We start from the raw sequence: 461,373 nt of genomic DNA, 5'->3' as shown, positions 1-461,373 counted from the left end.
GAGGTGAAATAGATGAGCCAAAAGTTTAACGTTGCGGTATTTGGTGCGACAGGTGCTGTCGGAGAAACCATGGTAGAGGTGCTGCAAGAGAGAGAGTTTCCGGTCGGAGAACTGTATCTGCTTGCCAGTGAACGCAGCGAGGGGAAAACCTACCGGTTCAACGGAAAAACGGTTCGCGTACAAAATGTGGAAGATTTCGACTGGTCGCAGGTGCACATTGCTCTGTTCTCAGCCGGTGGTGAGCTATCCGAAAAGTGGGCTCCGATCGCGGCAGATGAAGGTGTGGTGGTGATAGATAACTCTTCTCAGTTCCGCTACGAATATGATGTGCCGCTGGTGGTTCCGGAAGTAAACCCGGAAGCTATCGCGGAATTCCGCAACCGCAACATCATTGCAAACCCGAACTGTTCAACCATCCAGATGCTGGTGGCACTCAAACCAATTCATGATGCAGTGGGCATTGACCGCATTAATGTGTCAACGTATCAGTCTGTTGCGGGTGCTGGTAAGAAAGGCATTGATGAGTTAGCGGGACAGACAGCGAAACTGTTGAATGGTATGCCAGCAGAACCGGAAGCCTTTAGCCAGCAGATTGCATTTAACTGTATTCCTCAAATCGATACCTTTATGGATAACGGTTATACCAAAGAAGAGATGAAGATGGTTTGGGAAACCCAAAAAATCTTCAATGATGCTTCTATAGCGGTGAATCCGACCTGTGTGCGGGTGCCGGTATTTTATGGTCATGCGGAGTCCGTACACCTGGAAACGCGTGCTCCGATTGATGCAGAGCAGGTAACACAGTTACTGGAGCAGACAGACGGCATTGAAGTTTTCCATGGGGAAGATTTTCCAACACAGGTACGTGATGCTGGTGGAAAAGACCATGTGATGGTAGGTCGGATCCGCAATGATATCAGCCACCATAGCGGAATTGACCTTTGGGTGGTCGCGGATAATGTGCGTAAAGGTGCTGCCACGAATGCCGTTCAAATCGCGGAAGTACTCATCCGGGATTATTTCTAACTCACTCAATAAGGCCCCTTTTATGGGGCTTTATTGTTCTAAAAATTAAATAATGTAGATACAGATGCAGTTTTTTTATTTGCATCCTATAGTTTTCTTATAGTTATCCGATATATTTAGCAGATCTAAAGTTTTTATCAGACAGCAAAAGCCGGGCCTTATATGCATCAGTTCCTAAAGCGTTTACTCACGCCTTTAGCCTTATTCCTCGCAACACAGACTCCGACGGTGGGAGCCGAAGCCATTCGGGTAGTCGGTCCTGACGGGCAGATTCAGTCAGCACCTCAGTATTCTCAATCAATAGTCCGGGATTCACAATCTCAGGCGGCAGATACATATGGGCCGACCAGGCAGGATGAAACATTATGGTCTATCGCGACCCGATTACGGCCAAATAATCAGTTTAGCGTTCAGCAGACTCTGCTGGCCATTTACCGGCTGAATCCTCAGGCATTTGAGAATCAGAATATCCATGAGCTGATACCGGGTAGTGAACTACGAGTTCCATCACAGTTTCAGGTACAGGCGGAAAGTACCGAAGAGGCTATCCGAATCCTTAACGAACATCAGGCACGATTAAATAGTCAGCCTCCCCGGGCACCAGAACCTGCGGCAGAGCGAGCACCTCAGCCAGCATTATCTCCTGAGTCTGCAGAACCAACGCCAGCAAAGAATGACGTCGTGGTTGCAACACCGGTACAGAAGCTGCCTGATTTTGAGGAAAAAGAGGTTGCAGAAAGAGCCAAACCAGCACCGGCTGTGTCTGCTATGGAAAATCAGCTGACAAATTCTCAGAACGAGCTGCTGGCTCTGGAAGAAAAAAATCATCAATTGCGTCTGATGCTTTCGGAGGTGCGGGGTGAGGTAGAAAACCTCAAAGGTGAGCTCGGTGATGAAAGCCGTATACGCTCTGAAGTAGAGAAAATGCTTGAACAAGAGCGCCAGAGAACCGCCGAACAGCAGGCCATGCAGCCAACGATGTTAGAGACGTTGCTGGATAATACTTGGGCTTTGGTACTTCTGGCGTTAATTCCGGGTCTTCTTTTGGTGATGATTATCATCCTCCTGCTTACCCGTAAAACCGCTCCGGCGGAACAGTCAGCTATCCAGCCGCAGGAAGAACAGAATGTTGCTTCTCTGATGGATGAAGATGTACCGGATATTAACCTGGATGACGATCTGGATAACGACGTTTTACTGGGTGATGATCTTTTGGACGCTGATGAAGATCTTGACGTTGAAGAAAACTTTGGTTTTGACGGAAAAGATGAGACGTCAGCAGAAAACGATATTTTTGCCAATCTTTCTGAGTCAGACTTTAACCTGGATGATGGGGATGAAGACGATCCGTTTGCAAGTATTGATGACAATGGTGATCTTGATACAGAACTGGATCTTGATACCAGTGCCTCCGGTGTGAGCGTCGATAGTAGTGAGCAAGCCCTGAGTCTTGAAGAAATGGAGCGTGCTCTTGATGAAGAAGCTCCTGTTAATGTTGATGATGAGTTGAAAGACTTCGATCTTTCGGAGGACAGTGCAGAAGTATCAGATGATGAGCTGGATGAACTGCTGGCGGTAGATGAACCTCATGAGGCTTTGGATGCGAATGAGCTTGATCAGTCGATGCTGGATGAGCTGTTTAGCCAGGTTGATTCACAGGCTGACGATGGAAAAGCCGAGCCTGTATCTGATATGGATTTTGATGCTTTGCTTTCAGATGAGGATGAGCAAGACACTGCTTTCGATCTCCAGGAGCCGCAGGATGAACAGGCGTCACCCGATGATATTCTGAACAATATCGATGATATTGATGCACTTCTGAATGAAACTCAGCAGGAAGCCTCTCTTTCGAATGACGTTTTAGAAGAGGATGACTTTAAGCTTGAAGAAGAGAGCTCTGACTTATTGGATGATTTCTTAGAGGAGTCCCCGGAAGAGGATGACTTTAAGGTAGAAGAAGACAGCACAGACTTACTGGATGACTTCTTGGAGGAATCTACAGAAGAGGATGACTTTAAAGTAGAAGAAGACAGTACAGACTTACTGGATGACTTCTTAGAGGAGTCCACAGAAGAGGATGACTTTAAAGTAGAAGAAGACAGTACAGACTTACTGGATGACTTCTTAGAGGAATCTACAGAAGAGGATGACTTTAAAGTAGAAGAAGACAGTACAGACTTACTGGATGACTTCTTAGAGGAGTCCACAGAAGACGATGACTTTAAGGTAGAAGAAGACAGTACAGACTTACTGGATGACTTCTTAGAGGAGTCCACAGAAGACGATGACTTTAAAGTAGAAGAAGACAGCTCGGACTTACTGGATGACTTCTTAGAGGAGTTCGAGGAAGAGGATGACTTTAAGGTAGAGGAAGACAGTACGGATTTACTGGATGATTTCTTGGAGGAGTTCACAGAAGACGATGACTTTAAGGTAGAAGAAGAGAGCTCGGACTTACTGGATGATTTCTTAGAGGAGTCGGCGGAAGAAGACGACCTTAAGTTAGAAGAAGGCAGTACAGATTTACTGGATGATTTCTTGGAGGAGTCGGCGGAAGAAGACGACCTTAAGGTAGAGGAAGACAGCTCAGACTTACTGGATGATTTCTTAGAGGAGTCGGCGGAAGATGATACAAAGGCAGAGTCAGGTAAAGCTCAGGGTGAGGTACCTCATGAAGGACAAGGTGAGCAACTGATCAATTTTGATGAGTTGACCTCAGATTCCGGCTCAAAAAATGAAGAGCTGCTACCGGATGACGATGCCCTTACGAATCAGGATACCGGAACGGAAAAATTACTGGACCAGTTATTTGAAGAATCAGCTTCGGAGCTGAGTTCTGACGCTGAGGCAGAAGAATCTTTATTTGCAAAAGATTTTATGGAGAGTCTGGAGGACGATTCAGGCAGCGGTGAACCAGATGATCTGGATGAAATTGACAGCTTTATGTCTGAGTTTGATGAATATGATCCTCAACCTAAACCTCAACAGGAACCGGATACTGAGTCTCCTTATGTGCAGCCTGAGAGCCATATACCCGACGACCAAGAGAAAACTGGCGCAGTTCCTAACGAGTTTGGTATACCGCAGGATGAAGACTGGGTATTTGACGATGCACCAGCAGAAGAAGAGCATCCAGAAATCACACTGGACGACTTTGATGATCTGGATTTTCCTGAATATGGTGAGGAGGAAGCCCTTAAGGATGCGCTAAAAGAAGAAACTCAGACAGATGCACCTGAAATTCAACCCGAACAGGAATTGGTTGATATCAGCGATGATGAGTTGGGCGAATATGATGAAACGGCAGCTCTGAAAGATTTACTGGAAGAAGAACCAGACGAAGGCATACTCGCTGCAGAGCCAGAGCCAGAGCCAGAGCCAGAGCCAGAGCCAGAGCCAGAGCCAGAGCCAGAGCCAGAGCCAGAGCCAGAGCCAGAGCCAGAGCCAGAGCCAGAGCCAGAGGACGACCATCCAAAAAAGTTTGAAGATCTGAATGACTCAGCCTCAATGGCTGAGCTGCTTAGCGAGGGCGATGATCAGCAACCACTGCCGTTTGATGACGTTAACTTAAGTGAAGACAGTATCCATAGCGCAGGAATGGATATTGATGCCATGTTGGCAGAAAGTGAAGACTGGAACGGCTTCACTCTGTCACCAGAGCAGCAGGCCGATATCTCGAGTGATATCCCCGAAGATCAGCTGGACATCTGGAATACAGAGGCTGAGCATCCGCAAGTCTCAGAAGAAGACTGGGGACAGCAACCTGACAGCCATGAGTTGTCTGACGAAACAAGTCAGTTTATGAGTGTTGAAGAGCTGATGGCTCAGGTTGATTCGGAGGAAGCTGTCGATCCGGATGAGGAAGAGTTGGACTTGGACGTTGGCCTGAATGAGTTCCCGGATGTCATTGGTAGTGTTGACCAGTTTGATGTTGATTCTGATTCAGAAGCTGCGGGGAAACTGGATATGGCAAAAATCTACATTGAGATGAATGATAAAGAAGGGGCCATTAAGTTACTGGAAGAGGCGATCGTCTATGGTGAAGATGGTATTCGTCAGGAAGCGAAGGCACTGATTGATAAACTAAATAATCAGTAATGGTTGACGAATCCGTCATCATATACGGATGAATAGTAATACTTGACCCGTTTATCAGGCCCCGGCAGTCACGCCGGGGTTTGTTTTAGAAAGCCGGTTAGGTATATACTCGTGCCCGTTTTTCAGATTAAGTGGTAAATTAGCATGCGTGTTGCATTAGGTGTCGAATATAACGGAACGCATTATTCCGGTTGGCAGAGACAAAAACATGCCAATAGTGTTCAGCAGGAGCTGGAAAAAGCGCTTTCTGTTGTTGCTAATGGTCCGGTTGAAGTGCAGTGTGCGGGACGGACCGATGCCGGGGTTCACGGTACGGGGCAAGTCGTTCATTTTGAGACCAGTGCCAGCCGAAAAATGGTCGCGTGGACTATGGGCGTAAATGCTAATCTTCCTAAAGATATTGCGGTTCGCTGGGCTAAAGAGGTTCCGGAGGCGTTTCACGCTCGTTTTAGTGCAACAGCACGTCGCTATCGCTATATTATATTTAACCATGCCTACCGGCCGGGAATTTTGTCTTCCGGGGTCAGTCATTATCATAATGAGTTGGATGCCGACAGAATGCATCAGGCTGGCCAATATTTGTTAGGAGAAAATGATTTTACCTCTTTCCGGGCGGTTCACTGTCAGTCACGCAGTCCATGGCGGAATATTATGCACTTGAATGTGACCCGCCACGGTCATTATGTTGTGATTGATATCAAGGCGAATGCCTTTGTGCATCATATGGTGCGCAATATTGCCGGCAGTCTTATAGCCGTAGGAAAAGGTGATCAGGAACCGGAGTGGATCCAGTGGCTACTGGGGGCAAAAGACCGGAAGCTGGCCGGAGCAACGGCAAAAGCAGAAGGACTGTACCTGGTTGATGTGGACTATCCTGACGAATTTGGCTTGCCGGTTGTTCCTTTGGGACCATTGTTTTTACCGGACGAATTGAGCTAAATATCGAAAATAACGGAACTATCGGTGTTAACTGGTATCCAAAATTGATAGTTTATTGGGTTATTAAACGGTATTACGGATAGGTACAACCAGTTTTTGATCCACAGAAAGCGCAATCTGTGATTTAATCCGTCCGCATTTTATTGAATTTTATATCTTTCGCCATGTGGCGGGAGAACATCAGAGAAAAAGGTCTTCCATGAGTTGGCTTGAGAAAATTTTAAACAAAAGCAGCATCGTTACTTCTCGTAAAGCATCAATCCCTGAAGGGGTATGGACGAAGTGCACATCTTGTGAACAGGTACTGTATCACGCAGAACTGGAACGTAATCTGGAGGTTTGTCCGAAATGTAACCATCACATGCGGATGAAGGCTCGTCGTCGTCTGGAAACATTCCTTGATGAAAATAACCGGGTAGAGCTGGCTAATGAGCTTGAGCCGCAGGATAAACTGAAATTTAAGGACTCCAAGCGTTATAAAGATCGTTTGTCCGCTGCTCAGAAGAACAGTGGTGAGAAAGATGCTCTTATCGTGATGAAAGGTGAACTATTAGGTATGCCTTTAGTCGCGTGTGCTTTTGAATTCTCCTTTATGGGGGGGTCAATGGGTTCTGTGGTTGGTGCCCGTTTTGTACGCGCTGTTGAAGCGGCGATGGAAAACAACTGCGGCCTAGTCTGTTTTTCAGCCAGTGGTGGTGCCCGTATGCAGGAGGCATTAATGTCTCTGATGCAGATGGCCAAAACCAGTGCGGCTCTTGAGCGCCTGTCAGAGAAAGGCCTGCCATTTATTTCTGTCATGACTGATCCGACAATGGGTGGTGTTTCTGCGAGTCTGGCTATGCTGGGTGATATCAATATCGGTGAACCGAATGCCCTGATCGGGTTTGCTGGTCGCCGTGTTATTGAGCAGACTGTACGCGAAGATCTTCCGGAAGGCTTCCAGCGCAGTGAGTTCCTGCTGGAGCACGGTGCGATTGATATGATCGTTGATCGTCGCGAGATGCGTCAGCGCGTTGGCAGCCTGGTTGCTAAACTGACGCACTACACCTCTCCTTTGGTGGTCTCTGTTGACGATGCACCAGAGGAAGTGAAAGAGATTGGGTATAAAGTACCTGTCGCGAAAGATCAGGAAAAAGAGTAAAGTACTCATTAGCAAATCATACTTTAGTAGAGTTCAATGAGTCAGCAAACTATCCCTCAAGCCACATCTTCTCTAGCGATGTGGCTTGATTATTTAGAAAATATTCATACCAGTGCTATTGATTTAGGACTGGAAAGAGTTCAGCAGGTCGCTGAGCAAGCCCATCTTCTTCATCCACAGGCCAAAGTGATCACAGTGGCCGGAACCAATGGCAAAGGATCAACCTGTGCTCTCCTGGAATCCATATTGCTGGATGCGGGATATTCAGTCGGTGTGTATAGTTCTCCTCACCTGATTCGCTATAACGAGCGTGTGCGCATCAATGGTCATCCTCTGCCGGACAGTAAACACACCGAGGCTTTTGCCTATATTGAAGAGCACAGAGCAGACACCAGTCTGAGTTTTTTTGAATTCGGTACACTTGCGGCACTGCGCCTGTTTGAAACTGAGCAAGTCGATGTGATTCTGCTTGAGGTCGGTCTTGGTGGTCGTCTGGATGCGACCAATATTCTGGAGCATGATGTGGCTGTAGTGACCAGTATTGCCAAAGATCATGTGGACTGGTTAGGTGACGATATTAACGTCATCGCTCAGGAGAAAGCCGGTATTTTCCGTGCCGGTAAGCCTGCAATATGCGGGCAGCCGGATGCGCCTTACACCATCGCCGCGTATGCTGATGAAATTGGTGCTAACCTGTATCAGGTAGACTATCAATTTCAGTATGAGCAGGTCGGCGATATCTGGAACTGGAAAAGTGGTCCGTTTGACCTGAGCGACCTTCCTGTCCCTTCTTTGCCTCTGCCTAATGCAGCAACGGCATTGATGGCCTTGGGCGTGTCAGGGCTGGACATCAGTGATGTTAATATCGTGAATGGGCTTAAGAATGCTAAGCTGGCCGGACGGATGCAGAAAGTATCCCATTCGCCTTGTGTGATTCTGGATGTGGCTCATAATCCTCATTCGGCCGCTTATCTGGCGAAGCGAATTCAGCAATGTTATCCGGATAGAAAGATTCATTGTGTTCTGGGCATGTTGGAAGATAAAGATATTCCGGGGACAATAAAAGAATTGTCGAATGTCGTTTCCTGCTGGTATCCGTGTTCCCTTTCCGGTCCCAGAGCGGCAAGTGCTGAATTGCTTTCCGAAGCATTACCCGCTGGTAACAAGCTGAAAACCTTTTCAACACCTACCCACGGTTTTAAATATGCGTTAACAAAAGTGGCGAAAGACGATGTCATCATTGTAGCCGGATCATTTGTTACCGTTTCAGATGTTCTGGTTTATTTACAGTTACAAAGGAGTTCTAGTTCTGGTGGCAAGTAAGTTTCAGAGCCGGCTGGTGGGAACCATTATTCTGGCTGCGGCAGGGGTCATCGTTTTGCCCGATATTCTCGATGGTGAAAAGAAGCACTATAAAGAAGAGTTTGCGGCCATACCGATTAAACCTGCGTTGAAAACAGACATGGAAACTTTCGAGGTGCTTGAACCGGTGGAAGTGCAAACCGCACTTCCTGAGAGCCCGGTAGCCGTCACAGAGCCGGAAGCTTCCGAACCGACTCGTGATACTGTTAACGTGAGTGTTCAGCCTGTGGCGGAAAAAAATCAGTATCAGGACAGTGCCTGGATCATTCAGCTCATGGCTCTGAAAAACGCAGAGAACGCAAAAACGCTGGTTGGCGATCTGCAAAAGAGGGGTTACCAGGCTCATAGAAAAAAAGAGGGGGAATTTACCCGTGTGATTGTCGGCCCGGATACTTCCAAGGAAAAGCTTGAAAAACAAATAAAAGAACTAAAGGAAATCACTGGCTCTCAGGGTCAACTGATGAAATTTAGACCGCTTAACCCATAAGAAAACGTTTGCGTCGCGATTTTTTCTGTTAAAATGCGCGCAACTTAAGATGTACAGAATATGATTTGGATTGATTATGTCATTTTAGGGGTAATAGGCCTGTCGGCTTTGATCAGCATTACTCGGGGCTTTGTAAAAGAAGCATTATCTCTGGTGATTTGGTTTGGGGCATTTTTTATCTCCAGCCAGTACTACAAGAAATTGGCAGTATATTTTACCAATATCGACGACGAGTTATTCCGTAATGCGGCGGCGATAGGTGCACTTTTTGTTACGACACTGATAGTTGGTGCTATCGTCAACTATGTTGTTGCTCAACTGGTGCAGAAAACAGGATTATCGGGAACAGACAGGGTACTGGGGGCCGTATTTGGCGCGCTGCGCGGTGTACTGATTGTTTCTGCTGTGCTGTTTTTCATGGATGCGTTTACCGCATTCCCAAACTCTGACTGGTGGGCACAGTCGCGTCTGATACCTGAATTTAGTCGTATCATCGCGCCGTTTTTTGAACACCTTCAAGAGACATCAAGTTTTCTAGCTGGCACTGTGTAGTGCCAGTTTTTGTAAATCGAGGATTAGGACATGTGTGGTATTGTTGGAATCGTGGGTAAGACGATGGTGAACCAGTCAATTTATGATGCGTTGACGGTTTTGCAGCATCGTGGCCAGGATGCCGCGGGTATTGTTACCATAGAAAGCAATCGTTTTCGTCTGCGTAAGGCGAATGGTTTGGTTAAAGATGTTTTTGAAGCAAAACACATGCAACGCTTACAGGGTAATGTAGGTATTGGGCATGTTCGTTATCCAACTGCAGGTAGTTCAAGTGCCTCTGAAGCGCAGCCTTTCTATGTAAACTCTCCGTTTGGTATTACTCTGGCGCATAACGGTAACCTGACCAATGCTCACGAAGTCAGAGAGAAACTATTTGAAAAAGATCGTCGTCATATCAACACGACATCGGATTCTGAAGTGCTGCTGAATGTTCTTGCGCATGAAATTGATACGGTAAAAGGCAATGTTACGGCTGAAGATGTATTCAGAGCGGTAGCGAATGTTCACCGTACTATTCGTGGAGCCTATGCTGTAGCTGCGATGATCATCGGCCATGGTATGATCGCTTTCCGTGACCCGCATGGTATTCGTCCTTTGTGCCTGGGTAAACGTGAGACTGAACAGGGAACAGAATACATGGTTGCTTCAGAATCTGTTGCACTGGACGCCATCGGTTTTGATTTTATGCGTGACGTTGCGCCCGGTGAGGCCGTATACGCGACCTTTGACGGTGAACTACACACACTCCAGTGTGCTGATAATCCAGCCAGTAACCCTTGTATTTTTGAATACGTTTACTTTGCTCGTCCAGACTCGTTTATCGATAAGATTTCTGTTTACAGCGCTCGCGTTGAAATGGGTAAAAAGCTGGGTGAAAAAATCCTGAGCGATTGGTCGGATCTCAATATTGATGTGGTGATCCCAATTCCTGAAACGTCTTGTGATATCGCACTGGAAATTGCACAGAAAATTAACCTGCCATATCGTCAGGGTTTTGTGAAAAACCGCTATGTAGGCCGTACCTTTATTATGCCTGGTCAGCAGATGCGCAGAAAATCGGTACGTCGTAAGCTGAATGCGATCCGTTCTGAATTTAAAGATAAAAACGTACTCCTGGTTGATGATTCCATTGTACGCGGTACTACATCAGAGCAGATTATTGAGATGGCGCGTGAAGCTGGCGCGAAGAATGTGTATATGGTGTCGGCCGCTCCGGAGATTCGTTTCCCTAACGTATACGGCATTGATATGCCAAGTGCAAATGAGCTTATTGCCCATGGCCGTGATTCGGATGAAATCGCGAAAATGATTGGTGCTGATGCCTTGATTTATCAGTCTCTGGAAGATTTGGTAGCCGCAGTAGGCTTGGGTAACCAGTCTATCACTCAGTTTGAAACCTCTGTGTTTAACGGCGAGTATGTGACCGGTGATATTGATCAGAGCTATCTGGATTTTCTTGAGTCACTAAGAAGCGATGATGCCAAGCTGCAGAAAGATATCCAGCAGGATCTGGCCAACCTGGAGTTGTATAACGAAGGGGCGTAATTCCGCTACTCACCTGAAACACTAAAAAACACCGGCAATTGTCCGGTGTTTTTTTATATCGTTAGTTAGCATATTACGTTATGTATTTAAACGCGTTTTTTCCCTTTTTAAGGATACGTACCATTTGGTGACTTTATTTTAAGTACTTGGTCGATAAAAAATTAAAATACCATTTTAATATATTAATTCCTTTCTATCATACAGATGCAACAAGACGCACTGTAAGTATTGACTATTTACTCATTTAGAAAGGACAAGACGTGAAAAGATTCAAATATTCGATCTTAGCTGTATCACTCGCCGCTGTGACCGGCTGTACCAGCACAATGCAGATATCTGCCCCCTCTGCTGTATCTTCAGGCCAGGCTGTAAAGCAGGCTACAAAGGCTGACTTTGAAACTCTTAAAGCACGTGTGGTTCCTGACTTTGTTGCCAGTTCAAAAGCTCAGGCAAAGAAAAAGAATATGACACTGAAAGTATTGGCAGCAGATTACCTAAAAACACTTTCTCCGGAAGGTGCCTGGCCAGATATCAACTACCAGCAGGTTGAAAAGCCAGGCTGGTCACCGAGAGGACACCTGGACCGTTTGGTTATTCTGGCTGCCGCGTACAATGAGTCTCCAGATGTGGCATTGGGAAATGCGATAAGCAACGCTCTAATCTACTGGCTGGATGCTGATCCGCAAAGCTGGAACTGGTGGTGGCATGATATCGGCATTCCAAAACGGATTGGCTACAGTGCGGTGATGGCGAAAGAAGCTCTGAATGAAGAGCTACTTAAGAAAGTAGCCGATTATCTACCGAGTATCCCTAACTACTCGCCGACTAACCCAAACAGCCCGATTCCAAAAGCGGCCAACCGGACTGATATCGCACTGGCAGTGCTAAATCGTGGGTTACTGACAGACGACAGTGATATGGTAGGTAAAGCGATTGCAGATATTGAGGCAACGGTTGGCGTAAGCACCGGGGCGGGTATTCAGCATGACTACTCTTTCCATCAGCATGGGCCACAGCTCTACACGTCCGGTTACGGTCCCGTGTGGTTCAGTGCAGCAGCGAAATGGGCAGATTTGGTGAATGATTTGCCGTGGGCCTTTGCACCGGAAAAAATGGATATTCTGGTTTCCTACCTCCTTGACGGTCAGCGCTGGTCTAAACGCCATGGCCAGTGGGACTACAACACCATGAGCCGCGGGATTAGCCGAACCAAGCGGACTGAGTATATGCCTCAATCCTCCGGGGATATGCCTGAACACACACCGATGGATATTGTTGCCGGTTGGATGCCTGAACGTGCTGACGATGCTCAGGCATTTAAAGCTCACGAGTTTGGTGATGCAGGAGCAGGGCTTAACGGCTTCAAGCATTTCTGGCGCAGTGATTATTCCGTTAAATCTTCTGACGGGCATATGTTTAGCATCGGCATGAACTCTCAGCGGGTTGAGCCGGCAGAAGCGGGTAACGGAGAAAACCTGAAAGGCTTCTGGCTGGGCTTTGGCAGCACATTCCTGATGCAGCGCGGTAATGAGTATTACAACATCTTCCCGGTATGGAACTGGGCTCTGGTTCCCGGGGTTACTGCTCCTGAGTACGTCGGTAAAGGCGCTGACTGGGGACGTATCATGCAGCCGGACGTATCATTTGTCGGTGGTGTTAGCAATGAACGATATGGTGTGTCGATGATGGATTTGGATATCGCCATCAACCACGCGGAGGGTGCGCATTCAACGAAGCCTGGATTCTACCAGTGTGGTGAAGGGAAAGGACACACAGAGGCGAAGAAAGCCTGGTTCAGCTTCGCGGATGAAGTGGTTGCTCTTGGTACGGGCATTAAGTCAACCAATTGCGAATCAGTGAATACTTCACTAAACCAGACACGACTCAATGGTGAGGTAACCGTAGACGGCTCCGTTGCTGCGATGGGAAGTCGTGATCTGACAGACGCAAAATGGGTACACCATGATGGTGTCGGTTATGTGTTCCCTCAGAGCTGGAAAGGTACGTTGTCTAACCAGACCCAGACCGGCACATGGAAAGCGCTCCGCAAAAGCAGCAGTGACGAGTTAGTCAGCCAGAACGTATTTACTCTGTCTATGACACATGGCGTGAATCCTGACAATGCGACTTATCAGTATGTCATTGCTCCGGGAAAAACCGCAGATCAGGTCGACAGTTACAGTAAAGACTTACCGGTGAAAGTACTGAAGAACACGCCTGAGGTTCAGGCCGTACATCATAAAGGGCTGAATGTGACAGGTATTGTTTTCTATCAGGCGGGTAGCGTGAAGCTGAACAGTGATCTAACGGTCACCGTTGACAAGCCAAGCGTTATATTGCTGGACGACAGTGTCAGTCAGCCAACCATCAGCGTATCGACTCCTGGGGTTGAGTTTGCTGATGTGACACTGGGCTTACAGTCTGTATCACACGGTAACCTTACGCACAGTATTCTGACTCCAGGGGGAGAAGCTGATCTGGGCAGAAGTGTTACCTTTGACTGGGATAAAGGCCCGGATAACCGTGAGTGGGAAGCAGCATTAAAAGCTCAGCAACAAGCCCAACTGCAGGCAGCGCAGCAGCCTGAGCTGACACTACTGGCGGTGGCTGATACTGAGCTACAGGGGGGGCAGTATGCAGACAGAAACTTCGATATCGTATCACGCTGGGATCTGTGGGCTGGCCAGATTACGGATGGCGATGCAGCGGAAGCGGGAGTGACTAAGGAAGTCAAATCCGTGATTAAGTTCGACCTTACCCAACTGAGCAGTGCCGGGGCTGAGAAGGCCGTGCTGAAACTGCATGTCCGTAATATTGGCGGGCAGTCGCCACAGACAGTGCAGGTTGCTGCATTGGCCGATAGTCACTGGAGTGAAGCAGGTGTCACCTGGAATAATCTTCCGGCTGTTAAATCGGAAAGTATCCCTTGGACGGTTTCTTCTGAGCAGAAAAAACAGTGGGTTGAACTGGATGTTACTAAGCTGGTGAATGAGGCTCAATCCTCTGGCGCTATTAGTTTGCTACTAAGTAACAAAGGTTCTGGTTTTGTCGCTTTTGGCTCTGATGAGACCGATCAAATCCCTGAACTGGTCGTTAAACGTGCCCTTTAACCGTTGATTCAGGGGAAACGTAACACAGTAAGTTTGAACGGCGGCGGATAGGCCGCCGTTTTTAATCAGGGAATAGTCTAGGCGGGAATATTCTCTTCCCCGACATCATGATAGTGAGTGACGAAGTCTATCAGCAGACGTACTTTTTCTGGCTGGTGATCTTTGTGGTTATAGAGCATATAAATATCCCTGGGGTTGGAACTCCAGTCACTAAGCACCCGCACCAGTTCTCCTCTCTCAAAATATCCCTGCAGCATAATATCCGGCATCAGAGTGATGCCCAGCCCCGCAGCACATGCGCGGCGGACGACATTCAGTTCGTTGGCTTCAAACCTGCCTTTATCGGTATTCACCACAACATCGCCTTTGGAGTTGTTAAGTTGCCATTTGAGTAATGGATGACCTTTTAGTAGATGGTGATGAAGCAGATCGTCTGCATGTTTAAGAGGTTGGGGGTTATCCGCCAGATAAGAAGGGCTGGCAACAAGTATATCTTTGACTTCATTTACCTTTCTGGCGATTAGGCTAGAGTCTCGCTGTGGACCCGCTTTAAAAATAATATCCCACTCAGTCGGATCACACTGATTACTTATCGTCAGTTCAATCCTGATATTCGGGTATTTCGCCATAAACTCGTTGAGCATAGGCAGGATAAGCCGCTTGGTCAGGTTTGAGGGGGCGGAAATCTTCAGTTTACCCGCCGCACCCCGGCAGTCGTCTCCAATTTCTTCTGCTGCTGAAGTGAGCTTTTTAAGCATCGGAGAGCAGGCGGTATAAAAACGTTCTCCAGCTTCCGTCAGCGAAAGTTTGCGTGCGTGGCGGTTGAGCAGGCGGAGATCTAAAGAATCTTCAAGGGCCTGAATTCGCCGGGTGATAGTCGCGACAGGAATTAATGTTTTTCTTGAAGTTGCGGTATAGCTCCCATTTTCAACAACAAGTCGAAAAAGGTTTAAGTCATCTAGTTTCATCGGGTTAGCCACGGCAGATCTTCCACGTTCAAATTCGTTCCTTTGATTTTGCAAACTTAATTTGCTTCTCGTCAAGAGAATGTTGTGTTTGTTTGCCGCTATCCTTTTGCTTTGTGTGTATTTTGTATACAAAGTTGCGATAAATGATAAGCAATACTGTTATCAACTAAGCAAGATCAATGCTAATTAGCAACAGGTTGTGCTTACAATCGTGTATGCAACGCCATATGTTGTACAAATGATGATTGCCGACTACTTTTTATTAGAGGTCTGGATAAAAATAAATATCGTCCGGTTGGTTGATGAGCGAGGGCTGTATGGTTGATAGTTTTGTTGACACTGCACTTTATGCGGACGGGAGGGGCAGAGAAGGGCAGGTGATTATGCTGGTTGATGATGATCCAGTTTTTCGTCGGTTTATCTCTGTATTGTTGGAAAAAGAAGGCTATCGGGTCATTCAGGCTGAGCATGGGCTGGAAGGCTTACAAAAGCTCCGGCACGAGGTTCCGGATCTGATACTGTGTGACTTGTCGATGCCAATCCTGAATGGTATCGAATTTGCCGAGGAAGTATGCTGGGAATACCCATCCATTCCTATGATCGTCGTCTCTGCAACAGAAGATATGTCGGATGTTGCGAGAGCATTGCGCTTCGGTATTAAGGACTTTTTGACGAAACCTATTACGGTTCCTACTCACCTAACTTCCGCCATCAGTAATATTCTGAGTGATGAGCAAAAACATCAGGAGCCCAGCCGTGACTTCGCCAGTCAGTGGCTGCGCGTAGGAGAACGGGGAGATATTCCTGAAGATGAGGAGTTGCACTGGCACCTGAACTTTCTTGAGCATAATATCGGAGCCGCGAGAGATCTGTTATTAGCTCTTCTTCCGGACAGAGATACAAAGCAAGGGGAATGGCAATGCAGCTACAATCTTCTTCAGGCTTCTGATGCAATGCCTCTGGTCTTTGATTATGCCTGGTTGATGGATGGTCAGTTTGCGTTCTATATCGTGGATTCAGAATCCACAGAAGAGAACTGTGTTGCGACATCTCTTCTGGTCCGGGCTGTATTTAATGATGCGTTACGCCATTCTGATATTCCGCTAAACAATCTGGAGGCGTTTACGGATATCGTTGAAAAAGGCATACAGTGTCTGGAGTGCTCAAAACCAACCAAAGCGCTGTTTGGTATCGCCGATATGACCGATGGTACGGTGTCAATATTGTCGGGCGGGATCGAAGGGATCTGGACCTATCATGACACTTATGGTCAGTACCGGCATCATATCGCTTCAGAGTGCATGTTAGGGGGTGGTTGCTCCAAACAGTCAGGTGTTAGCCGGTTGCCTATCGGCAGAGGAGGTAAATTAACGCTGTCGAATATCGGCGTCAGTCATTTTAGTCTGGAAATGTCGCCTAAGTCGTCATATTAGCATTTAAACCGCCACTTAAACGTTTGCGCCGGATTCGCTGGTTGCTCCAGATTAAGAAAATCTCTAATATTGTTGGGTAATGTGCCCGCTCTTCGGAGCGGGCGTTTGTTTTTTCGCCTTTTGCTGTCTTCGTTCACGAATAAGCAAATGTGATAAATTGGTCGCTTGCTTTGCTGAGATAATTATAACGAGATCGAGGCAAGCCTATAACGCAGATAGATAGTTTATGACTACTGATACAATTTCATTAATAAAATCAAGTATTAAATCCATTCAGGACTACCCTAAACCAGGTATTTTATTCCGTGATGTCACCAGCCTGATGGAGAATGCGGATGCTTATAAAGCAACCATTGGTTTATTGCTGAACCAATATAAAAACCACGGGTTTACCAAAGTCGTCGGAACAGAAGCCCGGGGTTTTCTGTTTGGAGCTCCGCTGGCCCTGGAGCTGGGCGTAGGGTTTGTGCCGGTACGTAAACCGGGTAAGCTGCCGAGAGAAACCGTTGCGGAAACTTATGAGCTTGAATACGGTATGGATACTCTGGAAATTCATACGGATGCGATTGAAAAAGGCGACAAAGTTCTGATGGTTGATGACTTGCTTGCGACAGGCGGAACCATTGAAGCGACCACAAAACTGATCCGTCAGTTAGGTGGTGAAGTGGAACACGCGGCTTTTGTGATAAACTTGCCGGACATTGGTGGTGATGAACGCCTGAAAGGGTTGGGTCTGAACGTATACAGCATTTGTGAGTTCGACGGCCACTAAGCCAGAATAGTTGGAAGTATTAAATGAGTTATTTAGCATTAGCACGAAAATGGCGTCCGGTTCAGTTTAATCAGGTTGTGGGTCAGGCCCATGTGCTCACCGCACTGGAAAATGCATTAAAGCAGAACAAGCTGCATCACGCTTATCTGTTTAGTGGTACACGAGGTGTCGGTAAAACCAGTATTGGTCGCTTATTTGCTAAAGGACTCAACTGCGAAACGGGTATCACGGCTACGCCTTGTGGTCAGTGTGAAACCTGTCGGGAAATTGATGAAGGCCGTTTCGTTGACCTCCTTGAAATCGATGCAGCTTCCCGAACGAAGGTCGAAGATATCCGTGAACTGCTTGACAATGTGCAGTATAAGCCAGCACGGGGCCGGTTTAAGGTGTACCTTATCGATGAGGTACACATGCTCTCCCGCCACAGCTTTAACGCACTTCTGAAAACTCTGGAAGAGCCACCTGAGCATGTAAAGTTCCTGCTGGCGACAACTGATCCACAGAAGCTACCGGTAACGATTCTTTCCCGTTGTCTGCAGTTTCATCTAAAGCCTATCAGTGTGGATGCTATTCACGAACAGCTTGATTTTATCCTTAAGCAGGAGTCTGTAACGTCAGAATCCCGGGCGTTAGGCATGATTGCTCATGCGGCAGATGGCAGTATGCGGGATGCTCTGAGTCTGACGGATCAGGCCATTGCTTTAAGCAATGGCGCAATCGATACCGCGACGGTTACCACCATGCTGGGAACTCTGGATGCTGATCAGGCGATTCACTTGCTGGAAGCCATTAGCAGTAAGCAAACAGAAACGGCGATGGCAGCCATTCAGCATCTGGCACAAAATGGTGTGGAATGGGATGGTCTTTTGCAGGAACTGGCAAGTCAGCTTCACAGAATAGCGATGTATCAGGCATTGCCGGCCACACTCGACAAAGATAAGCCGGATGCGGAAAAAATAGAGCTGCTCAGCCAGTCTCTTACGCCTCAGGATGTACAGCTATTTTATCAAATCGCTCTGAAAGGGCGTCAGGACCTGCCTCTGGCTCCAACCGAGCGAATGGGACTGGAAATGGTCGTCCTGAGGATGATCGCCTTCAGGCCGCAGTCAGCCGTGTCTGCAAACGCGATAGTCTTACCAACAAAACAGCAGGCGGTGGTACCTGAGCCACCACATCGTCATCAAAACACGGCGTCATCATTGCAGCAACCTATTTCGCAGCGGACAGAGTCTTCGCAGCCAGCACCGGCTCAACCAATGCCTCAATCTGAACTGGTTGTTGCAGGGCGTAGTGGCGAAGAAACAAATCAGCCGGTTAATCTCAAATCTCCGGTCATAGAACCAGAAAGAAATGAGCCTGAGCAGCAGCCAGATTCCGTTTCACCACCGCATGAGGAAAAAAGCGTTTCGATGACGGGCTTACGTCATCAGTTGCGTTCTCGGCGTAACACCTCACAGCAATCTGCGGATAATCACGGAAAAAAGTCTGAAGCGGCGTCACCGGGACCATCTTCTGTGCTGGAGCGCGTTGCTCAGCATGGCCGGTATGGTGATCGGCCGCAGACAAATACAGTGAGTACCGCTGGCAGTAATACGGTCGCAGGCTCAGTAGAACCGCAGAATATACAGCCGGCAGAGCCTATGCCGGAGGACAGCGAGCCATATCAATGGCAGCCGTCGTCAACTCCCGTTGAAGAGCCTGTCCAGGCGGAGGTAAAACCTTCCGATCTGAAAAAGGCACTGGAGCATACTAAAACACCGGAGATGAATCAGAAACTGGTGGAAGAGTCGATTGCTCAGGATGAATGGTCTGCTTTGATTCAACGGCTGAATATCCCTAAGCTGGTGGAACAGCTGGCACTGAACTCTGCTTATCAGAAAAATGGCTCAGCGATCGCTCTGGAATTAAGGCCGAGCCATGCGCATCTGAATAAAGACAGGTCTCTGGAGGAGTTAAGGCTGGCGCTCTGTCATGTACTGGAAGAAGAGTGCTCACTGACCATTCATATTGGTGAGTCCGGACAGACACCTCTGGAGCTCAGAGAACATCTGTATCAGGGAAAACTGGCCAGCGCTTTTGTCAGTCTGGAGCAGGATCCTAATGTACAGTTTATTCAGAAAAGATTCGCAGCAGAACTGGACCGAGATAGTGTAAGACCAATATGAACAACCTAGTTAAATTTTAAATCCGGGGTTGAAAAATTGCTTTTCAGCCCAATAATCAAGTGAAACACATACAGACCAGAGAGATATAAGATGTTTGGTGGTAAAGGCGGTATGGGCAACCTGATGAAACAAGCCCAGCAGATGCAAGATCGTATGCAAAAACTTCAGGAAGAAATTGCAAATATGGAAGTGACTGGTGAATCTGGAGCAGGTTTGGTTAAAATAACCATCACCGGTAGCCACAGCGTACGTCGTGTTGAAATTGACGAGAGCCTGATGGAAGACGACAAAGAAATGCTGGAAGATCTAATCGCTGCTGCGTTTAATGATGCCGCTCGTCGTGTTGAAGAGACTCAAAAAGAAAAAATGGCTTCAGTGACTGGCGGTATGCAGCTACCACCAGGCATGAAAATGCCATTCTAATCGGTAACGGTATCTAAACTATGCGTACCAGCCATATGCTGGAGCAATTGATGGAGGCCTTACGTTGTCTGCCGGGAGTCGGTCCCAAGTCAGCCCAGCGTATGGCCTTTCATTTGTTACAGCGGGACAGAAAAGGCGGTTTACAGTTAGCGGATGCGCTAACTAAAGCAATGACAGAAATTGGTCACTGCTCAGAGTGCCGAACATTTACCGAAGAAGAAACCTGTAATATCTGTTTGAACCCCAAACGACAGGAAAATGGCTTGTTGTGTGTGGTCGAAAGCCCGGCGGACATCGCCGCAGTAGAAGCAACAGGGCAGTATTCCGGCCGTTATTTTGTGCTTATGGGGCATTTGTCCCCGTTGGATGGCATCGGCCCCAGTGATATTGGCTTAGATACTCTGGATTATCGGCTTGGAAGAGGGGATATCAAAGAAGTTATTCTGGCAACCAACCCGACGGTGGAAGGTGAAGCAACCGCTCATTATATTGCAGAGTTGTGTAACGCCCACAATGTGAGTGCCAGCCGTATCGCACACGGTGTTCCTGTTGGCGGAGAGCTGGAGCTGGTAGACGGCACTACACTTTCCCATTCACTGTTGGGAAGGCAGAAGCTGTCTTAATCTGTACAATGAAAACTGAATATCGTCATTCCTGCGAAGGCAGGAATCTTATGAACGAGTTGATAATGGTTTAGTAGATCCCTGCCTTCGCAGGGATGACGGTCTGGATTGATAGAGCAGATTATAGAAAGAAACCAGAAACTAGACCGCTACGCTGATAAAAACTATAAAACCAGACAATGTTTTCTGTAATCTGTACCCTCAAAGCGCTCTGTATTCTGTTCTAGTCTCTAGTCCTAGCCCTTATGTCAGCAACTCCAGTTCGGTGATCACCGCCATCGCTTCAGGATTACTCTTCCCGCACACATCCGGATCCGGCTTAAAGTCGTGGCACACCTTGGGCCTTTCCGGCTTGCCGAAAAGTTTGCACAGATTATTCTCATCGAGCTGGATACAGCGTACTCCCGCTGGCTTGCCGTTCTCCATCCCCGGAATCGGAGAAGAAATGCTTGGTGCGATACAACAGGCTCCGCAGCCTAATCTGCAATCCATATAACCCTCTGGTGACTACGCTAAATGAAGAGGTGGGATAATATAGAAGGCTGTACAGGAAGTAAACTGGATCGGCACAGCATTCTGCTTGCACTTTACTGTTCATAGGGGTATAAATCACATCCTCTTGGTAGCAGTAAGAAGTAGAGCAGGCAATGACAGTAGCATTTTGGCAGACAAAGACACTGGAAGAGATGACAGAGCAAGAGTGGGAATCTCTGTGTGACGGCTGCGGGAAGTGCTGCCTGCATAAGCTGATGGATGAAGACACCGATGAGGTGTACTACACCAATGTTGCCTGTAGCTGGCTGAACAGTAAAACCTGTGGCTGTAAAGATTATCCGAACCGCTTTAATTCTGGCGAAGAGTGCCTGAAATTAAACAAAGCAAATATCCACGAGTTCAACTGGTTACCTGAAACCTGCGCCTATCGTCTGCTTGCAGAAGGCAAGCCGTTGCCAGAATGGCATCCGTTGATTACAGGTTCAAAGTCGGCTATGCACGCAGCGGGTGAAAGTATCAGAAATAAGGTGGTTTATGAGGTTGAAGTGGTGAACTGGGAAGACCATGTGCTGAACCACCCTCACCGATAACGACGTGGCGATACATAAAAAATGACTTTGCCTGCACAAGCTAATTCTTCGCTACGAGGGCAAAGTCGTTTTTTGATTGTATTGCTTGCTTAAATAACCGCTAACAGCAAGGCCCCGGCTGTAAGAGCACCCGAAACGTATTGACCTGCAGAATAAGAGCTGTCTTCGGTTTCTTCAATCTTATCCGGGCTGCTCATACCCAAAGCCCCATGGGTAAAGGACTCAACTTTATCGCCAAAGTCTTTGTCTTTAGCCACTTCTTTGCTTTCTTTATCAATTTCTGAAAGTGCAGTAAGCAACGCCTTACCTTCTGCTGAAAGCGTTACTTTATTTTGCTCAACTTTCAGAGCCTTGTCTGCATCTTTTGCCTCAGCTGCCACTGGCTGAGGCGTTGACGGAGCCATTTTAGCCTGTGCAGCATAAGCCTGCGTTGCGTTATTCATTCCTACTGGCGTCATATTGTGCCTCAATAATTTCTGCCTAGTATCCAGTTTATCGGCGATGTTGATAAAAACTTGAACAACATTTGCCGCTTTCTATTACCAAATAACCTACACTCTGTTCTTCCGGTAGATGCCGGGTAAAGCAGAGTTAAGCGGTGGCATGCTGTATCCGCCAAACGCTTCTGAGTGAATAATAAGCAAAATGCAGACCAGTTTTCTATTTGCCGCTTTAGTCCTTTCGGTATACCCGGATCTGAAAGTCAGCTTCACACTGGAAGTTTGAATCGGCCAGCAGAGACTGTTTCAGTTTTTCAGTTGCCTTCCAGGCAAAAGGGGTCATCTGCAACAGGTCAACGGTGTTCTGACCGGCGGTGGTCATTTTATAGTGCAGCTTTTCCTGATGACAGAGTGTAAAGCCGTCGATGTTTTCCGGTGTTTCGTCATGAAGCCTGACGTCGGTATAGATTTTTTCCCTAAGCTGATACAGATGTCTGGCGGCAGGGGTGACAGTGATAACAAGGCCACTTTCTGTTGTGCATCGGCTCAGCTCTTCTGCTTTACATGGCGCGTAAATACGTAAGACGGCATCAAGGCTGTGATCGGCAAATGGCAGACGGTGGCTGGAAGCAACAGAAAAGTGACAGGCAGGGTAGCGTTTGGCGGCGTAGCGTATTGCGACCTTGGAGATATCCAGCCCATATACAGTAGCATCAGGAGTGCTTTTGGTAAGGCTGCGCTGAACCTGACTGGTGTAGTAGCCTTCACCGCAACCGATATCCAACAGGCGATTTTGAGTCTTGCTGAGGAACTGCTGGCAAATTTCTGCCACTTTGGTTGCCAGAGGGGCATAGTGTCCTGACTCAAGAAAACGCCGGCGTGCCTGCATCATTTCTTTATTATCACCGGGATTTTTTGACCGTTTTTGATTAGCGGGCATGAGGTTAACATAACCTTCTTTCGCTAGATCAAACTGGTGCTTGTTTTCACACTGATACCGGCTTTCTTTCAGAAGAAGGGCCTGGTGGCAAAGGGGACATTGGTAGGACATTATTGCTCTCAGGGTAATAATTTTGGAAAACTATAAGTGAAATAACGATAAGAGTAATAAGAGTACAGAGCGGCCTCAGTTTTTTTACATGCTACAAAGGGTGAATTCTGCCACCTTTGTCTTCTTAAAGCGAAGCGCTCTGTATTCTAGTTTCTAGTTTCTAGTTTCTAGTTTCTAGTTTCTAGTTTCTAGTCTCTCGTTTAACTGGTGTCACTTTACGGCAATTTCAGTGACAAGTTGGTGACTGTCACCCGGCTGCAGTGCCTTGCCTTCTTCAAGGCTGTCAGCATTCCAGGTTGATTCTACGCATAGCATAGTCTCGTAGCCGTTGTCGGCCATATCACCCATCGCTTTGGCTCCGGCTTCCCACGGGTTCCAGATAACAGCGCTGTTGTGGCCGTTGTTAGTTACCGTGATTGTACGGCTGTATTTAGGGTCTGAAACTTCGATAACGGCTTCTGGTTGGGTATAAACCCGGTCAACTGTATCGGTCAGCTGTAGTTCTGAACCACCTTGTGTTACCTGGCCATCCTGAAGTTTATCTACAAACTCGCCACCCATTCCGGTTGTGACTGATTCACGGACATCCGCGATATTCAGGTAAGTATGTAGCGCACCTGAGAATTTCCATTCTTTATCATCGGTGTTAGTGACATCTAAAGTGACTTTGAGTTTCTCTGATACTTCAACGTACAGGCGAGCCTCAAATGCATTTGGCCAGATAGCCAGTGACTCTTCGTTTTCTTCCAGGCCAAGGCAAACAATAACACCGTCCTCTGTTTCGCGGTGTTCAACGATGTACCACTGACTGGTACGGGCAAAGCCGTGAGATGGTGAAGCAATGGTGCCAAACCATGGCCAACAGACGGGGATACCGCCACGGAACGCTTTTGCAGTATTGAATTCAGCTTTTTCACTCAGCCAGATGACATCTTCCTGACCGGCAGGTTTAAACCACAGAACATGGCCACCGTGAAGAGAGATACCGGCTTCTGCTTTATCGTGAATGACGCGAACGATCTGGATGCCTTCTTTTTCAATGACGGTAACGTTGTCAGATAATACGGCAATCGCGGGGAGTTTTCTTAGTTCCATAGGTAAGTGATCCTTGGCGTTAGTTAATGGATTAATTTTTTTCTTAGTATAACTTTTTCCTAAGTATAAAAGACAAAAGGCGACCAATGGCCGCCTTTTTCATCTTTCTTCAAAGAAAGTCTTTAGCTAATGCTTACTTAGAGATGTGAGCGATTAGGTCAAGAACTTTGTTTGAGTAACCGATTTCGTTGTCGTACCAAGATACAACTTTAACGAATTTGTCAGTCAGAGCGATACCAGCAGCTGCATCGAATACAGAAGTGCAAGTTTCACCGATGAAGTCTTGAGATACTACTGCGTCTTCTGTGTAGCCCAGAACGCCAGCCATGTCACCTTCAGAAGCAGCTTTCATAGCTGCACAGATAGCTTCGTAAGAAGCAGCTGTTTTCAGGTTAACAGTCAGGTCAACTACAGAAACGTTAGCAGTTGGTACACGGAAAGCCATACCAGTCAGAAGACCTTTTACTTCAGGAAGTACAACGCCTACAGCTTTAGCAGCACCAGTTGAAGATGGGATGATGTTCTGAGAAGCACCACGACCACCGCGCCAGTCTTTAGCTGAAGGACCGTCAACAGTTTTCTGAGTAGCAGTAGTTGCGTGAACAGTAGTCATAAGACCAGACTCGATACCGAAGTTGTCGTTAAGAACTTTAGCGATAGGAGCCAGGCAGTTAGTAGTACAAGAAGCGTTAGAAACGATGTCTTGACCAGCGTAAGTGTCGAAGTTTACGCCGTTAACGAACATTGGAGTTGCGTCTTTAGAAGGACCAGTCAGAACAACTTTCTTAGCACCAGCAGTGATGTGCTGACGTGCAGTTTCGTCTGTTAGGAAGATACCAGTTGCTTCAGCTACAACGTCAACGCCGATTTCGTCCCACTTAAGGTCCGCTGGGTTACGCTCTGCAGTTACACGTACAGTGTTACCGTTAACGATTAGGTTACCGTCTTTTACTTCAACAGTACCGTTGAAACGACCGTGAGTTGAGTCATACTTCAGCATGTATGCCATGTAATCTACGTCGATCAGGTCGTTGATACCTACTACTTGGATATCTTCACGCTCTACTGATGCACGAAATACGAAACGACCGATACGGCCAAAACCGTTAATACCTACTTTGATAGTCATTATAGTTGCTCCACAACTTAATATCTGATGAAAGAAAAACTGGTAGTAAAATTACAGATCCCAGTAAAAGTCTGCAACAGATAATCGGACTTAACTTGTTTAAAGTCAAAAAAAACTACGTCATTTTTTTAACATTTCAAAGCGAGTGATTAAATTTTGCGCTTTATTTACTTTGGACTGCTCGTTACTAGCCAACTTGGGTCTTTTTTATCCCACAAAAGACCGTTAGGATTGAAAGTATGTGCTACAACCTCAGCAAGATGCAAGCTTTTAAGTAGTGTATGTAGCATGATTATTAAATAAAGAAGACTATAACAATAAGGATACTTATGAGTGAGAGAGAACAAAAGCAGCCGGGAAAGGTAAAAAAAACCAATGAAGAGTGGCATAAGCTTCTGACCGATAACGAATATTATATTTGTCGTGAGGGCGGAACTGAGTTGCCGTTTTCCGGAACCCTGCTACATAACCGTGAGACAGGTGAATATGTATGTACCTGCTGTCAGGCACCGCTGTTCCGTTCAGAGCAAAAATTTGACTCTGGCTGCGGCTGGCCAAGCTTCGATGCACCCATTAATGACTCGGCTATACGGTACTTAGAAGATAACAGTCACGGCATGAAGCGGATTGAAATTCGCTGTGCCAGGTGTGACAGCCATCTGGGACATGTTTTTCCTGATGGGCCGCCGACGACGGGAGAGCGCTATTGCGTAAACTCGGTCTCATTGGTATTTCATCCTGCTGAGGATGAATAGAGAAGAAAAAAGCGGCATAAAAACCGCTTTTTTGTTGTGGAATTACAGTTTTGTTATTTAGTGTCAGAATGTGTCCCGCACTTACTGAGCTTATTTATAATCAGGCAGCAGGCTATTCTGGTAGTGCCCGTCTTCAATGGCATCGGTAATTCGGGAGGCAATCGCCTGCATTTTCTGTGTCTCTTCGTCGCTGAAAGGGTACAGTACCGCCAGATTTCGTTCGGAAGTGATTGCTGCCAGCTCCAGCTCTTTGGCCACTAACACCCAGATATACGCGTGTTTGTTGTTTCCCAAGGCCTGATTAACACTAGCGAGTGATTCAATGACAGAGGTATTCAACTGGCCTTTTTTAGTCAGGACAAGGGCATTCTCCAGCAGTCTCAGCGTTTTCTCTTTGTCCATTGCTGTATAGTATGTGGCAAGAGCATACTGAAGTTCTGCCGTTTGCAATTTACCGCTACCCTCCAGATTCAAAAACTGGATCTTGGCGCGTTTGTCTCCCTGAGTCCACATAAAATAGAGTGCTTCAGGCCTATCTGACTGACCTATCTCATTCAGTAATTTCTCCTGCTCGTCATAACTATGCATCAGAGCATTAAAGCGGTTCTGTTTCTTATTTCCGGGTTTGGTGGGTTCTATCTGAGCTGCGAGTTCCAGACATTTTTGGTACTCATCAACGAAATGAAACTCAGTGATTTTATTGTCGATAGACGGATTCTTCAGCGTCTCATTTCGATGCCAGATCAGATCCGTTCTTGGAATCCGGCACTGTCCGTCATTCATATTGAGCTTTTCACATCTAAGCTGAGGTGTTTCTGCACACAATTTTTTGGTATTAACCCGACCCTCAAAACAACCGGTAATAAGGGTCAGAGAAATACCGACTACAGAAAAAGCTTTCAAATTGATCATCGTGTCCTGCTCAAATTTTTTTAGCTAGCTCAAAAGTTATAAAGGTTAGCAACCTGATTTAGTCAGTATATATGGCGACCGGAGTTTGCGGAAAAGTAATTCTTAGAGGCTCATCTCATCTCTCAGGACTTGTTGCATCTTTGTTTTTATTTCTTCATAACTCAGGTTCTGGCTCAGAAGAAAGTGCAATTTCGCCAGAGCGGCCTCTGGTGTCATGTCAAACCCGCTAATCACGCCCGCATCAGCCAGTGCACAGCCTGTCGCGTAACCCCCCATATTAACTTTGCCTGCCAGACATTGGGTAAGGTTCACCACAATGACCCCTCGTTCAGAGGCTTCTTTAAGGTGGGCCAGAAGCTCGGGGTTCTGCGGAGCATTGCCAACACCGAATGTCAGCAGGATCATGGCATTCACGGGTTGTCTCAGTGTATTGCGGATAACTTCATGAGAGATCCCCGGATACATAGTGATTACGCCGATAGGCTGGGGGATAATATTATGTACTTTGAATTTCCCTTCGGGAAGCTTACCCACGACAACATTACTGCTTATCTGGATATTAATGCCAGCCTCCAGCAAAGGGGGGAGGTTTGGTGATGTAAAGGCATTAAAACCGTCTGCATGTGACTTTGTACTCCGGTTGCCGCGCATTAACTGGTTATTAAAAAACAAAGTCACTTCATTGATAGGGTAGTTTGCCGCGATGTGCAGCGAGTTCAGCAGGTTGGCTTGCCCGTCAGAGCGCAGCTCCGCGAGTGGAATTTGCGATCCGGTAACGATAACGGGTTTACCCAGGTTTTCCAGCATAAAAGAGAGTGCGGAGGCGGTGTATGCCATTGTGTCGGTACCATGCAGAATAACAAAACCGTCATAGTTGTCGTAGTTTGCCTTAATATCATCAGCAATTTGTTGCCAGTCAGCCGGAGACATATCAGATGAGTCAATCAGAGGCTCATACTCATGGATCGTGTAAGTGGGCATTTCCGGGCGATGGAATTCAGGCATACCGGCCAGTTGTTTTTCCATAAATCCGGCAACAGGAACATAGCCGTTGTCTGACTTTTGCATTCCGATTGTGCCGCCTGTGTATGCGATGTAGATATGTTTTCTTGGCATGGTCTTAGATTTATCCGGTTATAACGATGTGTTTGCTACGCTGGTTTTCAATAATTCACGACTTTAGTCTTCAATCAATAGTGACTTTATCGGGTCACGCTGATTATACGAGCTTATAAAAAATAAAACAGGCGGATGTGCGCCTGTTTTATTCTGTGCTTTCGGTCTTAGCCGGAATTTAATTCACATCGCAGGTCAGACAGAGGGCATACATACCTTTAGGGTCATTGAAATCAGCCATAAGATCGGCCCCTTGTTTCAGTTGCTGACTGACAGGGTGCAATGATTCCGGCAGCAGAGCCTGGAGATCAAAACCAAGAGAGGCCTTCAGGTGATCAGCTAACTCCAGCATAAGCTGCTCAGAGGCCGAGAGTGGTTCTTCAACCCATTGTACGTTGTATGTCTCAAGGTTTGCCAGTTTTGCTGCCTGGGTAATCGCATCATCAAAATCCCCCATTTGATCAACCAGTCCCAGCCGCATTGCGTCATAACCCGTCCAGACCCGCCCCTGAGCAATTTTATCGACGGCTTCAGGGGACATTTTACGCCCCTGGCTGACCAGATTAATAAAGCGGTTGTAGCCATGCTCAATATTAAGCTGAATCGCCTGTCCGGCTTTGTCGGTTATTCCTCTTGTCAGCCCCAGTCCGGCAAACGGTGTTGTCCCGATACCGTCACTGTGAATACCCAGATTTTCGAGCCCTTTTTCAACCGTAGTAATAACACCGAATATACCAATGGACCCGGTCAGGGTTGTGGGCTGGGCGATGATCGTGTCTGCGCCTGCCGAGATCCAGTATCCTCCTGATGCGGTCAGGCTTGACATCGAGACAACAACGGGCTTGCCGCTGGCCTTCAGAGCGGTAATTTCATTGCGGATAACTTCTGAGGCGAAAGAGCTGCCCCCCGGTGTGTCTAATCTGAGCACGACTGCTTTTACGTGATCATCATTTTTCGCTTGCCGTAATAAATTTGCCAGAGTATCACCACCAATGGTGCCCCGCGGCTGTTCACCATCACGGATGGTACCGCTGGCGACAATCACAGCAATATCGTTACTACTGGTATGAATTTTGGGTTTAATCGTTGGCAGATAGTCGTAATAACTGATGGTTCGGTAACTGTCTCTTCCTTCGGAACCGAAGGCTTCAGCCATTGCGGAACGGAATTCCTGCCGTGTTACAAGCTCATCAACGAGTCCCTGTTGTTTGACTAATGCAGACATATTGCCATCAACACTTTTCAGCTGACGGATAAATGTATCCATGGACGGTGTGATAGTGGCTGGGGAAATATTACGGTTTTTGGCAACATCATCGACATAGGCTCCCCATAACTGTGTTAACCAGGCGGAAGCGGATTCTTTTGCTGCTGCAGACATACCGTTGCGGATAAACGGTTCGATAGCCGATTTATAGGTACCTACCCGGAACACGTGCGTGGTGACATCCAGTTTTTTCAGCAGGTTTTTATAGTACAGAGTGTAAGCTCCGTATCCTTGTAACATAACACCACCATCCGGAGCCATGTAGATCTTATCAGCGTAGCTGGCCAGATAATATTGGCTCTGGGTGTAATAACCGCCTATGGCATAAACGGGCTTGCCGGAGGCTTTAAACTCATTGATGGCTTTCGCTATGTAACGTAACTTGGTCAGGCTGGTTTCAGGAAGGCCCTGCAGGTTAAGAATCAGGCCAGAGACTTTGTCATCACTTTGGGCATACCGAAGGCTGTCGACGATATCAAAAAGTACATTTTCCTTAGGAAGATCCTGATCAAATACCGAGCCGGTTAACGATTCTACCGGATCAATATAGCTTCTTTGCTCAACAATAGGGCCTGATAAGTTCAACATCAACGCTGAAGCTTTTGTGATGCGTGGTTGAGGTGCTTCTGTCTGGGTATAACCAAAGTAAATAAGAGCGATGATCAGTATAAAGAACAGGTTGATAACGGCGAGACGAAGGAAATTGATCGTTTTCCATATCCCTTTGAAAATAAAGCCTATAAAGCGAAATATTTTTTTCATGTTTTCCTCTTACTGGATGCCTTTTCAGAGAAGGCCGGCACCAAGATAACGTTACGGATATCCTACGTGATTATGACCATTAAAAACAATTAAGATTCCTTTAGAACCCCCATTTGCTGTATAAATATCCAGTTTTTCTTGATTTCAGAATTCGGGTCTCGAATAATAGGACGTTTTATTATCTGAGCAGAGAATGACATGTCGCGACTCTTCATTGCTGAAAAACCTAGCCTTGGCCGGGCGATAGCCGATGCGCTACCCGGCCCGAAAAAACGTGATCAGGGCTTTATCCGTTGTGGCAGTGGTGATGTAGTGACCTGGTGTATCGGCCACCTATTGGAGCAGGTAGAGCCGGATGCCTACGATGAAAAATACAAAAAATGGAATATGGCAGATCTGCCGATTGTTCCTGAACAATGGCAGTTAAAACCTCGTAGAAGTGCGGGTAAACAGCTGACGGTTATCCGAAAACTACTCAGACAGGCCGATCAGATTATTCATGCTGGTGACCCGGATCGGGAGGGACAACTGCTTGTCGATGAAGTGATTGACCATCTTAAAGTCAGTCAGGCAAAGAAAGCGACGACCCAGCGGCTATTGATCAGCGACTTAAACCTGCCGGCCGTGAAAAGAGCGCTTAAGCAGATGCGGCATAATCGCGAGTTCATCCCGCTTTCTGTTTCCGCACTGGCCCGCTCCCGAGCCGATTGGTTGTACGGGATGAATATGTCCAGAGCCTACACCTTACTGGGACAGAAAGCCGGATATGGTGGTGTGTTGTCAGTCGGCAGAGTGCAGACACCGGTTCTGGGGCTGGTGGTTCGTCGTGATGAAGAGATAGAACACTTTTTGCCTAAAGACTATTTCACTTTGCACGCGCTGATCCCTTATCAGGCCGATGGTAAGGGGTTCGATATCCGGGCCAAATGGAAGCCGAGCGAAGCTTGCCGCCCCTGGCAGGACGAAGAGGGGAGGGTTTTAAACCGCAAACTGGTTGAAAATGTGGCCGGAAGAATTGCCGGACAGGATGCGTTAGTGACTGAGTCCGAGCAAAAACGGACGAAACAGGCTCCACCACTGCCTTATTCATTATCTGCCCTGCAGATAGACGCGGCAAAGCGCTATGGCATGAGTGCGCAGGAAGTGCTAACCATCTGTCAGATGCTGTATGAAAAGCATAAACTGATAACTTATCCCCGTTCGGATTGCCGGTATCTGCCCGAAGAACATTATGTGCAAGCCGCTTCTGTTCTTATGGCTATTCGTGGTAACGACAAAACGTTAGAAGCGGCTGCCACAGGTGCGAACTTATCACTAAAATCCAAAGCCTGGAATGATAAAAAAGTCGATGCCCACCACGCCATTATCCCTACTCCCAAACAGATGCCTTTAACGGCGTTATCCGGCGGTGAGCTGAAAATTTATCAGCAGATAGCCAGGCAGTACCTGATGCAGTTTTATCCATCGGCTGTCTATGCTGAGGCTAAGCTGGTGTTTGATATCGCCGGTGGCTGTTTTGTTGCCAAAGGGCGTCAACTGGTCGATAAGGGCTGGAAGTGCCTGTTGGGGAAAGTGAATGATGAGGATGATAGTGTTGATACTGTGCCGCCATTGGAAAAAGGTGTCGTATTAACCTGCCGGGAAGGTGAGATCAAAGACCGAAAAACGGAGCCACCCCGGCACTTTACTGAAGCGACATTACTCCAGGCAATGACAGGAATAGCCCGGTTTGTGGAAGACCGGGGGCTGAAAAAAATACTCAGAGAGACCGATGGGTTAGGAACGGAGGCTACCCGGGCCGGCATTCTGGATACCTTGTTTAAACGGCAGTTGTTACAGAGGCAGGGGAAAAGCATTTTAAGCTCAGAAGCGGGCAGGGCGTTGATCCATGCATTGCCCGCTGAGTCGACCTACCCGGACATGACGGCTCATTGGGAGCATCAGTTACAGGATATCGCGGAAAAAAATCAGGCTTATCATCCGTTCATGGACGCGCTGGAGCAGAAAATAAGCGGAATTATTGATGTGATTCGTAAAGAGCCCGTTCCAGACTCCCTGAGAAAACTCCCGAAAGGAGAAAAGCCTGCTGCAAAAGGGAAAAGCAAACGACGCCGGTATATCAAAAAGAGGTAGTCCATCAGGTAGAAAACACGCCCTATCTCCAAAGCATATTTTCATATAAAAAGTGAATTTATTGCTATTCTTATTGAGAGATCTCATTTTGCATACTTCACTAATGCACGAGCAGAGATATACTTGAATTTAACTAAAAAATAGCATTTTATTAAATATAATAGAATGCTAATAAAGGCGGTTTGAGGGGATGGGTGATGGAATTGTTTGCTGACCATCGGGAACAAAAACATGATGCACCTTTAGGTAGTGAAGAAGACCAGCTACAGCCATGGAAGGTATTACTGGTGGACGATGATGAGCAGATGCACCAGGTTACCAGGCTGGCGTTAAGCGGTTTTACCTTTCAGGAGCGTGGATTGAGCCTGATTTCCGCTTATTCAGGTGCTATGGCACGAGAAGTACTGAATAAACACGACGATATCGCCGTGGCGCTGGTTGATGTGGTGATGGAAACAGAGCACGCCGGGCTGGATTTGGTTCGCTATATTCGTTCAGAATGCCATAATCGCATGATTCGGCTGGTACTTCGTACCGGGCAGGCAGGTCAGGCTCCGGAAGATGTGGTGATCAAAGAGTATGAAATCGATGATTACAAGGAAAAAACCGAACTAACCACACAAAAACTGAGAACGTTGCTTTATTCCATGCTTAGGGCTTACCGTGATTTATGCCTGATTGAAGAACAGAAAGAAGGGTTGAGCAAAGTCATTAAGGCGTCTGCTAATGTACAGAATACCACCACTCTCAAAAATTACGCAGCCACTGTTCTCAGCCAGCTTACCTCTTTGCTGAAGCTGAGAGCGTCCGCTTTCTATTGCATTGTTCAGCCAGACCCTACCGGAGAAGAGTCGCGGGCACTGACTTTAGCGGCCACAGGGGAATATATTGATTTTTACCCTACCTGCTCATTTGAATTATTACCAGAAATCGTCGCCCAACGTTGTGTCGAGGCTTTGAACTCACGTGAGACGAAAAGTTATCCGGATGCTTATGTTTTTTATATGTGTGATGAGCATGCGGTCAGCAGCATTCTTTATATCAATCTTGATCATGAGCTTGGTGAACTGGATAAGCAGCTGCTTGAAATCTACATGCAAAATATCGGGCTGACTTTCGAGAATATCAATTTGTTGGTCGATTTGACGGACACGTCGAAAGAACTGGTGTATAACCTGGCCAATGCGGTGGAAGCCCGCAGCAGAGAGACTGGGGCTCATGTCCAGCGGGTGTCGCTTGTCAGTGAGAAACTGGCAGAGCTTTACGGTTTGTCTGAAAAAGAGGTCAATTTGATCAAGCACGCGTCTCCCCTGCATGATGTCGGTAAGGTTGCGGTATCGGATATGGTTCTGCACAAGCCGGGTAAACTGGATGCGGATGAATGGGAAGAAATGAAGCGCCATGTTGAGTATGGCGTGGATATTCTGAGTCGCTCGAAAAGAAGGCTGATTACTGTCGCAAAAGAAATTGCTGCTACGCACCATGAAAAGTGGAATGGGACTGGCTATCCGAAAGGGCTGAAAGGGGAAGAAATACCTATTGTCGGACGTATAACCGCATTAGCTGATGTATTTGATGCGCTTGGTTCCAAACGTTGCTATAAAGATGCTTGGGGAACTGATGAGATTAAGCTGGAAATTGTGGCTCAGAAAGGGTTGCACTTTGAGCCCAGGCTGGTGGATCTGATGGTCAGTCACTGGGAGGACTTTTTGCTGATAAGAGAACTTCATCCCGATTGAGGACCACTGTGTTTTTCTCTAAATAATTATGTATACCATCAGGCCTGTTTATACGGGTCTGATGGCTTTCTGTCGCCTAGACTGGTTGCTGTTGAGATCCGTCTGATGTGTCATCGGTTTCCGAAACCGTCATCGGCAGCTCTTTTGGTATCGTAAAGGTAAACCGAACACCACTTCCTGGTTCAGAGTTAAAGTGAAGTGTACCTTTCAGTTTTTGATGCACAAGGTTAAATACTAGGTTCAGTCCAAGCCCAGAGCCCCCTTTGCCTCTTTTGCTGGTAAAGAACGGTTCGAATATTTTCTGGTGCAGGGATGATTCAACGCCTGAACCATTATCTGTATATTCAAAGACAATATTATCACCATCTTCTTTAAACAGAATTTCGATGGCAGGTTCGGGCTGATCAGCAAACGCATGGTTTACACTGTTGAGGATTAAATTCGAGATGACCTGAGTCAGGACTCCCGGCAGACTATTCATCACTAATGTCCTGTCACCGTAGATTTTTGGTTCAACAGGCACTTTTCGGGTTTCCGGATGAACGCTGGCAATAAGCGCTTGTATAACCTGGTAGATAGTAAATTCGCTTCTGCTTTCTGATACCTGATCTACTGCTGTCTGCTTAAAGTCCCTTATCAGTTTAGCCGCGCGGTTGAGGTTGCCTTCCAGCATCGTGGTACTGTCGTTCATTCTCTGCATCAGCTCTGAGAATTGAGTACTGGTTAAGGTTTGTTGTTCAAATGCACTATTGAGCTCATTTTTTATATCATTGATTACAGAGGTTGCCGTAACCGAGATTCCAAGCGGGGTATTGACCTCATGAGCGACACCGGCAACCAAGCCTCCCAGAGCCGCCAGTTTTTCCGATTCAATAAGTTGAGCCTGAGTGTCTTTTAGCTCATCCATGCTGGCTTTCAGATCTTTCGTTCGTTCAGCAACTTTACGCTCCAGGCTGTTATTAAGGTTTTCAAGGTCGATTAATGCCTGCTTCAATACGGTGATATCAATGGCTGTTCCCCGATAACCAAGGAAATGTCCTTTTTCATAATTGGCAATGGCCTGGAAAAGGAGGTAGCGGGTATCACCGTTAATGGTTAACTGCTCCTGGCAGAAATTAAAGCTTTTCTGGTATTTCAGTTTTTCCAGAAGCTTGTCGGCCTGCCTGAAAGTCGGTATTTCTGCAAACTTTGGACGGTTGAGTGTATTGACGCCAATGCCACTCTGCATTTCAACGGAGGCATACACCAGAACACCTTCATTATCGACTTCCCAAAGCCAGTCTGATGAGACGTTGGCGAAGTCGGTGAATCTGGCTTGCTCGTAGCGAATGTTCTGATAGAGCGTCGTTAAGCGAGAAGTGATACGGTTTGTTTCATCAGCCAGCCAGACCAGCTCATCCTCTTTTGCCATAATATAAGGGTGGTAAGGCAAGGCCAGAGGTTCACTCGGGTGGCGAGGGTTGTATTTTCTTAAGTATTGAGCAACCCCAAACAGTCGTTTGTTTATATTGCGGTGTACGACAAGGAGAATCAGGTAGCAAACAATGGCAGTTTTGATGCCGTTGATAATTAAAGTGGTCAGAAACTGATTAATAAGATAGTTATAGATTTCCTGAGCATCCGATTCGACATACAAGGTGCCGAGAAACTCTGGATCCGTACCTTCTATCGAGTAGTAGTAAATAGGGTACTCATGCGATATAACATGGTTGTCCAGCTTTTTCCCTGAAGCAAATTTTTCATGCAGGGTACTAATTTCCAGATAATTTACTCTCGGCAGGTTGATCAGGCCATCGAGCCTTTGTTGAAGCATGGCAAGGTCAAAATTCCATAGGGAAGATGCCAGCAGCGGCATATGGATAGTTTCTATTTCAGAATGACGCTTTTCAACCGCGTTGTACTCTCTGTTATAGTCCCAGGACAGCTGAAGAAAAGTTGCAGTTAATGTAACCACACTACTTACTAGCACCATAATAATGATGATTCGTCTGCCTATGCGACTATATAAGGGGCTGATATCACTGTCTTCGAATCGTTTGTTTCTGCTCATTCTAATCCTGATTTGGTCGTACTAAAGTTTAGTATAGCTCTATTACCCAGCCTAAGGCACTGAATTGGTACGATACTGTAAGTCTAATGAAAAATAGGTATTCCGGTAAAAAAATTTCTGAAAATGGTATCTGCGTTGACATTCATTCCTTTGGCACATTGTTAATAAATACAATGATGTATATAGTAGAAATTAGCGTATGGCGTTCCTTTTGGTGGTTGTTTCGAGAAGGTTTATGAATCCTGTTTCTTATCGTGGGCGTAAGCTCAGGCCCTATCTACCCCAGCTATTTAAGCATACAGGCACACAGCTTATCCTGGCTTGCCTCCTCATAGTTGGATTGACTTTTCTTATCTGTATTCCTTTTGCCAGTCAGCATGCTCAGACACACACTCTGCTGGCATTAACGACAATCGAAAAGTATTTTGACCAGATCAAAGAAGACTCAGATTACCTCCTTGCAAGTGAGTACCAGCACACCGATTGTGAGAGGTTACTGGTCCCGTTGCGGAAAGGGGTGTTTCAGTCGGACAGGGTTAAGGAAATTGGCGTTTTTGATCGTGATGGCAGGATTTTCTGCACCAGCAATACCGGGAAAACGTCTTTTTACCTTTATCAGACAATGTTGGACAGAATTAACCGCAGCCCTTTTCAACAAACGTTGTCATATACAAAGACTAGGCTGTCGAAAGAGCAAAGCATTGTGTTGATGTATAAAAATAATCAAGAAGAGAATGGCCTCAGTATTCTTGTTCCCCCCCGGTATGTCATCTCTCTTGTGGATGATTTATTTATAAACAGTCACCTGAATTATACCGTGAGAGTGATCACGCGGAGCCTGACAAGCATCGAGTTAGATAAGCAAGATCGGCTGTCTGTCAGCCATTCCAGAAAGTACCCCCTTGAAGTTGAAGTGTATAAGCAGAAGTCTTACTTATTCTATTATTTTCTCTCTAAAAGCTGGATAGCGGTCATGGTCGCTGCGCTGGTCAATGTTTTTCTCGTGCTACAAAAAAATAAAAAGCTTTCCAGCCATGCTTTACCTATGTCTCTTGAAGGGGCCCTTCAGTGCAAGCATCTTGAACTGTATTACCAGCCTATCGTTGAGCACAGAGAAGGGCGGATTGTCGGATGCGAAGCTCTGCTGCGCTGGAATGACCCGATACAGGGAATGATTTCTCCGGGTATTTTTATCCCGCTGGCAGAGAAGGTGGGGCTGATAGAAGAGGTTACCCATTATGTGATTGATCAGGCATGCATCTTTTTGGATGAGCATGTTGAGTTGTTTCAAGATAAATACATCAGTGTCAATATCAGCCGGTCAGTGATTCTCAAAGCATCTTTTATTGACAAGGTGGTAGCGGCGTTCCGGAGCCGACCTGATCTGGCAAATAGAATTGTCTTTGAAATAACAGAAGATAATGATTTTACTGAAAAAGAACTTATTCTCCTGAGGGAGAAAGTTATGATAATGACCAAGCTTGGTCTCCGTTTCGCTGTTGATGATTTTGGTACCGGCTATTCCGGGCTGCACTTTATTCGTCAGTGCGATTTTGACTTCCTTAAAATAGACAAAGTTTTTGTGAAAAACTTATACCAAGAATCCAACCTGGTTCCGGTACTCAAGTCGATGTATAGGCTGGCCGAAGATCTGAATATTAATGTTATCGTTGAAGGGGTTGAAGAAACCGAGCAACTGAACATACTGGATTCACTGGGCTTTATCTATATCCAGGGTTTTTATTTTTCTAAACCTCTTCCTGCGGAGGACTTTCTGATACGACTAAAAGCTGGCGGTCGGGATATAAACCGGAAAGAATTAAGCTCCCCTAAAGAGGTAGGGTCAAACTTGTTAATATAAGGTATGATTTGGGAGGATAACCACAATTTATAAGGGGAGTTTATATGAGTCGTTCCGTTCATGGTCATAAGGTGATGGATCTGCTGTCAGAGTCCGATAAGGTGTTTAACAAAGTAGAGTTCCTGAAAGAAATGGCTATTACTTTTGGGGAAGATGCGGCATTTCATACATGTTCTGAGAAAGAACTGTCTGCTGAAGGGCTGATCGATTTATTGCTCAATAAAGGTAAGTTTATTGAATCAGAAAATGGTTTAACCATGGCCGCCAACAGCCGTTGTGACCATTAATTAACATTACAGTGAAGTCAGCGGGCAGGAGACCATTCCTGAAGCGCGACTTCATTTTCCCAGATTATCGGGTCACACCCGTCCTCAGGTATCACTATGCTGTCTGCGAGACGCTGCGGAATGTCAGCTCTTTTTTCGACGACCGTATGGTAACCGTCGCGCATATGCTCACTATTAAAGACAAGGTTCTTTAATTCCGCTAAATCATCATCATTGAATCCAGAGTCATAAAAGCACTTTAGAGCAAGTTGTTCGTCTCTCCATAAGGTGATTTGTCTTGATGTTCCCGTTTGACCAGCGTCGGTGCCCATCCGTTCCATTATTTTAGCTACCTGAATGAACGCTGCTCGTGACTTAGGTGAATATGGAAATTTATAAGCAATATAGAGTTCAAGATCATCACGAAACCAGTTGCCATTGTGATCATCAACGGTTGGCTTCAACGGCATGGCCTGAATAAACGGAGGTAGCGCTGCTCGTTCTTTTTCTGAGAGAACGGGAACTTCTACATTCACCCCTCCCTCCTGAGCGGAATCTTTGCCACTTTCCTGAGGCTGATTGTCTGTAGTCGCAGACTCAGTGGACGAAGGCGGGGTTTCGATAATATTACTATTCTCGGTATCTACACCAAGTACGGCGATCAGTATCGCAATGACAAGCGCCATCCCAAAGATTAAAAATTTAAAGAATTTCAAAAGCAGTTCCCTCGGGCCTGAAAAAGCCGGTACAGAAAGGTAAAAATCATACTATCTTACTTAGAAGTGTATACATATATGGTTATCGATGAGAGAGCATGATCAATAAATTTGACGAATGATCATAGAAGGCGTGTTTTCAGACAGGAAATGAGAACTAGCCTTACCGGTATAACAGGTAAGGCTATTTCAGATTAACTAATAAAAGGGACGTTATTGGTCACGCGCTGGACGCGCTGCCACTGAAACCGTTCAGCAAACAGAGCAATCAACTGAAACACACTTGCAAGCAGGGATAGTGCAGCTATCAGATAAGTGATATTCGCAACCAGCAGATAGCCGTGGTTAAAGTTAAATAGTAAAGCCGCGTTAACCAACAGCATGATTAACATAACCAATTTACAATAAAAGTTGTCGCTCAGGCTCCAGTTCTTGCTTACCGCAAGGGCGAACCAGCCGATAACTATTCCGCTGGCGGCACCGGCTAAAATGTCTGTTGGCCAGTGGACGCCTACAGCAATCCTTGAAAGACAAACCAGCGCCGCAACACCAAGTAACCATTTGTGCCATTTTTCTGCCAGGGCAGAGCACCAGAGGACAGCGGCCGCTACCGCAGTTGCGCTGTGACCTGATGGAAAAGAGTGCTGTTTATTTGCTTCACCAATCAGGTGAAAATCTTCAGGGTTTAATACACCCGGCGGCCGGGGAAAGTCAAACAACCCTTTCAGGCCCTGAATGGTTATCAGAGCGATAACGGTCAAAAACAGTCCCTGCAGCAGTAACTTGTGATGACGGCGAAACACAAAAGGGAAAACGGCAAATATAATTGCACCATCACCCAATATAGTCAGAAAGCTCCATAACGTATCAGGTAACTTGGAAAATAGTCCATTTAACGTTAGAAATAGCCAGTGATCCAGTTTAAATAAAGCAATCATTCCTGCTGTTTGAAGCAGAAACCATACTTTTTTCTTGTCAAATTCTTGGGCGTGCAAGGTCAGTTTTCCTCTGATACAGGTTGAATTTCTATTAATGATACATTTCCGCGCTGATAGATCACTTTATAATCTGCAAAATTATGTAAACGGCTGGTGCGCGTAAAGATCCAGTCATTAGCTTCCGGGATTTTGCTTGGGGTAGGTTTGCCCAGATAGACGGAAAACGACGGCATATTAACGCCAATCATACTCACATCTTTATTGGCTTTTTTAGCGATTAAGGCGGCTTCTTTTACCGGTGCTTGTTGGGCATCTGCGATAATAGGCACTACCACATATAAGACTAAGAAAGCGGAGCTAAGCCCGAGAACAAAAATTCTGAGCGTTAACGCCAGGCGATCGCGAAAATACCATAGAGCCCCCACAACTGGGAACACCGCCAGTACCGACAGGTAATAGGCCCAGTTAAAGTGCTGGCTGAGCAAAGCAAAAACAAACTCATTATCACTGCCTGGCTTGACGGTTGAGAACGCCAGAGCCATTGGCAGGATCAATAAGATAACTGCAAAAATAACCACAGGGATCAGCAGGGTACGGTGTTGTTTGCTGTCCTCCAGGTTTTGTCCCATTAAAAACCAAAGAGGTGGAATACCGTACATCAGATAGTGCGGAAGCTGAGTCTGAGAGAAGGAAAAAATAACAAACACAATGATGAACCAGATGTACATAAACTGGTTTACCGGCTTTTGCCAGTGGATATTTATCTTAAATAAACTACGAAGTAATACACCGCTGAAAGGCAGGCATATAAACAACAGAACCGGCAGGTAGAAAAACGGGCTGCCACCATGGCTTTCCATGGTATTGCTGAAGCGGCCCAGATTATGATCAAGAATGAAGGATTGCAGGAAATCCCAGCCCTGAGTGATGGTAATAGCGATATACCATGGCAAGGCGATAGCAATAAAGACTCCCCAGCCCGGAAAGAAAAATATGGCTTTTTTCCATTTATCAAATTGTTTGCTTTTGATGCAAAACAGCGTCAGCAGAAGAAACGGAATGGCAACCGCAACAGGCCCTTTGGTTAAAAAACCCAACCCCATCCATAAATAAGTCAGATAAGATCTTTTTTTCGATGGGGAGTCAAGGTAACGCCAGATTGATAAACAAGTTAAAGTGATGAACAGGTTTAGCAGAGCATCCGCTGTAGCGGCTCTGCCGATCACCATAGAAAACAGGGAAAAAGCACCGATCAGTGCAATGGTCTTACTGTTGGTACAGATATAGTCTTTGGCAAATTTGTATATCGCGACAATCCAGATACTGGCTGCCATTGCTGACGGGAAGCGTAACCCCCATTCATTTAAACCAAACAGTTTAATACTGATGAGCTGGCACCAATAGATAAATATGGGCTTATCCCCTCTGAGGTTACCATTCAGATAAGGTGTCACCCAGTCGCCCCTGAGTTGCATATCCATCGTAGCAGATGAAAACGCACCTTCATCCAGATCAAACAGCGGAAAATGGTCGAGCCCGAGAAAAAAGGTAATAAATACCGTGAAAACCAATAGAAAGTAGGGATAAAGCTTATGCGAATTGTCGTGCACGGTTGAATTCCTCTGTACTCGTTCACCAGGCAGAAACAGAACGTAACATAATAAAACACAAACTCACCATTATAAAATATTTAATACACTAAATTAATGAGAATTGTTTACTATGCGAGCGGAAGAATCTTAGATAAGCCGTATTGTTAAGTTTTATAGGGTAAAAGAGGCCCTGTAGAAGAATACGGTTCATTGAGTCAGGCATGGATACCTGACTCAATGATGAGCACTGTTTAGCGATGAGCATTTTTTTGTTCCATCATCAGGTTCAACTGATCAACCATATTCTTACTGGCTTCTTCAGAGGCCGAAACGTAACTGATGAGTTCATTGAGTATTGAGTCGTGGCTAATCCAATCTTCTTTTGATAACTGAATGGCTTTATAAATATTCGAGTGCACGTCGTGATGATAACTATCCAGTCTCTGAAAAGAGGGGACATGGCCAAACGCTTGCTGGCCTTCTCCATTGCAGTACCACTGACCTAGGCGGCAGTGGGTATGATCGCCACAGGCTACTTGTGCCGCTTCCCCCTCACCGTTGTGATCCAGTGCAATATAGGCATTCTGCATGTAGATGATATGATCCAATTTGAGTAAAGCAGAGAAAGAGCGGTCTTTTGCCTGATTCATGAGCTCAATCGTCTGTTGTGAGGCGGTAGCCACGCTATCAAAGTTTTCATGGAAAAGGTTCATTTCCTGACTGATGCGATTGGTTTCCTTGCTGACGGTCAGAGTTTGCGACACCATCTCACTGATATGGCTACATAGGTTCGTCACTATTTCATCAATTTCAGATGTTGACGTACGGGTGCGATCGGCCAGACTCCGCACTTCGTCGGCTACGACGGCAAAACCGCGGCCGACATCCCCGGCCCGGGCGGCTTCTATGGCTGCATTTAATGCCAGTAAATTGGTCTGCTCTGCGATATCGGTGATTAACTTGATGGTATCGCCGATTTTGACACTTTCCTCTTCCAGCTGTGTGGCAACGGATTCCATTTTTTCCATCCGCTGATTGGCATCAGATAATGCGGTACTGAGTTCGGCCACATTTTCCCTGCTTTCCAGTGCACCATCACGGGTCTGGCTGGCAATATTCAGAACATTGTCCATATTGGTCGACAGTGTGCTTAACTCCTGTTCATTCTTGCTCAGATTACCCATCAGGTTAGATGTATTCAGGTGATGTAATTCACTAAGCAGCCGGTTTTGACGAGCAAACTTATCGGCATCTTCCATGGCATCAAAAGCATGGTTTACGCGAGTCATCATTTTACCGAACTCCCCAGGCATGCCCCCTACCAGAACTTTACGGTGAAACTGACGTTGGCTGGCCCGTTCGAAGCTGTTTCCCAGCTCTTTAAAGTTGCTTTCGACAATATCAAGGAAATCGTTGAGGGCCCATGCCACATACCCTATCTCTCCCAGCCCCTTGGTATTGGTGATGCGGATATGGGTATTGCCTTTACAGGCCGCTTCAAGTGTATCGCGAATCGTGTCCAGTGCTGCGAGGGGGCGTTTGTAATCAAGGTAGGCATAAGCCGCGAAGCAAATCGCCAGAATTGGACTGATAATATTAAGTATGCCAACACCTTCTGTGATTACCGAATGGAGGGCAATGACCAGAGTGAGCGTGACGAAGACGATACAGGTAATCAGAAACTTCTGTCTCAGAAACGGAATATTTTTACTTATCTGATTGGTTTTTTGCATACCTGAACACCTCACTTAAGCATATTAGACAGATATAAATTTAGAACAAACTCCTCATAGCCCATGTGGTGCCGGGACTGGATTTGTGAGGTCAGCCATTCCCACGATGATTTAGGGGCCTGATTTTCTGGCAGAGAGCGTTCAAGTTGTAGCATCTGCTGATAATGTTGCGTTATCTGCTCCACTGCCGCTTTAGGAGCCTGGCGACGGACGGAGTAGAATCCAATGACTTTGTCGTCAACGTAATCGGGGGTGATATTAGCGAATACCCAGTAGTAGTGACCGTCTGCCGTAATGTTTTTTACAAAGCCAAAAAACTCCTGTTTTAATTTAAGGCTTTTCCACATAGCGTAGTAAACGCCACGGGGCATGTCCGGGTGACGAATGATATTGTGTGGCTGACCCAGTAATTGCTTTTCGGAAAAATTGCAGATCCGCATAAAGGTACGGTTTGCATAGGTAATATGACCTTTTAGATCCGTTTTACTGACGATCAGTTCATCTGAGGAGAAAGTTTGCTCTATCGGAGATGAAGCAACTTGAATCATATTTATGCCCTTGTACAAAAACATCAAACAGAATTAAAGGATAGCAGTGGATTCTGTTTCTGGCTGCGCAGGAGTGGACCGTGGCATGGAAATGTGATTCGTTTAATATTTAGGGCAGGTTTACCAAGGCCTTTCTGCCAGGGTAACGGATATAGAAAGCCCGCTGTTTGTCTGGCGGGCTGGTGGAAGAGACAGAGTGGTCGGGCTTACAAACCCGTTGATTAAGAGACGCTGTCGATTAGCGTTGTAAGATATGCTTTACCTTCTGGCCAGTTTCCGAGTCCGGAGTTGGCGTTAATGTGTCCGACCGGACCGATATTATATATGGTGGCCTGCAATGCCTCAGCCTGCTTAGCGGCATGCTCCGCGGAGCCGTAGGGATCATTGTCGCTGGTAATCACGATAGCGGGGCAGCAGGCCTGTTTTGTTTTCAGGTTACTGAAATTATGCGCTTGAGGCGGAAACACCGGGCTGAACACATCGGGGAAAGCCACTAACAAGGCCGCGGCTACTTTGCGGTGTTCGCAGCGTCGTAACCATTCAGTAAACAGAAGACAGCCCATGCTATGTGCGATCACAGTGACGGGGCCGTCAATATTATCTAAGGCTGCTTCCAGATCAGCCAGCCACTCTTCCATGACAGGGTTATCCCAGTCGGTATGCTCAACCCAGCTTGCATTGTCTGATTCTAAGAACCATTCGCGTTGCCAGTGTCCGGCTCCCGAGTTTCCTATTCCGGCTAAAAAAAGTAGGCGCATACTCTCTCCTCTGAGTTGCTTTTTGTAATTCTTCTAATGAGCTGAAGAGTTTTTTCTGAGCGCTTCCCGATAGAAATCAGTAAGCCTCAGTTTGGATCCATCCGCGTCTATCATAAAGTCATTATGCTTACTTTCAACAGAAATTATAGCTTACCGAGTGAAATGGATAAGATATTAAGACCGCACTTCGCAAGGGCGGAAAAGTACAGGTAAGAGAATTCGATGCTGTTTTGTGATTTTAGAGGATACATCGTCTCACCTCTCTGTCACGAGTCGGTGATTTGCAATGCCTGTAAAAACGAAAAAAGCCCTTGAAAAATCAAGGGCTTATGTTTGGCGGAGAGATAGGGATTTGAACCCTAGATACGCTATTAACGTATGCCGGTTTTCAAGACCGGTGCTTTCAACCACTCAGCCATCTCTCCGTAATTGGTGCAGATAATATAGGGGTATTATTTTGTTGTAAAGCCCTAAATTAACCGTTTGATGAATAAATGCGCACTTAAGGGGTGAAAACACATTTATTCTGAATAATGGTCGGTCTGACTGGATTCGAACCAGCGACCACTGCTCCCCCAGAGCAGTGCGCTACCAAACTGCGCTACAGACCGTAAGTGCTTCTATTATAACCTAATGTTCTCGATTATAGAAACGTTTAAGTTCGGCAAGACCCTGCAATAATACCGATAATTTAGGGCTTGCGTATTTTTTGCGCTGATAGTTGGTGTCGTACTCTTTATAGTTACCAAACTTATCCACGACAGTGGTGCTTTCATCCGTTATCAGTGCCATTTCCCGGGCATCGCCTGCAAGGATCCACGGCCTTTCAGATAGCTCAAACAGATTGATACCGCTACTGAATTCATTCGGCGGATTAGAAACACCCAGCAAATCTTGTAACAGGGTCACCGACATATCGAAGTGGCTTGATTTTATGACGTACTCTTTCGGTTCTTTATCCGGCCAGTGCATAACAAAAGGCACCTGGAGTTGATAGCGGCTGTAATTGGTATTAGAGCCCCAGCGCCCGTTATTCGAGTCATTAAACTCAGTACCATGGTTGGATGTGATAATCACAATCGTATTGTCCATGATGTCCTGATTGTTTAATGTATCGAGTATCTGGCTCACTTTTTTATCAACAGACTGAGCAGCCTCTGAGTATGCAGATTTAAGTTGTTCATCGGCAGGTTCAGCCGTGTTGCTGCTATAGTCGTCAAAGTGGTTCATGGTTGTTAGTTCAATAAAACTAAACCATGGAGAGCCAGGTTTAGCTTCTATCCAGGTTGACCAATCTTCGATTGCTTTAGCATCACTGGCATTATGCGTGTCTTGCTGCGTGACCTCTGGTGAGCTGAAAATAGTCTCGTAGTATAGGTCATCACTAAAATTATTGCCGCTGAACAAGCCAAAATGGTACCCCTTGTCTTCCAGCTCTGTCAGCAGGAGCGGGGATGTTCCCTGTGATTTAATGCTGTCGGCATAGCTGTTAGGGATACCGTAAAACAGGCCAAATACACCGTAGTTATCGTTACTGGCACTGTAGTGGTTGATGTAATTCTGGTTGCGGCTGGCAAACTGGCGGGTTGCCGGCATGGTGTTGCTGGTCAGTGCATCGGCTCTCAGGTTATCAACCAGAACAACCAGTACATTGTATTTTTTACCACGGCTGCTGAACGTAAGTGGTTCAATTGGGTAGTTTACCAGATCAACGGTATTCTCTTTGATTTGTCTGCGCTTTAAGTACTCTTCCCTGTCAAGCAGGCCGTGCTTTTCCATAAAGGTTTTTGCTGTCATGGGGTATGACAACGGAAAATTAGACTTCTGACTGGTAACCGGCTGGTAAAAATAGGCATCAGCCCATATGTATATCAGGTGGCTGCTGATAAAGCATAGAAAAAACACGGCAGCGATAGGGCGGCCGATATGTTTATGGGAGAGTCGCCTTTGTTTCCGCCAGATCCATTCCGCTAAGGCTAGCTGAAGCATAAATATGATCGGCAGAACGATAAATAACTGCTGTAAATCAGTTGCGATTTCACTTTGCTCCCTATTCAGCAAAAGCTCCCAGGTAACCGGGTTCAAGTGCTGATATACCTGAGGGTAAGTCTGGGTATCTAACAACAGAGCGGTAAGGCCGACAGTGGCAAAGCATATCGCAACTATTCTGAATAGCTGCTTGAAGGGGAGAACAAATGTCAGCGGAAATAATACCAGTATATACAGGGCAAATACGAGGAACCCAAAATGACCAGCCCAGGACAGAATCAGATAGGTTTGCCCGAGCAGAGTTTCGGGCCATGGAGACTCTGAAATGTATTTGGTGCTGATCAGCATTGCTGCAATAATGTTGAAGAAGGCAAACCAATGCCCCCAACCAACTAAACGCGAAACGCGCTCACGATATGAATTTCCGCTGCTTACCATTTATATTCTATCTTGGCTGACTAGTGAGTCTTACTGTCTTCAATAGAAGACAATAGTGCATGAGCAAACTTTTCTGCGATTCCTTTACGCTGAGATGCTGGTACATTTCCATTGATGATATTTGTTGCAATGTTGCCTGCAATCATAAGTGAAAGCTCGGCATTCGCGTTGTTCTTATCTAGCACGGCAGTAATTTCTGCAAGGATAAGCTCTATCTGTTCGTTGCTGTATTTTGATGTAACTGGCATAAAGACTCTAATAATGATAGTGAAAGCGGCTTATGATAACCTACAATCTTTCATAACTGAAACCTGAACAAGAATTTATTCGCTATGGGTCTTACTCTTTCCAACGTCATTTTACATCAATTGACGAAAAACGATCAGGATGAGCTAACGGTAAATTACCGTTCAGCAGCACTTCCACACAATATCTCCACTGAAAATCTCGTTGCTGAGCTGCACCGTGTATTCAATGCTAAAGCTGGCAAGGGATTTGGTTCTTTTCAGTCTGACAGTGATTTTAAGAACTGGTTGCAAGATCTTCGCCGGGGAGAACAAAATTTTTATGATTTCTCACAAAACTGTGCTGAAAGGCTAAAAACTGAACTGGCTAAATACCCTTTTGCCGATGACGGGACATTAGTGTTGGCTGAATATCAGTCTCTGGCTACGGATTATTTGTTTATTGCTTTATTGCCTTCAAACGAGAGTCTGAAAGTAACCGAGGGTCTGGATATCAGTGCAACAGATTATCTGGATATCAGTAAAATGGATATCGCCGCCCGAATCGATCTTTCCGTCTATGGGAGTGAGCCGGAGTCAAATCGCTATCTGGCTTACATTAAGGGCCGGGTCGGACGGAAAGTGGCGGACTTTTTTATTGATTTTCTTCAGGCTGAAGTCGGTATGGATACTAAGCAGCAAAACTTAGTGCTGGTCCAGGCGGTGGAAGATTTTTGTTCGGATTCGAAACTGGATAAAGAAGAGACGAATCAGTATCGTAAACAGGTATTTGACTATTGTAATGAGCAGCTAAAGTCGAATGATGAAGTAGAAGTCAGTGAGCTGTCTGCCGAATTACCGTCAAGCGAAGATGGATCCAGTTTTTTGGATTATACCAAAGAGCGTGGTTACGAGCTGGAAGAAAGTTTTCCCGCAGACAGGACGACAGTCAGAAAGCTGGCTAAATATGTCGGTGCCGGTGGTGGCCTGAGCATTAATTTTGACAGTATGTTGTTAGGGGAAAGGGTGTTTTATGACCCGGAAACGGATACCTTAACCATTAAGGGGACGCCCCCGAACCTTAGAGATCAGTTAACTCGTCAGAATTCCTGATAGATAAAGATAGGAAAACAGACAGTTAATCAGTTTTTTAGGTAATATCCCAAAAAAATACTTGTTTTTCGATGGATAAATCATTCAAGATGAGCAGGTTTAATTCTAATTTTCACACGGAGTGTATCAAATGATGAGAGTCGGTTTAGTTGGTTGGCGAGGTATGGTTGGTTCTGTACTTATGCAACGTATGGTGGAAGAAAAAGATTTCGATCATATCGAGCCTGTTTTTTACAGTACATCTCAGGTTGGCATTCCTGCTCCTAACCTTGGTAAAGATGCTGGCCTTCTTCAAGACGCATTTGACATTGAAAGCCTGAAGCAGCTTGACGCTATTATTACTTGTCAGGGCGGCGGTTATACAGAAAAAGTATACCCTGCACTGCGTCAGGCCGGCTGGAAAGGTTACTGGATAGACGCAGCTTCAACGCTACGTATGAAAGATGACGCGATCATTACTCTGGATCCCGTCAACCTGGCACAAATTCAGGAAGGTATCCATTCCGGTACCAAAACGTTTGTTGGCGGTAACTGCACAGTCAGCCTTATGCTGATGGGCTTAGGTGGCCTTTATGAGAAAGGCCTGATTGAGTGGATGAGTGCGATGACTTATCAGGCCGCTTCAGGTGCTGGTGCGAAGAATATGCGTGAGCTTATTTCTCAAATGGGCGTTATCAACGATTCGGTAAGCTCAGAACTGGCTGATCCGTCCAGCTCTATTCTGGATATTGACCGTAAGGTGGCAGAGACTATCCGTTCTTCAGCGTTCCCGACAGATCAGTTTGGCGCACCTCTGGCTGGCTCTCTGATCCCATGGATCGATGTGAAGCGCGATAATGGCCAGAGTAAAGAAGAGTGGAAAGCGATCGCTGAAACCAACAAGATTCTGGGTCTGCAAGATAACCCGATTGCTATCGATGGTACTTGTGTCCGTATCGGTGCGATGCGTTGTCACTCTCAGGCATTGACTATTAAGCTGAAACAGAATGTACCGATGGACGAGATCGAAGATATCATCGCGTCCCATAACGACTGGGTAAAAGTTATCCCTAATGAGCGTGATATCACGGCTCAGGAACTTAGCCCGGCGAAAGTGACGGGTACGCTTTCTGTTCCGGTTGGTCGTCTGCGTAAACTGGCCATGGGCGACGACTTCCTGAATGCGTTTACCGTGGGTGACCAGCTTCTTTGGGGGGCAGCGGAGCCTCTGCGCCGTACCCTGAGAATCCTTCTCAACGAGAAGTAAACGGCTTCACCCCATACGATTGATGTTATTCCCGCTATTCAGGCGGGAATAACATATCAGTAAGAATTTAGTCTCATTTCTCTTCTGGCTCGCCTAGCCCTGTCTAAGTTTTATCCGCTAATACTTTTACCTTTCCGTACTTATCCCTTTCTATAAAAAGTTTTTAACAAAACAGTGTTATAAGAGTTGTCAGTATGCCGATGTTAGCTATACTACTCTACGAAGTAAGTGGCACGGAAAAGAAGTGTTTCATCGTTGCATTTATGTAAGTTGTGTAATTTTATTACGTAATTCGTTGTTGGCTTACTTGGGGAGAATTGGGGTAGATTCTTTTTTGAGCGAACAGCTCTGCATTTATTTCCCGGTTCAAAATAATGTGTTAGATTAACCCCATTGAAGGGAAGGAGATAGCTATAGCAGGCTGCTGCTATAGGTGGCAAAAGAAAGTTCTAGCAGATTAATTTTTCATAACTGATCTGAGTCAATTCTTTCTTAAGCCTGAAATACTATACTCCCGCCTGAAAGCTTTTTACTAAGAATGTAGCGTTTTTTCAGATTACTTTGATAGACGATGTTATGTATCGGATATGCTGAAGAATATGAATGAATTGTAAGTCATATGTAACCATTCAATCGTGGTGCTGGCTTAGCAGATTTACTAAAGAGTTTTATATTTTTATTTTTTATATTTATGGAGATTCATTATGCCTGTAACAAATTTGGCTGAACTTGATGCTCTGGTTGCTCGCGTTAAAGCGGCACAAGCAGAATTCTCTACTTTCTCTCAAGAGCAAGTAGACAAGATTTTCCGCGCAGCATCTCTGGCAGCTAACCAAGCTCGTATTCCTCTGGCGCAACAAGCGGTAGCAGAATCTGGTATGGGTATTGTTGAAGACAAAGTAATCAAAAACCACTTCGCATCTGAGTACATCTACAACAAGTACAAAGATGAGCAAACTTGTGGCATCCTTGAAGAGAACGACAGCCTTGGCACAATGACCATCGCTGAACCAGTAGGTATCATCTGTGGTATCGTTCCAACAACTAACCCAACATCAACTGCGATCTTCAAATCTCTTATCTCTCTGAAGACTCGTAACGGTATCATCTTCTCGCCACACCCACGTGCGAAAAACTCAACTAACGATGCAGCTAAGCTGGTTCTTGACGCAGCAATCGAAGCTGGCGCACCAAAAGACATCATCGGTTGGATCGATCAACCATCTGTTGAACTGTCTAACGCTCTGATGAAGCACGACGATATCGCGCTTATCCTTGCAACTGGTGGTCCGGGCATGGTTAAAGCGGCTTACTCTTCTGGTAAGCCAGCAATCGGTGTAGGTGCAGGTAACGTTCCTGTTGTTATCGACGAAACTGCAGACGTTAAGCGTGCTGTTGCTTCTGTTCTTATGTCTAAGACTTTCGATAACGGTGTAGTATGTGCTTCTGAGCAGGCTGTTATCGTACATGACGCTGTTTATGATGAAGTTAAAGAGCGTTTTGCTTCTCACAAAGGTTATGTACTGAACAAAGCTGAAGCAGACAAAGTACGTAAAACTATCTTTAAAGACGGTGCTCTGAACGCAGGTATCGTTGGTCAGCCAGCAACTAAGATTGCTGAAATGGCCGGTGTTAAAGTGCCAGCTGATACTAAGATCCTTGTTGGTGAAGGTACTCAAGTTAAGCACGAAGACGAATTCGCTCACGAAAAACTGTCTCCAGTTCTAGGTATGTTCCGTGCTTCTTCTTTCGAAGACGCTGTGAAACAAGCGGTAGACATGGTTGAAATCGGTGGTATCGGTCACACATCTGGTCTTTACACTGACCAAGACGTAAACGCAGACCGTATCAAGTACTTCGGTGACAAACTGAAGACTGCACGTATCCTTGTAAACATCCCGACTACTCACGGTGGTATCGGTGACCTTTACAACTTTAACGTTGCACCTTCTCTGACTCTTGGTTGTGGTTCTTGGGGTGGTAACTCTATCTCTGAGAACGTAGGTCCTAAGCACCTAATCAACAAGAAAACTGTTGCTAAGCGAGCTGAAAACATGTTGTGGCATAAACTACCTAAATCTATCTACTTCCGTCGTGGTAGCCTTCCAATCGCTCTTGGCGATCTAGAAGGTAAAAAACGCGCATTCCTTGTAACTGACCGTTTCCTATTCAACAACGGTTACGCTGACGAAATCGTTAGCCTGCTGAAAGCACAAGGCATGGAAGTTCAAACTTTCTTCGACGTAGAAGCGGATCCAACTCTGTCTGTTGTTGAGAAAGGCGCTGAAATGATGCGTAGCTACCAGCCTGACGTAATTCTGGCTCTTGGTGGTGGTTCACCAATGGATGCTGCGAAAATCATGTGGGTAATGTACGAGCACCCAGAAACTGCGTTCGAAGAACTGGCAATGCGCTTTATGGATATCCGTAAGCGTATCTACAAGTTCCCTAAAATGGGTCAAAAAGCTGAACTGGTATGTATCACTACTACTTCTGGTACAGGTTCTGAAGTTACGCCATTTGCGGTTGTTACAGACGACAAAACTGGTGCTAAGTACCCACTGGCTGACTACGAGCTGACTCCTAACATGGCTATCATCGATGCTAACCTTGTTATGAACATGCCTAAGTCTCTGACTGCATTCGGTGGTTACGATGCGGTAACTCACGCACTGGAAGCTTACGTTTCTGTTCTTGCGAACGAATACTCTGACGGTCAGGCTCTTCAAGCTCTTAAACTGCTTAAAGAATACCTGCCATCAAGCTACGCGAATGGCGCTAACGACCCAATCGCTCGTGAAAAAGTACACAACGCAGCAACTATCGCTGGTGTAGCATTTGCGAACGCATTCTTGGGTGTGTGTCACTCAATGGCTCACAAAATCGGTAACGCATTCCACCTGCCACACGGCCTGGCTAACGCACTGCTTATCTCTAACACTGTTCGTTACAATGCAAACGACAACCCAAGCAAGCAAACTGCATTCTCTCAATACGACCGCCCACAAGCTCGTCGTCGTTATGCAGAAGTTGCTGACCACCTGGGTCTGTCTCAAGCTGGCGACCGTACTGCTCAGAAGATCGAACGTCTTCTAGGCTGGTTGGACGAACTGAAAGACAACCTGGATATTCCTAAGTCAATCAAAGAAGCTGGCGTAGCTGAAGCTGATTTTGTTGCTAAAGTTGACGAAATTTCAGTAGACGCGTTCGATGACCAATGTACTGGTGCGAACCCACGTTACCCACTGATCTCTGAGCTGAAAGAAGTTCTTCTGGCTTCTTACCACGGTAAAGCGTACGTTGAAGGTGAAACTTTCGAAGGTACTACTGTGATTAAGAAAAAAGCTGACCAGAAACCAGCTGAGAAAAAGTAAGACGTAACTGACGAGATAATCGCTAGCTATCGTTCTTATTGAGAACATTAAAGCCCACCAGAAATGGTGGGCTTTTTCGTTCTTCCGGCAGGATGATTGTCTATATTTCTGCAGCCATTACCCTGCCACTGAAGTATTCATTGGAGACGATGTATTCCGTGCTTCTGATCAATTCGTCTTGTATTTCAGCCCAGTGACAGTGCTCTCTGGCGTCCGCAGAATAGGCGAGGGCAGGAACCACCCCGCCAACTCGGATATTGAATGGCGTTAGTTCTCTCGCCCAGCTCATGGTTAACCCGGAGAGGATGGACGAAGCATGTTCGAAGCCATTAAAATCATTAACATCGACTTGTGATAACAAATTCACTATCACGCCATTTTTGGCATGGATACGCATTCTTTCTGCGCTGGCCTGGCCGAAACTGAAAAGTGAAGAGGTCAGGAGTGACAGGGCATTTGAAAAGTCTTCAGCAGTCGTATCACTGGTAAGAGAAGGAAAAGGCTGACTGGGCCAATAATTAATCAGCACATCAACACTACGGCTGAAAGTTTCCTCAATATAATCAAGTAAGCTCTGGATATTACCGGTCGTATAGCTTTCCATTTCATAGGCGAATACGGAATCAGATACTGTATTGCAGCTTAGTCTCGTCTTTTCCAGTGTCTGAATATCGGTATCGGTCAGTACGACCTTGGCACCCAGTGATGCAAAATGGTACGCAAGCGTGCGCCCTAGAAGAGAACCGGCTGAGGTGATAAGAATGACAGAGTTCTGTATATCCATATTTGGCGACTCCGGTTAAGTTTACTTGTTGTTGGTATCTGAGAAATATAGTGGTAAATAAAATGTTATATAGTTGTGAAGGTGCTTGAAGAATGGTAAATGACAGCCCAGAAGTTGTATGATTTTTGCGTTACTTCACGTTTGGTAGGGGGAGTGCATCTCAGAAACAACACAAAAATGAGAGTTCATAATTGCTTATATTGTGAAAACAGACAGGAATCAGGCGTAAGCCTGCATTTGACTGGCTCTGTGTGCCACGATGAGTTGGTTATATAAATCATTGTCTGGCATAAGAGCAGGCGTGCTTTTTGTCATTGCTCGTTGTTCGTGAAGGGATAAGTTACGGTATACGTCCTCGGCCAGATCGTGTGTTTTTTCCGGAAGGTAAGCTAAAGCATCCGGACAAAGTCCTGCCTGCAACTGAACGCCGGCCATTCCGTCTTTATGAAAATGTTCAGCTATGGATGCTGATCGGTTATAGGAATCGTGATTGGAGCGGAGTTCACGGGCCGCGGGAACCGAAAATTGTCTGCGCAGGGCGGCTTCAGAGCTATCTGGTTCCTGGATGGTTGTGACTGGAGTGGTATCCCGAACGTCCTGAGAGAGCATCGCCAGAAGAAGGGCAAAATCAGAGCGGTGCCCTGTTTCAACGGCACGATTGATGTTATTGCCAAACTGCAGCTCATTAATCGCCTGCACCGGTCTGGCGGCATCAGACTCTGGTACTGCTACTGTCAGATTAACATCTTGAAACAACATAAAAGCTCCTGAGTGAACGAATACCCAAGTACCATAATGCACTTGGGTATATACCTTTATCGTCCGACTCTTTGGAAACTTTAATGGAAATTCAGATGAATAGAGTTAATTTCTGGCAGGAGAAAACTGACCAAGTATAAACAGAGCAGCAGCACAAATGACAACCGACGGACCCGCTGGCGTGTCATATTGCCACGACAGGCTAATGCCTGCTAATACAGAAACCATACCCAGTCCGGAGGCGATGAAGACCATTTGCTCTGGGGTCGATGCAAATTTTCTTGCTGTAGCCGCCGGGATAATCAGTAACGATGTAATAATAAGTGCGCCGACAAATTTCATTCCCACAGCAATAACGACGCCCACGAGAAGCATAAGGATCAGTCGTATTAACTGAACATTGATTCCTTCAACTGCGGCGAGTTCTTCACTGGCGGTAGTGGCCAGAAGCGGTTGCCAGAATAGTTTAAGGATGACGGTGATAACGAGGACACCTCCATAGATAAACCATAGGTCTTCATGGGTGACGGAGAGCAGATCCCCGAACAGATAACTCATCAGATCGATTCTGACATTATCCAGAAAGCTGACGGCAACCAGGCCGAGCGATAATGCGCTATGTGCCAGAATTCCCAGCAGAGTATCGGTACCGACAACCTGTTGTTTTTGCAAAGCAACCAGAATGACGGCTATGGATATAGTACACAGGACCAGTGCCAGATATAGGTTAATATCCAGCAAAAAACCAAGAGCCAGACCCAGCAAAGAGGCATGGGCCAGAGTATCACCGAAGTATGCCATTCGACGCCAGACGACAAAGGAGCCCAGAGGCCCTGCGATCATAGCGATACCTAGTCCGGCCAGAATAGATGGAAGCAGAAACTCAATCATGATGACAGTGTCCGTGTTTTTGGTTTTCGCAGGTTTCGGCTTCCCCCTCGACAGGGTTGCCGGCAAGATCGTGGTGACCGTGGTGGTGGTGTCGGTAGAAAGCCAGAGACTCTCCCTTATGCTCACCAAACAGAGCAATATATGAAGGATGTTTAGTAATTGCTTCAGGCGCACCAGAACAGCAGACATGGTGATGGATACAAATAACCTGGTCCGTTTTTGCCATGACAAGATGGAGATCATGGGAAACCATCAGAATGGCGCATCCAAAACGTTTTCGAATGGATTCGATCAGGTTGTAGAGATCTATCTGTCCCTGAACATCGACTCCCTGTGCCGGTTCATCCAGAACCAGAAGATCGGGTCTCTGTAACAGAGCTCTGGCCAACAATACTCGTTGGTTTTCTCCCCCCGATAGCTTATGCATATTGCTCTTAAGCAGATATTCCGCCCCGACCAGACGAAGAGAGTCGACTCTTTCCTGATGACTGAATTTTCCTGCAAGCTGCAAAAAACGTTCTACATTTAAAGGAAAAGTCTCGTTAAGATGAAGCTTCTGTGGGACATAACCGATGCGTAAGCGTTTTTGTTTTTCTATCTGGCCGGTGTATTTTGTCTGAAGGCCAAGCAATACCTTGATCAAAGTGGATTTTCCGGCACCATTGGGGCCAATGAGTGTGGTGATCTGACCTTTTTCCAGTTCCAGACAGATTGAGTCCAGAATTAGCCTGCCGGAAAATTCAACACGGATATCGGTCATTTTAACGAGAGGTTGCATTAATAAATCTCATTTGCAAAAACTGTTTTGTTATAATATAACATTCGGGACAACCTGATACTACTATTAACCTTCGATTATTAATAATAAAGGAATCATCCATGTTACGTTACTTGTCTGCTTTACTGTTGACATGCGTAGTGGCTTTACCGGCACAAGCGACGAAAATTGTGGTCAGTATAAAGCCATTACAGCTGATTACTTATGATATCGCCTATGGTGTTAGCGAGCCTGAACTGCTTATCAGTGCCAATGCCTCACCTCATACCTATGCTCTGAAACCTTCTGACATCAAGAAGATTGCAGCAGCAGACTTGTTGGTCTGGTTTGGTCCTGATCTTGAGTCTTTCCTGACTAACGCAGTGAAGAAAAGTTCCAACGCCCTGGAATTGAGCGCATCAGAAACACTGTTGCTCAGAGCATTTGAAGAACAAGAATCTCACGAAGAACATGGGCATGAATCTCATGGTCATGAAGGTCATAACCATGGTATGTATGACCCGCATATTTGGCTAGGCCCGGAACAGGCCAGACAAGTAGCGCAAATTATCGCAGAAAGGCTGTCAGAAGTCGATCCGGAAAATGCTGCCATTTATGCGGAAAACTATCAGAATTTTTCGTTGAACCTGGAAAAAACAGTGAATGAAATCCGCGAGCAGTTGGCTCCGGTTAAAGGGGATGGTTACTATGTTTTTCATGACGCTTATGGTTATTTTGAGCAGTATTTCGGGTTGAACAACCTCGGACACTTTACCGTGAGTCCAGATCGTAAACCCGGAGCTAAAACGCTGATACATATCCGCTCTGAACTGAAAAAAGGAAAGGCGAAGTGCGTGTTTGCTGAGCCTCAGTTTGAGCCGGCTGTCATTCAGACCGTTATACGTGGTAGTGATGTTAACTCCGGAACACTGGATCCGTTGGCCACCGACATTGTTACTAAGCAGGGAAGTTACTTTACATTTCTGCATTCTCTTGCGGATGAATACACTCGCTGTCTGAGCGCAAAATAACCAGGAATCAAAAAAAGTTTATGAGCAAGGAGGGCTTAACTGTGAGGTGGGCCCTTCCGATTTATGTAAAATGTATCTATTCCTTTCTATCGGCTGTTTATTCCTCTTTGCATGGTATAATTTCCAGAATTATTTTATTGCCCGGTAGACTCTTACTTAAACAATGTGGTGCCTATTTCGTTATTTGTGGTTTTTTCTGCTTCTATTCGCTGCCGGTCATGTTTCCGCTCATCACGATGACCTCTATTCTGTGTACCACCCGCTACCATTTCAGGAGCAGGGGTTATTCTTTACGGCCAAAAACATGTTCCCGGGAGCTGCAGGCGGATTGTGGCTCCATGATATTTATGGAAACATCCGTTTTTTTGACGGCCAGCACGTGTTGCCAAGGGTTGGTTCTGCAATAGATAAACCCGTGGGGGAGGTCGTCTTTCTGGATCAGGCATTTTGGTATGTAGAAGAAAACCGGCTCTACAAAAGTTACCCTGCCGGTCATTCTGAATTCATCACTACCCTGGGCGTTGGTACTGAGATCACCAGGATGGGGTGTTCAGACCGTAAAATATGGGCAACAGATAACAAAAACTTTTATGTGTATGACCCTGATACCGGGGAGGTAAAAAAATATTCATTACACAGCCTTCAGTCCCGGTTTGACGGAGTATTGGAGATAACCTCGGCTATTTTTATAAAAAAGCGTTGGGTACTGGGCACGATAGCCGAGGTATTTATCACCCACAATAATCAGCTTAGTCATGCCAAGTTGTCCGGAAAAAAATATGTCGAGACACTTTATTACTCGGAGAGCAGAGAGGAACTGCTGGTGGGGGGCCGCAATGGAGCGGTTCTGATTGACATCAATAAGCCGGAAAAGGTCAAAGTCCATATCGGTCACTCTCTGGTTCGTTCGATTATTGAATCAGAAGACGGGTACTGGGTCGGGACAGAGCATGGGCTGTACGTCTATCAGTTCTCCAATAAGGCGGTTCGGGAAATTGGTACGAATCATCAGGATGACTATGCGTTATCGAACGGCTTTATTTATTCGCTGGTGAATGATCAGGATGGTGGGATCTGGATAGCTACCGGTCAGGAAATCCGCTATTACTCATTATCGAGTGAGCTGTTTACACGTATCCGCCTGGATGGTTTGTCGGACTATATGGACATTGGCTCAATCAATCAGATCATTACTGATGATAACGGCGAATACTGGATTGCGACAGATAAAGGGCTGTATTCATATGATTCAATAAGAGATGAAAAACCGATCAAGAGAGTGTATCAGCCTGTCTATGGGATAGCCTTGTATAAAGGGACTCTCTGGTTAGCGATGGGGAAAGGGATCGCAACTTATCATAAAGAGAGTTACCTGTTTCACTGGCAGAAACACCCGGAAGCACTGACTTCTCGGGGCATACGCCATATTACCGTCGATAGCAGTGGCGGCGTATGGTTCGACTCGGAACAAGGGCTCATACGATATGACATCAGTAATTCTTCTGCAGACAATCTGACTCATAACTGGCAGGTTAATCATACAAAGGGAGTGGTTATCCACCTTTATGCCGACAGTCAAAACCGGGTGTATATCGGAACCGATCATGGTACCTACCTTTATGCTGATAATCATATTCAGTACCTGAAAACATCTGAGGTGCTAGGGAATCAGCTAGACATGGTGGAAACCGAACATTCTGATTTGTGGTCGGTGTACTCTTATGGTCTGTATCGTTCCCAGAATTCGCCTGTGGATTTAGAACCTGTGGTACTCAATGAGCCTAATGTACGGGTGTTGTGTGCAGTAAGCACACCTAAAGGCGTGTGGGCGGCTTCTTCGAAAGGATTGACGCTCTACCGGCATGATGGTGTGTTAGCGAAACATTTTAGTGCACCATTCGGGTTGATTAATAATGAATTTCTTCCCGACAGCTGTTCCTATAATCCACAAAATGATGAGTTAATATTCGGCAGTCGTTTTGGATTGGTCTTAGCCAACCAGAGCGCACTGATAGCAACTGAGCTTCCGGAAAATAAAGTACTGACCAGTCAGGTGCTGGTGAATAATCAGCCGCATAAGATAGGCTTTGACACTGAAAAGGTTCAGACTTTTTCGCACGGAAATTCACTGACCTTTGTTTTTGGTGTTCTGCCTGACTTTGATCAGAACTCTCTGGAATATAAGCTGGCAGGCAGCAATGAAACTGACTGGATTGTGCTTCAGGGGAAAGAGCTTACTTTTAGCTCCTTGCTTCCCGGTACATATAAGTTATATGTTCGTACGGATGCACAGGCGGCTCTGGGTCAGCAGGGAAGTCTGCTACGCTTTAAAATACAGCCCCCCTGGTATTTATCTTCGTGGGCGCTTTCGTTTTTCAGTATTCTCATCATTACGAAGGTAATTTTACTGATGCATTGGCGGTCAGAAAGGATGCTTCGTCTTAATCGTTATCTGCAAAAACTCGTCAGAATAAAAACGTGTCAGCTTGAAAATCAGAGCCAGGCGCTGATGGTGGCCAATCACCGGCTAAAACAGGAACTGAAAGAGCAGTCAGAAAATGGGAGTGTTGATAGTCCGAAACCGGCCATAACGTGTTGTTGCCAAAATATGGTGTCAGAAAGCCGGTCTGAAAAATCGGTTACCATATCTCCCTGGCTGGAAAAAGTGCATAGCCTTATTAATCAGGAATACAGGAACCCGGACTTTGGTACATCGTTGGCGGCTAAGCGGCTTTATGTATCAGAACGCAGCCTGCAGCGTAAATTTAAATCTCTGACCGGAATGACCTTTACGGAACAGTTGTATAAGATCCGGCTGGAAAAAGCGTGCGAGCGTCTACTATCCGGCGACAAAATATCGGATGCTGCGTTTGATACCGGGTTTAATGATGCTTCCTATTTTAGTCAGCGTTTTAAAAATTACTATGGAATATCGCCTTCCACTTTTATAGAGAGTCACTCCGAACAGCCTTAGTCATATCACTCGGGCTTTCCTTTCTTTTCAGCATTTCCGCCTGAAAAATCTGCTTCCATTCCTGTTCATATGCTGGTACAAATGCGTGTGGTGCGTAAAAATAATCGTACACAACAAAAAATAAAAAATTTCAAACACAATATTGCAACAGACATATTTATAACAAAGGAGTCACAATGAAGGCGAGCAGGATGATTGCAACCGCAGCCCTGACCGGTGCGGCATTACTAGCCTCAACAGGCGTTATTGCAAAAACAGTCAGAGTGGCGGTGTCACAGATCGTAGAACACCCGGCGCTGGATGCGACCCGTCAGGGTCTGTTAGACGGCCTGGAAGCGAAAGGCTATGAAGAAGGTAAAAACCTGGAGTTTGAATACCGTACCGCTCAGGGGAATCCGGCGATTGGCGTGCAGATAGCCCGTCAGTTTGTGGGTGAACGTCCGGACGTACTGGTCGGAATTGCAACCCCGACAGCTCAGGCTCTGGTTGCTGCGACAAAAGACATTCCTATTGTCTTTACCGCGATTACTGATCCGGTTGGTGCAAAACTGGTTTCAAATATGGAAAAACCCGGAGGTAACGTCACTGGTTTGTCAGACCTTTCTCCTGTAGCACAACATGTTGATTTGATTAAAGAGCTAATGCCGAAGGTGAAAACCATTGGTGTGGTATACAACCCGGGTGAAGCGAACTCTGTAAGTTTGATGAAGTTGCTGAAAGAGAGCGCAGAAGAAAAAGGGGTTGAGATCGTTGAAGCAACAGCCCTGAAAAGTGCTGATGTTCAGACAGCAACTCAGGTTATTGCTGATAAGTCCGATATTATTTATGCAATGATTGACAACACAGTAGCCAGCGCTATTGAAGGCATGGTGGTGTCTGCTAACCAGGCTCATACCCCAGTGTTTGCAGCTACAACATCTTATATTGATGCCGGTGCCATTGCTGCTCTTGGCTTTGATTATTATCAGATCGGCGTGCAGACGGCAGATTATGTTGCCGATGTCCTGGCTGGTAAAAAACCGGGCGACATCCCTGTTCGCGTTGCCAAAGGTTCTGATATTGTCATTAATAAAACCGCAGCAGATAAGCTGGGTGTGACCATTCCACAATCAGTGATGGATCGCGCAACCAGCGTAAAATAACGAAATGAGCCCGGTCAGCGGAGGCCGACCGGGCTAAATTAACCGGATAAACTATCTTTTTTCTGCTTATTACGCAGAAGTGTGTCATGGATGTACTAGTAGAATAGTTAACTGGTTAGTGAATGCAGAGAGAGGAGTTTTTATGTCTGCTTTTGCTTTTTTCGGGGCTTTGGAAATTGGTCTGATATACGGACTGGTAGCACTCGGTGTCTACCTGACTTTCAGGGTTCTGGATTTTCCAGATCTGACTGTAGATGGCAGTTTCCCAATGGGGGCCGCTGTTGCAGCCACCGCAATTGTTGCTGGTGTTGACCCTTGGGTGGCGACCATTCTGGCTATTATTGCGAGTGCCGCTATAGGTTGGGTGACAGCATTTCTTACCGTTAGATGTGGCATTTTGAATCTGTTGGCCTCAATTTTAACGATGATCGCTGCCTTTTCTATTAATATTCGCATAATGGGTCGTCCAAATATGGCGCTGCTTGGGCAGGATACTATCCTGACGCCTTTTGAAGCCATGGGGAACTCTATGTATATCAGGCCGCTGGTGGTTGGTGTTCTTGTGCTGCTGTCCGGCTGGTTTGTTGTTCGTCTGCTCAATAGTGACTTTGGACTTGGTCTGCGAGCGACTGGGGTCAATGCACGTATGGTGAAAGCCCAAGGCGCAAGCACCGCTTTCTATACTTATTTCTGTCTGGCATTGTCAAATGGATTCGTCGGTTTCGCCGGTGCATTGTTTGCACAGACAAACAGCTTCGCGGACGTGACTTCCGGGGTTGGTACCATTGTTGTTGGTCTGGCGGCCGTTATTCTCGGTCAGACACTGATTCCGGGCCGTAAAATTTGGACAGCGATTGTAGCTGTTATTCTGGGGTCAGTATTGTATCGACTGGCCGTCGCTTTTGCTCTGAGCTCCGGTATGTTTGGCCTGCAAGCTTCCGACCTGAACCTGGTTACAGCTGTTCTGGTTGCTGTTGCGCTAATTGCTCCAAAGTTAAAAGGAAACATTAACGCAAAAAAGGGCGGTAAGCCCGCCAAGAATCAAGTGGTATCTAAAAAGGGCAAAACCGGGGAGATGGCATGATACATTTAGAAGATATTCAGGTGACTTTTAATCCGGGCACTATCCTGGAAAACCGAGCGTTAAGACATGTCTCTCTGACCGTCCCAGAGCACGAATTTCTTACGGTTATCGGCTCAAACGGAGCTGGTAAATCCACGTTGCTGGGTGCGGTGACGGGTGAAACACCTATGGTTGGCGGACAGGTTATCATTGATGATATTAATGTTACCCGCAAAAGTGTAGATCAGCGAGCCAGCCAATGTGCCCGTGTTTTTCAGGACCCGCTGGCCGGAACCTGTGGCGACCTGACGATTGAAGAGAATATGGCACTGGCTTATATGCGTGGCAAACGTCGCGGCTGGCATTTGTCTCTATCATCCAAGCGGAGAAAGCTGTTTCAGGAACGAATTAGTATTCTGGGTTTAGGTCTGGAAGACCGGCTGGGAGACAATATCGGTTTGCTTTCTGGTGGCCAGCGTCAGGCGGTTAGCCTAGTCATGGCGACGCTATCAGACAGTAAACTATTACTTCTGGATGAGCATACTGCTGCACTTGACCCTAGAATGGCGGCGTTCATCATTGATCTGACGAAAAAAATCGTCAAAGAGTTTAACCTGACGGTGATGATGGTGACTCACTCAATGAAAGATGCACTGGCTTGTGGAGACCGGACCGTGATGCTCCATCAGGGAGAAATCGTACTGGATGTCTCCGGTGAACAGAGAGCAAACATGAAAGTACCGGATCTGCTGGAAATGTTTACTAAAGTCCGGGGTGAAGAACTGGCTGATGACAGCTTGCTGCTAAACTAACCGCTCACTACGCCCTTAGGCTCATACTACTTAATGTGATCCCCCTCTGATTCAGAGGGGGATTTTTTTATGTTTGCCTTATTTTATAGTGAAGGGCACGGTTAAGAGGTCAGGAAAAACCCAAAAGGACAAACACTTATGAAAGAAAATGGAAAGGTAATGCCACACGAGCAGATGCTGACATTATTCCCCTTCGTATCACACAGCCAGACGCGGGACGGTTTAGTTGTTGAAGGACAGGAGTTAGTACTCACGCTGAAAACAGAATCTGTTCACTTTGATAAGGTGTTAGTCCGCCACGAGCCGGATAATGAGGAATCACTGATTTCGATGATTCCGGCCGGTAAGGAAGGACGTCTTAAGCGATGGACAGCCAGGATCCCGGTGAATGATGATCAGCCCGTGACTCATTATGTGTTCAAGCTGGTAACTGGTCAGATACAATGGTGGCTGGATGCCCGAGGTGTTCAGCAGTACATGCCGGGCAGAGAGTTTCATTTTAAACACAATGCAGAACATCAGCCGCCGGAATGGGTTTCTGAGCAGGTGTTTTACCAGATATTCCCAGAACGTTTTTGTAACGGTAATCCGGAAATCAGCGTCAGGACTGGTGAGTATAAGCTCTCCGCAGGCCGCAGAGAGACGGTGGCTAAACAGTGGGGAGAAGAGGTCGGTGGCTATCCCGGCACTGGTTCGACAGAATTTTTTGGTGGTGACCTGGCGGGAATAAGCAACCAGTTAGATTACCTTCAGGATCTGGGGATAACGTCTCTGTATCTGAACCCGATATTTCGCTCACCAAGTAATCATAAGTATGATACGGCGGATTATTTCACTGTTGATCCTCATTTTGGAACGAATGAAGAATTTGCTGAGCTAAGTGCGAACATCCATAGCCGGAATATGAAGATTGTTCTCGATGCGGTGGTAAACCATACTTCTACGCAACACCAATGGTTTGATATTGCTGATACCAGCGGGAAAGGTGCCTACCATCACCCCGATTCGGCATATCGCGACTATTACTTCTTTAATGGTGATAAGGATTATATCGGCTGGAAAGGCGTGTCCAGTCTTCCTGTGCTTAACTTCAGAAATGAGCAGGTCCGGGATCACATTTACCGTGGAGAGAACTCGGTTTTAAGGTACTGGCTGAAAGAACCATACTGTATCGATGGCTGGCGGTTTGATGTTATCCACATGCTTGGGGATGGAAAAGGTGCCAGAAATAACGCCGATTATGTCAGGGCATTTCGTCAGGCGGTTAAGGACGAGAGTGCGCAGGCGTATGTACTCGGAGAGCACTTTTCGGAAGCTTCCCAGTGGCTGCAGGGTGAACAGGAAGACGGTGCGATGAATTATTATGGCTTTGCTCATCCGGCCCGAGCTCTGTTTGCCGGGATAGATATTTCTCATGATCCTATTACGCTCTCCGTTCCTGAGTTTACCCGATGGCTGCTGGAAGCCCGGGCAAAAGTGCCGTGGCAAAATCAGCTGGCTCAGCTTAATCAATTGGATAGCCATGATACCCATCGCTTTTTAACCCTGGTCGGCAGTGACCGTGCGCGCATGGAAATGGCGTCAGTGTTACTGTTTGCCTATGTGGGTACCCCCTGCCTTTACTATGGCACGGAAGTCGGCATGGAAGGGGGACAGGATCCGGATAACCGTCGTTGCTTCCCTTGGGATACCGTTTCTTCTTCCGGCTGGTTGCCATTCTATAAGCAGTTGATTTCGATCCGGAAACAGCATCCCGAGCTGCAAAAAGGTGGTTTCGAGCTACTTAATTGCAGTGAAGATACGCTGGTATTTGGGCGTAAGCTCGGTAGCGGTATTTCGCTGATGGCGATGAGCTTTTCCGACCAGGATGTTGCGGTGCCCGTGTGGAAATTAGGAATAGAAGCTGGTCGAGTCACGTCTCAACTGACAGAACAGGGCAGTATAGCGTTTGAGAACGGATACCTTAATCTGGCTCTGGCTGCAAACCGTGCCGATATACTGGCACTGAATAATACCGGAGAGTAAGAGCTGTGCTGACCGCCAATCAGGCTGGCTGAGTCAGCAAATCCGCACGATAGCGCTTTAGGTGATCCACGATAGGGGCGGCCTGCTGGTAGGTGCGGATATCCCGGAACAGAGATTCTGCTTCAGTGTATTCATGCCGCAGGTAGGCCAGCCATTGCTTGATTCTGTTTGGAAAGTACTTTCCTTTATCGCCTTTAATCTCACTTTGTGAATACTGCACCAGCAGGTGGCTTACCTCATGCCATGACATGATGGCGTGGTTGTATTTCACCACATTACCCAGGTTAGGGATATTAAATGCTCCGCGACAAACCATCACTGAATCAATACCTGTCGTTTTAATACAGTTTTGTCCATCCTGATAGTTCCATATCTCACCGTTGGCGATCAGGGGAACAGAGATTTTGTCCTTAAGGCGGCGGATATAATCCCACTTTATTTCGCTGGCCTTGTACCCGCCAGTTTTGGTCCGGGCATGAACGGTTAGTTCTGACGCGCCGGCTTGCTCCACGGCATCCGCTATCTCAAAGCAGTCGTCCGGGTCTTCCCATCCAAGCCGGATCTTTGCACTTACCGGAATCTCTTCTGGGACAGCGTCACGACAAGCTTTTACTATGTTATATATTTGCTGCGGATCCTGTAAAAGAAATGCACCACCACGGCTTTTATTGACCATTTTGGCCGGACAGCCAAAGTTGAGGTCAATACCTTTTGCACCAAGCTCGGCGACACGAAAGGCATTGGCTGCCATTGCATCCGGTTTGCTGCCTAACAACTGGATATAAACCGGCGTACCTGACCGGGTTTGTGACCCATGCGCCAGTTCGGGACAAATACGGGTAAACACATGATCTGGCAGTAGTCTGTCGCTGACCCGGACAAATTCGGTCACACACAGATCATAGGCGTTCACCTCCGTCAGCATTTCACGCATCAGGTGATCAAGCACACCTTCCATAGGACCCAGAACCACTCGCATCGACACAACAACCTTGATAATTCAATTTTCAGGAGGCGGAATTGTAGGAGGATAGAAGGAAAAAGTCACGAGCTTCTCTTCTTCAGTTCGTACCGCTATAATTTCGTCTCTTTGATTTCAGACAGGCTTATACATGAAACTGATAGCATTACCGGAAGAGTGGCAGGGTGAAACCACGTATTTTATTGAAGGAGCGGTTCTGGCTGCCAATATGGCGGTGAAACCACTGGAACCAGAATCATGGTGTCAGTCCCTTGGTTTGTCGGAAAAGCCTGTTTATGCCTCCTTGGTCGAGCATATTCATCATCAACATAATCTACTGAGCCGTAATGAGTATACGCTGAATACCGTCAGTGGTGACGAACTGGCCGATTTGGCAGAAGGCTTTATGACTGTCTGGCCTCAGGTTGAAGAGCAGTGGCAGGATGTGAATGTCTCTGATGGCACGGTACGTATGCTGCAAGCTTTGTTAACAACCCTGATGCTCTTAGTTGACGAGGCGCTGACACGCCAGCAGATGATAGATGCGGGAATTGATACACCGCCTACGGCAGATGAGATGCGCCCGCAACTGGATATGATGGTGAATGAAGTCGCTCAGGCTGCAGACGAAGCCATGTTGGGAATGAAAGCTCAGACGGTTAACCCGTATAAAGGCGTAGGGCGTAATGATCCTTGTCCATGCCTGAGTGGTAAGAAGTTCAAACAGTGTTGTGGTAAATAGGCACTTTTTCCTCCCCGAGGAGGGGAGGAAAAGACAGAAATCAGCGGTTCTGGCTTTTGGCCGGAACAAATTGGGAAATGACCACAAGACCCCATACGATCAGGTATGCGGCAAAGATATACACCAGCCATTGAGGCATGGAGATATCAAATAGCGACCAGACAACCTCACTGCAATCTCCCGGTGCCGAGAAAATATTCGGTAACCATTGATTCAGTGGTAACCACTCAGGGAAATAAAGTGGTTCACAGATGGCAAAGAGTGAAGTCTGATAATGGACATGCTCCATTGCCAGTGTCATACCCTTATACGCCATCGCACCCCATCCAAGCAGTCCAGCCCAGCGGAAAATGATATTGTGAGGAGCGATGAGGCCGACTAATGCTGATACAAACAACAGCATCATAGATATACGCTCGTAGATACACATGGTGCATGGGTCTAGCTTCATAATGTGCTGAAAAGAAATGGAGCAAAGAATGAAAAAGAGCGTGAATCCGGAAAGTAATGCCCAGGAAAGACGCGAAACCGAAAATGTTTTAAGAAACGAAAAAAACGTCACAGCTGTATCCTGTTAGAAAGACTGGCCAGGGCTCTTGGCCAGAAAGTAAAAAAAGCCCTGATTACTCAGAGCTTTTTATCTTGAATGAGTTCCATTCCAGACGCAATATTTTTATCAATGCCCTGAACTGGCAACATGGCTTGTGGCCTCTGTTGCGCTATGGTGATCGAGCAGACCGATCTCGTACAGCGATGCCGTCATTGGTTCCAGCAGGAAAGTAATACAGAACAAACCTACAACGGCCAGGACAATGGTATATGGTAGAGCCATCACCACCATGCGCCCATATGAAAGACGGATAAGCGGTGCCAGTGCGGACGTCAGCAGGAACAGGAATGCAGCTTGTCCGTTCGGTGTAGCAACCGACGGCAGGTTGGTACCGGTGTTAATTGCCACCGCCAGCATATCGAATTGATCCCGGCTAATAACGCCGTTCATTAGTGCCATTTTGACTTCGTTTATATAGACCGTACCGACAAAAACGTTGTCTGATACCATAGAAAGCAGGCCGTTAGCGATATAGAACATACTCAGCTGTTTGTCGCCTTCCATATGCAGTACCCAGTCAATAATCGGACCAAAGAGGTGTTGATCAACAATGACGGCTACGATAGAGAAAAAGACGGCAAGCAGTGCGGTGAAGGGCAGGGCCTCTTCAAAAGCCTTACCTACCGAGTGTTCTTCAATAACACCGGTAAAGGAGGTCGCCAGAACAATCACGGAGAGTCCGATAAGGCCAACAGCCGCCAAATGGAACGCCAGACCAAAGATAAGCCAGACAGCGATAGCACCCTGTACCCAGAGTTTGGCGACATCCAGATTTGTGCGCTTGGTTTTTTGTTCTTTCTCATAGTCCAGCAATATATTGCGAACATGTTCCGGAAGCGCAGATCCATAGCCAAATACCTTAAATTTTTCGACCAGAACACAGGTTACAATGCCGAAAATGAATACAGGCAACGTTACCGGAAGCATACGGATAATGAATTCGCCAAATAGCCAGCCAGCCTGATCGGCAATAATCAGGTTCTGAGGTTCACCCACCATAGTCGTTACACCGCCAAGTGCTGTCCCCACACCAGCGTGCATAAGCAGTGAACGCAGGAACGCGCGGTAATCATCCAGATCTTGCCGGGTCAGTTCAGAGAGGTGCTCATCGGTCGTATGGTCATGAGAAGGGTTATTTCCTTTGCCTGATACTACCCTGTGGTAGATAGCATAGAAACCAACAGCCACACTGATGATAACGGCGATAACGGTTAATGCATCCAAGAAAGCAGAAAGGAAGGCAGCGGTTATACAGAATGCCACTGAAAGTATTACTTTAGAGCGGACACCCAGCAGAATTTTAGTAAAGATAAACAGCAGAAGCTGCTTCATAAAGTAAATACCCGCCACCATAAAGACCAGTAGCAGAATCACTTCCAGGTTAGCTTCCAGCTCGTGCATGACTTGTTCGGGACTTGTCATTCCTATAGCGATAGCTTCAATAGCCAGTAAGCCGCCGGGCTGTAGAGGATAACATTTCAGAGCCATGGCCAGGGTAAAGATAAACTCCGCGACCAGTACCCAGCCAGCCGTGAAAGGATCAACGGCGAAAATAAATGGATTGATAATGAGAAAGGCGATAATCGCTAATTTATACCAGTCTGGCGCTTTACCAAGAAAATTCTTAATAAATGCATTCCCGAGAGTAATCGGCATGTTGTGGTACCCTTATCTGTTTAGTGATTCAAAAATAGACATTGTTTCATACTGACTCCTAACCCCGGCACTCGCTTACTGACTAATTAAGCCAGTGAACTACACCTTAACTCAAAGAGAAAGCTTTGGGTGGTTAGACAATTGTAAATGATTGCATTTTAGTCAGTCCTTTCCGCTGGGCAGTTCAAGCATTCCTAATGCGGAAAAAGTTTTTATGATTTAAACCATAAAAAATATATTATTATTATGAAGTTACAACAAATAGCTCTTTAAGATAGCTATCTTAGCATGAAAGCCAGCGAGTTATTATGATTTTCTGGCTGCGTTAATGAAATATACTTTTTTGTTAATAAAATAAAGAGGTAAGATTTTTTCAGGGTTTAAAATAATCGGCAGATTTGATCTTAGTCAATCTTCTCTATGATCTCCGATTGAGAGGTATTGTTAATTAAAAATAAGCTTTTGCCGGAATGAGTGTAAAAGATATGCCCGTCATGAGGTTTTCGATAGTTATAACTAGTGGTATGATGAGTCGTTTCTATCTTTAAGAAAATCGGATATTGAACCTTATGGTCATTAAGGCAAAAAGCCCAGCGGGTTTCGCTGAAAAATATATTATCGAAAGTATTTGGAATGGTCGGTTTCCACCAGGCTCCATTTTACCCGCAGAGCGAGAGCTATCAGAATTGATCGGTGTGACGAGAACGACGCTGAGAGAGGTTCTTCAGCGTCTGGCCCGCGACGGGTGGCTGACAATTCAGCATGGCAAGCCCACGAAAGTAAACCAGTTTATGGAAACGTCCGGTTTGCATATTCTGGATACGTTAATGACTCTTGATGAAGAAAATGCGACCAGTATCGTAGAAGATTTGTTGGCGGCGCGTACTAATATCAGTCCAATTTTCATGCGTTACGCTTTCAAAACGAACAAAGAAGCGTCTGAACGAACATTACAGACCGTGATTGAATCTTGTGAAAGTTTGCTAGAGGCTGAAAGCTGGGAAACATTTATTCAATCGACTCCTTATGCCGAGAAAATCCAGCAGTGCGTTAAAGATGAAGGTGAAAAGGATAAAGTTAAAAGAGAAACGAACTTAATCGCAAAAACGTTTAATTTTTATGACTTTATGTTGTTCCAGCGTTTGGCCTTTCATTCGGGGAATCAAGTATACGGACTTATCTTTAATGGGGTAAGAAAGCTGTATGACCGGATTGGCAGTTATTATTTTTCTAACGATGAAGCGCGTAATCTGGCTCTGGACTTTTATCGTAATCTGCTGACACTGTGTCAGAATGGTCAGCGCGACCAGCTTATTCCTCTGGTTCGAAGCTATGGTATGGAAAGTGCTCAGATCTGGAATCAGATGAAAGAAACGCTCCCTAGTAACTTTACGGAAGATGATCACTAGGCCGCGTTGACGCTTCATATGTCATTCTGTTGAGAACGAAAAAACCAGAGACGTGATACGGTCTCTGGTTTTTTTATGAGAGAAGGCTTAAGCAGGCTATGTTATATGGAGTGCGGTCAACTTCCTATGTATGCTTTTTTATGTGCTGTCAGCCTGCTTTTTCCTTTTTTTTCTCTCCTGACCACGTTCCTTTCATACCGGAATAGCCAACTTTGGTAGTGGAACATAGACGTTTTCAGCAACGTCAGCGAGGATATAATCGTAGATATTAAATATCATCAAAGAGATATCAGACGATAACTGATATAAGGACTCGCTGGACAGTTGAGCGTCTTCTGTGTCTGTAATGGCTTCAAGCCTTGTACATAACACTTGAAAATTGGGCGATGACATAACCACCGGATTGATCATTCCAAGTTTTTTAAGTCTGCGGTGCAGCGTTTCACTGAGATATTTTATGCGGGTATTACCATGCTCGCTCCCCAGATCCTGAATCGTAACTCTGAACTGAGTCAAAGAATCAAGGCTGTCAATCACCTGATGCCAGTTATGATGGTATTCGTTACTTAACTCCTGCTTCTGGGCCTCCAGTACCCAGGTGATCATGATTTCATCAATTAACAGTAAGCAATGACGGATGACTCTGCCATGGTTTATCTGGTTCTGGCTTATGCTGATGCTGTACCAGCTATCAGTGAGCTTTTTCAGTTTGGTTTGCAGTATCCGGTAAATCGGCTTATCTGTCAGGCCAACTTCACTCAGCAATTGCTGCATCGTGTCATCAAGCAGTTGCGAGATGGCGTCGATATCACTATTGTGCTGTCCTTTTGCTAAGGCATCGTGGGTTGCTGCCCGGTGCTGGCGGCACAAATGCACGATCTGGCGCAGGTACGTAACCGTTGTATGTTTGCTATGATTACTGTTCTCTCTGATTTGTGAGTAATAATAGAAAGTCGCAAGGATCACAGCAGATAATATAAAAGAGATGACAACAAACATGACTGGCTCCTTGTATTGCATGTTGTCTTCTATATAAGCACTTTTAATGCCATAAAATTACATGATATAAATCAACAGGTTAAAAACATAGGTGTGTGTGTGGATATGAAATATGGTGCGAGGGTGCACTATTTTGGGGAAAAAAGGCCAGTGGATGGTACCACTGGCCTGAGACATAAGTTGATGTAAAGTCTGATAGATTTACATTACCCGCATGCCAGGTTGTGCGCCTTCATGGGGTTCCAGAATCCATAGATCTTTACCGCCAGGGCCGGCAGCAAGCACCATGCCTTCTGACATACCAAACTTCATCTTACGAGGCTTCAGGTTTGCTACCATCACAGTGTATTTGCCAACCAGATCTTCTGGATTGTACGCTGACTTAATACCTGCAAATACCTGACGAGTCTCTCCGCCGATATCCAACTGAAGTTTCAGCAGCTTATTCGCTTTAGGGACTGACTCACAGGACTCGATTTTAGCGATACGCAGATCAACTTTGGCAAAATCGTCAAACTCGATTTCATCTGCGATAGGCTCTTTGTCCAGCTCTGTCTCTTTCGCTTTCTCTGCGTTTTCTTTTGCAGCCTGCTCAGCAGCAGCGTCTTCTTTAGATGCCTCTACCATTGCTTCTACTTTCTTCGCATCAATGCGGTTGAACAGAGCCTTGAACTTCGTGATTTCGTGAGCAGTTAGTGGTGCGTTGATACAATCCCAGGTCAGTTCTTCATTCAGAAATGCTTCTGTACGACCAGCCAGTGCCGGCATTACCGGTTTCAGGTAAGCCATCAGTACGCGGAACAAGTTCAGACCAACAGAACAGATATCTTGCAGTTCTTGCTCTTTACCTTCTTCTTTAGCGATAACCCATGGTGCTTTTTCATCCACATATTGGTTCGCTTTATCCGCCAGCGCAGTGATTTCACGGATAGCGCGACCAAATTCTCGCGCTTCGTAAAGTTCACCGATTTTTTTCGCCGCCGCAACGAACTCAGCATACAGCTCTGGTTCTGCAAAGCTGTCAGACAGTTTCCCGTCAAAGCGTTTACTGATAAATCCGGCATTACGAGAGGCAAGGTTAACGATTTTATTGACCACGTCAGAGTTTACACGTTGAGTAAAGTCTTCCAGGTTCAGGTCAAGATCGTCGATGCGGCTGTTCAGTTTGGCTGCGTAGTAGTAGCGCAGACATTCTGGGTCAAGGTGATCCAGGTAGGTACTCGCTTTAATGAATGTGCCTTTCGATTTTGACATCTTCGCACCATTCACCGTTACGTAACCGTGTACAAATACATTATTTGGTTTGCGGAACCCTGAGCCATCCAGCATTGCCGGCCAGAACAGGCTATGGAAGTAAACGATGTCTTTGCCGATGAAATGATAAAGTTCAGCTGTGCTGTCTTTGGCCCAATATTCGTCGAAGTCTAAATCATCACGTTTACTACACAGGTTTTTGAATGAGCCCATGTACCCGATAGGTGCATCCAGCCATACGTAGAAGAATTTGCCGGTTTCACCCGGGATCTCAAAACCGAAGTAAGGCGCATCGCGGGAGATGTCCCACTGCTGCAGGCCAGACTCAAACCATTCCTGCATTTTGTTGGCAGTTTCAGTTTGCAGAGAACCAGAACGAGTCCATTCTTTCAGCATGCTCTCAAACTGAGGCAGGTCAAAGAAGAAGTGTTCAGAGTCTTTCATTACCGGAGTCGCGCCGGATACAGCTGATTTCGGATCGATTAGGTCTGTCGGACTGTAAGTTTCGCCACAACTGTCACAGTTATCACCATACTGATCCTGAGACTTACACTTCGGACAGGTCCCTTTTACAAAACGGTCCGGGAGGAACATTTCTTTTTCAGGGTCAAACAGCTGAGAAATCGTACGGCTGGAAATGAATCCGCTTTCTTTTAAGCGTGTATAAATCAGAGAAGCCAGCTCGCGGTTTTCTTCGCTGTGAGTGCTGTGATAGTTGTCAAAGCTGATATCAAAGCCTGAGAAATCCTTCTGGTGCTCTTCACTGACGGCAGCGATCATCTCTTCTGGTGACATTCCCATCTGTTGTGCTTTCAGCATGATTGGTGTGCCGTGAGCATCGTCTGCACAGATGAAGTTTACGGTATTGCCACGCAGGCGTTGATAACGGACCCATATATCTGCCTGAATATGTTCAAGCATATGACCCAGATGGATCGAACCGTTAGCATACGGAAGGGCGCAAGTTACCAGCAGTTTCCTTGAAGGAAGGTTTCTTGGATCGTTTGCCATACTTTATTTTCGCTTTTGATAAGAACTAATAAAAACAAGGTTGCAATAGTACCTTAACTACTCTTTTACTCCAAGAATCCTATCTGGTTTCATCATTTTTTTTAGGGTTTAGCTGATGAAAGATGAGTGATAGCATGAAACTATTCATTTTTTGATAACAATAGTAGGGATGTTGGTATGACTGTGTTTGAAACCCATGAGTCGGTCTGTCAGTGGTTGAATCAATTTCACCACCCTCTGCTGGTGGAAGACTGGGCTTATACTCAGGGTATAGCTAAGCTGCTGAAAAACGGGTCAGTCAGAGTTGAACTTCCATTTACTTCGGCCTCGCTGGACAATGCTTTGCGCGCCTGGATTGAGAAGCAGGATATTGACCATTCACTGGTGCATATCACCACCAATGTGCGGGCTATGGAAACGGAAGTCTCTTCTGAATTGGTACAGGTAAAAAATGTGATTGCGGTTACCTCTGGTAAAGGGGGCGTTGGCAAGTCTACCACAGCCGTCAACCTGGCATTGGCATTACAGGCTCAGGGGGCACGCGTTGGTTTATTAGATGCTGATATCTATGGCCCGTCGGTGCCGACAATGCTGAGTACTGAAGATGAATCACCGGATGTCAAAGACGGTAAATATATGGTACCGGTTGAGATGTATGGTATCCATACCAACTCTATCGGGTATCTTGTCGATAAATCAGAAGCAGCTATCTGGCGTGGGCCAATGGCGTCAAAAGCTCTGGGGCAGCTACTGAATGAAACTGCCTGGCCTGAGCTGGATTATCTGGTCATTGATATGCCACCGGGTACCGGGGATGTCCAACTGACTCTCTCTCAGCAGATCCCTGTAACCGGTGCTCTTATTGTCACGACGCCACAAGATCTGGCTCTGGCGGATGTGCGCAAAGGTATGGCGATGTTTAACAAAGTGAATGTACCGGTTCTCGGCATCGTTGAGAATATGAGCTATCACATCTGTAGTCACTGTGGAGAGAAAGAGCATATCTTCGGTGTGAATGGTGCCGAAAAAATGGCGAAAGAATTTGGTACCTCTTTACTGGCTCAGTTACCTCTGCATATCAGCATGCGTGAAGATATTGACGCAGGGAAGCCAACCGTTGCCGCGAGACCTGATAGTGAATATACCGGCTTGTATCTTGATTTGGCCGAACGTATTACCAGTAAAATGTACTGGTCGGGGAAAGTCAAACCAGAAACCATTCCTCTTACTTCTCTGTAAACAGACAACCTCACCTGTGTTCGCACAATAAAAGGGCATGGTAAAACTGGCAACCGTGCCCTGATCCCCTTATAATCTGGCGGTTTATTTTACTACTAGCAAGTGCACTAATCATATGTCTGAAAACACCAAATGCGTCATTGTAGGGATTGCTGGCGCTTCTGCTTCAGGAAAGAGCTTAATTGCAAATACAATTTATAACGAATTGAGAGAAAAAGTAGGGGACCATCAGATAGGAGTAATTACAGAAGATTCCTATTACAAGGACCAGAGCCACCTGAATATGGATGAGCGAGTAAAAACGAACTATGACCATCCGAATGCACTTGATCATGACCTGTTATGCCAGCATCTTGAGCAACTGAGCAGAGGAAATACCGTAGAAGTTCCGGAGTACAGCTATGTTGAGCATACCCGTATTGATAACACCAGTACAATGACAGCCAAAAAAGTCATTATTCTGGAAGGTATTTTGCTGTTAACGGATCCTCGTCTGCGAGAGCTGATGCACGCCACGATTTTTATGGATACCCCTTTAGACATCTGTTTATTGCGCCGGGTAAAACGGGACGTGGAAGAACGAGGACGTACGCTTGATTCTGTGTTGAAACAATATCAGAAAACGGTTCGTCCAATGTTTTTACAATTTATTGAACCATCGAAACAATACGCTGATATTATTGTTCCACGTGGTGGTAAAAACCGGATTGCTATTGATGTACTTAAGGCTCATATAGCAAAGCTACTAAGATCTTAACTTTTTACAATTCAGATATAAGAGAGAAACACTGTGAGATTGTGTGATAAGGATATAAAAATAGCGCTGGCAGAAGAGCGCATTTCTATTTCTCCGCAACCGGAAGAGTCAGCAATAAGTGGTTTGACGGTTGATGTTCGTTTGGGGGATAGATTCCGGGTATTTAATGATCATAGTGCCCCTTATATCGATCTGTCCGGCCCGAAAACCGAAGTATCAGCCCAGCTGGAAAAGGTGATGAGTGACGAGATTCTTGTAAAAGATGATGAGGCGTTCTTCCTTCACCCGGGGCAACTGGCTCTGGCGGTTACGCATGAATCCGTTACTCTACCCGCGGATATCGTTGGCTGGCTGGACGGTCGCTCATCTTTGGCTCGTCTGGGACTGATGGTTCACGTTACCGCACACCGGATTGATCCAGGATGGTCTGGAAAAATCGTTCTGGAGTTCTACAATTCAGGAAGACTGCCATTAGCACTTAAACCGATGATGCCGATCGGAGCACTTAGCTTTGAAGTATTATCGGGTGAAGCTGAAAAGCCATATAACAAACGTGACAATGCCAAGTACAAAAATCAACAAGGTGCAGTAGCAAGTCGGATTAACGAAGATTAAAACCTGACTGTCACAGAAACTTATTTTAAAAGATGGCCAGGATATGCCATCTTTTTCTTTTTGTATTGTAGGGAATAGACAGATGAAAAAAGTGTTTCTCATTCTCGGGGCTATGCTCCTGACCGTAGTAGTGGCTGTTTCTGCAGTGCTTCTTATGGTGGATCCTAATCAGTTTAAACCGGTTATTGTGCAGCAGACGAAGCAGCAAGCGGGTCTGGATTTGATCATTGAAGGCGATTTGAGCTGGAGTATTTATCCGTCAATAGGCCTCTCACTAGGGAAGACAGAACTTAGGAATCCGGAAGGTTTTAGTAACGAAAATCTGCTAAAAATAGACAGTATTAACGTTGATATTTCCCTGCTACCAATGCTCAGCAAGGAGCTGGTTATTGGTGATGTGTCGATGGATGGGGCTGAAATTTATCTGGAGACATTAAAAAATGGTCAGACTAATCTGGATTTCCTGACTAAGCAGGAAGCACAAACAGACACCACTCAACCGAAGGTGTCCGAGGTACCATCGGCTGGAGAAGAGCCTGAAGGTGTGGCAGAAGAAACCGAACAGTCGCGTGCATGGGGGGGTCGCCTGGCAGGTATCTCTATTACTCAGGCCCGCCTGGAGATCAATAACCAGCAAACGGGCGAGCACACCAAGCTTTATGATGTCGGGCTTTCGGTATCCGAGTTTGAAGCGAATAAATGGACCGCGATTACCTTTTCCGCAAAAGGAAGCAGTAATCAGCAGATGTTTTCGGCCAGCGGACAAGCTCAGTTAAAATTAAGTCAGGGGCTGAGTGATTATGCATTAAAAGATATTCAGCTGGAGGCGGCATTTAATGATCCGACAACGGACATTGCTTCAGCTAAAGTCAGCCTGGATACTTTCGAATTTGATAAGAAGAACCGGATGGACTTCTCGGTTGAGGGCACGGCAGCAGATACTGATATTGACCTGAACGGCAGCAGTAACCTTACGATAGATAAAGCGATAAGCCACGTGGTTATGGACGAGCTGACACTGGGCTCTGCATTTTCAGGTGCGGCATTGCCCCGTTCACCTCTTCAGGTTGATATGAATGCTTCACTTTCATTTGATATAAATAAGCAACAACTCGAACTCGCACTGGAGAAGCTTGCCCTCGACGATATTACACTGGATGGACAATCCGAAGTGACGCTGGGCGCAGTTCCTAAAGTTCGTTTCTCACTGCACAGTCCCGATGTGGATATGGATAAATTCCTCGGGCTGAATGATGTAAAAGCAGGGAGCGAGGGGCAGGCGGATTCTGTGTCCGGTGAGAATGCCGCGGGGGCTGAGCAGACACAAACAGAGCCGGATCTGTCAGTACTGAAAACGCTGGATATTAAGGGTGATATCCGTATCGACAAATTAAAAGCCAGCAATGCCCGTATGCAGAACGTTAACCTGATAGTCAGCGTCAATCGTGGCGTCGTGGAGCTCTCTTCTTTTGAATCCGAGCTATACGATGGCAGTATCCGGGCGACGGCTCATCTGGATGCGCGCAAAACACCGGCAACGTACCGCATTAATAAACAGATAAAAGGTATTAAAGTACTGCCTTTGCTGAAGGATGTTGCCGGTAGTGACGTACTTGAAGGGACGGGTAATATTGATGTTGATGTCCGCGGACATGGCTTAACCCCATCGGGGATCCAGAAAAATCTGACCGGAACGGTTGATATCAATTTTGCTGATGGTGCGGTGAATGGTATCAATGTTGCGCAGCTTATCCGCTCAAATTATGCGAAGCTTAAAGGGCAGTCGGTGGCTGAGACTAATGAACCACAGAAGACCGACTTTACGGCTCTGACATCAACCATCAACCTCAAAAACGGGGTTGCTGAAACGTCGAATTTACATATGCAGTCTCCCTTACTTCGTATTCAGGGAGAAGGGGAAGCAAACTATATTAAGCAGACAATAGATTTTCTGATAAACACGTCTCTGGTCGGAACGCTGGAAGGACAAGGCGGCAAGGATATCAATGAGCTTAATAATGTTACTATTCCACTGCGAATCCGAGGTGGCTGGTCTTCACCTAAGTTTAGTATTGAACTGGCAGAGATTCTGAAACAGAAAGAAGCACAGCGCCTGAAAGAAAAGGCGAAGGAAGAAGCTGAGCGGGGCCTGAAAAACTTATTGGGTGATAAAGCCGGAGATGATGAAACTAAGGCTCTGACAGATAAGCTGTTTAATAAATTGTTTAACTAAAATAACCGACCGGAGCAGAGTAAACCTGCTCCGGTTATGCCATATGGCTGCCATCGCTTAGTAAGCTACTATCGCTTAGTAATCCACTCCCTTCCGGGCTTTAACACCAGCTTCAAATGCATGTTTGACATTGCGTACTTCAGAAACCGTATCCGCTAACTCTGTCAGAGAGCGGTGGGCTGCGCGGCCGGTTATAATCACTGACTGCATCTGTGGCCGGTTCTGAAGGGCTTCCAGCACCTCATCCAGCTCGATATAGCCGTAGGTAATCATATAAGTCATTTCATCCAGCAAGATAACATCAATGGATGGATCCTGAAGCATGCGTTTACATTCTGTCCATACCTTTTGTGCTGCCAGAGTGTCCGAGGCTTTGTCCTGTGTTTCCCAGGTGAAGCCTGTTGCCATTACGTGAAACTCAACACCAAGTTTTTCGAGCAGGTTTTTTTCTCCGTTATCCCAGGTTCCCTTAATAAACTGGGCTACAGCACATTTTTGACCATGTCCGGTTGCCCGGGCAATGGTACCAAAGCCAGAAGTCGATTTGCCTTTGCCATTTCCTGTGATGACAATAAATATACCTTTCTCATCCTGAGCCGCTTCTATACGGGCATCGACAGCCTCCTTCAGTTTTTTCTGACGTGCTTTATGCTTGTTCTCTTTATCGTTTTGCGTTGGCATACTTTCTCCCGTTGTTATATTGTTTTCGCTAGATCTGTTAAAAATTTGGTCTAAAACTATACTTAAAGTAGTGAAGACTAACAAATTTATCCGTTTCCTCCGGGAAAGCCTATTAGCATTGATGTGGTAGGTTAGCCAAATGAAAAGTAAAGAAAAACCTCGTATCTTGATTGTTTGTATGGGTAATATCTGTCGGTCGCCTACGGGTGAAGCTGTGCTCAGAGCCACGGCTGAGCGGATGGATATTGAGATTGAAGTTGATTCAGCCGGTACCATCGGCTATCACGCAGGTGATATGCCTGACTACCGGGCAAGAACTGTAGGGGAAAAACGAGGCTACTCCTTTGAGGGAATACGTGCCCGTCAGATAAGAGAGGAGGACTTCCGATATTTTGATCATATCCTGGTGGCAGACAGAGATAACCTGACAGAGTTACTGGCGATTTGTCCGGTAGAATTCACCCATAAATTATCACTGTTCCTGAGCCATTCTCAAATGGCATTCGATGAAATACCGGACCCTTACTATGGCGGTGACCGTGGCTTCGAGTTTGTGCTTGATCTGATTGAAGAGGGGTGCGAAGGGATCCTGAAGAAACTGGAAGATCAAAAGGACTAGGGCCATTAAAAAACGCTGCTTTCTCGAGGAAAGCAGCGTTTTTATTTCTGGAGAATTTATCTGTTAACCCAGCACATCGGTCGCAACTTTATAACTTGGGTCGTCTCTTACATCAATTTCAATAAGGCTGCCCGCTTTTTGCAGCAGCGCCCGGCAGTCAGGGCTGAGGTGACGAAGGTGCAGTTTTTTACCCAGAGCAGAGTACCGTTCAGCGACCGTTTCAATCGCTTCTATCGCTGAATGATCGGCTACGCGTGATGCTGCAAAATCCACGATCACTTCATCGGGATCTTCGTAAGCATTAAACAGTTCCAGGAAGTTTGCTGCTGACCCAAAGAACACGGGGCCATTGATACGGTATTCCTTGGAGCCATCTTCATGGGTAAAGCTGGTGGCATAAATATGCTTAGCATGTTGCCACGCAAACATCAGTGCTGAAGTAATGACACCAACAGCAACGGCAATAGCAAGATCTGTCAGTACGGTGACGACAGTAACCAGTACAATGACAAAGAAATCTTGTTTAGGTACCCGGCGAGCTAATTTGAACGTTGCCCACTCAAAAGTACCAATAACCACCATAAACATTACACCGACCAAAGCCGCCAGAGGAATCATTTCTATCAGAGAGGATGCAAACAGGATAAAGAAAAGCAGAGCCGTTGCAGCAACAATACCGGAAAGACGGCCGCGGCCACCAGAGTTCACGTTAATCATAGACTGGCCGATCATCGCACAACCACCCATTGCACCAAATACAGAACAGGTTAGGTTTGCCAGGCCCTGGCCGATACATTCGCGGTTACTTTTACCGCGAGTATTGGTCATTTCATCCAGAACGGTTAATGTCAGAAGTGATTCAATCAGGCCGATCGCAGCCAGAATGATCGCATATGGGACGATAATCGTCAGGGTTTCCAGACTAAATGGCACAGAAGGGAAGGCAAACGATGGTAACGTACCAGCGAGCGTCGCTGTGTCATCTCCGGACATGGTACGCAGGAAGTCAACAACTGTGCGGGTTTCCAGTCCCAATAGCTGAACGACAAGAGTAATGAACACGATAGCGGCAAGTGATGAAGGAATAGCCGTAGTGAATTTAGGTAAAAAATGAATAATCAACATGGTCACCAAAACCAACCCCAGCATTAAGGCCATTTGGTCAGTCGGTAACCAGCCTAGTACTCCGTTCAGATCCGGTGCTTTAAACTGACCAAGCTGAGCGAGGAAGATCACGATAGCCAGTCCATTAACAAAGCCAATCATAACCGGATGCGGAACCATGCGGATAAATTTACCTAACTTGCATAGACCGGCAGTTACCTGCAAAAGGCCGGCAAGCATAATGGTTGCAAACAGGTACTGCACCCCATGAGCGGCAACTAGTGTAACCATGACCACCGCCATGGCACCTGTCGCTCCTGAGATCATTCCCGGGCGACCACCAAAAATGGAAGTGATCAGGCCTACGATGAATGCAGCATAAAGGCCAACCATAGGGTCAACCCCGGCAACAAACGCAAAGGCTACGGCTTCCGGAACCAGGGCAAGGGCAACGGTCAGCCCTGACAGAACATCGTTCTTTACTGAATGTTGAGAAAATTTTGGAAATTCAAACATTTTGACTCTTTTCGCTTCACTCTGACAAAGCAGAGAATTTGGACGGATACTCATCAATCTTATTGTCCATAAAGCAAAAAATGTAGAATAAACAGCCAGCCGCTTTACAGAGCAAGTGTGATCGAACGCACTATTAGCTGGCGAATGCTACAGAAATGTGTGATTAAGTTCAAGGTCAAAAGGGTGACAAATCATTTACTCAGCCACTACTGACTGAGGATTACGGGATAGGAAGAAGAAGGGTGAGGTATGACGGTCACTTCCCAGTGATAGACATCTCTAATGGTTTGTTCTGTCAATACTTCCCAAGGTGTGCCGTCTGTGACAAGCTGACCGTGATTCATGACCAGAATTCGGTCTGCATATTGAGCTGCCAGATTGAGATCATGGATCACAGCAATAACGGAAGCGCCTTGGCGAGCCAACGATTTTGCCAGTTTTAATGTATTGTGCTGATGCGAAAGATCCAGGGCTGAAGTGGGTTCATCCAGCAGTAAGATCTTATCCTTTCCACTTTGTTCCAACTGAGTTAACACCCGGGCCAGATGAACACGCTGTTTTTCGCCCCCGGACAGGCTGGGATAAAGACGGTCGGCCAGATGCAGAATATCGGTCTGCTGCATGGTTCTTATCGCAATATCCTGAATCATTGGCTGGCTGGCTTTCAGGGGAAGAGCGCCAAGCTCAACGACTTCTCTTGCAGTAAAGTTGAACGTCAGGGAGCTGGACTGGGGCAGAACACCTAAATGCCTGGCGAGGACGGTCTTATTCCATTGAGATGCGTCTTTGCCAAAGTAGCTAATGTTTCCATTCGCTGGCCATTCCTGAGTCACTGCCTTAAGGAAGCTGCTTTTTCCCGCACCGTTAGGCCCCAGCAGAATCGTTAACTCACCTTTTCTGAAGCTAATACTGACGTCATGAAGAATGGGATGAGTACCCATAGTTACATTGATGTTGCTGGCTCTGATACTGACGGTATTCATTTACATTCTTCCTTTCTGCTGAATCAGAAGCCAGATAAAAAAAGGTGCGCCAAGCAAAGCCGTAACAATACCTACCGGCATATCTAACGGGGCAACCAGAACTCTTGCAAGAATATCCGCAATAAGGAGAATCAGAGCACCCAGAAGTACCGAAAGTGGTAGTAAGGTCCGGTGGTTAGGGCCAGTCAGCATTCGACCGAGATGAGGCACAACAAGACCAATAAAGCCAATGATTCCTGCCAATGATACGGTAATACCGACTCCGGCTGCCACTAACAAAATCAGGCGTCTTTTCAATGGCTGGAGTTGTATTCCCATGTGGCGGGCTTCTGGCTCTCCAAGTAACAGGGCATTCAGTTTATCGGCGTCCCGGTAAAATACTATATACAGAGTAATCAGAGCGAGAAAGGCTAAGGTGATGCCCGACCAATTGGCACCCGTTAGAGAACCTAACGTCCAGAGGGAGAGATCTCTCAGTGCCTGATCGTCGGCATAGTAGTTCATCAGCCCTAACCCGGCTCCCGACAGGGCGCTGATAGCCACACCAGCCAGCAGCATGGTGGTCACAGACGTTTCTGTTTTACCGGTTGCTATCTGATACACCAGTATGGTTGAAAGGGCTCCACCTAAGAATGAAAAGACCGGTACGGTACCAAGCAGTAGCAGAGTAGGGTGCTGAGCCAGTATATGGCCAAAGACGACAATGGATATTGCTGCACCTAAAGCCGATCCTGCGGATACGCCTATTGTTCCCGGTTCAGCCAGAGGGTTGCGGAACAACCCCTGCATGACGGCTCCGCACAAAGCAAGTATTCCACCAACGGCAATGGCCAGTAGGGATCTTGGTAAGCGTACCTGCTGAATAATAAGTACAACATGCGAAGGAAGACTATTCTGTTGAAATATCCAGTCCGGAATAATCGCTAAGAAGCTATCAGCCAAGGAAATATCCATAGGCCCTACAGTGACAGACAGCAGTATCGTCAGATACAGCACAATTAGTGTCGCTGGAATAATAAACCGAATAGGCAGTCGTTCGTGCGTTTTGATACTCATTATATTGATATTGTGTTGGATAGAGCCAGTTTGGGGTATCCAGTGAATGTAGCATTAAGTGGGTGAAAAATACTATAGCTGGGTTTGGTATTGCTTTCAGTAAGAGAAAAAACAAAAGGGCTGCGAATGGGCAGCCCTTTTCCTGTTTTAGGTGATCCGTTAACTATTAAAAGCCTTCCGGTTTCGTCATCCCGGCAGAAGCCTGGCTGGTAGCAGACAGGCTGCCTGCGCCTTTAGGCTGATAACGTTCCTCACGGAACGAAGCTGCCTTCACCTCTATCTCTTTGATTTCCTCTGAGCCAGGAGCACTGGTCATTGGAGAGGTCGCACATCCTTTGTAAGCTGTTTTGGCTACAGCAGGAGCTGGCTTTTGTGTCTCAGAAGGTTTCTGTTGCTCATCAGACGATAGTACCTCTACTGGCTCTACAACTTGAGCAGCCGGTGCCTGAGCTTCAGTTTCGGCTTTAGCTGGAGCAGTCGCGGCTTTTTCAACTGGAGCTTCTGGTGTAGTCACTGCAGTTTCAATAACCGGAGCTTCAACTGGTGCCGCGATTTCAGGTTTTGCCTGAGTCACATTGGCAGTATCGGCGATCGGTGCGGTCTGGATAATAATTTTACCCATTGCCATTTCCGGACAAGCAAATCCACCCATGATAGTAACCGCAGTTACATCCGTTTCTTTGCCTTTATTCTGCTTGCGTCTAGGCTTCGGCAGATCGTATTTCGGCCATACTTTACCCATTGCCATTTCCGGTGATGCAACCGCACCACTACGTAAGCGATATGGGTTAGGGCGGCGATCACGACCGCGACGACGACGCTGACCATTAGCTCGCAGGTGGCGAGGAGTGCGGCGGTTTCGGCGCTGCTTATTCTCGTCCTTCGCTTCTGGCTGCTGTTTGGTTTTCACCTCTTCAGTACTTGCTGCCTGATTCAGGTTGTTTTCTGCTTCAGCTTGCTGGGCTTTTTCCTGATCTTTAACGCGAACCTGTTTTTGCAGTTGGCGACGTTGGCGGCGTTCTTTAACCTGAACCGTTTTCTCTTCAGTCTTAGCGCCTTTAGATGGCTTTTTATCCTGAGCATCTTCTGCAAGCTGTTTGCCTTGCTCTGCTACCTTAGACTGTGCTTTCTTCGGTTTTTTATCCTGCTTAGGTTTGCGATTTTGATCCTGGCGGGATTTTTTGCCTTTCTCGTCACCAGACGCTTGTTCGTCCTGAGCGTCACGGTTAACGTTACGCTTCCGCTTGTTCTGATCACGCTTAGTATTACGGCGTCGGTTATCATCACGATTGCGGCGATTGCGATTGTTACTGCGTTTATCGCTTTCGGTCGGGTCTTCCTTCTTCTCTTCCACCGGCTCTGCTGGTTTTGTTTCTTCGGCAGAGAACAGGCTGGCGAGTGCTTTCAGAATACGCGATACAATACCCGGTTTTTCTTCTTTCGTTTCTGCAACCTGAGCTGCCGGTTGTTCCTGTTTTACAGGAGCTGGGGTCGGTGCCGGAGCTGATGTCGGAGCAGCAAAACCTTTCAGTGCCGGCTCTTCGATTCTTCTTGGTTTAGCCTCTGTTTCAGCAGATTCTTTCGCTTCCGCTTCTTTCATTGCCTCCAGTTTTTTCGGCACCAGGTAAGACAGAAGATCCTGCTCTTCACCGTCACGGATACGGATAACCTCAAAATGTGGTGTTTCCATATCAGAATTAGGCACGATAGTGATCTTCACATCCTGAGACTTCTCAATATGGTTTACTGAGCGGCGTTTTTCATTCAGAAGATAAGAAGCAATAGGGACTGGCACGACAGCCATCACCTGAGAGGTGTTGTCTTTCAGGGCTTCTTCTTCGATAAGACGCAGAACGGACAGAGCCAGAGATTCGTTATCACGAACCACACCGGTACCAGAACAGCGAGGACAGATATGGTGGCTGGCTTCTGCCAGTGACGGGCTCAGACGCTGACGGGACATTTCCAGCAGACCAAAACGGGAAATACGGCCGATTTGCACGCGTGCACGGTCCATACGTACCGCCTCACGCAGCCGGTTTTCAACTTCTCTTTGGTGACGAACCGGCGTCATATCAATAAAGTCGATAACCACCAGACCACCGAGATCTCGCAGACGCAATTGACGAGCAATTTCATCGGCTGCTTCCAGGTTGGTATTCAGAGCGGTTTCTTCGATATCGCCGCCTTTTGTTGCGCGAGAGGAGTTGATATCGATTGAAGTCAGAGCTTCCGTCGGGTCGATAACGATAGAACCACCAGATGGAAGACGAACTTCGCGCTGGAAGGCGGATTCAATCTGGCTTTCAATCTGGTAGTGGCTAAACAGCGGCACTTCACCATCGTATTTCTTCACTCGATGGATAAAGTCCGGACGAACCAGCTGTATATGCTGTTTGGCACGTTCAAAGATGGTATTGCTGTCAATCAGGATTTCACCGATGTCACGGCGTAAGTAGTCGCGAATTGCCCGAACAATAACATTACTTTCCTGGTGAATAAGGAAAGGCGCAGGGTTTGCTCCGGCAGCTTCCTTAATCGCGTTCCAGTGGTTAAGCAGTACATTCAGGTCCCATTCAAGCTCTTCTGAACTTTTACCAACACCTGCAGTACGGACGATAAGCCCCATTCCCTGCGGAAGTTCTAGCGTGCTAAGAGCCGCTTTTAACTGAGTACGCTCATCACCTTCGATACGACGGGAAATACCACCGGCTCTTGGGTTGTTAGGCATCAGAACAAGGTAGCTACCAGCAAGGGAGATAAAGGTAGTAAGGGCTGCACCTTTGCTGCCACGTTCTTCCTTTTCTACCTGGACGATAACTTCCTGACCTTCTTCCAGCACTTCTTTAATACTTGGGCGACCTTGGTAGGTATAGCCTTCAGGGAAATAATCTCGTGCAACTTCTTTTAGAGGAAGGAAACCATGTCTTTCTGCACCATAATCAACAAATGCTGCTTCCAGGCTAGGTTCAATACGGGTGATACGGCCTTTATAAATATTGGCCTTCTTTGATTCATGACCAGGGCTTTCGATATCAAGATCGAAAAGCTTCTGGCCGTCAACCAAAGCAACACGCAACTCTTCTTTCTGAGTTGCGTTAATTAACATTCTTTTCATTTAGAAATTCTCGTTTATATATTTCTTTATATTTTCATCTTGGCTTATCGCTTAGCGTCGCTGTCAATGGTGTCAGATCCCATGGTTTGTTAAGGTGCAACCTCTCGGCTGGAAGGGATGCTCGGGGGACACTTCAGTCATCAGGCACAATGAACAACTGTGCCTGATCCACATTCCGGTGGTTATAACTCAACATTGATATGCGATGAGTAGCACGATAAGGAATACTTCATCCGATAATGTCTTACGCCCATTGCTGCATTACGATCTAAAGTGCTCTACTCAATATCTATATTTGTTCAATATTGCTTAATTGCTTCTGGATAGCCGGAACAAAGAGTAAAATCTAACCAAACTATCCTTTACAGCTGTGAACTATAGCAGTGCAGAGAAAACACGGCAATCTGCTTTGTTATAAACAGGTAAAAAATTAATTTTTCCAGAAAAAAGAATAAAAATAACTGATTGAATATCAGTTATTTTTATTCTTTTGATGTAATTTTGTCCAATTTGAGTCCCAATCTTTATTCACAGCTTACTCTGCTTAGATTAATTTTAACCAAAGAGAGCGTTTCTGTAGCAGAAAATTTTGTGATTCTAATCCCGAACCAATGGTAGAATAGCAATATGAATGAGATTAGAACCCAAGTCCAGTTTGTGGACATCGATGCCGATATGGCAGGACAGCGCATTGATAACTTCCTGCGTAATCAGTTAAAAAATATACCTAAGAGTATGGTTTACCGGATTATCCGTAAAGGAGAAGTCAGGGTTAACAAAAAGCGCATTAAGGCTGAATATAAGTTACAGGCCGGCGATTTGGTGCGTATTCCACCGGTCACGGTTGAAGTAAAAGCAGAGCCAGATGTGCCGAGCACTAAGCTAAATAAAGTGGCTGAGCTTGAAAGCTGTATTATCTATGAAGATGAGCATATCCTCATTTTGAATAAACCATCGGGTACTGCGGTGCATGGAGGCAGTGGCCTGAAGTTTGGGGCGATTGAAGCATTGAGAGCGCTCAGACCCCAGGCCCGGTTTCTGGAACTGGTACACCGGATTGACCGGGATACGTCAGGGATTCTTCTGGTTGCTAAAAAACGTTCGGCACTGCGTCATCTGCAGGCTCAGTTTCGTAACAAAACGGTGGAGAAGTATTACTTTGCCCTAGTGATGGGGGTGTGGAAAAATAGCTGCCGTAAGGTAACGGCACCTCTTCTGAAAAATGAAGTCAACAGTATCGTACGGGTAAATCCAAACGGTAAGCCTTCAGATACCCGCTTTAAGGTATTAGAGAAGTTTGATAATGCGACGTTGATACAAGCCAGCCCGGTGACCGGTCGTACACACCAAATTCGCGTGCATGTCCAGTATACGGGTCATCCTATTGCATGGGATGACCGTTATGGGGATCGTCGCTTTGACGCTTACACCGGAAAGTTGGGGCTGGACAGGTTATTTTTGCACGCGGCGTATATAAAGTTTGTACACCCGGCAACAGAGAAGTTAATGGAAATCTCTGCGCCGATGGAAGCGAAGCTGGAAAGGGTGCTTGAAAAGTTACGAAAAGGTTAGAGTACCGTAATCCCTTGCTTTTCCAGCATGTCTATCAGAGTAATTAATGGCAGCCCGATCAAAGCGTTCGGGTCTTTGCCTTCCAGCCGTTCAAACAGGGCGATTCCCAGACCTTCACTTTTAAAGCCGCCGGCGCAGTCCAGCGGCTGCTCTTTTTCTACGTAATTTGCGATCTGCTGTTTGGTTAAGTGGCGGAAGTGAACAACGAACGTATCTAATTCAGTATCGGTTATCCCGGTACGAGTGTTATGCAGGGCGACGCCAGTATAAAAGGTGATACTTTTCCCGCTGGCCATGAGTAGTTGTTCGATGGCTTTTTCTTTTGTATGGGGTTTCCCCATGATTTGCCCGTCAATGACACATACCTGATCAGAGCCGATAATGATTCGGTTCTCATCAGAACATGGGCAACTTTCTGCTTTACTCTGAGAGAGCCTCAAGACGAGCTCCTGGGGCTTTTCATTTTGCAGAGGTGTTTCATCACAATCGGGCTTGGCGACATCAAATGGTAACCCAAGTTTGGATAGAATAGACCGGCGGTAGTGCGAAGTTGACGCAAGAATAATTTTCAAATCAGTCATAGGGAAAGGTTCAGTGATAGAGAATAGTGACCATGATAAATGAACGAATAAAAATGCGTAACTTTTTTACCTTTTCCTTTGACTATCTGCGATTAGAAAGCTAATATTCGCGCCCTATGCAAAAGGTTAAAATTCCGCGCTCGGTTGATCCGGCAAAAGCGGCTCAAAAACGACTGGATTATGCTGGAATTATTCAGGCCAGTCTGCTTAAGCGCTTAGCCCAATCAGTCGCAGGCGTAAAACGCGATGCAGAAGTCACATTGTCCTTCGGGATGGATGAACAGCGATTAGTCGTTATCTCTGGTAAAGCTAACGTCGAAGTCGATTTAGAGTGTCAGCGTTGTAATGAGGTTTTCGCACATACGTGTGAAGTCCAATTTACTTATACTCCTTACTACAGTGAGAAAAGTGAAGAGGATGCACCGGAAGAGTACGATTTGGTAGATCTGAACGAGTACGGTGAAGTCGACCTTATACAGCTAGTTGAAGACGAGTTCATTCTGAATTTGCCGCAGGTGGCAATGCATGACGAAGCAGATTGTAGCGTTGATTCAAGTAACTTGGTTTTTGGTGAACTTCCTGAAGAAGTAGTGGAAGAGAAACCAAATCCCTTTGATGTTTTAAAAAACTTGAAGCGTTAATGTTTTAAGTTAAGACATAGGAGTAGGGTCCATGGCCGTACAAAAAAACCGTAAGACACGTTCTAAGCGTGGCATGCGTCGCTCTCACGATGCACTGACTACAGCTTCACTATCTGTAGACGCAACTTCTGGTGAAACTCACCTGCGTCACAATGTGACTGCTGACGGTTACTACCGTGGCAAAAAGGTTATCAATAAGTAAGGTTGACCTTTGCAAAGTATTACCGTTGCACTTGATGCAATGGGCGGGGACTTTGGTCCACGCGTTACAGTGCCTGCCGTTGTGCAGGCACTGTCGCTTTTCCCAGAGCTAAAAGTGATTCTTACAGGTGATCGAAATCAGATCACACCTCTACTATCTCAGCTTGGCTATAAGCCAAACGATCGTTTGTTGGTGAAACACAGCGAACGTGTTATTTCTAATACCGAAAAACCCTCTTTTGCGTTACGTAACAGCGAAGGCAGTTCTATGCGTATGGCCATTGATCTGGTTGCGGATAAAACTGCGGATGCTTGTGTCAGTGGTGGTAATACCGGTGCTTTGATGGCACTTTCCCGTTTTAGACTAAAATTGTTGCCTGGTATAGAAAGACCAGCGCTGGTTTCAGCATTGCCGACCGCGATGAATAATAAAACCTGGTTGCTGGATTTAGGCGCAAATGTTTCCTGTGATGCTGATACACTGTTTCAGTTTGCTGTTATGGGGAGTGCTCTGGCTGAACAACACTTAGGCCGCTCCGCAAAGGTAGGCATTCTTAATATCGGGGAAGAAGAAATAAAGGGTAATGATCTGGTTAAGCGTTGCGCGGAAATGCTTAGTCAGACTGAAAAGGTTAATTATATTGGCTATATTGAGGGCGATCAGCTTCTTGATGATGTGGCCGATGTGGTAGTCTGTGATGGATTCGTTGGCAATGTTTGCCTGAAAACCTGTGAAGGCGTTGCTCATCTTTTTATAACCAGAATCAGGTCTCACATGACATCGTCTGGTATAAGAGGTTGGATCGCAAGAAAATTGTTTTCAGAGCTGTTTAACGAGTTAAAATCACTGAACCCCGACCAGTATAATGGCGCAAGTTTGCTAGGATTGCGCGGCATTGTAATAAAAAGTCATGGAAGCGCTGATGTACCAGCTATTATCAATGCCATTGGTGAGGCGGTACACGAGGTCAAACGACAAGTCCCCAGCCGTATTAGCGACCGTTTGGAAGCAGTTTTACTCGAGAGGCATTATTAGTCTTCATGTATAGCAGAATTTTAGGTACAGGCAGTTATCTGCCGGAGCAGGTGCGTACAAACGCAGACCTGGAAAAAATGGTCGATACAAGTGACGAGTGGATTACCGTTCGTACAGGTATTAAAGAACGCCGAATCGCAGCAGAGAATGAAACCATAGCGGATATGGGCCATATCGCTGCAGAAAGAGCCATCGAAATGGCCGGTGTAAATAAAGAAGACATCGAACTGATCATCGTAGCAACCACGAGCAGTGAAAACTCATTTCCGTCTTCAGCCTGCCAGGTGCAACATAAGCTGGGCATTAAAGGCTGTGGCGCATTTGATATGGCCGCGGCCTGTACTGGGTTTGTTTATGCCCTTTCTGTTGCGGATCAGTATATTAAATCTGGTATGTATAAGCATATACTGGTGATTGGTGCTGACGCATTGTCAAAGGCGTGTGACCCTACCGATCGTTCTACCATTATCCTGTTTGGTGATGGTGCTGGTGCCGTTGTTCTGGGTGCCAGTGAAGAGCCGGGTATTCTTTCTACTCATATTTATGCCGATGGTAAGTTTGGTGACTTACTGAGTCTCGCTACTCCTGAGCGTGGCGGTGACGTCAACAAGTGGATGTACATGGCCGGCAATGAGGTATTTAAAGTCGCAGTGACTCAACTGGCTAAGCTGGTAAAAGATACCCTGGCGCTGAATGATATGGATCGCAGTGAGCTGGACTGGCTGGTTCCTCACCAGGCTAACATGCGTATCATCACCGCGACAGCGAAAAAGCTGGCATTGCCGATGGATAGGGTCGTCGTTACGCTGGACAGACATGGTAATACGTCTGCAGCAACAGTACCTACCGCTCTTGATGAAGCGGTACGCGATGGTCGAATCAAGCGCGGTCAGACAATGCTGCTGGAAGCCTTTGGTGGCGGGTTCACCTGGGGCTCCGCTCTGGTTAAATTCTAACTTTAAAGCAGGCCATCGCCTGCTTTTCAATTTATTTATTGCTTAAAGGAAACGAATAATGAGCAAGTTTGCTATCGTATTTCCGGGTCAGGGCTCTCAGGCAGTAGGCATGCTGGCTGAACTTGGCGAACAGTTTGATGTTGTAAAAAATACGTTTGCAGAGGCGTCAGAAGCTCTGGGCTATGATCTGTGGGCATTAATTCAAAATGGTCCTGCGGAAGATCTGAACCAGACATTCCGTACTCAGCCAGCTCTTTTGGCCGCATCTGTTGCTATCTGGCGAGTATGGCAGGAACAAGGTCTGGAGCAGCCGACTGTTCTTGCCGGACACAGTCTTGGTGAATATTCTGCACTGGTTTGCGCGGGTGTTATCGACTTTAAACAAGCGATTAAGCTGGTTGAACTGCGTGGTCACCTGATGCAAGAGGCTGTACCAGCAGGCGTTGGTGCAATGTACGCAATCATTGGTCTTGACGATGATGTGATTGCAAAAGCGTGTGAAGAAGCGGCTCAGGGTGAAGTGGTATCTCCTGTTAACTTTAACTCTCCGGGTCAGGTTGTTATCGCAGGTAATAAGGCTGCGGTAGAACGCGCAGGCGCTTTGTGTAAAGAAGCCGGTGCAAAACGTGCGCTTCCTCTTCCTGTATCGGTACCTTCTCACTGTGCTCTTATGAAGCCTGCGGCGGACAAACTGGCTGAGGCTCTGAAAGAGATTGAATTCAACACACCTGCTGTCCCTGTTATTAACAATGTGGATGTAAGTGCAGAAGTTGAGCCTGAAAAAATCAAAGATGCTCTGGTTCGTCAACTATACAGCCCGGTTCGCTGGACTGGTGGCGTACAGAAGATGAGCGACGAGGGCGTTGAAAAGCTATTTGAATTAGGTCCGGGTAAAGTACTTACCGGCCTGACTAAGCGCATTGTAAAAAATCTTAGCGCGGCCGCTGTGAACGATGTGGCTTCCCTTGAAGCAGCTAAGTAACGTTTTTGCTGATAAGTATAAAGAGAGAATGAAAATGAACCTAGAAGGCAAAATTGCTCTGGTAACCGGTGCAAGCCGTGGTATCGGACGAGCGATTGCAGAGCTGTTGGTTGAGCGTGGTGCAACAGTTATCGGTACAGCAACCAGCGAAAATGGTGCTGCAGCTATCAGCGAATACCTTGGTGAAAACGGTAAAGGTATGGCGCTAAATGTGACCCAGCCTGAATCTATTGAAACTGTTATAAAAAGTATCAATGATGAATTTGGCGGTTTGGACATCTTGGTTAATAATGCAGGCATCACTCGCGATAACCTATTGATGCGTATGAAAGATGATGAGTGGACTGATATCATTGATACTAACCTTAGCTCAATCTTCCGTCTTTCAAAGGCTGTACTTCGCGGTATGATGAAAAAACGCAATGGCCGAATCATTAATGTGGGTTCAGTCGTTGGTACTATGGGTAATGCGGGTCAGACCAACTATGCGGCAGCAAAAGCGGGTGTGATCGGTTTTACTAAGTCTATGGCTCGTGAAGTCGCTTCACGAGGTGTGACGGTGAACACAGTTGCACCAGGTTTTATTGAAACCGACATGACAAAAGCACTGAATGATGAGCAACGAGCTGCTACACTTGCTCAAGTGCCTGCTGGTCGTTTAGGGGATCCTCGTGAAATTGCTTCAGCTGTGGCATTTTTAGCTTCTCCGGAAGCTGCTTATATCACTGGTGAAACACTTCATGTGAATGGTGGCATGTATATGATTTAAGGATTGTACAAAATTTGTGCATGATTTAAGTCAAAAATGTGTGTAATTTCGGTTAAATTCGCAAAAATTGTGGTTTGACCAGCAAGGTCAGTCTTGCAACTTTCAAAAGTTTGAATAAACTACGGAAAACATCGCATAAAGCGAAGTCTGTAAAGGAAAAGAAAAAATGAGCAACATCGAAGAACGCGTAAAGAAGATCATTGTTGAACAGCTGGGTGTAGACGAAGCAGAAGTTAAAAACGAAGCTTCTTTTGTTGATGACCTAGGTGCAGATTCTCTAGATACTGTTGAGCTAGTAATGGCTCTAGAGGAAGAATTCGACACTGAAATCCCAGATGAAGAAGCTGAGAAAATCACTACTGTTCAAGCTGCTATCGACTACGTGAACAGCGCTCAGTAATAGTTCTCTTCCAGGCGGTCACCTCTGACCGCCTGAGTTTTATCTAAGTTCATTTATCCTCACATAAAATTTCAATCCCGGAGAATAATATCGTGTCCAAGCGCCGCGTAGTTGTTACTGGTATGGGTATGTTGTCACCTGTAGGCAACACAGTTGAATCGTCCTGGAAAGCTCTGCTGGAAGGAAAAAGTGGTATCGTTAATATCGAACACTTTGATACAACCAATTTCTCAACCCGTTTTGCAGGTCTGGTAAAAGACTTTAACTGCGAAGATTACATGTCTAAGAAAGATGCCCGTAAAATGGATCTGTTTATCCAGTACGGCATCGCAGCTGGTGTTCAGGCTATTGATGACTCAGGCCTGGAGATTACGGATGAAAACTGTCACCGTATCGGTGCTGCCATCGGTTCTGGTATCGGTGGTCTGGGTCTTATTGAAGCTGGACATACAGCACTGACAGAAAAAGGCCCGCGTAAAATCAGCCCGTTTTTTGTTCCGTCCACAATCGTAAACATGATTGCCGGTCAGCTTTCAATCATGAAAAAGCTTCGTGGTCCAAATATCGCAATCTCGACTGCGTGTACAACAGGCCTTCACAACATTGGCCATGCGGCTCGTATGATTGCTTATGGTGATGCTGACGCGATGATAGCCGGTGGGGCAGAGAAAGCGTCTACTCCTCTTGGCATGGGCGGCTTTGGTGCAGCAAAAGCACTTTCGACCCGCAATGATGAACCACAGAAAGCGTCTCGTCCCTGGGACAAAGACCGTGACGGGTTCGTTCTTGGCGATGGTGCTGGTGTGATGGTACTTGAAGAGTACGAACACGCTAAAGCACGTGGTGCGAAGATTTACTGTGAGCTGGTTGGCTTTGGTATGAGTGGTGACGCTTACCATATGACATCTCCAAGTTCAGACGGTTCTGGTGGTGCGCTGGCAATGGAAGCGGCGATGCGTGATGCCGGTATTACTGGTGACCAGATTGGCTATATTAACGCACACGGTACCTCGACACCAGCTGGTGACGTAGCAGAGCTTAAGGGCGTTAAGCGTGCTCTGGGTGAAGAAGCCGCGAAGAAAGTACTGGTGTCGTCTACGAAATCAATGACTGGCCACCTGTTGGGTGCCGCGGGTTCTGCCGAAGCTATTATTACAGCCATGACGCTGGTCGATCAGATTGTTCCGCCGACAATTAACCTGGATAACCCGGACGAAGGTTGTCAGGATATCGATCTGGTGCCTCATACAGCACGTAAAGTTGATATTGAGTATGCTCTGTGTAACTCGTTTGGCTTTGGTGGTACTAACGGATCATTAATCTTCAAAAAGATTTAATTGTAATTGATCTGTTTAAAAACGGCTTAATGTCTTAGCATTAAGCCGTTTTTTGTTTTCAAGGAAAGGGCTCTTATGTTTTGGATAAACGGAAAGCCGGCTGACAGTGTCGCGCTGGCTGATCGCTCATTTCAGTATGGAGATGGCTGTTTCACCACGATGCTTACCATTAACGGCCGGATCCAGAACTGGTCACTGCATATCGAGAGGATGCAGGCATGCCTTGATTTGCTGGATATCAGAACGCCGGACTGGAATGAGGTGGAGCACTGGCTGCAGCACGCAGCATTGCCTGATAACCACGCCGGCCTGAAACTCCATATCAGCCGTGGTGAAGGTGGCAGGGGCTATAGCCCCGTTGGGGCGGAATCGCCAACGGTCACTATTAGTCAATTTTCGTTTCCTTCGCACTATTACCAATGGCGCAAAGATGGTATTGAACTTGGTATATGCCAGCATAAAATGGGGTTGAACCCGTTACTCGCCGGTCATAAACATAATAACCGTCTTGAACAGGTGCTGCTTCGGTCTGAAGTGGACCAGATGGGGGTTCAGGATGGCATTGTCTGCGATATTCAGGGACATGTTGTCGAAACGACGATGGCAAACCTGTTTTGGGTGAAAGGTAAGACGTTGTACACTCCGGGTATGGACATGTGCGGCGTTGCCGGAGTGGTGAGACGAACTGTTATTCAGGATGCCCCATCCATGGGACTGAAAGTCTTGATTGGAGAGTTTGAACTCGACCATTTAGACAATGCTGATGAGGTGTTTATTACTAATTCTGTCCTTGGTGTTGCCCCGGTTATCAGTATTGGTTCGAAACGGTATACCATTGGCCCGGTTACCAGAAAAATTCAGGAGAATCAGAGTTCGTGATTAAGAAGCTGTTACTTTTTATTTTATTGTTTGCCGTCATCCTTACCGGAGGAGCAGTTTACGCGTGGAAGCAGATGCAAGCGTATATTAATCAGCCCCTGCAAATGCCTGAGCCACAAATTATCACGATTAAGAGCGGTACGAGTTTTTCTGGCGTATTGGCGCTATTTTCTGAGAAAGGCTGGGCTGAGGCGTCGGATTACTCTTCTCTGGTCAGACGGCTTCATCCTGAATTGACAAAAATTAAAGCCGGGTCATTTCAGATCATCCCTGATATGAGTCTGGCGGACGCCTTGGCGTTTCTTACGCAGGGTAAGGAATATCAGTTTTCGATAACATTTATCGAAGGAAGCCGTTTCAGCGAATGGCGTGACGTATTGGCGCATGCTGAGATGCTTAAACATACTACTCAGGAATTATCCGAAACGCAGATAGCGGAAAAACTGGGTATCGAGAAAGATAAGCTGGAAGGGCTGTTTCTGGCGGAAACCTATCACTATACCGCCGGAATGTCGGACCTTGAGATTTTGAAGCGTGCACACCGGAATCTGAACTCGATTTTGAATGAACACTGGGAATCCCGGCAGGACAATTTGCCTCTTAAAGACCGCTATGATGCCTTGATTCTTGCGTCGATTATTGAAAAAGAGACCGCCGTTGATTCTGAGCGAAAAACCATTTCATCTGTGTTTGTTAACCGTCTTAACCGGAACATGCGACTGCAGACCGACCCTACCGTTATTTATGGTATGGGGGATAAGTATGATGGCAATATCCGTAAAAAGGATCTCCAGACAAGGACACCATACAACACCTATATGATAAACGGGCTTCCGCCGACGCCGATAGCCATGGCAGGTAAAGCCTCCATTCTTGCGGCATTAAATCCGGAACAGACACGCTACCTTTATTTTGTTGCCAGCGGAAAGGGTGGGCATGTCTTTACCCGTAGTTTGACTGAACATAACAGGGCGGTGCGCGCCTACCTGAGAGAATTGAGAAAGAGCAAGTAATAGTATATGACCAACGCTAAGTTTATTGTTATAGAGGGCCTGGAAGGCGCAGGAAAGAGCACGGCAATGAATGCTGTTCTCGATGCACTTGCTGAACATGGGATCAGCGATGTTGTGAGAACCCGGGAACCGGGAGGAACGGTTCTGGCAGAAAAAATGCGCGCCTTAGTGAAAGAAGAACACGAAGGTGAAGAGCTGCAAGATACCACGGAGCTATTGCTTATGTATGCCGCTCGTGTGCAGTTAGTCGAAAACATCATTAAGCCCGCTTTAGCTGAGGGGCACTGGGTTCTGGGTGACCGGCATGATATGTCTTCCCAGGCGTACCAGGGAGGAGGCCGGCAGATTGATAAAGAAACCATGGCAAGCCTTAGAAATATTACACTGGGTCAATTTAAGCCTGATCTGACTTTATATCTGGATATTGATCCTAAGCTGGGGCTGGAAAGAGCCCGGGGAAGAGGGGAGCTGGACCGAATCGAAAAAATGGATATCAGCTTCTTTGAAAGAACAAGAGCCCGTTATCTTGAGCTTGCGGCGGCCGATGAATCTGTATTGGTTGTGGATGCGAGTCAAAGTATCGACGCCGTAGCGAACAGTATTCGGGAGCTATTGTCCAACTGGTTTAGCAGGCAGATTCAATAATGCAGATGATCTACCCATGGTTGCAGCCATTATGGCTGAAATGGCAGGATTTATCGGAAAATGACCGGGTTCCGGGGGCGATGCTATGTTGTGCTTCGCAAGGGATGGGCGTTAACCAACTGGTTGAGCGTTTTTCCAGCACGCTGGTGTGTACACATTCTGATGCCGAACCCTGTGGTTTTTGTCACTCTTGTTCTCTGGTGGCATCAGGCAACCATCCCGATATTCACTGGATCAAACCAGAAAAAGAGGGTAAGGCCATTACGGTGGAGCAAATTCGTGCCTGTAACCGTAAGGCGGTTGAATCCTCTCAACTTGGTGGTAAGCGCATTATTATCATTACACCAGCAGAAGCAATGAATGAATCTGCATCGAATGCGTTGCTTAAAACGTTAGAGACACCAGGCAGGGATTGCATTTTTATTCTGCTTACCCATAAAAAAAGTCGCCTGCTGCCAACGATAGTTAGCCGCTGTCAGTGCTGGCATCTGGCTGAGCCGGACGCCGATGTCACCTATCAATGGTTAAAGGGACAGACCGAACAGCCTGTAGACTATTGCGGTATACACCTGTCTAAAGGTGTTCCACTGAAAGCATTGGCCTTTTTTTCCGGCGGCGCAAACCAGCGTTTTAATGATATTCAGCAAGAACTGATGGATCAGTTACAGGCGAGTGTTCCTGATTTTTCCGTTTGCTGGAAATTGATCAGTGAAGACACTTTACTGAGTCTGGACTGGCTTGCTACTTTACTGGCGGATGTGCAAAAGGTGCATTTTGGTCTGAAAGAGAAAGGACGATGTGAAAGAAGTGATGATATGGCTGAGCTGATTTCATACGATATTGCCTACCACCATACGAATAATTTAAATCAGATACATGATCAGTTAGTCAACTATCCGGGGTTAAATGCCGAGCTTTTAGTGACTAACTGGCTGTCAGAGTTACATGAGGAAATATGTTTGTAGATTCACACTGTCACCTGGATAAACTGGATTATGAAGACCTGCACGAAGGTATTGAAGATGTCGTTCGTAAGGCAGAACAGGCCAAAGTGACGGAAATGTTGTCTGTTGGTGTCACTCTGGATGCTTTTCCCAGAATGATGGATATGATTGAAAAATACGACACCATTTATGCGTCATGCGGAGTGCATCCGTTAGATGTCGAAAGCCCTTTTTCTTTGGATACGCTGACAGAGTTTGCTCATCATCCGAAGGTAGTCGCTATCGGGGAAACTGGTTTGGACTATCACTATCAGCCGGAAACCGCTGATCTGCAGAAAATACGCTTCGAGCAGCAGGTAGAGTTGGCTGTTGAAGTGAATAAGCCGTTGATTATCCACACACGAAATGCCCGTGAAGATACCTTATCTATTTTAAGAAATGGTCATGCGGAAAAGTGTGGCGGGGTGATCCACTGTTTTACTGAGGATCTCGACTTTGCCCGGAGTGCGATGGAGCTGGGGTTTTATATCTCTATTTCCGGTATCGTGACATTCAGACAGGCAACGGAACTGAAAGACGTAGTTAAGCAATTGCCTCTGGACCGGCTGCTCATCGAAACGGATTCCCCTTACCTTGCTCCGGTGCCTCATCGTGGAAAAGAGAACCAACCTGCCTATGTCGTTGAAGTCGCAAGCTATATTGCTCATTTGAAAGACATTTCCCTGACGGAAGTAGCTAACGCCACGACCCAAAACTTCAGAGACCTTTTCCTTAGCTCTGTACGCTGATCTCAAGAGCCACTCCTACGTAAAACATTACTATCTGAGTCCATACTGTAAGGTTCAGGTAGTAATTTTCATACCTGAAATTCACTAGTCTCCGGTTTTAACGGAAGTGAATTAGGTTGATTGGAGGTTTTGTCTGTTTTTACGAGATTATTGCCTTTCTTATTACAATAAGTGACAGGCATCACACCTGATCGGCCACTATTTTCCTAGTTTATTAATTGGTTACATTCTCTATTGGGAGCTAACACTAATAATTTCAGGGGGACGCTGTTAGAGCCCACAACTAATCACCTAATAATTAGGAGCATAACTATGTCTAGTAATTTGTTTGCTAACCTGCAACAGGTCGGTAAAGCATTGATGCTACCGGTATCGGTACTGCCGGTTGCTGGTATTCTGCTTGGGGTGGGTGCCGCTAACTTCAGTTGGCTGCCGGATGTTGTCTCTAATATCATGGCTCAGGCCGGTGGTTCGGTATTCGGGCAGATGGCACTTTTGTTCGCGGTTGGTGTGGCACTTGGTTTTACCCATAATGATGGTGTGGCCGCTCTGGCTGCAATCGTGGGTTATGGAATTATGGTAGGAACCTTAGGCGTAATGGCCGATGTAATGGGTGTTGAGCATATTGAAACTGGGGTTCTTGGAGGAATCTTATCCGGGGGTATAGCAGCTTGGGCATTTAACAGGTTTTATCGTATCGAACTTCCCGATTATCTTGGATTTTTCGCCGGTAAACGGTTTGTTCCAATTGTGACTGGTTTTGCAGCCATTATTCTTGCCCTGATTCTGTCTGTTGTCTGGCCTCCTATCGGCGCTGGTATCGGTGCTTTCTCTCATTGGGCGGCAGAGCAAAACCCAACAGTGGCATTTGGTATCTATGGCATTGTTGAACGTTCACTTATCCCATTTGGTCTTCACCACATCTGGAATGTACCATTCTTCTTTGAAGCAGGTACATGTACCAATGCGGCAGGTGAAATTCGTCATGGTATTCTGACTTGTTATCTTGAAGCCAGTGACGCTTCACGTACAGCAGCGAATGGATACTTCGGTCAATTGGCTGGTGCTTATATGTTTAAAATGTATGGTTTGCCAGCAGCTGCGATTGCGATTGCTCACTCAGCAAAACCAGAAAATCGCACTAAAATCATGGGTATCATGGTGTCTGCGGCATTGACCTCATTCCTGACAGGTATCACTGAGCCAATCGAGTTCTCCTTCCTGTTTGTGGCTCCGGTTCTTTACGGTATTCACGCTTTGCTTGCGGGAGCGGCATTTGTTCTGACTAACAGTTTGGGTATGGTTCATGGTACGTCCTTCTCCCACGGCCTGATTGACTTTATTGTCTTATCTGGACATTCTCAGAAAATGTTCATGTTTGTGGCCTGTGGTTTGGTCTATGCGGCTATTTACTATGTAATTTTCCGAACAGTAATCAAAGCACTGGATCTGAAAACGCCAGGCCGTGAAGAAGATACGGCAGACGAACTGGCTATGGAATCTGGTTCAGAAGTCGCTTCTCACCTAGTGGCTGCGTTTGGAGGTAAAGAAAATATTACTAACCTGGATGCTTGTATTACCCGCCTGCGTGTTTCTGTTGCTGATACAGACCTTGTTGATCAGGACAAACTGAAAAAACTGGGTGCGGCTGGCGTTGTCGTGGTCGCTGGTGGTGTACAGGCTATTTTCGGTACTAAGTCAGAAAATCTGAAGACAGATATGGATGAGTGGATCCGTCACCACTGATAGATTCAACCATATTACAATTAAGGTAATTTGTTCTTAATAGTGAAGGTCTGGCCATAAGCCAGACCTTTTTTCACTACTACAAAATATTTACTCAGTCACATTCTTTACGGCTGTCTATGCACCGTTGGAGGTAAAGGGCTCATTTCATCTGTTTATCTGTTGAAGCTTGTTATTACTGGCTTATTTTTATAGCACTCCGGATTATGGAGGTTTGATGATTTTATTGATGGGAGAGAGCAAAAATGGAAATGGGTAAATTGGGCTTAGTCACTTTGTTTGCTGGTTTATTAGCTGGCTGTGCTGGCGGAGCACAGGAAGGAGTGTCATTAACGGCTACGGGGTTTCTTGGGGCATGTGACAACCCGACGGTAGCCGAGGGTGCACCTTATGAGGATATTATTTATGTTGTTGGTGACTTCACTGATTCGAAATGGAAGCATAAACCTCACCGGGCGTTCAGTTATAAAGGGGATAATACCTATCAGGCTGTAATCGATGAAAAAGTTGGAATTAAAAAATTACAGTTTGCGGCTGAGGGGTGGTCACCTCAATTTACCGCTGTTGGACAAAGCCTGGATGTTGGCGTTGAAGGTAAGTTGAAGTTTGGTGGTTTTGCAAAAGATACTAAAGTCAGCATTCCTCAGGATGGTAAATATGTCTGGAACATCTCTTTTGATGATCAGGGCAATCCAGATATGGCAATGATTTCTCTTTGTAAATAGTATTATTAGTGGAAATTCACTGTGTGAAAAAGTAAGAAAGCCAGCAAAAGCTGGCTTTCATGATTATATAGATAGCAACGTAAATTATTTATTCATTGCTTTTCTAATGCAGATGGCTGCGCCGCCCCAGGTTACGCTAAGGCCAAATACCATCATAATGATTGCACCAGTAGTCATTGTTTATGCCTCCGCTTTCTGTGGTTCGCTTTTGATGTTGATAATAATACCGACGACAGCCAGCAGAGCAATTAATCCCCAACCCAGCGTCATCAGTTCAAATTTGGCATAGCCACCATAACCGTCACTAACAAGGTCAATGAAGTTAGTAGATACAATAATTGCCAGCATGATTGGTGTGATAAAGCGTAGACACAGTTCAAACCAACCTGTGATAGTAAAATCTGAGTACTTGTTTACGTACGCACGGATGTCTGCCAGTTTCACCAGCCATGCCATCAGAACAATCTCAATCAGACAGCTTGTCAGGATACCCACGTTATTCACAAAGTGGTCGACAAGGTCTAGCAGCAGAAGACCACCGTCAGTGGCAAATGCCATTGAAATAATAAAGCCAATACCACACACCAGAGATGCCGCTTTTTTACGTGTCCAGTTCATCTTATCGATCACGGCAGAAACAACCGCTTCAATGATAGAAATCTGCGAACTCAGACCCGCGACAACCAGAGCCAGGAAGAATAGTGGGCCAAGGATGTAAGGTGCAGGTAGCAGGTTAATCGCTGCTGGCAGAGTAACAAACGCAAGGCCAACACCGGCACTCACAACATCGGTCAGAGGCTTGCCTTGCTCTTGTGCCATATAGCCAAGCACAGAGAAAATCATAATACCAGCGATAATAGAGAAACCACAGTTAAGCAACACTGTCATAAAGGCATTGTTGTTAATGTCTGATTTTTCTGGCAGATAACTTGAGTAAGCCAGCATGATGGCGAAACCGATACTCAGAGTAAAGAAAATCTGACCATAAGCGGCAGCCCATACTTTCATATCCATGATTTTGCTGAAATCAGGCTGGAATAGGTAGTTTACTCCGTCCAGAGCCCCCGGAAGGAAGATCATACGGGCGATCAGGCCAACAACCATGATAAACAGGACAGGCATCATAATTTTTGCAGCACGTTCGATACCAGCTTTTACGCCACCCGCGATTGCGGCATAGGTAATCGCCCAGGCAAGAACCATAGCACCTGCAATTTTCCACTGCATACCGCCAAGGTTAGTTGGTGAGTTATCACCAAGACCAAGATATTCACCGAAGAAGTAGGCATTGGTGTCGGTACCCCAGCTTTGGTCGAATGACATACCAAAGTAGGATATTGCCCAGCCGATAACCGCAACGTAATAAACGGCGATAGTCGCAGCAATACCAATCTGAAACCAGCCGAGCCACTCAAATTTGGCATTAATTTTCCCAAGAGTGATCGGGGCCGAACCACGGTTTTTTTGACCCATGCTAAACTCAAGGATCATAAATGGAATACCAGCGGTAATCATGGCAAAAAGGTAAGGAATCAAAAATGCGCCGCCGCCGTTTTCATATGCCATATATGGGAAACGCCAGATGTTCCCAAGGCCGACTGCTGATCCCACAGCCGCAAGAATAAATCCTGCGCGGGATCCCCATTGTTCACGCTTCATATGTTCTCCTTATGTAACTAATGTCTGAGTTATGAAGCTATTATCTTTATCAATATCAGTCTAACGTTGATGCTTTTGGGGGAAATTTTACTGAATGGTTATTTATCAGATTCTTTTCCCGGCATCTTTATATATTTAATTTATTATTCTGAAAGATAAGATAATACTCAGAGTATTGTTCTGCACTGTGCGATGTGTGTCTGCGAAAACTGATATATTCAGCTACGCGTTAGCGAGGAGACTACCGAGTATTGGGGGGGAGATCAATACAAAACAGCACAAGAAATGAGCTATAATTGTAGTGTTATTTATTATTAAAGCAACCGATCTCAGCATCAGTATCTTTAATAGTTTTTATATATCAGCATTAGATTCTATATTAGTACTATTTTATGGTGTTTTTGTCCTATATAAAAATAATAATTTGTCAGGCAAAAATGTTTTTCATGTGGCTATTTTTGGCATAAGAAGCTGATAGACTGTTAATGAGATGTAAGTGCTTTTTTCCGTTCTCAGGTATCATTACAGTGGGCAGGTATATTAAGTCTATAGGTGATGTGAATAGACTTGCATTTTGGAGGAAACGATGAAAACTGATCTGAAATATACATTTAGCATTGTAGTGTCTGCATTCGCGGTCATACTCGTATGCAGCTTTATTGTTATTGCTAATTAATACCTTTAGAGAATAGGTTTGGGAATTATGTCCAATACGGGCGTAATAAGCGGTACCCATTCTGTTATTAAACATTCCAGATATGCTCGGTACCTCGAACAAAAAACGGCTCTGGTTGCTCAGGGGGGCGGCCAGCGGGGGATTTTTACGGCTGGTGTTCTGGATGCCTTTCTACTTTCTGACTTTGATCCTTTTGATTCATTTTATGGTACTTCAGCGGGTGCTCTTAATCTGAGCCCTTATCTGTGTCAGCAGCCGGGCCTTGCGAAAGCGTTTATTATGGACCTGACCACAACTCCTGAGTTTTTTCATCTGTTCAGTTATATACGAAGAAAGCAGCAAATGAACCTGGACTGGGCCCTGGAGCAGATAAAGCATTATCCTTATAAACTTGACCTGGATATGGGGAAACGCACATTAAAACGCCGGGAGGCGTATGCGGCGGTTACCAATACTGCCACTTTGCGTGACGAATATCTGCCTATTATTCATCATCAGTGGTTTGATATTCTGCGGGCAACCTGTGCGATTCCGGGCCTCTATTATCATCCGGTAAAAATAGGCGATACTGAGTATGTAGATGGAGGTGTTTCCGCAGCGATTCCTGTACAGGAAGCCTGGCGGCAAGGTGCACGAAATCTTGTCGTGATAATGACCGAGATCCCGGGCAGGAAAGAAAATAAAGTGGCAGAGGTGTTGTCTGAGGTTGTCACCCAGACGGACTCAGATTGGTTTAAGAGACCGATTAGCGCCATTCAGCATCACTGGGAACAGACTGTTGAAAGTTGGAAAGTGGATTGGAATCACTTTAGAGAAGGGCAGGTGGGGAGTATTCACACCGGAAAGAGCCCTCAGAGTAATGATGATACTAAGAAACGTTTGAATACGATTAACGGTGGGCGCTGGTTGTTTGGTGCTGGTGATGTGTATCGCCTTAGCCATCTTCTTGGAAATGAATTCGATTCCGGATTAGCGGACTTGTTAATGATGCATTATCAGACGTATTCATTAACAGAAAGGTTTATGGCTCACCCGCCTGAAGACAGCTTTATTGTGACTATTTGTCCTTCACAACCCCTAAGATCCAGTTCTCTGATGAGTAAAAAAGAGGATCTTCAGTTTGACTATGAGTTGGGTTTGGAAGCAGGATACCATTATATAAGGGAGTATATGCATATTTACTCTCAATATTTTGCCGCGTCTGAAAGGTAATATGGGGATATTTCTCGTCGAGAAATAACTGATGCATCACAAAGTTCTCTCGCAATAAATAGATAATTTCAGAATAAATTCGCGGCAATTTGCCTTTATGCGTGACCATGGTCACGGCAAACTGTCAAATCGCTTCACAATTAGTTCGCAAAGTAAAAAAATTGGGTGACGATTTTGTTTAGGGGGTAAAAGATGTACATGGCTCAACCAGGCCATATTGACCATATCAAACAGGTCAATGCTGGTCGCGTGTATAAATTGATTGATCAGTTCGGGCCGATATCGCGCATTGATCTGTCAAAATTGAGTGAGCTTGCCCCTGCGAGTATTACCAAAATTACCCGGGAGCTGATAGAAGCTCACCTTGTCCATGAGACGGTTGTGCAAGAAGCAACTAGTCGGGGGCGCCCGGCAGTCGGCCTGCAAACAAACAATGAAGGCTGGCAATTTCTGTCAATGCGCCTTGGGCGTGGTTATCTGACGATCGCGCTGCATGAACTCGGCGGCGAGGTCCTTGTTGATACCAAGATCGATATTCACGAAATTGAGCAGGATGATTTGCTGGCAAGGTTGCTCCATGAGATAGATGAATTCTTCCGGACTTATTCCGATCAACTGGATCGTGTCACCAGTATTTCGATAACCGTGCCTGGTTTAGTCAGTTCGGAGCAAGGTGTGGTATTACAGATGCCGCACTACAATGTGAAAAACCTACCGCTTGGCCCAGAAATTTATAAAGCGACAGGGCTTCCTGTCTTTCTTGCCAATGATACCCGGGCGTGGGCGTTAGCTGAACGGCTGTTCGGTAACTCTCAGCAGAATGATAATTCGGTTCTGATTTCGATTCACCATGGGGTTGGTGCAGGGATTATACTGGACGGGCGGGTATTGCAGGGAAGGCACGGGAACATCGGTGAGTTAGGACATATACAAATCGATCCTGATGGTAAACAGTGTCAGTGTGGTAATCGTGGCTGTCTGGAAACGGTCGCCAGTTCGCAAGCGATCCGGGAAGAGGTGTCACGGCGCATCGAATCAGGAGAGATAACGTCTATAGCGGCTGATAAGGTTACGATTGAAAATATCTGTGCTGCGGCCGCTCAGGGGGACGCTCTGGCCGTCGATGTGATAGAAAAATTGGGACATTATCTTGGCTCAGCCATCGCGATTGTGGTGAATCTGTTTAATCCGGAAAAGGTATTAATCGGTGGGGTTATTAACCAGGCTAAAGCCATTCTCTACCCTGCGATTAAAGCCAGTATCGAGCAGCAGAGTCTGCAAATTTATTACCAGAACCTTGAGATTGTCGAAAGCCGTTTTTATAAACAGGCGACAATGCCGGGCGCGGCTTTGATTAAGCAGGCGTTATACGATGGTGAATTGCTGATGAAAGTCATCGAGGGATAATATCGGCTAGTTATGTCATTATTTTGATAGATAAAGATAAACTACCCCTAGTGAGCTCTGAATCGATAAGTTAGACTAGTCAGGAATTATATTTGTAGCGTTGCGAGAAGCCGTATGTCTGGAGTATTAAGTACCGTTGATCAAAGAACCAACCTTGTGGGTGAGAACAGGCTGGAATTGCTGTTATTCAAAATGAATAGCAGACAACTCTTTGCAATCAATGTCTTTAAGGTTAAGGAAGTCATCAAGGTTCCGCCACTGACTAAAATGCCGGGCTCGCATTATACAGTCTGTGGTGTCGCATCGCTTAGAGGTGAGTCGGTTCCGGTTATTGATTTGAGGGCCGCTATAGGCTTTCCTCCTGCCAGAGAAGAGGCCGAACAGAACCTGATTGTGACGGAATATAACCGTACCGTGCAGGGGTTTCTTGTTGGTCAGGTAATGAATATTGTTAATACGGCCTGGACAGAGATCATGCCGCCACCGCAAACGGCCGGGCGGAGTAATTATCTGACGGCGATTACTCACTATGAGGATGAAGGCCAGAAGAAGATTGTCGAAATTATCGACGTCGAGAAAGTGCTTGCAGAAATCGTCGATTATGACACCAGTATTTCTGAAGGAGTGCTTGAAGAGGATATTGTTAATGAATTCGCCGGCCGCAATGTACTTGTTGTTGATGATTCTTCAACGGCACGTTCTCAGATAAGAGAGACTCTTGAGCAACTGGGTATCAATATTATTGAATGCAGGGATGGCCTTCAGGCATTGAATTTGCTGAAAAAGTGGTGTGATGAAGGCAAAGATATAGCTAACGAGTTGTTAATGCTGGTGACTGATGCGGAGATGCCTGAGATGGATGGGTATCGTCTGACGCATGAAATACGTAACGATCCCCGTATGGACACACTGTTTGTTATATTAAACACGTCTTTAAGCGGCAGTTTTAACGAAGCTATGGTCAAAAAAGTGGGATGTGACCGCTTTATCTCCAAGTTCCAGCCTGATTTATTAGTCGGCGTGGCTCAGGAGCGACTGAAAGAAGTGCTGAATCGATCTTAGGCCGCCGTCATTACCTAGTGAAAATCCCGGGATTTTGCCTGCAATCCGGACAGGGCACCGCTCAGATCAGTCAGTTTACCGGCAATGACGTGAGTGACTTGTCCGTCATGTTCCAGAGTCCCTTTCACTTCTAAAATCCGGGCATTGAGATAGGCTTGTTTCTGTGCCTGAGCGGTACCACTCCACACGACGACACTGATATTGCCGGTATCGTCCTCCAGAGTAAAGAAGGTGACGCCCGATGCTGTCATGGGAGATTGCCTGCCAGTAACAACGCCAGAGACCGTTACCAGAGACTTATCCGGTTTGCTGAGCAGATCTTTTTGTCGGGTAAACGGTTTTAGCATACCGGCTTCATCCAGAAGAGTAATAGGGTGTTTGTGCAGTGACAGGCCGGTAGCCGCATAATCTTCGATAACGCTTTCTGCTTCACTTATTTGGTAGTGGAATGATCCCTGCTCATTATGTTCAGATGCATGTTTAAATAAAGGCAGCTCATCCAGAGAATCCATTAGGTTCCAGCGTGCAGCATAGCGGTCACCGGATAACACATTCAGGGCTCCGGCTGAAGCCAGGGCTTGTAAATCCGGCTGGCGTAAACCCAGTCGCTTTAATTCTGTCGTGTGGGAAAATCCCTGTTCTGGCCGCTGCTGCTCTATTTTGTGAACAGCTTTAGCGGACAGCCCTTTAATGAGTCTGAGTCCAAGGCGTATGGCCATTTGTTCGTTATTCCGGACAAGCTGATGATCATTGATGGAGTGATTTATACAGGCCGGTAACACCGTGATATGGTGTTTTCTGGCATCCTGTACTAACTGAGACGGGCTGTAGAATCCCATAGGCTGACTGTTCAGCAAGGCGACGTAAAAAGCATGCGGATAATGGTATTTCAGCCAGGCAGAACAATAGGCCAGTACGGCAAAAGAAGCCGAATGACTTTCCGGGAAGCCATACTCACCAAAGCCGCATATCTGCGCAAAGAGCCGTTCAGCAAATTCCTGTGTGTACCCGCGCTCCAGCATGCCGTTGACGAGCCTGGGTTTGAATTTATCTACATTACCATTTTTCTTCCACGCAGCCATTGCTCTGCGTAACTGATCGGCTTCGCCACCGGAAAAACCGGCTGCGACCATGGCCAACTTAATCACTTGCTCCTGAAATATAGGTACGCCCCGGGTTCGGGAAAGGATTTCGCGGACGGCTTCTGACGGATAGGTTTCCTTCTCCAGACCTTGTCTGCGTTTCAGGAAGGGGTGAACCATATCACCCTGGATAGGCCCGGGACGGACAATCGCAATTTGGATGACCAGATCGTAATAGGTCTCCGGCCGGAGCCGGGGCAACATACTCATCTGTGCCCGGGATTCTATCTGAAATACACCGATAGTATCGGCATGCTGAATCATGTTGTAAACATGCCGATCATCCTGCATGCGAGTGATATCTGCAATGGTCAGTTTTTGCTGGTGGTGTTGTTCTATCAGGCTGAAACACTTCCGGATAGCACTGAGCATACCTAATGCCAGCACGTCCACTTTAAGCAGCCCGAGACTTTCCAAATCGTCTTTGTCCCATTGGATGACGGTACGCTCCGGCATAGTGGCATTTTCCACCGGAACCAGTTCATGCAGCGGACCAGAGGAAATGACAAACCCACCCACATGCTGAGAAAGGTGACGGGGAAAGCGCTGAATTTCTTCGACCAGTTGGATAAAGTGCTGACTTTTTTTCGATTCAGGATCTAATCCGAGCTGGCCCAGTTGTGTCTGCCAGCCCTGATGACGGTCATACCGGCTGATGTTTTTGATGAAAAATTCCAACTGTGTTTCTTCCAGGCCCAGAGCCTTTCCTACATCCCGTACTGCACTTTTAAACCGGTAACAGATCACGGTGGCAGCCAGAGCGGCACGATTACGCCCATATTTACGGTAGATGTACTGGATGATTTCTTCGCGTCGTTCATGCTCAAAATCAACGTCAATATCAGGTGGTTCTTTTCTCTCTTTGCTGATGAAGCGTTCAAACAGGACGGAAATCTGTCTGGGATCGACAGAGGTGATTTTCAGGCAATAACAGACCACCGAATTTGCTGCTGAGCCACGCCCCTGATACAGAATGCCCTGTTGCTCTGCAAACATGACCAGATCGTGGATAGTCAGAAAAAAATACGGAAAATTCATGGACTCAATCAGGTCCAGTTCTTTATTAATTGTTTTTTCAATATCGGCAGGTACCCCTTCAGGGAAGCGTTGCTGTTTACCCTGATTGACCAGCTTCCGTAAGTACCCCATGGGGGTATTGTCTGGGGGAACCAGTTCGGACGGGTATTCATACTGAAGTTCATCCATGCTGAATGTGCACCTCCCGGCAATCTGAACACTTTCTGCCAGCCATTCGGCCTTAAATATCTTTGCCAGTTTATCTGTCGGCCGGAGGCTACGCTCTGCATTACTGAGTAACCGGCTTTTCGTTTTGTCTATTGTGGTGTGGTGGCGGATAGCGGTTAACGTATGCTGAAGGGGAAGCCGGGAATCGTGGTGCATCAGTACCCCGCCACAGGCGGTAATCGGTATCTGTAAACGGTGTGATAACTGTTCACAATGGCTCAGGTACTCTTTGTCATTGTCCCGAAGATGGCGCTGAATACCGATCCACAGCCGGTGTTTATGGTGCTTAAGCAGCCAGTCTCCCCAGAATGCATCGGTCGGTTTATGTGCCGGCAGCCAGATAACCAGACATGACTGCAGTGACATCAGATCCCACTCGGACAGGTTATAGCTGCCTTTTTCCGCCCGTCGTCGGGCGTTGGTAATGATGCGGCAAAGTTCCGCATAGGCTTTCCGGTCCGGGCTGAGCAGAACAATCTGGCATTCGGAGTTTAGCCGGAACAGGCTGCCCACTATCAGCTTTACCTTCAGGTTATGTTCACGTATCACCGTATGCGCCCGAACGACACCGGCAACAGAACACTCGTCAGTAATGGCGAGTGCGGAGTAGCGCAGGAAACTGGCCTGAGTCACCAGCTCTTCCGGGTGGGAGGCACCAGTCAGAAATGAAAAGTTACTCTGGCAAAAGAGTTCGGCGTAGTTAACTGAACAGGCCATGGATAAACCATTTTTGGTTGTGATCCCTGAAGACCCATAGCCAGCGCCCGGTCCGGGTTCTGCCGACATAATAATCGCGTATCACTTCCTCGTTATCCCACCAGCCGGAGACCAGCCGTTCCGGACCCCTGAGGATGGTTATGCTCTGTTTGAGGCGTTCAGGCTCTGGAAGCAGCAGACTGGGTCTGAGCGGTCGTGAATGTTGAATGGTTTTATTGCATCCACCGCTTAACGGCGGACAAAGCTGACTGGTTTTCTCCGGCCGTGGATCGTCGGTCAGCATTATGCTGCTAACGGCCTCTTTTCCCAGTTTCGCCTGCAGTAATGACACGAGTTCTGGCGGCGATAAGCTGCGGGTTTCACCATCAAAGACATCACTGGTATCCGCCTGACGCGGACCGGTCTGGCTGGCGGTGAGGGTGATTGCAATCAGAGGAGCCTGCAGTGTTACGGACTCTAGTGTGAGCTTGCTGAGCTGAAGCCACTTATCAGCGCGATACTCTCCTCTGGCTGAGGTTAATGTTATCTGCTGGGGTTCAACGGATCTCTGATGTAAGGTCAGTATCAGTTCATAGACCACTTTGTCCCGGGCGTAGAAAAAAGGTTCCAACTGAAGTAATAGTTTATAGAGCGGTTTTTCCAACCGTTGCAGAGTATCCATTTCAAATAGCAGCTCCAGAAAGCGGGTAAACTGTTCTGGAGGAGAATAAAATTCGACCGGCTGTCTGAACCGACCGGTGAGTTGCCCGGTATAGTTGACCAGATCGATATCAAACCGTCGTGCAATCTCATGGGTATTTAGCGCCAGCAGGCCCTCAAGGTGTCGTATCCCTATTCGGTGCAGTTTCTCCATGGTATCAGGGGCGATGTCGGTGGCAGTAATAGGATACTGAAGCAGTTGACTCTGAATTTCCTGCTCATCAATACAGAGCTGATCACTGGCATTACGGGCCATCAGCCGGGCCGCTTGTGGGGTATAAGCGGTGGCAAAATGATAACGAACCTCCAATCGGTCAAGCTGATCCTTTATCCGGTCCCAATAGGTGGGAAGATTATGGTACAGAGCCAACATACCGGTCACTTTAAGCAGCAGTCCTGAGGGAGGAAACAGAGCGATATCAGAAGTGATCATATAGAGAAACTGTGCAATCTCGTGCAGCTTTTCGGTCTCTTTGTCCGGGTGATAAGCGTGAACCTGCAGTTGTGCACACAGAGAGGCTGCACTGCCCAGACCGGTCCCCGGACACACACCTTTCTGAATCGCGCTCTGGCTGGCCTGAATAACGCTTCCGTGATCAACAATGCAGGCCGGGTGTTCAGTGTCAGAACAGAGCGAGTCCAGTTGGAGGTGGGGAAAATGCAGATACAGCCAGAGTGTCATGCTTCTCTCCTGCGGCTGCTCTGCACCGGTGGCCGGTGGTTGTGACAGGGAGATGGTATGGTCAGGCCGGGCCATTGCCGGCTCATATCTAGCATCAGTTCACTTTGAATCCATCCGCCTTTGCGTTTAGCAATTGAGATATGTAATCCCTGTTTTTCCGGGGTAAACGTCAAAGTGAGAGAAACGGGCAGCGTCAGCGAATGGGTTTTCCGGGTATGAAAGTAAAAATGCAGCGCATTTCCGGCCTCACTGGCGACCTGGAGTCTTTTTGCCTGATGGATTTCCAGTGTTGGAGACCAGAGCAGAACGCTACTGCAGCAGCCACTTTTCAGGCACTGTTCGGCAGCCCATAGGGCCTGGGTTTCTTTTCGGGGACGCATAAAAAGAACATTATCTAGATCCAGTCCGTGTGCCTGCAGGTAGTCACTGTTCAGATAACCCGGAGGGTTGATAAAAGCGGTCAGGCGTTTGTGTCCTGCTTTGTGCAGGCAAGGGGTCAGCAGGCGCAATTCACCAATGGCTGTCGGAGTACATATCTCTGTGACGCCTCTTGCCGGAAACCCGCCACCCAGCTGTTTGTCCAGTTCAGGATACCCGGAGGAAATGGTACTGGCACTACTTTGCTGTTGAGAGCCAGGCCAGAGCAGGTGTTGCTGCTGAAGTAATTCAATAACATTGGACATAAAAATATACCGCACAAATAACCTGTATATTTGTACAGTATATTTAATTTCAGGAAAGGTGCAATTATTTTGGTTGGGCGTCGATGCACTGCCCGTTTACGTCCTCACTTTCTTCAGACATCAGATAAAGATATAACGGCATGATATCCAGGGGCGTTTTTATTGTATTTGGATCTTCTTCTGGTTTGGCTTTTGCCCGCATATTGGTTCGGGTTGCGCCCGGGTTAATGGCATTAACGCGAATTCGGGTTTCTTTCAGCTCATCGGCCAGAACCTGCATCATACCCTCGGTCGCAAATTTAGAGATAGCATATCCTCCCCATAAAGCCCGGCCAATATGACCGACAGTAGATGAGGTAAATATAATTCTGCCGTTATTTGACGTGTGCAGCAGAGGCAGAAGGGACTGGGTCAACATCAGCTGAGCTTTGACATTAACCTGAATGAGCTCATCAAAGACGTTTTCTGCTATCTCTTCGAACGGAACAATGCCACCTAACTGGCCAGCACTGTGTAGCAGGCCGTCCAGTCCGTTGTATTCCTCTTCTATTTTCCGGGTAACGTTATGGTAGTCGCGACGGGTAGCTTCCAGCATATCCAGTGTGCATAGCATCGGCTTCGGATAACCATTTTTCTCTATTATTTCAGCGACCTGCTCCAGCTTTGATTTTGTCCGACTGAGGAGGACCAGTTTCGCACCGTATTCAGCAAATGTAATGGCTGCCTGTTTACCGATACCATCACCGGCTCCGGTAACCAGAATAACTTTATCTTTCAGCGCTTGTTCCGGAACAAAATAAAGTGGGTTTTGTTGTTTTTGTTGTTGATTCTGCGTCATTGGCTTATTCCTGATGATTTTGTTGTGTTGCCAGGGGGTGTGCATAATAGGGGGCTCGACGTAGCCTGACGGATTATGTTTCATTGTAATTACAATGCGAAGCATAACGCTTCTGTTGCCCGGTATTCAAACGGCAATGCCTTTTTGGTGAAAAAAGACAAAAAAACCAAAGAAATTACCGATAAGAAGCCGAAATCTAAAGGAAATATAATGACAGGATGATTTTCATGACAGGATAGTTACAATAGGGGCCAGTTATCAACATGTCCTGATAATCTCAGCTGAGGATAAAGTATTGGAATTTATATATGAGTATGGCTTATTTCTGGCCAAAATCGCGACCTTTGTCGTTGCAGTTATTGCTGTTTTAATTGTGGTGAAATCAGCTGGTGGCAAGCATGGCAGTGCTAAAGGTGAGCTGGAAATTACCAATCTGACAGAAAGGCATAAAGGTAATGTGGAACTGATGGAGCATCATCTGCATGATCAAACGTACTTAAAGGCGCGTGATAAGGCTGAGAAAAAAGCAGAGAAAGAAAAATCCAAAGCCCGTGAAAAAACGGTGAAGAAGGCGGTTAAAGAAGGGGCCCTGGAAGAAAGTCGTGAGCCACATCTGTTTGTGCTGGATTTTAACGGCAGCATTGACGCAAAAGAAGTGATGTCCTTACGTGAAGAAGTGACGGCCATCCTGGCAGTTGCGAAAGAAGGCGATGAAGTATTGTTACGTCTTGAGTCGGGAGGTGGCATGGTGCATGGCTATGGTCTGGCCGCGTCTCAGCTGGATCGTATTAAAAATGCCGGTATTCCTCTGACGATTTCGGTTGATAAAGTTGCAGCCAGTGGCGGCTATATGATGGCGTGTATCGCGGATAAACTGGTTTCAGCACCGTTTGCGATTGTCGGTTCGATCGGTGTAATAGCCCAGTTGCCGAACTTTAATAAGCTGCTTAAAAGGCATGACATTGAGTTTGAACAGCTGACCGCAGGTGAATATAAACGGACTCTGACCATGTTCGGAGAGAATACGGAAAAAGCCCGCGATAAATTTAAGCAGGAGCTGGAAGAAACTCATGTACTGTTTAAAGACTTTATTCGTGAGCATCGTCCGGCGCTGGAGTTGGAAAAAGTGGCCACCGGAGAGCATTGGTTTGGCACTCAGGCTCTGGATCTTGGATTGGTGGATGAAATCAAAACCTCTGACGATATTGTGGTCGAGGCATGTAAAGATAGAGCTGTCCTTTCTATCCGTTATGTTCAGAAGAAAAAACTGGCTGATCGCATTTCAGGTGTGGCGGGTGATGCTGCAGATAACGTTCTGATGAAATGGATATCAAGAGGCCAAAGACCGATTGTTTAACGTCTTATTTCCCCCTATAATATGCCGCCGACAAAAGCAGGCTGTATTTATCCTGCCGTAAACGAGAATTTGGAGTAATCGATGTCCTCTCAAACACCGGTGATCACCGTTGATGGCCCTAGTGGTGCAGGTAAAGGCACACTGTGTATGTTACTGGCAGAGAAGCTGGGTTTTCATTTACTTGACTCTGGCGCTATTTATCGGGTGCTCGCACTTGCTGCGATTCATCATGGCGTCGATACTGAATCAGAGGATGCGCTGGTGCCGCTGGCCACCCATCTGGATGTGCAATTTATTGCCGAAGGCGATCTGGTAAAGGTCATTCTGGAAGGTGAAGATGTTTCCGGAGAACTGCGTAAAGAAGAAACCGGGAACGCCGCCTCAAAAGTAGCGGCATTGCCAAGAGTGCGTGAAGCATTACTACGTCGTCAGCGAGCTTTCAGTGCAGAGCCTGGGCTGGTGGCTGACGGGCGCGACATGGGAACAGTAGTTTTTCCTGAAGCGCAGGCAAAAATATTCCTGGATGCAACGGCTGAAGAAAGAGCAAATAGACGCCTTAAGCAGTTGCAAGATAAGGGGTTAGATGTTAGATTTGACCACCTTTTAAGCGAGATCCAAGAACGAGACGACAGAGACCGCAACCGTGCTGTTGCTCCTTTACGTCCGGCGGATGATGCTTTAGTTCTTGATTCTACGTCATTTTCTATTGACGAAGTGTTGAATCAGGCACTGGAATATATTGAATCTAAATTGTCTCTGTAAGAGGCAATAGGAGGTCGGTCCCATGGATGATGACTGGCTATTTTATCAACCCCACGAGGTAGGATGCCCGTGGAAGTTTAATTATTGAAGATTAAATTAATGACTGAATCTTTTGCTCAACTCTTTGAAGAGTCTCTAAACGAACTAGAATTCCGCCAAGGTACTATTGTTAAAGGTACTGTTGTAGCTATCGAGAACGGTTTCGTTCTTGTTGACGCTGGCCTTAAGTCTGAGTCTGCTATCCCGGCAGAACAATTCAAGAACGCTGCTGGCGAACTTGAAGTTGAAGTAGGTACAGAAGTTGACGTAGCTCTTGACGCGGTTGAAGATGGTTTCGGTGAAACTCAACTTTCTCGTGAGAAAGCTAAGCGTCACGAAGCGTGGATCGTACTAGAGAAAGCATACGAAGAAGCTGAAACTGTTGTTGGTATCATCAACGGTAAAGTGAAGGGCGGTTTCACTGTTGAACTAAACGGTATCCGTGCATTCCTTCCTGGTTCTCTGGTTGACGTACGTCCAATCCGTGACACTGCTCACCTAGAAAACAAAGAGCTAGAGTTCAAAGTAATCAAGCTTGACCAGAAGCGTAACAACGTAGTTGTTTCTCGTCGTGCAGTTATCGAATCTGAAAACAGCGTTGAGCGTGAAGAGCTTCTTGAAACTCTACAAGAAGGCAGCGAAGTTAAAGGTATCGTTAAGAACCTTACTGACTACGGTGCATTCGTTGACCTTGGCGGCGTAGACGGCCTGCTGCACATCACTGATATGGCTTGGAAGCGTGTTAAGCACCCATCTGAGATCGTAAACGTAGGTGATGAAATCCTGGTTAAAGTTCTTAAGTTCGATCGTGAGCGTACTCGTGTATCACTAGGTCTTAAGCAACTTGGCGAAGATCCATGGGTAGCTATCGCTCAGCGTTACCCAGAAGGTCACAAGCTGACTGGTCGTGTAACTAACCTGACTGATTACGGCTGCTTCGTTGAAATCGAAGAAGGCGTTGAAGGTCTGGTACACGTTTCAGAAATGGACTGGACTAACAAGAACATCCACCCATCTAAAGTGGTTAACGTTGGCGACGAAGCTGAAGTTATGGTTCTTGAAATCGACGAAGAACGTCGTCGTATTTCTCTGGGTCTGAAGCAGTGTAAAGCTAACCCATGGCAGTCATTCGCTGAAGCTCAGGCTAAAGGCGATAAAGTAACTGGTAAGATCAAGTCTATCACTGACTTCGGTATCTTTATCGGTCTTGAAGGCGGCATCGATGGTCTTGTTCACCTGTCTGACATCTCTTGGAACGTTCCAGGTGAAGAAGCTGTACGTGAATACAAGAAAGGCGACGAAATCTCAGCTGTTGTTCTTGCAGTAGATGCAGATCGTGAGCGTATTTCTCTTGGCGTTAAGCAAATGGAAAACGACCCGTTCAATGCATTCATCGCTGACAACAAGAAAGGTACTCTTGTAAACGGTACTGTAACTGCAGTAGACGCGAAAGGTGCTACAATTGAGATTGCTGAAGGTGTTGAAGGCTACATCCGTGCATCTGAAGTATCACGTGACCGTATCGAAGACGCATCTCTTATCCTGAACGCTGGCGACAGTGTTGAAGCGAAATTTACTGGTGTTGACCGTAAGAACCGCGTAATCAACCTGTCTATCAAAGCGAAAGACGAAGCTGAAGAGCAAGAAGCAATGGCTTCACTGAACAAGCAAGATGAAGGCGCGTTCGGTAATGCTATGGCTGACGCATTCAAAGCTGCTAAAGGTGAGTAATTGCGCTAAAGGCGAGTAATTGCTGGAAAAATTGTAAAAAGGAGCCGCATGGCTCCTTTTTTTTTGCTATGCTCACCTTGATAAGAACAAATAACGAGGGAAACTATGACTAAGTCTGAATTGATTGAAAGACTCTGTGCTGAACAAACACACCTTTCTGCAAAAGAAATTGAAGATGCAGTCAAGGATATCTTAGAACATATGGCATCAACACTTGAAGATGGTGACCGCATCGAGATTCGTGGCTTTGGTAGTTTCTCATTGCATTACCGTGAGCCGAGAGTTGGACGTAATCCAAAAACGGGTGATAAAGTGGAATTAGAAGGTAAATACGTTCCCCACTTTAAGCCTGGTAAGGAACTACGTGAAAGAGTGGATATTTACAGCTAATCTGCCAATATTCTGCTGATAGTTTATCTGTCAGGTTGATTGTTCAAATCGACAGGGTTTTAGCACAAAAAAGCGGCACCTATCGTGGTGCCGCTTTTTTATGAGCGGAATCTGTGCATTGAGCATGGTGTGTCGCTTTAAATTACTGCATAATCTCTGGATGCTGAAAGATAACATGCCCCAGCCATTCGATTATTTAGGAGCGTAGTCTGTGAAAATTATAAAAACAGTTCTTATTATTGCACTATTTCTAGTTGCATTGGCACTTGGAGCCCAGAACCAAGAAGTGGTTGCTTTTAACTACTTAATCGCCAAAGGTGAATTTCATTTATCTACATTACTGGGTGTTGTGTTTGTATCCGGATTTATTCTTGCCTGGCTGATTTTCGGTAGTATGCACCTGAAATCAAAACTGGTTATCCGCCGATTAAATAAAGATCTGAACAAATTCAAAAAGCAGAGCGGGGAAACCTTGCCGGCTGAAAAAGCGTAAGGAAGAGGACGTATAGCAGGTCTTTAGATGCTCGAATTACTCTTTCTGCTGCTCCCTGTCGCTGCAGCCTATGGCTGGTATATGGGTAACCGTAGCGCCCGGGAAGATAAGCAGGAACAGTCTCACCAGATTTCACGTCAATACGTAACCGGCCTGAACCTGTTACTGTCTGAACAGTCGGATAAAGCAGTTGACCTCTTTATTGAGCTGCTGCAGGTTGACGATGAAACCATAGATACTCACCTTGCTCTGGGTAACCTTTTTCGTTCCCGGGGGGAGGTTGATCGCGCCATTCGTATTCACCAGAACCTGATTTCCCGATCAGGGCTGACGGTGGATCAAAAAAATATCGCACTACAACAACTGGCTAAAGATTATATGGTCTCCGGATTTCTTGATCGCGCTGAGAAAATTTTTGAACAGCTGGTCGATGAGCCCGAGCATCAGGAGGCCGCTTTAGTACAGTTGGTTTCCATTTATCAACAGACAAAAGAATGGAATAAAGCCATCGAGTATGCTTCTGTTCTGGCCAGAAAAGGCCGCAAGAAGATGCGGGCCAATATCAGCCATTTTTTATGTGAGCTGGCGTTGCAGGAGGCCGGTGAGGGTAATACATCTAAAGCTATTTCTTACCTGAAACGGGCGTTGAATGAAGATCCTAAGTGTGTTCGTGCCAGCCTCGCTCTGGGGAGAATTTATCTTGAAGGTGAAGATTACCAAAGCACAATAAAATACATGGAAATGGTGCTGGAGCAGGATATCGACTTTATCAGTGAAGCTCTGCCGGATTTAGCCGACTGTTACTATCATTTAGGGCAGGAAGAGCGGCTACTGGAATTTCTCCGTGCCTGTATTGATAAGAATACCGGTGCTTCAGCAGAGTTAATGCTGACCCAGTTGGTCGCCAAACATGATGGTATCGCAGCCGCACAGACTTTACTGACCCGACAGTTGCTTAAGAATCCAACCATGAAAGGCTTTTACCGCCTCATGGATTACCATGTCGCGGAAGCGGAAGAAGGACGGGCAAAAGAAAGCCTGAATACGTTAAGAGCCATGGTGGGAGAGCAACTTAAAGTGAAGCCGCATTACCGGTGTCGGAATTGTGGTTTTTCTACGCATTCCCTCTACTGGCACTGTCCGTCCTGTAAAGGGTGGGGAACCATTAAGCCTATTCGTGGACTGGATGGGGAATAACGGCAGCCACACCCGGTTTGAGGCAATTTTTTACATCAATCGTTGTATACAAATATAGTTAGGAGACAAAATGATCGACCAGAAAGTGATCGTAGCATTAGATTATGATAAGCAGCAGGATGCTCTGGCCTTTGTCGATAAGATCGATCCCGCTTCCTGTCGCCTGAAAGTGGGCAAGGAGATGTTTACACTGTTTGGTCCGGATTTTGTCCGTGAACTGCATAAACGAGGCTTTTCTGTTTTTCTTGACCTGAAATTTCATGATATCCCGAACACCTGTTCTAAAGCCGTACGTGCGGCGGCAGAGCTGGGCGTCTGGATGGTGAATGTACACGCCAGTGGTGGTGAGAGAATGATGACGGCATCACGCGAAATACTGGAGCCTTATGGCAGTGATCGTCCGTTGCTGATTGGCGTCACGGTTCTGACCAGTATGGAGCAGTCTGACCTGGCCGGAATCGGCCTGGATTTGCCGCCTCAGGAGCAGGTTATGCGTCTGGCACATCTGACAAAAAACAGTGGCCTTGATGGTGTGGTGTGTTCGGCTCAGGAAGCTTCTATGCTGAAATCTGAGCTTGGTCAGGCGTTTAAGCTGGTCACTCCGGGGATTCGTCCGGCAGGAAGCGCTGTAGGCGATCAAAAACGTATTATGACGCCAGCAGAGGCCATTTCAGCAGGGTCTGATTATCTGGTTATCGGCCGTCCGATTACTCAGGCTGACAATCCATCTGCGGTTCTGGAGCAGATTAACCGTTCTCTCTGACAGAAAATAGCGCATTGATAACCCAAGGGGAGCGATCATTCACTATGACGCTCCCCTTGTTGCATTTATTATGATACGTCTTGAGTATTTGACATGATTTTCACATTTATTCATAAAACAGTGGATAAAGTTCACGTACCGCAAATTATGAACATATACTATAAGTTAATAGGATCAATACGTCCAAGGGTGCTCCCTAGTATAGATTGATAAAAAAGATGGTTTGATTCAGTTGGTAAGCAGGTTTTTGATGTGGGAGGCGAGTGTGGCAGCTCGGCGGCTTTATTTTTTTTCTGTAATCATGGCTGCGCTATTGGTTACTGTCATGATGTTTTTATTCTTTCAGGGGAACCATTTACTGGAAGAAAGAAGACCGGTACTTGAAGCTATCGGAAAAGTGAAGCTCTATACAACATCTGCTCACTTAAGCTTTGAAGAAATTTCTGGCGGTGACAAATCGGAGTCAATTGACGGTGTCTGGAGTAACCTTACTCTGGCAGACTGGTATTGTCTGGCGCTCCTCTATGGCGGTAAGAATGAGGCAGGGGACTTTTTACCTGTACAGGATGAGAGTGCAAGAGCCAACATCCGGGAAATACGTGAATTATTACAAACGTTTAAGAGTGAAACGACGGTGCGTTATAACAATCTCCGCCGTACCAGACCCGGCTCCAAAGCTGATAATGAGTCAGATAAAACCTTCCGCCAACTGATTCTGCTGGCAAATGAAGTCGAAACTCTAGAGAGAAACCGTTTTAATGCCGGAACAGTCAGGTATCGCTATACCTGGATATTCCTGATGAGCTTTAGCACATTTATGGCCTTATGTGCCAGCTACTTTCTCTACCGGAAAGAAAAAGATAAAACCCGTTTGGTCACTTCCCTCAACCTTGCGAAATATTCGATTGAAGAAAAAAATAAGGAGCTGAAAAAGCGGGCTCATTATGACGCGTTAACCGGGTTGCCAAACCGAGTCTTATTTGTTGACCGCCTTGAGCAGGTCATTCTTCATGCCATGAGGTCAGATCTTTCTGCTGCGGTACTTTTTATTGATCTGGACCGCTTTAAATCGATCAATGACAGCTATGGTCATCATAAAGGTGATTTGCTGCTACAAACCGTGGCGAACCGAATTTGTCAGTGCATTCGGGAATCAGATACGGCTGCCAGAATCAGTGGTGATGAGTTTATGGTGGTGCTGAGTAATCTGTCGAGTGTCACCCAGGCGATGAAAGCGGCAAATAAAGTAGCGAAAGAGTTAATTGAATCTTTGGCTGAATCCTATCAGCTAGGCGAGGTAACCGCTGATATTTCTGCCAGTATCGGTGTTGCGTTGTATCCGAATGACAGCACGAACTGTGATGAACTTATCCGCTATGCTGACAGTGCCATGTACTATGCAAAGACCTTGGGTAAAAATAACTTCCAGTTCTATTCCAGAGAGCTTCACCAGCAGTCTATGAAACAGATGGAAATAGAGAGAGACCTGAAAGATGCCGTCAGATATGATCAGTTTGAGCTTCATTTTCAGCCAATATGGAATCTTGATAACCACAAAATTAAAGGTGTTGAGGTACTAACCCGTTGGGCTCATCCCAGTTATGGCTTGATTTATCCCGATGAGTTCATTCCCATTGCGGAGAACTGCGGATTGATACAGCGCCTGGATGCGATGGTGACCAGAAAAGCACTGAAACAACTGAAGGAGTGGCAGGAAAAAGGGCTGAGTGTCGGGACGATTGGCATTAACATCTCGTCAGCCTGCTTTCGTCGTTGTAACTTTTTTACTGACATCAGGAAAGTGATCGTTCAGTCCGACGTTGATCCTTTATTAATTGAGTTAGAGCTGAAAGAATCGCTATTGGTGGAGCATGATAACTTTGCACATCAGCTATTTGCTGACTTGAAAGGGCTTGGGGTACGTATTGCGCTGGATGGCTTTGGTACGGGCTACTCTTCCATGTCATACCTGAAAGATTTCCGTTTTGATACTCTGAAAATTGATCATCATTTTATTGCTGACTATACCAGGAACGAAGCATCGGCAATTGTATTAAAAAATATACTGACGCTAGGACAAGAGCTTGGGCTTGATGTTGTTGCAGAGGGAATAGAAACCGAAACACAAGTGAATAACCTTAAGGCAATGGGCTGCCACACCGGACAAGGCTATCTGTTAAGCCGCCCTCTCGATAAGGATGCTTTAGAGCAACTTCTCAACCATAAAACGGGGAATGTGGTGACTTTTGATCGAGCGTAAATACTGCTGATTAATAGGCTCCCCTGCAGGCGCAGGGGATATGATACTCTTAATCCGGCAGGCAAATTTGCTTGCGAATGATTGCCTTTAGTGTTTTTACAGTTAGCCAGACAAGTAATACAGATACCAGAGTCAGCAGAACGAATTTCAGTGAATAGAAGAATGTGCCTGAAATTAGCCCGTCCATCTTAGCTGTTGCAATAGTAAGAGCCGCAACCGGGAATGAATAAGCCCATGAAGAGATAAAAAACGGTACCCTCATAAAGCGGATGATGTTGGAGAAAAGAAGGATGCCTAAAAATAGTCCAATGTAGTACAGCACCCGGGCAAAGACATCAATGCCCCCAATTAGGTTGGTATAAGAGACAAACCCCACCGAAGGCGGTGCCAGAAGTATAAACAACATTGGTGTTAATCGTGCTGGTAACGGCTCATGAAAGAATAAGCGGTACATTACAATCGTCAGCAGTATTACCCAGAAAACAATACCAATACTGAAAAAGAACCAACTGACTTCTGTATAGCCAAGATGGGAGCCGGTAATTGGTACAATGATATTACCTACCACTGGAATAAACCAACTAGGATTAGCGTGGGCAAGCGTGTAGTGAGTGTGATGTATCCAGCTGCTCATTACATAAATAGTGAGTGCCAGCTGGATGGTTGAGCCAACCATCCACAGTCCCTGAGAAATAACCGTAAAATGCTCCCAGACAATCGATAACAACAACAGACTGATAGAAAAGGCAGGAAAAAAGTTAAGTCGGATTGGATGGCGAGCTTCTCCCAGAACCTCCTGTGGGTGTTTTATTGTTTTAGCGATATAGAAAAGAGTAACAATACACATAGCCACAGAGGAAAGAGTGCCCAGATAAAGATGTCCATCCGGCAGTATGCCTTGTCCTGCGGCTTTCCAGGCCAGAGTCAGCCCACTTAACCCCATTACCGTAGCGAAAAAAGAAATAGGGAAGTGAACCAGTCTAGGTTCAACTTCCACTTGAGTATTCAGATGAGAGTTGTCATTCATCAAACTATGGATCCTTAGTGTTAATATTAGTTTTTACTTATATTAAACGTTATAACATATCAATGCAATGAGTCTGACATACCTTATATCCAAAAGGTATATTGTATTTAATCCGGTAGGGCTAACCGAATATTGCCTATAACTATATGTAAATTTCCGGAGGTATAAAGGACAAATGGAGTGTCTGTGAGGCGACAGTTGACCCCTGCCTGTTCCAATTCCGCCATAGAGATGGATATCTCTCCCCATGTGTTTGGAGTTATATTTTGAAGTTGCTTAGTAATATTGATGGCGGCAGCCGTTTCAGGCGATGAGTTTTGGGCGACATAGTCAATACCTGCACTTAGTGTTACCGGGCTGTCTGGCACTTGTATGATTTTAACCGCAAAGCTAAGGATGCCATCATTATCTAAATACAGACTGAGGTCGTCGGCCTCTTCATCGCTAGTGTGCAGATACAAAGCAGTGTTCGCTTCCTGAAACTCAACCTCTACCGCGTCCTGCTGAAGTTGGTAATTATACGGAGTTGTTTTAAACCAATCAGTTTGTATCGGGTTATTACGTGAAACATCAAAGTATTCATGGGTGGTCAGGTGGCAAGCAGAGAGCTGATAATCTCCAATTGTCGCACGAACACCATATAGTTCAATGATGCTGTTTCCAGCTTCATCTGACGCGTCATCACTCGGAAGGTTATTCAGATCTTGTGATGAGGTGAGCGAGTGATAACTCAGACCATAGCCGTAAGGGAACAGTGGTGCATGCTCGCCGTCAGGAGATTGCTCAGATTCCGGAAGTTGATAACCCGGTATATGGGGCGGGATCCGGTTAACCGCGACAGATCGTTTTTTGTTAGGCCAGCTAAATGAAAGCTTGCCTCTGAAATCATAGCGTGGCTGTGCATTTTCATCACCGATAATGACATCGGTGATCCCTTGGCCTTCTGTTCCAGGAAGAAAGGCTGCAACAAAAGCATCGGAACGGGAAATCTCGTCATTCAGGTACAATGGACGACCGGAGAAAAATATGGCCACGACTTTTATCCCTTTCGCCTGTAATTGGGCTATTTTACCGGCGTCTTTGCGATAACTACGTTTGAGAGAAGAGAACTCCAGAGTTTGCCATGTCTTGATATCTCCCATCATTTCTGAATAAGGGGCCTCTCCGAAAGCAACGATAGCGACATCAACGACATCTTTTACCACGTCTAAGTCAGACGTCAGATCCGGATCAAATAAAAGGTTTTGTGTGCCCAATTCTTTGCCTAAGGCATCTTTTAGAGTGCATGAGCCTGGAAAGTCCTCCCAGGTATTTTCATCCCCTTGCCAGGTGAGATTCCAGCCACCACATTGTTTTTGAATGTTATCTGCCGCACTGCCAGTGAGTAACAGTTTTGTGGTATTCGCTAAAGGTAGAATATTGTGGTTATTTTTTAGCAGAACCAGCGATTTCCTGACCGCTTCCCGTGCAACTTCCCGGTGCTTGTCTGCTCCGACGAGAGCATTGTTGCCTCCTAGGATCCGTTTTGAAGGACAAGGCTTACTCCACAGTCCGGCCCGCATCTTGACTCTTAAGATCCGGGTAACGGCATCGTCAATGCGCGCCATAGGTATCTGACCACTTTCGATATCTTTTATGGTCTGTCTATAGACCTCTATCCAGTGTTCCCGTACCGGTACCATTAACACATCATTTCCGGCATTTATTGCGTAGGTCGCATTCCCGTCGCTACACTTACTCACTTCAGAATGTCCGTGCCAGTCCGTCACGACGATACCATCAAAGCCCATCGTCTGTTTCAGTACATCGGTAATCAGATAGCGGCTACCATGAATTTTACCGTTATAGGTTGTTTGTCCTTCTGGCATATAATCGGGGTGATGATCGTAATTGGCTGGATCCGCCCAACTGTTGAAGGACGACATCACCACCTGGGCACCGGCATTCAGCCCGCTGAAGTACCCCATGGCGTGAATGTTTCTTAATAAATCCTCACTGTATTGGTTGGTTCCTCGATCGACACCATCGTCAGTACCCCCGTCGCCAACCCAGTGTTTTACGTTAGAAATCACTTTTTGATCCGACCTCAGTGTCTGACTATTACCCTGAAGGCCTCTAACCATAGCGGCAGCATACTGATAAGTAATTTCCGGGTCTTCAGAATAGCCTTCGTACGTGCGTCCCCAGCGTAGGTTTCTTGGTGCAGCAACCGTTGGGGCGAAGGTCCAGTCAAGACCTGTGGCGCAGACCTCCCGGGCGGTGACTTCGCCAATTCGATAAATCAGCTCAGGGTCTCTGGCCGCGCCGAGACCAATGTTATGCGGGAAAATGGTTGCTCCAAACACGTTGTTATGTCCGTGAACGGCATCGGTTGCCCAGATAAACGGAATCCGGAATGGCCGGTTCTCAAAAGCTTCTTCGGTTGCATACCAGAATTCATCGGCTTTTTGGGCCCACTCTTGCGCACTGGCGTGTTTGTTTTCGTTTGGCCAGGTCCCCCCGCCATTCAAAATGGATCCTAGCCTGTACTGCTTAACTTCCTCCGGCGTCACATCACGCAGATTAGGTTGGATCATCTGTCCCACTTTCTCTTTGGTTGTCATCAGAGCAACAATCCGGGCGACTTTTTTTTCTATGGCAGGATCGGCAGGAATTGCTGAATGAATCTTTGGCCACTCGGAAAAGTAGGGCGTGCTGTGGTCGTTTGTCATAGTGTCCCTCTGAAGAATCTGTTGATGTTTTATTCTCAGGTGGCTTCAAGACGCAGCTCTGGATTTAGCTTCTTGAGGCTACAAGAGGATATCTGATTACAGAGTATAGAGACTTATTGACAGCCAGAAGACAGAAGCATATGAATAATTTGAATATTGTCTTATTCCTTTTTCCTCTATCACCGCTTTTTTTATGTGTTTTTAAGGTAAGAACGCCTGTGTAACAGCCGCGTAACGCCATTAAGGTGCCGGTTACAATTTGATACGGAGATGGCTCTCAGATTAACAATTCTTAATCTGTTCACCAGTTGATATAAAGCTTCTCCAACGTAAGCTTAGCAGCTCATATTAATATCAATACGGGAGACGTGGATGACAACGGGTCACTCTCAAAAAATAGCGAGTATGGAGTTAGGGCGTATTATTTCTATGTTCGTTATTATCCTCTTACACAACCAGGTGCTGACTCAGGCACCGATCATTGATGGTACGCCATGGCTAGGATATATCATCAATCAAATGACAAGGTTTGCCGTACCTTTCTTCTTTATTTTGTCAGGTTATCTGATTCAGCCCAAGCTGGCGGCTGATCCACTCAAGACCCTGAAAAATTACAGCTTGCCATTACTGAAACTATGGATTGTCTGGAGCCTTATCAGCTTACTTATGCCGTTTAACTGGGAAGTATTGATGACGCAAGGTTATATGGCAGAACGTTCGGGCTACTGGGGCTGGTTGTGGCAAAACCCGGTTAACAGCTTTATGGAGGGAGGGTTGGTTCACCTTTGGTTCTTGCCCGGACTGATCTGTGCTGTGGCGATCATTGCTCTGTTTGTCAGGTTCAATCTTACAGTGTGGTTACCTGTGGTGGCTCTGTCTCTGTATATTTATGGGCTGATGGGAGGAAGTTATGGGACGCTTACAGAGGTATGGACACCTTTCTTTACCCGTAATGGTCCGTTTTTCAGCACGCTCATGGTGTGGCTCGGGTTTGAGTTACGTCGCAAAGAGATATGTTTTTCTTTCGGCACCGCTGTTGGGGTTGCGTTACTTGGTGTGCTGCTACATTTCGCTGAAGCTACCTGGTTATTTGGTCATGATGTCGTATTTAACATTCATGACTTCCTTGCGGGTACCACACTGTGGGGGGTAGGCGTGTTCATGATGCTGCTGCAAAAGCCTCATTGGGGTGATCATCCGGTTATATATAAGCTGGGAGCGATGATTCTTGGGATTTATGTCGCGCATCTGCCGGTTGCTATTGTTTTCCACAATCTGGCCGGAATGTTTGGCCTGGAAACCTATGTCAGAGATATTTTCCTGGTTGCAGGCACCATTATCGGTACGCTGGTGTTTATGTCGGGGGTAGCGGCGACGCCTTTGAGAAAAGTCCTGCTGCGTTAATATTGTTTATTTTTTATATATCCGACAAGGGTGTATGAGAAATGCCAACAGAAGACATCAGTTAAGTCCGTTGTTTTTATGTGGTTTTTGCAAAACTATGACACCGGCCGCAAAAATATGTTCTATGTTGCGGCCGTCAATCATAATAAGCAAGGATAACTACATGAAAAAATTACTATTAGCATCAGTGTTGGCAGGGTGTGTATCCGTATCGGTACAGGCATCTGACTGGGGTTATGGTGAGCACCACGGTCCGGATTCGTGGGGAGAGGTATCGGTAATATGTGCACAAGGTAAAAACCAAAGTCCGATTGATGTCACCAATGCTGTTAAGGCAAATCTGGAGGCGCTATCTGTTTCTTATAACGGTGACGTGGTTGCTTTGACGAATAACGGGCATAGCCTGCAAGCTAATGTAACCGGAAAAAATGAGCTGACTATTGATGGTGTTGTATTTGAGCTGAAGCAGTTCCACTTTCACACACCGTCTGAAAACCTGATTCAGGGTAAACAGTACCCATTGGAAGCACACTTTGTTCATGCAGATAAACAAGGCAACCTCGCGGTTGTTTCTGTTATGTATGAAATGAAAGAGGAAAACAAAGAACTTGCACAGCTAAGCTCAGTGTTGCCAGAAGAAGGTGATACAGAACAGTTGGCTAAGTCTTTCCCGGTTGCTGATATGCTGCCATCAACAGGCAGTTACTACCGTTTCAATGGCTCTCTGACGACTCCACCGTGCACTGAGGGGGTTCGCTGGTTTGTTCTGGAAGAGACTCAATCCCTGTCTTCTGCACAAGAACAAAAACTAAATAAAGTGATGGGTAACAACAACCGTCCTGTGCAAGCCCTGAATGCTCGTAAGGTTATAGTTAACAAGTAAGATATGTACTAAAAAGGACTGCATTTGCAGTCCTTATTGCTTCTCTATTTTTGAATATTTTCTATTTCTTTTCGGAAGTGGCTTCTTTGTGATAGTCCTTCCAGAACTGGTTTCGGCAGCGTTTTAGCTGTGCTTTTCTGGTTCGTTTAATCATAATTGATATCTCTTTTCTGTAGGCTTGTTTAATACAGCCAAAGTTATTATCTCATCACGTTATGGGTTTCATCCTATCAACAGCCTTTCATTTGTAAAGTGCTTAGGGTCACAAATTAACCTAAATTTCATATTCGAACTCATAATGAGCAAGCTTTATGCTTTCTATGAGTCTGGTTGAATACATTCAACAATCAGTAAAAATGTGACCTGCTTCGGTGATTGAATACCATGTTGAATACAGAGAAGTGAATCCCTGTACTAAGCTTTAGCTGAATGGCCAATAACGTTAACGGAGATGACCAATGATAGAGCACCACAGCCTGGATCATGACTTTCCTGAGTTAGCGGAAACAGTTCGTCAGTGCATGGGCAGCGATGATGAATTCCGCAACAAAAATGATGAATATAACCAGATAGACAGGGAGCTGTACAATTTAGAACGAAATGGCGTGCCTACTTCTGATGACGAGTTTATGTCGCTTAAAGCAAAAAGAGCCGAAATGAAAGACTGGCTGTATCAGAGGTTAGTTCAGTTCAGAAGCAAATAGCATCTCATTTACCAGACTATGTCTGGTCATAATGGAAAAGAATCCTGTTCGTTCAAATAGGATTCTTTTTTTTCGGTGAGTTATGAACGATCAACGCTCGGATAAAATCGTAATTTTTATTTAGTAAAAGCCAATTTTTGAGCAACACTGTAAGTATAGATGTCGCAGTAGACTAAGGATACATATATGGAACCAATCAAAGTAAGAGATTATATGGCACGCCAGCCTATTACCTTCACACCTGATATGTCTTTAACTGCTGCACTTGATAAGGTTATCAAGTCAGAAAATCTTGGCGGACCTGTTGTTGACGCTGCAGGCAATGTCGTTGGTTATGTGTCTGAGCAAGACTTACTGGAAAAACTGATTAAAGTCAGTTACTACTGTCAGGATACTCATATTGTAAATGACTGTATGCATAAAGAAGTGCTGTCCGTATCACCGGATTTGGGGATCATTGAGCTGGCAGAGATGATGAAAGTCGGCAAGCCGAAAGTTTACCCGGTTATTGAGAATGGAAAGCTGCTTGGCATTATCACGAGACGCGACGTGTTAAGGGCCATTTCAAAGAATCTCGATGCTTGCTTCAAGCACCCGGTATAGTTTTTACTCATCTTGGGTCAGGTTTACGTTGTGATAGAAAGGTGCTTCGGTATCAGACACCTTTCTATTTTTCTAAGTTGCATATGAAGAAGAAGGTTTCTACAAGAATAATCAATAGCTTGCTTCATGTATGAAGTGATAAGGCTCATAGAAAAACTTATTTCTATACAAGAGATGAACGAAATTTGATCTGAGACCAAAAAAAGATTAACGAAATAGCAACATAATGTTTTTATGCGAAGCGGTAGAAAACCGACTTTTATTTTAAAACTATTACGTGGAAGCTTAGAATCATTATGCGTCAGTACCTTAAGTACCTAATTCCGTTAGTGATCCCTTGTCTGATACTCGTTCTCCCTCTCTCGGCATTTCCGTTTGAAGGTATAACTATTATCCAGCAGCGACTGATTGCTGTTTTTTTATTAGCTGCGCTCTGCTGGGTATTCGAACCAATCCCCATTTATGCTACTTCTGTGGTTATTATTGTGCTGGAATTGTTGTTGCTCTCCAATAAAAGCCTGATCTTTTTCCGACTGTCCGAAGGGCAATCGCATTTCGGCACCTTACTTAAATATAATGAAATAATGGCTACGTTTGCCAGCCCGATAATTATGCTGTTTCTCGGGGGGTTCTTTTTGGCTATGGCCGCGACGAAATATCGGCTTGATGTCAATTTAGCCAGAGTGTTACTGAAGCCTTTCGGGAGTAACCCTAAGTTTGTCATGCTCGGGTTGATGCTGATAACCGGTGTTTTTTCTATGTTTATGTCTAACACGGCGACTACGGCAATGATGCTTTCCATCCTTACCCCGGTACTTGCCCTGTTTGGTCCCAAAGATCCGGGGCGGGTTGGGTTTGCTCTCTGTATTCCTGTTGCAGCCAATATCGGTGGAATTGGGACGCCAATTGGTACACCGCCTAACGCAATAGCGCTGAAATACCTGGTTGGCGACTTCCATATTACTTTTGGTGAGTGGATGGGATTTGGCGTCCCCTTCGTCGTGATTATGATGGCGTTAGCCTGGTTTCTGATTAACTACCTCTACAAAGCCGATCAGCAGAGGATGGAACTGAATATCAAAGGAAAATTCCTTAAAACACCAAAAGCGATCACGGTATACATTACTTTCGGGTTGACGATAGCACTGTGGCTGATGGGTTCAATTCATGGAATGAATTCTTATACGGTTGCTATGATTCCGGTGGCGATTTTTTCTTTGACCGGGATTATTAATAAAGAAGATCTGAAGAAGATATCCTGGGACGTGCTTTGGCTGGTTTCTGGTGGTATTGCACTGGGACTCGCGCTGGACAAAACCGGATTGGCAAAACTGGTTGTGCATAGTATTCCATTTGATGCTTATTCACCGTATGTGGTGTTGTTTGGTGCTGCGTTTTTGTGTCTTATGATGGCTAACTTTATGTCTCATACCGCAACGGCTAACCTGTTGATGCCGATAATGGCAGCGCTTGGGGCTTCCATGACCTCTCTGGCTCCGCTTGGTGGCGAAATGACGTTGATTCTGGTCGTCACCTTCGCAGCGTCTCTGGGTATGTCTTTACCGATCAGTACGCCACCTAATGCACTGGCGCATGCAACCGGAAATGTTCAGAGTAGCCAGATGGCAAAAGTTGGCGTTGTGCTGGGTGTTGTCGGGGTATTGGGCAGCTTTGTTCTCGTGTGGATGCTAAACCTGGTTGGTTTTATTGGATAGCCCATGACACAGCAAGATCTCGAACGCCTGAAAGCACATTACTTTGATTGCCCGGAAAGAAAAGTATGGATTGCGGCGAATAAGGTGTTGTTAGAGCAACATGAGACCAATCGAAGACTCTACTATGTTCGCTCAGGGAAGCTTGATGGTTATGTGCGTGATGAGCAGGAAGAGCTGGTTATCCGGGTATTTACCGCTGAAGCGGGTGCGTTCATAGGTGTATACAGTTTTTTTTCGGGAACTCAGAAAGCATCGTCAACGGTTATAGCCCGGGAGAACTCAGAACTGGCATGGGTGGATCTGGATACGAAACCGGCTGAACCGGACGTTTATGGCCCATTACTGACTCAGTTCACCCCTGTGATCGTCAATGAGCTGTATCAACGGCAGATGAGTACCATGCATGAGGCTATAGCCAAAGAACGAGCTCTGCAGAAACTGTATACAGCAGAGCAGATGACAACGTTAGGGCAGTTGGCTGCAGGGATTGCTCACGAACTGAATAATGCGGTCGGAGTGCTGAACAGTAAAACTGAGCGTATGCAAGTAGTGATTGAGGATTTGTTAGATACGGTACACCCTGATGCCCGGATGTTTTTTCAGCAAGGGTTACGGCAAGGCCAGGCTTTGAGCTCTGCAGAAGTTCGTAACCGAGCAAGAAAGCTGGAAAGTCAGCTGGAACTTTCCAAAGAGGCTGCGCGTGCTCTGGCCCGGGCAGTGCCTAAAGGGGATATTCCTGAACCCTGGATGAAACAAGCAGAAAATGCGGTAAAGTTTTGGGAAATTGGTCGCGATCTTCGTGATATTCACCTGGCCGCGAGACACTCTGTCGGTATCGTAAAATCCGTGAAACAGTTGGGTCGCACTGATCCGGAGACAAAGGAATTGTTGGATATTAATGAGAGTATTCATAAAGCCATTTCTTTACTGCAAAGTGATCTGCGCAGGGTTTCGGTTCACCTCAGTCCGGCCACGCTTCCTAAGTTCCGAGGGTCATCCACAGAGCTCGTTCAGATTTGGGCAAATATCATAAAGAATGCCTGTGATGCGATGGCTGATGGCCCTGAACCTGAGATCGAAATCACGACCCGCCATACAAACAAACGTATTTTGGTCACCATCGCCAATAACGGGCCAGAGATAGATGAAATGACAAGAAGGCGAATGTTTCAGCCCGATTTTACGACAAAGAAAGGTGGTCTTTCTTTTGGATTAGGATTAGGGCTGTCTATCGTGAAACGAATTATCAGTGGTTATGCAGGTAGCATTGCAGTTAAGAGCAGTGCAGAGAAGACGATTTTTAGGATTAAACTGCCAATTGAGGATTAATATGGAAAAATTAAATCTGATCTGTGTGGATGATCAACGTGAGGTGCTGAGTGCGGTATTACAGGATCTGGAATCATTAGGTAATTGGCTTAATATTGAGGACTGTGAATCGGCTGATGAAGCTCTGGAGTTGATGGACGAGCTTGATGCCGAAGGCGAGTATATTGCGGTCGTAGTATCCGACCATGTTATGCCTGGTAAAACCGGAGTGGAATTATTATCGGAGATTTCCGGAGATGCGCGCTTTAGTAATACAAAAAAAATACTATTGACCGGGCAAGCGACACATAGGGATACGATTGCTGCAATAAACCAGGCACGTATAGAAAGCTATTTTGAAAAGCCATGGAATGCAGAAGAGCTTCGAAACCGGGTGCTAACTCTGGTGACAGAATACATTTTTGATTGTGGGCTGGATCATTCAGAGATACAGAGCCTGCTTGATCAAAGTGTGGTACTTAAACGCCTACACCCGTAATTGTATTTACGTTAAAAATATGAACAACTTCTGTTTGATCGCGTGGATTACAATAGGTGTATTCAGGCCGATAGCACGCCTTGATGAAAGGCCCTGACGTTCAGGAAGAGGTATCAGGGCTTGTATGTATTAATGCCTTGTCTGGCAAAAATTATCGGTGTTGAGACGACAATAGCTTGTGTGCTGCGTCGACGACTACTTTGATTGATCGGGCTTCTGTTTCTTTCAGGGTGGCGTGGTCCGGGATTTCTTTCTGTGTACGGTTGATAATGACACCGGCAACACAACCGGCTTTCAGTCCTGAGCTGGCACACATGGTTAACAGTGTGGCGGATTCCATTTCAAAGTTTAGAACGCCCATTTCCTGCCACTCTTTCATTGAGCCTTTAAAACGGCTAACAACCCGACCAGAGAAAGTGTCATAACGTTCCTGACCCGGATAAAAAGTATCGCTGGAAGCGGTTATTCCCATGTGAACGTCTGCACCAGACTCTTCAACAGCCTCTTTCATTGCGGTCGCAACATCAAAATCTGCAACAGCAGGAAATTCCATTGGAGCGAAGTGTAAGCTTGCGCCATCAAGACGAACAGAGCCAGTCGTTACTATCATATCGCCGACATGGACATTTGGCTGGATGGCTCCGGTGGTTCCGACTCGCAGGAAGGTGCGAACGCCCAACTGGGCAAGTTCTTCAACCGCTATTGATGTTGAAGGGCCTCCAATTCCTGTTGAGCATACAACAACCGGGTAGCTATCCAGTTCAGCAAGATAGATGGTGTATTCTCGGTGACTGGCGAGAAACTTAGGGTTATCCATCTCTTCTGCTATTTTTTGCACTCTTGCCGGATCTCCGGGAATAATCGCAAGGGTTGCGCCATTAAGTTCTTCTTCGGTAATACCAAGGTGAAAAACGGCCTGAGACATAGTTAGCTCCTGTTTGGAATAGTGCAATACAAGAGCTAACTCTAGCTTAGATTTGGGGGTGTTGGTGTGATTGTTGTCACTGTCTACGTTGTAATAATAGAGTTAATTGCATGAATATGTGATTAATATCTCACTTTAAAGGTCTTCATGTCCACCCGCTTCAGTAAACCAAGTCGTCAGATGGGCTTTCAGATCTTTAAGTTCATCAGGGCCAATAAGTGCCAGTCCCAGATCTTCGGCCCGGGTGATATCGTTATGACGAAGGGGACGGAAGCTGACCAGCATAGCACGAGCCTGAATACCACCTAACAGATCTCGCAGGGATTCAAGTTTATACAGTGTGTCGTCACCATCGTCCCGCATGCCTTTGGTTTTACACTCGATAATATGGAGTTTGTTGTTGACCACTGTCGCAACATCCAGCTCATTACGCACTTCACGTTCGCCGAGTTGACGATAAACCTGCACATTCAGAGAACGGTCCTGAATTGTTGGAAGCTGACTCTGGATTTGTTTGACAGTGCTGTGGACCAGAGTTTCCAACCATTCGCCATTGGAGAAACGCCGGGTATCTTCACTTGAAAAAGTAAGGGTGCCGTTTTCATAACGTGCTAATCCGGCTTCGACCAGATCGGAAAGCAGGATATTCAGCTCGCGATAGCCCTGCTGTTTTTCTGTCAGCTCGACGTCCAGCTTTTGTTCTTTTCGGCAAGTGGTTGCCAGATAATTGAGCGTTGCCAGTCCCGGACCTAATTCGAGTGCGTTACCCGCCCATTTCTGGCCGATGTCATATAATTTTTGGTTCAGTTGGTCCGGAATGATCTGTTCATTAAATTCAGCCCTGGCACCAAAAATAGTCAGATAATCAGAAATGGTAATTTCATCATCGACCTGAATATCAGGCAGTTCTTCCGGATATAACCAGCATATTTTGTCACTATTTGGCTCGACAACGAAAATTTCCCAGCGGTTTTTGCGGAACATTTCGTAAACCGTCAGCAGTCGGTGACGGACACCACAACTGGCATTGAGTTTAATGGATTTACCACAGGCCATGAGTTTTTGTTCGAGAACCTGAATCGATTGTTTGATCAGTGATGTATCGATAGTTTCAGGGATTTTGTAAAACTCGGTTGTGATCTGATGTTGATTTAATACTGACTCAAGCCTCTGGTACATGGCCTTTTGGGTGCAATCACCGATAAAAACAATGTGCTTGCAGAGTGCCCGTTTGTCCAGGAGAGGAGTCACCAGCCGGATTGGATCTTGATCTATGATGCCTACATGAATGGCCATACATATCCTCATTATTATTGGGAATAATATTATGGCGGGCAAAAGAATTGGGAGAAGAAAAGCCAACCATAATTTTTATATGGTACTAACCATATAAAAATCAAGGGTGAATTGTCTATAACTCACCCTTAAATGGCTAAAAAGATTTACAGAATCTTTAAAGTGTAAATTTGTGTACAAGACCTGATTGTTTTTGGGCTAGCTCTGTCAGGTTTTCGCTGACGGATGTTATTTGAGCCATTGCCTGGTGGCCATCATCGGCGATAGTACTAATGTTTTCAAGGCTGCGGGCAATCTCAGACGTAGTACTATTTTGTTCGGCAGCCGCTTCAGAAATATGTGTGCTCATCTCACTGATTTCGATAATAAGAGCCTGAATTTCCTCCATTGAACTGTTGGCTTTTGATGCCTGTGTAACAGATAGCTCCATATCTTCCATGCAGCTCTCAATAATATGTCCGGCAGACTCAGAGCTGGACTGGAGGTTGCTGATCATATTATCTATTTCAGTCGTTGACTCGGTTGTACGTTGTGCGAGAACCCGAACTTCGTCAGCCACAACGGCGAATCCACGTCCTTGCTCTCCGGCCCGGGCGGCCTCGATTGCCGCATTAAGCGCCAGCAGGTTGGTTTGTTCGGCGATATTCTGGATAACATCCAGAATCGATCCGATTTTGCTGCTCATGTTTCTAAGCTCGGCAACCGCATCAACGGATTGCGTTAGTCTTTGTTCAAGCTGCTGGACGGTTGTGATGTTGGCACTCATAACATTGCGGCCAGACTCGGAAGCATCACTCACCTGGTAGACTTTATCCAGTGAATTTTGAGCACTTTGAGCGACTTCTCTGACAGAATGCTCCATCTCCGTCATTGCTGTCGCAACACTGGCTGTCTGTTCTCTCTGAAGCGTCAGCTTTTCCTGCGCATTCTGTGAGGTTTGCTGGTTACTGAATGCCGCCTGAGTCAGGTTGTCTGAAGCGGCATTAATTTGAAGAAGAATATCTCGCAGGTTATTCGCAAGAGAGTTGATATGTTGACTGACCCGGCCAAATTCATTGTCATGACGAACATCAATACGGGCGGTCATGTCTCCTTGTGCCAGTGCTTCAAGCACCTTAAGAATTCGGGTCAGAGGGGTGCGGACACTATGAGCAATATGGTAACCAATACCGATGGCGATGAGTATAACCACAGAACCGATGATGAGAGCTTTTTGCAGAGCTGCTTTGTTGATGGTATCGGATTCGGCCAGCGAACTATCCAGTTGCTTTGTTGCGACCGCAGTAAACCTATCCAGTATCAACATTGCCTCGTCGATATCCTGAGTCAGGTTGGAAATATTGTTGTATAAACGTTCACGGGCAGTCAAATAGGAATAGTGCAGATCTAAAACCCCCCCTTTTTTGCCCATATCCTGAGTAAACTGAGTCACAGACTCATCGAAGAGTTGTTTTAGAGATGGTATCTGAGCCGTCAGGCCATTGTAGGCATTATTCAGGTGGACGATCGCTTTTTTGTTTTGCTGAATGGCTTTGCTAATGGCGCTGGTATCCTGGCTGGCAAGCGCATCTGACGTGTTTACTTCAGCCTGTTTCAACTTAATAAAGTAATTTTTGGCAATCATCATGACGGCGAGGCTGTTCTGATCGTCAACGTACGATTTCATTTCGACTCTGAGTTTTTGGCTGAGAGTATGAAACCGGCGAGTTGCCTGATTCAGCTCTGTTTCAGCGGTAAACATGTGCTGGTAATTATCCATCGCTTCTTTGGCTTCAGAAAAATACCGATGTTCAATGGTTATTAATGTCTCTGTTTCCTGTTTCAGTTCCGGAAATAGTTTACTGGCAGATTCCAGTTGTTTGAGGGCCTGTTCAAAGCGTTCTTGATTGGCAGAGAACTCGTTACGAGTTTGATCCATTTTTTCCTTATTCTGGGTTGTCAGGAAATCTTTAAACGCTTTATCTGAGGAAAGCAGTTCGACGCTGGTTTGGTTGGAAATTGTAAGAAGGGGTATTGCCGTTGTGGTTACAGAACCAAATTTATCATTGATGTCATTCATATTTCCCAACATAGTGATAATAGTCATCACTAAGGTAAAAATAATCAGAGCAAAACCGGCATACATCCGTCTTATGACTGAGCCTTTCATCACATTCTCTCCCAAAAAATTAAAAAGACAAACTGTCTCAAAAGTGGTACAAAATAACGGTTAATGCTAAGGATTAATGGATGCACATACCTTGATTGATTACTCAAAATAAACTTATGTGAGACACTTCCTGCTTAAATTTGGAGTCAGCAGGCATTTTGATTGAGCTTTATTAAGGCATTACACATACTGAAACAAAACAAAATAGCGGAGTCATAAATGGCGGAAGAAACCATATTCAGTAAAATCATTCGTAAAGAGATTCCGGCAGATATCGTGTATCAGGATGACCTGGTTACCGCATTCAGAGATATCAGCCCGAGAGCACCAAGCCATGTTCTTATTATCCCCAACAAGTTCATCCCTACACTGAATGATATTGAGGAAGAAGACGAGCTAATGATGGGGCGCATGTTTACCGTGGCTAAAAAGCTGGCCAAAGACGAGGGGATTGATGAAGGCGGCTATCGTCTGATCATGAACTGTAATGCTCATGGCGGTCAGGAAGTATACCATATCCACATGCATCTGCTGGGTGGTCGTCCGCTTGGTCCTCTTTTGATTGATCAGTAAGGCCTGTTACTGAGCCTTAGTTGATATTCGTTAATAAAAGGGGAGGATGAACGCCTCCCTTTCTGTTCCCTGTTACCCCAATCAGTTTTGTATTCCTGATGGAGGCATCTGGTGAATCCAGTACTTAAAAAGACTCTTTTTTTATCAGTAATCAGTTTGATTACGTCATGCTCCTCTTTAACCGCAGGTAATTTATTCAGTCATTATTCGCTACAAAATCAGGTACTGTATCAGTCAGTAAAAGCGGGTCATTATCAGCAGGCGATAGAGAACCTTCCGAACTCTGTCGGTGGCGATATTCTGGACAACATGGAGAAGGGGCGGGTAGCCTTTCTGGATCAGCAATATCCCGAAAGTAAACAATACCTAGAGGAAAGTGAACGGGCCGTTCAAAAGCAACAGGATCAGGCGTTGATTTCTTTGAGTGAGTCAGCAACAGACATCGGCTCGCTCGCCGTTAATGATAATCTGACCGCTTATTCGCCGGGTGACTATGAGCTGGGCTTTTTGCACCTCTACCTTGGTTTGAATTATCTGCAGGAAAATTCGCTGGAAGGGGCATTGGTCGAAGTCAGAAAAGCCAACCTTGTTCAGGAACAGGCCAGAAAAAGCAGGGAAAAAACGCTGAAGCAGGCAGAGGCTGCGCTCAGGAAACAGGGCGTCAGTTCGAATCTTGGGGCCGTCTTATCCCATTATCCCGATGCGGGCCAGTCGCTGCAGGCAGTACAGAACGGTTATCTGCTGTACCTGTCTGCTCTGCTCTATGAAGCGGCCGATGAGTTAAACAACGCTTATGTCGATTACCGTCGTGCCCTGGCAGTGGCCCCAGACAATAAGCAGGTGATACAGGGGACTTTCCGGGTCGCAGAAAAACTGAGTATGTCTGAGGATTTGAAACAGCTGCGCAAGACGTATGGGAACAATCCAGCCAGTAGCCGGGGTCATGGGCAAATTATCGTCATTGAGGAGCAGGGTATTGTTGGTGCCAGGCACGGATGGACACTGTCACTACCTTTTTATTCCTATCAGGGAACAGCGGTACATTCGCTGGCTTTACCTTATTATCCGCCAGGAAATGAAGAACATTTTCCGGTCATCCGGTTAAATGACAAGACTCTGACCAAATCTATCCTTACGGATGTCAATCTTATGGCGAGGCAGGATCTGACAGAACGTATTCCTGCGATGGTAAGCAGACTGGTACTTCGGGTGATTGCAAAAGAGCAGTTGAGGAGAAGTGCCACTAATGGAGATGATGCCGGAAACCTGTTGTTTAATGTCTGGAATATAATAACAGAACAGCCGGATACCCGAAGCTGGCAGACATTACCATCTAAGGTATACAGTTATAGTAGTGATGTGGCTCCGGGAGAATATAAGCTTGATTTCGAACGTTCTCAAGATGGCGAGGAGGGCTACACTATAAAGGTCAAATCCGGAGAAACCGTGTTAGTCTGGCTTTCCCGGCAGGGAGAGAACGGTACGGTTTGGCATAAACCGTTGGGAGGTTTGTAAATGAATAGGTGTTTGAAAGCGTGTCTGGGACTATGTGTGTCCTTTGTTGTGGTACTGTCCGGGTGTGCGGATATTACTTCTGGTATGAGGGTGGATGGTAAGACGCAGAAGGCCGTATTTACTGATCAGGTCTTAGGAAACCGTCTGGTGGTGGATAATATCAGTACGGTTGAATTTGAGGGTAAAACCCGGGGTGTGGTATCACTAAGTAGTCAGTACGGTGGCGACCAGCATGTACAGTATCGGTTTTACTGGTATGACGATGCCGGGCTGGAAGTGAATTCTAAACAAGCAGCATGGAAAAAAGTGATTGTCCACGGCTTTGAAACTATTTCCGTTTCTGAGGTGTCAATCAATCCAGATGGTAAACAATTTCGTGTTCAGATCCGTCAGGCGGATGAGTAAAGGTAAGGTATAAGAATGAAAAAAGGTATTTTAGTATTAATCGGATTGGCTTTGGTGCTGAGTGGTTGTTCAAACAGGGTCAGTTATGGTGACGCTCAGGAAATTGAAACCACCACCATAGATTTTGGTTCCAGTGACCTGCAGAAAATTGCGTCTGAAATGGTGGACAGTATGTTGATGTCCGGAGCCGTGGGTGCCATTACTTACAATAAAAGACCCGTTGTGTTCGTTGAACGTATTAAAAATAAAACTGCAGAGCATATCGATACTGAATCAATTACTGATTCGATCAGTACTAAGATGCTGAACTCCGGCAAATTCCGGTTTGTGGATATGAATCGGGTAGAGTCTGTTCGTAAGCAGCTGAATTTCCAGAATAATGACCAGTTGGTGAACAGTAATAATGTGATTCAGTTTGGTAAAATGGTTGGTGCTGAATATATGTTGTACGGGAATCTTTCCAGTATTGTGAAAAAGGCCGGCAGCGATAAAGATGTGTACTATAAAATGACGATGCGTCTGATGGACTTAGAAACAGGCATCATCGAATGGGCGGATGAAACGGAAATTCGCAAGCAAGAGTCAAAAAGTCTGCTCGGATTCTGAGGGAATGTTCAGTGGCAAAAATGAGCTGGGAAGAAGCCCGGTCACTCGATGAATCCCTCATGTCGCTGGACGATTTTTTTACAGAATCTCCATGCCTTGTAGAAGTGCTTTCCGGGGGGCTGACCAACCGCTGCTGGAAGTTAGCGATGCAGGATGGCCGTGCTTATGTGTGGCGGCCAGTCTCATCGGTTTCTCAGGCTTATGGAATATCCAGGGTACAGGAATACCGTCTTCTGGATGCCCTGAAGACCTCTCAATTTACTCCCCAACCCGTTTTTCTCAATGCTCACGGGCTATTGGTTGAATGGGTCGACGGAGGTGTTCTGCACTCTCCTCTCCATGAATTTCAGCTGATTGGGATGCTGGTCAGGATACACTCCGTGGAGGTGCGTGATAAGCCGATTCCCCATTTCTCTTATACTTCAAAGGTGGATGGATACTGGTATCAGCTTAAACCAGAGTTTAAGGACAATGAATATACGGCTTTGTACACCCGGTGGCGTGAACTACCGGTCGTAGAGCCCGTTCAGCCAACGCTTTGCCACCATGATTTCGGTCATTATAACCTTATAGAGACTGACAAAGGTCTGAAGGTTATCGACTGGGAGTACGCCGGAGTGGGAGACCCGCGTATGGATTTGGCGATGATGATAGACATAGAACAACTGAATATGCCTTCGGCTGTGGTCAACTACTGTAAAATACGTGGAATCGAAAACGCTGATATCTGGATTCAGGGGGTCAATGCGTGGAAACCACATCACCAGATGATGAGTATGCTCTGGTATTTGCTCGGGTACCAGATATGGCGTGATGAAAGTTATTTATATCATGCCCAACAGCTAAAGATCGCACTTAATTCTTTGAGATAGATTGTGTTTCGAAGACAAGACTTTTAAGCTAATAGAAATAAGTGCGCAACTATAACAATGATGAGGGAAGCAGCATGATTATTTACCTTCACGGCTTTGATTCAACCAGCCCGGGTAACCATGAGAAGGTGTTACAGCTTGAGTTTATTGATGATGATGTACGTTTTGTCAGTTACAGTACGCTTCATCCTAAGCATGATATGCAGCACCTTCTAAAGGAAGTGAATAAGGCGATTCAGTTATCTGATGACCCAAACCCGCTCATTTGTGGGGTAGGGCTGGGTGGTTACTGGTCGGAAAGGGTTGGTTTTTTATGTGGTATCAAACAGGTGATGTTTAACCCTAACCTTCACCCTGAAAATAATATGGAAGGTAAGATTGATCGCCCGGAAGAATACGAAGATATTGCGACCAAATGTGTAGAAAAGTTCCGCACCAAAAATAAGGGGCGCTGTATGGTGATTTTGTCTACTCATGATGAAGCGTTAGACAGTAAGGCCACCGCAGAAGAGCTGGCACCATACTACGACGTTGTCTGGGATGATCAGGAGACTCACAAATTTAAAAAGATTTCTCATCACTTACAGACGATAAAAGCGTTTAAAGAGAAAGAGTAGTCTATAGTGAAAAAATGCTTTTGATGCCCCCTCGTGATGCCAGATTCATAAGGGGGCATTTTGTTATGTATTTATGTAGATATATATGTATTCATATGGATATATAAAGTAAATACTTTCTTTTTCTGCTTGCTATCAGGATATCCCTCGCTATAATGTGCCTATTCAAATAAAATTGATATATATCAAAAAAAGTTGATTTTATTAGGCTGGAGTCATGTTGCATCAGGTGCAGCAGATAACGAGAACGGAAAAAGACTCGGGCCCGAAACTGATTTTTATTTTTAGTTTTTGAGAGGAGCGATGTTATGACTCGCATTATTGTTGTTGGTGGTGGTGCTGGTGGTTTAGAGCTGGCAACTAAATTAGGCAGAACCATGGGCCGGAAAGGCACTGCACAAGTGACTCTGGTAGACAGAAAAGCCAGCCACCTGTGGAAACCTCTGTTACATGAAGTTGCAACCGGCACTATGGATGAAGGGGTTGATGCTCTGAGCTACCGTGCTCATGCGAAAAATCACCACTTCAACTTCACATTGGGTAGCCTGCAAGATATCGATCGGGAACGCAAAGTGATTGTACTGGGTGAAGAGAAAGACGAATACGGTGAGTTGCTGCTGCCAAAAAGAGAGCTGGAGTATGATTTTCTGGTTCTGGCTATCGGCTCTACTTCGAATGATTTCAATACCGCTGGTGTGAAAGATAACTGCATCTTCCTGGATAGCCCTGAACAGGCACATCGTTTCCGCCGGGAAATGAACAATGAGATCCTTAAGCTGCATACGAATAACGGTAATGGTACGGTTGATATCGCCATTGTTGGTGCTGGGGCAACCGGTGTAGAACTTTCTGCAGAGTTGCACAATGCCGTAAAAGAGATGCAGTCATACGGATTTGATGTTGATTCAAGCAAGCTGAATGTCAGCCTGGTTGAGGCTGGTGAGCGTATCTTGCCGGCACTGCCAACCCGTATTTCTTCTGCTGCGCATCATGAGTTGACGAAACTGGGTGTGAAAGTCCGTACAGCAACGATGATCACTCAGGCTGAAAAAGATGGCCTGACGACGAAGGACGGCGAAAAAATTCCGGCACAGATCATGGTGTGGGCTGCTGGGATTAAAGCACCTGACTTTATGAAAGATATTGCCGGGTTAGAAACTAACCGTATCAACCAGTTAGTGGTAAAAGAGACACTACAGACCACCCGTGATGACAGCATCTTTGTTATTGGTGACCTGGCACAGTGCACACAGCCAGACGGGTCATTTGTTCCCCCTCGAGCTCAGGCTGCGCACCAGATGGCGAGCCAGGCTTACATCAATATGCGCGCACTGATGACGGGTAAAAAGATGAAGCCATATATCTATAAGGATCATGGCTCTCTGGTTTCACTGAGCCGCTTTTCTACCGTCGGAAGCCTGATGGGTAACCTGACGAAAGGGTCAATGATGGTGGAAGGGCGGATTGCCCGCGTGGTGTATATTTCCTTGTATCGTATGCACCAAATGGCATTGCATGGCATGTTTAAGACCGCACTGATGATGTTGGTCGGCCGTATTAACCGGGTGTTGAGACCGAACCTGAAGTTGCATTAATAGCCGTTCAGTATTCAGAAAAACCGCCTTCAATGGCGGTTTTTTTTACTTTCTTATACACTTTTTACTTCCTTATATACAAATAAGGACCAGATACATAAAAAAGGATCAGATACATAAAGAAGGACTAGCCCGGATAGGGCAAAAATCGTCCTAGAAAGTGTCTTCCGGAATAATTGAAAAGATCAGGCCAGCTTTGGGTTTTCCGTCAAAAATAAAGCGGTTTCTGAAGATACCTTCTTTCACGGCTCCGCATCGTGTAGCCAGATGGTGGCTGGTGACATTGTCCGGATCGCAGATAATCTCCAGCCGGGTCAGTTTTAGCTGACTGAAACTGAACTCAATCAAGGCATCCAGTGCTTCTTTTCCGTACCCCTGCTGCTGATATTCGTCGGCCACCCAGTAGCCGATACTGGCCATATTAAAGCTGCGGTAAAACTCCGATATCGCTACCATGCCGATTAAAGCCTTATCACTTTTTCGGAACAGGCCAAAACCATAGGACAGATCTTTGACCCAATTCAGTTGGTTCGCGGTAATGAACTTTTCCGCTTCCTGCTTATCAAAGCTGGGTGAGCACCAGTCAAGCCACTGATGGAGGGAGGGGGAAATCGATATTACGTCTGCCAGAGGCCCCGCTTCTTCAATAATCGGTAACCGAAGGGTGAGCCTCTGCGTATAGATAGAAAAATGAGTTCTCACTCTGTCTTCTCTTTGACCTTACGTACCTGAAGGACAATTCCCATCAATGGATGATCAAGATAATGGGTTTCGCCGCTTCGCATCCGTCGTTTTTGCTTCATCCGGTAGCTTTTCAGGAATTTTTCAACCTGAACCGTTGGAGAGACGGACTCAAGATTGCCAAACTGGACGGTAGTATCATTCGTCACTTCAGGTTCTGCGGGCAGGTCCAGTTCTTTGTCTTCCAGAATGACTTCCCGGACACTCGGAGCTTTCAGATCCAGTTCGGATTCCAGAAACAGATAATGCTGTACATAAATCTGAAGTTTTCCATCCAGTTCGTACAGAGGGTTATCTATGGTTTTTTCTTCAACGCCACTGAGGTTTAACTCATTTTCCACACTGGTATCAGTTATGCCTGTTTCAGAGAAGGTGGTATCAGGTTTTTTTTCACTGCCATCCGGATGGTAATCAGCAGAATAGTCGTGTCCGGCCATTATATGGAATACCGGAGCACTTCCTTTACCTTCATCACCCTGCCGCCATGCGGTATGAACCAGCACCTGATATCCGGCATGTCGTCTGAGCTGCTCTTCCTGTTCAGTGAGCTGATACTCTGTCTGCGGAAGCAGGGTGACGCCTTTCGCCTCCAGATATTCATTATTCTGCAATAACGCCGCATGGCTCAGATCAATCTCAGGCAGCTTATCCGGCCAGGACTCCTGAAGGTTCTCTGCATCCACAGCTCGTTTAAAAATAATTACTTCAATATCAAACTGTCTTTCTGCGGTAAGGCCCGGCAGAGTAATAAAAAGCAACAGTAGTGGGATCAGTTTTCTCATTTTGACTCCGCAAACCGGGCTTGTATCAGACCCGGGTGTTTATATTCAAAAAAACATCTATACTCGATAGCTTGCATCTGGTTTAAGCTGCAGGCAGGCGGTTCTGCCTGAACTGTTCAAATAAATCGGTAATAAAACGAATTCTTTCTCTTCGGTCAGTTAATGATACAGAGAACTTAATCTTCGTTGGTCCGTCCATACTATATTGTTGAGGGGAAGACTGAAGAAGTTTAACCAAAAACATAGGGTTAATGTCAGCATTTGGATAAAACTCTATATATCCCCCCTTATCATGCGCTTCAATTTTTTTAATACGCAATTGGGCCGCTTCCAGCTTAACTTCGCTCACAGAAAGCAAGTTTTGTGTTGCATCCGGAAGAAGACCGAAGCGATCTATCAGTTCGACCTTCATTTCAGATAGTTCACCGGCATCTTTAACACTGGCGATACGCTTATATGTAGACAGCCGGGTATTAATGTCCGGAATATAGTCGTCAGGCAGCAGAGCGGGTATTCTCAGTTCAACTTCGGTCTGCTCTTTCAACAGCTCGTCAAGAGACGGCTCTTTGCCTTCTTTGAGCGCTTCGACGGCTTGTTCCAGCATATCCATATACAAAGTAAAGCCGACAGATTGTATCTGACCACTTTGTTCATCCCCCAGAAGCTCACCGGCTCCACGGATCTCTAAGTCGTGGGTTGCGAGGGTAAAGCCCGCTCCCAGATCTTCAAGGGAGGCGATGGCGTCCAGACGTTTAATGGCGTCTTTGGTCATGGCTTTCGGATGAGGCGTCAGCAGGTAGGCATAAGCCTGGTGGTGTGAGCGACCCACACGTCCCCGAAGCTGGTGTAGTTGTGCCAGACCGAGGTTATCTGCACGGTCCATGATAATGGTATTCGCTGTGGGTACATCAATCCCGGTTTCAATAATGGTGGTACAGACCAGAAGATTAAAACGCTGGTGGTAAAAATCATTCATGATTTTTTCCAGTTCGCGTTCCCGCATCTGGCCGTGAGCCGTGGTTATCCGGGCTTCAGGGATTAATTTCTCCAGATCAGCGGCGACTTTATCAATAGTCTCTACCTGATTGTGCAGGAAGTATACCTGACCACCACGCATGATCTCCCTGAGAACGGCTTCGCGGATGACACTCTCTTCGCGCTGGCGGACAAAGGTTTTAATCGCCAGACGACGGGCTGGTGGTGTGGCGATAATGGATAGATCGCGCATGCCACTCATGGCCATATTCAGCGTTCGCGGGATCGGTGTTGCCGTCAGGGTCAGAATATCGACATCGGCGCGCATGGCTTTGACCTTCTCTTTCTGACGCACGCCAAAACGGTGTTCTTCATCCACGATTAAAAGGCCGAGGTCTTTGAATTTTATGTCGTTCTGCAGCAGTTTATGGGTCCCGATAATGATATCTACTTTACCTTCTGCCACATCACCCAGGATCTGTTTTTGCTCTTTGGCAGATTTAAAGCGGGACAGTACCTCAACCCGGATCGGCAGATTGGCAAAGCGATCCCGGAAGTTTTCAAAATGCTGTTGCGCCAGTAGGGTGGTCGGTACCAGTACGGCGACCTGTTTGCTGTTATCGGTAGAGACAAAGGCCGCACGCATGGCCACCTCTGTTTTACCAAAGCCAACGTCACCACACACCAGCCGGTCCATCGCTTTTGGCTGGCACATGTCTGACATTACCGCATTGATTGCCATAGCCTGATCGTCAGTCTCTTCGAACGGGAAACCGGCTTTAAAGGTGGCATACTGGCCTCGATCCAGTGCAAATTTATAACCTGGTTTTAGCTCTCGTTTGGCGTACACATCCAGTAATTCAGCGGCAACATCGCGGACTTTTTCCGCCGCTTTACGGCGCGCTTTGGCCCACGCCTCGCCACCCAGTTTATGGATAGGGGCACTGTCTTCCGCACCGCCGGAATAGCGGCTGATCAAATTCAGTGACGCGACCGGTACATACAGCTTGGCTTCGTTCTGGTATTCCAGCGTCACATATTCAGTGATTAATCCACCGGCTTCCAGTGTTTGCAGGCCGATATAGCGGCCAATGCCGTGATCAAGGTGTACCACTGGTTGGCCCGGCTTAAGCTCTGCCAGGTGACGAATAACGGTATCACTGTTGACGGCTTTGCGATCTTTGCGTCTGCGCTGAATAACCCGGTCACCCAGCAGATCGCTTTCGCAGATCAGGGCAAAATCAGGGTTAGAATGAATAAAGCCGTGCTCGGCTGCACCAAGGAGCAGTGAAAATTTTTGTCCGGAAGTGATGGCGGTATTAAGTGAATCTGCTGCCGCAGGCTTCAGCTTTATACCTTGCAAAAGCTCCAGAAGTGCTTCCCGTCGGCCTTCTGATTCGACAGAAAAGATGATCTGACCGCTGAAGGTTTCCGTAAACTTACGCAAAGAAGCTAAGGGCTCTTTTGTTTGCTGTTGTGCAGAAAGATCCGGCAGGGCTCCCAGTTCAGGATTCATTCTGCCTGCTTTTTCTGCGGCCGGCTCTGATGTCAGTTGTGCCTGAGGTAACTGCTTAAACTGGCTGAACAGTTCATCTTTTTTCAGCCAGAGTTGTTCTGGTGGTAACAGCGGACGAAGCGGATCCACTTTTCTTTGGTCATAACGATAGTCTACATCGGTCAGGAACGTATCTATAGCCGTTTCAATATCCCCGACAGTCAGCAACTGAGTGTTGTCTGGAAGGTAGTCAAACAGAGTGTCAGTGTGGTCAAAGAAGAGTGGTTGCCAGTATTCTATACCGGCGGGCCAGGTCCCTTTGGATACCTGCATATAGACAGATTCCGGCTCGCGTCTGGCTTCAAATACCTGACGCCAGCGGATACGGAAATCTTCAATGGCGCTTTCTGATGTCGGAAACTCGTGAGCAGGTAGCAGACAAATTTCACCGATGTCATCAATGGTTCGCTGGGTCTCCGGATCAAAGGTGCGAATGGTATCTATCTCATCATCGAAAAAATCGATGCGATAAGGGCTTTCACTGCCCATAGGGAACAAATCAATGATGGAGCCCCGGCTGGCGTATTCACCCGGGCCAAAGACCTGATCGGCATGCCGGTAACCGGATTTTTCCAGCTGCAGGCGCAACTTCTCCAGAGAGTAAAGATCACCCGTCTTCACCATCAGAGTGTGCTGCATCAGAAAATCTTTTGGCGACTGCCTCTGAAGTAGTGTACTGATCGGGACAATGGTGATGCCGTCAGTTTGCGTGGGCAGTTGGTACAGTTTGGCTATACGGTCTGAGATGATTTCCTGATGAGGAGAGAAGTTATCATAAGGCAACGTTTCCCAGTCCGGGAACAGGCTCACTTCCGCCTGAGAAAATTGTTCTGTTTCACTAAGCAGTTTCAGAGCGGTTTGTGGATCGGGTACGGCAAGCAGCGTATGACCCTGATGACTGTCGGCCAGCTCAGCGATAGCAACAGACAGAGCGGCACCAGGCAGGTTTCCAACGTGTTTTTTGTCACCCGCACCAGTTGGGGTGACAAGAGAAAAAAGAGACAAATTTGCTGACATGATTCTTATTGGTTCTCGCGATTCAAAGATCGCTGGCGTAGTAATTTTTGTTGTTGATAAAGTGCAGCTCTGATTAACAGATCCTGATCCTGCTCCCTAAGCATGATGTATTTCATAATGACTTCAAAGCCATGTTCATTCGGAATACATTCGGTTGCTTCAGCGTAACAGTAAATAGCCGCGGGAGGATGATCCAGAAAAAGCTTGGCTCTTGCAAGTGTTCCTGCCGGAATTTCACTGGCGGATTGGTATGAGAACTGGCTGGCACCGAATGACGTCGTATAATGGCGGCTGGATTCATCATCTTGCTGAGCCAGCATAAAGGTCAGCAGCAGGTTGAGTTTGCTGTTCTGATTGTCCAGAAGATGGATTACGTGCTTAAAATCGCTGTTGCGCAGGTCATTCATTGCATTCTCTGTCAGGCTGTCAAGCTGACTGAATTCACTGGCAACAATAAAAGGAGCCGGAATCTCGGCAGTAAAAGTCATCTGATCAGGCAAGGTAAAACCGGACGGAAGCGGCTCAATGTTGACCGTTAATTTGTGATGCACGGTGAAATATTCTTGTGGGTCCATACCTTAGTTCCTTCTGATTAACTTTCTGATTATCGCTAACTTGAGCCACATAGCAAGAATTCTTAAGATTCATAAGAGGTTTATTCGAATTAATCCTACAAATAAGTATGGATTACCGTTACATTTAGCACTTCACGAACTTTCGAAAAAGTATTTATGTTTCATCCAGTTTCGGCATTTATTGGTCTGCGTTATCTGCGGGGCCGCTCAGGTGACAGATTCAGCCGGTTTGTCTCATACATGTCTACCGCAGGGATAACTATCGGAGTGATGTCTCTGGTAACGGTCGTATCGGTCATGAACGGTTTTGAGGCTCAGTTAAAAAGCCGTATTCTGGGGGTGCTGCCACAGGCGGTGGTGCATCAGGTAAATGATAAAACCGAGTTTACCGCAGAGCCTCCGGCTTTTATTCAGGCCATTCCGCATATCAGAAAAGTGACTCCGATTGTCAGAAGTGAGGCTGTTATTCAGAGCCCCTCTGAACTGGCGGCGGGTATGCTGGTGGGCATTCAACCGGATGAAAACGATCCCGTAGGGCGTTATTTGCTCGCGGGTCATATTTCTCATCTTCAGCCTGGCTCATACCGGGTTTTTCTGGGGCACGCTCTGGCCAGAAGTCTGAATGTTCGTCTGGGTGACAAAGTCCGTTTGATGGTCACCAGTGCCAGCCAGTATACGCCTATGGGGCGGATCCCCAGTCAGCGAAACTTTGTGGTTGCAGGTATTTTCAATACCGGTTCGGATGTGGATGCCCAACTGATGGTGACGCACAGCCAGGATGCCGGAAAGTTGCTCAGATATAAAGCGGATACGATTTCCGGCTGGCGTCTGTTTTTTGATGATCCGTTTATGGTGTCTGAAGCCAGTAATACGACCCTGCCCGAAGGGTGGTTCTGGAGTGACTGGCGTGAACAGCGCGGTGAGCTGTTTCAGGCTGTACGGATGGAGAAAAACATGATGGGGCTGATGTTGGGACTCATCGTTGGGGTAGCGGCATTTAATATCATTTCGGCTTTGATTATGGTGGTTATGGAGAAACAGGCTGAAGTGGCCATTCTTAAAACCCAGGGGATGAGCAACCGGCAGGTCTTGGTTATTTTTATGGTTCAGGGGGCGAGCAGCGGTGTGATAGGCTCTCTGGTTGGCGGTATGCTTGGTGTGCTTATCGCTGTAAACCTGAATGCTATTCTGGAAACCTTCGGAGTCACTCTGTATGTGGGTAGTGCTCTGCCTGTGGTTGTTGATCCGGCTCAAACCATCATTGTGATTGTCCTGGCGATAGCGCTGAGCCTGATGGCAACGCTATTCCCTTCTTACCGTGCATCTTCTGTTAAACCTGCTGAGGCCCTGAGATATGAATAACCTCTTACAATGTCGTTCTGTTTGTAAAACCTACCATGAAGGGGCAATGGAAACGGAAGTCCTGAGGGGCGTCAGTTTTTCGCTTGCTGAACGTGAGCTGGTCTCGATTGTCGGTTCGTCAGGCTCGGGGAAAAGTACTCTGCTGCACATTCTGGGGGCTTTAGATGATCCGTCATCTGGTGAGGTTACGTTTCTGGGGAAAAAACTGACTGAGCTGAATTCAGATAAACAGGCGCAGATGCGTAATCGCCATATTGGGTTTGTGTATCAGTTTCATCATCTTCTGGCTGATTTCTCTGCGCTGGAAAATGTGGCTATGCCGTTGATGATTGCCGGGGAAAAGGCGTCGGCCGCTAAATCGAAAGCTGGTGAACTGCTGAAGAAAGTAGGGCTGGCTCACCGTCTGGAGCACAGGCCGTCAGAACTGTCTGGTGGTGAAAGGCAACGGGTCGCTATTGCCCGAGCTCTGGTGAATAAACCCAATTTGGTACTGGCTGACGAGCCGACAGGCAACCTGGATCATTCTACGGCGCTGGCTATTTATGATCTGATGCGTCAATTGAGTCAGGAGTCGGGAACTGCTTTTCTGGTGGTCACTCATGACTCGGAGCTGGCCGCTAAAATGGATCGTCAGATGCATATGCAGGATGGGTTGCTGACCAACTCAGCTCTGGATAAAGGGGTGTAAGATGTTTTCATCCCTTGCGTTTTTTATTGGCGGGCGTTTTAGTCGGGCAAAGCAAAGAAATAAGCTGGTCTCCTTTATTTCTGTTTCATCTACCATTGGTATTGCTGTCGGGGTCGCGGTGATTATTATCGGACTTTCGGCGATGAATGGCTTTGAAAAGGAGTTGGAGCAGCGGGTTTTGTCAGTGATCCCTCATGGAGAGCTGGAAGGCGTGAAAGGGGGCTTCACCAACTGGCAGCAGGTTGTTAAGCAAGTCGAGTCTCACGAAAAAGTAACCGCTGCGGCTCCCTATGTACGCTTTACGGGGCTTGCGGAAAAAGGAACCACTCTAAAAGCTCTGGAGATCAGAGGTGTTGATCCCGAATGGGAGAATAAGGTCTCCGATCTTCCCCGTTATATTAGTGGTAAAGCATGGGAGAACTTCCGTCCGGGTGAGAGACAGATCATCCTTGGCAAAGGCATTGCCGACAGTTTAGGTATTGCAGTTGGTGACAGTGTCACAATCATGGTTCCCCGACAGAATTCGGCTCAGAAAATGCGTTCGCCTAATCGTGTCCGGGTAACGGTGACCGGGCTGCTCTCGCTTGGAGGACAAATTGATCACTCTATGGCGTTGCTCCCACTTGAAGATGCCCAGCAATATACCCGGTTAGGAGAGGCGGTAACCGGAGTATCCTTGCGAACATCGGATGTGCTGAACGCGCAGAGTATTGTCCGAGAAGTCGGGAATCAGGTACCGGTCTATGTGTATCTGCGTAGCTGGAAACAGAAGTTTGGCTTTCTTTACCGCGACATTCAGATGGTACGGACTATTATGTATCTGGTGATGGTGTTGGTGATTGGTGTCGCCTGTTTTAATATTGTGTCCACTCTGATGATGGCAGTAAAAGATCGGGCGTCTGAGATTGCGATTTTGCGCACCATGGGGGCAACTGACCGGTTGATCAAGCGTATCTTCACCTGGCTGGGAGTATTATCAGGCGTGCTTGGTAGTATTGTCGGTAGTGTACTGGGAGTGGTTGTCGCACTGAACCTGACCCTTATGATCAAAAGTCTCGAACAGCTAACCGGGCATCACTTCCTGTCTGGCGATATCTACTTTATTGATTTTCTGCCTTCTCAGGTTAACCCTATTGATGTGCTGGTGGTATCCGGAACGGCTATCGTGCTTAGCCTGTTGGCAACCTGGTATCCGGCAAGTAAAGCCAGCCAGATGAATCCGGCAGAAGTGCTGAGTGCGAAGTAGAACGCGCTAAATGTAGAGAAAATGATAAGAAAAGGGTCGCGTTTGCGACCCTTTTTTATGATATCTGCTTAAAATTTATTCTTAACCAGATGCTTAATCCACTATCTCTGGTTATCTTACCGAACGTTTCTGCCAGCTTCTGACAACGGAATAGCGCCATAAGCCACGAATACCAAAGAAACCTATAACAGCGCAGACAAGCCCGCAAATGGCACAGCCGAGTATCAGTGGCGGACCGATAGTACCAATTTGCTCTGCCAGAAATTGCCATGAGAGCTCAAAATGAAAATGCTGTGGCGGCAAGTGCATGACTTTGGCACCGACTTTGTAAGCAAAATAAAACATGACTGGCATCGTGATCGGGTTGCTGATCCAGACCAGTACGATCGAAAGAGGCAGATTAACACCGCACAGAATAGCCAGACCTGCCGCCATAATCATCTGGCTAGGCAAAGGGACAAACGCCATAAAAAGACCGACAGCAAACGCTCCTGAGGCGGAGCGACGGTTAAGGCACCAGAGATTTGGGTTGTACAGTACATTACCAAAAATCTTGAGTGCTTTTTGACGTTTTATCACTTCGTGATCCGGCAAAAAACGTCTGATTACTTTCTTTGGCATAAGGAATGATGACTCTCTTATTACACAGCTGGAATCTAATCTGCTTTTTTGTGGTTATTGTCTCTGTTCAGTATTGGCAAACAATTCCCAGCATGGACTGGATTGTTGTTTGCGCTGCTCTGTTCATTGTGAGTTATTATTTTTATCCGTTTCGTTGGTTCCGGGGAGGAATTGCTGCCATCATTGTTCTTATCATCAGTATGAATCAGTTTAAAGAACAGGTAGAGACAGTCTTTCAGGACGGTCTGAATATTACCATAACTGGGCAAGTTGACAGCCTTTTTAAAGAAATAAGTCATGGTCAGATCGTGTTATTTTCTGTGCATAAGGTAAATGAACACGACCTGGATCAAATTTTCCTTCCCAGGATAAAACTTCGGGTATCTTCAGGCGATCCCTTTTTACTTGGTGAGCAGTGGAAACTGGAAGTGAGGCTAAAGCCTGTCTACGGAAAATTGAATGAAGCAGGATTTGATGAAGAGAAGTACTACGTCAGTCAGTATTTGCACGCCAAAGCAAACCTGAAAGGAGTGCCAGAGAGGTTACATTCCAGTTCTTCTTTCCGGCTGATGTTGCACCAACGAGTTACCCGACAGACTGAGGGACTTGTGGCTCAACCATTGTTGATGGCTTTAACTTTTGGTGATCGCAATACTATATCACCACCTCTCTGGAAAGACCTTAAATCCAGCGGGCTGATTCATCTTGTTGCTATTTCCGGTTTGCATATAGGGCTAGCATTTATGCTCGGCTGGATTGTCGGTAAGCCGTTGTCCCTGCTTTCTCCCTATATGCTGAAAGCCCCCATTATTACTGGTGTTCTATTCGCTGGAATCTATGCGTGGCTGGCGGGCTTTAGTTTACCGGCCATCAGGGCATTAACCATGTGTGCACTAGTGAGTATTGTTCCTATGATAAGGCTTACTTATAGCCGTTGGCAGGTATTGTTACTGACGCTGTGCACGGTATTATGCATTGACCCTTTCGCACCGTTTTCAGCCAGCTTCTGGATGTCATTTGGTGCTGTTACGTCTATCTATCTGCTACTTGGATCTTCTGTGTTTCGTCGCAGCAGAAAAATAAAACGGCTGGTATTAATGCAGTGTGTACTGGCCGCTGTGATGATTCCGGTGACGGGGTATTTTTTCTCCGGGCTTAGTGCTGTTTCGCCTGTTTATAATCTGATTTTCGTGCCCTGGTTTAGCTTCATTATTGTACCTCTGGTTTTTATCGGTCTCTTTTTTAGTTTTTTACTACCGGATATTTCGGTTTTTGTGTGGCAGATGGCCGATTACGCACTGATACCCGTTTTATCTGCTATCAGGTATTCGGAAGGCGCATGGGTTGCTATCTCTGCCACCCTGATTTCTCTGGCTGCCTTGGTGACATTGGTATGGATTTTTTCTCCTCTGCTCAGCTCAGTGCAAAAGAAATGGTTACTGGTGAGCGGTTGTTTGTTGGTTTTATTTGATGACCGCAAAGCAGGCTGGCAGGTGGATGTGCTGGATGTCGGACAGGGGTTAGCGTTATTGATTAGTAAGGCTGGAGGACACATTTTGTATGACACCGGGGAGCGCTGGGAGACCGGGAGCATTGCCGAGTCAGTGATTGCCCCCGTACTGGTAAAACGAGGTGTAAGGCAACTGGACGGCCTGATTCTGAGCCATACGGATTCTGACCATGCGGGTGGCAGGCAGTTCATTGAACGGCAATTTATACCAAAAATGAAATGGGCAAGTGAACGAATTGTCGGGTATCAGCCCTGTATTAAGGGGACGCATTGGTACTGGCGTGCACTCCGTTTTGAGGCTGTATGGCCTCCCAAACAGGTTGCCCGGGCCTATAACTCACATTCCTGTGTTGTCAGAGTGACTGATGGACAGTTTAGTATCCTGCTGACCGGGGATATTGAAGCGGTCAGCGAATATCTTCTGGCAAGGGAAGGAAAAGATAAACTCGACTCGGATATTATGCTGGTGCCTCACCATGGTAGTGATACATCGTCAACCGGGACATTTATTGAGCAGGTGACTCCTGAGGTGGCGATTGCATCACTGGCTAAAGGTAATTTTCAGGGCATGCCATCAGTAAACGTTCTAAATGTATATGCAAGCAGAGACATTAAATGGTTGGATACAGGAGAGAGTGGGCAGATTACTGTCGAAATAACAGAGAATAACTGGCAAATCAGTTCGTTCAGAGCAACAGATTCATCGCCATGGTATAGGCAGATTCTGCGTAAGAGAGTAGAATAGCGCCATATTTTTACCTGAATAGTTGTAGTTATGTCCACACCGCAATATGACGAAACCACCTGGGAAACCTTTAAACGATTATGGCAGTTTATCCGTTTATATAAACAAGGGTTAGCTGTTGCAGTTGTTGCACTGGTTGCCAGTGCAGCCAGCGATACTTATATGGTTTCGTTGCTGAAACCTCTTCTTGATGAAGGGTTTGGTAGTACGGATTCTGATTTCCTTAAGATCCTTCCGGTTATTATCCTGGTGATGATGGTGATCCGTGGGATCAGTAACTTTGTCTCGGCTTACTGCCTGAACTGGGTGTCCGGAAATGTAGTGATGCTGATGCGTCGAAAAATTTTTCGTCAGTTTATCCATATGCCGGTGGCGTTTTTTGACCGGGAGTCTACCGGTTCTCTGTTATCCCGAATTACTTATGATTCTGAACAGGTTGCCGGGGCGACCAGCCGGGCGCTGGTGAGTATTGTTCGTGAGGGAGCAAGCATCATCGGCCTGCTGTTTTTGATGTTCTGGAACAGTTGGGAGCTGTCACTGGTGCTGCTTATTGTTGCTCCTGTTGTGGCCTGGGGTATCGGTATTGTGTCCAAACGATTCCGTAAGATCAGTAAAAATATGCAGACTGCCATGGGGCAGGTTACCTCGTCAGCCGAGCAGATGTTAAAGGGCCATAAGGTAGTGCTCAGCTATGGAGGACAGGATCTGGAAAGTCATCGGTTTGATAAAGTGAGCAATCAGATGCGTCAGCAGAGCATGAAACTGGTTACTGCCCAGGCTGCTGCCAACCCGATTATTCAAATTATCGCTTCGCTTGCATTGGTTGCGGTACTGTATCTGGCGAGCTTTGACGCGATCCGTGAAGATCTAACGCCGGGTACTTTTACGGTGATTTTCTCCTCTATGTTTGGCCTGATGCGTCCGTTAAAAGCGCTAACGAGTGTGACGTCTCAGTTTCAGCGTGGTATGGCAGCCAGTCAGACTTTGTTTAGCCTGATGGATCTGGAAACTGAGATGGATAGCGGATCGTATCAGATTGAAAAAGCCAAAGGTGAGATAAAAGTAGACAACATCACTTTTACCTATCAGGGAAACGAAAAGCCAGCCTTACAGAATGTCAGCTTTGAGATTCCAGAGGGGAAAACAGTGGCATTGGTGGGTCGTTCGGGATCCGGTAAGAGCACGATTGCCAACTTATTTACTCGTTTTTACGACGTTGACAGCGGTTCGATCGAACTGGATGGTCATGATATTCGTGATTATACGCTGATGAATCTCCGTACGCATTTCGCCCTGGTTTCGCAAAACGTTCATCTGTTCAATGATACGATTGCTAACAATATCGCTTATGCGGCAGAAGAAGATTACTCCCGGGAGCAGATAGAAGAGGCCGCTCGTCTGGCACATGCCATGGAGTTTATCGAGAATATGCCCGATGGACTGGATACAGTGATCGGTGAGAACGGAGGCAGCCTTTCCGGAGGACAGCGCCAGCGTATTGCGATTGCCCGTGCTTTGTTGCGTAACTCACCGGTATTGATTCTGGATGAAGCAACATCGGCTCTGGATACAGAGTCAGAACGTGCGATTCAGTCTGCTCTGGATGAACTCCAGAAAGACAAAACAGTGCTGGTAATTGCACACCGTCTGTCAACGATTGAGAACGCAGACCAGATTTTGGTGGTCGATGACGGTGAAGTCATTGAGCGAGGCTCCCACCATGAACTGATGGACAAAAATGGGGCTTATGCTCAATTACACCGGATTCAGTTTGGTGAATAGGAAACACGAGTGTTGATTGAAAAAATCTGGTTTGAACATCACCCTCTAGGCTGGTTACTAGGGCCGCTATTGTGGCCATTAAGTCTGATATTCAGGGCTGTCAGCCGTTCCCGGAAACAGGCTTACCTCTCTGGAAATAAGGCGTCTTATCGGGCCCCTGTTCCTGTGATCGTGGTAGGAAATATTACTGCAGGGGGAAATGGCAAAACCCCAGTTGTTATCTGGCTGGTAGAAAGGCTGCAGAAGCTTGGATATAAGCCGGGGGTGGTTTCCCGTGGTTATGGGGGAAAAGCCCCGGAGTATCCGCTTATTCTTGAGAAAGCCACTCCGGAACATTACAGTGGTGATGAACCAAAGCTTATCTATAAACGTACCGGAGCCCCGGTAGCGGTAGATCCTATACGAGCCGATGCAGTAAAAGCATTGATTGAGCGTCGTGAAGTGGACCTGATCATTACCGATGACGGGCTTCAGCATTACGCTCTGCAACGGGATATTGAAATTGTGGTGGTGGATGGTCAGAGACGGTTTGGTAACCAGAAGTTTATTCCCGCCGGGCCTCTTCGGGAAGGGCTGGACAGGCTGCAGGATGTGGATTTTATTATTACCAACGGTGGTGATGCGCAGCCGGGGGAAATATCATTCCGGCTGAAACCCTCAATGGCTGTCAATATGGTCACGGGTGAAGAAAAAAAGGTATCGGAACTGCGTAAGCTGGTCGCGATCGCGGGTATTGGTCATCCGCCGCGCTTCTTCAGTACATTGGAGGAGCTTGGCGCTGATGTCATCAGGGCTCAGGGGTTTGCTGATCATCAGGACTTTAAACCAGAAGAATTAACCGAACTGGCAACACAGGGTGAACATCTTATTATGACCGAAAAAGACGCGGTGAAATGTGATTCATTTGCCAGGGAGAACTGGTGGTACCTTCCGGTTTCGGCGGACTTTAGTGCCGATGATGAAGATAAATTGTTAAAGAAAATTACAGGATACAGGAAAGAATATGGACCATCGTCTGCTTGAGATTGTGGCTTGCCCGGTATGTAAGGGTAAGCTGGTTTATGATGCGAATAATAAAGAACTTATTTGTAAGGTGGATCGTCTGGCTTTTCCTATTAAAGATGGCATTCCGGTATTGCTGGAAAATGAAGCCAGAACCATGGATATGGACGAGGGGCGATAATGGCATTTACGGTGGTAATACCTGCACGTTATCAGTCGACCCGTCTGCCGGGAAAACCATTGGCAGATATCGCGGGTAAGCCGATGATCCAGTGGGTCTATGAACAAGCCCGGCAAGCTGGTGCAGAAAGGGTGATTGTCGCCACGGATGATACGCGTATCGAAGCGGCCGTGAAGGCCTTCGGTGGTGTGGTCTGCATGACTTCTCCGGATCACCAGTCTGGCACAGAGCGGCTGGCGGAAGTGGTCGAAAAAATGAATATTGCCGATGATCACATTGTGGTGAATGTTCAGGGGGATGAGCCTTTGATTCCTCCGGCGATTATTCGCCAGGTAGCGGATAATCTGGCTGCCAGTACGGCACCAATGGCTACGCTAGGTGTGGAAATATCTGATGAAGCCGAAGTCTTTAATCCCAATGCGGTTAAGGTCGTTACCGATAAGGACGGTTATGCGCTGTACTTTAGCCGGGCAACGATTCCGTGGGACAGGGACAACTTTGCTGATGAAGGTAAAACCATTAGTCAACCGCTGTTGCGACATATTGGCATTTACGCTTATCGGGCCGGTTTCATCAATACTTATATTCACTGGCAGCCAAGTGCTCTGGAGAAAATCGAGTCTCTGGAGCAGCTTCGGGTACTTTGGTATGGTGAAAAAATTCACGTAGAAGTCGCAAAAGAGGCTCCGGCAGCAGGGGTTGATACGCCAGAAGATCTGGATGCGGTGAGAACTTTAGTTGCTCGAAAGTAAAAAGTAAACTCCCCCTTGAAACAAGGGGGAGGCGGAAATGTTAGTCTTCTTCTTTTGGTGGACATGTACCGAGGCGGGTTTTTCGCCCTGAGTCGGTTAACTCCTCCAAAATAACATCAAACCCCCACAGCCGGTAAAGGTGTTTCAGAACCTCATCATAGCCTTTCGCAAGCGGAATGCGGTCATGAGGCTTATATAGCAGAGTGATCGAACGGTCTCCGCGCACTTCCACATTCCAGACCTGAATATTGGGTTCAAGCGTACTGAGATTATACTGTGAGGCCAGTTTTTCACGAACGGTCCGGTAACCGGATTCATTGTGAATCGCACTGACTTCAATGTAGTTTCTCCGGTCATCATCAAGGATTGAGAAAAATTTAAAGTCGCGCATCAGTTTAGGGGACAAATACTGACTGATAAAGCTTTCATCCTTGAAGTTTTGCATAGCGAAATGCACTGCCTCTAGCCAGTCTGTACCGGCAAGATCCGGGAACCATTCCTTGTCCTCATCGGTCGGTTCTTCACAGATACGGCGAATATCCTGAAACATGGCAAACCCTAATGCATACGGGTTAATGCCGTTAAAGTATGGGCTATTGTATGGAGGCTGAGCGACCACATTGGTATGGCTGTGAAGGAATTCCAGCATCAGCTTATCGGTAACCAGTCCTTCATCATAAAGATGGTTCAGAATGGTGTAATGCCAGAAAGTGGCCCATCCTTCGTTCATCACTTGTGTTTGTTTCTGGGGATAAAAATACTGGCTGATTTTACGGATAATCCGCACAATTTCCCGTTGCCAGGGCTCCAGGAGAGGGGCATGTTTTTCGATAAAGTACAGGATATTTTCCTGTGGCTCCGATGGAAAACGTGGTTGTTCACCTTCCTCCTTCTGTTTTGACTTCGGTACCGTACGCCACAGGTCGTTTACCTGGGACTGAAGGTAGGTTTCCCGTTCTTCCTGACGGGCTTTTTCTTCTGCGATAGAGATTTTCTCCGGACGCTTATAACGGTCAACACCAAAATTCATCAGGGCGTGGCATGAGTCCAGTATTTGTTCTACCTCTTCTTCGCCATATTTCTCTTCACACTCGGAAATGTATTTCCTGGCGAACAGCAGGTAGTCAATGATGGAGCTGGCATCTGTCCAGGCCCGGAACAGGTAGTTACCTTTGAAAAAAGAGTTGTGTCCATAACAGGCGTGAGCCATCACAAGTGCCTGCATGGTCACCGTGTTTTCCTCCATCAGGTAAGAAATACAGGGGTCGGAGTTAATGACAATTTCGTAGGCAAGCCCCATTTGCCCATGTTTGTAGTTCTGCTCTGTCTGGATGAATTTTTTACCGAATGACCAATGATGATAGTTGATAGGCATACCAATACTGGAATAGGCATCCATCATTTGTTCTGAAGTGATCACCTCGATCTGATTTGGGTAAGTATCGAGCCGGTAGTGTTCTGCAACACGTTTTATCTCTTTATGGTAATCTTCCAGTAACGAAAACGTCCAGTCCGGCCCATCAGGCAGAGGGTGACGTTTGCGTGTCGGCTTCGTTGGTTTCTTTACATTATCCTTTGTTGTCATAGCGCCCCCCTAAGCGGTTTCTTTCTGAAACAGCTCTCTGAATACAGGGTAGATATCATCTACACTACGGATGTTCTTCATTGCGAAATGGTTGTTGGTCTGTTGAAGTTTTTCATACTCATGCCATAGTGTCTGATGTGAACGCCGGGTAATTTCAATATAAGCATAGTACTGACAGGCTGGCAGCAAACTTGTCTCCAGCAACTCCTTACACTTCGGTGAATCATCCGCCCAGTTATCACCATCAGAGGCTTGTGCCGCGTAGATATTCCATTCGTTCGTCGGATATCGTTTTTCAACGATCTTCTTCATCAGCTTTAATGCACTGGACACAATGGTGCCCCCGGTTTCCTGAGAATAGAAGAACTCATGTTCATCCACTTCTTTTGCCTGAGTGTGGTGACGGATAAAGACCACTTCAACATTTTCATAAGTGCGGTTCAGGAACATATACAGCAATACATAGAAGCGTTTAGCGATATCTTTTGTGGCCTGATCCATGGAACCCGAGACATCCATGAGACAGAACATGACGGCCTGACTGGAAGGTACCGGTTTATTCTCATAATTCTTGAAGCGAAGATCAAAGCTATCAATAAAAGGAACAGACGCAATTTTTTGTCTGAGCTCTTCTATTTCCTGCTTAATTCGTTTTTCCTCAATAGGCTGAGCTGGTTCAGCACTTCGAATCTGTTCCAGTTCTTGCTCCAGCTCTTCCAGAAGTCGTTTTTTCCCAGAAGTCATTGCTGTTCTTCTGGCTAGCGATTGCTGAAGTGAGCGAATAATCGCAATATTAGACGGGATACCTGCAGTCTGGTATCCGGAGCGGGTTTTTTTCCATTCCACAATTTTGGCATTTTGGTTCTGCTCAAGGTTGGGAAGTTCAAGGTCTTCAAACAGAATATCCAGATACTCATCTTTGGAGATCTGGAAGACAAATTCGTCCTGTCCTTCACCGTCCGGACTGGCATCACCTTCACCGCTGCCCTGACCGGAACCTTGTCCGCCTGGCGGGCGTTCAATTTTGTCTCCCGGAATAAACTGGTCATTACCGGGGTGTACCCGTTCCCGGACACCACCTTGCCCATGGTGGAAAACAGGTTCTTTGATATCACGATGCGGGATGGATACATCTTCGCCGGTTTCTGTATCGGTTATTGAGCGGCGGTTAATAGCATCGGCCACAGATTCTTTGATCTGATCTTTATAGCGACGTAAAAAGCGCTGGCGATTAACCATGCTTTTATTTTTACTGTTCAGCCTTCTGTCTATGAATTGGGCCATGAGTAACTCCTTATCAGCACCAACCCGTGTTATTTGCAGCAATCACTCCAATTATCCCGGGTATAAATGGGAGGCAGAAGCTGGCGGGTTACAAGGTATAACCTGCCAGCTTGTCACCTGCTCATAGTTCAGGCACTGCGTTATGAGGATTTACGTACGCGTAAATACCATTCAGACAGTAAACGAACTTGTTTCTTGGTATAGCCTTTTTCCATCATACGAGCGACAAAATCGTCGTGTTTTTTCTGATCATCGGTCGATGTTTTTGCATTAAATGAAATAACCGGAAGCAATTCTTCTGTATTCGAGAACATTTTCTTCTCGATAACAGTGCGCAGTTTTTCATAACTGGTCCATACCGGGTTTTTCCCTTCATTCTTCGCTCTGGCTCGTAGCACAAAGTTAACGATTTCATTACGGAAATCTTTCGGGTTACCGATGCCGGCGGTCTTTTCAATTTTTTCTAGCTCGTTATTCAGAGCGGCTCGGTCAAATAGTTGCCCGGTTTCCGGATCCCGGTACTCCTGATCCTGAATCCAGAAGTCAGCGTAAGTGACATAGCGGTCAAAGATATTCTGACCATATTCTGAATACGACTCGAGGTATGCTGTCTGGATTTCTTTACCAATAAATTCCACATATTTCGGTACCAGATAGCCCTTCAGAAACTCGAGATATCGCTCAGCCGTTTCCTGAGGGAACTGCTCCCGTTCTACCTGTTGTTCTATGACATAGAACAGGTGGACTGGGTTAGCAGCGACTTCTGCCTGATCGAAGTTAAATACCCTGGACAGGATCTTAAAGGCAAAACGGGTAGATAGGCCGGACATGCCTTCATCTACACCGGCAAAATCGCGATATTCCTGATAGCTTTTGGCTTTCGGATCGGTATCTTTCAGAGTTTCCCCATCGTAAACCCGCATTTTTGAGAAAATAGAGGAGTTTTCAGGCTCTTTCAGTCTGGAGAGAATACTGAATTGAGCAAGTATGTCCAAAGTACTTGGTGAACAAGGTGCTTTCGCAAGCTCACTGTGATCCAGCAATTTCTGATAGATTTTGACTTCTTCAGATACCCGCAGACAGTATGGGACTTTAACGATATATACCCTGTCTAAGAACGCTTCATTGTTCTTGTTATTACGGAATGTCTGCCATTCGGATTCGTTGGAGTGCGCCAGGATCATGCCTTCAAATGGCAGGGCTGAGAGTCCTTCCGTACCATTATAATTACCTTCCTGAGTGGCAGTCAGCAGTGGGTGAAGCACTTTAATTGGTGCCTTAAACATTTCCACAAATTCCATCAGGCCCTGGTTGGCTTTACATAACGCACCGGAATAGCTGTAGGCATCCGGGTCATCTTGTGCGTAGTGTTCCAGTTGACGGATGTCCACTTTACCCACCAGTGCGGAAATGTCCTGATTGTTTTCATCTCCCGGTTCTGTTTTGGCCACCGCAATCTGATCAAGAATAGAAGGGCGGACTTTAACGACTTTGAACTTAGAAATGTCACCGCCAAAGTCATGCAGGCGCTTTGCTGCCCACGGAGACATTATTGAGCGTAGGTAACGTTTGGCAATACCATACTCGGACTGTAACAAGTCACCGTCTTCATTGACATCAAACAGACAGAACGGATGGTCATTAACCGGACTCCGTTCGCCATTAGCCGAAAGTACGTAGATCGGCATTTTTTCCATCAGACTTTTCAGCTTTTCTGCCAGCGAGGACTTACCACCGCCTACAGGACCTAATAGGTAGAGAATCTGTTTACGCTCTTCCAACCCCTGAGCCGCATGTTTCAGATAAGAAACGATCTGTTCTATCGCATCTTCCATGCCGTAAAAATCTTCAAATGTTTTGTAACGTGAAATCACCCGATTAGAAAATATACGGCTGAGACGTGGATCTTGTGCCGTATCTATAATCTCTGGCTCGCCAATAGCAAGAAGCAGCCTTTCTGCAGCATTAGCGTAGGCACTTTTATCTTTCTGACAAAGTGTTAAAAAATCCTGAATCGAAAGCTCTTCGTCTTTGGCCGCTTCATAGCGCGCCTGATAATGGTCAAAAATACTCATAGTGAATGCCCCTTTAAACCCTCAAACTAAATACGCAGTTATCTCCTATGTATATATTCAAGACTAGACCCAGTTTTGACTTTTTGCTTAACAATTATGTATTTATTTTATTCAGTACTTTCGAATGGGTGAGTTTGAAGTGATGTTTAATGTGCTGATTCCAATGGGGTGTTGATAGAAAAAGTGATGTCTGGCGCTTGTGGGGTATAGGCTAACAAACGGATGCTCTGGCGATAATGTGCAGGGCATAGATGAAAAGTATTCTCAATAATTAGACAGAAACATTAAGAAATCTTAACTTGAACAGAAAATCCTAACGCATAAAATAATGACTATTTTGTTGTTTTTTAGGGTTATCTTATGGGAAATAAAGGGAAAATTGTAAAGAGGCTTGTAACTGGATTGGTATTGTTTTCGTGTATACCGGCTTATGCAGAACAGGCCTCAGAACAGACCTCCGAGTGGTCATTAGGAATCGGTGGGGCTTATATACCCTCCATATTTAAAGATACGTCATCGACAACCATGATGTTTCCTATAGGAGGCTATGAAGGGGAGCATTTCTACTGGCAAGGTTTAGAAGTGGGTTATGCTCTTAATTCAAAACAAGCATCGCATAATCTTATTTTTCATTTAGGATACGATACTAAATCCTTTGACCCGGATGATTCTGACAACTTGGATGTTAAAAAGCTGGATGAGCGTGAAGGGACTGTTTTGGGAGGGATGAGCTATCAGTATCAGTCCGTATTGGGTACGTTAAAGTTAACGGGGGCGGCTGATATTGCTGGTGAACATAATGGCTGGCTTGGAGGGCTTACATGGAGCTATCCATTTAATGTTGACCGGTGGGGTATTACACCATCAATAGGGTATACCTATTATAGTGAAGATTATAATCAACATATGTATGGCGTATCCGCGGCGGAGTCAACGAAGACCGCTGGTGCTATCAGCCAGTTTACTCCAGATGGAGAGGGCGAATATTTTGCCAGTCTTTCTGCTTTCTATGGTCTTACTGAAGATCTGGTAGTGAACGTCACGATGACATATATCAATTTACAAGGAAGTGTTGAAGAGAGTCCTATCCTAGAGAAGACTGCTTTCACCACTGGGGTGATTAGCTTAATTTATATGTTCTGAGTATTCTTTGATAAAAGGCTGGTCTTAATCACCAGCCCTTTGCTTTCATAGAATAATGAAAGAGTGTTTATGCGTTGAAAATTTGAGTCAGTTCGGTTGCAGAAAGGTGATACTGACGAGGGCAGTCTTTCCAGGTCGCGAGCATGCGGCGGTACTTGTCCAGCATTGGAACCTGAGCATTAAAATTATGCTCGTTTTTATCAAACTGTGGATACATACCTTCTGAGTCTACTAAAAAGCGAACATAGCATACTTGTTGCGCTTCTTTCACCATATCAAACCCTAAAAACTGTAAACGGCGTTGATCCACTTTCGCTTGCTCTTCACTGTCCAGCATCTTATTAGATTCCTGCATCGCATGATACATTTCCATAATATCGATGATTTCCTGGCATTCTTCGGCAGGCAGACAGCCAAATTCTTTGTTCAACTCACCCATTTGTAATCCATAGCCACGCTCAACAATAGTCTGAAGACGTTTATATTTCTCTGAATTGGTCGGATCGAGCTGCGACATTAGGTAGTACTGATTAGAAAGAATAAGGCGTTGAGCATTAGTCATTTCCATATTTTAGGCCTCTTTGTTTTAATTCGTTTCGGTTTTTTTCTGTTAGTATTTTACGTTGTTGTGATATTGCTTAAGTACCGCAACTATTTTTTCCATGGTGTCTTTACTTGGTGGTTCTACACCTTCTAGCGGGTAGTCATACCCCATTGCTTCCCATTTGTGTGCTCCAAGCTTATGGTAAGGAAGCAGCTCGACTTTTTCTATGTTATCCATATCTTTAATGAATTGCCCAAGAAGGTGAGCATCTTCTTCACTGTCGGTATAGCCAGGAACCACAACATACCGAATCCAGGTGGTTTGGCCAATTTTCTGAAGATAACGGGCAAAATCAAGCGTCCGTGTATTGGACACACCAATAAAGTCTTTGTGGACTTCATCCCGCATATGCTTAAGATCAAGCATAACCAGATCGGTCACTTCCAACACTTCATCAATAACGTCTGTGTGTTTGCGGATATAGCCATTCGTATCCAGACAGGTATGCATACCCTCTGCTTTTGCGGCACGGAAGAAATCCCGAACAAATTCAGGCTGAAGCATTGCTTCACCTCCGGAACACGTCACACCGCCACCGGAAGCTTTCATAAAGTGTTTATAGGACTTAGCTTCATTGATAATCTCTTCCACTGTTACTTCTTTTCCATCATGAAGGTCCCACGTATCACGGTTATGGCAGTACATACACCGCATCAGGCAACCCTGAAGGAAAATGATAAAACGGATACCGGGGCCATCTACCGTACCGCATGATTCATAGGAATGGATTCGTCCAATTGTTGACATGTGCTCATCTCATAAGAATTCTTTGCCTTCATTTTATTACAAATGACATCAGTAACCTAGTTATCTATGGATCCAGATAGCCGTTTTTTTAGCTTGCTGGCTACGTAAATTGTCTAAAACTGGTTCTACCACGAAATTTCCCCATGTGATAAAGAAGAGAGTGAGCACATTTGATTTTTAAAATGACAGTAAAAACGTCAGATGTGCTTCCTTGTATTGCTGAAGTAAAGCTAAGGACACCACATGGATGCGTTAAAAATTTCACAGAAACATAAGATACTCATTTTTCTCTTCTTGCTTTGTACCGGATTTATCGGCTTAGCTGGGTACACGTCTGATAGCCTGGAGAAAATGGGAGAACAATATACAAAAAGTACGGATATCGCGAATGAGGCATTTGCCTCAGAGCAGATTCAGGTTGAACTGCTACAGTTAGCCAGCACATTAGCAGAGTTGTCCTCTGAAAATGCGGGTGATGTTCTGACTACGGCAGAAAATATCAAGAGCAGAGTTGAGGGGCAGACCGGTTACTTGTCAGGTGTCGGTCTGGGTGTACAGGCTGAAGAGTTAACCGGTCTGGTGAATCAATATCACGAGTTGATGGTTCCGTGGCTGGAGATGAAGATGCAACTGGGACTGAACTCCGATGATGGCACGCACGGAAAACTGAAACGTTTCGCAACGGTAATAGAAGAAAAAATCGCTGAAACAGGCATGGTAACCCTGAACTCGGATTTTCAGGTTCTGGTTAAAGCCGTACAGAATTATCAGCTTTCCCCTTCAGAAGACAGTTATAACACCTTTGAACGGGCGTTAAGCAGTTTCTCCAGTATCTCTAATTCTTACGGTATGCTGGATATGTATCAGGAAGAACTGACCGTGTATCAGTCTGCCTTTGAAAATCTGGTTTCATTGTCGGCGGAGCTAAACCGTGTCGAGAAGCAGCTTTTTGCCAATCAGCAGGCGTCTCTGGAAGTCATAAACCACACGTCTGAAGATTTGAATCGGATCAGCCAGCAATATCAGAGTGCGGCGGAGCAAAAAGGTAAAAGTGTATTCTGGTCGGTTATGGTTGCCTGTGCTGTTCTGGCCGCATTTACGATTATCACTTTCACGCTTATCAGCCTCAATATAGGCCGCTCACTTAACCAGATTTCCCGGGTACTTGGCTCTATGTCTGAAGGGGACCTGTCACAGCGTTTATTGGTGACTGGTAATACAAAAGATGAATTTAACCGCTTGGCTAATACCATTAACCAAACCTGTAAGAATCTGGGGGCGCTGGTTAAAGGCGTTCAGGAGCGTAGTGAAACGCTTTCCAGAAATTCAGCGGATCTTAATGTGGGTATTGATGACGTTGTACAAAGCCAGTCCGAAGTCGTGGAGCAGACTCAACTGCTCGCCTCGGCAACGGAGCAGGTTAATGTGACAACCAAACAAGTATCAGAAAATCTTGAGCAGGTTGCTGAAGTCAGCCGTTCTTCCAGCCTAGCGGCTGAAGAAGGTGGAAAAGTGATTACTTCTGCGATCAGTTCAATGGATGAAATGGGTGAGATCCTGGTAAACGCCACCGGACATACGCATAAGCTGGAAGAAGCGTCGTTAAAAGTCGACTCAGTGATGGATATTATTAATGGCGTTGCCGAGCAAACGAACCTGTTGGCACTGAATGCCGCGATTGAAGCAGCACGGGCAGGAGAGCAGGGAAGAGGGTTTGCTGTGGTTGCAGATGAAGTACGGAATCTGGCAGTAAGAACGGTGGATGCCGTTTCAGAAATATCGACCACGATTGAAGCCATGAAGAGCGAAAGTGGCAAGGTGATTGGATATTTAAGCCAATCGGAAGAAACCATGCAGGCGAGTCAGGCCCGGGGTAATGAAGCTATTCAGGCATTGTCTGTCATTGTTGAAAAAGCGGAAGATGCTAATCAGAAAACCGAAGTTATTTTCAGTTCAATCCGGGAGATGGCTCAGACAAGTCAGTCTATGGCCCGGAATATGAGCAATATTTCTTCTTCCATGGAAAGTATCGACAGAAGTAATAAAGAACTGCGGAATCACAGTCAGGCCGTGGATAGGCACTCATCCAGTCTGAATGAGGAGTGTTTGCGGTTTGCGGTGTAATAAAAAAATCCCGCCTTGTGCGGGATTTTTATTCAGTATTTCAGCTAAGTGCTAATTACATAGACTCAGTGAAAGTACGAGAGATAACGTCAGCTTGCTGCTCTGGAGTCAGAGAGTTGAAACGTACCGCGTAACCAGATACACGGATTGTCAGCTGAGGGTATTTCTCAGGGTGCTTAACTGCGTCTTGTAGTGTTTCGCGGTTAAGAACGTTAACGTTCAGGTGCTGACCACCTTCGATGCCAGTTTCATGGTGGAAGTAACCATCCATCAGACCAGCAAGGTTCGCTTTCTGTGCGTCTGCGTCTTTACCCAGAGCGTTAGGAACGATAGAGAAGGTGTAAGAGATACCATCTTTTGCATCAGCAAACGGTAGTTTACCTACTGAAGTCAGAGATGCTACCGCACCTTTCTCATCACGACCGTGCATTGGGTTAGCACCTGGAGCAAATGGAGCACCAGCTTTACGGCCATCTGGAGTAGTACCAGTCTTCTTACCATATACCACGTTAGAAGTGATAGTCAGGATAGACTGAGTTGGGATCGCATCACGGTAAGTCTTAAGTGCACGAATCTTGTTCATGAACAGAGTAACAAGTTCACAAGCGATGTCATCAACTCGTGGGTCGTTGTTACCGAACTTAGGATAGTCGCCTTCGATTTCGAAGTCGATTGCAATGCCATCTTCGTCACGAACTGGTTTAACAGTTGCGTACTTGATTGCAGACAGTGAGTCAGCTGCAACAGACAGACCAGCGATACCACAAGCCATTGTACGCTTAACGTTCAGATCGTGCAGAGCCATCAGAGACGCTTCGTAGCTGTACTTGTCGTGCATGAAGTGGATAGAGTTCAGTGCAGTCACGTACTGCTTAGCCAGCCAGTCCATGAAGTGATCCATTTTGTCCATCAGATCATCATAGTCCAGTACTTCTGAAGTGATCTTGTCCATCTTAGGACCAACCTGGATCTTCAGCTTCTCATCAACACCACCGTTGATTGTGTAAAGCATAGTTTTAGCCAGGTTTGCACGAGCACCGAAGAACTGCATTTGCTTACCAACAACCATTGGAGATACACAACATGCGATCGCGTAGTCATCAGATTCCATGTCTGGGCGCATCAGGTCGTCGTTTTCGTACTGGATAGAAGAAGTATCGATAGATACTTTCGCACAGAACTTCTTGAAGCCTTCAGGTAGTGCTTCAGACCAAAGTACAGTGATGTTTGGCTCTGGAGAAGGACCCATAGTGTACAGGCTGTTTAGGAAACGGAAGTTTGTACGAGTTACCAACGTACGTCCGTCAAGACTCATACCACCCATAGATTCTGTTGCCCAGATTGGGTCGCCAGAGAACAGTTCATCGTACTCAGGAGTACGTAGGAAACGAACCATACGTAGTTTCATTACGAAGTGGTCGATCATTTCCTGAGCTTGTTCTTCAGTCAGTTTACCTGCCGCGATATCACGCTCGATGAAGATATCAAGGAAAGTAGAAGTACGGCCAAGAGACATTGCTGCGCCGTTCTGAGACTTAACAGCAGCCAGGTAGCCGAAGTAAGTCCATTGGATAGCTTCTTGTGCAGTTTCAGCTGGACGAGAGATGTCACAACCATACTTAGCAGCCATTTCTTTGATTTGGCCTAGTGCACGGTGCTGTTCTGCTACTTCTTCACGAAGCTGCATAGTCAGTTGTAGATCTTCGCCGTTTTCGAATTTCTCTTGCAGAGAATTGAATTGAGCGAATTTATCTTTCATCAGGAAGTCGATACCGTACAGAGCGATACGACGGTAGTCACCGATGATACGACCACGACCGTATGCATCTGGAAGACCAGTCAGAACGCCAGACTTACGACATTTCATGATGTCAGGAGTATAGATATCGAAAACACCCTGGTTGTGAGTCTTACGGTATTCTGTGTAGATTTTCTTAACTTGAGGATCTAGCTCACGACCATATACTTTACAAGAACCCTCAACCATGCGGATACCACCGTTAGGGATGATAGCACGCTTCAGAGGAGCTTCAGTTTGGAGACCAACGATAGTTTCAAGGTCTTTATTGATGTAACCAGCATCGTGAGCAGTGATGGTAGAGATAACAGAAGTGTCGAAGTCAACAGGAGCGTGAGTGCTGTTTTCCTGTTTGATGCCTTCCATTACCTGAGCCCATAGAGATTTAGTAGCCTCAGTACCTTCAGAAACAAGGAAAGATTCGTCACCTTCATATGGTGCGTAGTTCTTTTGAATAAAGTCACGTACGTTAACTTCGTTTTGCCAGTCACCTGCAGCAAAACCTTCCCAAGCTTTAGCAAATTGCTCTGCCATGATATACCTACCTTTTTAGTAGAAAAAACACGTACTGTTTGTCGCCGGGGGACGGCTAGCACCTACGATAGTGCACAGTACACTCTATTTTAAAAACAATATCTATGAACAAATGTGTCCGATTTGACCATAGATATTGCACCTAGTTGAGTATGTCTTTAAGCGACAATTCAAATAATACTGCAATCTTTAAAAAAAATATACAAGAAAACACGTAAAAAAAGGGTGGTTTTTATTACCACCCTAATTTTTTGTGATCTTTACAGGAATGCAGGGATTCCGTATTTGCCTTCCAGCATACCAACCGCAAGCATCGCTGCCAGACAGATAACCAGAACAACACTTGGAATGATGATACGGTCCAATGTGCTTAGTCTCTGAGGGCGTTCTTTGTCACCAATCAAGCCGTTGTTATCCAGTAGCATGGTCAGTGCCCATGCCAGAACAGGGTTAGTGACCATCGCTGCAAATACACAGATACCAGCAGAGTTAGAGTCTTTCGTCTCTTTAATCATCTGTACGCCTGCTTCCAGCAGAGGCAGTGCAACACCAACCAGTAGTGCAACGCGCATTACCGGAGGCCATACAGCCGCGTCCATTGGGTAACCCACGATAGCGATAACCATTACCAGGGTACCCAGAATGATTGAACCTGCAGGGATAGGGCGCTTAGCAATTGCCGCCGGGATCATGTAAGTACCCCAGGAAGACGTGATGTTACCACCACCAACAGCTGTACCAACCATCTGACGGAAAGAACACATGGTCATTGTGTCATCCACATCCATCAGTACCTTATCAGTACCTTTAGGATAGTTCAGTTCCTGGAAAATACGATGGCCCAGGAAGTCTGGGGACCACATTGCTACCGCCAGGATTGCGAACGGAAGAGATGCAATGAAGTGCTCAACATTAGGCAGGCCTAGTTGCCAGCCTGTTTCAGTAGAGCCCCACCAGTAAACTGGGTTCAGGTTTGGCAGACCAGGTTCAGTGGTAAAAGTCAGGTCGAAACCTGCACCGGATACCATTGCAACAACAAAGCCGGTAACAGCACATAGAGGGATTGCCAGCCAGCGCTTGCCGAGCTTAGCCAGAATGGCGTAAACGACGACAGTGATACCAAGAACGATCAGAGCCACATAACCCATATCACCGGCAGCTACGCCTTCGGCTTCGCTGCTAAGACCATTAGCCCAGCCAATCAGTGAGTTGATTTGACTCATCGAACCGGTGAAACCAAGGAACACGAGCAAGCCACCTGCAACCCCTTCACTGGTGAGGTTCACGAGTCGGGAGCCGCCCTTAACAGCACTGAGGATCAGTCCGAATACACCAATCAGGATTGCCAATGCCAGAGGGTGAGCACCCGCCATAGCGATAACGAAGATCATCGGGATCATCGGGCCGTGGTTACCCGCAAGGTTCGCTCTTGGGTTAATAAAACCGGATGCCAGAACACAGAACAAGAGCGCAGGGATGATCATCTCAACACGAGCAACTTCGATCGCCCATGCAACGTCCAGGTTAACGTGGTCCCACTTCTCTGTCAGTCCTGCAGCCCAAGCCATCATTACCGCGGAATACATCGCGATGATGCCGATAGTACCTGCAATAGCCGGGACAAAATCTTCAAGTTCAAAACGGAAATCACGACCAGGCAGGTTAAGACCGAAACGGCGAGGTTTCATAATCTGGAGCTCGTGGTCCAGGTAGTCAGAGCGACTTTCAAACTCAGAAGCCGGACGGTGCAGCTCTGAATAGCTCTTCGTCTCGATCTCCGAGAAGTTTTTGTTATCTACGTTCGACATAGATTCCTCATATAAAAAGTTAATAATGCGAAAGTGTTAAATTATTTAACTCGGGTATAAAGCAAACGAAAATGACGTCTTGTGTTGACCACGAATCTAACACATATTCAGTGTGCCTTAGTGCATAAACGTCATTAACGACATTTACTTTATTAACACCTGATGACACTTAGGTTATATGGCCGATTGTATCCGTCTTTTACTGGCGCTCGAGTGTATCAATCTCCCTATTTATTGAGATTGATCTCGATCACGATATAAATCTTTGTGAAAGAAAGCTACAGAATTTAAGGCTTTAAGCAAGCTATAGCTTTGTTTTGTCGTTGACTTTCATCGTTTACCGAGTTTCGTAGCGAACATACTGTTTTTTTAATAAAAAATCATGTTCTTTGTCAATGAGTGGCGACTTTTTGAAAAATTATAGCGCATTAGATGAGCCGGTTTGCATAGGTATATTAATATGAAGTTGGGTTTATATGTTTATATTCTGTAATAAAATTACAAAATGAAATACTACCAAATTGAGTGAGATAGCTACGATTTTATGACTCTAAACAAAAGAGATTGTTTAAATATGGCGCATATATTGCTTAAATAATGCGATTAGTAACAGAGTCAAATATATGCCGGTAAGTGTCGGATAAATAACAGAGGAATTTAAAATGAAGACAACAACCAAGATGTTGCCTTTAGTTGCGATAGTGTCAGGAATGCTGGTTGGTTGCGGTGGGAGTAGCAGTAGCGGTGGGGGTAGTGCGCCAACAACAAGTTACTCACTTTCTTTTTTACAGGCATACGACGAAAATGCCGGTACGGTGAATTCAACTTGTACGATTTTTAACAGAGATACAACTGCTGGGACTGTTAAAACGTACCGAACCATTGGTGACTCGCTGGATGCTAATATTGTCGCCTTTTACACCGATGCAAACGGCGCAAGAAGTGGTGAGATTATCACTGCTGATGACGGATCATTGCAGTTTGTTCTTGAGTCAATTCCTGATGGTGGTGCGATTACTTTTGAAGAAAGGGATGGTCGAGACATTATCGCCACCACCTTTACTAAGGCATTCCTCTCCAGAGATACCAGTCTGAAAACAACGAAATTTGGAGTTATTGGCAGTGTAGCTGGCACAAGCTGTGTTACCGGTACAGGAACAAATTTTGTTACTGAAAATCGCGATTCATTATCTTATCTACACAGTTCGGATATTGCTGGAAGTGGTTTGACGGGTGACAACCTGTATCATTACCGCTCGCAACAGGCAGAGTTTTCCCCTCCCAATGCCTCATTAACCTCAGGTCAAAGTATAAAAGCGTACACCGCAGAGCAGACGGCTATTGTTCAGTACCAGTCCGGGCCTTCGTCGCAAGTGTTCCAGTACGGATTTGAAGACTGGCCAAAAGATACCGGGTCGGTAGTAATGAGTTTTACTGGAACGCAAGGTACGGTTACAGAAGTCGCAAGTCCAAATATCGGCTACACCGATATTGATGTAAATCTGTTATATGGTGGTTTTGCCTATGACTTGACCACTTTTGCTAAAGGAGTGGCGAATTACTACCATCCTTCAGAGACTAATAATGAAACCTGGTCCTTTATTGTTTCTGGTAAGACGGGACCAGGAAATAGTTGGGATGCTGCATATTATGGACAGGTTAGTGATTCATGGGACTTTAATGTTGATGAAACCAGCTTGTTTGATCTGTCAGGTTTGAATGATGCTAAACCAACGGCGAGTACACCCGGTAATGTGATTTCTCTAGCCTCTGGCATTAACTTTTCCAGTGAGAAGGGCATTCAACGAGTTAGCTACCGGAAGTCTGTAACAGAATCTGGCTTTATCTACACGGTAACTCACAATATTTATAGTGAACTTACAGCCACAATTATAGTGCCGGTTCTGGAATACTTTAATTTTCCCAGCACGGTACAGTCCGATTTACTTGTAGATAATGATGCCGCTTACGAGCAGTATTTCCTATTTGCAACAGAAAACTCAACGATTGAGAATGCGGATTTTGTTTCTTTGTTTAAAGATGGTGACGGCATTTCCTTAGCTTCAGAGAAAAACGGAATTGTGCGAAATGAGTTAGAAACAAACGAATCCTCTGTTCGATTGCAGTCTAATGAGCATATCCGTCTGTATCGATCGAATTAATCCAAATGTTGCATTAACAACTTGTTAGCATTCCCAAGCCCCGACTCCGGGGCTTTTCTTTATCATTTATTCACCAAATGTAAAAACATTTAACTTGTTTTGCATATTGATTCAGATTAGTTAACTAAATAACCCGTCTTTTATGGTAAATAATTTGTTGCATCTAATATGTTCGAATGCTAATTTGTATCGAAATTATGGGCCGGAGAGCCTAAAATTCCACAAAGGAGCGAATAGCGCATGACAGATGCACCCGCGCTGAATATCAAGGATTTGCATAAAACATTCGGACAGAATGAAGTGCTTAAAGGGATCTCGCTGGAGGCACATAAAGGCGATGTTATCTCTATTATCGGCTCTTCCGGTTCCGGAAAAAGTACATTTCTTCGTTGTATTAACCTGCTGGAAACCCCTACCGCCGGTGAAATCTGGGTGAATGGTGAGTTAATCAAAATGAAAACGAATCGTTCCGGAGAATCCGTTCCCGCCAATGAGAAGCAGGTTCAGCGTATCCGTTCACGCTTAGCTATGGTTTTTCAGGGGTTTAACCTTTGGTCCCATATGACCGTACTGGAAAATGTGATCGAAGCTCCCGTACATGTTCTTGGTGTACCGAAATCCCAGGCGATAGAAAATGCGGAACTACTGCTGAAAAAAGTCGGCCTGTATGAGCGCAAAGACTATTACCCGGGACACTTGTCCGGTGGTCAGCAACAGCGGGCAGCAATAGCTCGTGCTTTGGCGGTAGAGCCAGAAGTGATGCTATTTGACGAACCTACCTCTGCACTTGACCCGGAGCTGGTGGGTGAAGTGTTGGGCGTCATGCGTGATCTTGCCGATGAAGGTCGGACTATGCTGGTGGTGACGCACGAAATGGCCTTTGCACGGGATGTTTCCAGCCATGTGATGTTTTTGCATCAGGGTTTGGTCGAAGAGCAGGGCGCACCGGATAAACTGTTTAATAGCCCAGAATCAGAACGATTAAAACAGTTTATTTCATCTATTTATTAAACGCCTTGCATAAGATAAGGCTGACAGACACAACAATACAAACTATATAAACAGACAGACGTAAAAACACAGGAGTATGGATATGAAAAAGTGGGTACTAGCAGCAGCTTTGGCTGCAACTGCCGTGACAGGTGCCGCTCAGGCCAAGGATTGGAAAACGATTCGTTTTGGTATCGAAGGGGCATACCCTCCATTCAGTAAAACAGAAGCGGATGGCTCTCTTAGTGGCTTTGATGTAGACATGGCCAATGCGCTGTGTGAAGAACTGAAGGCTCAGTGTAAAATTGTTCCTCAGGATTGGGACGGTATTATTCCTTCACTGCTGGCTCGCAAGTACGATGCGATTATCGCTGCCATGGATATTACAGAAGAGCGTAAAAAGAAAGTGGATTTCACTGAAAAATACGCTCAGATCCCAAGTAAGTTTATTACCAAAAAAGGTTCTGGTCTTGAAATTACACCAGAAGGTCTGAAAGATCAGAAAATTGGTGTGCAGCGTGCGACAACACACGACAAATACCTGACAGACACCTATGGTGACAGTGTTGATATCGTACGTTATGGCTCATTTGATGACGCTTATCTTGATCTGGCTAACGGACGTATCATCGGTGTGCTTGGTGACGTTTCTGCGTTGGAAGAAGGTGTGATCAATCAGGCTGGTGGTGATGCTTACGAATTTGTCGGTCCTGCATTCAGTGATCCTAAATGGTTCGGTGAGGGCATGGGTATCGCTGTGCGCAAACAGGATAAGGACCTGAAAAACAAACTGAGCAAAGCGATTAAAGCTCTGCGTAAGAGTGGTAAATATCAGGAAATCTCAGCGAAATACTTCAGCTTTGATGTATATGGCGAATAATTGATTTTCAGGGCGGCAATATCTGGCCGCCCTGATGTCTTGATTCGTTTCGCTGTCATTTAACGGATATTTATCATGCTTGATTTACAAGGGTATGAGGCCGCCTTGCTGAAAGGTGCATGGGTAACCATCGAGGTCGCAGTCCTTTCTCTTCTTCTCGCCACTCTCCTGGGCATTCTGGGGGCGCTGGCAAAGCTCGCTCCATATCGTGTCGCCAGAGGTGTGGCCACACTGTATACCACCATCATTCGTGGCATTCCTGACCTTGTTCTGATGATGCTGATTTTTTTCGGCGGACAAATGCTGCTGAATAACACTTTATATTCAGTCAATGAGTGGATTAATGAATGGTTGGCTGGTTCTAATCCAAATCACGAATGGACGGCTTATCTGCCGGATTATATTGATGTCAGTCCTTTTATCGCCGGCATACTGACCATCGGCTTTATTTTCGGTGCTTACATGGCGGAAACTTTCCGTGGTGCCATTATGGCGGTGGACAAAGGCGAACTGGAAGCCGCAAAGGCGTATGGGATGAGTAGTGTTTTAGCCTTTCGCCGTATTTTGTTGCCGCAGATGATTCGCCATGCGCTGCCGGGGTTTGGTAATAACTGGCTGGTTCTTCTCAAGACGACCGCGCTTGTTTCCATTATCGGTCTTGAAGATATGGTGCGCATCAGCTCGCTGGCGGCAGGTTCAACCAAAATGCCATTTACCTTCTATATGGCGGTAGCATTGATCTTTCTGTTCTTCACTTTCATATCAACAACGATCCTGAAAGCAGTTGAACGTAAATATACCATTCACATGAGGTAGACATGGATTTTTCAATCATTATCGAAAGTCTGCCTATCTATCTTGACGGGCTATGGACAACGGTCTGGTTAGTCGGCCTTGCTCTCGTGATGGGAATTTGCCTGGCGATTCCACTGGCGATTGCACGTAATAGCACCATCTATTTTATCCGGTTGCCAGCCTGGGCGTTTATCTACTTTTTTCGTGGAACGCCGTTACTGGTTCAGCTTTACCTGATCTATTACGGTATGGATCAATTTTTCCCGGTGAAAGACACACTATGGGAAAATGCCTGGTTCTGTGCGTTGATCTCTTTCTTTCTGAATACCGGAGCTTATACGGCGGAAATTATTCGTGGGGCTATTAACGGTTTGCCGAAAGGTGAGGTTGAGGCAGCGAAAGCCTACGGAATGAGTACCTGGAAAACCTACCGGCGTATTATTCTGCCAAGTGCGTTGCGTCGTGCTTTGCCAGCCTACAGTAATGAAGTGATCTTTATGCTGCACGGCTCTGCGGTCGCGGGAATTGTGACTATCATGGATCTGACTGGTGCGGCGAGGCTGGTGAACTCGCGCTACTATGCGCCATTTGAGTCGTTTCTGACCGCAGGTCTGTTTTATATGATGCTCTGCTTTATTATTCTTTGGGTGTTTAAGAAAGCAGAAAAGCGGTTTTTGGCTTACTTGAGGCCGCTTAGTTAAGAGATTAAAACAATAGAATACAGAGCGGACGTAAACGTCCTTGAGAATACAGAAAATCTATTCATTTCTGTATTCTCAAAGCGTAGCGCTCTGTATTCTTGTCTTCAGAGCCTGCTATTTAAACACCGACCAGATAGGCGCATGATCAGACGGCTTCTCAATTCCTCTCAGCTCATAATCAATATCTGATTCAATACACTGCGCGGCCAGTGACGGCGTCGCCAGAATCACGTCAATACGCAGTCCGCGGTTGGTGTCGAACCCGCGAGAGCGGTAATCGAACCACGAGAACTTATCGTCGACTTCCGGATGAATATTACGGAACGTATCCTCAAAGCCCCAGTCAAGCAGTGTTTTCAGCCACTCACGTTCTTCCGGCTGGAAGGAGCATTTACCGGTTTTCAGCCAGCGTTTACGATTGGCTTCCCCAATACCGATATCCGAATCAATCGGGCTGATATTAATATCGCCCATCACAATTAATTTTTCACCGTTGGAGTGATGATCATTTAGGTAGGTCATCAGATCCTTATAGAACTGGCGTTTGTACGGAAATTTAGTCTCATGCTCAATATTTTCACCCTGAGGGAAGTAGCCATTCAGAACGGTAACTTTTTCACCGTTATCGTCTTCCACTGTGACCATAATCATTCGCTTCTGATGCTCTTCCGTGTCAGTAGGAAAGCCTTTTTGTACAGATACCGGCTCTTTCTTACATAACATGGCCACACCATAGTGAGCTTTCTGTCCGTGGAAATAGACGTGGTAACCCATGGCTTCGACTGCTTCCAGAGGGAAGGCATCGTCATGAACCTTGATTTCCTGAAGTCCGATGACATCAGGCTGGTGCTTATCAATAATAGCCTGAAGCTGGTGAAGGCGTGCGCGAAGGCCATTGATATTGAAGGAGATTACTTTCATTTATATTTATCCTCTTTGTGATGCCTTGATTTTACTTACTTTACAAAGAGTTGCAAAATCAATGAATCGAATGCTGCTAAGTGATAAATGCACTTTAATTATCTATGAGCCACACCATACCCACATGCAAACAGCCTGTCACTAGCAGAAGTATAAATTCGGTTATAAAGATTTCTTTTCGGAAAGCTGCCGGTAGGTTGGCGTATTATAGATTTGCTTCATTAAATAGCGTTCAAAGGCAGTGGCTTCGCCTTTGGTTACGAAGCGTTTACGGTCAAGCTTATCCTGAATATAAAAAACACCGATATTCCGGTGCTTTTTATATTCAAACAGCTATAGGTTCTTCTTTATATGTATGAGCAAGATATTCTTCAGAAATCATTGGCATAAAGCCATCTGGCCATTTCGTTGAGAACTCGCATAGCAAACGATATTGAGCTGGCGCATCATTGTTAACTTTTACAACTGATAACTCGTAACCTTGCAATTCAGGATTATTCATTAATGATCTAATATCGCAGTTAAAGTATCGAGGGCAATAGCCAACCTTTAGCTTTTCTTCATCAACAGTTGTAGCTAACACGGCATTACAGTCGTATTGGTTATCATCTTTAGACTCAAAGTTTAATCGATCCCCAGTAGTGAGCTTTGAAATCCTTTCAATACTTTTATCTGGAAGGTGTCTAATTCCGTTGATAAAGAATCGGATATTGAACTGGTTTCGTTCAGTCTGTTCTGGTTGCGCGATAATTCGAAATTCATCCGTCTGACGAGCACCTCCGGTTACGCTCAACATTTCTAGTTCATCATATGATTCTACGGTCATATTTGACCACTCCAATACTTTCCTGAATTCAGGTCGGTTTTGAGGTAGCAGCCGGTTTCTGAAAAACGCAAAAAGTGCTATAGACACATATACTTTACTTCTGTCCCCCATACGTGGAAAGGGGATAAAATTAGGGTGATTTGACCCTTGGGTATAGTTAAAACGATAAGTCCCTGAATCCCTAGTAAGTTTAGCCATGGGATGCCACATACCGTCTTCAATGTCCTTCCAAGCTACAAATACGCTTTTCATTCTTTCTGCTGTGCCTTTGCTACTATTTCTTGTAAGTAGTCCTTTTCATTTTCACAAGCAATCTTTTCTGCCCAGTCTTCTCCAGGGCGAATGACAGGGTTATGATGCTTATCTTCCGTATGGGTAGATTTAAATAAATATTGTTGGCCTGTTTTACTGTCGGAGTACCAGAATTTAGATTTTGTTCCCATATCTTCAAAGTCATCAAATTCTTTATCAATAACTTCATAAATTGGGTATGCTTCCATCAACTCCCCCGTATATAAAAATAACCTTCCTCACAGCCTTCGTATCTAACCCATCAACAATAAGAGCCAAACCGACATTTGAATTCAAGAAAGGCTACGAGCTGCAACTCAGATAGCCAAAGTAAAACTTCATATAACACAAAAGGATAACACTATGTTGTCATTTCAAGTAGTGATAAATACGCCATAGGTGACATATGAGTAATATGCCGCAGATACCGGTAAATCGGTGAGTTCTTTGTGGCACGCGAGGTGGTCTGTTCTGACAAAAGAGCTGATAGACAGCCATAAACCCTTATATAATGAGGGTTGCGGCTTCAATAATGCGCTATAAGAACGTTTCAAAAACGTCAGGAAAGGGTCGCATAACACTATAAGAATAATCATTTCGGGGGGAAATAAAATGTTTAGAAAAACGCTGCTTTTTGCATGTGTCATTGCGGTTTCTTTCACTTGCCAGGCGGCCAAAAAGACCTATGGAAATGCCGTTGTTGCTGAGGTGTTGAGTATTTACGATGCGGATACCTTTAGAGTCAATATTCAGGGTTGGGTTGATATCATCGGTAACAATATGCCCATTAGAGTCAATGGTGTCGATGCGCCGGAAATTCGGGGAAAGTGTCCGGAAGAAAAAGCCGCGGCACGTAAGGCAAAACAGTTCACCGTTGAGGCACTGAGAACGGCCAATGCGATAGAACTCCGGAATATGCGCCGGGGTAAATATTTTAGAATTCTGGCCAACGTTTATGTAGATGGGAAAGAATTATCCGCTTTGCTGATCAATGCGGGACTTGCAAGACCTTATGATGGCGGCCACCGGGAAGGGTGGTGTGGCTAGGCTCAAAATCTGTCGGCACAGACCGTAACTTTAGCCGATAACGTAAAAAGCTGGCGTAAAGCCAGCTTTGTCGTGTTGTAGGCGTCAGTAAAGCAAACCGGATGGTTACAGATCTTGCGCTTCGATCCAAAGTACCGCGTCTTGTGACAGTTCTTTGCCTTTATACTCTTTATCCGGACCTGAACCCAGGCAGGCAAAGCCCCATTTGCCAGCTTTAGGCACACCAAACGTAAACATACCGTTATCGTCAGTAATGGCAACAATGGCAGAGGCCGGTGCTTCACGGTATGTATCTTTACCGAAGGCATTGGCTTTAGTGTCTATATCCGTGTTGATAAATTCGATTTCACACTCAGCTCCGGGTACTGGTTTGCCTTCGGCAAGTAGCTGGCCGGTGAATGTGCTGCCTGTGAATACCTGATAGGGTTTATTCAGAGGGACAATCTCTGTTTTCAGGCCAAGAGGTTGTTCCCAGCCCGTTGGCAGACCACCCTTGTTAATGTATCGCTTAGTAATTTGCTGAATATAAATATCCTCACCTTTTTCATAATAAGGTGCCGGAGTCAGGGCAAAAATGTAGTCACCGTTACGGCGGATCTTATGTTCAAGCTGATAGGCATCAGCTTTGTTATCGTGGCCGGACCAGGTGATTTTTTCCAGTTGATCAAGCAGGTCAGTTTTTTTGTCTTTAAACTGAACAAAGAATGACTCTGGCTTACCCATGTTCATCGTATGACCGTTTTCCATTGGATGACCAAAGACCAGCTTCATATCAATAGTGGTTGGTTTCTCCAGTTGAGATACCGGGGTATAAAGCATCTGGAAGTGTGCATGAGATGAAGCTGAAAGTGATAGAGCGGCTGTACCAACGGCTAATGCGATTTTGTTCATTTTAGCTAAGTCCCTTAAAGATAATGTTATTCAACGATATTTTTTCCATCGATTTCGATGGTATGTCCTGGTCCGGCATTAAACTGAACTTTGTAGTCTACGGATGGTTTCTGAAACTCAAATTCACCATCTTCATTAATTTTTCCTTTCAGAAGTTCTTTACCAGAAACGTCTAAAACGGACATATCCACCCCTGAAGCGGAAGATCCATCTGAAAAGCCACCTTCGCAAAGAATGGTGCCATCACCAAAGTCGTAACAAGAACATAATGGTGTGTGAGCCATTGCCGAGTTTGATAAAAGCAAACCAAAAGAAATGACTATGTTTAATGTTATTTTTTTCATACCGCTCCTAACTATCTGCAATTCAAAGTGAAATGTATTGCTGTTTATCTGATTGGCGGAAGATGTTATAGCAATGGTGTCAAGTAATGGAAGTGATAATTATTGCTATTCGCAGTTAATGCGATCCAGATCAATGTTGTGATAATTATTCTCAATTGGTACTTTGTATCATTACGAAAAGGGCATAACATCCGCCGTTATTCATTTTTGTAGTACTGATATCGAGCCTCTTAATATGAAACGTTCTTTACTCAACCTGGCTCCTGGGCAAAAAGGGGTTATATCTGCTCACTATTCAACTGATGCTGTCAGGCAGCGTCTCCTTGACTTAGGGCTGATTCCTGAAGTGGAAGTTAAGTTTGTACGCGCAGCACCGTTAGGCGATCCAATCCAGATAAAAGCCGGCTCGACGCGCGTTATTCTGCGGTGCTCCGAAGCGGAGACGGTCATCATCCGATAGGTGGTGGAGTTATATTTTGGTTCGTAATTTTAGTAAGTGACTGAGTAATGAATAGGAAAAAACTTTTGCTGGCCGGGCAACAAAATACAGGTAAATCAACCATTTTTAATATGTTGACCGGAGCCAGGCAGCATGTTGCGAATTATCCAGGGGTTACCGTCGATAAAAAGGTGGGATACTTTTCTACTGATCATGGCTCTTACCAACTGATTGATCTGCCCGGAACTTATAGCCTGACCAGTTTTTCCCTTGAAGAGCGCGTAGCACGGAGAGCATTACGCGAAGAGTCGGCCGATGTCGTACTCAATGTTCTGGATGCAGCAAATATAACGCGGTCTTTGCACCTAACTCTTCAACTTATAGAGATGGGTTTGCCAGTTATGTTGATCCTTAACATGATGGATGTAGCGAAAAATGAAGGTATCTATATTGACGTGGATAAACTGGCTCGACACCTTCATGTTCCCGTTGTCGAAGCGGTCGGACGTACCGGGCAGGGCGTCGAGGACATTTCTGATAAATTGAATCATGTTACTGCAGGCCAGTTTGCTATTGATTATCCGGAATTAGAATCCCGCATTGAAGAAATCAGGAGCCAGTTATCTCGCTTACCATTGATTAATCCTCCATCTATGCGCTGGCTGAGTATTCGTTTACTCGAGGGTGACGAAGAAGCATGGAAATGGCTGGAACAACAGTTGGTCAGTCTGGATGACTGCGATTATTTAGCGATATCAAGACGTATCAAATGTCTTAAAGATTCAGTAAAAGAAGAACTTGATCTGGAGGTGAATGATTACATTGTCTCCCGGAGGCAGCAGATAATACGTCAGTTGATGGAAGAGTGTGTAACGGTTGATGACAGCTGTGCTTCGGAAGTGCAGCTCTCTGATCGAATTGATAAAGTAGTACTCAGTCGAGCCGGGGCCCCGATATTTTTATTATTAACAGTATTTTCTATCTATCAGGTTGCGATTGTCTGGGGGTATGAATTAACCAACTATACCTGGCCTTATCTGGCGGCTCTAAGAGATATTGTTTCGTCTTTATTGCCGGAAGCTGGCTTTCTTTACGATCCTTATGTGCGATCACTCGGGCTTTGGGTCGTCGATTCAGCGAATACACTGCTCAACTATGTGCCAATATTCGCTATCTTATTTGCTCTGATCGCCATTCTGGAAGATTCTGGCTATATGGCGAGGATAGCCTTTATTGCCGACAAAGTGCTTAGCCGGTTTGGATTGCATGGGCAGAGTACGTTGCCCATGATACTGAGTGGCGTATTTGCTGGTGGGTGCGCAGTACCTGGTGTGATGGCGACGAAAGGGATCCCGGATAACCGGGCCAGAATCGCGACGATATTAACGGTTCCTTTTATGAATTGTCTGGCCAAAGTCCCTCTTTACACCTTACTTTTGGGTATTTTCTTTGTCGATGATAAGCCGCTGATGATGTTCTACATTTCGACCATCACTATTATTGCGGCTCTTCTGGTTGCTAAACTGTTGACCCGCACCGTTCTTCGTTCAGCGGAAACGGCTCCGTTTGTTATGGAGCTTCCACGCTATAACCTACCCACTGTCCGCAGTATTTTGACCCGTGCCGTCGAACGAACCTGGGTGTATATTCGTAAAGTCGGCACGGTTGTCCTTGCGGTTTCTACGGTTATCTTTGTGTTATTACAGTTTCCGGGGTTGTCTGAATCGGATAAACAACACTATCAGGCGGAAGCGAAAAAGGCGGTTGTTACTTTTCAGCATAAGATCAGTAAAACAGAATATGCACATGAGCTGACGGAAGAGACCATTCCTGCATTGGTCAATTACTATACCGACTATAAGCGAGCGAAACTGAATGCGGGTAGTGCGGAAGGTTCGAAGCAGGTGAGCAAAGCGTTCCAACAGCGTAACGAACGATTTTACTCCATTGTTGTACCAAAGACTGGCGGGAAATCAGCGAAAGTGGTGTATCGGGCGTTACGTAAACTGGCATCAAGCCGAAGTAGCATTCGTCGGGAAATAAGAGAGCGGAGACTGGAAACATCATTACTCGGAATGTTTGGGCGTTCTATTGAGCCTGTGACTCAGGTTGCGGGGTTTGACTGGAAAATCAATATCGCGCTGTTCTCCTCATTTGCTGCAAGGGAAAGCAGTGTCGCGACTCTCGGTGTGCTGTTTCAGCAAGATGAAGAGAGTAATAAGACGCTTGAGCAACGGATGGGAAGATCAACAGAGTTCAGCCAGAAAGGGGAACTGGCCGCTGTTGCTTTGATCTTGTTTTTTGCCCTCTATCCACCATGTCTGGCAACGGTTATGATGATAAAAGTACAGACAGGTCGTTATCGGTGGATGTTGTTGTCTATTGCATTGCCTACAACGTTAGGGTTTATGATTGCGACTGCCGTGTATTCTCTGGGGCATTACTTTGAGCTTACCGGTGTTGCGGCAATGTCGTATACGTATTTTTCCGGCCTTACACTTCTGCTTCTGGTTGGGTTTAAAGGGTGGCTGAAAAACCGATTGGCACCGGATCGCCAAATTCCGGTTAAAAATATTTATTAATGATATAGGTGAGTGGTATGTATGAAGAATCAGGCAGTTTTTGGGATATTACCATTGTATTAGTTGTTATCGTTTTAGCACTGGCTTATCTGTACCGGAGAATGCTAAAGAAAGGGCGTAAATGCAGTGGATGCAGTTCCTGTGGTGTGGCGGAATCTGATATCGCAAAAGAAAAAAATAATTGCTGACTCTAGCGCGTGCCCTAATAAAAATAAAGCCCATCAGTTTTGAGCTGATGGGCTTTAGTGTGTCGTTTATTGCGAATGATTACAGCTTATCTGTCAGCTCGATAGCCTGACCGATGTAATTCGCCGGAGTCATCTCTTTCAGGCGAGCTTTTTCCGCTTCCGGAAGCTCAAGGCCGTCAATGAAGTTACGCATAGCTTCGCCGTCAACACGCTTACCACGAGTCAGTTCTTTCAGCTTCTCATATGGTTTTTCGATGCCATAGCGACGCATAACAGTCTGAACTGGTTCAGCCAGAACTTCCCAGTTTTTATCAAGTTCAGCAAGAAGCGCTTCACGGTTTACTTCCAGTTTGCTGATGCCTTTCAGTGTGGATGTATAAGCGATAATCGCATAACCACAGCCAACACCCAGGTTACGAAGAACTGTAGAGTCTGTCAGGTCACGCTGCCAGCGAGAGATAGGCAGTTTCTGTGCAAGGTGGCCAAATACAGCATTTGCCAGACCAAGGTTACCTTCAGAGTTTTCAAAGTCGATAGGGTTAACTTTGTGCGGCATAGTCGAAGAACCGATTTCGCCGGCGATAGTCTTCTGCTTAAAGTGACCCAGAGCAATGTAACCCCAGACATCGCGATCGAAATCGATCAGGATTGTGTTGAAACGCGCAATAGCATCAAACAGCTCAGCAATATAATCATGCGGTTCAATCTGAGTAGTGTATGGGTTCCAGGTTACGCCAAGAGACTCAGTGATGAACTCTTCACTGAACTGGTGCCAGTCCAGCTCTGGGTAAGCGGAAAGGTGAGCATTGTAGTTACCAACCGCACCATTGATCTTGGCCAGAATTTCAACATTAGCGATTTGCTTATATTGACGTTCCATACGGTATGCAACGTTAGCCATTTCTTTACCCATCGTACTTGGAGACGCTGGCTGACCATGTGTACGGGAAAGTAATGGGATATCACGATACTCTTCAGCAAGAGCTTTGATTGCGTCGATGATGTTGCGGATTTCAGGAAGAACAACGGTGTCACGTGCTTCTTTCAGCATCAGTGCGTGAGACGTGTTGTTGATGTCTTCTGAAGTACAGGCGAAGTGGATGAACTCATTGACTGCATGAAGTTCAGGAACTCCTGCAACTTTCTCTTTCAGGAAGTACTCAACGGCCTTTACATCATGGTTGGTAGTACGTTCAATTTCTTTGATACGAGCAGCATCTTCTTCACTGAAGTTTGCAGCCAGCTCATCCAGAAATTTGTTGGCTTCTGCACTAAAAGCAGGTACTTCAGCGATCGCATCTGTTGCTGAAAGCTTCTGTAACCAACGGATTTCAACGATAGCACGATACTTTAGGAGACCGTACTCACTAAAGATACTGCGTAACGCAATCGTTTTACTTCCGTAACGGCCATCTACCGGTGAAACAGCAGTCAATGCTGACAGTTCCATGTTCATTCTCCTGAATAGTGTGGGTTGGATATTAGATTCTTGCTAAAAGGATTTGAGCTTGTTTAAGCATTTTCTTGCGGCCGAAGATCAGGTGACGGCGTTTACCACCGACCTGACGCCACAAAACGGCACAACGAATACCCGAAAGCAATAGTGCCCGGACCTTGTGCTGATTACTGGTCTGTTGAAGAACAGAAGGGGTACCTGTTACCTGAATTCGCGGGCCGATAGGGCTGATGATATCAAGGTAGATACTGGCAACATTGCTGATCATCTGTTCGTCAAACAGGTGGAAATGGTCGGTCTGGCGTTCCAGCATCTGAATACGGTTACCCAGTTGAGACATGGCTTCGGGGTTACCGCTCAGCTTGCGTTCGAGGGCCATCAGGCTGATCACATACCGGGTCAGTTCACTGCCCGTGGGAGTGTTATCAATACCTTTGACCAGACACTCGAGCCCGACTTTCAGGTTCGCTTCGCTACCGAATACATCCAGTGTGTTGGTGGGGCTCGTGTTTAAAATGGCTTTAACGGAAGTCTCAAACGCGCTGTTATCACAGTAACCATCTTTTGCAACTTGCTGTACCAGTGCTACAGCCTGACAGATACCAGCAAAAGCGATAGTACGGTCGTAAAGGGTATTAGCCACGTGTAGAAACTCCTTACTATTATTTATTCGGGGACTATTGATAATACGAGGATTATAGTCTTTTTTCGATAATGCCGCCGCCCAGGCAGACATCATCTTCATAAAATACGGCAGACTGTCCCGGAGTGACGGCTACCTGCGGCTCATCAAAAATCACTTTAATGTTGTTATCATCTACGGGGATGATAGTACACGCAACATCTTGCTGACGATAGCGGGTTTTCACTGTGCAGCGAGTTCGTTCCTTTATCGGCTGTCGGTCAACCCAGTGCAACTGAGAAGCAACCAGACCGTCTGATTTCAGAAGAGGGTGGTCGGCACCCTGAACGGCGATAAGCACATTACGTTTCAGATCTTTGTCTGCGACATACCATGGTGCTTCGTTACCGCCACCACCTTTCTGGCCACCGATATGCAGTCCCTTACGTTGTCCCAGGGTATGGTACATTAACCCCTGGTGCTGGCCGACAACCTCACCTTCCGGCGTTTCAATATCGCCCGGTTGTGCCGGGAGGTAGCGGGAAAGGAACTCTGTGAATTTTCGTTCACCAATAAAACAGATACCGGTGGAATCTTTTTTCTTAGCGGTGATCAGGCCTTGTTCTTCCGCAATACGACGAACTTCAGGTTTCTCCAGTTCTCCCACAGGGAACAAACTACGGCCAACCTGTTCATGACTTAACGTATACAGAAAGTAACTCTGATCTTTGTTGCTGTCTAAACCACGGAGCATCTGCGGTTTATTTGCTCCTTCAGGAAAAGTTCTGCGTACGTAGTGGCCCATTGCTATATAGTCGGCATCCAGTACTTCGTCTGCAAACTCAAGAAAGGCTTTGAACTTAATTTCTTTGTTACACAGGATATCTGGGTTCGGTGTACGACCAGCCTTGTATTCGGCCAGGAAATACTCAAATACGTTGTCCCAGTACTCTGCTGCAAAATTGATTGTATGCAGGTGGATGCCCAGTTTGTCACAGACTGCCTGTGCATCAGCTAAGTCAGCTGCTGCCGTACAGTATTCTTCGTTATCATCCTCTTCCCAGTTTTTCATAAACAGGCCTTCGACCTGATAGCCCTGCTGTTGAAGCAGGTAGGCTGAAACGGATGAGTCAACGCCGCCGGACATGCCGACAATGACTTTTTTCTGGCTGTTATCTGTCATGGATCAATTTCGCTAAGTTTACACGGGCGCTGATTCTAACAGAAAGATACACCCGGGGACAGAGCTGAGAAGGGGATCACAGATTGATTTCTCGCCATTCGCCCGGGGCTAAATCGTTAAGTTTGATGTCCCCCATCGAATAGCGGATTAACCGCAGGGTTGGAAAGCCGATATTTGCTGTCATTCTGCGTACTTGCCGGTTACGCCCCTCTATAATCGTGATGGCTAGCCAGGTTGTCGGAATAGCGGCACGAAAGCGCACAGGAGGCGTTCTTTCCCATACCTCTGGTTCTGGCATGATGGCTACTTTTGCCGGAAGGGTCATCCCATCTTTCAGCTCAACGCCTTGTCTCAGTTTATCCAGATCCGCCTCTTCGGGGCGACCTTCTACCTGAACCCAGTAGGTCTTTGGAGATTTAGATTTTGGCTGGGTAAGCCGGGCCTGCAATATCCCGTCATTGGTCAATACCATCAGACCTTCACTGTCTCTGTCCAGACGGCCGGCAGCGTAAACCTCTTTGACCGGTATATAATCGGCAAGCGTCTTTCTGCCATCCCCGTCAGTAAACTGACTCAGTGTGTCATAAGGCTTATTGAAAACAATCACTTTTCTTTCTTCAGGTGAAACGGCAGGTTTGGTGTTTTTTTTATTTCGCTTGAACCGGGTTTGTGGCTGATTCGGCCGGGAGCGATGGGATGACCGAGAGCGATCTGAACGGGTGCGGTTAGCACGTGAAGTCATGGTTATTATCCTAAAGACGTGATGTAAATAATCGTGAAAGTTTTATCAATGCCTGATTTTACGCTATGATTTGCGCGTTTGAGAAATTGTATCTTAATCCGTACTCATGGATTTGGGGGAGAGAAGGACTCTTTTCCTGATAGAGTACAGTATCGCTGCGCAGTACCGGGAACTCTGAAGGTAGCTGTTCGGTGCATTATTGTCACAGGTTTCTTCCTTACTCCCGGAACCTGTTAGCCATAGGGAAATATCATGCCTACAAAAAAACCAACCATAATCTACACCATTACTGATGAAGCACCAGCTTTGGCAACACAGTCACTGCTGCCGATTATTCGTGGATTTACCGCCTCATCTGGTATTGATGTCGATACGAGAGATATTTCACTTGCCGGTCGTATCATTGCGAATTTTCCGGAATATCTGACACCAGAGCAACAATTAGGTGATGCTCTGGCCGAGCTGGGGCAAATGACTCAGAGCCCTGACGCCAATATTATTAAGCTGCCAAACATTTCTGCATCAGTACCGCAACTAAAAGCGGCAATTAAAGAGTTGCAGAATAAAGGTTACGCGCTTCCTGATTACCCGGAAGAACCTGCCAATGACGCAGAAAAAGCGGTTCAGGCGACGTATGACAAAATCAAAGGAAGTGCGGTGAACCCAGTCCTTCGGGAAGGTAACTCTGACCGCCGAGCGCCTGCATCAGTTAAAAACTATGCGAAGAAAAACCCGCACTCCATGGGCGCGTGGTCTGCAGACTCTAAATCTCATGTATCCAGCATGGAAGAAAAAGATTTCTACGGCAGTGAAACGTCGCTGACCCTGGATAGTGCGACGGATGCACGTATTGAGTTCGTCAGCAACACAGGTGCAACAGAAGTGCTAAAAGGCTCCCTGCCACTAAAGGATAAAGAGATCCTGGATGCGTCGGTACTGAATAAAAACGCACTGGTTGAGTTCTTTGAAAAAGAAATTGCTGAAGCAAAACAGCAGGATGTACTGCTGTCACTGCACATGAAAGCAACCATGATGAAGGTGTCGGATCCGGTTATCTTTGGTCATGCTGTAAAAGTTTACTATAAAGATGTCTTTGCTAAGTACGGTGATGTGTTTGAGCAGCTTGGTGTCGATGTAAACAACGGTATCGGCGACGTATACGCGAAGATTGAATCTTTGCCGCAGGAGCAGCAAGACGAAATCAAAGCCGCTCTGGATAAAGTCTATGAAACTCAGCCAGCCCTGGCGATGGTTGACTCTGATCGTGGTATTACCAACCTGCATGTACCAAGCGATATTATCGTGGACGCTTCTATGCCGGCCATGATCCGTTCTTCTGGTCAGATGTGGGGACCAGATGGTAAACAAAAAGACACGAAAGCGATGATCCCTGATCGCTGTTATGCTGGTGTTTATCAGGCGGTTATCGAATTCTGTAAGAAAAACGGTGCTTTTGACCCAACGACTATGGGTAGTGTGCCAAACGTTGGCCTGATGGCTCAGAAAGCGGAAGAGTATGGTTCTCACGATAAGACCTTTATCCTTCCTGAAGCCGGCGTTGTACGTGCTGTTGATGCAGAAGGTAATGTGCTGCTTGAGCAAAATGTTGAGCAAGGCGATATCTTCCGTATGTGTCAGGTAAAAGACGCGCCTGTGCTGGACTGGGTAAAACTGGCGGTAACCCGCGCGAAAGCAACAGGTGTACCTGCTGTATTCTGGCTGGATGAAAACCGTGCGCATGACGCAGAGCTGATCAAGAAAGTGAATGCGTATCTTCCACAGTTCGACACCGAAGGTCTGGATATTCGTATTATGTCGCCAGTTGAAGCGACTCTGTTCTCTCTTGAACGAATCAAGCAAGGGCTGGATACCATCTCAGTCACAGGTAACGTACTGCGTGATTACCTGACAGACCTGTTCCCGATTCTTGAACTGGGTACATCAGCGAAAATGCTGTCAGTGGTACCTTTGATGGCCGGCGGCGGTCTGTTTGAAACCGGAGCGGGCGGTTCTGCGCCTAAGCATGTTCAGCAGGTAGAGAAAGAAAACCACCTGCGCTGGGACTCTCTGGGTGAGTTCCTGGCGTTAGCGGCTTCTCTGGAGCATCTGAGTGTGGTGACTGGCAATGCTAAAGCTCAGGTTCTGGCTGACGCACTGGATAAAGCAACCGGACAGTTCCTGGACAACAATAAGTCTCCTTCCCGTAAAGTGAATGAGCTGGACAACCGTGGCAGTCATTTCTATCTGGCAATGTACTGGGCTCAGGCTCTGGCCGAGCAGACAGCAGATGCTGACCTGGCAGCACAGTTTGCCCCTGTCGCTAAGCAACTCAGCGATAACGAAACATCCATTGTTGAAGAGCTGAATAACGCTCAGGGTGTGGCTGGTGACTTGGGTGGTTACTATGTTACAGACGCAGAAAAAGTGGCTGCTTTGATGCGTCCTAGTGCAAGCTTCAATGCGATTATCGATTCTCTGTAATCGTTTCTGATTATTGAGTGATAAAATAAAGAACCCGCAAATGCGGGTTCTTCTCTTTTTATCTTATTTTATGGGGTTACAACTCATTAACCACTACTAAATGGCAGCGTCAGTTATTTGGCTGGTTGGCTCGCTTCAATAGGAACAACCGAACTAGCGTGATAACCCTTTGGTCCTTCTTCAACCTCGTAAGATACTTGTTGACCTGCTTTCAGGGTCCGGTAGCCATCCATCTGAATAGTAGAATAATGGGCAAAAATATCGCCATCTTCTCCTTCAGGGCAGATAAAGCCAAACCCTTTAGCATTGTTGAACCATTTTACTGTACCTGTAGCCATGCTATACATCCCTCATGCATTTTTTAACTGAAGTTGTTTTTGCCAATATAGAGGTTAGCATCGCACAGATGCTCACCAACAACGGCATCAGCGAATACAAATTATGGCGCTGCCATATTTTTCATCACTCAGTCCACAATTTAGTCAATGAATTCATGCAGTCAATAGCGTTCATTCATAAATTTAAACATATTTCTAAACAAATCAGTTTTGAGATTAACAAATTTCTAACTTTGTGATCTGATAGGCAAACTGATGCAAGGATTTTTCCTACGGCGGATACATGATTTGAGTGAGTATTTGTCTATGAACTGAGCAAAGATAGCAATGTTTTATTTGCAGGGATACAATTGGTGGATTAGTCTCTTAGTTAGGGGGAAGTTTTTCTGTTCCTTAGTCTCAACAGTGAAGAGCAAACCGACGCTAGGGCGTGAAAAAATTTCAAAAATCAAAGAAGTATAATGAGTAAACACTATGAATGGGTGACTCCAGACTCGGATCTTCTGGAGAAAGAAAAGACGCAGGCAAAAGCACCGTCAATGTATAACGTTCTACTTATTAATGACGATTATACCCCGATGGATTTTGTGATAGATATTCTTGGGCGCTTCTTTTCTATGGACTTAGATCAAGCCACACAAATCATGTTAAAAGTTCATTATGAGGGAAAAGCTATCTGTGGGACGTACACCGCAGAAGTTGCAGAGACTAAAGTGGCGCAGGTAACTGCGTACTCTAGAGAGAATGGACATCCGCTGTTATGTACGATGGAGCAAGTTTAACGCTGGCTTTAACAACATAGGCTGTCTTTGTGCGGAGGTGAGGTATTTATGCTGAATAAAGAATTAGAATCGAGTCTGAACAGTGCGTTTGCACGAGCCAGAGATAAACGTCATGAATTTATGACGGTTGAACATCTCTTGCTGGCGTTACTCGATAACGATGCGGCAAGAGAAACACTAAAGGCATGTCAGGCTGATATAGAAGTCATGCGTCAAGAGCTTGATACATTTATCGATCAAACGACTCCGCTTATCCCTGAAAATGATGAGACACGTGAAACTCAGCCAACATTGAGTTTTCAGAGAGTGTTACAGCGGGCGGTGTTTCATGTGCAGTCTTCAGGCCGCAATGAAGTATCAGGGGCGAATGTGCTTGTCGCTATCTTTAGTGAACAGGAATCTCACGCGGCATATTTGCTTAAAAAGCATGATGTCAGTCGTCTCGATATTGTTAATTACATTTCCCATGGCATTACTAAAGCATCAAATAGTGATGAAGATCCTTCATCGGATTCATTTGGCGAAGGGCATGCTGCAGACGATGTGCCTGCTGAAGAAAAGCTGGAAAGTTTTGCCAGTAATCTGAACCAACTGGCCAGACAGGGTGATATTGATCCACTCATTGGTCGTGATAAAGAACTGGAACGTACCATTCAGGTATTGTGCCGTCGTAGGAAGAATAACCCACTGTTGGTCGGCGAGGCTGGTGTGGGTAAAACAGCGATAGCGGAAGGGCTTGCCTGGAGAATTGTAGAAGAGCAGGTACCTGAAGTGATCAAAGACAGCGTGATTTATTCACTGGATATCGGCTCGCTACTTGCCGGTACGAAATACCGCGGGGACTTTGAAAAACGTTTTAAATCTGTCCTGAAACAGCTGGAAAAAGAAAAAGACGCCATTCTGTTTATCGATGAAATCCACACTATCATCGGAGCAGGTGCCGCATCTGGTGGTCAGGTGGATGCTGCAAACCTGATTAAGCCGTTGTTAAGTAGTGGTAAATTACGCTGTATCGGTTCAACGACATATCAGGAATATAAAAATATCTTTGATAAGGAACACGCGCTTTCCCGCCGGTTCCAGAAAATCGATATTGTTGAGCCATCGCTGGATGACACCACGAAGATACTGATGGGGCTTAAGCCGAAGTATGAAGCGCATCATGATGTGCGTTATACCAATAAGGCGTTACGCGCGGCGGTAGAGCTTTCTGCTAAGTACATTAATGAAAGGCATTTACCAGATAAAGCTATTGATGTCATCGACGAAGCTGGTGCGAAAAGTCGTCTGGTCCCGGCAAGCCGCAGGAAGAAAACGGTTGGGGTCGCTGATATCGAGGCCATGGTTGCTAAGATGGCCCGCATACCTGAAAAGTCAGTATCCTCTACGGACAAAGATGTCCTTCAGTCTCTTGATCGTAAGATGAAGATGCTGGTCTTTGGTCAGGACAGTGCTATCAGTGCATTGTGTGAGGCCATTAAGCTGAGCAGAGCTGGCTTGGGTGAAGAGCATCGCCCGGTAGGTTCCTTCTTGTTTGCTGGCCCGACAGGGGTAGGTAAAACCGAAGTAACACTTCAGTTGGCGAAGCTGATGGGTATCGAGTTATTGCGCTTTGATATGTCTGAATATGGTGAAAGGCATTCGGTCAGCCGTCTGATAGGTGCGCCTCCTGGCTACGTTGGCTATGATCAGGGTGGTTTGCTGACGGATGCAGTCATTAAACACCCTCATGCGGTTGTGTTGCTGGATGAAATTGAAAAAGCGCATTCGGACATCTTTAACCTGCTATTGCAGGTAATGGATAACGGTACTCTGACCGATAATAACGGGCGTAAAGCGGATTTCCGTAATGTTATTCTGGTGATGACGACCAACGCAGGTGTACAGGAGACTGTGAAGAAATCTATTGGTCTTATTCAGCAGGATCACAGTCACGATGCGATGGCGGAAATCAAACGGGTATTTACCCCTGAATTCCGTAACCGTCTGGATAATATCATCTGGTTTAACAGTCTGAGTGAAGATGTGATCCATCAGGTTGTCGACAAGTTTATTGTTGAACTGCAGGCTCAGTTGGATGCCCGTGGCGTGTCAATGGAAGTATCTGAAGATGCACGTCAATGGATTGCTCATAAAGGCTATGATAAAGCGATGGGAGCTCGGCCTATGGGCCGGGTTATTCAGGAACAACTGAAGAAACCATTGGCGAATGAACTGTTGTTTGGCTCATTGGTAAATGGCGGAACCGTGAAAGTCGTACTTGAGAAGGATGAGCTGCAATTCCATTACCGGAATGAGGAAGAAGAGCCGGTTCATTAACCCTGCCTTCTGAAAATAGAAAACGGAGCATTATGCTCCGTTTTTTGTACCCGGGAATGAAATATTAACGAGCACGGAAGACGATGCGACCTTTAGACAGATCGTATGGAGTCAGCTCCACAGTCACTTTGTCACCAGTAAGAATACGGATGTAGTTCTTACGCATTTTGCCGGAAATATGCGCGGTTACAACGTGACCATTTTCAAGCTCTACACGGAACATAGTGTTAGGCAGGGTATCCAGAACGGTACCTTGCATTTCAATTACGTCTTCTTTAGCCATTTAATCCTCTTTAGAAACAGGCAATTATCAACGGCAATTCGTGCCATTAATACAGATATAAAATAAGTTGGTGCGTATTCTACCCTTGCCACCGGTGATTTACTAGCCTTTGATGGCGCTTAAAACGAACTTTGTAGTTCATTGCCGGACATTCATCTATCTGGTAGCCAAGGTAAAGCCATTGTTTTTCCTGAGCCTGACAAAATTCGACCTGACAAAGTACCGCGATCGTACCTAAAGAAAGGGGGTACTCTGGGTCAAAGAAGGTGTAAAAAGCGCTGGCACTGTTATCCATAATATCGGTAACAGCAATACCAATCAGGTGATCGTTATCGTAGATATGCAGAAATTGAGTATCCAGCCAGCGACAGTGGGCAAAGGTGAAAAACTGATCTTTTTTGGGAGGATACATAGTACCGTCTTGATGACGGGAGCAGATATATCGGCGGTAAAGATCAAACCAGTTGCTGTCCATTTCTTTTTTCAGCTCCCATCGCAGGGTCTGAATTTTGTTAATGAGCCGTTTCTGACTTCTGGACGGAACAAAATCAGGAATAGCAATACGGATGGCTTCACAAGCCTTACAAGTACCGCAATAGGGGGTGTATACGGTATCACCACTACGCCTGAAGCCATTAGCCAGCAGAAGTTCGTATCCTTCAGGTGAATGCAATGCATCATCTAAAGCGACAGCGACTTGCTCTGAGCGGGATTTCAGATAACTACACGGGTTATAGGAAGTTAACCCTATCTTTATATGCTGTTCTTTAGGAATCATACGTGTCCTTTATTTATCACGGCCCTCGGTTAACCATTGTGGCTGATAACAGGCTTGACTGACGTTCTGTGTCTTAAGGTGATCAAGCAGCTTCAGATATTCCGGTCGCGTAATTTCAATAGCGCCCAGCGACTCTGTATGGGGGTTCAGTATCTGACAATCGATGAGCTTTCCGTCATGCTGGTGAAAGTGTTCACAGAACTTCCATAACGCAATTTTAGAGGCATTCGTTTTTTTGCTGAACATGGACTCGCCACAAAAAACCTGCCCCATCTGAATACCATATAAACCACCAATGAGTACTTCGTTTTCCCATACCTCAACGGAGTGACAAAAACCAAGTGTTGCTAATTGAGTATATGCACGCTGCATACTTTCATCCAGCCAGGTTTCTTCGTCAGGACGAAGTTCGCCGCAAAGGCGGATAACATCGGCTGTCGCTCGGTTAATACTGACCCGATACCCGGATTTACGGAAAAATTTCTTCAGGCTTTTAGCCGGACGAAACTGATTGGGTATAAAAATAGCGCGTGGAGAAGGGCTCCACCACAAAATAGGGTCACCAAGACTGAACCAGGGGAAAATACCGTTGTTATAGGCCGCCAGAAGTCGTTCGGGACTGAGATCGCCTCCCATAGCCAGCAGGCCGTTGGGGTCTTCCAGTGCTTCGGATGGTTCAGGAAACTGTAGATCGTACGGATTTAGTTCCGGCAGGTAAATGGTCATTATTAAATTAAAGTACTGCGTTTGTTGCTATGGTTAAAAGTGTATTTTTAGTATAAAGCGGATTCCTTCTGTGTGGGAAGGATTTCTGCTGGCGATTTTGGTCAAAATTAGCTAGTCTGCGGTTACGAAAAATTCAATTCTCACGTGTTCTGCGTGATAATTTCAAGGACAATCGATTTTAATGGAAAGCCTTACGCTACAACCTATTCGCCTGGTTAACGGTGAAGTGAACCTGCCGGGTTCAAAAAGTGTGTCGAACCGAGCCCTTCTTTTAGCTGCTTTGTCTAAAGGTACTACACGCTTAACCAATCTTCTGGATAGTGATGATATCCGTCATATGTTGAATGCCCTAACTAAATTGGGTGTCACTTATCAGCTTTCTGAGGATAAAACCGTCTGTGAAGTTCAGGGGCTCGGACGTCCTTTTACTGCTTCTGAATCACTGGAACTGTTTTTAGGTAACGCTGGTACAGCCATGCGCCCATTAGCTGCGGCTTTATGCCTGGGTGAAGGCGAATATGTACTGACAGGCGAACCACGAATGAAAGAGCGCCCGATCGGGCATCTGGTAGAAGCTCTGCGTGAGGCCGGAGCTCAGGTTGAATATCTGGAAAATGAGAACTACCCACCGCTGAAGATTCAGGGTACCGGGCTGAAAGCCGGAACGGTTTCCATCGACGGTTCAATTTCAAGCCAGTTTTTGACGGCATTTTTGATGTCTGCTCCTCTTGCTGATGGTGAAGTGACAATCAAAATTAACGGTGATCTGGTTTCCAAGCCGTATATTGATATTACTCTGCATATTATGCAGCAGTTCGGTGTGAAGGTAGAAAACCGCGATTATCAGGAATTCGTGATTCCGGCGGGTCAGTCTTATGTGGCACCTGGCGATTTCCTTGTTGAAGGGGATGCCTCTTCGGCCTCTTACTTCCTTGCTGCCGCTGCGATTAGAGGTGGTGCTATCAAGGTGACTGGTATTGGTAAAAACAGTATTCAGGGCGATATCCAGTTTGCGGATGCGCTGGAAAAAATGGGTGCCGAGATTGAATGGGGCGATGACTATGTGACGGCTCGCCGTGGTGAGTTGAAAGCCGTGGACATGGATTTTAACCATATTCCGGATGCCGCTATGACCATTGCGACAGCTGCACTGTTTGCTGAAGGTACAACCGCTATTCGTAACGTGTATAACTGGCGGGTAAAAGAGACAGACCGCCTGGCAGCGATGGCGACAGAATTGCGTAAAGTAGGTGCTGAAGTGGAAGAGGGTGAAGATTACATTATTATCACACCACCAGCTCAGCTGAAACATGCGGAAATTGACACGTATGACGATCACCGTATGGCGATGTGTTTCTCTCTGGTTGCCCTGAGTGATACACCTGTCACAATCAACGACCCTAAGTGTACGTCAAAAACATTCCCGGACTACTTTGATAAGCTGAAAGGGTTAAGTCAGGACTAATGTAGGCCTGTGTCGCTTAATCAGGCAGGCATTAACGCAAACATGCATAAAGCCATCCATGGGGACCCGCCGCGTCTTTCCTGGCGCGGCGGGTTTGCTTATCAATGCCAGCCTGCTTTTGCCAGCAATGTATTCTAAATGTTTACTAATGTATTCTAAACGCTTACTTAAGCGTAAATTCCTTAGACAAATGATGCGCCAAATATTTAAACATATTAAATACGGCGGTGGTTTCTGTGGTCGGCAGGCCGTTGTCGTCTAGGAAATAGTTACCCTTAAACACCAGTACACCCTCTTTTTCTTCAACAGACTCAGCGCGCATTCCTTCGATATAATCGTCATGATCCTGAATAATTTGATTGGCTATCATCAGCAGGTCAAATTCAGAAATTGATTTTTTCTCGCTCATTTTTTTCTCGCTCATGGACATATGATCACTCATACAAGAGTGTTTTCCGATAATTTTGATGTTAACCAGTGTATTGGTACGGAATATAATTTCAATTATTTTGTGACCTCTAGCGTATTTAGCAGCATAAGGGCATAAATGTATTGATCGTTAATATCCGGCATGGGTATCCTGCCGGGCTTAAAACAATACGCATATGTGAGAATAAAAGTAACTGGCGGATAAGCGAGCAGTTGTCAGTAAGTCGGGTTGATTTTTATAAAAACAGGTTGACCTTCGCTAAATCTCGCTCAATAGTAAAAAAAGAAGCTAATTTTAGGTATGGTATATGCAACGTTCAACTATAGTGTCTGTTAAAGCGGCTATAGTGTGTACTAAAGACCATTCAGAATGATTGAGGACGTCAGAATCAGTTATGGGTAAGTCACTGGTAATAGTGGAGTCACCAGCTAAGGCGAAGACGATTAACAAATACCTTGGCAAAGATTATATTGTTAAGTCGAGTGTGGGTCACGTACGTGATCTTCCTACTGCTGGTCAGAGTAGTGGTCAAAAAGCTGCGCCGATTTCAACCAAAGGTCTGAGTCCGGAAGAGAAAGCCCGGATTAAAAAAGAGAAAGAGAAAAATGCTTTGATCAAAAAGATGGGCATTGATCCTTTCCACGGCTGGGAAGCAAACTATCAGATCCTTCCTGGTAAAGAGAAAGTGGTTTCTGAGTTGCAGAAACTCGCTAAAGACGCTGACCAAGTATATCTCGCAACCGATTTGGACCGCGAAGGAGAAGCCATCGCTTGGCACCTTCGTGAGATCATCGGTGGCGATGAAGAGCGATATAAACGCGTTGTATTTAACGAAATCACCAAAAATGCCATTCAACAGGCATTCCAGGCTCCCGGTGAGCTGAACATGGATGGTGTCAATGCCCAGCAGGCCCGCCGTTTTATGGACCGTGTTGTGGGCTTTATGGTCTCTCCGCTATTGTGGAAGAAAGTCGCCAGAGGCTTGTCTGCCGGGCGCGTTCAGTCAGTTGCGGTAAAGCTGCTGGTAGAACGTGAGCGTGAGATCAATGCCTTTATTCCGGAAGAATTCTGGGATATTCACGCAGATACAAAAACGCAGGACAAAACCGATTTCCGCCTGCTGGTGGCACAAAAAGAAGGTTCTGCCTTCAAGCCGGTTAATGAAGCTGAAACCAAAGCGGCGATGGCCGTTCTGGAAAAAGCAGCTTATGAAGTGTGCAAAAGGGAAGACCGCCCGACACAGAGTAAGCCATCGGCACCGTATATCACCTCAACGTTGCAGCAGGCTGCAAGTACTCGCTTAGGTTATGGCGTAAAGAAAACCATGATGCTGGCTCAGCGTCTGTATGAAGCCGGTTACATCACTTACATGCGTACTGACTCAACTAACCTGAGTCAGGAAGCCGTAGAAGCCGTAAGAGGCTATATTACCGATGAGTTCGGTGATGCCTATCTGCCGGCTAAGCCTAACGTTTACGGCAGCAAAGAAGGCGCTCAGGAAGCGCACGAAGCGATTCGTCCTTCAAGTGTGGAGGTTGTTGCTGATGACCTTCAGGGCATGGACCCGGATGCGCACAAACTGTATGCGATGATCTGGAATCAGTTTGTCGCCTGTCAGATGACTCCGGCTAAATACGATTCAACCACCATCAGCGTGAAAGCGGACGAATATACCCTGAAAGCGAAAGGACGTATCCTGAAATTTGACGGCTGGACTCGTGTGCAACGACCTCTGGGTAAGAGCGAAGACCAGATCCTGCCGGCAGTGCAGATTGGCGATACCTTAAGCTTGCAGAAACTGGATCCAAAACAGCACTTTACCAAGCCACCGGCACGTTTTACGGAAGCGGCACTGGTTAAAGAGCTGGAGAAGCGTGGCATCGGTCGCCCTTCAACATACGCATCCATCATCTCAACGATTCAGGACCGTGGTTACGTTAAGGTCGATCAGCGCCGTTTTTATGCGGAAAAAATGGGTGAGATTGTCACCGATCGTCTTGATCAGAGTTTTAACGACCTGATGAACTACGACTTTACTGCCCGTATGGAACAGAAACTGGATCAGATCGCGACTGGCGATACGAACTGGAAAGGCGTTCTGGACAACTTCTTTGCTGATTTTTCAGGAGATCTAGAGAAAGCAGAGCTGGACGTAGATGACGGCGGTATGAAGCCGAACAGTATCGTTCTTACCGATATTGAATGTCCTACCTGTGGTCGTCCTATGGGCATCCGTACCGCGTCTACTGGTGTGTTCCTTGGATGTTCCGGTTACGCTCTGCCACCGAAAGAACGTTGTAAAACAACGATTAACTTAGGTGACGAAGAGGGCATTATCAACGTTCTTGAAGAAGACGTTGAAACCGCAGCATTGAGAGCGAAGAAGCGCTGCCCTAAATGTGGCGTGGCCATGGACGCTTATCTGATCGATGAAAAGCGTAAGCTGCATGTGTGTGGTGATAACCCGAACTGTGACGGTTATATCGTTGAGCACGGCGAGTTTAAACTGAAAGGGTATGATGGGCCGGTTGTCGAGTGTGACAAGTGTGGTTCAGATATGGTTCTGAAAAATGGCCGCTTCGGTAAATATATGGGATGTACTAACGAAGAGTGTAAGAACACCCGTAAGATTCTGAAAAATGGCGAAGTGGCTCCGCCGAAAGAAGATCCGGTGCATTTTCCGGAACTGCCGTGTGAAAATTCAGACGCCTATTTTGTTCTTCGTGACGGTGCTTCCGGTCTGTTTATGGCTGCGAGTAATTTCCCTAAATCACGTGAGACAAGAGCACCGTTGGTTTCTGAGCTGGTTCGCTTTAAAGAGCGTATTTCAGAGAAATTCCAGTATTTGGCTACAGCTCCTGAGAAAGATCCGGATGGTCGTCCTACCGTGGTTCGTTTTAGCCGGAAGACGAAAGAGAACTATGTCCGTTCTGAAATAGACGGTAAACCATCAGGCTGGACTGCTTTCTACGCTGACGGTAAATGGGACATAACCGACAAAAGAAAAAAGAAGTAGTTAATAATAAATAAGGCAAGAGGGCGATCATTAGATCGCCCTTTTTTATTCTTAGTGCTCTTTTGGGGGCGCTTCTATTTCCCCCTGATATTGAACGGGATAGAGCGTTGTCTAATGCAGGTAATGCGCTGTACAAAGCAAAATCTGCCGGACGTAATAGCGTCAGATTCTGATATACCTCTTAAAATACGATTTAGTCCCTTCCGAACAGAACTTTTTTATAGTCTATCCTATTGTAATTTCTAAATGTTATAGTAAAGTTAACTGTGTTATCTCGTGGATAAATAAACTCAAATATCAATTACAATTAATAACAAAAAAATAAATATGAGTGCAGGTCGATAACGAGGTAATGCGTTGGTGTAGCTCATTGTTGAGCTTAATTGTTGTTGGCTAGGAACATATCTCTATCATTCCCAACAGGATTAACTTTTCCTGACAGTGCACCAAGTTTATTGTGCAGGTGTTTGGGCTGAGAATGCATTACGGTTTTCTCGGTCGATAAACGCCTGCTCTGTTTCTATAAAAATAAAACTTGGAGAGTAACAATATGGCTGGTGTTTTAAGCATGATTCTTGCGGGTGGAGAAGGGGCTCGCCTGCGTCCTTTAACTGAGAGCCGTAGCAAACCTTCGGTTCCATTTGGTGCGAGTTATCGTTTAATTGATTTTGCTCTGAATAACTTTGTTAATGCTGGTCTGACACAAATCTATGTGCTAACTCAGTTTAAGTCTCAGTCACTCTATCTGCATATGAAAAAGGGCTGGAACTTGTCCGGGATTACCGGCAGCTTTATCGATTCGGTTCCGGCCCAGATGCGGGACGGTAAGCGTTGGTACGAAGGTACTGCAGACGCTATTTACCAGAATATCAGTTTTGTAGAGTTATCCGAACCGGAGCAGGTCTGTATTTTTGGTTCTGATCATATTTATAAGATGGATATTCGGCAGATGCTGGATTATCACAAAAGCAAAAATGCACGCCTGACGGTATCCGCATTAAGAATGCCTCTTTCGGAAGCTTCTCAGTTTGGTGTCATTCAAGTTGATGAAGACGGGAAAATGATTGGGTTTGAAGAAAAACCAGCAAATCCGAAACCGATTCCAGGTGATCCTGATTTCGCTCTGGTTTCGATGGGGAATTATGTTTTTGATACCAAACCTCTATGTCAGAACTTACGGGAAGATGCGGTCAATAAAGAGTCCAGCCATGACTTTGGTAAAGACATTATTCCTAAGATGTATAAAGAAGGTGGAGTTTATGTCTATGACTTTTCAACTAATGTTATTCACGGGGAAAAAGAAACCACTTACTGGCGTGATGTAGGTACGATTGATTCGTACTGGGCTGCACATATGGATCTTCTGGATAAAGACCCAATGTTTTCGCTGTATAACCGTAAATGGCCGCTACATACTTACTTCCCACCGTTGCCGCCAGCAACGTTTGCCGATATCGGCGATCACGAAACTTGCGTAAAAGACAGTCTGATTGCCGGAGGTAGCTATGTTCAAGGTGCTCATGTTTATAAATCTGTGTTAGGCTACCGAAGCAATATTGCACCAGGTTCAATGATTACTGAGTCTATTCTATTGGGTGATGTGAAAATTGGTGCGGGTTGCAGCATTCGAAAAGCAATAATAGATAAACATGTAGAGATCGCTCCCGGAACCGTGATCGGTGAAAACCCTGAACAGGATGCAAAAAGGTTCCACGTGTCACCTGAAGGGATTGTGGTCATAGCAAAAGGAACAAAAGTTGGGTTCTAGAATGGAACAAACGAAAATTTGGTTTACTGTTTCAGAGGCTCAGGGTCTTGTAAAAAGCGGGGGCTTGGCAGATGTTGCCAAGGCTCTGCCTAAAGCACTACAGGAGCTTGGTCATGATGTATCTATAGTTATCCCCGGCTATAGTATCCTTCCCGGATTTTACGAGGCAGAAGAGGTTCTCTCTACAGAATTAGACTTCTGGCCACATACTCATTACAAAATAAGAAAAATGATGCTGGATGGCGTACCTGTGTATGCCATCGAGTGTGAACAGTATTTTAACCGGTCAGAGTTGTACGCCGAACATAATACGGCGTATTCCGATAATGGTGAGCGCTTTAGTTTTTTCTGTGCGGCGGCTCTGGATTGTCTGCCAAAACTCGGTATTCAGCCGGATATTATTCATGCCAATGACTGGCATACCGGGCTCGTACCGTTTTTATTGAAAAATCGTTATAGCGAAGAGTCTTTTTTCTCGGGCATTAAAAGTGTTCTTACTATACATAATGCTGTCTTTCAGGGCATATATTCTTACGATGAGCTACAGATTATTCCTGAGCTACAGGCGATAGGGATGGAGCATTTGCGTTACAGTCACTCTCATATCGGTATGCTGAGAGCGGGGATTGCTTATGCGGACAAGATCAATGCGGTTAGCCCGAATTATGCTCAGGAGTTACTTACCCCCGTGGGTTCTCATGGGCTGGTGGATGACTTTAACCGGCGTGTTGACGACTTGCGCGGCATCCTGAACGGCTGCGACTACAGCGAATGGGATCCTAAGACAGATAAATACCTCCCTCTGCACTATTCTGCCAATGAACAAAGTATGCTGAAAGGAAAGCTGGCAGCCAAAGAGGTGCTACAGGATGAATGTCACCTTCCCTGTGAAGAAAAGCCGCTGTTTGGTATGGTGTGTCGTCTGACCCACCAGAAAGGGTTTAACTACATTTTACCTATCTTAGAACAGTTTCTGCGCAACGATATTCAGATTGTTATTGTGGGAACGGGTGATCCAAAAATCGCGGACAGACTGCGCAGTATTTCTGCCAATTATCCAGACAAGTTTACGTTTGTCGAAGCATACAGCAATCGTCTTGCGCATTTAGTCGAAGCCGGCTCTGATTTCTTCCTTATGCCTTCAGAGTTTGAAGCTTGTGGTCTTAACCAGATCTACAGTATGGCCTACGGTACGCTGCCCATTGTTCGTGAAGTTGGCGGATTAAAAGATACGGTCATTGATGTCGACGTTGAGCCAGAGAATGCCACTGGTTTTAGTTTTCATTACCCTCTTGCGAAAGATTTACTTATTACGATGCAGAGAGCTCTCATTTTCTATCTGCAACAGCCAGAAAAAATGCGGGAAACTCAGCTAAGAGCAATGCTGCGTAATTTTAGCTGGCAGCATTCTGCGATTGAGTATGTTGATATGTACCGTAAGGCTTTGCAGCAATAGAGCGTTACCTGAACACATATTAAGGCTCTTGTATGGGAATACAGGAGCTTTTTTTGTGTATGGCTCATGTCGGTAGGAGAGCAGTGTCACAGACTGTTTATCTTACAAGACAGCGCTTAAAAAGGTGTGGTAACCTCAGCCGTTGAGTATTATTTAGAGAAATATAAATTAGGAAATGTCCCAAGAACTGTTGTTTCATAAAACGTACCACCATCCTACTTCAAAAGAGTGGGTAGTCTTTGTTCATGGTGCCGGAGGAAGCTCCTCTATCTGGTTTAAACAGATCAAAGCCTACAAACAGCATTTTAATTTGCTGCTGATTGACCTGAGGGGGCATGGACGTTCCGACCATCTGATTAAAGAACTGATTACCAATAAATACACATTTAAGGATGTGACTACCGATATTTTAGCGGTGTTGGATCACCTGAAAATTCACTCTGCGCACTTTGTCGGTATGTCTTTGGGAACGATCATTGTCAGGAATTTGGCAGAGCTGGCTGCCGAGCGCGTACAATCTATGGTGCTTGGCGGAGCCATTACCAGACTGGATATTCGTTCACAGTGTTTAGTGACACTGGGAAACCTTGGTAAACATATTATTCCTTATATGTGGCTATATAAATTATTCGCCTATATTGTGATGCCACAGAAGAATCAGAAAGAATCCAGGCACTTGTTTGTCCGTGAAGCGAAAAAGTTGTGCCAGAAAGAGTTTAAGCGCTGGTTTATTCTCGCGGCAGAGGTGAACCCGCTGATGCGATATTTCCGGGAAAAAGAACTGGCAATCCCGACCCTTTATCTGATGGGAGACCGAGACTATATGTTTATTCAGCCCGTGAGAGAAATGGTGGCAGAACATAAGCAAAGTTTCCTGTGGGAAATCTCTGATTGTGGTCATGTCTGTAATGTGGAGAGGCCGGAAGAATTCAACCAGAAGTCGATTGAATTTATTACTAAATTCAATGGCCAGCCTATCGTTGCATAAAGTAACAAAAAGGCAAAGGCTCCTAAAGAGGCCTTTGCCTTATTGATTGCCTGATTATTTCAACAGCAGGCTGTTAACATTCATCAAGCTGATGCATCAGGTCATCTCTGGTCTGTTTAGACAGTACAGACCAATGTTTACCTTCAATCGCGCCTTCAAGAGCCCAGAGGAGCTCAAGGCTTACTTGACTTGAATGTGTCTGCTGTATCGCTTTAAATGCACTTACCGCACCGGCCTTTTTTAGTTCAGAGACACTGTTAATACCGGCTTTTTTCAGCATTCGTTCTGTACCAAGCCTCAGGTTCGGCAGATCTTTAAGTCGGGTTGGCTTCTCTTCTGCCTGTGCTGTCTTCTCTTCTTTCGCATTTTCCAACGCAACTGAAGCGACAGACAAAATCTCATCTGGCGTATCCCACATACCGTCAGGTAAAGCGAAATATTTAGTAACGACAGGAAAGCCACGTTTTTTATACACGTATGGTTCATATCCTGCATCTTTGAATTGCTCAGTCGTCAGTTGGCAAGAACGGATATGCAGGGCATCATTCACCACAAGGGCGAACATTGTCTCATCGACAAAGATGCCAAATCCACCAAACATGGAGCGGGATTTCACCTGCCCAAATTGCTGGAATAGACGGAGTGAATTTTTTAGTACTGGTTTATCCATTGCTTTAATCTCGGGTTCGTAAATTGATCCAACCAATCCATTTCCGAGAAATTAGCACACAGTTGCATTCTGATGTCAGAACATAGTCAAACAAAATCGCACCGCTGCTAATTTGTCTTCGGCAACCCCGCTACCTTTTCTTGTTTTGACAAGAGGAAGGCCGGAAGCTTTGCGTCCCATCTTTTCAGATGGTTTGCCCTGGTCGTGACAATGTCAATATAGGAAAATTTTGGACAAAGATCACGCAATAAAGAAAATAGTGTGACCTGTATCACATCAAAATTGGAACTTTAATGCCAAAGAATGAAATTTTAGTCGTATAAAAGTCAGTCTTAGGGGCTAAATAGATTTCTTTTTAAGAATATCTGTTCACTATGTCCATCTATGCGTTCAAATTTTTGACGCTGTCACGAATGACAAGCTCTGGCTGCATTTCAAAGACATGCCTTTCATGCTCTTTGTTCTTGATTCTCTCAAGCAATATTTCAAACGCTGTTTTACCTACACGACGCTTGGGTTGGTGGATGGTCGTCAACGGCGGAGAAAAATAACCGGCCAGTTCAATATTATCGTAACCGATGACAGAGATGTCTTCCGGAACACGGGTGCCTACCTGCTGTAATCGGCTCATCAGGCCCAGCGCCATCGTATCGTTAAAACAGAAGACGGCCGTCGGTCTGTTTTCCAGAGCCAGAATTTTATCAGCAGCTTCGACGGCGGTATCGCATTCGAAATTACCCTCAATGATGTTATTCTCATCGAATGTAAGTCCGGCTTCTGCCAATGCGCGTTTGTAACCCAGAATCCGCTCCTGGCAAATGGCTTTTTCCAGGTGTCCGCTCAGGCAGAAAATATTGGTATGACCATTTTCAATCAGGTACTTGGTCGCCATATAACCACCTTCTTCTGAATTATCAATGATCTTATCAGAAGCAGAACTCTCTGGTCCCCAGTCCATAATTACTTTAGGGATATCAGAGTAAGTATCGAGCATTTCCTGAAGCTCTTTGGTCAGGTCAGAGCACATAACCAGGATTCCATCTACACGCTTTTCTGCCAGCATACGAATATAGTCGCGTTGTTTTTCGTAGATACCCCCCGTATTACACAGAATCAGGGTGTACCCCTGTCGATAACAATAGCTCTCTACGCCATCAACGACCTCCGCGAAGAACGGGTTTGTCGATTGCGTCACTAACATACCTATGGTGCGGGTGGTATTACATTTCAGGCTACGGGCAACGGCGCTGGGAGCGTAATTCAGCTCTTTTACCGCTTCCATCACTTTTTGTTGAGTAGTTTCGGCAACAAAGCGGGTTTTGTTGATGACATGGGAAACGGTTGTGGTTGAAACACCAGCAAGGCGAGCAACGTCTTTTATTGTGGCCATAAATTCTGTCCTTTAGACATTCGGTAAGGAGGTATACCGAAAACACAAAAAACCGCTACGTAAAGGATAGCGGTTTTTATCAATATTTATCATTATTTGTCGGGGCAAATTTTAGTCTTTATCAACTGATGAGACAATATGAACCACCGCCTTATATCACATAATAAGCTATTTTTTCTCCGAAGTGCCGGCTGATAAATACGAAGAATCAAGTCTGCAAAAATTAAGTAACAGATCTGAAACATGACGATAAAAGCCAAGTGAGTCGTATTCAGCACATCGTTTGACGAAAGCCGGCAACCAGTTCAGTAAGTCATCCTCTATGAAGTTTTTCTGTTCCAGAAACGCTAAGTCCATATGCTCGGGTTTTTCAAGTTCATTAGAGCGAATGATCATATGGCTGAGTAAGTCGAGTTCCGTTGCCAGGTGGTCTGCCGGTTCATGGAATTTGCTGTCTTCCTGAATGCCTTTCTGCTGCATTAATTCAGTGATCTTCCGGGCAGGTAGAGTCGGATCATCCACATAAGCGGATGCACAGGGAGAAGCTTTGGGACCGTTATGGTCGGAACGGATATACAGCAGCTGAAAGTCATCTGCTAATTTTTTATGGGCTTGGGGATCCGATTCTATCTGACGGATCACCTTAATAAGCTTATTGGTAGCGGACTTGAGAACCTTGTTATTACCCAGCCCGGACAAAAATGCTTTTATCTCGGGTTGGTGATATGCATTTAGCTCAGAAGGGGTAAGTGGTCGGATAAAAATGCCGGAAAGCCACCAGTAAATTTCTGCTCTCTGCTCATTGAACGCTTTTATCTCTTGCATGTTGGTCTGTTGCATAGAGGTGTCCCGACGGTGGTATTTACCTTATTAATAACGTTTTCTAGCCTTTGTTATGTAATAAATAGTAGTACAACCGTCAGAAATCAACATACCCTAACTTTCTGTTTCCATAGCCAAAGGCTCTTGCTCTGGAGCCTGACCACCACTCATCAGGTAGTCTCGCAAGTGGCTCCACCAGATCCCCAGTTGTTCATGCCAGTAAAGTTCTGTCTGCTCCAGATAACTAGAGGAGGGGGTATATTTTATCCATGGCTGATGGATCTGGCTGTGGGCAAGAAAGTTCGTTGGTGCCGGAATCGGATTCAGGCCAGCGGAATGAAATTCCATTAAGGCCCGTTTCATATGGCTGGCAGAGGTTACCAGCACCAGATTTTTGTTATTAACAAAGGCGGCGGCCTGGCGGGCTTCCTCCCATGTGTCCACAGCGGTTTCCAGCAAAATAATATCTGGCTTTGCGACGCCAAGCGCAAGAGCTACTCTGGCCATCATTCTTGCGTGGCTGAATTCAGAGCCACCGGCATAGCCGGAAAGAATCAGCTTTGCTCCCGGATACATTCTTTGAATCCGTATGCCTTCCGTAAGACGCATCAAAGCGGTGCGGCTAAGCTCGGAAGTTGGAGGAATTTCTGGGTCTACAATATGGCCATTACCTAGAACCATTACATAATCGATAGCGTCTGCTACTGGCAAAAAGGCTTTATGCTCTCTTTCCAGTGGCATAAGAAGACGGGTCGAGATCGGTTGAAATGAGGCCAGAAAGATGCCACCAAGGGAAAGAAACAAGAAGAGGCAGCCAAAGCGATGGTGCCTTGAAAACATCACCATCCCCAGACCGATAAACCCTATAATAAGAAGGGCCGGCAGCGGCATTGCTAAAGAAGACAGTATTTTTTTCAGCTCAAACATACTTAATAGTCCGAAAAATCATCACTTAGTTATAAAAATAGAGCTTAACTCTTTATTACTTATATTCCTATGACAGAATAAGCGCCAAGATTGGATATCATACCCTAACGTGCCGTGAGAGAAGACCGTAATTTCGACGATATAGCGCATAAATTCGCTAAAAATATCTATGGATCCGAAAAAGGAGAGATTCGTCAAACTATTGTTTGGGAGGATTTGCAGGATGCCATGGCTCTTTTGGGGCTTTCAAAGGAAAACAGCCCTGAAGCGGATAAAATGCCGAGCAAACCTATGCATGTTCTTGATGCAGGAGGAGGATTGGCTCAGATGTCTCAGCGATTAGCAAAGCTTGGGCATAGAGTTACATTATGTGATCTTTCTTCTGAAATGCTTCAGTTAGCCCGTCAGGATATTGAAGATAACGGCTTGCTTGAGCACTATCGGCTGGTTCATTCTCCGGTTCAGGACATTGCTGAACACCTGGACGGTAAAGTGGACATGCTCCTGTTTCACGCCGTCATGGAATGGCTTGTTGAACCTCAGGAGGCATTAAACATAGCACTGGATCAGGTTCGGCCCGGAGGGGTGGCATCGATCATGTTTTATAATCACCACGGATTGGTTCTGAAAAATGTAATTTGTGGCAATATCCCACATGTGCTAGAGGGAATGCCACACAGAAAGCGCTTCAAACTGCAACCACAAAAAGGTTTAAAACCCGAAGACGTTTACCAGTGGATTGAAAATGCCGGTTTTGAAATATGTGGAAAGTCCGGTATTCGTTCTTTCCATGATTATATTGGTAATGTAAAGCATATGGGTGAATACCAGTTTGAAGATGTATTAGCTCTGGAAAGGCAGTTGTGCCGTCAGGAGCCTTATCTTTCTCTTGGCCGCTATATTCATGTATGGGCCAGGAAAACAGAAACACAGGAACAATAATGAGTGAGATGACTCAGGCTGTGACCGATGGGCCACTGGATGAGCTGATCGGTTGGGTAAAGCAGCATGATTTCTCATTGAATCTTTCGAGTGAACGTCTTGCGTTTCTTATCGCGATAGCAGTGCTTAGTAACGAAAGATTTGATGAAGAACTGGGTGAGGGGGAACTACATGATGTGTTCAAGATTGTTACCCGGCTATTTGAAAACACAGGTGAAGCGAGTGCTTTTCGCGCGAATAACGCAATTAACGAACTGGTCAGTCAGAGGCTGATCAGCCGCTTCACCAGTGAAGTAACAGAGGGAGCCAGTATTTACCGTCTGTCACCGCTGGCGTTAGGTATCACCGACTACTACGTACGCCACCGGGAATTTTCTAAGCTGAAACTGTCTATTCAGCTATCTATTGTTGCCGATGAAATGGCTAAAGCGATTCAGGCAGCTCAGCAAGGCGGTGGTGAAGATCACTGGCGTAAGAATGTATATGGTGTTTTGCGGTATTCGGTAGGAGAAATTTTTGACCAGATTGATCTGAATCAGCGAGTGATGGATGAGCAACAGCAACAGGTGAAAACCCAGATAGCAGAGTTGCTGAATAAAGACTGGCGGGAAGCCATAAACAACTGTGAAACCTTGCTGGCTGAAACATCCGATACACTGAAAGAATTGCAGGACACACTGCAGGCCGCAGGTGACGAACTGCAAACCCAGTTGTTAGATCTTCAGGAGCAGATATATGGTGACTCTGAACTGGAATTTATAGAAGAAACCTTATTCGTTCTGCAGATGAAACTGGACCGCATAGTGAGCTGGGGTCAGCAAACTATTGACCTCTGGATCGGTTATGACCGGCATGTGCATAAGTTTATCCGTACCGCCATTGATATGGATCAGAACAGAGCCTTCAGCCAGCGACTGCGACAATCGGTAAAAGAGTACCCTGATTCGCCATGGTATCTCACTTATGCGGATGCAGAGCGCCTGAGAGATCTCAGGGATGAAGCGCTGGTGTTGCGTGATGATGAAGTCACCGGTTTTGTCCCGGCCGAAGTGGAATATGAAGAATTTGAACACGTAAACGATGAGTTATCAGAAAAAATCGGCGTCATGCTTAAAGTACATAAAAAGCAGGGCACTCCGATAAATTTAGGCTTGGTGCTGCGAGACTATCTGTCCGAGCATCCGCACACTCATCATTTTGATTTAGCCAGAATCGTTGTGGATCAGGCCGTACGTCTCGGATATTCCGGAGACGACTACAGAGCTATTCAGCCTGACTGGCAGGCCATTAACGATTTTGGTGCAAAGGTACAAGCAAATGTCATCGATAAATATTGACGAATATATGCCGGAAAAACTGGTAAAAGCGATTTCGAATCCGCTGTTTCCGGCACTGGATAGCATGCTGCGTTCAGGCCGCCACATTTCGGCGGAAGATCTGGATAACCACGCCCTGCTGTCTGATTTTGAAACTGAGTTGGCGCATTTTTATCAGCGTTACCATACCGAGCTCGTGAGAGCGCCAGAAGGCTTCTTTTATCTACGTCCGCGTTCGACATCCCTTATTGGGCGTAGCGTATTATCTGAACTGGATATGCTGGTGGGTAAGGTACTCTGTTTTCTGTATTTAAGTCCGGAACGCCTGGCACACGAAGGTATCTTTACCAATCAGGAGTTGTACGAAGAGCTTTTGTCTCTGGCCGATGAAAAACGGCTGATGAAGCTGGTGACCAATCGTGCTAACGGCTCTGATCTGGATAAAGAAAAACTATTTGAAAAAGTAAGAACGTCATTAAGACGCTTGAAGCGACTGGGAATGGTCATTTCAATCGGCGAAGAAGGGAAGTTTCGTATCAGTGAAGCGGTATTTCGTTTTGGTGCTGACGTGCGTGTCGGAGACGATATGCGGGAAGCTCAGTTGCGCCTGATCCGTGATGGCGAGGCAGTGGTGCCTCACTATGCCTCATTGCAGGAGCAGGCCACTATCGATATGGGCGTGAATAGCGCTGAAGATTTTTCTCTGGAACAACAGGCCTTGGATCAACAACAGACCTTGGATAAAAAACAGACCTTGGATAAAAAACAGGCTTTGGAATTACAGTCCACTGGGACAGAAGGTGACGCATGATTGAAAGAGGTAAATATCAATCCCTGACCATGATCAACTGGAACGGTTTTTTTGCCCGAACCTTTGATATAGATGGCCTGGTCACGACGCTTTCTGGCGGTAATGGTGCAGGTAAATCGACAACGATGGCCTCGTTTATCACCACGCTTATCCCGGATCAAAGTTTGTTGCATTTTCGGAATACCACTGAAGCTGGAAGTTCACAGGCATCCAGAGATAAAGGCTTATACGGCAAATTGCAGCCGGGTGTTTGCTATGCAGCGCTGGATGTTGTCAATTCACGTAAGCAGCGTGTCTTTTTCGCCGTGAAACTGCAGCAGGTAGCGGGCCGTGATAAAAAGGTGGATATCAAACCATTTCTGATTCAGGGCTTGCCGAGCCATGTGAAGCCAACCGATGTGCTGATCGAAAACGTATCCGATCAGCATGCTCGTGTTCGTCAGTTGAATGAGGTCAAACAACTGGTTTCTGAATCGGAAGGCGTGCTGTTCAAGGCCTTTAACTCTGTTGCTGATTACCATGCAGCGATGTTTGAATTTGGTGTTCTGCCGAAAAAACTGCGTAACAGTGGTGACCGTTCTAAGTTCTACCGGTTAATTGAAGCCTCACTGTATGGTGGGATCTCCAGTGCGATTACCCGCTCTCTGCGTGATTACTTATTGCCTCAGAATGGCGGTGTGAAGAAAGCGTTTCAGGATATGGAATCCGCCCTGCGCGAAAACCGCATGACGCTTGAAGCAATTAAAACCACTCAGGCTGACCGTGATCTGTTTAAGCATTTGATTACCGAATCGACCAATTACGTGGCGGCTGATTATATGCGTCATGCGAATGAACGTCGCAGCAAACTGGATCAGACCCTTGCTCTGCGTGGTGAAATGTTCAGCGCCAGAGCATCTCTGATTGAACAAAATGAATTGCTAAACCGCGTTCAGGAAGAGCTGGAATTACTGACCGATCAGGAATCTGGTCTGGAGATGGATTATCAGGCGGCTTCAGATCACCTGCAATTGGTACAAAATGCACTGCGTCAGCAGGAAAAAATTGAACGCTATCAGGAAGACCTTGAAGAGCTGAGTGAACGACTGGAAGAGCAGGTGATGGTGGTTGAAGAAGCTCAGGAACGCGTGATGATGGCGGAAGAGCGCTCCCAGATCACCGAGGAAGAGGTGGATAGCCTTAAATCGCAGCTGGCTGACTATCAGCAGGCTCTGGACGTTCAGCAAACCCGTGCACTTCAGTACCAACAGGCAGAACAGGCTCTGGAAAAAGCCCGTACGATGCTGGCGGATGATTCGTTAAATATAGACAACGTACCGTCTCTGCTTGCTGAGCTGAAACAGCAGGAAGGAGATAAAACCAATGCGCTTCTGGCTCTGAAATACAAGCTGGATATCTCTTCCGCTGCGACACAGCAGTTTGAGCATGGCTTATCACTGCTGAGCTCTGTTGTCGGTGACATTGAACGCAGTGAAGCATCTACGTATGCGCAGCGATCCATTCAGCAAATGCGAGAGGCCGAAAGCCTGACTCAGAATGAAGCTCAGTGGCGTGCGCAGCACCGCGATCTGGAAAGAGACATCACCGCTCAGCGCCAGACTAAAAAACTGGCGGCAGACTATGAGCAGCAGCATCAGACCACACTTACTGATGAACTCACTCTGGAGCAGGAACGCGAACGTCATACGGCGACCATTGAATCAATGGAGTTTGAGCAGGAATCGCTACGCGACAACCGCAGTGAAAAGCGTCGTCAGGAGCAGAGTTATCAGGCCGAGATTGAAAGGCTGGAGAAAATTGCGCCTAAATGGATTGCAGCAAGCAACGCGTTGCATGCTCTTCAGGAACAAAGTGACGCCAACCTGAATGACAGTCAGGCGATCATGACTCAAATGCAGCAGGTGCTTGAGGCAGAAAGAACTCAGTCATTGCAAAAAGACAAACTGCATGAGCGCCGCAATCAACTGGAAGCTGAAATTGAGCACTTGGCCTCACCGGGCGGTTCAAACGATTCCAGACTAAAGAGCCTGGCGGATACGCTGGGTGGTGTGTTGCTGTCAGAAATCTATGATGACATTACTATTGACGATGCACCGTATTTCAGCGCGATGTATGGCCCGTCCCGTCATGCGATAGTTGTTTCTGATCTCGATGGTATTAAAGAAAAGCTGGTTGAACTGGACGACTGTCCGGAGGACCTTTACCTGATTGAAGGTGACGTCGATGCCTTCGATGACAGCTCCTTTAATGCCGAAGAGCTGGAAGGGGCGGTGTGCGTTCAGCTTAACGATCGTCAGATGCGTTATTCACGTTTCCCTGAAATCCCATTGTTTGGCCGTGCGGCGCGCGAGCAGCGTCTGGAACGTTTGCGGGAAGAGCGCGAAGAGGTGGTGGAGCAGCACGCAAAAGCGGCGTTTGACTCTCAGAAGCTGCAACGTTTGTATCAGGCCTACAATGACTTTGTGGCTAACCATATCCAGACTGCTTTTGAATCTGATCCGGAAGAAGCACTATCTGACGTGCGTGAAAATCGTAATCAGACACTGCGTGAATTAAGAGATCTGGAAGCAAAAGAACAGCAACAGCGTACGCAGTTGAATAACAGCAGGCAGGCCCTGACTGCACTGGATAAAATCGCTCAGCACCAGCGCTTACTGGACGACGACACACTGGAAGAGCGGTTTACCGAGCTGGAACAGAAGTTAGAGCAGGTCAACGAGTCCCGGGTATTCCTGTCCAATCACAGTAAGGCCGTTAAAGAGCTGGAGGGCCTTGTCTCTGCGCTGGAAGTGGATCCGCAGCAGTTTGATGCTTTGCAGGCAGAGTATGATACAGCGAATACAGAACTTCAGACGCTGAAGACGCAGATCTTTGCCTTATCTGATGTTTATGAGCGTCGCCATTATTTTGCCTACTCCGATTCGGTGGCATTGTTGGATCAAAGCAGTGAACTTAGTGAACAGCTGAAGGTTAAGCTGGCACAGGCAGAGCAGGCAAGAACCCGTAACCGGGAAGAGCTGAAACAAGCTCAGAACCAGATGAACCAGTACAACCAGGTGCTGGCCTCACTGAAAAGCTCACACCAGGCTAAGTCTGAGACTGTTCAGGAATTCAGGCTGGAACTGCAGGAATTCGGTGTGCATGCCGATGAAGGTGCTGAAGAGCGTGCCATTCAACGTCGTGATGAGCTGAACGAACGTCTGCATACGTCACGTAGTCGTAAAAGTGAATATGAGCGAACCATCACTTCGACAGAGCTGGAAATGAAAGGGCTGTCGAAACGCCTGAAAAAAGTTCAGAAAGAATATTCAGAGCTGCGTATTTTTGTTGTCGCAGCTAAAGCTGGCTGGTGTTCTGTACTGCGTCTGGCGCGGGAAAATGATGTAGAACGTCGTTTGAACCGTCGTGAGCTGGTTTATATGAGCGGTGATGAGCTTCGTTCCATGTCGGATAAGTCGCTGGGTGCGCTGCGCCTTGCAGTAGCAGACAATGAAACACTGAGAGACGCACTGCGTGCTTCGGAAGACAATGCGCATCCGGAACGTAAGGTACTATTCTACATTTCGGTATATCAACACCTGCGTGAGCGTATTCGTCAGGACATTATTCGTACTGATGACCCGGTTGAAGCGATTGAAGAGATGGAAGTCGAACTGGCCCGCCTGACCGAAGAACTGACTCAGCGAGAGAATCGTCTGGCGATCAGTTCTGAGTCGGTGGCAAGCATCATCAAGAAGACGATTCAGCGTGAGCAGAACCGAATTCGCATGCTTAACCAGGGCTTGTCTAACATCCACTTTGGTCAGGTTAACGGTGTACGCTTGAACGTAAATGTACGTGAAAGCCATGAAGTATTGTTGCACGGTCTGGCTGAGCAGCAGGATCAGCATCAGGATTTGTTTGAAAATTCGCGTTTCACCTTCTCTGAGGCCATGGCGAAACTGTTCCAGCGCGTTAATCCACACATTGATATGGGGCAACGCTCACCTCAGGTTCTGGGTGAAGAGTTACTGGATTACCGTAACTATCTTGAACTGAACGTGGAGGTTAACCGTGGTACAGACGGCTGGCTTCAGGCTGAATCCGGAGCTCTGTCTACCGGTGAGGCTATCGGTACAGGTCAGTCTATTCTGCTGATGATAGTCCAGAGCTGGGAAGAAGAATCCCGTCGCCTGCGCAGTAAAGACATTGTCCCTTGCCGTCTGCTGTTCCTGGATGAGGCCGCGCGTCTGGATGCAAAATCCATCTCCACGCTGTTTGAACTCTGTGACCGTCTGGATATGCAGCTGTTGATTGCGGCACCGGAGAATATCAGTCCGGAGAAAGGCACGACCTATAAACTGGTCCGTAAGATCTTTAAAGACCATGAACATGTGCATGTGGTTGGTTTGCGGGGATTTGGTGAAAAGCCGAAATCAGTGGCTGATGTCGAGGCATTGCTGGAAGAGGTAACAGGTTAACAAATCGGGCTCTCTGTCTGATGAAAAGAAGACAGAGAGCCTATAGGTATAAGGTGTGAGTTATTTCTTTCTTATCTGTCAATTACCACTAGGAAGTGGTGAATGTGTAAATCTGTGAAACTAAATATTGATAGAATCATCAAAAGTTATTACAGTAGTCTATTGTTATGTAGGTCTTGATCACAATAATTAATAAAGTGTGATCTATGTCTCATTTTATTTCTTTTGTTTTTTGACGCTACACTATATTCATATCAATTTATCTTCATCTTCCATAAAAATTATTCCATTTTCTGATAAATGTAACCGGTTTTGTTGTAACTATGTTTGAGTTGCTGGTTGTTATTGTTGCTTTTTTGTTGCTTAAAAACAAGGAGTTAGTTCATCTCTCCTTTTAATTAAGCTAGTTTTTACTCATTCAGTGACAGTAATTTGACTTCCTATGACTTTTTCTCGTTGGATAAATTAAGTATTGTTTGTCATAGAGCATAATAATAGAATTCTTTTCAAGAGTTCACTATAAACGTAACTTGGCTAGTAATTATGAATATTATTAAAAATAAAAAATATTTTTCTACCAGAAATGGAAATCATGTTTCGTTATTTCAACAATCAAACTGTGGGTGTTGGGCAGAGATTGAGTTTTTATTGTTTCCGGTGAAATCGCTGAATCCAGACAGAGTTGAGTATTATGAGATAGTTACTCAAGTCATTGAGCAAAGTGGAGAAAGTCTAGGGTCAGTGGATTTCTTTGAAAATGTTGAAGACAGCTTGATAACGGAAATAACCAGAAATCAGCTAGATTATATAAATGAAAATCCAAATAAATATCGGTTCTCAATTAATATCACGTTAAAAAGTCTGCTAAATTATGAATTTTACATTTATCTCTTAAATAAAAAAGATAGAGACATTATCTTAGAGATAAATGAATTTCAAGAGACTGAAGGGTCAGAACAAAGTCTTCTATTTTCAAAATTATCTAAACTACAAAGTATTGGATATAAGCTGTGTCTAGATGGATTTAACCATCATATTCAGCAAGCGTGTAGTTCTTTAGGTATAGTAATGTGGGACTATATAAAATTAGATAAGTATTATCTTGTGTATAATGTTAATAGAACCGATGAATTAAATTCCTTAATCAAGGTTCTAATTCCTTTTGTTAAACATTCGATAATACTGAATGATGTTTGCTTACAGATTCACGACCGTTTTGCAAAAATCAATAAATTATTAGTTCAGGGTTATTACTATACTACACCAGTTACTTTGATCCAGATCTTGAAAGATAATATGGAAAGACGAATAAATGATAAAAGTAAAGAAGCTTTTTTTGAATCCGAAAGAATTTAGAGAGTTTATATTTTTTAGTAATAACCCACATATGATTTACATAAAAAATGCTGAAGGATTTATTTCATATAAGGGTAGACTAGAGAAAGTCAGAGAAGGAACCACCATAGTTATTCCTGCGTTAGAACAATTAAATATTTCATTGTATGCATTTGATAAACATATCGAGTTATATCTATTTGTATATTTATACAAAGGAAAAGTAATACGAGAAAAGTTGTATAACAATTTAAGTATTGTTCCAAATATTGATATGTATAAACGTTCTTTTTCTCTCTCTTTGATTAGATCAGATGGTGATACATGCTTGTCAACAATCGACCTCTGTAGAGATTTAATTCTAAGAAATCTATCAAGTATAAGCTGTAGAACTATATCAACGGAGTTAATGTTAAGTCCTCAAACACTGTCCAGGAGATTAAAACCATATGGCATAACATGTATTGATCTGATTCTGGACTTAAAGTTAAGAAGAGCAAGGCTATTATTGATAAGAACTAGTAAGTCTATATCAGAAATCGCAAAGGGAACAGATCTTCATAGTAACTATTTTTCGATTGTTTTTAAGAATAAGTTCTTAGTTAACCCAACAAAATTTCGAAAAAAGTATAAGTTATAGTATCTCATTCGTTAAGTGCTCTCGTTAAAATTACCTTAAATATAGAGGTATCAATGTCTAAATGGTAATTATATGAACTATAGTGACTCATCAATCTATCTGGTTTTATTTTTTTTGAATTTATTCATATCAGTATCTATGTTTCTAGTGAGATCTAATTCTGAAAAAATAGATGCTTTAGTGACTTCATCTGTAGCTTTCTTAGCGCTTGGAATCTACTTCTTTATGTTCACCATAGGTGAAAGTATATACATTAATATATTTCAGCACGTATTTATTGGGATATATATGACGGGGATTGTTGTATGTTCAATACAACAAGGGAAATCAGAGGTGCCTGTAAACAAAATATTACTGTTTATGATGGTGTATTTTGCAGTAACAATTAACTTTATGATAATGAGAAGTAGTGAAGTGGTCTTTTTTATGGATAGTCTATTTCTCTTCCTGTCAACCATATTCTCTGGTTTAACCATTTTATATGAATGTAAGAATAGAAAGTACTCAAAAATAATATTAGTTACAATTATGATGGTTTTTCCATGTTTTATTATCGTTAAAGAAATAATGATAATGACTGATTATAAATTTATTTTTGATAAATATACTAATCTTATATGGGTGTTTTATTGTGGGCTATTACCTTTGCTTCTAACTATTAATTCCTTTGAAGGTTTACAGAAAAGGCTTCTTGATGATTCAATTACCGATCCGTTGACGCATTTATATAATCGAAGAATATTTGATATCAAGCTTAATGAGTTATCGTATGTTGTCACAAAAAAGAGTATTTATGGGGCTTTGATTTTTATTGATTTGGATAAATTCAAAGAAGTAAATGATATCTATGGACATATTATTGGTGATAAAGTTCTTAGAATGGTAGCCTCTCGATTGAAGCATATTTCCAGAAAAAATGAGATACCCATTCGCCTGGGAGGGGATGAATTCGCAATTTTACTGGAAATATCTACTTCTTCGAGTGACGAAGCCTATAATGTCTCTACAAAACTGGCAGAAAGAATTGAAAAAATCATAGAACAACACTTGTTCATTGATGGTCATGAATTAAGAATCTCAGCAAGTATTGGTATTCACATTATATCGCCGAATGAAGTTAATATAGAAAATATCGTTGAAATGGCGGATAGTGCCATGTACAGGGCTAAAAAAAATGAAGCGGCACATATACAGTTTTCCAGTGGAATTGGAGTTGTTGAGTAATAATGGACGACTTATACCGGTTAATAATTAACGCATTTAACATATTCAATGCCTTATCCGTAGAGGTCACCTGAAAAATCGGTGACCTTAGGAGTCCATTGAGAGAGCCCGGCGTCGGTGTTTTACCGGTTTAGTAAATGATGAAACTGCGGCATATAGTCACGGTTTTCCTGTACTGTTTCCAGTAGTGCTTCATCCAGTACTGTACCTGTGTTTACGATAGGATTCAGGATCAGTCCGCGTTTCGCGGCGACCAGATTACCGGTGACGGCAGCCTCGACGGTCAGAGTCTCGAACTCTTTCATTAGCTGGATCAGGCGCAGAGTATCGCTGGGGAACGGAGCCACGTTTAGTGGAAGCGGACCATTTTTTGTGATGATTGAACTGACTTCTACAGCGCAGTCATCAGGCAGTCCGTTAATCGCACCATTGTTGCGAGTATTTACGTGCATAATGGTACGTTTGTCGTTATAGATTGATGTCATCAGTTCACAAGCGGCTTCGGAATAATACTGACCACCACGTTTTTCCAGTTCTTTCGGTTTTTCATTCAGATCTGGATTTTTGTAGATGTCAAACAGGCGTTTTTCCATCTCTTTAACCACTTCTCCGCGGGTACCTTCGCCATCGGCTTCATGCTGTTCCTGCTTCATTATGTCGTCACTGGTGTAGTAGTAGCGCAGGTATGCACACGGGATCATACCCATCTCTTTCAATAGATCTTTTGGCCAGTCGAACGGAGGAATATTGGCCGGTACCAGAGGGTCATTGCCATTTATGATCTCACTTATCACGTAGTCCAGCTTGTCTTTCCCCTCATGCAGGATTTGACGGGCCCAGATAAGGTGGTTCAGGCCGGCAACCTGCATAATAAATTCACCTTCCTCGGCGTTCAGCATTTTAGCGACGCCTTTTTGCATGATCACCGGGACATTACACAGGCCGACGGCCTTCACATTGGTGTGCTTGAGAACCGCCTCGGTTACCATACCTGACGGGTTTGTGAAATTCAGAAGCCATGCATCGGGACAAAGTTCTTCGATGTCCCGGCAGATTTCCAGTGTGATGGGTATGGTACGACAGGCATTGGCAAAGCCACCCAGTCCATTGGTTTCCTGGCCAATCATGCCGTACTTAAGTGATATCCGCTCATCACGAATACGGCCCTCCAGACAGCCTGCGCGAAACTGGGAGCAGATAAAATCAGCGTCTTTCAGGGCGAGGCGTCTATCAAGGGTAACCTGGACGCGAATATCTAACCCTTCACGTTTGATCATTCTTTCTGCGAGACCAGCAATGATATTCACCTTTTCCCGACCATCTTCGATATCGACCAGCCATAGTTCGCTGATAGGCAGTTCATGTTTACGCTTTAGCAGACCTTCAATCAGTTCCGGAGTGTAGCTGGAACCGCCACCGATAACGGCAATTTTTAATGCTTTTTTCATAATAGCTTTCTCTTAGTCGATGAGTCTTTATAGATAAGATGATTTAATTTAAGCTTAAGAAATTATGACTAACAAACGATTTATCAGTGCTTACGCATTAGATAAATTAATGCATGGAATGTAATATGGACAACAGACAGTCATTAATTGCTAACCTGTATACCTTTAGTGTGGTGGCCAGGTTTTTAAGTTTTACTCTGGCTTCAGAAGAGCTTTGTTTAACGCAGGGAGCCGTCAGTCAGCGAATCAAAAAACTGGAAGAAGAACTGGGGTTTAAACTGTTTATCCGCTTAACCCGTAAGCTTGAGTTGACCGAAGAAGGGCAGCGCATCCTTGCCACGCTAACCACATCATTCGATGCCGTTTTTTCCGAAATTGAAGATATTCGTTTTAACGAACTGACAGGGGAGCTTTATATCGGCGTGGCACCAACGTTTGCTCATTTATGGCTGTTGCCGCGATTTTCGGAATTCCAGAAACGCTACCCCCTACTGGATGTAAAAGTCCGGGTAAAGGCCAGCAAGCTGGACTTTCAGAATCAGCCGGTGGATTTGGCGATTTATTATGGTGATGCCACCCATACCGATTTCTATCATCAGCGTTTATTTGATGAGAAGCTTCTGCCGGTTTGTACCAGAGAATACGCGGATAAATTAGGCTTGAATAATAGTGAAGAACGATTAAAAGAGGCCTGTTTTATTCACAGTACAGAATCATTGGAATTTCTGTCTCCGCAGGCTGAGTGGTTGCATTGGCTAAAACAGACTGGAAGGAAGACGGATATACTGAGTCACCATTATGTGTTTAATCATGAAGAATTGGCAATGTCAGCAGCAAAAGCCTCCATGGGGATTGCGATGGGGCGGTATCAGCTCATCAGGCCATACCTGGATAGTGGAGAACTGATTGCACCGTTTGAGTCCGTGGATGCCGGGCTTGGCTATGATTTGATTTGCCCGAAGGGTCATGAGCAGAGACCAAGGTTTCAGGCATTTTCATCCTGGATTAATGAACTTATTGCTGGCGGGGACAATAGTCGCAGTTAACACTGATGACCACGCCCCGGATCATATGGGCAAAAGACAATATCAGTTGCTTTATGAATCCGAGGCTGGGCTGCGACTTTTATTGTGCGCACAAAAATGACAGGACACGCTCTGCATGCTGGGCCATTTCAATACCTTCATCGGTGAGATACCCACCATCCGGAAGAGTACAAAGTCCTTTTTCATGTAGTGCTGCTACGGCCGCCTGCATTTCCTGTGAGGCATCCTGATGAACTTTGATACCAGTAAAAGAACTGCTTAAATCAAATTGAAGAAGTAGGTTAAGTGCTTCGATATGTTCAGAGGTAAACTTCATAAACGATTCCTGATTGTTATTTATTATAAGTAATATAAAGACAATAATCGGCAACAAGGGTACCGACAAGCATAAATCTCCAGAAATGTTAAAGCGGTCTGTTTGTGTCTACTTTGAGTTATAGCTCTATAGATCATTCATATTGAGCTGATTGTTAAATAGTGACAAAGTGTGAACCGTATCGATAATATGGAGCAGTAACACCGGATTCTCATTGATTGTCCAATGCCCAAATCGTTACATTATAATGTAACGGATTACATTTTGTGACGTTATTAAAAATAATTAAAACCTGACGAGCTAAATAGGAAATACGATAACGTCATAAAAAGCTCAAGGACTGAATATTACTGTGAATCGTCACATATTTTTGCTGCTGAATATCTGGACAGCACTTAAGATTTTGTTAGCTGCATTTTTGGTTATCGCCTGTAGTGACTGGGGCTGTTGCAGAAGCCTTGACGTATTTATCATACCGATACTGATTCTTGTTGCCTGCATCCAGCTTCCTATTCTGATTCATGGTTTTCTGTTTACCAGAAAACTGGCCAAACAGGAAAGGCATGATTTAGATGTTCTCTAATTTGAGAAAATCTTTTGTTATCTGGCTGTTACAGGCTTTTTACAACTCCGCTATTCCAGTTTTCCACAATATCTGTGGATAAAATGCGCGAAGCCCGTAATCTCGGGTTATCCAGCAGTTGCAAGAAAAATTTTCAATAAATTTTATTTATTCTCTTAGGCCATAGGAAGGGTATTCATTGAGCAATACTTGTTCTGTAAACGTTACGCAGGCCGATAAACCCGATGACAAATTTTTAAAATCAGGTAAAGTATCCGGTTAGGTACAAACATACATAACTTGTATAGGAAAAAACATGATTCAAGTTGTCGGTCACAAGAACCCGGATAGCGATAGTATTTGTAGTGCACTGGTTGCAACTGAGTTGCTCAAGGCTCGTGGCCTTGAAGCTAAAGCAGTACGCCAGGGCGAACTGAACCGTGAAACCCAGTATATTCTGGAGCAAGCTGGTGTGGAAGCACCGGAAATGTGTACTGGCGTTGCTGGTGAGAAAATTTGGCTGGTTGACTATTCAGATGTTGCCCAGGCTCCGGATGATGTTAATGAGGCAGAAATTTTAGGTATTGTCGATCACCATCGTCTGGGTGATATTATGACGGTAAATCCACTTGAAGCCTGGATTTGGCCTGTTGGCTGTACCAACACCATTCTGTTCAATTTGCTGAAAATGGAGCAAGTAGAGATCACTCGCCCTATGGCGATCCTGATGATGTCTGCCATTCTTTCAGATACAGTAGGTTTTGCATCACCAACCTGTACAGAAAAAGATAAAGAAGCAGTAGCTGCGCTGGCTGAATATGCCGAAGTGACTGATCTGGATGCCTTTATTAAAAACTTGTTGATTGCTAAAACGGATATTGAAGGACTTTCTGCAGCACAGCTGGTTGAAAAAGACCTCAAAGAATACCCGTTTAATGGGCGTCAGGTGGTGGTTGGTCAAATCGAACTGGCTACGCTTGAGCAGGTTGAAGGCATGATTGATGCGCTTGAAGCTGATTTGACCCGTCGCTGTGAAGAAGAAGGCTTAGCGTTTGCTTCTGTTATGCTGACTGATATTACGACAGCGCAAACTCGCCTGCTGTACAAGGGTGAGTGGGCTGAGAAGCTGGTTAAGCATGAGAAAGACGGCATGCTAATGATGGAAAACACGCTGAGTCGTAAAAAACAAGGCTGGCCATGGTTGCAGCAGGAACTAGCGTAACTGCTCCGAGCTTAAGTTTGTAAAGAAAAGGGTGAGATAGTGCTATCTCACCCTTTTTGTTTTCCGTTTATTTCCCAGGGTGTGCACCCTAAGCTATTTGCCTACACCGCCTTTACTGTGGGAAGGGTTGGTATAGAAGTGGTTTTCAACGAGTTTTTGTGTAATAGGGTGTTGAGGCTGGCTCAGCACTACTTGGCTGTCTCCATGTTCAACGACTTCTCCCTCATGCATCACCATCACCTGATCGCTGACATGTTTAATGATGCCTATTTGCTGGGAAACATAAACAAATGACACCCCCATTTCTTCCTGTAGTTCTAAAAGCAAATTAATAATTTGAGAGCGCATTGCCATGTCTAACCCGTTCAGCGCTTCATCCGCAATGATAACAGAAGGCTGAAGGATCAAGGCTCTTGCGAGACAGACCCTCTGTTTTTGGCCTGTTGCAAGCATTTGCGGATAAAAATACGCGTGTTCCGGTAGTAGTCCAACTCTGGTCAGTGTGTCTCTGACCCGCTGAGCCCGGGCTTCCGGAGTCATATCGGTATTACGTTTCAGAGGCCCTTCAAGAATCCGGCCAATCTGGATTCTTGGGTTCAACGAGGTATTGGGATCCTGAAAAATGGTACGGATTAACTTACAGCGGGTACTGTAGTCGCCATGTTCAAGTTTTTCTCCGTTGACCCGGATTTCACCCGATGTGGGTTCAATTACGCCGGCCAGCATTTTGGCAAGTGTCGACTTTCCTGAACCATTCTGACCAATAAATGCGATTGTCTGACCTGGTTCCAGAGTGAAGCTAACCGGTTTTACCGCTTCCTGGACTTTCTTTCGGAACAATCCGGTTCGGCTCACAAAGGTTTTTGCCAGGTTGTTCACTTCCAGCAGAGCACTCATGACTTTTTCTCCAAATCAGTATTAAGCGGGAAATGACAGGCAAACTTATGCCCTTTTATTTTTCTCGTATGCGGATATACCACACACTGGCGCTGGGCGTATGGGCAGCGGGGCCCCAGCCGACACCCAATGGGCAGATGCTGTAACGGAGGAATCGAACCCGGCAGCGATTCGAGTTTCTGCTTATGCGGTATCCACTGACTGAAATCCGGCATGGCATTAAGCAGGGCATGGGTATAAGGGTGCTTAGGAGCGTTCAGGATCTGCTGCGTGGACGCCGACTCAACAGATTGCCCGCAATACATAACGGTGATTCGTTTTGCCCACTGCGTAATGGTCGTCAGATCGTGACCAATCAGCAAAATAGTTGTGTTGTTGATTTGGTTCATTCGGCTGAGAAGACGCAGTATTTGTGACTGAGTGATCGGGTCCAGGTCGTTCGTCGGCTCATCGGCGATCAGAATTCTTGGCTTGGCAGCGATCGCCATGGCGATCATTACTTTCTGACACTCTCCGTCGGTCAACTCGTACGGATAGCTGTTCATCACCCGGGTGTGTTCTTTGATACCGACTTTATGTAACAGAGCAATAGCCTGCTTTTTCCGCCATTTCAGTCTTTCCCACCAACGCCCTTCAAAAGAAGCAGAAGGAATTGATTCAGCGAGCTGATTACCGACAACTTCTGAAGGGTCAAGACAGCTGGAAGGCTCCTGAAAAATCATTGCTACATCACGGGCAATCACACGTCGGCGTTCTCTTGGCGTTAGCTGCAGTAAATCAACATCACCAAGACGCATTCTGTCAGCCGAGATACGCCAGTTGTCTTTACAGACTCCGACAATGGCTTTGGCTACCAGACTTTTCCCTGAACCGGATTCCCCCACCAAGCCACGAATATCACCTTCATTGATGGTGAGGCTCATTCTGTCTACGGCCTTAACCAGGCCATGAGGAGTTTCAATTTCTATTGTTAAGTGTCTGAAATCGAGCAGTGGCATTATTCGACTCCCGCATTAAGTGCATCACGAACGCCTTCGCCGACAAGGTTAATTACAATAACGGTAAACATAATCACCAGCCCTGGTAAGGTTACTGTCCAGGGGGCAAGGTAAATCAGTTCCACGGAGTCACCTAAAATGGCTCCCCATTCCGTGCTGGGAGCTTGTGCCCCCAATCCAAGAAAGCCAAGGGCGGTAATATCCAGTATTGCAATTGTCAGGGCCATGGTAATTTCAGCGACGACAGCAGACAGAATATTAGGGAAAATAGAGTTTATCAGCAGATAAAAATTATTCGCGCCATCCAGACGCGCCGCCATAATGTAGTCTTTTTCGACTTCATTATGGACAGACGTATACACGGAACGGATAAAACGCGGGATCAACGCTAACCCAATTGCCAGCAGGATATTGAATTCGCCAAATCCCAGAAACGCGACAAATATAATCGCGAGTAAAAGAGAAGGGATTGACATTACGGTATCAAATAAGTGGTTAAGGACGCTGGAGAGCAGTCCCTTTGTCAAGCCTGCAAGGACACCGATGGTGCATCCGATTAAAGCCGCGATGGCAGTGATAATAACGGCTGCACCGTATGTGAATTGAGAGCCAGATAGGATCCTTGACAGAATATCTCTGCCCAGATCGTCAGTTCCGAAGAAAAAGTCAACAGTGCCTTCCGGTTCCCACGATGGTGGTAATAGCAGGTTTGCCGTCTGTGTCTGTGGATCGTAAGGTGCGATCCAGGGAGATACAATTGTGACCAGAGTAATAATCAGAAGACACCACATGCCGAACATCGCCATGCTGTTTGCCCTGAAACTTCGCCAGAAGCGCTCGAACTGAGTCGGAATATGCTCTTCCTGATAGATGTTATTTGTTATCAGCATTTAATTCCTTCCTTATCAAAGGATTTACAAAGGCACCCAGGAGATCAGTCAGAATATTCGCGGCGAGAACAAACGTTGCCACCACGATAACACCTGCCTGAATAGAGGCATAATCTTTGTCTGATAATGCATCAAGCAGCCAGCGTCCGATACCAGGCCAGTTAAAGATAGACTCAGTGATGATAGCGAAAGTGAGCATACTGGATAACTGGACCCCGAATTTAGGAATGATAGGGGGAAGTGCATTTCTTAACACGTGCTGCATAATAATTTCGTACTTTGATAAACCTTTAATACGGGCAACCCGAATATAATTCTGGGTCATGACCTCTGCAACGGACGAGCGCATCAGGCTAACCACTTGTGTCGTCGGTGCAATGGCCAGGACCAGACTGGGCAGAATCAGGTGTTCCATAACACTTTGTAGTGCCTGAGAACGGTATGGGCCGTCAGATAAAAAGGCGTCAAGCAGTGCAAAGCCGGTGACATGGTCAATTTCATATAGCAGCTCATAGCGACCGGAAACCGGGAGCATTTCCAGATGAAGGGAAAAAAACATAATCATCAGCAATGCCAGCCAGAAGAGCGGAGCACTATAGCCGGACATAGAGATAAAAGAGATAATATTATCTATGAATTTTCCCTGTCTCATACCCGCAACGGTACCTGCGGGTATGCCAACGACCAGGGCAATGACTGAGGCGATAAAGCACAATTCAAGCGTGGCGGGAAACACCACTCGCAAATCGTCGACAACGGGTGTGCCGTTGTTATTCAGGCCGAAATTAAACTGGCTAATCTGAGAAAGGTACTCGAGCCAGCCATCAGAAAACTCATACATGGCCCATGGCGAGTTTGGGTCAAGCCGTAAAATACTGTAACCAACAATCGTCAGAATCAGCAACGTAATAATAAACAGGTTAAGCCTTCTCAGTGAGTAAATAAACATCGATTAATTCCTCTTAACCTGATAGAAGCTCTGGGTATTAAACTGACTGATATCAAATCCACTCATTGATTTGTGATATGCCTGGAACTGAGCACCATGCGCCAGAGGAATGATAGGAACCTCTTCATTCATTATATGTTGTGCCTGGCGGTATAGGTTGATCCTAAAGCGTTCATTATTGGTCTCCCGGGCTAAATCCAGCAGGAAATCAAAGTCAGTGTTACACCACATAGAGACATTCAGACCAGCCTGTTCCGCACCACAGGAAAGCATGGGTCTCAGGAAGTTATCAGGGTCGCTGGTACTTGCGCTCCAGCCAGTCAGAATCAGATCAATATTGGCAATCTGGTCCAGCTCTGTACGATCAAACCGGTCACTGGTATACAGGTTAAGTTTCACCCCAATATCAGCAAAGCTCGCCTGGATAAGTTCTGCTGTTTTTCTCGGGCTTGGGTTGTAAGCATTGGTTTCCAGCGGAACCCACATTGACAGCTCGAGCCCCGTACTGAAGCCGGCATCCCGCAATAAGGCAAGCGCATAGTTTTTGTCGTAGCGAATATGTACGGTGTCTTTTTGATACGCCCAGGATGACGGAGGGAGAAGGGAATAGGCTTTTGACCCCGTTCCGTAGTATACAGATTCCAGTATGTTGTCACGGTTTATCGACAGACTCAGCGCTTTGCGTACTCGTTGATCTTCAAGCGCAGGATGTTGAGTATTGATAGCGATAAACGCCACATTCATTGCCGGGTGAGCGTCAAGCTTAAGCTGATCTTGCTTTTTAATGGTTGGTATCTGACTGGAAAGTGGCGAGTTAAGTACATCACATTCGCCACGCAGCAATTTCGCCAGCGGTCCGGTTCCCCAGGCGGAAATATCAAAAACGATCTGTTCCATCTTTGGCCTGCCACGCCAGTAATGGTCATTTCTTTTTAACCGGATTAAGTCTCCGACCTGATATTCAGCCAGGTAGAAGGGGCCGGTTCCGACCGGATAGATATCCAGCTTGTCTTTATTGTCGTCAATGACCAACTGCTGTGCATACTCTTCCGAGTGGATTACAGCAAAAGTTGTAGAAATGTTGGGCAGAAACGTATTGTCCGGTCTGCGCAGAGTAAACTTAACGTGGGAATTGTCGATGGCCTCTACACTTTCTACCAGCCCCTGAAAGTCGATCCCGGAAAACCATGGGTAGTTATTATTACCGACATTGTGGAATGGATTTTTGGGGTCAAGAATACGATTAAAGCTGAACACCACATCGCTGGCATTCATTGGTCTGGTCGGGGTGAACCATGGTGTCGTCTGAAATTCGACATCCTTACGCAGTTCAAGAACGAATTCTGTCGAGTCTTGATTGGTTGTCCAGTTAACTGCCAGGGCCGGTACGGGAAGCTGGGTTTCCGGATCAAGCTGTAAAAGCGTCTCGAAGATCTGCGGGCCCAGGGACTCTGACGTGATACCTCTTTCTACCTGTTGTGGATTAAAAGAGGTCGGGGCTCCCTGGCCACAAAATACAAATCCCTGTTCTCTGATTTCAGAGTGATCAATATTGTCATTACATCCGGTCAGAAGGCCAAAGCCAAATAAACCAACCGTTAGATTAAATATTACTTTCATAGAAAGAGCTGCTATTTGAAAAGAAACACGTCTGTTTGCTTTTGGGGCGTATTTCAGCGATCCGGCTAATTTAACACTTTTGTTTTCATAGACCAAGTTTATCCCCTGATAACTTAGGGTTAACGAAAAACACCCGATTATGCGTCATGCTTATTGGTCGATGAAGCAAGCTGGTATTTACGTAACATCCCTCTCAGTTGATGATAGCTGAGGCCAAGCAAATCTGCAGCCTGACGCTGGTTGTGCCGGGCTTCTTTTAAAGCCTGAGTGAGTAGTCTGATATCCGTCTCCTCGTGCCACTGTTTATAATCAAGAGGGAAACTGAACTCAGGGTCCGTGGATTGGGGAGAAGAATCATCTTGCGCATCATCCTGTTGCCAGGCTCCGGTAAAAGGGTCAAAAGTGAGGGCCGTAATAGGGGCTTCACTGGTGCCATGTTGATAAACGGCCCTTTCTACAACATTTTTCAGCTCCCGGATATTTCCCGGCCAGGTATAGCTCTGTAATTCGGTGATGGCTTCGTGGCTGAATCCGGTAAACAGAGGAAGTGCCAGCTCCCGGCACATTTTTATGGCGTAGTGCTCGGCCAGCAGCAAGATATCTTCCTGTCGCTCTCTGAGTGGCGGAAGGTGTATAACATCGAAAGCGAGCCTATCCAGAAGGTCGGCACGGAACTTGTCTTGTTTAGCCAATTGAGGAAGGTTGGCATTGGTTGCACAGATAAGCCTGACATTGGCATTTAGCGTCTGACTCCCGCCAACTCGTTCATACTGACCATATTCGATGACGCGTAATAATTTCTCTTGTACCGAGAGTGGTGTGGTAGCCAGCTCATCCAGAAAAAGCGTTCCGTTTTCTGCACGTTCAAAGCGACCCTGATGCTTTCCCTTTGAGCCGGTAAAGGAGCCGGCTTCATGGCCAAACAGTTCTGAATCAATCAGACCTTCACTGAGAGTAGAGCAGTTCAGTGTCACTAGTGGCTGATCCCATCGCCGGGACAGGTAATGTAACCGCTGGGCAATAAGCTCTTTCCCCGTACCGCGTTCACCGATAATCAGTACGGAGCGTTCAATGGGGGCCAGTTTGGAGACCTTGTCCAGCACAGAGAGAAAGTTGCCGGACTCACCTATCAGCGTCTGCTGTTTCATCATAAACCTCATGTTATGGTCAATTTGACTAACTGTTGGTTAATTTCATCATAGCATGGGATGAAATAAATGCGAATAAATCATAACGCATTGATTTTCAATGGGTAAAGAAATGGCACATATCTTGGAACAGTATCAGCAGAAACAAACAGTAGAAGTACAAACAAACAGTAATAGTCGATGCAAGTAGCATCAGTCGATGTAAACAAACAGGTCAACAGACAAACGGTGAGGTTTATTATGGGCATCTTTTCTCGTTTTGCTGATATCGTAAACTCAAATATCAGTGCACTGCTGGATAAAGCAGAAGATCCGGAAAAAATGATTCGCCTGATTCTTCAGGAAATGGAAGATACATTAGTCGAGGTTAGAACCAATTCAGCAAAAGCCATCGCGGATAAGAAAGAGCTTTCCCGCAGAGTGGATGGTCTGGAAAGTCAGATTGACGAATGGCAGCAGAAAGCGGCACTGGCTCTCTCCAAACAGAGAGAAGATCTGGCGCGGGCGGCTCTGATAGAAAAGCAAAAGCTTCAGGATGTCGTGAAAGGCCTGCATACAGAGCAGACGCTGGTAGAAGAAACTATCGACAAGCTGACCGGAGAGATCGGTAAACTGGAAGCGAAGATCAACGAAACCCGTGCGAAACAACAGGCTCTGGTAATTCGTCGTGAAGCAGCCGGTAACCGCCGGGATGTACAAAGGCATCTGCATACTGCACGCACTAATGAAGCCTTCTCGAAATTTGAGCAGTACGAAAGAAAAATTGATGAGATGGAAGCAGAAGCGGACAGTTATGCCATGTCTGGTCAGGGAAAATCTCTGGATCAGGAATTTGCCGAACTTCAGGCTCAGGATGAGATAGAACAAGAGCTGGCGAAGATGAAGCAGCAGATGGAAGAGCAGAACAAATAAATGAATAATCATCAACGCAGGAGTGAGCTATGAGCGGGGTATTTTTAGTCGGTCCATTAATTGTATTTCTGATCTTTGTCGCACCGCTTTGGTTATTTCTGCATTACCGAAATAAGAGAAAATCAGATACCGGGCTGAATGAAGAAGATTATGAGGCTTTGCAACGGTTGTCGGCAAAAGCCGATGTGTTACAGCAGCGGGTAGAAACTCTGGAACGTATTCTGGATGTGGAAACTCCTAACTGGCGGCAGAATTATGAAAGATAGAGAGCTGTATCGGGACCCGGTTAACGGGAAACTAACCGGAGTGTGTGCAGGCATAGCACACTATTTCGATATCGAAGTCTGGCTGGTCCGAATTTTAGTGGTGTCAGCAGCACTGTTAGGGGGGAGCTTTCTGGTCGTGTTAGCCTACTTTGCAGCAACCATGATGCTGGAAAAGCAGCCCTATGACTATACACAGGAGAGAGCGGCATCTCATTCGCATAAACTGAAAAGTAAGGCCTGGCAGGCAGGTCAGACCCCAAAACAGTTGCTAACGACGATTGAAGAGGATTTTTCGGGGCTGGAAAACCGTATTCGCTCTATGGAAGCTTATGTCACTTCAGATACCTTTAAGGTAAACCGGGAGTTCAATAAACTGTGATACTTCTGGTTATTACTTCTCCCCCTTAGCCGAGAGGGAGAAGTAATATAAAAGTTAATAAATAACTTTTACTTTTTTGGCGCTGTCCTTGGCATCATCGACCGCATCTTGCGTGTTTTTTCTTTTCGCAAGAACCACTCCCAGACGGCGGCGACCATCAATGTCTGGCTTACCGAATAATCTTGCCTGAGTGTCTGGCTTAGCTAAGGCTTCTTCCAGTCCTTCAAAGCGGATATTGTCCGACTTGCCTTCACCCAGAATAACAGCAGATGCAGAAGGACCACGCTGGCTGATCTTGTTCACTGGTATGCCGGTAAATGCGCGTACATGCAGCGCAAACTCAGACATGTCCTGAGAGATAAGAGTCACTAAGCCGGTGTCATGTGGGCGAGGGGAAACTTCATTGAAGATAACTTTATCGCCTTTGATAAACAATTCGACACCAAACAGACCGTAACCACCCAGTGCATTAACGACCTGTTCAGAAATATATTCGGCCGCTTTTAACGCAACATCAGACATGACCTGAGGCTGCCAGGACTCGCGGTAATCGCCATCTTCCTGACGGTGGCCAATAGGGGCGCAGAAAAACACGCCATCCACAGCGCGAACGGTCAGCAATGAAATTTCATAGTCAAAATCGATAAACCCTTCAACAATGACACGGCCGGCACCGGTACGGCCGCCTTCCTGAGCGTAGTTCCAGGCTTTTTCAATATCTTCTTCAGATTTAATAACGCTCTGGCCTTTACCGGAGGAGCTCATTACGGGCTTCACGACACATGGCATGCCTACTAACTCAACAGAAGACTTAAATTCTTCGAAAGTATCCGCAAATCTATAAGGAGAGGTAGGAACCGACAGTTCCTCTGCCGCAAGGCGACGGATACCTTCACGATCCATGGTTAGCTTGGTTGCTTTCGCTGACGGAACCACATTCAGGCCCTGTTCTTCTTCCAGTTTAATCAGCGTATCAGTGGCAATGGCTTCAATTTCAGGAACCACATAATCTGGTTTTTCCTGTTCAATTAACTGAGTTAATGCTTCACCATCAAGCATATCCACTACGTGACTGCGGTGGGCAACCTGCATAGCTGGCGCGTCTGAATAACGATCGCAGGCAATGACTTCTAACCCCAAACGTTGGCACTCGATAGCCACCTCTTTGCCAAGTTCGCCGGAACCGAGTAATAAAACACGAGTAGCATTTTTACGAGTTGCTGTACCAAGCATTGTTGTATCCTTTTATTTAGTACGAATTAAGCGGATCATACTGATATTTCGCCGGGTAGCAAACGTTTGCTGATGAAGTTTTTGTTTTAAGATGTGTGTCGTATGACTACAACATTAAATACTCCAGCAGGATATCTGAATTAATGGAATCCAGTGTTGTTCGTGTTGCACTGTAATGACTGATGATACCAGTCTCTGTTTCGGCTAATCCGGCCTGAACGATCTGGGTAAAGTGTTTGCTGGCCATTAATACCTGAATAAGGGCGACCTGGAGCGGTGGCAGGCTGGGGTTAAAGGCTGCATTCTCGGCATAGGCACCGTTATAAATACTGCCGTCATTCAACAGCAATGCGACGCCACTGTGGTTGTGCGTATATGGAGCGTGACTTTTGTTCATCGCTTCTACCGCCTTCCTCAGAACATCGGACTTATCCGGAGCCTGATAATGTAGAGACGATGGTTTCATTAATCTGGCATCAATATCCAGATCTTTCGGCCCGAAGGATTCGGGCAGGTAATACTGCAGAGACTGCTCCTGTCGCTCCGGAAGTTGGATTCGCAACGCTTCTGCGGTGGATAATTCATTCATAAACTGGCGGCAATGGCCACATGGGCTGTAGTTGACTGTGATATCTTTTACGCCATGTTCTCCTTTCATCCATGCATGGCTGATAGCACATTGCTCCGCATGTACTGTCTGGCCTAACTGAACTGTCGAGAACTCGATATTCCCGCCAAAATATAGCCGCCCTGATACACCACGACAAATCGCCCCCACATTAAAATGAGAAATCGGAGTATAAGAATAAGCCGCAGCCAGAGGGAGCAACCGGACCCGGAGCTCTTTATCGGACAGGCAAGAGAGGTCTTTCAGTTCCGAAAATTGTTGGGCAGAGAGTGTTCCGTCAAATTGCTCTGACTGAAGCAGCGGGCGTAGATAGTCTGCTACCGCAGGTGGCATCTGTTCTAAAGCATGAGAAAACCGAGCGTCCATACTGGATCCTTTACTGATTTCTGGCTCTTTATTGTAGAAACCGCAGAGTATAAATCTGTGCTTTAGATCACGCTTACGTGTGCAATACTTGTTTTCATTTCATTAAATGAGTGACTTCACACAAATCGTAAATTAAAGACTAAATTGCGCGAAGCCACTCTCAAAAATGCTAAATGAACGTTAACGTTTTGTTCTGTTAACTTCCGTTGACGTAAATATATAAAGTTTCAACCAAAAAATAGGCAAAAGGAGCCAGAACAGATGTGATAACACCACAGACGACTAAAGCCAGGGAACTGAAGGCGGCATCTCTCGGGTCTTTTTCTGCGCAGGTAGCGGTACCCAATGCGTGCGATACGGTTCCCATAGTCAGCCCTTTGGCAATCGGGTGGGTAATGTTCAGCCAGCCGTAGATAGGGTAGGCACAAACCGCACCGAATACCCCTACAATCAGTACCATCACGGCGGCGATAGCGGGCTCTCCGCCCAAAAACTTGGCGATTTCCATAGCAATAGGGGTGGTGACTGATTTACCCAGCATAGCCGCTATCAGAGTGATATCGGTTTTTAAAGCTAATGCGATAAGAGAAGCGGTTGCCATAGACAGAATACTTCCGATGCCACAGGCCAGGAAAATAATACGCCAGTTTTTCTTTATTTCAGGAAACTGTTCGTACAGGGGGTAAGCCAAAGCGACAACCGCAGGCTGCAGAAGGTAAGTAAACCAGTGATTTTGCTCGTTATAGGTGTCATAAGGGATGTCCAATACGATCAAAACCGGAATAATAATCCCGACACTGAGCATTAATGGATTGGCTAATGGATGGTTCAGCTTCTGAGAGACAAAACGGGAGAAGAAGAAGACAATAAGTGTAAGCAATACCCAAATCATTTGTTATGTCTCTCCGTCTCTTGCTGATTGGACAGTATATGCTCAAGCATTTTCGCCAGCACAACCAGAACAATGACGGTTCCTCCGACAGTCCCGGCCAGTATTTGTACCGCATTTTGGCTGAGCAGTTCCCCATACTGGATTAGCCCGACACTGATCGGTACAAAGAGCAGAACCATATAACGGATAAAAAGCTGAGCGACTGGCTTAACCCACTCAACCGGGGCCAGGCCGCTAATCATCAGAATAAACAGTAGTAACATTCCGATGATGCTTCCCGGAATAGAAAGGTGAAGGTATTCCTGTATAGCAATACCGGCAAAGAGGGAGCCCATGATGAGCGCACTGGACACCAGATATTGCAAGATTGTTTTAGGATAACTATTTTTTGGCATAACGCATTCGCCTGTTTTTTTGATTATTAATAAGCGTAGGGTCAGGAGACAAGGCGCTCTACGTAGTTATATACGGATTTTAATATTGCGATCTTTTTCTCGTCGCTTTCATGTTCATGAACAAGGTTTTCCAGATTCAGCATGTAATCTGGCAACCTCTGTTCAAAATAGTCACGGCAGTGATGGGCCCACCGGGTCTGTTCATCCGCCGTTAATGTTTGTGGGAAATTTCTTGCCCGGTAGCGGAACAGTAAAGGCTCTATTCGTGGATCACTGAATGCAATGTCCAATGCTCCAAGATGCTCCGGAGACGTTTCCCGGATAATGTCCATAGCCGCTTTGTCCGCCGGAGAGAAAAACCCGTCGTATAGCTGACTATCCACATCTTTATTCGTCTCACTATAGTCCCGTTCAACAGAATACAACCCAATTAGCTTTTCTCTGATTTCCGGGTGTTGTTTAATTAATGCCAGATGTTTCAGGCACTGTTCTCTGTCTATACCGATGTTAGCCGCATTTTCTGCCGTGAGTGTTTTGGCCGGAGCAAGCACGGGGCACTTATTTAAATGGACCAGTTTCACCGGAACCGGCTGCTCGTCCGGTGCCAGATCATCACGCCGGGTATAAAGACGCTCTCTGAGTTCATCACTGTTTAGCTCGAGCAAAGGCGATGGATCCATTGCCAGATTCACCATGATCACCGCATTCTGGTTGGTCGGGTGCCAGGCCAGCGGCACGACCCAACTCGTGTTAGAGCATTCGCGCCCAAACATTCCGGAAACATGCACCAGCGGTGTCATATTCACAATATCAACCAGCTCATTCAGTTTGCGTTTATTGCGCATACTGTACAGATAAGAAAATAATTTTGGTTGAGCTGCCTTTAACTTCTTAGCCATTTCAATGGTCGCGATAACATCCGCCATGGCATCATGGGCGTTAGAGTGTTCAATACCGTTGGCGACAGACAGTTTTTCCAGCCTAAAACTGGTGAACCCTTCATCATCTTCCGGCCATTCGATTCCTTCCGGACGCAGCGAATAACAGGTTCGCATAATATCCAGAAGATCCCAGCGAGAGTTGCCGTTTTGCCAGCTCCAGGCATAAGGATCGTAAAAGTTACGATAAAGGGTATAACGCGTCACCTCATCATCAAAACGGATACTGTTGTAGCCGAGGCTGGTCGTATTTGGGGTAGAAAGTGCCTGATGAATTTGCCGGATAAATTCTGGCTCCGAAAGGCCTTTCTGCTGCGCTTCCTGAGGGGTAATCCCCGTAATGAGCGCGGCTTCAGGATTGGGGAGATAATCCGTGGGTGGCTGACAATAGATAACCAGCGGATCACCGATAATATTAAAGTCCATATCTGTACGAACACCAGCAAACTGACATGGCCTGTCTTTTGCCGGGCTGACACCCCAGGTTTCATAATCAAAGAAGTAGAATGTCTGTTGATGTTCATTGTTTAATGAATTTCTCTGGTGTTCGGTGTTAGCCAAAATAAACCTATATTTTCAGTGTTTTATTGTTCATAAGTTGCCACTTTATCGCTACAATAGTTATAGAATTTTGCAGTATCACATTTGTATTTGTGTCCAAATATGTGTCCAAATTTAAAAGTGAGTGCGTCCAAATTTTTAGGTAACGACCATGGCTATTACAGACAAACAGTTAAAGGCAATTTCTCGCCTTGATATATACGATGGACCTAATGAAATTAAAGATGGGAACGGCCTTATCGCAAGGGTCACTCCCAAGGCGAACATCATATTCCAGTATCGATGCCGATACAATGGGACAAACAAGAGGTTCAAAATAGGGAAGTATCCTCACGTAACTCTTAAAGACGCCAGAGCTATTCATAAACAAATGGTGGAATTGAAAGAGGCAGGCAGGAACCCAGAGATCGCACTGACCGGAGAAACGGATTTTATCACCCTGAAAGACTGCCTGGATTATTGGTTTGAGAACAGAGTATCCACCCTTAAAGAGGGTACATATGTTCTTTATGAATCAGTGGCAAAAAATTACTTTTATCCGGCTTTTCACGATGTGAATGTGGAAACTATTACGGCAAGAGAGTGGATGTGTTGGTTTGATGATATTGCAAAACATAACCCTAGGATGGCTAATTCTGCATTTTCTAAATTAAGGGCGTGTTTTAATTTCTGTAAATCTAAGTTTCTGATTAACGGGACTGAGATGGAAAAGATAAAGCAGCAGCATGTGGGGAGTCCATCTAAGGCCGGTGAAAGGACATTAAGCCTTTCTGAACTGGCTAAGATCTGGATTGAAATAGAGAGAAGTAAGGCAGGAACGACAACAAAAAATTTGCATTTATTAACGATGTTGTGGGGAAACAGGCTTTCTGAGTTGCGCCTGGCAAGGACTGAGCATTTTGATATGAATAATGACGTTTGGACGGTTCCTCCTGAGTTAAGCAAAATGGGGAACACCATAAAAAGGCCGATACCAAAGCATGTAAAGCCGATATTGGAAAGGTTAATGAATATCTATGATGGGTACTTATTCCCTGGTGCGTCTTTGAGTAAACCCATTACCATTTCAGCTGCAAACAGATATATCCGTAGACTTCGCGAAACCATGCGGTTGCCGCACTGGCGAACGCATGATTTCAGGCGAAGTATCTCTACCATTTGCTCGGAGCAAGGCGCTTTGCCTCATGTGACTGAAAAAATGCTTGGTCATGAACTGGTGGGTGTAATGGCTGTGTACAATAAGCACGATTGGATTGGCGATCAGAAAGTTGCCTATGAGATGTTTGCAGACGCTTTATTTGAGCAGATTCAAAAAGAGCTGAGTTTTGAGAAGAAAAATCTTAACCTTTAAACCCTCCCTCATTATCAAGCCATTCCATCACTGCCGATCTAAGCCAGCGAAGCGGGCAGTTAGTTACCGGTGATGGAAACCCTCGATTTTTCCTCCATTGATTCAGGGCTCCACGCTTTACACCAAAGAGATCCTGAACCTCTTTGTGGCTCATTAGCTGATTACTGGATTCCGGGTATTTCACCGGGTCGAACACGGTTTCTGGTTGCCTGGCTTTTGGTTTTGTTGGGAATGAATAACCAAATGAATCAGCGGTCATGTTTTTCATGGAAATTTGCATAAGTCATTACCTCATTAATCCAATAATTTGCCTCCTTCCAGATTCGTTATAGAAGAAGGACTCAATTTGTTTGCTGCTGTTCGCTGCTTTACCTAAACGCCACTCCCCAAATTGGTCAGTTTTGAGGTTGTGCTTATTGGCTAACCGTCCGATTTTCTGAGCGCTGGTACCGAGTTCTTTTGCGATATCAGTAGCGCTGAAATGCTGGTGGGTTTTTACCGGCATATCGAAACCGGACTGGATTAGTGCGTTAACCGAGGCGTCACTTAACCGGCACGAGGCGAGTATGGCCAGTGCCGTATCAAGGGCGCACTCTTCACATAGACAGACTGGTTCGGTTATCAGTACTGGTTGGTTGCCGCAGCGGCTACATTCCATAGAGCTCTCCCTGTTTATAGGGAAACTCTACATGATGATTGAAGGGTGGGGAGGGGCTGTTAAACTTCGACTAACAAGTTTGAGCAGGTGTCGATCACTTTCTCTGAGTCGTGAACATTAGAGAAAATAACGCGGACACCATCTTTAAGCTGAGCGATTTGTTCGCGCTGCTCTTCAACTTCTCTGGCCTTACGCAGTGCGTAATCCATCAGCGTTTCGTCTTCGCCAATATCGGCAGGGTAAGGCATGGTGAAAATAGGGTAACCTAATTGTGTATGGCTCATGCGGCCTCCTTATCTTTCAGAACTTCATTGCCCCAACAATCCCAGCCATCAGTAACCTGCCTGGAGAACAATTCAATTTTTGGAACATCACCGACCAGCTTTACGATGGCTTCACGGAACTCATGAGGTTTTTCGCTGTGTCGCCCAGTCTTAGCCCGAATCTTGGAGCGAACAGAGTGGTTTATGACTAGGTTGGAGATTTTGCCTTTATAGGCGATAAGGGCGGATTCTGTTGAAGGTCGTGTTGAGTGGCCCATACCGAAGTGGTCGAGCCCCGTTTTTGTTTCCTTATCCCAGACAAAGCCGTTCATGTTTACCAGCTTAAATCCCCAAAATTCGCATAAATCAATGGCTTCTTGTGGCATAGAACCAACCCACCACATAACCAGAAGGCAATCATCAGCAGCCAGCTGTTCTACTGGTAACCGCATCATGTCCTTAACGGATGTGACTGTGTATTTTTGCGCGGCCCCTGATTTGTGCTTTCCTCCGGTACGCTTATTTTTGAATTGCCAGGCTGGGTCGGCATAAATGACGGTGTATTTTCTGTCGGTATCAAAGATATCGACTATTTGATTGTTCATTGGTCGTTACCTCTCTTTTCATCCTCCCACGGTGCAATGAATTCGTGCCATGCACCCATCTGAGTAAATATCTTGTCGGCTACTTCATCAGAGGGTTCGTTATCAATGGCGCTGGCAATCCATGCGGCGGTAAGGAAGTGGTTTGCGTTACATTCTTTATCGAGAAAATCCCAGTGCAGGTCTGCGATATGTTCCCGGATTTGTTCGTGTTTGCACGGCTCTGGTGTGGTTACTACAAATGACTTCAGGTATTCCCGGCCTGTGTTATCCCGCATAAGGGCGTAACAGGTAACGTTCCATTTAACCTGAATCCTGCCTATAGACTCAGCAAGTACCTTTGTGATGCCAACAGGTTCACCTTGTTTGGAATAAACCAGGGTGCCATCAACCATGTTGGCGACAAAGACTACGTGATTCTCGTTGAGGATACGGCGGGTTTGCATTTGTTGTAACTTGATGAGCCGAGCGCGTTCAGCTTTGCTGGCCATTGGTAGTTTCCGTCCTATTCGTTTTCTTCTGGTCCGCCTGGTAATGGCATCCAATGAGTAGGCATATCGTCTGGTTCCCATTCACACATATTGCCGTCTAACCAACACCAGAACCACTGACCCAAAAGAACCTCTCTTGATATGATTCTTGGCTCAATCAGCACACCCCCGCAAGCCAGAATGCTTTCACCAATTTCTGGCAATTCGTCTTTAACCTTTGTCCATTCCATAAAAAAATTTCCGTTTGATTAGTTAGCGGTTAGTTCTTGTAGCTTTTGCATGGCTGCATCGGCTTCATCTTGGTTCTTAGCGTTCATCAATTCGATTATTGCTTCTTTGGTTAAGTTAGCTTTGATTGCTGGACGCATACCACTTAGCTTTTGAATCGTTAATGTGTAACGTTCGGCTTTTTGCTCTGGATCTGAAAATTCAACCTCAAGAAAGTTAGTTGCACCTTGAGCATGGAAGTGATGAATAAAGCCAGCCGCAAATACATGAAGTATTGAACCCTCAAGCTGCATACCTAATTCTTTTTCATTGGCGATCATTTCTTTAATGTTGATATCACCGACCATTGCATCAGCTAACTGATCTTGAAGCCTTTCAATCTCAAGGCGCTGATTTTTAATGGTACTGAAAGGCCATATATTCATAATTTAGTTTCCGTTTAGTCTAAGTAAAGAGTTCTGCCGCCAGTAAATACACGGCGGCGGCGTCCAGAATTGCAATCCACCTCTTCGACAAAAGTGTTTGCTATTACAACTATTTGCCAATCTTCATTTTTCATATCAGTGAAATTCCGTTATAGAATTTTGGCTCTTGGAATTGGCTTTATAGTTGTGCTCAATTCGTCCAAACCTCGAATGATTTCTTCGTGTCTACTTGTGCGCTCAAGATCATCAAGTTTCTTTCTAAGTTTGATGTTCTCATTTTCTAAACGCTGGTTTAGTCGGTTTACACCATTCAACACTTCGAAATCGCCAGCCTTTGCCAAAAGCAAAGACGCCATACCCATTTCTGCATCGCGGTTACAGTTAAAATACCAATCCTGTTTTTGACCATTTTTATGACCACTAAGAACTGTTACCTTGCCCCGACTGCCAACGTGTAAAAGTCCCCATTTTGGTGGCAAATCATCAACACTGATTAACCCCTCTGGACACATATAATATCGGTAATTCCCCATTCCTTTTTCTGGCTCAACCCTAAACGGTTTCTTTCTATCTGCCAGAAAGTCAGAACGGCTTACCTTTACTTCTACAACGATGGTTTCTGTACCTTCGGCTGTCTTAATTCCAATAGCATCAACAATTTCACCCCCATTGGAACCAGACTGAACCTCTGAAAAGGCATTAGGGCAACCGCAACCGCCAGCACTATAAGAACGCTTTAGCCAACCAACGGCTTTTTTACATAGGTCAGCGTGTGTCCACTCTTTTGCCATAATTTTTAATTTCCGTTGGTTAAAAGCCTCTGGCGCGAAGTCCGGCGATTACCGCTTGTTCGCGTCCGTGGACGGTTGATAAATCAAATTCTGGACGTTGCTCTAACTTAGCCATGCGTTCAGCTGCACCTTTCAGAAAGATGCCATCTAAGCGAATATCTTCTTCTACAACCTCAAGCAGAGCCCGTAACTTTTCAGTGCTTATTGACTTTTGGTTGTCGCAAATATCCATAATATTATCGAGACTGGAGCGGCCTCGAACCATGCCAGCTGCTTTCTGAATACACATACCTGAGCTATAAAGGTCATTTTTCATGGTGATATTTTCCTTCAATGCGTTAAGTTAATTGCCAGTGCGTTAACCCAACTTAACGCATTAGAAATTTGTCTTATTCATTTTCACTGCGCTTATTGCGAAAATCCCATCGTTCAATAAGCCCCTCAACAAAATCTGATCCGTACAGTTCGTGAGACTCGATGTAAGCACTAAGATTGATCAAAGCGAACATGCCCTTTTTAAGCGTGTCGCTAGTTTCACCGCGACAGTAATAAGAGAGGTTAGAAACGTCAGCACCGCAAATATGCGTGTTGTAGCAATTAACAATAAGGCTTGCGGCGAACTTCTTCTCTTTAGCAATCGCGCCTAAGTAACCAAGCTGTGTGCCGACTTCCTCTGAAATAGCCGTGATCTCGGCAGGTCGAGGATCAAGATTCACTTTTACCAGTTTCAAATCATGTTGCATTTTTAAGGCCCTTATTTTCAGTTATTGATTTTAGAAGGCAGATAAAGCCAGCTTTGCGTAACCTGCCGTGCTAGTCCAGTTGCGCCCATTGCACTAATGATTAAGCCCTATTCACTCAGTAGTGGTGACGGTGACTTAGCAACGAATGTTCATTAGCAGTGTGTCGGTGCTGCGCTTTCGGGTTCCTGTAGCATTGCTGGCGTTATCTGCGAAAATTTCCCGTTGTTAGTTAAAGATAAATGGTGACAGGTGATCTACGACGAACTCCTTAGATGATGGCTGACTCTAAGCCCACATTCCTGTCATTAATTTCCTTTGGATTTATAACGAAAACGCTCTCTCTATTTTCATTTCGGTTAGCTTGTCTTCTAGCTTTCTGCGGGTAACTCCGTCCTGAAGTTGCTGAGCGGTAGGGCGTTCATATTCCCTGGGCTTTTTGGCGGCATTTTCAAGAAATGGGCGCACCCGGAAAACATAATGTTGGTGTTCGGTCATTGGTCGTTACCTCTATTAAGCAGCCTTCGGTAGCGCTAAAGACTGCATCCAGACATAGATATCATCTTCCGTTAAATCGTCCGTGGTTCTGGATACGAGAGGAAATATCTTCTTAGTGTCTGTCGTATTAAAAACATGGTCGGTTAATATCGCCCAGCCGCGAATAATAGAATGGCTACCGGCCTGGCGAATGGTGTCAGCGATACGCTCAGCGTTTTCGCCGCTAAAGGTTTCTATTTTGTAAACGTTGGGCATATCGCTACCTCGGGGAGTGGCGCGTAGTGCGCCGGTGGTTAAGAACGTCGGGTTAACTGATCTCTCAGGTTAGGTGGAGTGCCTTTAATGGTTAGTGTGTCAGTTTCCGGGTCGTAGAAAATGCGCTCATTTAAAATGATGGCATCAAAGGAAATGGTTACCCCTCCACCGCAACCTTTAAACTTGTCTAGTTTTTCGATGGTGGCCTTGTCGGCAGGGAAGGTAGGTTCAAGCTCGTAACCTCGTTCTTCCGTGTATTGTTGGAAACTTACGCCGCTTTCACTGGATGGAAGCTCACCGGATAGCTCGGTAATGACGACTTCTTCTCCTGAGGAATGCTGCCCTTTGCAGTAGTCTTTTACCTGCTTCCTTAGTGAGAGGCTTTCTTCTTTGTCCAACTGATCGTCTGCAATGAAATCTTCAACGGCCTGAACCAGAACCTGGTTCTGAGCCTTAACATCCAGACCCCTTTCAATTTGGAGGAAATCGAAAAAGAAGTCAGCCACTTTGCGGCCTACGCGGCCTTTCAGGAAACTGATGTATCGGTTGGAGTCTGGATCAGTTTCAAAAGTCGTCAGGTCTATTCTGGCAGCAATGGTCATAGCGTCCACATCAAGATGGTCTGTTGCGCCTACATCGAGCTGAGTATCTACTTGCAGCCCCTGAATTGATGGAATGATGGCAACAAACAGATATTCAGTCGCCAGGCTTTGATATTCTGCAAAAACTAAAACACCAGTGTCAGCAAAAGGGTACTTGCTAAGTTCATTTTTAAGGCGTTCTGCATTAGAGCTGGTAAATTGAAGGAAACCAATTTGGTTACTTCGGAGGTTCTGAAGTCCGATTTTAAATTCACTATCGGATAGGAATAGGCCAAAGCCTTTGCCTGCTTTTGCATTATAGGTGCGATGAAGTTCTGAAATTAACGCCTCAGTGGCTGCGTTATTTGGTAGCTCATCAGAACGGTAGTTGACGATCAGCTCGTCCGCTTCGTTTGTATCGATCTGATGAAGAATGGCATTGGATATCGATATGGTCATTGGTCGTTACCTTAATTACATTGGAATGGATTGCTGGTAGCTCTGGTGCTTGCGCTTTCTCCTGGCAGCTTGCTTTTTGGTTGGAGAAAGTAGCTGCTTAGCTTTGGCAAGGCATGAATCAAATACCTTGCCTTTTCCCATAGAGCCGCTGGTGCGGTAGTGTTTAATTGCTTCTACCCCCCCCCTGATAACTTCGTTGGGAGAATAACCGTCGGCAGTTAGCTGAGCCTCTACTTGTTTGAGGATAAAGCTCTCAATTTCATTTCGCGGGGTCATGGTCGTTACCTATAAGGGGCGTGGCCCCTGAGTTGGTCGGTATTACTTGGATGGCGCTTTGCATGTGTTATAGGGAACAAAGGAAGAAAAAGCCTTCCAGATTTCGCTAACGTACTGGGCCTGAAATTTTGCGTCATCCAATGCAGAGTGGTGAACACCTTTTCGGGTAAGTGTGGATTTCGGGTCTATATTCAAGATGGATTTACCCATATCAACGATGGTTCGACAATCCCGATCATTCCAGTGAGAAAAGCCAGGGCGCATGCGGCAGGCTTTAAAAGCATTATTCAAAATGACATTATCAAAGCCGCTTCCATTACCCCACAGACAAAGCTCTTTCGCTTCGCCTTGATCGGCTAACCACTGGTTCAGTTCTTGTAGAGCATCTTTTAATGTGCTTTTCTTCACATCCTTTTCAAAAATGGCACGAGCTTCGTCACTCTGTTGCAGCCACCATTGAACGGTTGATGCGTCCATTTCACCGTAATGAGCTGAACTGTTTAGGCTGACCACTACTTCAAAGTCAGCTCCGAGATCACCAGTTAAAGGGTTAAATACAACAGCGCCAATACTAACGATTGGTGCGCTACTGCCATTACCCATGGTCTCAAGGTCTATCATTATGTGTTTATTCATGATCGTTATTTCCTTTGGTCATTAAAACTTTGCGCTGGTAGATTCACTCAGCGCCTGATAAATGTTGCTTGGTTCGGTAGATCACTTCGTCCTGATCTAAGAACGCGTTAAGAAACTGGTCTACGTTGTTGAGGTGACAGGTGGGGTTGCGCCTTTTTCTTCTGACAAAGTTGGTGAAGTGCCCCCAGGTAAAGCCAATAAACTCACCGTTACGGATGAGTGATGATTTCCCGGTATGCTGAATGAACTCGCCAACGGCATCCATCTGAGATTCAGCTGGCTTCGTGGTGTGAGGAAATTTAGGGTCAGTCGGAATTTGATCGGCATGTGATTTCATGTATGATCCCTCTTGTGATGTAGTTTCTTGGTCGATACTGCTCACTGGATAACTTCTTGGTCGGGGTTATCCAGACCTTCCTTTATTTCATCATTTAGGTTGGTCGTTACCTCTGAGGCGAACTTTGGTCGGTAAGCCTCCCGATAGCCCAGCCTTAGCGCTGGGTTTTTTGGTATTTGGCCTGACAAAAAGAAGCCCCAAACAAAGGTGTAAGGGGCTAACAACGTCAGTGGCTAGTGAAGTGCGGAACACTTCCGACAACGCAGTGGGGTTACTACGCTGTAGGAAATGTGCCCGTCTTTCCGGACTGTCACGTTCTATACGAATTTGGTACCCAATTCAGGATTCGAACCTGAGACAACCCGCTTATCTGGCGTTAACGGAACATAAATCCGGTGCTCTACCAACTGAGCTAATTGGGCAATGCTCCCGGTCTGTTCCCGAGCGCCAACGCTATACAGGTAGTTAAGCTGCATAACGATTCGAGTTCTTTCCCTCTGAGTCATAATGATCACCCTGTTAAGGACTCCAAGGCTCATTCCGGCAAAATATTGCTGTTAATCTACGTCCCGATCACTTCCAGGCTTCAGCTTCCTTTTATCAAGGCGCGGATTACGTTTATGCCAGCGACACCGTCTTTCGCCTATCTCAACATGGGTATGTAACTGCTGGAATATTTATCCACGCCCAGCAAACGTGCTGTCTACGACTTTCCACAGACATAGAATCTTGCTAATTTGTTATTTCCACAGACAAAAAAGGAAATTCTAATGAGTAATGAATCAACAGTCTTTGAACGTTTATTTAACTCTACCACCACTGTTCATGCTGATACTCGGCGGCAATATGCCGTTGCGTGTGCTCTGGAATTAATCAAAGCTCATGCTGCTTCAGATACTGCTGGTAAGCGATTAGAGAGCGATATGGATAATCTTTCTAAATTTGCCGACCAAATTGAAGCGGCACTGAAAGTTAAGTCTTAGTAATTCGCAAGCCCGTCAACTCGGGCTTTATTCTTCGAGCTGTGCCATCAATATCCGAAGCCGTTTCAACTCCATCTCGGTTACCCGCTCTACAGAAGTGGTTTCGTAGATACTACACTCTGGCTTTTCAATAGAGTCAGCTACTGTTTTGGCTTGCGCCTCTATCGCTCGCCACAAGTGCAATGAAATCCTCGAATCTTTCATAAATCCTCCTAATAATTTGAAAGCCCTCTAATGCAATGTCATCAGTTAACTGATTGGTTAACAGGCACAACCACAGAGTAAGAACAAACTGAATCCACAGCCGAACATTATCAGAGAGCTTTCAAATCGACTCTGTTTCCAAAGCCAAAATGAAGCAATTCAAGAAATATCATCGTAGTATTCGGGCTGCTTACTCTTTTTTAGCGCACTGCCAATGCACTGAACATGCGTTCTTGTAAGACTTACAACCCAACTTTTTAGGTTGGTGTATTTTTACGTGTTGGCTTCACGAGTGGGTTACCACTATCAAGTTTTTTTTACAGGGCATAACTAGAGCACCAAACTTGAATTTGCTTATGCGTATTTGTGCATCGTATTCGCCAGCCTTAGCCAGCAAGTCGGTTTGCTTACGCTTTCGAATCACATTTTTAAAGAACACATCAGCGAGAGTCTGAGGGACTGCGTTGCTGATGTGTTTACGATAGATAATTATCGTTAGAAAGTGAAACTAAAATGATAATAAATTATCATTAATGAGCATAAATGTGATGTAAGTCACACTGAATCGATAGTTTGTTATCATTTGCTGATGAGTGTTTTTTTGATTTTTTGACTGTTGAGCACAAAAAAAGCGGCATGAAGCCGCTTTTTAGAAAGGAAATGTTCTTATAGAGGTTTTAAGTGGGCAACCACAGTCCCGATTATCTGGCAGTTACCATTGATAGGTAAAAACCGAAGCTCTGGTGGGTAGTTAGGATTTAATGCTCTTAGATACTTTTTACCGTCAATAATTTGAAGTTGCTTGAAGGTTACCTCTGTTGAGTCGGTAAGAAGAGCGATCACATACTTGTCATGTTCAGCTGATACCTGGTTTGGGTCTACAAAGATAAGATCATTTTCTTCAAATTTCGGGGTCATCGAGTCCAATTTAATTTTGAGTATGTACGTTCCATGGCCGGTCGGCTCCGGGCAGGGCATGTACTTATATTCGTCAGGGGTGTAAGGTAATTGTACTTCAGCGAAGTTACCCGCCTGAACCCAAGAAACAATAGGGCATAGAACAGCATCAGCAGCCACCTGTGAAACGTTGGCATTATATGTTGCAGACGGCTCTTTAACTGTCATATCACCTTCCCCAAGCGCAAGCCAGTCAGGATTGCACGAAAGGACTTTTGTTGATGCCAGGAACATCCGTTCTTTCATTGATGAAATAATATTGTTTTCAAGGTGTGAGATGTTCATCCTGGTAACATTAAGCTCAGGATCAACCTTTTCTAACGCGTCCACTAACATGTCTTGCGTCATATTCTTAGCTAACCTTGCATGCTTTAGACGATCCCCGATAGATTCCACTGATTCCTCCAATAGAAGCAGAGTGTAAATTTTCTTTCCCTATTATGTCGCTTTTCTGTCTATAAAATCTGATCTATAACTTTCTATCCTTTTGGTTGTGCTGTATGATTGAAAATGTTCAGAAATGAAAGTTGAGTAAAACTAATGAACTCTCTATATCAAATTCTACTCAATCATTTTGGCACAGAGGCCAAGGTAGCCAGAGTGTTCAATATTGGTAGAGCGCAACATTTTCAAAAACACGTGCCAGAGCGAGTTGCTTTGCTTTGCCATTTAGATCCGACCATTCCGTATACCTACCATCCTAGCCATTACGGGAAAAATTACGAGGGGCTGTCTCTCGATTTAACGACCAAAAAAGAGGTAACGACCAATGAAAATCAAACACATCAAAGAGCGGCTTAACCGTCTGAGTTCAAATCGCGGTGTTGGTAAGGAGGGTCTGAGTATCCGCGAAGTTCGTGCTACTCAGATCAAGCAGCGCTTTACTGCCGATGAGGGGGATTTTATCACTGCAGTCGCCAGCACCATGGACACGTCCAGAGCTGTGCTGAGTAACGCCCTGTTTATTGAGGCGATTATTGACCTGCTGGCTAATGATCAACAGTTGTGTGGTGAAGTGATGCGCCGCTGGAATTACACCAACGGTACTCGCTTAGCCTTTTTCGATGAGATTTATGCTCGTTCTAACGCTAAAGAGCCTATTGAAGGTGAATTTACCCGCGTTCACGAACCCATACAAACCTGTTCATCATCAGCGAGGACTTAACATGAAACCGAATCCATTTAAAAACCTATTCCAAGACAATACAGAGCTGGATTCGGAGTTTGTTGATCTGGTTATTGAGGAGACCGCGAAGAGGCGCGGTCTTCGCCGTGATCAGGTTCGAGCGTCACTGTTGGCACAGTTAAATGAAGTTGATGACGAGCAACAAATTCTTACTCAGGGGCTAAGTGGCACCTACATCCATAATACTCCGATGGGGGTGTTTTAATGGCGATCATCCGGGCAAAACGCGAGAGAAATTATAGCGTTATATCTAACGATATCTGGCAAGACAACCAGTTATCATGGCAAGCAATGGGGATGCTTTCTTACATTCTCTCCAAACCTGATAACTGGTCTGTTTGCGCTGAGCATCTTATCAAGGTGACTAAAGATACGGCAAAGAAAACAGCAAAAGAGGGTGTGTATAACATTCTTAAAGAGCTAAAAAACGCTGGCTTCATCTCAATGAAAAAACACTCTGATGGCTCTGTTTTATATACTGTTTATGACCATCCAACGCCTGCTGAGCCTAATCAGGCTAACCCGAAGCAGGGGCCTAATACGGCTAAGCCTGATCAGGCTAAGCCGAAACAGTATGACCCTGATACGGCTAACCCTGAACAGGCTAAGCCTAATCAGGCTGAGCCGCCCCTAATAAGTACTGATCTATTAACAAGTACTGATCTTAAACAAAGTAAAAAAAGTAAACCAAAAAAAGCCGTTTCTAAAAAACTGGATTTCTCTGGCTGGCCTGCAGAACCAAGCGAACAAATTCTAAAAGACTGGAAAACCGTTCGAGATAAAAAACAAGCCCCGATTACTCAGACCGTAATTAACCGTTTTGCTCCAAAACTGGAACGTGCACGTGATGAGTTGGGAATGAGTGTTGATGATGTTCTGGGTGTTTGTATAGAGCGTGGTTGGCGTGGGTTTGAGGTTGATTGGCTGGTGAATCACTTGAGGATTAATAATTTTACCAAGTTGAATGATCAGGGTGTTAATCAGATCGGGACTAACTTCGAGCCTCCCGAAGGATGGGAGCCGTTTAAGGAGTCACAGCAATGATTACGATAGCGGAAATTAAACGCCGCGCCGCAAACGGCACGCAGAAGTATTCATGGGAAGATTTAAAACGTTTTCGTGCTGAAGATGAAGCAAAGCAGCCAGAAAGATTCAAAAAGCAATTTGATGAGTTTAGGGCTGAAAAAATTCTAAGCCGCTGTGGTGTATTACCTATTCACCAGAATTGCCATGTAGACAATTATGAAATCTTAACAAGCGGACACAGGAAAGCGGCGAATTTTGCTAAGTGGTATATCGATAACTTTTACCTAAACAATGGCACTGGTTTTATTTTTGGCGGAAAGCCTGGCACGGGTAAAAATCATTTAGCTGCAGCCATTTGTAATGCGCTTATGGAAGACGGCTATTCATGCTTGATCATTACTGTGAACGAGCTGATGCAGAAACTACGCGCTTGTTACCGTTCTGGAAGTGACGCTACCGAAGACCAGTTTATCAAGACAATGATCGATTTTGATTTGCTTGTTCTGGATGAAGTCGGGCTACAGCGGAACTCGGACGCTGAAAGGCTTGCGTTAAATCAAATCATCGACCAACGACTTTGCAGATTCAAGCCAACCGGAATGCTAACCAACTTACCTGCCGGTTCTGAGGATCCAAGCGAACCAACCATGAACAGCGTGTTAGGTGTCCGCATTATGGATCGGATGAGGACTAACGGCGGTAAATGGATCTCTTTTGAGTGGCAAAGCTACAGAAAATAATAAGGTAACGACCAATGAAATTTACGACCAATGAAATTGAACATATGCGAAATGAGCTGAGCTGTAATGCTGTTATGTCGCTGGTTCGCCATGTCAGCAAAAAACGATCAGGCACGATAACCCCTGAAGCGATACGAATCGTCGCTAAGTCGCTGGGTATAACATCCAGAACGGTGAAAAGTTTCTTTGAGAATGCCCCTAAGAAGAAATACACGGCGGCTTTAGTGGCGTGCGCTCGTGAGCATGGCATCAAAATGTACTGGTATCAGTTCAACCCTACTACTGAAATTTGCGTGGCATGGCTTGAGTGCGATTACCGGAACGATAAAGGTAAGCATGAGTCAAAGTGGACCTTTAAACACTGGGAGCGAAACATGGTTAGCCAGAACAATGATTTTGCTGTCCAGAAGGAGGCCGCATGAGCATAGAACTGTGGAAGAAGAGCCCGGCTTATCAGCGCATTAAGTGGAATACGCAGCTGGGAAGAGTGATATCGGTTCTGGCCGGGTATGAGTATTTGACTCTCCGCCAGATAGAAAAACGGATTGCTCAGCAGTTTCCGGATCACCCGGATACTCAGGCGGCTATTTCGGCTCGTATTCGGGAAGTCAGCCCCTCATTCCATGGGTTGGTGAAACAACGGACCATGGAAACGCTGAGCGGTCATCAGGTATGGCGTTACCGCTTGTTGCCTGCTGCGCCTATCAAACAGGTTTCGGCAATGATTAACCGGGAGACCGCATGAAAAAGGTGAAAACGGTCATTATGGCTGCTCTGCTTGCATTGCTGGCAGTTGTTGTGTCTTACGTGTTTGATTCTGTGATCGAATATTTCCGTTATACCGGCGTGAAGTCGATAAGCTTGTATATCGCCTTGTGTGTTGTGGTGTATTTCGCTTATGGGTTTTCTCAGCGCGGAAAGGATGATGAGCGCGATCACTGGGAGGATAGTTAATGGCGGACATTAATCTGATCAAAGATTTGTCAGGGCTTAAGCCCCTTGGTTCTGATGATCTGGAAGTGATGAAAAAGGTTCCGCTGGGCTCGCTGCTGGAATGTGAGTTTTCTAAAAAACGTAACCCTGAGTTTCATCGCAAGTTTTTCACCCTGTTAAACCTTGGTTATGAATATTTCTCGCCGGCCCCTCGGGAGTGGAGGGGCGTTCCTGCTGAAAAAAACTTCGATGTGTACCGGGAGCAGATCATCATTCTATCCGGGTTTCGGGATGTGACCTTTAACCTGGATGGTTCGGTAAAGGTGAAAGCGAAATCCATCAGCTTTTCCAATATGGATGAGGATGAATTCAAAAAGCTGTATTCAAAGGTTCTGGATGTGACCTGGGAGCGGGTTCTGAATTCGGTGTTTGAGAACAAAGCCCAGATGGAAAATGCAGTTAATCAGTTAATAGGGTACTGAGGTGAACGATGGACGCAGAAATTTACGATATAACCAAAGCACTAAGCCGGCTGGATGAGAAATCAGGAAAACTGAAGAAAAAACGCAGAGAACCTGAAGCGGAAGAATGCGCAGATGCGATCCGTTGGGCGCGTAAGACAAAAATTGCCGGAATTGTGGTTGGTGATTTCCTGACTCATGTAATGAACGAAGCTAAACGGGGCCAGAAAGCCAGGTCTGATTTTCACCGGCTTGGTGGTCAGAAAGGCTATCCCGATTACATCCTGGATGTGGCCCGCTCTGGTTACCATGGTCTGCGTATCGAAATGAAACCCCCGAAGCAGTATCAATCCAGAATTACGGATGATCAGCGTAAGTGGGAACGCCGATTAACCAGCCAGGGGTATTTATTTGTGTTCTGTTATAGCTCGGAAGAAATGAAGCAGCTGATCACCGATTACCTAACTGACAACCTAGATTTTGGAGGGGATGCCGCATGAGTGACAAAGCAATAGAACTGTTTATTCGTATGCATTTAGAAAAAACACCAACCCTTCAGCGTGGCCGTCAGGTATTAACCGGAGATGTGATCATGGCAGTAATGGGCGCGATCCAGCATCAGCAGCCTTACGGATGTGACCTGATTAGTGCGCGCTGGCTGGGAGATATGTCGGCTATGCGCAGAGTGGAAGAGCGGATCGCTGAATGGGCACGAGATTCATCCCGGCCAGATTTGCTGGCTCACGTTGGCATGGTGGCGCTGGCGATTTTTTGCGGAAAGCCAACGAATGACCAGGAACGGAAGTTGGTTTCTCTCTGGAAACGATACAGCGAGCAGGGCCACCGGAGTAAGCGCCTTATCAAGCGGTATCAGACTCAGATAACTCTGTTAAACAATATGGTTTCAGATACGGAGTTCCGGTATTCCCAGAACGATATGGAAATATCTAAACTCCAGAACCTTATTGAAAATGAAAAGGCTCGGTTACACAAATGGGCCAGTAAGAAAGCAAAGGAAAGCTTTCAGTGTCCGAAATGCTCTGGCAGTGGATTTAGTTCGTCCGAAAAAGGCTGTAATGAATGTGGCGGATCCGGGTGTTTTGTTCCAAAAGCCGAAAATGTTCGTCAGCACTTGAGAAGAACGGGGATTGCCCGGGTATCGGATAAACTCTGGAACAGCGAGATTAAGCCTAAGTTTGATGAGCTGCTGTCCATGCTTAATCAGGAGCATGATGAAACGGCAAGAATGATGGGTAAAAGACTGTGTGAAGAGAGGGCGGCGTGATGGCATATATGAGATGCGAACGGTGCGGTGGACAAAGATTGGTGTACGCCAATAAATACTGCCCGGAATGTCATCAACAGCTTTTAGAGGAAATGTTACAGCGCTACAAAAACAAAGGAAAAATAATGAAAACTTATATAGCCGGCCCAATGACGGGCTATGACAACTTTAACCGAGACGCTTTTCACGCAAAGGCTGATCAACTGAAAGGGCAGGGACATTATGTGTTAAATCCGGCCACTCTTCCGGATGGGTTGACTCAAGCTGAATATATGGACATCTGTTTCGCGATGATCCGCGCAGCAGAGGCGGTTTATTTCCTGCCTAAATGGGAAGAGTCTGAAGGCGCGGTAGCAGAATATCATTACGCTAAGAAAATTGGTTTGAAGCTGATTTGCGCTGAAACTCTGGTTTCTTTGGCTGCGTAGCGGGGTTTTGATGGAATGACGACACTACCAACAGGAACCAACCCGCTTGTCGGCAATTCTTATTTGCTAGAGTTCTTCGTTAAGCCAGAAGTGATAAATGCGCTGGGTATAGATTTTTTGTCTTGGGTGGCATGTATTCAGCATTGTCAGGCCGCAGACGGTGGGTACTGCGATAAGAACCTGACGGTTAAAGTGCTGGATAAGGGGGCCGTCAGGTTGTGCTGGCACCACGACAACATGGAGAGTCATCCTGATGAGCTGGCAGTTTTGGCAAATCAAAACCGAATGTTATGGGCACTTGAGCGTGTTCAGAGCCAACTTAGGGAGCCGCAGCCGGTGAGCCTGTCTTCTGTATTGTGGTGGGCGGTTAAGAATGGTGTGTATGAATATCTTCCGTCCGGTCTGCTGGATGAGGTTTTTCAGCGCAAAGAAGAGCGCCGTTGGGTGGGGAATGGCTATAAATCTACTGGCGTCCGCTATACCGAAACCGTTCACGAACAACTGGAACGTCTGGCTCAACCTGTCAACAACACAATTTAAAAGGCGTTGGTCCTCAACGCCATTCAGTGAGCAGTCCGCTCAGTTTCCTGTTTCTGTTTCTCTATTCCAATGGAGGTGAATGATGGCTACTCATGTCGTCAGTTTTTCCGATTCTGCAATTCGCCGGCTTTCTGCCAATGAAGAAGTTACTCAGCTGCGAGATCCCAGATATAGCCTGCGGTTTCGGTATGGCAAAGATCGTCAAACCGGCAGTTGGTATTTGTACAAATGCGTTAAAGGGCGTGAGGTTTGGAGGAAGATTGGCAACTGGCCTCAATTAAAAACCAAAGATGTGGTCAATAAACTGCCTGATATTGAATCACGGTTAGTGACCGATCCTGAAATAGAGACTGTGACCGATGAGCTCACGAGTGTGGCTGATCTGCTGTGCTGGTATCGGGACCGTAGCAAGACGGACAGAAACCTTGGGCGTTCCCGGCGCAGTACTATCCGATGGGCGATTAACCGGCATTTACTTCCCCGCATTGGCTCACTCAGCCTTGAGGATGTGAACCACGCCGAGCTGGATGAACTGCTGTTTTGGGCAATGCAGGAAAACTATTCCAATGCGACGGTTCGTTCTGTCTGGAATGTGCTGAAGCAGGCAATGAAGCGTGCCCATAAGTTAAAGCATATCGTTGTTAATCCAATTGCGGGGTATCAGTTCAGTGATTTTATTGACCAGAGTATTTCCGCGAAAACGACAGAGATTCATCCGCATCAGATCCCGGATGTGTTGCATCAGATCGAGTCTGCAGCTAAGCCGGGTCAGATTCTTAGCTTGTTGATGCTGCTGCATGGTACCCGTATTGGTGAAACCCGTGTAGCAAAGTGGGAACAGATTAGTTTTGAAACTGAACGCTGGCATATCCCGGCTAAGAATACGAAAACCAAACGAGCGCATGAGTTACCGTTAACTCAGCTGGCTATTAATATTCTGAGATCATACCGACAGTGGCAAAAAGAGCAGGGTTACGCCGGGGCGTTCCTGTTTCCGAATCAACCTAAGCGAGGGCCTATCAATAATAATGTGGCAAATGAATGGATCCGCGATGTTAGCGGTGGCGAGTGGCGGAGTCATTCCCTGAGGAAAGCAGCACGTACTGCCTGGATGGATTTGGGTATTGATTACATGGTCGGCGAAATGCTGTTAAACCACACCATGAGCAAGCTTGACCAGGCTTATATTCATACTTTTGCTGAGAAGCAGAAAAGCCAGGCTTTAGCTCAGTATCACGACTGGTTTATTGCTGAGAATGACTTTTTAAAAACGCATCTAGTCCGAGATATTACCGAGATAGAGAGAATGACTGACAAGAGCGCAGCCTAGATACCAAAAGGCATTAGGCTGCTTTTTCGGTTTTATCACAGAGGACAATAATTATTTATTATTTCCCCATTGATGATTCAATATGTCTTCTGGATTTGTGGTTAAAATAGATGTGTCCAAATCTGGACGCATCTCTTCAGCCTCTTCAACCAGAATTGCTTTCTGCCGAAAAGTGGTTCAAAATCTACCCATCATGTAAAGCCTCGTCCAAAAGACGGGGCTTTTTTTATGCGCGCAATTTGGGTGTGAGTAATGAGAGATATGCTTGATAAGTTTACGGCTTACATAGTTTACCTTATCAGTGGCTGTGGGGCGTTTTTGTCTGCGCTATCGATAGAATGGTGGCAGTTCATCAGCAGCCTGATACTGGGTATTGCCATGCTGGTAATCAACTACCGTCACAAGAAAGAAATCGAGAGGATCGCCCGGGATAAGGGAGTTAATATCGATGAGGTATAACAAACTCATCGGCTCGGTTCTGTTTGGCGCTATCGCGGTAACTGGCACATTTGAAGGGTTAAGGAACGAGCCTTATCAGGATATCGGCGGTGTTCTTACCGCCTGCTATGGCGAAACAGAAGGGATCCGGCAGAACGATAACTTTACGGATATGCAATGTGCTCAATTACTGGCTGTCTCACTCAGCTATCACAATGAGCCCTTAGAAGCGCTTAATTACCAGCTATCCCCAAACGTTCATATCGCCACGCTGGATTTCACCTATAACCTCGGCACCAATGCCTTAAAGCGGTCCACGCTCTACAAGAAGCTCAAAAACAAACAGGATGCCTGCAGTGAGTTTAACCGCTGGGTGTATGCGGCGGGACGGGATTGTCGCCTGGAAGAGAATAATTGCTACGGGATAGTGGTCCGCCGGGACATCGAGACTCGGCTGTGTACCGGCGAGTTATCAGTGAAAGAAGCGTTGAAGTTACTGGGTCACGCTGAAACCGATAAGCAGGTGTTAAGTGATTTATAGATTCCTGACTTTCGGCGTTTTTGCGGCAGTTCTGGCCGTTATTGCTGTGATGGGTTATCAGGTTAAATCACTCAGTGACAAGAACGACGATCTAACAACCCGGTTAGCTCAATCAAAACTGCAATCCACTATGCAGGCCAACATCATCAATCAATTCTCTGCAGACCGTGAATACATGGACCAGCTTCTTACCGAAAGAGCCATTCGCTCAGCCAAGGAGAAGAGTAAGTTAAATGAAACCATCAAGAACCTTAAAGACGATATACGCAATATCCAGTGCACTATTCCTCAGTCCATTACTGACCAGCTGCGCGAGCCCTACTGAGACTGTTGTCCAGACAGAATATATCTTACCGCCTGCTGGGTTAGTCGTTCCCTGTGAGAAGCCTGCGGTAATCGGCACCTGGCCAGAAGTGGTGACAGAAGATATCCCTAAATTGAAATCAGCGCTGGGTGAGTGCGCCACTCAGGCTGATGAGTACCTGAAATGGCGAAAGCAGAGGGAAGACTCTGGTTAGCAACAGTGAATAGCGCATTAAATAACTTTGGCATAACAGAGGCTCATTTTCGGATGGGCCTCGATTATGTTTAAGGAGTAACGCAAGATGATGAAATTCTCTGAAGCGTGGAAACGCTGGTCATTCAAAGCCGCTGTAATTGCAGCCCTGTTAAACGTAGTTCTTATTTTCCTTCCGTTCTTTCAGATGAGCATTAGCCCGGTAACTTATGCGACAGTAAACGCCGTACTGATGGTTGTTATCGCTATTCTTCGCGTGTGGCCGCAATCGGCATTAGCGGATGAGTAACAGAACAGGGAAAGTAACCGGGATTGTTGGCTATAACGGCAAGAGTGCCAGAGTCGTTATTCATTCGGGTAGAATCATCACAGTAAGAACTTCGCATAAACCAATTATCGGTGATTGGGTTGTGGAAGGTGAGTTAAGCAGAGAGTTATCTATCAAACATGGCAAAGAATGACTGGGCGGCATTACAGAAACAGTTTGAACGTGACCATGAGCGGTACGGGACCAGCGCAAAGGACTGGTGTGACAAGAAAGGCCTGAATTATCAGACTGCACGAAGGCACATTAAGGTGCGCAAAATTGCGCAAAACGACAGTGCGCAATCTGCGCAAAAGGGGAAACCGCGCGGTAAAAATGCGCAAACTGCGCAGGGTCGGAAAAATTCAGATAAGAAAAAGAGTTCGACAAAAAACTTACAGAAAAACAAATCAGACAGCCCAAACTCCACGCCTACCGATCCAAAGGATCGCAACATGGCGGAAAGGGATGCGGCCGGAAGGTTTAAGCCTGGGCATTCTCTGTCGGTTGGGAATAGTGGTAATCCTGAACCGAGTTGCTCGTTTGAACCAGGGAATCAGCTGAGAAGGAAGGGGGGGATTTATGCCAGGTACTTTCCTGAGTCTAAGCAGGCGATGTTTGATTTTAGCGAGTGTGCCACGCTGGAAGATGAGCTGATATTGACGAGAACCCGGCTTCAGGCGGGTATTGAATATCTCGGTAAGATTTCAGAAGACCTGCAGAACGCCACTGCTATGGAGGAGAAAATTTCTCTGTATGACAGCTACCAGAAAACTGAGAACCGAATTGATGTTCTTACGGCGCGTATTGAGTCAATAACGAAAACGCTATCCAACTTAGGTATTGATGTGGTGACCAGAGAAAAGATTGTTCAGGACACCAAACGAATCAAAAACGCTTCACGCAAACTGGGGCTTGAAGCTGACGAACTACAGAACAAAGGCAAAGCAGACGATACGCCAATCAGCGATATCGTTGCTGAAATTCAATCCATGGGTAAATCTGGGTTAATGAGTGAGAGTTAAAAATAATGGTTGATACTACCGATATAACAGCGCTGCAAACGTCCGTTCAAGACCTGATGACACAGACAATGGACCTGTTGGAGCAATACGCCACGCTTAAAGCGGCCACGCAGCAAGCGTTATCAGTGGCGAGTAATGGTGATTCTACTTATGCCTTGGCTGCGTATGAATCTCTGCAAAGAGTAGAGGCGGCAATGGAATCATTAGCCGAAGAGTCGATTGCATTTGAAACTAAAGCGGCGCTGGATGCTTACACGCCAACGGCTGATGCAAATGGATGTTATCCTATCGCCAAAGTCTGGAATGATGAAACGGATTACAATGGTTATTACGGTTATAACAATGAGGTATGGTCAAAAAGTCCGTACGACCCATTAAAGACGGCGGTTCAAGCGGCGGCGGACTCTTCCATCTCTAACGCGTTGCATTTAGGACAGCCCAATCAGTTTAGCCTAGAACAGTTAGTTGGCACCGAGTTGCCATCGGTCGTCACCGGAACGGCATCAGCTTCAAAAATTAATGGAGTATCCTGTTTGACGCTGGATTCAGACGAAACAGGCGTCTTGTATGGTTACTATCGTTTCGATGCTTCTGTATTTTCATCTGGAGTCGTTTCTACCTCGCTCATGGTTGCGAATGCTCCTGCTGGAACCACTGGAGAAATAGCACTGATTGAGCGAGATTCGTCGTTCGACATTCTGTCAGATAACGCCATACTGACAGGGAGAACAACGGCGGTTTCCAATGAATATTTTGAACTGACTGCCTTAACGTTGAACGCTTCCACTCAGTATGTTGATATTAAAATATACTTTGCAGATACCAGTGAATTATCACAATCAGTTAGTTTTCATTCGATGTGTTTGGTTGAGGGTGATAACCCCATCTTCCGCCTGCCTAATTTGATTGTTGATACGCATGAGAGAACGGAAGTTTTGGAGAGCCGTTCCGATGATGTTGATTATGAGTTAACCGTATTAAAAAGCACGGCAAACGGTGACTATTTGGCAGAAATATTACCGAATATCTATAAGGATTGGTTTAACGCACACCCGGATAAATACTGGTCCACATATACGCCAGAAACAGCATTGATTAACAACCGGGTTTGTTTGCACTTTACTGAAACCGCCTGTTATTCAAAGCCTATCTCTGCTAATGAGTTTGACAGTTCCATTTTCAGTGTGGCCATTCGGTGCGAAAAACGGTCTACGCCGACGTTAGCCGGTCGGATCTTGCTAATCCAATACGCGACGACTGATAACAGTGAAGAAGTGACCAGGGAAACGTTAACTCTGGAAGCTGTTGGCTGGGATGAGTATCAGGATTTTGTGTTTAACTCAATCGAACTAGATGATAGCACCAACCATATAACCATTTGCATTGATGTGTATTCTGATTTTTATGTGTCAGATATTGCTATTGTTGAGGGGGATGTTGCCAGTTATCGACGGGATTCAATCCTGGACAGAATTACTGAGGTTAATGACGTATTGGATTCCTCTGCTGCATTTACTTATCCAAACTTGTTAGATGACATTGATCTTGCTGATGACTATTCAGATGCTGGTACCGGAGATTTATATACAGCGAATCTAAACAATGGCAGCAGGGTATTGGTGGCCGACGATGACAATACTTCTGGTGCTTATAAAGGGCCGAGAGTAAAACGAGATCGTATCAGTGGTGATACGTTTAATGCGGGTTGCACCGTTTTTTATGCTCAGTCTGATAGTGCTAGGGTATTGGTCCAACAACTTGACGCCAATGGTGATGAAATTCGTGACTTGTCCGATGGAAATGGAGACTATCGCATTGAGTTTGATGTTAATCAGGTCTATTCGGGGGAATCCGAAGATGTGGTGGTTACGGATAAGCCAATTGCTGATAATTGTATAAGTCTGCAAATGGCTGTATTTCCCAACGGATCAGGGGTGGTAGTCGGGAAAATGTTCATCCGTGAAGCGGGGAATAAGTTCACTCCATTCACCCCGGAAATCATCATGCACCGACGCCCGGTATATGTCAGCACCGAGGGAGATAATACTAATTTAGGCAGTAAAGACCATCCGGTGGCTAGTGTGGCGGCTGCGATGGCGAAAGGAGCGCATAAAATCATTGTGATGGACGGAATTTATTCCGGTGATGCCCTTTCTGTTGATGGACGTTTGTTTAAATCTGGCGTGGAAGTTATTGCCGACACGAGTGCAATTCCAGTTTGCCGGCAAGGGGTAGAGATCGGCGGATTTCTGGCCTCTGATGGATACACCAACGTATATGAAGCCACGTCGTCCATTCAGCCAGCCCTATGGGATGAGTCGAATCCGTGTGGTTTCGTGTTTGGGAAAAGCATTCCATTTCACGCAATTACATCTGATGTGCGTCATCCATTGCACCGAGGGCGGTCCCATATTAGTCCGCATTATATTTTCAAGCCGGTCTTAAGCCTGGAACTTCTGGAATCGGCCACTGATCCGAGTTGGTTTTACGATTTGGCAACCACTACGTTGTATGTCAACGCCATTACGGATATTGACCCGCTAACCATGACCGTCATTATTCCTGACGGGTACAGTGTTAAAAACTTAGGTCCTCAGCATGATGTGACTATAGTTAATCTTACCTATGAGTTTGCTGGGTTGAAAATGGATGCTGCAGGCCGATTTTATCTGGATAGCGTGATGAATATAGGTTCGCCAGGTGATGGTTTTTCCATTGACAAGACGCATGGTGAGGACCGTTATTGCAGTGTCATCGGTGCGTCAAATGATAACTGGAACTGTCATAATACAGTGGTAGAGACACCGCGTGACGATGGTTATACCAATGTGGCCTCAGTTAGTCATTCTATCGACCCTTATTCAGCCTGGGCGTTTGATGATGGCCGTTCTATCCATGAGCAATCTCATGGTTCGGTTGATGGTGGTCTGTTTGAATTCTGCGGCTCTACCGGTTTTGCACCGGCACAAGGGGCAGAAGAAACCATTCGACATGCTCATGTTCGGGATTGTGGCTGGGAGAACGATCGAGAGGGTGGCATTGCGGTTGTCAATGATGTTCAAGACGATGGCCATTACACGGTGTGTAATGCTCACAATGTTTTGGTTGAACGCTGTCGGGTTGGCTTTAGTGTGCTTAAGGATGATGGCATTTTAAACCTGTATAACACCAGAACCAAAGACTGTACGGATGCATCTATCAATGCCGAAGCGGGTCTGACCAATCTGTTTGATCATAAAGACAGTGGCTCACCAGCGAGAATTTCTGGCGATGGTACCGTGAATGATGAAACGTGGAGTTAATCTATGTCAGAAGCTTTAACTCAATACCACGCCAGTGCCACGAACGACGACAAATTCATCACTCTGGAGCTATCTTCCAGCGCCTCACCGCGCCGCTTGAAGATGATTGAACTAAATATACTTGATGCGTAGTAGTCTAGATGCAAGAAACCGACATCATCAAAGCCCACCTATCAGACAAATGGTGGCGCTTAGACAACCTCTACATGATAGAAAACGAACAGGGGAAACTTGTTCGTTTTCGTTTAAGGCCAGCGCAAAAGCTATTGTTTCAAATGATGTGGTACCTCAACATCATTCTGAAAGCGAGGCAGATAGGGTTCTCTACCGCGATTGATATCTACCTGCTGGATGAGTCCTTGTTTAACGACAACCTGAAATGCGGGATTATTGCTCAGGATAAAAATGCAGCCGGTGAAATATTCAGGACAAAGATAGAAATACCCTTCGATAACTTACCACCCTGGTTAAAGTCCAGATTCAAGATTAAGTCGCGCCGTTCCGGTTCAACAGGAGGCGCGATTTTTTTTGAACATGGCTCAAGCATTCAGGTGGCCACATCGTTTCGTTCTGGTACGGTTCAGCGCCTGCATATTTCTGAGCATGGGAAGATATGTGCGAAGTATCCGGAGAAGGCAAAGGAAGTAAGAACCGGTACCTTAAACGCCATTCATGAAGACTGTATCGCCTTTATTGAATCCACCGCTGAAGGTGTCGGCGGTGACTATCACTCCATGTGTATGCGAGCTATGGAGCTGGGCCGAGGTGGCGTTGACCTTTCAAAGCTTGAATGGAAGTTCCACTTCTTTGCATGGTGGCAAGACCCAAAGTATCGCTCACCGGTTCCTAAGCGTGGTTTAGTGCTCGGAAAAGTTCATAAGGAGTATTTTGCTGCTGTTGAGAAATCGATGGGCAGACCTCTGGATGATGAGCAAAAGCAGTGGTACGTGCTCAAAGAAGCCGACCAGGGCGAAGAAATGAAGCAGGAATTCCCATCAACGCCACTTGAGGCGTTTTTGGTTTCTGGTCGCCGGGTATTCAATGCGATTGATGCCATGAATGCCGAGGCTGACTGCGAAGCTCCGTTGATTGTTTACGATATGGAACCAATGACCGGCAATAAAACCAAAGCAGCGAAGCCGGATAAACTGGATGAGAAAGGCCAGAAAACCCTTCATAACATGTTGCTGATATGGGAGCTGCCGGACGAAGAGGAAGACTACGCCATAGGTGTGGATATTGCGGAAGGTTTGGAACATGGGGACAGATCCAGTATCGATGTCGTGAAGAAATCCACAGGCGAGCAGGTGGCTCATTGGTTTGGTCATATCGATGTCGAGCTCTTGGCGCATTTAGCCAAGCATATCGGCACCTGGTACAACAAAGCGTTTATTGGTCCTGAGCGTAATAACCATGGTCACGCCTTTATCCTGGCTCTGAAAGACATCTATCCAGGTAGCCGAATTTACGCCGAGCAGTACATTGACCGGGAAGATGAAGACGAAACCGTTAAGCTAGGCTGGCTAACCACTAAGCATAGCAAGCCTATCCTCACTGAAGGCTTTAAAACTTTACTCAAGAACGGAATTTCCGGGATCCGCTGGATTGGTACCGCTTCTGAAGTCCACACCTACGTTTACGACAAAAAAGGCAGCATGAATGCCCAAACCGGCTGCTTTGATGACCAGCTCATGAGCTACATGATTGCTCAGGAAATGAGAGCAAGAATGCCAGCAAGACCGAAGAAAGACGATTCATCACGAGATAAAAAACACTGGATGGCGCACTAATGACCGTTGCACTGAAAAAGAAAATAGTAGACCAAGATAAGCTGCTGGATTTGTTGTCTGATATTGATGGTCAGCCGAACTGGCGCAGCAAAGCTAAAATGGCTCATGCCTATTACGATGGGGACCAGTTACCTGCAGAAGTGGTCGAAGTGCTGCGGGATAGAGGCCAGCCGGAAACCATGCACAATCTGGTCGCTCCGGCCATTGATGGCGTGTTGGGGATGGAAGCCAAGACCCGGACTGATTTGATGGTGATGGCCGATGACCCAGACGAACAGATGGAAACGTTAGCCGAGGCGGTTAATGCTGAGTTCTCGGATGCAGCTCGATTAGCTAGGCTGGATAAGGCTCGTTCAGATGCGTATTCGAATCAGATTAAATGTGGAATCGGGTTTGTAGAGGCTTATCGAAATCCAGATCCTTTTGGTCCACGATACAAAGTGAAGAATGTGCCAAGGGATGAAATCTACTGGGACTGGTTTTCTAACGAAGCAGACTGGTCAGATTGTCGCTGGGTAATGCGTCAGCGCTGGATTGATATTGATGAGCTTACGTCACTGGTGCCGAATAAAGCTAAGGTGTTGGATCTGGCAGCGAATGACTTCAAAGGGTTTGTGGATACGGAGCTGGTTGATGGTCAGGATCCACTACTGGTGAGTGCATGGGAAGAGTACAACAGCTGGACCCGGGAGCAGACCGAATATCTCAGCCAGAACCGGAAGCGGATTAAACTGCAGATCATCTATATCCGTAAATATGAGCGAATGATGGTGCTAAGGTTTGGTAACGGCCGGGTGATTCAGTACAAGTCTGATTTTATTCCGCATCAGGTAGCGTTAGCGCTGGGTAAAGCTCAACTTGAAAACGCTTCTGTCAGTAAAATCTATGAAAGCTGGTTTGCTGGCCCTCATCATTTAGGTGACCGTGAGTGTCAGGCTCCCAATGGTATGTATCCAATTGTGCCGTTCTTTGGTTACCGGAAGGACAGTAACGGCGAGCCGTATGGATTGATTGCCCGGGCAATTCCCGCTCAGAACGAAGTGAACCTGCGTAGGATTAAGCTTACCTGGCTGCTGCAGGCTAAACGGGTGATCATGGATGAAGATGCCACCAATATGACTACAAAGCAGGTATTGGAAGAGGTTGAACGTGCTGATGGCCTGATTAAACTGAATCCGGATAGACGAAATAAGAAAACGATATCCGAAGCGCTTCAGGTTCAACAAGATTTCAACGTGGCAGCTCAGCAATTCACCGTAATGCAGGAATCCATGAAGCTCATTCAGGATACCATGGGGATTTACTCTGCATTCTTGGGGCAGGAAGGTGGTGCGGATTCAGGGGTTGCCATTGCTAACCTTGTTGAGCAGGGCGCAACGACTCTGGCTGAGATAAATGATAACTACCGCTTTGGTTGTCAGTTGGTCGGGGAATTGCTGCTAGGTTACATTCTCGAAGATATGAAGGTTCACCGGAACCGGGAGATAGTGATTAACCGGGATGATGTCCATAAGCGTAAGACCGTTGTCATTAATCAGGAAACCGAAGAAGGCTTAACGAACGATATTACCCGGCTTCGTGCTCACATCACTCTGGCACCAATTCAACAGACTACAGCGTATAAGTCTCAGCTTGCCGATCGCATGATGAAACTGACCGCTCAGTTACCACCACAGGTACAGGCCGCAGTTATCGACCTGGTGGCTGAGTTATCCGACATTCCGAATAAGCCTGAATTTATGGAGCGAGTTCGCGGTGCACTGAATATCCCGAAAGACCAGGAAGATATGACGCCGGAAGAACAGCAGGCATTCATGGCGCAGAAGCAGCAGGAACAAGAGCAAATGGCTCTGGCTATGCGTGAAATGTCTGCAAAGGTTGAAAAGCTGGAAGCCGAAGCAGCTAAAGTTAAAGCCGGTGCTGATGGCCAGCGCTATGATGACGCCAAGAAGCAGGCTGAAACCGCCATGATCCTGAAAAAGATGGAACAGCTAACCCAAGAAATTACCGTAATGAGAGGGCAGTTTGAGCAGAACCTACAGCAGCAAATTGATGCGATAGCGTTGTAAGTAACTCAGAATTGCTTTCTGCCGAAAACTAGTTCACAATTTCCCCATCGTGCGAAACCCTGCCTTTTTAGGCGGGGTTTTTTATTGGGCGCAATTCAGGAATTGAAAAATGACAGTTAAAAGTGTGTTAGCAGTGGCTTTGGGTTCAGAGCCTGAAGGTATGGTTCATATCTCGAACTTTATGCGTGACTACCTCTGCACCAAGGAAGTTAAGGCTGCACGTATTATCGCTATCGGTCACGTTGATAATGGTATGGATATCACTATCGCTGACCCTATGGATGAAAGTATTCACGCTCCGTATTCGCTGACTCTGGATATGATTGCCCGGTATACGCCAAGGGTGGGTGATTACCTGGTGCTGTATTCTGATGACTATGTTTCTGTTAGTCCGAAAGATGCCTTTGAAAGCGGCTATATCATGTTTGGTGAGATGGAGCCGCAGACCAAAGTCGAGAAATCCCATATTGATGCATTGGTCGCTTCATTGGAATTCAAGTTCGCTCGTGTTGAAGACACAACAGTGACTGGCTGTTGGGCTTATCTGCCAAATGGTTTTAAAGTTGGCTATGGTGAATCTGCCTGCGTGGACCCGAATAACTTCAATGAAGCGGATGGTCAAAAATATGCTAAAGAACGCTGCATTCAGAATGCGACCAATAAGCTTTGGGAGTTGGAAGGTTATCTACCGAAGGTAACGGGAGCTACCAGTAATCCGTCTATTTGCTTTGATGAAGAAGAAATCCAGTCAAAAGAAAGCAATCGCCCAGGCTTCAGGTTTTATGAAAGTAAGCCGACAATAAGAGAGGCTTATCAGATTCGGGTTGATGACTTTTTTGAACCATTAGTTGGTTCGTCAGAATCGTCAGGCAGAATGAAAATCAAAATTGGTGGTATTGATTACACCTTTGCATATCATGAGCCGGTTAAGGCTGGCGACTACGTGGTATTCCTGACTGAAAGTGATATTTACCACTGTAATAAAGAAGTGTTTGCTGAGCGCAATATCATTTAATAACGAGTCAAACCAATGAATAACCGGAGGCTAACGCTTCCGGTTTTTTTATGCCTGTGAGTCAGGTGGCTTTTACGAGAGCTACCGAGCGCACAGACAGCGATACGTCTACACAGGAGAGAAAGCAATATGAGTCTAGAAGACTTCGAACTAACCGGTAACGAAACACCAGAAGAAATTGAGGCAATGCTCGATCAACTCGAAACTGACGAGTTGGAGATTGATGACGCAGCAGAACCTGAAACTAAAACGACTACTACTGATGAACCTACAGTCGATAACACTGAAGAGTCGGCGTCTTCAGAGGAAGAAGCAGAAGAGTCGGGTGAGGATGAAACACCTAAAGGGGTACAGGCCAAAGATGGCGAGAACATTATCCCTTATGACGTTCTTGAGCAGCAACGTGAAGCGAATAAGCAATTGCAGCAGCAGCTTGAAGAACTGCAGGCTGAGAAATCAGGCTGGCAGGACAAAGAGCGTCTATTCGAACTTCGCAATAAGCAGCTTGAAGAGTTAGGCGTTGATCCAGCAGACCTACCGGAAAACTTTAAAGTAACTGATGAACAGTTAGATGCCTTAGCCGATGACTACCCAGATATCGGAAAGGTAATTCGTGGCCTCGTAGCCAAAGTTAATACGTTTGAACAGCCAAGCAAGGTTGAACAATCCAGCCAGCCACAAGAGCCGTCAAATCCGGTAGCCGATGCTATTGCGGAGAATAGCGACCTAAGTGGTTGGAAGAAAGAAGGCGGCGATCTTTGGAATAAAGCAATCGAAGTTGATGACCAATTGCAGACCGATCCGAAATGGCAAGACAAGCCATTAGCTGAACGTTTCGCGGAAGTGGCGAAAGTAGTGAAAGAGCAAACTGCTCAGGCTACTAAGCAGCAAGAAGCAGACGCAAAGCAAAAGGCGAAACAGGAAGAGGATAATCTCAGCGATGCCTTGCCAAATTCGCCTTCAGAAGTGGGGCAGACAACCACGCACCAGCGGTCTAACCGGGAAATTCTTGAATCTGGCAGTGATGCTGATATCGAGGCGGTTTTCTCTGGAATGAACCCAGCTCAAATTGAAGCCCTTCTTTCTGAATTTGACACCTAATTCCGGCGTGTAGACGCCAAATCGTTTAAAAAGCCCCGCCGGTTAAGGCAGGGCTTTTTGTTTGGAGAATTTAGTTATGACAACTATTACCCCAGCGCAGGCCCGAAGAATCCAACAGGCCGCGCTCTTTACTGCGTCACAGCAGAATCGCTCCTTTGTGAATATGTTCACCGAAGAAGCTCCGAAAGTTGCTAAAGGTGATAAAAAAACCGAGCGACAAACATCACCGCATGCACCTATTGTGCGTATCTCTGATCTGAGTAAGTCAGCGGGTGATACCGTTGATATGCAGATTGTTCACAATCTATCTAAACGCCCGACAATGGGTGACCGAAAAATCGAAGGTCGCGGTGAGTCTCTGGACTTCACCGACTTTGAGTTGAAAATTGACCAGGGTCGTCACCAGGTGGATGCCGGCGGTAAAATGAGTCAACAACGTACTGTGCATGATCTGCGTAAGACAGCCCGCACACTTCTTGGCCCTTACTTTAACAACCTGCAAGATCAACGTGCAACGTTCCATCTCGCAGGCGCTCGCGGTGATTTCTTTCAGGATAATATGATTATTCCTCTTGGGAATCATGAAGAGTTTACGGATATCATGATCAATGAACTGTTACCGCCAACTTATGACCGTCACTTCTTTGGTGGTGATTCCACTACCTTTGAAGGTCTGGATGCGGCGGATGTCTTCAGTCTGGAAACTGTAGACAACCTAAGCCTGTATCTGGAAGAGATGGCTCATCCACTTCAACCTGTTCGCTTTAATGGTGATGAGCTAGCGGGTGACGAACCGTTCTATGTGCTGAACGTCACCCCTCGCCAATGGTATGACTGGTCTCAGACCTCCACTTATAAAGACTGGCAACAGTTGGTTGCAGCAGCAATTAACCGCGGCCGCAACTTCAAACACCCTGTGTTTAGCGGTGAATGTGCCATGAAAGGGAATATCCTTGTTCGTAAGTACAAAGGGGCTCCGGTTCGCTTCAACACTGGCTCTACTGTGGATATCTCCGCAAATGATGATGCCGCAACGGTTTCACAGGTAACGGCTGGGACTACCATTGACCGCGCTATCCTGCTTGGTGGCCAGGCTCTTGCAACCGCTTGGGGCAAAACTCAGAACGGTAACCAGTTCTCTATCCATGAAGAAAAAACCGATGCTGGCAACCGCACCGAAATCACCATTGGCTGGATGAATGGTGAGAAGAAAATCCGCTTTAAAGATAAGTCTGGTCGTGTGAATGATCACGGCGTTATCGCACTGGATACAGCGGTAAGTTCAAATTAATAACTGAGCGGCCTGATGGCCGCTTTTGTTTATCTGATTCGGAGAAATAGATCATGGCAAAAATTACAGCCCCAACCATGCATGACCCGATTTATGTCGGAACGCATGGTAATTTGTCCATAGCCAAGGCCAAGGCTGTGCTCGCTGCAGCAGCCGTTGGCGATGTCGTTGAGCTGCTTGAAGTGCCGATCGGTATTGATATGCAAGGTGTTCGCGTATCAACAACTGGTCTTGGTGCCGGAGTCACCGGTACGGTGAAGCTAGGCGATACCACCATTAAGTCCGGTATTGACCTGTCTGCAGACTCGGTAGTCGATATCCCGTGTGATATTTACACGGAAGAAAAGCAGAAGCTGACGGTAACCATTGCCGGAGCGGAAGCAACGGGCACGATTAAGGTTAACCCAACCTACATCGCCAAAGGCTACTAAGCCTGACTCATCAACCATAAGGGGCGCATTGCGTCCCTTTTCTTTTTGGAGAAAGAACAATGAGCAAAGTCGCCATTGCCTATATTGGTCCAAAGCCAACCAAAAAAGACACGATCACCGGCTCGCGTCAGGTGTTCCCCCGCATGAAAGCCATTGAAGTGGACGAAGCGACCGCCGCGAACCTGCTGCGTTTCCCTACGGTATTTGTTGAAGCGGAAAAGCTGGATGAAGTGAAGAAAGCTCAGGAAGCGGAAACGAAAGCCAAAGCCGAAGCTGCAGAACTGGCGAAAGCGGAGGTAGCCAAAAAAGCCGAAGAAGTGAATTTCACGGTAACCGTAGCCGGTACCGAGTACGACCTGAACAAAATGAACTGCCCTAAAATTGCTGCGCTGCTTGAAGGCGCTGACATCGAACTGGAACCGAAAGGTGCTCAGGAAGGTGCAGACATTTATAAGCTGCGTGTTCGTGATGCTCTGCGCGCTCTGGAAGCGAAAGCTAAAGCCGAAGCGGAGTAAGTTAAATGGAGATGGTTCCTGTCACTGAGTTCTTGTATGAATTCAGGCCTATGGTGTCCGGATTTATGCCGGATCTGTTACCAAGGGCAATCCTGCAATCCGCCAGGCGGTTTTGTAAAGATACTGACCTGTTGTTGTTTGAAACTACTTTGACTGCCGTTACCGCTAATCAGCAGATTGTCATCTCTGACCAGCTGGCATTGGATGGTGTTGATACCACTGGTCTGGTGATGGGAAACATTGTTCGTGTTTCTGGTGATGATGATCAGCTTTATATCGGCGGGGGTTTCTCAGAGCAATCCAAAGGAACCATAACCATTTTTGATGAGGCAGATTCGCTGACTATCAGTGTATCTATGCTGCCGGAGCGGAATGCGTTAGAGCTTCCAGAAACACTACTTGATGACTGGCTGGACGGCATATGTGCTGGCGCGGCCTCCTATCTGTATCAGCTTCCGGAAAATCAGGATCTAAAACTTCATCAGTACCATGAACGTGAGTATGTCGAGCAAATGCGTTCTGCAAAACGCTGGCGGCTAGAGTCACTGTCTCACGCTTCCTTTTCTCCCACTAAACGAAACAGAGAGTTCTTCTAATGGCATTAGTAACTGAAATTATTGCGCGGGTAGCAAGGGAGTTGATCGACAAGAACTTTACCCGCTGGACCGAAGAAACCCACCTAACCAATTTAAACGACGCCATTTCGGCTATTTTGATTGTTCGGCCTGATCTGGGGAGAACAACCAAGACAGACACGGTATCGGCTGGTGTCAGCAAAGTCACACTGCCTGCGACCGCATATAAGCTTCTCGGTGTTAACTGCCTTAATAATTATGCTTTGCAGTTTGTGGATATCTACAGGCTGAATAATAACTATCCGGACTGGCGTACACGCACGGCGGCTCAGCCATTGAACTGGACCCGGAATGATAATGATGAATTTGTATTCTACGTTTATCCTGCACCAACGGCTGACGCAACCATTGAATACGACTACGCAGAGCAAATCCGTGTCGAAGCCACAACAGACCCGTTCCCGCTGTCGCCTATCTATGAGTTGATGGTGTTCGACTACATGATGTATCGGGCCTACTCAAAAGACGGTCAGAATGAAAGTGAAGCGGCCAAGGCGTCAGCCCATTTTCAGGCCTTCCAACTGGCGTTAACCGGCAAAACTCAGACAGATAAAAATGAGTCAGCGAGAATCAAGGCCAGCGAGGCGGTTAGATAATAGGTAGTACGGATTCATGCTGATCGACATTTCTTTAATGAAAGGCGAAACCCCTCGCCTTAAACCTCACCTTCTATCTAATGAAACCGCAACCCTGGCAAAAGACTGTCAATTTGAACGCGGGATCTTAGCGCCAGTTAACGATAACGCGGTCAGTTTTAGCGCTCCGATTTCTCCATTATCTCTGTTTAAATATGGTACCAACTGGTTTTTCTGGGAAACGAAGGTTCATGCCATTAATAACCCCATGGATCAGGATGTCTATGATCGCGTTTACTGGACGGGCGAAGATAAGCCAAGGGTAACCGCTCAGGATGTCGCTCTGGATATTAACGGGAACGGGCCGGCAGCATGGTATGACCTGGGCGTACCTGCGCCAGCCTCTTCTCCGGTTGTAGCTGATATTGACACCTCTACCGGTGAAGATCCGGAAGAAGGGGAACTGGACAGCTATGATGATGAGGACCGGGTTTATATCCAGACCTATGTCACCCGGTTTGGTGAAGAGGGTGCACCGGGTGACCCGTCAGAAAGTGTGGTTGTTGAAAAGCCCGGTTCAACCGTAACTATTACTCTGGCTCAGCCCGGTGTTAACACTCACAATATCACTCATACTCGCCTGTACCGTTCGGTAACGTCAACCACTGGTCGTAAATATATTATGGTGGCCGAACTGCCGATATCTCAGGCAACTTACGTGGATTCTGAACGTGACGCCAGTGGAGCCTCGCTGGAAACGTATGATTATGATGTGCCAGATGAAAATATGCAGGGGCTTTGTCTGATGGCTAATGGCATTTGTGCTGGTTTTGCCGGGAATGGAGTTATGTTCTCTGAAGCCTATTTGCCTTATGCATGGCCCTCTGACTATCGCGATACAACTGAACATGAAATAATGGCAATTGCGGCCATTGGAAACTCGCTGGCAGTGGCAACAAAAGGATACCCATATATATTCGATGGAGTAACACCCAGCGCCATTACAGGAACTAAGCTCCCTGCCGAGCAGGCATGCGTGTCCGCTGAATCATTAGTGGTGATCTCCGGTATGGCGTTTTATGCCTCACCAGACGGATTAATTGCACTCAGTAGTGATGGAGCAACCAATACCACTGATCAATTGATTACCCGGGACCAATGGCAGGCGTTTAACCCCGAAACAATCAAGGCGACGTCGGTAGAAGGTAAATACATTGCTCAGTATGCGGGGGGAGCGTTTATCTTTGATCCGGTATCACGCGATTTTATTGTGATCAGTGATAGTTGGGATTGTGCCTATAACGATTTGGAAACCGATACGCTGTATGTGGTCATAGGTTCTGATGTATATCAATGGCGCAATGGCAGCAACCCGCTTACTTTTGAGTGGCAGAGCAAAGAATTTTTAATGCCGAGAAATTCGGTCCTGAACAGCGCCAGAGTTCAGTCACCTGAACCTGAACTGGTTTCTGTCGAATTTTTTGCTGATGGGGAATTGGTGATGACGGTGGCTTTGGGTGATCTGACTGATGAGGCTTTCCGGCTTCCTTCAGTTCGGGCTTCTAAGTGGCAAATAAAAGTAACCGGTACGGCAGAAGTTGAGCGCATTCTTGTGGCAAGCAGCATGCAGGAGCTCTCCTAATGGCACCAAAGAGAGGCTTTCGGGCTGGTCGCAATGAGCAATCGGCTCAGGAGAATATTGAATTATTAACCGGTCAGCGCGGGAACGGGCTAGATCGGGCCATCACTCTTCGGGATCTCGCCTCAACCAGTCTGGTTAATGTCACCAAAAATAGCGCAGGCGTCTACACTATATCCGGAAGTGTTGCTGACAATAAGTCGTCGTTAGTTTCCGTTCCGACTACACCGACAGGGTTTGATGTATTTGGCGGGTATTCTGCGATATTGCTTAGATGGGATGCAGCTAAGTATTACGGCCATGCCCATACGGAAGTGTGGCGAGGAACCGTAGAATCTTTTACTGATGCCGCACTAATTGGTACAACGCCTGCCAGCGTATTCAGTGATGTGGTATCACCCAATTCAAAATACTATTACTGGGTTCGCCATGTTAATACTAATGACCGGGCAGGGGCTTACAATGCAACATTGGGAACGCTTGGCGAAACCTCCATTGACGTCTCAGCATTTATTGATGATATCGTAGCTGAACTTAATGATTCTGATCTGGTTGCGTTATTGCTGCAAAAATCTGATAACAACGAAACCGCTATAGAAGAAGCAAGCGCTCTCATCGCTGCTAATAAAGCAAAAGCAGATGCCGCTATTGAAGACGCAGAACAAGACATCATCGACAGTGCTCAACAGCTAAATGACTCTCTGGCCTTGGCTAAATCAGAGCTTGAGGCGTCAATAGCGGCGTCAGAAGAGAAAGTTTCAACAGAGGTATCTGAAAACAAGGCCGCAATTGCTAACCTGGCCTCTGTCGTTGTCGGTGGGGATGAGGAGGTAATTATCGCCAAAGCGATTAGCCAGTTAAGTGCCTCCCATAAAACGTTAAACTCCATTACCAATGTAAATCTTGATGCACAGATAACCGAAGTTAAGCAAATTATTGTTGATGCCGACCAAGCGTTAGCGGAAATGATAACGGCTTTGGAAACGTCTTATCAGTCAGATGATGCGCAGATAATCAGTATCATTCAAACGTTAAGCCAAAGCGTTTCGAGTGATATTGAGTCTCTGACTCAGCAGTTAATCCAGTTATCCAGTAACTACGTCACAGCTGATCAGAAAATTAGCTCACAACTCTCGACGCTGGAAACAACAGTAGCCAATGAAGATTTGGCACTAAGTGAGCGAATTGACAGCTTAGAAGCCGACTATCGATCTGGTGACAATACGCTTTCTTCCTCTATTTCGACACTATCACAAACCGTTGCTGGTTTTGACCAGGCATTATCCCAGGCCGTTACTGCACTTACTTCTTCAATTGCAGATGTAGAATCAAGTGCTGACGCGAATATTCAGTCCCTGTCTGAAACCATGAGCAGTGCGGATAATGCACTTTCTACCCAATTAGATTCATTAAGTGCGGATCTGATTGACTCAGAACAGCAGTTATCATCTTCCATTGATTCCTTATCTCAAACGGTTTCGACTAATGAGAAAACCTCAAGTCAGCTTATTGCGTCTCTTCAGAGCCAGCTTACTGATATTAACAGTGACTTAAGCGCCACTATTAAAGACTTGTCCACAACGACCGTGGAATCTGATTCGGTTATTGCTAAAGCGATCTCACAGTTGAGTGCGTCTGCTAAAGCGGTCAGTGATGCCCAGGATACGATTAACGAAGCGAAGCTGACGGAGACAAAAGAAACCATAGCTGACATAGACGCAAATGGTACGGCGGCATATCGGGCTATATGGGCAATGAAAGCGCAGGCCGGAGACATTACCGCAGGGATCGGTATTCTGGCTGATAGTGACGGAACTAGTCAGGTCGCCATTTCAGCCAGCCAGTTTTTTGTCTTTGATCCAAACACGGAAAACTCGTTAAAACCGTTATTTGCTATTACCAATGGGGTGGTGGCAATCCCTAAAGCTTACATTGAAGAAGCCACCATTGACATTATTCAGGCTCAGGAAATCACAGCGGATTACGTTCGGGCCAGTATCACGATTGAAACCCCAACCATCACCAGTGCGGTAATCAATGGCGCAGAGCTTAATATCGGTTCTGGTGGGGCGTACAACGGATACCACACAAGGATTACCCCAAATGGTGTGATTTATACTGATTATATCGTAGCCTCTGGCGGCACGATGGATAACATCACCATTGGTGAAAACTGTACAGTTAAAGGCACTCTTGATGGTGCAGATGGGACATTTACCGGAACCGTCTACGCGGACAAGATCCTTGGCGATATTGTCGGAATGAAGACGTTTTCTATTTCTGAGTCAGTGTTTTCTGAAACGCCTATATACGACAGTTGGAATTATACTGAACACACATTATATTCATTCACTATTGCCGGAAATCCAGAAGAAACACAATACGCAAGAACTGTAGTTATACCATCAGTAAAAATGATGGTTTATTCATTTAGCGAGAACGGCAATGAGGTCATTAAAACTCAAGGTATGGTATGTGCTTACGTGGGGGAGAGTGTTCTTGCTGCATCAGGAACCCTATCAGTAATTTCTGGAGGAACAAGCAATTCTCTTAATGACTTTACTGCACCTATGTCCTTCACGATCCCTGCGGGAACCGATTCAACGTCAGTTATAATTAAATTAAGGCATTACTACTTAAACACAAATTCCTTACCTTTGAATACTCAAACCTCGAAAATAACCGTCTACTCCCAAACCGCACCGGTCCAAATCAATAAAGAATCCAGTCAGTTCCTATAATGATCACTCTTGCAAAATACGACAAGCTTCGGGACCGAATATTCCCGCTCATCCAGCAGTCCGCCAAAAAAAACAGGCACGATTTCGCTGATAACGTTGATAAATCTCTACTCTCCAACAGGGCATTTTTATTTATTGCGCCTGACGGTTTCTTTGTGTTGGAGCCATCAAGCAGTGGTGTGGTTGGGGTGATATTCGCCTTTTCTTTTGGTGGTAACAATTGCGTGAAATACCAGCCAGCTATAGAGCAACTTGCAAGAGATATCGGAGCAAAGCAACTTTACTTTTTAACTTCACTTCGAGGCTTTTCCATCTTAGCTAAAAAGTTGGGATATACGAAAGATTCACAATCTGGCCGTGTGACAAAATGGATAAAAGAGGTGCCTTATGGGCGGTAATAACACCGAACAAAAAGAAACAGCCTACGAAAAAGCGGCGGCAGAAGTGGCCGCAAAGCAGTGGGATATTTATCAGAACGAGTTATCTCAATATGAAGATACCTTTATTGAGCGGGTGGGGAACTATAACTCTGATTCCAATATGGCGAATGTTAAATCTGATACCGATTTAGCCTACAACTCGGCCTATGCGGACAACCGGGCGAATACCGCAACTAGCATGGCGGCATCTGGTATTGACCCAAGCAGCGGGAAGTTTAAGGGGGCTCAGGCGGATATCACAACCAGTCAGGCTATGAACCAGGCCGATGCCGTAAACAGGGCGCAATCTTCTGAACAGGACAAATACATTGCCGGGCTAAGTGATGTCGTCTCCATTGGACAGGGAGAGAAAGCGGAAGCTATGGCCGGACTGAGTGACGTTGCCAGCATGAGTGCCAGTAAAGCGGCCAGTGACGCACAGAACGATTTTAATACCCGATCTGCGAATCAGCAGTTAGCCGGTGCGGTTGCCGGGGCTGGATTAAGGAGTTATCAGCAATCGCTGGATAATAACTCACTTAATATTACCGGTCCTGATACGAATGGAGAGGTAAGAGGCGGTGCATATTCATTAGCTGATAACCAAAAAGATAATCCTTGGGCGACAACCTATAATGGAGGCCGATAATGGGCGTAGCAGCAGACACATACGCGCAACTTACCAGAGATATGTATGACGACTGGTACCAGCGTTTTTATCCAAAACAGAAAGAGTTGTTGGAAAAAACTCAGACAGGCGAGTTGTTGAATGAACAGCTCGCAAGGGCGAATGATAATGCGGAAGGCTCGCTGGCTGATGCTCAGGAAGCCGAGTCAAACAAAATGGCGAGGTACGGGCTAAGTTCAGAAGTGGATTCAGGCCAGAAAGCCAAACTGGCACTCTCGAATGCAGCGACTAAAAACAGCCTGCGTGATTACGAGAAAGATCGCTCTATGGCTGTGTTGTCCGGTGCTGGTTACGCACTAAAAGACGCCGCTTCAGCTTCAAATTAAGGGAAATGTTATGTCATACAGCTTATTAAGTTTAGCCGGCGATACCCGAAAGAATGCCATGAAAGGCTTACGTGATGCCGCGGTTCGGGAAACCGAACGTGAGCAGAACAATGAAACATTAAAGGCGGCAGAGAAACAGCAAACCATGTCAGCCATGGGAAGTGGTGCCGCTATTGGGGCTTCTGTCGCGGGCCCATGGGGGGCGGCAATCGGTGCTGTGGGTGGTTTTGTAGCAGGGGAGTTATTCTGATGAGCAGATTAGACACGCGTGGGTTTATGGATGGAGCCTTAAGAGGCTTTGATATGATGGATCGGCACTATACCCGTGAGCATTCACTGCGGCAGGCTGATGAACGCATGAAAATGCAAAGGGCCAGTCATGAAATGGGACTTCGCCAGGCAGAACAAACCATGAGACTTCAGAGCGAGCAGGCCGAAAGAAGTAAGGCTCAGGCTGACCGTGACAAGGTTAAGTTTGAGCGTGACTATGGCACCAAGGGTGAAGATGGCCAGCGAACCGGTGGACGACTGGCAGAGCTGGATGATAGGGCAAAAAAAGAGTCTGAGGCAACGCTAAGGCTTCGTGATGCTCAAATTGAAGCAAGCCAGTCTACAATAGAAACTAATGCTTACAACTTAACTCAGACTAAGAAAAAGAACTATCTCTCTGAAAATCTACCTTTAATTCAGCGCAGTTGGGATAAGTGGAATAAGACCGGGGAGGTGGATGATATTCTGAAAAATGAGTACGTTGCCGGAACGGCTTATGATCCAGCTCGTTATCTGAATAAAGAAGTAAACTCCGCTTTTGACACAATCGAAACTAAGCTTCCGGAAATTGTTCAGGGTAATGGTAGTCTTGAAGATCCGGAGCTTGTTGATGCTCTTGGGGTGATGTATCAGAACCAGATCAGAGGTGCAGTAGGCCAGCAAGACCCTATCACAGGTAAAACCATCAAAGGTGCAAAATTGGGTGGAGTCCATCTTGCGCAAGATATTCACCCTGATATTCCGGGTAATCAGCCGGGGATTGTACTCACCACAATGGTCGATTATGGCGATGGGAACTGGGTAGCCAAGCCTATTACAAATAACCGCAGTACGGATCCAAACGATACGGTTAAAGTTATTCCGCTGGAAACGGCCATGAAAGACATTACCTCTCAACTCGCCTTACGCCGCCAAGCTTCTACGTCCAAAGCGTATAAGCAGTTGTTTGGGACTAAGGACAAGGGAAATGAGAACAAGCTGAATGATGCACTGATTGATCTTGAAACAGAAAAGGCCAAGGCAATCGGAAAGCTTGATAAGTCCACTCTAACTGATGAGCAATATCAGGCAACAGTCCAGCAGATTGAATCGCAGTTTGATCAATCAAAACAGATTTTAAAACGTCAGTTATCTGGTAATTCATCTGGCGAAACAGTCAGTCATCAACCCGCCCAAACCAACGTTCCTATTTGGGCAAATGGTGATCAACAGAAGTTCGCCTTTGCCCGAGCCATGCAGAATAAGGGAATAAATGTTGCGGCTATGTCGATTCAAGACCTGAATGATGCTTGGTTATTAAATGAGGAAGATCGAGCGAAAAAAGAAGAAGAAGCGAGAGCAACGGAGGTGATTAGAAAAGTATCATCTAGAGCAAATAGAATAGGCATGTAACAAAAAGCCCTCGAGTGAGGGCTTTTAGGAATTAGGCAGCCTTAAGCCAGTGGTTGTCCCGCTCTTCGAGAACGATATCAATCATCATGACTTCAGCTTCGGCATCGGCTAGCTTTTGAAGTATCAGGCCTAAATTGCTGTCTTCATCGATAGACTCAAGGAATAGCTGTCTCATTGTCGCATCAACGTTTTTAGGGATTGAGGTTTCACCTTTTTCCCAACGACCAACTGTTTGCTGGTCAACGCCGAGTAGTTCTCCAAGCACCCGTCTTGAATGGTTGAAGTGTTGACGTAAAAACTTGAATTCGCTTCCTGTTAGTGGTTGGTTTTTTTCTACAAGCTGAATAGCAATGGCAATATGCAAGCCATTCATGTCATCAATGCTTAGGTATTCTTCACCATCGATAATTTCCAGAGTGTAGCCATTCTTCAGATGCACATTGGGTAAACCACACTCTCTGTAGTGGTATAATGCATTCATTGTTGTACTCCAATCCTATATAAATTGTTAAGTATTTATAATAATTATGCTTATATGTTTATTACTGTAATTATAAAAATTTGCGGATCATCTTCGTGACGTTTAAGTGTTAAAGGGACTCTGATTGGTTCTCCAGAGGCAATGCCTTCAACGTTCATTTTCCAATCGCCTCTTTCGGTTTGATACGGGCCTTCATGAAAGCGATTAGATGTACTTTTTAACACACACAAGACTTGTTGAATGGTAATATCTCTCTCTTCAAGCCTTTCCCTTGCGTGTTTAGAAAACTTCACTCTTCCTGTGTGGTTTTCGGCCAGATCCCGAAGAATTCGCTTAGCAGATTTGGCTGTTAACGGGAACTCAGCAATCGTTAAAGGTTCTGATTTACTCATTCAGTGACTTGCCTAGCTGTTCTTTTGTATCATTCTGATATAAGCATGTACGATACACTAGAATTCGTCAATGAAAATATATCAATTTGATATAAATTATCCAACCCATTGACAAACCACCAATACGCATCTTATCCTTAAAAGGCACTGGCAAAATCCAGTGCCGGGATTGGTCTCCCGTATATTGCAAGGCGCATAGTCGCCAGCTTTTTGCTGGTTTTTTTATGCGTAAAATCCAAGTTTAAAAAACTGTAACTTGTTGATATTTAAGCAAACCCCAATTTTCGGGGCTGCAAAATGAGTTTATGGTGAGCTGGATGAGGGCGCGAAAGCGCACCGTGACCTTGCGAGCGGTAAGACCAACCTTGTTCAGTTCACCACCCATGGATTGGTCTCTGTGCGTGGTGATTAAAATAATCGCAAGGAGTCAACCATGAACACAGTTTCTACAACTATCACTTCCGCTAAATCATCCGATCTTGTTTTCACATCAAAATCTAACAGCCTAGTCACGGACTCTGTATTAGTTTCTAGGTATTTTGGGAAAAGGCATGATCACGTGCTAAGAAAGATAAGAGAGCTGGGTTGTTCAAATGAATTTGCAGAGCGCAATTTTACGCTTTGTCATAAAAACAATGACTTACAGAATGGTAAGCTACAGCCGCTATACCAAATGACCAAGAACGGTTTCATCTTCTTGGTGATGGGCTTCACTGGTAAAAGAGCCGCTGAAATCAAAGAACGTTATATTGTGGCCTTTGATGAAATGGCCGATCAACTCAACAAGAAAAATCGCGAATTACCAGCTCCATCTCAGCCCCTCAGTTACTCTACCCGAGTTGCATTAACCATTGAAAACGGTCATGTCGTACATTCCAGCCCCATTCCGGATGATGCATTCATTGTGACCAAGAATCGCCTGTGCGCTCTGTTAAATGAGCCTAGCCTGTTCTCAATAGAAGAAATGGCTCAGTTGGCGCAATGTTCAAGTCAGAGGTTGGCTGAAATGGCTCAGGCGTTTGCAAGATTAAACTAGAATTGCTTGTTACCCAAAACTAGGGGTATATTTACCCATCATTGAATAACTCTGCTTATAAGCCGCTTCCTTCGGGATGCGGCTTTTTTTATGCCTATTCCACGGAGAATAACCAATGCAAGACAAAGCATTCCTTGGTGAAAACCAGAACGCCACCGTTAACGCTCAGACAGACATGAGCCAAAATTTTCAACTATCAGATGATTTCCAATCACGGCTAAAAGAATACCAATTAAGTAAGGCTCCAGCAAAAGACTACGATGTAACTTTTGGCGACACAATTAAAGCCGTTGGTACCGGTGCGCTTGGTATGGTCGCGGGTATGGGTGAGCTATCCGAACAGGTATTTGGTGTGGGTGAATCAGTTCGTGATTTAGCTCAGTCTGGTTCTGATTACCTGGTTGATTCCATGACGGATGATGGAAAAGCCGCGCTGAGTGCCGAATTGTTCACCGAAGAGAATGGCAAATTAGGCGTAGGGAAGAGTGCCGGCGATATTGATGTTTGGGCAATGAAATTTGCTCAGGGCTTAGGTTCTATGGCCGGAGTTATGGTCCCGGGCGGTGTCGCTGGTGGCGTGACAAGAATGGTGGCCACATCAATGTTACGGCGTGGCGCATCTAAGCTCGTGGCTGAACAGGTCGCTACAAAAACTGCTGCTATTCTTGGTGAAACCGCGGCAACAGGAACCATGGTCGGTGGTTCTCATGGTAGCGCCATGCTAGATGGCCGTCAGCAGATCATGGATATGGATGCTGGTTGGCTGGCGGATAATTCAGAGTATTTTCAGAATACGTTAACCCGAATTGCCAATGACCCCAATAGCGAGGGCATGAGTAGCACAGATATCGTCAATCAGGCAAAAGAAGAAACCGCCAACTACGTCAGCAAAACCATGATGATGGACCCAGCTACGATAGCGTCTTCTGTGGTTGGTGCTGTTGGTGATCGTATGCTGTTTGGTGCGGTGGCGGGTAAAGCCACAAAAGGTATTTTTAAAGGTGCTGGTAAAGGTGCACTGAAAGAGGCTGGCACGGAAGCGATTGAAAACGCCGGTCAGACTCGTGGTGTTAACGTTGCTATGAACGAAGTGGCTGGAACTAATCGCGATCCGTGGGAAGGTGCCGCGAAAAATGCCGCCGAAGGTGCAGCTATTGGCCTGGTTACCGGCTCGGTACCCGGTGCTATCGGTGGTGTGCGTGGTAAGAGTGAAGATATTACCAAAGAGCCAGAACAGAACAACGCTGTTGAACCGGCAGAGCCAGAGCGTGAGCCCGTTCAAGGTAATGCTGGTCCCGCACCTGAACAACCAGCGCAAGCACAAGCCGAAAGCGCACAGCAAGAAATGCCTCTGCAGTCATCACCTAAATCAGAGGAACAGCCACAAAATGACTATCAGCCTTTCAGTTCATCAAAACCCGCCGCACTAACAACAGATATCAACAAGGCGATAGAAGAATTAAAAGTTCAGGAGGAAGGCGATCGGAGCGATGAAAGAGTAAGACAGGCAAGGCAAGATCTTGCTCGCTATGCGGACACTCTAACCAACCCTGAAAACCTACAGCCGGAAGTGCTGGAAACGGTTCGTCAGAACGCTAAGCAGATCGTTGATAACTATTGGGGAGTAGCGCCAGAGCCAGAGCAGGCACAGGTTCAAAAGCAGGCAGAGTTACCGCTGGAAAACGATGGAAATGTTTTGTCACAGGGTAACGAACAGGAGAGCGCAGAACAGCAGGCCCAGAAGCAACAACTCTCTGAGGCTATTAACCGTGGTGAACTTGGCTTTGTGGATGAAGAAGCCCAGCAAAACGCCCGTTTTGCCGAAGGCCTGCAAAGAGCAATGGAGATCAGCCCTGCCGCCGTTCTTCAGGTAGCACAAGCCAGAAGAGAGGGGCGGTTTAGCCAGGAGCGGGCCATTCACGCACTGCAGACGGTTATCAACTCTGCTGATAAGAAAGAGTTAGACGCTCAGCCCATTATGGATCCGAATAGTGAGCGTGAATTAGAGCGAAGAGCAGAAGCAAACCGTGAGAGAGTACATCGTGGTGATTTCGAGCCCCAGCCAGAAACAGAGCGGGTTAAAAGTGGCTTTAAGTGGCAACAGAGCCAGGAGCACACCAGTTCTGCGAGTGGGGATACTGGTCGTGAGCGATCGGTCAATGAACCATTTGTTCCCGGCCTTGAGAATCAACACGCTCCGGATGGCACAATCCAGATTGAAAATGAAGACTCCAAACGAGCAGCAGAAGGCCGCCTGACAAAAGACCAAATTGTTGAGCTAAAAGATAAGGCGCAAACCCGTCAGCAAGAGCGTGCCAGTCATCCGATCAAAACCGGAATGAGCAAGCGTTTACGCCGCAAAATTCAGCGGGCAAAAGGTTTCGATACAAATTCAGTTTTGTCAGAATTGCAGAATAACGAAAAGCGCCTGCAAGCCTATCAGAAAGAAGCCCGGCTACAGGCAGAGAGAGAGGCGAAAAATCCGGAAAATATTCAGCGTAGAAAGTCCGCTCAGGCGCTATTTGAAGAAAAACTCTCTTCACCAGAGGCAAAACAATTTGCCGACAATCTGATCACCGATTCCATTAAGCGAGTGAACGATACCCTGGATACCAGTGCTGGCACTGTTCTTGAGGTTGATGGTCAGCGAGCCTCCTTACCAAAAGTCAAAAACCAGATGGCAAACAGCATCCGCAACCTGGCGAATAAGTTTATTGGCAAGACAGCGGCGCTGGATGAAAACCTACGCGCCAAACGAGCTGCAAATGAAGAATCAGCACCCTCAGAGATTAACCGCCAAATAGAAGCAGCCGCACAGGAAACGAACGTTAACCCTACGCCAGCTCAAGCTGAAGCCGGCAACTACAGAAAAGGTACTGTTGATATTCAGGGGATGAAAGTTGCTCTGGAAAATCCTGCTGGCAGTCAGCGTTCTGGTACCGACGAAGACGGCAATAAATGGTCTGTTGATATGAAGCACCATTACGGCTACGTGAAAGGGACCAATGGCGCGGACGGTGATCAGGTTGATGTGTTTATTGGTCCCAATCCGGACAGTGAAAAAGTGTTTATCGTCGATCAGGTCAATCCGAAAACCGGTGAGTTTGATGAACATAAGGCGATGATTGGCTTTAGTAACCAGGATGAAGCGGCAGAGGCTTACAATTCTAATTATTCCAAAGGCTGGAAAGGTCTGGGCAATATCTCAGAAACCACAACCAGTGAGTTTAGGGAGTGGCTGAAAACCGATAAAACGACTCAGCCTTTTTCTAATCCGGATCTGGCCAGTGATAAGGTTGATACTGAAAATACGGGGAATGAAACCACTCAGACTCAGGAACCAGAGCCCAAGATTCTTTTCTCCCGCGAATCCATCACCAACGAAAAGCCAGCCAAAGGAATGACACTGAAATCAGCCAAGCTGGCAGCAGATCAATGGCTCAAAGATTATAAAGGCGGTGCCGGGGTAAAAGTCACGGTAGTAAAAACTCAATCCGAAGCCGAAGCAAAACTGGGTATGAAGTTTGATGACAGTGTGGTTCATGCGCTCTATAAGGACTCTACCGGTGAAGTAGTGGTGGTATCAGATAACATCGCTAACCCTAAAGAAATGCGTAAAAAGCTACGTCATGAAATTCTGGTTCACCATGGGCTAAAAGCGGTAGTCGGGGACAGCGAATATCAAAACATTCTGCAGCGTGTGCACCGGGGCAGAAATTCACCCCACCTTAAAGAGCTATGGAGCCATGTAGACAAACATTACGGACAGGCCAGCCCGATTGACCAGGTAGAAGAAGTACTGGCCCTTGCGGCAGAAACAGAGCGCACTAAAGTCCAGCAATGGCTGGATGGTATCAAAGAGATGATTACCCATGCTCTGCGCAAGGTCGGCTTAATGAAACCGTCTGATATCACTAAGGCAGAGCTGAACAACATCATCAAAACCCTGACCGACCGAACCAAAGCGGTTGAACATTGGTTGGATCCAGCTCAGAACCCTAAGCCAAATTCATCAACTAAGTTGTCTCAGGCGAAGTTTTCTCAGGAACAGAAAGATGCAGAGGATTACATTCAGCGGCTAAACAAAGCCATGAACTCTCTGAAGAGTCGTGTTGAGCCGGTTAAGGTGATGGATACGCCGGATGTGTTGAAAGCGGTTGGTATGCCTGATCTGCCCATCTATATTGCTCGGGATATTGTTAGAAAAGCGACCAACGGCTCAAGAGATAAAGATCATAACCTAGATTTATCTGTTATCGAGAATTTACCAAATTTACTGGCAGATCCAGTCGCTATTTTTAAGCCATCAAATGAACACTTTGCCAGATTAGGTAGCAAAAATATTTTAGTTGAAGCAACTAGCTCTGATGGCAATAAAGTTCTGGTTGCTATACATGCTAGTACTGGCGTGCGGGATAAGATGGTTGTTAACCGAATCGCTAGTGTTTATGGGAAAAATGCTAGTGGGCACAATGCATGGGTAAGAGATGGATTGTTGGAATATGTGAAAAGCAAAAACCCTGAATGGCTGCGTCGGCAAGGGCTCCAATTGCCCAAGGGGCGCTCCTTCCATCAGGGTTCTAATAAAAGTGTAATCACTAAAGATGATATTGTCAAAAGTCCGGAGTCTAGTCCGGATGTAACTCCGGACGGTGATATCAAGTTCTCTCAAACCCGCAAAATGACCATTGATGAGGCTCTGGCGCAGGACACACCAAAAGAACGATTTACGGGTGTGTTGAATGCCATATCTCGAGGAATGAAATGGGCGAAAGAATCTAAGGCTGGTGGAGCTATTCGTGGTGATATTGGTTTGGGAGCGATTACGCTTCGTCAGTTAGCCGATTTGGCTAAAAATAAACTCCCTCAACTTAGTCAGTATGTCGATACTGTTCACTTAATGTTGACGCGCCGTAACCAACTGGCTTTTGATGCTCATGATATGGCGGATGCCATTCGTAAATGGGCAGCAAGAAACCGTAAACATGCAGATGAAATGTTTGATATCGCTCACCTGGCGACAGTTGAAGGGGTGGACCCTGAGCAGCCATTCAAATCGGCCAAAGAAACCATAGAGAAGCGGATCCAGCACTTAGAACTGGTGAATCAGGGTAGCCATAAAACCAATGAGCAAATGAATGAGCTTAAAGAGCTCACAAATATGCTTAAAGACGAACCCCGCCGTAAAAAGAAACACGCCCAGCTTAAAAAGCGGTTTGATAAATTACCGGAAGAAGCGAAACATCATTACCGGGCTATGAGGGATAAGTACAAAGAGCGGCACGATCTCTATAAACGATTACTGGAAGAGCAGATCAGTAGCGCCGCTGTTGATGGCCGGATTAAAAAAGCCCGTATCGCTGATATGAAATCTCAGTTTGAGCTTCAGGAAGTAATGGCACCTTATTTCCCACTCTCCCGTTTTGGTGATTATTGGATCAGCGTAGCTGACGGGAACGGTGAAAGACGGTTCATGATGTATGAAAGCGAGAAACAACAGCAAGAGGCCAAAAAGAAACTGGAATCTCAGGGTTATGATGTGTTTTCTGGATATAAGCTTGATAAAGATCCACGAATGGAAGGGGCCAGTCTTGGGTTTGTGGTTGACCTGATGAGCAAGGTTGAAGAAGCCAAGCTGAATGAGGTGAAAAAGGCAGAACTGAAAGACGCTATTTATCAGATGTACCTGCAGGCATTGCCTAGCCGATCGATGCGTAAGCAGTTTATGCACCGCCAGAAGGTAAAAGGATGGAGTAATGACGCTTTACGTGCTCTGGCTGAAAATATGGTGAAAGGCTCTTACCAGTTGGCTCGTTTGGAGTACGCAGACGAGCTTACCCGGCTAGCCAGTGAAACCGCAAAAACAGCCGGCAACAGTGGCGATAACCAGGCGTCCCGGTATTCTAATGAGTTAATGAAGCGGCATGAATGGGTGATGAATCCTAAGCATTCTGTCATTGCTCAGAAGATTACTTCTCTTGGCTTCTTGTACATGCTTGGGTTTTCACCTGCTGCAGCTGCCATTAATACGACTCAGAACTTTGTAGTCGCTCTCCCTATGATCGGGAGTAAGTTTGGATTTGCCGCGGCGAGCAGGGAACTAGGCAAGGCCACGAAAGAGTTCATTGTCGCAAAAGGTAGCATCAAAGATAAGTTAACTAATCTGGACGAGCTGGCGGCATTTGACCACTGGTACGACAGCGGCTTATTGGACGCAACTAACGCGCATGACTTAGCGGGTATGGCAGAAGGGCAGAACTGGAAGTATAACCCGGCTTATGAAAAGTTCTCAGGCTGGATGTCGGCACTATTCCATAAGGCGGAAGTCTTTAACCGGGAGACAACGGCTTTAGCTGGTTATCGTCTTGCCCGTAAAAATGGGATGGATCATAACAAAGCGGTTCAGTACGCAGAGAAAATGACCTGGGATGCTCACTTCGACTATACCAATGTGAACCGGGCTCGCTATATGCAGTCACCAACCATGAAGGTGGCCACTCAGTTTAAGCAGTATTCTCAGAACATGACCTATTACCTGGTACGCAATGCTTATCTGTCTATGAAAGGTATGGACGAGACGGAACGTTCAGAAGCCAGAAAGCAGCTTATTGGTACGCTTGGCGTTACGGCACTATTAGCCGGCACCTCCGCATTGCCTCTTAGTCTGATTTACGGTATTGCTAATGGTCTAAATGCCGTGTTTGGTGATGATGACGAGCCATACGATGCTGAAACCGAGTTTAAAACCTATCTGGCTGATATATTCGGCTCTGATATGGCAGACAAGATCATCTATGGCGCTGGTGGCGCTGGACTGTCTCCACGTATTTCCTTGGATGGCATGTGGATCCGTGATGCCAACCGGGATATGGAAGGGGAGGACACCTGGGCATTTTATGCGAAGCAGGCGGCGGGACCGGTTATCGGTGGCATTTTCGTGCAGGGCTTGAAGTCTCTGGATAAAATGGCGGATGGCGATTATTACCGGGCTATTGAAGGTATGGTGCCGAAAGTCTTTAAAGATGGAATGAAGGCTTATCGCTATGCCGATGAAGGAGCCTTAAACAGCCGTGGTGATGCGTACCGGGAAGCGGAAGACTTCTCTACGCTGGATCTTGGTCTGCAGGCTATGGGCATGACGCCAGACGAACTATCCAAGCAGTATCAGCTGAATAACGCCCGTAAGCAGTATGAGCAGCATGTATTAGACAGGCGCTCTAATCTGATGAAAGCTTATTACCTGGCGTGGAAGCAACGTGATACAGGGTTAATGCTGGAAACACAGAAAGCGATTAGCAAGTTTAATCGTAAATATCCGAAACTTGCCCTGACTTCGAAGAAGATAAAGCAGTCTATCCGGACGCGCCAGCGTTATAGCCAGAGAAGCTCAAGCGGGGTGAATCTGAATAAGAACCTAAGGAACTTTGAAAGTTCTGTGGTGTGGTAAAAGTAAACCCCTCATAAGAGGGGCTTACATGCATTCAGTGTTTCATGAGTTGGCTGCGTAATTCTGCCAGCTCATTTGTTGATTCTGCTGCGCAGTCTGCGTCAATGTCACTATCAGGGTCAATTGATCCTGACAGGAGCTTAATTGCGCGAGAAAGGATGATTACCGCACGTTCACGGTTGATGGCAATATTTTCGATTGGGGCCATAGGCTACTCCTTATTAAGTAAAAGATATTGAGGTTCCGATATATAGAAATTTTTAGTTTGTGATTAACATTAATGGCCATATGCAGCTCCTTAATAAAACGTTGTAGAATGCAAACCTTTTGAAAGTGAATGCTTTCCGGAGCCCGTAGGCTCATTAGTGTTTTCCTCTATAACTCCTTTCGGAGCGCCCTTTCGGGTTGGTTGGCATGAGAATTAAAACTCAGCCTATGCTTAAAAATTTCTATAAATATCCTCAATATTTTTTAACTTTCGTAGCGTAGACCTCCTGTAAATTATGTCTGTAGTGAATGAGGCGTCCTTTCTTCGGCGACGCGGCTTTCCTTTCTTTGATACTTATTAATATAAGGACCGTATTAGTAAAGACAAGACTATAAATCATGTGCTTACCGTTGCGTGTGATCATAATTCCATTTGCGAACGTAAAGGGTAATGGTATTACTAATTGATAATTTAGTAGGTATTTAAATTGCTTTGCATTTTCCGTTTAAGTTATTCACAAAGCCCATAGCGTGAACTACAAGCCTCCGCATCAATAGCCGCTGTCACCAAATCATAAACTTGACCACCGCGACCTGTTTTTGACCAATCCACCGCATCCCAAACGCTGCCACCGATAATGTTACCGCGAGGCCCAAGCATACAGGTGCTTTTATATGCTTCAGTATTTAACACATAACCGCTGTTATATCGGCGGCTATTACCCAAGCGGAACGGGCGGCGTTTACGTTTACCGTCATTATCGGTGATGTATTCAAAGAACTGGCGGCGGTCGATGTGTCCAGCAATCATCCAGTGAATCCAGCGGCTCACCATACCAACCTGTTTTTCCCATCGTGCCACACGATCCAATTCATCAGGAAAACGGGCGGCTATCTCGGCTAGCTCTTCTTTCTTAACCAGAATACAAGGCATACAACCAACACGATCCATGCCTTGTTTATATAGTTCGTTAGGCTTAACCCCAAAGTAACGGTAACAAGCGAATACGTCTGCTGCCGTCCACTGGTGAATGGGTAGAAAATTAAATAACTGGCCATGCTCATTGCGCTTATCTTCTGAAAAGCGGGAGTATCCTGCACGTTTATCGGATTCATCCCCACGAACGCCAGACCACTGGATGACTTCTTGATCATCTTCAATAAGTGGAGATAGCACCTTATCAAATACAACTTGTATTTTTAGCTCGTCAGTACAATACCGTTGTCGTCCTAGCGGAAAACCTGAGCAAAAAGATCATGATGAACTTATCTACAGTTTCAGGGGATAACTGCGGGACAACGGCTTACCTGCGAGCTAAGTCACAGTAACGAGTTGAACTACACCGGCATGAATGCCGGAGATTCTTGTCGTCGTCGGAAACTGCGTAATCATGCTAAATGATTGTCGTCTTACATCGCCTCTTACAAGCGTTTAGCGTGTCGGCAGTCCCTACCGCCACTGATTTCTTAGGCTGCAAGTAATCGCAGTCCTTCTACTTCTATATTCACCGATGCATTATGGTCACGGTGGTTGTGTTGACCGCAACTGCATATCCATTCCCGAATAGCCAGTGACCATTTACCTTCATAGATTGCGCCACAACCAGAACACATTTTTGAAGACGGAAACCACTGATCTATTTTTGATATAGTTCGTCCATACCACGTTGCTTTGTAGTCGAACTGCCTGTCTATCTCGCCAAAATTAGCATCGAGAATGTGTTTAGCCAGCCGTTTGTTTTTGACCATGTTTTTCACTCTCAGGGACTCTAAGCAGATAGTTTGGTTTTCACGGATCAACTTAGTGGTGAGTTTGTGAGTGTAGTCAGCGCGAATATTTGCTATTTTTTCGTGAATTTTGGCTATCACCAGTTTTTGCTTGCGATAGTTGTTCGAGCCTTTCTTTTTCTTGGCTAACTGGCGTTGCGCTCTGGCAAGTTTACGCTCAAATCGTTGCAATGTTCGTGGATTGCCAAAAGTGGTGTTATCCGAACAGACCAGTAAATCTTTAATGCCAACATCAATCCCTACGGTTTTATTCACTTTCGGTAATGGTTGTATGTCTTCATTAACCAAAATGCTAATGAAATATTTACCTGTACTGGTCTTCGATACATAGGCCGAGGTAGGTTTTCCGGTAAAGTGACGTGACCACTTAATTTTAAGTGGGCGTTCCATCTTCGCCAGTGTGAAAGTCTGGTTCGCAGCATCCCACTTAAAGCTATTTACCATGTAGCAAGCCGATTGTTTATTGCGCTTAGACTTAAATTTCGGATACCCAAATCCGGACTTAAAGAACGCTTTAAAGGCTTTATCCAAATGTCTCAAGGTTTGTTGTAACGGGACGCTGGATACCGCTTTGAGCCAGTTAAATTCAGGAGTCTTTTTAAGTGCGGTAAGGTTTTTATTCCAGTCAGAAAGGTTGGTCTTATTTCCCTGTTCATACTGCTCTTGGGAATAAGCCAAGGTGCGATTATAGACAAACCGGACACAGCCGAACGTTTGTTCTAGTATTTCTGCCTGTGCCTTATTCGGGTAAAAGCGATATTTGTACGCTCGCTGTGTCATGCATGTAAAACCCCAACTGTATATGCATACAGTTTGCAATTATTTAAGTTGCTTTGCAACTTTTGCTTTCATCCCCGGCGTGAACGCCGAGGTTTTACGCAAAATTGATAAAATCACAAAGCCTGAATAGTTGTTTCTTATTGGTATTTGTCATAAAAGTTATTTTGGATTAATCAAGCGCTATGCACTATGATAAGTTATATTTTGTATAAATATTTATTTATATAACATTTGGTTAGTTTTTTATTATCATAAATCTTATTGCCATATAAGTTGTTTTTTATTCATAACAAATCATTGTTTATTGGTATTTGAGTAACGTTGTTAGTAAAGATGTGTGTTTCTATCTGATTTTGTGGTCTTGTGATGTTTTGGAAAGTTGGTTAATCTGAGTTTGCTAGCGAAAAACAACGGCCGTTATACAACTTTATTTTATTTTAAAATCAAGGGGTTAATATGACCAACTCAAATAGCAAGATTGCAGGGGCACTGGCAAGCGTGCTGGCATTGTTACAGCTAAGAATAAATCAAGATAGTGATATGGATATGGCCATTTATAATAATGCAGTTCCGGAAGTGTTAAGGCTGATAAAGCAATACGAAATGTAATGTAGGAAATGTAAAAGCCCCTCAATCGAGGGGCTGACTTCATCAGTTTAATCGTGGCAAACCAGTTGCCATATCAATCATTCTGGATTGTGCTACCTGAGCAATCTTCGCGATTTCATCAATAGAGAAAAGTCCTGGCTCGCTAAGCAGGGTGCAGATCCGGTTCTTGGTTACCACAAAGGCATCATTTGGTACCTGGTTCTGATGGACTACTTGCCCGTTCTCAATGGTCAACATAAGTCGGGTAGAGTAAAACGGAACATGATCCGATGATGGTAGAGCAGGGCGGATATCGAGAGAGTTAATAAAGTCGATAGCTTCCTCAAATTGCGACTGAAGCAGATCGCCATACTCACTGACGCTGAAGTGGTTATAGATGGCCATGTACACTTGCTTATGGCTCTCGCCGTCATTTTTTGCTTTAGTTCCGACTGTCTTTCTGATTTTCAGCTTTTGCTCGCTGGTTAGCGTGAGGGGCTGAGATACTAACGAATCAAATGCTCTGATAACTTGAAGATGGAATTTAGCGCTAATCCACATTGCATAGGCGTAAACTAGCTCTTTGCAGACCCATGTGCCTTGTTTGTTTCCGCCACGATTAACCTCTAGAGCGTTGCTCAGATCTGAGCAACGGTTTATTTCACCGACCAATTCTTGAGTTGACTCTAAGCGAATAAAGTTTGCAGGCTTTTGGCTCTGATTTGCGCCGGAAGCTTTGTGGAGATCGTTTAGAGAAAAAAGATTATTACAGGTTCGTACTGATTGGTTAAGAATAGTTAGTGCGTTCATAATGAGACTCCTGGTAGTTATCAGAAGCTCACCTTCATAGGTACCAATCTATGGGTGGTGAGCTGAACAAGGTTGGTACTACCGTCTACCAGGAAACGGCCAGCCTTTCGACTGCCTCATCCAGCCCACCATAATTTAGGTGTGCTGATTTTACGCAATAAAAAACCAGCAGAAAGCTGGCGTCTTATACGCCTGATAAACGATTCGGGGTACCAATCCCGGCACTAGATTTTGCCAGTGCACTTAAAAGATATACATACACAGATAAATAGTCAATCCCATCTATAGTGATGTTCTGCATATTCTCAGATGGCATCGTTGTGAGGCTGGTTGAATAATGTATTTTATTGATCCATTTTTTATAGAGAGAGCATGCGATGCAAAAGTGTGAGATATGTAACTCAGCCAAACGAAAGTTGAGATTTAACACCGATAGGCTGAAAATATGTCCTTGGTGTATAAACTTTTTAAGTAATACTCATGTAGACCAAAATATCATATTAAAAGAGTTTGATGAAAAAGTAGAAGAGCATGTAAAGAGCAAATATCTTCCATCACAAATGGCTTACTTTAAGGATAAAGCAAGAAGAGATCTCGGCATCAAAAAAACACCTACTTTTTTTGAATCATTGATCAATCATAAAAGAATAAATGAACAGGAAATCAAAATAGGTAGCCTAGTCGAGAAGATGTCAACGGATTTTGTTAAGGAGAAACAAGAAGAGCTTAAACATCTTTTTTTGACTGGGGATGACAACAGACCAAAAGAAATTAGCTATATCAATTACGATACGGGTGCTACTGGTTCATCTGAATTAGTCAGTCGTAATCGAGTGAAATATATTAATGCTGCAAGCAAAGGAATCATAACTGGCAAAAATGCTACCATGAGGCCAAGCGAGCAGGACTGGATGGAATTGAGGAAGGAAGTTTTAGACTTAGATCGTTACCGGTGCAATATTTGTGGGAAAGTACCAGAAGAAAAGCATATTCATCACATTATTCCCATATCAAGCCACGGTAGTAATCACATAAATAATTTAGTTACCTTGTGTTACAAGTGCCACAATAATCAACATAAAGGCTTCACAGTTACAAGATAATGAAATGGGTGATTTCAAGCCCCGCTATATGGGGCTTTACTGGTAGGAACTATTCGATAGAAATAACGCAGGAATTGTTAATCCAAACACCACCTTTAGACTGGCATTTTTTTGCTTTTTCAAATTGCGAGGCGATATCTTTATTTGTTTCAGCCTTAGCCGACTTTACTACCTCAATTTTGGCTGGTTTGTAATTTGAACAGTCATACACCTTCCCATCAATCTGCGAGATCGGATTCATCTTTGAGTAAGTAATGAGAATCGAGGTAGCATTTGGATATTTCGCTGCATTATTTTTGAGATCAGCCATAGCTATATCCAACCCAGCAGGGCCGCCCCAGATAGTTGAATTCCCGGTAGCATTCCCTAACAGCTCGCAGTTCATTGTAGCAATTACTCCGCCATCTCTTATGACAGATAAATATCTAGCTTCATCGCTCATCGTTGTAGAACAGCCAGAGATTGCAACGAGCCCGCATACAGCCAATAGACGTTTCATAATTATCCTTAGTATTATTATTGAACTGCATCCAGTTTATTATCTGCTCTGGAGATAAACAACCGTACACATGAGTTAATTAGGCTGGGTTAGGATTTTACTTTCGCTACAGCCCGAACCAGAGACAATATTGACGACTTCAGTTCTGGCTCAAGCTGTTCCCATAACAGTAAGAACTCAGAGGCACTATTCCCAAGGCCGCAGCTATCAACTTCGTTCAGGCTCAATGCGACAGCCAGGTTATCGCACATTTCCAGCGTCATAGGTTGTCTCCCGGATAGCACCCGCTTCAATTTTGACTCATCTATTTCTGTCATTTCAGACAAACGAGAATAGGAGATCCCCCGATCTCTTAATATTCGCCTGATGAAGACCACTTTTGGATGCACTTATTAACAGCCTTAAACCCTTGTGTTACACCTACTCACATTTTAATGCGGCTACGCCAGTAAGGCAGGGGCTGTTATCGAACTGGTTTTACAACAAAGTTCACCAATCGAACCAATTAGTTAAATTGGGCTAAATATCAATAGACACTATTGTGCATATGGTTAATTATCGTGTTTGAGCTTAATTTGGAAGTTTAAGCCAACGTCAAAAAGGTATAGGTTGTATGTATAATAAAATTCAAAAATTAGAATTCATCGCCGATGAGGCGAGCATAGCCGTGTTAGCCCTGTCATCAGAACTGGTAGGGGAGCACGAAGGGATAAACGCGCTAATAAAAAGAATGGAAGAGGTGGGTAAAATTGCAAGGAGGTTAATTGAGATAGAGACGCTCAAAGCAAGGAATGGATGAGCTGGCTATCACCACCCTAAAGTAAAAGGGTCGCAAAAGCGGCCTTTTTTGTGTGATTAATGCGTCCTAATTGCGTCCAAATTAGAGCGCATTGTTTTTAAAGTTTATTAATTACAATTAGTTACGAATAGGGTCTCAGAACCAAAGAAGAAAAAAGTCGGTTGGTGTTCGGTTTTCATGGATTTTCCAATATTGGTAGTGATTTCATACAGGTTATGTTTATACCCATCGTGGGGAGTATCCTATAGTTGGACTCGGGTACGCAAGGTAAAAGGCGAAATATCCTATCCCATGACTTAGGTAAATGAAGGAGTTAAATGAGAAACCGTTAACATTTTTGAGGAAATTATTTGGTAGAACTCTTTTATCTTTTAAAATATTAAAAACCAATTACACCGTGGATAGTGGAAGGTAAGTGAACCATACGGTAAGATTGCGTAATTAAAAAAGGAGTCATTAATGGTAGATCCGCTGTTTCGTCAATCATTCCTATATGATGCATTAGTACTGGATAGGGATATTCATCCGGGGCAAATGCAACTTAGCTCGGGTGCTTGTGTTAACGTTCTCGGCCGGGGACTGGTTGAGGTGGTACCTCCCAGAGTAACGGAAGAGACTAAGCATATTATTCTTTCGGCCGGTATTCATGGTGATGAAACGGCACCGATGGAACTGCTTGATCTGATTTTGGCGGATATCCTTAATGAAACCGTAGCAGTAAAAGAGCACTGTCTTTTTATGCTGTGTCATCCGGAAGCGACGGCTCAGCATTCTCGTTATATCGATGAGAACCTGAATCGCCTTTTTAATAAGGAGCAAAAGGAACAGAGCAAAGAAATGCAGATATCGCAGGTATTAAAATCTGTGGTTCAGGGATTTTTTGAATCGGTTCCGGAATCTAACCGCTGGCACCTGGATATGCATTCGTCCATTCGTCAATCTCATCACTACACGTTTGCAGTTAGCCCTAAGGTGAAGAAGCCAACCCGTAGCCGCGAGCTTATCTCTTTTCTTCAGAAAGGGGCTGTCGAAGCGGTATTACTGGCCAACGCACCTGCCAGTACTTTTAGCTGGTTCAGCGCAGAGCATTTTGGTGCTCAGGCCTTAACGGTAGAGCTGGGGAGAGTGGCTCCTCTCGGGCAGAATGATTTAATCAAACTGACAAGCTTTGAACTGGCGTTGAGAGGGTTGATAACGGCAGAACTTAGTCACCTTGAGGAACAGCCAATTGAGACGTACCGGGTAACTCAGACCATTAAGCGAATGAGCGAAGATTTTGGGTTTAATTTTGCTCAGGATGTAGAGAATTTCACCACGTTTGAGCATGGTCAGGTGTTGGGTCATGATGGTGAGAAGCTGCTTTTTGCTAAGAGTGATGATGAAGCCGTTGTGTTTGCGAATGATAAGGTTGCCATTGGTCAGCGTGCGGCATTGATGGTCTGCAAAGTGGAAACCCGCTACGAAGAAGATCAGATAGTCTACGATTAAGCATTTTACCCTTCCTTTATTTTCTCCGGTTCAGATATCTTCTCTACATATATAAAAAAACGCCTTCTTCAATAAGCGAAGAAGGCGTGAATGCCTAACGAAAGCAGAACGAGAATGTATCACTTCTACTAATGCCAATTACATGCCAAATAGTGCATCCATTCTAACTTATTGATTTTTAATAGGGCGAGTGAAAGCTAGGTGCTTACTATGCCTATTTGTGCACAGCAGAGGTGCAGGTTGCTTTATTTTGGCGCTCAAACAAGCAGTTATGCGACATTACATTGTCTGAAAGACAACAAAGATGGCGATCTTTGTCTATACTTGTCGGGATGACAGTGAATGACACAAGGAGGTGGTGACTGCCATGAATATGAACCTGACTTATATTCCTGCAGGAAAAGTGCTTGTTGAACCCGATACAGAGGATGTTTCTGTTGTGATTCAGGATGGGCTGAGCAAGTTTCTTCTCGTGGCATCTGAAAATGCTCAGCTTTATGTCCGGCATCATAACCCTGAGGCGTTGCACCAGTATCGGGTGGCTCTAAGGTATTCGCGCGCTTTGTTAAAATCCAACAGAAACTATATCCCATCGGAGCTGTTTCAGTTCCTTAAGCAGTGTTGTAAAGATTTAACTGAACCAACAGGGCGGTTACGGGATCTCGAGGTATTTGGTGAGCATTTAAAGGAATATACTGAAGATCTCCCAGAGTTCTTTCGCGACGGAGCAAGACATATGCAGAGTGATTTGCATTGGGAGGCCAATAAATACCGGCAGAAAATTCTATCCTGGTTTTTGAGTAATGGATTTCAATCTCTGCTTGCAGAATTTTCTCAAAATATTACGAATATATCGATTACAGTGCCACGGGATGAATATTATCAGTACCAAAGTAATCAGATAAGGAAGTTACATAAAAAGGTATCAGCCATGTTTTCAGAGCTAGATACACTGTCAGTCAGTCAGCTACACCAACTTAGAATCATGGTTAAAAATCAACGCTATATCGCCAGTTTTTTTCCTAACCTGTCAGGGAACATAGATATTGGCAGTCATAAAAAGATCCAGACAGCACTTGGGTTAATTCATGACTATGCCATGCAAAGAGATTTTGCCATCGAGTATATCGAACAGAAACAACAGGATGAAAAGAACCTGAAAGCAATCGCATTATTTACCGGCGGTCTGATTAGTTATCTAAGTTTTCTGGAAAAGGAAAAAGTAGAGCAAATCAAACATCATGGGCTTTGAGGCTGTCAACGCCACCACACCTCCCCTTGAAAAGGGGAGGTGACAAGCAGATAGAAATTTCTACTTAGTTTTTAGCGGAACTTAGTGGAACGGTACAATCAGCATATCCACACCAATATGTTGCATCACTTTTTTCGCTGATGACATAAACAGATGCCAGAAATCCTGATGGTGTCCGCATATAAGCAGGTCGATATTATGCACCTGAACCGCTTTTTCCAGTTCATCATCAATATGACCGCTACTGATCAGAGTTGCCTTGATAGGGTAATCAGAACCGTCTTTCAGGCTGGTTAACAATTCCTGGGCATTTTTCATCACCAGGCTGTCCAGACCCTGTTCTTTATCCAGCTGTCTTGCGACGATCCTTTCTGCCTTTGTCTCTGTAAAGCTGACATCAACATGAATCAGTGATAATTCCGCATTCAGTGATTTAGCTAATTTTGTCGCTTTTTCCACTAGCTTTCTGCTTTCGTCGGTTAAATCCACAGCAACCAGAATATGTTTATAGCTCATATTATAGCCTCCGTACTGCGCTGCCCTATTTAAGAAAAATGAGAGTTAAATACGACTATTCACCTTAATATTAGTATGGATACTTGTATCAATAGAAATGAAACGATCTTTTTTTCCGGATTCTCATTTTAGGGAGAGGGGTGTGAATGGAAATGGAAGAGGAAGTCATGGTTTGTCAGGTGTCAGTCTGAGGTGTGATTCAGCAAGCAGACATTGATCAATATCTGCTTGCTGTCGGTCACTTTTATAAATTAACTAAGCTTAAATTTACCGACAATATTAACCAGTTCCTGATTGGAATCGGTCAATTGGTGAGTACTGCTGGCGGTTTCATTACCATTGTGTTCCAAAGTCTGGATCATCTCCTGAATCGCCGTCATGTTACGGTTTATTTCTTCCGTTACCGAACTTTGTTCTTCTGCTGATGTGGCTATTTGTGCAGTCAGATCGTTTATATCAATGACTGATTCAGACATGATATCCAGAGAATTCATCACGTGAGAGGTGGTTTCCGCTGTCTGTTCACAACTGTTTTTCGTCACGTCCATTGCGGATACCAGCCCGTCACTGCCCTGGCGTAGCTTACTCAGCATTCCGTTAATTTCATCCGTACTTTTCTGTGTTCTGGCGGCCAGAGCCCGAACTTCATCCGCTACCACCGCAAACCCACGGCCCTGTTCACCGGCACGAGCGGCCTCTATAGCGGCGTTCAGTGCCAGAAGGTTGGTCTGTTCAGCGATATCGCCAATCACAGTCAGAACGGAACTGATTTGTTCTGTATCACTGCGGCTATTCTGAATCGATTTCGCCATATTATCGACTTCTTCAACTAATGCTGACACACTGGCTACTGCCTGTTGAACCACCTCTTTAGACTGGTCGGCTTCATCACTGGTACGCTGTGTCTGCTTAGCTGCGTCTGCAGCACTCTGGGCAACGGATTCGGCTGTTGAACTCATCTCATTGATTGAGGTCACCGCCATTTCCATTTCTGCACTATGCGAATTAAGCAGTTCTTTGTTCGATTCGGATTGACTTTCCAACAGTGCGATTTGTTCACTTATTTTCCGGCTGGAAGCTGAAACCTGAAGCATCATATTCTGCAGGTTTTCAATAAATCGGTTAATGCCCTCTGCGATTTTTCCCAGATCGTCATTGGTTTCAACGACCAGGCGGTGAGTCAAATCGCCGCTACCGTTAGCGAGGTCAGTAATTACGTTTCTTAGCGCAACGACTGGCTTCAGAGTCTGGTTCATCAAAATAATTGTCAAAGGAATAATCAGTACAGCAGCAATAAGCAGAGAGCTTGTAATGGCTGCATTCAGTTCGCCTGCATTATCTTCAATGTAATGTTTATCGATATAACCGTTAAGCTGCCACTGCTTTCCTTCCAGATCAAAGACATTGGACACCGGGATTAAATCACTACCGGTTTTATTTGAGAAAACCACCGTACCATTCGGATCCTTTAGCTCTACGTAACTTCCTTCAATGGTTGATTCCGACAGCAAATCCTGGACATTGCTTAAATCAACCCAAAAGATATTACCTGCATTTCTGCCAGTCGGAACCGTAATAGACATCAGAGGCTTATCGTTTTCAAAGAAGATGTCACTCATAACGGTTTCGTTATTTGCATTTTTGATCTGGTCAACGTATTTCTTCACGGCTGCTTCATCTTCAATAGCACCATTTCGGTCAAAGACGAGATCAAAAGACATTTTCATAATATTGGAAAAGCCGGTTTTTTGCGTGATTTCGTCAATCTGGGTGATACTGAAGTTCAGCCCCTGTGCCAGTAACACATTATTACGCATGTCACTGCGAAGCTTATCTTTCACTAAAGACAGTTGCGCTTTAATGTTTTTACTATCGTTTTTTTCTATGTAATCGCTGATAACAAAATTAGAAGTGAGATAGGCGGTGAGTACCGTGACGGAAATGATGGTGACAACAAGAGCGATAAGTTTTGCCTTAAAGGAGACTTTTTTCATAATACATATCTGGCTGTTGGTGAGTATGAATATCTATAATCGGAAAAACTTCATAATAATGAAATTTTTAGTAAATAATCCGGACTTTTATCACAAACCATATGCTTATCAGTAAAATAAAGTGATCGCCCCCAAGAAAATAAAAAAATCTTTCTATTTTTATCAATAGATAGGGGCTCTTCTCACTTTTGAGACTTAACACGTAAAGATGAACTGGGTTATGCCGCATTTTTTTCATCGTTTTTTCTACCATTTCCATGCACAAAATGGTTGCCAACAAAAAGCAAAATATGATAATTTCGCGCGCAATCTCGGAGCAGTTAAATCTGTAATCTCTGGGGGATACGCGAGATGACCATTAAAGCTGGTGACGTCTCGTAGGGTAGGTATTGGTCCGACTCTAACGGACTGATAGACGGGATACTTTGCTCTTCCGAGTAATAGCTAAGGACAGGTTTTGTTCTCACTCTGAAACCACAGGGTGTATAGCGATAGGAGCATTAAAATGGGAAACCCAACATTGTTACCATTAATCAAACTTTTCAAAATCAGCTTCGTTCTTCCAAACTGCAGTATTATTACTGAGCCTTGATTTTTACTCTTTTTAGCTAGCAGAACGCTAGCATCCTGTGCCTGTATCGACGGTTCGGTACGGGTCAATTCGCTTTGCAGCAACGGTTTTGCCTGAAAAATAGTCAAAAACTTACCCGAATTCTCGGATATAGAGCGTATTTCAGTCAGATAAAGAATAAACAATTACAGAATAATAGGTGTCAGAGATGAGTACTGCATTCCCTCTGGAAACAATGAAAGAAAATAATCCATTTGATACAACTACACCACAAGTCACTGGTGTTTATGATCTCACGCCGGATCAACTGCTTCTCGATCAGGAGCAGCATGAATCTGAAGTACGCTCATACCCGCGTCGTTTACCGCTTGCGATTAAACGTGCGTATGGGGCGCTGGTTGAAGATACCCGAGGTCAGGTTTTCCTGGACTGCCTAGCCGGTGCCGGAACCTTGTCTCTGGGATACAACCATCCGGAGATTAATCAGGCACTGAAAGACCAGCTTGATACGGGGTTGCCTTACCAGACTCTGGATATCACCACTGAAGCGAAAGCTAACTTTATTAGTAAGGTAAAAGCATTTCTGCCGGAAGAGTTTGCTGAAAATGCAGCGATTCAGTTCTGTGGCCCGTCAGGTGCCGATGCAGTAGAAGCGGCGATCAAACTGGCAAAACAAACCACTGGTCGTAATACCATGTTTGCCTTCCGTGGTGCTTACCATGGCATGACCAACGGTACTATGGGCATGATGGGCAACCTGAGTACAAAAGCGCGTCGTACCGGTCTGATGTCCGACGTTCACTTTATGCCGTTCCCGTACAGTATCCGCTGCCCGTTTGGTATCGGAGGCGATGAAGGTGCAAGAGCTGGTATCCGCTATATCGAGCGTATGCTGGGGGATGATGAATCCGGGATCATGAAACCGGCTGCGATCATCGTTGAACCGGTACAGGGTGAGGGTGGCGCGATTCCAGCACCAGCATTCTGGCTGCGAGAACTGCGCCGTATCTGCGATGAGCACGGTATCCTGCTGATTTTTGACGAGATTCAGTGTGGCGTTGGCAAAACTGGCTACCGCATGGCGTACGAAGAGTCTGGTATTAACCCGGATATTCTTTGTCTGTCAAAAGCGATTGGTGGCGGCCTGCCGATGTCTATTCTGGTCTTTAACAAGAAAATTGATACCTGGAAAGCGGGTGAACACACCGGCACATTCCGTGGGAATCAGCTGGCAATGGTATCCGGTGCAAAAGCACTGGAAATTATTGAACGTGACAATCTGGTTGATCACGCACATGTTGCGGGTCAGTACCTGCGTCATGGACTGGAAGGCATCCAAAGCCGTGTGAGCTGCATTGCGGATGTACGCGGTAAGGGCTTGATGCTCGGTGTTGAAGTGGTAAAAGCGAATGGCGAAACCAATAAGTTTGGTGAGCCTGCCGCAGATGGTGAACTGACACTGGCTATTCAGCGTGCGGCGCTGGAGCGCGGTCTGATGGTAGAAAAGGGCGGCCGTGAAGGGTCGGTAATCCGCTTCCTGCCACCGATGATTATCTCTTATGAGCAGATCGATTTTGCCCTGCGCACCTTTGAAGAAGCCATCAATGTTGCCGTTGCTCAGCAGGAGGCAAAATAGTGTCCTGGGAAAAGCATTTTTTACGCACCGGTCAGGCCGGTGCGGATACATACGCTGCCGTTATGCAGCATACAACAGCGGCAATCACGTCACTGTATGAAGATATCGACAAACCGTATTCAGGTATGGATCCGGCTCTGCTGGAAAAGAAAATCAGACAAATTAGTCTGGATGGCAGTAACAGCAACCTGAAGCGTATTGTAAGTGACACCATTGAGCTGGTGGGCAAAAACTCCATTTTTACCCAGCATAAAAATTGTATTGCGCACTTACATACCGTCCCATTGATGCCAGCCATTGCGGCTGAATCGATTATTGCGGCGTTAAACCAGTCGATGGATTCCTGGGATCAGGCGTCTGCAGCCACTTATGTTGAACAGAAAGTCGTGGACTGGCTGTGCGAGCGTTATGAACTGGGCGACAAAGCGGATGGTATTTTTACCAGCGGCGGTACTCAGTCTAACCAAATGGGCTTGTTGCTGGCACGTGACCGGGTGGCAGATAAGATCAGCGGACATTCAATCCAAAAACTGGGTCTGCCGGATTATGCGTCTAAACTGCGTATCATCTGTTCAACCAAATCGCACTTCACTGTGCAGAAATCTGCGTCAATGATGGGGTTGGGTGAAAGGGCCGTTCTGTGTGTGGATACCGAAGAAGACGGTACGATTCAGGTGCATGCGCTGGAAAAAGCCGTACGTGACGCTAAAGACGAAGGGCTGATCCCATTTGCTCTGGTGGCGACAGCGGGTACGACTGACCACGGAGCGATTGATGATATCGATGCGCTGGCAGATATTGCACAGAAAGAAGATATCTGGCTGCATGTGGATGGCGCTTACGGTGGTGCTCTGATTCTGAGTAGTCATAAGCATCGTTTGAAAGGCATCGAAAGAGCCGATTCAGTCAGCGTCGATTTCCACAAGTTGTTCTATCAGACGATCAGCTGCGGTTCGTTGCTGATTAAAGACCGAGCCAACTTTAAGTACCTTCTGCACCATGCGGATTATCTGAACCGTGAGCATGACGAGCTGCCGAATTTGGTGGATAAGTCTATTGCCACGACTAAACGATTCGATGCACTGAAAGTCTATATGACGATGCAGAGTGTCGGCCCGGACGCCTTAGGTGATATGTATGATCATCTGCTGGCTCAGACTCAGCAGGTTGCAGGCATGGTAAAAGGCTATGATGGTTTTGAACTGTTAGCTGAACCAGCTTTGTCTACTGTGCTATTCCGCTGCGTTTCCGAAAAGGTCGATATGAACAGACTGAATCAGCAGGTACGCCTTGAAGCATTGGTCCGCGGTATTGCGGTTCTGGGTGAAACGACCGTTGACGGGAAATCGGCACTGAAATTCACTATTTTAAATCCATGTCTGACGCTTTCAGACTTTGAGAACTTATTAACTGAAATTAAAAATCTGGCGCTGGAATTCGCGTCTGAACAATAAGGGTAACGAACTATGTCAATTCTACAAATTGGTGCTGGTGGTGTTGGTTGGGTTGTGGCGCATAAAGCGGCGCAGAACAACGATGTATTGGGAGACATCACCCTGGCATCACGTACTATTGGTAAGTGCGAAAAGATCATCGAATCGATTAAAAATAAAAACAACCTGAAAGATCCTTCCAAAAAACTGGAAGCGCGTGCAGTCAACGCGGACGATGTTGCAGCACTGGTTGCCCTTATCAAAGAAGTTCAGCCGGATCTGGTAATCAATGCTGGTCCTCCATGGGTAAACATCACCATTATGGAAGCGTGTCTGCAGGCTAAAGTTTCCTATCTGGATACCTCTGTAGCAGTAGACCTCTGCTCTGAAGGTCAGCAGGTACCACAAGCTTACGACTGGCAGTGGGAATTCCGTGACAAATTTAAAGAAGCAGGCATTACCGGTATTTTGGGTGCAGGTTTTGATCCGGGTGTAGTCAGCGTATTTGCAGCATACGCCGTTAAGCATCTGTTTGATGAGATCGATACTATCGATGTGATGGATGTAAACGCAGGCGATCACGGTAAGAAGTTTGCAACCAACTTTGACCCGGAAACCAACATGCTGGAAATTCAGGGTGACTCTTTCTACTGGGAAGAAGGTGAGTGGAAGCAAGTGCCTTGCCATACCCGTATGTTTGAATTCGATTTCCCACTGGTGGGTAAACATAAAGTCTACTCAATGGCTCACGATGAAGTGCGTTCTATGCAGGAGTTTATCCCGGCTAAACGTATCGAATTCTGGATGGGCTTTGGTGACAAATACCTTAACTACTTTAACTGCATGCGTGATATCGGTCTGCTAAGTCCGGATCCAGTTACTCTACAAGACGGTACAGTAGTTGAACCACTGAAAGTACTAAAAGCCATTCTACCTGATCCAACGTCTCTGGCACCGGGTTACACAGGTAAAACCTGCATCGGTACCTGGGTTCAGGGCACCAAAGACGGTAAACCGCGCAGCGTGTTTATCTACAATAACGCGGATCACGAAGTGGCTTACGAAGACGTTGAGCATCAGGCTATTTCGTACACTACGGGTGTACCGGCAATTACGGCGGCACTGCAATACTTCCGTGGCAAGTGGGCTGATGCCGGTGTGTTCAACATGGAACAACTGGACCCGGATCCATTCCTGGAAACCATGCCGGAAATCGGCCTGGACTGGCACGTACAGGAGCTGGATGTCGCTCAGCCGGATATTCAGATCCTTAAGTAAAAGGGCCGAAAATGTAGAATACAGAGCGGTCGTAAACTCCCTTAAGACTACAGAAAAAATACCATTACTTTTGTTTTCTGTAGTCTGTAATCTCAAAGCGAAGCGCTCTGTATTCTCTTCTAGTCTCTAGTCTCCATAACCACTGGAAAATCCCATGAGTACAACCAATCTCAACACTCCATACTTTATGATCTCCGAAGACAAGCTGCTGGCGAACCTTGAAAAAGCGAAGCAGTTAAAAGAGCTTTCCGGAGTCAAACTTGTATTAGCGCTGAAGTGCTTCTCTACCTGGGGCGTGTTTAACATTATTAAACCCTACCTTGACGGCACAACCAGCAGCGGGCCTTATGAAGTAAAACTGGGTTACGAAACCTTTGGTGGTGAAACCCATGCCTACAGCGTTGGCTACAGCGAAGACGATGTAAAAGAAGTCGCGGATATCTGCGACAAAATGATCTTCAACTCACAGAGTCAGCTGAAAGCTTATCGTCACTTGGTAGAAGGTAAAGCGTCTATCGGTCTGCGCCTGAATCCGGGGGTGAGCTGTGCCGGGCAGGATCTGGCTGATCCGGCGCGTAAGTATTCTCGTCTGGGTGTGCAGGCTGACCATATTAAACCAGAAGTGTTTGAAAATCTGGATGGTGTGATGTTCCACATGAACTGTGAGAACAAAAGCGCAGATTCATTTATTGCCTTGCTGGATAGTATCTCTGAACAGTTTGGTTCTTATCTGGATAAACTAAGCTGGGTAAGCCTTGGCGGTGGTGTCTTCTTTACCTGGCCTGGTTATGAGCTGGAAAAACTGGCAGCAGCACTAAAAGCCTTTTCCGGCAAGCATGGCGTACAGCTGTATCTGGAACCGGGCGAAGCCATTATCACTAAAACCACCGATCTGGTGGTAACCGTGGTGGATATCGTCGAGAACGAAATAAAAACCGCCATTGTGGATTCAGCAACAGAAGCCCACCGTTTAGATACGCTTATTTATGATGAACCGGCCTCTATTCTGGAAGCGTCAGAAAATGGTGAGCATAAATACGTTATTGGTTCTTGCTCTTGTCTGGCGGGTGACCAGTTTTGTGTGGCAAGTTTTGATAAGCCTCTGGAAATCGGCCAAAGACTGCATGTCATGGACAGTGCTGGTTATACCATGGTGAAGTTAAACTGGTTTAACGGTCTTAAAATGCCGTCTGTTTACTGTGAACGCAGTAATGGCGACATTGTTAAGCTGAACGAGTTTGACTACAGCGATTTTAAACGCTCTCTGTCGCAGTGGTCTGTCTAATCTTTTAGATGAAGGGGGATGACATCGCCCCCTTAATTTACCTTCTACTTTACTTCCACTTTCCCACTCTTTAATCACTCTTTAACGTCGATACATCTTTATTATTAACTTATTTGTTAATCCAAAATTTATTAATCTATTTATCAGTAGTTATAAGTCTCTATTTAAATATAAAAATTAAGAGTTCCCTTAATTAATAATAAAGACACATAAATGACAAAGAATTGAAATGGAAATTGTCTCATAATTAAGAAAATACCATTGAAGTTGACTAAAGATCACTTTTTCCTATTTTCTTTTATTTTGATTACGCTCAAACTAACTCACACCTGATGACATTAGAAGATTATATCTAATGCAAGGTTAGTATGTGTTGGTTGGCTAGGTTTCTTATATTAATACAATTTAAACCAGTACATACGCAGGACATCTAAAGGCTAATAGGTAGAATTCTCTATGATAGAATTCATATAAAACAATAAGTTAGCTGTTTTTGATGTCGGAGTGATTATCGAGAATGTATAAACAAGCACGGTGGGAGCTGTAACCCAAGGGCGGTAGCGTGTCTAGTTAATAATGAGTTAGCTGTTATTTTATTGATAGCTTTCTCAATGGAAGTGGTTATTTTTATAACCACTTATTCTCGGCAATTAGTTTTTACGTTTGTTGACTGGGTATAATTATGAGACAGGGAAAGCGAATAAAAGGTCATGGTGAAGAGACCGTTCTTGCCTACCGGATTCTGGATGTATTTATCATATCAACAGTTCTGGTATTGACCTCACATGTATACAATGGTGACTTTAGTAATAGCTACTTTATTGCTTTAAGTGCCGGGGTTTTCTTCTATAGTTTAATGGCCGAAATAGCCGGCGTTTATCGGGCGACGCACTCCCATTCACTGCGGGAAGTAACGGCCGGATTATTCTTTTCCTGGCTGTTTACCATCGCCGTCATGCTATTTATTGCTTTCTTCTTTAAAACCTCTGAATCCTATTCCCGCGTAACACTGGCAATATGGTTTGCGTTTACACCGGTGATTCTTGTTGTATGGCGTATTTTTGCATACAAATACCCATGTATTTTTAATCGTGATGCCAGTGAACAAAAAACAGTCATTATCGGAGCAACAAAATCCGGTATTACTCTTTCCAATGCCATTCTCAGTAATCCTCTTCTTAATCTTCAGCTAACGGGTATCTATGATGACCGCTCGCCGGATCGTCTTCATGCTGAAAAACTACCCGTACCATTAAGCGGCACAATTGATGAAGCGTTACACCTTGCTAAAGAGCATAAAGTAAAACACGTTTATGTTGCGCTTCCGATGGAAGCCGTCAAACGGATCAAGCAGATCATCAGCCACTTTGCTGACAGTAATGCCCGCGTCTATATCGTTCCTGATTTCTTTACCTTCGACTTAATGCAGTCCCGTTGGCGTAATGTGGGCAATGTTCCTACCTTAAGTATTCACGATACGCCGTTCTATGGTTTTTCCAGTTTTATGAAGCGGGCAGAGGACATTATTTTATCCATGCTGATTATTGCTCTGATCAGCCCCGTACTTCTGGCGGTTGCAGTTGGCGTGAAGCTGTCATCTCCTGGCCCGGTCATTTTCAAACAGCAACGATACGGTCTGGATGGAAAACCGATCAAAGTCTGGAAGTTCCGTTCCATGAAAACGCAGGACAATGGCCCTGTGGTAAAACAGGCCACTAAAAACGATCCGCGTATTACACCATTCGGCAGCTTTATTCGCCGTACTTCTCTGGATGAATTGCCACAATTCTTTAATGTGCTGATGGGCACCATGTCTATTGTGGGGCCAAGACCGCATGCGGTGGCGCATAACGAGGAATACCGTGGCCTTATCAACAAATATATGTTGCGTCATCAGGTAAAACCGGGCATTACCGGTTGGGCGCAGATAAACGGCTACCGTGGCGAAACCGATACGCTGGATAAAATGGAAAAACGGGTCGAACACGATCTTGTTTATATCCAGTCCTGGTCTCTATGGCTGGATATCAAAATTATTTTCCTTACCGCATTTAAAGGGTTTGTAGGCAAAACGGCTTATTAGCACTTTATTATTTTCACCAGACAACATTATTCCACCATACCACTTAAGCACATACATAAGGTTAACGATGTTAAAAATAATCTTAAAGGTACTCATTGTTTGTAGTTTCCTTATTTCGGGGGCTAGCCACGCTTCAGATTATAAACTGGCCGCTGGTGACACCATCCGGATATCGGTTTATGGCGAGGAAGATTTATCTTTCGATGAACTGCTGATCGACAGCAGCGAAAACTTTGAGTTTCCGTATTTAGGAAATATCAGTGCAAAAGATAAAACACTGCGTGAAGTACAGGAAGAACTGACCAGCGGCCTGAAAGGGGATTACTTGGTTAACCCTAAAGTGACCGTCAGTATAGTGGAATACCGGAATATTTATGTGAACGGTGTGGTAAATAAGCCTGGTGCTTATGAGTATCAGCCTGATTTGTCGGTGGAAAAAGCCATCGCGTTAGCGGGGGGATTTTTGGCGAAATACAGAAAAACCAAAGGCGTTTATCTGACGAAAAGTGAAGAAGTAAAAGGATTAACTCAGAATGAAATTAAAGATCTGTTAGAGAAAAAAAGTGAAGTTGACCTCACCGCAGAGGTTCACCCCGGAGACACTATCTATGTCGTTAGTTCGTTTTGGTAAGTCCTTTTTAAGTCGTCAATATCAGGTTTAAGTAGCATGCAAGAGTTATTACAAGATAAAAAAGTTTCGTCAAAAGAGATCATTGATCTTAGCCACTATTTTAAAGTACTGAAACGTAGCCTGGCGATTATTATCCTTTTTTCAGTTCTGGTTACCGGAATTGCGATTTTGGTTGTTTTTTCTATTACGCCTAAGTACACCGCAACCGCAACATTGCTGATTGAAGCGCATGAGAAAAAAGCGGTTTCCATAGAAGAAGTCGTCGGCATCGATTCCAGCCAAAAAGAGTATTACCTGACCCAGTTTGAAATTCTGAAATCAAATCAGATTGCGGAAAAAGTTATTGATAAGCTGGGACTGGCTAATCTGGCAGAATTTAACTCAACGCTAAAAGCAGAAAAGTCTTTCGTTGATGAAATCAAATCAATGCCACTGGTTGCCTCTTTGCTTGGAGCAAGTGAAGATAAAGGACCAACCGCAGAGGGCATTCGCCAGAGTGTATTGACGGCATTTAAAGATAATCTGGTTATTTCTCCTGTAAGAAAAACCCAGCTGGTAAAGATCAGCTTTACTTCAGAAGACCCAACGTTAGCAGCAAAAGTCGCGAACGAAGTGGGTTATGCTTACATTGATACGAATCTGGAAGCGAAGTTATCGGCTACTCAGTATGCTTCCAGTTGGATTACTACTCGGTTGGCAGAGCTAAAACAACAACTGGAAAACTCTGAACAAGCATTATCCGATTTCCTGGTAAGAGAAAAACTGATTGATGACAGTGGTATCGAATCACTGGCAAGTCAGGAGTTAGCGAACTTAACGGAACGCTTGGCTCAGGTACGGGACAAACGAATTGAAATTGAATCGGCTTATACGGCTCTGAAATCATCAAATATTACAGACGTTGCGTCACTCTCTTCCATTCCAAGTATTTCGTCTCATCCACAAGTTATTGCGATCCGTGAAGCAGAAATTGATGCCGTTAATGAAGTTCAGGAACTCAGCAAACGTTATGGTCCAAAGCATGACAAAATGATTGCGGCGAAAGCCAAATTAGCGTCAGTACAGGAGCAAGCGGGCAGTATTACCGATAAATTGGTGAACGGAATTGGTAAAGAACTACAGGCAGTCAGAAAACAGGAATCATTGCTAAATAACGAAATCCAGAGCCGTAAAGGGGAATACCAGCAAATCACGATCAAGAAAAGCCGTTATGAAGCACTAAAACGTGAAGTAGAAACTAACCGAAATGTGTTAAATGTGTTCTTAAACCGTCAAAAAGAAACGTCGGCAACCAGTGACTTTCAGGCGGCAACCGCCCGTTTTACCGACAAAGCGATGATTCCTCAAATACCAAGTGCTCCTAAGAAAACGCTCATTGTTGCCTTAGCTTTTGTTGCCAGCTTTGGTTTGGCTGTTGTTATGGCATTTGTAATTGATGCAATGAAAAATACCGTTGAATCAGTCAAAAGCTTTGAAGATAAGTTCGGCCTTATTCCTCTGGGGGGCGTACCTATGATTAAGGCGAAAAAATTCAAAAAAGCACCGCTGGATAACTCGGTATTTTTTGATTCTCACTATGTCAGCTTTAGTGAATCGGTTCGCTCTATCCGCACTTCCTTAATGCTGTCGTATATGAACAATGATCGCAAGCGCATAGCTATTACTTCTTCAGTACCAGAAGAAGGGAAAACCACCGTTTCTATTAACCTGGCAATGTCATTTGCAAAAGTCGAAAACGTATTGTTGATTGATTGTGACCTGCGAAAATCTTCTATCTCTGAACGGTTTGGTTTTAAAAAGCACCACCAGGGCTTAACTAACCACCTGTTAATGGGCGCGGAACTGGAAGATTGTTTGTTTAAAGACAAACACTCGGGTTTAACCGTAATGCCGGCAGGTATGCTGACACCTAACCCACAAGAGCTCCTCAGTTCTAAGCAGTTTGAAGAACTGCTAAACAAACTCGAAATCCAGTACGATCGAATTATTATTGATACCCCGCCAACATTGCCGGTAAGTGATTCACTGATTGTCAGCCAGTTAACCAAAGCAGTAATTATTGTGGTTAAAGCTAATGGTCCGAAAACGGATGCAGTTAGAAAAACCATGTCTAAATTTATGGGCCATGGAATTGGAATTGATGGGGTGGTGGTTAACCAGATTAATACTAAGGTTGCTCAGACTGAGTATGGGTATGGGGAATATGGGCACTATGGTGATGAACAAATAGTCTAAATAGAATTATTTACTCATGCTGTATTCGATAACGAAATCATCAGTTTACGACACCTATATACTAGTAAGTTATAGTTATATCTTAGTAATAAAAATATTGATAATTATTGCATGATATGAGAGGTAAGGTGTTTAATATCCGAAAGCTAGTATTTAAATTAATTTTTAAATTGAAATTAAAGATAGTAAGCGTGATTAATTTAATTAAATTTAAATTAATATGGTCGATAGGTAGAAAATGTATTTTTGAAGGTTCTATTTATATTCATGATCCCAGTGCTAATGTTGAAATAGGTGATAATGTTAGGTTTGGGCCAATGGTAAGAATTGGTGGTTGTAGCGGGTCAAAAATAAAAATAGGCAATAATGTTTCTATAAATCAAGGTAGCTATATAATTTCTGAAGAAAGTATTGTAATAGGGGATGATTGTAGAATTGGTGAATATATTTCAATTAGGGATAACGATCATCGATATCAGAATCCGTCTACTCTTATTCGAAAGCAAGGATTTATGTCTAAAAGTGTAGTGATTGGAAATGATGTTTGGATCGGAAGAGGATCAGTTATCTGCAAAGGCGTCTCTATTGGTGATGGAGCTGTTATTGGGGCAAATTCTGTTGTTACAAAAGATGTTGAGACTATGAGTGTCGTTGCTGGAATTCCTGCAAAAGTTATAAAGATAAGACAATAATTTTCACATTTAAATTAAGGTAGAGTAGTGGAAGATAAAATTTGGTTAGTTGTTCCATCTTTTCCTTTAGGTGGAGCAGAAAGACAACTATTTGAATTAGCAAAATACAATCCCAACAAATTTATTATAGTCGATTCATCATCAACAGTTAAAAAACGGAATATTAATGGCGTTGATATATTAGGTCTGGGAATTGAAATATTACACCTAAATATAAAAAATAAATATATCAGAAGGATTTTTAGATATCTTAGCTTTGTAAAGCTTGTAAATGAAATAAATAAAAATAATGTATCAAAAGTGGTTTTTTACAATCCAATATATTTTATATTAACACCATTTCTTAAGTTTAAAAAAGTTTCAGTTGTTCTATCATTGAGAGAATTTCATAATAAGTTATTTTCTCCACTATATTTACATTTAATAAAATCTGCAGATTATCTATATACAAATACACCTAGAGTAAAAGAGAAGTTAAAAGAATATAATATAAACTGTGATCTCCATTTGAATTATATAGATTTGAAACAACTATATAAGTGGAAAAATAATGATACTCGAACTATTTTAGTCATAAGTAATGTCGAACCCCACAAAAATATTCATATGTTAATAGATAAAGTAAGAGATAAGAACATTATTATAAATGTGGCAGGTAAAATTTCGAACTTTGAATATTATAATAAATGTCTAAGAATAGCTAATGAAAGTCTATGTGAGGTTAATTTTTTAGGTTCATTATCAAGAGATGAACTGGATGACTACTTGGTTAATACTAGATGTTTAGTACACCCATCAATATTGGAAGGGACATCTAATGCAATATTGGATGGTATTAAATTTGGAACTCCTATTTTAGTTTCTGATATACCAGAAAATACATTTTTGGTAGATCATAATAATGAGTTTATATTTAATGATAAAAATTTTGAAAATAAATTAAGGAAAGTAATTTTCGGTGAAATTGATGATAAGTACATTATAGAACAAGAGAAAATCAGAGAAAGGTGTGAGATGCTATTTTCTCTTGATAACATATCAAATATAAACAATGCGATTATTGACTAATATGGGCAAGAGTCATTATATATCTAGTTTTTTTTCAACAGTCACTGCTAGTGGGATTAGTTTTCTATCATATCCTGTACTAGCACTGATTTATCCACTATCTAGTTTTGGTCTTCTAGCTGTTTTAAACGCATACGCACTTATACTATCTACAGTTCTGTTGATAAGATTTGATTATTTTATTTTATCTGAAAAAAGTAAGATATCGAAAGTAAGATTATTTATTACAGGGATTTTCTGTTCTATTATTATAAGTATAATAATATTCATATTTTTGTTCGTTTTATATATATTTGGTATTTTAAAAGTTTATTATTTGATTGTTCCTATCTTGGCGTTTTTATTTTCTATTTATAATTTAGTTACGTTTTATTTATTGTCCAATGGTAATGTTAGCCTGGTAAATAAAACTAAGATTATAAGGGCATCGTCTATTTTTATTTTGCAATTAATCACATGGAAAATGCAGTTAATCAATTATGGATTGATCATTTCTATAATCATAGGTCTGATTTTTTCATTGCTAATTTTATTTATTGATATCAGAGAAAGGATTTTTAATTATATTTTTAAGGTCTATAAATATAAACTAGATATTAGAGGTGCTTTCTTTAAATCCATTTATAAAAATAAAATAAATATTAGATATCAATTACCTCAGACTATATTTAATAGCATAATAAACAATGTAATTCCAATCATAAATGAATATTTTTTTGGTGTACAGGTGGCTGGTTCAGCACTATTAGCCGAGAAGTTTTTTAGAATGCCATTAAGTGTTGCTATTGATTCTTTTAGGCCTTTACTAATAAGGGACTTTTCTAGAGTATTATTAGAAAATGTTAAGGATAAGTTACTGAAGATAGTGCCTCTGTTTGTTTTTGTATCAATGTCAATAATTATATTATGCAAAGTTTTAGAATATATACCTATAGGTAATATATATCCAGTTTGGAACAATATTGAATACTTGGTTCTTCCAGTGATCATGTTCTCATGTGCTACGCTGATATCTACACCAATACTTTGTGCGTATCAAGCACTAAGCTTTAGTAGGCGGCTATTTTACATTGAATTATCGAGATTGTTATCGGTCACATTTTGTTTTTCTTTTTTATATAATGTATTAGATATTAACGTTGTAATGTTCTACTTTATAGTTTCTATTAGTATAGTTAGCTTTCCATTATTATCATTGTTGTTTGGTTTTAAATTGAATAATGGGAGTCTAAAAATTGCTTAAAGAAATTCCGGAAAACAGATCTTTTCTGTTTGTTATTATAATAACTTTTATTTGTTTGATAATGAGCTATGTTAATTATATATATCCAACAGTAATATATAGTTTTCTAGCTATCTTATGTCTATTCGTTTTTCTTTCTTATATAGCTGTAGATACTCCCGAAGTTATTTTACCTTTGTTACCCTTTATATTTATTAGAGTTACTGAGTTGGTTTCTGGTTTACTTATTGAATCCGGGGGGTATTTAACGGAAACAGATATATTAGGCCAGGTTACAGCTTCATTTTGTCGTTTGGTTATATACTATGTCTTGTTTTATTTTTCAGTGGAGAGAGGATATTTTTTTATTAAGAAAATTAAAGGAGATATAAAAAATGAGTATGCGGATGTATCATTAGCCAAGATATTTATTTTTACTTCTTTGATTTTTGTAGTATTTGTTTTGCTGATCGGACTTATTTCCGGTTTTAAAGATGGCTTTGCTTTTTTACTAGGTATTAGTAGGTTTGCCTTCAGGGATAATTCTACTAGGTCATTACTTTCTGTATTTCTTAATAACAGAACATTAGCTGTTCTACTTGTTTCAATTTTATATTCTTGTGCAAGTGCTTCTATTTTGAAGAAAATATCATTATTTTTATTTGTTTCCATTATTTTTATTTCAATACTTCATGGAGAACAGTTTGCTTCTATGATTATGTTACTTTTAACGTTTTCTTACCCAATTTTATTGTTAGAGAGCAAACTTAATAAGTTAGTAATAAATAAGATATTCAAATATGGTTGTATTTCTCTTCTTCTTTCTAGTCTTGCTGTATTAATGATTTATTCTAATCTTGGAATTGATTTAGAAGAGTTCGTTGAAAAAAGGCTATTATTACAAGGTCAGCAATGGTATATGGTCGATACAGATGAAGAAATAGGTATTTTTAGTGCTCACTTAGATTCTTTTATTAGGAATTTACCTTCTTTCTTTTATTTAAATATATATGGATTCATAGACCAATTAGTACCATACGGTATGAGGGAGCTTATGTATGTATATGCTACCCCAAATATCTATAATGCCTACATAGATAATTTTGTTACCTTTACTATGGGACAAATGGCGATGTTACTATATTGGTTTGGATATTTAGGAATGCTACCATGGGTTGTATTGACAGGAGTTTTATTCTCAGCTGTTATTTTTTACTTAAATCGTGCTATTTTTAATAAAGATTTAATTAGCATAATATTAGCCAGTAAGCTTTTTAGTTGGTATGTTTTTGGTCTTCAACAGGGTGAGTATTGGTATTTATGGGGAGCAAAAACTATTCTTTTTGTTCTTGTGATTTATCTTTTTGAAAAGAACAGAAAAGTTAGGTTTTCTTTTTAATTTTGATTCTGAGGTTTTTATTTTATGTTGATCTGGTTTTTAGGTCCTATTGATAGTCGCTGGAATGGTGTACATAGATATAGTGAAGTTATTATAGAAAAAATAACGAATAATAACATAAAAAAAAATTACATACCGTATCCAGCTCGGAGTATAAAAAGATATCTTTACCAATTTTTTATATATCCTATGAAGTTAATTCCACAAATAAGGAAAAAGAATATAATTATTCTTTATCAGGAAGATCTAGCCTTTATGATTCCTTTGGCTAGACTACTTGGATTAACTGTTGTTACTATATATCATCACGTTCCGGAAGATATCGGTAATGATAATAATAGAAGATCGTTGCTGGAGGCATTAAAAAATTATTATTTAAAAATTATGGGTAGATTTATTGCTTATTCAAACCTAGTTATATGCCCTTCCGAAATAACCAAAAAGTCAATTGAAAATAACTTCTACATACAAAAAGACAATATTATTACTATATCTAATGGATTCGACTTTAGTGACTATTTAAATGATATTAGTCGAGATGAAATTTTTAACAAATTTGAAATTAAATTAAGAAATGATGATGTTGTTTTACTTAATGTTGGAACAAATGAAACTCGGAAAAATATAAATAGTATAATAAAAGCATTATCGAAAGATCTTGATAGGAAATTTATATTTATTCGGGTTGGAAAAAATTTAGTACCAGAGAATGAAAATTGGATTTGCGATTTTGCTGAAAAAAACAATATTCGTTATGTTAATCTTAATTATATAAGTCAGAGGGATTTAGATTCTATTTATTTACATAGTGATATATATGTATCACCTTCTACTCATGAAGGTTTTGGACGCACAGTTATTGAAGCTCAGTATTATGGTCTCCCTGTTATAGCCTCTAAACTCGATGTTTATGATGAAGTTTTAAGAGATACTTACGTTCCGGTTACTAATTACTTCGAACCAGATGAATGGTATCAGATAATACAGTCATTTATAGATGGTAATAAAAACTATATTAATGAAGGGAAGAAAAATGCCAGCAGATTTGATATCTCGACTGTTGCTGATAAGTTTGAAGAGGCCATAGATGTCTTGTAGGAAAAAAGTTGTATATATCTCATCGAGGCCTCCTTTTCCTAAAATAGCAGGAAGAGAATTCATGATCTGTCAGAGTTTAGAGTTTTTAACCTCGAAATACGATGTTTACTTTGTTTGCTTTTTGGGTAGGAATCAAAGTGTCGATAAGGATAAAATTTCCAACTTGGGAATTTTATCAAGCTATTATCTAAATACATCATCTTTCTTTAGGTTTGTATATAATGTGATTTTATTCAGGAACAAGTCTTTGCAAGAATGCTTGTACTATTCACCTAGTGGTAAAAAATTTCTTGATAATGCTATAGCGAATATAAACCCAGATGTAATTATCTGCGACATGCTAAGAACATCTCAGTTTGTTGATGATTCAGATGTATTGGTAACTGATTTGGATGACTTGTTGTCAAATCGCTATGAGAATATGTTAAGGAGTAATTCAAACTATTCGGTTTTAGGAACGTATGCTCAGCGATTACCTAAGGTATTTAGTCAATGTGAAAAACTATTAAGAAAGATTCTTTTATCCTACGAATGTAAGAAAATTAGAGAGTCTGAGAAGAGAATATATAGTAAATCTAATAAAGTAATTTTAACGTCACCAATAGAAGCAGAACATATTAACACTATATATCATTCGGATAAAGCTACAGGTGTTCCACAAGCTGTTGATTGTTCTGAACTTGAGTTTTCTGATGGAATCATAAAAAAACTCTTATTTATAGGTAATATGACGACGGCTCAAAATATCGAGAGCTTAAGATTTATTGTTAAAGAAGTACTGCCGGAACTGATTAAAGTTACAAAAAACTTTGAGATTGTTGTTGTTGGTAAATATGATGAACGGCTAAATGAAATAATCTTTGGGGTCGAAAATAAAGTTAAATTATTGGGTTTCGTAGATGACTTAAAGGCAGTGGCAAGTGGATGTAGTGTAGCTCTGATGCCTGTCGCTTTTGGGACTGGTATTAAAACTAAAGTATTAGATTCGATGGCTCTTGGTTTACCTACGATAACCAATGATGTTGGCATAGAAGGTATAAATGCAGTACATGGAGAAGATCTAATTGTATGTAAAACTCCTGCTGACATCGCTGGCTCTGTTTGCGAGCTATTGAGCTCCAAGAAACTTTCTAGACAATTATCAAATAATGGGCTTTCGTTTATAAAAAATAATCATTCAAAAAAAATATTGTGTAATAAGTATTTGTCTGTAATTGACAACGTCGCTAGGAGAGATATGTAATGATTCTTCCAATAATAATGGCAGGTGGCTCAGGTAGCCGCTTATGGCCTCTTTCACGTACTCATTATCCGAAGCAATTTTTATCACTGGCCAGTGATAATACCATGCTTCAGGATACGATTTTTCGCTTATCCGGTATTGAACATAAGCCACCATTTTTTATCTGCAATAACGAACACCGGTTTACGGTAGCAGAGCAGCTTAGAAAGGCTGAAATTGACCATAGTGGCATTGTGCTGGAGCCGGTAGGGCGTAATACGGCACCCGCAGTCGCATTAGCAGCATTGCAGGCGGTTAAAAATGGTGATGACCCGTTACTCTTGGTGCTTGCGGCGGATCATGTTATCAGAGATAACGATGCGTTTATTGCTTCTGTTGAAGCGGCGATTCCGGAAGCGGAACAGGGGAACCTGGTGACGTTTGGTATTGTGCCTACAGCTCCTGAAACCGGGTATGGCTATATCAAGCAGGGACATGTTAGAAGTGATAACAGTTATTCGGTAGATTCGTTTGTTGAAAAGCCCTGTTTGGCAAAAGCGGAAGAATATCTGGCTTCCGGAGAATATTACTGGAACAGTGGCTTATTCCTGTTCAGAGCCTCTGTTTACCTGAAAGAACTTGAAAAGTACCGCCCGGATATTCTGATTGCCTGTAAAGAAACCCATTTAAGCAGCTATCCTGATCTGGATTTTATCCGCCTGGACGAAGAAGTGTTTGCCGGTTGTCCGGATGAATCCATTGACTATGCCGTGATGGAGCCGACTGAAAATGCTGTGGTGGTTCCTATGGACGCTCAGTGGAGTGATGTTGGAAGCTGGTCTGCTATCTGGGAAGTAAACGATAAGGACGACAGTGGTAATGCGACCAAAGGGGATGTGCTTACCGAGGATACCCGAAACAGTTACCTTTATTCTCAAAGCAAGCTGGTGACAACGGTAGGTGTTGACGACCTTATTGTGATAGAAACCAAAGATGCTGTACTGGTTGCCCATAAAGACAAGGTGCAGGGCGTTAAAAACATAGTTAATAAACTGAAAGCTGAAGAACGCTGTGAATATCTTCGTCACCGGGAAGTGCATCGTCCGTGGGGTTCTCATGATGCGATAGCTGATGGTGAGCGATACCACGTTAAGCATTTGTTTATTAAACCTGGTGAACGCATGGCAATTCAGCTACACCATCACCGCGCTGAACACTGGGTAGTTGTGTCCGGAACCGCCAGAGTAATACGGGGCGAAAAAGAATTCTATCTCAGTGAAAATGAGTCCACCTATATTCCCATCGGTATGGAACATGCTATTGAAAACCCGGGTAAGGTTCCTCTGGAAATTATCGAAGTTCGATCCGGCAGTTACCTTGGTGAGGACGATATTGTGCGTATTCAGCGTGAAGGTTACTTAGATTCAGAAGAAGCGCTATTCGTTGATAATGATTTCAAAGATAAGAAAAAAGCATAAGTGTCCAAATTGACGTCTTATCTTTGAGACTAATAGTGAGTGTCATCATCATGATACGTACGGCCGTTTTCATTTCGTGTAGGCTACAAATGTTTTTAAAGATTATGCATTGAGTGCCATATATTAGGACGTGCTGATTAACTGTAAAAATAATAAGAACCATATTTATATAAAACAATAGCAAATGGATTATCGAATTAAACAAGGGAGATAAACCAATGAAAAAAACGTTAGTTGCGCTGGCAGTGGTGGCTGCGGTAGGTTCTGCTCAGGCGGCAGAAATGTATTCCATGGATGGGGTCACTATTGATGTCAATGGCGAGGTAGGGGTGAAATATATAAAGGTTCAGGATGAAGCGGATAAGTCTCAACTGGATCTGGATGAAGCCAAGTTCGGGTTCGAAATTGAATATGAGATGACCGAAGATCTGGCCATGGGTGCATACATGGATATTGAGGCTAATAATGCTGATGATAACGTGACCCGGGGAGACGTTTATGGTTCGGTAACTATCGCTCAGCAACATGTGGTTACTTTTGGTTCCCAGACTACCATTTTCGACGAAGCTGGTATTGGTAATGACTATGAATTCGGCTTTACCTCTTATTTTGAGGATCTGGAGAGCAAAGGCGATCAGGTTCTTAAGTATAAGTACAACGGTAATGAAGTGTTCTCTGCGGGAGTTGCTTATGCGGAATACCGTAATACGACCGGTTACACAGACAGTGACTATGAATTAGACGGGAAGATTAGTGCTAATGTTGAAGATGCAAGCTTTACTCTCTATCTGGCTCATGGTGAAAAGTCTGATGTGGAAAACGATGCCTACGTACTTGAAGCTCGTTACCGTTTGGGCGATCTTCGTGTGGCAGGTTCGTACGGTTCTACCGATGGTGAAACTGATGATGCTGATATGTATGGTGTTACTGCAACCTTTGATGATGGTGGCCGGTTTAATTATGGTGTCGGCTGGGCAATAACTGATTATGATGATGGTTCTAAAGACACGGTCAATGATACCTATGCGAACGTAACTTATATCTTCACCGATGAAGTAAAAGTTTATGCTGAAGTTGGCTTTACTGATGAAGATGATACGGACACAGGTTATGTTGTTGGTATGAGTGCAACATTCTAAATCGTAAGCCTCTCCCTTGTAGCCACTGCTTACTCTGAGCTTATCATATGAGATAAGCCTGTAAGCGTGGCTTTTTTATCTGTAATAGGGAATATTGCTCCAATGAAGTTAATGATAAAAATAGTCACATTATCAGCATTAATACTTTCATCCTCTTTATCCGCTGCGGATTTGACATTACCCAGAACGGTCGATGTATTAGCCGTAAATGGAAAAGCAGTGAAAGAAACGCAAAGCCTGAATTTATCTCAGGGACATAACCAGGTAGTGATTCGTTATGTTGAGTCTTTACGTAATGGTAGCGGTAAAAAACGTTTTCAGTCTAAGCCATTAGTGACATTTATTGATGTAGAAAATGCAAGTGATCAACTCAATATTTCGCATAAGTATTTTCGAACTTATGATTCTGCAAAGGTCAGTTTTGCAACCAATAATGCTGACTGGACATTAACCGTAAATAACGCAAAAAGCCCGTTGGTGGTGGATGAGTTACCCGGAGAGTCCGGCTTTTTACCTTATCGGGATTTAGAAAAGTCGATTGTAAAATATAACGACAGCCATAATATTCAGTTTACCGAAGTGCATTCACCTGTTCCTGAAAAGACATTGGCACCAAAAGTGACTGACCGTTCCGTTCCAACTGATATTCCAGTAATATCTGAACTTTCAGTAAAAGAGATCAAACAATGGTTTTTGCATGCCTCCGGTTCCGAACGTAAGGCTTTGCTAACCTGGATGATTCAGCAACAATAATCTGGCCCCCAGAAAGAACAAAATTATTTAAGCGAGAGAATAAATAAATGAGCAGTAACCCGAACCTTACCTGTTTTAAAGCCTACGATATCCGCGGTGAGCTAGGTGAAGAATTAAACGCCGATATTGCGTATCGTATTGGCAGAGCATTTGGTCAACATTTAAAACCAAAAAGCATTGTTGTCGGGGGGGATGTTCGTTTAACGTCTGAAGAATTAAAAGCGTCTCTGGCTGAAGGATTGATGGATTCCGGTGTTGATGTGATCGATATCGGTATGACAGGTACAGAAGAAATTTATTTCGCGACTCAACATCTTGGTGTTGATGGTGGTATAGAAGTTACAGCCAGTCATAATCCGATGAACTATAACGGTATGAAGCTGGTTCGGGAAGATGCTAAGCCAATTAGCGGCGATACTGGCCTCAAAGATATTAAAGCATTAGCTGAACGTAATGAGTTTGACCCGGTAGATAAAGCGTATCGAGGAACATTAATAAAGCAGTCAAATCTGGATGCTTATGTTGATTGCTTAATGGAGTATATTGAACCGTCGAATATCAAAACCACAAAGCTGGTGGTAAATTCCGGAAATGGTGCTGCCGGACATGTGGTTGATGAACTGGAAAAACGTTTTGCAACTTTAAATGTTCCTGTCGAATTCATTAAAGTGCACCATCAGCCCGACGGTAATTTTCCAAATGGGATCCCTAATCCTCTGCTTCCTGAATGCCGAGAAGATACAGCCAACGCAGTGAAAGAGCATCAAGCGGATATGGGTATTGCCTGGGACGGTGATTTTGACCGCTGCTTCCTGTTTGATGAACATGGTGAATTTATAGAGGGTTATTACATTGTCGGAATGCTTGCAGAAGCTTTCCTGAAAAAGAACCCTAAAGAGAAGATCATCCATGATCCTCGTGTGTATTGGAATACGAAAGAAGTGGTTAGCGAAAATGGTGGTATTCCTGTCATGAGCAAGACTGGCCACGCTTTTATTAAAGAAAGAATGCGTCAGGAAGATGCAGTCTATGGCGGTGAAATGAGTGCCCATCACTATTTCCGTGACTTTGCTTATTGTGATTCTGGGATGATCCCATGGTTGCTGGTAACGGAACTTCTTTCAGTAACAGGTATGACTTTGTCTGAAATGGTCAAATCCCGTATTGCGGCTTTTCCATCCTCAGGTGAAATTAATCTTAAACTAGACAACCCCGGGCAGGCCATTGAAAAGGTCGAAAGTCATTACAAACCTCTTGCCACAAGTGTTGATTATACCGATGGCTTGTCTATGGCGTTTGTTTCAGATGATGCGTCCTGGCGCTTTAACTTGCGAAGCTCAAATACAGAACCGGTTGTGCGTTTGAATGTTGAGTCTAAAGCAGATGGTGAGTTGGTTGCCCTGAAGTTGGAAGAACTGAAAGGGTTACTGAAGTAACCTTTAGTCCCAGTGTCGATATGAGATCTCAAATTATCAAAACTACACCACTCCTTCTTATTGGCCTATTGTGTATTGGTGTGGCTTTCTACTCCGTAAAAATGGGTGTAGGAAGTTTGTACGCCAAGACTGTCAGTAATGAACTGCGCTCTCTGTCTTCTTCACTTAAGGACAGTAGGGCAGAAGGTGAGATGGAAAAAAAAATGCAGTTCGTAGAGAGTATGCTTTTCTGGGATAGTGACAGCCCCCATGCTCTTACTCAGGCTGGCTTTTTTATTGAACATAAGGGACGGCTTCTGGATGACCAAAAGTTGAAGGAGCAAAGCGAGCGTTATTTTGATCAAACCGTTGAACTTCGCCCTTTATGGCCGGAAGCTTATATCCAGAAGGCGTATCTGTTAGCTGAGTTGGGAGCATCAATGGATGAGGTGGCGGAGCAAATTGAAAAAGCGGTATATGTAGGACCTTATGAAAGATCCACGGCAAAAGCGATGTTGAATTTGTATTTCGCCAATTGGGAAAAGCTAATACCGGAACAAAAAATTCAGGTAAGTCGGGTATTATTAAGACATGGTAAATATAGTATTGGATATTGGGAGTTGAGACAACTGATCTCAATATCCCCTAACAAAGATAAAATGTGTAATTTATTAAAATTCAATGGTATTAATTATAGAGAGTGTCAATAGGTTGATTGGTAATATTCGAGAAGTACGCTTTCATCGTCTGTTTATTTTGGCGGTTGTTTTCCTTGTAGCTCTGGCAGGAAGTATGTCAAAAAGTTTTAGTCTGCATGCAGAATATGTTTATGCAGTTGAAAAATTAGTTGGCGGAGATAAACATCTGCACTTTTTAATGAGTTTTCTCATTGGTTATACGATTACTTGGGCAACTCCGTTATCTATACGCTCTTTATTTTTTAATTCAGTGGGTTGGCCTGTTTTTGCCGCACTATCTTTAGTGGTTTCTGATGAAGTGATACAGGTGTTTTTTCCCACCCGAGAGTTTTCTGTTTATGATTTGGCTGCAAATGTATCGGGGGTTCTATGTGGAATTCTTATATATAAATTATTGGAATGTTTAGGTCTTGTTTTGAATAAAATAAGTCAGTAATTCTACTCTGTTTTTTTATTTTAAATGTTCAGTCTTATAAATGAGATGGATTATCTTTGACCATAAACTTATACAGTTGTTATGATGAATAAGTCGTGTGGTATATGGGTTATCTGTTTTCAGGCTAGGGGACAAGGATTATGAAAACTAAATTTTTAACGGCAGCAATTACGACAGCATTGTCGATAATGCCGATGGCGGCAAGCGCTGTAATTACTGCTGAACAACAGCAAGAACTGGATAATATCATCAGTACCTCTGATGTATCTATGGAAGAGTTAGTTAGTTCTCTTATGATTCAATATCCGGATTTGGCTGCTGAGGTTGTTCAGACGGTTTCTGCAATTAAACAGGTTGATGTAGCAACGGTAACCGCAGCAGCGGTAACATCTGCACCAGAAAAAGCTGCTGAGATTACCGCAGCAGTAGTGTCTGCGGTTCCAGAATCAGCAGCGGCAGTGACAACAGCCGTAGTTACGGCCGCCCCAGAATCAGCAGCGGCAGTCACTACCGCAGTCGTAACGGCGGTAAAAGCAACGGCAACAGATGCAACAGCAGCCGCTGAAGCAACAGCCGCAGTGACAACAGCGGCAGTAACGGCGGTAACAGCAACAGCGACTGATTCAGCCGCCGCCGCAGAATCGGTTGCAGCCGTCACAACGGCAGCAATTACGGCCGCCCCGGAATCAGCCGCGGCAGTAACAACAGCAGCCGTAACAGCAGTAAAAGCAACGGCAACAGACGCAACAGCAGCAGCTGAAGCGGCTGAAGCGGCTGCAGCGGTGACCAGTGCTGCGGTATCGGCAGTTACAGCAACAGCAACAGACGCAACGGCAGCAGCTGAAGCCGCATCGGCAGTGACCATGGCAGCCGTTGCTGCAGCCCCGGAAGCAGCAGAATCTATTTCTGTTGCGGCAACAGAAACAGCGATTGCGTCAGGTATTGACCCAACAGCAGTGGCGCAAGCAACCGCAGCAGGTGTCAATGAAATTACGCCAGATATACCAGCAACAGAGGACCCAGCTACAGGTGTCTCTCCTAGTTAGGTTGTTAAATCATCGTTATATTGAATCTGTCACTTAATTCAAAAAGCCCAAATCAGTTTTGGGCTTTTTCTGTTTCAGCGTTTTTAATGTTTCTATAGGTATGCGATGTCTCGTATCGAAACTGCTTGTTATTATAGTTTTTTGCTGCTGTTGATCTGGTTGCCTGTTCCTCTTGCCAGTAACCGTGTCTGGGCCTGGTCGATTGCTGAGTTTTGGATAACGCTTCAGACACTTTCCCTGCTTTATGTTTACCGGACAAATTTTCCCTGGCACCGGGTTAAGCGGTTTAACTGGCTGCTGATCCCGTTAGTACTTTTTCAATTGTGGGTTGCCCTGCAGTTGGTACGTATGCCTGTTGGCTGGCTGGCGTTTATTTCTCCAGAAGCCGCGAATATTTTTAGCTGGGCTGGACTTGAAAGTGGAAGCGTATCGCTGGACCAGTTTGCAACTGTAACAGGTTTAATTAAGGGAATTAGCTATACCCTGTTTGCGTTAAATGCTGTTCTGCTGATTAACAGTGTTAAACGCATTAAAGCGGTAATGATTACTTTGGTGATCAGTGGCACCATTCAGGCTTTTTATGGAGCCATGCTTGTGCTGTTGGGTATCAGAGAAAGTCTGGTGTTTGGCTTCCCTGAAAGTGATATTGCTACTGGATCTTTTGTCTATAAAAACCACTTTGCCAATTATCTGATGATGGTACTATCAGTCGGAGTTGGGCTTATCGTTTCGGAACTGCATCAAAGCCGATCCGGATCCTGGAAAGTCCGTTTGAGGCGTTGGTCGGATGCCATGTTGTCGGGCAAGATGATTGTGCGTCTTTCGCTGGTCATCATGGTGATTGCCTTGGTAATGACCCGTTCCAGAATGGGCAATACCGCATTCTTTTCAGTGACGATCATTGGAGGTGTGGTAGGGCTTCTGTTGTATAAAAATCGCCCCAGAGCTTTAAGTGTTTTGATTATCAGTTTGCTGGCTATTGATACCTTAATTGTAGGAACGGTATTTGGTCTCGGAAAAGTCAAAGAACGTTTGGAGCACACATCAGTACAGGCGGAAACTCGGGATCAGGCCGCAATGTGGAGTCTGGACATTATTGAAGATTTTCCTCTGACCGGTACCGGAATGGGAAGTTACTACTCAACGTTTCCTAAATATACCCAATATAATATTGGTTTTTATAATCACGCCCATAACGATTATATTGAATTTACGGTAGAAGCGGGAGTACCTGCCACCTTAATGCTCGGTAGCATGGTGTTATTTGCTGTCTGGTTGTGTCTGAAGGCAGTGCGCACCAGAAACAGTCGAACGATGAAGGGGACGGCTTTAGGCTGTCTGATGGCGATTATAGGAATGTTGATCCATATCAGCGTAGACTTTAACCTGCAGCCCACGGCGAATGCGCTGACTTTTATCCTGATATTGGTGTTGGCGGGCTGTTCAGCAAACATGCCGGTTAAAGTACAAAACGGTAAAGCCGTATAGCCATTAAATCATAAGGTCGTTAATGTTTGATAGTATTTTAGTGCTTTGCACAGGGAACATCTGCCGCTCACCGTTTGGTGAAGCTTTGTTAAAAAAATTAAAGCCGGAGCTTAAGGTAAGCTCTGCCGGGGTCGGGGTTCAATCCAATAAGCTGGCAGGCTTACCGGCTGATCCGCTGGCGGTAAAAGTCGCAGGGCAGTACGGGATAGACATAGCTCAGCATCGTTCCCGGCAAGTCACCCAGCAAGATATCGATGCTGTTGATGTGATTCTGGTGATGGAGCGTAAACAGATTGACCAGCTTTGCGAGCTTTTTCCGTTAGCCAGAAGCAAAACGGTTCTGTTTGGTCATTGGGTCGGAATCAGTACTATCGATGACCCGTTTCGGCAGGGAGAAGAAGCCTTCGAAAGGGCGTTTTCCCTGATAGAAAACGCCGCAGAGGCATGGAAGCGGAAGCTATCATAAAGAAGCTGATTCCTGTGAGTTTATTTTAAAAGGTGATACATGTAGCTTTTCTTGGTGCTGTCTTGTTTGCCAAAGGTCGTAGGCATTTTGCAGTTTAAGCCAATGGTCAGCCGAGGGCTTTTCAAAAACCATTTCCAGGCGAACCGCCATTTCAGGTGTAATTGCACCTTTGGCATTGATTATCTTGGATAGTGTCTTGCGGCTTATACCAAGGTGTGCTGATGCTTCTGTAACACTAAGTTCTAATGGGGTTAGTACTAATTCTTTAAGGATTTCCCCTGGGTGTGCTGGATTATGCATAGTCATTAGTGGTAATCCTCGTAGTTTACAACTTCAACATCACGGTTAATAAATCGAAAGGTAATGCGCCAGTTTCCGTTAACTTTTACGGAATAGATGTCTTGTCTGTTTCCTTTTAGCCTATGGAGAAGAAGTCCGGGTAAGTCCATATCATTAGGGCTTTCGGCTTGGGATAAGTTGGTTAGGATTAACCTTAACCGTTTTTCATGTTTCTTCTGGATTCCAGATGTAGAGCCTGTGAGAAAGAACTTCTCGAGTCCTTTATGAATAAATGAACGAATCATTGAGTTGATTGTAACCTCTAGGGTGACATTTATCCATTTATAATATCGCATTTTGAGTTGAATTCTTGACTCGGTATAAGAGGTTGCGGTTGATAGCTCAGGTACGAATACTCGGTGTCATAAAAAAGGAGGGCAATGCCCTCCACGTGTATTTTTCTGAATAATATTGAGACTATGTAGTTAAAATAACTTTTGTATCTTCACTCAGAGCTTCCAGTTCTTTGGTTACATCTTCAATACTCACCTCTACCGGCAGCTGAATAGCTAAGTTCGCAGTAAATAGGCTGCTACTGACGCCACCGCCACCACCTCCGGCAATGAATACACGCTGGCAATCCATATCCAGAATCCGGATTCCCTGTCCGTCCAGAACCTGAGTGATTTCATTAACCACACCGGCTCTGTCATTGGCATCCAATCTTAAGTTGAAAATTTCTTCTTTATCGTGGGCTGTTGAGTCGGTATCCATAAACTGGACAACCAAATCTTCATTTGCCATAAAAGCGTCTTTGACGATTTGCGTATTAGCCTTTGGAAGCTCTACCTTGATAACGGCAGCGACTTGATCTTCGATAAAGTTAACTTTACTGATTAACCACTTACCGCCATTTTCATGTGTAATAGCTGAAAGGTGCTTAATCGTCGCAGGGGAAGCTTTACCAACAAAATTGACGATGAAACTGTTGCTCATACTTAAACCCTCCAAAGGCGAAGTTTAGACTGTTATTCCTTAACTTAGTGTAAGTCTATGAATTACGAATGTTATATCTAGTGTAGGACTAAATTTGAGAGAATGTATGACAGCTATCAACTTTTCTAATGGTGAATGGCAGGAAGTGTGAAGATTGTTACCTGGTTACCATTTTGGACAATTTAATTGATTGATTTATAAACAAGAGGTAAGTAAAACTTAAGGACTACTCCTTCATTCTTACTCGACAGTTAACCGAAATTTGGCGTAAGTTATACATATACCAACTTAAACAAAAGCAAAAGAGCAAACCTGATGATAAAAATAGCAATGTTAAGTACTGGCGAAGAGATTTTACACGGCGATATTGTCGATACGAATGCAGCCTGGCTGTCTCGCCGATTTTTTGAAGAAGGACTGGCATTGCATAAGCGATCTACCGTTGGTGATAATCAGTTTGATTTGGTGAATGAGCTGATTAATCTGAGTCTGAACTATGATCTGGTGGTGGTGAATGGTGGGCTGGGGCCAACTTCTGATGACGTGACAGCAGAAGCTGCCGCGGAAGCAGCGGAAGAAGAGGTAGATTTGTTTCCTGAATGGGTGGAAGTAATGAAAAATTATTTCCGCAGAATGGGAAAAGAGATGCCGGAAAGTAATATAAAACAGGCGATGTTACCGGCTTCATCGACCATCATTGATAACCCGGTAGGGACGGCATGTGGCTTTACTATGCAAATCAATCAGGCACAGTTTTTCTTCACACCCGGAGTGCCCCGGGAGTTTAAACATATGGTGGACTCCAGAATCATACCGGCGATCAAAGAAAAGCATACTGAAACGGAAAGTAAAGAAGTCAGTAGAATGTTTACTTTTGGTCTGACGGAGTCTGGTATTTCAGACCTTTTTAAGAATATACACCTGCCCGACGGATACGAGTTTGGATACCGCTCTTCTTTACCCTTTATTGAGGTTAAGCTGTTTGGTCCTGCCGGAGATATGGAAACCCGGCTAAAGATAATGCAAATCGTCTATAGTCACCTGGGAGAAAATGTCGTTAGTGTCGATGAACCGATACTGGCTAACATTCAGGCATTGCTTGCAGAAAAGCGACTTGTGGTTTCGGTATCAGAGCAGTCTTCCGGCGGGTATTTAACCAGTTGGCTACATAGTAATGAAAAGCTTAGTGATCAGTTAGGGGCGTCCTGGGTGATGACGAATAAAGTACAACATACTCTGGCAGAGCAGGATCCTCTGGCCGCAGCACTCGCTCTGGCGGCTGCTATTCGTGAAAACAGTGAGAGTAATATTGGTCTCGCGACCGGAAATATGGCTGACGGCAAGGTTGCATTCGGATTGTCTACCCCATATGGGGAGTGGGGGCAGATTGTGTCCTTAAAACGTAGTTATGAAAAAGAAGAACTGCGTAAGTTATATGCGGCTATCGCTACCGACATGTTACGCCGTCACTTAGAGGGTAAGCCTATGTTCGGTGAATACGCTTCAGTAGAGCGCGTTCGTGAACTTTTTGTACCTGCGAGTGCTCTTTGATTTTGTTTTATTATATCAACATCTTAAGGAAGGGTTATTCTGCTCCCAAAGCTTTTGGTTCTTATGGGGAATTTAATCAAAAAGTTTATAAAATGTTAATATAATAAGAAAATATTTAATTTGTTATGTTTCCTTTATAGCTAAAAGATCTAAGTGCTAATTCTATGATTTCTAATGGTATTTAAAACTGAGTTTTTAAATACCTTTTTTTGATCTAGGCAATCTGAAAAAAATCTCTACACTGGAATTTGCTCACTAAAAAAATAGATGAGGGATCATTTTTATAGGTAGAGCATCACGGACAGTTGGAGGTGCGATAATGCTGAGTCAATCTAGAATTGAAGTTTGGTACAAGGTCGCCGGAGAACGAATTTTATTAGGCGAAACCTGTAGTTCCGATAAGATGGATGTGATTAACCTTTGGGTTAGTCTGCCGCATGACAACGGATCTCCTGAACAGCAGGGGTACTATTTGTCATTGTTTGCTGACGACGGGCGATGTATTGGTGAAAAGCCTGTCACTTTATCTGATGCTGAGTCTGTGCTTGAAAGACAACCGAAATACGAACCGATCCACTCCAGTGAACAACTGGCATTCCTATAATATCTTTTACCCGGATCCGGGGTTATTGTTTTAAATAAAGGAACTAAAAGATTTAAGCCCTGACAGTCAGGGCTTTATTATATATGAGGGAGCCAAAGGCGAGTTTACAGCTCAAAATCCTCGAAGTCGTTGGTGGTGACCTGATTATCAATTTGCCCTACAAGGTATGAACTGATCTCCGCTTCTTGTGGCGCTACCTGCACATTATCCGAAGATAACCAGGCATTGATCCAGGGAATAGGGTTGGATGTTGATTCTGAATAAGCGGCTTCCAGCCCGACAGAACGCATTCGCACATTGGTAATGTACTCAACATACTGGCTCAGAATATCTTTGTTCAGGCCAATCATAGAACCATCTTTAAACAGGTAATCAGCCCAGGCTTTTTCTTGTTCAGCGGCGTCTTTAAACAGTTGGAAGCATTCCTGCTCACACTCTTTTGCAATCTCAACAAACTCAGGATCATCCTGACCGGTACGAAGCAGGTTAAGCATTTGTTGGGTACCGGATAGGTGAAGCGCCTCATCACGGGCAATCAGTTTGATGATCTTGGCGTTACCTTCCATTAATTCACGTTCTGCAAAGGCAAATGAGCAGGCAAAGCTGACATAAAAGCGAATGGCTTCCAGTGCGTTGACAGACATCAGGCACAGATACAACTTTTTCTTTAGCTCTCGCAGGCTGATAGTGATCGTTTCGCCATTCAACTCATGAGTACCTTCACCAAAACGGTGATAGTCATTCGTCATCTGGATTAGGTTATCGTAGTAATGTGCGATGTCTTTTGCTCGTGCCAGAATATGCTCGTTTTCTACGATATCATCAAACACAATGTTCGGGTCGTTCACAATGTTACGAATAATATGAGTATAAGAACGCGAGTGAATAGTTTCTGAAAACGACCAAGTTTCAATCCAGGTTTCGACTTCCGGTAGTGAGACCAGTGGCAGCAATGCAACATTAGGGCTGCGTCCCTGAATAGAATCCAGCAATGTCTGATATTTCAGATTACTGATAAAAATATGCTTCTCGTGATCCGGCAGGTTTGCGTAATCAATTCGGTCACTGGACACGTCAACTTCTTCCGGACGCCAGAAGAAGGAAAGCTGTTTCTCAATCAGTTTTTCAAAAATTTCAAATTTCTGCTGGTCGTAACGGGCAACGTTAACCGACTGGCCGAAGAACATAGGTTCTTTTAACTGGTCGTTTTTAGTCTGTGAGAATGTACTGTAAGCCATGGTGTTTATTTAATACCTTTATATAAGATTACAGAAATTAAGAGGCTAGACCGCTTCGCTACTAGTTTCTAGTCTCTTCTGTATTTTCAAAGCATAGCGCTCTGTATTCTGTACTCTTTTGTGTTAGATCTTACACGCCCCGCCGGCGCAATCATCCTGCTGGGCTGTTGCTGTTTCGTCCTGCCCGTCACTCGCACCATCACGGGTGTTGTGGTAATACAGAGTTTTCACGCCCATTTTGTAAGCGGTCAGCAGATCTTTCAGCAACAACTTCATTGGCACTTTACCACCTGATTGAACGGATGGATCATAATTGGTGTTGGCGGAAATTGCCTGATCGACAAACTTCTGCATAATACCAACAAGGTGCAGGTAACCATCGTTAGATGGAATATTCCAAAGAAGCTCGTATTGGTCTTTTAGCTTTTCATATTCAGGTACAACCTGCTTAAGAATCCCATCTTTTGAGGCTTTTACTGATACAAAACCGCGTGGTGGTTCAATACCATTTGTTGCGTTTGAGATCTGGGATGATGTCTCTGATGGCATCAGGGCTGTCAAAGTTGAGTTACGCAGGCCGTGAGTTTTGATCTCTTCACGTAGCGTTTCCCAGTCATAGCGCAAAGGCTCATTACATACCTGATCCAGATCCTTCTTGTAAGTATCAATAGGCAGAATACCCTGTGCATAGCGTGTCTCGTTAAACGACGGACATGCGCCATTTTCTTTTGCCAGCTCCATAGACGCTTTCAGCAGATAGTACTGAATCGCTTCAAATGCCTGGTGGGTTAAGGCGTTAGCACTGCCATCAGAGTATCTCACCCCATGTTTTGCCAGATAATAGGCAAAGTTAATGACACCCACACCCAGAGTTCGGCGGTTCATGGTTGACGCATACGCAGCAGGCAGAGGGTAGTCCTGATAGTCCAGCAGGGCATCCAGCGCCCGAACAACCAGCTCAGACAGTTCTTTTAATTCATCCAGATTGTCGATCGCGCCAAGGTTAAATGCAGACAGCGTACACAGCGCAATTTCACCCTGATCATCTTCCACATAGTTAAGCGGCTTCGTTGGCAGCGCAATTTCCAGACATAGGTTTGACTGGCGGATTGGCGCAACAGCTGGGTCAAACGGGCTGTGTGTATTACAATGGTCCACATTCTGGATATAGATGCGGCCAGTTGAAGCACGTTCCTGCATCAGCAGAGAGAACAGATCAACAGCTTTTACGGTCTGCTTCTTGATTGAAGGATCCGCTTCATATTTGGTATACAGACGTTCAAACTCATCCTGATCAGCGAAGAATGCGTCATACAGTCCCGGTACATCTGAAGGAGAGAACAGAGAAATGTTTTCCCCTTTGATAAGGCGTGTATACATGGTTTTGTTGATCTGAACACCATAGTCCATATGACGGACACGGTTTTCTTCTACACCACGGTTATTCTTCAGTACCATCAGGGACTGGACTTCACCATGCCACATTGGGTAGAACACAGTGGCTGCACCACCACGAACGCCACCCTGAGAACAGCATTTAACCGCTGTCTGGAAGTATTTGTAGAACGGAATACAGCCTGTGTGGAAGGCCTCACCGCCACGAATTTCAGAGCCCAGAGCGCGGATACGACCTGCGTTGATACCGATGCCCGCACGCTGAGACACGTAACGTACCACTGCGCTGGCTGTTGCGTTGATTGAATCCAGACTGTCGTCACATTCAATCAGAACACAAGAGCTGAATTGACGGGTCGGGGTACGCACACCTGACATGATTGGTGTTGGCAGAGAAATCTTAAATGTAGATACCGCATCATAGAAACGTTTGATGTAGTCAAGACGTGTTGCTTTCGGGTATTTTGCAAACAGGCATGCCGCTACCAGAATGTACAGGAACTGTGCACTTTCGTAGATTTCTTTGGTTACACGGTTCTGAACGAAGTATTTACCTTCCAGCTGCTTGACTGCGGCATAAGAGAAATTCAGATCCCGATCATGAACAATAAAATCGTTCATTTGCTGAAACTCAGCAACACTGTAATCTTCCAATAGGTGCTTATCGTATTTACCCATATCGACCAGTTTAGAAACGTGGTCGTACAATGCTGGTGGCTCATACTGTCCATAGGCTTTTTTACGCAGGTGGAAGATAGCAAGACGAGCAGCCAGATACTGATAGTTTGGTGTCTCTTCTGAGATCAGATCAGCGGCAGATTTGATAATGGTTTCATGAATATCAGTTGTCGTGATGCCTTCATAAAACTGAATATGAGACTTTATTTCAACCTGAGAAACGGAGACATTATCCAGGCCTTCTGCTGCCCACGTAATAACTCGGTGAATTTTGTCAAGGTTGATATTCTCTCTGCGCCCGTCACGCTTGGTTACGCTTAGTTGCTGGTTCATTTTCGTTATTTTCCCTGATGAAGCTGACGTATGCCCCGTTTTCACGCCATTTAGGCTAAAACGCAGCATCATATTTTCTGTTCACACTTGTGCTGTTGGTTTTTATGTATACAACATATAGTGTTTGTGTGTTGAGCGGGTTACAAGATAGAGGGATTTTAGGGGATTTTCAAGAGTCAGAATATGACGAAAATGTTGTAATCTATGGTGAGAAATTTTGATCGTTAGTGTTTGCTAACTGAGGATCTTTGGCGGCAGTTGGCATTGAAAATTACCGCCTTTGGCATTCTTTTGAGTCAAGTCAATGAAAAATATTTTTCTTGATCTTTTCACCAAAATCAGTTTGTTGAATAAGGATCACTAAGGTGCAGTAATCCTTAAGTATATGTGGTTAAACTTCATGCAGAAACAGGTGGTTAGAAGATAATCAGCCCAAATCTGTTATGCGCCATTCTGGCTATGAACTATATAGTTAACATCCACACGGTGTCCCAACCGGTAGCGGTCCGTCAGAGGATTGTAATGAAGGCCGGTAATGCCTTTCTCTTGCAGCGAGGTTTGATCTATCATCTTAATGAGTTCAGATGGCTTCAAAAATTTTGCATGCTCATGAGTGCCTTTCGGAACGATTTTCAGAAGGTGTTCGGCCCCGACAATGGCAAAAAGGTAAGACTGCAGGTTACGATTCAGGGTTGAGAAGAAAACATGACCGTCAGGCTTGACCAGTTTAGCGCACGATTGGATCACTGATAGAGGATCCGGAACGTGTTCCAGCATTTCCATGCAGGTGATAACATCATACTGGCCGGGACAGTCATCAGCGTGGGCTTCCACAGTGCTTTGTATATAACTGACGTTTGTTCCTGTTTCTAATGCGTGTAAGCGAGCAATTTCCAGCGGTTCTGCACCCATATCCAACCCGGTAACGTCAGCGCCTTCAACAGCCATGCTTTCTGCCAAAATACCACCGCCACAGCCGACATCCAGTACCTTTTTACCAAACAGGCCGTCGGCCTTTTCAAGGACATAGCCGAGTCGCAGTGGGTTGATTTGATGAAGAGGCTTAAATTCTCCCTCCGGATCCCACCATCGGTGAGCCATGGCTTCAAATTTTTTGATTTCCTGAGGATCGACGTTTTGCATAATTGTTCCGGTTTATCTCTGTCTCGGATATAGACGGAAGATTATAGCCGGGAAAAGAGCCTGGAAGAAAGGGCTTAACTTCTTCATCCTCGTAGCGAGGCGACCTTCGTCCTTTTTCGAGTAAAAAACAACCAACATTCAACCACCTAATCCGTAATTATGTTAATTCTATGGTATTTATTCGAAAAATAGCTCACAAGCCAACAAAAGCTGCTTGAAAGTGCTGCGGGGAAGTGGAGTTTTATGTTATATTTTTCGGTCTTGTATGTATCGAATATACGATCAGAAAAGTAGAGGGATAATGGCTCTATGAGCGATTTAGCTAGAGAGATCACGCCCGTAAACATTGAGGATGAGCTAAAAGGTTCTTACCTTGACTATGCGATGTCAGTTATCGTTGGTCGTGCTCTTCCGGATGTGCGTGATGGCCTAAAACCAGTACACCGCCGCGTGTTGTTTGCGATGAATGTGCTGGGCAACGATTGGAATAAACCATATAAAAAATCAGCCCGTGTTGTGGGCGACGTAATCGGTAAATATCACCCTCATGGTGATAGTGCGGTGTACGATACTATCGTACGTATGGCTCAGCCGTTCTCACTGCGCTATATGCTTTGTGATGGTCAGGGTAACTTTGGTTCCATCGACGGCGACTCCGCTGCGGCGATGCGTTATACCGAAGTTCGTATGGCTAAAATTGCTCACGAATTGCTTGCTGATCTGGAAAAAGAAACTGTCGATTATGTACCTAATTATGATGGTACAGAGCAGATCCCGGCGGTTCTTCCAACTAAGATTCCTAATTTGCTGGTTAACGGTTCTTCGGGTATCGCCGTAGGTATGGCAACCAACATACCACCGCATAACCTGACTGAAGTTGTCGATGGCTGTCTCGCTTATATCGAGAATGACGAAATCACCATTGATGAGCTGATGACTCATATTCAGGGACCAGACTTCCCGACTGCGGCGCTAATCAGTGGTCGTAAAGGTATCGTTGATGCTTATAAGACTGGCCGCGGAAAAATCTATATGCGTTCAAAGGCGGATATAGAAGCAGACAAGAATGGCAGAGAGACCATTGTTGTTACTGAAATACCATATCAGGTAAACAAAGCTCGCCTAATCGAAAAAATCGCAGAGCTGGTTAAAGATAAGAAAGTGGAAGGTATCAGTGCACTGCGTGACGAGTCTGATAAAGACGGTATGCGTATCGTGATTGAATGTAAGCGTGACGCTGTGGGTGAGGTTGTTCTGAATAACCTGTATTCTCAGACTCAGCTACAAACCACTTTCGGTATCAACATGGTGGCACTGGATAACGGCCAGCCTAAGTTGTTTAACCTGAAAGAAATGATCAAGTGCTTCGTGGATCACCGTCGTGAGGTTGTGACCCGTCGTACTATCTTTGAATTGCGTAAGGCAAGAGAGCGTGCCCATATTCTTGAAGGTCTGGCTCTTGCTCTGGCAAACATCGATGAAATCATCGAGCTTATTCGTCAGGCTCCGACCCCTGCTGAAGCTAAAGCGGGATTAATCGCTCGTGGTTGGGATTTAGGTAATGTTGCAGCGATGCTGGAGCGAGCCGGTACTGATGCAGCACGTCCTGAATGGCTGGAAGAACAGTATGGTATCCGTGACGGTCAGTATTATCTGACTGAACAACAGGCACAGGCAATTCTGGATCTGCGTCTGCACAAACTGACTGGTCTTGAGCACGAGAAAATCCTGGATGAATACAAAGCGCTGTTGGATGAAATTGCAGAACTGATGCATATCCTTGCCAGCACTGAGCGCCTGATGGAAGTGATCCGTGAAGAGCTTGAAGCGGTTCGCGCAGGTTTTGGTGACGAGCGTCGTACTGAAATTACGGCTGCCAGCCATGACATCGACATGGAAGAGCTGATTGCTCAGGAAGATGTTGTTGTAACACTGTCTCATGAGGGGTACGTTAAGTACCAACTCCTGAATGATTATGAAGCACAGCGCCGTGGTGGTAAGGGTAAGAGTGCAACCCGAATGAAAGATGAAGACTTCATTGAGCGTCTTCTGGTTGCCAATACGCACGATAATATACTGTGCTTCTCCACCCGTGGTAAGGCATATCGCCTGAAAGTGTATCAACTGCCTCAGGCAACACGTACTGCGCGTGGCAGACCTATCGTGAATATTCTTCCGCTGGAAGAAGACGAGCGTATCACCGCTATTCTGCCGGTTTCTGAGTATTCAGAAGACCACTTTATCTTTATGGCAACTGCTGATGGTACAGTGAAGAAAACGTCACTGGATCAATTTGCTAATGTGCGCTCAAATGGTCTGATCGCGGTGAACCTGCGTGACGAGGATTCTCTGATCGGTGTGAATATTACCGACGGCAACAGCGACATTATGCTGTTCTCCGAAGCAGGTAAAGTGGTTCGCTTTAAAGAAGATCAGGTTCGCCCAATGGGACGCACGGCATCGGGTGTTCGCGGAATGAAGCTGATGGAAAACGACAGCGTTGTTTCTCTGATCGTTCCGTCAAACGAAGGTGACATTCTGACTGTGACTCAAAACGGCTTTGGTAAACGCACAAATCTGGATGAGTATCCGGCTAAGAGCCGCGCTACTCAGGGTGTGGTTTCTATCAAAGTAACAGAGCGTAACGGTAGTGTTGTGGGGGCTGTTCAGGCAGAAGAAGGTGATGAGTTTATGATGATCACCGATGCCGGAACACTAGTTCGTACCCGTGTTGCTGAAGTTAGCCAGGTAGGCCGAAATACTCAGGGTGTTACCTTAATCCGGACGGCTGAAGATGAAAATGTCGTTGCCCTACAGCGCATTGATGAAGTCGATGAAGTGGAAACTGAAGTCGAGTCAGAAGGTGATGAAGCGGCAGAGACGGATACCGGTACAAGCACTGACAGCGAGCAAAAGCCAGAATCTGACTTACCAGAGGAAGGCGAAGAGTAAATTTGCTGACTGATTATAAAGCGTAAGTTAAGACGGGACCTTATATGGGTCCCGTTTTTATTTGGAGGAATGTTTCTACTATGTGAATTACATCTGGCATAATATCCATTCCGGTACAGGTGACAAATCAGCCAGAGATGCTGACAGAATGCAAATAACGGTTGTTTGCATAAATCTGTTGGAGCTGAATAGATATAAATGTTATGTTGTAACAATAAAGAGTGGTCTTTATCGTGTAATGGATTGATTTTTTTTGAAGCAGACCCATATATAATAAAGTCATTCTGAAGCTCGTTACCCGGAGCAACGAGCAACGAGCAAAGAGTATTAAGTAATACCAGTCTAAATCCGGAAGCATAGCCGCCAACCAAGAGTATGACCACGCTTCACGGAAATTATAACTAAGATAGTGAGTAAAGATATGGCTGAAGTCCGTGCCAGAGTTGCCTTGAAAGTAGGTGCAAAAAGTAACATTGATGCAGAGATTCTCTCCTTTAAAGGACTGAGCAGCGACAAAGAACATGTTGCGGTTATTTTTAGAGCTGCCGATGAATTAGCAAAGGAAAACACGCCACTAGTCAGAATGCATTCAGAATGCCTGACAGGTGACGTGTTTCATTCATCTCGCTGCGATTGCGGAGAGCAGCTCAATGAAACCATTGAAAAAATGGGGGAGCAGGGCGGTATAATTCTGTATTTGCGCCAGGAAGGTCGTGGCATTGGCCTGTATAACAAAATAGATGCATATGAGCTGCAAAGCGCAGGCATGAATACCTATGAAGCCAACAATCATCTTGGGTTTGGTGATGACTTACGTGACTTTACTGAAGCAGCCGAAATGCTGAAAGCTCTTGGTGTGAATAAAATAAAGCTTATTACTAACAACCCTAAAAAGGTGAATGAGTTAAAAGATCTTGGTATTGAGATTGAGGAAGTTATCCATACCCTTGCTCATATCAAAGATGGCAATAAGGCTTACCTGGAAGCAAAAGTTCAGCACGGTAAACATCGGTTGGATCTGAAATAATTTTTTGTGATGCAATATCTGGCTCCTGAACATAATCAGGGGCCTATACCTGTCTGAAACACTAAGGCGTAGCAAAGCCGAGACCGTACCTAATATTCTTCTTTCCTCCCGATTTTCTCTGCCATACTTAAACATGTACTGATATGTTGTAAGAGGCATGCAATATGGCCAGGGTATTCATTTTTATTCTTTCTCTTTCTGTTGCTTTTCCCGGTTTCGCACTGAATCGATTTGAAGCATTACGTTGGGTAGATAATCAGATTCCTGAAAGCGTTGTTCTGCGTCATAAAGAGCTGGTCGCTCAACTATACGCGACCAGTGGCAATCAGCTGATCTGGTACAATGACGAAACAATACACGGCTTCGAGCAGTTGTTAGAAGTCCTTGCGATCGCCGATCTCAGTGACCTCTTCTACAAACGTCTGGTTAGGCTGAAAGAGGCGAGGGCAGCACACCGGGCGATGGAGTACGATATTATCGCAACGGATACCCTGCTTTCTTATGTCAGTTATACTGAGTTATCCCCGGACAATGGTAAGGCGTGGTACTTTGGTGGGAGGGTTCCTACCTTTCTTCCCGAGCCTTCAGATGAATCCAGACTCCTGCTGATAAGAGCGATAAAAGAGGCCCGACTGACACACTATATCCGTCAATATCTTGCCGTCAGCAAAGAGCAGCAAGTACTGAATGCTATGCTGGAAAAACTGCTTAGCAGCCAGTTTGAATATAAACGATATGTGCAGGATGATGCGCTTAAACGCCTCGGGGACAGACTCAATGACAAAACTGCATTAGTTGAACGGTTAGCTATTGTTGGAGTGGATACTTCTAAAATTAACCCGGAAACAGAAACGTTTGATACGGAAACGGAGCATGCCGTTATTCAGTTTCAGAAGCTTCACGGGTTAAAGCCTGACGGTATTATCGGCAGAAAAACAATGAAATGGCTGAACATATCGATCGAAGAAAGAGCCAGAATTTTGGCACTTAATTCTGAGAGGCTAAGGCTCTGGAATCTGGAGCAGGAGGATACCATGATCGTTAATGTTCCGGATTTTCGCCTTCGCTACTGGAACAATGGCGAGACATCGTTTGATACTAAAGTGATTGTTGGGCGGCGATCCAGAAAAACCCCATTAATTAATACCAATATGAATGCAGTTATTCTTAATCCTACCTGGAATGTACCGAGAAAAATCATGGTTAAGGATATTATTCCTGCCATTAAGAGGGATGAAACGTATATCGAAAAACACCAGTATGAAATTTTGGCCGACTGGGTTTCAGAACAGACAGTGGATCCTGATGAGCTTAATTGGCAAGCGATAGTACCGGAGCGTTTTCCTTATCGCTTCAGGCAACATTCCGGGCCGGGAAATGCGCTGGGCTTGTATAAATTCAACACACCTAACCGTAATGCCATATACCTGCATGACACACCAAGCAAATATCTGTTTGACAGAGAAACCAGAGCCTTTAGCTCTGGTTGTATCCGGGTACAGAACGCCGATAAATTGGCGACGCTACTGTTTGACTCACGAACAAGTGAGCGGATGAGAAAAAAAGTAGCTGAAAAAGATAAAGTAGAGAAGTCCAACTATGTTATCAGTCTTAACAAGACGATTCCTGTTCATATTATTTATCAGACCGCCTGGATGGAGTCCGGATTAGTACAATACAGAAATGATATTTACCACTATGACCGACTGAATAAAAGTGAGACTTTTGACCAAAAAATAGCCAAACTATCAATATTAGACAAACTACTTTCAAAACAGTAAGTAACTTAAACTTTCGTACCAGAAAGCGGCATTTTTGCCGCTTTTTGCATTTGACTGGTTAAAAATCATCCGGTAGATTGCGTTTGTCATCCATTAGTTTGTGTGGCGTACTATTTGCTTAGTCTTTAGGCAGTAATGTTTATCTGCCACTTTGGTTGTATTTAAGGTGATTTGTTGTATGTCTGTTGTTGATTTAAGTCGTCGTCGTTTTCTCACTCATACCACATGTGGAGTACTTTGCTCTGCTTTTGTTCCTCAAATTGCGCTAGCAGCGTCACCGGAAAGAGAAAAAATTATCCGGATGAATAACCTGCACACAGGTGAAACCCTGACAAGCTGCTACTTTGACGGAAAGCAGTATGTTGAGTCTGAGTTAGACAAGATTAACCATTTGTGCCGTGATTTTCGCAGAAATGAAGTTCACCCTATCGACAGGCAGTTGCTGATACAGTTACAGGCAATTCAGGGTATATTAGGGGTCGAAAACGAAGTCCAGATTATTTCTGGCTACCGTTCCCCTGCAACCAATGAAATGCTGAGATCAAAGTCGGGTGGTGTCGCCAAGAAGAGCTTTCATATGCAGGGTAAAGCGATCGACTTTCGTTTGCCTGGGGTAAAATTAAGCCAGGTAAGAAAAGCCGCACTCTCACTTAAGGCGGGTGGTGTCGGCTATTACCCTGAAAGTAACTTTGTTCATATTGATACCGGCCCTGTTCGTCGTTGGTAGCGGTCATTTCGCTACCTTTGGCTTTGAATAACACTCGCTTGTCAGGATTCGTTCGTTTCTGACTTGTAATCATAGATTCGGGATGCGATAGTTCCGTACAGCTAATTATTTTGGTTATAAGAGTGTTATATGAGCTTAAAATATCAGACTGTTCCCGTTACTTCTTTTTCTCAAAACTGTTCCATCGTTTGGTGCGATGAAACGATGAAAGGTGTGGTGATTGATCCCGGTGGTGATGAGAAACAGTTGGCACATCTGGTGAGAGAATTAGGTGTTGAAGTGATCAGTCTGGTGCTGACACACGGGCACCTTGATCATGTTGGTGGTACTGTCCCTCTGGCAGAAGAGTTAGGTACTGACATTGTTGGTCCTCATAAAGATGATAATTTTTGGCTTCAGGGGCTGGAAGGACAAAGTCAGATGTTTGGCTTTCCACTAACGGAAGCGTTTGAGCCAAACCGTTGGCTGGATGAAGGTGATGAAGTAAGTTTTGGTCATCAGAGCCTGAAAGTACTGCATACACCAGGACATACTCCGGGACATATTGTTCTTTACAGCGAGGAAGCAAAGCTAGCTTTCGTTGGAGATGTGCTGTTCAGTGGTGGTATCGGACGCACTGATTTTCCCCGAGGCGATTTTAATACCTTAATCAGTTCGATTAAGAATAAACTATGGCCTTTAGGGAATGATGTTACCTTTGTTCCGGGTCATGGCCCTGAATCGACCTTTGGCAGGGAAAGAGCCACTAATCCATTTGTTGCAGATGAAATGCCACTTTACTAAGTGAGAAACTTTTTATGCTGGTTGGATTTTGAGCACTAAACCTGCTTAAATTGAATTTAGTCTAAAATTTAATCATAATCAGCGCTTTACTCTGTAAATTTGGCGTAAATTTTGGTATAAAACGCGCTTTAAATTTTCCCACTGTATGTAGGGGCTCTTTATCTTTCAAATTTAAGTTAGAGCAGGAAGACGATATTTCTGTGGTTCGTTCGGTAGCGATAGTTCTGTTCCGGGCCTATTAACTTTGAAAGCTAAAAAGGCCCGTAGTGAACCGGAGAAACATTAATGAGACTTGCTCATAAACGTAAAGTGCAAATGAAACTGCAAAAACGTATTAAGGCAGTTGTAGGTCAGAAACCTGTAGCTCCTGTGAAAGCAAAACCAGTAAAAACGGCTGACACAGTAAAAACAGTTGAGACTGCACCTGTAAAGGAAACTGCAGTAAAAGCAAACGTTGTTGCACTGACTCCAAAACAACAACAGGTTTTAGATATTGTTGTTAGTAAGCCGGATGGTATTAACCCTAAGGGTATTGGCCTGGAAGCTGGTCAGGATGATGCAAAAGCCGCATCCTGGGCAACAGGTGCACTGAAAAAATTACTTGAAGAAAATCTGGTCGTTAAAGAACAGTTGTCAGGTAATAAGGTCATCTATAAGGCGCTTTAATTGGAGTGTTGAGTTAAAGCCTTTAGGAAAAACCTCCCGGTATGGGAGGTTTTTTTATGCTCGGAAATAATGTCCAAAATGGTTACTTCCACAATTGCTGTATAGGGGTATCGGCAGCATAGTGATGGGCTATTTGTGCTTGGAGTAATTCAGCTGTTGCAATGGCATCGGTCAGTGCATGGTGAGGGGAGTAGGCTGGAAGCCCGTAACGGCTGCGACTGCTGCCCAGGCGTACCGACTCTGGCTTTTTCCCTTTTAGAATATTTATTAATCCACTGGATTGTTTTCTCTGCACGTTTGCTTCAAGTTCCAAAGTGTCAATAACCGGGAATAAGATACCTTCCCCGATGCGGCTTTTCAGTGCCAGATCCAAAAATTCTCGTTCAATCTTTCGATAATGAACCACAACCACGGTTCCGGCAAGTGCCTCCAGCAGGCCTTCCAATATGTTAGTCAGATCCGGTGCATCGATAATATCACTATGAGTAATACCATGAATGACGACAGACTCTTCATCCAAAGGTTTATCTGGATTGACTATCCAGTGTGTTGCCCGGTTCAGTTGTATTCTGTTTAGAGTAAATGGTACAAGGCCAATACTGATGATACCGTCTTTTTTCGGATCCAGGCCGGTTGTTTCAAAATCTACCGCAACAAAAGGGACCTGGCTGAGTGGCGTCTTCGGATCAACAAGGCCTTGTTGATAAAACTGTATCAGACGTTCATCTTTAGCCTTACTTTGTTGGTTTTTATAGTATTCGGGCCAGTTAACCGTACCCGTTTTAAAAATAGATTTAAGGTTCATGATGATCACTTGAACTTGTTACTTGCCTGATAACGGAACTTCAGAAAGTTTTGGGCATTACTTAATATCTGGAATGCATCTTTCAGGTTTCTGCGCTCGAAGTCCGACATATTTTCGGGTTCGATACTGTTATCCGGCTCTACGCCATGCTCAACATCGGCAGCCTGATGACGGATACGGACGATAGAAATAAATTCAAGTGCATCCCGAAGGTCGGCAGCTCTGCCTTTTGGCAGAATGCCCGCCTCCATAATGTCATCCAAACGTTCAAACGTATTTCTGGAACGAGAGCCTACCGCAAGAGCGTGAACACGAATAAGATCCGCCAGAGGAGCCGTTCCCCTGCGTTTCAGATTGATGGAGTTTTTATGCTGCCCATCCTTCTCCATCACGAAATCTTTAAAGAAGCCTAGGGGCGGAGTCCGGTTCAGGGCATTTCTCGCCAGACAGGCTAAAAAACGATTATTCTTGCGGGCGCGCCGTACAATGAAGCCGTTTAGTTGTTCTGCCCATTTCAGGCGGCCATATACACCATCAAGGTCAAAGAAAATAGAGCTGTTGAGCAGGGCCTTCGGATTTGGATCATCAATCCAGTCTGCAAAACACTCCTCCCATTCTGTTTGCGTCATGCGCCATATTGGGTTGGTGGCCATGATTTCTCCGGTACAGTATGGATATCCGCATTTGTCCAGGCCATCACAAACTAACTGGGCAAATTTTTCAAAATACTCGCCATGTTTTTCAGGATCATAGCTGTTATCAAGGATAATCGCATTATCCTGATCCGTGATTAACAGCTGTTCATCTCTTGCCATGGAGCCAAGAGCAAGAAAGCAATAAGGAATAGGTGGTGCGCCTAGTTCTTCTTCTGCCAGTTCAATAATTCGTTGCTTAAAACTACGGCCTATCATCGACATGGCGGTACCAACCATATGAGCATTGGCATCTTCATTTACGAGTCGTACAAAACTGTCTTTCACCTGTTCAGAAAGATGTTGTAACTCTTCTATGGTGTTTTGGTTAAAAATACTATTAACCAAAAGAAGGGAACTTTGCGATTCATACTGAACGATATCAGCTGATTCCAGAATGCCAATTGGCTTTTTATTCTTGAGAATAGGCAAATGGTGCACTTTATAGCGCAGCATTGTCATCATGGCTTCATGGACGTAGGCGTTATGATCGAGCGATACCAGCTCTGTCGTCATGACGGTATCTACGGTTTCCATGGGTGAAATGCCTTCAGCCAGAACCCGGGTACAAAGATCGCGATCGGTAATAATACCGACGAACTGGCTGGTGTCCTCTTCCTCTTCTATATCCGGATCAATGATGAGGATTGCAGATACGGACTCTTCAGCCATTTTTTGTGCAGCAAACTGAATAGTTTCATGCCGTGAGACTCTGATTGGTTCCCCGGAAAGAAGAGTGCGAATCTTCGATGTACTCAGGTCATTGCCATCTTTGGTGGTCGATACCGCTTGTCTTAGCCTGACGTTATTTTCGACTTCAACAAAATCGGCAAAAGTGTCGAAGTTCTCAAAAAGTTCCTGAAATATATTTTCCGGAATACAATAGATAAGTGAGTCCTGAATGGCTTTAGCAGGGAAACGGGCTTTGTTATTGGTTAATAATCCCATCTGCCCGAACACATCGCCTTCATCCAGACGGTTATAGAGCTCGCCACTTCGGCGGTATATTTCCACAACCCCGCTTCGGACCATATAGAGATCATGCAGGTGATCGCCAAAATGGATAATAGGGGTGTCTTCCCGGTAATAGGATATTTCAATATTTTTACTAATATATTCGATGGTTTCTTCGGGGAATTCATTAAACGGAGGATATTGTTTAATGAAGTTTGTAATTTCCAGAAGTTCTGCTTCCATGAAGGTTCCCGTTTTTGGTTTGATACCGTATATCTTATACTAAATTTAATCTGTGTGATAAAAAAGGCCAGCAAAAGCTGGCCTTAAAATAAACACTTATTTTTGTTGTGTATAGGATGGTACTTTTATAATACCGCAGCAATGCCCTTACATAGCGGCTGCATATTAGCTTTAGTCATGCCTGCCACACTGATACGGCCAGAGCCCACAATGTAAATACCGAATTCATCTTTAAGACGCGCAACCTGTTCTTTGCTCAGGCCTGAGAAAGAGAACATACCGTTTTGACGAGAGATAAAGCTGAAGTCATTTGGTACTCCTAGCTCTTTTAGCGTCGCCACAAATAGTTCACGCATTTCCTGAATGCGGTCACGCATTTCTGCTACTTCTTGTTCCCATTCAGCGCGTAGTCCCTGATTATTCAGGATGTAGGTGACTACAGCTGCACCGTGTGCCGGTGGATTAGAGTAGATAGAACGGATAATAGCCTTCGCTTGAGAAAATGCTTGTGTCGCAATGTCTTCATTTTCAGCAACAAGAGTGAAGGCACCTACACGTTCGTTGTACAGACCAAAGTTTTTGGAGAAAGAGCTCGCGACAAGAATTTCCTGGTTAAATTTAGCGAAAGTACGCAGACCTTCCGCATCTTCGTCAACCCCGTTAGCAAAGCCTTGGTAAGCAAAGTCGAACATAGGCAGAAGTTGCTTGTCTGCACACAGTTTAGCCAGTGTTTCCCACTCTTCTGCTGTTGGGTCAATACCGGTTGGGTTGTGGCAACAACCGTGCAACAATACCACATCGCCGGCACTAGCCTGGTTAAGATCAGCCAGCATGGCGGCAAAATCTTTTTCTTTTGTTTCTGCGTTGTAGTAGCTGTACTGAACCGTTTCCAGGCCTGCACCAGTGAAAACACCGTTGTGGTTTGCCCAGGTTGGGTTACTGATCCAGACTCGAGGCGCGCCAAGGTGACGTTTGATAAATTCACCTGCAATGCGAAGAGCACCGGTACCACCCGGAGCTTGTGCTGTTTTAGCGCGTTTTTCTGCGACAACCTGAGAATCTTCGCCAAACAGCAGTTTTTGTACCGCTAAACTGTATTCTGCTGTCCCTTCAATAGTCAGGTAAGATTTTGTCTTTTCGTCTTCAAGAAGTGCTGCTTCTGCTTTCTTCACAGTAGCAAGAATAGGGGTTTCACCTTTTTCATTCTTATAAATACCTACACCTAAATTAATCTTCTCAGCACGAGGGTCTTTTTTAAACTCTTCAGTAAGGCCAAGAATAGGGTCAGCGGGTGCTGCAGCGACTTTTTCAAACATAATCTCCGTCCATGTTGATAAGGGATTGATAGGCGACCATAGTTATACCTTTATGACTGTACCGTTACAACAGCAAAAAGAGATAAACAGAAAAAAAATAGATGACAGTCAGTTTTTCTGCCTGGTTATGGTTTTACCGGGCTATTTTTGTCTTAAGTGGCTATTTGTTGAGTGGAAAATTATAAGAAAGTGGCAAAAGTTTTTGAGAGGGTAATTGATGGTATCAAGCCGCCTTTTAAGGGCGGCTTGTATAACAAATAAGTTGTAGGTAACGTATTAAAAGTTAGCGCTACGAGGTGTACGAGGGAATGGGATCACGTCGCGTACGTTAGCCATACCGGTAACATAAGAAACCAGACGCTCGAAACCAAGACCGAAACCTGAATGCGGAACCGTACCATAACGGCGTAAGTCACGATACCAGTTCATATCTTCCGGCTCGATACCCATTTCAATCATACGCTTATCCAGCACATCCAAGCGCTCTTCACGCTGAGAACCACCAATGATTTCACCAATGCCCGGAGCGAGAACGTCCATCGCGGCAACGGTTTTACCATCGTCGTTCATGCGCATGTAGAAAGCTTTAATGTCTTTCGGATAGTTTTTCACGATAACCGGTGCTTTGAAGTGTTCTTCAGCAAGGTAACGCTCATGCTCGGAAGACATATCAATACCCCATTCAACAGGGAACTCAAACTCACGGCCAGAATCAAGCAGAATCTGAATAGCATCGGTGTAGTCTACTTGTGCAAAGTCAGAGTCTACGAAAGCCTCCAGACGAGAAATGGCTTCTTTGTTGATACGTTGAGCAAAGAACTCAAGGTCATCACGACGTTCTTCCAGTACCGCTTTGAAGACGTATTTCAACATGTCTTCAGAAAGTTTGGCAACATCATCCAGATCAGCAAACGCTACTTCCGGCTCAACCATCCAGAACTCTGCAAGGTGGCGGCTGGTGTTAGAGTTTTCCGCACGGAAAGTCGGACCAAAGGTGTAGACCTTACTCAGAGAACAGGCATAAGCCTCAGCGTTAAGCTGGCCGGATACGGTCAGAAACGTCTCTTTACCAAAGAAGTCTTCGTTGAAATCCACATCACCTTGTTCTGTACGAGGCAGGTTAGTCATATCCAGTGTAGAAACACGGAACATTTCGCCAGCACCTTCACAGTCTGCAGCAGTGATCAATGGAGCAGACATCCAGAAGAAGCCTTGTTCATGGTAGAAACGGTGGATGGCCTGAGACAGGCAGTTACGTACACGGGCAACGGCACCAATCACATTTGTGCGAGGACGCAGGTGAGCGACTTCACGCAGATATTCAATCGAGTGGCGGGTTTTCGCCATCGGATAAGTGTCCGCATCTTCAACCCAGCCAACAACCTTCACAGCCGTTGCAGCCAGCTCAAAATCCTGGCCTTTTGCCGGAGACTCAACAATGGTTCCCGTTACTTCTACAGAGCACCCTGTAGTCAGTTTCAGTACATCATCATTGTAATTATTCAGATCATTTGGGACCACGGCCTGAATCGGGTCGAAACAAGAGCCGTCATAAATGGCAAGGAAAGAGATTCCCGCTTTGGAATCACGACGTGAGCGGATCCAACCACGGACAGTAACTTCACTGTCAACCGCCAGCTTACCGCTGAGTACGTCTGTTACAGGCGCGTAAGTCATGTTTGATATATTCTCCGTTAAGGCAAATCAGATTTTTTATTCAGCCTGACATATTACCTGTGATAGGAATCGCTTCAACCTTTATTCGGCGATGAAAGCGTAAATTCCTCAATATTTTGAAGAAAACAAGGATGGGATGGTGAAAAATTGGGCATTCTTCAGGCGAGTACCCGTTTTACTTCTCCTTATGTGGTGCTTTTGTTGACTATATGTAAATACTGATTGATCATATTTAACATGAGCCTGTAAAAAGAAGAATCCTGTGAACTTTGCTGCGTATAAAAAAGAACTATCTCCTCTCTGGGTCTATCTTCAAACAGGGCTTTCTTTGCTTGGCTTTTTGCTGATTTTCGCTATTTCTTCTGTCTTTAATCACCTTAATGAGGGACTGAACCAGCAAGTGAGCAATGAGCAGGCGCGGATGGAGATTGGTAAGCTTATTGTTTTAGATTTAAAACGGGTAGAAGCGACATTCTATCAGATGGCCACGACATCCAGTCTGACGGGGCAGGAGCAGCTCCATTCGCAGTTACAAGAGGGAGTAAAGAATCTGGAGTCGCTGCTGAATGCTCTCGATAATGGCGGGAGCATAGAGCTGGACAATCATCTGGATTTTGTCAGGCTGGGACCAGGGCTGACGCATCACATATTAAAATATACGAGTCCGAAAGATAAGCAGGACGCTGTGATGGAGGTCATTGAGTTGTACCCGACTCTGCAGCAGATGAAACGTGAGGCGATTGATTTATTACTCATGCTTAAGCAGCGGGAAAAATATAAAAAAGCCGGCAGTTCTGAGCCATATATCCAGATTATCAGTGAGATAAAAGCTTATCTCAGTACGCTTCCTCAGTTTTTCCGGAAAGCGACAGAAAGTGCAAATAAGTTACTGTTCAACAGTCATGAAAAACTGCATTCGCTGGAAAAAAGTATTGACTCGCAGCGGTCTGACTACCAGGCACTGCAGTTTACTCTGTTTTTCATTGTCATTTTCTCTGTTCTTATGATCGGTTATTTTATTTTGCGTCAGGTTAACCGGTCGCAGAAACAGCTTCAGGAACTGGCAAAAAATCTGGAATTCCAGAAGTTCGCACTGGATGAACATGCGATAGTTAGTGCCACGGATGCTGCGGGCGATATTACTTACGCCAATGATAAGTTTTGCCGGGCCAGTGGTTACTCAAGAGAAGAACTAATAGGGCAGAACCATCGCATTCTTAAATCCGGCGAACACAGTACCGCTTTTTTCCGGGATTTATGGAAGACCATTACGGCGGGTAATGTCTGGAGTGGTGAAATTAAGAACCGGTCAAAGGATGGCTCTTATCACTGGTTCTCTGCCACTATTGTTCCCCTTTGTGATGATGGGGGGAAACCGTTCCAGTATATCGCTATCCGCACAGATACCACTAAGCAGAAAGCAATTGAGCAGACCATGCTGGAGCAGCATCGGTTCTTGCTAAGTCTGGCCAACTCTATGGGAGAAGGGGTATATGCTGTCGACAAAGCCGGTAAGTGTATTTTTATCAATCACAAAGCCCTCGAACTGATAGGGTACACCGAATCAGAAGTGGTAGGTTCTGATATCCATGTTTTGATTCATCATCATAATGAGTCAGGAGAAGATAAACCGAAAGCGTCCTGCCCTATTTTTGACCGTATGGAGTCAGATTTCCCATTTAACTCTGACAACGAATGGTTCTGTGATAAACAACGCCAACGGTTCCCGGTGTCGGTGAATGCTGTTCCTCTTTACCGGGACAATGTCTTTGATGGCTATGTCGCGACTTTTCAGGATATCTCTCTGCGTAAAGATGCGGAGCAAAAGCTGCGCAGCGCCAAGCGTCAGGCTGAAGAGGCAAACAAAACTAAAAGTCAGTTTTTAGCCAATATGAGTCATGAGATCCGAACACCAATGAATGTCATTATCGGTATGTCTCACCTCGTACTTCAGACTGAACTCAATAAAAAACAAGAAAATTATCTGAAAAAAATCCAGCATTCAGCTGAACTTTTACTCCATGTTATCAACGATATACTCGATTTATCCAAAGTAGAGGCGGGTAAGCTGGATATTGAGCATTCAGAGTTCTGGTTTCAGACGGTCTTTAATGATTTAGCATCGATTTTTAATGTAAGTGCCGAAGAAAAGGGCTTAATTCTTAGGTTTGACGCTGCGCCGGAAATTCCAGAGCTGCTTGTGGGAGATGCCATGAGGCTGAATCAGGTTCTGGTGAATTTGTGCAGTAACGCGATTAAATTTACCGATGAGGGAGAGGTTATTGTCTCCGCTTCTGTATTGGCGAAAGATAGCCGTCATGTTGAGCTTCTTTTTACCGTAAAGGATACAGGCAATGGCATGACCCAAAATCAGCAAGCCCATATATTTAATCCGTTTAATCAGGCTGATGCATCGACTACCCGGGAATATGGCGGGACAGGCCTGGGGTTATCGATCAGTAAAGAACTGGTGTCGATGATGGGGGGCGATATATGGGTAGAAAGTGAGTTAGGCAAAGGCAGTACCTTTTACTTTAGCTTGAGTCTGCATTATCACAATACCCCGGCACAAAGCTCTGTGACCCAGGATGGTGGTCAGAAACCGGGACGGGGCAAAGGAAACGAGTTAAAAGGCTATGCCATCCTTCTTGTCGAAGATAATAAATTTAATCAGGAAGTCGCCGCTGATTTGCTCAAAAATTTTGGTGCAGACGTGAAGATCGCAGAAAATGGTCAGAAAGCACTGAATATGCTTTCAGAAGCCACGTACGATGCGGTCCTGATGGACTGTCAGATGCCGGTGATGGATGGATACTCGGCGACCAGAGTTATCCGGCAAAATGATCGGTTTGGTGATGTACCTATTATCGCGATGACAGCACACGCGATGAGTGAAGAGATCGATGAAATGTACAAGTGTGGTATGAATGATCACATTGTGAAGCCGATTAATGTCAGTGTGCTGCTGAACACGTTGACGAAATGGCTGACAAAAAGTAGTGACGGCATGCCTTCCGGAGTGATTGGAGATATGGTATCTCCGGATGTCAGAGAAGAGGCTAGTATTGAAGAAGAGGTGACGGAAACCAAAGGTGAAATGATCAATAGCCAGCTAGCAATGAAAAGACTGGGTATTGATAATGCCGATTACTTGAAAATACTGTCCCGGTTTGCAGATAATGAAGCCGGTGTTGTGCAGGAAATACAGAACGCATGGCGTGGTCAGAGTGTGGATACCGCAATACACTTGGCACATACATTAAAGAGTACTTCCGGAACGATTGGGGCCACAGAGCTTTATGAACAAGCAGAAGAGTGCGAAGCTCTATTAAGAGAGAGCCCAATAACGGATAAAATCAGAACCGCGTTGGACGAAAAGTTAGATGCTCTTGAGGTGTTGTTTAATGGAGTGTTGAGTGAGATTAGACTTAAAGTGAAACCAACCGTGTCACCAAGCTATGAACATAATAGGGAATACACAGATATATTGCAGGAACTCCGGACAAAATTGGCTGAGTTTGATGGAGAATCAGAGGAGCTGATGGCTCAGTTATTGAGTATGGAATTACCGCCGGAGGTAAGACATCGGTGTGAAAGGGCTTTTCACGCGATAGAACAGTATGATTTTGAAAGCGCGCTTCAGATGCTTGAGGACGGGAAGTAGGCATATAATGAAAGAAAAACTCGAATTGCCAACAATTCTTATTGTTGATGATACCCCTGAAAATATTGATGTGCTGAAAGGTATCTTGAAAACGCATTACAGAATAAAAGTGGCGACAAACGGGGAATTAGCATTAAGAATCGTAGAAAAAAGTAAACCTGACCTGATCTTATTGGATGTCATGATGCCGGGTATGGATGGCTACGAGGTCTGCAAACGGCTGAAGTCAAATGAAGAGACGGTACATATCCCGGTTATTTTTGTCACCGCCATGTCTGAAACGGAAGATGAAGCCATGGGGCTTCAGTTGGGGGCGGTTGATTACATTATTAAACCGGTCAATGCTGCGATCGTGAAAGCCAGGGTAAAAACACACTTAATGATCGCTGATAGCCGAAAGTCTTGTGAAATGGTCGTCACTGAGAGGACGCAGGAGCTGGCAGAAGCGCAACGCTCAGCCATTTTTATGCTGGGTGATGCGGGACATTATAATGATACCGATACCGGTGTTCATATCTGGCGTATGGCGGCCTATGCCGGCGTGTTGGCAAAAGCGGTGAACTGGCATGTCGAACAGGCGAAGCTGCTGGAACTTGCTGCTCCTATGCACGATACGGGGAAAGTAGGGATATCGGATTCCATTTTAAAGGCAGAGCGGAAGTTGAAGCCGGATGAATGGGAAACAATGAAAACACATTCTGAAATTGGTTATCGGATCCTGAGTCGTAGTGATACACCTCTGTTTCGTCTGGCTGCGGAGGTAGCACATTATCACCACGAAAAATGGGATGGTACCGGGTATCCTGTCGGCCTGAAAGGAGAAGAGATTCCTGAATCTGCCAGAATTGTCGCGATAGCCGATGTTTTCGATGCGCTGACCAATAAGCGGCCATATAAAGGAGCATGGTCTCTGGATGACGCGTTTAAGTCTATTGAACGACATTCAGGTACGCATTTTGAACCCAGGCTAGTGAAAGCATTTCTAGCGGTAAGAAACGAAATCGAAGCCGTCAAACAAAACTGGGACAGCAAAGAAGCATTGTTACCGGAAGAACGTTTTATTGACAGTTTATAGCCTTATGCTTTTATAAGATGGCCAGATCCGCTTAATATCTGGCTATACCCTTTTTCTTAAAATATATTCCGGCCCGTATTGATCCCCGTGGTATTGCACACCACTGTCAGAAAATCCGGCTTTTAGCAGGCATTGATAGGCTGCGTTATTTTTTTTGTTCACGATCGCGCACAAAGATTTACAGTCAGGGTAGGCATTATAGATATAATTAAACAATCTCTTAATGACAGAAACCGCATAACCTTTTCTCTGATATTGCTTATCTATCACAAAGTTTTTTAAACCAATTTCGTGTTTTTGAGAAAAGGTATATCTGTGTGAATAAGATTTATCGAGTAAGAAAAAGCCAACGACTTCTTTTCCATTATTAATGACAAAAAATTCAATATCTGCTGTCCGGTTTTCCCACAGGTCACCAAATGAAGAGATAAACTCCAATTGCTCTTTTGTCACCTGTAAATTCAACAGACTAGAGTAATCTTTTAATTTTGCTTTTCTGAACGTTAACATAAGCAACTGTTTACCAATATGTATTTATTACTGACAAGAATATCAACCTTTTAGCTGTATTTGTAGCGCCTGGATTATTTGAGCGGTGACTCCCCAGATAAAATGTTCTTTGTAGGGAATGGCAAAGACTCTGTGGCTGATGTGTTTGAACTGAAAAATCTGGCTATACAGCTGTTGAATATCAAAAAGGTGGCTGGCGGGTACCTCAAATATCGAATCTACTTCATTTTTATCCAGCTTGGCTATGTAGTCAGAGCTGATCAGAGCAATGACCGGAGTCACAAGAAAATGGCTGATAGTCATCAGTTCCGGTAGTGTACCGAGTACCCGAATTTGCTGTTTAGTGACGCCAATTTCTTCTTCGACCTCGCGAATTGCTGTGCCGATGATCGAATGATCGAAGTCTTCATATTTTCCGCCGGGAAAGGCAACCTGACCCGGATGGTGTTTTAAATGGGCCGCCCGGTGAATGAGAATCACATTCAGGCCGTGATCTCTTTCAACGCAACCAATCATCACCCCGGCTCTGCGTAATTTGCTCTTATCCAGTCCGGCACATCGCTCCAGCCCTTCGCTATGATAATGAACTGGAAGATTTAAGCTGAAATTACGCAGAAGCTGAGATTTATCCATCGTTATCACTTTCCAACACAGGCAGGATCCGGCTTAATTTATCGAAGGTTTCCTGATATTCATCGTTGCTTTTACTGTCCGCGACAATACCTCCGCCAGCCCATACATACAGCTTTTCATTACAGGCGATCAGTGTTCGTATGGTAATACTGGTATCCATGTTTCCGCAGCGGCTCAGATAACCAATACTTCCACAGTATACCTTTCTTCTGTGGGGTTCCAGTTCTTCGATAATTTCCATGGCGCGGACTTTTGGAGCTCCGGTTATTGAACCTCCGGGAAATGATGCTTTCAGCAAATCGGCAGCCTGATATCTGTCATCCAGAGAGGCTGTAATCGTACTCACTAGGTGATGAACGGCAGGAAAGCTTTCTATATCAAACAGTTTAGGGACCTGAACGGTGCCCGGTTTTGCTACCCGGCCGATATCGTTACGCAGCAGGTCGACAATCATCAGGTTTTCGGCCTGATCTTTTTCGGCATGGGCCAGTTCTCTGGCGTATTGTTGATCAAGCAGAGCGTCATTGGAACGGGGCCGGGTGCCTTTTATTGGTTTCGTCTGGATATCCCGCCCTCTTAGCTCGATAAAACGCTCTGGAGAGACACTCAGGATAGCGGCTTCATCTGTACGGATAAAGGCTGAAAATGGCGCATTGTTGTTCTGTTCCAGTTTCTCATAAGCTGCCCATTCAGAACCGGTATATTGAGCTGAAAAGCGCTGGGTGAGGTTTATCTGGTAGCAGTCACCGGAACGTAGGTAGTCGTGAATCCTGGCAAGTTTTTCCTGATATTCTGTTTTCGTCATATTGGACTGCCAGGATGATGTTAGGCTGAATGCCTGCTCAGATAACGCCTGCGGCTCTTCCTGATCAGTCAGCCATTGATAGGCGATGTGTGGATCTTGACCAACAACGGTGGCTTTTTTCTGTTGGTGATCGACGATCAGAGCCCAATCATACAATCCCACTGCCATATCAGCCATCGGAATATCATCTTCAGCCAGTGACGGCAGAACTTCTACCCTGCGTCCTAGATCGTAGCCAAAATAACCCAGAGCGCCACCGCAGAACGGAATGTTCTCTACCGGTGGTATTGAAGGCAGCCACTGCTCCATACATTGCCGAACCAGCAGAAAAGGGTCCTGTTCTGAGTAAGATGCCTCTCCATCTTTTGTGATTTTGGTCTGTGATCCGGTTGTTTGTAGTGTTGCAACAGGATTTGCCACCAGAATATCAAAACGGCTGTCGATATGATCCTGTGAAGCGGAGCGTAACAGCATCGCCCAGGGCTGGTGTGAAATTGACCGAAAAAACTGCTTTGCTAGCAAAGGCTGATAATTAATGTTAAAAGTTGAGAACTTGTGATTTGTTTTGTAATTCATTTGCTTAAACTGTGACAAGAAGTGCAATCACCATATGGCGCTTAAGAGTATCATATTTTTCAGAACTTAATATAACTTACATGAGGGCAAGAGCAATGACCGTCATACGCAAGGAAGATCTTATCACCAGCGTCGCTGATGCACTTCAGTATATTTCCTACTATCATCCGATAGATTTTGTTAAAGCGTTAGAAAAGGCTTACCACAAAGAGCTGAATCCGGCAGCTAAAAGTGCCATTGCTCAGATCCTGATTAATTCCAAAATGTCAGCAGAAGGGCATCGGCCACTTTGTCAGGATACGGGTATCGTCACCTGTTTTGTGAAAGTGGGGATGGATGTGAAGTGGGAAACCGATATGACGGTTCAGGAGATGGTGGATGAAGGGGTGCGGCAGGCGTACACCAATCCGGACAATCCTCTGCGTGCTTCCGTGTTGAGTGACCCTGCCGGGTTGAGAATTAACACCAGAGACAATACACCGGCTGTTGTTCATATTGATTTAGTGCCGGGGAATCAGGTCGAAGTTCAGATTGCAGCAAAAGGCGGCGGTTCTGAAAATAAAACCAAGATGGTCAAACTTAACCCTTCGGATGATATCGCTGAGTGGGTCGAGAAAACGATGCCGACGCTAGGGGCAGGATGGTGTCCACCGGGCGTTCTGGGCATCGGCATCGGCGGTACTGCTGAAAAAGCGGCACTGCTGGCCAAAGAAACCCTGATGGAACATATTGATATTCAGGAATTGATTGAACGCGGCCCGCAAAATGCGGAAGAAGAGTTGCGTCTGGATATCTATAACCGGGTAAACAAGTTGGGCATTGGTGCTCAGGGGCTGGGCGGATTAACCACAGTGGTGGATGTCAAAATTAAGAGTGCACCGACCCATGCGGCCTCTAAACCCGTGTGTATGATCCCGAACTGCGCGGCAACACGCCATATCAGTTTTAAGCTGGACGGTTCAGGCCCAGCAGAACTGGAACCGCCAAAGCTGGAAGACTGGCCGGATATCACTTTGGAAGTGGGTGAAAATGCCCGCCGGGTAAACCTGGATGAAGTGACGAAAGAAGACATCCAGCAGTGGAAAATGGGTGAAACACTGCTGCTGTCCGGTAAGATCCTGACCGGGCGCGACGCGGCACATAAGAAAGTTGAGGAACTACTAAAAAGCGGACAGGGTCTTCCTGAAGGCGTCGACTTTAACGGTAAGTTTATCTACTACGTCGGGCCGGTTGATCCGGTTCGTGATGAGGTGGTGGGGCCTGCAGGGCCAACGACGTCTACCCGTATGGATAAATTCACTGAGACCATGCTGGGTGACGCCGGGCTTGCTGGTATGATCGGTAAAGCCGAACGTGGTCCGGAAGCGATTGAGTCAATTAAAAAACACAAAGCTGTGTATCTGATGGCTGTTGGTGGTGCAGCGTATTTGGTATCAAAAGCGATTAAGAAAGCCCGTGTTGTCGCTTTTGAAGAACTGGGTATGGAAGCCATCTATGAGTTTGAGGTTGAAGATATGCCGGTTACTGTTGCAGTGGATTCTGCGGGTGAAAATGTTCACCAGATTGGTCCGGATACCTGGCGGGTCAAAATTGCTGAAGCCGAGAGTAAATCTGTGTAAGGCTGATTTCAGTCAGCAGATTTATTTGGTAAAAGTGTCAGTTCTGATAAGACAATAAGCGCGGATTATTCCGCGCTTAATTCTATGAATTAGTATTAGATATGTACCTGTAACAGAAATCGAGCAAGAGGTAGGCATGAGTAAGGTTCAACAGGAAATCAGTGATTTCATCCACCGGGGAATGGATAGCCATCTGCGTCTGGCGGTAACGGGACTATCTCGTGCGGGAAAAACCGCCTTCATCACTTCACTGGTTAATCAACTGTTGTATTCCTCCACACATGACAACCTCCCATTACTGTTGTCTGCCCGGGACAAAAACCTCATTGGGGCAAAGCGTGTGCCTCAGTCTAACATGATGGTGCCGCGTTTTGCTTACGATGAAGCGATTGATGCACTGCATTCGCAACCACCTAAGTGGCCGGAACCGACCCGGGACGTGAGTGAAATCCGGCTGGCTATCCGTTTTCGTCCGCAAAAGGGAGCGAAAAAATGGCTGGCAAAATCGTCGACTCTGTATTTGGATATCATTGACTATCCGGGTGAATGGCTGCTCGATCTGCCCTTATTGAATATGACATATTCTGAATGGAGCCGTCATCAGTTCGAGCATCTGAAAGGGCTAAGAAAGCAGCTGGCTGAAAAGTGGATGGAAAAGGTATCGGTACTGGATCCCCTTGCGGATGCGGATGAAAAACATCTGGCGGAGCTGTCTGGTGTCTATACCGACTACCTGCATCAGTGTAAACAGCAAGGGTTACACTGGGTTCAGCCGGGGCGTTTTGTTCTGCCCGGGGAGCTGGAAGGCGCGCCGGTATTGCAGTTTTTTCCTTTTCCTGCCACAGACAAAGACACGGTTCAGAAAGCGGGCAAGCATTCGGTTTATGCCATGTTGAAATCCCGTTATGAAGAGTATCAGCAAAGAGTGGTCAAAGCGTTTTACAAGCAGTATTTTTCTACCTTTGATCGTCAGATCGTGCTGGTGGATTGTCTGCAGCCATTAAATGCCGGCTATGAGTCTTTTCAGGATATGAAAAATGCGCTGGAACAGATTATGAGAAGCTTTCGTTATGGCCGACATTCTCTGCTGCATCGGCTGTTTTCTCCCCGGATCGACAAGATACTGTTTGCCGCGACCAAAGCGGATCATGTGACGCCGGAACAACACCGGGCGTTAAGCTCTCTTTTACAACAAATGGTTCACCCGGCCTGGCAGAATGCCGCTTTTGAGGGGATTGATATGAGCTGTATCAGTATGGCATCTATTCAGTCTACGACCACTGGCTTTGTCACATCCAAAGACACGTCAACACCGGCTATTCAGGGAGACACTCTGGAAGGCGAGCCCGTCACTCTTTTTCCGGGAGATGTTCCCGGGAAACTACCGGGTGCAGAATTCTGGAAGACAAACGGGTTTGAATTTATCGGCTTCCGGCCTATGCCGTCAGAGCCTGATACACCGCTTCCACATGTGAGAATGGATAAAGCCCTGCAATATTTGATTGGGGATAAACTGATATGAGTGAGATAAAACCCAAAATAGTGTACAAGCAAAAACTGGATGAGCCTTATAAGGACGGGTATGACAAAGCGGATAAGAGTCAAGAGGAAGATCTGACAGCCCATCAGCGTTTTGATGCGCAGGCAAAGTTTGTCCCAGAACCTGCTCAGCCTGAGGAAAACAGAACAGAACAGGAACTGGAAAGCATTATCCGTCCGGAGAGGAAAAAATCCCGGCTTGTCGGAGGCATTCTTACCGCATTTTCTGGCTTGGTTGGCTGGCAGACGGTGGATTCGGTTCTGAATGCAATACAAGGCGGTGACTGGCTGACTATTGGCTGGTCTGCATTTATCGCATCTTTGGCCGGGTTGGGGATTGGCGCTATTGGCCGCGAGCTTTGGAAGTTAAGAAAGCTGCGTCGTCACTTCTCGGTACAAGAGAAAGGGGAAGCGTTGATTGCCAGTGACAGTGTCGGCCAAGGTGAAGCGTTTTGTCAGAAACTGGCCAAGGAAAGCCATATCGTGGAAGAACACCCCGGTTTTGAACGCTGGAAGAACAGCATTCAGGGGGCTCACAATGACAGTGAAATTCTGCAAATGTATGAGGGTATGGTGCTTAGTCAGCAGGATAAACAAGCTAAGGAGCTCATAGCCCGCTTTTCCAGCGAAGCAGCACTGTTGGTTGCCGTGAGCCCACTGGCAATAGCTGATATGCTTCTGGTGGCGTGGCGTAATTTTAAGCTGATTGACCGGCTGGCCGGAATCTATGGGGTAGAGTTGGGATACTGGTCGCGTATTCGTCTTTTCCGGCTGGTATTACTCAATATGGCGCTGGCCGGTGCCTCGGAGGTTGCTATAGACGCAGGCATTAACCTGTTATCGGTCGATTTGGCTGGGAAAGTATCGACCCGGGTAGCGCAAGGCTTTGGTATCGGTATTCTGACGGCCCGGGTTGGCATTAAGGCTCAGTCTTTACTGCGTCCGATTCCTGTCAATAAAGAAAACCAGTTAAGACTGGGAGAAATTCGTAAACAGCTTATAACCACACTGAAAGCAAGAATTTGATTCTTGACTGAAAATTTTCCTTTATTACACTAGGTGTCAACTTTTTCTGACACCTTTAAGGAACAACTTGTGCGTCTTGAAGTTCTTTGTGAAGACCGGCTTGGTTTAACCCGCGAACTGCTTGATATTCTTGCTTCCCGAAATATCGATTTACGCGGGATAGAGATAGACGTCAGCGGCATTATCTATCTGAACTTTCCTGAAATTGATTTTGATACATTCCGGGAACTGATGGCTCAGATCAGGCGTATCTCCGGGGTGAGTGACGTCAGAAAGATCCAGTTTATGCCAAGCGAAAGGCATACGACAGAACTTAATTCAATCCTTGCCAACCTACCGGATCCGGTGCTTTCTGTTGGCCTGAAAGGCGAAGTTGACATGCTCAACCATGCAGCTGAGGCTCTGTTTTCAAAGAAAAACTCAGAACTGAGTGGTGTTCAGGTTACATCTTTACTTCCTGGCTTTAATTATTCCGGATGGCTGGAAGATAACCGGCAGCGTAGGCGCGAGGCCATTGTGCTGGATGGCCTGGACTATGTTGCCGAGACGATGCCTGTTTATATTACCGAAGAAATCTCCGGAGATGAGGTGATAGCCGGAGCGGTTATTACCTTGAGGCACAGTGTGCAGGACGGTACTAAGATCAACTTCCTGCCGGAAGGAAATAGCCTTGGCTTTGAACATTTTGTCGGGATATCCAACCGGCATAAGGCAATGATGACCCAGGCTAAAAAGTTGTCGATGATGGATCAGCCTCTGTTGATCGAGGGTGAGACCGGAACCGGTAAAGAAATGCTGGCAAGAGCCTGTCATAACCGTTCTGAACGGGCACCCAATCCTTTCCTGGTACTGAGTTGTGCGTCAATGCCTGACGATGTAGCAGAAACCGAGTTGTTTGGTCACGCCCCCGGAACGTTTAATCAGAATGTCGGACATAAGGGGATTTTTGAGCAGGCCGATGGAGGAACCGTCTTTCTGGACGAAATTGGTGAGATGAGTTCACATCTGCAGATCAAACTGCTCCGTTTTTTACAGGATGGCACTTTCCGGCGTGTGGGGGAAGAACATGAAGTTCACGTAAATGTTCGGGTTATTGCGTCTACCAAGCAGAACCTGGCCGAGTTGACCGAGCTGGGCAAGTTTCGGGAAGACTTGTATTATCGCCTGAACGTTCTGACGATCAGTATTCCCGCATTACGTGAGCGTCCTAGTGATGTACCTGTGCTATTTGATTTGTTTTTATCTAAGTATGCCCAGCAGTTAGGGGTATCAAAGCCAGCTGTCGATCAAGCCGTAATGGATGAACTTGCCGCCTATCAGTGGCCGGGGAATATCCGGGAGCTGGATAATATGGTGCTGCGGGCAATGACTCAGTTAACCGGTGACCAGTTAACGCTCGATTATTTCAAGCTACCTAAAGTTGAAAGTACAGCTTCTGGTTTAATTGGTGTCAACCTGGATGGGTCTCTGGATGAGATCATGAAGCATTATGAGGCTCAAATTCTGGATAAATTGTATCAGTCATTCCCATCCAGTCGTAAGCTAGCGAAACGGTTAGGGGTTTCACATACCTCAATTGCGAATAAACTAAGAGATTATGGGATTAATAAGCACTGATGTGGCGAGAACTGACTTTTAAAGCTATGAATGAAACTGAAGGCAATATTCAGGTCCGTTTAGCGCGAACCGAAGATGCAGGATTAATCAGTGATTATTTCCTGCGAAACAAAACATACCTTGAGCCGTGGGAGCCTAAGCGTGAAAATGAATTTTACACGTTTGAAGGCTGGCGCAGAAAGCTGATAAAACTTAATGAGCTGCATTTAATGGAGCTTGGGTTTTATTGTCTGATTTTTAATACAACCACAAACACTTTGCTGGGGACTATTTCATTCAGTAACCTGAACCGCTTCCCTCAGCATTCGTGTAGTGTCGGCTACTCTCTGGATGAAAATATGCAGGGAAGAGGTATTATGCGCACAGCTTTGCGCTTAGCGTGTAACTGGATGTTTAACGTTCAGAATATGCACCGCATCACGGCCAGCTATATGCCGCATAACAGAAAAAGTGAAGCGGTACTGGAAGCTTCCGGTTTTCAGAAGGAAGGTTTCGCAAAAGGCTACCTGCTGATAAACGGCCAATGGGAAGATCATAATATGACGGCTCTTATCAATCAGAGCTGGCAGGAAAGAGCATAAGTAGCAACGGGACAACATGACATATATTCCTTTAAATGATTATCCCAGAAAGTGGATTTTTACTCACCAGTCAATGCCGGTAGAGGCCGATGACCTGGACAAAATTAAACCGATGACACAGGCACGATCCGCTCAGCTGTGGAGAGATAACATCAGTGCCCAAAGCCCGGATGCTGACCGATTTGCCAGCTCCGACTGGCCATCTAAAACGCAAAGCTGGATTAATGAAGTCAGTTGGATGGATGAGTGGGACTCCGATGATCCTGAACTGCCTGAAGCCGTGCTTGAACATATTCAGTGGCAGGATGATGTTACCGTCTATTTCTGCTATGAAAAATATAATGTGATTGAAACCAAGTGGGATGTGTTTAAACGCAACTGGAAAAACTTCCTGTTTTTTGATGATGGCCCAATCTTACTTGGCCGCCGCAGAGAAGAAGTGTTGTGGTTTCAGACCAATGGTACGGTGAAACTCGGCAAGCGGAGCGCTTAAGCTAGATTAGCCAGAAGGCAATCTGCCAGTTCTCAGACCTCGATGTCATTAGATCTGGCCGATTGCGATAGTGCTGCCAATCTAAAACGTTTGTGGCCCAAACTTTGTTAGAGTAGTCGCTCGTAACATTCCTCGCTATCCATGTTTGCCCCAGTTTACTTAACCCCTCACTTGTTGTTAGACAATTAATTTTGGTCAAATGCAATTATTCTTATTATTAATACTACTATCAATAATGAGTGGCAATTTCTCGACATGACTATACACTTTAGGACATTAACAGGGAGATATGCCTATGACCGAGGCAATTAAATCAGCTATCAAATCCCGGCCAATAGCAATTCGGGACAAGCCGATATGCCACATATCAATGAGCTTGAGCTCTGTATCGAACTGATCAATTCAGCAAAGACACCGGAAGAGGCGTTTTCGCACTTCTGTGCTATATTGGCCCAAAGCGGCTATGACCGCATTACGTATAGTCTGGTAACCGATCACCCTTCCTTGGATTTACCGAAGCAACACGGCCTTGTGACCAGTTACCCTGATGACTGGATGAAATACTACAACGAGCATGATTATATGAACGTTGATCCTGTCGTACAAAAAGTCCTCACATCCAAAGCTCCTTTCTTTTGGAGCGATCTTGTTAATGATAAGGGCCTGACCCCTAAATCCCGGCTTTTGATGAATCAGGCAGCAGAGTCCGGGCTAAACTCAGGGATCGCTTTTTCTCTTCAAGGTGAACCGGGAGAGGTTGTTGGTATGGGAGTTGCCCGTAGCGATTTATATAAGGACACCAGGGATTATGACTTTCTGGCGAAGGTGTACCTACTGGGCACCTACTTTCATGAAACATACCGCGATATGTTAATGAAGGAAAAGAATAACGTTCCTTCAGTGACCGAAAGAGAGAAAGACATTCTCTATTGGGGAGCAGAAGGGAAGACAGACCCTGAAATAGCTCTAATACTTGGCATTTCCGTCAATACTGTTCGTTTTCATTGGAAGAGCATTTTCACAAAGCTGAATGCCAGAGGGCGTAGCTATGCGATCACCAAATCAATTCGCCTGGGAATAATTGTGCCAGAGTTGGTCAGATCCCCCTACCAGTCCCGGTAGTAACGCAACGCTATAGTCAGTACTAAAATTTACGTAAGAGCTTTATTCAGAGTAGCTTTTATCTGGGTTGAGCTAAGCGCTGGCCCGGCTTGTTTATGTTACGGAATTAATTCAGGAAGGGGCACCATTATGAAACCCGAATTCAAGAAAAGCGTAACCGGATCAAATATAGTTGTGATTCCGGACATTATGCTTTCAGACCACACAGCAATGTCTAATGAGCTTCGCGCATCCATTACAACTAGCTGCATTGTTATTATAGCGGTCCTGCTCTTAGTTCCTGTAGTGGCTCAGGCTGATAGCTGGAGTGATACACTCAAGAATACGGCTACAGAGATGCTCAAAGAAAACCAGCGTAAGAGACTGAATGGTAGTAACAATCAGACAGTGAATGTTCCGGCAAAGAAGGAGCAATTAAAACAGGTAGATACCCTTATTTCCGGTAATAACTTGAGATCTCATCAGATCAAACGTGTGCAGTGGCATTTGCAAAAACTAGGCTATGATCCGGGGCCGGCAGATGGATTGATGGGACAGAAAACATCCAATGCGATCAAACAGTTTGAACGAGACTCGGATCTTCCGATAACAGGCCTGCCAAGCCCCCGGGTACTTGTGAATATGGAACTCGCACTGCAGCAGATCCGTAAATCTGCTCAAGGTGACGGTGTGCAATATACCCCAAGCCAGATACATCAAATAACAACTCCGGAAGGTGACTTCGCAAGGGCAAAATCTTTTGGCGAATGCACTACGGCTTATTCGCAGTGTCGTACGGTATCGCAGAATAATTACTGTGAAAAACAAATGGAGTTGTGCAACAACCAATTAAAAATAGCATTGTCGGATGCTCAAATTGAGCAAGAAGTGCAAACAGTGCTTTCGCAGTGTCAGGCGCAATCATTAAGCAACCTTTACGATTGCCAGTGCAAAGCGAATGAGTACCGCAGTTACCGCCGTGGAAATCGCATGGCAGATAAGCACTACGATCCGAATGGGCATTATGATACCGGATTTTACCAGACCAACTGGGCTCCCCGTTGTTATAAACAGGATGAGGTAGTCCAACGGGAGTACAAATCCTGTATGGTAAATATCAAGCTGAATGCTCCTGCTCAAGCGTTGATCCGACAGGGAAAAACGGACGAAAAGACTATTTGTCAATGTGAAGCAGAGGAGTTTTCCCGGTTGCAGGCCTCGACCACAAAAATTAATTCATATCTTATGCAGCAATATAAAGCAAAGGCCTTAAGCTATTGTATGAAGTAACGGCCTTGAGTGGTTGCTACGGGGAAATTTTCAGTTGTAGAAGCTTCAGACAGCTGGTGTGTTGTTATCTAGTTCAAGCTTATCCTAACCCATTTGCCCATTACTTAGTGGGAGTACTCCTAACAGTTTGCCCGTTGTTTAAGTGCCACAAAAGGTTTGATATTGCTGATCAAATTTCGCATCTGGATTGCCCCACGAAGTGCCTGTATAAACGTTACCTTTTAAGTAGTTGAGATAGTTGTCGATTTGTTGCTGAATATCTTGTTGCTCATTTCCGACGGCTTCAATTAACCTTTCGACTTCGTGGTTTCGAGGGATGGCTTTGGGGTTCGTGGTACTCATCAGCATCAAAGCCTGCTTGTGATTAACAGCGCGTAGCCATTGTTCTGACCAGGCAATTAATTCATCCGGTAACTGAGGATTGCCGCCGTTAAGCCTATGATAGAGCTGATTAAAAATCTGAGTGTAATCCCAGGCGTGAGTGCGCAATAACTCATAAAATTCGGAAATCAAAGGGTGTCTGTTCTGATTAAAACCCAATTTATTGGCACACATATGACCGTACGCTTGCAGGAACGCATCGGAGAAACTGTCCACTTCTTGAGTCAGCAAAGCAATGGCTTCCTGTTCACTTCCTGGCATGAGAGGAATAAGGGTTTCGGCAAAACGAGCCAGGTTCCATTGCATGATCAATTTTTGGTTACCAAAGGCATAGCGTCCCTGATGGTCGATTGAACTATAAACCTGCTCTAGCTTATATTCACCAAGCATGGCGCAAGGCCCGAAGTCGAATGTTTCTCCGCTTAAGGCGATGTTGTCGGTATTCATGACGCCATGAATAAAGCCGACCCGATACCAGTGTACTAAGGTATTAATCTGATTCTGTTGAACAGTGAGGTAAAGGAGCAGATAGGGGTTGGCCGCATTAACCATCTCAGGGCAGAGTTGATCTATGGCAAAATCAGCCATTTCTTTGATGACGCCCAGGGCAGAAGCGTATTGAAAACTACCAATCCGTAGGTGACTACGACCGATGCGACTGACGACTGCACCCGCCTCGGGTTGCTGCCGGTACACGGTTTCACCTGTTGTGGTCACTGCCAGGGTGCGCATGGTCGGAACCCCGAGAATGTGCATTGCTTCACTCATAATATATTCGCGCACGGCTGGGCCAAGTGCACAACGGCCATCACCACTACGGGAATATTTTGTTAACCCAGAGCCTTTCAGCTGCCAGTCAAAGCCATTAATCTGTCCGAGCATGTGGGCGCGACCATCACCCAACTGCGGGTTGTAATAGCCAAACTGATGGCCAGAATAACCCAGCGCGAGACTTAATTCCGGTGCTACCAGCCGATTTCCAGAGAAATATTCTGCCGCATCTTTCCCCAGTAGTTGTTGTGGTAAATCCAGTTCTGATGCTAATTCCTGATTAAACAGCAAAAGGCTAGGATCGTCGACCTTGCGTGGTTTAATGACTTGATATAAAGAGTCAGGTAAGGCCAGATACCGCTGCTGCATAGGGTTTACTCAAATTAATTAAACTATACCAAAGGATTCTTAATGTTTTTTGCATCCCTTGGCCTTTAAGCGATAGTATATAGCCCCTTTTTTTACTCATAAAGATTTCATTATGTCAGATGAAAAACTAGCTCTGGAGTGGATGCGCCAACGAGCTCGTAAAATTGATCCATACATTGAAGAACCGTCATTTGATGAATGTGTTGAATTGATTGACCCGGTTTTTAAAAAGGGAAAAAGTGTCGCTCAACTGAGATATCTGCTGGGGGAGGCGGATCGCAGGGCTGGTGCGGCAGAGCGCAAACATGCCGCCTTAAAGTACGCTAAAGAAAAGAGTCCAAATGCAGGTCAAATCCTGCGTCTTCAAAGTAAACTTCAGCAAGTTCAGTTAGCGTTGAAATTGGCGACTGGCGATAACAACATGACCATATCGCAATTCTGTTCAGAGTATGGCGTAAGCAAGAGGGACGGTAATACCGCGTGGCATGAAAAACTGCTTAAGCAAAGTAAAAATAAGTAGCTTCAGCTCAGATCGTATCAGTACACTTAAGTATCGTGATCATTTCTGGTTAAACAGCAGACAAGAGGCCTGCTGTTTTGGAGCCGGACTATAGGCCTGCTAACTCGTCTACCGCTTCAAGCGCCTGAATGGCATAAGTGACAGCAGGACCGCCGCCCATCATGATTGCCACATTGATCGTCTCAATTAACTCTTCTCTGCTTGCACCGGCTTTAAGTGCAGCCCGCACATGAGCCGCGATACAGTTGTCGCATCGCATAATAATACCGATACTGACGGCTGTCAGCTCTTTCGCCTTAGTGGAAAGAGCCCCGTCGGCCATCGCCGTCTTACTTAGATTAATAAACGCGTTCATGGTGTCTGTGCTGGATTCACGGAAAGCGATGCCCAGTTCACGCTGTTTTTTATTCATCTCATTGTATGATTTGTCAGCCATTGAGTTTCCTCTTCTTTAATTTAGTAATATCTAATTAATATAAATTAAAGCATAAATTTAAATGTAATAACATATCAATTTAACCAGATTTAAGTTTCCCACCCACTTTTTTAGTGTTAATTGGTTAGCCACTAACCAAATGCAGTCCTTGCGGGAGGCTGTCACCGAACACCTTGCGTGAGTCTGTATCCGACAGGTCTTTTACTTCCTGAATCAGAGCAAGCCAGGAATCCGGCGTTTTACTGTTAGTCAGTTTTTCGCATATCTGTTCCCGGAAGTTGTCTGAAATGTCGAACTGGCGGTCACCGGTTTTACGGCACATCATGACAGTGGCAAACGCAATCATTGGCTCTTTGTTCCAGTTCTGATCCAGCAGTTCGGGCAGCCACTGTTCAACCTGTTCTCTCGGGATAACATTATGCTGGCTGCCGTACATCAGCGAACGGGAGGCAAGCCGCCCTAATGCCCACCAGTGTGCCTGAGCATGCTGTGCCTGATTAAAGGCTTTATTCTTGAACCAGCCAGCCAGAAGAACCTTATCTTCAACATCCAGATTCTCCAGAGACGCGGCCAAACGGACCATGGCTTCGTAAGACATTTCCTGGGCTTCTTTAGCGATCTTTGCGTTACGCAGAGAGCCGGGGTGCAGGTATTTGGCTATATCCGCCAGAATAGTTTCCTGTTGTTCCTGATCCAATCCGCCAGAGACTCTGCGCCAGAATATCCACCAGTCACTCCATCCCTGATGGTTTTTAAACTGAATGCCTTGTTGATACAGAGACCACACCTGATCCATTCTCCAGCTGTCGGTCGGTGAGCCAAATCCCGGGCGTAAGGCAAATCCGGCCAGACGGAGCCAGTTTTTTTCATGTTGTTCTGAGCGTCGTCGTCGTTTCTTCCCGGCGGAAAAGGCATCAAACAGCTTTCTGCTGGTCGTAAAGTCCCAGGTTTCCCGTTTGCCCAGGAGTTTTTCCAGATCTCTGGTTAATGTTTTGATGGCTTTGCTGTCCGCACTCTTTTTATTCCCGCTGTAGAGTTGAGTAATCAACTCCGTCGCTTGTAGAAGGCGAGGGTGGTTATCTTCATCCTGACTGTCATCACCTTGCTGATGTCTGACGGTAAACTCCAGTGCCCAGCGTTGGTTTTCATCAGTGGTACTGACACACTCCATCTTCAGGGTGCCGACTTCCGTCAACTGACAGGCCAGTTGAACTTCTTCCCGCTGTTTCTGGTTGGCGTGTCGTATTTCACTGTCGTCATTGGCATCCAGCGTCGCAATATAAGGCGGTAGCGGGGCGAACAGATCCGGGTCGATATCAACCATCACCCCATTCTGGGCTTTGGTATTATCGGTCAGCAAATCATGGGTGGAGGTGAGCAGGTTGAAACGCACCGGCTCGCCCAGCGTCAGGGCAAACTTGCGTCCGGAAAGGCGTATTTCATGGCCTTCCTCTGTGCCTTTGGCAAGCAGGCAGAGGGCTTTCCCTTTACGTTTTTTCTCCTGCAGGTGCAGAAAGTAAGAGCGGGCTGAACCACCACCTATTTTGATTTGCGCGCCTCTTCTGGCTTTGGCAAATGCAACGGCTCCAAGTGCGACCGACCAGTCCGGGTGGGGGTTATCTAGCAGAGTCAGAGGTGAGCCTCGCCACTGTTCCAACACAGATTCCATTCTCTGTGTCACCAAATCACTATTAAATACCCCGCCGTTCAGGAGCAAACCGACAGGTATTGCTGGCTGCTGTGAATGTTCATCCATCCCCAGTGCGGATTTTGCCACCTGTTGATGCTGGCTCAGAAACTCCGCAACGTGTTTGCTGACTGCGGGGTCTGCCACATAAGGCAGGCCAAACTCAACCACGGCACTTTTACGTTTGTCGGGGAGCTGCGACAGTTCTGTCTGCGGGAAAAAACCATCCAGCGCAATCTGATGCACCTCTTCTCTGGTCACACTGACACTTTTGGTGCCGCCCAGTAGCTTTGACCCGCTGCCGAGCATGGTGATTTTAATGTCATCCGGTGCCTCAGCGGAAAGCAATTGTTCCTTTGCTTTACGCGTTTGCTGGATCAATCTTGTGAGTCCGGCAGCATTCAGTTTTTTACCTTTATTCAGACGCTGCTCGGCCAGATGGGCTAACGCCAGATCCAGGTTATCACCACCGAGCATCAGATGTTCTCCGACTCCGATACGGTTCAGGCTAAGCTCGTCTTCTTCCAGCCGCGCTTCTATCAGGCTCAAATCCGTTGTCCCACCGCCAACATCACAGACCAGGATCAGAGGAACGAAGGAGAGAGCCTGCTTCGCTTGTTCCGCATGGCGGCTGTACCAGTCATAACAGACTGCTTGTGGTTCCTCCAGAAGTACAATATCAGTTAAGCCAGCAAGTTTTGCGGCTTTAAGGGTCAGATTTCGGGCGGTTTCATCGAACGATGCCGGGATGGTGACCACCACTTCCTGATCTTCAAGACGGTTACCCGGGTGGTGGTAATTCCAGGCCTGACGAACGTGATTCAGATAACTGGCACTGGCGACAACTGGCGAGACTTTATCCTGATCATAACTGCTTACCCACGGAAGGATATCCGATTCCCGATCAACCCCCTGATGAGAAAGCCAGCTTTTGGCACTGGAAACCTGTCGGCCTTCCACTTTTGAACCCAGCTCCCGAGCCCATTCGCCCACGATCACCTGAGAAATGTCACCGTCTACCGGCTCGGTATCCCATGGCAGAACCATATCATCAGCAGAGACCTGTCCCTGTGCCGGGTGGTAACGAAAAGAAGGAAGAAGCGGTCGCCTGGTGACTTCACCGGCACCGATAAGCTGATCTATTTCAAACAACGAAACAGGAGCGTGTTGCAGTTCGTCAGTGATTTCTGCGTAGGCAACAACGATATTGGTTGTGCCAAGGTCAATACCAACCAGATAACGGGGAGAGGGCATAAAACAACCTAAAATCTTAGCAGCGAAAGGGAGAGGAAAAACAGGGCCGGCATGCCAGCCCTGTTTCGTTTGTGTTACTTTTTATTTTTACATAGTGGCAGGTTGGCTGTCCGCGACAGAGCTGGTCTCTTCCCGCACATCAAATTCTACATGCCATTTCTGACCATTGTCGGTGGCAATAGCTTCCAGGCACAGTGTACCCAGCTCAGTGACCCGGGAGGCAAGAGTAACAGGGACAACCTGTCCCACTTCCCGGCCTTCGGACACGTCCAGTGTTACCTGAATTTCTGGTAGTTCTTCCAGTTCTTCCGGTTGCCAGAAATCTAAGTGGGTACCTGCCTGATCGTCCCGGCGAACCGTCGAGCCGTAGAATTGAAACTGCACCGGCTGGCCGATCACCAGACCAAATTCTTTGTCCTGAACGGCAGCCGAAGAGCCTTCTTCCATACCAAATGGTGCCACGCAGATGGCTTCCATTGGCGGAGCCATACCCGGAATAGCCGGCATAGCGCTTTCAATACCGACATAGTAACTGCTGGCAATACCGCCGCGGATACGTACACCCTGACCTCGGCGGACGGAGCCGTAATATGAAGCTCCGCCGGATACAGCCAGATCCAGATCCAGGCCTTGTAACTGTTTGGCTTTTTCTGCACCGGCGGTTTCCAGCCAGGCATTGATGGTAGAGGTGAGGCGTTCGGCAAGCAGATCGGATTTCAGTACCCCGCCATTAAACAGGATAGCCGTTGGTTTAATGAATTCCGGCGCAGCTTGTTCTCCAAACATACCGGCAAAGACATCCTGCGTTGCATCGGACTGCTTACTTAAGAAGGCGGCAATATGGCGCGTAATACCCGCATCCTGAGCATAAGGAAGCCCCATCTGCGTCAGAGCACTGCGGGTGTTCTGAACCGGGTGTTCATGAATACCCACCTGAGGGAAGAAACCATCTACCAGTGTCTGCTGCACTTCCTGTCGGGTCAGTTCAGTTTTTAGTGTCGAGCCTAGTAGTTTGGAGCCGCGGCTCGGGACTACGATCGCAACGGATTCCAGTTCCGGGTCGTTAAGCAGGGCTTCTTTGGCATCACGACAGGAATGGGTCATCGCCTGAATTTGCCAGGGTTGTAGCTGTTTCCCTTCCTGAGCCAGTTTCATTTTCAGACGATAGGCCAGCGCAAGATCCATGTTATCGCCACCCAGAAGAATGTGCTCACCAACCGCGACACGATTCAGGTTCAGGTTCCCGTCCTCTTCAGTGACTGCAACCAGAGAAAGGTCGGTCGTACCACCACCAATATCGACCACCAGTACCACGTCGCCCACGCTGACCTGATTACGCCAATCATCATGGCTGTTATCAATCCAGCTATACAGTGCTGCCTGCGGTTCCTCCAGCAATGTCAGATGCGCCAGCCCCACATTACGGGCTGCTTCTGCAGTCAGATCGCGTGCAGCAGGGTCAAAGGAGGCAGGGACAGTAATGGTCACGTCCTGATCGGCTAACGGCGCGTGCGGATGCTGGTGATTCCATGCGTTCCGCAAGTGCTCCAGATAAAGCTCTGTGGCTCTCAGCGGGGAAACTTTCGCGATTTCCTCCGGACTGCCGTGAGGCAAAAAGTCCTGACGGCGGTTAACGCCGCCGTGACAGAGCCAGGATTTAGCACTGGCAACCAGGCGAATCGGTGTTTTTCCGCCAAGGTTACGGGCAATGGCACCAACCAGAGCATTTGGGGTATCTGTCCACGGCAGAACCCGTGAGCCATCCCCCATTTCATGCTCGTGCGGCTGGTATAAAAACGACCCTAACTGGCTTTTCGCTTCAACCTGTCCGGGAGCGATAAGCTGGGGAATGTCCATGGTCTGGACACTGGCTTCTTCATTATTAAGTTCAATAAAAGAGATAACACAGTGTGTGGTACCTAAGTCGATACCAACACTGTATTGTGCATTTGAATGTTGTTCAGTCATTACAGTTCAACCTCTGCGGGTGCAATGATGCTGGCATCATAGTTTTCAGCTAGCTTTGGTAGTGTTATTGACTCTACTTTCCAGCCTTTATGTACCAGAGTGCCGTTAAATGGTGCGTTGCCGGTGACGTTACCGGTCAGGCGAACCGATTGCGGGTTAAAGCCTTCTTCGACGGTAATCCGGGTTTCTTCCTCTTCCTGACGAACGGGGGAAAGCGTAAAGTACTCAGACAATACTTTCTGGCCTCCGGAATGGATCACACGTGCGGCGGCACCGACATCTTCATCAGAAAAATCAGTCAAATCTTCATTCAGGAAGTCAATCAGGCGGGCTTCCTGTTGCATAATAGAAAGGAGTTGCATCGCGGAGTCTGTTGAAGCAGTTTTCAATTTAGATTCTACTTCCACCACTTTTTCAACGACCTTCTCGACTTCGACAACTTTTTCCACTTCTACAATCTTTTCAACTGGCTTTTCTACTTCAACAATTCTTTCTACCGGTTTTTCTACTTCTTTTTCTATGATCTTTGTCTTGCGAGATACGGCAATGGCAAGAAGCGCAAGGCTGGATACAGCAAGTCCTGCATGGAGCATATCAAAGGTAGTCGGCACAAGGCTTAAGTCAAAAGTCATCGTTTTCTCTCTAAATGTCATTACCTGTCTGTCAAGAGCAATGACAAACAGGGATGGGTATTAGTTTGTAAAATTGGGATAAATAGTAGCATATTAAAGGCCTGATCAATGTTTTAAGGTTAATAAGCCGGGTTAAAAGACCATTTTTTATGCATTTACTTCCTGTTCCGGCCTGCGGCGGTATGGAGATTACTTTAGGATCAGCTAGATTTATATAAGGCACATAGGCTCGATAAAGAGATGTCGTATGTATTTATGGAGAATATCGTGAAAAATAAAGTGGTTTGGTCGCCCATTCTTGTGTTTGTCATTTCTGTTGGAATGACTGTTTTTACGGTGCTCACTCTAGATAATAGTGAACGGGAAAATGCGATAAGCCGCCATAGAGCAGAAGCTGTTCAACTGGTAGAGCTGCTTCAGACGATGATTGATCAGGATATAAACCTGACAGGTTCAGTGGCCAATTTCTTCTATTCTGTCGATGAAAATGAATGGAATAAGTTTCCCCATTTTGCACAAGGAACCTTAGAGCACCAGTCCCATATTATCGCGCTTCAGTGGATGCAGAGAGTGGCTCCGGAAGAGTTGATCGCTCATATGGAAGAAATACAAAGGCGCTACCCGGAAGCTATACCTTACACCACAGAGAATCATTCTCTTCTGTATAAGAAGTATCATACGGGGGATTATGTTTATATCGCTTCTGATATCTACCCGCTAACCAATGAAAACCGGGAAGTGATTGGTTTTTTCCCTGCGAAAGACCAGTTTTTGCAAATCCTTCAGTCTTTAAAGCTGAATCGGAAGCCTTATTTGTCTGATAAGCAGGTGCTATTACAAAGTGATCTTTACAACAGGGGGCAGGCTGATGGCTTTTTGATCTATTATCCTGTATTTGAGCCAACGAATCAGGAATTAAAAGGGATTGTTATCAGTGCGATTCGTTCACAGGCTTACCTCGAAGAGGTGATCAACCATTATTTGGAGCTGGATAAGATCGCGATAAAGATTGTTGACGGAAAAATCCAGTCTAGTGATGAACAAGTGTTTTATCAAAGTAAAAACTGGGACACTCCGGCTGAATTAGAATTCACCCACTATCTGTATTTTACCAACCGTAATTGGCAGGTACGTTTTCGTTATCAACAGTTACTTTCGGATGATACTGATAGCCGGTTGGTAATGATTGGCATGCTGGGAGGGCTGGGCTCTCTGCTTATCACCGCTATCGTCGGCACTGTTACCGTATCAAGGGTGCATTTAGAAAGAGATCTGACGAAACGCTCATACGAGCTGGAATATCAGCTTAACCATGATCACCAAACCCACGCATTAAGCCGAAAAGCGTTTTATTATGAATGCGACAAAAGAATATCCAATGCTGATATATTCAGCCTGATCATCTTTGATGTCGACCGGTTTCAGAGTGTGAATGACCGTATCGGAAGACATAACGGAGATAATGCGCTAATCCATATTGTGGATATCGTTTTTGATATTCTGGAGAAGGGTGACCAGATTTACCGGGTTGGTGGAGACGAGTTTGCTATTTTGTGTGATAAAAAGCACCCGGTTGAACTGAAACAGTATATGGAAAAGATACGTACAGAAGTTGAGTTAAATCCATGGGGCCAGGCTTCTCCACTTTATCTGACAATCAGCCTTGGTGGAGCTATATGGAAAGGTGGTGATATTGATCGAATAGAGCACAGAGCCGACAACGCATTATATAAAAGCAAAGAAAACGGAGGCAATGAAAGCAGAGTGAGTGTCGGTTAATATTTGTTCCTGTAGCTGTTTTTTATTAGTTAGGCTAGAATCCACGGCTTTATATTTGCGATTTGTTTTGTGCTTTAAGTTGAGTTTGGGAAATAATGAATTACAACCGGGTTGTCTGCTTCGATTTAGAAATGTGCTGCTGGAATGTCGATGGTGTTGGTACCACGGGTGAGATCATTGAGGTCGGATTGGCCGAAATTGATCTGGAAAAAGGCGCGATAGTAAAGCGGGCACAATACTATGTCAGGCCAGAGAAAGACGACATTTCTGAATTCTGTACGGAGTTAACCGGTATTACACCCAGAACCATTCGTAAGCAGGGAAGGCCTCTGGCCGATATTATTCAGTCTATGATAAAGAACTTTGGTGGGCCGAATAAAATTTACGCCGCATGGGGCAGAGATGACCTTATTCTGCGAGAGGAGTGTAAGAATAAAGGGCTGGAGATCCCCTTTAAAGAGTTTGTGAACCTAGCCACTCTATACCGGATTCAGAACCGGGTAAAAAACAAACGTATCGGTCACCGGGCCGCTCAGGAGGCAAAGGGTATCGAATGGGAAGGTCGCCAGCACTCAGGCTATGTGGATGCTTATAACCTGGCGAAGCTGGCGCTGGTATTGCTATAGGCAGGTATTGCTATAGAGAGCTGACGGGTATTATTTCCGGGCTTCAGTAACCTGAAGTTTGGCCCGGATAAACTCACTGTGGTCAACATAGAGAAGCTCAGCGACTTTACGGATGACTGCATCTTCCAGTGGATCAATGTGCCCATCGGCAAAGGCCACGCTCCACATGGCCTTGACGAGTTCAAACCGGGTTTCCCGTTCCAGTTCCCTAAGCGTAGAGGTGAAGTCATACAGTGAAGCAGACTCTTTGACCTTCTCTGTCGCCAGCGCTATCAGGTGACTTGCCTCTTGTTTTTCAATAGAAAGCAGGTGTTGTAAGAGCGTGAGTTTTGCCTGTTTCTCCTGTTCTTCTATTGCATGGTCTGCCGAAGATACCTCGCACAACAGTGCTGCCATCGCTAAATCCGGAGAAAGGTGAGTGTTTTGTGCAAGATCATCGCCTTCCAGTAGCTGTCTAAACATAGCTTTAAATGAATTCAACATAAGGTTACATCCTTCTTTAACACGCCTTAACTATACCAGCTTTCTGGATCGTCCAGAATCTCTATCACTTCCGAACTGGATTTTTCATGCCCCATGATAAACAGCCGCAAAAATACCTCGGCTTTAGTTTTGTGATCAGAACTTTCGCTCATTAACTCTTCAATACGTTCTTTAAGCATCGACACTTCGTGATCTAAAAATCCCCGGGGCTCTTCATCGCCTTCGGTTTCTTCCGGCGCGTTATCAAAAGAGAGATTCACCATTTCTCCATCAAATGTCGCTTCAAGCAGACGCTCGGGCAACCAGATCTCTCCTGTCACAATATCAGGGTCGGCGTTTTCGGGGAGTTGGGAAAGGAAATGTTTAAGTTCAGATGCTTTCATTAAAATGGCGTACTCCAAATGCGATTCTTTTATTGTAACGGCAAAAGCCCGGTAAAATTAAGCAGGTATAAAGAAAAAACCATCCTGTGATACAATCCCGACAATTTTTCAGAGATAAACCCAGCTAGTGCTTTGACATCGTCACAGCCCACGACCGCAAAAAGCCATGTGGTCGAAAAAATATGCGGACAAAGAAAACGTGCATAAAGAAAATACCGATAAAAGACAAGAGAACCAAAACAGCGCGGCGAAGTTAAGAGCGGCGCTGAAAGATTGCATGATCCGAGATCGCTTTCGCCTGCAAAAGCGTATTTCCGGCGCAAATAAGATAAAAAAAGCGGAATCCAGACTGGCAGTGTTTGATGAGATTGCCATGGACATCGCGAAATCGATGCTGGTCGTTCAAGAGCGTCAGCAATATCAGATAAACATTGATTACCCAGAGATCTTACCGGTCAGCCAGAAGCGAGAGGATATCGCTAAGGCGATTGATGAGAATCAGGTTGTTATTGTTGCGGGTGAGACGGGTTCGGGTAAAACCACTCAGTTACCTAAGATTTGTTCAGAGCTGGGACGCGGTAAATCCGGCCTGATAGGGCATACCCAGCCACGCCGTCTGGCGGCACGCTCAGTGGCGAGCCGTATTGCGGAAGAAACCGGGACTAAACTGGGCGAGCTGGTTGGTTATAAGGTGCGATTTAACGATCAGATCTCGGATAACACTCAGATTAAACTGATGACCGATGGTATCTTGCTGGCAGAAATTCAGCATGACCGTTATCTGAATCAGTACGACACCATCATTATTGATGAGGCCCACGAGCGTAGCCTGAATATTGATTTTATTCTGGGTTACTTAAAGGAACTGCTGCCGCGTCGCCCCGACCTGAAAGTCATCATTACCTCTGCGACCATCGATCCGGAACGCTTTTCAAAGCACTTTAATAATGCGCCCATTATTGAGGTTTCCGGTCGTACTTATCCGGTTGAGACACGTTATCGTCCGCTTTCCAGTGACGATGCGGATGACCGAGATCAGCAGGAAGCGATCCTGGATGCAGTGGATGAGCTGGCTGCTGAAGGGCTGGGCGATATCCTGATCTTTATGAACGGTGAACGGGAAATCCGTGATACGGCTGATGCGCTGAACAAGCATAAGCTGCGGGACACTGAAGTCGTGCCGCTTTATGCCCGCTTGTCAGCCGGAGAGCAGAATAAAATTTTCCAGCCGCATACCGGCCGGAGAATTGTACTGGCGACCAACGTGGCAGAAACCTCTCTGACTGTACCGGGTATTAAATATGTGATTGATCCGGGTACCGCTCGTATCAGTCGATATAGCTACCGTACTAAGGTACAACGTCTGCCGATTGAGCCGATTTCTCAGGCGAGTGCGAACCAGCGTAAGGGGCGTTGTGGCCGTGTGGAGGAAGGGATCTGTATTCGCCTCTACTCGGAAGATGATTTTCTTTCCCGTCCGGAATTTACCGATCCGGAAATTCTGCGAACCAATCTGGCGTCCGTTATTTTACAGATGACATCGTTGGGACTGGGCGATATTCAGGCCTTTCCGTTTGTTGAGGCACCGGATAAGCGCAATATTCAGGACGGTGTGCGTCTGCTTGAAGAGCTCGGAGCCATTAACGACAAAGTCCAAGATCCGAAAAAACGTCTGACGACGATAGGACGTAAGCTGTCCCGCTTGCCGATAGACCCTCGTCTTGCCCGGATGGTCATAGAAGCGCCGAGCCATGGTTGCCTGAAAGAGGTCATGATTATTGCTTCGGCCTTATCCATTCAGGATCCGAGAGAACGTCCGTCGGATAAGCAGCAGTCATCCGATGACAAACACAGACGTTTCTTTGACAAAGAGTCCGATTTTATTACCTTCGTGAATCTTTGGGATTATATCCAGAAGCAACAGAAGGCACTGACCGGCAATCAATTCCGTAAGCAGTGTAAGCAGGAATATCTGAACTACCTGCGTATCCGTGAGTGGCAGGATGTTTACTTTCAGCTGCATCAGGTAATGCGGGAAATGGATACCAAGCTGAATGATGAACCGGGGAGTTATCAGGGCATTCATAGTGCGCTGATAACTGGTTTGCTTTCACATATTGGCCTCAAAGATCAGGAAAAAAATGAATATCAGGGCGCGAGAAATGCCCGTTTTCATATCTTCCCGGCATCTGGTCTGTTTAAAAAACAGCCTAAATGGATTATCTCTGCTGAGCTGGTGGAAACCTCAAAATTGTGGGGGCGCATCGTGGCAAAAATTCAGCCGGAATGGGTTGAGCCATTAGCTAAGCATCTGATCAAACGCAGTTACAGTGAGCCTCACTGGTCGAAAAAGCGCGCCGCCACCATGGCCTACGAGAAGGTGACTCTGTACGGTATTCCTATCGTCCCTAAACGTCTGGTGAACTACGGCACGATTGACCCAACGGTCAGCCGTGAAATCTTTATCCGTTCCGCGCTGGTAGAAGGGGACTGGGAAACGCGGCATGCGTTTTTCAGACAGAACCGTAAATTGTTGATGGAAGTCGAAGAGCTGGAACATAAATCGCGCCGGAGAGATATTCTGGTCGATGATGACGAGCTGTTTGATTTCTATGATCAACGTATCGGTACCGAAGTGGTGTCAGGGAAACATTTTGACAGCTGGTGGAAGAAGGCGGGGAAACAGACTCCTGAACTCCTGAACTTCGAGAAGGAGATGTTGTTCCGTGGTGACGCCAGCCATGTTACCGAGCTGGATTACCCTAATTTCTGGCATCAGGATGGGCTGAAACTCAAGCTGAGTTATCAGTTTGAGCCGGGTGACGACAACGATGGCGTGACGGTACATATACCTCTGCCGATACTGAATCAGATCGACATGGCTGGGTTTGACTGGCAGATCCCGGGGCTACGACAGGAACTGGTGGTTAGCCTGATTAAGTCATTGCCGAAGACGTTACGACGTAACTTTGTGCCGGCTCCAAATTATGCTGATGCATTTCTTGCCCGGGTGACGCCGATGGAGATGCCGTTACTGGATGCGCTGGAAAAAGAGTTGCGGCGCATGACTGGCGTAGAGATCCGACGGGAAGACTGGAACCTGGATCAGGTACCTGAACACCTGAAAGTGACGTTCCGGGCGGTGGATCACCGTAAACGTAAGCTGAAAGAAAACAAAGACCTGTATGAACTGAAAGAAAGCCTGAAAGAAAAAGTTCAGGAAACACTTTCTCAGGTGGCGGATGACGATATCGAGCAGCAGGATCTGCATACCTGGAGCTTTGGTGAACTGCCGAAGGTTTATGAGCAGAAACGTGGCGGCTTTGATGTGAAAGCGTATCCGGCACTGGTCGATGCAAAAAATAGTGTTGAGATTAAACTGTTTGAGACCGAACAGGAACAAGAGCAGGCGATGAAAGCAGGGCAACGGCGTTTGATCTTGCTGAATGTGCCATCGCCTATTAAGTACTTACACGCTAATTTGCCAAACAAGTCGAAGTTAGGTCTATACTTTAACCCATACGGGAAAGTCCTTGATTTGATTGATGACTGTATCGCCTGCGGGATAGATAAACTTATTGAAGAACAGGGTGGACTGGTCTGGGAAGCGGAAGCGTTCGAAACGTTAAAAGAGCATGTTCGTGGTGAACTTGGTGATACCGTGGTGGATATCGCTCAGCAGGTTGAAACTATTCTGACGACTGCCTTTAGTATCAATAAAAAGCTGAAAGGTAAGATAGATTTTACCATGGCATTTGCACTTTCTGACATAAAGTCACAAATTGAAGGTTTGATTTTTAAAGGCTTTGCGACAGAATGCGGTTGGAAGCGACTGCCAGATATTCTTCGCTATATGAAAGCAATTGAACGGCGCATGGAAAAGCTGCCGATTGACCCGAACAAAGATCGATTGCATATGCTGAAAATTGAATCAGTTTATAGTGATTATAAAGAGTTACTGAATAAGATTCCGAAAGGAGTGGAAGTACCGGAGAATGTAAAAGAAATTCGCTGGATGATTGAAGAGCTAAGGGTTAGTTACTTTGCTCAGCAGTTAGGTACACCATACCCGGTTTCGGATAAAAGGATCAAAAACGCTATTGATGCTTGCTAAGTGGTGGCGTTTTATCATAGGCAAGTTTTTTGCATGATTTTGAAAGAACACAAATCGTCGGGCAGGGAGGCAAGGGTTTTCCTCTTTGGCTGTCAGTTAATGAAAGAAGGTAATGTATGAAAAAAACGTTATTAGCACTGGCTCTGGCTGGTTTTGCAACAACTGCTTCTGCTGACGCACTGATTTATGGTGGTGCGAATGTGGGACAATCAGACCTGAACGGCGAAACATCGACTTCTTCGACTGTTTATGTGGGTACTGGTATTTTGCCATTTTTAGGTATTGAAGCCGGATACACAAACCTGGGTTCGTTTGACCAGTCAGCCGGTGTCGAAACTAAAGCGACAACCAAGTTTATCGCCGCCCGTCCAAGTGTGGATCTGGGACCTTTGCATATCTATGGTCGTGCCGGTTTGCAGGCGTGGGAAACCACGACAACCGGTCAGCCTGACGATGATGGCGTAGATATTATGTACGGTTTCGGGGCTGAATACTTTATGATGGGGCCTTTCTCTGTTGGTGCCGGTTATGAAGTGTATGAAATGGATGACGACAGAGTAGAAACCTTTACTCTGAACGCGACGTTCCACTTCTTATAAGGCCGGACATATTCAGATATGAAATCTCCAGCTTAACTGGGGATTCCGGAACCGATAATAAAGAGCAGCCAACTGGCTGCTCTTTTGCTTAATTGAGCAAATATATGAGTCCGGAAGGTAAAGCAGAACGCCAGCTAAGCATATCGTGTGAGCTTGAAACAGGTTCAAAACGATATGAATATCCCTTGGCTTGTAACACACTTCTTAATTCTTCATTGCTTGGGTATATCCAGGTATTTTCAAAGATGCCCGCTGTGATAAACCAGCGTACAGGTAACGTTTTATTTTGGGCGAGCTGTGATATTACCCATTTTTCCTGGCCAAACTGGTTCGGCTCACCGGGTTCTTTCCACCAGAACGAGCCTGAAAGACTTAATACTCCTGAGAACATATCCGGATACTTTATCGCCGTACATGCGGAGATAAGCCCACCGTAACTGGATCCGATAAGGATTTTATTATCCGTTCCTAAATTTTCCTCTTTCGCAAGATCAGGTAATATTTCGCTAACCAAGGCATCACTAAATGTCGGATTACAGGCGAGCTCCGAAGCTCTGCTTTTCGCGCTTGGGTTGCTTATGAACAGCGCTTTGACTTGCGGAATCTCTTTTTCTAGCTCCGGTGACCGGTAAATATAGACGGCCCTCTGGTTACCTAACTGTTTACTGACAACATTATGCCTGACTACGGTTCCTTTCTTTTCCGGTGTCTTATCGAGCCACTTTTCACCGTGTGCGGCAGGAAGCCGGACAGTTGACCAGGTACTGTATTTATCCAGCGAGTCGAGATAATGCCATGGATGATGATTTAACGGATCTTTTTGTGCCGTCGCTAAGATGGCTCTTCTTTTTTCTCTGTCTGTTCCGGCAAAATCAGGGACATCCGGTGCGAGCTGGTACGATAGCTGTGTATCGTTCGGAATAATAAAACTGAGATACCACACATCCGTATCCGCTAGCCGTATAAGTTCCGGATGATCGGCGGATGGTCCGCCTAACAGCCTTACATGATTCGGTTTTCCTCGCCACAAAAATGTCAGGATAGATTTTCCTCTGGGATCATCCGGGCTATAAGGTTGAAGTGGTTCGACTAAAGGCGTTCCTGTTTCCTGAACCTCTTGCCAGAATTGCGTCAGAGGTTTCTGACTATGTTGTAACGCCGTAGTCAGAGATTGTAGCCGGGGGCTCAGCAGCTTGGGTGGCAGGGAGGTATCTGCCGGTGACTTTTCTGACAGGTGTATGGTTCCTTCAGTATTTGGTTTTCCCTCGACGGTTAGTATGAATGTTCCACTGGCAGGGACCCGGAAGTGGATGTCAGCCCCGTGTCCGGGTAAGGGCATAAACTGCTTTATAGGGTGGTTTGTTTTATCTGTAATGAAGACATTATTTATTGGAGCGTCTGACCAGATATCTCCTGTCAGATAACGGTTTGCTGTTAACGTGAGTTCCTGACGGAATGTTTGTTGGTCATCCAGTATGAAGCGAATTTCCTGGTTATTTAGCATGGCTGCACTTGAGCTCAGAGAGAGAAAAAAGAACAAAGGAATGATAGGAGTACGATGTATTTTGAACATAGCAGATACACAAAAATTCAGCCCCGTATCCGGGGCTTATAGTTAATGGTCAGAATTAGAAATCAATACCGGCGCTGACATAGATGTTCTGGCCCAGTTCATGTTGGGTGAAGTCGCTGTCTTCTTTGTCTAACCGAATATCGAATATATTCTTTACTCCTGTGCTCAGGTTGATACTGTCTGTCGCCTGGAACGCAAAGCCAAGATCGACGATGGTGTAAGAGGGTAAATTATCTGAGCCGTCGAACTGCTCTCCGGTATAGTCAGCAGTTAAGCTGCTGCTTAATTTTTCGGTCATTTGCCAGTCAACAGTGACACTCGCTGCATGTTCCGGGCGATTTTCCAGATCTTCCCCATCGGTGTTTTCGGTGTCCAGATAAGTGTAGTTACCATTAAGAGTCACGCTATCGGTCAAATCAACCGATCCGACAAGTTCAATACCGTTAATGGTGACTTCATCTTCGTTCGCCCACCATCTTGTTCTTGATCCGTTAACAACAGCGGTCTTAGCGATAATCATGTCTTCAGCTTCGGTTTTAAACAGTGCAATACTTGCGTCCCAGCTATTCTGCAGAATTTCCATGCCAATTTCATAGTTAACGCTGGTTTCCGGTTCTAAATCAGGGTTGCCGCTAAGAGTACAGCTACCACCACAGCTGACAATCTGGTATTCCTCACTCATCTGATAAGCCTGAGGTGCTTTAAATGCCGCACTTACACCACCTTTCAATGTCACGCTATCATTCAAGCTATAAACGAGGTAGCTGCGAGGAGTCATGTGTTGGCCGAAAACTTCATGATCATCCAGACGAGCGCCAAGAGTGAGTAGCAGGTCATCGGTCAGGCTCATTTCGTCTTGCAGATACAGAGCATATAAACTGGTATTACTTTCACCGGTTTCAGTGTAGGTAACGGGATCTTCTACCGTCTGATCCTGAAGTTCTGATCCAAGCGTAATGTTATGGATACTCCACTGAGTGTTTATATATCCGTTAAGCAGCAGGTTTTTTTCCTTCAGTTCACGTTGCTGAGGGGCATCGTATGAACTGTTATAGTCATCAATTTTGCCATCTTCATAATTGACTGTAACTGTACTGTTACCCCATGACCAGTTTCCCCGGTGAGTTCCGCTGAAGGTCAGGCGGTCGATACTCTGATCCCGGTACGCAGAGCGCGTACCATAAAGAGAATAGGGCCTTTCATCATGGTTATAGTTGAAGTCAAATTCGGCTGTCTGAGCATCATTAATTTGCCAGGTAAGGGTGGTGTAAAGGTTTCTGCTGATTTTCTCTTCCAGAGCCGGGGATTCAGAGCCATCACCGTTATCCAGATACCACGCATTCCGGTCATAGATCTCACCGGAAACCGCCAGAGATAAAGAATCGCTGACCGGGCCGGAAGTATAAATATTGGTTCTGGACTGCTCACCTTGCTCACCAGAGGTAACAACTTTGTTTTCCTGCCTGAGATGACCACCCCAGCTATTGTCTGGCGTTTTGGTAATAATATTGATCACACCCCCAATAGCATCAGAACCGTATAAAGCCGACATCGGGCCACGTACCATTTACAAGGATAAGAGTGTAGCCCTCACTCATTCCCCGAATGTAGATAGCATCCCGACCGCTGGTATCGCTTTGATTCTGAACACCAGCGTATTTGTCTCTTGGTTAGTATTAACGTATTGTTTTTAAGGATTAAAAAGTGAAAATTTTTGCGCGAATTATTCTGTTATTTGTATTTGCCTCAACGGGTGTAATGGCGAAAAGCGTGGTTGTGCTGCATCAGGCCGGGCTTACTGAAGTACCGGTAAACCCGGAGCGGGTGGCGGTTATCGGTGTTGCTCCGCTCGATGTACTGGATAGCCTGGGTATTGAACCTGTGGCAGTTAATAAAGGAGCGTATCTACCGGATTATCTGAAGAAATATGTTTCTGATGAGTACGCTTCGTCAGGAAGTCTGTTTGAACCGGATTACGAATCCATATACACGGCGAAACCGGATCTTATTATTGTGGGGATCAGAAGTGCCGCTAATTTTAAGGCGCTGTCTGAAATCGCCCCGACGATTGTGTTTTCTGTCGACAGTCATCAGGGCTACTGGGAGAGCACCAAAAAGCAGTGGGAGGTGATTGGCAGAATTTTCTCTATTGAAAACCGGGTGAAAGCGAAAGAGCAGGAACTCGAGGCTGTATTCAGGGAGCTGGCTGAATACAGTGAAGGTATGACAGCGCTTACGGTGATGAAATCCGGTAATAACCTGACGACATTCGGTGAAAATTCTCGTTTCTCTTCAATTTATAAGGACTTTGGCTATCAGGAGGCCGTAAAACATATCCGAGAAAATAAGCATGGTGATGTCATTTCCTACGAATTTATTCGTGAGGCGAACCCCGATACGTTGCTGATCCTTGACCGGGATAAGCTGACTTCCGGAACTCATACGGGTAGGACACCTGGCATAGACAATGACTTAGTAAGACAAACACATGCCTATAAAAACAACAAAATTGCGTATCTTGATATTGGTGCCTGGTATGTCGCGGCTGGGGGTGTCACCGCAACTCAGATCATGCTGGATAATATCAGTCAGCTTCAGTGATCCGGTCTGGATAAACAAAGTGAAAAAGTTACTACTGTTACTGATTCTGAGTTGCCTGGCTTCGTTGTTTATTGGTGTTGGTGACTTGACATTGACCGGTATTATTCATGCTGACCCGGCGGCGCTGGAGCTGCTGTTTACCAGCAGGCTGCCACGTTTGTCAGCATTGCTTCTGTCGGGGGCCGGTCTGAGTATCGCCGGGCTGATAATGCAGCAGGTGACGCAAAATCGCTTTGCGGCTCCGTCTACGGCTGGGACTATACAGTTTGCTAAGCTTGGCTATATCGTCAGCCTGGTGTATCTGCCTTTTGTGAATCAACTGTTCGTGGTGTTTGGTTCTGCTATGGCAGGTACTCTGCTGTTTGTTTCCCTTATCCATAAGATAAAGCTTAAAGATGTGGTGCTGGTGCCGCTTATCGGCATTATTATTGGTGAAGTCATTGATTCCGCGACATCATTTATTGCTTATAAGTTTGATGTTCTGCAAAGCCTGGGTAACTGGTCGGTTGCGAATTTCTCTCATATTCTCACTGGTAACTTTGAGCTTTTATATATTGCGATACCGGTTGCTTTTATGGGGTATTGGTATGCCGCCCGGATTTCGGCTGTTGGCATGGGCAAAGAGTTCGCGACTAACCTGGGGTTAAACTATCAGCAGGTAGTGATGCTCGGTGTTATGCTGGTTTCTGTTATGTCGGCTTCCGTGGTAATGATCGTCGGGCAACTTCCGTTTTTAGGTCTTATCGTGCCTAATCTGGTGAGTGCAATAACCGGAGATAATCTGAGGAAAAATATCCCGTTAACGGCAATAGTAGGTGCTTTATTGGTACTGGGCTGCGATATCGGCGGACGTCTGATTGTATTCCCCTATGAAATTCCGATTTCTATCATCATTAGTATTCTGGGTGGGTTGGTATTTATTTATCTGATTATAAAAGGAAAACATAATGGCAGATAAATATAAATTAATAATCCTGGCCGTAATTTGTATTCTGGTGATGGGGCTGTTCCTTGGTAGTGGATTAACGGCAGATAATTACCAGTATTTTTTATCCATACGAACCCCAAAGGTTCTGGCGATGATACTGGCAGCTATTGCGGTGGCACAGTCTTCTTTTGTTTTTCAGACAATAACAAATAACCGTATTCTGACACCAGGTATTATGGGGTTTGACTCATTGTATCTGTTAATTCAGGTGCTGGTTGTTATTATTGGAGCAGGAAGCCACTATATCCTTAGTCCCTATATTAACTTCTCCATGTCAGTATTACTGATGATGGGGTTTTCGATGATGCTTTTTCATTTTTATTTTGGCAGAAAACCAAAAAATATTCTGATGTTGTTATTAATCGGTGTGGTGTTTGGCCAGGTATTTGACAGTAGTATGTCGTTTTTCACCATGATAATGGACCCGAATAGTTTTGCATTTTTTCAAAGTAATATGTTTGCCAGTTTCAACAATGTTGATGCCAATTTAGTCTACATGACATTCATTCCACTGCTGGTACTCTGCTGGCTTCTTTATAGAATGAGTTATTCGCTGGATATTTTCTGGCTGGATAAAGATAACGCAACCAGCCTTGGGGTAGATGTTCATAAAATAACCCGGCATGTTCTGTTAATTACTGCTTTTATGATCGCAATATCAACCGCTCTTATCGGACCTGTACTGTTTTTTGGCTTGTTAGTCAGCAATCTGACCCGAGAGGTGCTCCAAAGTTATCAACATAGGCTGCTATTGATTGGTTGTTCTTTGATTTCTGTTGCGGTTCTTCTGCTCGGGCAGTGGAGCGTAGAGCATCTGTTCATGTTCGAAACAACGATAGGCACCATAATTAATTTTGTTGGTGGGATATATTTTCTGTCCGTTTTACTGAGAAATAAGGGTTACTGAGAAATAAGGCGTTAAGTGAGATGATAGAAATACATAAATTACACAAAAAATACGGTGATCAGGTGGTTGTGGATCAGGTGTCTGCTAGTTTCTCTAAAGGAAAGGTTACCTCTATTATTGGGCCTAATGGTGCAGGGAAAAGTACGCTTCTGTCGATAGCGAGCCGATTGCTGTCTGCAGATAATGGCCATGTTGTCATAGAAGGTAAAGCCATCAATGACTGGAATACCACGGAGCTGGCCAAAACTCTGTCGGTACTCCGGCAGTCTAATAACGTTACTATGCGCTTTACGGTGAGGGAGATGGTTGCCTTCGGACGATTTCCATATAGTCATGGGAGGCTAACGAAATTTGATCAGAAGGTGATTGACCAGGCGATAGATTATCTGGATCTTCGGGATATTCAGTCTTGCTATATGGATGAGCTGAGCGGAGGTCAGCGCCAGTTAGCCTATATTGCCATGGTTATTGCTCAGGATACGGATTATATCTATCTGGATGAGCCTCTTAATAATCTGGATATTAAGCACTCCCTGCAGATAATGCGAGTACTACGTGAAATGTCCAGAGAACTGAATAAGGCGGTAATTTTAGTTATCCATGATATTAATTTTGCCTCTTGTTATTCCGATACTCTAATCGCATTAAAAAAAGGTAAGCTCAAAGCGCAGGGATCCGTTTATGAGGTCATAAGAAGTGATGTGCTTACCAGTATCTATGAAACACCATTTATTATTAATGAGGTGAACGGAAAGCGTATCTGTATGTATTACTAGAGTTAATATGAATGAAGACAAATAGGCTGATAACAACAAGCCTGTTTATTTTAGAAACCCTTAATATTGTGCAGTTGTTATATTCAAAATATTTGAATTAAGTAATCAAATATTTCCGATGTTAATATGGAGAAATGCATCCATAATAGAAAAAATAAGAGTGATCTGCATCATAGAACGTGATGTGACCAAGGAGTTAGGTATGAGCGGGGATGTCCGGAATTATAATCTTGTTGCCAGGATCATTCACTGGGTGAGTGCCGTTGTGGTACTTGGTATGTTTGTTCTCGGCTTGTGGATGGTCGATCTCACCTACTACAGTGAATGGTATAAAGTAGCACCTTTCTGGCATAAATCGGTCGGTATTCTGCTGGCCATGTTGACCTTATTCCGATTGATCTGGAAGCTTTTAAAACCATCCCCACAAATAGAAGGGAAGCGCTATGAAGTTATTCTGGCGACCAGCGCACACCATGTGATGTACCTGCTTCTGTTCGTCCTTTTTTTTTCCGGTTATCTGATTTCAACGTCTGACGGGCGGGGGATTGAAGTGTTTAACTGGTTTACCGTTCCGGGAGCCGGAGAGCTGTTCCCTCATCAATCTGATATTGCGGGTCGGGTTCATTACTATGTTGCTTTGGGCCTTATCGGCCTCGTTGCAATACATGTATTGGCAGCACTCAAACATCACTTTATTGATAAAGACAATACATTACGCAAAATGACAGGAGCTGCGAAATGAAAAAACTGTTACGGACAACAAGCCTGATTTCTGTACTTGCTTTGCCTTTAAACGCAATGGCGGCTGATTATGTTATCGATACCTCAAATGCTCACGCTTCGGTAAACTTTAAAGTGAGCCACTTGGGCTACAGCTTTATAAAAGGCCGTTTTAACACATTCAGCGGAGAGTTTTCTTATGATGCAGACAATCTGACCGCGTCTAAAGTGAATGTTACCGTTGACACAACCAGCCTGGACACCAACCACGCGGAGCGTGACAAGCACATCCGCAGTGATGACTTTATCTACGCCAGCAAGTTTCCGGAAGCTAAGTTTACCAGTACCCGTGTGACTGAGCTAAGTGATGGCAAACTGGCCATTAACGGTGATCTCGCCCTGCATGGAAAAACCAGACCAATTACTATCGAAGCCAGTTTTATTGGTGAGGGTAAAGACCCGTGGGGCGGTTACCGGGTAGGCTTTGTGGGCAAGACCAGACTTGAACTGGCTGATTTTGATATCACAGTTATGGGGCCCGCCAGTTATGTGGATATGGAGCTGTATGTAGAAGGGATACGTCAGTAGGCGTTAGAAGTCCCACCCCCTATCAACGTAATCTTGAAGCTCATGCCACAGGCATGAGCTTTTTACTTTCTCTGATTAGTCTTCTTGAGCGGTCAGTGCTCAGTCTGCTTTTTCAATATTCATTAATCAGCTCAAGTCACATTCTTCTCTTAATGGGGCAATATTCCGTTTTAAGCTCATTGTATCATCACTAATAGCACCAGGCAGATTTTTATCTGTTTGAGACCCTGAGTAGACTTGACGATCTTTTGACATTTCTATCACTTCATTCTGTTGATAAAATAGTCAACAATAAGATATTATCCACAGCCCTATATTTGTGCTAAGCCTTGTCATATAAGGGAATAGTGTTGAGTATCACTGTTGATACAAATATTAATAAAACCTGGAACGAAGCTCAAACATTAACCTGTTTTTGTATAGATCTTGCTCATCCCCTCTGTTAACATACTTTCAACTTAGTCACAGGCTGAATAGGATTTGGTCCTGACTTTTTAAGCATGGATGTATTATTTTAGGTAAGTATTTTGCGTATGTTTAATGTTCACACCCAACCCCGTTTCTCGCTGCCCGGAGTAGTTAAGTATTTTATCTGTGGCTTACTGTTCCTCACGTTTTCTGCTTCTGCTGAAGTAACGCTGTCTACAACAGGAGCGCAAAATACCTTAGTTCTAATGGTGAACTTTCAGGAGAATCCTGATGAACAGCCGTTGACACAAGTACAAGCTAGTGAACTGGTATTTGGCGAGGTAAATCAGTTTTATCAGGAAAACTCCTATGGGCAGACATGGCTAACAGGTCAGGTTGCCGGTTGGCTTAACCTTCCGATATCAAATCAGATATGTGACTTCGGTGCAGTTCAGGCAGCAGCAGATGATCAGGCACAAGCGCAGGGAATCTCTGTCACCAGTTATGATCGCGTAATCTATTTAATGACGAAAACATCCTGCATATCTGAAGGTATGGCAACTAAGGATGGGGTACCAACGCGCACATATATCAATGGTGTATTTACTGCGAGAGTCATTGCGCATGAATTGGGACACAATTTTAGTTTGTACCACTCTCATGCTCTGGACTGCGGGGATCAAACAATTTCTGATACTTGTACCGTAATGGAGTACGGTGATACTTATGATGTGATGGGGGGATCAGATATTGGTTATCTGAATACTTTCCAGAAAGAGCAGTTGGGCTGGTTAGAGGGTGGATATTCTTCTGTCATAACAGAGGTCACTCAGGACGGTACTTATTCAATTGCTAACTATGAAACTCAAGGTTTTGATCAACCGCTCACAATTAAGGTACCACGTGGTATTAACCCTGATTCAGGTTTAATGAGTTATTTTTATATCGAATACAGACAAGCAGTCGGTTTTGACAGCTTCCTGGCAGACCGTTCTTATACTTATTTTCGTGATGATGTAACCGATGGTGTTGTCATCCGTATTGCTGATGAAGGTGATGCAACCAGCAGTTACCTTTTGCATTTAAAGACAGATTCTCAGTATAAAGACATTTACGGAAGGAACGACTGGTACGACCCGGCAATGCCTGTTGGGGGTAGCTATACGGATCCTTTATCAGGTACAACATTAAACCTGGTGAGTGCAGCAAACGGTATTGCGGAAGTGAGTGTTACACTAGGCTCTGCAAACACGTCAGCACCTGATACCACAACACCGGCAGAAGAAACACCGGTAACAGAACCTGCACCAATCGCTGTAAATGATGTTGTCGTCATCAATAGTAAAACTTCTGTGGATATCGATGTATTAGCTAACGATAGCAATTTGTCAGCCTCATGGCTGGTAGCTTTCTCTCAGCCAAAATGGGGAACGGTTGAGCAATTATCCGACGGAACACTGCGTTATATACCAGGTAAGAAATTTAGAACCAGTGATAGCTTTAGCTATACTATAACCAATGGTACCTTATCTTCTACAGCTACCGTCAGTATTAGTTTAGAAGAGGCTGTCGTAGATAATACGGATAGCACAGACAGTACGAAGAAAGTCCCACCGGGTAAGAATAAATAAGACATTCCGATGTCCCGTCCTAAAATACGTTGATAAATAAGTAAAAAGCCTGGTGACTAATCACCAGGCTTTATCTATATAACTTAACAAGTTATGTTCTATTCTGTTGGGCAATCCGGGCAGTCAGGGCAAAGTTTACATGTTGCTTCTACCTGTATAGCTTCAACGAGATCACCATAGATTGCTGTGTAACCCATAGCGTCCATTCTATCGCTAAAGTGCCTTACTTGGTCAGCAGATACACCATCGGGAGCGACATCTGTAGTAGGTTCTGGAATATAGCTACCTGAATATGGCGTACAGGATGATGGTGCAAGATCACCGATATCAATAGTGTCGTATAGACCATCATGTTCTTCGGTAAGCACAACATCAATGAGTTTAATTTCAGAGTCATTACATACTTGTCCAGAGTAATCAACTCTCAGTCCATAAGCTCCTGAGTCGTTTGCTTCTACCAGTACATCACAATCTTTTTCAACGTACATTGATCCTGGAACTGACAAACCGGGACATGCTGCATCATCTGACTCTTCAAGTGCAACCGGGCCACCATCTACAATTGCAGCGGTGACACTTGCCCAGTTGGTGATTTCACTGGTCAGAGTTTCAAATGAACCGGTAAAGGTTGCAGTTTCACCAGCTCCCAATACATCTAAGCTAAACATATAATCGCCAATCGGAGTTTGTTCACCTGCAGTGGTATCAACTACTTCTATATCAAAAACATTACCAAAACCAGTATTTTCAACTAAGATACTGTAGTTGTATACAATAGCGTCACCGGTAGCGTTTAGATCTCCTGTTGGACAAGTTTTTGTGATTTCAATACCGCATAGTTCAAAATCACGCAAAACAAAGTCTTTCAATTGGGCTGTAAATGAGCTGGATGAGCGAGTTTCCGCCATAAAGCTACTGAAGCAGGTATTGCCAACAATCTGGCTCAGATTAATACCACCCTCAAAGAAGCTTTCGTAAGGGAATATATTGGGAACACCTGCTTTAGGGGTATATGCCCATGGGGATGCTGTGTCCACGAGGTTGGATATCGCACATGCATCATCATTCGTATATTCTTCATTACACTTAGCATCAAGCGTTGTATCGTCTAACTGGGCTTCTAAACGCAGATTTTTGGCGGCACAATCACCGGGCATTGCGTCTTTAGTACCTTTACTACAGGTAGGATCCCATGAAATAACAGCGAGATAAGGAACAGCCCCGGAAGCTTGAGGATAGTTCACCAGTACTAATACATCACCGACTTTGTGTTCACCAACAAACTTACCATTGTCTAGACCAATTTGATCTTGGAAGAACCAGAATCCCATAAAAGCATCACCGCTATTTGCAAAACGGTCAGCACCAAAGTAAATAACCAGATCATCTACTAATGGGTCAGCATCGCTAGGGATACCATATGCTGCTGCATAGGCATTAGTAATGTCATCTTTATCCGGTACAGAGCCATCTTTATAGGACCATGCAGGAATATCTAAGATATCTTTATCACCACCACCATGGATTGATTGTGGTGATGGGTCAGCAACTATACCTGTAAAGACATGGGCACTTCCGCCACCACTGTGTAGAGTTTCCCAGTCATCCCCAGTTACAGCAACTTCTTCCAACGCATTGCCATCCAGTTCGAAGTTCTCATCTACCGCAAAAGCATTTGCGTTAAGGGAACCTAACCCAAATATCAGACCCACTAATAAGGTCTGAATTGTGATTTTTAGCCTTGTAAAGTCCATATACTAACCTCCTCTAAAATAACCGACACAGGTTCAATTTATTTGCCTGTGTCTGCCGCTTTTCCCCGGAGCCAGATATTGAAATGAATACAGCATTAGAAATCGTTACAATGCCGGAGCAGGGACGTTAGAGTAACGCAAAGTCTATGCCTTATTCTTAATTTATTGATTTTAAATAATTATCTTAATTTTTAGTGTGTGAATACGTTAGGGGTTAACACTTATTGAACACAGGTGTAAAACAATATGTAAAAAAGAGAAGAAGTATAGTTAGTATTTTCAAGTGGATACTGAAAAGAGGTGTTTTAGCGGAGGTGTACAGGACGACAAATATGAAGTTTACAGGGTTTACAGGTTCAACCGGGCCTTTATATTGTATTTTTTAATAAGTTTATATAGCGTTGTCCTAGAAATACACAGGTCCCTGGCGACTGCTGAAATATTATTATTATTCCTAAACATAGCATTCAACAATGTATCAGAACCTATAGATTTGTGTTCTTGGGGAACATCGCTATTTTCTGCATTCTGAGAAAGTGTGATTCCTAAGTCTTTTTCAGTAATTATTTCCCCGTCAGACATGACAACGCCTCGTTGAACCCGGTTTTTAAGTGATCGAACATTACCCGGCCACTCATATTTCAGCATGGCTTCAATAGCTGAAGGAGAAAAAGACTTTGGTGATTCTTGAGAGGTGTATTGCTGCAAAAAATGATTGGCCAACAGTTCAATATCCTCTCTGCGCTCTTTCAATGCCGGAACCTGGATTCTTAAGATATTAAGCCGGTGGTAGAGGTCTTCTCTGAATGTACCTTTATCAACCGCTTGTTCTAAATTCACGTGGGAGGCAAATATCACCCGACAGTCAACAGGGACTAATGACTCCCCACCCAGACGTTGAATCATATGATCATCGAGAAATTTCAATAAATTAATTTGGGCTTCCATGCTTAAATCGCCAATCTCATCAAGAAACAGAGTGCCGCGATCTGCTCTTTCGATATAACCTATGTGTCTTTTTCCTGCACTGGTAAAGGCACCTTTTTCATAACCAAATAGTTCCGCATGGAGTAGGTTTGTTGGTAGTGCCGCACAATTGACGGAAATAAATGGCCCCTGACTTCTTTTGGAATGTTCATGCAACCAGTGAGCGCATAACCCTTTTCCTGAACCGGTTTCCCCGCATATTAAGACTGTGGCATCAACTTGGGCCATTTTTGTCAGTGAAGATGTCATTTCCTTAATAGCAGGAGAGTGACCGAAGAAATAGTCTCTTTTTTGTATTGTCTGGCAGGGAGTTTTTTTCGCACAATGCCTCAGCTTGGCCATCCCAAGAGCATGCCCCAATGTATGTCCGAGCATTGACCAGTTAATAGGCAAATGGTAATAATCAAAGAAAAAAGAGGGATTCTGTTTAACAAACGGACACTCCTGGAATTTATTATCGAGTGAGACAGCAATCCAGACCAGGTTTTCATTCAGCGCATTAATGCGGGTTAGCGCCGAGTAAGTTGGTTGTTGTTTTTCTGCTGTCATTAAGGCAACGGCGATGCTTATTTTCTGCCTCGTAAGGGCCCGAAAAGCCTGATCACAGGAAGTCACACAAATACATTCCCAGCCGATATTGGCAAGGCGTTTTTCATAGTCGAGAGCGTCCCCGGTCAAATTAAGTAGCAAAACCGGTCTGCTCTCTTTACTGTGTGCTCTGACCATTTTAGTCATAGTGGTTACGCAAATACTCCGCATTATTAGACATATTCGGAGCAACTTCTGCTAGTTGCTTCATCTAACTATTTGTTTAAACTATCGTACATCACAACAAATTTGTTAGTGAAAATATGTAGCTTTGTTGATACAAATATAAATTATTCCCCTTGACAGGCTGAATACTAAAACGAAAGTTAAGGCTTGGTTTCAAAACATTTTTTCGGATTGGGGACAATGTCTACTTATATCGAGAAGGATGCAGATTTTATACACAATAGCTGCCTATACAGGTATATATTCGGTGTCAGCTTGACGGGAGAGCACCATACTAGGCTAGGGTTTAAAAAGTAAACACTTCTTGGGAGGTAAAGGATGATGAAAAAATTACTATTGATTGCTCTGACATTGTTTGCGTTTCCGTCTGTTGGATCAGAAAGAGCGCAGGAAGCCTGGAAGCTAATCAACGAGGGGGCGATGGTGGTTGACGTGCGTACCCCCGAAGAATTTAATCAGAAGCATTTACCTAATGCTGTGAATATTCCCCTGAAAACGTTGCCTGACAGTCTTGGCTCCTTACCGAAAGACTCTTGGATAGTTGTTTATTGCCGATCAGGAAACCGATCCGGCCAGGCACTAGAGTTCATGGAGGAGCAGGGTTTTTCTCAGGTGCATAACGGAGGAGGGCTGCGAGAGCTGCTCGCTTCTGAGTAACAACAGGACGTGATGAAAGGCAGGCTTGTCCTGATATTTTTCGATTTTAAAAGTACATTTATAGATGAGGTAAACTTCATGAAATTAATGCTTACAGCTGTAGCTATAGCTCTTCTTCTTAGCGGGTGCGCAGAAACATGGAAGGGTGTTAAAAAAGATTCATCCACAATCTGGGATGAAACCAAAGAGACGACAAGCGAGGCTGTTCAGAGTACAAAAGAGGCGATTCACGAGGCTACTGAGTAATAGCAAATTTAAGACAGGAATAAGAAGAAAGGTTGCACGGTGGCAACCTTTTTTGTTTCAGTGACAGTATGTTATAAATACCCACATAATTTAGCTTTACTCAGGCAGGCGATGGTTTTGGCATCGGTAATCTCTCCTGACATGATTTTTGTTTCTAATTCGTCGAGTGAGAACGTTGTAACATTAATAACCTCATCATCGTCGCATGATAAGCGCTGAGTGTTACTTAGCTGCTCAGCAATAAACAGGTACTGTATTTCATTGCAAAAGCCGACCATAGGGGTCATCTGACCTAATTCCGTAAAGATTTCCGCGCTGAACCCTGTTTCTTCTTCCAGTTCTCTTTTTGCACAAGCTAAAGGAGACTCCTGATTTTCTATTGTTCCTGCTGGCAGCTCCAACAACCAACTTTTTAGCGAAGGGCGGTACTGGTTAACAAGAATCACTCGCTTATCTTCGGTTACCGGCAGAATTACGGCCGCTCCCGGATGAACGATCGTGGTATGCGTGATTTTTTTACCGGTTGGCAACACGACATCATCTTCAATCAGAGAAATGGTTTTCCATGTATGAATCGTTTTACTCATAATTAATCTGTACCTTTGGTTCTGTTTTAATCGCCGAAAAAGTCGTTAATGCTCGCTATATTCAAAAACAGATTCATCAACACTGGTCTATAATTAAATCTATCATTATAAATAACCTGACAATATGACATTACATATTGTTTTTTCATTACATTTTTAGTGTCTTGGTCGTTGGCTTCCTGTTTATGGGAGTCTCAAATGATAGAAATAACAACAAAATCACTACTTATTGCCCCTTTGTTTACTGCGATATTACTATCGGGTTGTGTCAACTATTCACCAGACGAAAAAATCTACTTCCAAGCCCGATCAAACTTCCGATATCAGAGTGATATTAACAATGAATTGAGAGTTTATCCTGACATTTCACAACCATTTTATGGAGACTGCGAAGATTTTGCCTTTACTTTGCAGCAACAGATTGGTGGAAAAGTATGGCATGTAAAGCTAAAAAACCGTAACCACCACGCTGTGTTGGTCAAAAATGGCATGGTATATGATTTAAACTATAAAATTTTGAGAGATATCTATCCAGCCCAGTTTATACAAGAAATGCAATCACAGTGGTGGAAACAGAGTCGTAAATAAAATGCGCATGGGGAACACTGCCTCTTTTGTTATGGCATAAAAATTCAAGTTAGGGAACTACTGTATTTTACCACCCCTCTAAAGTGGTGATAAGTGATACTGTAACTTGTATGCAGAAAAATGAATCATTATTGATAGTCTGGTTTGTGCTGGTGGTTGTAGTGTATTGATATATAAGGAATGCAGTGGATTACAGGCATAAAAAAAAGAGACTGAATATTCAGTCTCTCTCTTTAAAATTTGGTGGGTCCGGGCGAACTCGAATCGCCGACCCCTACCATGTCAAGATGAAGCTAAATTTTACTAATTTAACGATGTAAAACAATAAGATAGTTAAATTATTGATGGTCAAGAATTGTATCAAAGAACGCAAAACACTTAAAACCTACGCATAATAAAAACAATAAGTTACGTTTTTAAAACTACTGTATATTACCCTGGCAAATTTGCGTAACTATATAAGAGAAATGCATAGTAAAAATGCCACACGTGCCGAATTCCTTTTAAATGCTTAAGTTTATTTTGGAATACTACGATAAAGCCACTCTAAGTAAACTATTTGTAAAATCTTAGTCAAACCTGAAGAACCGTGCCTCCAATAGATTTTAAACCCCCCAAGATCTACACCTAAATACTTAATTTCTACAATTCCCTCGGGGTTAATTGGATAATAGAATTACAGAGTAGTGCCGATGGTATCAGAGAAGGCTTAAAACCACTTATTTCCGGAAACATATCAGACGCATTTCCATATCCTGGAACATGCTTCCAACCTTTGGATGCACGTCCTGGAGCGATTAAGAATTTATTAGCATTAGGTACAAACTCACCGGAAGCATTCAATAACTGAGGCAAAACTATTTCATAAGCCAATACTTCAATTTCTATTCTTTCAGTTTCGGTATGCCTACCACAAATATAGTTGTTCAGTCATTGCATCTCTCAGGGAGTAAACTAAAACACGTTTGCGACAATAGTTTGTCCGCCAATTCATATGTTTCATTCGCTTTAAAGAGCTCTCCATGACAACGCTTATCACCCGTTGATATTGCGGTATCAAAGATTTCTAGTGCGAATCGAATCGAATCGCCGACCCCTACCATGTCAAGACATATAGAATAGAATTTACTAAATCCTCTGCGCCCTGTCATAATCGGAAAACTCGCTTAATTACAATTAATTACTTATGATTAGTGACTCATTTTTGAGCCATAGTAGGTGGTTTTGGTTGAAATTTGGTCACATTATGGTGACTATATCAAAGTAACTAAATAGTGATATGACAATGGTGGGTTTTGACTTCAAATCCGCTTGGGAGAGAGTATGGTTGATTCGTTAGCAGCGTTAGACACAAAACTAAAAAGTCAAATGAGCCTCACTGAGGTATCTCTCGATAGTATCTTCTTTGATGACGAGTTGGAAGCGCTTATCAACAACGCAAATCCGTTTTCTTCCGTGAAGGCCGTATCAGAAAAAAATCTACTCAATGCATACCCATTCACTTATCTTTGTTACCAGTCGACAATGATCGGCTACCGCTATCGAAAACGCATAATGCTCGTTAGCGGCTGCTTTACCGCAAAAACGTTGTTTACGGCGCAAGCGATGCAGCAATTACCGCAGGATTTTCAGGCCCCGATGTTCGTTTTAAATAAGAAACCGCCACAAATGATTCGCCGCCAAATGGCGCAATTTGACCTAAGCAATAACTTGATTAACAAATGCTTTGTGAGTGATTCTCGTAAAATCGGCCAATACTTGCGTGCTTGGTTTTCACAGCAAGCGGGGAAGAAAAGCATCTATCAATCGGAAGAGTGGCAAGCGCTCTACCCAGAGCTCAACACCAGTCAAAAACTAGCTGAATTTTTAAGCATCTCGAAAAAGGAGTTGTGATGGATGCGAAAAGTTTCCCGAGCGAAATAGACATTGCAAATCTCATTCAATCGAGTGATGAAGCTGTAATTGGAGAGGTACACAACTTTCTCGAACATATCGAATGTCCTCCCGATTTTCGCGGACTGAGAGTAGTTGCAAGCTTTTTGGAACGTTTAGTCGCTGTCTATCCGGCTTTTTTTATGCAGGTAATGCAGTTTGATGTGGGACATTTTGAGAACCTTGGGACGGCTGATACGCGGCAGTGGCCTCAAATCGACACTAAACCTGTGGCGAGGGGGTGGATGTCTCAGCGCCCCGTATATTCATTATTACTGACGTTTGCCAAGCTCGATTTTGCGGAGGCATCAAGACCAATACTCCTATTCTTAAGACACTACTTTGAACATGAAATCGTGATTGCGACTCATGGTCGAGAGGAAAAGGCCTTTCGTGCCTTTCGGATAACACTGAAAACGCGAGAGTTTGACTTGGCCAGCGTCTCTTCAGACGAAGCACAGCAAAATACGTTGCAACTTGCGGTGCTACTCGATGAGTTACAGTCTGTTGAAGAATCACAGCGCAATTTGACATTAGAAGGCTATGTACGTGAGCTTAAGCATTTTTACTCTCTAGACTGGCGAGCCAATCAGACTCGGCGAATAAGGCGCAAAAAGAGCTATCGAGCTCCATATCGGGGCAGAAAATTTGAACGTATTACGGGCAGTGACAGCTTATACGCCTTACAAATCCAGCCTGACAAACTCGATGAGGCTCAGATAGAAAATGGGGTTGAGTCGCTCGAAGATGTTCCGCCATGTGCGGTCGTCATGGTTGAGCCTGAAGCCAAGAGTAAACCTAGGCATGAAGAGCCTGATATTGCGCAAATTAAAGACCAAGATAAGCTGAAGGCAACACAACGATCCATCAGTCAAAATACGGGGCGCGCCCACAATATAAACGCAATGCACCGGACGGTGCTTCAGCCGCATGAGTTAGTTATTTTGTGGCAAGAGCTGACCTTAACAAAACGCAAACCCATCAGTGGGCTTGAACCGAAATACGTTCAGCAAACCCTACTACTGAGTTTGTTAACAACTCGCACTCTAGATGAGTTAAAAGCGTTTTATGTTATTGAAAGTGAGGCATCTGATGGCGTAGGTGTGTTTGAAAATGAGGGGATGTGGTATTGGAAAAACGAAGTGAAACCGACCGCCAATCGTGGAAAACATTCGGCCAGTCCCCACCTAAAAAAAACAAATGCGTACGCGGTGATACAACTGCCGTTTGAGTTGGCTAGCGTTTTAGGGTTAAGTGAAAGACATGTTGGGGATTGTATTGTTCAACGTGTAACTGCACTTAAAAAAGCGGCCAAACAATTTTATCACTCACTTAACAACAAGCATCAAGTGCAGATAAATCAAACCCGAGTTGAGCGATTTTTAGTGAACTTTAATCAAGCCACTGGTTGTATTGATCCCGTTTGTTTGGAAGTGCTGCGTGGTGCGGGATATTACACTCGCGCTACGCGCCATTATGCATGGAACAGTGATGAAGATTTAAATTTGGCTATCGGCAAATTGTGGCAGGTGATGTTTGATTATATGGGCCAATATGCGTTAGAGAGAAAGTTGCAGCTTACTTACCTGCCGTTTGATGTCGATAAGGAGAGAGGCGTTGGCTCTCAATTTACTCCAACCAGTGAGAGTGTACGTCAGTTTGTCGCTGAGCTAATAGTGCCGCTTACCAATAAATCGCCACATGATGCCAGCATTTCAATTAAATCCGCGATTGATTATCACAACCATTACACGCTATATACTTTGTATATGCTCCTCAATGCGACGGGCTACCGTGCAGTGCACAATCCACTTCCCAGCTTCTCTTTGCACTTAAAACGCTTTGGACTTTTAGGCATTTCAGATAAGGATGCAAGTAAAAATCTAGCTCACTCGAGAGTGGTTGTCGTGCCAGAGATGCTAACCAAACAGTTAGAGTTTTATCAACGACACTGTGAGGTACTCGGTTCACTGCTTACTGGTTTATACCCAACAGAGTCCAAGTCGATGCTTGGGCAAAGTAATAACTATTCATTAAGCCACATTGAAGGTAGTGCAGAGCGTCTCGATTGGTTGCACACTGTGAAGCACTCAACAGGCAATGATGGGAACTTCCTGCTATTTGATACGAAAGAGGAAGGGAAGTTCAAAAGTGTCAATGCGGGGCCTGGTGAAATGGAAAAACGTCACGCATCAAGCGTATTACTGCCATATAACTTTGGGCGGCACTATGTGCGTCGCTATTTGCAGCTCCAACATGTTCCGCAAGAGTGGGTGCAATTTCAGCTTGGGCATTTCAATTATGGCGAACTAGCGTTAGGGCATTACTCATCACTTGACCACTTTGAAGTAGCGGCCTCCTTAGTGCCGATTCTTGGCACGATGCTCGAAGAGTTAGGGTGGGAGCCCATACCATCAATGCTCACAAGGGGGCGCAAGTGAAAGAGGCTCTTGCTAGTGTGGTTCGCACTCGTTATTTAAAAAAAGCGTATCAAGCGATGCCAGACTATCTAAAGCAGTGTGAGCTGATAGATGCGTCGCACTCAGATATTAAAGACTGGATTGAGAAGGTGTACCGTTTTAGCTTTTCGCTACTTGTTGATAAAGGTGACAGTGTCACTCAAGAGAGCGTTCGCAAGGTGATATCCAAATTTCCCAAGCCATTTCATATCAATGCGCTTCACACCAAATTGTTTCAACTGCTTCTGTTTCTTATCGAGCAAGAACTTGGTATTAAGAGTCCACCGTTGCCACAGTTTGTGGAAATTAAACCTGAACAACCTATCATCACCCTTGCGCCTATGCTGGACTCTGGTTTGCACGAGCGACTATATGCTGCGCTGGAAGATGAGCGAGTAATTATTAAGTACTTACGCTCTCCCCAAGAATACAGTGCCATCATAGTACTGTGGCTGTATTTAAAAGAGGGGCTTCGTTACGCACGCCAAATAGATGAATTGCTCAACAGCGAAACGGCACTGTTTTGCATCGATAGGCACTGGTTTTATCAAGATGGCGATAGACGGTATTGGATCTCACCGATGGGAGAACTGATGTTAAGCGCTTGGCGCAAAAGTAGCGTGCACTTGCAAGGAACACCTCAAAGCCTTATTGAGCGGTGGGCCAAAGCTAACTACATCATTTCTCCTTATCAAAAATTGCGCATTGCGATGCTCAAGCAGGGCTATCAACTGGAAGCACTGTTTCTGGCCAGTCCCATTGAAATGGGCGCGATCACCTCTTTGCATGCTAATACCCTATTAGATCAAAATACTTTGTACCGAATGATAACGGGAAACCGAGTCGATATTGCTCAAGAGGAAAATCAGAGTGAAAACGTGACCAAACGCCAGCAAACGGCGTGGTTTGCGTCTACAGGGCTTAACAAAACTAAGATCCCTACAAAAAAATCGCGAACTATGTCATTGACGGTTTCGCAGCAGTTGGCTGATATTGAGCATTTCACTGTGCGCCTTGAAAAGTTGCCAGCAAAAGCCTCGCAACACAGGGCAGCAGAAATAAAACCGGAGCTTCGATCTTGGCTCGAAAATGCGAAACATTCTGCTAGAAAACCATGGGTTTGGCTGGTACTAGCATGGCTTTACAAACTGCTTTCCGAAGGGGGGAGACATAAAAAAACACTGCGTCTTAATACAATACGTAGCTACGTAAATTACGTGGCCAAACCATTCATTACCGAGTTTTCTGGTTGCAACGCTGCACTGTTAAGTAGTGAGGCATGGGCTGAAAAATTCAACATCACAGCCGAAGGAGTTAATGCTCCAAGCAAAAAAGGCTATGTGGTGTACTTCGCCGAGTTTCTGCTTGAAAGCGGTTTAGTGCCTAAGCTTTGCCTTTCGGACTTAGACATTCCTGTGGTGAAGGGGCAGGTAAGTGCGCATCTTCTCACACACCATGAAGCGGACAGGGTAATAGAGGAACTCAACAGGCTCACAGGTTCCCAAAGGCGGCAAGCCTTACTCATATTCTCACTTGGTTTTTACGCTGGATTGCGGCGAGGGGAAATTGCCGGACTGCAATACAAAGATTTTCATTACAATGAAACGCTAACGTACTTTACCCTGCACGTACGCGCTAATCGTTACCGTAGTTTAAAATCTCCGGATAGCGCTCGAAACTTGCCGTTAGATGCACTGCTGCCGATAGAAGCTCTATCTCAACTAAGAGAGTTTCTCGATAGTAGCCACACAGAGCAAACACGCACGATGAAGCTTTTTCGCAATGAAAGCGAAACGCAAGCGGCCTTTGATTTGGTGACGCAAACCATACAAGGCGTGACAGGTGACGATAGACTTCGTTTTCATCATTGTCGCCACTCGTTTTGCAACTGGATGTGGCTGAAAATGAATCAAAGCAAAGTTGTACATTTCACATACTTTTCATTTCTTAACCACCAATACTTTGATAATCCAAGCACCGAGCAGTTGTACCAGCGATTAGGCATATCTCCCTTTAGTCGCAAAAAGATGTGGGCGCTGTCGATGATGCTTGGGCATGCATCACCCGATACGACGATCTCTTCCTACTTTCATTTGGGAGATTTTTTAAGAAGAACTAAAGTGTCTAATCACACGCCAAGCATGCGTCTGTTACGTACATTCTGGGGGCAAAAGGCGCAGGCAAACGAGTTTGGACAGATCCAAATTAAACCAAGCATAAAAGAGTGCTATAACAGAGTGGTACCACAATCGTTTTGCCCAACTCTTCGCACTGACAGTTTTCAACTAACGGTACCAACACAGCAAAACATGAAACAAGACTGTGGTTCGCTTCCACTTTCCACTATTTGGCGTGTGATACGCCGAGCCGCAGTGGGACAAACTGCTGAATGGATCAGTGAAGATTTAAATATTCCAGTAACAACGGTTCTTCAATTACTTGAACTTGATAGCATGCTTACGCAAACCAGTCTTCCAAAATCGAAACACAAATTGGCACCGCATGTGAATTACACCAAGCTGAGTCGCAGTGATGTTAAGTACTTGGAAAACCTGATTCGCCGTTTTGATTATGCTCAAAAATTAGGACACCTAAAGGGCATTGAGCTTAAACAACTACTCGAACTGAGAAGTGATTTTGTAGCTGGCAAAGACTTTTTGCTGCGCACCACCAAGCAACAGCCAGTGGTAACGCTGCTTAAGTTGCTTAAAACAATGGGCATCAAAGAAGAGCTCATCAGCATAAAGTGGTACTTCCCAAGCCTTACATGTATGCAAAAAAAACAACTTGATGAGTATTATGCTCATTACCAATCGTGGGTGAAACTCATGTGCGAGCAAGCGGGCATCTGGCATGGTGAGATTAGAGTCTTGATACCCAAATCAGCCAATGCTTCTATCGTCAACATGTTTAAGGATGAACAAATCATTAAAAGTGACGATGGCTGTTTCTTACCATACCAAGAGTCAGGCTTTGTGAGTGTGCATGTTCGAAAAGAAAACGTCGTTGCTGAACAATCAGCAACGCATAAAGCTGCCAAGCTCAGACGAGGGAAGGGATTTGTGAGTTTTATGCGGTTAGTGATGATGCGTTTGTAGCGGAACAGTTAAATTGGAACGATTTTTCTGACGGGGACAAAAATAAATCTCAAGAACAGTTAAATGAGCCATCACTTACTCTACTACCGCCCCTGACTGGTTAAATTTTAACAGTGACAACGATCCTGCCAGAGGGGGAACCTTTTGAACTGTTGTTATGTGTACTATCTTATATACAATGGTTATCATAATTTATGAATTACAATAAATATTATGTCAAATATACTAGCAACGTTAATCGCAAAACTCACGGCTTCGACGATTTCAGATCTTTTTCTCATAATAATCTTTGCACTCTTTGTCACTTCAACTTTTTTTGTTATCAAGAAACAAAGTACAAGGTTAGTGAGAGTAACTCCTAATCTACTAACTTCGCTGGGTATATTAGGTACCTTTACCGGTATTGTCGTCGGCCTAATGGAGTTTGACCCAAACAATATCACGGAGAGTATACCAGCACTGCTTGAAGGTTTAAAAACAGCTTTTTTAACCAGCTTATTTGGTATGTTTTTTTCGATCCTGTTTAAAGGTGTTGAAGGTATTGCTGAGAAGAAAGGGGAAGCTGAAATTGTGAATGTTGGGCCCGAAGAAATCTATTCGGTAATGACTCAGCAACTATCTACTATTCAGGATCTAAAGGGATCAACTGACAAATTGGTTGTATCTGTTCAAGGGCTAGACGATATGGCCGAAGCAAGTAATAAGCAACTTGCACTGAATGAAGAGTTATTAAGGGCTGTAAAGGGGGAGGAAGATGCTTCACTTACGTCTCAAATCCGGAATATGCGTACTGATATCAATGATGCAAGTCGTAATGTATCCAAGCATTTTGAGACACAAGAGACTCGTCATGAGCAGTTCCAAGAGAAGCTCTGGAGTGAGTTAAAGCTTTTTGGTGAACTGCTATCTAAATCGGCAACGGAGCAGGTAATTAATGCATTGAAGGACGTTATTACCGATTTTAACAATAATTTGACCGAACAGTTTGGAGATAATTTTAAGCGCCTTGATGAGTCAGTGAAAAAGCTAGTTGATTGGCAGGAAAACTATCGCGTTCAGTTAGAGGATATGCAGAAGAAGTATCAGCTAGGTGTTGATGCAATATCATCAACAGAACAGTCTGTTGTCCACATTAGTGAGCGAGCTGAAAGTATTCCGGTAACTATGGAAAAGCTTTATTCCGTAATGGAACTAGGACATGGTCAAGTTACTGAGTTGGAACAGCGACTAGAAGCTTTCAAAGATCTTCGGGATAAAGCTGTTGATGCAATGCCTCAAATTCGCACTCAGCTTGAAAATACCATGACTGAGATAAGTGACTCAGTGAAAGCTGCATCTGAGCATTACGAGCAGATGCTGGAGCAATCAAGCAAAGTAATCAAAGATTTCTCTATTGCAGCTACCGAAGGTGCGGATGTGTTAAGTGAGAAATTAACCACTAGCGCTCAAGATATGGGTGGTAAGTTAATTGAAGCATCGCAGGTATTTGAGTCGAATGCAGGTGAAGCTTCATCCAATATGAAGACAATGAATAACGAGTTAACTACTGCTGCAGAGCAAATACGCAGTGAGCTTAGCGATTCATTGTCGGATATGAATAATGTGATGCGTGCAATGGTTACCGGAATTAAAGAAGATGCCGAAGTTACCAGCAAGACATTAGAAAGCGCAAATATTCAATTGGTATCTGATACCAAGGCTATGCGTGATGAATCAGTCAATGCCATACAGCAAATGAAAGAGCGCCTGGAAACTTCACTAAACGAAGTATTCCAACTTCAAGCACGAGAAGTTCAGCGAACATTCAGTTCCCTTGAAGATCAGATTGTAAAAGCCGTTGAAAGAACAGGTTCGTCGGTTGAAAGCCAGGTTGAATATTTTGATAAGGAAATGCAGCAGGAGATCAACCGTACGCTTGAACTGATGGGAACCGAACTGGCTACAGTTACACAACAATTTACTCGCGACTACTCCAAGCTTACTAATGAAATGTCTAAAGTTGTTAGTCGTTCTGCTCAGGGAGCTCACTAATGAGCAGCTTGTTTGGTGTACCTAAAGCACAATCAGAAGGTGGCGAGCATTGGATGTCGGTATCAGATTTGATGGCTGGCCTTATGATGGTTTTCTTGTTCATTTCGGTTGCTTTGATGCAAGATGCGATGCAAGAGAGAGATCAGATTAAAGACGTGGCAGAAACCTATCAGCAGACACAACAAGCAATTTATAAAGCTCTTTATGAGGAATTTAAAGATGATTTGAAGGAGTGGGGGGCTGAATTAGACCGAGATAGTCTTAGCTTGAACTTTACTGCTCCGGAAGTACTTTTTCGAAATGGCGAAGCTAGTTTGACCTCTCAGTTTGAGTTAATACTATCTGATTTTTTTCCTCGTTACCTGGGAGTATTGAATCAGTACAAACCAGATATTCAGGAAGTTCGTATTGAAGGTCATACATCAAGTAGATGGAATCATGACTCAAGTGCCAATGAAGCTTATTTTAACAATATGGCTTTATCCCAAGCAAGAACCAGGACGGTTTTACATTATCTCGTAGAGCTTGATTCTATTCATATTAAGCATGCTGGTTGGGTAAAAGCTAATGTGGCAGCTGTAGGTTATTCATCATCTAAAGTGATTTTGGATGAAACTGGGCAAGAAGATGAAAAAAAATCTCGCCGGGTATCTTTTAGAATCATAACCAATGCAGAGATACAAATTCGCAAGATCTTGGAGCGTTAGATGAAGTTAAGTGTAACGTTTAGTGGGCTTGCAAAAGCTGTTCAGTTAATGAACCCATCAGAAAAAGGAGTATTTACTTCTGGTTCTGATATCGGGGAAAGAGATCCTATTGGAATTCAGCTAGCTAAGGGGGTAGAAGTCGATTTAAGTGAGGTTGAGACTATCTCCGGTCTGCTTAGTTATCAGGGTAGACAGGTTCTTCTATATATACGAGATCATGGTGCTGGTGTAAGAAAAGCTCTGGAAGATGGTAGCCAAGGAAGAAAATATCATTTAGCTGACTGTAAAGTGCTTCAGGAGATGCGTGAAAAAGGACGTTTTGAACGATATGTTGTAACCAATGATACATCGGATATGTTTTCTGTTACTGGCTATGATCGTTTTACACAAGAAGCAATAGAAGGAGAGACGGATCTTAAGGTTTGTAAAGTTTGCTTGAGGCACCTGAATTATAAAGGGTATCAGGTAGGAGGTAATAAGGGTTTAATATTCAATTCATTTGCTATGGATGAATTCTTCTCAACGTACAGCTCTCACTTCCTCTATATGCCTACCCGCTTATCTGATGAGGTAAATGATGGCTATAGCCCCGACTGGGCTAGGGTGTCAGCTAATTATAAGCAGAAACAGAATTTCACGTGTGAAAAGTGCGGTGTAGTTTTAGATAAAGCAATCCATAGGCACCTGCTACATACTCACCATATCAACGGTGTAAAATCCGACAATAAAGAATCAAATCTTAGAGTGCTATGCGCTGATTGTCATAGTAAAGAAGCCTTTCATGAGCACATGTTTGTTCCGAGAAAAGATAAGCACCTCATCATTGAGCTTCGTAAGAGGCAATCCATTTTAAACGACCATAATAATTGGCAGGAGCTTTTTGAGTATTCTGATGCTGCGGTACATGGCGTACTTCATATGTGTCAACAGAGACGAACAAATAAGCCAGAGGTAGGTATGGATATCGTCAATACCTGTTCAGAAGTCGTCGGGTGTGCAGAGTTAGCGTGGCCTGATTCTAGGTTGGCTATCGTCCTGGATGATGAGGAAAAGAGTTTAATTGCTTCGAGCGGTTGGCAAGTAGTACGTACAGATGAGTTTATAGAAGGGTTTGCTACCGGTATCTATAACCAGATTTTATGATAATTAACACAGTTGAAGGAGTAAAGGTGTCGTTATGCATTCAAAAGCAGTATTTGTTTTGGGTTACGTTGGCTCTGTATATTTTAACTCTTTGCACTGTTTCCTACGTAGGGGTCTATTTAACATATATCGCTATCCCACTTATTGTGGTTTCTGGCTTAATAATGAAATGCACAAAGCCAAAACCAGAGTATGAACAGGCAATGAATAGTGCAAAGGTGAGGGATAAGGCGGTTGGAAAAGCTGCAAATTCAGCGTTAGATAGTTTTTATTCATTTATGGATGACGTAAACGATTCATTGAAGGAGTTCAATCAGATCACAGAGCTCAGTAGAGAAAGAACAAAACATCTTGAAGAACAAAAACACCTATCTCCAAGAAGAGTGCGAATATTTTATTAAAAATAAAGTATTAACTCCGGTATGTGGCTATGAACTTATTATTAATGACATGATTGTTGCTGATGTGGAGTTAGCTTGGCCAGCTTTTAAAGTTTGTATTTTTAACGATGATGCTGACCCTCAGTCTGTTCAGAAATTTGGTGTTTTGGGTTGGCATTGCTATCAAGTTCCACTCAGTGATATAGAATTTGAGGAGATTATTTCTACAACGTCAAAAAATAGATAATTTGCGGGTAGATGGAAAAGAACAATAAACACAAGAGTCATCCCTTCAATACTCGAGGAAAGGAAATTTTCATGATCTACCGAAAAACAATGAATTAGTAGGCAAGGCAATTATGAATAGCTTTAAAAAACAAGAGATTCTTGATTATCGAAAAAATAAGTATCAGATCGATGAGTCAACCGGAGTATGTAGACTACAACCTGAGATCCGAAAGGATCTGGATAACAGTGTTAGTATTCTTTCCGAACAGCTTTATTCAAAAGAGCTGCACTTTGTTTTTGAGCTAATTCAGAACGCAGAAGACAACCATTATGCTGATTGTGAAAAGCCTGAATTGCTTTTTGAGTTATTGGAAACCGACCCGACCAATACAGAAGGGTGCTCGGGCTGCTTAGCTATCTACAACAATGAAGTTGGGTTTTCTATTGATAATATCAAGGCGCTCTCCTCTGTTGGTAGCTCAACGAAGTCATCAAGTAAAGATGCCGGTTACATTGGCGAAAAAGGAATCGGTTTTAAGTCGGTGTTTGCAGTAAGTCCTGTACCACATATCTTTTCTAATGGTTATCATTTTTTCTTTAAGGATAGAGATGAGTTAACCGGACTTGGTTACATAATTCCTTACCTAATAAATAATATTCCACTTGAGGTAAAAATAAAGTTAACAAAATTTACAACCTGTATCTTGTTACCTTTGCGCTCAGGAGAAGGAGAAAACATTTACCAGAAAATAGGTGATGAACTTAAAAAATTGGATGTCTCTATTCTACTGTTTTTAAATAAGTTGACAGCTATTTCTGTGTCGATAGGTGGAAATATAACCCACTACGAAAAATCAGTTGAGGGAGAGAGAACTTTCGTAACTGTAAAAAGTCCGAAAGGTACTACTACCAGACGATACCATGTTGAGAAACGTACAGTAAAAGTCCCTGAAAAACTAAATGAGGAGAAAAGAGTTGGTGTTAAGCACAGAGATATTACCCTTGCATTTCCTTTTGGGCGGCAAAGAGCTAAAAATCGACTTTATGCTTATTTACCCACTGAACTTTATACAGGGTTACCATTTTTGGTGAATGCTGACTTCTTGTTGCCAGCTAGTCGCGAAAGTCTACTGGTTGATAAACAATGGAATCTATGGATGCAGAAGGAAATCTCGCTATTTGTATACGATACGCTGGCAAATTTGTTGGTAAAGGACGTATCACTTCAGTCATTTAAGTGGATTCCTATCGTTGAGAAGTGCAGTAATGAATTCCTGCTACCAGTGTTTGAAGAGGTTACAGAAAAGCTTAAAGAACTTGCATTTGTTCCTAGTGTCGCCGGGGAACTAAGACGTCCACTAGAGTGCGCAATTCCTGATGATGGAACTCAAGATATTTCTGGCATAATGGAACGTTTGGTTGATAAAAGTTGCAAGGTAGATGTATATATTCCATCCACTTTAGCTATTAAATTCAGGTCTCAAATTGAGCCATTATTTAATATCGAATTTGCTAAAAATTTGGGAGCGATCATTTCCTCCTATATTCATGCTGCTTCCGATCTGTTGTTAAAGGTTGATTCTTCGTGGTTTTTTGAAATATACACTTGGTTTACCAAATGGGATATAGATCGTAGTGATGTTGATTTGCTGAGGGCTGCACCATTATTGTTAACCACTAATGGTGTCAAATCACGCTCTAAATGCAAAGTTTTTGAATCTGCCAATATAAGTATCCGGTACCCAACTTTGCATACAGAAGATAATTCTGCTTCGTTTGAGTTGCTTGAACCTGAGCTCCAAAAGTTATTGATGCGTGCTGGTAGTGTTAATGAATACATTAAGGATCTGTTTGATATTTCTGTCTTGAAACAGAGTGAGTACCTTGAACAGGTAGCCTTGCCATTCTGTGAAGAACATCTAGCTGATATTGATGGCGTTCAGTTATGGCAGTTAAATCGTTTTGTTTTTCAAAATTGGGGCAGACTGACTGAGGACATTAAAGATGAACTGGAAACTCGGTTGCCATTAAAGCTTGATAATGGCTTATTCATATTTAATCAAGATGAAGCACCATTAACTCCTGCTGCGTATGACAAGTCTATTGTCTGGCAAACGGTTTTCTCAAGTGAGGAACAACGTTTCTTTTCTGTTCTGTCAGATGATTACATGAAATTATTTGATAAATATAAAAAACTCGATGCCGAGGAGGTATTACACCAACTAGGAGCCACATACGCTCCCTTGTCTCTGTTAGCTACAGTTTCAAAGTGGCGAAACATCCCCCCAATTATACCCAGACATACATTCTCTAACTCCTACGAGAGCTACTTGAAGGATACGCTTACAAAACTAGATTCAACCGAAATAATTGAACAACAAGTTTGTGTTGCACCAGTTCTATTTAGGGAGCCAAAAAGGTTTCGTAATAATTCTGTCGTAAACATTTTTGTTCAGTGGCTTGCAGCAGTGATTGAGAGTGAGAGATCATGGAAGTTCCAGACTATCAGGTATTTTTATCGGTCGCCTCATTGCAAAAGGATTGATAGTGAAATTTGGCAATTACTTCAGCAGCTAAAATGGCTTCCTACCAATAATGGATTGAAATCTATCTATGAGGTTTTTCTCCCTTCGATTCAAGCGCGAGAGAATTACGGTGATGCTCTTAACTATCTGGAAATTGATTTACCAGATGTTCTTATCAATGAATTCCAATTAACTGCTGATATATCTTCAGGTAGTGTGCTTGATGTATTACGTGCCTGGTCTTCTCAAAACGAGAAGAAAGATATAAAGCACATGAGCAATATTTATCGACATCTTGCTGCGATAAGTAAAGATCTCAGAAAAGTATTTTCTAACGAGGAACTTATCTATTGTCCATCAGGAGAGCGTAACTGGTGTAAGGCCAGTGATGCGGTGTGGATTTCACAAAAAAATGTTCTTGGTGATGTTTTCCATTGGTTAAGTGACTTTTATCTAGACGGTATGCAGTCTTTTTGGCTTGATATTATTGGAGTTCAGTCAAGACCGTCAGCAGAGCATTTTGCAAATGCTTGGTTAAGAATTCAGGAGTCGGATATCCCTGATCCTAGGGAGCAAATGGCACCGATTTACGAAAGTTTACTGCAATATATTCGTAGTACTGAACCGGATGAGCGTGATTCTTGGTTTAATGATTTTGTATCTGAGGCAAAGTGCCTTAGTCAGCCTTATTCAAATGAGGAAGGTCAACAGGAGCGACGTTGGTTTAATTGTGATGAGATATTTGTAAGTGATATTCACGAACGTATGAGAACTTCTTTTTCAGAGGAAGGAATAAGGTTCATTTGGATAACAAGGGGGCGAGATCATGATGATTTTGAACCTTTATACAATGTTCTCGGGATTAGGCGAGCTTCTGAGTGTATGGAGTCTGAAATTAGTCTGGACATAGAAGAAACAGTTAAGCCTGATAAGAAGTTACTTACCGATGATACGTTACGATTACTCTGCTGTGCTAAGAAACAAAGCAAGAAAACAAATGATAACGAGTGGTTAGATGGCTCATTAGAAATGATTTTAATGAGTCACGAAAGAACAGTAACTGAGCCTGTTGAGGTTGATTATTGGCTCGATTTTCAAGTCGTAACCTTTACGCCGGAAGCCTATTTTGATGAGGAACTATCGACACTCTTTTACCTTGAACGTAATGACGAACCTGAGTTATCTGCGGAAGCAGTTGCGTCTGAGTTATCACTGGCTCTGTACAAAAGGGACTATCGAAGCCAGGAAGACACAGTTTTAGCTTTGTTGGGTGCGACTGAAAGCAAGGCAAATCGCATTAAAGAGCGAAAAGGCTGGGAGCGGCTACTCACGAAAAAAGAGATAGAGCAGGTTGAAAAGATACTGGCTGAGCGAGCCAACAGCTCAGAAGATGGGCTTGATGACATAGTCTCCGCTACCAATCCAGGGTATGACGATAACATTGGTCAAGAGTCATCAGAATCCACTTATTCGGATAATTTACATGATGTTGATTATACCTCATCTCACAATGGAAACACTGATTTAGGCGGCGATAGAGCTTCTCGAACAGGTTCTGCAAGTTCTTACTCACATGCTGGAACATCAAATCGAAGCTATAGTTCAAGTCGAGGTGGAAACAGCTCATCAAGTGAAAGTCATTCGAGAGGTCAGAGACACCATTCCGGAACAAAACAGAAAGAAATTCACGGTCAATCATCTTCCCCTCGTGAGTATTCCGACGGATACCGATTACTTAGTTATGTATCATCAGAACCAATGGAGGTTGGAGATTCTACGGCTTCTGATGAAAGTGTTCGCAGGGAAAATAAGACTATAGGTGATAAAGCGGAGCAATTGGTGGCAGACCAACTTCGATCTGAAGGCTTTGAAGTTGAGCATTTGGGCGGTAATAATCCTGGCTATGATATTGCTGCATTAGATACCGAAACTGGTGAGCTGTACTTTGTTGAAGTGAAAGCCAATAGAGGTAACTGGAATAATACAGGTGTAGGACTTAGCAGTGCTCAGTATCGGATGTGCCTTGAGGAACAAGATAATTATTGGCTTTATGTTGTCGAGTATCTTTTCTTTGAACCTATTATCCATAAGATTGTAAATCCTGTCTCAAAGATTAACGCTTATTACTTTGATCGTAATTGGCAAGCGACTGCTGAGATTCAAAAGTCTGCTACAGAAGACTATCAGGTTGCTGACTTGCTCGATGAGGAATGTTTTAAGATATTCTTGGCAACCGCTAAGCGGCAGTTACCCGAACCTGAGATTGGATTTGATGTGCAAAATGAAGCCGGAATGATAATTGCATCCCTTGAATTATGTTGGCCTTCGCTGAAAGCTGGTATTTATCTAGATGATGATTTACCTGAGATTTCAGGTTGGCGTTTAGCGTCAGTTAGTGAAGTGTTATCCAACCTGGATTGGCTGGACTTTTTGAATGATACAATCTAAGAGTAAGCTTAATTAAAACAGCCTCCAATTTAAGTTAGTCGTTACAATAATAAGATTGCTTTGTTAACTGAAAAAAAGCAAGAGCATAAGAAAACAGTAAAAAGTTTGGGGGTAGCAGTGTTTCATTGACCCTGCTAATGAAGTACTGGTCGAGCAACAGTTAGTGGTTATAGGAGTAGAATAATAATGGCAGATAGTCAACAACTCGCGATTTCAGATACTTTTTTTACTGCTTTTGCCGCATTGCCGAAGCAGCAGCAGAAAAAGGTTAATGAGTTCATTCATAAGTTTCGAGCAAATTCAAAGAGTTCAGGACTCCACCTGGAAAAAATAATTGAGAGTAGGAGTAAGAATCTTCGTTCTGCCAGAGTGGATCAGACTTATCGGGCTATAATTTTCCAGCCGGATAAGGGAAGTTCTTTTATCTTATTATGGGTGGATCACCACGATAAAGCTTACGAATGGGCTAAGCGATATAGCTGTCAGATTCACCCTTCAACGGGTGTTATTCAAATTATTGATACAACTTATGTTGAAAAAAATGAGGTTATAAGCAAAAAAGCTCTGAAAGTGGATGCTTTTGAGGCTTCTCCAACTGTACCAGTGCTTACTTTATTCAGGGATTACAGCAATCAGCAACTCCTAGAGCTGGGTGTCCCTGAAGTATTCATCGATAGAGTACTTCAGTTAACAGATGATGTTCAGTTAGAAATGATGGAAAAAGTGCTGCCCGCTGATGCCTACGAACCGCTCTATTTGCTCGCCGCCGGAACGCCTTATGATGAGCTGCTGGCTGATCTTAATGAGGTACATGGTTCTGATATTGAAGTTGATACGGAAGATTTTGATGCCGCGTTACACCGAGCAGGCAGCAAGAGCCGCTTTATGCTGGTCGAGGATGATATTGAACTGGAGCAAATGTTGAATGCTCCGCTGGAAAAATGGCGTGTTTTCTTGCATCCAAGTCAAAGGAAATTGGTTAACCGTAATTGGAATGGTCCTGTTCGCGTTTCTGGAGGTGCTGGTACCGGTAAAACTGTAGTTGCTATGCATAGGGCTCGTTGGCTGGCAGAACAGCTTTCTACTGATTCAAACAAGAAAATCTTGTTTACGACCTTTACTAAAAATCTTGCTGCAGATATTGAACACAATCTTAATAAGATTTGTACACCAGAGGTAATGAAGCGAATAGAGGTCGTCAATATTGACCGCTGGATATATGGCTTTTTGAAGCGCCATAAATATAGTTATAACGTTGTGTATGATTACAATAATAAGCGAGAAGCATGCTGGAAAACAGCAATGAATCTCAAGCCAACGGAACTATCTCTGACGGATAATTTTTACCAGGAAGAATGGCGCTTAGTGGTTCAACCCCAGAATATCTTTGATATGAAAAGCTACTTTAAAGCTAAGCGGGTAGGGCGTGGTACCTCGTTAACCAGGCCTCAACGAGCTAAGATTTGGCCTGTTTTTGAGGAATACCGCAATCAGTTGAATTTCCATAATATTAAAGAAATGCCTGATGCGATGGTTGATGTCGTTCAGATTATCGAGCAGAAGTCGATCAATATGCCCTATGCATCTGTTGTCGTGGATGAGGCTCAGGATATGGGGATGCAGGCATTCAAGTTATTACGGAAAGTGGTGCCAGAGCAAGCCAATGACATGTTTATTGTGGGTGATGGCCATCAGCGAATTTATAGCCGAAAAGTTGTTCTTGGACAGTGTGGTGTCAATATCCGTGGTCGTGGTCGCAAATTGAAAATCAACTATCGTACAACTGAAGAAACCCGTCGCTTTGCAGTCAGTATCCTGAATGGTGTTACAGTAGATAACCTCGATGGTGAGGATGATCGCAACGATGATTATCTCTCCTTATTTCATGGTGATGACCCATTTATCAAGTGCTTTGACTCTCAGGATGAAGAGAGAACTGGGATTCATAAAGAGATCAAAACCCTTCTGGATGAAGGCGTACCACAAAAAGATATCTGTCTGGTGGCAAGAACAGATTACGTCAGACAGCCATATATAGATATGTTGGAAAACAATGGCTTATCTACTTATCTAGTGCAGCGTAATGGCATTGAGGACAGAAATGTTGATGGTATCCGTATCGCCAGCATGCATCGCGTGAAAGGGCTAGAATTTCAGTTTGTGTTTATTGTTGCCGTAAATGATGGTGTAGTGCCTTATTACAGGTCCGTATCCGAGGATCCTGTCGAACAGAGAGAGCTGGAGTTTAATGAAAGAGCATTGCTTCATGTTGCTGCTACTCGGGCAGTAAAGCGGTTGTATGTAAGCTCTTCAGGTAAGCCGAGTAAGTTTATTGGTTGAATTGTACACATTATAACTCATTAATACATATAAATAATCCGATGTCCAGATAGAGGTTGCATATAAAAATATCAGTGTTTATAGTGGATTAAAAACGTTATAGCAATATGAAAAACATCCTCTTATCCACAACAGGCGCAAGTCCGCAGGTTTTAACCGAAACCTTATATGCCCTCCACCAGAGTGGACGTCCATTTCCCGAAGAAGTGTATGTAATTACCACTCTAGATGCCAAACCTATATTGGTGAATGGTCTATTTCGAGATGGCTATCTGCAAGCGCTTAAAGATGAATATCAACTTCCCGATTTTAAGTTTGATGAAAGCCATATTTGGGTTATTGAAGATGAAGCAGGTCAATTGGTCGAAGATGCCAAATCCATTGAAGATCAAACTTCGATGGCGGATTTTATTACCCGCAAAGTGTTTGAGCTGACTCAGGATGATAACCTTGCCATTTATGCCTCCCTGGCTGGTGGTCGTAAAACTATGGCGTTTTATTTTGGTTACGCGATGTCGATGTTTGGTCGCGAGCAGGATGTGCTTAGTCATGTCTTTGTCGATGACGCTTTTGAGTTCGTTCGTGACTTCTGGTATCCGACAAAAAATGAAAAATGGGTAACCGGGAAACATGGTCAGGGGGAAGTGGATGTGAGTAAGGCGAACGTCACATTAGCGGAAATCCCTTTTGTGCGGATGAGAAATTCGATTGATCCCTCATTAATTGCTTCTATGGGCAGTTACTCTTTTAGCCAGACAGTCGGAATGTTAAACGCCAGTAATCACGATGATTTTTCTGTTACCATTGATAAATCCTCGTTGTTGATTTCGGCTGTGGGGGTTGATATTAAATTAACCGCAAAGGAGATGGCGTTTTACCTATGGCTTTTGGCTAAAGGTGAAGAGGGGTTGAAAGTTGATCGTGATTTTGCTGATAACACCGAACATAGCAAAGCATTTCTACAATGTTATAGCGAACTGGCTTCTGATCCGCGGATTTTTAATTCATTCAAAACCACACCAGAAGATTTTAAAGAAGGGGATTACTCATCTTTAACAGGTATGGGAAAGGATTTTTTACAACCGATTTGTTCGACAATAAATAATAAGCTTAAAAAGTCACTGCCTGCGGATGTGAGTGTTAAATTAGATATTCAATCTCATGCTCAAGGTACAGATTATTATTACAACGTTTCACTATGCCAGTTAAATAAACCGGTCAAGATAGTAGGTTGAGCTAAGTAGAAAGGATAAACATGGCAGCTTCAAACTTTAATTTTCTTAAAGGCACCAATGATTTTCTGTTTGCCATCGCCCGTGCGGCAGAAAACAATTATCCCGATGATCCCAATACCACGTTGGTAAAATTGCGCATGTTTGGCGAAGCGACAGCCAAGCATCTGGCGAAATTACTGGATATGGATGTACCAGAAAATCAGCACGATTTATTACGAGAGTTAGCGAAGATTCCGTTTGTTGATGACAGTATTTTGCAGGTCTTTCATAAACTAAGGAAAATCGGAAATCAGGCGGTTCATGAGTATCACAATGATCTGCCGGATGCGGAAATGTGTCTGCGTTTAGCTTTTCGTCTTTCCGTTTGGTATTACCGTTTAGTGACCAAAAAATACGATTTCGCTGTACCTGTATTTGTTCTACCTACATCAGAAAATAGTGAGTATTACGAACAAGAGATTTTGTCGTTGAAACAAGAGCTTGTACAAGCTCGTCAAAATCAGACGCAAAACCAAGCCGAATTTGAAGCGCAGCAGGCAAAATTGGTCGCATTAAATGGGTATATTTCGGTACTCGAGAGTAAGCAAGAAGAGACAGAAGAACAGACTCAGGCGCGTATTTCTGCCCTTGAAGCTAAATTAAAAGAGAAAGACCAAGAGCTGGCTGAGAAAACCGAAGTTGAGCGTAAGGTGTATAAGAAACAAATTACTCAGGAAGCCGCTTCCCGTGCCTTAAATATTGATGAAGAAGAAACTCGCTTCCTAATTGATGCTCAATTGCGTAAAGCCGGGTGGGATGTTGACAGTAAAAACCTGAACTTTAAATCGCATGGCACTTGTCCTCAAGTCGGTCGTAATATGGCGATTGCTGAATGGCCAACCGGTAAAGATGAAACCGGCAAGACAGGCTGGGCAGATTATGTGTTGTTTGTGGGATTAAAACCCGTCGGGGTGATCGAAGCGAAAAAGAAAAATACGGATGTGGCGGCAAAACTTAATGAAGCCTACCGCTATAGTCGTTATTTTGATTATGACTTTTTACGTGGTGAGTTGCAGGCTCAGGCCACGAATGATGAGGAATGGTTACATCAGGTAGCGGAACAGCTACCCAACTATCATTCAACCTGGTCAGATTCTGATAAGAAACAGCCTGATTTTCAGATCCCATTTTGTTTTTCAGTGAACGGGCGTGATTATCGCGCCGCCATCAAATCCAAAAGCGGTATTTGGTATCGCGATGCCCGTCATTCAACTAACTTAGCAAAAGCGTTACCCGAATGGCATCGTCCTGAAGAGCTGATGGCGATGCTGGAAACGGATTATCAGAAACGTAATCAGTGGTTTGCTGAGCATTCGGATATGAGTGAACTGGGGCTGCGTTATTATCAGGAGGATGCAGTCAAAGCTGTTGAACAAGCGATTGTAAAAGGTCAGCAGGATATTCTATTAGCGATGGCAACCGGTACAGGGAAAACCCGCACTGCTATCGCACTGATGTTTCGCTTAATTCAGTCACAGCGGTTTAAACGTATTTTGTTTTTGGTGGATCGGACTTCATTGGGTAAACAGGCGCTAGACGCATTTGAAGATACCCAAATTAAAGGCGACTCGTTTAATTCCATTTTTAATATTAAAGGGCTGACGGATCGTTTCCCGGAAGACAGTACCAAAATTCATGTAGCAACCGTGCAGTCTCTAGTTAAGAGAACATTGCAAAGTGACGAGGTGATGCCTGTTTCTCGCTACGATTGCATTATTGTGGATGAAGCACACCGTGGTTATATTCTCGACAAAGAACAAACTGAAGGGGAGCTGCAGTTCCGTAATCAGTTGGACTACATTTCCGCCTACCGGCGTATCATTGATCATTTCGATGCCGTTAAAGTCGCCTTAACGGCTACACCAGCATTGCATACTATTGATATCTTTTGTGATGAGAAAAAACGCAAACCTGTTTACCGCTATAGCTATCGACAAGCAGTCGTTGATGGTTACCTGACCGATCAAGAACCTCCAATCCAAATTATTACCAAATTGTCGCGTGATGGCGTGTATATGAATGGTGGCAGCGTCGTTACCCGTTTGAGTCCACAAGGTGAACTGATTAACGATACACTGGAAGATGAACAGGGGTTTGAAGTCGCCGACTTCAACCGCAGTCTGATTGCCAGTGATTTTAACCGAGTGGTGTGTGAAGAACTGGTCAATCACATTGATCCCACCTCTCCGCAAAAAACGCTAGTATTCTGCGTTAATAATACCCATGCGGATAATGTAGTCTTAGCGTTGCAGGAAGCTTTTCAGGCGAAGTATCCTGATCTGGAACATGATGCCATCCAGAAAATTACCGGTGATTCCGATAAAGATGCCAACAAAGTGCAGAGTATGATCACCCGCTTTAAAAAAGAGCGTCTGCCGAATATTGTTGTTACGGTCGATTTGCTTACCACGGGGATTGATGTTCCTAGTATTTGCAATCTGGTATTTATGCGAAAAGTACGCAGCCGGATTTTGTATGAGCAGATGAAAGGTCGTGCTACTCGTTTATGTCCAGAAGTAGGCAAAACCTCATTCCGTATTTTTGATGCCGTCGATCTTTATTCTTCTCTACAGAGTGTGGATACCATGCGTCCAGTTGTAGTGCGTCCCCAGGTGGATTTGCAAACGCTGGTCAATGAAATCACTGATTCTGAAACCTACAAGGTGAAAGAAGCGGATGGCCGCAGTTTTGCTGAACACAGTCATGAACAGTTGGTTGCGAAGCTTCAGAGGGTTAGTACTCAGGCTCGTTTTTATCAGGGAAGGAATAAAGAGGTGGATCGCCAAATCGCCCATTTGGATGAGTTGTGCCAGACCCATGCGGGGTGTGATTTTTTATCGTTACCTCGAATATTAAAAGATAAAGGAGCGCGATGGACGGCGGAAGTGATTAACAATATCACTAATCTGGTCGGGCGTATTGAGCAGTTGAAAAAGGATATCAACGATCTGAGGGATATGCCGATCTTTACCGATATTCCGGATGAAGTGGTGACAATCGAAACCCTTTACGGGGCTTTCAATAAGCCGGAGGATTTTCTCGAAGCTTTTGATCGCTTAGTACAAGCCACTGGTAACCAACACGAAGCTTTGGATATTGTGATTAATCGCCCTCGAGATTTAACCCGTAAAGGATTGGTTGAATTACAAGAGTGGTTCGATGCGCAGAAATACGATGATGCAACCTTGCGCAAAGCGTGGCAGGCAGTGACCAATCAGGATATTGCTGCCCGTTTAGTGGGGCATATCCGGCGTGCAGCCATTGGCTGTGCCTTGCTGCCGTTTGAAGAACGGGTTGATCATGCACTGGAGAAGATCAAAGCCGGCCACACTTGGTCTGAAGAGCAGTTAAGCTGGTTGGCTTACATTTCAGTGGCGATCAAAGAAAAAGTGGTATTGGATGACGATACCTTTAAAGCTGGTAACTTTAAGCGTCGTGGCGGTAAAAATAAACTTATGAACGTCTTCGATGGTGAATTAGACAGCATACTGACTCAGTTCAACGAATATTTATGGGATGAGCGAGCTTAGCCCCGTACAATAACCAACAATACAATTTGGTGGTGTTGGTACCGCCAGAAATGCGCAATTAAGAGTATAAAATGAATAACAACGATTTAGTCACCAAACTGTGGAAACTGTGTGACAACCTGCGTGATGGCGGTGTTTCTTATCAGAACTACGTGAATGAGCTTGCTTCACTGCTGTTTCTTAAAATGTGTGAGCAGACAGGATTAGAAAAAAAGCTACTGCCTCAGGGATTGTATTGGAAAGATCTCAAAGGAAAAATTGGACAGGAACAACATCAGTTTTATCGCAAAATGTTAGTTCAGTTAGGTGAAGATACTCACGCTATTGTGCGTGCGATTTTTCAGAATGTGAACACGACAATCACACAGCCAGCCCAGCTTACAGAGTTAGTGTCCAACATGGATAATCTGGATTGGTATGATTTTGGTGGTAAAGGTAAATCCCGAGACGACTTCGGTGATATGTACGAAGGTTTATTGCAAAAAAACGCCAATGAAACCAAATCCGGCGCTGGCCAGTACTTCACCCCGCGATCGCTTATCAGCACTATTGTCAAAGTAATGCAGCCTCAGCCTCGTGAAGTGATTCAGGACCCTGCTGCGGGTACAGGCGGCTTTTTAATTGAAGCGGATAAATACATTAAAGCGAACACCCACGATTTGGATGATCTTGACGGCGACGATCAGGACTTTCAGATGAAGCATGCCTTTGTTGGTTTGGAGCTTGTACCTGAAACGCGCCGTTTAGCACTGATGAACTGTTTGTTACACGATATTGAAGGTGACGCAAACGAAGGTGCTATTCGTCTTGGTAACACATTAGGTAGCGCTGGTGAAAGTCTGCCAAAAGCCAATGTGATTCTTACCAACCCGCCATTCGGTAGTGCGGCAAGTACTAATATTACCCGCACCTTTGTTCACCCAACAGGTAACAAACAGCTCTGTTTTATGCAGCATATCTATGATGCATTAGAACCGGGTGGTCGTGCGGCTGTGGTCATTCCAGATAACGTGTTATTTGAAGGTGGTAAAGGTACGGAGATCCGCCGTGACCTAATGGATAAATGTAACCTACACACCATTTTGCGTTTGCCTACGGGTATTTTCTACGCCCAAGGTGTGAAAACAAATGTGCTGTTCTTCCAAAAAGGCACGCCTGAGAACAAACATCAGGATAAAGGCTGCACAAAAGAAACTTGGGTATTTGATATGCGAACCAATATGAACACTTTTGGTAAGCGTCGCCCACTGACTGAAAAGCATTTTGATGCCTTTATTGCGGCCTACGGCGCAGATAAAAACGGTCAATCACCTCGTGAAGAAGGCGTATATGAAACGTTAGGCAATATTTTCGCAGAAGGTGAAACAGCAGAAAGTTTGAGCGAGAAAGCGCACAAGGTAGATAGCGCTCGCTGGCGTAAATTCAGCCGTGAATACATTCGTGAGCAGAAAGGCGACAGTTTAGATATATCATGGCTAAAAGACTTAGAAGCCACCAGTGCTGAAAACTTACCTGAACCAGAAGTATTGGCGGGTGAGGCAATGGCTGAACTTACTGAAGCAATGTCTGAAATTTACCAGTTGATGCAAGCTTTAGGTGCCAATGATGAAGCGGAAGCACAGAAGCAATTGTTGGAAGAAGCGTTTGGCTTATCTGAAAAGCCGGAGGTTGAGTAATGAGCCAGTTGCCGAAAGGGTGGATACAGACTTCACTAGGTGAATTGTGTACAAAACTGACCGACGGTTCACATAATCCTCCAAAAGCAAAAGTTATCGGGTTGCCTATGCTAAGCGCTAAGAATATTCAAAATGGCAAACTCGATTTTGGATTAGGTTCTCGGCTGATTACTGAAGAAGAGTTTGTAGCTGAAGATAAGCGAACGCGAATCTCAAAAGGCGATGTGTTATTAACTATAGTGGGGGCTCTTGGGCGTTCAGCTGTCGTATCAACGCATGAAAAATTTACTTTACAACGAAGTGTTGCTGTTCTTAGCGCTCCAATAATATCGTCGGATTATCTAAAGTACGCTATTGAAAGCCCTTCCTTTCAAAAGCAAATTTTCGACAATGCTAAGGGAACTGCTCAAAAAGGAATTTATCTCAAAAAACTTCGCGAGCTTAACATGGTTCTTCCGCCTCTACCCGAACAAAAACGCATCGTTGAAAAACTCGATGAAGTGTTGGCACAGGTTGACACTATCAAAGCCCGTTTGGATGGTATTCCTGAATTGTTAAAATGTTTCCGACAATCGGTACTCGCTTCCGCAGTTTCAGGGAAGTTGACGGAAGAGTGGCGTAAGGAAAACAAAAAGCAGTTTGATGGTGAACTTCTTCACTCGGCACGTCAAAAGTATGGTTCATCGAAATACAAAGATGATTTGTTTAATCAAGCTGTCTTAACGCTACCTGAAACTCCAGATGGCTGGCGTGTGATCCCCGCGGGTGAATTATTTAGTTATGTAACAAGTGGCTCAAGAGGTTGGGCAAAGTATTATTCGGATTGTGGCGCACTCTTTCTGAGAATGACGAACTTAAAATATATAAGTATAGAACTTGATTTAGAGGATACGATCTATGTCGAGCTTCCTCAAAGTGTCGAGGGTAAACGTTCAAAGGTCGAGCTTAATGACTTATTAATTTCTATAACAGCTGATGTAGGCCGAGTTGCGCATGTAGCCAAAGATATTGGTGAAGCTTATATAAATCAGCATGTTGCTTTAGCTAGACCGAATATTGATCGATATGCCAAATATATTTCTCTTTGTATCGCGTCGGAAAATGTAGGAATAAAGCAAGTAGGAGTGCTCAAGCGAGGTGCAACTAAAGCAGGTTTAGGATTAGATGACATTCGTAGTTTCGCATTACCAATGCCAAGTGTAGATGAAGCTTTAGCAATCGTCCGCCTTGTCGACCAATACTTCACTTTCGCTGACACCATTGAAGCGCAAGTTAAAAAAGCGCAGGCGCGGGTGGATAACCTCACCCAAAGCATTTTAGCCAAAGCTTTCCGAGGTGAACTCGTCCCGCAAAATGATGACGATGAACCCGCTGAAGTGCTGTTAGCCCGTATCGCCCAAGCCCGCAAAGAGGCTGAGGCGTTAGCTAAGGCAGCGAAGAAAGCGGCTAAAGCCCCAAGAAAAACCGCTTCAAAAGTATAATTGATAAAAATATAAGCACGCTGAATAGCGTGCTTTTTTAATGCTAGGTATAGTAAATGGATGAACTAAAAAATTTTTTTATTGATTGTGGATTCGATAAAGATAAGTTGGACTCGGAGACATTTAACGTCAACGATCCAAGGGGAATTATAGCTCTATTTAAAGATAATGATGTACTAAAAGCATTCCTCGAATTTGCAAGAAAACAGGGGCTTACGCCATACTCTAAGATGAAACCGTGTTTACTATTTTCTATTAGAAACAATGGAGAAACAGTAAAAGGGACGACTATTGGTGGTTTTGGGGAAGTAAGGTTTGAATTATCTGGTAGTCGATTAAACTTTAAAAAATTAAATTTGGATAATATTTCCAAAGAAAAATTCATTGAAGGTTTAAATAATTTAAAAATATTTCAAGACATTAACTTTGAGAAAGATAAAAATAATAATGTAAGTTTTATACGCTTCCCTTTTGATAGCAAGGATGCAAGTGCAATTATTAAGGGATGGCTGGATTTAATAAATTCAAACGATATATGTGAAGAAATTATCCAGAGCGATTTGGAAAGAAAAGAATCAAAAAAAATAGAGGTTAATATGTCTCGTAATGCTATTTTATATGGTCCCCCAGGGACAGGTAAAACTTACCATACCATCGAAGCAGCAGTTCGAGCGACTGAGCCTGAATTCGTTTGGCAGACACGAGAAGAACTTAAAGCAGAATACGATCACTTGGTGACCGAAAAGCGCATCCGTTTTGTTACTTTTCATCAAAGCTATGGGTACGAAGAGTTTGTTGAGGGATTAAGCGCTGAAGTAGCGGAAGATAAGAGTGTTATTTACAAAATTAAGAAAGGCGTTTTTAAATCTATTTGTGAAGATGCGTCTGTTTCAGAGTTAGATACCAATCAAAAAATAAACAGTAATGGAAGAGTATGGAAACTTTCCATTGAGGGGGCTCACCAGAATGCTACGAAAAAATACTGTTTAGAACATAACATGGGAGCAATAGGTTGGGGTGATACTGGTGATCTTAACCTTGAAGAGCGTAATGAATATTTCTCAGAACTTGGTTCGAACGATCAGAACTCATTGAATAATTTCACTAATGAAATGACGATTGGTGATCTTGTATTGTGTATTGATAGCAAGAGGACGGTTGAGGCTATCGGGGTCGTATCTGGCGAGTATATTTACGATGAAGCAGGTTTACCAACCAGAGATGACTATTGTCACCATTTGCCGATCAATTGGCTAGTTACTGGTGTATCAATTGATTTTATGGCACTGAACGATAATAAGCAGTTCAGTTTACAGACTTGTTATCCATTATTCAGAATGAATGTTGCTGATGTTCTTAATTATCTTCAGACCAAAGATATTGTTCTGCTCGATAAAGAAAATAGTCGTGGTACAAAACAAAATTATGTGTTAATCATCGACGAAATTAATCGGGGTAATATTTCAAAAATTTTCGGTGAACTGATCACCTTAATTGAACCTTCAAAGCGTGAAGGTCAAACGGAAAGTCTACAGTTGACCTTACCTTATTCTGGAAAGCCTTTTTCTGTTCCTGATAATCTCTACATCATCGGCACAATGAACACCGCCGACCGTTCTCTTACCATGATGGATACTGCATTACGCCGTCGTTTTGAATTTAAAGAAATGATGCCTGAGCCAAAATTGCTTGCTGGCTCAATAGTTGAACATAATGATAAAGACAACGATACCTATACTAAAATTGATTTATTCGCATTGTTAACAAAGCTTAATGAACGTATCGAAGTACTATTTGATCGTGAACACACGCTAGGCCACGCGTTTTTCATGCCGGTTAAAGAGCTTGTTGATGCGGATGAGCAAGAGGCTGCATTTGAAGAGCTTGTTCACGTTTTCCAAAACAAAATAATTCCTCTGCTGCAAGAATATTTCTTCGATGATTGGGAAAAGATCAGATTGGTGCTGGCGGATAATCAAAAGCCTGATGCGCTACAGCTGATTACCAAAACCGAGTATAAGGATCTCACAGAGTTATTTGGCAAACAGAATAACGTTGACCTATATGGGGAAGGAATTGTGCAGTACCGCTTACGTTCATTGGAAAACGAAGATGATAAGCGTGTGTGGCAGGATCCGCAGGTTTATCTTGGAATGTATCAAACGTTGATAACAGAAACTGAACAGTTAGAACAAGGCTCCATGTAATGAGTGACTATCATTCATCAGTGTTTGAATTTTGCTATCTGGCGAGTGAAAAAGACAAAGGAAAAATTGATGATGCAACCTATATTCATCATGCTGATTTTGCCTATTTGGAACAGCGCTGTTTAACCGTAGATAACACCGGCTTTTACCGTATTATGCAGCCAAGAATCAAAAATGGCTGCAAGGTACTGCAGGTAAAAAACTATGTTGGTGTAATTTTTGTCCCTTCGGGTCAACATATAGAAGTGCTGCCGAAAACCGGAATCACTGACCGCGATTATAATAAAGCGCGTAAAACGTTACTGGTGATGCTGCAGTCGTTGCGTGAGTTTCGGCATATTCAGTTGGAAAGCGCGGGTATTGATACGCTCAAACTGCCATTGCTTGAAGTGTTTATCCGTCGCTTCTTGACGACGGTGAATCAGGTAGTAAAACGGGGCTTGCGTAGTGATTATGTCGCACAGCAAGAGAACCTCACCACCAAGCGCGGTAAGCTGAATGTCGGCATGCAGATCAAACACAACTTCGTGCACAAGCAGCGTTTTTACTGTGAGTTTGATGAGTATCTGCATAACCGCCCCATCAACCGTTTAATTAAAACGGCGATGCTACAAATTCAACGTTACAGCCGTGATGCACATAACCAAAAACTGCTGCGCGAACTGCTGTTTTATTTTGATGATGTGCCCGTTTGTGTCGATACCAATGTGGATTTTTCCAAACTCAAACTCGACCGTGGTATGAACTATTACCAACCAGCTTTAGCCTGGACGCGTTTAATTCTTAACGACCTGTCACCAATCAGTATGCAAGGCAAAGCTCAAGCACCATCATTGTTGTTCCCGATGGAGGCGGTGTTTGAATCTTATGTTGCTTTTGTTTTATGTCAGCAACTGAAAGAGGGTTATTCATTGAGAAGCCAATCAACCAAAAAATCCTTAGTCACTCATGCTGGCAGAAAGATGTTCACCCTCAAGCCAGATTTAATGATTGAGTACAACGGCGAGCCGGTTTGTGTGTTAGACAGCAAATGGAAACATATTGATGGCAGTGATCGAGCAAACAATTACGGCTTATCTCAAGCGGATTTCTACCAGATGTTTGCTTATGGGCAGAAGTATTTGGGTGGAGAGGGGGAATTGGTGTTGGTGTATCCGCAGACTCCATTTTTTTTAGAGCCAGTTGAATCAAGCTTTAATTTTGATGATGAACTGAGATTGTGGGTGGTGCCGTTTTGTATTGATTCTTCGGGAGAAAGCTGTTTGTTATGGCCGGAGAAAGAAAATTTAGTGGATCAGTTCGTAAGCTTATGAAATCCATTTATCATAAGCTTACGGTATTCTGATTACGACTAAAAAGGAAAATAAGAAATAAACGTGTGCTAAGTACGCAAACGAAAAGTGTTTTATCGGAAAGAGAACCTAAGTATGTCAGGGCAAATATTAAATCAATCTATACGTCAATGGTTAGAAAAGTTCTTAACGAATAGAACTTATATTAGTCAACATAATATACCCCTGTATGAATATCAGGTGACGCGCGATGAGTATCAGTCTCTTCGATCCTGTTTGACTGCTAGCCAGAAATTCAGTATCAAAAATAAGTTCTCAGATGAATGGTGTGGTGCTTTTACATTATATTGCGCGGAATGGTTTAGACGAGAATATAGTCGTGAATGGAGCTGGAATCCCATTTTTATCACGCTTAATTTTGAACTTTCTGCGTCTGAAATCAGCGATGTTGTTAGTCGTGGTTTGTGTCGATTTTGGAATCGGCCGCTATCAAAACATATTGTCTCTGAGAGAAATGACTTTCTGGGATCAGTATTTCGGGAAGGAGGATTACCTTCTAATTTGCTATCAAGTGATACTAACAATTACCAAAGTGCATTTTATTCTATCTTTGAGCGTTATCAGGATATTAAAGAGTTTGGAACTGATGCAATTGAAAAATTAATAAAAAATCGTATCGCTCGTCTTCCGGAAACGCTGCAAAGTGACGATTCTGTAGAGCTTATTTCCAGAATGGTTGAACAACTCGATTCATTGGTATATCGCTTTGGTTTAGATAAGGAAGATAAACCAGCGCAGTATTTAGATACTCACTTTCCACGTTGGCGTGAAATATTTCCACTTCCTTTGGAAGATACAACTGGTTCTGCTTTTTTGAGGCAGTTATTAACACGAGCAACGGATGAAGTAAGGAAGTCGGTTAAAAAAAGACAAAAATTAGGGTGCCGACATTATCTCTCTTTTGCTAATCAAGCAATTTATACGGATATAACCCTACCAACCAGCTGTTTTTTTGACATCAGTAGGCAACAATTATCCAGTAGTCGCATTGAGTTAGCAATTTTTGAAGGAAATAAACAAATTGCCTCTCTGGGAACTGGGTTTGCGCTGTTTGAACAGGAAAAAACAATTATTCGTATGCGTTTACCTAAAGTTCGGGTTAAACGGGAAAATTCCGAAAGTGAATTGTATCTTGTAGCTATGCAGGCAGGATGTCGGCTTGCAAATATTCGTTTGAAAGCAAGTTCGGTTGATGTAGGGGATTCCCCTTTAACAGTCATAAAAGAAAACGATTTGTGGCGTCTACTAAGTCAGGCTTCGTTACAGACAAAGCATACTAAGGTCATGATACTTTTGCCTATTTCCGCGGAAGTGAAGGTTGAGTATGGGCAGACGGAAGATTTAAATCAGAACTTTCAGAATATGAGAGTCATTGAGCTAGAAGGTCGTTGTCAGATTATATGTTCTAAACATGAACGGTATATTATTACCACGAGTTCGGATGGGTATTTGAGTGATAGTTTAACATTACGCGGTGAACAACTTCGCTGGAAATCGATACCAGCCTTAGTGTTTAAAGGTATACCAAAAGTTTTGGGAGAATTGGATGACGATGAAAACAGCCAGAAGTTAATTAGTTATCTTGGAGCTTCTTCCGTAAAAGATTTAAGTCGCTCTGAAGTTAATGGTCGACAACTTTTTACTGCTCGTGATTCCGATGGCATTATTCGTCTAAGAAAGCACATTGGTATTTTGCCTAATGATTTTTATATTGAATTATTAAGTGGTGAGACACCTCATGAAGGGGTGATTAAAATTAAAACATTATCGCCTTGTGTATGCCAGGTTACTTCAGATCTTATTCATGTTGATCGTTTGAGTAAGGAATCTGGTGCAACAGTGATTCAGATCTCTGCTGTCGGTGATATTCCTCCTGCTACGATACCAGTTCAGATTCAGGCTAGTATTTTGTCAGAGCCGATTATTATTGAAGTGCCATTTCCCGCTCGAGGGGCAATTGCCTATGATGGTCAGGGAAATCAGCTTGCAACAAAACTGACTGTGGAAGAATTACTGGGAAGTCGGTTGTATTTCTTTTCGACACCAGGGGTGCCGGCTAGTTATCAACTAGAAGCCATGGCTTCATCTCGTAATATAAAAGCAAACCATAAGCCTCCGTATATACGATGGCACTATAAAGTGACTGATAAGCCAGTAGAAGTTAGTTTATATGGTCTGAAAGAGGCAATATTAGAATTGTTATCGCTTACTGATGAGTTAGATAGTGAAGTTGAATTGCGGATTACTGGACCAGGTCGGACACTTTATTTTACGGTAAGTCGTTATTCTGCTTCATTAGATTATGATCGTGATAATAACACGGTATTTCTTCGTTCAGGGAAATTATCCTCAAGTGAAAAAGTTAAGCCGGTCCTGATTTCTCTAGCCGCGCCAGAACAAAAACCTTTTGTGCTTCAAAGTCGTGAGAGCGAAGGTGTCCCAGTTGGTGAATATGAATTACCAATATTTATGGAACAGGGTGGGCCGTGGCTTATTGTTCCTGATAGATCTTCGGAAATATTTTTTAGAGCGAGGTTTTTTCCGGGGCAAAATGACGATCTAAATTTGAATGATGTTGATACACTTCAAAAAGCGGCTATGGTTTATCATCCACAGAATAACCCGGTTGCAATTGCGAATGTGTTACATCAGATGAGTAACGACTGGGGGCACAGTGGCTGGCAGTATTTAAGAGATACCTATAAGAATTTTGCTTATTTACCATTATCGACGTTTGAGGTATGGCGTCATTTAGTCAGAGATCATCATGCACTAGCTGTTGCTCTTTTCATATTCGAAAATGATGAAAGGTTGATTGCTCATATTGAGAACGAGTTACCTGTGTTTTGGGAGTTTATTTCTGTTGATGATTGGTTACATGCGGTAGATTTAATGGAAAATGCACTTATTGATAAGGGATTACCTGATTCTGTTATTAAACAAGTTATTGAAAAGCAGATAGATAAATTAGGCGAGGTTATCCCTTCATTAAAAGAATCAGTCGTAAGTTATTTAAAAACCAAAGCAATACCGAAAACATTTCCTAGTGAGATTCTACAACCAATGGTGTTTGGCTGGTATCAGGACTTATTACGTCAGCATAGTGAAGATAACCATTGGCCTGTAGAGTATGGTGAACAATTATGTCAGTGGTGTACTGAATTATCATTAGTACCTTTTCAGTTCAAAGTCAGTGCTAATTTTCAAACTAGTGTTGTGTATTTACCCTTATTTTCTGCTGCAATGGCTTGTGGAAAAATCCCCGAAAATGTTATCAACGCATTACCTACAGAATCCGTTTTTTATTTGCGTAAATTACGAGATTTTGATCATGAGTGGTTTGAACCCGCATATCGTTGTTTCGTTACGTATTTCTTAAACCAATTACAATAAAGGATTTGTTATGACAGGATATTTTTCTGAGTTAGTTGAACAGTCTGTTTCTAGAGCAAAAGAATCGACATTAAGTGTTTTGGGAATAACAAATCCGGCATTGCGAAATCATTTAAGTCATTTAATGTCTGGCGAGAGCGGTAATAGAGAATCTTTTCTTGCTCCTCCTCTGTTTGAACATACATTTGGTTGGGAATTTGCAAAACCCGAAATGTCCGATTTAAGTGGAAATCTGCTATCTGAAGCGGTAATAAATGCCTTAGATGATAAGTCCAACGGTCGTTATCGTTTTGGTACCGAGTATCATCCGTTTGAGCATCAGTTGAATGCTTGGCAAACGTTACTTACTGATGAACCAAAGTCGGTTGTTGTTACTTCTGGTACCGGGTCGGGTAAAACTGAATGTTTCATGGTGCCTGTACTTGAGGATATTTATCAGGAATATAGGCAGAAACAAGCTCCTCTAATGGGGGTTCGTGCTTTATTTTTATATCCGTTAAATGCACTGATAAATTCCCAAAAAGAGCGACTTGATGCCTGGACTAAGCATTTCGGCAGCGGTATTCGTTATTGCCTGTATAACGGTAATACTGAAAACAGTGAAAAGAAAATGAGGAAGGCTCAAGAAGCGTCGCCTAATCATGTTTTATCGAGAGAATTAATGCGTCGGGAGCCTGCACCTATATTAGTGACTAATGGCACAATGCTTGAGTATATGTTGGTGAGACAGATTGATGCACCTATTATTGAGCGCTCCCGACAAGAGAAATCACTGCGCTGGATTGTTCTTGATGAAGCACACACATATGTGGGATCTCAAGCTGCTGAATTGTCTTTACAATTGCGGCGGGTATTATATGCTTTTGGCGTAGAAGCTAAAAATGTTCGTTTTGTGGCAACGTCTGCGACGATTGCTGGAGATGAAGCAACCGAACAATTAACGAAATATTTATCGGATTTGGCAGGTATAGATCCAAAACAAATCAAAATTATTGGTGGGCGTCGTGTTATTCCTGAAATTGACTTTGTTGAAGGTGCTGACGAATCACTCGAACATCTTGAATTGATTAATCCTGATGGTGAGTGGGATAAAGAAGAGAAGAAAAATAACCCGGAGATATCATCAGAGCGCTTTAATGCTCTAAAAACATCTCGTTATGCTCATACTCTGAGAAAGATAATTGTTGATAGCCAAAGACCATTGACCTTAAATGAAATTAATACATTAGTGGCAATGGAACTTAGCCAAAAAGAGCTATCTCAGTCCGAGCTTTTACGTTGGCTTGATTTATTAACAGGAACCAAGCCATCCAAATCTGCCGAGTCATTTTTAAAACTCCGTGCACACTTTTTTCAGCGAATGACTAATGGTCTATGGAGTTGTATCGATAAAAATTGTAGCTGTAAAAATGGAACGGAGTTAGAGAAAAACTGGCCTTTTGGTTATGTGTATACCTCACAACGACAGAAATGTGAGTGTGGTGCAGCTGTACTGGAATTAGCATTTTGTACGGAATGTAATGAGCCTCATTTGTTGGGTCACGATAAAAATGGGGTACTAACCCAATGGAACTCGAAATCTGGAGATGAATTTTCACTACAGAATGATGAGTTTTCTGATGAGGATGAGGAAAGTAACGATATCCAAGAACTAGACGAAGCAGTTAAATTTCCTGAGATATTCGCATCAAAAATTGATGATGATCACTGCTATATTCCGATAAGAATTGGACTTGAAGGACAGTTAGCAACACATGCTCCTCAGGGATATGATTTAACGTTTGCTACGACAAAAGATCCCTTATGTTCTGGTTGTGGATTTACTGGTTATAATCATGGTTCTCCATTTAGAAGAGCTATGTTAGGCGCGCCTTTTTATATTGCTAACGTAGTACCGACGCTTCTTGAATATTGTCCTGATTTTTCTGATAAGGATAAAAAATCTGAAGGTCCTCAATCATTACCCGCGCGGGGTCGTCGATTAATTACATTTACAGACAGTCGGCAAGGGACCGCTCGCCTTTCTGTTCGTATGCAGCAAGAAGCTGAACGTTCAAAACTTCGTGGTGCGGTAGTTGAAATTCTTAGAGAGAAACAGCTTGATCAGCCAGTTAATATAAATCAACCTAAAGACGGTGTTACTGCTGAAAAATTATTGCAACAAGCAGAAATATTGCGCGGTTTGGGAATGATTGGTCCTGCTGAGGAATTAGAAAAACAGGCTGATGCTTTAGATTCTGGGTATAAATCGTTGACCTTGGCCTCTGTTACTTGGGAAGAAATGGTCTCTGAGCTGGCCAAAAAACGGGAATTTAAAGGCGCAATGTTCCTTTATAACCGATATCTTTCCCCTGAAGTTTTTAATGAGCATGATGGCAGTCATAAGCTAGCAGAAATGTTGTTGTTCAGAGAATTTGCCCGCCGACCTAAACGACAGAACAGTTCAGAAACGCAGGGGTTGGTAAAAATCAATTATGTTGGGTTAGATAAAATAAAGCATTATCCAGAACATTGGGATCAATATGGGTTTACTCTGCAGGATTGGTTGGACTTTATTAAGGTAGCACTTGATTTCTTTGTTAGGGAAAACAACTTCCTACGTCTAGAAGATAATGGTTGGTTAAAGTGGATTGGTAGCCATTTTTCTTCAAAGAGTTTGAGAAATCCTGATTCTGATGAGTTTGATGAAGGGCGCTTTAAACGTTGGCCTTTAGTTAGAGGGAGTCAACGCCACCGTTTGATTAAATTACTTACAATTGCTTCTAAGATTGATTGTGATAATAAACAGGGGCAAGACGTTATTAATGACTGGTTAAGAGCTGCTTGGCGAGATGTAACAGAAACAGCGAGAATCTTAGTTGTTGATGATAATCAGTTCGCATTAGATCGTCGAAAATTGACGTTTTCGTTTGTAGAGAAAGTATTTATCTGTCCTGTAACCAATAAACTTTTGGACACAACATTCAGAGAGTTAACGCCATATTTACCCCGCCAGATTCATGATATCAATAAATATCAATGTACTTCCGTAGAATACCCAAATATTTGGAATATCCAAGCGAGACAATATGATTACCAAAATGGTCTGTCACATATACGGGAGCAGATTAAATCCGATCCAAAAGTGTCTAGTCTGCGGGAAAAGAATCTTTGGACTGATATTAATGATAGGGCTGTCGAAGGTGGATTTTACTATCGTACAGCAGAACACTCAGCTCAACAGAGTTCTGAACGGCTGCAAAGTTACGAAGATCTATTTAAAGAAGGTAAAATTAATGTCTTAAATTGTTCGACCACTATGGAAATGGGGGTTGATATTGGTGGTATTACTGCAGTTGTAATGAATAATGTGCCACCTCATCCGGCGAATTATTTACAACGAGCAGGTCGAGCAGGGCGTAGCAAAGAATCCAGAGCGATTTCTTATACTTTATGTAAAGGGAATCCGCATGATCAACAAGTTTTTGATAATCCTAAATGGCCTTTTGTGACATCAATTCCTGCACCATATGTTGAGCGAAATTCGTCTCGATTAGTTCAGCGTCACGTTAATTCGATGTTGTTATCTCTGTTCTTAAATCAGGTTGTCGGAGATACGTCAAAGGAAAAAACATCACTTAATTTGGAATGGTTCTATTTACCTGAAGACAACTCTATTTGTGAGCATTTTCTAGCGTGGATTGAAAGTGATGCTTCATATTGGGATGCTGATATCATGTTTTTGGTTAGAGGAACCGTGTTATCACAGAAATCACCTAATTTACTTAGAAAAAATGCCGCAGAGTGTATTTTTAAATTAAAAGATAGATGGTTTACAGAATTTCATTATTTAGAAAATGAATCAATAAACGTGGATGTAGATTCTCCGTATGCTTATCGATTAAACATGGAGAAAACACGGTTAACAAACGAATTTTTATTAAAAGAATTTGCTGCAAAGGCGTTTTTACCAGGATATGGGTTTCCGACGGATGTTGTAACATTTGATAATAATAATATTGAGGATTTCTTACGTGATAAAAAACGTAAACGTACTCCTAAAGAAGAACGAGAAGATAACTCGTCTCGCTTCCGAGGATTACCATCGCGAAATCTTGCGGTTGCATTACGTGAATATGCACCAGGAGCTGAAATTGTATTAGATGGGCGGGTATTCCGTTCAGGAGGAGTAGCACTTCATTGGCATAACGTTTCTTTTTCTGGGGCTAAAGAAGCTCAAAAATTTGATATTGCCTGGCGTTGTGATTGTTGTGGTCAAACTGGTTATGTGACTGATGTATCTGCGTCTGCATTAAATATGAAATGTACCAATCCTAAATGTGGGGCATCGATTAAACCGCATAATATATTACAGGTATTGCAACCAGCAGGTTTTGTTTCAGATTTTTACCGTTCACCTACAAATGATATTTCTACTCAAAAATTTATACCAGTTGAAGATGCTTGGGTTTCCGTTGGTAATGCAATTCCAGTGTCACTGCCAAATGAAAACATGGGATACATGCTTTCGACTGAAGAAGGGACAGTGTTCTATCATACATCGGGAGAGAACGGAACCGGCTATGCCATCTGCCCATCCTGTGGAAGATCTGAATCAATGGATAAAAATGGAGACTGTCCTAGTTATTTTAATCCAACAATTTCGCACCGACCTTTAAAAGCTGTTAAAAAGGACAAAAATGGTGATGGCAATGTTGGATGTGACGGTTCTCCTTATTTGATGAAAAATATTCATTTGGGATGCCATTCGAAAACAGATGTTTTTGAACTGGTATTAAAACATCCTGTTCGTAATGAATATATTCCTGATTCACCTAAGGGAAAAACTATTGCGATGACATTGTCGTTGGCATTAAGAAAAGCATTATCTGGTATTTTAGGTATTTCTACCTCTGAGTTAGGCTACTCAATACGTCCGGCTATAGTAGAAAGTGGTGAACCGGCTAAAATTATACAGTTGTATGATGTTATTTCTGGTGGCGCGGGATTTGCAAGTACTGCACATTATCATATTCAGACTTTACTGACTGAAATGGTCAATAATCTTCATTGTCCTAAATGTATTCATGGTTGTGGGGAATGTTTATTAGAATCTGATACTCGTAATGATACTGACTATATTGACAGTGCTTTAGCTTTAGAGTGGCTTGGTGATGATTTTGTGCAGTTTAATACACTTCCAGAGGAACTTATAGATTTCAGTGGTGGAGAATATCAGCCTGCATCCGTTGCATTAACGATACGTAACTTAGTAAACCATGGTGCAAAGGAAGCTATTTTCTGGTTAGGAAATGATATTAGTGAATGGGACTTGACTCATCCTAATTTTAAACGTGCATTAATTAATTACCTAACATCAGATAATATTAAAGTTACCCTAGTCCTTCCTCAGGAAGAATTTGAGCAGGATCTAACTGAAGATCTCTGGTTCTTTAAGAAAATTGGGGTGAGACTGGCTGTTGGTGAGCCAAATAGATCCGAGATAGCAGCTCAATTAATTCTTGATGGACAAGTTATTACTATTGCAACTTCTGACTCAGAAAATATTGTTCCCGGAGATGGGTGGCATCGTAAATCCAGCGTTGTCATATTAACTAGAAATGAGCAGGTACAAGCATATTCTGAGTTTAATTTAGAACGTAGTTATTCTGACCCAAATAAACTATTTGGTGCATTGGAAGTTGATGCTCACCTAAATGGTTCCTTAAACCATTTTGGTGGCGCATTTTGGACTTTATTACTTGAGCATGATGAAGGGTTAAGAAAATTATTGAGTGAAGAACAATTGATTTCAATTAGCTACAGCGATCGTTATATTCAAACACCAGCTTCCATGTTGTTGATTTCCGAGATTATTAATGCATTGTGTAAATATAAATCAGAGGTGGCTTCTATTGTTATCAATACGTTGTATCAAGAGAAGGAACGAATGGGTAAATGCCTTCATCATGATTGGCAGGATAAAGACGAGTTTGTTGAGGGGTATAAAAAGTGGTTAGAATATCAGTCTTCTGTTGATACAACTGTGGTTTGCCATATGAATAGAAAAGATATTCCGCACAGAAGACAGTTAATATTGGCTTTTTCATCTGGGCGTAAGGTTTCACTGAAATTTGATCAGGGAGTTGGTTATTGGCTGATTTATGAACCTAATTCTCGTTACAGCACAGTTTTGCATAATTTCAATTCAGATATAGGTATACAGTTGGGATTACTACAGAAACTTGAAAAATCTCTTTCTGTCAGGAACAGTGAAGATTGGTCGACGGATATAACGTATCAAGAAATTTGATATGTAGGAGATAGGTCCGGGGGGACTTTAATGCCATTCACTTAAATGTGAATGGCATTATTTGTACTAATTCAGGCTAGCTCTGAGGAGGACCGAGGGTATCCAACTTAACGTTGATCCGGATAAGTGGTATTTTTGTCAATTTTATCTATTACTTTCAATATTCCGCGACCAATAGCGCGACTTGGGCGGGATGTCGCAACTTTGTATGCTAGTTCACCTGTGTTAACCATAGTTTTAAGTGTACCTTCAACTGCTACTCCTAGACCTTCCAGGATTGCTTCGAAACCGTCTCCACCTTGTTCGTATTTCTCTGCTGCGTGGTTGATTCCCTGTATAGTAGCAAAGGTGCCAAGACCTCCAAGACCAGCTAAGATGCCATCTGACAAAACATCAGAGGCATCAAATCCGAAGCCATCGAGAGCATTGTCGACACTATCAGTTAGTTCTTCATTACTATAACCACTATCAATGGAATCTGTATATTCTGTAATTTCCGAAGTTGAAATAACAGGAATTGAAGCATCCACACTGTCAATATAGGAGATACTATCAGTTGCTTTGATTTGATATTCAATACCATTGATGGTGATATCAGTATCGGGGTGATTGAAGTGATCAAATAATGTACCGCCAGTATCATTTGCAACTAAATTTTCAAAATATGCACCTTTAACTAAGTTTTCCAATCCCAATAAGCTTTCATCCGACATCCAAAGTGTTTCGAACCATATTTCAAGATCACTTAAACCTTCAAAATTACTGTTGACGTCTCTTAGTGCATTATAAATATAGTGAGTAGTCGATAAATCATTCCCAAGTGAGTAACTTATTCCGATGGCACTTGAAAAGCCAGTAATACGAAGTAGTTCCATAGGGGATTGTTTTGGTATGCTCATTGATTCATTGTATAGGTTTTTTATATGATCTTGAGCCAGCTTATAAGCTTGAGCAACTCGATATTGGCTGCGAGTTATCATTATATCTTTGAGGGATTCCAGCTTTTGGAACTCAGAGGCATGTTTTTTGAGAAGTTTGTTATATAAACGTTCTAGTTCTTGGATATGTTCATCAAGCTCAGAAAAATCAAGACCCTCAGCATATTTGATTTTGTCCCACCAAGAAAAATTTGCGTATGCTTTTTCCCAATCCGATGACATTTTGTGCTTTCGGTATTCTAGCTTATTTTTTGTTTTCAGTAATTGGGATTTAACTTTGTTAAGAGGGTGATTTGAAAGTTTTTTGATAGTCTCAGATTGAACCATTGAAATAGCTAAAAGATGATCCGAATTCAACTGACCACTATACAATTTGAATTTAACATCTGAAAGATGTTGTTGAAGAGTTTTTACTTTGCAATTTATATCATTTATTAGTATTGAATCCTTGGTTTTTGGGGACCAACTTCTTAAATCGTCAATGGTTTTTTCTATATTTTTTTCATTTGAAGATTGAAGAGCTTCTTTTGATATGTAACCAAGAGAACAATACCCATGGATAAGGTTTTGTATGGTGATTTTTTTAGTCTGTTCGTATATGATCCAAAAAATAATAACTAGGTTTAAAATTGATAAACTGTATAATAGTTCTGTCTTGGCTCTGAAATAATATAAACCGAAAAAGGCGGTCACTAAAATCAAAATAGCAATTGCTGTTCTATATTGGTGGTTTTTTTGTTTAGAATTTAAATCAATTAACCTATCTAATGCAGCATTGTTATTTTCAAAAGTAATAGCCATTTATTGTTCTACCGACAGTTATTATTGCACAGACACTATCATCTTAATGCTTACTTTGGTTAGTATAGCTTCTGATAGTTATTTTTTGTATTCCCAATTATTAGATAATAAGTGCGACCTTCTTGAGAAGGTGTGAAGGGAAATGTTAACTACTGAAAGTGGTACGTTCTTCTAGGTTAAGTCGTTATCGGTATGTGATAGTGTTTGGAATCACGGAACACGCACCAACCAAGGTACAGAGGGATTTTAATTTAATAAAATCTCTTACCGAAGTCGTTGTGGAAACTGCTTCTTTCGTCACTACATTTCTACTCTTTGCCGCCTTCAGGAAAATACTCAACAACATCCTCGATTCTACAATCAAAAAACCTACACAAGGCATCAATAGTAGTCATGCTAGTATTGTAGCCTTTGTTATTGGCGATTTTAGACATCGCAGAGCTTTGAATACCTACCTGTTCGGCTAAGTAGCTAAGGGTGACCTTACGACCATTATGGAGAGGTTTCGCCTCTATTAATTCCTTTATCTTATATCGAATCAATTTAATATAGCTCAAATTTATTTGAATTGTCTTTACAAGACAATTAATGACCTCTATATTTGTCTTGTGAAGACGAAAAGGAGGCTCTATGGACCAAACATTACTAACTGGAAGAGAACTCGCAGAGCGCATTAAATTTAGCGCCAACTATATCAATTCGACTCTGCGAGACTCAGTATTTATCGAAGGTAAACACTACATCCGACCCTTCAATGGTAGAAAAATTCTCTACATATGGGAAGAGGTAGAAGCGGAATTATATCAATCTGCTGGCAGAAATGTTCATTTCATCCCGATGGCGGGTGGGAGAGTGTGCCATGGGTAGTGTTAGTTCAAGGAATGGTAAGTTATATCTGGACTTTCGATATGAAGGTGTACGCTGTCGTGAGCAAACGGCATTACCCGATACTCAGGCAAATCAGAGGAAGCTTCAGAAGCTACTTAACCAAATCGAAGCTGATATTCGGCTTAGTTGTTTTGTTTACAGTGAATACTTTCCACAATCAAATCGTGCGAAAAAGTTTGTCAGGCAGGATTTGGAGGCTCAGAGGAAAAAAGAGGAACTACTGGGCAATTATAAAACAGCTGTTCAGGAGCTTCAGGGCATTGATACGATACTTTTTGAAGACTTTTCCGAGGAATGGTACGAAGAAAACGAAGTGCGCTGGAAAGAGAGTTACAAAGAGAATATGCGTATATATCTGGGTTCCTATCTGGTTCCTCGTTTTGGCCATGTACCAGTGGATAAGATTTCGAGACCAGACATATTAAAATTTCGTGCTGAGCTTGTTAAGCCAAGAGAAAATGGGAAAAAGCTATCAGCTGATTTCATCAATCACATCATGACTCCATTACGGATGATTATTAATGAAGCGGCTGATAGGTATGGCTTTCGTTCATCGTTTGAGAATATTAAGCAGTTACGTGTAGAAAAACGAGATGTAAATCCTTTCGATCTGAATGAGGTAACCCGGTTTCTTAAGGAAGTAAAACCTGACTATAAGGATTATTTCACTGTACGTTTCTTTACCGGGATGCGTACTTCAGAAATCGATGGATTAAAGTGGAAATACGTCAATTTTAAAATGAGGACAATTTCAGTTCGAGAAACCATTGTTCAAGGACGTACTGAAACAACAAAAACCATTGGCTCTTCCCGGGATATCCAGATGTCTTCTGTGGTGTTTAGTGCATTACAGGATCAGTTCCGGAAAACAGGAAATGGAGAGTATGTTTTTTGTAACGCTGCGGGTAATCCTTTAGACAAGGGAAATATTCGAGATCGTGTTTGGAAGCCCACATTAAAGCGATTAGGGATGGAGTATCGCCGTCCATATGAAACTCGACATACAGCCGCGTCTTTATGGCTGGCAGCAGGCGAGGCTCCGGAGTGGATTGCTCGACAAATGGGGCATACAAATACCAAAATGCTGTTTGAAATCTATAGTCGTTTTGTGCCGAACTTAACGAGGCAGGATGGTAGTGCATTTGAAAAGCTATTGAATTCAAGGCTGGATACGGAGGATGACGTATGAAGTTTTCTCCACTTGCCGTACACTGCGCCAGCTTATGTTTTGATGTCATCCAGAGCAACTCATTTAAAGAGCTTTCTCACTGCGAAATAGAGCAGTTTTATGAGGATATCTACGGTTTAATTCAGCAGCGTACTGCACTGTGGCCAGAGCATCATCAACGTGAGCATGAGTTTATAGATTCGGTCACTTGTGGAGTGTTGAAGGCTCTGCATATCTGCCGAGACAAACCTCAAGCGAGAGATGCTGAATGGCTGCTTTCTGCACTGGAATCACGTATTGATTTTTCGATAAAACAACTCCACTAAATCTACTTTCATTGTGAATAATTATGCCGCACCTATGATACGTGCGGCTTTTTCTTATCTGTTTATTGTGGGGTCATTGACTCAGGAAAACCGTGGTCATTGTAATCAAACGATATGGTTTCCCTGTGACCGGATTTAAGAGCAAATTGGATGACTTCAAATATTTCCTGGTCACAACCATGACCACTATTTATTAAAATTTATGGGTCAGATCTGACACTTCAATATCTGGATCGTGGCCTCCCTGTGGTCACCGGATGGTCACAAAATCATTAAAAAGATAGATAGTCATTTGGTCACAGCATAAAAATGCAAAGTTGTGAATAAAATGGAGAGGGGAGGTTGTATGGGTTTGACCAATTAGTAAAAAACGAGAGGGTTGGTAAGGTATTGAAAATATAAAGGATATTTTCTTAAAAGTAGTCTATGCGCCGAATTTAAGAAACAAAAAAGCCCATACTTTCGTATGGGCTTTTTTGAATAAATTTGGTGGGTCCGGGCGAACTCGAATCGCCGACCCCTACCATGTCAAGGTAGTACTCTAACCAACTGAGCTACGGACCCAAATTTTTGTTCCTTAGTTTAAGGAGACGCTCTAACCAACTGAGTTAAATGCGCATTCCTTGGGAACGGGAAAGATATTAACGGCTCACCCAATCATGTGCAAGAAGATTTTTGTGTATTGTGAACCGTTTGCGTTTGTTTTGTTCAGTTTGATGGTTTTTTCATCTTTCGGCGTGTTGTGTATTACTTCTGAAGTTCATGGAGCGTGCTGCGGGTGATGTCCAGCAGGCTCGAGAACTGCTTATCAGCAATGGCCCATTTATCGAGGTGAGCCGTAGAAGCTTCAGGAATAGCAATGGCTTTCATTTGTGCCGCTTTGGCTGCCAGTAGTCCGGAGAAAGAATCTTCAAGAGCCAGACATTCACGAGCGTCTACCTGAAGTGCATTTGCTGCATTGATATAGACTTCAGGATGAGGTTTGGGATACTTAAGTTCCCCGGCGGAGCAGACAACCTGAAAATATTCGTGAAGTTCCAATTCTTCCAGTACATATTTAATCATATCAAGAGGAGAAGAGGATGCGACACCAAGCAGGAAACCTTGCGAGCGGAAAAGAGCAATGGCTTCCAGAACACCTGGCATCATGGGCTGATGCAGTCCAACCAGCTCTTTCACTCGATCAAGGATCGCGTCGATAATGTCTTGTTTGGTCTTTCCTTCCCATGGTGAACGCTGATAAAAATAATCGATAACATAGTCAATACGGATGCCAATAGTATGCTTTGCATCTTCATCCGTGATGGTAACGCCGCATTCTCCTAATATTTCACTCTGAGCCTGATGCCAAAGAGGCTCTGAGTCAACGATAAGACCATCCATGTCAAAAATTACTGCTTTAATCATCTTTATTTCCATTACACCAAAATGAACCCAGAGAATCCTTGAAAATTCACTCTGTGTCAAATTCTGATGCAATGAGCCAGTTCGATACGGTAAGTTTATAGAGTGTGCCGAGAAAACGACTTTCCGGTGTGGAGGGCTATCGTACTTCGTGTTGTTATCGTGTTATTCGACGATGATCAAAGGGGTCTTATGCAGATATCTACAAGTAGCAGGAATAAAGCCATATTGTTACTTACGGGGGTTACATCAGTTAGCCTGTCTGATTATGCCGTTGCTTTTTCTGAGCCTAATATTGTTCTGGCAAATCGTTTTACTGAGTCACTTGAGTTAAAGCATTATTTGATGAGTGAAAAGCTGGATGGCATACGAGCATTCTGGACGGGTAAAGATCTGTTAACCCGTAAGGGGAATAAGATCTATGCGCCTCATTGGTTTATTCAGTCTCTGCCAGATTTTCCGGTTGAAGGGGAGTTGTGGGCCGGCAGAGGGAATTTCCATATGGTGCAGAGTACTGTGCTGGATAAGGTTCCGAAAGATACAGCATGGGAACATATTCGCCTTATGCTATTTGACCTGCCTGAAGAGAAAGGACCGTATTCTGAGCGGTACCGTCGTTTGGTGCAGTTAGTGACCTCTGTGGAGTCACCTCATTTGGGATACATTGAACATAGCCTGGTAGCCTCTGAGTTGGCTTTACTGGATTTTCTTGATTCACTACAGGTGCTTGGGGGGGAAGGTGTTATGTTGAGACGCACTGACAGTGAATATAGAGCCGGAAGGAGTGATGACCTGGTGAAGCTTAAGAAGCATCAGGATGCTGAAGCCGAAGTGATTGGTTATAAACCCGGGAGTGGGAAATATACCGGATTAATGGGGGCTATTCATGTGAAGCTTGAAAACGGCCGTACATTTTATATAGGTTCTGGTTTTACCGATGAAGATCGCCGTACTCCACCCCCATTAGGCTCGGTAATTACATTCAAATTTAATGGCTATACTGTTTCTGGATTACCCAGGTTCGCTCGTTTTCAGAGAATAAGGAAGGATTAAGGGCCGGTGAAAAAGGCAGATACCAAAGTATCCTTCGGTATCTACTTTTTTATTCGCTATGGTATTACGCTGAGGCTGTTTTTTTCGGATGTGCATCAGTTACAATAGACAGTTCTTTCTTTTGCTGACGTTCCGCATTGATTTGTTCCGCGATTTCATCGCTGGACACAGTTTTTGATATGCCAAGAAATGAACCACCTTTTTCAATGGTGAGCTCTGCTGACGTCACTTCACCTTTTAAGCAACCATTTGCAAGGACATCTACATTTTTTGCGTAAATGTCACCTTCAAACTGACCGTTTATGATGGCATGGTCCGCATAAATTTTACCTTCCACACTGCCTGATGGACTGATGGTTACCAGCTTAGTTGTACGAATGGTTCCATCCACTTTACCATCAATTTGAATATTTCCTGTAAGCACTAATTGTCCAGAGATGCAGGCTCCCTCAGAGACGATAGTTGTAGAGCTGTGCTTACCTGGCGTTCCACGTTTTGCACCAAAGAGTCCCATTGTATTCCCTTTTGATTTTTAAAAATTGATTCAAAGTTGTCGATATTCCAATCCACAAATGGTCGGGGATCGATCGCCCGACCAACAAAACGAATCTCATAATGAAGATGTGGACCTGAAGTTAAACCACTATTCCCTGAATATGCGACCAATTCTCCCTTTTTAATAAACTGTCCGGTACGAACTTTAAAAGACTTTAAGTGTGAATATGAGGAAGTGATTCCAAAACCATGAGAAAGTCTTAGAAAATTTCCGGATCCTTTCGTCTGACTCTTGCGTACAACCTGGACGACGCCATCAGCCGGAGCATAAATAGGCGTTCCTGTATTGACGGCAAAATCTAACCCCCGATGCATGGTTCTTTTTTTAGTTACGGGATGGACTCTGCCTCCAAAAGACGAGGAAATACGCCCTTTAACAGGAGCGCCATTGGGAACCTGGGTCAGGATTGCCCTGCGAACGGCAGTATTAATTGCTGCAATATCTAAACGAGAGTCCATATCAAGGCTTTCGTTTGTTTCTCCAAGGAAGGTTTCAATACCATTTAATCGGTTGGTTACAGACTGAAGTTCGCTTTCTTTTACAGAGATATCGCCTTCCAGTTCTTCTTTTAATTGTTGGTATTTTTGCAGTTGTTCGGAGAGGTTAATTGATTCCAGTTTTAATAAAGCTTGTTGTTCTTTGGTCAGATCAAGTTCGTCAAGGAGGTAGATAATACCTGTCGTTACGATTCCAAGAGCGAGGAGCATGATGGAAAACACAACCTTAAGGCGAACGACAGCCTTGTTAGTTAATTTGAAATGACTGGTTCCTTTTACGCCAGAGATAGTTACTGCGAGGCTTTGGCTCATAAAAATAAAACTCACTGATAAATAAAAAGAGGCTCTTACCTGAGCCTCAGGTTGCTATGTCTGTATCTGTATTGACGATTTAAACAGTTACCGACATTGGTATGAAATAGTAAAGAGCTCAGATTCTAGAATGATAAGGCGGTTTCTGACATGGATCTATTTCATGATTTTACAGTTTAAGGCGCAAAATGTGATAAAAACAGTGTTTCATTTTTGAATGCACCATGATTTGGGTGATTTTTATGCCGATTTTTAACGAGAGGCAAACTCGAGTTGTATGGAATTATCCTGTTTATGCATCCATTTTAAACGGATGGACAGGAAGAGAGCAGCGGAACTCAACCCGACAATAAATCCAATCCAAAATCCGTGTACGCCTATTGCATCAACAATGACGTTGGTAAACGCTAGCACGTACCCGGTCGGAAGACCAAGCATCCAGTAAGCCAAAAATGTGCAGATAAAGATGGATTTCATATCCTTATAGCCCCGTAAAACTCCAGCGGCTGTGACTTGTATTGCATCTGTCACCTGGTACACCGCTGCTATCATTAGCAGTTGTGTGGCGAGAGAAACGACTTCAGGATTACTGGTGTAAAGAAGTGTGATCGGTTCTCTCAACAAAATGGTAAGAATACCCGTCCCAATGGCGCTTGTGGCTGCAATGAGAATGGCGACTCGCGAAGCGACCTGAGCTCCTTCAACTTGCTCTTCGCCCAGTTTCTGGCCAACACGGATGCTGGCGGCAGATCCAATACTCATTGGCAGCATAAAGACCAGAGTTGAGAAATTAATAGCAACCTGATGAGCCGCGACGGTCACGGGCCCTAAAGGTGCAATGAGAAGGGCGACCACAGCAAACAGCGTAACCTCAAAAAACAGCGCCATTGCGACCGGGAGACCGAGCTTGATTAAGCGGATTTGGGCGTTGGTAAGTGGCTTGTGAAATGCGCTGAATAATTTCACGTGCTTCAGTCGTTTTGATGTCAGCACATACAAAAAAAGAGATAAGCACATCAGCCAGTACACGATGGCTGTGGCCACCCCACAACCAACCCCTCCCAAAGCGGGGGCTCCAAGCTTTCCGTATACAAACATCCAGTTAAGAGGAACGTTAGCAGCAAGGCCGATAAAACTGACAACCATAGCTGGCTTGGTTAGCGCCATACCATCAGTGAAGCTTCTTAGTGCCTGAAAAAGAAGAAAGGCAGGGACAGACCACATGATGGCATGCATGTAGCCAATGGTTTTTTCAGTCATTAAGGGATCGACGTTCATGATACCCAGAATAATTTCAGTCTGGAATAATACCGCTAATGTCGGAATGGTTAAAAACAAAGCAAGAAAAAAGCCTTGCTGGATTTCGAAGGCGACTTTATCTGAGCGACCAGAGCCATTGAGTTGGGCAACAATTGGTATAAGAGCCATTAGTAATCCCATACCAAATAGAATGACAGGGAACCAGATGCTGCCAGCGACGGCGACAGAAGCCATATCTGTGGCACTAACGCCACCGGCCATAATAGTATCAACGAACCCCATACCCGTTTGGGCAATAGAGGCAATCAACACAGGGGTTGCTAATTTAATTAGCTGAGATGCTTCAGTTTGATAACGATGCACAAGCTTACTCCAAAAAAACATTCTGCTCCCAAACCGTTAGAGTCAGGGAATTGCATCGGCCCAATGGCTTTGTCAGGCGAGTTGATCTGTTACGAACAGATTTTTATGTGAAGAGCAATTATAGAGAATTGCGTATGTGAGAGCTATCAAAATAAGAGGGAATAACTTTATTTTATTCCCTTTTCAACATTTGATTAATGAAGTTTTGTGCATCAGCCAGATAGTGTCCTCCAAAGAGGTTGCAGTGGTTAAGAATATGGTACAGGTTATAGATGTCTTTTCTCTGCTGATATCCAGGATCGAGAGGGGCCACGCTTTCGTATCCCTGATAAAATTCTTTCTGAAAGCCTGAGAATAATTCAGTCATAGCAATATCGCATTCTCGATCTCCCCAATAGCAGGCAGGATCGTAGCAGATAGGCCCAAAAGCGGAGTGCGCCACATTGCCATGCCATAAATCACCGTGTAGCAAAGAAGGGCGTGGGTTATGATTCAAAAGGTGTGTTTTTACCGTACCCACAATGTCATCTATGTTACCGAAATTAATGCCTTTCTCATTCAGGAGCTGTAACTGCCAGCCAATTCGCTGTTCGGCAAAAAAGCGACCCCATTTTTTGTGCCATGGGTTTGGCTGCAGGGTTTCACCAATATAATTATCCTGGTCAAACCCATATTCTTTTTGTTCACCCCAAAGGTGCAGGTAAGCAAGCTGCTCACCGAACAGGTAGGCGGCTTTGGGATCGTCAAGAGGTTTAGTCGCAAGATAATTAAGAATAATATACGCGTGGTGCTTGGTATGGCCCATGCTGATAAGCTCAGGCAAAAATACTGTATTGGTTTTTCTGAGTTCTTTAAGACCTTCGCCCTCAGCTTCGAATTTCGGAAAAAATTCTCTTGAGTTTGTTTTAACGAAATAGCGTTGTTCACCATCACTGATCATATAGCATTCGTTGATATCTCCGCCATTAAGTCGAGTACGTTCTTTTATCTGGTAATCAAACATACATACGTCTGATAGGTGCTGAGCAATCGCCTGCCACATATAAACTTCCTCTGATCATGTCGCCAACCTTATGTTTAGTTTAGGACAGATTCAGAAAATGAAACAAAACTTAATGAAAAATAACGTAATATTTTTGGGGTATGTGTAAAAACGTGATAGTTGTCAGAGTGACCTTCATTCCATTTTTGTGGCAGTTCTGTATGATAAAGCGACTATAAATATAATCGAAACACGGTGGCTGTTTCTTTTTGTACACCAGCCTGATTCAGTAGTGATACGAACATGATTATAACGTTCGCGAGAACAATAAGAAGTTGGCAATGAATATACTTGTTTGTGACGATTCTGCATTAGCACGAAAATCTTTATCCAGATGCCTGGACGCATACAGTGGTTTGGATCTGTATTTTGCTAAACATGGCAAAGAAGCAATTAAACGACTGGAAAAAACGAATATCGATCTACTGTTTCTGGATCTGACTATGCCAGTAATGGATGGTTTTGAGGTTCTTGAGCGTATGCCTGTCAATAGCTATCCTACTCAGGTTGTTGTGATTTCAGGTGATGTTCAGAAAGAGGCTCAAAAACGTTGCCTGATGTTAGGCGTCAGCTATTTTATTGAGAAGCCTTTTCTGTGTGAAGATGTCCTGGGGCTGGTTGACCGTCTGGGCTCTGGTTGTGTTGCGCCGGTAACGGATAGTCACAAACCGAGAAGTGCTCCACTTGCTGATGTTGACGCTATCAGTAAATTTAAAGAAGTCACTAATATTGCTCTCGGGCAAAGCGCTGCCATTATATCTGATCATGTTGGTGAGTTTATTCAGCTTCCTATCCCTGCCGTTGGTGTGCTGGATACCGGAGAGCTGAAAATGACCATTGAAGATGTTATGAGCCGACAGGGGCTGCATTCGGTTGCTCAGCGTTTTGTTGGCGGAGGTATTTATGGTGAAGCTTTAGTGTGTATGAGAGGCAAAGGTATTGCTACTCTAGGTAAGCGACTAGGGTTTGCTCAGGCTGAATCTAATGATTATGAAACCTTGCTGAATGTCTCTAACTTGCTGGTGTCATCTTACCTGAACTCTCTTGCCCATCAACTGGTTCTGCAATTTTTTCTCAGGCAGCCGATTATTCTGGATAAGAAAGGCCGGGAGTACGCTTGTGCGCAACATATTGAAGAATCAGCGTTTGCTATAGAATATACCTATTTTGCAGAAGAGCTGGATTTTGAATGTGAGGTGCTTTTTCTGCTGGATTCCTCCTCGGTTAAGGCCATATACCAGTTAATGGAGAATTTTTGATGTCGGATGTCTCTGTCAATATTGCGGATTTTCACTGGGGCCTACAGGTTATGGACACTATTGATGTTGGACTAGTGGTGATAGATCGTAACTTTAATGTCTGTTTATGGAATAGCTTTATGCAACATTACAGCGGCATAGGATCTGACGCGGTGATGGATAAGAATCTGTTCACGGTATTTCCTTCACTGCCGAAAGACTGGCTTAAAGCAAAGCTACAGGCATGTATAGAGTTGCAAACACGAGGCTTTTCAAATTGGGAAGACAGACCTTACGTGTTTGAATTTAAAAATTACTCTCCGGTTTCTCATGGACTGACAACGATGTATCAGAATATTGTTATTACGCCTCTTAAAGCATTAACCGGTGATATTTCACATCTGTGTATTATGGTCCAGGACGTTTCTGATGTCGCGAAGAGCAAGATACACCTGAGGGAGTCTAATCAGCAGCTTTCTCTCATGAGCCGAATGGATGGACTAACTGGATTATTCAACCGATCCCATTGGGAACAGTGCTTACAACAAGAATTTGATGCCTTATCTGTAACCACTCAGCCAAGCTCTCTGGTTATCTTTGACATTGACCACTTCAAAAAAGTTAATGACTGTTATGGTCACAGTACCGGGGATGATGTTATTCGTCGTACTGCTGCTATGCTTAAGAAAACGGCGCGGCAGTCTGATTTATGTGGTCGCTATGGCGGCGAAGAGTTTACCGTTTTATTGCCCGAAACCTCGGCCGATCAAGCGTTGTATTTTGCAGAAAGGTTACGTAAGCGTATTGAAAAATCGGTAGTAGAAACAGAGGAACATTCTGTTTCTTATACAATCAGCCTTGGGGTTTGTGAGTTTAATTCTTCATTTTCTTCTCATACGGAATGGCTTCAGACAGCAGATAAAGCATTGTATCGTTCGAAGCAGTCAGGAAGAAATCAGACATCGGTGCATGGCTAATTTTTAAGAGATAGCACCGGTTGAACGTAATCATGTTTGAAGCACAAACTCGGGCGAATAGGTGGCAACATCTTAATCAATGATTTAGTATAAATTTAACTTATTTATAAAAACTCGTTATCGGATAACCAATCCATCCTGGTGGATGATAAAAGCTATCTTTTACGAACTCGCTCAGTACAGATTTAACAGGGGTGAAAATAGTGGTTGTAGACACTGACGGATATTTGGCTCTTATAGAGCACCTGACTATTAACCTGGATGTGTTTATTCGAGAAGGGGATACGGGAGACGAAACAGTTGAAGATGTTGTGACCGATATGATTGCAACGAATATTATGGCTGTATTCGAGCAGAACCCTGATCTGCATTCGAGTGTCCGTTTTAAACTGTTAAAAGAGACCGATGCGGTTGTCGATGATTTGGGTGAGGTGCTGGCTGGTGTCTGGACAAAGAAAGCGACAAATGAGCAAATTGCATTTCTAGATGAGTATATCGCTCTGGTGAAAAATTTATTTGATAGTGCAGTGGCGATATATGATTAATGTAACCGGCGAGCCTGCCAGAACACCGATGCCCAGTATGGGTTGTCCAGCCTTGATATTGTCACTCCTTTCGACGTTGATGCGTGCATAAATAATTGATTGTCAATATAGATGCCCACATGACGTTGTTTATATGATGTCTTAAAAAAAACAAGATCCCCGCTTTTTATATTGTCCAGCGAAATACTATACCCAAGCTTACTTTGTGCCTTAGTTGTGCGAGGAAGAGTCATTCGCTGGGCCTCCGAAAAGACCACTTGCACAAAAGCGGAACAATCTATACCTGATTTTTCAGTACCGCCAAAAGAATAGGGGGTTCCTTTCCACTTATTGTATTGCTCAATAAATGACTTAACAGCTCTTTTACTCTTCAGTTGAGCTAAATCGGAAACATTATTGTCGATAGAGAGTTGCTGCTCAGGTAGGCTGCTACAACCCCCGAGATAGGACAAAATGATAAATGTACAAACCTTTAGTGCGTTTAAGTTCATATTAATCAGTGGCTTAAGTTGTAAAGTACTTGGTCTCGATGAAATAGAATTGTCACAAAACTTTTATATCATATCGGCACACCTATTTTGTGAGCTAATTTGGATAAATAATGAGTAAGAGCCAGAACAAATCGTTTTCATTATCTTTGACCCAAACACTCAGTGCTATTTTTATCGCAATTATCATTCTTGTGCTAGCACAATCAGTTCTTACGGCCAGAGGAATCAATAAGGTTGGCGATGGCTTTGAACAGCTTTCCCGGAAAGCACTGCCTCTTGCGATGAATAATGCGCAATTAACCCAGAATGTACTGGAAGAAGTGAAGCTGCTCAATCAGGGGATGCAATCTCATTCTTCTGAAGAGTTAGCTGCAGTCATGACATCGGTCGACAGGCTTTCTGAAGTGGCGAAATCAGATATAAAGCTGTTTGAACAGTTTTCAGAAACAGTGAGCCATGAACAAAGAGAGTTGCTTAAGCAAAAGATAAGTCAGCTCAGTGCCATATCAACAAAGCTACTTGAAAACCAGTCTCAAAATATCACGATGGAAAAAAAGCTGGATGAAGAGCTTCCGGGATTTAAATATGGACTGAACTCTATTGGTCCAGAGATGAGCCGGGTGGCTTCTTTCCTGGCTCTGGGAAATCCGGAATCGACGGATGCCGCTAACCGTTTTGTCGCTAATGCGAGTGCGATGGAAAGGGCATTTCTTTCATTACTGATGCAAACTGATCTGAAAAAGGCGAGAGATAATTATCGCAGTATCAGAACCAGCATTTCCGGTATTGAACTTGCTTATGATGACTTTGCTGAGTGGCATCCGGATGTGAAAGATTTTGCCAGCTTAGTCGCCCCGTATAAGATGGTTCGGGAGGGGGTGGGAAGTAATGGTATTTTACAGTTGGTGATGAGCCGCCTGGAGCTGATGAATGCTCAGAAGCAGGAGTTGGCAGCGGCAGCATTACTCGCGGATGAAACCATTGCAATACTTAATGGGATTTCTGGTTCGGCTAAAAAGCTTATAGAAGAGAAAGAGGCGACTGTGAATCAGACGATCTCTAACATTTCTATGTTGTCTGTCGCCACAACGGCATTTATGGTCATTTTGGTTCTCGGTTCGGGAGTATTTCTGAGCCTCTGGATTAATAAAGGTCTTAAGAATATTACTCGTCAGCTTGCTTTGCTTACGGAACATAATCTGGCTGAACAAGCAAAAATCATTGGTCCTTACGAAATGAAGGAAATTGCAGCCAAGCTTAATCTGGTCATAGAATCGACTCACGAGTCGATAGCTATGGTCACTCGTAACTGTGAAACTTTATATAAGACAGCAGAGATCAGTTATAACGCAGCAGAAGAAACGGATAAAAGCCTTTCAGAACAAAATGATGCCTTATCAAATATTGCGTCGACGGTTGAACAGCTGGAAAGCTCCATAAGAGAAATTGCTCAGGTGACCAGTGAATCTTATTCAGAATCTCAGGTAGCGGTTGATTTCGCCGGTCAGGGTACAACGGTTATTGAACAAAATACCGCGCGTCTTGAGTCACTGGAGAAGACATTAGGCAGTAACGAAGAGTCCATGAGTGAGCTGGATCAGAATGTCAGTCAAATTAGTGCTATGGTTGATTTGATTAGTGGTATCGCCGAGAACACCAACCTTCTGGCGCTCAATGCAGCAATTGAAGCAGCCCGGGCAGGAGAGCAGGGGCGGGGCTTTGCTGTCGTTGCTGATGAAGTGCGTAAACTGGCAAAAGATACAAGTGAACAGACCGCTAATATCCGTGGCATGATGGCAGAGCTGGTACAGGCTGCCGAGAGATCAAAGCAATCGGTTACTGAGAGCCGTGAAGAGATGATTGCCGCAATGAGTTTCAATGAGCAGGTCAAAGAATCCTTCAATAATATCGAGCAAGCGATTAATCATATTAAACAACGGGTTGAGCAGGTTTCAGTTGCGACAGAGGAGCAGGAACGGGCGACCGCTAATGTAAGCGAGAGTCTTTCTCATATTTCTGAGCAAGGCGGGCAGACCAAGCGACAGCTTGAATCGATGATAGAAAACTCAGAACAAGTGGCTGAAATTGCAGGTCATCAACAGGCAATGTTGCACAAATACAAGCTTTAACTGTGTTTGAAAAGTACGATCAGAAAGCAAAGAGGGCTATGGTGGGCCCTCTTGTTTTTTTGAAGTAATACTATTTTGGACGAGTAGTAAACACTGTCCACTCTTTAACCAGATCATGATCATAACCGACTACCGTCGCAACCACGCGTCGATTGACGGCATGGGCGACTGGAGATTCACCGGTGGCATCAACGACGGTTTCACCATATCCGACTATTTTTATCCTATCCGGTGATACCCCCATTGAGACTATAGCATCTTTGATCTTTTTCGCTCTTCGCTCTGAAAGCGCCTGATTGTAATTGGTTTTACCGACAATACTGGCGTGACCCTGAAGCTCAATAGAGGTTTCAGGGTATTTTTCAAGGAACGACACCATTGATTCCAGCTCGTTAATAAATACCGGATTGATCCTGGATGAGTCATTAGCGAATAAGACTTTTAAATCCCAATCCTCCGTATCATCCTTGTATCTTTCACATCCATCATTATTAATATCAGATCCTACAGGAGTTTCTGCACAAAGATCTCTCGCGTTGATAACCCCATCTTTATCGTCATCCATCAGGTCGGCTATCTGATTGGCCACTGGCGGTTCCATGTAGGTGTACTCATCTTCTGCTGCATTTGTACTAAACGAAAAAATGGTCAGAAGCGCAATAAAACAGGCTGAATATTTCATATCGGTTCCTTAATAATCCACTTTGTCGTTCCAGTCTTCCGGCATATCAACCAGAAGTGATTCAAGTAAAGTTCCAGTTGAGTTGAGCACTCTGTATTTTGCCAACTGCTCATCATATTTAGCATCCGTATAATCTTTACGTGCTTCGAAGAGTTCATTCTCCATATTCAGTAAATCAAGAAGTGTACGCTGACCAATAAGGAACTGTTTTTCATACCCGGTTACGGTTTTGGCGGCAGAATCGACCTGATCGGCAAGGAACTCTTTTTGCTGAAGTGTTAAATCCAGAGCACTCCATGCGAGGCGGAGGCTTTCTTCTACGCTACGGTAAGCTTTGGCTCGAAGATCTTTTGTTTGATTCAGTATATAAGCCATTTGATCAATCTGAGCCATATCTGAACCACCATTCAACAAGTTGTAACTGACTCTCAGCATGGCCGTAAACTCGTCGCTATTACCTTCGATTCCATCGGCATCGTCATACCAGCTTTGAGCGACATCAATAGAAAATGTTGGATAGTTTTTGCCTTTAGCCTGCTTGTATTGGAGGCGGGCAGCATCCACGTCGGCTTTCGCAACTCCAAGAACAGGGTGTTTCTCCGTAGCGAGTTTTATCGCGTCTTGCAGTGTCAAAGGAATGGCTTTTTGATCGGCTCTTGGAAAGATTAACCCCATAGGGCTCTGGCCAACGATACGGGTAAATTGAGTGTGGGTGTCTACCATATTATTTTGAGCAGCAAGAAGGTTACCATGTGCTTTAGCTAATCGTGTTTCTATTTGGGTTAAATCGGCCGTTGAATCAATACCTTGATCGGCACGTCGCTTGATATTTCGGTATATTTCTTTATGTATGGCAAGGTTTTTTTCTGATAAAGCGAGTATTTCGTAGGCTTTGGTTGCATCGAGGTAAATTTCGGTGACCTCTAGCGCTTTATCTTGCGCATCTGCAATTAACTGTTTCCGCATGGATTCTGCTTCAGCAGATGTCCTGTCGATATCATGTATCGTCTGGTTACCATCCCAGATGAGTTGAGTTAATCTTAGTGTTAATTCTTTTCGGGTCAAATCCGTATCATTTCCATTTACTGGATTAATTGCTTCATGTCCGATACCCGCATCTAAATCCAGGTTAGGAAGATAATCACCACGAGAAATATTACTTCGTTCGACGTAACTCTGATACTCGTTGAATGAAGCTTTAATTTCAGGGTTAGATGCGAGTGTAATGGCTATAGCTTGCTCTAATGTTTGCCCTAGCGTTGGGGTACTACTTAACGCGACCAAACAGGCAAGTGTAGTGAGGTGAGTCCGTTTCAAACCAGTTCTCCCAGCGTTTGTAAACCGCAATTAGTGTAATTTTTATGATTTAGAGTACCGCTGCTAAATCAACCTTATAGTGTATAAATACACAATTAGCATGTAAGAAGTGTAGAAAGCAGTTGTATATTAATCAAAGTAGATATGTATTATTTATTAGGTAGTGTTAACAATGATACATCTAGCATTGTATTTTGATATTTTCTAATCTAATGTTTTTATTACAGCTTCCCAGGAAAACGCCTAATTTCTGATACTAAAACTAAAGTACTATCCCTATTTGGTATTAAAGCACTAAAAATAAAAATATTAACTAATGCTTTTGTTCATTAGGGGATTATTTTGGTTCTTTCCTTTGACTCTGATAGTTAAGTATCCAAAATTATATTAGTAGCATAGGTGTTTTCCTCGGCTTTGTGCCCATGGAAATATTTTTCATCTATTTGGACGCAAAGGATGAAGTATTATGAACGTTGTATTAGCTAATGTTGCAGGAAGCAGCAAATTTATCGCGATAGATATAAATGGGAACCTCAAGTTTATTGATAATCCTAGTGAATTAGCGCCCGGTGAAGTTATCGTAAACGCTGGCGGTCACGAAGTGACGACCGACCTTGGTAGCATGGTTGGTGTTGCTAACCGCAGTGGTGGTATTGACGCTATTGGCAATAATGAACTTGACCAACTCTTTGCTGCTTTAGAAGGTGGGCAGGACCCGACTGCCCTTGAAGATTTAGCTCCGGCTGCCGGTGGACCACAGGGCTCTGCCCCAACAACTTCAGGAACCATTGACAGAGACGGCACCTCAACCATTGCGAGTACTTTCTATGATACCACCGGTATCGATACTCTTGGATTGCCTGAAACCCAAGCTCTTAGCCTGTTAAATGTTGTTGCTCAGGTTGCCGCTACTTTTAGTGGCGATGATCAGGGAGAAGTTGTTGAGGATGAAAGTAACCTTACCCTGACAGAAACCGGTTCGTTGATTGTCACTGATCCCGACGAAGGCCAAGCCGCTTTTGTACCTGACGCTGTTACTGCGAGTGAAGGTGCGTTAGGTGCTTTGACTATTACGGAAAATGGTGACTGGGTCTATGAAGTTGATAATGATTTAGAGGCAATTCAGGCGCTCGGAGAAGGTGATACCAGACAAGAAACTTTTACTGTGGAAAGTATTGATGGATCTCAGCATGACATCACTATCACTATTGTCGGTACTAATGATGTGGCGGTGATTTTTGGCGATGACCAGGGTGTGGTGACAGAAGATGCCAGTGATCCGATACTGACTGACAGCGGTATTCTGACCGTAACTGATGTGGATGAAGGCGAAGCCTTCTTTGTACCAGAAAGTGTCAGAGCCAGTGCTGGTGCACTAGGTTCATTAACGATTGATGCTGCGGGTAACTGGGTATATGAAGTTGATAATGGTCTAGACGAAATTCAGTCTCTGGGAGAAGGTGATACCAGGCAAGAAACCTTTACTGTTGAAAGTATTGACGGAACTCAGCATGACATCACTATCACTATTACCGGCAGTAATGACGGGGCTACCATTATTCCGGCTCCGGATGACCCGGACGACCCAAATTACTACGAACAGGACACGAATACCATTGAAGTTGGTATTGATGCACAAGGTAACCCAATAGGGGATCCGAATGCCAGTGGCCGTTTGCTGGTCTCTGACGTGGATACCGGCGAAGCCCTGTTCCAGACTCCTGCCGCCGATGATCTGGTCGGTACTTACGGTAGCTTTACCTTTGATGCCTCAACCGGTGAATGGACGTATGTGCTGGATGAAGCTAAATCTGATCTGCTTAATGCGGGTGATGAAGTAACGGATACACTGACGGTCACGTCTTATGACGGTACCGCCACCGAAGATATCGTGGTGAACATTCTGGGTAGTAATGATGGGGCAACGATTACCCCGGTTGACCCACAGGATGTGAATACCGTTGAACCGGGTGATGAGGTTCTGGGTGATCTGAGTGCCGGTGGCAAACTGGACGTCACCGATCCGGATGAAGGCGAAAGTCTGTTTACGGTTCCGGCCGATCTGGACGGGACTTACGGCTCGTTTACCTTTGATGAAAACGGCAACTGGACTTACACCTTAGATCCGGATAAAGCGGATGTACTGACGGACGGTCAGGAAGTTACAGAAACCTTAACCGTCAGCTCTGTCGATGGTACCGCTTCGTATGATATCGAAGTGGATGTGCTGGGTAGTAATGATGGGGCAACTATCATTCCGGCTCCGGATGATGATCCGGACGACCCAAATTACTACGAACAGGACATGAATACCATTGAAGTTGGTATTGATGCACAAGGTAACCCTATCGGGGATCCGAATGCCAGTGGCCGTTTGCTGGTCTCTGACGTGGATACCGGCGAAGCCCTGTTCCAGACTCCTGCCGCCGATGATCTGGTCGGTACTTACGGTAGCTTTACCTTTGATGCCTCAACCGGTGAATGGACGTATGTGCTGGATGAAGCTAAATCTGATCTGCTTAATGCGGGTGATGAAGTAACGGATACACTGACGGTCACGTCTTATGACGGTACCGCCACCGAAGATATCGTGGTGAACATTCTGGGTAGTAATGATGGGGCAACGATTACCCCGGTTGACCCACAGGATGTGAATACCGTTGAACCGGGTGATGAGGTTCTGGGTGATCTGAGTGCCGGTGGCAAACTGGACGTCACCGATCCGGATGAAGGCGAAAGTCTGTTTACGGTTCCGGCCGATCTGGACGGGACTTACGGCTCGTTTACCTTTGATGAAAACGGCAACTGGACTTACACCTTAGATCCGGATAAAGCGGATGTACTGACGGACGGTCAGGAAGTTACAGAAACCTTAACCGTCAGCTCTGTCGACGGTACCGCTTCGTATGATATCGAAGTGGATGTGCTGGGTAGTAATGACGGCGCTGTAGTTTCCGGCGATGACAGCGGTGCGGTCACCGAAGATGCTAGTGATCCTACGCTGACTGACAGTGGCATTCTGACGGTTACCGATGCGGACGAAGGAGAGGCGGTCTTTGTACCGGGTAGTGTTGTTGCCAGTGTTGGGGCTCTGGGTTCATTGACCATTGATGCGGCCGGTAACTGGGTTTACAACGTGGCCAACAGCGATGTGCAGTACCTGGGTGACGGCGACACCAAACAGGAAGTGTTTACCGTGGCAACGGAAGACGGCACCGAACACGACATCACCATCACCATTACCGGCGTGAATGACGGCGCGGTGGTCTCCGGTGATGACAGCGGTGCGGTGACCGAAGACGCCAGCGATCCTACGTTGACTGACAGTGGTATTCTGACGGTTACTGATGCGGA

The 461,373-nt window shown here is 44.8% G+C and carries 393 protein-coding genes, 4 tRNA genes, 3 pseudogenes and 1 riboswitch (1 of these 401 only partly in view); of the genes and pseudogenes, 245 read left to right on the top strand and 155 right to left on the bottom strand.

Annotated features, from left to right (window positions below):
* The 10 genes from DI392_RS01980 to DI392_RS01935 form a co-directional block, all read left to right on the top strand.
* Positions 1-12 carry the 3' portion of a 4-phosphoerythronate dehydrogenase gene (locus DI392_RS01980; RefSeq protein WP_109318223.1) on the top strand. The gene continues 1,119 nt to the left of window position 1, outside the view, so only the last 12 of its 1,131 coding nucleotides appear in the window; its start codon lies off the left edge, out of view; the stop codon is at positions 10-12.
* The gene (locus tag DI392_RS01975) at positions 13-1,026 is read left to right on the top strand and encodes an aspartate-semialdehyde dehydrogenase (protein ID WP_109318222.1); all 1,014 of its coding nucleotides are present in this window, start codon (positions 13-15) and stop codon (positions 1,024-1,026) included.
* A 162-nt stretch (positions 1,027-1,188) separates the two neighbouring features.
* On the top strand, positions 1,189-5,124 hold the full coding sequence (locus DI392_RS01970) for a FimV/HubP family polar landmark protein (protein WP_109318221.1): 3,936 nt from the start codon (positions 1,189-1,191) through the stop codon (positions 5,122-5,124).
* A gap of 144 nt (positions 5,125-5,268) precedes the next feature.
* Positions 5,269-6,063, top strand: coding sequence for a tRNA pseudouridine(38-40) synthase TruA (truA, locus tag DI392_RS01965; protein WP_109318220.1), 795 nt, complete (start codon positions 5,269-5,271; stop codon positions 6,061-6,063).
* A 199-nt stretch (positions 6,064-6,262) separates the two neighbouring features.
* Positions 6,263-7,204, top strand: a complete 942-nt coding sequence (gene accD / locus DI392_RS01960; RefSeq protein WP_109318219.1) for an acetyl-CoA carboxylase, carboxyltransferase subunit beta — start codon at positions 6,263-6,265, stop codon at positions 7,202-7,204.
* Between the two features lie 36 nt (positions 7,205-7,240).
* Positions 7,241-8,527, top strand: coding sequence for a bifunctional tetrahydrofolate synthase/dihydrofolate synthase (folC, locus tag DI392_RS01955; protein WP_109318218.1), 1,287 nt, complete (start codon positions 7,241-7,243; stop codon positions 8,525-8,527).
* On the top strand, positions 8,517-9,053 hold the full coding sequence (locus DI392_RS01950) for an SPOR domain-containing protein (protein WP_109318217.1): 537 nt from the start codon (positions 8,517-8,519) through the stop codon (positions 9,051-9,053). Before folC ends, DI392_RS01950 begins: the two co-directional genes overlap by 11 nt.
* 60 nt (positions 9,054-9,113) lie before the next feature.
* On the top strand, positions 9,114-9,605 hold the full coding sequence (locus tag DI392_RS01945) for a CvpA family protein (protein ID WP_109318216.1): 492 nt from the start codon (positions 9,114-9,116) through the stop codon (positions 9,603-9,605).
* Positions 9,606-9,635: 30 nt separating this feature from the next.
* Positions 9,636-11,150 carry an amidophosphoribosyltransferase gene (purF, locus tag DI392_RS01940; protein ID WP_109318215.1) on the top strand — a complete coding sequence of 505 codons (1,515 nt, stop codon included), beginning with the start codon at positions 9,636-9,638 and terminating at the stop codon, positions 11,148-11,150.
* A gap of 260 nt (positions 11,151-11,410) precedes the next feature.
* Positions 11,411-14,260, top strand: a complete 2,850-nt coding sequence (locus DI392_RS01935; RefSeq protein ID WP_109318214.1) for a polysaccharide lyase family 8 super-sandwich domain-containing protein — start codon at positions 11,411-11,413, stop codon at positions 14,258-14,260.
* A gap of 77 nt (positions 14,261-14,337) precedes the next feature.
* Here DI392_RS01935 and DI392_RS01930 read toward each other — a convergent pair whose 3' ends face one another.
* Positions 14,338-15,228: a LysR family transcriptional regulator gene (locus tag DI392_RS01930; RefSeq protein WP_109318539.1), complete on the bottom strand. Its 891-nt coding sequence runs from the start codon at positions 15,226-15,228 to the stop codon at positions 14,338-14,340.
* Between the two features lie 317 nt (positions 15,229-15,545).
* Between DI392_RS01930 and DI392_RS01925 the strand changes: the two genes are divergently transcribed.
* The 5 genes from DI392_RS01925 (at position 15,546) to recR (ending at position 20,644) form a co-directional block, all read left to right on the top strand.
* Positions 15,546-16,661, top strand: coding sequence for a response regulator (locus DI392_RS01925; RefSeq protein WP_245883899.1), 1,116 nt, complete (start codon positions 15,546-15,548; stop codon positions 16,659-16,661).
* Between the two features lie 226 nt (positions 16,662-16,887).
* The gene (apt, locus tag DI392_RS01920; protein ID WP_109318213.1) at positions 16,888-17,433 is read left to right on the top strand and encodes an adenine phosphoribosyltransferase; all 546 of its coding nucleotides are present in this window, start codon (positions 16,888-16,890) and stop codon (positions 17,431-17,433) included.
* Positions 17,434-17,456: 23 nt separating this feature from the next.
* Positions 17,457-19,598: a DNA polymerase III subunit gamma/tau gene (gene dnaX, locus DI392_RS01915; RefSeq protein ID WP_109318212.1), complete on the top strand. Its 2,142-nt coding sequence runs from the start codon at positions 17,457-17,459 to the stop codon at positions 19,596-19,598.
* A gap of 90 nt (positions 19,599-19,688) precedes the next feature.
* Complete coding sequence (locus DI392_RS01910) at positions 19,689-20,021, top strand: YbaB/EbfC family nucleoid-associated protein (protein ID WP_109318211.1); 333 nt, start codon at positions 19,689-19,691, stop codon at positions 20,019-20,021.
* A 20-nt stretch (positions 20,022-20,041) separates the two neighbouring features.
* Positions 20,042-20,644: a recombination mediator RecR gene (recR, locus tag DI392_RS01905; protein WP_109318210.1), complete on the top strand. Its 603-nt coding sequence runs from the start codon at positions 20,042-20,044 to the stop codon at positions 20,642-20,644.
* Positions 20,645-20,887: 243 nt separating this feature from the next.
* Here the strand turns inward: recR and DI392_RS01900 are convergent, their stop codons facing one another.
* On the bottom strand, positions 20,888-21,136 hold the full coding sequence (locus tag DI392_RS01900) for a YkgJ family cysteine cluster protein (RefSeq protein ID WP_109318209.1): 249 nt from the start codon (positions 21,134-21,136) through the stop codon (positions 20,888-20,890).
* Between the two features lie 155 nt (positions 21,137-21,291).
* On the opposite strand from DI392_RS01900, the gene DI392_RS01895 reads away from it, so the two are divergent.
* Positions 21,292-21,729 (top strand): YcgN family cysteine cluster protein, encoded by a 438-nt coding sequence (locus tag DI392_RS01895; RefSeq protein WP_109318208.1) that lies wholly within the window; start codon positions 21,292-21,294, stop codon positions 21,727-21,729.
* 89 nt (positions 21,730-21,818) lie between these two features.
* On the opposite strand, the gene DI392_RS01890 is transcribed toward DI392_RS01895, so the two are convergent.
* The 4 genes from DI392_RS01890 to gap all read right to left on the bottom strand — a co-directional run bounded on the left by DI392_RS01890 (position 21,819) and on the right by gap (position 25,444).
* Positions 21,819-22,187, bottom strand: coding sequence for a hypothetical protein (locus DI392_RS01890; RefSeq protein ID WP_109318207.1), 369 nt, complete (start codon positions 22,185-22,187; stop codon positions 21,819-21,821).
* 214 nt (positions 22,188-22,401) lie between these two features.
* The gene (rlmA, locus tag DI392_RS01885) at positions 22,402-23,220 is read right to left on the bottom strand and encodes a 23S rRNA (guanine(745)-N(1))-methyltransferase (RefSeq protein WP_109318206.1); all 819 of its coding nucleotides are present in this window, start codon (positions 23,218-23,220) and stop codon (positions 22,402-22,404) included.
* A gap of 210 nt (positions 23,221-23,430) precedes the next feature.
* Entirely contained in the window at positions 23,431-24,315 is an 885-nt protein-coding gene (locus DI392_RS01880) for a D-hexose-6-phosphate mutarotase (protein WP_109318205.1), read from the bottom strand.
* A gap of 133 nt (positions 24,316-24,448) precedes the next feature.
* A complete protein-coding gene (gene gap / locus DI392_RS01875) occupies positions 24,449-25,444 on the bottom strand; it encodes a type I glyceraldehyde-3-phosphate dehydrogenase (RefSeq protein ID WP_109318204.1) in 996 nt (331 codons plus the stop codon).
* A gap of 329 nt (positions 25,445-25,773) precedes the next feature.
* Here gap and msrB point away from each other — a divergent pair, with 329 nt between their 5' ends.
* Positions 25,774-26,199 carry a peptide-methionine (R)-S-oxide reductase MsrB gene (msrB, locus tag DI392_RS01870; protein WP_109318203.1) on the top strand — a complete coding sequence of 142 codons (426 nt, stop codon included), beginning with the start codon at positions 25,774-25,776 and terminating at the stop codon, positions 26,197-26,199.
* Between the two features lie 90 nt (positions 26,200-26,289).
* Here msrB and DI392_RS01865 read toward each other — a convergent pair whose 3' ends face one another.
* From DI392_RS01865 to sppA, 3 genes are all read right to left on the bottom strand, one after another.
* Positions 26,290-27,111: a DUF2989 domain-containing protein gene (locus DI392_RS01865; protein WP_109318202.1), complete on the bottom strand. Its 822-nt coding sequence runs from the start codon at positions 27,109-27,111 to the stop codon at positions 26,290-26,292.
* A 102-nt stretch (positions 27,112-27,213) separates the two neighbouring features.
* Complete coding sequence (ansA, locus tag DI392_RS01860) at positions 27,214-28,227, bottom strand: asparaginase (RefSeq protein WP_109318201.1); 1,014 nt, start codon at positions 28,225-28,227, stop codon at positions 27,214-27,216.
* Between the two features lie 178 nt (positions 28,228-28,405).
* Positions 28,406-30,256, bottom strand: coding sequence for a signal peptide peptidase SppA (gene sppA, locus DI392_RS01855; protein ID WP_109318200.1), 1,851 nt, complete (start codon positions 30,254-30,256; stop codon positions 28,406-28,408).
* A gap of 198 nt (positions 30,257-30,454) precedes the next feature.
* Between sppA and DI392_RS01850 the strand changes: the two genes are divergently transcribed.
* Together DI392_RS01850 and DI392_RS01845 are read left to right on the top strand one after the other, a co-directional pair.
* Positions 30,455-32,389: a DNA topoisomerase III gene (locus DI392_RS01850; protein ID WP_109318199.1), complete on the top strand. Its 1,935-nt coding sequence runs from the start codon at positions 30,455-30,457 to the stop codon at positions 32,387-32,389.
* 197 nt (positions 32,390-32,586) lie between these two features.
* Positions 32,587-34,128: a DUF3369 domain-containing protein gene (locus DI392_RS01845; protein WP_109318198.1), complete on the top strand. Its 1,542-nt coding sequence runs from the start codon at positions 32,587-32,589 to the stop codon at positions 34,126-34,128.
* A gap of 76 nt (positions 34,129-34,204) precedes the next feature.
* On the opposite strand, the gene DI392_RS01840 is transcribed toward DI392_RS01845, so the two are convergent.
* Positions 34,205-36,178 carry an ATP-binding protein gene (locus DI392_RS01840; protein WP_109318197.1) on the bottom strand — a complete coding sequence of 658 codons (1,974 nt, stop codon included), beginning with the start codon at positions 36,176-36,178 and terminating at the stop codon, positions 34,205-34,207.
* Between the two features lie 235 nt (positions 36,179-36,413).
* On the opposite strand from DI392_RS01840, the gene DI392_RS01835 reads away from it, so the two are divergent.
* A complete protein-coding gene (locus tag DI392_RS01835; protein ID WP_181388343.1) occupies positions 36,414-38,039 on the top strand; it encodes an EAL domain-containing protein in 1,626 nt (541 codons plus the stop codon).
* Positions 38,040-38,083: 44 nt separating this feature from the next.
* On the top strand, positions 38,084-38,326 hold the full coding sequence (locus tag DI392_RS01830; protein ID WP_109318195.1) for a YecH family metal-binding protein: 243 nt from the start codon (positions 38,084-38,086) through the stop codon (positions 38,324-38,326).
* A gap of 17 nt (positions 38,327-38,343) precedes the next feature.
* Here DI392_RS01830 and DI392_RS01825 read toward each other — a convergent pair whose 3' ends face one another.
* The 10 genes from DI392_RS01825 to DI392_RS01780 all read right to left on the bottom strand — a co-directional run bounded on the left by DI392_RS01825 (position 38,344) and on the right by DI392_RS01780 (position 47,265).
* Positions 38,344-39,021 carry a hypothetical protein gene (locus DI392_RS01825; protein WP_109318194.1) on the bottom strand — a complete coding sequence of 226 codons (678 nt, stop codon included), beginning with the start codon at positions 39,019-39,021 and terminating at the stop codon, positions 38,344-38,346.
* Positions 39,022-39,215: 194 nt separating this feature from the next.
* Entirely contained in the window at positions 39,216-40,016 is an 801-nt protein-coding gene (locus tag DI392_RS01820) for a phosphatase PAP2 family protein (protein WP_109318193.1), read from the bottom strand.
* Between the two features lie 2 nt (positions 40,017-40,018).
* A complete protein-coding gene (locus tag DI392_RS01815) occupies positions 40,019-41,569 on the bottom strand; it encodes an ArnT family glycosyltransferase (protein ID WP_109318192.1) in 1,551 nt (516 codons plus the stop codon).
* Positions 41,570-41,802: 233 nt separating this feature from the next.
* Positions 41,803-43,284 (bottom strand): methyl-accepting chemotaxis protein, encoded by a 1,482-nt coding sequence (locus DI392_RS01810; protein WP_109318191.1) that lies wholly within the window; start codon positions 43,282-43,284, stop codon positions 41,803-41,805.
* A gap of 11 nt (positions 43,285-43,295) precedes the next feature.
* Positions 43,296-43,832, bottom strand: a complete 537-nt coding sequence (locus tag DI392_RS01805; RefSeq protein WP_109318190.1) for a PAS domain-containing protein — start codon at positions 43,830-43,832, stop codon at positions 43,296-43,298.
* 221 nt (positions 43,833-44,053) lie between these two features.
* The gene (locus DI392_RS01800) at positions 44,054-44,590 is read right to left on the bottom strand and encodes an RBBP9/YdeN family alpha/beta hydrolase (RefSeq protein ID WP_109318189.1); all 537 of its coding nucleotides are present in this window, start codon (positions 44,588-44,590) and stop codon (positions 44,054-44,056) included.
* Positions 44,591-44,924: 334 nt separating this feature from the next.
* Positions 44,925-45,015, bottom strand: a tRNA-Ser gene (locus DI392_RS01795).
* 109 nt (positions 45,016-45,124) lie between these two features.
* A tRNA-Pro gene (locus tag DI392_RS01790) sits at positions 45,125-45,201 on the bottom strand.
* A gap of 19 nt (positions 45,202-45,220) precedes the next feature.
* Positions 45,221-47,017: a DUF3413 domain-containing protein gene (locus tag DI392_RS01785; RefSeq protein WP_109318188.1), complete on the bottom strand. Its 1,797-nt coding sequence runs from the start codon at positions 47,015-47,017 to the stop codon at positions 45,221-45,223.
* Between the two features lie 20 nt (positions 47,018-47,037).
* A complete protein-coding gene (locus DI392_RS01780; RefSeq protein ID WP_109318187.1) occupies positions 47,038-47,265 on the bottom strand; it encodes a YejL family protein in 228 nt (75 codons plus the stop codon).
* Positions 47,266-47,349: 84 nt separating this feature from the next.
* Between DI392_RS01780 and yejK (DI392_RS01775) the strand changes: the two genes are divergently transcribed.
* From yejK (DI392_RS01775) to adhE, 3 genes are all read left to right on the top strand, one after another.
* Positions 47,350-48,354, top strand: coding sequence for a nucleoid-associated protein YejK (gene yejK / locus DI392_RS01775; protein WP_109318186.1), 1,005 nt, complete (start codon positions 47,350-47,352; stop codon positions 48,352-48,354).
* Positions 48,355-48,487: 133 nt separating this feature from the next.
* Positions 48,488-49,600, top strand: coding sequence for an aspartate-semialdehyde dehydrogenase (asd, locus tag DI392_RS01770; protein WP_109318537.1), 1,113 nt, complete (start codon positions 48,488-48,490; stop codon positions 49,598-49,600).
* Positions 49,601-50,304: 704 nt separating this feature from the next.
* Complete coding sequence (adhE, locus tag DI392_RS01765) at positions 50,305-52,974, top strand: bifunctional acetaldehyde-CoA/alcohol dehydrogenase (protein ID WP_109318185.1); 2,670 nt, start codon at positions 50,305-50,307, stop codon at positions 52,972-52,974.
* Between the two features lie 100 nt (positions 52,975-53,074).
* Here adhE and DI392_RS01760 read toward each other — a convergent pair whose 3' ends face one another.
* From DI392_RS01760 to znuC, 4 genes are all read right to left on the bottom strand, one after another.
* Positions 53,075-53,758, bottom strand: a complete 684-nt coding sequence (locus DI392_RS01760; RefSeq protein WP_109318184.1) for an SDR family oxidoreductase — start codon at positions 53,756-53,758, stop codon at positions 53,075-53,077.
* A gap of 219 nt (positions 53,759-53,977) precedes the next feature.
* Positions 53,978-54,517 (bottom strand): VC2046/SO_2500 family protein, encoded by a 540-nt coding sequence (locus tag DI392_RS01755; protein WP_109318183.1) that lies wholly within the window; start codon positions 54,515-54,517, stop codon positions 53,978-53,980.
* Positions 54,518-54,622: 105 nt separating this feature from the next.
* Positions 54,623-55,408: a zinc ABC transporter permease subunit ZnuB gene (gene znuB / locus DI392_RS01750; protein WP_109318182.1), complete on the bottom strand. Its 786-nt coding sequence runs from the start codon at positions 55,406-55,408 to the stop codon at positions 54,623-54,625.
* A complete protein-coding gene (gene znuC / locus DI392_RS01745; protein WP_109318181.1) occupies positions 55,401-56,186 on the bottom strand; it encodes a zinc ABC transporter ATP-binding protein ZnuC in 786 nt (261 codons plus the stop codon). The genes znuB and znuC overlap by 8 nt, the downstream gene beginning before the upstream one ends.
* 101 nt (positions 56,187-56,287) lie before the next feature.
* Between znuC and znuA the strand changes: the two genes are divergently transcribed.
* From znuA to malZ, 6 genes and pseudogenes are all read left to right on the top strand, one after another.
* Positions 56,288-57,196 carry a zinc ABC transporter substrate-binding protein ZnuA gene (znuA, locus tag DI392_RS01740; RefSeq protein WP_109318180.1) on the top strand — a complete coding sequence of 303 codons (909 nt, stop codon included), beginning with the start codon at positions 56,288-56,290 and terminating at the stop codon, positions 57,194-57,196.
* A gap of 1,030 nt (positions 57,197-58,226) precedes the next feature.
* Positions 58,227-60,170, top strand: a pseudogene (locus tag DI392_RS01735) (helix-turn-helix domain-containing protein); the annotation flags it as partial.
* Positions 60,171-60,346: 176 nt separating this feature from the next.
* Positions 60,347-61,312, top strand: a complete 966-nt coding sequence (locus DI392_RS01730) for an ABC transporter substrate-binding protein (RefSeq protein ID WP_109318178.1) — start codon at positions 60,347-60,349, stop codon at positions 61,310-61,312.
* A gap of 142 nt (positions 61,313-61,454) precedes the next feature.
* Complete coding sequence (locus DI392_RS01725; RefSeq protein WP_109318177.1) at positions 61,455-62,396, top strand: ABC transporter permease; 942 nt, start codon at positions 61,455-61,457, stop codon at positions 62,394-62,396.
* Positions 62,393-63,187 carry an ABC transporter ATP-binding protein gene (locus DI392_RS01720; protein WP_109318176.1) on the top strand — a complete coding sequence of 265 codons (795 nt, stop codon included), beginning with the start codon at positions 62,393-62,395 and terminating at the stop codon, positions 63,185-63,187. Before DI392_RS01725 ends, DI392_RS01720 begins: the two co-directional genes overlap by 4 nt.
* Before the next feature lie 138 nt (positions 63,188-63,325).
* A complete protein-coding gene (malZ, locus tag DI392_RS01715; protein ID WP_245883897.1) occupies positions 63,326-65,212 on the top strand; it encodes a maltodextrin glucosidase in 1,887 nt (628 codons plus the stop codon).
* Between the two features lie 19 nt (positions 65,213-65,231).
* Here malZ and dusC read toward each other — a convergent pair whose 3' ends face one another.
* On the bottom strand, positions 65,232-66,191 hold the full coding sequence (gene dusC, locus DI392_RS01710) for a tRNA dihydrouridine(16) synthase DusC (RefSeq protein ID WP_109318175.1): 960 nt from the start codon (positions 66,189-66,191) through the stop codon (positions 65,232-65,234).
* A gap of 133 nt (positions 66,192-66,324) precedes the next feature.
* Here dusC and DI392_RS01705 point away from each other — a divergent pair, with 133 nt between their 5' ends.
* Positions 66,325-66,915, top strand: a complete 591-nt coding sequence (locus DI392_RS01705) for an SEC-C metal-binding domain-containing protein (protein ID WP_109318174.1) — start codon at positions 66,325-66,327, stop codon at positions 66,913-66,915.
* 40 nt (positions 66,916-66,955) lie between these two features.
* Here the strand turns inward: DI392_RS01705 and dsbB are convergent, their stop codons facing one another.
* Both dsbB and nhaB read right to left on the bottom strand, forming a co-directional pair.
* Entirely contained in the window at positions 66,956-67,477 is a 522-nt protein-coding gene (dsbB, locus tag DI392_RS01700) for a disulfide bond formation protein DsbB (protein WP_109318173.1), read from the bottom strand.
* Between the two features lie 114 nt (positions 67,478-67,591).
* Positions 67,592-69,181, bottom strand: coding sequence for a Na(+)/H(+) antiporter NhaB (gene nhaB, locus DI392_RS01695; protein ID WP_109318172.1), 1,590 nt, complete (start codon positions 69,179-69,181; stop codon positions 67,592-67,594).
* 569 nt (positions 69,182-69,750) lie between these two features.
* Here nhaB and fadR point away from each other — a divergent pair.
* Positions 69,751-70,590 carry a fatty acid metabolism transcriptional regulator FadR gene (fadR, locus tag DI392_RS01690; RefSeq protein WP_109318171.1) on the top strand — a complete coding sequence of 280 codons (840 nt, stop codon included), beginning with the start codon at positions 69,751-69,753 and terminating at the stop codon, positions 70,588-70,590.
* Between the two features lie 192 nt (positions 70,591-70,782).
* Here the strand turns inward: fadR and DI392_RS01685 are convergent, their stop codons facing one another.
* Positions 70,783-71,589, bottom strand: coding sequence for a hypothetical protein (locus tag DI392_RS01685; RefSeq protein WP_109318170.1), 807 nt, complete (start codon positions 71,587-71,589; stop codon positions 70,783-70,785).
* Positions 71,590-71,790: 201 nt separating this feature from the next.
* Complete coding sequence (gene metG / locus DI392_RS01680; RefSeq protein WP_109318169.1) at positions 71,791-73,854, bottom strand: methionine--tRNA ligase; 2,064 nt, start codon at positions 73,852-73,854, stop codon at positions 71,791-71,793.
* A gap of 177 nt (positions 73,855-74,031) precedes the next feature.
* Between metG and apbC the strand changes: the two genes are divergently transcribed.
* The 4 genes from apbC to DI392_RS01660 all read left to right on the top strand — a co-directional run bounded on the left by apbC (position 74,032) and on the right by DI392_RS01660 (position 78,698).
* Complete coding sequence (apbC, locus tag DI392_RS01675; protein WP_109318168.1) at positions 74,032-75,093, top strand: iron-sulfur cluster carrier protein ApbC; 1,062 nt, start codon at positions 74,032-74,034, stop codon at positions 75,091-75,093.
* A 115-nt stretch (positions 75,094-75,208) separates the two neighbouring features.
* On the top strand, positions 75,209-75,850 hold the full coding sequence (gene udk / locus DI392_RS01670; RefSeq protein ID WP_109318167.1) for a uridine kinase: 642 nt from the start codon (positions 75,209-75,211) through the stop codon (positions 75,848-75,850).
* A 33-nt stretch (positions 75,851-75,883) separates the two neighbouring features.
* Positions 75,884-76,465, top strand: a complete 582-nt coding sequence (gene dcd, locus DI392_RS01665; RefSeq protein ID WP_109318166.1) for a dCTP deaminase — start codon at positions 75,884-75,886, stop codon at positions 76,463-76,465.
* 82 nt (positions 76,466-76,547) lie between these two features.
* Positions 76,548-78,698: an AsmA family protein gene (locus tag DI392_RS01660; protein WP_109318165.1), complete on the top strand. Its 2,151-nt coding sequence runs from the start codon at positions 76,548-76,550 to the stop codon at positions 78,696-78,698.
* Positions 78,699-78,773: 75 nt separating this feature from the next.
* On the opposite strand, the gene cobO is transcribed toward DI392_RS01660, so the two are convergent.
* On the bottom strand, positions 78,774-79,379 hold the full coding sequence (gene cobO, locus DI392_RS01655; protein ID WP_109318164.1) for a cob(I)yrinic acid a,c-diamide adenosyltransferase: 606 nt from the start codon (positions 79,377-79,379) through the stop codon (positions 78,774-78,776).
* A gap of 139 nt (positions 79,380-79,518) precedes the next feature.
* On the opposite strand from cobO, the gene DI392_RS01650 reads away from it, so the two are divergent.
* Positions 79,519-79,998, top strand: a complete 480-nt coding sequence (locus DI392_RS01650) for a low molecular weight protein-tyrosine-phosphatase (RefSeq protein ID WP_109318163.1) — start codon at positions 79,519-79,521, stop codon at positions 79,996-79,998.
* A gap of 63 nt (positions 79,999-80,061) precedes the next feature.
* Here DI392_RS01650 and DI392_RS01645 read toward each other — a convergent pair whose 3' ends face one another.
* The 4 genes from DI392_RS01645 to rne all read right to left on the bottom strand — a co-directional run bounded on the left by DI392_RS01645 (position 80,062) and on the right by rne (position 86,775).
* Positions 80,062-81,618, bottom strand: a complete 1,557-nt coding sequence (locus tag DI392_RS01645; RefSeq protein WP_109318535.1) for a SulP family inorganic anion transporter — start codon at positions 81,616-81,618, stop codon at positions 80,062-80,064.
* A 206-nt stretch (positions 81,619-81,824) separates the two neighbouring features.
* Entirely contained in the window at positions 81,825-82,601 is a 777-nt protein-coding gene (locus DI392_RS01640; protein ID WP_109318162.1) for a heme ABC transporter ATP-binding protein, read from the bottom strand.
* Positions 82,602-83,657 (bottom strand): FecCD family ABC transporter permease, encoded by a 1,056-nt coding sequence (locus DI392_RS01635; protein WP_109318161.1) that lies wholly within the window; start codon positions 83,655-83,657, stop codon positions 82,602-82,604.
* A gap of 166 nt (positions 83,658-83,823) precedes the next feature.
* Positions 83,824-86,775 carry a ribonuclease E gene (rne, locus tag DI392_RS01630; protein ID WP_109318160.1) on the bottom strand — a complete coding sequence of 984 codons (2,952 nt, stop codon included), beginning with the start codon at positions 86,773-86,775 and terminating at the stop codon, positions 83,824-83,826.
* Between the two features lie 627 nt (positions 86,776-87,402).
* Between rne and rluC the strand changes: the two genes are divergently transcribed.
* Positions 87,403-88,347 carry a 23S rRNA pseudouridine(955/2504/2580) synthase RluC gene (rluC, locus tag DI392_RS01625; RefSeq protein WP_109318159.1) on the top strand — a complete coding sequence of 315 codons (945 nt, stop codon included), beginning with the start codon at positions 87,403-87,405 and terminating at the stop codon, positions 88,345-88,347.
* On the opposite strand, the gene DI392_RS01620 is transcribed toward rluC, so the two are convergent.
* Positions 88,344-88,928, bottom strand: coding sequence for a Maf family protein (locus DI392_RS01620; RefSeq protein WP_109318158.1), 585 nt, complete (start codon positions 88,926-88,928; stop codon positions 88,344-88,346). The two genes, rluC and DI392_RS01620, sit on opposite strands and share 4 nt — an antisense overlap.
* 116 nt (positions 88,929-89,044) lie before the next feature.
* On the opposite strand from DI392_RS01620, the gene yceD reads away from it, so the two are divergent.
* From yceD to DI392_RS01545, 15 genes are all read left to right on the top strand, one after another.
* Positions 89,045-89,569: a 23S rRNA accumulation protein YceD gene (gene yceD, locus DI392_RS01615; protein WP_109318157.1), complete on the top strand. Its 525-nt coding sequence runs from the start codon at positions 89,045-89,047 to the stop codon at positions 89,567-89,569.
* A 31-nt stretch (positions 89,570-89,600) separates the two neighbouring features.
* A complete protein-coding gene (gene rpmF / locus DI392_RS01610) occupies positions 89,601-89,771 on the top strand; it encodes a 50S ribosomal protein L32 (RefSeq protein ID WP_109318156.1) in 171 nt (56 codons plus the stop codon).
* A gap of 9 nt (positions 89,772-89,780) precedes the next feature.
* The gene (gene plsX / locus DI392_RS01605) at positions 89,781-90,806 is read left to right on the top strand and encodes a phosphate acyltransferase PlsX (RefSeq protein ID WP_109318155.1); all 1,026 of its coding nucleotides are present in this window, start codon (positions 89,781-89,783) and stop codon (positions 90,804-90,806) included.
* Between the two features lie 5 nt (positions 90,807-90,811).
* Complete coding sequence (locus DI392_RS01600; protein WP_109318154.1) at positions 90,812-91,762, top strand: beta-ketoacyl-ACP synthase III; 951 nt, start codon at positions 90,812-90,814, stop codon at positions 91,760-91,762.
* A 58-nt stretch (positions 91,763-91,820) separates the two neighbouring features.
* The gene (fabD, locus tag DI392_RS01595) at positions 91,821-92,744 is read left to right on the top strand and encodes an ACP S-malonyltransferase (RefSeq protein WP_109318153.1); all 924 of its coding nucleotides are present in this window, start codon (positions 91,821-91,823) and stop codon (positions 92,742-92,744) included.
* Between the two features lie 34 nt (positions 92,745-92,778).
* Complete coding sequence (gene fabG / locus DI392_RS01590) at positions 92,779-93,513, top strand: 3-oxoacyl-ACP reductase FabG (RefSeq protein WP_109318152.1); 735 nt, start codon at positions 92,779-92,781, stop codon at positions 93,511-93,513.
* A gap of 166 nt (positions 93,514-93,679) precedes the next feature.
* A complete protein-coding gene (gene acpP, locus DI392_RS01585; RefSeq protein ID WP_004406112.1) occupies positions 93,680-93,913 on the top strand; it encodes an acyl carrier protein in 234 nt (77 codons plus the stop codon).
* Between the two features lie 92 nt (positions 93,914-94,005).
* On the top strand, positions 94,006-95,250 hold the full coding sequence (gene fabF / locus DI392_RS01580) for a beta-ketoacyl-ACP synthase II (RefSeq protein ID WP_109318151.1): 1,245 nt from the start codon (positions 94,006-94,008) through the stop codon (positions 95,248-95,250).
* A 75-nt stretch (positions 95,251-95,325) separates the two neighbouring features.
* The gene (pabC, locus tag DI392_RS01575) at positions 95,326-96,129 is read left to right on the top strand and encodes an aminodeoxychorismate lyase (protein WP_109318150.1); all 804 of its coding nucleotides are present in this window, start codon (positions 95,326-95,328) and stop codon (positions 96,127-96,129) included.
* On the top strand, positions 96,126-97,142 hold the full coding sequence (gene mltG, locus DI392_RS01570; protein ID WP_109318149.1) for an endolytic transglycosylase MltG: 1,017 nt from the start codon (positions 96,126-96,128) through the stop codon (positions 97,140-97,142). The genes pabC and mltG overlap by 4 nt, the downstream gene beginning before the upstream one ends.
* Positions 97,143-97,148: 6 nt before the next feature.
* Positions 97,149-97,787 (top strand): dTMP kinase, encoded by a 639-nt coding sequence (gene tmk, locus DI392_RS01565; RefSeq protein WP_109318148.1) that lies wholly within the window; start codon positions 97,149-97,151, stop codon positions 97,785-97,787.
* Positions 97,787-98,752, top strand: coding sequence for a DNA polymerase III subunit delta' (holB, locus tag DI392_RS01560; RefSeq protein ID WP_109318147.1), 966 nt, complete (start codon positions 97,787-97,789; stop codon positions 98,750-98,752). The genes tmk and holB overlap by 1 nt, the downstream gene beginning before the upstream one ends.
* Positions 98,743-99,519 (top strand): TatD family hydrolase, encoded by a 777-nt coding sequence (locus DI392_RS01555; RefSeq protein WP_109318146.1) that lies wholly within the window; start codon positions 98,743-98,745, stop codon positions 99,517-99,519. Before holB ends, DI392_RS01555 begins: the two co-directional genes overlap by 10 nt.
* Before the next feature lie 312 nt (positions 99,520-99,831).
* A complete protein-coding gene (gene ptsG / locus DI392_RS01550) occupies positions 99,832-101,265 on the top strand; it encodes a PTS glucose transporter subunit IIBC (RefSeq protein ID WP_109318145.1) in 1,434 nt (477 codons plus the stop codon).
* A 245-nt stretch (positions 101,266-101,510) separates the two neighbouring features.
* Entirely contained in the window at positions 101,511-101,990 is a 480-nt protein-coding gene (locus DI392_RS01545; RefSeq protein ID WP_109318144.1) for a hypothetical protein, read from the top strand.
* A gap of 84 nt (positions 101,991-102,074) precedes the next feature.
* Here the strand turns inward: DI392_RS01545 and DI392_RS01540 are convergent, their stop codons facing one another.
* Together DI392_RS01540 and DI392_RS01535 are read right to left on the bottom strand one after the other, a co-directional pair.
* Positions 102,075-102,167, bottom strand: coding sequence for a MetS family NSS transporter small subunit (locus tag DI392_RS01540; RefSeq protein WP_109318143.1), 93 nt, complete (start codon positions 102,165-102,167; stop codon positions 102,075-102,077).
* A gap of 3 nt (positions 102,168-102,170) precedes the next feature.
* Positions 102,171-103,649 carry a sodium-dependent transporter gene (locus tag DI392_RS01535; protein ID WP_109318142.1) on the bottom strand — a complete coding sequence of 493 codons (1,479 nt, stop codon included), beginning with the start codon at positions 103,647-103,649 and terminating at the stop codon, positions 102,171-102,173.
* A gap of 703 nt (positions 103,650-104,352) precedes the next feature.
* On the opposite strand from DI392_RS01535, the gene DI392_RS01530 reads away from it, so the two are divergent.
* The 3 genes from DI392_RS01530 (at position 104,353) to DI392_RS01520 (ending at position 108,006) form a co-directional block, all read left to right on the top strand.
* Positions 104,353-105,537: a patatin-like phospholipase family protein gene (locus tag DI392_RS01530; protein ID WP_245883895.1), complete on the top strand. Its 1,185-nt coding sequence runs from the start codon at positions 104,353-104,355 to the stop codon at positions 105,535-105,537.
* A gap of 192 nt (positions 105,538-105,729) precedes the next feature.
* Positions 105,730-106,944, top strand: a complete 1,215-nt coding sequence (gene mlc / locus DI392_RS01525; protein WP_109318141.1) for a sugar metabolism global transcriptional regulator Mlc — start codon at positions 105,730-105,732, stop codon at positions 106,942-106,944.
* A gap of 114 nt (positions 106,945-107,058) precedes the next feature.
* A complete protein-coding gene (locus DI392_RS01520) occupies positions 107,059-108,006 on the top strand; it encodes a chemotaxis protein CheV (protein WP_109318140.1) in 948 nt (315 codons plus the stop codon).
* A gap of 14 nt (positions 108,007-108,020) precedes the next feature.
* Here DI392_RS01520 and DI392_RS01515 read toward each other — a convergent pair whose 3' ends face one another.
* The 4 genes from DI392_RS01515 to DI392_RS01500 form a co-directional block, all read right to left on the bottom strand.
* On the bottom strand, positions 108,021-111,110 hold the full coding sequence (locus DI392_RS01515; protein ID WP_109318139.1) for an error-prone DNA polymerase: 3,090 nt from the start codon (positions 111,108-111,110) through the stop codon (positions 108,021-108,023).
* Complete coding sequence (locus DI392_RS01510; protein WP_109318138.1) at positions 111,094-112,491, bottom strand: Y-family DNA polymerase; 1,398 nt, start codon at positions 112,489-112,491, stop codon at positions 111,094-111,096. The genes DI392_RS01515 and DI392_RS01510 overlap by 17 nt, the downstream gene beginning before the upstream one ends.
* Positions 112,488-113,174: a translesion DNA synthesis-associated protein ImuA gene (gene imuA / locus DI392_RS01505; RefSeq protein WP_109318137.1), complete on the bottom strand. Its 687-nt coding sequence runs from the start codon at positions 113,172-113,174 to the stop codon at positions 112,488-112,490. The genes DI392_RS01510 and imuA overlap by 4 nt, the downstream gene beginning before the upstream one ends.
* A 64-nt stretch (positions 113,175-113,238) precedes the next feature.
* Complete coding sequence (locus DI392_RS01500) at positions 113,239-114,012, bottom strand: YciK family oxidoreductase (protein WP_109318136.1); 774 nt, start codon at positions 114,010-114,012, stop codon at positions 113,239-113,241.
* 295 nt (positions 114,013-114,307) lie between these two features.
* On the opposite strand from DI392_RS01500, the gene sohB reads away from it, so the two are divergent.
* The 8 genes from sohB to DI392_RS01460 all read left to right on the top strand — a co-directional run bounded on the left by sohB (position 114,308) and on the right by DI392_RS01460 (position 123,004).
* Positions 114,308-115,369 (top strand): protease SohB, encoded by a 1,062-nt coding sequence (gene sohB / locus DI392_RS01495; protein WP_109318135.1) that lies wholly within the window; start codon positions 114,308-114,310, stop codon positions 115,367-115,369.
* Positions 115,370-115,450: 81 nt separating this feature from the next.
* On the top strand, positions 115,451-116,131 hold the full coding sequence (gene cmk / locus DI392_RS01490) for a (d)CMP kinase (RefSeq protein ID WP_109318134.1): 681 nt from the start codon (positions 115,451-115,453) through the stop codon (positions 116,129-116,131).
* A 99-nt stretch (positions 116,132-116,230) separates the two neighbouring features.
* Entirely contained in the window at positions 116,231-117,901 is a 1,671-nt protein-coding gene (gene rpsA, locus DI392_RS01485) for a 30S ribosomal protein S1 (RefSeq protein WP_109318133.1), read from the top strand.
* A 105-nt stretch (positions 117,902-118,006) separates the two neighbouring features.
* The gene (ihfB, locus tag DI392_RS01480) at positions 118,007-118,291 is read left to right on the top strand and encodes an integration host factor subunit beta (RefSeq protein WP_109318132.1); all 285 of its coding nucleotides are present in this window, start codon (positions 118,007-118,009) and stop codon (positions 118,289-118,291) included.
* A gap of 211 nt (positions 118,292-118,502) precedes the next feature.
* Positions 118,503-118,784, top strand: coding sequence for a LapA family protein (locus tag DI392_RS01475; protein WP_109318131.1), 282 nt, complete (start codon positions 118,503-118,505; stop codon positions 118,782-118,784).
* A gap of 27 nt (positions 118,785-118,811) precedes the next feature.
* Positions 118,812-119,981, top strand: coding sequence for a lipopolysaccharide assembly protein LapB (lapB, locus tag DI392_RS01470; protein WP_109318130.1), 1,170 nt, complete (start codon positions 118,812-118,814; stop codon positions 119,979-119,981).
* Positions 119,982-120,051: 70 nt separating this feature from the next.
* A complete protein-coding gene (gene pyrF / locus DI392_RS01465; protein WP_109318129.1) occupies positions 120,052-120,744 on the top strand; it encodes an orotidine-5'-phosphate decarboxylase in 693 nt (230 codons plus the stop codon).
* A gap of 325 nt (positions 120,745-121,069) precedes the next feature.
* Positions 121,070-123,004 (top strand): putative bifunctional diguanylate cyclase/phosphodiesterase, encoded by a 1,935-nt coding sequence (locus DI392_RS01460; protein WP_181388341.1) that lies wholly within the window; start codon positions 121,070-121,072, stop codon positions 123,002-123,004.
* A gap of 49 nt (positions 123,005-123,053) precedes the next feature.
* Here DI392_RS01460 and DI392_RS01455 read toward each other — a convergent pair whose 3' ends face one another.
* Positions 123,054-124,031: an SLAC1 anion channel family protein gene (locus DI392_RS01455; protein ID WP_109318127.1), complete on the bottom strand. Its 978-nt coding sequence runs from the start codon at positions 124,029-124,031 to the stop codon at positions 123,054-123,056.
* A 107-nt stretch (positions 124,032-124,138) separates the two neighbouring features.
* Complete coding sequence (locus DI392_RS01450) at positions 124,139-126,742, bottom strand: glycoside hydrolase family 3 protein (protein WP_109318126.1); 2,604 nt, start codon at positions 126,740-126,742, stop codon at positions 124,139-124,141.
* Between the two features lie 372 nt (positions 126,743-127,114).
* Between DI392_RS01450 and DI392_RS01445 the strand changes: the two genes are divergently transcribed.
* From DI392_RS01445 to DI392_RS01415, 7 genes are all read left to right on the top strand, one after another.
* Positions 127,115-128,146, top strand: a complete 1,032-nt coding sequence (locus DI392_RS01445; RefSeq protein ID WP_109318125.1) for an acyltransferase — start codon at positions 127,115-127,117, stop codon at positions 128,144-128,146.
* A gap of 163 nt (positions 128,147-128,309) precedes the next feature.
* On the top strand, positions 128,310-129,029 hold the full coding sequence (locus DI392_RS01440) for a carbonic anhydrase (RefSeq protein WP_109318124.1): 720 nt from the start codon (positions 128,310-128,312) through the stop codon (positions 129,027-129,029).
* A gap of 458 nt (positions 129,030-129,487) precedes the next feature.
* A complete protein-coding gene (locus DI392_RS01435; RefSeq protein WP_109318123.1) occupies positions 129,488-129,733 on the top strand; it encodes an HP1242/YdcH family protein in 246 nt (81 codons plus the stop codon).
* Between the two features lie 186 nt (positions 129,734-129,919).
* Complete coding sequence (locus tag DI392_RS01430) at positions 129,920-130,336, top strand: CBS domain-containing protein (RefSeq protein ID WP_109318122.1); 417 nt, start codon at positions 129,920-129,922, stop codon at positions 130,334-130,336.
* Positions 130,337-130,632: 296 nt separating this feature from the next.
* Entirely contained in the window at positions 130,633-132,051 is a 1,419-nt protein-coding gene (locus tag DI392_RS01425) for an SLC13 family permease (RefSeq protein WP_109318121.1), read from the top strand.
* Between the two features lie 3 nt (positions 132,052-132,054).
* A complete protein-coding gene (locus DI392_RS01420; RefSeq protein WP_109318120.1) occupies positions 132,055-133,380 on the top strand; it encodes an ATP-binding protein in 1,326 nt (441 codons plus the stop codon).
* Position 133,381: 1 nt separating this feature from the next.
* Positions 133,382-133,858 carry a response regulator gene (locus DI392_RS01415; protein WP_109318119.1) on the top strand — a complete coding sequence of 159 codons (477 nt, stop codon included), beginning with the start codon at positions 133,382-133,384 and terminating at the stop codon, positions 133,856-133,858.
* A gap of 151 nt (positions 133,859-134,009) precedes the next feature.
* On the opposite strand, the gene udp is transcribed toward DI392_RS01415, so the two are convergent.
* The 3 genes from udp to DI392_RS01400 all read right to left on the bottom strand — a co-directional run bounded on the left by udp (position 134,010) and on the right by DI392_RS01400 (position 138,228).
* Positions 134,010-134,783, bottom strand: coding sequence for a uridine phosphorylase (udp, locus tag DI392_RS01410; RefSeq protein ID WP_109318118.1), 774 nt, complete (start codon positions 134,781-134,783; stop codon positions 134,010-134,012).
* Positions 134,784-134,918: 135 nt separating this feature from the next.
* A complete protein-coding gene (locus tag DI392_RS01405; protein WP_109318117.1) occupies positions 134,919-136,079 on the bottom strand; it encodes a Card1-like endonuclease domain-containing protein in 1,161 nt (386 codons plus the stop codon).
* A gap of 157 nt (positions 136,080-136,236) precedes the next feature.
* Positions 136,237-138,228 (bottom strand): methyl-accepting chemotaxis protein, encoded by a 1,992-nt coding sequence (locus tag DI392_RS01400; protein WP_109318116.1) that lies wholly within the window; start codon positions 138,226-138,228, stop codon positions 136,237-136,239.
* A gap of 219 nt (positions 138,229-138,447) precedes the next feature.
* On the opposite strand from DI392_RS01400, the gene hinT reads away from it, so the two are divergent.
* From hinT to DI392_RS01365, 7 genes are all read left to right on the top strand, one after another.
* The gene (gene hinT, locus DI392_RS01395; protein WP_109318115.1) at positions 138,448-138,801 is read left to right on the top strand and encodes a purine nucleoside phosphoramidase; all 354 of its coding nucleotides are present in this window, start codon (positions 138,448-138,450) and stop codon (positions 138,799-138,801) included.
* Between the two features lie 111 nt (positions 138,802-138,912).
* The gene (locus DI392_RS01390; protein WP_109318114.1) at positions 138,913-140,316 is read left to right on the top strand and encodes a COG3014 family protein; all 1,404 of its coding nucleotides are present in this window, start codon (positions 138,913-138,915) and stop codon (positions 140,314-140,316) included.
* A complete protein-coding gene (locus DI392_RS01385) occupies positions 140,317-140,721 on the top strand; it encodes a YcfL family putative periplasmic lipoprotein (RefSeq protein WP_109318113.1) in 405 nt (134 codons plus the stop codon). It abuts the gene before it with no gap.
* A gap of 15 nt (positions 140,722-140,736) precedes the next feature.
* Positions 140,737-141,327 carry a penicillin-binding protein activator LpoB gene (gene lpoB / locus DI392_RS01380; RefSeq protein ID WP_109318112.1) on the top strand — a complete coding sequence of 197 codons (591 nt, stop codon included), beginning with the start codon at positions 140,737-140,739 and terminating at the stop codon, positions 141,325-141,327.
* 20 nt (positions 141,328-141,347) lie between these two features.
* Positions 141,348-142,199 carry a phosphotransferase gene (locus tag DI392_RS01375; RefSeq protein ID WP_245883920.1) on the top strand — a complete coding sequence of 284 codons (852 nt, stop codon included), beginning with the start codon at positions 141,348-141,350 and terminating at the stop codon, positions 142,197-142,199.
* 74 nt (positions 142,200-142,273) lie between these two features.
* Entirely contained in the window at positions 142,274-142,816 is a 543-nt protein-coding gene (gene ycfP / locus DI392_RS01370) for an alpha/beta hydrolase YcfP (protein WP_109318110.1), read from the top strand.
* Between the two features lie 308 nt (positions 142,817-143,124).
* Positions 143,125-144,411, top strand: coding sequence for an NAD(P)/FAD-dependent oxidoreductase (locus tag DI392_RS01365; protein WP_109318109.1), 1,287 nt, complete (start codon positions 143,125-143,127; stop codon positions 144,409-144,411).
* Between the two features lie 153 nt (positions 144,412-144,564).
* Here DI392_RS01365 and DI392_RS01360 read toward each other — a convergent pair whose 3' ends face one another.
* From DI392_RS01360 to DI392_RS01345, 4 genes are all read right to left on the bottom strand, one after another.
* Positions 144,565-145,113 (bottom strand): GNAT family N-acetyltransferase, encoded by a 549-nt coding sequence (locus DI392_RS01360; RefSeq protein WP_109318108.1) that lies wholly within the window; start codon positions 145,111-145,113, stop codon positions 144,565-144,567.
* Entirely contained in the window at positions 145,110-145,934 is an 825-nt protein-coding gene (locus DI392_RS01355; protein WP_109318107.1) for a peptidoglycan binding protein CsiV, read from the bottom strand. The genes DI392_RS01360 and DI392_RS01355 overlap by 4 nt, the downstream gene beginning before the upstream one ends.
* A gap of 82 nt (positions 145,935-146,016) precedes the next feature.
* The gene (gene mfd, locus DI392_RS01350) at positions 146,017-149,481 is read right to left on the bottom strand and encodes a transcription-repair coupling factor (RefSeq protein WP_109318106.1); all 3,465 of its coding nucleotides are present in this window, start codon (positions 149,479-149,481) and stop codon (positions 146,017-146,019) included.
* A 5-nt stretch (positions 149,482-149,486) separates the two neighbouring features.
* On the bottom strand, positions 149,487-150,056 hold the full coding sequence (locus DI392_RS01345; protein WP_109318105.1) for a PilZ domain-containing protein: 570 nt from the start codon (positions 150,054-150,056) through the stop codon (positions 149,487-149,489).
* Between the two features lie 156 nt (positions 150,057-150,212).
* On the opposite strand from DI392_RS01345, the gene lolC reads away from it, so the two are divergent.
* Genes lolC through lolE form a run of 3 tightly spaced genes read left to right on the top strand, consistent with a single transcriptional unit; the run spans position 150,213 to position 153,352 of the window.
* Entirely contained in the window at positions 150,213-151,418 is a 1,206-nt protein-coding gene (gene lolC, locus DI392_RS01340; protein ID WP_109318104.1) for a lipoprotein-releasing ABC transporter permease subunit LolC, read from the top strand.
* Positions 151,411-152,106, top strand: coding sequence for a lipoprotein-releasing ABC transporter ATP-binding protein LolD (gene lolD / locus DI392_RS01335; protein ID WP_109318103.1), 696 nt, complete (start codon positions 151,411-151,413; stop codon positions 152,104-152,106). The genes lolC and lolD overlap by 8 nt, the downstream gene beginning before the upstream one ends.
* A 1-nt stretch (position 152,107) precedes the next feature.
* Positions 152,108-153,352 carry a lipoprotein-releasing ABC transporter permease subunit LolE gene (lolE, locus tag DI392_RS01330; protein WP_109318102.1) on the top strand — a complete coding sequence of 415 codons (1,245 nt, stop codon included), beginning with the start codon at positions 152,108-152,110 and terminating at the stop codon, positions 153,350-153,352.
* A gap of 111 nt (positions 153,353-153,463) precedes the next feature.
* Here the strand turns inward: lolE and DI392_RS01325 are convergent, their stop codons facing one another.
* Positions 153,464-153,973: a DUF2062 domain-containing protein gene (locus tag DI392_RS01325; protein WP_109318101.1), complete on the bottom strand. Its 510-nt coding sequence runs from the start codon at positions 153,971-153,973 to the stop codon at positions 153,464-153,466.
* Between the two features lie 5 nt (positions 153,974-153,978).
* Here DI392_RS01325 and DI392_RS01320 point away from each other — a divergent pair, with 5 nt between their 5' ends.
* From DI392_RS01320 to kdsB, 5 genes are read left to right on the top strand one after another with little or no spacing between them, the layout of a single operon-like run.
* Positions 153,979-156,228 carry a DNA internalization-related competence protein ComEC/Rec2 gene (locus tag DI392_RS01320; RefSeq protein WP_109318100.1) on the top strand — a complete coding sequence of 750 codons (2,250 nt, stop codon included), beginning with the start codon at positions 153,979-153,981 and terminating at the stop codon, positions 156,226-156,228.
* A gap of 30 nt (positions 156,229-156,258) precedes the next feature.
* On the top strand, positions 156,259-158,010 hold the full coding sequence (gene msbA / locus DI392_RS01315) for a lipid A ABC transporter ATP-binding protein/permease MsbA (protein ID WP_109318099.1): 1,752 nt from the start codon (positions 156,259-156,261) through the stop codon (positions 158,008-158,010).
* Positions 158,011-158,022: 12 nt separating this feature from the next.
* Entirely contained in the window at positions 158,023-159,033 is a 1,011-nt protein-coding gene (lpxK, locus tag DI392_RS01310) for a tetraacyldisaccharide 4'-kinase (protein WP_109318533.1), read from the top strand.
* A complete protein-coding gene (locus DI392_RS01305; protein ID WP_109318098.1) occupies positions 159,014-159,193 on the top strand; it encodes a Trm112 family protein in 180 nt (59 codons plus the stop codon). The genes lpxK and DI392_RS01305 overlap by 20 nt, the downstream gene beginning before the upstream one ends.
* Entirely contained in the window at positions 159,193-159,945 is a 753-nt protein-coding gene (kdsB, locus tag DI392_RS01300; protein WP_109318097.1) for a 3-deoxy-manno-octulosonate cytidylyltransferase, read from the top strand. Before DI392_RS01305 ends, kdsB begins: the two co-directional genes overlap by 1 nt.
* 40 nt (positions 159,946-159,985) lie before the next feature.
* On the opposite strand, the gene DI392_RS01295 is transcribed toward kdsB, so the two are convergent.
* The 3 genes from DI392_RS01295 to DI392_RS01285 form a co-directional block, all read right to left on the bottom strand.
* Positions 159,986-161,530, bottom strand: a complete 1,545-nt coding sequence (locus tag DI392_RS01295; RefSeq protein WP_109318096.1) for a SpoVR family protein — start codon at positions 161,528-161,530, stop codon at positions 159,986-159,988.
* Between the two features lie 9 nt (positions 161,531-161,539).
* Positions 161,540-162,814, bottom strand: coding sequence for a YeaH/YhbH family protein (locus DI392_RS01290; RefSeq protein WP_109318095.1), 1,275 nt, complete (start codon positions 162,812-162,814; stop codon positions 161,540-161,542).
* 140 nt (positions 162,815-162,954) lie between these two features.
* Complete coding sequence (locus DI392_RS01285; RefSeq protein ID WP_109318094.1) at positions 162,955-164,889, bottom strand: PrkA family serine protein kinase; 1,935 nt, start codon at positions 164,887-164,889, stop codon at positions 162,955-162,957.
* A gap of 360 nt (positions 164,890-165,249) precedes the next feature.
* On the opposite strand from DI392_RS01285, the gene DI392_RS01280 reads away from it, so the two are divergent.
* The gene (locus tag DI392_RS01280; RefSeq protein ID WP_109318093.1) at positions 165,250-166,032 is read left to right on the top strand and encodes a MipA/OmpV family protein; all 783 of its coding nucleotides are present in this window, start codon (positions 165,250-165,252) and stop codon (positions 166,030-166,032) included.
* A gap of 67 nt (positions 166,033-166,099) precedes the next feature.
* On the opposite strand, the gene DI392_RS01275 is transcribed toward DI392_RS01280, so the two are convergent.
* Complete coding sequence (locus DI392_RS01275; protein ID WP_109318092.1) at positions 166,100-166,600, bottom strand: YfbU family protein; 501 nt, start codon at positions 166,598-166,600, stop codon at positions 166,100-166,102.
* A gap of 42 nt (positions 166,601-166,642) precedes the next feature.
* Positions 166,643-167,383 (bottom strand): pyruvate formate lyase 1-activating protein, encoded by a 741-nt coding sequence (gene pflA / locus DI392_RS01270; protein ID WP_109318091.1) that lies wholly within the window; start codon positions 167,381-167,383, stop codon positions 166,643-166,645.
* A gap of 243 nt (positions 167,384-167,626) precedes the next feature.
* On the opposite strand from pflA, the gene DI392_RS01265 reads away from it, so the two are divergent.
* Complete coding sequence (locus tag DI392_RS01265) at positions 167,627-169,507, top strand: methyl-accepting chemotaxis protein (RefSeq protein ID WP_109318090.1); 1,881 nt, start codon at positions 167,627-167,629, stop codon at positions 169,505-169,507.
* A gap of 55 nt (positions 169,508-169,562) precedes the next feature.
* On the opposite strand, the gene pflB is transcribed toward DI392_RS01265, so the two are convergent.
* Together pflB and DI392_RS01255 are read right to left on the bottom strand one after the other, a co-directional pair.
* A complete protein-coding gene (gene pflB / locus DI392_RS01260; protein WP_109318089.1) occupies positions 169,563-171,839 on the bottom strand; it encodes a formate C-acetyltransferase in 2,277 nt (758 codons plus the stop codon).
* A gap of 260 nt (positions 171,840-172,099) precedes the next feature.
* Positions 172,100-173,647, bottom strand: coding sequence for a DUF3360 family protein (locus DI392_RS01255; protein ID WP_109318088.1), 1,548 nt, complete (start codon positions 173,645-173,647; stop codon positions 172,100-172,102).
* Positions 173,648-174,309: 662 nt separating this feature from the next.
* Here DI392_RS01255 and DI392_RS01250 point away from each other — a divergent pair.
* The 5 genes from DI392_RS01250 to DI392_RS01230 all read left to right on the top strand — a co-directional run bounded on the left by DI392_RS01250 (position 174,310) and on the right by DI392_RS01230 (position 179,175).
* Positions 174,310-175,809, top strand: coding sequence for a hypothetical protein (locus DI392_RS01250; RefSeq protein WP_109318087.1), 1,500 nt, complete (start codon positions 174,310-174,312; stop codon positions 175,807-175,809).
* A gap of 240 nt (positions 175,810-176,049) precedes the next feature.
* Positions 176,050-176,820 (top strand): ABC transporter ATP-binding protein, encoded by a 771-nt coding sequence (locus DI392_RS01245; RefSeq protein WP_109318086.1) that lies wholly within the window; start codon positions 176,050-176,052, stop codon positions 176,818-176,820.
* An 82-nt stretch (positions 176,821-176,902) separates the two neighbouring features.
* The gene (locus tag DI392_RS01240) at positions 176,903-177,679 is read left to right on the top strand and encodes an ABC transporter substrate-binding protein (protein ID WP_181388340.1); all 777 of its coding nucleotides are present in this window, start codon (positions 176,903-176,905) and stop codon (positions 177,677-177,679) included.
* Between the two features lie 75 nt (positions 177,680-177,754).
* A complete protein-coding gene (locus DI392_RS01235; protein ID WP_109318084.1) occupies positions 177,755-178,495 on the top strand; it encodes an ABC transporter permease in 741 nt (246 codons plus the stop codon).
* Positions 178,496-178,497: 2 nt separating this feature from the next.
* A complete protein-coding gene (locus tag DI392_RS01230; protein WP_109318083.1) occupies positions 178,498-179,175 on the top strand; it encodes an ABC transporter permease in 678 nt (225 codons plus the stop codon).
* A gap of 114 nt (positions 179,176-179,289) precedes the next feature.
* Here DI392_RS01230 and xthA read toward each other — a convergent pair whose 3' ends face one another.
* From xthA to DI392_RS01215, 3 genes are all read right to left on the bottom strand, one after another.
* The gene (gene xthA / locus DI392_RS01225; RefSeq protein WP_109318082.1) at positions 179,290-180,096 is read right to left on the bottom strand and encodes an exodeoxyribonuclease III; all 807 of its coding nucleotides are present in this window, start codon (positions 180,094-180,096) and stop codon (positions 179,290-179,292) included.
* Between the two features lie 325 nt (positions 180,097-180,421).
* On the bottom strand, positions 180,422-181,174 hold the full coding sequence (locus DI392_RS01220; protein WP_109318081.1) for an HIRAN domain-containing protein: 753 nt from the start codon (positions 181,172-181,174) through the stop codon (positions 180,422-180,424).
* Positions 181,171-181,422: a hypothetical protein gene (locus tag DI392_RS01215; RefSeq protein WP_109318080.1), complete on the bottom strand. Its 252-nt coding sequence runs from the start codon at positions 181,420-181,422 to the stop codon at positions 181,171-181,173. The genes DI392_RS01220 and DI392_RS01215 overlap by 4 nt, the downstream gene beginning before the upstream one ends.
* A 403-nt stretch (positions 181,423-181,825) precedes the next feature.
* Here DI392_RS01215 and DI392_RS01210 point away from each other — a divergent pair, with 403 nt between their 5' ends.
* Positions 181,826-182,260, top strand: a complete 435-nt coding sequence (locus tag DI392_RS01210; protein ID WP_109318079.1) for a thermonuclease family protein — start codon at positions 181,826-181,828, stop codon at positions 182,258-182,260.
* 105 nt (positions 182,261-182,365) lie between these two features.
* On the opposite strand, the gene DI392_RS01205 is transcribed toward DI392_RS01210, so the two are convergent.
* Together DI392_RS01205 and DI392_RS01200 are read right to left on the bottom strand one after the other, a co-directional pair.
* The gene (locus DI392_RS01205) at positions 182,366-183,151 is read right to left on the bottom strand and encodes a DUF4198 domain-containing protein (RefSeq protein WP_109318078.1); all 786 of its coding nucleotides are present in this window, start codon (positions 183,149-183,151) and stop codon (positions 182,366-182,368) included.
* Between the two features lie 26 nt (positions 183,152-183,177).
* The gene (locus DI392_RS01200; protein ID WP_109318077.1) at positions 183,178-183,495 is read right to left on the bottom strand and encodes a hypothetical protein; all 318 of its coding nucleotides are present in this window, start codon (positions 183,493-183,495) and stop codon (positions 183,178-183,180) included.
* Between the two features lie 235 nt (positions 183,496-183,730).
* On the opposite strand from DI392_RS01200, the gene DI392_RS01195 reads away from it, so the two are divergent.
* The 3 genes from DI392_RS01195 to DI392_RS01185 are packed head-to-tail and all read left to right on the top strand — an operon-like array spanning position 183,731 to position 186,704.
* On the top strand, positions 183,731-183,955 hold the full coding sequence (locus DI392_RS01195; protein ID WP_109318076.1) for a FeoA family protein: 225 nt from the start codon (positions 183,731-183,733) through the stop codon (positions 183,953-183,955).
* 47 nt (positions 183,956-184,002) lie between these two features.
* Positions 184,003-186,516, top strand: a complete 2,514-nt coding sequence (gene feoB, locus DI392_RS01190) for a ferrous iron transport protein B (protein ID WP_109318075.1) — start codon at positions 184,003-184,005, stop codon at positions 186,514-186,516.
* Positions 186,517-186,533: 17 nt separating this feature from the next.
* A complete protein-coding gene (locus DI392_RS01185; RefSeq protein WP_109318074.1) occupies positions 186,534-186,704 on the top strand; it encodes a FeoB-associated Cys-rich membrane protein in 171 nt (56 codons plus the stop codon).
* A gap of 79 nt (positions 186,705-186,783) precedes the next feature.
* Here the strand turns inward: DI392_RS01185 and purB are convergent, their stop codons facing one another.
* The 4 genes from purB to DI392_RS01165 form a co-directional block, all read right to left on the bottom strand.
* Positions 186,784-188,154: an adenylosuccinate lyase gene (gene purB / locus DI392_RS01180; RefSeq protein WP_109318073.1), complete on the bottom strand. Its 1,371-nt coding sequence runs from the start codon at positions 188,152-188,154 to the stop codon at positions 186,784-186,786.
* A 31-nt stretch (positions 188,155-188,185) separates the two neighbouring features.
* Positions 188,186-188,803 carry a high frequency lysogenization protein HflD gene (gene hflD, locus DI392_RS01175; RefSeq protein ID WP_109318072.1) on the bottom strand — a complete coding sequence of 206 codons (618 nt, stop codon included), beginning with the start codon at positions 188,801-188,803 and terminating at the stop codon, positions 188,186-188,188.
* A 52-nt stretch (positions 188,804-188,855) separates the two neighbouring features.
* Entirely contained in the window at positions 188,856-189,965 is a 1,110-nt protein-coding gene (mnmA, locus tag DI392_RS01170) for a tRNA 2-thiouridine(34) synthase MnmA (RefSeq protein ID WP_109318071.1), read from the bottom strand.
* 76 nt (positions 189,966-190,041) lie between these two features.
* Positions 190,042-190,707, bottom strand: a complete 666-nt coding sequence (locus tag DI392_RS01165) for a pseudouridine synthase (RefSeq protein ID WP_109318070.1) — start codon at positions 190,705-190,707, stop codon at positions 190,042-190,044.
* A gap of 252 nt (positions 190,708-190,959) precedes the next feature.
* Here DI392_RS01165 and DI392_RS01160 point away from each other — a divergent pair, with 252 nt between their 5' ends.
* Entirely contained in the window at positions 190,960-193,188 is a 2,229-nt protein-coding gene (locus tag DI392_RS01160) for an NADP-dependent isocitrate dehydrogenase (RefSeq protein WP_109318069.1), read from the top strand.
* A gap of 113 nt (positions 193,189-193,301) precedes the next feature.
* On the opposite strand, the gene cspD is transcribed toward DI392_RS01160, so the two are convergent.
* On the bottom strand, positions 193,302-193,526 hold the full coding sequence (cspD, locus tag DI392_RS01155) for a cold shock domain-containing protein CspD (RefSeq protein ID WP_181388339.1): 225 nt from the start codon (positions 193,524-193,526) through the stop codon (positions 193,302-193,304).
* A gap of 461 nt (positions 193,527-193,987) precedes the next feature.
* On the opposite strand from cspD, the gene clpS reads away from it, so the two are divergent.
* On the top strand, positions 193,988-194,308 hold the full coding sequence (gene clpS, locus DI392_RS01150; RefSeq protein ID WP_109318067.1) for an ATP-dependent Clp protease adapter ClpS: 321 nt from the start codon (positions 193,988-193,990) through the stop codon (positions 194,306-194,308).
* Positions 194,309-194,356: 48 nt separating this feature from the next.
* On the top strand, positions 194,357-196,627 hold the full coding sequence (clpA, locus tag DI392_RS01145) for an ATP-dependent Clp protease ATP-binding subunit ClpA (RefSeq protein ID WP_109318066.1): 2,271 nt from the start codon (positions 194,357-194,359) through the stop codon (positions 196,625-196,627).
* A 64-nt stretch (positions 196,628-196,691) separates the two neighbouring features.
* Here the strand turns inward: clpA and infA are convergent, their stop codons facing one another.
* From infA to aat, 3 genes are all read right to left on the bottom strand, one after another.
* On the bottom strand, positions 196,692-196,910 hold the full coding sequence (infA, locus tag DI392_RS01140; protein ID WP_005493784.1) for a translation initiation factor IF-1: 219 nt from the start codon (positions 196,908-196,910) through the stop codon (positions 196,692-196,694).
* A 79-nt stretch (positions 196,911-196,989) separates the two neighbouring features.
* On the bottom strand, positions 196,990-197,688 hold the full coding sequence (locus DI392_RS01135; RefSeq protein WP_109318065.1) for an arginyltransferase: 699 nt from the start codon (positions 197,686-197,688) through the stop codon (positions 196,990-196,992).
* A gap of 9 nt (positions 197,689-197,697) precedes the next feature.
* Positions 197,698-198,414, bottom strand: coding sequence for a leucyl/phenylalanyl-tRNA--protein transferase (aat, locus tag DI392_RS01130; protein ID WP_109318064.1), 717 nt, complete (start codon positions 198,412-198,414; stop codon positions 197,698-197,700).
* A 181-nt stretch (positions 198,415-198,595) separates the two neighbouring features.
* On the opposite strand from aat, the gene aroA reads away from it, so the two are divergent.
* The gene (gene aroA, locus DI392_RS01125; RefSeq protein ID WP_109318063.1) at positions 198,596-199,879 is read left to right on the top strand and encodes a 3-phosphoshikimate 1-carboxyvinyltransferase; all 1,284 of its coding nucleotides are present in this window, start codon (positions 198,596-198,598) and stop codon (positions 199,877-199,879) included.
* Positions 199,880-200,042: 163 nt separating this feature from the next.
* Here the strand turns inward: aroA and DI392_RS01120 are convergent, their stop codons facing one another.
* Entirely contained in the window at positions 200,043-200,288 is a 246-nt protein-coding gene (locus tag DI392_RS01120; RefSeq protein WP_109318532.1) for a YciN family protein, read from the bottom strand.
* Between the two features lie 415 nt (positions 200,289-200,703).
* Between DI392_RS01120 and topA the strand changes: the two genes are divergently transcribed.
* From topA to DI392_RS01100, 4 genes are all read left to right on the top strand, one after another.
* Complete coding sequence (topA, locus tag DI392_RS01115; protein WP_109318062.1) at positions 200,704-203,325, top strand: type I DNA topoisomerase; 2,622 nt, start codon at positions 200,704-200,706, stop codon at positions 203,323-203,325.
* 550 nt (positions 203,326-203,875) lie between these two features.
* The gene (glgC, locus tag DI392_RS01110) at positions 203,876-205,093 is read left to right on the top strand and encodes a glucose-1-phosphate adenylyltransferase (RefSeq protein WP_109318061.1); all 1,218 of its coding nucleotides are present in this window, start codon (positions 203,876-203,878) and stop codon (positions 205,091-205,093) included.
* A 1-nt stretch (position 205,094) separates the two neighbouring features.
* A complete protein-coding gene (glgA, locus tag DI392_RS01105; protein ID WP_109318060.1) occupies positions 205,095-206,549 on the top strand; it encodes a glycogen synthase GlgA in 1,455 nt (484 codons plus the stop codon).
* Between the two features lie 175 nt (positions 206,550-206,724).
* Positions 206,725-207,537, top strand: a complete 813-nt coding sequence (locus DI392_RS01100) for an alpha/beta fold hydrolase (RefSeq protein WP_109318059.1) — start codon at positions 206,725-206,727, stop codon at positions 207,535-207,537.
* A gap of 73 nt (positions 207,538-207,610) precedes the next feature.
* Here the strand turns inward: DI392_RS01100 and DI392_RS01095 are convergent, their stop codons facing one another.
* The 4 genes from DI392_RS01095 to elyC all read right to left on the bottom strand — a co-directional run bounded on the left by DI392_RS01095 (position 207,611) and on the right by elyC (position 211,346).
* On the bottom strand, positions 207,611-208,207 hold the full coding sequence (locus DI392_RS01095; RefSeq protein ID WP_109318531.1) for a TfoX/Sxy family DNA transformation protein: 597 nt from the start codon (positions 208,205-208,207) through the stop codon (positions 207,611-207,613).
* A gap of 117 nt (positions 208,208-208,324) precedes the next feature.
* A riboswitch (cyclic di-GMP riboswitch) is annotated at positions 208,325-208,415 on the bottom strand.
* A gap of 174 nt (positions 208,416-208,589) precedes the next feature.
* Complete coding sequence (gene purR, locus DI392_RS01090) at positions 208,590-209,597, bottom strand: HTH-type transcriptional repressor PurR (RefSeq protein WP_109318058.1); 1,008 nt, start codon at positions 209,595-209,597, stop codon at positions 208,590-208,592.
* A gap of 168 nt (positions 209,598-209,765) precedes the next feature.
* Complete coding sequence (gene torD / locus DI392_RS01085) at positions 209,766-210,437, bottom strand: molecular chaperone TorD (RefSeq protein ID WP_245883893.1); 672 nt, start codon at positions 210,435-210,437, stop codon at positions 209,766-209,768.
* 96 nt (positions 210,438-210,533) lie between these two features.
* A complete protein-coding gene (elyC, locus tag DI392_RS01080) occupies positions 210,534-211,346 on the bottom strand; it encodes an envelope biogenesis factor ElyC (RefSeq protein WP_109318057.1) in 813 nt (270 codons plus the stop codon).
* 114 nt (positions 211,347-211,460) lie between these two features.
* Here elyC and cmoM point away from each other — a divergent pair, with 114 nt between their 5' ends.
* The 7 genes from cmoM to DI392_RS01045 all read left to right on the top strand — a co-directional run bounded on the left by cmoM (position 211,461) and on the right by DI392_RS01045 (position 222,074).
* On the top strand, positions 211,461-212,288 hold the full coding sequence (gene cmoM, locus DI392_RS01075) for a tRNA uridine 5-oxyacetic acid(34) methyltransferase CmoM (RefSeq protein WP_109318056.1): 828 nt from the start codon (positions 211,461-211,463) through the stop codon (positions 212,286-212,288).
* A complete protein-coding gene (mukF, locus tag DI392_RS01070) occupies positions 212,288-213,625 on the top strand; it encodes a chromosome partition protein MukF (RefSeq protein ID WP_109318055.1) in 1,338 nt (445 codons plus the stop codon). The genes cmoM and mukF overlap by 1 nt, the downstream gene beginning before the upstream one ends.
* Positions 213,606-214,415, top strand: a complete 810-nt coding sequence (gene mukE / locus DI392_RS01065; RefSeq protein ID WP_245883891.1) for a chromosome partition protein MukE — start codon at positions 213,606-213,608, stop codon at positions 214,413-214,415. The genes mukF and mukE overlap by 20 nt, the downstream gene beginning before the upstream one ends.
* The gene (gene mukB / locus DI392_RS01060; RefSeq protein ID WP_109318054.1) at positions 214,412-218,875 is read left to right on the top strand and encodes a chromosome partition protein MukB; all 4,464 of its coding nucleotides are present in this window, start codon (positions 214,412-214,414) and stop codon (positions 218,873-218,875) included. Before mukE ends, mukB begins: the two co-directional genes overlap by 4 nt.
* Before the next feature lie 543 nt (positions 218,876-219,418).
* Positions 219,419-220,231 carry an EAL domain-containing protein gene (locus DI392_RS01055; protein ID WP_109318053.1) on the top strand — a complete coding sequence of 271 codons (813 nt, stop codon included), beginning with the start codon at positions 219,419-219,421 and terminating at the stop codon, positions 220,229-220,231.
* Entirely contained in the window at positions 220,212-220,850 is a 639-nt protein-coding gene (locus DI392_RS01050) for a helix-turn-helix domain-containing protein (protein WP_181388338.1), read from the top strand. Before DI392_RS01055 ends, DI392_RS01050 begins: the two co-directional genes overlap by 20 nt.
* Positions 220,851-220,922: 72 nt before the next feature.
* Entirely contained in the window at positions 220,923-222,074 is a 1,152-nt protein-coding gene (locus DI392_RS01045; protein WP_109318051.1) for a GGDEF domain-containing protein, read from the top strand.
* Between the two features lie 122 nt (positions 222,075-222,196).
* Here the strand turns inward: DI392_RS01045 and DI392_RS01040 are convergent, their stop codons facing one another.
* On the bottom strand, positions 222,197-223,522 hold the full coding sequence (locus DI392_RS01040; protein ID WP_109318050.1) for a 6-phospho-beta-glucosidase: 1,326 nt from the start codon (positions 223,520-223,522) through the stop codon (positions 222,197-222,199).
* A 125-nt stretch (positions 223,523-223,647) separates the two neighbouring features.
* On the opposite strand from DI392_RS01040, the gene DI392_RS01035 reads away from it, so the two are divergent.
* On the top strand, positions 223,648-224,568 hold the full coding sequence (locus tag DI392_RS01035) for a LysR substrate-binding domain-containing protein (protein WP_109318049.1): 921 nt from the start codon (positions 223,648-223,650) through the stop codon (positions 224,566-224,568).
* A gap of 79 nt (positions 224,569-224,647) precedes the next feature.
* On the opposite strand, the gene DI392_RS01030 is transcribed toward DI392_RS01035, so the two are convergent.
* Complete coding sequence (locus DI392_RS01030) at positions 224,648-224,884, bottom strand: TIGR02647 family protein (protein ID WP_109318048.1); 237 nt, start codon at positions 224,882-224,884, stop codon at positions 224,648-224,650.
* A 352-nt stretch (positions 224,885-225,236) separates the two neighbouring features.
* Between DI392_RS01030 and DI392_RS01025 the strand changes: the two genes are divergently transcribed.
* Both DI392_RS01025 and DI392_RS01020 read left to right on the top strand, forming a co-directional pair.
* Positions 225,237-225,467 carry a hypothetical protein gene (locus DI392_RS01025; RefSeq protein WP_109318047.1) on the top strand — a complete coding sequence of 77 codons (231 nt, stop codon included), beginning with the start codon at positions 225,237-225,239 and terminating at the stop codon, positions 225,465-225,467.
* 295 nt (positions 225,468-225,762) lie between these two features.
* A complete protein-coding gene (locus DI392_RS01020) occupies positions 225,763-226,668 on the top strand; it encodes a manganese-dependent inorganic pyrophosphatase (protein WP_109318046.1) in 906 nt (301 codons plus the stop codon).
* 93 nt (positions 226,669-226,761) lie between these two features.
* Here DI392_RS01020 and DI392_RS01015 read toward each other — a convergent pair whose 3' ends face one another.
* The 6 genes from DI392_RS01015 to pspF all read right to left on the bottom strand — a co-directional run bounded on the left by DI392_RS01015 (position 226,762) and on the right by pspF (position 233,170).
* Entirely contained in the window at positions 226,762-227,565 is an 804-nt protein-coding gene (locus DI392_RS01015) for a peptide ABC transporter ATP-binding protein (protein WP_109318045.1), read from the bottom strand.
* Positions 227,562-228,563 carry a peptide ABC transporter ATP-binding protein gene (locus DI392_RS01010; protein WP_109318044.1) on the bottom strand — a complete coding sequence of 334 codons (1,002 nt, stop codon included), beginning with the start codon at positions 228,561-228,563 and terminating at the stop codon, positions 227,562-227,564. The genes DI392_RS01015 and DI392_RS01010 overlap by 4 nt, the downstream gene beginning before the upstream one ends.
* The gene (sapC, locus tag DI392_RS01005) at positions 228,563-229,450 is read right to left on the bottom strand and encodes a putrescine export ABC transporter permease SapC (RefSeq protein WP_109318529.1); all 888 of its coding nucleotides are present in this window, start codon (positions 229,448-229,450) and stop codon (positions 228,563-228,565) included. Before sapC ends, DI392_RS01010 begins: the two co-directional genes overlap by 1 nt.
* Positions 229,437-230,402, bottom strand: a complete 966-nt coding sequence (locus DI392_RS01000) for an ABC transporter permease (protein ID WP_109318043.1) — start codon at positions 230,400-230,402, stop codon at positions 229,437-229,439. Before DI392_RS01000 ends, sapC begins: the two co-directional genes overlap by 14 nt.
* Before the next feature lie 3 nt (positions 230,403-230,405).
* Positions 230,406-232,022, bottom strand: coding sequence for an ABC transporter substrate-binding protein (locus DI392_RS00995; protein ID WP_109318528.1), 1,617 nt, complete (start codon positions 232,020-232,022; stop codon positions 230,406-230,408).
* A gap of 137 nt (positions 232,023-232,159) precedes the next feature.
* A complete protein-coding gene (gene pspF, locus DI392_RS00990) occupies positions 232,160-233,170 on the bottom strand; it encodes a phage shock protein operon transcriptional activator (protein WP_109318042.1) in 1,011 nt (336 codons plus the stop codon).
* Positions 233,171-233,410: 240 nt separating this feature from the next.
* Here pspF and pspA point away from each other — a divergent pair, with 240 nt between their 5' ends.
* From pspA to pspC, 3 genes are read left to right on the top strand one after another with little or no spacing between them, the layout of a single operon-like run.
* A complete protein-coding gene (gene pspA, locus DI392_RS00985) occupies positions 233,411-234,082 on the top strand; it encodes a phage shock protein PspA (protein WP_109318527.1) in 672 nt (223 codons plus the stop codon).
* A 29-nt stretch (positions 234,083-234,111) separates the two neighbouring features.
* Positions 234,112-234,348 (top strand): envelope stress response membrane protein PspB, encoded by a 237-nt coding sequence (gene pspB / locus DI392_RS00980; RefSeq protein WP_109318041.1) that lies wholly within the window; start codon positions 234,112-234,114, stop codon positions 234,346-234,348.
* Complete coding sequence (gene pspC / locus DI392_RS00975) at positions 234,338-234,727, top strand: envelope stress response membrane protein PspC (RefSeq protein ID WP_109318040.1); 390 nt, start codon at positions 234,338-234,340, stop codon at positions 234,725-234,727. Before pspB ends, pspC begins: the two co-directional genes overlap by 11 nt.
* Positions 234,728-234,781: 54 nt before the next feature.
* Here pspC and purT read toward each other — a convergent pair whose 3' ends face one another.
* The 5 genes from purT to sbcB form a co-directional block, all read right to left on the bottom strand.
* Positions 234,782-235,960, bottom strand: coding sequence for a formate-dependent phosphoribosylglycinamide formyltransferase (gene purT, locus DI392_RS00970; protein ID WP_109318039.1), 1,179 nt, complete (start codon positions 235,958-235,960; stop codon positions 234,782-234,784).
* A 106-nt stretch (positions 235,961-236,066) separates the two neighbouring features.
* Positions 236,067-236,954 carry a cytidine deaminase gene (gene cdd, locus DI392_RS00965; RefSeq protein WP_109318038.1) on the bottom strand — a complete coding sequence of 296 codons (888 nt, stop codon included), beginning with the start codon at positions 236,952-236,954 and terminating at the stop codon, positions 236,067-236,069.
* A gap of 196 nt (positions 236,955-237,150) precedes the next feature.
* On the bottom strand, positions 237,151-237,843 hold the full coding sequence (locus DI392_RS00960; RefSeq protein ID WP_109318526.1) for an LrgB family protein: 693 nt from the start codon (positions 237,841-237,843) through the stop codon (positions 237,151-237,153).
* Positions 237,843-238,241, bottom strand: coding sequence for a CidA/LrgA family protein (locus DI392_RS00955; RefSeq protein WP_109318037.1), 399 nt, complete (start codon positions 238,239-238,241; stop codon positions 237,843-237,845). Before DI392_RS00955 ends, DI392_RS00960 begins: the two co-directional genes overlap by 1 nt.
* A gap of 41 nt (positions 238,242-238,282) precedes the next feature.
* The gene (sbcB, locus tag DI392_RS00950; protein ID WP_109318036.1) at positions 238,283-239,740 is read right to left on the bottom strand and encodes an exodeoxyribonuclease I; all 1,458 of its coding nucleotides are present in this window, start codon (positions 239,738-239,740) and stop codon (positions 238,283-238,285) included.
* Between the two features lie 151 nt (positions 239,741-239,891).
* On the opposite strand from sbcB, the gene DI392_RS00945 reads away from it, so the two are divergent.
* Positions 239,892-241,091 carry a tyrosine-type recombinase/integrase gene (locus tag DI392_RS00945; protein ID WP_109318035.1) on the top strand — a complete coding sequence of 400 codons (1,200 nt, stop codon included), beginning with the start codon at positions 239,892-239,894 and terminating at the stop codon, positions 241,089-241,091.
* On the opposite strand, the gene DI392_RS19675 is transcribed toward DI392_RS00945, so the two are convergent.
* The 17 genes from DI392_RS19675 to DI392_RS00865 all read right to left on the bottom strand — a co-directional run bounded on the left by DI392_RS19675 (position 241,081) and on the right by DI392_RS00865 (position 248,753).
* The gene (locus tag DI392_RS19675) at positions 241,081-241,371 is read right to left on the bottom strand and encodes a helix-turn-helix transcriptional regulator (RefSeq protein ID WP_109318034.1); all 291 of its coding nucleotides are present in this window, start codon (positions 241,369-241,371) and stop codon (positions 241,081-241,083) included. The genes DI392_RS00945 and DI392_RS19675 overlap by 11 nt on opposite strands.
* 6 nt (positions 241,372-241,377) lie before the next feature.
* Positions 241,378-241,749, bottom strand: a complete 372-nt coding sequence (locus DI392_RS00935; RefSeq protein WP_109318033.1) for a hypothetical protein — start codon at positions 241,747-241,749, stop codon at positions 241,378-241,380.
* A gap of 59 nt (positions 241,750-241,808) precedes the next feature.
* The gene (locus DI392_RS00930) at positions 241,809-242,033 is read right to left on the bottom strand and encodes a hypothetical protein (RefSeq protein ID WP_109318032.1); all 225 of its coding nucleotides are present in this window, start codon (positions 242,031-242,033) and stop codon (positions 241,809-241,811) included.
* On the bottom strand, positions 242,030-242,617 hold the full coding sequence (locus tag DI392_RS00925; RefSeq protein WP_109318031.1) for an MT-A70 family methyltransferase: 588 nt from the start codon (positions 242,615-242,617) through the stop codon (positions 242,030-242,032). The genes DI392_RS00930 and DI392_RS00925 overlap by 4 nt, the downstream gene beginning before the upstream one ends.
* Positions 242,614-243,105: a hypothetical protein gene (locus tag DI392_RS00920; RefSeq protein ID WP_109318030.1), complete on the bottom strand. Its 492-nt coding sequence runs from the start codon at positions 243,103-243,105 to the stop codon at positions 242,614-242,616. The genes DI392_RS00925 and DI392_RS00920 overlap by 4 nt, the downstream gene beginning before the upstream one ends.
* Positions 243,106-243,119: 14 nt before the next feature.
* Complete coding sequence (locus DI392_RS00915) at positions 243,120-243,335, bottom strand: DUF551 domain-containing protein (protein ID WP_109318029.1); 216 nt, start codon at positions 243,333-243,335, stop codon at positions 243,120-243,122.
* An 18-nt stretch (positions 243,336-243,353) separates the two neighbouring features.
* Positions 243,354-243,758, bottom strand: a complete 405-nt coding sequence (locus tag DI392_RS00910) for a hypothetical protein (RefSeq protein WP_109318028.1) — start codon at positions 243,756-243,758, stop codon at positions 243,354-243,356.
* A 149-nt stretch (positions 243,759-243,907) separates the two neighbouring features.
* Positions 243,908-244,549, bottom strand: a complete 642-nt coding sequence (locus tag DI392_RS00905; protein ID WP_109318027.1) for an adenylosuccinate synthase — start codon at positions 244,547-244,549, stop codon at positions 243,908-243,910.
* A 19-nt stretch (positions 244,550-244,568) separates the two neighbouring features.
* Positions 244,569-244,865, bottom strand: a complete 297-nt coding sequence (locus tag DI392_RS00900) for a hypothetical protein (protein WP_109318026.1) — start codon at positions 244,863-244,865, stop codon at positions 244,569-244,571.
* Positions 244,866-244,938: 73 nt separating this feature from the next.
* Positions 244,939-245,292, bottom strand: coding sequence for a hypothetical protein (locus DI392_RS00895; RefSeq protein WP_109318025.1), 354 nt, complete (start codon positions 245,290-245,292; stop codon positions 244,939-244,941).
* A gap of 321 nt (positions 245,293-245,613) precedes the next feature.
* Positions 245,614-245,787, bottom strand: coding sequence for a hypothetical protein (locus tag DI392_RS19550; RefSeq protein WP_181388337.1), 174 nt, complete (start codon positions 245,785-245,787; stop codon positions 245,614-245,616).
* Between the two features lie 15 nt (positions 245,788-245,802).
* Positions 245,803-246,042 (bottom strand): hypothetical protein, encoded by a 240-nt coding sequence (locus DI392_RS00890; protein ID WP_109318024.1) that lies wholly within the window; start codon positions 246,040-246,042, stop codon positions 245,803-245,805.
* Positions 246,043-246,080: 38 nt separating this feature from the next.
* Positions 246,081-247,082 carry a nucleoid-associated protein YejK gene (gene yejK / locus DI392_RS00885; RefSeq protein ID WP_109318023.1) on the bottom strand — a complete coding sequence of 334 codons (1,002 nt, stop codon included), beginning with the start codon at positions 247,080-247,082 and terminating at the stop codon, positions 246,081-246,083.
* 15 nt (positions 247,083-247,097) lie between these two features.
* Positions 247,098-247,358, bottom strand: coding sequence for a hypothetical protein (locus DI392_RS00880; RefSeq protein ID WP_109318022.1), 261 nt, complete (start codon positions 247,356-247,358; stop codon positions 247,098-247,100).
* A 42-nt stretch (positions 247,359-247,400) separates the two neighbouring features.
* The gene (locus DI392_RS00875; RefSeq protein ID WP_109318021.1) at positions 247,401-247,994 is read right to left on the bottom strand and encodes a 3'-5' exonuclease; all 594 of its coding nucleotides are present in this window, start codon (positions 247,992-247,994) and stop codon (positions 247,401-247,403) included.
* Positions 247,995-248,037: 43 nt separating this feature from the next.
* Positions 248,038-248,331, bottom strand: coding sequence for a hypothetical protein (locus DI392_RS00870; RefSeq protein WP_109318020.1), 294 nt, complete (start codon positions 248,329-248,331; stop codon positions 248,038-248,040).
* Positions 248,332-248,659: 328 nt separating this feature from the next.
* Positions 248,660-248,753, bottom strand: a tRNA-Ile gene (locus DI392_RS00865).
* A gap of 348 nt (positions 248,754-249,101) precedes the next feature.
* Here DI392_RS00865 and DI392_RS00860 point away from each other — a divergent pair.
* Positions 249,102-249,314, top strand: coding sequence for a hypothetical protein (locus tag DI392_RS00860; RefSeq protein ID WP_109318019.1), 213 nt, complete (start codon positions 249,102-249,104; stop codon positions 249,312-249,314).
* 27 nt (positions 249,315-249,341) lie between these two features.
* Here DI392_RS00860 and DI392_RS19545 read toward each other — a convergent pair whose 3' ends face one another.
* Both DI392_RS19545 and DI392_RS00855 read right to left on the bottom strand, forming a co-directional pair.
* Positions 249,342-249,518 (bottom strand): hypothetical protein, encoded by a 177-nt coding sequence (locus DI392_RS19545; protein ID WP_181388336.1) that lies wholly within the window; start codon positions 249,516-249,518, stop codon positions 249,342-249,344.
* 666 nt (positions 249,519-250,184) lie between these two features.
* The gene (locus tag DI392_RS00855) at positions 250,185-250,871 is read right to left on the bottom strand and encodes a helix-turn-helix domain-containing protein (RefSeq protein ID WP_109318018.1); all 687 of its coding nucleotides are present in this window, start codon (positions 250,869-250,871) and stop codon (positions 250,185-250,187) included.
* A 144-nt stretch (positions 250,872-251,015) separates the two neighbouring features.
* Between DI392_RS00855 and DI392_RS00850 the strand changes: the two genes are divergently transcribed.
* The 39 genes from DI392_RS00850 to DI392_RS00670 all read left to right on the top strand — a co-directional run bounded on the left by DI392_RS00850 (position 251,016) and on the right by DI392_RS00670 (position 281,428).
* The gene (locus DI392_RS00850; protein WP_109318017.1) at positions 251,016-251,276 is read left to right on the top strand and encodes a hypothetical protein; all 261 of its coding nucleotides are present in this window, start codon (positions 251,016-251,018) and stop codon (positions 251,274-251,276) included.
* Entirely contained in the window at positions 251,245-251,640 is a 396-nt protein-coding gene (locus tag DI392_RS00845; RefSeq protein WP_109318016.1) for a hypothetical protein, read from the top strand. Before DI392_RS00850 ends, DI392_RS00845 begins: the two co-directional genes overlap by 32 nt.
* A gap of 1 nt (position 251,641) precedes the next feature.
* Entirely contained in the window at positions 251,642-251,866 is a 225-nt protein-coding gene (locus DI392_RS00840; RefSeq protein WP_109318015.1) for a hypothetical protein, read from the top strand.
* Complete coding sequence (locus DI392_RS00835; RefSeq protein ID WP_109318014.1) at positions 251,866-252,705, top strand: hypothetical protein; 840 nt, start codon at positions 251,866-251,868, stop codon at positions 252,703-252,705. Before DI392_RS00840 ends, DI392_RS00835 begins: the two co-directional genes overlap by 1 nt.
* The gene (locus tag DI392_RS00830) at positions 252,702-253,427 is read left to right on the top strand and encodes an ATP-binding protein (protein WP_109318013.1); all 726 of its coding nucleotides are present in this window, start codon (positions 252,702-252,704) and stop codon (positions 253,425-253,427) included. Before DI392_RS00835 ends, DI392_RS00830 begins: the two co-directional genes overlap by 4 nt.
* 14 nt (positions 253,428-253,441) lie before the next feature.
* On the top strand, positions 253,442-253,849 hold the full coding sequence (locus DI392_RS00825; protein WP_109318012.1) for a hypothetical protein: 408 nt from the start codon (positions 253,442-253,444) through the stop codon (positions 253,847-253,849).
* Complete coding sequence (locus tag DI392_RS00820) at positions 253,846-254,172, top strand: hypothetical protein (RefSeq protein WP_109318011.1); 327 nt, start codon at positions 253,846-253,848, stop codon at positions 254,170-254,172. Before DI392_RS00825 ends, DI392_RS00820 begins: the two co-directional genes overlap by 4 nt.
* Positions 254,169-254,381: a hypothetical protein gene (locus DI392_RS00815; protein ID WP_109318010.1), complete on the top strand. Its 213-nt coding sequence runs from the start codon at positions 254,169-254,171 to the stop codon at positions 254,379-254,381. The genes DI392_RS00820 and DI392_RS00815 overlap by 4 nt, the downstream gene beginning before the upstream one ends.
* Positions 254,381-254,842, top strand: coding sequence for a DUF1367 family protein (locus DI392_RS00810; RefSeq protein ID WP_109318009.1), 462 nt, complete (start codon positions 254,381-254,383; stop codon positions 254,840-254,842). Before DI392_RS00815 ends, DI392_RS00810 begins: the two co-directional genes overlap by 1 nt.
* An 8-nt stretch (positions 254,843-254,850) precedes the next feature.
* Positions 254,851-255,321 carry a VRR-NUC domain-containing protein gene (locus tag DI392_RS00805; protein ID WP_109318008.1) on the top strand — a complete coding sequence of 157 codons (471 nt, stop codon included), beginning with the start codon at positions 254,851-254,853 and terminating at the stop codon, positions 255,319-255,321.
* Positions 255,318-256,106, top strand: a complete 789-nt coding sequence (locus DI392_RS00800) for a TIGR02642 family protein (RefSeq protein WP_109318007.1) — start codon at positions 255,318-255,320, stop codon at positions 256,104-256,106. The genes DI392_RS00805 and DI392_RS00800 overlap by 4 nt, the downstream gene beginning before the upstream one ends.
* Positions 256,107-256,231: 125 nt before the next feature.
* Positions 256,232-256,534: a DUF4406 domain-containing protein gene (locus tag DI392_RS00795; protein ID WP_109318006.1), complete on the top strand. Its 303-nt coding sequence runs from the start codon at positions 256,232-256,234 to the stop codon at positions 256,532-256,534.
* A 15-nt stretch (positions 256,535-256,549) separates the two neighbouring features.
* Positions 256,550-257,074 (top strand): DUF968 domain-containing protein, encoded by a 525-nt coding sequence (locus tag DI392_RS00790; RefSeq protein ID WP_109318005.1) that lies wholly within the window; start codon positions 256,550-256,552, stop codon positions 257,072-257,074.
* A 79-nt stretch (positions 257,075-257,153) separates the two neighbouring features.
* On the top strand, positions 257,154-258,404 hold the full coding sequence (locus DI392_RS00785) for a tyrosine-type recombinase/integrase (RefSeq protein WP_109318004.1): 1,251 nt from the start codon (positions 257,154-257,156) through the stop codon (positions 258,402-258,404).
* A gap of 252 nt (positions 258,405-258,656) precedes the next feature.
* Positions 258,657-258,863 carry a hypothetical protein gene (locus tag DI392_RS00780; RefSeq protein ID WP_109318003.1) on the top strand — a complete coding sequence of 69 codons (207 nt, stop codon included), beginning with the start codon at positions 258,657-258,659 and terminating at the stop codon, positions 258,861-258,863.
* Positions 258,853-259,383, top strand: coding sequence for a lysozyme (locus DI392_RS00775; protein ID WP_109318002.1), 531 nt, complete (start codon positions 258,853-258,855; stop codon positions 259,381-259,383). The genes DI392_RS00780 and DI392_RS00775 overlap by 11 nt, the downstream gene beginning before the upstream one ends.
* The gene (locus DI392_RS19465) at positions 259,373-259,708 is read left to right on the top strand and encodes a hypothetical protein (RefSeq protein ID WP_146194515.1); all 336 of its coding nucleotides are present in this window, start codon (positions 259,373-259,375) and stop codon (positions 259,706-259,708) included. Before DI392_RS00775 ends, DI392_RS19465 begins: the two co-directional genes overlap by 11 nt.
* Positions 259,617-259,901, top strand: a complete 285-nt coding sequence (lysC, locus tag DI392_RS19985) for an Rz1-like lysis system protein LysC (RefSeq protein WP_109318001.1) — start codon at positions 259,617-259,619, stop codon at positions 259,899-259,901. Before DI392_RS19465 ends, lysC begins: the two co-directional genes overlap by 92 nt.
* A gap of 87 nt (positions 259,902-259,988) precedes the next feature.
* Positions 259,989-260,189: a DUF7940 domain-containing protein gene (locus tag DI392_RS00765; protein ID WP_109318000.1), complete on the top strand. Its 201-nt coding sequence runs from the start codon at positions 259,989-259,991 to the stop codon at positions 260,187-260,189.
* Positions 260,182-260,361, top strand: coding sequence for a hypothetical protein (locus DI392_RS00760; RefSeq protein WP_109317999.1), 180 nt, complete (start codon positions 260,182-260,184; stop codon positions 260,359-260,361). The genes DI392_RS00765 and DI392_RS00760 overlap by 8 nt, the downstream gene beginning before the upstream one ends.
* Entirely contained in the window at positions 260,348-261,229 is an 882-nt protein-coding gene (locus tag DI392_RS00755; RefSeq protein WP_109317998.1) for a hypothetical protein, read from the top strand. Before DI392_RS00760 ends, DI392_RS00755 begins: the two co-directional genes overlap by 14 nt.
* Before the next feature lie 5 nt (positions 261,230-261,234).
* On the top strand, positions 261,235-264,531 hold the full coding sequence (locus tag DI392_RS00750) for a hypothetical protein (RefSeq protein WP_109317997.1): 3,297 nt from the start codon (positions 261,235-261,237) through the stop codon (positions 264,529-264,531).
* A gap of 3 nt (positions 264,532-264,534) precedes the next feature.
* Positions 264,535-264,663 carry a hypothetical protein gene (locus DI392_RS19900; RefSeq protein ID WP_281259809.1) on the top strand — a complete coding sequence of 43 codons (129 nt, stop codon included), beginning with the start codon at positions 264,535-264,537 and terminating at the stop codon, positions 264,661-264,663.
* Between the two features lie 8 nt (positions 264,664-264,671).
* Positions 264,672-266,321, top strand: coding sequence for a terminase large subunit (locus DI392_RS00745; protein ID WP_109317996.1), 1,650 nt, complete (start codon positions 264,672-264,674; stop codon positions 266,319-266,321).
* Positions 266,321-268,390 (top strand): portal protein, encoded by a 2,070-nt coding sequence (locus DI392_RS00740; RefSeq protein WP_109317995.1) that lies wholly within the window; start codon positions 266,321-266,323, stop codon positions 268,388-268,390. The genes DI392_RS00745 and DI392_RS00740 overlap by 1 nt, the downstream gene beginning before the upstream one ends.
* 109 nt (positions 268,391-268,499) lie before the next feature.
* Positions 268,500-269,405, top strand: coding sequence for a Gp49 family protein (locus DI392_RS00735; protein ID WP_245883890.1), 906 nt, complete (start codon positions 268,500-268,502; stop codon positions 269,403-269,405).
* Between the two features lie 129 nt (positions 269,406-269,534).
* Positions 269,535-270,506 carry a hypothetical protein gene (locus DI392_RS00730; protein WP_109317994.1) on the top strand — a complete coding sequence of 324 codons (972 nt, stop codon included), beginning with the start codon at positions 269,535-269,537 and terminating at the stop codon, positions 270,504-270,506.
* Positions 270,507-270,582: 76 nt separating this feature from the next.
* The gene (locus tag DI392_RS00725) at positions 270,583-271,797 is read left to right on the top strand and encodes a N4-gp56 family major capsid protein (RefSeq protein WP_109317993.1); all 1,215 of its coding nucleotides are present in this window, start codon (positions 270,583-270,585) and stop codon (positions 271,795-271,797) included.
* Between the two features lie 53 nt (positions 271,798-271,850).
* The gene (locus tag DI392_RS00720) at positions 271,851-272,228 is read left to right on the top strand and encodes a hypothetical protein (protein WP_109317992.1); all 378 of its coding nucleotides are present in this window, start codon (positions 271,851-271,853) and stop codon (positions 272,226-272,228) included.
* 59 nt (positions 272,229-272,287) lie between these two features.
* The gene (locus tag DI392_RS00715; RefSeq protein ID WP_109317991.1) at positions 272,288-272,743 is read left to right on the top strand and encodes a hypothetical protein; all 456 of its coding nucleotides are present in this window, start codon (positions 272,288-272,290) and stop codon (positions 272,741-272,743) included.
* Positions 272,744-272,748: 5 nt separating this feature from the next.
* On the top strand, positions 272,749-273,339 hold the full coding sequence (locus DI392_RS00710) for a hypothetical protein (protein ID WP_109317990.1): 591 nt from the start codon (positions 272,749-272,751) through the stop codon (positions 273,337-273,339).
* On the top strand, positions 273,339-273,974 hold the full coding sequence (locus tag DI392_RS00705) for a phage adaptor protein (RefSeq protein ID WP_109317989.1): 636 nt from the start codon (positions 273,339-273,341) through the stop codon (positions 273,972-273,974). Before DI392_RS00710 ends, DI392_RS00705 begins: the two co-directional genes overlap by 1 nt.
* A 16-nt stretch (positions 273,975-273,990) precedes the next feature.
* Entirely contained in the window at positions 273,991-275,595 is a 1,605-nt protein-coding gene (locus DI392_RS00700) for a hypothetical protein (RefSeq protein WP_109317988.1), read from the top strand.
* Complete coding sequence (locus DI392_RS00695; RefSeq protein WP_109317987.1) at positions 275,595-278,333, top strand: phage tail tip fiber protein; 2,739 nt, start codon at positions 275,595-275,597, stop codon at positions 278,331-278,333. The genes DI392_RS00700 and DI392_RS00695 overlap by 1 nt, the downstream gene beginning before the upstream one ends.
* Positions 278,333-278,731 (top strand): hypothetical protein, encoded by a 399-nt coding sequence (locus tag DI392_RS00690; RefSeq protein ID WP_109317986.1) that lies wholly within the window; start codon positions 278,333-278,335, stop codon positions 278,729-278,731. The genes DI392_RS00695 and DI392_RS00690 overlap by 1 nt, the downstream gene beginning before the upstream one ends.
* Positions 278,721-279,401: a hypothetical protein gene (locus DI392_RS00685; protein ID WP_181388335.1), complete on the top strand. Its 681-nt coding sequence runs from the start codon at positions 278,721-278,723 to the stop codon at positions 279,399-279,401. Before DI392_RS00690 ends, DI392_RS00685 begins: the two co-directional genes overlap by 11 nt.
* Positions 279,401-279,766 carry a hypothetical protein gene (locus DI392_RS00680; protein WP_109317985.1) on the top strand — a complete coding sequence of 122 codons (366 nt, stop codon included), beginning with the start codon at positions 279,401-279,403 and terminating at the stop codon, positions 279,764-279,766. Before DI392_RS00685 ends, DI392_RS00680 begins: the two co-directional genes overlap by 1 nt.
* Before the next feature lie 10 nt (positions 279,767-279,776).
* Entirely contained in the window at positions 279,777-280,016 is a 240-nt protein-coding gene (locus tag DI392_RS00675) for a bacteriocin (protein WP_109317984.1), read from the top strand.
* Positions 280,016-281,428 carry a hypothetical protein gene (locus DI392_RS00670; RefSeq protein WP_109317983.1) on the top strand — a complete coding sequence of 471 codons (1,413 nt, stop codon included), beginning with the start codon at positions 280,016-280,018 and terminating at the stop codon, positions 281,426-281,428. Before DI392_RS00675 ends, DI392_RS00670 begins: the two co-directional genes overlap by 1 nt.
* 31 nt (positions 281,429-281,459) lie before the next feature.
* Here the strand turns inward: DI392_RS00670 and DI392_RS00665 are convergent, their stop codons facing one another.
* The 3 genes from DI392_RS00665 to DI392_RS19540 form a co-directional block, all read right to left on the bottom strand.
* Entirely contained in the window at positions 281,460-281,909 is a 450-nt protein-coding gene (locus DI392_RS00665; protein WP_109317982.1) for a helix-turn-helix domain-containing protein, read from the bottom strand.
* Positions 281,910-281,959: 50 nt separating this feature from the next.
* Positions 281,960-282,301 (bottom strand): DUF4258 domain-containing protein, encoded by a 342-nt coding sequence (locus tag DI392_RS00660; protein WP_109317981.1) that lies wholly within the window; start codon positions 282,299-282,301, stop codon positions 281,960-281,962.
* Between the two features lie 241 nt (positions 282,302-282,542).
* The gene (locus tag DI392_RS19540; RefSeq protein ID WP_181388334.1) at positions 282,543-282,686 is read right to left on the bottom strand and encodes a hypothetical protein; all 144 of its coding nucleotides are present in this window, start codon (positions 282,684-282,686) and stop codon (positions 282,543-282,545) included.
* 48 nt (positions 282,687-282,734) lie between these two features.
* Between DI392_RS19540 and DI392_RS00655 the strand changes: the two genes are divergently transcribed.
* Positions 282,735-283,337, top strand: a complete 603-nt coding sequence (locus tag DI392_RS00655; protein WP_109317980.1) for a Rha family transcriptional regulator — start codon at positions 282,735-282,737, stop codon at positions 283,335-283,337.
* Between the two features lie 115 nt (positions 283,338-283,452).
* Positions 283,453-290,784, top strand: coding sequence for a PLxRFG domain-containing protein (locus tag DI392_RS00650; protein ID WP_181388333.1), 7,332 nt, complete (start codon positions 283,453-283,455; stop codon positions 290,782-290,784).
* A gap of 34 nt (positions 290,785-290,818) precedes the next feature.
* Here the strand turns inward: DI392_RS00650 and DI392_RS19535 are convergent, their stop codons facing one another.
* From DI392_RS19535 to DI392_RS00640, 3 genes are all read right to left on the bottom strand, one after another.
* Entirely contained in the window at positions 290,819-290,992 is a 174-nt protein-coding gene (locus tag DI392_RS19535; protein WP_181388332.1) for a hypothetical protein, read from the bottom strand.
* Between the two features lie 510 nt (positions 290,993-291,502).
* On the bottom strand, positions 291,503-292,168 hold the full coding sequence (locus DI392_RS00645; RefSeq protein WP_219930876.1) for a phosphoadenosine phosphosulfate reductase domain-containing protein: 666 nt from the start codon (positions 292,166-292,168) through the stop codon (positions 291,503-291,505).
* Between the two features lie 290 nt (positions 292,169-292,458).
* Positions 292,459-293,559, bottom strand: a complete 1,101-nt coding sequence (locus DI392_RS00640; RefSeq protein WP_109317978.1) for an RNA-guided endonuclease TnpB family protein — start codon at positions 293,557-293,559, stop codon at positions 292,459-292,461.
* 456 nt (positions 293,560-294,015) lie between these two features.
* Here DI392_RS00640 and DI392_RS19530 point away from each other — a divergent pair, with 456 nt between their 5' ends.
* A complete protein-coding gene (locus DI392_RS19530; protein WP_181388331.1) occupies positions 294,016-294,168 on the top strand; it encodes a hypothetical protein in 153 nt (50 codons plus the stop codon).
* Positions 294,169-294,210: 42 nt separating this feature from the next.
* Here DI392_RS19530 and DI392_RS19525 read toward each other — a convergent pair whose 3' ends face one another.
* Positions 294,211-294,957, bottom strand: a complete 747-nt coding sequence (locus tag DI392_RS19525; RefSeq protein ID WP_181388330.1) for a KilA-N domain-containing protein — start codon at positions 294,955-294,957, stop codon at positions 294,211-294,213.
* A 377-nt stretch (positions 294,958-295,334) separates the two neighbouring features.
* Between DI392_RS19525 and DI392_RS19670 the strand changes: the two genes are divergently transcribed.
* On the top strand, positions 295,335-296,060 hold the full coding sequence (locus DI392_RS19670) for an HNH endonuclease (protein WP_219930875.1): 726 nt from the start codon (positions 295,335-295,337) through the stop codon (positions 296,058-296,060).
* A 49-nt stretch (positions 296,061-296,109) separates the two neighbouring features.
* On the opposite strand, the gene DI392_RS00625 is transcribed toward DI392_RS19670, so the two are convergent.
* Both DI392_RS00625 and DI392_RS19895 read right to left on the bottom strand, forming a co-directional pair.
* Positions 296,110-296,559 (bottom strand): DUF4156 domain-containing protein, encoded by a 450-nt coding sequence (locus DI392_RS00625; RefSeq protein WP_109317977.1) that lies wholly within the window; start codon positions 296,557-296,559, stop codon positions 296,110-296,112.
* Between the two features lie 89 nt (positions 296,560-296,648).
* Positions 296,649-296,936, bottom strand: a complete 288-nt coding sequence (locus DI392_RS19895; protein WP_281259813.1) for a helix-turn-helix domain-containing protein — start codon at positions 296,934-296,936, stop codon at positions 296,649-296,651.
* A 236-nt stretch (positions 296,937-297,172) separates the two neighbouring features.
* Between DI392_RS19895 and DI392_RS00615 the strand changes: the two genes are divergently transcribed.
* The 3 genes from DI392_RS00615 (at position 297,173) to DI392_RS00605 (ending at position 300,098) form a co-directional block, all read left to right on the top strand.
* Positions 297,173-297,358 carry a hypothetical protein gene (locus DI392_RS00615; protein ID WP_109317975.1) on the top strand — a complete coding sequence of 62 codons (186 nt, stop codon included), beginning with the start codon at positions 297,173-297,175 and terminating at the stop codon, positions 297,356-297,358.
* Between the two features lie 459 nt (positions 297,359-297,817).
* Positions 297,818-298,846, top strand: coding sequence for a succinylglutamate desuccinylase (locus tag DI392_RS00610; protein WP_109317974.1), 1,029 nt, complete (start codon positions 297,818-297,820; stop codon positions 298,844-298,846).
* Positions 298,847-299,213: 367 nt separating this feature from the next.
* A complete protein-coding gene (locus DI392_RS00605; protein WP_109317973.1) occupies positions 299,214-300,098 on the top strand; it encodes a CHAD domain-containing protein in 885 nt (294 codons plus the stop codon).
* Positions 300,099-300,179: 81 nt separating this feature from the next.
* Here DI392_RS00605 and DI392_RS00600 read toward each other — a convergent pair whose 3' ends face one another.
* Entirely contained in the window at positions 300,180-300,614 is a 435-nt protein-coding gene (locus DI392_RS00600) for a universal stress protein (protein WP_109317972.1), read from the bottom strand.
* Positions 300,615-300,865: 251 nt separating this feature from the next.
* Positions 300,866-302,608, bottom strand: coding sequence for a methyl-accepting chemotaxis protein (locus DI392_RS00595; protein WP_245883886.1), 1,743 nt, complete (start codon positions 302,606-302,608; stop codon positions 300,866-300,868).
* A gap of 779 nt (positions 302,609-303,387) precedes the next feature.
* Between DI392_RS00595 and DI392_RS00585 the strand changes: the two are divergent.
* The 20 genes and pseudogenes from DI392_RS00585 (at position 303,388) to DI392_RS00485 (ending at position 329,380) form a co-directional block, all read left to right on the top strand.
* A pseudogene (locus DI392_RS00585) lies at positions 303,388-306,269 on the top strand (diaminobutyrate--2-oxoglutarate transaminase family protein).
* Between the two features lie 12 nt (positions 306,270-306,281).
* Complete coding sequence (locus DI392_RS00580; RefSeq protein ID WP_109317969.1) at positions 306,282-307,526, top strand: carboxynorspermidine synthase; 1,245 nt, start codon at positions 306,282-306,284, stop codon at positions 307,524-307,526.
* 154 nt (positions 307,527-307,680) lie between these two features.
* On the top strand, positions 307,681-308,811 hold the full coding sequence (nspC, locus tag DI392_RS00575; protein ID WP_109317968.1) for a carboxynorspermidine decarboxylase: 1,131 nt from the start codon (positions 307,681-307,683) through the stop codon (positions 308,809-308,811).
* Between the two features lie 682 nt (positions 308,812-309,493).
* The gene (locus tag DI392_RS00570; RefSeq protein ID WP_109317967.1) at positions 309,494-310,894 is read left to right on the top strand and encodes an undecaprenyl-phosphate glucose phosphotransferase; all 1,401 of its coding nucleotides are present in this window, start codon (positions 309,494-309,496) and stop codon (positions 310,892-310,894) included.
* 67 nt (positions 310,895-310,961) lie between these two features.
* Entirely contained in the window at positions 310,962-311,525 is a 564-nt protein-coding gene (locus DI392_RS00565; RefSeq protein WP_109317966.1) for a polysaccharide biosynthesis/export family protein, read from the top strand.
* Positions 311,526-311,561: 36 nt separating this feature from the next.
* Positions 311,562-313,760, top strand: a complete 2,199-nt coding sequence (locus DI392_RS00560; protein ID WP_109317965.1) for a GumC family protein — start codon at positions 311,562-311,564, stop codon at positions 313,758-313,760.
* 530 nt (positions 313,761-314,290) lie between these two features.
* Positions 314,291-314,446: pseudogene (locus DI392_RS19980) on the top strand (DapH/DapD/GlmU-related protein); the annotation flags it as partial.
* A gap of 33 nt (positions 314,447-314,479) precedes the next feature.
* Complete coding sequence (locus DI392_RS00550; protein ID WP_109317963.1) at positions 314,480-315,520, top strand: glycosyltransferase family 4 protein; 1,041 nt, start codon at positions 314,480-314,482, stop codon at positions 315,518-315,520.
* Positions 315,521-316,755: 1,235 nt separating this feature from the next.
* The gene (locus DI392_RS00540; protein ID WP_109317961.1) at positions 316,756-318,141 is read left to right on the top strand and encodes a DUF6418 domain-containing protein; all 1,386 of its coding nucleotides are present in this window, start codon (positions 316,756-316,758) and stop codon (positions 318,139-318,141) included.
* Between the two features lie 24 nt (positions 318,142-318,165).
* Positions 318,166-319,239, top strand: a complete 1,074-nt coding sequence (locus DI392_RS00535; RefSeq protein ID WP_109317960.1) for a glycosyltransferase family 4 protein — start codon at positions 318,166-318,168, stop codon at positions 319,237-319,239.
* Between the two features lie 61 nt (positions 319,240-319,300).
* Positions 319,301-320,482 carry a glycosyltransferase family 4 protein gene (locus tag DI392_RS00530; RefSeq protein ID WP_181388329.1) on the top strand — a complete coding sequence of 394 codons (1,182 nt, stop codon included), beginning with the start codon at positions 319,301-319,303 and terminating at the stop codon, positions 320,480-320,482.
* Entirely contained in the window at positions 320,482-321,939 is a 1,458-nt protein-coding gene (locus tag DI392_RS00525) for a mannose-1-phosphate guanylyltransferase/mannose-6-phosphate isomerase (protein ID WP_109317958.1), read from the top strand. The genes DI392_RS00530 and DI392_RS00525 overlap by 1 nt, the downstream gene beginning before the upstream one ends.
* 218 nt (positions 321,940-322,157) lie before the next feature.
* Entirely contained in the window at positions 322,158-323,078 is a 921-nt protein-coding gene (locus DI392_RS00520) for a porin (protein ID WP_109317957.1), read from the top strand.
* 102 nt (positions 323,079-323,180) lie between these two features.
* A complete protein-coding gene (locus DI392_RS00515) occupies positions 323,181-323,831 on the top strand; it encodes a DUF2057 family protein (RefSeq protein ID WP_109317956.1) in 651 nt (216 codons plus the stop codon).
* Between the two features lie 47 nt (positions 323,832-323,878).
* Positions 323,879-325,267 (top strand): phosphohexomutase domain-containing protein, encoded by a 1,389-nt coding sequence (locus DI392_RS00510; RefSeq protein WP_109317955.1) that lies wholly within the window; start codon positions 323,879-323,881, stop codon positions 325,265-325,267.
* Between the two features lie 20 nt (positions 325,268-325,287).
* The gene (locus DI392_RS00505) at positions 325,288-325,956 is read left to right on the top strand and encodes a hypothetical protein (protein ID WP_109317954.1); all 669 of its coding nucleotides are present in this window, start codon (positions 325,288-325,290) and stop codon (positions 325,954-325,956) included.
* A gap of 1 nt (position 325,957) precedes the next feature.
* Positions 325,958-326,380, top strand: coding sequence for a VanZ family protein (locus DI392_RS00500; RefSeq protein WP_181388328.1), 423 nt, complete (start codon positions 325,958-325,960; stop codon positions 326,378-326,380).
* Positions 326,381-326,520: 140 nt separating this feature from the next.
* Positions 326,521-327,426 carry a hypothetical protein gene (locus DI392_RS00495; protein ID WP_109317952.1) on the top strand — a complete coding sequence of 302 codons (906 nt, stop codon included), beginning with the start codon at positions 326,521-326,523 and terminating at the stop codon, positions 327,424-327,426.
* 105 nt (positions 327,427-327,531) lie between these two features.
* Positions 327,532-328,914 (top strand): O-antigen ligase family protein, encoded by a 1,383-nt coding sequence (locus tag DI392_RS00490; protein WP_109317951.1) that lies wholly within the window; start codon positions 327,532-327,534, stop codon positions 328,912-328,914.
* Between the two features lie 22 nt (positions 328,915-328,936).
* Entirely contained in the window at positions 328,937-329,380 is a 444-nt protein-coding gene (locus tag DI392_RS00485) for a low molecular weight protein-tyrosine-phosphatase (RefSeq protein WP_109317950.1), read from the top strand.
* Here DI392_RS00485 and DI392_RS00480 read toward each other — a convergent pair.
* The 3 genes from DI392_RS00480 to DI392_RS00470 form a co-directional block, all read right to left on the bottom strand.
* Positions 329,375-329,686 carry a HigA family addiction module antitoxin gene (locus DI392_RS00480; RefSeq protein ID WP_109317949.1) on the bottom strand — a complete coding sequence of 104 codons (312 nt, stop codon included), beginning with the start codon at positions 329,684-329,686 and terminating at the stop codon, positions 329,375-329,377. The two genes, DI392_RS00485 and DI392_RS00480, sit on opposite strands and share 6 nt — an antisense overlap.
* Positions 329,686-329,964 carry a type II toxin-antitoxin system RelE/ParE family toxin gene (locus DI392_RS00475; RefSeq protein ID WP_109318522.1) on the bottom strand — a complete coding sequence of 93 codons (279 nt, stop codon included), beginning with the start codon at positions 329,962-329,964 and terminating at the stop codon, positions 329,686-329,688. Before DI392_RS00475 ends, DI392_RS00480 begins: the two co-directional genes overlap by 1 nt.
* 172 nt (positions 329,965-330,136) lie before the next feature.
* Positions 330,137-330,655 carry a glycine cleavage system transcriptional repressor gene (locus tag DI392_RS00470; protein ID WP_109317948.1) on the bottom strand — a complete coding sequence of 173 codons (519 nt, stop codon included), beginning with the start codon at positions 330,653-330,655 and terminating at the stop codon, positions 330,137-330,139.
* A 315-nt stretch (positions 330,656-330,970) separates the two neighbouring features.
* Between DI392_RS00470 and DI392_RS00465 the strand changes: the two genes are divergently transcribed.
* A complete protein-coding gene (locus DI392_RS00465) occupies positions 330,971-332,206 on the top strand; it encodes a CinA family nicotinamide mononucleotide deamidase-related protein (protein WP_109317947.1) in 1,236 nt (411 codons plus the stop codon).
* A 319-nt stretch (positions 332,207-332,525) separates the two neighbouring features.
* The gene (locus DI392_RS00460; protein ID WP_109317946.1) at positions 332,526-332,810 is read left to right on the top strand and encodes a 30S ribosomal protein S6 modification protein; all 285 of its coding nucleotides are present in this window, start codon (positions 332,526-332,528) and stop codon (positions 332,808-332,810) included.
* Between the two features lie 104 nt (positions 332,811-332,914).
* Here the strand turns inward: DI392_RS00460 and nrdB are convergent, their stop codons facing one another.
* The 3 genes from nrdB to ubiG all read right to left on the bottom strand — a co-directional run bounded on the left by nrdB (position 332,915) and on the right by ubiG (position 337,597).
* On the bottom strand, positions 332,915-334,048 hold the full coding sequence (gene nrdB / locus DI392_RS00455; protein WP_109317945.1) for a class Ia ribonucleoside-diphosphate reductase subunit beta: 1,134 nt from the start codon (positions 334,046-334,048) through the stop codon (positions 332,915-332,917).
* A gap of 123 nt (positions 334,049-334,171) precedes the next feature.
* Positions 334,172-336,454, bottom strand: coding sequence for a class 1a ribonucleoside-diphosphate reductase subunit alpha (gene nrdA / locus DI392_RS00450; protein ID WP_109318521.1), 2,283 nt, complete (start codon positions 336,452-336,454; stop codon positions 334,172-334,174).
* A gap of 441 nt (positions 336,455-336,895) precedes the next feature.
* On the bottom strand, positions 336,896-337,597 hold the full coding sequence (gene ubiG / locus DI392_RS00445; protein ID WP_109317944.1) for a bifunctional 2-polyprenyl-6-hydroxyphenol methylase/3-demethylubiquinol 3-O-methyltransferase UbiG: 702 nt from the start codon (positions 337,595-337,597) through the stop codon (positions 336,896-336,898).
* Positions 337,598-337,906: 309 nt separating this feature from the next.
* On the opposite strand from ubiG, the gene gyrA reads away from it, so the two are divergent.
* The 6 genes from gyrA to DI392_RS00415 all read left to right on the top strand — a co-directional run bounded on the left by gyrA (position 337,907) and on the right by DI392_RS00415 (position 345,533).
* Positions 337,907-340,549 (top strand): DNA topoisomerase (ATP-hydrolyzing) subunit A, encoded by a 2,643-nt coding sequence (gene gyrA / locus DI392_RS00440; protein ID WP_109317943.1) that lies wholly within the window; start codon positions 337,907-337,909, stop codon positions 340,547-340,549.
* A 421-nt stretch (positions 340,550-340,970) separates the two neighbouring features.
* Positions 340,971-341,576 carry a GTP cyclohydrolase II gene (locus tag DI392_RS00435; RefSeq protein ID WP_109317942.1) on the top strand — a complete coding sequence of 202 codons (606 nt, stop codon included), beginning with the start codon at positions 340,971-340,973 and terminating at the stop codon, positions 341,574-341,576.
* A 164-nt stretch (positions 341,577-341,740) separates the two neighbouring features.
* On the top strand, positions 341,741-343,357 hold the full coding sequence (locus DI392_RS00430) for a L,D-transpeptidase family protein (RefSeq protein WP_109317941.1): 1,617 nt from the start codon (positions 341,741-341,743) through the stop codon (positions 343,355-343,357).
* 178 nt (positions 343,358-343,535) lie between these two features.
* Positions 343,536-344,084, top strand: coding sequence for a peptidoglycan L,D-endopeptidase MepK (gene mepK / locus DI392_RS00425; RefSeq protein WP_109317940.1), 549 nt, complete (start codon positions 343,536-343,538; stop codon positions 344,082-344,084).
* Between the two features lie 129 nt (positions 344,085-344,213).
* On the top strand, positions 344,214-344,867 hold the full coding sequence (locus DI392_RS00420) for an MBL fold metallo-hydrolase (protein ID WP_109317939.1): 654 nt from the start codon (positions 344,214-344,216) through the stop codon (positions 344,865-344,867).
* Between the two features lie 285 nt (positions 344,868-345,152).
* The gene (locus DI392_RS00415) at positions 345,153-345,533 is read left to right on the top strand and encodes a MarR family transcriptional regulator (protein ID WP_109317938.1); all 381 of its coding nucleotides are present in this window, start codon (positions 345,153-345,155) and stop codon (positions 345,531-345,533) included.
* Positions 345,534-345,615: 82 nt separating this feature from the next.
* Here the strand turns inward: DI392_RS00415 and DI392_RS00410 are convergent, their stop codons facing one another.
* From DI392_RS00410 to asnS, 4 genes are all read right to left on the bottom strand, one after another.
* A complete protein-coding gene (locus tag DI392_RS00410) occupies positions 345,616-346,338 on the bottom strand; it encodes a 3'-5' exonuclease (protein WP_109317937.1) in 723 nt (240 codons plus the stop codon).
* A gap of 5 nt (positions 346,339-346,343) precedes the next feature.
* The gene (locus DI392_RS00405) at positions 346,344-348,227 is read right to left on the bottom strand and encodes a DUF294 nucleotidyltransferase-like domain-containing protein (RefSeq protein ID WP_109317936.1); all 1,884 of its coding nucleotides are present in this window, start codon (positions 348,225-348,227) and stop codon (positions 346,344-346,346) included.
* 125 nt (positions 348,228-348,352) lie between these two features.
* Positions 348,353-349,543, bottom strand: coding sequence for an amino acid aminotransferase (locus DI392_RS00400; protein WP_109317935.1), 1,191 nt, complete (start codon positions 349,541-349,543; stop codon positions 348,353-348,355).
* Between the two features lie 276 nt (positions 349,544-349,819).
* On the bottom strand, positions 349,820-351,220 hold the full coding sequence (gene asnS / locus DI392_RS00395; RefSeq protein WP_109317934.1) for an asparagine--tRNA ligase: 1,401 nt from the start codon (positions 351,218-351,220) through the stop codon (positions 349,820-349,822).
* Positions 351,221-351,482: 262 nt separating this feature from the next.
* Between asnS and DI392_RS00390 the strand changes: the two genes are divergently transcribed.
* Complete coding sequence (locus tag DI392_RS00390; protein ID WP_109317933.1) at positions 351,483-354,884, top strand: hybrid sensor histidine kinase/response regulator; 3,402 nt, start codon at positions 351,483-351,485, stop codon at positions 354,882-354,884.
* Between the two features lie 7 nt (positions 354,885-354,891).
* Positions 354,892-355,959 carry a response regulator gene (locus tag DI392_RS00385; RefSeq protein WP_109317932.1) on the top strand — a complete coding sequence of 356 codons (1,068 nt, stop codon included), beginning with the start codon at positions 354,892-354,894 and terminating at the stop codon, positions 355,957-355,959.
* A 42-nt stretch (positions 355,960-356,001) separates the two neighbouring features.
* Here the strand turns inward: DI392_RS00385 and DI392_RS00380 are convergent, their stop codons facing one another.
* From DI392_RS00380 to pabB, 3 genes are all read right to left on the bottom strand, one after another.
* Positions 356,002-356,412 (bottom strand): GNAT family N-acetyltransferase, encoded by a 411-nt coding sequence (locus tag DI392_RS00380; protein WP_181388327.1) that lies wholly within the window; start codon positions 356,410-356,412, stop codon positions 356,002-356,004.
* 99 nt (positions 356,413-356,511) lie between these two features.
* Entirely contained in the window at positions 356,512-357,102 is a 591-nt protein-coding gene (locus DI392_RS00375; protein ID WP_109317930.1) for a CoA pyrophosphatase, read from the bottom strand.
* The gene (gene pabB, locus DI392_RS00370) at positions 357,095-358,483 is read right to left on the bottom strand and encodes an aminodeoxychorismate synthase component 1 (RefSeq protein WP_109317929.1); all 1,389 of its coding nucleotides are present in this window, start codon (positions 358,481-358,483) and stop codon (positions 357,095-357,097) included. The genes DI392_RS00375 and pabB overlap by 8 nt, the downstream gene beginning before the upstream one ends.
* Before the next feature lie 95 nt (positions 358,484-358,578).
* On the opposite strand from pabB, the gene DI392_RS00365 reads away from it, so the two are divergent.
* The 8 genes from DI392_RS00365 to DI392_RS00330 all read left to right on the top strand — a co-directional run bounded on the left by DI392_RS00365 (position 358,579) and on the right by DI392_RS00330 (position 367,749).
* Positions 358,579-360,102, top strand: coding sequence for a fumarate hydratase (locus DI392_RS00365; RefSeq protein ID WP_109317928.1), 1,524 nt, complete (start codon positions 358,579-358,581; stop codon positions 360,100-360,102).
* Positions 360,103-360,238: 136 nt separating this feature from the next.
* Positions 360,239-361,624: a YcjX family GTP-binding protein gene (locus tag DI392_RS00360; RefSeq protein WP_109317927.1), complete on the top strand. Its 1,386-nt coding sequence runs from the start codon at positions 360,239-360,241 to the stop codon at positions 361,622-361,624.
* Positions 361,621-362,667 (top strand): YcjF family protein, encoded by a 1,047-nt coding sequence (locus DI392_RS00355; protein WP_109317926.1) that lies wholly within the window; start codon positions 361,621-361,623, stop codon positions 362,665-362,667. Before DI392_RS00360 ends, DI392_RS00355 begins: the two co-directional genes overlap by 4 nt.
* Before the next feature lie 69 nt (positions 362,668-362,736).
* Entirely contained in the window at positions 362,737-364,284 is a 1,548-nt protein-coding gene (tyrR, locus tag DI392_RS00350) for a transcriptional regulator TyrR (RefSeq protein WP_109317925.1), read from the top strand.
* Positions 364,284-364,865: a GNAT family N-acetyltransferase gene (locus DI392_RS00345; protein WP_109317924.1), complete on the top strand. Its 582-nt coding sequence runs from the start codon at positions 364,284-364,286 to the stop codon at positions 364,863-364,865. Before tyrR ends, DI392_RS00345 begins: the two co-directional genes overlap by 1 nt.
* 16 nt (positions 364,866-364,881) lie before the next feature.
* Complete coding sequence (locus tag DI392_RS00340; protein WP_109317923.1) at positions 364,882-365,358, top strand: DUF2947 domain-containing protein; 477 nt, start codon at positions 364,882-364,884, stop codon at positions 365,356-365,358.
* Positions 365,359-365,715: 357 nt separating this feature from the next.
* On the top strand, positions 365,716-366,480 hold the full coding sequence (locus DI392_RS00335; RefSeq protein ID WP_109317922.1) for a helix-turn-helix transcriptional regulator: 765 nt from the start codon (positions 365,716-365,718) through the stop codon (positions 366,478-366,480).
* Between the two features lie 129 nt (positions 366,481-366,609).
* On the top strand, positions 366,610-367,749 hold the full coding sequence (locus tag DI392_RS00330) for a peptidoglycan-binding domain-containing protein (protein WP_109317921.1): 1,140 nt from the start codon (positions 366,610-366,612) through the stop codon (positions 367,747-367,749).
* 138 nt (positions 367,750-367,887) lie between these two features.
* Here DI392_RS00330 and DI392_RS00325 read toward each other — a convergent pair whose 3' ends face one another.
* Positions 367,888-369,270: a protein adenylyltransferase SelO family protein gene (locus DI392_RS00325; protein ID WP_109317920.1), complete on the bottom strand. Its 1,383-nt coding sequence runs from the start codon at positions 369,268-369,270 to the stop codon at positions 367,888-367,890.
* Positions 369,271-369,382: 112 nt separating this feature from the next.
* On the opposite strand from DI392_RS00325, the gene DI392_RS00320 reads away from it, so the two are divergent.
* Positions 369,383-369,790, top strand: a complete 408-nt coding sequence (locus DI392_RS00320; protein ID WP_109317919.1) for a hypothetical protein — start codon at positions 369,383-369,385, stop codon at positions 369,788-369,790.
* Positions 369,791-369,878: 88 nt separating this feature from the next.
* Here the strand turns inward: DI392_RS00320 and DI392_RS00315 are convergent, their stop codons facing one another.
* From DI392_RS00315 to DI392_RS00300, 4 genes are all read right to left on the bottom strand, one after another.
* Positions 369,879-370,226, bottom strand: a complete 348-nt coding sequence (locus DI392_RS00315) for a carboxymuconolactone decarboxylase family protein (protein ID WP_109317918.1) — start codon at positions 370,224-370,226, stop codon at positions 369,879-369,881.
* 124 nt (positions 370,227-370,350) lie between these two features.
* Positions 370,351-373,167 carry an Hsp70 family protein gene (locus DI392_RS00310; RefSeq protein ID WP_109317917.1) on the bottom strand — a complete coding sequence of 939 codons (2,817 nt, stop codon included), beginning with the start codon at positions 373,165-373,167 and terminating at the stop codon, positions 370,351-370,353.
* A gap of 87 nt (positions 373,168-373,254) precedes the next feature.
* Positions 373,255-375,135, bottom strand: a complete 1,881-nt coding sequence (locus DI392_RS00305) for an Hsp70 family protein (RefSeq protein ID WP_109317916.1) — start codon at positions 375,133-375,135, stop codon at positions 373,255-373,257.
* Positions 375,135-375,767: a DUF2760 domain-containing protein gene (locus tag DI392_RS00300; protein WP_109317915.1), complete on the bottom strand. Its 633-nt coding sequence runs from the start codon at positions 375,765-375,767 to the stop codon at positions 375,135-375,137. Before DI392_RS00300 ends, DI392_RS00305 begins: the two co-directional genes overlap by 1 nt.
* Before the next feature lie 267 nt (positions 375,768-376,034).
* On the opposite strand from DI392_RS00300, the gene DI392_RS00295 reads away from it, so the two are divergent.
* Both DI392_RS00295 and DI392_RS00290 read left to right on the top strand, forming a co-directional pair.
* A complete protein-coding gene (locus DI392_RS00295) occupies positions 376,035-377,546 on the top strand; it encodes a diguanylate cyclase domain-containing protein (RefSeq protein WP_181388326.1) in 1,512 nt (503 codons plus the stop codon).
* Positions 377,547-377,641: 95 nt separating this feature from the next.
* On the top strand, positions 377,642-378,172 hold the full coding sequence (locus DI392_RS00290; protein ID WP_109317913.1) for a 3'-5' exonuclease: 531 nt from the start codon (positions 377,642-377,644) through the stop codon (positions 378,170-378,172).
* A 30-nt stretch (positions 378,173-378,202) separates the two neighbouring features.
* On the opposite strand, the gene DI392_RS00285 is transcribed toward DI392_RS00290, so the two are convergent.
* Together DI392_RS00285 and DI392_RS00280 are read right to left on the bottom strand one after the other, a co-directional pair.
* Positions 378,203-378,655: a tellurite resistance TerB family protein gene (locus tag DI392_RS00285; RefSeq protein WP_109317912.1), complete on the bottom strand. Its 453-nt coding sequence runs from the start codon at positions 378,653-378,655 to the stop codon at positions 378,203-378,205.
* 26 nt (positions 378,656-378,681) lie between these two features.
* Positions 378,682-379,038 (bottom strand): VC1380 family protein, encoded by a 357-nt coding sequence (locus tag DI392_RS00280; RefSeq protein WP_109317911.1) that lies wholly within the window; start codon positions 379,036-379,038, stop codon positions 378,682-378,684.
* A gap of 166 nt (positions 379,039-379,204) precedes the next feature.
* Here DI392_RS00280 and hrpA point away from each other — a divergent pair, with 166 nt between their 5' ends.
* A complete protein-coding gene (gene hrpA, locus DI392_RS00275) occupies positions 379,205-383,152 on the top strand; it encodes an ATP-dependent RNA helicase HrpA (protein WP_109317910.1) in 3,948 nt (1,315 codons plus the stop codon).
* Between the two features lie 116 nt (positions 383,153-383,268).
* On the top strand, positions 383,269-383,751 hold the full coding sequence (locus DI392_RS00270; protein ID WP_109317909.1) for an outer membrane beta-barrel protein: 483 nt from the start codon (positions 383,269-383,271) through the stop codon (positions 383,749-383,751).
* Positions 383,752-383,839: 88 nt separating this feature from the next.
* Here the strand turns inward: DI392_RS00270 and DI392_RS00265 are convergent, their stop codons facing one another.
* Together DI392_RS00265 and DI392_RS00260 are read right to left on the bottom strand one after the other, a co-directional pair.
* Positions 383,840-385,255: an enterochelin esterase domain-containing protein gene (locus tag DI392_RS00265; RefSeq protein WP_181388325.1), complete on the bottom strand. Its 1,416-nt coding sequence runs from the start codon at positions 385,253-385,255 to the stop codon at positions 383,840-383,842.
* 124 nt (positions 385,256-385,379) lie between these two features.
* The gene (locus tag DI392_RS00260; protein ID WP_181388324.1) at positions 385,380-386,876 is read right to left on the bottom strand and encodes a TonB-dependent receptor domain-containing protein; all 1,497 of its coding nucleotides are present in this window, start codon (positions 386,874-386,876) and stop codon (positions 385,380-385,382) included.
* Positions 386,877-387,028: 152 nt separating this feature from the next.
* Between DI392_RS00260 and DI392_RS00250 the strand changes: the two genes are divergently transcribed.
* The 7 genes from DI392_RS00250 to DI392_RS00220 all read left to right on the top strand — a co-directional run bounded on the left by DI392_RS00250 (position 387,029) and on the right by DI392_RS00220 (position 393,943).
* Positions 387,029-387,925 carry a siderophore ABC transporter substrate-binding protein gene (locus DI392_RS00250; protein WP_281259805.1) on the top strand — a complete coding sequence of 299 codons (897 nt, stop codon included), beginning with the start codon at positions 387,029-387,031 and terminating at the stop codon, positions 387,923-387,925.
* Between the two features lie 19 nt (positions 387,926-387,944).
* Entirely contained in the window at positions 387,945-388,883 is a 939-nt protein-coding gene (locus DI392_RS00245) for an ABC transporter permease (protein WP_109317906.1), read from the top strand.
* On the top strand, positions 388,873-389,820 hold the full coding sequence (locus tag DI392_RS00240) for an iron chelate uptake ABC transporter family permease subunit (protein ID WP_109317905.1): 948 nt from the start codon (positions 388,873-388,875) through the stop codon (positions 389,818-389,820). The genes DI392_RS00245 and DI392_RS00240 overlap by 11 nt, the downstream gene beginning before the upstream one ends.
* A 20-nt stretch (positions 389,821-389,840) precedes the next feature.
* On the top strand, positions 389,841-390,596 hold the full coding sequence (locus DI392_RS00235; protein WP_109317904.1) for an iron ABC transporter ATP-binding protein: 756 nt from the start codon (positions 389,841-389,843) through the stop codon (positions 390,594-390,596).
* A 202-nt stretch (positions 390,597-390,798) separates the two neighbouring features.
* On the top strand, positions 390,799-391,338 hold the full coding sequence (locus DI392_RS00230) for a cytochrome b (RefSeq protein ID WP_109317903.1): 540 nt from the start codon (positions 390,799-390,801) through the stop codon (positions 391,336-391,338).
* Positions 391,335-391,904 (top strand): YceI family protein, encoded by a 570-nt coding sequence (locus DI392_RS00225; RefSeq protein ID WP_109317902.1) that lies wholly within the window; start codon positions 391,335-391,337, stop codon positions 391,902-391,904. Before DI392_RS00230 ends, DI392_RS00225 begins: the two co-directional genes overlap by 4 nt.
* A gap of 533 nt (positions 391,905-392,437) precedes the next feature.
* Positions 392,438-393,943, top strand: a complete 1,506-nt coding sequence (locus tag DI392_RS00220; protein WP_109317901.1) for an Ig-like domain-containing protein — start codon at positions 392,438-392,440, stop codon at positions 393,941-393,943.
* A gap of 98 nt (positions 393,944-394,041) precedes the next feature.
* Here DI392_RS00220 and DI392_RS00215 read toward each other — a convergent pair whose 3' ends face one another.
* Both DI392_RS00215 and DI392_RS00210 read right to left on the bottom strand, forming a co-directional pair.
* Positions 394,042-395,697 carry a hypothetical protein gene (locus tag DI392_RS00215; RefSeq protein ID WP_109317900.1) on the bottom strand — a complete coding sequence of 552 codons (1,656 nt, stop codon included), beginning with the start codon at positions 395,695-395,697 and terminating at the stop codon, positions 394,042-394,044.
* Positions 395,698-396,045: 348 nt separating this feature from the next.
* Positions 396,046-397,419 (bottom strand): sigma-54-dependent transcriptional regulator, encoded by a 1,374-nt coding sequence (locus DI392_RS00210; RefSeq protein ID WP_109317899.1) that lies wholly within the window; start codon positions 397,417-397,419, stop codon positions 396,046-396,048.
* A 360-nt stretch (positions 397,420-397,779) separates the two neighbouring features.
* On the opposite strand from DI392_RS00210, the gene DI392_RS00205 reads away from it, so the two are divergent.
* Positions 397,780-398,115 (top strand): rhodanese-like domain-containing protein, encoded by a 336-nt coding sequence (locus tag DI392_RS00205; RefSeq protein ID WP_109317898.1) that lies wholly within the window; start codon positions 397,780-397,782, stop codon positions 398,113-398,115.
* Positions 398,116-398,127: 12 nt separating this feature from the next.
* Complete coding sequence (locus tag DI392_RS00200) at positions 398,128-398,361, top strand: hypothetical protein (protein ID WP_245883884.1); 234 nt, start codon at positions 398,128-398,130, stop codon at positions 398,359-398,361.
* A gap of 71 nt (positions 398,362-398,432) precedes the next feature.
* Here the strand turns inward: DI392_RS00200 and DI392_RS00195 are convergent, their stop codons facing one another.
* Positions 398,433-398,948 (bottom strand): NUDIX hydrolase, encoded by a 516-nt coding sequence (locus DI392_RS00195; RefSeq protein ID WP_109317897.1) that lies wholly within the window; start codon positions 398,946-398,948, stop codon positions 398,433-398,435.
* Positions 398,949-399,146: 198 nt separating this feature from the next.
* Here DI392_RS00195 and DI392_RS00190 point away from each other — a divergent pair, with 198 nt between their 5' ends.
* The 18 genes from DI392_RS00190 to DI392_RS00105 all read left to right on the top strand — a co-directional run bounded on the left by DI392_RS00190 (position 399,147) and on the right by DI392_RS00105 (position 440,032).
* Positions 399,147-399,536: a hypothetical protein gene (locus DI392_RS00190; protein ID WP_109317896.1), complete on the top strand. Its 390-nt coding sequence runs from the start codon at positions 399,147-399,149 to the stop codon at positions 399,534-399,536.
* A gap of 1,323 nt (positions 399,537-400,859) precedes the next feature.
* A complete protein-coding gene (locus DI392_RS00185) occupies positions 400,860-401,429 on the top strand; it encodes a hypothetical protein (protein ID WP_109317895.1) in 570 nt (189 codons plus the stop codon).
* Complete coding sequence (locus DI392_RS00180) at positions 401,429-403,909, top strand: hypothetical protein (RefSeq protein ID WP_109317894.1); 2,481 nt, start codon at positions 401,429-401,431, stop codon at positions 403,907-403,909. The genes DI392_RS00185 and DI392_RS00180 overlap by 1 nt, the downstream gene beginning before the upstream one ends.
* Positions 403,906-407,025 carry a tyrosine-type recombinase/integrase gene (locus tag DI392_RS00175; protein WP_109317893.1) on the top strand — a complete coding sequence of 1,040 codons (3,120 nt, stop codon included), beginning with the start codon at positions 403,906-403,908 and terminating at the stop codon, positions 407,023-407,025. The genes DI392_RS00180 and DI392_RS00175 overlap by 4 nt, the downstream gene beginning before the upstream one ends.
* Before the next feature lie 213 nt (positions 407,026-407,238).
* A complete protein-coding gene (locus DI392_RS00170; protein ID WP_109317892.1) occupies positions 407,239-409,056 on the top strand; it encodes a hypothetical protein in 1,818 nt (605 codons plus the stop codon).
* Positions 409,056-409,763: an OmpA family protein gene (locus DI392_RS00165; protein ID WP_245883883.1), complete on the top strand. Its 708-nt coding sequence runs from the start codon at positions 409,056-409,058 to the stop codon at positions 409,761-409,763. The genes DI392_RS00170 and DI392_RS00165 overlap by 1 nt, the downstream gene beginning before the upstream one ends.
* Positions 409,764-410,906: an HNH endonuclease gene (locus DI392_RS00160; RefSeq protein ID WP_109317891.1), complete on the top strand. Its 1,143-nt coding sequence runs from the start codon at positions 409,764-409,766 to the stop codon at positions 410,904-410,906.
* A gap of 351 nt (positions 410,907-411,257) precedes the next feature.
* A complete protein-coding gene (locus DI392_RS19460; protein ID WP_146194514.1) occupies positions 411,258-411,533 on the top strand; it encodes a hypothetical protein in 276 nt (91 codons plus the stop codon).
* A 112-nt stretch (positions 411,534-411,645) separates the two neighbouring features.
* Positions 411,646-416,487: a protein NO VEIN domain-containing protein gene (locus DI392_RS00150; RefSeq protein WP_109317889.1), complete on the top strand. Its 4,842-nt coding sequence runs from the start codon at positions 411,646-411,648 to the stop codon at positions 416,485-416,487.
* Between the two features lie 186 nt (positions 416,488-416,673).
* Entirely contained in the window at positions 416,674-418,827 is a 2,154-nt protein-coding gene (locus tag DI392_RS00145; protein ID WP_219930874.1) for a UvrD-helicase domain-containing protein, read from the top strand.
* A 107-nt stretch (positions 418,828-418,934) separates the two neighbouring features.
* On the top strand, positions 418,935-420,062 hold the full coding sequence (gene csm6 / locus DI392_RS00140) for a CRISPR-associated ring nuclease Csm6 (RefSeq protein WP_109317887.1): 1,128 nt from the start codon (positions 418,935-418,937) through the stop codon (positions 420,060-420,062).
* Between the two features lie 20 nt (positions 420,063-420,082).
* Positions 420,083-423,631 (top strand): type I restriction-modification system endonuclease, encoded by a 3,549-nt coding sequence (gene hsdR / locus DI392_RS00135; protein ID WP_109317886.1) that lies wholly within the window; start codon positions 420,083-420,085, stop codon positions 423,629-423,631.
* Between the two features lie 71 nt (positions 423,632-423,702).
* Positions 423,703-425,307: an N-6 DNA methylase gene (locus DI392_RS00130; RefSeq protein ID WP_109317885.1), complete on the top strand. Its 1,605-nt coding sequence runs from the start codon at positions 423,703-423,705 to the stop codon at positions 425,305-425,307.
* Complete coding sequence (locus tag DI392_RS00125) at positions 425,307-426,788, top strand: restriction endonuclease subunit S (protein WP_109317884.1); 1,482 nt, start codon at positions 425,307-425,309, stop codon at positions 426,786-426,788. Before DI392_RS00130 ends, DI392_RS00125 begins: the two co-directional genes overlap by 1 nt.
* A 56-nt stretch (positions 426,789-426,844) precedes the next feature.
* Positions 426,845-428,995 carry an AAA family ATPase gene (locus tag DI392_RS00120; RefSeq protein ID WP_245883881.1) on the top strand — a complete coding sequence of 717 codons (2,151 nt, stop codon included), beginning with the start codon at positions 426,845-426,847 and terminating at the stop codon, positions 428,993-428,995.
* Entirely contained in the window at positions 428,995-430,308 is a 1,314-nt protein-coding gene (locus tag DI392_RS00115) for an McrC family protein (protein WP_109317883.1), read from the top strand. The genes DI392_RS00120 and DI392_RS00115 overlap by 1 nt, the downstream gene beginning before the upstream one ends.
* A gap of 114 nt (positions 430,309-430,422) precedes the next feature.
* Positions 430,423-433,740, top strand: coding sequence for an STY4851/ECs_5259 family protein (locus DI392_RS00110; protein WP_219930873.1), 3,318 nt, complete (start codon positions 430,423-430,425; stop codon positions 433,738-433,740).
* A gap of 10 nt (positions 433,741-433,750) precedes the next feature.
* Complete coding sequence (locus DI392_RS00105) at positions 433,751-440,032, top strand: DEAD/DEAH box helicase (protein ID WP_109317882.1); 6,282 nt, start codon at positions 433,751-433,753, stop codon at positions 440,030-440,032.
* A gap of 107 nt (positions 440,033-440,139) precedes the next feature.
* On the opposite strand, the gene DI392_RS00100 is transcribed toward DI392_RS00105, so the two are convergent.
* Positions 440,140-441,771, bottom strand: coding sequence for a hypothetical protein (locus tag DI392_RS00100; protein WP_109317881.1), 1,632 nt, complete (start codon positions 441,769-441,771; stop codon positions 440,140-440,142).
* A gap of 308 nt (positions 441,772-442,079) precedes the next feature.
* On the bottom strand, positions 442,080-442,445 hold the full coding sequence (locus DI392_RS19885) for a helix-turn-helix domain-containing protein (protein WP_109317880.1): 366 nt from the start codon (positions 442,443-442,445) through the stop codon (positions 442,080-442,082).
* Between DI392_RS19885 and DI392_RS00090 the strand changes: the two genes are divergently transcribed.
* The 3 genes from DI392_RS00090 to DI392_RS00080 are packed head-to-tail and all read left to right on the top strand — an operon-like array spanning position 442,402 to position 444,153.
* Positions 442,402-442,638 carry a hypothetical protein gene (locus DI392_RS00090; protein WP_109317879.1) on the top strand — a complete coding sequence of 79 codons (237 nt, stop codon included), beginning with the start codon at positions 442,402-442,404 and terminating at the stop codon, positions 442,636-442,638. The genes DI392_RS19885 and DI392_RS00090 overlap by 44 nt on opposite strands.
* Complete coding sequence (locus DI392_RS00085; protein ID WP_109317878.1) at positions 442,631-443,848, top strand: site-specific integrase; 1,218 nt, start codon at positions 442,631-442,633, stop codon at positions 443,846-443,848. Before DI392_RS00090 ends, DI392_RS00085 begins: the two co-directional genes overlap by 8 nt.
* A complete protein-coding gene (locus tag DI392_RS00080) occupies positions 443,845-444,153 on the top strand; it encodes a hypothetical protein (protein ID WP_109317877.1) in 309 nt (102 codons plus the stop codon). The genes DI392_RS00085 and DI392_RS00080 overlap by 4 nt, the downstream gene beginning before the upstream one ends.
* Before the next feature lie 487 nt (positions 444,154-444,640).
* Here DI392_RS00080 and DI392_RS00075 read toward each other — a convergent pair.
* Both DI392_RS00075 and hxpB read right to left on the bottom strand, forming a co-directional pair.
* A tRNA-Val gene (locus tag DI392_RS00075) sits at positions 444,641-444,717 on the bottom strand.
* 183 nt (positions 444,718-444,900) lie between these two features.
* The gene (gene hxpB, locus DI392_RS00070) at positions 444,901-445,560 is read right to left on the bottom strand and encodes a hexitol phosphatase HxpB (protein WP_109317876.1); all 660 of its coding nucleotides are present in this window, start codon (positions 445,558-445,560) and stop codon (positions 444,901-444,903) included.
* Between the two features lie 189 nt (positions 445,561-445,749).
* Between hxpB and DI392_RS00065 the strand changes: the two genes are divergently transcribed.
* Entirely contained in the window at positions 445,750-446,610 is an 861-nt protein-coding gene (locus DI392_RS00065; RefSeq protein WP_109317875.1) for a DNA ligase, read from the top strand.
* 64 nt (positions 446,611-446,674) lie between these two features.
* Here the strand turns inward: DI392_RS00065 and DI392_RS00060 are convergent, their stop codons facing one another.
* From DI392_RS00060 to DI392_RS00045, 4 genes are all read right to left on the bottom strand, one after another.
* Complete coding sequence (locus DI392_RS00060) at positions 446,675-447,034, bottom strand: bactofilin family protein (RefSeq protein ID WP_181388323.1); 360 nt, start codon at positions 447,032-447,034, stop codon at positions 446,675-446,677.
* Entirely contained in the window at positions 447,034-447,975 is a 942-nt protein-coding gene (locus DI392_RS00055) for a M23 family metallopeptidase (RefSeq protein ID WP_109318515.1), read from the bottom strand. The genes DI392_RS00060 and DI392_RS00055 overlap by 1 nt, the downstream gene beginning before the upstream one ends.
* Positions 447,976-448,227: 252 nt before the next feature.
* Positions 448,228-449,598, bottom strand: a complete 1,371-nt coding sequence (locus tag DI392_RS00050; RefSeq protein ID WP_109318514.1) for an MATE family efflux transporter — start codon at positions 449,596-449,598, stop codon at positions 448,228-448,230.
* A gap of 172 nt (positions 449,599-449,770) precedes the next feature.
* Entirely contained in the window at positions 449,771-450,640 is an 870-nt protein-coding gene (locus DI392_RS00045) for a fructosamine kinase family protein (protein ID WP_109317873.1), read from the bottom strand.
* 281 nt (positions 450,641-450,921) lie between these two features.
* Here DI392_RS00045 and DI392_RS00040 point away from each other — a divergent pair, with 281 nt between their 5' ends.
* The 3 genes from DI392_RS00040 to DI392_RS00030 all read left to right on the top strand — a co-directional run bounded on the left by DI392_RS00040 (position 450,922) and on the right by DI392_RS00030 (position 453,400).
* Entirely contained in the window at positions 450,922-451,899 is a 978-nt protein-coding gene (locus tag DI392_RS00040) for a response regulator (RefSeq protein ID WP_109317872.1), read from the top strand.
* Entirely contained in the window at positions 451,899-452,855 is a 957-nt protein-coding gene (locus DI392_RS00035) for a sensor domain-containing diguanylate cyclase (protein WP_109317871.1), read from the top strand. Before DI392_RS00040 ends, DI392_RS00035 begins: the two co-directional genes overlap by 1 nt.
* 203 nt (positions 452,856-453,058) lie before the next feature.
* On the top strand, positions 453,059-453,400 hold the full coding sequence (locus DI392_RS00030) for a DUF3802 family protein (RefSeq protein ID WP_109317870.1): 342 nt from the start codon (positions 453,059-453,061) through the stop codon (positions 453,398-453,400).
* Here the strand turns inward: DI392_RS00030 and DI392_RS00025 are convergent.
* The gene (locus tag DI392_RS00025) at positions 453,397-453,891 is read right to left on the bottom strand and encodes a C40 family peptidase (RefSeq protein ID WP_109317869.1); all 495 of its coding nucleotides are present in this window, start codon (positions 453,889-453,891) and stop codon (positions 453,397-453,399) included. The genes DI392_RS00030 and DI392_RS00025 overlap by 4 nt on opposite strands.
* 110 nt (positions 453,892-454,001) lie before the next feature.
* Between DI392_RS00025 and DI392_RS00020 the strand changes: the two genes are divergently transcribed.
* Positions 454,002-456,020: a methyl-accepting chemotaxis protein gene (locus tag DI392_RS00020; protein WP_109317868.1), complete on the top strand. Its 2,019-nt coding sequence runs from the start codon at positions 454,002-454,004 to the stop codon at positions 456,018-456,020.
* A 70-nt stretch (positions 456,021-456,090) separates the two neighbouring features.
* On the opposite strand, the gene DI392_RS00015 is transcribed toward DI392_RS00020, so the two are convergent.
* Together DI392_RS00015 and DI392_RS00010 are read right to left on the bottom strand one after the other, a co-directional pair.
* Positions 456,091-456,702: an OmpA family protein gene (locus tag DI392_RS00015; protein WP_109317867.1), complete on the bottom strand. Its 612-nt coding sequence runs from the start codon at positions 456,700-456,702 to the stop codon at positions 456,091-456,093.
* Positions 456,703-456,711: 9 nt separating this feature from the next.
* Positions 456,712-458,019 carry a TolC family outer membrane protein gene (locus tag DI392_RS00010; protein WP_109317866.1) on the bottom strand — a complete coding sequence of 436 codons (1,308 nt, stop codon included), beginning with the start codon at positions 458,017-458,019 and terminating at the stop codon, positions 456,712-456,714.
* Between the two features lie 466 nt (positions 458,020-458,485).
* On the opposite strand from DI392_RS00010, the gene DI392_RS00005 reads away from it, so the two are divergent.
* Positions 458,486-461,373, top strand: a 2,888-nt coding sequence (locus DI392_RS00005) for a VCBS domain-containing protein (protein ID WP_219930872.1), incomplete at its 3' end; no start/stop codon positions are given.

It is taken from the genome of Vibrio albus (genome assembly GCF_003144035.1).
Classification (GTDB): Bacteria; Pseudomonadota; Gammaproteobacteria; order Enterobacterales; family Vibrionaceae; genus Vibrio; species Vibrio albus.
Note: the sequence above shows the minus strand (reverse complement) of the source record. Positions and strands in the feature narration are given on the sequence as shown.

Bases quoted from the DNA above. Each gene is read 5' to 3' on its own strand.
- dnaX (WP_109318212.1), top strand. From the start codon at position 17,457: ATGAGTTATTTAGCATTAGCACGAAAATGGCGTCCGGTTCAGTTTAAT.
- DI392_RS00290 (WP_109317913.1), top strand. From the start codon at position 377,642: ATGAATTACAACCGGGTTGTCTGCTTCGATTTAGAAATGTGCTGCTGG.
- DI392_RS00680 (WP_109317985.1), top strand. From the start codon at position 279,401: ATGGGCGTAGCAGCAGACACATACGCGCAACTTACCAGAGATATGTAT.
- DI392_RS00690 (WP_109317986.1), top strand. From the start codon at position 278,333: ATGATCACTCTTGCAAAATACGACAAGCTTCGGGACCGAATATTCCCG.
- DI392_RS01345 (WP_109318105.1), bottom strand. From the start codon at position 150,056: ATGGACCCACAAGAATATTTCACCGTGCATCACAAATTAACGGTCAAC.
- ycfP (WP_109318110.1), top strand. From the start codon at position 142,274: ATGATTATTTACCTTCACGGCTTTGATTCAACCAGCCCGGGTAACCAT.
- DI392_RS00180 (WP_109317894.1), top strand. From the start codon at position 401,429: ATGGATGCGAAAAGTTTCCCGAGCGAAATAGACATTGCAAATCTCATT.
- DI392_RS00485 (WP_109317950.1), top strand. From the start codon at position 328,937: ATGTTTGATAGTATTTTAGTGCTTTGCACAGGGAACATCTGCCGCTCA.
- mukB (WP_109318054.1), top strand. From the start codon at position 214,412: ATGATTGAAAGAGGTAAATATCAATCCCTGACCATGATCAACTGGAAC.
- DI392_RS00260 (WP_181388324.1), bottom strand. From the start codon at position 386,876: ATGTCGGCTTTATACGGTTCTGATGCTATTGGGGGTGTGATCAATATT.
- DI392_RS01450 (WP_109318126.1), bottom strand. From the start codon at position 126,742: ATGACAAACGACCACAGCACGCCCTACTTTTCCGAGTGGCCAAAGATT.
- DI392_RS00435 (WP_109317942.1), top strand. From the start codon at position 340,971: ATGGCTGAAGTCCGTGCCAGAGTTGCCTTGAAAGTAGGTGCAAAAAGT.
- DI392_RS01200 (WP_109318077.1), bottom strand. From the start codon at position 183,495: ATGAAAAAAATAACATTAAACATAGTCATTTCTTTTGGTTTGCTTTTA.
- fadR (WP_109318171.1), top strand. From the start codon at position 69,751: ATGGTCATTAAGGCAAAAAGCCCAGCGGGTTTCGCTGAAAAATATATT.
- DI392_RS00025 (WP_109317869.1), bottom strand. From the start codon at position 453,891: ATGAACTTAAACGCACTAAAGGTTTGTACATTTATCATTTTGTCCTAT.
- pspB (WP_109318041.1), top strand. From the start codon at position 234,112: ATGAGCGGGGTATTTTTAGTCGGTCCATTAATTGTATTTCTGATCTTT.
- mfd (WP_109318106.1), bottom strand. From the start codon at position 149,481: ATGTCAGCAAATTTGTCTCTTTTTTCTCTTGTCACCCCAACTGGTGCG.
- DI392_RS00925 (WP_109318031.1), bottom strand. From the start codon at position 242,617: ATGAACAATCAAATAGTCGATATCTTTGATACCGACAGAAAATACACC.
- DI392_RS00840 (WP_109318015.1), top strand. From the start codon at position 251,642: ATGAAACCGAATCCATTTAAAAACCTATTCCAAGACAATACAGAGCTG.
- DI392_RS00195 (WP_109317897.1), bottom strand. From the start codon at position 398,948: ATGAGTAAAACGATTCATACATGGAAAACCATTTCTCTGATTGAAGAT.
- DI392_RS00830 (WP_109318013.1), top strand. From the start codon at position 252,702: ATGATTACGATAGCGGAAATTAAACGCCGCGCCGCAAACGGCACGCAG.
- DI392_RS01415 (WP_109318119.1), top strand. From the start codon at position 133,382: ATGGAAAAATTAAATCTGATCTGTGTGGATGATCAACGTGAGGTGCTG.
- clpS (WP_109318067.1), top strand. From the start codon at position 193,988: ATGAGTAAACACTATGAATGGGTGACTCCAGACTCGGATCTTCTGGAG.
- DI392_RS00385 (WP_109317932.1), top strand. From the start codon at position 354,892: ATGAAAGAAAAACTCGAATTGCCAACAATTCTTATTGTTGATGATACC.
- DI392_RS00560 (WP_109317965.1), top strand. From the start codon at position 311,562: ATGCAAGAGTTATTACAAGATAAAAAAGTTTCGTCAAAAGAGATCATT.
- gyrA (WP_109317943.1), top strand. From the start codon at position 337,907: ATGAGCGATTTAGCTAGAGAGATCACGCCCGTAAACATTGAGGATGAG.
- DI392_RS00055 (WP_109318515.1), bottom strand. From the start codon at position 447,975: ATGAGCCAAAGCCTCGCAGTAACTATCTCTGGCGTAAAAGGAACCAGT.
- DI392_RS00535 (WP_109317960.1), top strand. From the start codon at position 318,166: ATGTTGATCTGGTTTTTAGGTCCTATTGATAGTCGCTGGAATGGTGTA.
- DI392_RS00750 (WP_109317997.1), top strand. From the start codon at position 261,235: ATGGTTGATACTACCGATATAACAGCGCTGCAAACGTCCGTTCAAGAC.
- DI392_RS01890 (WP_109318207.1), bottom strand. From the start codon at position 22,187: ATGACGCCAGTAGGAATGAATAACGCAACGCAGGCTTATGCTGCACAG.
- DI392_RS00700 (WP_109317988.1), top strand. From the start codon at position 273,991: ATGCTGATCGACATTTCTTTAATGAAAGGCGAAACCCCTCGCCTTAAA.
- DI392_RS00305 (WP_109317916.1), bottom strand. From the start codon at position 375,135: ATGACTGAACAACATTCAAATGCACAATACAGTGTTGGTATCGACTTA.
- DI392_RS00890 (WP_109318024.1), bottom strand. From the start codon at position 246,042: ATGCCCAACGTTTACAAAATAGAAACCTTTAGCGGCGAAAACGCTGAG.
- DI392_RS00510 (WP_109317955.1), top strand. From the start codon at position 323,879: ATGAGCAGTAACCCGAACCTTACCTGTTTTAAAGCCTACGATATCCGC.
- DI392_RS00020 (WP_109317868.1), top strand. From the start codon at position 454,002: ATGAGTAAGAGCCAGAACAAATCGTTTTCATTATCTTTGACCCAAACA.
- lapB (WP_109318130.1), top strand. From the start codon at position 118,812: ATGCTCGAATTACTCTTTCTGCTGCTCCCTGTCGCTGCAGCCTATGGC.
- pspF (WP_109318042.1), bottom strand. From the start codon at position 233,170: ATGAAACAGCAGACGCTGATAGGTGAGTCCGGCAACTTTCTCTCTGTG.
- DI392_RS01975 (WP_109318222.1), top strand. From the start codon at position 13: ATGAGCCAAAAGTTTAACGTTGCGGTATTTGGTGCGACAGGTGCTGTC.
- DI392_RS01925 (WP_245883899.1), top strand. From the start codon at position 15,546: ATGGTTGATAGTTTTGTTGACACTGCACTTTATGCGGACGGGAGGGGC.
- DI392_RS00760 (WP_109317999.1), top strand. From the start codon at position 260,182: ATGAGTAACAGAACAGGGAAAGTAACCGGGATTGTTGGCTATAACGGC.
- asnS (WP_109317934.1), bottom strand. From the start codon at position 351,220: ATGACTTACGCGCCTGTAACAGACGTACTCAGCGGTAAGCTGGCGGTT.
- DI392_RS00045 (WP_109317873.1), bottom strand. From the start codon at position 450,640: ATGTGGCAGGCGATTGCTCAGCACCTATCAGACGTATGTATGTTTGAT.
- aroA (WP_109318063.1), top strand. From the start codon at position 198,596: ATGGAAAGCCTTACGCTACAACCTATTCGCCTGGTTAACGGTGAAGTG.
- hxpB (WP_109317876.1), bottom strand. From the start codon at position 445,560: ATGATTAAAGCAGTAATTTTTGACATGGATGGTCTTATCGTTGACTCA.
- sppA (WP_109318200.1), bottom strand. From the start codon at position 30,256: ATGAAAAAAATATTTCGCTTTATAGGCTTTATTTTCAAAGGGATATGG.
- yejK (WP_109318023.1), bottom strand. From the start codon at position 247,082: ATGACCATATCGATATCCAATGCCATTCTTCATCAGATCGATACAAAC.
- DI392_RS00785 (WP_109318004.1), top strand. From the start codon at position 257,154: ATGATGGCTACTCATGTCGTCAGTTTTTCCGATTCTGCAATTCGCCGG.
- pabB (WP_109317929.1), bottom strand. From the start codon at position 358,483: ATGAATTACAAAACAAATCACAAGTTCTCAACTTTTAACATTAATTAT.
- DI392_RS00650 (WP_181388333.1), top strand. From the start codon at position 283,453: ATGCAAGACAAAGCATTCCTTGGTGAAAACCAGAACGCCACCGTTAAC.
- DI392_RS00955 (WP_109318037.1), bottom strand. From the start codon at position 238,241: ATGCCAAAAAATAGTTATCCTAAAACAATCTTGCAATATCTGGTGTCC.
- DI392_RS01645 (WP_109318535.1), bottom strand. From the start codon at position 81,618: ATGTTTGAATTTCCAAAATTTTCTCAACATTCAGTAAAGAACGATGTT.
- DI392_RS00150 (WP_109317889.1), top strand. From the start codon at position 411,646: ATGAATAGCTTTAAAAAACAAGAGATTCTTGATTATCGAAAAAATAAG.
- DI392_RS01830 (WP_109318195.1), top strand. From the start codon at position 38,084: ATGAGTCGTTCCGTTCATGGTCATAAGGTGATGGATCTGCTGTCAGAG.
- DI392_RS00265 (WP_181388325.1), bottom strand. From the start codon at position 385,255: ATGCTAAATAACCAGGAAATTCGCTTCATACTGGATGACCAACAAACA.
- DI392_RS00520 (WP_109317957.1), top strand. From the start codon at position 322,158: ATGAAAAAAACGTTAGTTGCGCTGGCAGTGGTGGCTGCGGTAGGTTCT.
- DI392_RS01250 (WP_109318087.1), top strand. From the start codon at position 174,310: ATGAAGACAACAACCAAGATGTTGCCTTTAGTTGCGATAGTGTCAGGA.
- xthA (WP_109318082.1), bottom strand. From the start codon at position 180,096: ATGAAAGTAATCTCCTTCAATATCAATGGCCTTCGCGCACGCCTTCAC.
- DI392_RS19550 (WP_181388337.1), bottom strand. From the start codon at position 245,787: ATGACCGAACACCAACATTATGTTTTCCGGGTGCGCCCATTTCTTGAA.
- apt (WP_109318213.1), top strand. From the start codon at position 16,888: ATGACTACTGATACAATTTCATTAATAAAATCAAGTATTAAATCCATT.
- DI392_RS00330 (WP_109317921.1), top strand. From the start codon at position 366,610: ATGAAACCCGAATTCAAGAAAAGCGTAACCGGATCAAATATAGTTGTG.
- DI392_RS01215 (WP_109318080.1), bottom strand. From the start codon at position 181,422: ATGGAAGCATACCCAATTTATGAAGTTATTGATAAAGAATTTGATGAC.
- purT (WP_109318039.1), bottom strand. From the start codon at position 235,960: ATGCTTGGTACAGCAACTCGTAAAAATGCTACTCGTGTTTTATTACTC.
- DI392_RS00345 (WP_109317924.1), top strand. From the start codon at position 364,284: ATGTGGCGAGAACTGACTTTTAAAGCTATGAATGAAACTGAAGGCAAT.
- DI392_RS19670 (WP_219930875.1), top strand. From the start codon at position 295,335: ATGCAAAAGTGTGAGATATGTAACTCAGCCAAACGAAAGTTGAGATTT.
- DI392_RS01425 (WP_109318121.1), top strand. From the start codon at position 130,633: ATGCGTCAGTACCTTAAGTACCTAATTCCGTTAGTGATCCCTTGTCTG.
- mukF (WP_109318055.1), top strand. From the start codon at position 212,288: ATGAGTGAGATGACTCAGGCTGTGACCGATGGGCCACTGGATGAGCTG.
- DI392_RS00405 (WP_109317936.1), bottom strand. From the start codon at position 348,227: ATGGAAGCAGAACTTCTGGAAATTACAAACTTCATTAAACAATATCCT.
- DI392_RS00805 (WP_109318008.1), top strand. From the start codon at position 254,851: ATGGACGCAGAAATTTACGATATAACCAAAGCACTAAGCCGGCTGGAT.
- DI392_RS00495 (WP_109317952.1), top strand. From the start codon at position 326,521: ATGAAAACTAAATTTTTAACGGCAGCAATTACGACAGCATTGTCGATA.
- nspC (WP_109317968.1), top strand. From the start codon at position 307,681: ATGAGTACAACCAATCTCAACACTCCATACTTTATGATCTCCGAAGAC.
- infA (WP_005493784.1), bottom strand. From the start codon at position 196,910: ATGGCTAAAGAAGACGTAATTGAAATGCAAGGTACCGTTCTGGATACC.
- DI392_RS00740 (WP_109317995.1), top strand. From the start codon at position 266,321: ATGACCGTTGCACTGAAAAAGAAAATAGTAGACCAAGATAAGCTGCTG.
- DI392_RS00725 (WP_109317993.1), top strand. From the start codon at position 270,583: ATGACAACTATTACCCCAGCGCAGGCCCGAAGAATCCAACAGGCCGCG.
- DI392_RS00080 (WP_109317877.1), top strand. From the start codon at position 443,845: ATGAAGTTTTCTCCACTTGCCGTACACTGCGCCAGCTTATGTTTTGAT.
- znuC (WP_109318181.1), bottom strand. From the start codon at position 56,186: ATGCAACCTCTCGTTAAAATGACCGATATCCGTGTTGAATTTTCCGGC.
- DI392_RS00695 (WP_109317987.1), top strand. From the start codon at position 275,595: ATGGCACCAAAGAGAGGCTTTCGGGCTGGTCGCAATGAGCAATCGGCT.
- DI392_RS00615 (WP_109317975.1), top strand. From the start codon at position 297,173: ATGTATAATAAAATTCAAAAATTAGAATTCATCGCCGATGAGGCGAGC.
- DI392_RS00400 (WP_109317935.1), bottom strand. From the start codon at position 349,543: ATGTTTGAAAAAGTCGCTGCAGCACCCGCTGACCCTATTCTTGGCCTT.
- malZ (WP_245883897.1), top strand. From the start codon at position 63,326: ATGAAAGAAAATGGAAAGGTAATGCCACACGAGCAGATGCTGACATTA.
- DI392_RS01755 (WP_109318183.1), bottom strand. From the start codon at position 54,517: ATGTTGTTTCAAGATGTTAATCTGACAGTAGCAGTACCAGAGTCTGAT.
- DI392_RS00110 (WP_219930873.1), top strand. From the start codon at position 430,423: ATGTCAGGGCAAATATTAAATCAATCTATACGTCAATGGTTAGAAAAG.
- DI392_RS01285 (WP_109318094.1), bottom strand. From the start codon at position 164,889: ATGAGTATTTTTGACCATTATCAGGCGCGCTATGAAGCGGCCAAAGAC.
- DI392_RS01880 (WP_109318205.1), bottom strand. From the start codon at position 24,315: ATGGAACTAAGAAAACTCCCCGCGATTGCCGTATTATCTGACAACGTT.
- DI392_RS00190 (WP_109317896.1), top strand. From the start codon at position 399,147: ATGATAGAAATAACAACAAAATCACTACTTATTGCCCCTTTGTTTACT.
- nrdA (WP_109318521.1), bottom strand. From the start codon at position 336,454: ATGAACCAGCAACTAAGCGTAACCAAGCGTGACGGGCGCAGAGAGAAT.
- DI392_RS01500 (WP_109318136.1), bottom strand. From the start codon at position 114,012: ATGACGCAGAATCAACAACAAAAACAACAAAACCCACTTTATTTTGTT.
- DI392_RS01650 (WP_109318163.1), top strand. From the start codon at position 79,519: ATGAAAAGTAAAGAAAAACCTCGTATCTTGATTGTTTGTATGGGTAAT.
- DI392_RS00945 (WP_109318035.1), top strand. From the start codon at position 239,892: ATGGCTATTACAGACAAACAGTTAAAGGCAATTTCTCGCCTTGATATA.
- DI392_RS01600 (WP_109318154.1), top strand. From the start codon at position 90,812: ATGTATAGCAGAATTTTAGGTACAGGCAGTTATCTGCCGGAGCAGGTG.
- udk (WP_109318167.1), top strand. From the start codon at position 75,209: ATGTCTGAAAACACCAAATGCGTCATTGTAGGGATTGCTGGCGCTTCT.
- DI392_RS00420 (WP_109317939.1), top strand. From the start codon at position 344,214: ATGAGCTTAAAATATCAGACTGTTCCCGTTACTTCTTTTTCTCAAAAC.
- DI392_RS00820 (WP_109318011.1), top strand. From the start codon at position 253,846: ATGAGCATAGAACTGTGGAAGAAGAGCCCGGCTTATCAGCGCATTAAG.
- DI392_RS00225 (WP_109317902.1), top strand. From the start codon at position 391,335: ATGAAAAAACTGTTACGGACAACAAGCCTGATTTCTGTACTTGCTTTG.
- DI392_RS00900 (WP_109318026.1), bottom strand. From the start codon at position 244,865: ATGAAAAATGACCTTTATAGCTCAGGTATGTGTATTCAGAAAGCAGCT.
- DI392_RS01165 (WP_109318070.1), bottom strand. From the start codon at position 190,707: ATGACTTCACGTGCTAACCGCACCCGTTCAGATCGCTCTCGGTCATCC.
- DI392_RS00090 (WP_109317879.1), top strand. From the start codon at position 442,402: ATGGACCAAACATTACTAACTGGAAGAGAACTCGCAGAGCGCATTAAA.
- nhaB (WP_109318172.1), bottom strand. From the start codon at position 69,181: ATGCCGATTACTCTCGGGAATGCATTTATTAAGAATTTTCTTGGTAAA.
- truA (WP_109318220.1), top strand. From the start codon at position 5,269: ATGCGTGTTGCATTAGGTGTCGAATATAACGGAACGCATTATTCCGGT.
- DI392_RS00085 (WP_109317878.1), top strand. From the start codon at position 442,631: ATGGGTAGTGTTAGTTCAAGGAATGGTAAGTTATATCTGGACTTTCGA.
- cobO (WP_109318164.1), bottom strand. From the start codon at position 79,379: ATGCCAACGCAAAACGATAAAGAGAACAAGCATAAAGCACGTCAGAAA.
- DI392_RS00355 (WP_109317926.1), top strand. From the start codon at position 361,621: ATGAGTGAGATAAAACCCAAAATAGTGTACAAGCAAAAACTGGATGAG.
- msrB (WP_109318203.1), top strand. From the start codon at position 25,774: ATGAGTGAGAGAGAACAAAAGCAGCCGGGAAAGGTAAAAAAAACCAAT.
- DI392_RS01210 (WP_109318079.1), top strand. From the start codon at position 181,826: ATGTTTAGAAAAACGCTGCTTTTTGCATGTGTCATTGCGGTTTCTTTC.
- DI392_RS00130 (WP_109317885.1), top strand. From the start codon at position 423,703: ATGAATAACAACGATTTAGTCACCAAACTGTGGAAACTGTGTGACAAC.
- DI392_RS01835 (WP_181388343.1), top strand. From the start codon at position 36,414: ATGAATCCTGTTTCTTATCGTGGGCGTAAGCTCAGGCCCTATCTACCC.
- yejK (WP_109318186.1), top strand. From the start codon at position 47,350: ATGGGTCTTACTCTTTCCAACGTCATTTTACATCAATTGACGAAAAAC.
- mukE (WP_245883891.1), top strand. From the start codon at position 213,606: ATGTCATCGATAAATATTGACGAATATATGCCGGAAAAACTGGTAAAA.
- DI392_RS01520 (WP_109318140.1), top strand. From the start codon at position 107,059: ATGTCTGGAGTATTAAGTACCGTTGATCAAAGAACCAACCTTGTGGGT.
- DI392_RS00065 (WP_109317875.1), top strand. From the start codon at position 445,750: ATGCAGATATCTACAAGTAGCAGGAATAAAGCCATATTGTTACTTACG.
- DI392_RS00920 (WP_109318030.1), bottom strand. From the start codon at position 243,105: ATGGCCAGCAAAGCTGAACGCGCTCGGCTCATCAAGTTACAACAAATG.
- DI392_RS00505 (WP_109317954.1), top strand. From the start codon at position 325,288: ATGAGATCTCAAATTATCAAAACTACACCACTCCTTCTTATTGGCCTA.
- DI392_RS01800 (WP_109318189.1), bottom strand. From the start codon at position 44,590: ATGCGCCTACTTTTTTTAGCCGGAATAGGAAACTCGGGAGCCGGACAC.
- DI392_RS00165 (WP_245883883.1), top strand. From the start codon at position 409,056: ATGAGCAGCTTGTTTGGTGTACCTAAAGCACAATCAGAAGGTGGCGAG.
- yceD (WP_109318157.1), top strand. From the start codon at position 89,045: ATGCAAAAGGTTAAAATTCCGCGCTCGGTTGATCCGGCAAAAGCGGCT.
- topA (WP_109318062.1), top strand. From the start codon at position 200,704: ATGGGTAAGTCACTGGTAATAGTGGAGTCACCAGCTAAGGCGAAGACG.
- DI392_RS01545 (WP_109318144.1), top strand. From the start codon at position 101,511: ATGGAAATGGGTAAATTGGGCTTAGTCACTTTGTTTGCTGGTTTATTA.
- fabG (WP_109318152.1), top strand. From the start codon at position 92,779: ATGAACCTAGAAGGCAAAATTGCTCTGGTAACCGGTGCAAGCCGTGGT.
- pflB (WP_109318089.1), bottom strand. From the start codon at position 171,839: ATGGCAGAGCAATTTGCTAAAGCTTGGGAAGGTTTTGCTGCAGGTGAC.
- DI392_RS00875 (WP_109318021.1), bottom strand. From the start codon at position 247,994: ATGAATAAACACATAATGATAGACCTTGAGACCATGGGTAATGGCAGT.
- rlmA (WP_109318206.1), bottom strand. From the start codon at position 23,220: ATGTCCTACCAATGTCCCCTTTGCCACCAGGCCCTTCTTCTGAAAGAA.
- DI392_RS01205 (WP_109318078.1), bottom strand. From the start codon at position 183,151: ATGAACAAAATCGCATTAGCCGTTGGTACAGCCGCTCTATCACTTTCA.
- DI392_RS19535 (WP_181388332.1), bottom strand. From the start codon at position 290,992: ATGGCCCCAATCGAAAATATTGCCATCAACCGTGAACGTGCGGTAATC.
- DI392_RS00565 (WP_109317966.1), top strand. From the start codon at position 310,962: ATGTTAAAAATAATCTTAAAGGTACTCATTGTTTGTAGTTTCCTTATT.
- ihfB (WP_109318132.1), top strand. From the start codon at position 118,007: ATGACTAAGTCTGAATTGATTGAAAGACTCTGTGCTGAACAAACACAC.
- DI392_RS00235 (WP_109317904.1), top strand. From the start codon at position 389,841: ATGATAGAAATACATAAATTACACAAAAAATACGGTGATCAGGTGGTT.
- DI392_RS00015 (WP_109317867.1), bottom strand. From the start codon at position 456,702: ATGAAATATTCAGCCTGTTTTATTGCGCTTCTGACCATTTTTTCGTTT.
- DI392_RS01055 (WP_109318053.1), top strand. From the start codon at position 219,419: ATGAATATTATTAAAAATAAAAAATATTTTTCTACCAGAAATGGAAAT.
- DI392_RS00660 (WP_109317981.1), bottom strand. From the start codon at position 282,301: ATGAGTAAATCAGAACCTTTAACGATTGCTGAGTTCCCGTTAACAGCC.
- DI392_RS00185 (WP_109317895.1), top strand. From the start codon at position 400,860: ATGGTTGATTCGTTAGCAGCGTTAGACACAAAACTAAAAAGTCAAATG.
- DI392_RS00710 (WP_109317990.1), top strand. From the start codon at position 272,749: ATGGAGATGGTTCCTGTCACTGAGTTCTTGTATGAATTCAGGCCTATG.
- rpsA (WP_109318133.1), top strand. From the start codon at position 116,231: ATGACTGAATCTTTTGCTCAACTCTTTGAAGAGTCTCTAAACGAACTA.
- DI392_RS00410 (WP_109317937.1), bottom strand. From the start codon at position 346,338: ATGAACCTTAAATCTATTTTTAAAACGGGTACGGTTAACTGGCCCGAA.
- DI392_RS00205 (WP_109317898.1), top strand. From the start codon at position 397,780: ATGAAAAAATTACTATTGATTGCTCTGACATTGTTTGCGTTTCCGTCT.
- DI392_RS00315 (WP_109317918.1), bottom strand. From the start codon at position 370,226: ATGGCTGACAAATCATACAATGAGATGAATAAAAAACAGCGTGAACTG.
- DI392_RS00040 (WP_109317872.1), top strand. From the start codon at position 450,922: ATGAATATACTTGTTTGTGACGATTCTGCATTAGCACGAAAATCTTTA.
- glgA (WP_109318060.1), top strand. From the start codon at position 205,095: ATGGAACAAACGAAAATTTGGTTTACTGTTTCAGAGGCTCAGGGTCTT.
- mlc (WP_109318141.1), top strand. From the start codon at position 105,730: ATGTACATGGCTCAACCAGGCCATATTGACCATATCAAACAGGTCAAT.
- DI392_RS01275 (WP_109318092.1), bottom strand. From the start codon at position 166,600: ATGGAAATGACTAATGCTCAACGCCTTATTCTTTCTAATCAGTACTAC.
- DI392_RS01185 (WP_109318074.1), top strand. From the start codon at position 186,534: ATGTATGAAGAATCAGGCAGTTTTTGGGATATTACCATTGTATTAGTT.
- DI392_RS00215 (WP_109317900.1), bottom strand. From the start codon at position 395,697: ATGGACTTTACAAGGCTAAAAATCACAATTCAGACCTTATTAGTGGGT.
- DI392_RS00910 (WP_109318028.1), bottom strand. From the start codon at position 243,758: ATGAATATATGGCCTTTCAGTACCATTAAAAATCAGCGCCTTGAGATT.
- DI392_RS00415 (WP_109317938.1), top strand. From the start codon at position 345,153: ATGAGACTTGCTCATAAACGTAAAGTGCAAATGAAACTGCAAAAACGT.
- nrdB (WP_109317945.1), bottom strand. From the start codon at position 334,048: ATGGCTTACAGTACATTCTCACAGACTAAAAACGACCAGTTAAAAGAA.
- DI392_RS01010 (WP_109318044.1), bottom strand. From the start codon at position 228,563: ATGCCACTGCTCGATTTCAGACACTTAACAATAGAAATTGAAACTCCT.
- DI392_RS19900 (WP_281259809.1), top strand. From the start codon at position 264,535: ATGTCAGAAGCTTTAACTCAATACCACGCCAGTGCCACGAACGACGAC.
- cdd (WP_109318038.1), bottom strand. From the start codon at position 236,954: ATGGACGCTCGGTTTTCTCATGCTTTAGAACAGATGCCACCTGCGGTA.
- DI392_RS00470 (WP_109317948.1), bottom strand. From the start codon at position 330,655: ATGAGCAACAGTTTCATCGTCAATTTTGTTGGTAAAGCTTCCCCTGCG.
- DI392_RS01160 (WP_109318069.1), top strand. From the start codon at position 190,960: ATGCCTACAAAAAAACCAACCATAATCTACACCATTACTGATGAAGCA.
- rpmF (WP_109318156.1), top strand. From the start codon at position 89,601: ATGGCCGTACAAAAAAACCGTAAGACACGTTCTAAGCGTGGCATGCGT.
- DI392_RS01455 (WP_109318127.1), bottom strand. From the start codon at position 124,031: ATGAATGACAACTCTCATCTGAATACTCAAGTGGAAGTTGAACCTAGA.
- DI392_RS19540 (WP_181388334.1), bottom strand. From the start codon at position 282,686: ATGGGTGGTGAACTGAACAAGGTTGGTCTTACCGCTCGCAAGGTCACG.
- DI392_RS00800 (WP_109318007.1), top strand. From the start codon at position 255,318: ATGAGTGACAAAGCAATAGAACTGTTTATTCGTATGCATTTAGAAAAA.
- DI392_RS01305 (WP_109318098.1), top strand. From the start codon at position 159,014: ATGGACCATCGTCTGCTTGAGATTGTGGCTTGCCCGGTATGTAAGGGT.
- DI392_RS00270 (WP_109317909.1), top strand. From the start codon at position 383,269: ATGAAAAAAACGTTATTAGCACTGGCTCTGGCTGGTTTTGCAACAACT.
- purF (WP_109318215.1), top strand. From the start codon at position 9,636: ATGTGTGGTATTGTTGGAATCGTGGGTAAGACGATGGTGAACCAGTCA.
- kdsB (WP_109318097.1), top strand. From the start codon at position 159,193: ATGGCATTTACGGTGGTAATACCTGCACGTTATCAGTCGACCCGTCTG.
- lysC (WP_109318001.1), top strand. From the start codon at position 259,617: ATGAAACCATCAAGAACCTTAAAGACGATATACGCAATATCCAGTGCA.
- DI392_RS01135 (WP_109318065.1), bottom strand. From the start codon at position 197,688: ATGATTCCTAAAGAACAGCATATAAAGATAGGGTTAACTTCCTATAAC.
- DI392_RS01405 (WP_109318117.1), bottom strand. From the start codon at position 136,079: ATGGCCATTCATGTAGGCATCATAGATCAAGATCCAATCCGGCTGGTG.
- dusC (WP_109318175.1), bottom strand. From the start codon at position 66,191: ATGCGAGTGGTTCTGGGTCCTATGGAAGGTGTGCTTGATCACCTGATG.
- DI392_RS01240 (WP_181388340.1), top strand. From the start codon at position 176,903: ATGAAAAAGTGGGTACTAGCAGCAGCTTTGGCTGCAACTGCCGTGACA.
- DI392_RS00810 (WP_109318009.1), top strand. From the start codon at position 254,381: ATGGCGGACATTAATCTGATCAAAGATTTGTCAGGGCTTAAGCCCCTT.
- DI392_RS01540 (WP_109318143.1), bottom strand. From the start codon at position 102,167: ATGACTACTGGTGCAATCATTATGATGGTATTTGGCCTTAGCGTAACC.
- csm6 (WP_109317887.1), top strand. From the start codon at position 418,935: ATGAAAAACATCCTCTTATCCACAACAGGCGCAAGTCCGCAGGTTTTA.
- DI392_RS01220 (WP_109318081.1), bottom strand. From the start codon at position 181,174: ATGAAAAGCGTATTTGTAGCTTGGAAGGACATTGAAGACGGTATGTGG.
- DI392_RS01760 (WP_109318184.1), bottom strand. From the start codon at position 53,758: ATGGATATACAGAACTCTGTCATTCTTATCACCTCAGCCGGTTCTCTT.
- DI392_RS00860 (WP_109318019.1), top strand. From the start codon at position 249,102: ATGAGTAATGAATCAACAGTCTTTGAACGTTTATTTAACTCTACCACC.
- lolE (WP_109318102.1), top strand. From the start codon at position 152,108: ATGTTTTCATCCCTTGCGTTTTTTATTGGCGGGCGTTTTAGTCGGGCA.
- lolC (WP_109318104.1), top strand. From the start codon at position 150,213: ATGTTTCATCCAGTTTCGGCATTTATTGGTCTGCGTTATCTGCGGGGC.
- DI392_RS00100 (WP_109317881.1), bottom strand. From the start codon at position 441,771: ATGGCTATTACTTTTGAAAATAACAATGCTGCATTAGATAGGTTAATT.
- DI392_RS00300 (WP_109317915.1), bottom strand. From the start codon at position 375,767: ATGACTTTTGACTTAAGCCTTGTGCCGACTACCTTTGATATGCTCCAT.
- glgC (WP_109318061.1), top strand. From the start codon at position 203,876: ATGGCTGGTGTTTTAAGCATGATTCTTGCGGGTGGAGAAGGGGCTCGC.
- mnmA (WP_109318071.1), bottom strand. From the start codon at position 189,965: ATGACAGATAACAGCCAGAAAAAAGTCATTGTCGGCATGTCCGGCGGC.
- accD (WP_109318219.1), top strand. From the start codon at position 6,263: ATGAGTTGGCTTGAGAAAATTTTAAACAAAAGCAGCATCGTTACTTCT.
- DI392_RS01020 (WP_109318046.1), top strand. From the start codon at position 225,763: ATGATTCAAGTTGTCGGTCACAAGAACCCGGATAGCGATAGTATTTGT.
- adhE (WP_109318185.1), top strand. From the start codon at position 50,305: ATGCCTGTAACAAATTTGGCTGAACTTGATGCTCTGGTTGCTCGCGTT.
- DI392_RS00475 (WP_109318522.1), bottom strand. From the start codon at position 329,964: ATGATTCGTTCATTTATTCATAAAGGACTCGAGAAGTTCTTTCTCACA.
- znuA (WP_109318180.1), top strand. From the start codon at position 56,288: ATGTTACGTTACTTGTCTGCTTTACTGTTGACATGCGTAGTGGCTTTA.
- DI392_RS00360 (WP_109317927.1), top strand. From the start codon at position 360,239: ATGAGTAAGGTTCAACAGGAAATCAGTGATTTCATCCACCGGGGAATG.
- DI392_RS00480 (WP_109317949.1), bottom strand. From the start codon at position 329,686: ATGACTATGCATAATCCAGCACACCCAGGGGAAATCCTTAAAGAATTA.
- DI392_RS01970 (WP_109318221.1), top strand. From the start codon at position 1,189: ATGCATCAGTTCCTAAAGCGTTTACTCACGCCTTTAGCCTTATTCCTC.
- DI392_RS01730 (WP_109318178.1), top strand. From the start codon at position 60,347: ATGAAGGCGAGCAGGATGATTGCAACCGCAGCCCTGACCGGTGCGGCA.
- fabD (WP_109318153.1), top strand. From the start codon at position 91,821: ATGAGCAAGTTTGCTATCGTATTTCCGGGTCAGGGCTCTCAGGCAGTA.
- DI392_RS00105 (WP_109317882.1), top strand. From the start codon at position 433,751: ATGACAGGATATTTTTCTGAGTTAGTTGAACAGTCTGTTTCTAGAGCA.
- DI392_RS01235 (WP_109318084.1), top strand. From the start codon at position 177,755: ATGCTTGATTTACAAGGGTATGAGGCCGCCTTGCTGAAAGGTGCATGG.
- hinT (WP_109318115.1), top strand. From the start codon at position 138,448: ATGGCGGAAGAAACCATATTCAGTAAAATCATTCGTAAAGAGATTCCG.
- ansA (WP_109318201.1), bottom strand. From the start codon at position 28,227: ATGCCAAGAAAACATATCTACATCGCATACACAGGCGGCACAATCGGA.
- DI392_RS00325 (WP_109317920.1), bottom strand. From the start codon at position 369,270: ATGCAGCAGCGGTATCTGGCCTTACCTGACTCTTTATATCAAGTCATT.
- DI392_RS00675 (WP_109317984.1), top strand. From the start codon at position 279,777: ATGTCATACAGCTTATTAAGTTTAGCCGGCGATACCCGAAAGAATGCC.
- DI392_RS00735 (WP_245883890.1), top strand. From the start codon at position 268,500: ATGACAGTTAAAAGTGTGTTAGCAGTGGCTTTGGGTTCAGAGCCTGAA.
- DI392_RS00670 (WP_109317983.1), top strand. From the start codon at position 280,016: ATGAGCAGATTAGACACGCGTGGGTTTATGGATGGAGCCTTAAGAGGC.
- apbC (WP_109318168.1), top strand. From the start codon at position 74,032: ATGACTGTGTTTGAAACCCATGAGTCGGTCTGTCAGTGGTTGAATCAA.
- DI392_RS01280 (WP_109318093.1), top strand. From the start codon at position 165,250: ATGGGAAATAAAGGGAAAATTGTAAAGAGGCTTGTAACTGGATTGGTA.
- purR (WP_109318058.1), bottom strand. From the start codon at position 209,597: ATGGCCACAATAAAAGACGTTGCTCGCCTTGCTGGTGTTTCAACCACA.
- DI392_RS01515 (WP_109318139.1), bottom strand. From the start codon at position 111,110: ATGGCCTGTTCAGTTAACTACGCCGAACTCTTTTGCCAGAGTAACTTT.
- DI392_RS01030 (WP_109318048.1), bottom strand. From the start codon at position 224,884: ATGAAGTTTACCTCTGAACATATCGAAGCACTTAACCTACTTCTTCAA.
- DI392_RS01895 (WP_109318208.1), top strand. From the start codon at position 21,292: ATGACAGTAGCATTTTGGCAGACAAAGACACTGGAAGAGATGACAGAG.
- DI392_RS01000 (WP_109318043.1), bottom strand. From the start codon at position 230,402: ATGTTTATTTACTCACTGAGAAGGCTTAACCTGTTTATTATTACGTTG.
- DI392_RS01865 (WP_109318202.1), bottom strand. From the start codon at position 27,111: ATGATCAATTTGAAAGCTTTTTCTGTAGTCGGTATTTCTCTGACCCTT.
- DI392_RS00375 (WP_109317930.1), bottom strand. From the start codon at position 357,102: ATGGATAAATCTCAGCTTCTGCGTAATTTCAGCTTAAATCTTCCAGTT.
- DI392_RS00365 (WP_109317928.1), top strand. From the start codon at position 358,579: ATGACCGTCATACGCAAGGAAGATCTTATCACCAGCGTCGCTGATGCA.
- DI392_RS01435 (WP_109318123.1), top strand. From the start codon at position 129,488: ATGATAGAGCACCACAGCCTGGATCATGACTTTCCTGAGTTAGCGGAA.
- DI392_RS00815 (WP_109318010.1), top strand. From the start codon at position 254,169: ATGAAAAAGGTGAAAACGGTCATTATGGCTGCTCTGCTTGCATTGCTG.
- DI392_RS00335 (WP_109317922.1), top strand. From the start codon at position 365,716: ATGCCACATATCAATGAGCTTGAGCTCTGTATCGAACTGATCAATTCA.
- torD (WP_245883893.1), bottom strand. From the start codon at position 210,437: ATGCAACAGACCAACATGCAAGAGATAAAAGCGTTCAATGAGCAGAGA.
- DI392_RS00120 (WP_245883881.1), top strand. From the start codon at position 426,845: ATGGATGAACTAAAAAATTTTTTTATTGATTGTGGATTCGATAAAGAT.
- DI392_RS01245 (WP_109318086.1), top strand. From the start codon at position 176,050: ATGACAGATGCACCCGCGCTGAATATCAAGGATTTGCATAAAACATTC.
- DI392_RS01930 (WP_109318539.1), bottom strand. From the start codon at position 15,228: ATGAAACTAGATGACTTAAACCTTTTTCGACTTGTTGTTGAAAATGGG.
- rne (WP_109318160.1), bottom strand. From the start codon at position 86,775: ATGAAAAGAATGTTAATTAACGCAACTCAGAAAGAAGAGTTGCGTGTT.
- DI392_RS00665 (WP_109317982.1), bottom strand. From the start codon at position 281,909: ATGAATGCATTATACCACTACAGAGAGTGTGGTTTACCCAATGTGCAT.
- DI392_RS00515 (WP_109317956.1), top strand. From the start codon at position 323,181: ATGAAGTTAATGATAAAAATAGTCACATTATCAGCATTAATACTTTCA.
- DI392_RS00035 (WP_109317871.1), top strand. From the start codon at position 451,899: ATGTCGGATGTCTCTGTCAATATTGCGGATTTTCACTGGGGCCTACAG.
- elyC (WP_109318057.1), bottom strand. From the start codon at position 211,346: ATGTTTGAGCTGAAAAAAATACTGTCTTCTTTAGCAATGCCGCTGCCG.
- DI392_RS01510 (WP_109318138.1), bottom strand. From the start codon at position 112,491: ATGACACTCTGGCTGTATCTGCATTTTCCCCACCTCCAACTGGACTCG.
- DI392_RS01945 (WP_109318216.1), top strand. From the start codon at position 9,114: ATGATTTGGATTGATTATGTCATTTTAGGGGTAATAGGCCTGTCGGCT.
- DI392_RS01430 (WP_109318122.1), top strand. From the start codon at position 129,920: ATGGAACCAATCAAAGTAAGAGATTATATGGCACGCCAGCCTATTACC.
- DI392_RS01660 (WP_109318165.1), top strand. From the start codon at position 76,548: ATGAAAAAAGTGTTTCTCATTCTCGGGGCTATGCTCCTGACCGTAGTA.
- ubiG (WP_109317944.1), bottom strand. From the start codon at position 337,597: ATGCAAAACGTCGATCCTCAGGAAATCAAAAAATTTGAAGCCATGGCT.
- DI392_RS01535 (WP_109318142.1), bottom strand. From the start codon at position 103,649: ATGAAGCGTGAACAATGGGGATCCCGCGCAGGATTTATTCTTGCGGCT.
- DI392_RS19885 (WP_109317880.1), bottom strand. From the start codon at position 442,445: ATGCGCTCTGCGAGTTCTCTTCCAGTTAGTAATGTTTGGTCCATAGAG.
- DI392_RS00170 (WP_109317892.1), top strand. From the start codon at position 407,239: ATGTCAAATATACTAGCAACGTTAATCGCAAAACTCACGGCTTCGACG.
- DI392_RS00825 (WP_109318012.1), top strand. From the start codon at position 253,442: ATGAAATTTACGACCAATGAAATTGAACATATGCGAAATGAGCTGAGC.
- DI392_RS19545 (WP_181388336.1), bottom strand. From the start codon at position 249,518: ATGAAAGATTCGAGGATTTCATTGCACTTGTGGCGAGCGATAGAGGCG.
- DI392_RS19530 (WP_181388331.1), top strand. From the start codon at position 294,016: ATGACCAACTCAAATAGCAAGATTGCAGGGGCACTGGCAAGCGTGCTG.
- DI392_RS01780 (WP_109318187.1), bottom strand. From the start codon at position 47,265: ATGCCAGTTACATCAAAATACAGCAACGAACAGATAGAGCTTATCCTT.
- DI392_RS00530 (WP_181388329.1), top strand. From the start codon at position 319,301: ATGATCTGTCAGAGTTTAGAGTTTTTAACCTCGAAATACGATGTTTAC.
- DI392_RS00755 (WP_109317998.1), top strand. From the start codon at position 260,348: ATGGCAAAGAATGACTGGGCGGCATTACAGAAACAGTTTGAACGTGAC.
- DI392_RS00115 (WP_109317883.1), top strand. From the start codon at position 428,995: ATGAGTGACTATCATTCATCAGTGTTTGAATTTTGCTATCTGGCGAGT.
- DI392_RS00160 (WP_109317891.1), top strand. From the start codon at position 409,764: ATGAAGTTAAGTGTAACGTTTAGTGGGCTTGCAAAAGCTGTTCAGTTA.
- asd (WP_109318537.1), top strand. From the start codon at position 48,488: ATGAGAGTCGGTTTAGTTGGTTGGCGAGGTATGGTTGGTTCTGTACTT.
- feoB (WP_109318075.1), top strand. From the start codon at position 184,003: ATGAATAGGAAAAAACTTTTGCTGGCCGGGCAACAAAATACAGGTAAA.
- DI392_RS00220 (WP_109317901.1), top strand. From the start codon at position 392,438: ATGTTTAATGTTCACACCCAACCCCGTTTCTCGCTGCCCGGAGTAGTT.
- DI392_RS01295 (WP_109318096.1), bottom strand. From the start codon at position 161,530: ATGACAACAAAGGATAATGTAAAGAAACCAACGAAGCCGACACGCAAA.
- DI392_RS01530 (WP_245883895.1), top strand. From the start codon at position 104,353: ATGTCCAATACGGGCGTAATAAGCGGTACCCATTCTGTTATTAAACAT.
- DI392_RS00895 (WP_109318025.1), bottom strand. From the start codon at position 245,292: ATGCAACATGATTTGAAACTGGTAAAAGTGAATCTTGATCCTCGACCT.
- DI392_RS00145 (WP_219930874.1), top strand. From the start codon at position 416,674: ATGGCAGATAGTCAACAACTCGCGATTTCAGATACTTTTTTTACTGCT.
- lpoB (WP_109318112.1), top strand. From the start codon at position 140,737: ATGAAAAAAGGTATTTTAGTATTAATCGGATTGGCTTTGGTGCTGAGT.
- DI392_RS01325 (WP_109318101.1), bottom strand. From the start codon at position 153,973: ATGCCAAAGAAAGTAATCAGACGTTTTTTGCCGGATCACGAAGTGATA.
- DI392_RS00210 (WP_109317899.1), bottom strand. From the start codon at position 397,419: ATGACTAAAATGGTCAGAGCACACAGTAAAGAGAGCAGACCGGTTTTG.
- DI392_RS01685 (WP_109318170.1), bottom strand. From the start codon at position 71,589: ATGTTTGTTGTCATCTCTTTTATATTATCTGCTGTGATCCTTGCGACT.
- cmk (WP_109318134.1), top strand. From the start codon at position 115,451: ATGTCCTCTCAAACACCGGTGATCACCGTTGATGGCCCTAGTGGTGCA.
- DI392_RS00915 (WP_109318029.1), bottom strand. From the start codon at position 243,335: ATGGAATGGACAAAGGTTAAAGACGAATTGCCAGAAATTGGTGAAAGC.
- pspC (WP_109318040.1), top strand. From the start codon at position 234,338: ATGAAAGATAGAGAGCTGTATCGGGACCCGGTTAACGGGAAACTAACC.
- DI392_RS01265 (WP_109318090.1), top strand. From the start codon at position 167,627: ATGGATGCGTTAAAAATTTCACAGAAACATAAGATACTCATTTTTCTC.
- DI392_RS00765 (WP_109318000.1), top strand. From the start codon at position 259,989: ATGATGAAATTCTCTGAAGCGTGGAAACGCTGGTCATTCAAAGCCGCT.
- hrpA (WP_109317910.1), top strand. From the start codon at position 379,205: ATGTGGTCGAAAAAATATGCGGACAAAGAAAACGTGCATAAAGAAAAT.
- DI392_RS00240 (WP_109317905.1), top strand. From the start codon at position 388,873: ATGGCAGATAAATATAAATTAATAATCCTGGCCGTAATTTGTATTCTG.
- DI392_RS00780 (WP_109318003.1), top strand. From the start codon at position 258,657: ATGAGAGATATGCTTGATAAGTTTACGGCTTACATAGTTTACCTTATC.
- DI392_RS00605 (WP_109317973.1), top strand. From the start codon at position 299,214: ATGAATATGAACCTGACTTATATTCCTGCAGGAAAAGTGCTTGTTGAA.
- DI392_RS00880 (WP_109318022.1), bottom strand. From the start codon at position 247,358: ATGACCCCGCGAAATGAAATTGAGAGCTTTATCCTCAAACAAGTAGAG.
- DI392_RS00930 (WP_109318032.1), bottom strand. From the start codon at position 242,033: ATGAGCCATACACAATTAGGTTACCCTATTTTCACCATGCCTTACCCT.
- DI392_RS00430 (WP_109317941.1), top strand. From the start codon at position 341,741: ATGGCCAGGGTATTCATTTTTATTCTTTCTCTTTCTGTTGCTTTTCCC.
- purB (WP_109318073.1), bottom strand. From the start codon at position 188,154: ATGGAACTGTCAGCATTGACTGCTGTTTCACCGGTAGATGGCCGTTAC.
- DI392_RS00125 (WP_109317884.1), top strand. From the start codon at position 425,307: ATGAGCCAGTTGCCGAAAGGGTGGATACAGACTTCACTAGGTGAATTG.
- DI392_RS00230 (WP_109317903.1), top strand. From the start codon at position 390,799: ATGAGCGGGGATGTCCGGAATTATAATCTTGTTGCCAGGATCATTCAC.
- DI392_RS01230 (WP_109318083.1), top strand. From the start codon at position 178,498: ATGGATTTTTCAATCATTATCGAAAGTCTGCCTATCTATCTTGACGGG.
- DI392_RS00905 (WP_109318027.1), bottom strand. From the start codon at position 244,549: ATGGCAAAAGAGTGGACACACGCTGACCTATGTAAAAAAGCCGTTGGT.
- DI392_RS01445 (WP_109318125.1), top strand. From the start codon at position 127,115: ATGACAACGGGTCACTCTCAAAAAATAGCGAGTATGGAGTTAGGGCGT.
- DI392_RS00600 (WP_109317972.1), bottom strand. From the start codon at position 300,614: ATGAGCTATAAACATATTCTGGTTGCTGTGGATTTAACCGACGAAAGC.
- DI392_RS01440 (WP_109318124.1), top strand. From the start codon at position 128,310: ATGAAAAAATTACTATTAGCATCAGTGTTGGCAGGGTGTGTATCCGTA.
- mepK (WP_109317940.1), top strand. From the start codon at position 343,536: ATGTCTGTTGTTGATTTAAGTCGTCGTCGTTTTCTCACTCATACCACA.
- metG (WP_109318169.1), bottom strand. From the start codon at position 73,854: ATGGCAAACGATCCAAGAAACCTTCCTTCAAGGAAACTGCTGGTAACT.
- DI392_RS00640 (WP_109317978.1), bottom strand. From the start codon at position 293,559: ATGACACAGCGAGCGTACAAATATCGCTTTTACCCGAATAAGGCACAG.
- DI392_RS00610 (WP_109317974.1), top strand. From the start codon at position 297,818: ATGGTAGATCCGCTGTTTCGTCAATCATTCCTATATGATGCATTAGTA.
- DI392_RS00340 (WP_109317923.1), top strand. From the start codon at position 364,882: ATGACATATATTCCTTTAAATGATTATCCCAGAAAGTGGATTTTTACT.
- DI392_RS01195 (WP_109318076.1), top strand. From the start codon at position 183,731: ATGAAACGTTCTTTACTCAACCTGGCTCCTGGGCAAAAAGGGGTTATA.
- imuA (WP_109318137.1), bottom strand. From the start codon at position 113,174: ATGTCCAATGTTATTGAATTACTTCAGCAGCAACACCTGCTCTGGCCT.
- DI392_RS01460 (WP_181388341.1), top strand. From the start codon at position 121,070: ATGATGTTTTTATTCTTTCAGGGGAACCATTTACTGGAAGAAAGAAGA.
- msbA (WP_109318099.1), top strand. From the start codon at position 156,259: ATGTCCACACCGCAATATGACGAAACCACCTGGGAAACCTTTAAACGA.
- DI392_RS01805 (WP_109318190.1), bottom strand. From the start codon at position 43,832: ATGATTCAAGTTGCTTCATCTCCGATAGAGCAAACTTTCTCCTCAGAT.
- DI392_RS00655 (WP_109317980.1), top strand. From the start codon at position 282,735: ATGAACACAGTTTCTACAACTATCACTTCCGCTAAATCATCCGATCTT.
- recR (WP_109318210.1), top strand. From the start codon at position 20,042: ATGCGTACCAGCCATATGCTGGAGCAATTGATGGAGGCCTTACGTTGT.
- aat (WP_109318064.1), bottom strand. From the start codon at position 198,414: ATGACCATTTACCTGCCGGAACTAAATCCGTACGATCTACAGTTTCCT.
- DI392_RS00580 (WP_109317969.1), top strand. From the start codon at position 306,282: ATGTCAATTCTACAAATTGGTGCTGGTGGTGTTGGTTGGGTTGTGGCG.
- DI392_RS01040 (WP_109318050.1), bottom strand. From the start codon at position 223,522: ATGAAAAAAGCATTAAAAATTGCCGTTATCGGTGGCGGTTCCAGCTAC.
- DI392_RS00795 (WP_109318006.1), top strand. From the start codon at position 256,232: ATGAAAACTTATATAGCCGGCCCAATGACGGGCTATGACAACTTTAAC.
- DI392_RS00745 (WP_109317996.1), top strand. From the start codon at position 264,672: ATGCAAGAAACCGACATCATCAAAGCCCACCTATCAGACAAATGGTGG.
- acpP (WP_004406112.1), top strand. From the start codon at position 93,680: ATGAGCAACATCGAAGAACGCGTAAAGAAGATCATTGTTGAACAGCTG.
- DI392_RS00310 (WP_109317917.1), bottom strand. From the start codon at position 373,167: ATGCCCTCTCCCCGTTATCTGGTTGGTATTGACCTTGGCACAACCAAT.
- DI392_RS00715 (WP_109317991.1), top strand. From the start codon at position 272,288: ATGAGCAAAGTCGCCATTGCCTATATTGGTCCAAAGCCAACCAAAAAA.
- DI392_RS00525 (WP_109317958.1), top strand. From the start codon at position 320,482: ATGATTCTTCCAATAATAATGGCAGGTGGCTCAGGTAGCCGCTTATGG.
- DI392_RS01385 (WP_109318113.1), top strand. From the start codon at position 140,317: ATGAATAGGTGTTTGAAAGCGTGTCTGGGACTATGTGTGTCCTTTGTT.
- DI392_RS00870 (WP_109318020.1), bottom strand. From the start codon at position 248,331: ATGAAATCACATGCCGATCAAATTCCGACTGACCCTAAATTTCCTCAC.
- DI392_RS19675 (WP_109318034.1), bottom strand. From the start codon at position 241,371: ATGCAAATTTCCATGAAAAACATGACCGCTGATTCATTTGGTTATTCA.
- DI392_RS00460 (WP_109317946.1), top strand. From the start codon at position 332,526: ATGCTGAGTCAATCTAGAATTGAAGTTTGGTACAAGGTCGCCGGAGAA.
- DI392_RS00845 (WP_109318016.1), top strand. From the start codon at position 251,245: ATGAAAATCAAACACATCAAAGAGCGGCTTAACCGTCTGAGTTCAAAT.
- DI392_RS01900 (WP_109318209.1), bottom strand. From the start codon at position 21,136: ATGGATTGCAGATTAGGCTGCGGAGCCTGTTGTATCGCACCAAGCATT.
- DI392_RS19525 (WP_181388330.1), bottom strand. From the start codon at position 294,957: ATGAACGCACTAACTATTCTTAACCAATCAGTACGAACCTGTAATAAT.
- znuB (WP_109318182.1), bottom strand. From the start codon at position 55,408: ATGATTGAGTTTCTGCTTCCATCTATTCTGGCCGGACTAGGTATCGCT.
- DI392_RS00730 (WP_109317994.1), top strand. From the start codon at position 269,535: ATGAGTCTAGAAGACTTCGAACTAACCGGTAACGAAACACCAGAAGAA.
- cspD (WP_181388339.1), bottom strand. From the start codon at position 193,526: ATGGCTACAGGTACAGTAAAATGGTTCAACAATGCTAAAGGGTTTGGC.
- DI392_RS00790 (WP_109318005.1), top strand. From the start codon at position 256,550: ATGACGACACTACCAACAGGAACCAACCCGCTTGTCGGCAATTCTTAT.
- tmk (WP_109318148.1), top strand. From the start codon at position 97,149: ATGACCAACGCTAAGTTTATTGTTATAGAGGGCCTGGAAGGCGCAGGA.
- rluC (WP_109318159.1), top strand. From the start codon at position 87,403: ATGAATGAGATTAGAACCCAAGTCCAGTTTGTGGACATCGATGCCGAT.
- pabC (WP_109318150.1), top strand. From the start codon at position 95,326: ATGTTTTGGATAAACGGAAAGCCGGCTGACAGTGTCGCGCTGGCTGAT.
- DI392_RS01640 (WP_109318162.1), bottom strand. From the start codon at position 82,601: ATGAATACCGTCAGTATCAGAGCCAGCAACATCAATGTAACTATGGGT.
- DI392_RS01840 (WP_109318197.1), bottom strand. From the start codon at position 36,178: ATGAGCAGAAACAAACGATTCGAAGACAGTGATATCAGCCCCTTATAT.
- DI392_RS01045 (WP_109318051.1), top strand. From the start codon at position 220,923: ATGAACTATAGTGACTCATCAATCTATCTGGTTTTATTTTTTTTGAAT.
- DI392_RS00705 (WP_109317989.1), top strand. From the start codon at position 273,339: ATGGCATTAGTAACTGAAATTATTGCGCGGGTAGCAAGGGAGTTGATC.
- DI392_RS01100 (WP_109318059.1), top strand. From the start codon at position 206,725: ATGTCCCAAGAACTGTTGTTTCATAAAACGTACCACCATCCTACTTCA.
- pspA (WP_109318527.1), top strand. From the start codon at position 233,411: ATGGGCATCTTTTCTCGTTTTGCTGATATCGTAAACTCAAATATCAGT.
- DI392_RS01555 (WP_109318146.1), top strand. From the start codon at position 98,743: ATGTTTGTAGATTCACACTGTCACCTGGATAAACTGGATTATGAAGAC.
- DI392_RS00200 (WP_245883884.1), top strand. From the start codon at position 398,128: ATGAAAGGCAGGCTTGTCCTGATATTTTTCGATTTTAAAAGTACATTT.
- DI392_RS00490 (WP_109317951.1), top strand. From the start codon at position 327,532: ATGTCTCGTATCGAAACTGCTTGTTATTATAGTTTTTTGCTGCTGTTG.
- DI392_RS00850 (WP_109318017.1), top strand. From the start codon at position 251,016: ATGAACTCTCTATATCAAATTCTACTCAATCATTTTGGCACAGAGGCC.
- DI392_RS00285 (WP_109317912.1), bottom strand. From the start codon at position 378,655: ATGTTGAATTCATTTAAAGCTATGTTTAGACAGCTACTGGAAGGCGAT.
- DI392_RS01725 (WP_109318177.1), top strand. From the start codon at position 61,455: ATGTCTGCTTTTGCTTTTTTCGGGGCTTTGGAAATTGGTCTGATATAC.
- DI392_RS01120 (WP_109318532.1), bottom strand. From the start codon at position 200,288: ATGAGCGAGAAAAAATCAATTTCTGAATTTGACCTGCTGATGATAGCC.
- gap (WP_109318204.1), bottom strand. From the start codon at position 25,444: ATGACTATCAAAGTAGGTATTAACGGTTTTGGCCGTATCGGTCGTTTC.
- hsdR (WP_109317886.1), top strand. From the start codon at position 420,083: ATGGCAGCTTCAAACTTTAATTTTCTTAAAGGCACCAATGATTTTCTG.
- DI392_RS01720 (WP_109318176.1), top strand. From the start codon at position 62,393: ATGATACATTTAGAAGATATTCAGGTGACTTTTAATCCGGGCACTATC.
- DI392_RS00720 (WP_109317992.1), top strand. From the start codon at position 271,851: ATGGCAAAAATTACAGCCCCAACCATGCATGACCCGATTTATGTCGGA.
- DI392_RS01365 (WP_109318109.1), top strand. From the start codon at position 143,125: ATGACTCGCATTATTGTTGTTGGTGGTGGTGCTGGTGGTTTAGAGCTG.
- ptsG (WP_109318145.1), top strand. From the start codon at position 99,832: ATGTCTAGTAATTTGTTTGCTAACCTGCAACAGGTCGGTAAAGCATTG.
- clpA (WP_109318066.1), top strand. From the start codon at position 194,357: ATGCTGAATAAAGAATTAGAATCGAGTCTGAACAGTGCGTTTGCACGA.
- DI392_RS01420 (WP_109318120.1), top strand. From the start codon at position 132,055: ATGACACAGCAAGATCTCGAACGCCTGAAAGCACATTACTTTGATTGC.
- DI392_RS00625 (WP_109317977.1), bottom strand. From the start codon at position 296,559: ATGAAACGTCTATTGGCTGTATGCGGGCTCGTTGCAATCTCTGGCTGT.
- DI392_RS00570 (WP_109317967.1), top strand. From the start codon at position 309,494: ATGAGACAGGGAAAGCGAATAAAAGGTCATGGTGAAGAGACCGTTCTT.
- holB (WP_109318147.1), top strand. From the start codon at position 97,787: ATGCAGATGATCTACCCATGGTTGCAGCCATTATGGCTGAAATGGCAG.
- DI392_RS01635 (WP_109318161.1), bottom strand. From the start codon at position 83,657: ATGAGTATCAAAACGCACGAACGACTGCCTATTCGGTTTATTATTCCA.
- DI392_RS00685 (WP_181388335.1), top strand. From the start codon at position 278,721: ATGGGCGGTAATAACACCGAACAAAAAGAAACAGCCTACGAAAAAGCG.
- DI392_RS01850 (WP_109318199.1), top strand. From the start codon at position 30,455: ATGTCGCGACTCTTCATTGCTGAAAAACCTAGCCTTGGCCGGGCGATA.
- pflA (WP_109318091.1), bottom strand. From the start codon at position 167,383: ATGTCAACAATTGGACGAATCCATTCCTATGAATCATGCGGTACGGTA.
- DI392_RS01375 (WP_245883920.1), top strand. From the start codon at position 141,348: ATGAGCTGGGAAGAAGCCCGGTCACTCGATGAATCCCTCATGTCGCTG.
- DI392_RS01785 (WP_109318188.1), bottom strand. From the start codon at position 47,017: ATGGTAAGCAGCGGAAATTCATATCGTGAGCGCGTTTCGCGTTTAGTT.
- DI392_RS01400 (WP_109318116.1), bottom strand. From the start codon at position 138,228: ATGAAAGGCTCAGTCATAAGACGGATGTATGCCGGTTTTGCTCTGATT.
- DI392_RS00320 (WP_109317919.1), top strand. From the start codon at position 369,383: ATGTCAGATGAAAAACTAGCTCTGGAGTGGATGCGCCAACGAGCTCGT.
- DI392_RS01320 (WP_109318100.1), top strand. From the start codon at position 153,979: ATGATGACTCTCTTATTACACAGCTGGAATCTAATCTGCTTTTTTGTG.
- DI392_RS01355 (WP_109318107.1), bottom strand. From the start codon at position 145,934: ATGAGAAAACTGATCCCACTACTGTTGCTTTTTATTACTCTGCCGGGC.
- DI392_RS01035 (WP_109318049.1), top strand. From the start codon at position 223,648: ATGGACAACAGACAGTCATTAATTGCTAACCTGTATACCTTTAGTGTG.
- DI392_RS01095 (WP_109318531.1), bottom strand. From the start codon at position 208,207: ATGGATAAACCAGTACTAAAAAATTCACTCCGTCTATTCCAGCAATTT.
- DI392_RS01705 (WP_109318174.1), top strand. From the start codon at position 66,325: ATGAAACTGATAGCATTACCGGAAGAGTGGCAGGGTGAAACCACGTAT.
- lolD (WP_109318103.1), top strand. From the start codon at position 151,411: ATGAATAACCTCTTACAATGTCGTTCTGTTTGTAAAACCTACCATGAA.
- pyrF (WP_109318129.1), top strand. From the start codon at position 120,052: ATGATCGACCAGAAAGTGATCGTAGCATTAGATTATGATAAGCAGCAG.
- DI392_RS01810 (WP_109318191.1), bottom strand. From the start codon at position 43,284: ATGCAAAAAACCAATCAGATAAGTAAAAATATTCCGTTTCTGAGACAG.
- DI392_RS00935 (WP_109318033.1), bottom strand. From the start codon at position 241,749: ATGGAATGTAGCCGCTGCGGCAACCAACCAGTACTGATAACCGAACCA.
- DI392_RS00835 (WP_109318014.1), top strand. From the start codon at position 251,866: ATGGCGATCATCCGGGCAAAACGCGAGAGAAATTATAGCGTTATATCT.
- DI392_RS00465 (WP_109317947.1), top strand. From the start codon at position 330,971: ATGATAAAAATAGCAATGTTAAGTACTGGCGAAGAGATTTTACACGGC.
- DI392_RS01620 (WP_109318158.1), bottom strand. From the start codon at position 88,928: ATGACTGATTTGAAAATTATTCTTGCGTCAACTTCGCACTACCGCCGG.
- DI392_RS00995 (WP_109318528.1), bottom strand. From the start codon at position 232,022: ATGAAAGTAATATTTAATCTAACGGTTGGTTTATTTGGCTTTGGCCTT.
- DI392_RS00595 (WP_245883886.1), bottom strand. From the start codon at position 302,608: ATGAAAAAAGTCTCCTTTAAGGCAAAACTTATCGCTCTTGTTGTCACC.
- DI392_RS00775 (WP_109318002.1), top strand. From the start codon at position 258,853: ATGAGGTATAACAAACTCATCGGCTCGGTTCTGTTTGGCGCTATCGCG.
- udp (WP_109318118.1), bottom strand. From the start codon at position 134,783: ATGTCTCAGGCCGTTTTTCACCTTGGTATTACCGAAGAAGAACTTAAT.
- DI392_RS00280 (WP_109317911.1), bottom strand. From the start codon at position 379,038: ATGAAAGCATCTGAACTTAAACATTTCCTTTCCCAACTCCCCGAAAAC.
- DI392_RS01845 (WP_109318198.1), top strand. From the start codon at position 32,587: ATGGAATTGTTTGCTGACCATCGGGAACAAAAACATGATGCACCTTTA.
- DI392_RS01015 (WP_109318045.1), bottom strand. From the start codon at position 227,565: ATGAGTGCTCTGCTGGAAGTGAACAACCTGGCAAAAACCTTTGTGAGC.
- DI392_RS01290 (WP_109318095.1), bottom strand. From the start codon at position 162,814: ATGGCCCAATTCATAGACAGAAGGCTGAACAGTAAAAATAAAAGCATG.
- DI392_RS01910 (WP_109318211.1), top strand. From the start codon at position 19,689: ATGTTTGGTGGTAAAGGCGGTATGGGCAACCTGATGAAACAAGCCCAG.
- DI392_RS01255 (WP_109318088.1), bottom strand. From the start codon at position 173,647: ATGTCGAACGTAGATAACAAAAACTTCTCGGAGATCGAGACGAAGAGC.
- folC (WP_109318218.1), top strand. From the start codon at position 7,241: ATGAGTCAGCAAACTATCCCTCAAGCCACATCTTCTCTAGCGATGTGG.